Source organism: Rhodococcus sp. FH8, assembly GCF_019266085.1.
In the GTDB taxonomy this organism is placed as follows: Bacteria; Actinomycetota; Actinomycetes; order Mycobacteriales; family Mycobacteriaceae; genus Rhodococcus_F; species Rhodococcus_F qingshengii.
Window position 1 is genome coordinate 115,344 of record NZ_LPNQ01000078.1, and the last position, 461,373, is coordinate 576,716.

The 461,373-nt window shown below is 62.8% G+C and carries 446 protein-coding genes, 2 tRNA genes, 1 other RNA gene and 2 riboswitches (2 of these 451 running past the window's edge); of the genes, 185 read left to right on the plus strand and 264 right to left on the minus strand.

What is annotated here, in order from left to right; all coding sequences use genetic code 11:
- The 4 genes from ATN38_RS32945 to ctaD form a co-directional block, all read right to left on the minus strand.
- Positions 1-564 carry the 5' portion of a YitT family protein gene (locus ATN38_RS32945; protein WP_256932131.1) on the minus strand. 231 nt of this gene lie to the left of the window's left edge, so only the first 564 of its 795 coding nucleotides appear in the window; its start codon is at positions 562-564; the stop codon falls past the left edge of the window.
- A 37-nt stretch (positions 565-601) separates the two neighbouring features.
- The gene (locus ATN38_RS24340; protein ID WP_063836273.1) at positions 602-1,387 is read right to left on the minus strand and encodes a peptidyl-tRNA hydrolase; all 786 of its coding nucleotides are present in this window, start codon (positions 1,385-1,387) and stop codon (positions 602-604) included.
- Complete coding sequence (serB, locus tag ATN38_RS24345) at positions 1,384-2,604, minus strand: phosphoserine phosphatase SerB (protein ID WP_003944761.1); 1,221 nt, start codon at positions 2,602-2,604, stop codon at positions 1,384-1,386. Before serB ends, ATN38_RS24340 begins: the two co-directional genes overlap by 4 nt.
- Positions 2,605-2,720: 116 nt before the next feature.
- Complete coding sequence (gene ctaD, locus ATN38_RS24350; protein WP_020907234.1) at positions 2,721-4,511, minus strand: cytochrome c oxidase subunit I; 1,791 nt, start codon at positions 4,509-4,511, stop codon at positions 2,721-2,723.
- A gap of 350 nt (positions 4,512-4,861) precedes the next feature.
- Here ctaD and ATN38_RS24355 point away from each other — a divergent pair, with 350 nt between their 5' ends.
- The 3 genes from ATN38_RS24355 to ATN38_RS24365 all read left to right on the plus strand — a co-directional run bounded on the left by ATN38_RS24355 (position 4,862) and on the right by ATN38_RS24365 (position 7,541).
- Entirely contained in the window at positions 4,862-5,857 is a 996-nt protein-coding gene (locus ATN38_RS24355; protein WP_030534954.1) for an ABC transporter substrate-binding protein, read from the plus strand.
- 49 nt (positions 5,858-5,906) lie between these two features.
- A complete protein-coding gene (locus ATN38_RS24360; RefSeq protein ID WP_218748827.1) occupies positions 5,907-7,001 on the plus strand; it encodes an iron-siderophore ABC transporter substrate-binding protein in 1,095 nt (364 codons plus the stop codon).
- Positions 7,002-7,067: 66 nt separating this feature from the next.
- Complete coding sequence (locus tag ATN38_RS24365; RefSeq protein ID WP_073512987.1) at positions 7,068-7,541, plus strand: NUDIX domain-containing protein; 474 nt, start codon at positions 7,068-7,070, stop codon at positions 7,539-7,541.
- 73 nt (positions 7,542-7,614) lie between these two features.
- On the opposite strand, the gene nrdF is transcribed toward ATN38_RS24365, so the two are convergent.
- Positions 7,615-8,580 carry a class 1b ribonucleoside-diphosphate reductase subunit beta gene (gene nrdF / locus ATN38_RS24370; RefSeq protein ID WP_003944744.1) on the minus strand — a complete coding sequence of 322 codons (966 nt, stop codon included), beginning with the start codon at positions 8,578-8,580 and terminating at the stop codon, positions 7,615-7,617.
- A 170-nt stretch (positions 8,581-8,750) separates the two neighbouring features.
- On the opposite strand from nrdF, the gene ATN38_RS24375 reads away from it, so the two are divergent.
- Positions 8,751-9,668: an SPFH domain-containing protein gene (locus tag ATN38_RS24375; protein ID WP_003944699.1), complete on the plus strand. Its 918-nt coding sequence runs from the start codon at positions 8,751-8,753 to the stop codon at positions 9,666-9,668.
- A gap of 12 nt (positions 9,669-9,680) precedes the next feature.
- Positions 9,681-9,893: a hypothetical protein gene (locus ATN38_RS24380; RefSeq protein WP_003944723.1), complete on the plus strand. Its 213-nt coding sequence runs from the start codon at positions 9,681-9,683 to the stop codon at positions 9,891-9,893.
- Between the two features lie 61 nt (positions 9,894-9,954).
- Here ATN38_RS24380 and nrdE read toward each other — a convergent pair whose 3' ends face one another.
- The 3 genes from nrdE to nrdH form a co-directional block, all read right to left on the minus strand.
- A complete protein-coding gene (gene nrdE, locus ATN38_RS24385; protein WP_003944756.1) occupies positions 9,955-12,138 on the minus strand; it encodes a class 1b ribonucleoside-diphosphate reductase subunit alpha in 2,184 nt (727 codons plus the stop codon).
- Positions 12,096-12,575, minus strand: coding sequence for a class Ib ribonucleoside-diphosphate reductase assembly flavoprotein NrdI (gene nrdI, locus ATN38_RS24390; protein WP_211920412.1), 480 nt, complete (start codon positions 12,573-12,575; stop codon positions 12,096-12,098). Before nrdI ends, nrdE begins: the two co-directional genes overlap by 43 nt.
- 82 nt (positions 12,576-12,657) lie before the next feature.
- Positions 12,658-12,888 carry a glutaredoxin-like protein NrdH gene (gene nrdH, locus ATN38_RS24395; RefSeq protein WP_003944717.1) on the minus strand — a complete coding sequence of 77 codons (231 nt, stop codon included), beginning with the start codon at positions 12,886-12,888 and terminating at the stop codon, positions 12,658-12,660.
- Between the two features lie 291 nt (positions 12,889-13,179).
- On the opposite strand from nrdH, the gene ATN38_RS24400 reads away from it, so the two are divergent.
- Positions 13,180-14,007, plus strand: coding sequence for a siderophore-interacting protein (locus tag ATN38_RS24400; RefSeq protein ID WP_218748829.1), 828 nt, complete (start codon positions 13,180-13,182; stop codon positions 14,005-14,007).
- Positions 14,008-14,062: 55 nt separating this feature from the next.
- Here ATN38_RS24400 and ATN38_RS24405 read toward each other — a convergent pair whose 3' ends face one another.
- Positions 14,063-14,629, minus strand: coding sequence for an NAD(P)H-dependent oxidoreductase (locus tag ATN38_RS24405; protein ID WP_030534957.1), 567 nt, complete (start codon positions 14,627-14,629; stop codon positions 14,063-14,065).
- A 106-nt stretch (positions 14,630-14,735) separates the two neighbouring features.
- On the opposite strand from ATN38_RS24405, the gene ATN38_RS24410 reads away from it, so the two are divergent.
- Both ATN38_RS24410 and ATN38_RS24415 read left to right on the plus strand, forming a co-directional pair.
- Positions 14,736-15,335 (plus strand): TetR/AcrR family transcriptional regulator, encoded by a 600-nt coding sequence (locus ATN38_RS24410; RefSeq protein WP_003944690.1) that lies wholly within the window; start codon positions 14,736-14,738, stop codon positions 15,333-15,335.
- A gap of 35 nt (positions 15,336-15,370) precedes the next feature.
- Positions 15,371-16,150, plus strand: coding sequence for an META domain-containing protein (locus ATN38_RS24415; RefSeq protein WP_218748831.1), 780 nt, complete (start codon positions 15,371-15,373; stop codon positions 16,148-16,150).
- A gap of 19 nt (positions 16,151-16,169) precedes the next feature.
- Here ATN38_RS24415 and ATN38_RS24420 read toward each other — a convergent pair whose 3' ends face one another.
- Positions 16,170-16,724, minus strand: coding sequence for a nucleosidase (locus ATN38_RS24420; RefSeq protein ID WP_007736063.1), 555 nt, complete (start codon positions 16,722-16,724; stop codon positions 16,170-16,172).
- 68 nt (positions 16,725-16,792) lie between these two features.
- Between ATN38_RS24420 and nadE the strand changes: the two genes are divergently transcribed.
- Positions 16,793-17,617 carry an ammonia-dependent NAD(+) synthetase gene (gene nadE, locus ATN38_RS24425; protein WP_054187784.1) on the plus strand — a complete coding sequence of 275 codons (825 nt, stop codon included), beginning with the start codon at positions 16,793-16,795 and terminating at the stop codon, positions 17,615-17,617.
- Between the two features lie 25 nt (positions 17,618-17,642).
- On the opposite strand, the gene ATN38_RS24430 is transcribed toward nadE, so the two are convergent.
- The 3 genes from ATN38_RS24430 to moaA all read right to left on the minus strand — a co-directional run bounded on the left by ATN38_RS24430 (position 17,643) and on the right by moaA (position 20,020).
- Positions 17,643-18,398 (minus strand): hypothetical protein, encoded by a 756-nt coding sequence (locus ATN38_RS24430; protein ID WP_003944763.1) that lies wholly within the window; start codon positions 18,396-18,398, stop codon positions 17,643-17,645.
- A 313-nt stretch (positions 18,399-18,711) separates the two neighbouring features.
- The gene (locus tag ATN38_RS24435) at positions 18,712-18,969 is read right to left on the minus strand and encodes a MoaD/ThiS family protein (protein WP_003944706.1); all 258 of its coding nucleotides are present in this window, start codon (positions 18,967-18,969) and stop codon (positions 18,712-18,714) included.
- A complete protein-coding gene (moaA, locus tag ATN38_RS24440; protein ID WP_218748833.1) occupies positions 18,962-20,020 on the minus strand; it encodes a GTP 3',8-cyclase MoaA in 1,059 nt (352 codons plus the stop codon). The genes ATN38_RS24435 and moaA overlap by 8 nt, the downstream gene beginning before the upstream one ends.
- 111 nt (positions 20,021-20,131) lie before the next feature.
- Between moaA and glp the strand changes: the two genes are divergently transcribed.
- The 4 genes from glp to ATN38_RS24460 all read left to right on the plus strand — a co-directional run bounded on the left by glp (position 20,132) and on the right by ATN38_RS24460 (position 24,423).
- Entirely contained in the window at positions 20,132-21,334 is a 1,203-nt protein-coding gene (glp, locus tag ATN38_RS24445) for a gephyrin-like molybdotransferase Glp (protein ID WP_218748839.1), read from the plus strand.
- Between the two features lie 28 nt (positions 21,335-21,362).
- Positions 21,363-22,349, plus strand: coding sequence for a bifunctional molybdenum cofactor biosynthesis protein MoaC/MoaB (gene moaCB, locus ATN38_RS24450; protein WP_047271627.1), 987 nt, complete (start codon positions 21,363-21,365; stop codon positions 22,347-22,349).
- Complete coding sequence (locus tag ATN38_RS24455; RefSeq protein ID WP_007731311.1) at positions 22,342-22,755, plus strand: molybdenum cofactor biosynthesis protein MoaE; 414 nt, start codon at positions 22,342-22,344, stop codon at positions 22,753-22,755. The genes moaCB and ATN38_RS24455 overlap by 8 nt, the downstream gene beginning before the upstream one ends.
- 228 nt (positions 22,756-22,983) lie before the next feature.
- A complete protein-coding gene (locus ATN38_RS24460) occupies positions 22,984-24,423 on the plus strand; it encodes a DEAD/DEAH box helicase (RefSeq protein ID WP_042450056.1) in 1,440 nt (479 codons plus the stop codon).
- 40 nt (positions 24,424-24,463) lie between these two features.
- On the opposite strand, the gene bluB is transcribed toward ATN38_RS24460, so the two are convergent.
- From bluB to ATN38_RS24475, 3 genes are all read right to left on the minus strand, one after another.
- Positions 24,464-25,093, minus strand: a complete 630-nt coding sequence (gene bluB, locus ATN38_RS24465; protein WP_218748841.1) for a 5,6-dimethylbenzimidazole synthase — start codon at positions 25,091-25,093, stop codon at positions 24,464-24,466.
- The gene (locus ATN38_RS24470) at positions 25,090-26,142 is read right to left on the minus strand and encodes a GTP-binding protein (RefSeq protein ID WP_054187604.1); all 1,053 of its coding nucleotides are present in this window, start codon (positions 26,140-26,142) and stop codon (positions 25,090-25,092) included. Before ATN38_RS24470 ends, bluB begins: the two co-directional genes overlap by 4 nt.
- 81 nt (positions 26,143-26,223) lie before the next feature.
- Positions 26,224-26,826, minus strand: coding sequence for a lipocalin family protein (locus ATN38_RS24475; protein ID WP_042924492.1), 603 nt, complete (start codon positions 26,824-26,826; stop codon positions 26,224-26,226).
- A 178-nt stretch (positions 26,827-27,004) separates the two neighbouring features.
- Between ATN38_RS24475 and ATN38_RS24480 the strand changes: the two genes are divergently transcribed.
- On the plus strand, positions 27,005-29,539 hold the full coding sequence (locus ATN38_RS24480; protein ID WP_030534966.1) for an alpha/beta fold hydrolase: 2,535 nt from the start codon (positions 27,005-27,007) through the stop codon (positions 29,537-29,539).
- 10 nt (positions 29,540-29,549) lie between these two features.
- On the opposite strand, the gene ATN38_RS24485 is transcribed toward ATN38_RS24480, so the two are convergent.
- The 14 genes from ATN38_RS24485 to ATN38_RS24550 all read right to left on the minus strand — a co-directional run bounded on the left by ATN38_RS24485 (position 29,550) and on the right by ATN38_RS24550 (position 42,224).
- A complete protein-coding gene (locus tag ATN38_RS24485) occupies positions 29,550-30,665 on the minus strand; it encodes an NAD(P)/FAD-dependent oxidoreductase (protein WP_218748843.1) in 1,116 nt (371 codons plus the stop codon).
- Positions 30,666-30,890: 225 nt separating this feature from the next.
- A tRNA-Ala gene (locus ATN38_RS24490) sits at positions 30,891-30,963 on the minus strand.
- A 145-nt stretch (positions 30,964-31,108) separates the two neighbouring features.
- Positions 31,109-31,852 carry a DsbA family protein gene (locus ATN38_RS24495; RefSeq protein WP_218748844.1) on the minus strand — a complete coding sequence of 248 codons (744 nt, stop codon included), beginning with the start codon at positions 31,850-31,852 and terminating at the stop codon, positions 31,109-31,111.
- Positions 31,853-31,894: 42 nt separating this feature from the next.
- Positions 31,895-32,383 carry a MauE/DoxX family redox-associated membrane protein gene (locus ATN38_RS24500; RefSeq protein ID WP_003942318.1) on the minus strand — a complete coding sequence of 163 codons (489 nt, stop codon included), beginning with the start codon at positions 32,381-32,383 and terminating at the stop codon, positions 31,895-31,897.
- Between the two features lie 25 nt (positions 32,384-32,408).
- On the minus strand, positions 32,409-33,662 hold the full coding sequence (locus tag ATN38_RS24505) for an MFS transporter (protein WP_003942326.1): 1,254 nt from the start codon (positions 33,660-33,662) through the stop codon (positions 32,409-32,411).
- 42 nt (positions 33,663-33,704) lie between these two features.
- The gene (gene pgm, locus ATN38_RS24510; protein ID WP_070162194.1) at positions 33,705-35,342 is read right to left on the minus strand and encodes a phosphoglucomutase (alpha-D-glucose-1,6-bisphosphate-dependent); all 1,638 of its coding nucleotides are present in this window, start codon (positions 35,340-35,342) and stop codon (positions 33,705-33,707) included.
- Between the two features lie 97 nt (positions 35,343-35,439).
- On the minus strand, positions 35,440-35,784 hold the full coding sequence (gene crcB, locus ATN38_RS24515) for a fluoride efflux transporter CrcB (protein WP_003942344.1): 345 nt from the start codon (positions 35,782-35,784) through the stop codon (positions 35,440-35,442).
- Positions 35,781-36,158 carry a CrcB family protein gene (locus ATN38_RS24520; protein ID WP_007731302.1) on the minus strand — a complete coding sequence of 126 codons (378 nt, stop codon included), beginning with the start codon at positions 36,156-36,158 and terminating at the stop codon, positions 35,781-35,783. Before ATN38_RS24520 ends, crcB begins: the two co-directional genes overlap by 4 nt.
- A gap of 23 nt (positions 36,159-36,181) precedes the next feature.
- Positions 36,182-36,985, minus strand: coding sequence for a DUF1295 domain-containing protein (locus ATN38_RS24525; protein WP_218748845.1), 804 nt, complete (start codon positions 36,983-36,985; stop codon positions 36,182-36,184).
- Positions 36,982-38,298 (minus strand): cyclopropane-fatty-acyl-phospholipid synthase family protein, encoded by a 1,317-nt coding sequence (locus tag ATN38_RS24530; protein WP_051649691.1) that lies wholly within the window; start codon positions 38,296-38,298, stop codon positions 36,982-36,984. The genes ATN38_RS24525 and ATN38_RS24530 overlap by 4 nt, the downstream gene beginning before the upstream one ends.
- Positions 38,295-39,584, minus strand: coding sequence for a cyclopropane-fatty-acyl-phospholipid synthase family protein (locus ATN38_RS24535; protein ID WP_007731299.1), 1,290 nt, complete (start codon positions 39,582-39,584; stop codon positions 38,295-38,297). Before ATN38_RS24535 ends, ATN38_RS24530 begins: the two co-directional genes overlap by 4 nt.
- The gene (locus ATN38_RS24540; protein ID WP_192712531.1) at positions 39,581-40,324 is read right to left on the minus strand and encodes a DUF1365 domain-containing protein; all 744 of its coding nucleotides are present in this window, start codon (positions 40,322-40,324) and stop codon (positions 39,581-39,583) included. The genes ATN38_RS24535 and ATN38_RS24540 overlap by 4 nt, the downstream gene beginning before the upstream one ends.
- The gene (locus tag ATN38_RS24545) at positions 40,315-41,595 is read right to left on the minus strand and encodes an NAD(P)/FAD-dependent oxidoreductase (RefSeq protein ID WP_218748846.1); all 1,281 of its coding nucleotides are present in this window, start codon (positions 41,593-41,595) and stop codon (positions 40,315-40,317) included. The genes ATN38_RS24540 and ATN38_RS24545 overlap by 10 nt, the downstream gene beginning before the upstream one ends.
- Positions 41,592-42,224, minus strand: coding sequence for a dienelactone hydrolase family protein (locus tag ATN38_RS24550; RefSeq protein WP_063316608.1), 633 nt, complete (start codon positions 42,222-42,224; stop codon positions 41,592-41,594). The genes ATN38_RS24545 and ATN38_RS24550 overlap by 4 nt, the downstream gene beginning before the upstream one ends.
- A gap of 53 nt (positions 42,225-42,277) precedes the next feature.
- Here ATN38_RS24550 and ATN38_RS24555 point away from each other — a divergent pair, with 53 nt between their 5' ends.
- From ATN38_RS24555 to ATN38_RS24565, 3 genes are all read left to right on the plus strand, one after another.
- Positions 42,278-43,099 carry a GNAT family N-acetyltransferase gene (locus ATN38_RS24555; protein ID WP_192712534.1) on the plus strand — a complete coding sequence of 274 codons (822 nt, stop codon included), beginning with the start codon at positions 42,278-42,280 and terminating at the stop codon, positions 43,097-43,099.
- A gap of 109 nt (positions 43,100-43,208) precedes the next feature.
- Positions 43,209-44,492 (plus strand): HNH endonuclease signature motif containing protein, encoded by a 1,284-nt coding sequence (locus tag ATN38_RS24560; protein WP_218748848.1) that lies wholly within the window; start codon positions 43,209-43,211, stop codon positions 44,490-44,492.
- A 101-nt stretch (positions 44,493-44,593) separates the two neighbouring features.
- Positions 44,594-45,574, plus strand: a complete 981-nt coding sequence (locus ATN38_RS24565) for an alkaline phosphatase family protein (protein ID WP_054827378.1) — start codon at positions 44,594-44,596, stop codon at positions 45,572-45,574.
- Positions 45,575-45,678: 104 nt separating this feature from the next.
- Here the strand turns inward: ATN38_RS24565 and ssrA are convergent.
- The 3 genes from ssrA to ATN38_RS24580 form a co-directional block, all read right to left on the minus strand.
- Positions 45,679-46,049, minus strand: a transfer-messenger RNA (tmRNA) gene (gene ssrA / locus ATN38_RS24570).
- 66 nt (positions 46,050-46,115) lie between these two features.
- On the minus strand, positions 46,116-47,708 hold the full coding sequence (locus ATN38_RS24575) for an SDR family oxidoreductase (protein WP_218748849.1): 1,593 nt from the start codon (positions 47,706-47,708) through the stop codon (positions 46,116-46,118).
- 20 nt (positions 47,709-47,728) lie between these two features.
- A complete protein-coding gene (locus ATN38_RS24580; RefSeq protein ID WP_218748850.1) occupies positions 47,729-48,676 on the minus strand; it encodes an NAD(P)/FAD-dependent oxidoreductase in 948 nt (315 codons plus the stop codon).
- 65 nt (positions 48,677-48,741) lie between these two features.
- Between ATN38_RS24580 and ATN38_RS24585 the strand changes: the two genes are divergently transcribed.
- The 3 genes from ATN38_RS24585 to ATN38_RS24595 all read left to right on the plus strand — a co-directional run bounded on the left by ATN38_RS24585 (position 48,742) and on the right by ATN38_RS24595 (position 51,756).
- A complete protein-coding gene (locus ATN38_RS24585; RefSeq protein WP_030534979.1) occupies positions 48,742-49,326 on the plus strand; it encodes a helix-turn-helix domain-containing protein in 585 nt (194 codons plus the stop codon).
- 412 nt (positions 49,327-49,738) lie between these two features.
- Positions 49,739-50,665, plus strand: coding sequence for an aldo/keto reductase (locus ATN38_RS24590; RefSeq protein WP_218748851.1), 927 nt, complete (start codon positions 49,739-49,741; stop codon positions 50,663-50,665).
- A 212-nt stretch (positions 50,666-50,877) separates the two neighbouring features.
- On the plus strand, positions 50,878-51,756 hold the full coding sequence (locus ATN38_RS24595; RefSeq protein ID WP_081305372.1) for a sugar phosphate isomerase/epimerase: 879 nt from the start codon (positions 50,878-50,880) through the stop codon (positions 51,754-51,756).
- 225 nt (positions 51,757-51,981) lie between these two features.
- Here the strand turns inward: ATN38_RS24595 and ATN38_RS24600 are convergent, their stop codons facing one another.
- The 4 genes from ATN38_RS24600 to ftsE form a co-directional block, all read right to left on the minus strand.
- On the minus strand, positions 51,982-52,839 hold the full coding sequence (locus ATN38_RS24600; RefSeq protein ID WP_073512801.1) for a DMT family transporter: 858 nt from the start codon (positions 52,837-52,839) through the stop codon (positions 51,982-51,984).
- Between the two features lie 8 nt (positions 52,840-52,847).
- Positions 52,848-53,321: an SsrA-binding protein SmpB gene (gene smpB / locus ATN38_RS24605; RefSeq protein WP_003942330.1), complete on the minus strand. Its 474-nt coding sequence runs from the start codon at positions 53,319-53,321 to the stop codon at positions 52,848-52,850.
- A gap of 76 nt (positions 53,322-53,397) precedes the next feature.
- Positions 53,398-54,303 (minus strand): permease-like cell division protein FtsX, encoded by a 906-nt coding sequence (gene ftsX / locus ATN38_RS24610; RefSeq protein ID WP_003942367.1) that lies wholly within the window; start codon positions 54,301-54,303, stop codon positions 53,398-53,400.
- Positions 54,304-54,384: 81 nt separating this feature from the next.
- Positions 54,385-55,065, minus strand: a complete 681-nt coding sequence (ftsE, locus tag ATN38_RS24615) for a cell division ATP-binding protein FtsE (RefSeq protein ID WP_020969258.1) — start codon at positions 55,063-55,065, stop codon at positions 54,385-54,387.
- Positions 55,066-55,149: 84 nt separating this feature from the next.
- Between ftsE and ATN38_RS24620 the strand changes: the two genes are divergently transcribed.
- The gene (locus ATN38_RS24620) at positions 55,150-55,413 is read left to right on the plus strand and encodes a hypothetical protein (protein WP_003942353.1); all 264 of its coding nucleotides are present in this window, start codon (positions 55,150-55,152) and stop codon (positions 55,411-55,413) included.
- A gap of 205 nt (positions 55,414-55,618) precedes the next feature.
- Here the strand turns inward: ATN38_RS24620 and ATN38_RS24625 are convergent, their stop codons facing one another.
- Both ATN38_RS24625 and prfB read right to left on the minus strand, forming a co-directional pair.
- Entirely contained in the window at positions 55,619-56,503 is an 885-nt protein-coding gene (locus tag ATN38_RS24625) for a mechanosensitive ion channel family protein (RefSeq protein ID WP_003942304.1), read from the minus strand.
- A gap of 22 nt (positions 56,504-56,525) precedes the next feature.
- Positions 56,526-57,632 (minus strand): peptide chain release factor 2, encoded by a 1,107-nt coding sequence (gene prfB / locus ATN38_RS24630; protein ID WP_003942364.1) that lies wholly within the window; start codon positions 57,630-57,632, stop codon positions 56,526-56,528.
- Between the two features lie 109 nt (positions 57,633-57,741).
- Here prfB and ATN38_RS24635 point away from each other — a divergent pair, with 109 nt between their 5' ends.
- The 3 genes from ATN38_RS24635 to ATN38_RS24645 all read left to right on the plus strand — a co-directional run bounded on the left by ATN38_RS24635 (position 57,742) and on the right by ATN38_RS24645 (position 60,708).
- Positions 57,742-58,236 (plus strand): carbonic anhydrase, encoded by a 495-nt coding sequence (locus tag ATN38_RS24635; protein WP_058226491.1) that lies wholly within the window; start codon positions 57,742-57,744, stop codon positions 58,234-58,236.
- A 19-nt stretch (positions 58,237-58,255) separates the two neighbouring features.
- A complete protein-coding gene (gene hisN / locus ATN38_RS24640; RefSeq protein ID WP_007731284.1) occupies positions 58,256-59,038 on the plus strand; it encodes a histidinol-phosphatase in 783 nt (260 codons plus the stop codon).
- Positions 59,039-59,175: 137 nt separating this feature from the next.
- The gene (locus ATN38_RS24645; protein ID WP_218748852.1) at positions 59,176-60,708 is read left to right on the plus strand and encodes a multicopper oxidase family protein; all 1,533 of its coding nucleotides are present in this window, start codon (positions 59,176-59,178) and stop codon (positions 60,706-60,708) included.
- Here ATN38_RS24645 and ATN38_RS24650 read toward each other — a convergent pair.
- A complete protein-coding gene (locus tag ATN38_RS24650) occupies positions 60,702-61,340 on the minus strand; it encodes a response regulator transcription factor (RefSeq protein ID WP_208689653.1) in 639 nt (212 codons plus the stop codon). The genes ATN38_RS24645 and ATN38_RS24650 overlap by 7 nt on opposite strands.
- Positions 61,337-62,482, minus strand: a complete 1,146-nt coding sequence (locus ATN38_RS24655) for a sensor histidine kinase (RefSeq protein WP_230359728.1) — start codon at positions 62,480-62,482, stop codon at positions 61,337-61,339. The genes ATN38_RS24650 and ATN38_RS24655 overlap by 4 nt, the downstream gene beginning before the upstream one ends.
- A gap of 103 nt (positions 62,483-62,585) precedes the next feature.
- On the opposite strand from ATN38_RS24655, the gene ATN38_RS24660 reads away from it, so the two are divergent.
- The 3 genes from ATN38_RS24660 to ATN38_RS24670 all read left to right on the plus strand — a co-directional run bounded on the left by ATN38_RS24660 (position 62,586) and on the right by ATN38_RS24670 (position 67,058).
- Positions 62,586-64,034 carry an acyl-CoA dehydrogenase family protein gene (locus tag ATN38_RS24660; RefSeq protein ID WP_050655137.1) on the plus strand — a complete coding sequence of 483 codons (1,449 nt, stop codon included), beginning with the start codon at positions 62,586-62,588 and terminating at the stop codon, positions 64,032-64,034.
- 27 nt (positions 64,035-64,061) lie between these two features.
- Positions 64,062-65,267 (plus strand): acyl-CoA dehydrogenase family protein, encoded by a 1,206-nt coding sequence (locus ATN38_RS24665; RefSeq protein ID WP_003942363.1) that lies wholly within the window; start codon positions 64,062-64,064, stop codon positions 65,265-65,267.
- 156 nt (positions 65,268-65,423) lie between these two features.
- Positions 65,424-67,058: an acyl-CoA synthetase gene (locus ATN38_RS24670; RefSeq protein WP_218748853.1), complete on the plus strand. Its 1,635-nt coding sequence runs from the start codon at positions 65,424-65,426 to the stop codon at positions 67,056-67,058.
- 6 nt (positions 67,059-67,064) lie between these two features.
- Here ATN38_RS24670 and ATN38_RS24675 read toward each other — a convergent pair whose 3' ends face one another.
- The 3 genes from ATN38_RS24675 to ATN38_RS24685 are packed head-to-tail and all read right to left on the minus strand — an operon-like array spanning position 67,065 to position 70,617.
- Positions 67,065-68,393, minus strand: coding sequence for an amidohydrolase family protein (locus tag ATN38_RS24675; RefSeq protein ID WP_218748855.1), 1,329 nt, complete (start codon positions 68,391-68,393; stop codon positions 67,065-67,067).
- A gap of 40 nt (positions 68,394-68,433) precedes the next feature.
- Positions 68,434-69,411, minus strand: a complete 978-nt coding sequence (locus tag ATN38_RS24680; RefSeq protein ID WP_218748857.1) for an isopenicillin N synthase family oxygenase — start codon at positions 69,409-69,411, stop codon at positions 68,434-68,436.
- A gap of 15 nt (positions 69,412-69,426) precedes the next feature.
- A complete protein-coding gene (locus ATN38_RS24685; protein WP_007731279.1) occupies positions 69,427-70,617 on the minus strand; it encodes a hypothetical protein in 1,191 nt (396 codons plus the stop codon).
- 251 nt (positions 70,618-70,868) lie between these two features.
- On the opposite strand from ATN38_RS24685, the gene ATN38_RS24690 reads away from it, so the two are divergent.
- Genes ATN38_RS24690 through ATN38_RS24705 form a run of 4 tightly spaced genes read left to right on the plus strand, consistent with a single transcriptional unit; the run spans position 70,869 to position 74,309 of the window.
- A complete protein-coding gene (locus ATN38_RS24690) occupies positions 70,869-71,651 on the plus strand; it encodes an ABC transporter ATP-binding protein (protein ID WP_003942349.1) in 783 nt (260 codons plus the stop codon).
- Positions 71,648-72,550 (plus strand): ABC transporter permease, encoded by a 903-nt coding sequence (locus ATN38_RS24695; protein WP_218748859.1) that lies wholly within the window; start codon positions 71,648-71,650, stop codon positions 72,548-72,550. The genes ATN38_RS24690 and ATN38_RS24695 overlap by 4 nt, the downstream gene beginning before the upstream one ends.
- On the plus strand, positions 72,547-73,617 hold the full coding sequence (locus ATN38_RS24700) for an isopenicillin N synthase family oxygenase (RefSeq protein WP_042450095.1): 1,071 nt from the start codon (positions 72,547-72,549) through the stop codon (positions 73,615-73,617). Before ATN38_RS24695 ends, ATN38_RS24700 begins: the two co-directional genes overlap by 4 nt.
- Positions 73,618-73,664: 47 nt before the next feature.
- Positions 73,665-74,309 (plus strand): GntR family transcriptional regulator, encoded by a 645-nt coding sequence (locus ATN38_RS24705; RefSeq protein ID WP_007731273.1) that lies wholly within the window; start codon positions 73,665-73,667, stop codon positions 74,307-74,309.
- A gap of 4 nt (positions 74,310-74,313) precedes the next feature.
- On the opposite strand, the gene ATN38_RS24710 is transcribed toward ATN38_RS24705, so the two are convergent.
- On the minus strand, positions 74,314-75,090 hold the full coding sequence (locus tag ATN38_RS24710) for a triacylglycerol lipase (RefSeq protein ID WP_042450097.1): 777 nt from the start codon (positions 75,088-75,090) through the stop codon (positions 74,314-74,316).
- Between the two features lie 73 nt (positions 75,091-75,163).
- Positions 75,164-75,237 (minus strand) — tRNA-Met (locus ATN38_RS24715).
- A gap of 450 nt (positions 75,238-75,687) precedes the next feature.
- On the opposite strand from ATN38_RS24715, the gene ATN38_RS24720 reads away from it, so the two are divergent.
- Positions 75,688-76,242 (plus strand): transglycosylase family protein, encoded by a 555-nt coding sequence (locus ATN38_RS24720; RefSeq protein WP_003942299.1) that lies wholly within the window; start codon positions 75,688-75,690, stop codon positions 76,240-76,242.
- Positions 76,243-76,330: 88 nt separating this feature from the next.
- On the opposite strand, the gene ATN38_RS24725 is transcribed toward ATN38_RS24720, so the two are convergent.
- A complete protein-coding gene (locus ATN38_RS24725) occupies positions 76,331-79,306 on the minus strand; it encodes a UPF0182 family protein (RefSeq protein WP_030534991.1) in 2,976 nt (991 codons plus the stop codon).
- Positions 79,307-79,474: 168 nt separating this feature from the next.
- On the opposite strand from ATN38_RS24725, the gene ATN38_RS24730 reads away from it, so the two are divergent.
- Positions 79,475-80,077 carry a PPA1309 family protein gene (locus ATN38_RS24730; RefSeq protein ID WP_019747831.1) on the plus strand — a complete coding sequence of 201 codons (603 nt, stop codon included), beginning with the start codon at positions 79,475-79,477 and terminating at the stop codon, positions 80,075-80,077.
- 26 nt (positions 80,078-80,103) lie between these two features.
- Here ATN38_RS24730 and ATN38_RS24735 read toward each other — a convergent pair whose 3' ends face one another.
- The gene (locus ATN38_RS24735) at positions 80,104-81,126 is read right to left on the minus strand and encodes a PDZ domain-containing protein (RefSeq protein WP_054187616.1); all 1,023 of its coding nucleotides are present in this window, start codon (positions 81,124-81,126) and stop codon (positions 80,104-80,106) included.
- Between the two features lie 123 nt (positions 81,127-81,249).
- Between ATN38_RS24735 and ATN38_RS24740 the strand changes: the two genes are divergently transcribed.
- The 3 genes from ATN38_RS24740 to ATN38_RS24750 all read left to right on the plus strand — a co-directional run bounded on the left by ATN38_RS24740 (position 81,250) and on the right by ATN38_RS24750 (position 85,011).
- A complete protein-coding gene (locus ATN38_RS24740) occupies positions 81,250-82,650 on the plus strand; it encodes a zinc-dependent metalloprotease (protein ID WP_003942352.1) in 1,401 nt (466 codons plus the stop codon).
- A 98-nt stretch (positions 82,651-82,748) separates the two neighbouring features.
- Complete coding sequence (locus ATN38_RS24745) at positions 82,749-83,663, plus strand: hypothetical protein (RefSeq protein WP_065455530.1); 915 nt, start codon at positions 82,749-82,751, stop codon at positions 83,661-83,663.
- Between the two features lie 4 nt (positions 83,664-83,667).
- Positions 83,668-85,011 (plus strand): AarF/ABC1/UbiB kinase family protein, encoded by a 1,344-nt coding sequence (locus ATN38_RS24750; RefSeq protein ID WP_172403528.1) that lies wholly within the window; start codon positions 83,668-83,670, stop codon positions 85,009-85,011.
- Positions 85,012-85,058: 47 nt separating this feature from the next.
- Here ATN38_RS24750 and ATN38_RS24755 read toward each other — a convergent pair whose 3' ends face one another.
- Complete coding sequence (locus ATN38_RS24755) at positions 85,059-85,382, minus strand: WhiB family transcriptional regulator (RefSeq protein WP_003942321.1); 324 nt, start codon at positions 85,380-85,382, stop codon at positions 85,059-85,061.
- A gap of 513 nt (positions 85,383-85,895) precedes the next feature.
- Entirely contained in the window at positions 85,896-88,034 is a 2,139-nt protein-coding gene (locus tag ATN38_RS24760; RefSeq protein ID WP_003942300.1) for an ATP-dependent DNA helicase UvrD2, read from the minus strand.
- A gap of 103 nt (positions 88,035-88,137) precedes the next feature.
- Between ATN38_RS24760 and ATN38_RS24765 the strand changes: the two genes are divergently transcribed.
- Positions 88,138-88,395: a mycoredoxin gene (locus ATN38_RS24765; RefSeq protein WP_218748860.1), complete on the plus strand. Its 258-nt coding sequence runs from the start codon at positions 88,138-88,140 to the stop codon at positions 88,393-88,395.
- 14 nt (positions 88,396-88,409) lie between these two features.
- On the opposite strand, the gene nudC is transcribed toward ATN38_RS24765, so the two are convergent.
- Both nudC and ATN38_RS24775 read right to left on the minus strand, forming a co-directional pair.
- Positions 88,410-89,309 carry an NAD(+) diphosphatase gene (nudC, locus tag ATN38_RS24770; RefSeq protein ID WP_007731249.1) on the minus strand — a complete coding sequence of 300 codons (900 nt, stop codon included), beginning with the start codon at positions 89,307-89,309 and terminating at the stop codon, positions 88,410-88,412.
- 38 nt (positions 89,310-89,347) lie between these two features.
- On the minus strand, positions 89,348-90,415 hold the full coding sequence (locus ATN38_RS24775; protein WP_003942296.1) for a TrkA family potassium uptake protein: 1,068 nt from the start codon (positions 90,413-90,415) through the stop codon (positions 89,348-89,350).
- 156 nt (positions 90,416-90,571) lie between these two features.
- On the opposite strand from ATN38_RS24775, the gene ATN38_RS24780 reads away from it, so the two are divergent.
- Entirely contained in the window at positions 90,572-90,973 is a 402-nt protein-coding gene (locus ATN38_RS24780) for a hypothetical protein (RefSeq protein WP_003942341.1), read from the plus strand.
- Here ATN38_RS24780 and ATN38_RS24785 read toward each other — a convergent pair.
- Both ATN38_RS24785 and ATN38_RS24790 read right to left on the minus strand, forming a co-directional pair.
- Positions 90,970-94,362, minus strand: coding sequence for an ATP-dependent DNA helicase (locus ATN38_RS24785; protein WP_218695204.1), 3,393 nt, complete (start codon positions 94,360-94,362; stop codon positions 90,970-90,972). The genes ATN38_RS24780 and ATN38_RS24785 overlap by 4 nt on opposite strands.
- Positions 94,363-97,725: an ATP-dependent DNA helicase gene (locus ATN38_RS24790; protein ID WP_218748862.1), complete on the minus strand. Its 3,363-nt coding sequence runs from the start codon at positions 97,723-97,725 to the stop codon at positions 94,363-94,365.
- Positions 97,726-97,777: 52 nt separating this feature from the next.
- On the opposite strand from ATN38_RS24790, the gene ATN38_RS24795 reads away from it, so the two are divergent.
- Genes ATN38_RS24795 through ATN38_RS24805 form a run of 3 tightly spaced genes read left to right on the plus strand, consistent with a single transcriptional unit; the run spans position 97,778 to position 100,669 of the window.
- Entirely contained in the window at positions 97,778-98,566 is a 789-nt protein-coding gene (locus ATN38_RS24795; protein WP_054187621.1) for an alpha/beta hydrolase, read from the plus strand.
- Between the two features lie 10 nt (positions 98,567-98,576).
- Positions 98,577-98,873: an MGMT family protein gene (locus tag ATN38_RS24800; protein WP_003942322.1), complete on the plus strand. Its 297-nt coding sequence runs from the start codon at positions 98,577-98,579 to the stop codon at positions 98,871-98,873.
- A gap of 50 nt (positions 98,874-98,923) precedes the next feature.
- Positions 98,924-100,669 carry an NTP transferase domain-containing protein gene (locus tag ATN38_RS24805; protein ID WP_218748873.1) on the plus strand — a complete coding sequence of 582 codons (1,746 nt, stop codon included), beginning with the start codon at positions 98,924-98,926 and terminating at the stop codon, positions 100,667-100,669.
- Between the two features lie 5 nt (positions 100,670-100,674).
- Here the strand turns inward: ATN38_RS24805 and ATN38_RS24810 are convergent, their stop codons facing one another.
- Together ATN38_RS24810 and ATN38_RS24815 are read right to left on the minus strand one after the other, a co-directional pair.
- Entirely contained in the window at positions 100,675-101,019 is a 345-nt protein-coding gene (locus ATN38_RS24810; RefSeq protein WP_003942308.1) for a hypothetical protein, read from the minus strand.
- Entirely contained in the window at positions 101,016-101,594 is a 579-nt protein-coding gene (locus tag ATN38_RS24815; protein ID WP_042922177.1) for a hypothetical protein, read from the minus strand. The genes ATN38_RS24810 and ATN38_RS24815 overlap by 4 nt, the downstream gene beginning before the upstream one ends.
- Positions 101,595-101,683: 89 nt before the next feature.
- Between ATN38_RS24815 and ATN38_RS24820 the strand changes: the two genes are divergently transcribed.
- Positions 101,684-102,451: a hypothetical protein gene (locus ATN38_RS24820; protein ID WP_003942311.1), complete on the plus strand. Its 768-nt coding sequence runs from the start codon at positions 101,684-101,686 to the stop codon at positions 102,449-102,451.
- Positions 102,452-102,502: 51 nt separating this feature from the next.
- Here the strand turns inward: ATN38_RS24820 and ATN38_RS24825 are convergent, their stop codons facing one another.
- From ATN38_RS24825 to ATN38_RS24855, 7 genes are all read right to left on the minus strand, one after another.
- Positions 102,503-103,150, minus strand: a complete 648-nt coding sequence (locus ATN38_RS24825) for a maleylpyruvate isomerase family mycothiol-dependent enzyme (RefSeq protein ID WP_192712541.1) — start codon at positions 103,148-103,150, stop codon at positions 102,503-102,505.
- On the minus strand, positions 103,095-103,844 hold the full coding sequence (locus ATN38_RS24830) for a sirohydrochlorin chelatase (protein ID WP_042922176.1): 750 nt from the start codon (positions 103,842-103,844) through the stop codon (positions 103,095-103,097). The genes ATN38_RS24825 and ATN38_RS24830 overlap by 56 nt, the downstream gene beginning before the upstream one ends.
- Entirely contained in the window at positions 103,831-104,991 is a 1,161-nt protein-coding gene (locus ATN38_RS24835) for a uroporphyrinogen-III synthase (RefSeq protein ID WP_003942336.1), read from the minus strand. The genes ATN38_RS24830 and ATN38_RS24835 overlap by 14 nt, the downstream gene beginning before the upstream one ends.
- Positions 104,988-105,401: a nitrite reductase small subunit NirD gene (gene nirD, locus ATN38_RS24840; protein ID WP_218748875.1), complete on the minus strand. Its 414-nt coding sequence runs from the start codon at positions 105,399-105,401 to the stop codon at positions 104,988-104,990. The genes ATN38_RS24835 and nirD overlap by 4 nt, the downstream gene beginning before the upstream one ends.
- A gap of 90 nt (positions 105,402-105,491) precedes the next feature.
- Positions 105,492-107,993, minus strand: a complete 2,502-nt coding sequence (gene nirB / locus ATN38_RS24845; protein ID WP_064444281.1) for a nitrite reductase large subunit NirB — start codon at positions 107,991-107,993, stop codon at positions 105,492-105,494.
- Positions 107,994-108,042: 49 nt separating this feature from the next.
- The gene (locus ATN38_RS24850; RefSeq protein WP_085989607.1) at positions 108,043-109,443 is read right to left on the minus strand and encodes a nitrate/nitrite transporter; all 1,401 of its coding nucleotides are present in this window, start codon (positions 109,441-109,443) and stop codon (positions 108,043-108,045) included.
- A 113-nt stretch (positions 109,444-109,556) separates the two neighbouring features.
- Positions 109,557-110,819, minus strand: a complete 1,263-nt coding sequence (locus ATN38_RS24855) for an MFS transporter (protein WP_064444280.1) — start codon at positions 110,817-110,819, stop codon at positions 109,557-109,559.
- Between the two features lie 93 nt (positions 110,820-110,912).
- Between ATN38_RS24855 and ATN38_RS24860 the strand changes: the two genes are divergently transcribed.
- Positions 110,913-111,593 (plus strand): FadR/GntR family transcriptional regulator, encoded by a 681-nt coding sequence (locus ATN38_RS24860; protein ID WP_003942319.1) that lies wholly within the window; start codon positions 110,913-110,915, stop codon positions 111,591-111,593.
- On the opposite strand, the gene ATN38_RS24865 is transcribed toward ATN38_RS24860, so the two are convergent.
- From ATN38_RS24865 to ATN38_RS24875, 3 genes are read right to left on the minus strand one after another with little or no spacing between them, the layout of a single operon-like run.
- Complete coding sequence (locus ATN38_RS24865) at positions 111,590-112,444, minus strand: TIGR02569 family protein (RefSeq protein WP_064444279.1); 855 nt, start codon at positions 112,442-112,444, stop codon at positions 111,590-111,592. The genes ATN38_RS24860 and ATN38_RS24865 overlap by 4 nt on opposite strands.
- Before the next feature lie 45 nt (positions 112,445-112,489).
- On the minus strand, positions 112,490-113,677 hold the full coding sequence (moeZ, locus tag ATN38_RS24870; RefSeq protein ID WP_214927300.1) for an adenylyltransferase/sulfurtransferase MoeZ: 1,188 nt from the start codon (positions 113,675-113,677) through the stop codon (positions 112,490-112,492).
- Between the two features lie 47 nt (positions 113,678-113,724).
- Positions 113,725-114,771 (minus strand): DUF3152 domain-containing protein, encoded by a 1,047-nt coding sequence (locus ATN38_RS24875; protein ID WP_007731223.1) that lies wholly within the window; start codon positions 114,769-114,771, stop codon positions 113,725-113,727.
- A 328-nt stretch (positions 114,772-115,099) separates the two neighbouring features.
- Here ATN38_RS24875 and ATN38_RS24880 point away from each other — a divergent pair, with 328 nt between their 5' ends.
- Positions 115,100-115,771, plus strand: a complete 672-nt coding sequence (locus tag ATN38_RS24880; protein WP_003942309.1) for a TetR/AcrR family transcriptional regulator — start codon at positions 115,100-115,102, stop codon at positions 115,769-115,771.
- 69 nt (positions 115,772-115,840) lie between these two features.
- On the opposite strand, the gene ATN38_RS24885 is transcribed toward ATN38_RS24880, so the two are convergent.
- Together ATN38_RS24885 and ATN38_RS24890 are read right to left on the minus strand one after the other, a co-directional pair.
- Positions 115,841-116,071 (minus strand): DUF3107 domain-containing protein, encoded by a 231-nt coding sequence (locus ATN38_RS24885; protein WP_003942312.1) that lies wholly within the window; start codon positions 116,069-116,071, stop codon positions 115,841-115,843.
- Positions 116,072-116,178: 107 nt separating this feature from the next.
- On the minus strand, positions 116,179-116,874 hold the full coding sequence (locus ATN38_RS24890; protein ID WP_029255047.1) for a ferritin-like fold-containing protein: 696 nt from the start codon (positions 116,872-116,874) through the stop codon (positions 116,179-116,181).
- A 377-nt stretch (positions 116,875-117,251) separates the two neighbouring features.
- Between ATN38_RS24890 and ATN38_RS24895 the strand changes: the two genes are divergently transcribed.
- Both ATN38_RS24895 and ATN38_RS24900 read left to right on the plus strand, forming a co-directional pair.
- Positions 117,252-118,856 (plus strand): DEAD/DEAH box helicase, encoded by a 1,605-nt coding sequence (locus tag ATN38_RS24895; protein ID WP_039973209.1) that lies wholly within the window; start codon positions 117,252-117,254, stop codon positions 118,854-118,856.
- A gap of 9 nt (positions 118,857-118,865) precedes the next feature.
- Complete coding sequence (locus tag ATN38_RS24900) at positions 118,866-120,068, plus strand: PQQ-binding-like beta-propeller repeat protein (protein ID WP_039973208.1); 1,203 nt, start codon at positions 118,866-118,868, stop codon at positions 120,066-120,068.
- A 13-nt stretch (positions 120,069-120,081) separates the two neighbouring features.
- On the opposite strand, the gene ATN38_RS24905 is transcribed toward ATN38_RS24900, so the two are convergent.
- On the minus strand, positions 120,082-120,879 hold the full coding sequence (locus ATN38_RS24905) for a ParA family protein (RefSeq protein WP_003940948.1): 798 nt from the start codon (positions 120,877-120,879) through the stop codon (positions 120,082-120,084).
- 71 nt (positions 120,880-120,950) lie between these two features.
- Here ATN38_RS24905 and ATN38_RS24910 point away from each other — a divergent pair, with 71 nt between their 5' ends.
- Positions 120,951-121,574 carry an acid phosphatase gene (locus ATN38_RS24910; protein WP_080552758.1) on the plus strand — a complete coding sequence of 208 codons (624 nt, stop codon included), beginning with the start codon at positions 120,951-120,953 and terminating at the stop codon, positions 121,572-121,574.
- A gap of 17 nt (positions 121,575-121,591) precedes the next feature.
- Positions 121,592-122,071 (plus strand): GNAT family N-acetyltransferase, encoded by a 480-nt coding sequence (locus tag ATN38_RS24915; protein WP_003940724.1) that lies wholly within the window; start codon positions 121,592-121,594, stop codon positions 122,069-122,071.
- A gap of 42 nt (positions 122,072-122,113) precedes the next feature.
- Here the strand turns inward: ATN38_RS24915 and ATN38_RS24920 are convergent, their stop codons facing one another.
- The gene (locus tag ATN38_RS24920) at positions 122,114-122,584 is read right to left on the minus strand and encodes a hypothetical protein (protein ID WP_007731217.1); all 471 of its coding nucleotides are present in this window, start codon (positions 122,582-122,584) and stop codon (positions 122,114-122,116) included.
- Positions 122,585-122,625: 41 nt separating this feature from the next.
- On the opposite strand from ATN38_RS24920, the gene ATN38_RS24925 reads away from it, so the two are divergent.
- Both ATN38_RS24925 and ATN38_RS24930 read left to right on the plus strand, forming a co-directional pair.
- Complete coding sequence (locus tag ATN38_RS24925) at positions 122,626-123,582, plus strand: diacylglycerol kinase family protein (RefSeq protein WP_007731209.1); 957 nt, start codon at positions 122,626-122,628, stop codon at positions 123,580-123,582.
- A gap of 255 nt (positions 123,583-123,837) precedes the next feature.
- On the plus strand, positions 123,838-124,092 hold the full coding sequence (locus ATN38_RS24930; RefSeq protein WP_003940950.1) for a WhiB family transcriptional regulator: 255 nt from the start codon (positions 123,838-123,840) through the stop codon (positions 124,090-124,092).
- A 119-nt stretch (positions 124,093-124,211) separates the two neighbouring features.
- On the opposite strand, the gene ATN38_RS24935 is transcribed toward ATN38_RS24930, so the two are convergent.
- Positions 124,212-125,714, minus strand: coding sequence for a sensor histidine kinase (locus ATN38_RS24935; RefSeq protein ID WP_003940890.1), 1,503 nt, complete (start codon positions 125,712-125,714; stop codon positions 124,212-124,214).
- Between the two features lie 8 nt (positions 125,715-125,722).
- Positions 125,723-125,938, minus strand: a complete 216-nt coding sequence (locus ATN38_RS24940) for a biotin/lipoyl-binding carrier protein (protein ID WP_007731208.1) — start codon at positions 125,936-125,938, stop codon at positions 125,723-125,725.
- 136 nt (positions 125,939-126,074) lie between these two features.
- On the opposite strand from ATN38_RS24940, the gene ATN38_RS33445 reads away from it, so the two are divergent.
- On the plus strand, positions 126,075-126,149 hold the full coding sequence (locus tag ATN38_RS33445; protein WP_022597109.1) for a 50S ribosomal protein bL37: 75 nt from the start codon (positions 126,075-126,077) through the stop codon (positions 126,147-126,149).
- 102 nt (positions 126,150-126,251) lie between these two features.
- Here ATN38_RS33445 and rsrA read toward each other — a convergent pair whose 3' ends face one another.
- Both rsrA and ATN38_RS24950 read right to left on the minus strand, forming a co-directional pair.
- Positions 126,252-126,533: a mycothiol system anti-sigma-R factor gene (gene rsrA / locus ATN38_RS24945; protein WP_003940722.1), complete on the minus strand. Its 282-nt coding sequence runs from the start codon at positions 126,531-126,533 to the stop codon at positions 126,252-126,254.
- Positions 126,530-127,228, minus strand: a complete 699-nt coding sequence (locus tag ATN38_RS24950) for a sigma-70 family RNA polymerase sigma factor (protein WP_058226476.1) — start codon at positions 127,226-127,228, stop codon at positions 126,530-126,532. Before ATN38_RS24950 ends, rsrA begins: the two co-directional genes overlap by 4 nt.
- A gap of 207 nt (positions 127,229-127,435) precedes the next feature.
- Between ATN38_RS24950 and ybaK the strand changes: the two genes are divergently transcribed.
- Positions 127,436-127,930: a Cys-tRNA(Pro) deacylase gene (gene ybaK, locus ATN38_RS24955; protein WP_007731205.1), complete on the plus strand. Its 495-nt coding sequence runs from the start codon at positions 127,436-127,438 to the stop codon at positions 127,928-127,930.
- A 24-nt stretch (positions 127,931-127,954) separates the two neighbouring features.
- Positions 127,955-128,668 carry an SIMPL domain-containing protein gene (locus ATN38_RS24960; RefSeq protein WP_218748878.1) on the plus strand — a complete coding sequence of 238 codons (714 nt, stop codon included), beginning with the start codon at positions 127,955-127,957 and terminating at the stop codon, positions 128,666-128,668.
- Between the two features lie 3 nt (positions 128,669-128,671).
- Here ATN38_RS24960 and ATN38_RS24965 read toward each other — a convergent pair whose 3' ends face one another.
- The gene (locus ATN38_RS24965; RefSeq protein ID WP_037129051.1) at positions 128,672-129,424 is read right to left on the minus strand and encodes an SOS response-associated peptidase; all 753 of its coding nucleotides are present in this window, start codon (positions 129,422-129,424) and stop codon (positions 128,672-128,674) included.
- Between the two features lie 49 nt (positions 129,425-129,473).
- Between ATN38_RS24965 and aroA the strand changes: the two genes are divergently transcribed.
- Positions 129,474-130,787, plus strand: a complete 1,314-nt coding sequence (gene aroA / locus ATN38_RS24970) for a 3-phosphoshikimate 1-carboxyvinyltransferase (RefSeq protein ID WP_218748880.1) — start codon at positions 129,474-129,476, stop codon at positions 130,785-130,787.
- The gene (gene rsgA, locus ATN38_RS24975) at positions 130,736-131,773 is read left to right on the plus strand and encodes a ribosome small subunit-dependent GTPase A (RefSeq protein WP_037129054.1); all 1,038 of its coding nucleotides are present in this window, start codon (positions 130,736-130,738) and stop codon (positions 131,771-131,773) included. The genes aroA and rsgA overlap by 52 nt, the downstream gene beginning before the upstream one ends.
- A 113-nt stretch (positions 131,774-131,886) precedes the next feature.
- Here the strand turns inward: rsgA and ATN38_RS24980 are convergent, their stop codons facing one another.
- The 6 genes from ATN38_RS24980 to ATN38_RS25005 all read right to left on the minus strand — a co-directional run bounded on the left by ATN38_RS24980 (position 131,887) and on the right by ATN38_RS25005 (position 138,117).
- Positions 131,887-133,128, minus strand: coding sequence for a fatty acid desaturase (locus tag ATN38_RS24980; protein WP_003940700.1), 1,242 nt, complete (start codon positions 133,126-133,128; stop codon positions 131,887-131,889).
- 138 nt (positions 133,129-133,266) lie between these two features.
- Positions 133,267-134,529 (minus strand): acyl-CoA desaturase, encoded by a 1,263-nt coding sequence (locus tag ATN38_RS24985; protein WP_003940901.1) that lies wholly within the window; start codon positions 134,527-134,529, stop codon positions 133,267-133,269.
- A 24-nt stretch (positions 134,530-134,553) separates the two neighbouring features.
- A complete protein-coding gene (locus tag ATN38_RS24990; RefSeq protein WP_003940928.1) occupies positions 134,554-135,672 on the minus strand; it encodes a ferredoxin reductase in 1,119 nt (372 codons plus the stop codon).
- Positions 135,673-135,764: 92 nt separating this feature from the next.
- Positions 135,765-136,265: a hypothetical protein gene (locus ATN38_RS24995; RefSeq protein ID WP_218748882.1), complete on the minus strand. Its 501-nt coding sequence runs from the start codon at positions 136,263-136,265 to the stop codon at positions 135,765-135,767.
- A 23-nt stretch (positions 136,266-136,288) separates the two neighbouring features.
- Positions 136,289-137,698, minus strand: a complete 1,410-nt coding sequence (locus ATN38_RS25000; RefSeq protein ID WP_007731194.1) for a wax ester/triacylglycerol synthase family O-acyltransferase — start codon at positions 137,696-137,698, stop codon at positions 136,289-136,291.
- Complete coding sequence (locus ATN38_RS25005) at positions 137,692-138,117, minus strand: HAD-IA family hydrolase (protein WP_218748884.1); 426 nt, start codon at positions 138,115-138,117, stop codon at positions 137,692-137,694. The genes ATN38_RS25000 and ATN38_RS25005 overlap by 7 nt, the downstream gene beginning before the upstream one ends.
- A 130-nt stretch (positions 138,118-138,247) precedes the next feature.
- Here ATN38_RS25005 and ATN38_RS25010 point away from each other — a divergent pair, with 130 nt between their 5' ends.
- Positions 138,248-138,766, plus strand: a complete 519-nt coding sequence (locus ATN38_RS25010; RefSeq protein ID WP_228402140.1) for an Rv3235 family protein — start codon at positions 138,248-138,250, stop codon at positions 138,764-138,766.
- A 36-nt stretch (positions 138,767-138,802) separates the two neighbouring features.
- On the opposite strand, the gene secA is transcribed toward ATN38_RS25010, so the two are convergent.
- The 18 genes from secA to ATN38_RS25100 form a co-directional block, all read right to left on the minus strand.
- Positions 138,803-141,646 carry a preprotein translocase subunit SecA gene (gene secA / locus ATN38_RS25015; protein ID WP_007731191.1) on the minus strand — a complete coding sequence of 948 codons (2,844 nt, stop codon included), beginning with the start codon at positions 141,644-141,646 and terminating at the stop codon, positions 138,803-138,805.
- 131 nt (positions 141,647-141,777) lie between these two features.
- Positions 141,778-142,458, minus strand: coding sequence for a ribosome hibernation-promoting factor, HPF/YfiA family (gene hpf / locus ATN38_RS25020; protein ID WP_003940893.1), 681 nt, complete (start codon positions 142,456-142,458; stop codon positions 141,778-141,780).
- 175 nt (positions 142,459-142,633) lie between these two features.
- The gene (locus tag ATN38_RS25025; RefSeq protein ID WP_003940811.1) at positions 142,634-143,365 is read right to left on the minus strand and encodes a ComF family protein; all 732 of its coding nucleotides are present in this window, start codon (positions 143,363-143,365) and stop codon (positions 142,634-142,636) included.
- 33 nt (positions 143,366-143,398) lie between these two features.
- A complete protein-coding gene (gene lpqB, locus ATN38_RS25030) occupies positions 143,399-145,177 on the minus strand; it encodes an MtrAB system accessory lipoprotein LpqB (protein WP_042450111.1) in 1,779 nt (592 codons plus the stop codon).
- Entirely contained in the window at positions 145,174-146,913 is a 1,740-nt protein-coding gene (mtrB, locus tag ATN38_RS25035) for an MtrAB system histidine kinase MtrB (protein ID WP_218748886.1), read from the minus strand. Before mtrB ends, lpqB begins: the two co-directional genes overlap by 4 nt.
- Positions 146,910-147,587 carry an MtrAB system response regulator MtrA gene (mtrA, locus tag ATN38_RS25040; protein WP_003941013.1) on the minus strand — a complete coding sequence of 226 codons (678 nt, stop codon included), beginning with the start codon at positions 147,585-147,587 and terminating at the stop codon, positions 146,910-146,912. Before mtrA ends, mtrB begins: the two co-directional genes overlap by 4 nt.
- 116 nt (positions 147,588-147,703) lie before the next feature.
- On the minus strand, positions 147,704-148,345 hold the full coding sequence (locus ATN38_RS25045; protein ID WP_218748888.1) for a dTMP kinase: 642 nt from the start codon (positions 148,343-148,345) through the stop codon (positions 147,704-147,706).
- 80 nt (positions 148,346-148,425) lie between these two features.
- The gene (ahcY, locus tag ATN38_RS25050; protein WP_003940766.1) at positions 148,426-149,904 is read right to left on the minus strand and encodes an adenosylhomocysteinase; all 1,479 of its coding nucleotides are present in this window, start codon (positions 149,902-149,904) and stop codon (positions 148,426-148,428) included.
- 60 nt (positions 149,905-149,964) lie between these two features.
- Positions 149,965-150,606, minus strand: coding sequence for a TetR family transcriptional regulator (locus tag ATN38_RS25055; protein WP_003941024.1), 642 nt, complete (start codon positions 150,604-150,606; stop codon positions 149,965-149,967).
- 48 nt (positions 150,607-150,654) lie between these two features.
- Positions 150,655-150,837, minus strand: a complete 183-nt coding sequence (locus ATN38_RS25060) for a rubredoxin (RefSeq protein ID WP_003940894.1) — start codon at positions 150,835-150,837, stop codon at positions 150,655-150,657.
- Positions 150,834-151,019, minus strand: coding sequence for a rubredoxin (locus ATN38_RS25065; protein ID WP_003940827.1), 186 nt, complete (start codon positions 151,017-151,019; stop codon positions 150,834-150,836). The genes ATN38_RS25060 and ATN38_RS25065 overlap by 4 nt, the downstream gene beginning before the upstream one ends.
- Complete coding sequence (locus ATN38_RS25070; protein WP_042450113.1) at positions 151,019-152,245, minus strand: alkane 1-monooxygenase; 1,227 nt, start codon at positions 152,243-152,245, stop codon at positions 151,019-151,021. The genes ATN38_RS25065 and ATN38_RS25070 overlap by 1 nt, the downstream gene beginning before the upstream one ends.
- Positions 152,246-152,356: 111 nt before the next feature.
- On the minus strand, positions 152,357-153,853 hold the full coding sequence (locus ATN38_RS25075) for an amino acid permease (protein WP_030535015.1): 1,497 nt from the start codon (positions 153,851-153,853) through the stop codon (positions 152,357-152,359).
- A gap of 86 nt (positions 153,854-153,939) precedes the next feature.
- Positions 153,940-154,899, minus strand: coding sequence for a cation diffusion facilitator family transporter (locus ATN38_RS25080; protein WP_064688947.1), 960 nt, complete (start codon positions 154,897-154,899; stop codon positions 153,940-153,942).
- Positions 154,900-154,907: 8 nt separating this feature from the next.
- On the minus strand, positions 154,908-156,140 hold the full coding sequence (gene manA / locus ATN38_RS25085) for a mannose-6-phosphate isomerase, class I (protein WP_064688946.1): 1,233 nt from the start codon (positions 156,138-156,140) through the stop codon (positions 154,908-154,910).
- Positions 156,141-157,235, minus strand: a complete 1,095-nt coding sequence (locus ATN38_RS25090; RefSeq protein ID WP_030535017.1) for a hypothetical protein — start codon at positions 157,233-157,235, stop codon at positions 156,141-156,143.
- 163 nt (positions 157,236-157,398) lie between these two features.
- Entirely contained in the window at positions 157,399-158,772 is a 1,374-nt protein-coding gene (locus ATN38_RS25095; RefSeq protein ID WP_003941022.1) for a phosphomannomutase/phosphoglucomutase, read from the minus strand.
- A gap of 127 nt (positions 158,773-158,899) precedes the next feature.
- On the minus strand, positions 158,900-159,286 hold the full coding sequence (locus ATN38_RS25100; protein WP_007731177.1) for a DUF3499 domain-containing protein: 387 nt from the start codon (positions 159,284-159,286) through the stop codon (positions 158,900-158,902).
- Between the two features lie 79 nt (positions 159,287-159,365).
- Between ATN38_RS25100 and ATN38_RS25105 the strand changes: the two genes are divergently transcribed.
- The gene (locus ATN38_RS25105) at positions 159,366-159,854 is read left to right on the plus strand and encodes a metallopeptidase family protein (protein ID WP_003940797.1); all 489 of its coding nucleotides are present in this window, start codon (positions 159,366-159,368) and stop codon (positions 159,852-159,854) included.
- A gap of 175 nt (positions 159,855-160,029) precedes the next feature.
- Here the strand turns inward: ATN38_RS25105 and ATN38_RS25110 are convergent, their stop codons facing one another.
- A complete protein-coding gene (locus ATN38_RS25110; RefSeq protein ID WP_020907098.1) occupies positions 160,030-160,308 on the minus strand; it encodes a WhiB family transcriptional regulator in 279 nt (92 codons plus the stop codon).
- 380 nt (positions 160,309-160,688) lie between these two features.
- Here ATN38_RS25110 and cofD point away from each other — a divergent pair, with 380 nt between their 5' ends.
- Genes cofD through ATN38_RS25125 form a run of 3 tightly spaced genes read left to right on the plus strand, consistent with a single transcriptional unit; the run spans position 160,689 to position 163,629 of the window.
- A complete protein-coding gene (cofD, locus tag ATN38_RS25115; protein ID WP_003940958.1) occupies positions 160,689-161,681 on the plus strand; it encodes a 2-phospho-L-lactate transferase in 993 nt (330 codons plus the stop codon).
- A complete protein-coding gene (locus tag ATN38_RS25120) occupies positions 161,678-163,063 on the plus strand; it encodes a coenzyme F420-0:L-glutamate ligase (protein WP_003940947.1) in 1,386 nt (461 codons plus the stop codon). Before cofD ends, ATN38_RS25120 begins: the two co-directional genes overlap by 4 nt.
- 5 nt (positions 163,064-163,068) lie before the next feature.
- Positions 163,069-163,629, plus strand: a complete 561-nt coding sequence (locus ATN38_RS25125; RefSeq protein WP_003940680.1) for an NUDIX hydrolase — start codon at positions 163,069-163,071, stop codon at positions 163,627-163,629.
- Here ATN38_RS25125 and ATN38_RS25130 read toward each other — a convergent pair.
- The 4 genes from ATN38_RS25130 to rfbD are packed head-to-tail and all read right to left on the minus strand — an operon-like array spanning position 163,620 to position 167,299.
- Complete coding sequence (locus tag ATN38_RS25130; RefSeq protein ID WP_003940765.1) at positions 163,620-164,390, minus strand: SGNH/GDSL hydrolase family protein; 771 nt, start codon at positions 164,388-164,390, stop codon at positions 163,620-163,622. The genes ATN38_RS25125 and ATN38_RS25130 overlap by 10 nt on opposite strands.
- A gap of 32 nt (positions 164,391-164,422) precedes the next feature.
- A complete protein-coding gene (locus ATN38_RS25135; protein ID WP_037125580.1) occupies positions 164,423-165,505 on the minus strand; it encodes a sugar phosphate nucleotidyltransferase in 1,083 nt (360 codons plus the stop codon).
- Positions 165,502-166,416 carry a glycosyltransferase family 2 protein gene (locus tag ATN38_RS25140; RefSeq protein WP_003940999.1) on the minus strand — a complete coding sequence of 305 codons (915 nt, stop codon included), beginning with the start codon at positions 166,414-166,416 and terminating at the stop codon, positions 165,502-165,504. The genes ATN38_RS25135 and ATN38_RS25140 overlap by 4 nt, the downstream gene beginning before the upstream one ends.
- A gap of 43 nt (positions 166,417-166,459) precedes the next feature.
- Positions 166,460-167,299, minus strand: coding sequence for a dTDP-4-dehydrorhamnose reductase (rfbD, locus tag ATN38_RS25145; protein ID WP_042450118.1), 840 nt, complete (start codon positions 167,297-167,299; stop codon positions 166,460-166,462).
- 114 nt (positions 167,300-167,413) lie between these two features.
- Between rfbD and ATN38_RS25150 the strand changes: the two genes are divergently transcribed.
- Positions 167,414-168,898: an LCP family protein gene (locus ATN38_RS25150; protein ID WP_042450261.1), complete on the plus strand. Its 1,485-nt coding sequence runs from the start codon at positions 167,414-167,416 to the stop codon at positions 168,896-168,898.
- Positions 168,899-168,936: 38 nt separating this feature from the next.
- Positions 168,937-169,650, plus strand: coding sequence for a TIGR03089 family protein (locus ATN38_RS25155; protein WP_003940786.1), 714 nt, complete (start codon positions 168,937-168,939; stop codon positions 169,648-169,650).
- A gap of 3 nt (positions 169,651-169,653) precedes the next feature.
- Here the strand turns inward: ATN38_RS25155 and ATN38_RS25160 are convergent, their stop codons facing one another.
- The 7 genes from ATN38_RS25160 to ATN38_RS25190 form a co-directional block, all read right to left on the minus strand.
- A complete protein-coding gene (locus tag ATN38_RS25160; protein WP_218748890.1) occupies positions 169,654-172,104 on the minus strand; it encodes an ABC transporter permease in 2,451 nt (816 codons plus the stop codon).
- Positions 172,101-172,898: an ABC transporter ATP-binding protein gene (locus ATN38_RS25165; RefSeq protein WP_042450120.1), complete on the minus strand. Its 798-nt coding sequence runs from the start codon at positions 172,896-172,898 to the stop codon at positions 172,101-172,103. Before ATN38_RS25165 ends, ATN38_RS25160 begins: the two co-directional genes overlap by 4 nt.
- Positions 172,899-173,032: 134 nt before the next feature.
- Positions 173,033-173,725 (minus strand): response regulator transcription factor, encoded by a 693-nt coding sequence (locus tag ATN38_RS25170; protein ID WP_218748892.1) that lies wholly within the window; start codon positions 173,723-173,725, stop codon positions 173,033-173,035.
- A gap of 35 nt (positions 173,726-173,760) precedes the next feature.
- Positions 173,761-174,948: a sensor histidine kinase gene (locus ATN38_RS25175; RefSeq protein ID WP_007731164.1), complete on the minus strand. Its 1,188-nt coding sequence runs from the start codon at positions 174,946-174,948 to the stop codon at positions 173,761-173,763.
- A 35-nt stretch (positions 174,949-174,983) separates the two neighbouring features.
- A complete protein-coding gene (locus ATN38_RS25180) occupies positions 174,984-175,361 on the minus strand; it encodes a hypothetical protein (protein WP_218748893.1) in 378 nt (125 codons plus the stop codon).
- A 7-nt stretch (positions 175,362-175,368) separates the two neighbouring features.
- Positions 175,369-175,881: a 5-(carboxyamino)imidazole ribonucleotide mutase gene (gene purE / locus ATN38_RS25185; protein ID WP_039973205.1), complete on the minus strand. Its 513-nt coding sequence runs from the start codon at positions 175,879-175,881 to the stop codon at positions 175,369-175,371.
- Complete coding sequence (locus tag ATN38_RS25190) at positions 175,865-177,064, minus strand: 5-(carboxyamino)imidazole ribonucleotide synthase (RefSeq protein ID WP_245361607.1); 1,200 nt, start codon at positions 177,062-177,064, stop codon at positions 175,865-175,867. Before ATN38_RS25190 ends, purE begins: the two co-directional genes overlap by 17 nt.
- Positions 177,065-177,255: 191 nt before the next feature.
- On the opposite strand from ATN38_RS25190, the gene ATN38_RS25195 reads away from it, so the two are divergent.
- The gene (locus tag ATN38_RS25195; RefSeq protein ID WP_007731156.1) at positions 177,256-177,855 is read left to right on the plus strand and encodes a GtrA family protein; all 600 of its coding nucleotides are present in this window, start codon (positions 177,256-177,258) and stop codon (positions 177,853-177,855) included.
- A gap of 26 nt (positions 177,856-177,881) precedes the next feature.
- Here the strand turns inward: ATN38_RS25195 and ATN38_RS25200 are convergent, their stop codons facing one another.
- The 5 genes from ATN38_RS25200 to ATN38_RS25220 form a co-directional block, all read right to left on the minus strand.
- A complete protein-coding gene (locus ATN38_RS25200; protein WP_007731154.1) occupies positions 177,882-179,204 on the minus strand; it encodes a HAMP domain-containing sensor histidine kinase in 1,323 nt (440 codons plus the stop codon).
- A 26-nt stretch (positions 179,205-179,230) separates the two neighbouring features.
- On the minus strand, positions 179,231-179,911 hold the full coding sequence (locus tag ATN38_RS25205) for a response regulator transcription factor (RefSeq protein WP_003940916.1): 681 nt from the start codon (positions 179,909-179,911) through the stop codon (positions 179,231-179,233).
- A gap of 37 nt (positions 179,912-179,948) precedes the next feature.
- A complete protein-coding gene (locus ATN38_RS25210; protein WP_003941034.1) occupies positions 179,949-180,515 on the minus strand; it encodes a PH domain-containing protein in 567 nt (188 codons plus the stop codon).
- A gap of 74 nt (positions 180,516-180,589) precedes the next feature.
- The gene (locus ATN38_RS25215) at positions 180,590-181,165 is read right to left on the minus strand and encodes an HdeD family acid-resistance protein (protein WP_003941007.1); all 576 of its coding nucleotides are present in this window, start codon (positions 181,163-181,165) and stop codon (positions 180,590-180,592) included.
- Between the two features lie 118 nt (positions 181,166-181,283).
- Positions 181,284-182,138 (minus strand): biotin--[acetyl-CoA-carboxylase] ligase, encoded by an 855-nt coding sequence (locus tag ATN38_RS25220; protein ID WP_003940755.1) that lies wholly within the window; start codon positions 182,136-182,138, stop codon positions 181,284-181,286.
- A gap of 115 nt (positions 182,139-182,253) precedes the next feature.
- Between ATN38_RS25220 and ATN38_RS25225 the strand changes: the two genes are divergently transcribed.
- Genes ATN38_RS25225 through ATN38_RS25235 form a run of 3 tightly spaced genes read left to right on the plus strand, consistent with a single transcriptional unit; the run spans position 182,254 to position 184,890 of the window.
- Complete coding sequence (locus ATN38_RS25225) at positions 182,254-183,894, plus strand: acyl-CoA carboxylase subunit beta (protein WP_218748895.1); 1,641 nt, start codon at positions 182,254-182,256, stop codon at positions 183,892-183,894.
- Positions 183,891-184,232, plus strand: a complete 342-nt coding sequence (locus ATN38_RS25230; RefSeq protein WP_007731147.1) for an acyl-CoA carboxylase subunit epsilon — start codon at positions 183,891-183,893, stop codon at positions 184,230-184,232. The genes ATN38_RS25225 and ATN38_RS25230 overlap by 4 nt, the downstream gene beginning before the upstream one ends.
- 16 nt (positions 184,233-184,248) lie before the next feature.
- Positions 184,249-184,890: a nucleoside triphosphate pyrophosphatase gene (locus ATN38_RS25235; RefSeq protein WP_007731146.1), complete on the plus strand. Its 642-nt coding sequence runs from the start codon at positions 184,249-184,251 to the stop codon at positions 184,888-184,890.
- A gap of 109 nt (positions 184,891-184,999) precedes the next feature.
- Here ATN38_RS25235 and ATN38_RS25240 read toward each other — a convergent pair whose 3' ends face one another.
- The gene (locus tag ATN38_RS25240) at positions 185,000-186,304 is read right to left on the minus strand and encodes an HNH endonuclease signature motif containing protein (protein WP_218748897.1); all 1,305 of its coding nucleotides are present in this window, start codon (positions 186,302-186,304) and stop codon (positions 185,000-185,002) included.
- Between the two features lie 61 nt (positions 186,305-186,365).
- On the minus strand, positions 186,366-188,063 hold the full coding sequence (locus tag ATN38_RS25245) for an MFS transporter (RefSeq protein ID WP_042922151.1): 1,698 nt from the start codon (positions 188,061-188,063) through the stop codon (positions 186,366-186,368).
- Between the two features lie 150 nt (positions 188,064-188,213).
- On the opposite strand from ATN38_RS25245, the gene ATN38_RS25250 reads away from it, so the two are divergent.
- From ATN38_RS25250 to ATN38_RS25290, 9 genes are all read left to right on the plus strand, one after another.
- Positions 188,214-189,707: a condensation domain-containing protein gene (locus tag ATN38_RS25250; RefSeq protein ID WP_042449584.1), complete on the plus strand. Its 1,494-nt coding sequence runs from the start codon at positions 188,214-188,216 to the stop codon at positions 189,705-189,707.
- Positions 189,707-191,170, plus strand: coding sequence for a condensation domain-containing protein (locus tag ATN38_RS25255; protein WP_218748899.1), 1,464 nt, complete (start codon positions 189,707-189,709; stop codon positions 191,168-191,170). The genes ATN38_RS25250 and ATN38_RS25255 overlap by 1 nt, the downstream gene beginning before the upstream one ends.
- Before the next feature lie 118 nt (positions 191,171-191,288).
- Entirely contained in the window at positions 191,289-192,194 is a 906-nt protein-coding gene (locus ATN38_RS25260) for a sulfurtransferase (protein ID WP_003940962.1), read from the plus strand.
- A complete protein-coding gene (locus ATN38_RS25265) occupies positions 192,191-192,607 on the plus strand; it encodes a SufE family protein (protein WP_003940804.1) in 417 nt (138 codons plus the stop codon). Before ATN38_RS25260 ends, ATN38_RS25265 begins: the two co-directional genes overlap by 4 nt.
- Before the next feature lie 4 nt (positions 192,608-192,611).
- Positions 192,612-194,012: a condensation domain-containing protein gene (locus ATN38_RS25270; protein WP_003940858.1), complete on the plus strand. Its 1,401-nt coding sequence runs from the start codon at positions 192,612-192,614 to the stop codon at positions 194,010-194,012.
- 138 nt (positions 194,013-194,150) lie between these two features.
- A complete protein-coding gene (locus ATN38_RS25275; protein WP_030535031.1) occupies positions 194,151-195,947 on the plus strand; it encodes an acetyl/propionyl/methylcrotonyl-CoA carboxylase subunit alpha in 1,797 nt (598 codons plus the stop codon).
- A 76-nt stretch (positions 195,948-196,023) separates the two neighbouring features.
- A complete protein-coding gene (locus ATN38_RS25280) occupies positions 196,024-196,449 on the plus strand; it encodes a DUF1707 domain-containing protein (protein WP_003940708.1) in 426 nt (141 codons plus the stop codon).
- Positions 196,449-196,799 (plus strand): hypothetical protein, encoded by a 351-nt coding sequence (locus ATN38_RS25285; RefSeq protein WP_003940792.1) that lies wholly within the window; start codon positions 196,449-196,451, stop codon positions 196,797-196,799. Before ATN38_RS25280 ends, ATN38_RS25285 begins: the two co-directional genes overlap by 1 nt.
- Positions 196,796-197,158, plus strand: coding sequence for a VanZ family protein (locus ATN38_RS25290; RefSeq protein WP_218748901.1), 363 nt, complete (start codon positions 196,796-196,798; stop codon positions 197,156-197,158). The genes ATN38_RS25285 and ATN38_RS25290 overlap by 4 nt, the downstream gene beginning before the upstream one ends.
- Here ATN38_RS25290 and ATN38_RS25295 read toward each other — a convergent pair whose 3' ends face one another.
- Positions 197,159-197,959, minus strand: a complete 801-nt coding sequence (locus ATN38_RS25295) for a tyrosine-protein phosphatase (protein WP_003941008.1) — start codon at positions 197,957-197,959, stop codon at positions 197,159-197,161. It lies immediately after the preceding gene.
- 130 nt (positions 197,960-198,089) lie between these two features.
- On the opposite strand from ATN38_RS25295, the gene uraD reads away from it, so the two are divergent.
- The 6 genes from uraD (at position 198,090) to ATN38_RS25325 (ending at position 204,790) form a co-directional block, all read left to right on the plus strand.
- Positions 198,090-198,608 (plus strand): 2-oxo-4-hydroxy-4-carboxy-5-ureidoimidazoline decarboxylase, encoded by a 519-nt coding sequence (gene uraD, locus ATN38_RS25300; protein WP_030535033.1) that lies wholly within the window; start codon positions 198,090-198,092, stop codon positions 198,606-198,608.
- Positions 198,605-198,934: a hydroxyisourate hydrolase gene (uraH, locus tag ATN38_RS25305; RefSeq protein WP_007727227.1), complete on the plus strand. Its 330-nt coding sequence runs from the start codon at positions 198,605-198,607 to the stop codon at positions 198,932-198,934. The genes uraD and uraH overlap by 4 nt, the downstream gene beginning before the upstream one ends.
- Before the next feature lie 64 nt (positions 198,935-198,998).
- A complete protein-coding gene (gene pucL, locus ATN38_RS25310; protein WP_037129153.1) occupies positions 198,999-199,901 on the plus strand; it encodes a factor-independent urate hydroxylase in 903 nt (300 codons plus the stop codon).
- 53 nt (positions 199,902-199,954) lie between these two features.
- A complete protein-coding gene (locus ATN38_RS25315) occupies positions 199,955-201,268 on the plus strand; it encodes an 8-oxoguanine deaminase (RefSeq protein ID WP_231915147.1) in 1,314 nt (437 codons plus the stop codon).
- Positions 201,269-201,275: 7 nt separating this feature from the next.
- Positions 201,276-202,085 (plus strand): FAD binding domain-containing protein, encoded by an 810-nt coding sequence (locus ATN38_RS25320; RefSeq protein WP_030535037.1) that lies wholly within the window; start codon positions 201,276-201,278, stop codon positions 202,083-202,085.
- Complete coding sequence (locus ATN38_RS25325) at positions 202,082-204,790, plus strand: molybdopterin cofactor-binding domain-containing protein (RefSeq protein ID WP_218748902.1); 2,709 nt, start codon at positions 202,082-202,084, stop codon at positions 204,788-204,790. Before ATN38_RS25320 ends, ATN38_RS25325 begins: the two co-directional genes overlap by 4 nt.
- On the opposite strand, the gene lat is transcribed toward ATN38_RS25325, so the two are convergent.
- Together lat and ATN38_RS25335 are read right to left on the minus strand one after the other, a co-directional pair.
- On the minus strand, positions 204,787-206,115 hold the full coding sequence (gene lat / locus ATN38_RS25330) for an L-lysine 6-transaminase (RefSeq protein ID WP_042922145.1): 1,329 nt from the start codon (positions 206,113-206,115) through the stop codon (positions 204,787-204,789). The genes ATN38_RS25325 and lat overlap by 4 nt on opposite strands.
- Before the next feature lie 65 nt (positions 206,116-206,180).
- Complete coding sequence (locus ATN38_RS25335; RefSeq protein WP_003940830.1) at positions 206,181-206,645, minus strand: Lrp/AsnC family transcriptional regulator; 465 nt, start codon at positions 206,643-206,645, stop codon at positions 206,181-206,183.
- Between the two features lie 30 nt (positions 206,646-206,675).
- Between ATN38_RS25335 and ATN38_RS25340 the strand changes: the two genes are divergently transcribed.
- Both ATN38_RS25340 and ATN38_RS25345 read left to right on the plus strand, forming a co-directional pair.
- Positions 206,676-207,971, plus strand: a complete 1,296-nt coding sequence (locus tag ATN38_RS25340) for a VOC family protein (RefSeq protein ID WP_007727236.1) — start codon at positions 206,676-206,678, stop codon at positions 207,969-207,971.
- Complete coding sequence (locus ATN38_RS25345; RefSeq protein ID WP_042449599.1) at positions 207,958-209,463, plus strand: aldehyde dehydrogenase family protein; 1,506 nt, start codon at positions 207,958-207,960, stop codon at positions 209,461-209,463. The genes ATN38_RS25340 and ATN38_RS25345 overlap by 14 nt, the downstream gene beginning before the upstream one ends.
- Here ATN38_RS25345 and ATN38_RS25350 read toward each other — a convergent pair.
- Genes ATN38_RS25350 through ATN38_RS25360 form a run of 3 tightly spaced genes read right to left on the minus strand, consistent with a single transcriptional unit; the run spans position 209,414 to position 212,632 of the window.
- Positions 209,414-210,199, minus strand: a complete 786-nt coding sequence (locus ATN38_RS25350) for an alpha/beta fold hydrolase (RefSeq protein WP_030535042.1) — start codon at positions 210,197-210,199, stop codon at positions 209,414-209,416. The genes ATN38_RS25345 and ATN38_RS25350 overlap by 50 nt on opposite strands.
- Positions 210,196-211,260, minus strand: coding sequence for an isopenicillin N synthase family oxygenase (locus ATN38_RS25355; RefSeq protein WP_042449601.1), 1,065 nt, complete (start codon positions 211,258-211,260; stop codon positions 210,196-210,198). The genes ATN38_RS25350 and ATN38_RS25355 overlap by 4 nt, the downstream gene beginning before the upstream one ends.
- Complete coding sequence (locus ATN38_RS25360) at positions 211,241-212,632, minus strand: uracil-xanthine permease family protein (protein ID WP_007727244.1); 1,392 nt, start codon at positions 212,630-212,632, stop codon at positions 211,241-211,243. The genes ATN38_RS25355 and ATN38_RS25360 overlap by 20 nt, the downstream gene beginning before the upstream one ends.
- 134 nt (positions 212,633-212,766) lie before the next feature.
- Here ATN38_RS25360 and ATN38_RS25365 point away from each other — a divergent pair, with 134 nt between their 5' ends.
- From ATN38_RS25365 to ATN38_RS25375, 3 genes are read left to right on the plus strand one after another with little or no spacing between them, the layout of a single operon-like run.
- Positions 212,767-213,330, plus strand: coding sequence for a helix-turn-helix domain-containing protein (locus tag ATN38_RS25365; RefSeq protein WP_007727247.1), 564 nt, complete (start codon positions 212,767-212,769; stop codon positions 213,328-213,330).
- A 55-nt stretch (positions 213,331-213,385) separates the two neighbouring features.
- Positions 213,386-214,390 (plus strand): acyl-CoA dehydrogenase family protein, encoded by a 1,005-nt coding sequence (locus ATN38_RS25370; RefSeq protein ID WP_209908126.1) that lies wholly within the window; start codon positions 213,386-213,388, stop codon positions 214,388-214,390.
- 34 nt (positions 214,391-214,424) lie between these two features.
- Complete coding sequence (locus ATN38_RS25375) at positions 214,425-215,516, plus strand: N-formylglutamate amidohydrolase (protein WP_003940896.1); 1,092 nt, start codon at positions 214,425-214,427, stop codon at positions 215,514-215,516.
- Positions 215,517-215,554: 38 nt separating this feature from the next.
- Here ATN38_RS25375 and ATN38_RS25380 read toward each other — a convergent pair whose 3' ends face one another.
- Positions 215,555-216,886 (minus strand): anaerobic C4-dicarboxylate transporter family protein, encoded by a 1,332-nt coding sequence (locus tag ATN38_RS25380; protein ID WP_003940851.1) that lies wholly within the window; start codon positions 216,884-216,886, stop codon positions 215,555-215,557.
- 106 nt (positions 216,887-216,992) lie between these two features.
- On the opposite strand from ATN38_RS25380, the gene ATN38_RS25385 reads away from it, so the two are divergent.
- Positions 216,993-221,540, plus strand: a complete 4,548-nt coding sequence (locus tag ATN38_RS25385; protein WP_218748903.1) for an ATP-dependent helicase — start codon at positions 216,993-216,995, stop codon at positions 221,538-221,540.
- A gap of 63 nt (positions 221,541-221,603) precedes the next feature.
- Complete coding sequence (locus ATN38_RS25390; RefSeq protein WP_030535047.1) at positions 221,604-222,395, plus strand: DNA-formamidopyrimidine glycosylase family protein; 792 nt, start codon at positions 221,604-221,606, stop codon at positions 222,393-222,395.
- Here the strand turns inward: ATN38_RS25390 and ATN38_RS25395 are convergent.
- Positions 222,382-222,951, minus strand: coding sequence for a TetR/AcrR family transcriptional regulator (locus ATN38_RS25395; RefSeq protein WP_007727263.1), 570 nt, complete (start codon positions 222,949-222,951; stop codon positions 222,382-222,384). The genes ATN38_RS25390 and ATN38_RS25395 overlap by 14 nt on opposite strands.
- 87 nt (positions 222,952-223,038) lie before the next feature.
- Here ATN38_RS25395 and ATN38_RS25400 point away from each other — a divergent pair, with 87 nt between their 5' ends.
- The 5 genes from ATN38_RS25400 (at position 223,039) to ATN38_RS25420 (ending at position 227,216) form a co-directional block, all read left to right on the plus strand.
- On the plus strand, positions 223,039-223,980 hold the full coding sequence (locus ATN38_RS25400) for an oxygenase MpaB family protein (RefSeq protein WP_042449607.1): 942 nt from the start codon (positions 223,039-223,041) through the stop codon (positions 223,978-223,980).
- 17 nt (positions 223,981-223,997) lie between these two features.
- Complete coding sequence (locus ATN38_RS25405; RefSeq protein ID WP_003940745.1) at positions 223,998-224,534, plus strand: hypothetical protein; 537 nt, start codon at positions 223,998-224,000, stop codon at positions 224,532-224,534.
- Between the two features lie 147 nt (positions 224,535-224,681).
- Entirely contained in the window at positions 224,682-225,332 is a 651-nt protein-coding gene (locus ATN38_RS25410; RefSeq protein ID WP_230587435.1) for a serine/threonine protein kinase, read from the plus strand.
- Positions 225,322-226,245, plus strand: coding sequence for a hypothetical protein (locus ATN38_RS25415; RefSeq protein ID WP_030535049.1), 924 nt, complete (start codon positions 225,322-225,324; stop codon positions 226,243-226,245). Before ATN38_RS25410 ends, ATN38_RS25415 begins: the two co-directional genes overlap by 11 nt.
- Before the next feature lie 86 nt (positions 226,246-226,331).
- Entirely contained in the window at positions 226,332-227,216 is an 885-nt protein-coding gene (locus ATN38_RS25420) for an aldo/keto reductase (protein WP_058226546.1), read from the plus strand.
- Positions 227,217-227,252: 36 nt separating this feature from the next.
- Here ATN38_RS25420 and ATN38_RS25425 read toward each other — a convergent pair whose 3' ends face one another.
- On the minus strand, positions 227,253-227,996 hold the full coding sequence (locus ATN38_RS25425) for a 3-hydroxybutyrate dehydrogenase (RefSeq protein WP_030535050.1): 744 nt from the start codon (positions 227,994-227,996) through the stop codon (positions 227,253-227,255).
- The gene (locus tag ATN38_RS25430) at positions 227,993-229,369 is read right to left on the minus strand and encodes an MFS transporter (RefSeq protein ID WP_003940819.1); all 1,377 of its coding nucleotides are present in this window, start codon (positions 229,367-229,369) and stop codon (positions 227,993-227,995) included. Before ATN38_RS25430 ends, ATN38_RS25425 begins: the two co-directional genes overlap by 4 nt.
- A gap of 153 nt (positions 229,370-229,522) precedes the next feature.
- On the opposite strand from ATN38_RS25430, the gene ATN38_RS25435 reads away from it, so the two are divergent.
- Entirely contained in the window at positions 229,523-230,470 is a 948-nt protein-coding gene (locus tag ATN38_RS25435; RefSeq protein WP_058226453.1) for a LysR family transcriptional regulator, read from the plus strand.
- Here the strand turns inward: ATN38_RS25435 and ATN38_RS25440 are convergent.
- The 3 genes from ATN38_RS25440 to ATN38_RS25450 all read right to left on the minus strand — a co-directional run bounded on the left by ATN38_RS25440 (position 230,439) and on the right by ATN38_RS25450 (position 233,590).
- Positions 230,439-231,155: a GAF and ANTAR domain-containing protein gene (locus ATN38_RS25440; RefSeq protein ID WP_030535052.1), complete on the minus strand. Its 717-nt coding sequence runs from the start codon at positions 231,153-231,155 to the stop codon at positions 230,439-230,441. The two genes, ATN38_RS25435 and ATN38_RS25440, sit on opposite strands and share 32 nt — an antisense overlap.
- Before the next feature lie 50 nt (positions 231,156-231,205).
- A complete protein-coding gene (locus ATN38_RS25445; protein WP_003940921.1) occupies positions 231,206-231,748 on the minus strand; it encodes a hypothetical protein in 543 nt (180 codons plus the stop codon).
- A 99-nt stretch (positions 231,749-231,847) separates the two neighbouring features.
- A complete protein-coding gene (locus ATN38_RS25450) occupies positions 231,848-233,590 on the minus strand; it encodes a glycerol-3-phosphate dehydrogenase/oxidase (RefSeq protein ID WP_003940825.1) in 1,743 nt (580 codons plus the stop codon).
- Positions 233,591-233,698: 108 nt separating this feature from the next.
- Between ATN38_RS25450 and glpK the strand changes: the two genes are divergently transcribed.
- Together glpK and ATN38_RS25460 are read left to right on the plus strand one after the other, a co-directional pair.
- The gene (gene glpK / locus ATN38_RS25455) at positions 233,699-235,189 is read left to right on the plus strand and encodes a glycerol kinase GlpK (RefSeq protein ID WP_218748904.1); all 1,491 of its coding nucleotides are present in this window, start codon (positions 233,699-233,701) and stop codon (positions 235,187-235,189) included.
- Positions 235,190-235,359: 170 nt separating this feature from the next.
- Positions 235,360-236,775 (plus strand): MFS transporter, encoded by a 1,416-nt coding sequence (locus tag ATN38_RS25460; RefSeq protein ID WP_042449618.1) that lies wholly within the window; start codon positions 235,360-235,362, stop codon positions 236,773-236,775.
- Here ATN38_RS25460 and ATN38_RS25465 read toward each other — a convergent pair.
- Positions 236,772-237,668 carry a LysR substrate-binding domain-containing protein gene (locus ATN38_RS25465; protein WP_218748910.1) on the minus strand — a complete coding sequence of 299 codons (897 nt, stop codon included), beginning with the start codon at positions 237,666-237,668 and terminating at the stop codon, positions 236,772-236,774. The genes ATN38_RS25460 and ATN38_RS25465 overlap by 4 nt on opposite strands.
- 83 nt (positions 237,669-237,751) lie before the next feature.
- Here ATN38_RS25465 and ATN38_RS25470 point away from each other — a divergent pair, with 83 nt between their 5' ends.
- Together ATN38_RS25470 and ATN38_RS25475 are read left to right on the plus strand one after the other, a co-directional pair.
- Positions 237,752-238,666: a CoA transferase subunit A gene (locus ATN38_RS25470; RefSeq protein WP_256520553.1), complete on the plus strand. Its 915-nt coding sequence runs from the start codon at positions 237,752-237,754 to the stop codon at positions 238,664-238,666.
- On the plus strand, positions 238,663-239,448 hold the full coding sequence (locus ATN38_RS25475) for a 3-oxoadipate--succinyl-CoA transferase subunit B (RefSeq protein WP_003940707.1): 786 nt from the start codon (positions 238,663-238,665) through the stop codon (positions 239,446-239,448). The genes ATN38_RS25470 and ATN38_RS25475 overlap by 4 nt, the downstream gene beginning before the upstream one ends.
- On the opposite strand, the gene ATN38_RS25480 is transcribed toward ATN38_RS25475, so the two are convergent.
- Together ATN38_RS25480 and ATN38_RS25485 are read right to left on the minus strand one after the other, a co-directional pair.
- A complete protein-coding gene (locus tag ATN38_RS25480; protein WP_065352211.1) occupies positions 239,429-240,610 on the minus strand; it encodes a PLP-dependent aminotransferase family protein in 1,182 nt (393 codons plus the stop codon). The genes ATN38_RS25475 and ATN38_RS25480 overlap by 20 nt on opposite strands.
- A 181-nt stretch (positions 240,611-240,791) precedes the next feature.
- The gene (locus tag ATN38_RS25485) at positions 240,792-242,195 is read right to left on the minus strand and encodes an NAD(P)H-quinone dehydrogenase (protein WP_003940987.1); all 1,404 of its coding nucleotides are present in this window, start codon (positions 242,193-242,195) and stop codon (positions 240,792-240,794) included.
- Positions 242,196-242,349: 154 nt separating this feature from the next.
- Between ATN38_RS25485 and ATN38_RS25490 the strand changes: the two genes are divergently transcribed.
- Positions 242,350-242,820, plus strand: coding sequence for a gamma-glutamylcyclotransferase (locus ATN38_RS25490; RefSeq protein ID WP_003940753.1), 471 nt, complete (start codon positions 242,350-242,352; stop codon positions 242,818-242,820).
- A gap of 13 nt (positions 242,821-242,833) precedes the next feature.
- Here ATN38_RS25490 and ATN38_RS25495 read toward each other — a convergent pair whose 3' ends face one another.
- The 4 genes from ATN38_RS25495 to ATN38_RS25510 are packed head-to-tail and all read right to left on the minus strand — an operon-like array spanning position 242,834 to position 246,982.
- Entirely contained in the window at positions 242,834-243,910 is a 1,077-nt protein-coding gene (locus ATN38_RS25495; protein WP_030535059.1) for a hypothetical protein, read from the minus strand.
- Between the two features lie 55 nt (positions 243,911-243,965).
- Positions 243,966-245,114, minus strand: a complete 1,149-nt coding sequence (locus tag ATN38_RS25500) for a M20 family metallopeptidase (protein WP_003940741.1) — start codon at positions 245,112-245,114, stop codon at positions 243,966-243,968.
- Positions 245,111-246,271 carry a M20 family metallopeptidase gene (locus ATN38_RS25505; protein WP_050654878.1) on the minus strand — a complete coding sequence of 387 codons (1,161 nt, stop codon included), beginning with the start codon at positions 246,269-246,271 and terminating at the stop codon, positions 245,111-245,113. Before ATN38_RS25505 ends, ATN38_RS25500 begins: the two co-directional genes overlap by 4 nt.
- Before the next feature lie 12 nt (positions 246,272-246,283).
- Positions 246,284-246,982: an enoyl-CoA hydratase-related protein gene (locus ATN38_RS25510; protein WP_003940710.1), complete on the minus strand. Its 699-nt coding sequence runs from the start codon at positions 246,980-246,982 to the stop codon at positions 246,284-246,286.
- A 67-nt stretch (positions 246,983-247,049) separates the two neighbouring features.
- Between ATN38_RS25510 and ATN38_RS25515 the strand changes: the two genes are divergently transcribed.
- Entirely contained in the window at positions 247,050-247,847 is a 798-nt protein-coding gene (locus ATN38_RS25515) for a purine-nucleoside phosphorylase (RefSeq protein ID WP_218748912.1), read from the plus strand.
- Complete coding sequence (locus ATN38_RS25520) at positions 247,844-249,436, plus strand: phospho-sugar mutase (protein ID WP_218748914.1); 1,593 nt, start codon at positions 247,844-247,846, stop codon at positions 249,434-249,436. Before ATN38_RS25515 ends, ATN38_RS25520 begins: the two co-directional genes overlap by 4 nt.
- Here the strand turns inward: ATN38_RS25520 and upp are convergent.
- Positions 249,433-250,056, minus strand: a complete 624-nt coding sequence (upp, locus tag ATN38_RS25525) for a uracil phosphoribosyltransferase (protein ID WP_007727319.1) — start codon at positions 250,054-250,056, stop codon at positions 249,433-249,435. The genes ATN38_RS25520 and upp overlap by 4 nt on opposite strands.
- Before the next feature lie 81 nt (positions 250,057-250,137).
- On the opposite strand from upp, the gene ATN38_RS25530 reads away from it, so the two are divergent.
- Genes ATN38_RS25530 through ATN38_RS25550 form a run of 5 tightly spaced genes read left to right on the plus strand, consistent with a single transcriptional unit; the run spans position 250,138 to position 253,374 of the window.
- Positions 250,138-250,452 (plus strand): type VII secretion target, encoded by a 315-nt coding sequence (locus ATN38_RS25530; protein WP_003940812.1) that lies wholly within the window; start codon positions 250,138-250,140, stop codon positions 250,450-250,452.
- On the plus strand, positions 250,449-251,441 hold the full coding sequence (locus ATN38_RS25535; protein ID WP_003940886.1) for a C40 family peptidase: 993 nt from the start codon (positions 250,449-250,451) through the stop codon (positions 251,439-251,441). Before ATN38_RS25530 ends, ATN38_RS25535 begins: the two co-directional genes overlap by 4 nt.
- A 9-nt stretch (positions 251,442-251,450) precedes the next feature.
- Complete coding sequence (locus ATN38_RS25540; RefSeq protein ID WP_054825561.1) at positions 251,451-251,792, plus strand: hypothetical protein; 342 nt, start codon at positions 251,451-251,453, stop codon at positions 251,790-251,792.
- Entirely contained in the window at positions 251,789-252,088 is a 300-nt protein-coding gene (locus ATN38_RS25545) for a YbaB/EbfC family nucleoid-associated protein (protein WP_037129075.1), read from the plus strand. Before ATN38_RS25540 ends, ATN38_RS25545 begins: the two co-directional genes overlap by 4 nt.
- Before the next feature lie 47 nt (positions 252,089-252,135).
- Positions 252,136-253,374 (plus strand): primosomal protein, encoded by a 1,239-nt coding sequence (locus ATN38_RS25550; RefSeq protein ID WP_218748916.1) that lies wholly within the window; start codon positions 252,136-252,138, stop codon positions 253,372-253,374.
- 15 nt (positions 253,375-253,389) lie between these two features.
- On the opposite strand, the gene ATN38_RS25555 is transcribed toward ATN38_RS25550, so the two are convergent.
- From ATN38_RS25555 to ATN38_RS25565, 3 genes are read right to left on the minus strand one after another with little or no spacing between them, the layout of a single operon-like run.
- A complete protein-coding gene (locus ATN38_RS25555; RefSeq protein WP_050654872.1) occupies positions 253,390-254,475 on the minus strand; it encodes an adenosine deaminase in 1,086 nt (361 codons plus the stop codon).
- Between the two features lie 9 nt (positions 254,476-254,484).
- Positions 254,485-255,780, minus strand: a complete 1,296-nt coding sequence (locus tag ATN38_RS25560) for a thymidine phosphorylase (protein ID WP_064112722.1) — start codon at positions 255,778-255,780, stop codon at positions 254,485-254,487.
- Positions 255,773-256,177, minus strand: coding sequence for a cytidine deaminase (locus tag ATN38_RS25565; RefSeq protein WP_042449639.1), 405 nt, complete (start codon positions 256,175-256,177; stop codon positions 255,773-255,775). The genes ATN38_RS25560 and ATN38_RS25565 overlap by 8 nt, the downstream gene beginning before the upstream one ends.
- A 253-nt stretch (positions 256,178-256,430) precedes the next feature.
- Between ATN38_RS25565 and sdhC the strand changes: the two genes are divergently transcribed.
- The 4 genes from sdhC to ATN38_RS25585 are packed head-to-tail and all read left to right on the plus strand — an operon-like array spanning position 256,431 to position 259,826.
- Entirely contained in the window at positions 256,431-256,835 is a 405-nt protein-coding gene (gene sdhC, locus ATN38_RS25570) for a succinate dehydrogenase, cytochrome b556 subunit (protein ID WP_020969155.1), read from the plus strand.
- A gap of 1 nt (position 256,836) precedes the next feature.
- Entirely contained in the window at positions 256,837-257,292 is a 456-nt protein-coding gene (locus ATN38_RS25575; protein WP_003940699.1) for a succinate dehydrogenase hydrophobic membrane anchor subunit, read from the plus strand.
- Between the two features lie 15 nt (positions 257,293-257,307).
- The gene (sdhA, locus tag ATN38_RS25580) at positions 257,308-259,059 is read left to right on the plus strand and encodes a succinate dehydrogenase flavoprotein subunit (protein ID WP_003941011.1); all 1,752 of its coding nucleotides are present in this window, start codon (positions 257,308-257,310) and stop codon (positions 259,057-259,059) included.
- The gene (locus tag ATN38_RS25585; RefSeq protein WP_003940925.1) at positions 259,059-259,826 is read left to right on the plus strand and encodes a succinate dehydrogenase iron-sulfur subunit; all 768 of its coding nucleotides are present in this window, start codon (positions 259,059-259,061) and stop codon (positions 259,824-259,826) included. Before sdhA ends, ATN38_RS25585 begins: the two co-directional genes overlap by 1 nt.
- Positions 259,827-259,890: 64 nt before the next feature.
- Here the strand turns inward: ATN38_RS25585 and ATN38_RS25590 are convergent, their stop codons facing one another.
- The 3 genes from ATN38_RS25590 to ATN38_RS25600 all read right to left on the minus strand — a co-directional run bounded on the left by ATN38_RS25590 (position 259,891) and on the right by ATN38_RS25600 (position 264,592).
- Positions 259,891-260,943 carry a hypothetical protein gene (locus ATN38_RS25590; RefSeq protein ID WP_218748918.1) on the minus strand — a complete coding sequence of 351 codons (1,053 nt, stop codon included), beginning with the start codon at positions 260,941-260,943 and terminating at the stop codon, positions 259,891-259,893.
- Positions 260,940-262,412, minus strand: a complete 1,473-nt coding sequence (locus ATN38_RS25595) for a hypothetical protein (RefSeq protein WP_218748920.1) — start codon at positions 262,410-262,412, stop codon at positions 260,940-260,942. The genes ATN38_RS25590 and ATN38_RS25595 overlap by 4 nt, the downstream gene beginning before the upstream one ends.
- Positions 262,413-263,059: 647 nt before the next feature.
- Entirely contained in the window at positions 263,060-264,592 is a 1,533-nt protein-coding gene (locus ATN38_RS25600) for a hypothetical protein (protein ID WP_218748922.1), read from the minus strand.
- 554 nt (positions 264,593-265,146) lie between these two features.
- Here ATN38_RS25600 and ATN38_RS25605 point away from each other — a divergent pair.
- From ATN38_RS25605 to ATN38_RS25625, 5 genes are read left to right on the plus strand one after another with little or no spacing between them, the layout of a single operon-like run.
- Positions 265,147-267,105, plus strand: a complete 1,959-nt coding sequence (locus ATN38_RS25605) for a hypothetical protein (protein ID WP_218748924.1) — start codon at positions 265,147-265,149, stop codon at positions 267,103-267,105.
- Positions 267,105-268,709, plus strand: a complete 1,605-nt coding sequence (locus ATN38_RS25610; RefSeq protein WP_218748926.1) for a class I SAM-dependent DNA methyltransferase — start codon at positions 267,105-267,107, stop codon at positions 268,707-268,709. The genes ATN38_RS25605 and ATN38_RS25610 overlap by 1 nt, the downstream gene beginning before the upstream one ends.
- Positions 268,706-269,863, plus strand: coding sequence for a restriction endonuclease subunit S (locus ATN38_RS25615; RefSeq protein WP_218748928.1), 1,158 nt, complete (start codon positions 268,706-268,708; stop codon positions 269,861-269,863). The genes ATN38_RS25610 and ATN38_RS25615 overlap by 4 nt, the downstream gene beginning before the upstream one ends.
- Positions 269,864-269,876: 13 nt before the next feature.
- The gene (locus tag ATN38_RS25620; RefSeq protein ID WP_218748930.1) at positions 269,877-273,098 is read left to right on the plus strand and encodes a type I restriction endonuclease subunit R; all 3,222 of its coding nucleotides are present in this window, start codon (positions 269,877-269,879) and stop codon (positions 273,096-273,098) included.
- Positions 273,099-273,108: 10 nt separating this feature from the next.
- On the plus strand, positions 273,109-275,484 hold the full coding sequence (locus ATN38_RS25625) for an ATP-binding protein (RefSeq protein WP_218748932.1): 2,376 nt from the start codon (positions 273,109-273,111) through the stop codon (positions 275,482-275,484).
- Between the two features lie 143 nt (positions 275,485-275,627).
- Here ATN38_RS25625 and ATN38_RS25630 read toward each other — a convergent pair whose 3' ends face one another.
- The gene (locus tag ATN38_RS25630; RefSeq protein ID WP_218748939.1) at positions 275,628-276,650 is read right to left on the minus strand and encodes a LacI family DNA-binding transcriptional regulator; all 1,023 of its coding nucleotides are present in this window, start codon (positions 276,648-276,650) and stop codon (positions 275,628-275,630) included.
- A 75-nt stretch (positions 276,651-276,725) separates the two neighbouring features.
- Between ATN38_RS25630 and ATN38_RS25635 the strand changes: the two genes are divergently transcribed.
- The 4 genes from ATN38_RS25635 to ATN38_RS25650 are packed head-to-tail and all read left to right on the plus strand — an operon-like array spanning position 276,726 to position 280,418.
- A complete protein-coding gene (locus tag ATN38_RS25635) occupies positions 276,726-277,517 on the plus strand; it encodes an SDR family oxidoreductase (RefSeq protein ID WP_204855647.1) in 792 nt (263 codons plus the stop codon).
- The gene (locus ATN38_RS25640; protein WP_161120834.1) at positions 277,517-278,557 is read left to right on the plus strand and encodes a Gfo/Idh/MocA family oxidoreductase; all 1,041 of its coding nucleotides are present in this window, start codon (positions 277,517-277,519) and stop codon (positions 278,555-278,557) included. Before ATN38_RS25635 ends, ATN38_RS25640 begins: the two co-directional genes overlap by 1 nt.
- Positions 278,554-279,420, plus strand: coding sequence for a TIM barrel protein (locus ATN38_RS25645; protein ID WP_020969151.1), 867 nt, complete (start codon positions 278,554-278,556; stop codon positions 279,418-279,420). Before ATN38_RS25640 ends, ATN38_RS25645 begins: the two co-directional genes overlap by 4 nt.
- Entirely contained in the window at positions 279,417-280,418 is a 1,002-nt protein-coding gene (locus ATN38_RS25650; protein ID WP_218748941.1) for a Gfo/Idh/MocA family protein, read from the plus strand. Before ATN38_RS25645 ends, ATN38_RS25650 begins: the two co-directional genes overlap by 4 nt.
- A gap of 58 nt (positions 280,419-280,476) precedes the next feature.
- Here ATN38_RS25650 and ATN38_RS25655 read toward each other — a convergent pair whose 3' ends face one another.
- From ATN38_RS25655 to ATN38_RS25670, 4 genes are all read right to left on the minus strand, one after another.
- Positions 280,477-281,289, minus strand: a complete 813-nt coding sequence (locus tag ATN38_RS25655; protein WP_007727336.1) for an ATP-binding cassette domain-containing protein — start codon at positions 281,287-281,289, stop codon at positions 280,477-280,479.
- 3 nt (positions 281,290-281,292) lie between these two features.
- Positions 281,293-282,351 (minus strand): ABC transporter permease, encoded by a 1,059-nt coding sequence (locus tag ATN38_RS25660; RefSeq protein WP_003940759.1) that lies wholly within the window; start codon positions 282,349-282,351, stop codon positions 281,293-281,295.
- Between the two features lie 63 nt (positions 282,352-282,414).
- Positions 282,415-283,416, minus strand: a complete 1,002-nt coding sequence (locus ATN38_RS25665) for a substrate-binding domain-containing protein (RefSeq protein WP_007727338.1) — start codon at positions 283,414-283,416, stop codon at positions 282,415-282,417.
- Between the two features lie 160 nt (positions 283,417-283,576).
- Positions 283,577-284,578 (minus strand): LacI family DNA-binding transcriptional regulator, encoded by a 1,002-nt coding sequence (locus ATN38_RS25670; protein ID WP_118602482.1) that lies wholly within the window; start codon positions 284,576-284,578, stop codon positions 283,577-283,579.
- Positions 284,579-284,693: 115 nt separating this feature from the next.
- On the opposite strand from ATN38_RS25670, the gene ATN38_RS25675 reads away from it, so the two are divergent.
- From ATN38_RS25675 to ATN38_RS25690, 4 genes are all read left to right on the plus strand, one after another.
- Positions 284,694-285,719 carry a Gfo/Idh/MocA family oxidoreductase gene (locus tag ATN38_RS25675; protein ID WP_042923507.1) on the plus strand — a complete coding sequence of 342 codons (1,026 nt, stop codon included), beginning with the start codon at positions 284,694-284,696 and terminating at the stop codon, positions 285,717-285,719.
- Entirely contained in the window at positions 285,716-286,492 is a 777-nt protein-coding gene (locus ATN38_RS25680; RefSeq protein ID WP_118602480.1) for a TIM barrel protein, read from the plus strand. Before ATN38_RS25675 ends, ATN38_RS25680 begins: the two co-directional genes overlap by 4 nt.
- 173 nt (positions 286,493-286,665) lie before the next feature.
- Positions 286,666-287,850 (plus strand): phytanoyl-CoA dioxygenase family protein, encoded by a 1,185-nt coding sequence (locus tag ATN38_RS25685; protein ID WP_209920899.1) that lies wholly within the window; start codon positions 286,666-286,668, stop codon positions 287,848-287,850.
- Between the two features lie 61 nt (positions 287,851-287,911).
- A complete protein-coding gene (locus tag ATN38_RS25690; protein WP_037125592.1) occupies positions 287,912-288,229 on the plus strand; it encodes a hypothetical protein in 318 nt (105 codons plus the stop codon).
- Positions 288,230-288,268: 39 nt separating this feature from the next.
- Here the strand turns inward: ATN38_RS25690 and ATN38_RS25695 are convergent, their stop codons facing one another.
- The 5 genes from ATN38_RS25695 to ATN38_RS25715 form a co-directional block, all read right to left on the minus strand.
- A complete protein-coding gene (locus ATN38_RS25695) occupies positions 288,269-288,694 on the minus strand; it encodes a hypothetical protein (protein WP_100245418.1) in 426 nt (141 codons plus the stop codon).
- A gap of 58 nt (positions 288,695-288,752) precedes the next feature.
- On the minus strand, positions 288,753-290,189 hold the full coding sequence (gene iri, locus ATN38_RS25700) for a rifampin monooxygenase Iri (RefSeq protein WP_218748943.1): 1,437 nt from the start codon (positions 290,187-290,189) through the stop codon (positions 288,753-288,755).
- A 121-nt stretch (positions 290,190-290,310) separates the two neighbouring features.
- Positions 290,311-291,696 (minus strand): MFS transporter, encoded by a 1,386-nt coding sequence (locus ATN38_RS25705; RefSeq protein WP_193595425.1) that lies wholly within the window; start codon positions 291,694-291,696, stop codon positions 290,311-290,313.
- 30 nt (positions 291,697-291,726) lie between these two features.
- A complete protein-coding gene (locus ATN38_RS25710) occupies positions 291,727-292,875 on the minus strand; it encodes a Gfo/Idh/MocA family protein (RefSeq protein WP_021332507.1) in 1,149 nt (382 codons plus the stop codon).
- Positions 292,876-292,981: 106 nt separating this feature from the next.
- Positions 292,982-293,719 (minus strand): GntR family transcriptional regulator, encoded by a 738-nt coding sequence (locus tag ATN38_RS25715; RefSeq protein WP_003941006.1) that lies wholly within the window; start codon positions 293,717-293,719, stop codon positions 292,982-292,984.
- 199 nt (positions 293,720-293,918) lie between these two features.
- Between ATN38_RS25715 and iolC the strand changes: the two genes are divergently transcribed.
- Genes iolC through ATN38_RS25755 form a run of 8 tightly spaced genes read left to right on the plus strand, consistent with a single transcriptional unit; the run spans position 293,919 to position 303,121 of the window.
- Entirely contained in the window at positions 293,919-294,923 is a 1,005-nt protein-coding gene (gene iolC / locus ATN38_RS25720) for a 5-dehydro-2-deoxygluconokinase (protein WP_193604587.1), read from the plus strand.
- Positions 294,916-295,815 (plus strand): hypothetical protein, encoded by a 900-nt coding sequence (locus ATN38_RS25725; protein WP_021332504.1) that lies wholly within the window; start codon positions 294,916-294,918, stop codon positions 295,813-295,815. Before iolC ends, ATN38_RS25725 begins: the two co-directional genes overlap by 8 nt.
- 21 nt (positions 295,816-295,836) lie before the next feature.
- Positions 295,837-296,709, plus strand: coding sequence for a 5-deoxy-glucuronate isomerase (iolB, locus tag ATN38_RS25730; protein ID WP_193595427.1), 873 nt, complete (start codon positions 295,837-295,839; stop codon positions 296,707-296,709).
- Positions 296,710-296,723: 14 nt separating this feature from the next.
- Positions 296,724-298,679 carry a 3D-(3,5/4)-trihydroxycyclohexane-1,2-dione acylhydrolase (decyclizing) gene (iolD, locus tag ATN38_RS25735; RefSeq protein ID WP_030535076.1) on the plus strand — a complete coding sequence of 652 codons (1,956 nt, stop codon included), beginning with the start codon at positions 296,724-296,726 and terminating at the stop codon, positions 298,677-298,679.
- Between the two features lie 52 nt (positions 298,680-298,731).
- Positions 298,732-299,637, plus strand: a complete 906-nt coding sequence (locus tag ATN38_RS25740) for a sugar phosphate isomerase/epimerase (RefSeq protein WP_007727370.1) — start codon at positions 298,732-298,734, stop codon at positions 299,635-299,637.
- 26 nt (positions 299,638-299,663) lie between these two features.
- On the plus strand, positions 299,664-300,704 hold the full coding sequence (locus ATN38_RS25745) for a Gfo/Idh/MocA family protein (RefSeq protein WP_054188147.1): 1,041 nt from the start codon (positions 299,664-299,666) through the stop codon (positions 300,702-300,704).
- A 2-nt stretch (positions 300,705-300,706) separates the two neighbouring features.
- Complete coding sequence (locus ATN38_RS25750) at positions 300,707-301,591, plus strand: sugar phosphate isomerase/epimerase family protein (RefSeq protein ID WP_070162752.1); 885 nt, start codon at positions 300,707-300,709, stop codon at positions 301,589-301,591.
- A 24-nt stretch (positions 301,592-301,615) separates the two neighbouring features.
- Entirely contained in the window at positions 301,616-303,121 is a 1,506-nt protein-coding gene (locus ATN38_RS25755) for a CoA-acylating methylmalonate-semialdehyde dehydrogenase (RefSeq protein WP_003941032.1), read from the plus strand.
- A 62-nt stretch (positions 303,122-303,183) separates the two neighbouring features.
- Here ATN38_RS25755 and ATN38_RS25760 read toward each other — a convergent pair whose 3' ends face one another.
- Both ATN38_RS25760 and ATN38_RS25765 read right to left on the minus strand, forming a co-directional pair.
- Entirely contained in the window at positions 303,184-303,756 is a 573-nt protein-coding gene (locus ATN38_RS25760) for a dihydrofolate reductase family protein (protein ID WP_003940686.1), read from the minus strand.
- 121 nt (positions 303,757-303,877) lie between these two features.
- Positions 303,878-304,276 carry a hypothetical protein gene (locus ATN38_RS25765; RefSeq protein ID WP_021343646.1) on the minus strand — a complete coding sequence of 133 codons (399 nt, stop codon included), beginning with the start codon at positions 304,274-304,276 and terminating at the stop codon, positions 303,878-303,880.
- Between the two features lie 103 nt (positions 304,277-304,379).
- On the opposite strand from ATN38_RS25765, the gene ATN38_RS25770 reads away from it, so the two are divergent.
- Complete coding sequence (locus ATN38_RS25770) at positions 304,380-305,693, plus strand: D-alanyl-D-alanine carboxypeptidase family protein (protein WP_083197715.1); 1,314 nt, start codon at positions 304,380-304,382, stop codon at positions 305,691-305,693.
- On the opposite strand, the gene yhjD is transcribed toward ATN38_RS25770, so the two are convergent.
- The 7 genes from yhjD to ATN38_RS25805 all read right to left on the minus strand — a co-directional run bounded on the left by yhjD (position 305,690) and on the right by ATN38_RS25805 (position 312,320).
- Positions 305,690-306,724 carry an inner membrane protein YhjD gene (yhjD, locus tag ATN38_RS25775; RefSeq protein ID WP_050654860.1) on the minus strand — a complete coding sequence of 345 codons (1,035 nt, stop codon included), beginning with the start codon at positions 306,722-306,724 and terminating at the stop codon, positions 305,690-305,692. The two genes, ATN38_RS25770 and yhjD, sit on opposite strands and share 4 nt — an antisense overlap.
- Positions 306,725-306,775: 51 nt before the next feature.
- Positions 306,776-307,810, minus strand: a complete 1,035-nt coding sequence (trpS, locus tag ATN38_RS25780; RefSeq protein ID WP_003941025.1) for a tryptophan--tRNA ligase — start codon at positions 307,808-307,810, stop codon at positions 306,776-306,778.
- Positions 307,811-307,836: 26 nt separating this feature from the next.
- Complete coding sequence (locus ATN38_RS25785; RefSeq protein ID WP_030535081.1) at positions 307,837-308,331, minus strand: barstar family protein; 495 nt, start codon at positions 308,329-308,331, stop codon at positions 307,837-307,839.
- A complete protein-coding gene (locus ATN38_RS25790) occupies positions 308,331-308,849 on the minus strand; it encodes a ribonuclease domain-containing protein (RefSeq protein ID WP_050654908.1) in 519 nt (172 codons plus the stop codon). The genes ATN38_RS25785 and ATN38_RS25790 overlap by 1 nt, the downstream gene beginning before the upstream one ends.
- A 26-nt stretch (positions 308,850-308,875) precedes the next feature.
- Positions 308,876-309,721 carry an exodeoxyribonuclease III gene (locus tag ATN38_RS25795; protein WP_080712672.1) on the minus strand — a complete coding sequence of 282 codons (846 nt, stop codon included), beginning with the start codon at positions 309,719-309,721 and terminating at the stop codon, positions 308,876-308,878.
- Positions 309,722-309,757: 36 nt separating this feature from the next.
- Positions 309,758-310,897 carry an MFS transporter gene (locus tag ATN38_RS25800; protein WP_218748982.1) on the minus strand — a complete coding sequence of 380 codons (1,140 nt, stop codon included), beginning with the start codon at positions 310,895-310,897 and terminating at the stop codon, positions 309,758-309,760.
- Between the two features lie 199 nt (positions 310,898-311,096).
- Complete coding sequence (locus ATN38_RS25805; protein WP_003940772.1) at positions 311,097-312,320, minus strand: NADP-dependent isocitrate dehydrogenase; 1,224 nt, start codon at positions 312,318-312,320, stop codon at positions 311,097-311,099.
- 305 nt (positions 312,321-312,625) lie between these two features.
- Positions 312,626-312,766: riboswitch (SAM riboswitch) on the plus strand.
- A gap of 143 nt (positions 312,767-312,909) precedes the next feature.
- On the opposite strand from ATN38_RS25805, the gene ATN38_RS25810 reads away from it, so the two are divergent.
- The 4 genes from ATN38_RS25810 to ATN38_RS25825 all read left to right on the plus strand — a co-directional run bounded on the left by ATN38_RS25810 (position 312,910) and on the right by ATN38_RS25825 (position 317,889).
- A complete protein-coding gene (locus tag ATN38_RS25810; RefSeq protein WP_064443387.1) occupies positions 312,910-314,235 on the plus strand; it encodes a bifunctional o-acetylhomoserine/o-acetylserine sulfhydrylase in 1,326 nt (441 codons plus the stop codon).
- Positions 314,232-315,368: a homoserine O-acetyltransferase gene (locus tag ATN38_RS25815; RefSeq protein WP_042449669.1), complete on the plus strand. Its 1,137-nt coding sequence runs from the start codon at positions 314,232-314,234 to the stop codon at positions 315,366-315,368. The genes ATN38_RS25810 and ATN38_RS25815 overlap by 4 nt, the downstream gene beginning before the upstream one ends.
- Positions 315,369-315,484: 116 nt before the next feature.
- Positions 315,485-317,314, plus strand: a complete 1,830-nt coding sequence (locus ATN38_RS25820; protein WP_230587436.1) for a DEAD/DEAH box helicase — start codon at positions 315,485-315,487, stop codon at positions 317,312-317,314.
- Positions 317,314-317,889 (plus strand): hypothetical protein, encoded by a 576-nt coding sequence (locus tag ATN38_RS25825; RefSeq protein ID WP_030535087.1) that lies wholly within the window; start codon positions 317,314-317,316, stop codon positions 317,887-317,889. The genes ATN38_RS25820 and ATN38_RS25825 overlap by 1 nt, the downstream gene beginning before the upstream one ends.
- Before the next feature lie 5 nt (positions 317,890-317,894).
- Here ATN38_RS25825 and ATN38_RS25830 read toward each other — a convergent pair whose 3' ends face one another.
- Entirely contained in the window at positions 317,895-318,179 is a 285-nt protein-coding gene (locus tag ATN38_RS25830; RefSeq protein WP_003940740.1) for a DUF3017 domain-containing protein, read from the minus strand.
- 5 nt (positions 318,180-318,184) lie between these two features.
- Positions 318,185-319,042: a bifunctional methylenetetrahydrofolate dehydrogenase/methenyltetrahydrofolate cyclohydrolase gene (locus ATN38_RS25835; protein WP_218748944.1), complete on the minus strand. Its 858-nt coding sequence runs from the start codon at positions 319,040-319,042 to the stop codon at positions 318,185-318,187.
- Positions 319,043-319,073: 31 nt separating this feature from the next.
- Here ATN38_RS25835 and ATN38_RS25840 point away from each other — a divergent pair, with 31 nt between their 5' ends.
- Positions 319,074-319,586 (plus strand): GNAT family N-acetyltransferase, encoded by a 513-nt coding sequence (locus ATN38_RS25840; protein ID WP_063836256.1) that lies wholly within the window; start codon positions 319,074-319,076, stop codon positions 319,584-319,586.
- Positions 319,587-319,621: 35 nt separating this feature from the next.
- The gene (locus ATN38_RS25845) at positions 319,622-319,894 is read left to right on the plus strand and encodes a DUF1905 domain-containing protein (protein ID WP_256932139.1); all 273 of its coding nucleotides are present in this window, start codon (positions 319,622-319,624) and stop codon (positions 319,892-319,894) included.
- 6 nt (positions 319,895-319,900) lie between these two features.
- Here ATN38_RS25845 and ATN38_RS25850 read toward each other — a convergent pair whose 3' ends face one another.
- The gene (locus ATN38_RS25850; protein WP_003940770.1) at positions 319,901-320,521 is read right to left on the minus strand and encodes a pentapeptide repeat-containing protein; all 621 of its coding nucleotides are present in this window, start codon (positions 320,519-320,521) and stop codon (positions 319,901-319,903) included.
- Positions 320,522-320,554: 33 nt separating this feature from the next.
- Complete coding sequence (locus ATN38_RS25855; protein WP_218748945.1) at positions 320,555-321,235, minus strand: excalibur calcium-binding domain-containing protein; 681 nt, start codon at positions 321,233-321,235, stop codon at positions 320,555-320,557.
- Positions 321,236-321,370: 135 nt separating this feature from the next.
- Here ATN38_RS25855 and ATN38_RS25860 point away from each other — a divergent pair, with 135 nt between their 5' ends.
- Positions 321,371-321,835, plus strand: a complete 465-nt coding sequence (locus ATN38_RS25860; protein WP_065352197.1) for a tRNA (cytidine(34)-2'-O)-methyltransferase — start codon at positions 321,371-321,373, stop codon at positions 321,833-321,835.
- A 6-nt stretch (positions 321,836-321,841) separates the two neighbouring features.
- Here ATN38_RS25860 and ATN38_RS25865 read toward each other — a convergent pair whose 3' ends face one another.
- The 3 genes from ATN38_RS25865 to ATN38_RS25875 form a co-directional block, all read right to left on the minus strand.
- Positions 321,842-326,026 carry a bifunctional nitrate reductase/sulfite reductase flavoprotein subunit alpha gene (locus ATN38_RS25865; RefSeq protein WP_065352885.1) on the minus strand — a complete coding sequence of 1,395 codons (4,185 nt, stop codon included), beginning with the start codon at positions 326,024-326,026 and terminating at the stop codon, positions 321,842-321,844.
- A gap of 180 nt (positions 326,027-326,206) precedes the next feature.
- Complete coding sequence (locus ATN38_RS25870) at positions 326,207-327,040, minus strand: DUF3626 domain-containing protein (protein ID WP_007727410.1); 834 nt, start codon at positions 327,038-327,040, stop codon at positions 326,207-326,209.
- A 7-nt stretch (positions 327,041-327,047) separates the two neighbouring features.
- Positions 327,048-328,184 (minus strand): NAD(P)/FAD-dependent oxidoreductase, encoded by a 1,137-nt coding sequence (locus tag ATN38_RS25875; RefSeq protein WP_007727411.1) that lies wholly within the window; start codon positions 328,182-328,184, stop codon positions 327,048-327,050.
- Between the two features lie 74 nt (positions 328,185-328,258).
- On the opposite strand from ATN38_RS25875, the gene ATN38_RS25880 reads away from it, so the two are divergent.
- Entirely contained in the window at positions 328,259-328,939 is a 681-nt protein-coding gene (locus ATN38_RS25880; protein ID WP_007727412.1) for a TetR/AcrR family transcriptional regulator, read from the plus strand.
- A 12-nt stretch (positions 328,940-328,951) separates the two neighbouring features.
- On the opposite strand, the gene ATN38_RS25885 is transcribed toward ATN38_RS25880, so the two are convergent.
- Positions 328,952-329,863, minus strand: coding sequence for a LysR family transcriptional regulator (locus tag ATN38_RS25885; RefSeq protein ID WP_218748946.1), 912 nt, complete (start codon positions 329,861-329,863; stop codon positions 328,952-328,954).
- 91 nt (positions 329,864-329,954) lie between these two features.
- On the opposite strand from ATN38_RS25885, the gene ATN38_RS25890 reads away from it, so the two are divergent.
- Together ATN38_RS25890 and ATN38_RS25895 are read left to right on the plus strand one after the other, a co-directional pair.
- Complete coding sequence (locus tag ATN38_RS25890) at positions 329,955-331,040, plus strand: TDT family transporter (RefSeq protein WP_042449826.1); 1,086 nt, start codon at positions 329,955-329,957, stop codon at positions 331,038-331,040.
- Between the two features lie 74 nt (positions 331,041-331,114).
- A complete protein-coding gene (locus ATN38_RS25895) occupies positions 331,115-331,756 on the plus strand; it encodes a dihydrofolate reductase family protein (protein ID WP_070162760.1) in 642 nt (213 codons plus the stop codon).
- A 47-nt stretch (positions 331,757-331,803) separates the two neighbouring features.
- Here ATN38_RS25895 and ATN38_RS25900 read toward each other — a convergent pair whose 3' ends face one another.
- Entirely contained in the window at positions 331,804-332,112 is a 309-nt protein-coding gene (locus tag ATN38_RS25900) for a rhodanese-like domain-containing protein (protein ID WP_003940684.1), read from the minus strand.
- Between the two features lie 85 nt (positions 332,113-332,197).
- On the opposite strand from ATN38_RS25900, the gene ATN38_RS25905 reads away from it, so the two are divergent.
- Both ATN38_RS25905 and ATN38_RS25910 read left to right on the plus strand, forming a co-directional pair.
- Complete coding sequence (locus ATN38_RS25905) at positions 332,198-333,037, plus strand: CPBP family intramembrane glutamic endopeptidase (RefSeq protein ID WP_116056949.1); 840 nt, start codon at positions 332,198-332,200, stop codon at positions 333,035-333,037.
- Positions 333,038-333,070: 33 nt separating this feature from the next.
- Positions 333,071-333,961, plus strand: coding sequence for a dienelactone hydrolase family protein (locus ATN38_RS25910; RefSeq protein WP_007727417.1), 891 nt, complete (start codon positions 333,071-333,073; stop codon positions 333,959-333,961).
- Here the strand turns inward: ATN38_RS25910 and ATN38_RS25915 are convergent.
- The 4 genes from ATN38_RS25915 to ATN38_RS25930 all read right to left on the minus strand — a co-directional run bounded on the left by ATN38_RS25915 (position 333,948) and on the right by ATN38_RS25930 (position 339,666).
- Complete coding sequence (locus tag ATN38_RS25915) at positions 333,948-334,955, minus strand: NAD(P)-dependent alcohol dehydrogenase (protein ID WP_218748947.1); 1,008 nt, start codon at positions 334,953-334,955, stop codon at positions 333,948-333,950. The genes ATN38_RS25910 and ATN38_RS25915 overlap by 14 nt on opposite strands.
- Before the next feature lie 56 nt (positions 334,956-335,011).
- Positions 335,012-335,782, minus strand: coding sequence for a glucose 1-dehydrogenase (locus ATN38_RS25920; RefSeq protein WP_003940866.1), 771 nt, complete (start codon positions 335,780-335,782; stop codon positions 335,012-335,014).
- 14 nt (positions 335,783-335,796) lie between these two features.
- Positions 335,797-336,144, minus strand: coding sequence for a hypothetical protein (locus ATN38_RS25925; protein WP_007727425.1), 348 nt, complete (start codon positions 336,142-336,144; stop codon positions 335,797-335,799).
- Between the two features lie 234 nt (positions 336,145-336,378).
- Positions 336,379-339,666, minus strand: a complete 3,288-nt coding sequence (locus ATN38_RS25930) for an error-prone DNA polymerase (protein ID WP_042449684.1) — start codon at positions 339,664-339,666, stop codon at positions 336,379-336,381.
- Between the two features lie 268 nt (positions 339,667-339,934).
- Between ATN38_RS25930 and phoA the strand changes: the two genes are divergently transcribed.
- Positions 339,935-341,467 carry an alkaline phosphatase gene (phoA, locus tag ATN38_RS25935; protein WP_064443382.1) on the plus strand — a complete coding sequence of 511 codons (1,533 nt, stop codon included), beginning with the start codon at positions 339,935-339,937 and terminating at the stop codon, positions 341,465-341,467.
- Between the two features lie 37 nt (positions 341,468-341,504).
- Here phoA and ATN38_RS25940 read toward each other — a convergent pair whose 3' ends face one another.
- The 4 genes from ATN38_RS25940 to ATN38_RS25955 are packed head-to-tail and all read right to left on the minus strand — an operon-like array spanning position 341,505 to position 345,152.
- On the minus strand, positions 341,505-342,275 hold the full coding sequence (locus ATN38_RS25940) for a (2Fe-2S)-binding protein (RefSeq protein WP_003940787.1): 771 nt from the start codon (positions 342,273-342,275) through the stop codon (positions 341,505-341,507).
- Positions 342,272-343,069: an ABC transporter ATP-binding protein gene (locus ATN38_RS25945; protein WP_083197714.1), complete on the minus strand. Its 798-nt coding sequence runs from the start codon at positions 343,067-343,069 to the stop codon at positions 342,272-342,274. The genes ATN38_RS25940 and ATN38_RS25945 overlap by 4 nt, the downstream gene beginning before the upstream one ends.
- 50 nt (positions 343,070-343,119) lie before the next feature.
- Positions 343,120-344,160, minus strand: a complete 1,041-nt coding sequence (locus ATN38_RS25950) for an iron ABC transporter permease (protein ID WP_116056951.1) — start codon at positions 344,158-344,160, stop codon at positions 343,120-343,122.
- Complete coding sequence (locus ATN38_RS25955; protein WP_042449828.1) at positions 344,157-345,152, minus strand: ABC transporter substrate-binding protein; 996 nt, start codon at positions 345,150-345,152, stop codon at positions 344,157-344,159. The genes ATN38_RS25950 and ATN38_RS25955 overlap by 4 nt, the downstream gene beginning before the upstream one ends.
- A 115-nt stretch (positions 345,153-345,267) precedes the next feature.
- A riboswitch (cobalamin riboswitch) is annotated at positions 345,268-345,414 on the minus strand.
- Between the two features lie 71 nt (positions 345,415-345,485).
- Between ATN38_RS25955 and ATN38_RS25960 the strand changes: the two genes are divergently transcribed.
- The 5 genes from ATN38_RS25960 to ATN38_RS25975 all read left to right on the plus strand — a co-directional run bounded on the left by ATN38_RS25960 (position 345,486) and on the right by ATN38_RS25975 (position 351,086).
- Complete coding sequence (locus tag ATN38_RS25960; RefSeq protein WP_007727439.1) at positions 345,486-347,606, plus strand: MMPL family transporter; 2,121 nt, start codon at positions 345,486-345,488, stop codon at positions 347,604-347,606.
- A gap of 67 nt (positions 347,607-347,673) precedes the next feature.
- The gene (locus ATN38_RS25965; protein WP_231915037.1) at positions 347,674-348,141 is read left to right on the plus strand and encodes a hypothetical protein; all 468 of its coding nucleotides are present in this window, start codon (positions 347,674-347,676) and stop codon (positions 348,139-348,141) included.
- Positions 348,142-348,425: 284 nt separating this feature from the next.
- Positions 348,426-348,548 carry a hypothetical protein gene (locus ATN38_RS32950; protein ID WP_003940840.1) on the plus strand — a complete coding sequence of 41 codons (123 nt, stop codon included), beginning with the start codon at positions 348,426-348,428 and terminating at the stop codon, positions 348,546-348,548.
- A gap of 50 nt (positions 348,549-348,598) precedes the next feature.
- A complete protein-coding gene (locus ATN38_RS25970; RefSeq protein ID WP_208689687.1) occupies positions 348,599-350,593 on the plus strand; it encodes an SDR family oxidoreductase in 1,995 nt (664 codons plus the stop codon).
- Positions 350,594-350,645: 52 nt separating this feature from the next.
- The gene (locus tag ATN38_RS25975) at positions 350,646-351,086 is read left to right on the plus strand and encodes a hypothetical protein (protein WP_225320329.1); all 441 of its coding nucleotides are present in this window, start codon (positions 350,646-350,648) and stop codon (positions 351,084-351,086) included.
- Positions 351,087-351,469: 383 nt separating this feature from the next.
- Here ATN38_RS25975 and ATN38_RS25980 read toward each other — a convergent pair whose 3' ends face one another.
- Positions 351,470-352,459: a threonine/serine dehydratase gene (locus tag ATN38_RS25980; protein WP_208689688.1), complete on the minus strand. Its 990-nt coding sequence runs from the start codon at positions 352,457-352,459 to the stop codon at positions 351,470-351,472.
- Between the two features lie 81 nt (positions 352,460-352,540).
- Here ATN38_RS25980 and ATN38_RS25985 point away from each other — a divergent pair, with 81 nt between their 5' ends.
- On the plus strand, positions 352,541-353,464 hold the full coding sequence (locus tag ATN38_RS25985; RefSeq protein WP_058039038.1) for a LysR family transcriptional regulator: 924 nt from the start codon (positions 352,541-352,543) through the stop codon (positions 353,462-353,464).
- A 2-nt stretch (positions 353,465-353,466) separates the two neighbouring features.
- Here the strand turns inward: ATN38_RS25985 and ATN38_RS25990 are convergent, their stop codons facing one another.
- Positions 353,467-354,042, minus strand: coding sequence for a TetR/AcrR family transcriptional regulator (locus tag ATN38_RS25990; protein ID WP_208689689.1), 576 nt, complete (start codon positions 354,040-354,042; stop codon positions 353,467-353,469).
- Positions 354,043-354,118: 76 nt separating this feature from the next.
- Between ATN38_RS25990 and ATN38_RS25995 the strand changes: the two genes are divergently transcribed.
- Entirely contained in the window at positions 354,119-354,733 is a 615-nt protein-coding gene (locus ATN38_RS25995; protein WP_218748949.1) for an NAD(P)H-dependent oxidoreductase, read from the plus strand.
- 13 nt (positions 354,734-354,746) lie between these two features.
- Here ATN38_RS25995 and ATN38_RS26000 read toward each other — a convergent pair whose 3' ends face one another.
- The gene (locus ATN38_RS26000) at positions 354,747-355,328 is read right to left on the minus strand and encodes a GNAT family N-acetyltransferase (protein WP_218748951.1); all 582 of its coding nucleotides are present in this window, start codon (positions 355,326-355,328) and stop codon (positions 354,747-354,749) included.
- Positions 355,329-355,404: 76 nt separating this feature from the next.
- On the opposite strand from ATN38_RS26000, the gene ATN38_RS26005 reads away from it, so the two are divergent.
- Positions 355,405-356,388, plus strand: a complete 984-nt coding sequence (locus ATN38_RS26005) for a hypothetical protein (RefSeq protein WP_217018642.1) — start codon at positions 355,405-355,407, stop codon at positions 356,386-356,388.
- Between the two features lie 54 nt (positions 356,389-356,442).
- On the opposite strand, the gene ATN38_RS26010 is transcribed toward ATN38_RS26005, so the two are convergent.
- Genes ATN38_RS26010 through ATN38_RS26020 form a run of 3 tightly spaced genes read right to left on the minus strand, consistent with a single transcriptional unit; the run spans position 356,443 to position 358,477 of the window.
- Entirely contained in the window at positions 356,443-357,333 is an 891-nt protein-coding gene (locus tag ATN38_RS26010; RefSeq protein ID WP_218748953.1) for a sucrase ferredoxin, read from the minus strand.
- A 58-nt stretch (positions 357,334-357,391) separates the two neighbouring features.
- On the minus strand, positions 357,392-357,964 hold the full coding sequence (locus ATN38_RS26015) for a YdeI family protein (protein ID WP_042923448.1): 573 nt from the start codon (positions 357,962-357,964) through the stop codon (positions 357,392-357,394).
- A 9-nt stretch (positions 357,965-357,973) separates the two neighbouring features.
- Positions 357,974-358,477, minus strand: a complete 504-nt coding sequence (locus ATN38_RS26020) for a hypothetical protein (RefSeq protein ID WP_075832765.1) — start codon at positions 358,475-358,477, stop codon at positions 357,974-357,976.
- Positions 358,478-358,605: 128 nt separating this feature from the next.
- Between ATN38_RS26020 and ATN38_RS26025 the strand changes: the two genes are divergently transcribed.
- Positions 358,606-359,451, plus strand: a complete 846-nt coding sequence (locus tag ATN38_RS26025; RefSeq protein WP_042923446.1) for an alpha/beta hydrolase — start codon at positions 358,606-358,608, stop codon at positions 359,449-359,451.
- Here the strand turns inward: ATN38_RS26025 and ATN38_RS26030 are convergent.
- Positions 359,436-360,392, minus strand: a complete 957-nt coding sequence (locus ATN38_RS26030; RefSeq protein WP_218748955.1) for a GlxA family transcriptional regulator — start codon at positions 360,390-360,392, stop codon at positions 359,436-359,438. The genes ATN38_RS26025 and ATN38_RS26030 overlap by 16 nt on opposite strands.
- 125 nt (positions 360,393-360,517) lie before the next feature.
- On the opposite strand from ATN38_RS26030, the gene ATN38_RS26035 reads away from it, so the two are divergent.
- Positions 360,518-361,156: an HD domain-containing protein gene (locus ATN38_RS26035; protein WP_007727481.1), complete on the plus strand. Its 639-nt coding sequence runs from the start codon at positions 360,518-360,520 to the stop codon at positions 361,154-361,156.
- Positions 361,157-361,165: 9 nt separating this feature from the next.
- Here the strand turns inward: ATN38_RS26035 and ATN38_RS26040 are convergent, their stop codons facing one another.
- The 7 genes from ATN38_RS26040 to ATN38_RS26070 form a co-directional block, all read right to left on the minus strand.
- Complete coding sequence (locus ATN38_RS26040) at positions 361,166-362,122, minus strand: R2-like ligand-binding oxidase (protein WP_003940790.1); 957 nt, start codon at positions 362,120-362,122, stop codon at positions 361,166-361,168.
- A 200-nt stretch (positions 362,123-362,322) separates the two neighbouring features.
- Positions 362,323-363,846 (minus strand): sulfatase-like hydrolase/transferase, encoded by a 1,524-nt coding sequence (locus tag ATN38_RS26045; RefSeq protein WP_308256552.1) that lies wholly within the window; start codon positions 363,844-363,846, stop codon positions 362,323-362,325.
- A 45-nt stretch (positions 363,847-363,891) separates the two neighbouring features.
- On the minus strand, positions 363,892-364,233 hold the full coding sequence (locus ATN38_RS26050; RefSeq protein ID WP_042923438.1) for a DUF6292 family protein: 342 nt from the start codon (positions 364,231-364,233) through the stop codon (positions 363,892-363,894).
- A gap of 67 nt (positions 364,234-364,300) precedes the next feature.
- The gene (locus ATN38_RS26055; RefSeq protein WP_007727487.1) at positions 364,301-365,056 is read right to left on the minus strand and encodes an alpha/beta fold hydrolase; all 756 of its coding nucleotides are present in this window, start codon (positions 365,054-365,056) and stop codon (positions 364,301-364,303) included.
- Positions 365,043-365,888 carry an alpha/beta hydrolase gene (locus ATN38_RS26060; RefSeq protein ID WP_042923433.1) on the minus strand — a complete coding sequence of 282 codons (846 nt, stop codon included), beginning with the start codon at positions 365,886-365,888 and terminating at the stop codon, positions 365,043-365,045. Before ATN38_RS26060 ends, ATN38_RS26055 begins: the two co-directional genes overlap by 14 nt.
- Before the next feature lie 165 nt (positions 365,889-366,053).
- A complete protein-coding gene (locus ATN38_RS26065; protein WP_218748957.1) occupies positions 366,054-367,607 on the minus strand; it encodes a DNA polymerase Y family protein in 1,554 nt (517 codons plus the stop codon).
- Positions 367,604-368,494 (minus strand): hypothetical protein, encoded by an 891-nt coding sequence (locus ATN38_RS26070; RefSeq protein WP_083057665.1) that lies wholly within the window; start codon positions 368,492-368,494, stop codon positions 367,604-367,606. Before ATN38_RS26070 ends, ATN38_RS26065 begins: the two co-directional genes overlap by 4 nt.
- Before the next feature lie 227 nt (positions 368,495-368,721).
- Between ATN38_RS26070 and ATN38_RS26075 the strand changes: the two genes are divergently transcribed.
- Positions 368,722-369,921, plus strand: a complete 1,200-nt coding sequence (locus tag ATN38_RS26075; protein ID WP_003940952.1) for a serine/threonine-protein kinase — start codon at positions 368,722-368,724, stop codon at positions 369,919-369,921.
- Positions 369,922-369,930: 9 nt separating this feature from the next.
- On the opposite strand, the gene ATN38_RS26080 is transcribed toward ATN38_RS26075, so the two are convergent.
- Positions 369,931-371,322, minus strand: coding sequence for an FAD-binding oxidoreductase (locus tag ATN38_RS26080; protein WP_047270191.1), 1,392 nt, complete (start codon positions 371,320-371,322; stop codon positions 369,931-369,933).
- A complete protein-coding gene (locus ATN38_RS26085; RefSeq protein WP_058039029.1) occupies positions 371,319-372,155 on the minus strand; it encodes a class I SAM-dependent methyltransferase in 837 nt (278 codons plus the stop codon). Before ATN38_RS26085 ends, ATN38_RS26080 begins: the two co-directional genes overlap by 4 nt.
- A gap of 135 nt (positions 372,156-372,290) precedes the next feature.
- On the opposite strand from ATN38_RS26085, the gene ATN38_RS26090 reads away from it, so the two are divergent.
- From ATN38_RS26090 to ATN38_RS26115, 6 genes are all read left to right on the plus strand, one after another.
- On the plus strand, positions 372,291-372,968 hold the full coding sequence (locus ATN38_RS26090; protein WP_003940889.1) for a helix-turn-helix domain-containing protein: 678 nt from the start codon (positions 372,291-372,293) through the stop codon (positions 372,966-372,968).
- A gap of 110 nt (positions 372,969-373,078) precedes the next feature.
- On the plus strand, positions 373,079-373,663 hold the full coding sequence (locus ATN38_RS26095; protein WP_003940687.1) for a M15 family metallopeptidase: 585 nt from the start codon (positions 373,079-373,081) through the stop codon (positions 373,661-373,663).
- A 2-nt stretch (positions 373,664-373,665) separates the two neighbouring features.
- Positions 373,666-374,307: a phosphatase PAP2 family protein gene (locus ATN38_RS26100; protein WP_003940956.1), complete on the plus strand. Its 642-nt coding sequence runs from the start codon at positions 373,666-373,668 to the stop codon at positions 374,305-374,307.
- Between the two features lie 75 nt (positions 374,308-374,382).
- The gene (locus tag ATN38_RS26105; RefSeq protein ID WP_058039028.1) at positions 374,383-375,081 is read left to right on the plus strand and encodes a response regulator transcription factor; all 699 of its coding nucleotides are present in this window, start codon (positions 374,383-374,385) and stop codon (positions 375,079-375,081) included.
- Positions 375,078-376,472, plus strand: a complete 1,395-nt coding sequence (locus tag ATN38_RS26110) for a cell wall metabolism sensor histidine kinase WalK (protein WP_003940854.1) — start codon at positions 375,078-375,080, stop codon at positions 376,470-376,472. The genes ATN38_RS26105 and ATN38_RS26110 overlap by 4 nt, the downstream gene beginning before the upstream one ends.
- A gap of 188 nt (positions 376,473-376,660) precedes the next feature.
- Complete coding sequence (locus ATN38_RS26115) at positions 376,661-377,869, plus strand: MFS transporter (RefSeq protein ID WP_030535124.1); 1,209 nt, start codon at positions 376,661-376,663, stop codon at positions 377,867-377,869.
- Here the strand turns inward: ATN38_RS26115 and ATN38_RS26120 are convergent.
- The 3 genes from ATN38_RS26120 to ATN38_RS26130 are packed head-to-tail and all read right to left on the minus strand — an operon-like array spanning position 377,866 to position 381,306.
- Positions 377,866-379,320, minus strand: a complete 1,455-nt coding sequence (locus ATN38_RS26120; RefSeq protein ID WP_218748959.1) for an MFS transporter — start codon at positions 379,318-379,320, stop codon at positions 377,866-377,868. The two genes, ATN38_RS26115 and ATN38_RS26120, sit on opposite strands and share 4 nt — an antisense overlap.
- A gap of 49 nt (positions 379,321-379,369) precedes the next feature.
- A complete protein-coding gene (locus ATN38_RS26125) occupies positions 379,370-380,029 on the minus strand; it encodes a response regulator transcription factor (RefSeq protein ID WP_003940972.1) in 660 nt (219 codons plus the stop codon).
- Positions 380,026-381,306, minus strand: coding sequence for an ATP-binding protein (locus ATN38_RS26130; protein WP_037125680.1), 1,281 nt, complete (start codon positions 381,304-381,306; stop codon positions 380,026-380,028). Before ATN38_RS26130 ends, ATN38_RS26125 begins: the two co-directional genes overlap by 4 nt.
- 236 nt (positions 381,307-381,542) lie before the next feature.
- On the opposite strand from ATN38_RS26130, the gene ATN38_RS26135 reads away from it, so the two are divergent.
- Positions 381,543-382,928, plus strand: a complete 1,386-nt coding sequence (locus ATN38_RS26135) for a PspC domain-containing protein (protein ID WP_161120810.1) — start codon at positions 381,543-381,545, stop codon at positions 382,926-382,928.
- The gene (locus ATN38_RS26140) at positions 382,925-383,158 is read left to right on the plus strand and encodes a hypothetical protein (RefSeq protein ID WP_003940832.1); all 234 of its coding nucleotides are present in this window, start codon (positions 382,925-382,927) and stop codon (positions 383,156-383,158) included. The genes ATN38_RS26135 and ATN38_RS26140 overlap by 4 nt, the downstream gene beginning before the upstream one ends.
- Positions 383,159-383,211: 53 nt before the next feature.
- Here the strand turns inward: ATN38_RS26140 and guaA are convergent, their stop codons facing one another.
- Positions 383,212-384,783, minus strand: coding sequence for a glutamine-hydrolyzing GMP synthase (guaA, locus tag ATN38_RS26145; RefSeq protein WP_007727510.1), 1,572 nt, complete (start codon positions 384,781-384,783; stop codon positions 383,212-383,214).
- 367 nt (positions 384,784-385,150) lie between these two features.
- Here guaA and ATN38_RS26150 point away from each other — a divergent pair, with 367 nt between their 5' ends.
- Both ATN38_RS26150 and ATN38_RS26155 read left to right on the plus strand, forming a co-directional pair.
- Complete coding sequence (locus tag ATN38_RS26150; protein ID WP_218748961.1) at positions 385,151-386,920, plus strand: Ig-like domain-containing protein; 1,770 nt, start codon at positions 385,151-385,153, stop codon at positions 386,918-386,920.
- Between the two features lie 51 nt (positions 386,921-386,971).
- Positions 386,972-388,729 carry an Ig-like domain-containing protein gene (locus ATN38_RS26155; protein ID WP_003940813.1) on the plus strand — a complete coding sequence of 586 codons (1,758 nt, stop codon included), beginning with the start codon at positions 386,972-386,974 and terminating at the stop codon, positions 388,727-388,729.
- Positions 388,730-388,798: 69 nt separating this feature from the next.
- Here the strand turns inward: ATN38_RS26155 and ATN38_RS26160 are convergent, their stop codons facing one another.
- The 3 genes from ATN38_RS26160 to guaB all read right to left on the minus strand — a co-directional run bounded on the left by ATN38_RS26160 (position 388,799) and on the right by guaB (position 393,417).
- Entirely contained in the window at positions 388,799-390,553 is a 1,755-nt protein-coding gene (locus ATN38_RS26160) for a GMC oxidoreductase (protein ID WP_003940689.1), read from the minus strand.
- Positions 390,554-390,726: 173 nt separating this feature from the next.
- A complete protein-coding gene (locus ATN38_RS26165) occupies positions 390,727-391,866 on the minus strand; it encodes a GuaB3 family IMP dehydrogenase-related protein (RefSeq protein WP_218748963.1) in 1,140 nt (379 codons plus the stop codon).
- A gap of 27 nt (positions 391,867-391,893) precedes the next feature.
- Positions 391,894-393,417 carry an IMP dehydrogenase gene (gene guaB, locus ATN38_RS26170; protein ID WP_003940903.1) on the minus strand — a complete coding sequence of 508 codons (1,524 nt, stop codon included), beginning with the start codon at positions 393,415-393,417 and terminating at the stop codon, positions 391,894-391,896.
- A gap of 243 nt (positions 393,418-393,660) precedes the next feature.
- On the opposite strand from guaB, the gene ATN38_RS26175 reads away from it, so the two are divergent.
- Complete coding sequence (locus ATN38_RS26175) at positions 393,661-394,065, plus strand: DUF5319 domain-containing protein (RefSeq protein ID WP_003940777.1); 405 nt, start codon at positions 393,661-393,663, stop codon at positions 394,063-394,065.
- An 89-nt stretch (positions 394,066-394,154) separates the two neighbouring features.
- Here ATN38_RS26175 and ATN38_RS26180 read toward each other — a convergent pair whose 3' ends face one another.
- The 3 genes from ATN38_RS26180 to ATN38_RS26190 form a co-directional block, all read right to left on the minus strand.
- Positions 394,155-395,084 (minus strand): anti-sigma-D factor RsdA, encoded by a 930-nt coding sequence (locus ATN38_RS26180; RefSeq protein WP_042449725.1) that lies wholly within the window; start codon positions 395,082-395,084, stop codon positions 394,155-394,157.
- Positions 395,077-395,655 carry a sigma-70 family RNA polymerase sigma factor gene (locus ATN38_RS26185; RefSeq protein ID WP_003940953.1) on the minus strand — a complete coding sequence of 193 codons (579 nt, stop codon included), beginning with the start codon at positions 395,653-395,655 and terminating at the stop codon, positions 395,077-395,079. The genes ATN38_RS26180 and ATN38_RS26185 overlap by 8 nt, the downstream gene beginning before the upstream one ends.
- Positions 395,656-395,830: 175 nt before the next feature.
- Positions 395,831-396,529 (minus strand): hypothetical protein, encoded by a 699-nt coding sequence (locus tag ATN38_RS26190; RefSeq protein ID WP_003940892.1) that lies wholly within the window; start codon positions 396,527-396,529, stop codon positions 395,831-395,833.
- Between the two features lie 768 nt (positions 396,530-397,297).
- Between ATN38_RS26190 and ATN38_RS26195 the strand changes: the two genes are divergently transcribed.
- The 4 genes from ATN38_RS26195 to ATN38_RS26210 all read left to right on the plus strand — a co-directional run bounded on the left by ATN38_RS26195 (position 397,298) and on the right by ATN38_RS26210 (position 399,921).
- Positions 397,298-397,594 carry a WhiB family transcriptional regulator gene (locus tag ATN38_RS26195; RefSeq protein ID WP_003940939.1) on the plus strand — a complete coding sequence of 99 codons (297 nt, stop codon included), beginning with the start codon at positions 397,298-397,300 and terminating at the stop codon, positions 397,592-397,594.
- Positions 397,595-397,759: 165 nt separating this feature from the next.
- Positions 397,760-398,425, plus strand: coding sequence for a fasciclin domain-containing protein (locus ATN38_RS26200; RefSeq protein WP_218748965.1), 666 nt, complete (start codon positions 397,760-397,762; stop codon positions 398,423-398,425).
- An 88-nt stretch (positions 398,426-398,513) separates the two neighbouring features.
- Positions 398,514-399,182, plus strand: coding sequence for a sigma-70 family RNA polymerase sigma factor (locus ATN38_RS26205; protein WP_007728615.1), 669 nt, complete (start codon positions 398,514-398,516; stop codon positions 399,180-399,182).
- Position 399,183: 1 nt separating this feature from the next.
- Positions 399,184-399,921, plus strand: a complete 738-nt coding sequence (locus ATN38_RS26210; protein WP_042449728.1) for an anti-sigma factor domain-containing protein — start codon at positions 399,184-399,186, stop codon at positions 399,919-399,921.
- Positions 399,922-399,995: 74 nt separating this feature from the next.
- Here ATN38_RS26210 and groL read toward each other — a convergent pair whose 3' ends face one another.
- On the minus strand, positions 399,996-401,606 hold the full coding sequence (gene groL / locus ATN38_RS26215) for a chaperonin GroEL (RefSeq protein WP_003940715.1): 1,611 nt from the start codon (positions 401,604-401,606) through the stop codon (positions 399,996-399,998).
- 86 nt (positions 401,607-401,692) lie between these two features.
- Positions 401,693-401,992, minus strand: coding sequence for a co-chaperone GroES (groES, locus tag ATN38_RS26220; protein ID WP_003940763.1), 300 nt, complete (start codon positions 401,990-401,992; stop codon positions 401,693-401,695).
- Positions 401,993-402,225: 233 nt separating this feature from the next.
- Between groES and ATN38_RS26225 the strand changes: the two genes are divergently transcribed.
- On the plus strand, positions 402,226-403,941 hold the full coding sequence (locus tag ATN38_RS26225) for a TIGR03767 family metallophosphoesterase (protein ID WP_050656359.1): 1,716 nt from the start codon (positions 402,226-402,228) through the stop codon (positions 403,939-403,941).
- Between the two features lie 19 nt (positions 403,942-403,960).
- Here ATN38_RS26225 and ATN38_RS26230 read toward each other — a convergent pair whose 3' ends face one another.
- The gene (locus ATN38_RS26230; RefSeq protein WP_042449733.1) at positions 403,961-404,521 is read right to left on the minus strand and encodes a potassium channel family protein; all 561 of its coding nucleotides are present in this window, start codon (positions 404,519-404,521) and stop codon (positions 403,961-403,963) included.
- A gap of 161 nt (positions 404,522-404,682) precedes the next feature.
- Here ATN38_RS26230 and ATN38_RS26235 point away from each other — a divergent pair, with 161 nt between their 5' ends.
- Complete coding sequence (locus tag ATN38_RS26235; RefSeq protein ID WP_063316697.1) at positions 404,683-406,272, plus strand: Hsp70 family protein; 1,590 nt, start codon at positions 404,683-404,685, stop codon at positions 406,270-406,272.
- A gap of 18 nt (positions 406,273-406,290) precedes the next feature.
- Here ATN38_RS26235 and tsaD read toward each other — a convergent pair whose 3' ends face one another.
- From tsaD to ATN38_RS26270, 7 genes are all read right to left on the minus strand, one after another.
- The gene (gene tsaD / locus ATN38_RS26240; protein WP_007728610.1) at positions 406,291-407,328 is read right to left on the minus strand and encodes a tRNA (adenosine(37)-N6)-threonylcarbamoyltransferase complex transferase subunit TsaD; all 1,038 of its coding nucleotides are present in this window, start codon (positions 407,326-407,328) and stop codon (positions 406,291-406,293) included.
- Positions 407,325-407,819 (minus strand): ribosomal protein S18-alanine N-acetyltransferase, encoded by a 495-nt coding sequence (rimI, locus tag ATN38_RS26245; RefSeq protein ID WP_003940971.1) that lies wholly within the window; start codon positions 407,817-407,819, stop codon positions 407,325-407,327. Before rimI ends, tsaD begins: the two co-directional genes overlap by 4 nt.
- A gap of 10 nt (positions 407,820-407,829) precedes the next feature.
- Positions 407,830-408,513, minus strand: coding sequence for a tRNA (adenosine(37)-N6)-threonylcarbamoyltransferase complex dimerization subunit type 1 TsaB (gene tsaB / locus ATN38_RS26250; protein WP_065455183.1), 684 nt, complete (start codon positions 408,511-408,513; stop codon positions 407,830-407,832).
- Positions 408,514-408,619: 106 nt separating this feature from the next.
- Positions 408,620-409,111: a tRNA (adenosine(37)-N6)-threonylcarbamoyltransferase complex ATPase subunit type 1 TsaE gene (gene tsaE / locus ATN38_RS26255; RefSeq protein ID WP_003940673.1), complete on the minus strand. Its 492-nt coding sequence runs from the start codon at positions 409,109-409,111 to the stop codon at positions 408,620-408,622.
- Complete coding sequence (locus ATN38_RS26260; RefSeq protein ID WP_116056969.1) at positions 409,101-410,153, minus strand: alpha/beta fold hydrolase; 1,053 nt, start codon at positions 410,151-410,153, stop codon at positions 409,101-409,103. Before ATN38_RS26260 ends, tsaE begins: the two co-directional genes overlap by 11 nt.
- The gene (gene alr / locus ATN38_RS26265) at positions 410,150-411,352 is read right to left on the minus strand and encodes an alanine racemase (protein WP_116056970.1); all 1,203 of its coding nucleotides are present in this window, start codon (positions 411,350-411,352) and stop codon (positions 410,150-410,152) included. Before alr ends, ATN38_RS26260 begins: the two co-directional genes overlap by 4 nt.
- 55 nt (positions 411,353-411,407) lie before the next feature.
- Entirely contained in the window at positions 411,408-412,841 is a 1,434-nt protein-coding gene (locus tag ATN38_RS26270; protein WP_073512438.1) for an NAD(P)H-hydrate dehydratase, read from the minus strand.
- A gap of 38 nt (positions 412,842-412,879) precedes the next feature.
- Here ATN38_RS26270 and ATN38_RS26275 point away from each other — a divergent pair, with 38 nt between their 5' ends.
- Positions 412,880-413,251 (plus strand): plastocyanin/azurin family copper-binding protein, encoded by a 372-nt coding sequence (locus tag ATN38_RS26275; RefSeq protein ID WP_003940908.1) that lies wholly within the window; start codon positions 412,880-412,882, stop codon positions 413,249-413,251.
- Between the two features lie 53 nt (positions 413,252-413,304).
- Here ATN38_RS26275 and glmS read toward each other — a convergent pair whose 3' ends face one another.
- Positions 413,305-415,167, minus strand: coding sequence for a glutamine--fructose-6-phosphate transaminase (isomerizing) (gene glmS / locus ATN38_RS26280; protein ID WP_003940837.1), 1,863 nt, complete (start codon positions 415,165-415,167; stop codon positions 413,305-413,307).
- Between the two features lie 112 nt (positions 415,168-415,279).
- Between glmS and ATN38_RS26285 the strand changes: the two genes are divergently transcribed.
- On the plus strand, positions 415,280-416,119 hold the full coding sequence (locus ATN38_RS26285) for a dienelactone hydrolase family protein (protein WP_211920495.1): 840 nt from the start codon (positions 415,280-415,282) through the stop codon (positions 416,117-416,119).
- Here ATN38_RS26285 and ATN38_RS26290 read toward each other — a convergent pair.
- The 10 genes from ATN38_RS26290 to eccCa all read right to left on the minus strand — a co-directional run bounded on the left by ATN38_RS26290 (position 416,080) and on the right by eccCa (position 427,041).
- Complete coding sequence (locus ATN38_RS26290; RefSeq protein ID WP_003940907.1) at positions 416,080-416,364, minus strand: hypothetical protein; 285 nt, start codon at positions 416,362-416,364, stop codon at positions 416,080-416,082. The genes ATN38_RS26285 and ATN38_RS26290 overlap by 40 nt on opposite strands.
- On the minus strand, positions 416,361-417,425 hold the full coding sequence (locus ATN38_RS26295; protein ID WP_308256560.1) for a hypothetical protein: 1,065 nt from the start codon (positions 417,423-417,425) through the stop codon (positions 416,361-416,363). Before ATN38_RS26295 ends, ATN38_RS26290 begins: the two co-directional genes overlap by 4 nt.
- An 80-nt stretch (positions 417,426-417,505) precedes the next feature.
- Positions 417,506-417,811 carry a hypothetical protein gene (locus tag ATN38_RS26300; RefSeq protein ID WP_064073932.1) on the minus strand — a complete coding sequence of 102 codons (306 nt, stop codon included), beginning with the start codon at positions 417,809-417,811 and terminating at the stop codon, positions 417,506-417,508.
- A 110-nt stretch (positions 417,812-417,921) separates the two neighbouring features.
- Positions 417,922-419,259 carry a phosphoglucosamine mutase gene (gene glmM, locus ATN38_RS26305; RefSeq protein ID WP_218748967.1) on the minus strand — a complete coding sequence of 446 codons (1,338 nt, stop codon included), beginning with the start codon at positions 419,257-419,259 and terminating at the stop codon, positions 417,922-417,924.
- Between the two features lie 154 nt (positions 419,260-419,413).
- A complete protein-coding gene (gene rpsI / locus ATN38_RS26310; RefSeq protein WP_007728596.1) occupies positions 419,414-419,923 on the minus strand; it encodes a 30S ribosomal protein S9 in 510 nt (169 codons plus the stop codon).
- Positions 419,920-420,363 (minus strand): 50S ribosomal protein L13, encoded by a 444-nt coding sequence (gene rplM / locus ATN38_RS26315; protein WP_003940842.1) that lies wholly within the window; start codon positions 420,361-420,363, stop codon positions 419,920-419,922. Before rplM ends, rpsI begins: the two co-directional genes overlap by 4 nt.
- A gap of 290 nt (positions 420,364-420,653) precedes the next feature.
- Positions 420,654-420,947 carry a WXG100 family type VII secretion target gene (locus tag ATN38_RS26320; protein WP_003940975.1) on the minus strand — a complete coding sequence of 98 codons (294 nt, stop codon included), beginning with the start codon at positions 420,945-420,947 and terminating at the stop codon, positions 420,654-420,656.
- A gap of 100 nt (positions 420,948-421,047) precedes the next feature.
- Positions 421,048-421,353, minus strand: coding sequence for a WXG100 family type VII secretion target (locus ATN38_RS26325; RefSeq protein ID WP_003940986.1), 306 nt, complete (start codon positions 421,351-421,353; stop codon positions 421,048-421,050).
- 184 nt (positions 421,354-421,537) lie between these two features.
- Complete coding sequence (locus ATN38_RS26330; protein WP_218748969.1) at positions 421,538-423,040, minus strand: type VII secretion-associated protein; 1,503 nt, start codon at positions 423,038-423,040, stop codon at positions 421,538-421,540.
- Complete coding sequence (gene eccCa, locus ATN38_RS26335) at positions 423,037-427,041, minus strand: type VII secretion protein EccCa (RefSeq protein WP_218748971.1); 4,005 nt, start codon at positions 427,039-427,041, stop codon at positions 423,037-423,039. Before eccCa ends, ATN38_RS26330 begins: the two co-directional genes overlap by 4 nt.
- Positions 427,042-427,276: 235 nt before the next feature.
- Between eccCa and eccD the strand changes: the two genes are divergently transcribed.
- Both eccD and mycP read left to right on the plus strand, forming a co-directional pair.
- A complete protein-coding gene (eccD, locus tag ATN38_RS26340) occupies positions 427,277-428,743 on the plus strand; it encodes a type VII secretion integral membrane protein EccD (protein ID WP_065352879.1) in 1,467 nt (488 codons plus the stop codon).
- 14 nt (positions 428,744-428,757) lie between these two features.
- A complete protein-coding gene (gene mycP, locus ATN38_RS26345) occupies positions 428,758-430,170 on the plus strand; it encodes a type VII secretion-associated serine protease mycosin (protein ID WP_218748973.1) in 1,413 nt (470 codons plus the stop codon).
- A 14-nt stretch (positions 430,171-430,184) separates the two neighbouring features.
- On the opposite strand, the gene eccB is transcribed toward mycP, so the two are convergent.
- Positions 430,185-431,651, minus strand: a complete 1,467-nt coding sequence (eccB, locus tag ATN38_RS26350) for a type VII secretion protein EccB (RefSeq protein ID WP_218748974.1) — start codon at positions 431,649-431,651, stop codon at positions 430,185-430,187.
- Between the two features lie 97 nt (positions 431,652-431,748).
- Between eccB and eccE the strand changes: the two genes are divergently transcribed.
- Positions 431,749-433,389, plus strand: a complete 1,641-nt coding sequence (eccE, locus tag ATN38_RS26355) for a type VII secretion protein EccE (protein ID WP_218748976.1) — start codon at positions 431,749-431,751, stop codon at positions 433,387-433,389.
- Between the two features lie 16 nt (positions 433,390-433,405).
- On the opposite strand, the gene ATN38_RS26360 is transcribed toward eccE, so the two are convergent.
- Both ATN38_RS26360 and ATN38_RS26365 read right to left on the minus strand, forming a co-directional pair.
- Entirely contained in the window at positions 433,406-433,963 is a 558-nt protein-coding gene (locus ATN38_RS26360) for an NADPH-dependent FMN reductase (RefSeq protein ID WP_193595449.1), read from the minus strand.
- A 22-nt stretch (positions 433,964-433,985) separates the two neighbouring features.
- Positions 433,986-434,564, minus strand: coding sequence for a TetR/AcrR family transcriptional regulator (locus ATN38_RS26365; protein WP_007728583.1), 579 nt, complete (start codon positions 434,562-434,564; stop codon positions 433,986-433,988).
- Between the two features lie 57 nt (positions 434,565-434,621).
- On the opposite strand from ATN38_RS26365, the gene ATN38_RS26370 reads away from it, so the two are divergent.
- Positions 434,622-435,764, plus strand: a complete 1,143-nt coding sequence (locus tag ATN38_RS26370) for an acyl-CoA dehydrogenase family protein (protein WP_019747558.1) — start codon at positions 434,622-434,624, stop codon at positions 435,762-435,764.
- A 57-nt stretch (positions 435,765-435,821) separates the two neighbouring features.
- On the opposite strand, the gene truA is transcribed toward ATN38_RS26370, so the two are convergent.
- The 32 genes from truA to rpsJ all read right to left on the minus strand — a co-directional run bounded on the left by truA (position 435,822) and on the right by rpsJ (position 454,017).
- A complete protein-coding gene (gene truA / locus ATN38_RS26375) occupies positions 435,822-436,706 on the minus strand; it encodes a tRNA pseudouridine(38-40) synthase TruA (RefSeq protein ID WP_209920777.1) in 885 nt (294 codons plus the stop codon).
- 6 nt (positions 436,707-436,712) lie between these two features.
- On the minus strand, positions 436,713-437,270 hold the full coding sequence (gene rplQ, locus ATN38_RS26380) for a 50S ribosomal protein L17 (protein ID WP_007728580.1): 558 nt from the start codon (positions 437,268-437,270) through the stop codon (positions 436,713-436,715).
- A gap of 29 nt (positions 437,271-437,299) precedes the next feature.
- A complete protein-coding gene (locus ATN38_RS26385; RefSeq protein ID WP_003941016.1) occupies positions 437,300-438,361 on the minus strand; it encodes a DNA-directed RNA polymerase subunit alpha in 1,062 nt (353 codons plus the stop codon).
- A 120-nt stretch (positions 438,362-438,481) separates the two neighbouring features.
- Complete coding sequence (rpsD, locus tag ATN38_RS26390) at positions 438,482-439,087, minus strand: 30S ribosomal protein S4 (protein ID WP_003940769.1); 606 nt, start codon at positions 439,085-439,087, stop codon at positions 438,482-438,484.
- Between the two features lie 22 nt (positions 439,088-439,109).
- Positions 439,110-439,523 carry a 30S ribosomal protein S11 gene (gene rpsK / locus ATN38_RS26395; RefSeq protein WP_003940683.1) on the minus strand — a complete coding sequence of 138 codons (414 nt, stop codon included), beginning with the start codon at positions 439,521-439,523 and terminating at the stop codon, positions 439,110-439,112.
- Positions 439,523-439,897, minus strand: a complete 375-nt coding sequence (gene rpsM, locus ATN38_RS26400; protein ID WP_003940834.1) for a 30S ribosomal protein S13 — start codon at positions 439,895-439,897, stop codon at positions 439,523-439,525. The genes rpsK and rpsM overlap by 1 nt, the downstream gene beginning before the upstream one ends.
- 250 nt (positions 439,898-440,147) lie before the next feature.
- Positions 440,148-440,261 (minus strand): 50S ribosomal protein L36, encoded by a 114-nt coding sequence (gene rpmJ / locus ATN38_RS26405; protein ID WP_003938068.1) that lies wholly within the window; start codon positions 440,259-440,261, stop codon positions 440,148-440,150.
- Positions 440,262-440,351: 90 nt separating this feature from the next.
- Positions 440,352-440,573, minus strand: a complete 222-nt coding sequence (infA, locus tag ATN38_RS26410) for a translation initiation factor IF-1 (RefSeq protein ID WP_003418601.1) — start codon at positions 440,571-440,573, stop codon at positions 440,352-440,354.
- A gap of 313 nt (positions 440,574-440,886) precedes the next feature.
- The gene (gene map / locus ATN38_RS26415) at positions 440,887-441,684 is read right to left on the minus strand and encodes a type I methionyl aminopeptidase (RefSeq protein ID WP_003940806.1); all 798 of its coding nucleotides are present in this window, start codon (positions 441,682-441,684) and stop codon (positions 440,887-440,889) included.
- Positions 441,684-442,229 carry an adenylate kinase gene (locus ATN38_RS26420; RefSeq protein ID WP_003940868.1) on the minus strand — a complete coding sequence of 182 codons (546 nt, stop codon included), beginning with the start codon at positions 442,227-442,229 and terminating at the stop codon, positions 441,684-441,686. The genes map and ATN38_RS26420 overlap by 1 nt, the downstream gene beginning before the upstream one ends.
- Complete coding sequence (secY, locus tag ATN38_RS26425; RefSeq protein ID WP_003940773.1) at positions 442,226-443,545, minus strand: preprotein translocase subunit SecY; 1,320 nt, start codon at positions 443,543-443,545, stop codon at positions 442,226-442,228. The genes ATN38_RS26420 and secY overlap by 4 nt, the downstream gene beginning before the upstream one ends.
- Positions 443,546-443,821: 276 nt before the next feature.
- A complete protein-coding gene (rplO, locus tag ATN38_RS26430) occupies positions 443,822-444,265 on the minus strand; it encodes a 50S ribosomal protein L15 (RefSeq protein ID WP_003940829.1) in 444 nt (147 codons plus the stop codon).
- Positions 444,266-444,267: 2 nt separating this feature from the next.
- Complete coding sequence (rpmD, locus tag ATN38_RS26435; protein WP_003940751.1) at positions 444,268-444,447, minus strand: 50S ribosomal protein L30; 180 nt, start codon at positions 444,445-444,447, stop codon at positions 444,268-444,270.
- Positions 444,447-445,118, minus strand: coding sequence for a 30S ribosomal protein S5 (gene rpsE / locus ATN38_RS26440; protein ID WP_003940718.1), 672 nt, complete (start codon positions 445,116-445,118; stop codon positions 444,447-444,449). The genes rpmD and rpsE overlap by 1 nt, the downstream gene beginning before the upstream one ends.
- A 31-nt stretch (positions 445,119-445,149) precedes the next feature.
- Positions 445,150-445,557 carry a 50S ribosomal protein L18 gene (rplR, locus tag ATN38_RS26445; RefSeq protein ID WP_003940996.1) on the minus strand — a complete coding sequence of 136 codons (408 nt, stop codon included), beginning with the start codon at positions 445,555-445,557 and terminating at the stop codon, positions 445,150-445,152.
- Between the two features lies 1 nt (position 445,558).
- The gene (rplF, locus tag ATN38_RS26450; protein WP_003940970.1) at positions 445,559-446,098 is read right to left on the minus strand and encodes a 50S ribosomal protein L6; all 540 of its coding nucleotides are present in this window, start codon (positions 446,096-446,098) and stop codon (positions 445,559-445,561) included.
- A gap of 14 nt (positions 446,099-446,112) precedes the next feature.
- Positions 446,113-446,511, minus strand: coding sequence for a 30S ribosomal protein S8 (gene rpsH, locus ATN38_RS26455; RefSeq protein ID WP_003940873.1), 399 nt, complete (start codon positions 446,509-446,511; stop codon positions 446,113-446,115).
- Between the two features lie 451 nt (positions 446,512-446,962).
- Positions 446,963-447,148, minus strand: a complete 186-nt coding sequence (locus ATN38_RS26460) for a type Z 30S ribosomal protein S14 (protein ID WP_003940698.1) — start codon at positions 447,146-447,148, stop codon at positions 446,963-446,965.
- A 4-nt stretch (positions 447,149-447,152) separates the two neighbouring features.
- Positions 447,153-447,719 carry a 50S ribosomal protein L5 gene (gene rplE, locus ATN38_RS26465; protein WP_003940924.1) on the minus strand — a complete coding sequence of 189 codons (567 nt, stop codon included), beginning with the start codon at positions 447,717-447,719 and terminating at the stop codon, positions 447,153-447,155.
- A 1-nt stretch (position 447,720) separates the two neighbouring features.
- Complete coding sequence (rplX, locus tag ATN38_RS26470; protein WP_003941019.1) at positions 447,721-448,038, minus strand: 50S ribosomal protein L24; 318 nt, start codon at positions 448,036-448,038, stop codon at positions 447,721-447,723.
- Positions 448,038-448,406 (minus strand): 50S ribosomal protein L14, encoded by a 369-nt coding sequence (rplN, locus tag ATN38_RS26475; protein ID WP_003940951.1) that lies wholly within the window; start codon positions 448,404-448,406, stop codon positions 448,038-448,040. Before rplN ends, rplX begins: the two co-directional genes overlap by 1 nt.
- Before the next feature lie 346 nt (positions 448,407-448,752).
- Positions 448,753-449,034, minus strand: coding sequence for a 30S ribosomal protein S17 (rpsQ, locus tag ATN38_RS26480; protein ID WP_003941020.1), 282 nt, complete (start codon positions 449,032-449,034; stop codon positions 448,753-448,755).
- Complete coding sequence (gene rpmC / locus ATN38_RS26485) at positions 449,031-449,267, minus strand: 50S ribosomal protein L29 (protein ID WP_003940734.1); 237 nt, start codon at positions 449,265-449,267, stop codon at positions 449,031-449,033. Before rpmC ends, rpsQ begins: the two co-directional genes overlap by 4 nt.
- Positions 449,267-449,683: a 50S ribosomal protein L16 gene (gene rplP / locus ATN38_RS26490; RefSeq protein WP_003940899.1), complete on the minus strand. Its 417-nt coding sequence runs from the start codon at positions 449,681-449,683 to the stop codon at positions 449,267-449,269. The genes rpmC and rplP overlap by 1 nt, the downstream gene beginning before the upstream one ends.
- Positions 449,684-449,686: 3 nt before the next feature.
- A complete protein-coding gene (gene rpsC, locus ATN38_RS26495; RefSeq protein ID WP_003941003.1) occupies positions 449,687-450,493 on the minus strand; it encodes a 30S ribosomal protein S3 in 807 nt (268 codons plus the stop codon).
- Positions 450,493-450,897 carry a 50S ribosomal protein L22 gene (gene rplV / locus ATN38_RS26500; protein WP_003940717.1) on the minus strand — a complete coding sequence of 135 codons (405 nt, stop codon included), beginning with the start codon at positions 450,895-450,897 and terminating at the stop codon, positions 450,493-450,495. Before rplV ends, rpsC begins: the two co-directional genes overlap by 1 nt.
- Positions 450,894-451,175, minus strand: a complete 282-nt coding sequence (gene rpsS / locus ATN38_RS26505; protein ID WP_003940820.1) for a 30S ribosomal protein S19 — start codon at positions 451,173-451,175, stop codon at positions 450,894-450,896. Before rpsS ends, rplV begins: the two co-directional genes overlap by 4 nt.
- A gap of 13 nt (positions 451,176-451,188) precedes the next feature.
- A complete protein-coding gene (gene rplB, locus ATN38_RS26510; protein WP_003940895.1) occupies positions 451,189-452,025 on the minus strand; it encodes a 50S ribosomal protein L2 in 837 nt (278 codons plus the stop codon).
- A 39-nt stretch (positions 452,026-452,064) separates the two neighbouring features.
- Positions 452,065-452,370: a 50S ribosomal protein L23 gene (gene rplW, locus ATN38_RS26515; protein WP_003940990.1), complete on the minus strand. Its 306-nt coding sequence runs from the start codon at positions 452,368-452,370 to the stop codon at positions 452,065-452,067.
- Positions 452,367-453,041: a 50S ribosomal protein L4 gene (gene rplD / locus ATN38_RS26520; protein ID WP_003940723.1), complete on the minus strand. Its 675-nt coding sequence runs from the start codon at positions 453,039-453,041 to the stop codon at positions 452,367-452,369. Before rplD ends, rplW begins: the two co-directional genes overlap by 4 nt.
- Positions 453,038-453,694 (minus strand): 50S ribosomal protein L3, encoded by a 657-nt coding sequence (gene rplC, locus ATN38_RS26525; RefSeq protein ID WP_003940826.1) that lies wholly within the window; start codon positions 453,692-453,694, stop codon positions 453,038-453,040. The genes rplD and rplC overlap by 4 nt, the downstream gene beginning before the upstream one ends.
- 17 nt (positions 453,695-453,711) lie before the next feature.
- Positions 453,712-454,017 (minus strand): 30S ribosomal protein S10, encoded by a 306-nt coding sequence (gene rpsJ, locus ATN38_RS26530; RefSeq protein ID WP_003938093.1) that lies wholly within the window; start codon positions 454,015-454,017, stop codon positions 453,712-453,714.
- A 552-nt stretch (positions 454,018-454,569) separates the two neighbouring features.
- Between rpsJ and ATN38_RS26535 the strand changes: the two genes are divergently transcribed.
- The 5 genes from ATN38_RS26535 to ATN38_RS26555 all read left to right on the plus strand — a co-directional run bounded on the left by ATN38_RS26535 (position 454,570) and on the right by ATN38_RS26555 (position 459,629).
- Positions 454,570-455,046, plus strand: coding sequence for a hotdog fold domain-containing protein (locus tag ATN38_RS26535; protein WP_003940943.1), 477 nt, complete (start codon positions 454,570-454,572; stop codon positions 455,044-455,046).
- An 85-nt stretch (positions 455,047-455,131) separates the two neighbouring features.
- Positions 455,132-455,656, plus strand: a complete 525-nt coding sequence (locus ATN38_RS26540) for a chorismate mutase family protein (RefSeq protein WP_042922406.1) — start codon at positions 455,132-455,134, stop codon at positions 455,654-455,656.
- Complete coding sequence (gene pabB / locus ATN38_RS26545; protein WP_218748977.1) at positions 455,653-457,737, plus strand: aminodeoxychorismate synthase component I; 2,085 nt, start codon at positions 455,653-455,655, stop codon at positions 457,735-457,737. The genes ATN38_RS26540 and pabB overlap by 4 nt, the downstream gene beginning before the upstream one ends.
- A gap of 8 nt (positions 457,738-457,745) precedes the next feature.
- Positions 457,746-458,645: a prephenate dehydrogenase dimerization domain-containing protein gene (locus ATN38_RS26550; protein WP_073513607.1), complete on the plus strand. Its 900-nt coding sequence runs from the start codon at positions 457,746-457,748 to the stop codon at positions 458,643-458,645.
- 6 nt (positions 458,646-458,651) lie between these two features.
- Positions 458,652-459,629: a diiron oxygenase gene (locus ATN38_RS26555; protein ID WP_073513606.1), complete on the plus strand. Its 978-nt coding sequence runs from the start codon at positions 458,652-458,654 to the stop codon at positions 459,627-459,629.
- A gap of 120 nt (positions 459,630-459,749) precedes the next feature.
- On the opposite strand, the gene ATN38_RS26560 is transcribed toward ATN38_RS26555, so the two are convergent.
- Positions 459,750-460,607, minus strand: a complete 858-nt coding sequence (locus tag ATN38_RS26560) for a glycosyltransferase family 2 protein (protein ID WP_218748980.1) — start codon at positions 460,605-460,607, stop codon at positions 459,750-459,752.
- Between the two features lie 404 nt (positions 460,608-461,011).
- On the opposite strand from ATN38_RS26560, the gene ATN38_RS26565 reads away from it, so the two are divergent.
- Positions 461,012-461,373 carry the 5' end (the start) of a daunorubicin resistance protein DrrA family ABC transporter ATP-binding protein gene (locus tag ATN38_RS26565; protein ID WP_020969036.1) on the plus strand. 610 nt of this gene lie beyond the right edge of the window, so the window shows 362 of its 972 coding nt (coding positions 1-362); the start codon lies at positions 461,012-461,014; the stop codon falls past the right edge of the window.

The window sequence follows — 461,373 nt, forward strand, 5'->3', positions numbered from 1 at the left end:
CCCGAAGGCGTACAACACTGTTCCGACGCCGACGGTTCCACCGAGGAGCCATCCGGTCGTGAGGACCGCGATCTCGATGCTGGTACGCACGAGCCTGACCGACAGACCTGTGCGAGCGACCAGTCCGGTCATCAATCCGTCGCGGGGGCCCGGCCCCATGCCCGCGCCGATGTAGAGAACGCTGGCCAGTCCGTTGAGGAGGATTCCCGCGACCATGATCACGGCTCGAACTGGCATGGAATCAAAGACCGGCAAGAAGGCCAGTGAGGTATCCACCGAGATGGCAATTACAACGACATTGGCGACCGTTCCGAATCCCGGCCGCTGACGGATCGGAATCCAGAGCAGCAGTACCACCGCACCGGTAATCGCAGTGATCACGCCGAAACTGAGCGAAACATGCTCGGCCACGCCCTGATGGAACACATCCCAGGGATCCAGACCAAGACCGGCTGTGATCATCATGGCCATCGAGAAGCCGTACAACCACAGACCAACGAACAGCGAGGCGAATCTCCGTATCAACACCCGACCATCTTGATGGCCACTGGACTGTTCATCCATAGCCAAGTTTCCGATACTGGACTGGTCGGTTGCGTCTCTACGGAACCGCGATGACTGTCATGGAGCCTGGTGCCACTTCCGTGAAACCAGCGTCACGAACCGCGACGGCCTCCGACTTCTTCAGCCGAACTACTGCTTCGGCCCACTGTTCCGGGCTCGCGTCGCGCACCGAGCAGCGAAAGTCGTTCTGCGCCCAGGCCCAGCACTGTTTCTCGGACATGGCCGCCGCCAACAACATCGAGGCATGCCCGACCTGTGCCGACGCCTTGCCAACCGTCATCTCGAGCGCCGAGTCGATCCACAGCACCGGAAGACCAGGCTCCGGCGGGCCAGGCTCGTCGTGCTCGAGATCGGTCCCACCGATCTGCAACTTCTTGATTCGCGGGTCCAGTTCTCCGACCGGCCCGGGAACCAGAGCCCGCGCCTGCGCGCCATCCACATCGACGGTGATTCCCGGTACCTCCTGCGCGGCGAGCCACTGCGCTCCTCGCGCTCGACGAGACACCTTCCGAATCCGGGCACCCACCCACGCCGAATAGTCCTCGTGCCAGGGGCCGGGTTCCCCGTCTTCGGTGAACCCGACGCGTTCGTCCAGACACAGCGCCACAGCCGCCGTTGCCGCAGCCTCGAGCAGTGCGGTGCGCTTGGGCGGGTCTGCCTTCGGAATGTGCAGAACGATCGGCATCGCCAACACCAGCGCCGGATCCGCGGGATCGTCTCGCCCTCCGTACCCAGCAGCCAGCACCGCGTGGCGCTCGCGCCAGCGCGAATCGGGGCCGGACATCACAGCTGGATCGGAACTGAATGCTGGATCGGAACTCATGGAATCGGTACGCGTCGCACGCCACCGTCGACGGCGTCCGCAGCCTCGACCTCGTCGCGGGTCACACCGAGAATGAACAGCACAGCGTCGAGGAAGGGATGCGACAACGCAGCATCTGCGACCTCCCGCAACGCAGGCTTGGCGTTGAACGCCACGCCCAGGCCCGCGGCGTTGAGCATGTCGATGTCGTTGGCACCGTCACCGACGGCGACGGTCTGTTCCATCGGCACACCGACCTGATCGGCGAACTTGCGCAGCGCAACGGCCTTCGCGGCGCGGTCGACGATTTCACCGATCACACGTCCGGTCAGCTTGCCGTCGACGATTTCGAGGGTGTTGGCGTGCACGAAGTCCAGTTCGAGTTCGTGTGCGAGGCCTTCGATGACCTGCCGGAAGCCACCCGACACCACGCCGCAGTGGAATCCGAGACGGCGCAGGGTGCGAATCGTGGTTCGCGCACCCGGCGTCAGTTCGATGCTCTCTGCCACCTCGTCGATGACGGAGGCGTCGAGACCGGCGAGTGTCGCCACACGCTGGTGCAGTGATTCGGTGAAGTCGATCTCGCCGCGCATCGCAGCTTCGGTGACGGCGCGGACCTCGTCCTCGACGCCGGCCTTCGCGGCGAGCATCTCGATGACCTCGCCCTGGACGAGCGTCGAGTCCACGTCGAACACGATCAGACGCTTGGCCCGGCGAGCGAGACCTGCGCGCTCGACCGCGATGTCGACGTTTTCGAGAGCGGCGACCTCGGCGAGTCCGGTGCGCAGCTTCGCGTCGCCGTCGGCCGTATCGGCCGCGCTGACGCTGAGTTCGAGGCCGGTGACCGGATAGTCGGCGACACCACGGATGGAATCGATGTTTGCGCCCTGCTTCGCGAGTTCGCGTGCAACCGATCGCATTGCGCGAGCATTGACCGGGCTACCGAGAACAACGACCGCGTGGGTGGACACCGCGGGCCGTCCGGGATCGGCACCGATTTCGATGTCGACGTTCATTCCGACCGTCGCCATCGCCTGTTCGAGTTCTTCCTGAAGCGCTTCGGGATCGTTCGGGCAGGCAACCATGACACCGAGTGTCAGTCGACCTCGAATCACCACCTGCTCCACGTCGAGTAGACGCACATCGTGCCGCGACAGCGCCGCGAACAGTACCGAGGTGACGCCAGGGCGGTCCGGCCCGGTCACAGTCACCAGAACAGTGGTGTCAGAGGCACCCACCGAAAACTCCGATCGTTTCTTCGTTCGCGTCTTGATCGTCACTATTGTGCCAAGCGAAAGGCCCCACCCGTTACTCGGGCGGGGCCTTCGCTGATTACTTCAGTGTGTTACTTCGCTCAGGAGCGGCTGTCGGTTCCGGGGTCGCCTTCGTCCCCGACCGTGAGCGGCTCGTGACGAGCATCTTCGAGCACGGTGCTGGCGTTCTTCCCGCCGTGGCCGGGGCCGACGTGCGCTTCCGCGCGCATCCGCTCCACCATGTGCGGGTAGTGCAGCTCGAACGCCGGACGCTCGCTACGGATGCGCGGCAACTCGGTGAAGTTGTGACGCGGCGGCGGGCAGGTGGTTGCCCACTCCAGCGAGTTTCCGTAACCCCACGGATCGTCGACGGTGACCACCTCGCCGTAGCGGTAGCTCTTGAAGACGTTCCAGATGAACGGAAGCGTCGAGGCACCGAGTACGAAGGCAAAGATCGTGGACACCGAGTTCAGAACCGTGAACCCGTCCGAGGGCAGGTAGTCGGCGTAACGACGCGGCATACCTTCGGCACCGAGCCAGTGCTGAACGAGGAACGTGCCGTGGAAACCGACGAACGTGGTCCAGAAGTGCCACTTGCCGAGGCGCTCGTCCATCATGCGACCGGTCATCTTCGGGAACCAGAAGTAGATACCGGCGTACGTGGCGAACACGACCGTGCCGAAGACCACGTAGTGGAAGTGGGCGACGACGAAGTAGCTGTCGGTGACGTGGAAGTCGAGCGGCGGGCTCGCGAGGATGACACCCGACAGACCACCGAAGAGGAAGGTGATCAGGAAGCCGATCGAGAACAGCATCGGCGATTCGAAGGTCAACTGTCCCTTCCACATCGTGCCGATCCAGTTGAAGATCTTCACACCTGTCGGCACGGCGATCAGGAACGTCATGAACGAGAAGTACGGCAGGAGAACAGCGCCGGTTGCGTACATGTGGTGGGCCCACACAGCGATCGACAGAGCGGCGATGGCCAACGTTGCGTACACCAGGCCGCTGTAGCCGAAGATCGGCTTACGGCTGAAGACCGGGAAGATCTCCGAGACGATGCCGAAGAACGGCAGCGCGATGATGTACACCTCGGGGTGACCGAAGAACCAGAACAGGTGCTGCCACAGGAGCACACCGCCCGTTGCCGGGTCGAAGATGTGCCCACCGAGATGGCGGTCGACGAACAAGCCCATGAATGCAGCGGTCAGCAGCGGGAACGCCAGCAGGATCAGGATGCTGGTGATGAAGATGTTCCAGGTGAAGATCGGCATGCGGAACATGGTCATACCGGGTGCGCGCAGGCAGATCACGGTGGTGACCATGTTGACGCCACCGAGGATGGTGCCGAGGCCGGCGACGGCCAGACCCAGGACCCACAGGTCGGCGCCGACGCCGGGGCTGTGCAGCGCGCTGGTCAGCGGCGTGTATGCCGTCCAACCGAAGTCTGCTGCGCCACCGGGCGTGACGAATCCGGCCGTCGTGATGATCGCACCGAACAGGTACAGCCAGTAGCTGAACGCGTTCAGGCGCGGGAACGCGACGTCGGGTGCACCGATCTGGAGCGGAAGAATGTAGTTCGCGAAGCCGAAGACGATCGGGGTCGCGTACAGCAGCAGCATGATCGTGCCGTGCATGGTGAACAGCTGGTTGAACTGTTCGTTGGAAAGGAACTGCATGCCGGGTACAGCAAGTTCGGCACGCATCATCAGTGCCATGAGGCCACCGATGAGGAAGAAGGCGATGGAAGTCGCCAAGTACATGATTCCGAGCACCTTGGGATCGGTGGTCGTGATCATCTTGAAAATGAATGAGCCCTTGGGTCCCTGCCGCGGCGGGTAAGGCCTGGCCGGCGCTATCGTGGGGACTGGCTGGGGCGCTACGGCAGTCACTGATCCTCCTGAATGTGCCTTTGGTCGCTCCGCAGACTCCGTCAAAGAGCCCTTGGTTGCGCCCGCAGGGTCCGTCGCCCGGGCTGCGGACAACGGCTTCTGGCTTGCGCTCATCGAATCGTAGACCGTGACTCCGAGGCACCGCGACCCGGTCCTACTCTGCGTCGTACTCGAGCATCCGTTTTTCACGGCACCGAACGAACGACCTGCGGTTTATGTTCCCCCGGGAGTCCGAACCCACTTCCGAATCGGCGTGTCGTGCGCGTCGAAGAATTCGGTCGGTGTCCGTTTTCGGCCAACCTCTCCACTGATAAGGTCACCCTCGCCTAACTCATCTCAGGAGCCAATCAGTGAAATTCTTTCCCCGCCGGGCCGCGCTGGTAGCGGTCGCAGCTTCGATCGCCTTGGTCGTTCCAGCGTGCTCGAGTAACGACGAGCCCGCTGCAACCACCATCTCGACCGAGTCGGGCGCATTTCCCCGTACCGTCGAGCACTTCCGCGGAAGCACCGAAATCCCGGCCGCACCCCAGCGGATCGTCGCGCTCGACAACAGCTTCACCGACGCCGTCCTTCTCCTCGAATCCCCGCTCGTCGGCTACGTCGACTACCGCGAGCCCGGTCTGCCCGACTACCTCGGATCCTCCCGGGAGGAATTCGCCCCGGACGCCGTCTCGGTCGGCACGGTCAGCAGCGCAAGCCTCGAGAAGATCGCCGCACTGCAGCCGGACCTCATCATCTCCGCCGAGGTCCGCGACGGGAAGAACTACGAGCAGCTCTCCGCAATCGCGCCCACCGTCTTCACCCAGACAACCGGTCCGACGTGGAAGGACAACATCCGCGTAGTCGGTCAAGCGCTGGGCAAGGAATCGCTGGCCGAGGCGAAAATCTCCGAATACGAAACTCGCGCGGCTGCCGTCGGCAAGGAAATCAACGAGAAGGCGAACAACCCGGTCATCTCGGTAGTCCGGTTCGCCGGTGAACCGACCGCACGCCTCTACCGCACTACCTCGTTCAGCGGCATCGTTCTTCAGGATGCCGGGCTGAAGCGCCCGGACAACCAGGGACCCGACCCCGCCGATGCCGGCAACATCATGATGAAGATCAGCCCCGAGCTGATCAACGAAGCCGACGCGGACGTCATCTTCATCAGCACCTGGCAGGACGCCGAGGGCAAGAGCGCCGAAGCTGCGAAGCCATTCCTCGAGAGCCCGCTGTGGCAGACCCTTCGAGGACGCAAGGTGGACGTGGACGATTCACGGTGGATGTCGCCGGTCAGCATCCAGGGCGCGCACATGATCCTCGACGACCTCTCGGACACGTTCGAGGTGGACAAGCAGAACAGCTGAGTCGAACAGCTAACCTGAACGGCGCCCGCTCACACAGGAAGCCGTCGACTTGTCTGTTCTCTCACGCACGTCTGTTCTCTCACGCACGACCGCCCGCACGTCCGTTCGTCGTGTCTCGATCCTGGGGATCGCCGCCACGATGCTCGTCCTCGGTGGTTGCTCGTCCGACTCGTCGGACGATCCCGCGAGCACCATCGTCCGGACCACTACGTCGATCGCCGGTGCCGGCGTGATGGGCATCGAACGCGACACCGCCACCGCGTGCCCGACGCCGACGCAAGCCGACCCGGGAGCGGGCCCCGGGGTGAAGCGTCGAGTCGTACACACTGCGGGTGAAACCGAGGTTCCTTCCGATCCCCAACGGATCGTGGTCCTCGACAGCGTCTCGATGGACGCCGTGTGCGCCCTCGGCCTGTGGGAGCGGGTAGTGGGCGCCGCGACCGGTGTCGACTCACCTCAACCGTCGTACCTGGGTTTCGGCATCTCGGAGATTCCGAGTGTCGGCCCCGTGAGCACACCTGACGTCAACGCCGTGAAGGCCGCCGCGCCGGACTTGATCCTCGGGTCCAGTCCGGCGTCCGACGGCTTGTACGGGCAACTCGACGCCATCGCCCCCACCGTGTTCGCGGGCTCGGATCCCGTGTACTGGAAAGCGCAGTTCGCCCTCGCCGGCCAGGCACTGGGCCGTTCGTCCGCGGCTGCGACGGAGCTCGACCGCTACCAGCAGGACGTCGTGCAGCTCGGCGACGCATTGAATGCATCGCAGACGCAGGCATCAGTGGTTCGGTTCGGTTCGAAGGACCTACAGATCGAGGGCCCTGCATCCTTCGCCGGACAGATCCTCAGCGACGTCGGCGTCCGGCGCCCACCGGCGCAGCGATTGACCGATGCGACCACGGCACCGATTCCGGCCGACGATCTGAGCGTCGCCGAAGGTGACTTGATCTACGTCCTCTTCGACGGGCCGAACGGCCGTACCTACGGCACCGAGATCATGAAGAGCGACCAGTGGCAAGACCTCGCCGCCGCCACCGACCGGCGTGTGTTCGTCGCTGAAGACGACATCTGGAACGGAAACGGGATGACTGCCGCCCGCGCCGTATTGGCGGACTTGAAGGGAACCTTGAACGGATATGCGAGCTGACTGGGACGAACCACAACTCCGACATTCGAAGCGGCTCGCCACAACTGTGACGGTCGGGTTCTGATCATGCCGATCCCGGAATTCATTGTCGCTTTGCGCGAGAAGGTCGGTCATGCGCCGCTCTGGCTGTCCGGAGTGAGCGTCGTGATCCGCGACGACGACGGTCGGGTCCTGCTCACCCGTCGCGCCGACAACGGTCAGTGGGCCGTCGTGTCCGGCGTTCTCGAGCCTGGGGAGGAACCGTCGGCGGCGGCGGTGCGCGAGGCGAAGGAAGAAACCGGCGTCGACGCCGAATTGATTCGGATCACGAGTGTCGATGTCACAGAGCCCATTACGTACCCCAACGGCGACGTGACTCAGTACCTCGACGTGTGTTTCCTGGCCAGGTGGACCGGCGGAGATGCACACGTGGCGGACGACGAAAACCTCGAGGTCGCGTGGTTCGCGCCGAGCGCACTGCCTTCGGACATGACGGAAACCTCGCGTCTGCGCCTCGCAAAAGCGTTGCTGGACAAGCCGGAAGCGTGGTTTCAGCGCTAGCCCGCTCTCAATACACGGCCGAAGCCCGATTCCCGCGTGTGCAGGAGTCGGGCTTCGGCATGTAGGTCGCTCTCTAGAAATCCCAGTCGTCGTCTTCGGTGTTGACGGCCTTGCCGATGACGTAGGAGCTACCCGAGCCGGAGAAGAAGTCGTGATTCTCGTCCGCATTCGGTGAAAGTGCCGACAGGATAGCCGGATTGACGTCCGTCTCGTCCTTCGGGAAGAGTCCTTCGTAGCCGAGATTGTTGAGCGCCTTGTTGGCGTTGTAGCGCAGGAACTTCTTGACATCCTCGGTCAGACCGACGCCGTCGTAGAGGTCCTGGGTGTAGTCGACCTCGTTCTCGTAGAGCTCGAAGAGCAACTCGAACGTGTAGTTCTTGAGCTCTTCACGCTCGGCCTCGGTGAGCTGTTCGAGGCCCTTCTGGTACTTGTAGCCGATGTAGTACCCGTGCACGGCCTCGTCGCGGATGATGAGGCGGATGAGGTCTGCGGTGTTGGTGAGCTTGGCTCGCGAGGACCAGTACATCGGCAGGTAGAAGCCGGAGTAGAAGAGGAAGCTCTCGAGGAGCGTCGATGCGACCTTACGCTTGAGCGGCGACTCGCCGTTGTAGTAGTCGAGAACGATCTGCGCCTTGCGCTGCAGGTTGGGGTTCTCCTCCGACCAGCGGAACGCGTCGTCGATGTCGGGGGTGGAGCACAGCGTCGAGAAGATCGAGCTGTAACTCTTCGCGTGCACCGATTCCATGAAGGCAATGTTGGTGTACACCGCTTCTTCGTGGGGAGTGATCGCGTCCGGGATGAGGCTGACGGCGCCGACCGTTCCCTGGATGGTGTCGAGCAGCGTCAGGCCCGTGAAGACGCGCATGGTGAGCTGCTGCTCCTGCGCGGTCAGCGTTCCCCAGGACGGGATGTCGTTGGAGACCGGCACCTTTTCGGGCAGCCAGAAGTTGCTGACGAGGCGATCCCATACCTCGGCGTCCTTCTCGTCCTGGACGCGATTCCAGTTGATGGCGGAAACGCGACTGACCAGCTTGACCATAATTCCTACCTAGCGAGAGAGATACTGCCGAATGTTGGCTTGCCTGAACACTACCCGTTGTGTCGGGTCCGCGATGCCAACACAACAACATGTGTCGCACGCGCCCCTCCACGAGTACAAAAAATGTGATATCAATTAAATATCACTTACCGATGGAAAGCGAGTCTCGCATGACCAGCACACCCACCGTGGCCGAGAAACCGACCGGTGTCGCCACCACAACGATCGCCGAACGCCCAGGCTGGGACCTGTCCGGCAGCTGGATGCTCCTCGGCGGCGTCCTTCTCTTCCTGGCCGGAATCGCGCTGTCCGTCGTTGGCGGAGTTCTGGGACTCTTCGCCCTGATTCCGGTCGGAGTGGTGCTGTTCATCGCGTCACTCCCCCTCCTGATGGGCCTGACCTTGGTGCAACCGAATCAAGCCCGAGTTCTGCAACTTCTCGGAAGCTCGTACAGCGGCACCCTGCGCACGCCGGGACTGCGATGGACAAACCCGCTGACGGTCCGTCGATCGATCTCGACGCGCATCCGAAACCATGAGACCGGTCAGGCGAAAGTGAACGACGCCGACGGCAATCCCATCGAGATCTCGGCGGTGGTCGTCTGGCAGGTGGCCGACACAGCGCTCGCCTCGTTCCAGGTGGACGATTACGAGGAGTTCGTCTCCGTACAGACCGAGGCGGCCGTCCGCCATATCGCCGGTAGCTACCCGTACGACGCCGAAGGCCGAGTCTCGTTGCGCGAGAACGCCGATATCATCACCACCACCTTGTCGGAGGAGGTTCACGCCCGCGTGCGTGCGGCGGGTGTCGAAGTTATCGAGACACGCATCAACAGGCTCTCGTATGCACCGGAGATCGCCAGCGCGATGCTTCGGCGCCAGCAAGCGGGTGCTGTGATAGCCGCCCGCAAGCAAATCGTCGAAGGCGCGGTGTCCATGGTCGACATGGCACTCAAGCAGCTCGAGGAGAAGCACGTCGTCGAACTCGACGAGGAACGCAAGGCCACGATGATCAGTAACCTTCTGGTCGTGCTGTGCGGCGACCGCGACGCACAACCGGTGCTGAACACCGGTTCGCTCTACCAGTAAAGGAAAGGCCACATGGCCACGGATCCAGCTCCGCGATCCGAGCGTAAGAAGATCCTTCTTCGGTTGGACCCAGCGGTACACGACGCCCTCGCCCGCTGGGCCGCCGACGATCTCCGAAGTACCAACGCCCAGATCGAGTTTCTCCTTCGGCGCGCACTCACCGAGCACGGTCGAATGCCGAAGAATGCCGGCAAGATGCACGGTCCCGGCCGCCCGCCGGCCTGATACCCCTGTGCGCCTTTTCGGTAGTAACCACTACCGAAAAGGCGCACGGGGGCGGAGCCCTTTACAGCATGCAGGAAACGCAGCCCTCGACCTCGGTGCCTTCGAGTGCCATCTGACGCAGACGGATGTAGTACAGCGTCTTGATGCCCTTACGCCACGCGTAGATCTGCGCCTTGTTGATGTCGCGAGTGGTTGCGGTGTCCTTGAAGAACAGCGTCAGCGACAGGCCCTGGTCGACGTGTTGCGTTGCGGCAGCATAGGTGTCGACGATCTTCTCGTACCCGATTTCGTAGGCATCCTGGTAGTACTCCAGGTTGTCGTTGGTCAGGTAGGGCGCCGGGTAGTAGACGCGGCCGATCTTGCCTTCCTTGCGGATCTCGATCTTCGACGCCACCGGGTGGATGGAGCTGGTGGAGTAGTTGATGTACGAGATCGAGCCGGTCGGCGGGACGGCCTGAAGGTTCTGGTTGTAGATACCGTGCTTCTGAACCGAAGCCTTCAGCTCACGCCAGTCGTCCTGAGTGGGGATGTGCAGCTTCGCATCGGCGAAGAGTCCGCGAACCTTGTCGGTTGCCGGCTCCCAAGCCTGATCGGTGTACTTGTCGAAGAATTCACCCGAGGCGTACTTCGACTCCGGGAAACCCTTGAAGTACGAGCCGCGCTCGATGGCGATCTTGTTCGACGCACGCAGTGCGTGGAAGAGCACGGTGTAGAAGTAGATGTTCGTGAAGTCGATGCCTTCTTCGCTGCCGTAGAAGATCCGCTCACGAGCGAGGTATCCGTGCAGGTTCATCTGACCGAGGCCGATGGCGTGAGAGTCGTTGTTGCCCTGCTCGATCGACGGCACCGAGTAGATGTGCGTCTGATCGGACACCGCCGTCAATCCGCGGATCGACACTTCGATGGTCTTGGCGAAGTCGGGCGAGTCCATGGTCTTCGCGATGTTCAGCGAACCCAGGTTGCAGGAGATGTCCTTGCCGACCTTCGAGTAGGACAGGTCGTCGTTGAACAGTGAAGGCGTCGAAACCTGCAGGATCTCCGAGCACAGGTTCGAGTGCGTGATCTTGCCCTCGATCGGGTTTGCCCGGTTCACCGTGTCCTCGAACATGATGTAGGGGTAGCCCGATTCGAACTGCAATTCGGCGACGGTCTGGAAGAACTCGCGAGCTTTGATCTTGGACTTGCGAATTCGCTTGTCGTCGACCATCTCGTAGTACTTCTCGGAGACGTTGATGTCGGAGAACGGAACTCCGTAGATGCGCTCGACGTCGTACGGCGAGAACAAGTACATGTCCTCGTTCTTCTTCGCCAGCTCGAACGTGATGTCCGGGATCACGACGCCGAGTGAGAGCGTCTTGATACGGATTTTCTCGTCGGCGTTCTCACGCTTGGTGTCGAGGAACCGGTAGATGTCGGGGTGGTGCGCATGCAGGTACACAGCACCGGCACCCTGACGCGCACCCAGCTGGTTGGCGTAGGAGAACGAGTCCTCGAGAAGCTTCATGATCGGGATGACACCCGAACTCTGGTTCTCGATCTTCTTGATCGGGGCGCCGTGCTCACGAACGTTGGTGAGCAGCAAGGCAACTCCGCCACCGCGCTTGGACAGCTGCAGTGCCGAGTTGATGGAGCGACCGATGGACTCCATGTTGTCTTCGATACGAAGCAGGAAGCAGGACACGGGCTCACCGCGCTGCTTCTTGCCCGAGTTCAGGAACGTCGGGGTGGCGGGCTGGAAGCGTCCGGCGATGATCTCGTCGACGAGTTCGACGGCCAGGTCTTCGTTGCCTGCGGCCAGGGTGAGCGCAACCATGCAGACACGATCTTCGAAACGCTCGAGGTAGCGCTTACCGTCGAAGGTCTTGAGCGTGTAGGAGGTGTAGTACTTGAATGCACCCAGGAACGTCGGGAAGCGGAACTTCTTGGCGTACGCGTGATCGATCAGGAACTTCACGAAAGTACGTGAGTACTGATCGAGAACCTCGGGCTCGTAATAGTTTTCCTCGACGAGGTAGTCCAGCTTCTCGTCGAGGTTGTGGAAGAACACGGTGTTCTGGTTGACGTGCTGCAAGAAGTACTGACGGGCTGCAGCGACATCCATCTCGAACTGGATCTCACCGTTGGCGCCGTACAGGTTGAGCATGGCGTTGAGTGCGTGGTAGTCGAGACCGTTGGTGGAATCGCCGCCGCGCGCATCACGCTCTACGCTTCCTGCCGCGATCGTGTCAGTGATGGTTGGCGCCACTGCCCGTGCTCCTTCTCTGTTTCGAAATGATTCCAGAACTCCCCCAAGCCTTCTCGTACCCGGTCGACGTCCTCGGCAGTGCCCATGAGTTCGAACCGGTACAGAAAAGGAACGTGGCATTTCTGGGAAATGATGTTTCCTGCATAGCAAAAGGACTCACCGAAATTGGTGTTTCCCGCCGCGATCACTGCTCTGATCAACGACCTGTTGTGTGGATTGTTCAAAAAACGAATGACCGGCTTCGGTACATAACTGGAGTCGCGCCCTGTCACGGTGACCCCGCCACCATAGGTGGGCAGAATCAGCACATAGGGCTCGTCTACACGAAATGAGCCGTCACGGTCATGGATAGGTATACGTGTCGCAGGCAGGCCGAGACGTTGAACGAATCGGTGGGTGTTCTCCGACACGCTGGAAAAATAGACCAGCGAAGTCATCGGTTGTCACCATTTTCTTGTACGGTGCCCGGAACTACTCAGATGTGTCGGCGGAGGTGTCCACCGCCGACACTGCGGCGCTTCAAGCAGCGACGGTCAGGGTCTTGATGCGATCGGGACGGAAGCCCGACCAGTGATCTTCACCGGCAACCACGATGGGTGCCTGGAGGTACCCGAGAGCCATGACGTAGTCGCGGGCTTCGGCATCCTCGGTGATGTCGATGACGTTGTATTCGAGACCGGCCTTGTCCAGGGCGCGGTAGGTGGCATTGCACTGAACGCAAGCGGGCTTGGTGTAGACGGTGATGCTCATGAGAGTCCCTCTTTCGCTTAGCCAACAAAGGCCGATGTAGTGATGTTCAGCACCGATACGACCGATTGCCGGAGTCTCGCTCGAAGCGTTCCGCGTTGTGGTCTCTCAGTGCTCAAGACACTACACCTAGTGGCCGACAGAAACACATAACGCGAGATGTTGTGAGTCACATCGTTGGAATTCCCAGGTCGCCCCAGTTCAGCGCCTTCATTTCCCGGCGCGTCGGCGTGTCGCGCGTCACAGTTTCTTTTTGTGCTCGCCAGCCTCTGGGAGCCGCGCCACGGACCTACCATGAGCGTCGTGGAAACACCCCCGAAGGACGAGGCTCCACGCCACGAGGCAACCGTGACGAGAACACAGCAGGTGACACCGTTGATGCGCAGAATCACCTTCGGCGGGGAGGGCCTGAGCGACTTCGAGACGAGTGGTAGCCCGGACGAACGGGTGCTCGTCAGATTCCCTCTCATTCGCCCTCACGCCCGTAGTTACACGGTCCGGCGCTGGCAGCCGTCGAAGAACGAGCTGGAGATCGACTTCGTTCTCCACGGCCACGGCGGCGCGGCACTCTGGGCCGCGACTGCGCAACCGGGCGAGACCGTTCACCTCTCGACGGCGAGCGGGTGGTTCACGCCGCCGGCAGGTTGCGACTGGCTGCTGATGGTCGCCGATCACGCCGCTCTGCCCGCGATCGGGCGAATTCTCGAAGAAGCACCCGACGGTCTACCGATCCACGTCATCGCGCAGGTACCCGCGCCGAGCGAACAGCAGACGTTCACGACGCGCGCCGACGCTCACTACCGATGGATCGAGGAATCGGACTCGCTGCTCGCCGAATTGGCCGGCGCTGCCCTGCCTCCCGGCGAGGGCTACATCTGGTGTGCAGTCGAGGCCGCGGCCGCCAGACGCATCCGCACTCACCTGCGTCGAACATGGGAAATCCCGGCAAACCGCATGCACGTGATGGGTTACTGGCGGGAGGACAAGGAGAACTGGGAGCGTCGGTACGCCGCCGTCGCCGACCGTATCGATGCTGCGATGGGCGAAGCGATGATGGCCGGCAAGGATTTCGAGTCGGTTCGCGACGCGGTCGACGACGCGATGGAACGCGAAGGGCTCTAGCGCGCATACGAGTGAGGACCACACCTTCCGGCATGGCCCTCATTCGTGAAACGAATTACGCGTTGACGAGCTGCTTGCCGGCGTCGACGAGGTCGGAGACGACCTTGGAGACCTGAGCGAGCACCTCTGCGTTCTCACGCGGGTGCAGCTCACCGAACAGTGCGCCGGTTCCACCGATGCTCAGTGCAGTGTCCTCGACGACCTTGCCGCCGGCGATACGGACCGCCTTGGTGGTGTCTTCGTGTGCCCACTTGGCGCCGTTGCCGCTGGGCGAAGCGCTGATGACTGCGACAGCCTTGTCCTTGACTGCACCGACACCGTACGGACGCGAGATCCAGTCGATGGCGTTCTTCAGAACTGCGGGAATGGTGCCGTTGTACTCGGGGGTGACGAGCAGGAACGCGTCCGCGTCGCTCGCAGCGGAGCGCAGTGCGTCGACAGCGGGGATGGAAGCACCCTCGACGTCGATGTCTTCGTTGTAGAAGGGGACGTCGGCGAGGCCTTCGAAGACCGTCAGCGTGGCACCCTCGGGTGCGGCGGACACAGCCGTCTCGGCAAGCTGGCGGTTGACGGATCCGGCGCGCAGGCTGCCGACGAGAACGAGAACATTGGTCTGTGACATAGCGAGTTTCCTTCGAGAGTGGTGCGGTTGGTGGCTCCGGTTGAAAGTTATATCAACTAAACGGACCGCGGTCCACTTACATTCCCCGGCCCTGTAACCTGATCCCGTGAGCGCAATCCCCCTCCCCCAGATCGGCGCCGCGCCGGTCGAGCGCGGTGACGCAGCACGTAACCGCGTACTTCTGCTCGACGCCGCAGCCCTCCTCGTTGCCGAGCGAGGTGTCGACGCGGTGACGATGGATGCTGTCGCGTGCCGGGCCGGTGTGGGCAAGGGCACAGTTTTTCGGCGCTTCGGCAATCGATCGGGACTGATGCAGGCACTGCTCGATCACACCGAGCGAGAACTGCAGCAGGCATTCATGTTCGGCCCCCCACCGTTGGGTCCGGGCGCGCCGCCGATCGAGCGCCTCATCGCGTTCGGACGAGCCCGGATTGCCATGGTGGAAGTACAGGGCGAAGTCCTCCGAGCGGCGGAAAACGCTCCTGAATACCGCTTTGGCGGTCCGGCCCGGGCTCTCGGCATCGCTCACGTCATCGGGCTTCTTCGAGGAGCCGGCGTCGAGGGCGACCTCGATCTGCTCGCTTCAGCACTGTTGGCACCACTCGAAGCGTCGCTCGTCCTTCATCAGGTGCGCGATCTCGGGATGACCACTGAGCGCCTGGCGGCCGGCTGGGAAGACCTTGCCCGGCGCGTTACTCGATGTTGACTCCCCAGATCCGTCCCACCACTTAATGTGAGCCCATGCGCATCGCTGCAGCCGTCATCGGCCTCCTGACCATCGCCGCGGTAAGCGGTTGCTCCGCTTCGTCCGACACCCCCGAAGACAAGACGGATCCCTCCGGTCGTGTGTTCATCTCGACCTCCGTGGATGGAACACAAATTCCCGGCGGCGGCCCGCTGACTCTCGACTTCAGCCAGGCCGGTCGAGTGTCCGCGAGCGCCGGATGCAACACGGCAAACGGTTCGGTCGAGTTCAACGACGGCACGCTGACCACCGGCACCATGGCGTCGACCATGATGGGCTGCCCTCCCGGCATCGCCGAGTCCGACTCCTGGACAACAACATTGCTGACCGCCGCGCCGGCGTGGAGCCTCGACGGCGACACCCTCGTCCTGACATCGAAGGACGCCACAGTCACCCTGCAGGACAAGAAAATCGTCACGCCGGATCGACCGCTGCAGGGCACGACGTGGACTGTCACGTCCCTAATCAGTCCCGATGCGATCAGTACGAGCCTGGCTCTGGAGACGTCAGCTCCCGAACTGACGATTGCCGCAGACGGTTCGGTCAGCGGGAGCACCGGATGCAATCGCATGACCGGAAGCGCCCAGACGTCCGACACCACAGTCACGTTCACGCCGATGGCAACCACGCGTATGGCTTGCCCCGAGGAGAACATGGACATCGAGCGCCAGATCCTGGCGGTGCTCGACGGCGAAGTGAGCTACTCCGTCGACGCCGACACGCTGACCCTGCGCAAGCCCGACGACACCGGATTGATACTGACTGCGCAGGCTTGACCAGACGCTGCAGGCTCGATCAGACGTTGTCGAGCAGCCAGCGCCCCAACTCGCGGGCGCTGGCATCGATCATCGCGGGCCAGTCCAAGGCCGAGTCGTCCGCGTGATCGCTGACGTGTTTGACGAGTCGGCAGGTAGCACCCGCAGCCTGCGCGGCGAATGCGATGGCAAACCCCTCCATGTCGACCAGATCGGCTCGCTGTGCAAGGGCGTCCCGGGTTGCAGCGTCGGCGATGAATGCGTCGCCGGTCGCCAACACCGAGTCGTCACCGCCGGCGAGCACCAAACGGTCCGCGACGTCGTGCCCCAGCGCTCGGATCGCGGTGCTGCTGATGTCGTGATTGATGACGACGCCGGGAACATAGAGGCCGCCGTGGTGCGCGTGCAGCGCACCGGCTGTCCCGATGTTGACGACCAGCGGCAGATCATCCCGCTCGTACCGCGCGAGAGCAGAGGCGACTGCTGTTGCAGCACTGACCTTTCCAATCCCCGTGACCAGCAGTTCGCATCCTTGCGGCACGTATGCCGCTTCCGACTTCGTCGCACTGACCACCAGAACGTTGTTCGCACTCATGTGCGCGACCGTACCGCCCCGGATACGGTGGCACTGCACGCGCCTGCTCACATCGCTAGAGTCCATTCATGGCCACACTGCGTGAAAGCATCATCGAAGAACTCGGCACAAAGCCGACAATCGACGCCGCAGCGGAGGTTCGCGCGCGAATCCAGTTCCTGAAGGACTACGTGCGCTCGACCCCCGCCAAAGGGTTCGTTCTGGGAATCAGCGGCGGTCAGGACAGCACGCTCGCCGGAGCCCTCGCCCAACGCGCGGTCACGGAACTTCGCGAAGAAGGCCACGAGGCCGAGTTCGTCGCCGTTCGACTCCCCTATGGCGCTCAGGCCGACGAATCCGACGCTCAGATCGCGCTCGGCTTCATCAAGCCGGACCGCTCTCTCACGGTCAACGTCAAGCCTGGCGCCGACGCGACGGCCCGTGAGGCCTCCGAGGCGCTGGGAAACGGCGAACTACGCGACTTCGTCCGCGGCAACATCAAGGCGCGCGAACGAATGGTCATCCAGTATGCGATTGCCGGTCAGCTCGGCTACCTCGTGATCGGTACCGACCACGCCGCAGAAGCGATTACCGGCTTCTTCACGAAATTCGGTGACGGCGGTGTCGACATCACGCCGCTCACCGGCTTGAGCAAACGCCAGGGCGCCGCATTGCTGCAGGAATTGGGCGCACCCGAGAGCACGTGGCGCAAGGTGCCGACCGCCGACCTCGAGGACGACCGACCCGCGCTACCCGACGAAGTTGCCCTCGGCGTCACGTACTCACAGATAGACGACTACCTCGAAGGAAAGGACGTTTCCTCCGAGGTAGCCGAGAAGCTCGAGAAGATGTTCACCAACACTCGTCACAAGCGCACGGTGCCGGTCACACCCCTCGATGACTGGTGGAAGTAACTCCTACCAGAGCTCTTACCAGCGACTAGCTACCGAACAGGCTGCCGAAGACGTCGCCCAGCGAACCCGTTCCCGAAGCCGGATCCTTCTTCGCGAAGTTGGTGGTGCATCCGTTGAACTGCACTGCATCGACCAGCGTCGACGTGGCGGCGGAACCGGTGCCCACACTGACGCCGTAGTGGTCGACTACCGCGTTCGGGTTCGCGGCGACGATGTCAGCCAAAGGCACTGACACGCGGTCCTTGGCGCCGTCGATGTTCTGAGTGCTCCACCACACGCCCTTCTGGAGATCCGCGTGAACGCCGCCGTCAGCCGTCGGCGTCGCGTCGGGTCCCGGGACCCACACCAGGGTGGTGAATCCGTTCTCGAACTTTCCGCCGGTCGTTCCGGTGAGGCGGAGCTGGAACGCCGCAGTCGGCGTGGCGGCGCGCTCGGCAAAGCCGATCGCCTTGCCGACTGCGTCGGACAGCTTGATACCGCCGGCCGAATGGTAGGAAACCGAACGATCGCCGGTACCGTCGACGGCCAGCTTCAGTGAACCGTCCTTGTCGAGAACGTTGTCGGCCGAGTACGACGCGGTCTGATCCTTCTCGTCGGTGAACGGGATGCCCCAACCGTTCGGCGTCGCTTCGGTGGACAGGGTCGAGCAGGAGGCTTCCGGCGCAGAAGAGCCGAGAGAACCGGTGGACGGAAGCGCAGTAGCAATTGCCGGAGCGGTGAGTGCAGCTGCCCCGAGGAGTGCTACGACGACTCCGACACGGCGCGTGGAATTAATCGACATTGAAATACCTTTCACATATCCCGAGTGGAATTGCGCCAAAATTAACACATGTCGACAATTACCAACAGCGAAGGTATTTCTTTTGTCATCCAAACAGATGACAATTCACCTTGGCAATTCGAAGTGCATTCGCTCCCCCAAAAGTAGGAGAAACTAAACAAAACGACCATGCTGGACAATTGACCAACAATGGAGAAAACGGAGATAGATGCCACTTGAGCTGGAGTGATCAAGATATGAATATTTGGACCGGCAAACCGAAAAAGGATAATACGTCGGCAGCCCACAAATAGCTACGCCGGCAATTCTCGGACTAGCCTCCAGCGAAAGGCGGAAGAATATCGACAGCGCTACCGGAGGCTCGAGAGACGTCGCGGGTCAACTCGTCACCGACGAGGAAAGCCGAGACCGACAGCACTCGCTCCATCTCCGGTCCGTATCGCCCGACCAGCACCGCCACCAACTCGGCAAGTGTGTTGTCAGGCGAGATGGCGACTACCTCGCTACGGCAACCGGATACATCCGCTGCAGCAGCAAAGTAACGAACCGAGATCGAATGCGGATCAGCCACCAATCGCTCCCATACTTCTTTCCGGCGGAACGAAGTCCGCGGCGTCGATGCCGTGCCCAGCCCACTTGTTCCACATCGCACCGCGCCACAAATCCGCTAGTTCGTCGTCACTTGCTCCGGCCCTGAGCGCGGCACGCAGATCAACTTCACGGTCACTGAACAGACATGACCGAATTGTTCCCTCTGCGGTCATTCGCGTCCGATCGCATTCACTGCAGAACGAGCGGGTCACGGAAGCGATGATCCCTACCGTCATCGTGGTCCCGTCGACACGCCATTCTTCGGCAGGAGCCGACGGATCTTCACGGCCGATTGCTTCCAATTCGAAACGGCTTCCCAAAAGGGACAACAATTCAGCCGCGGTCACCATGTTCTCGCGTGCCCATGCATGGTCTGCGTCCAGAGGCATTTGCTCGATAAAGCGCAATTCGACGCCGGCTTCGAGGCACCACTGCAAAAGATCCGCCGCGCCGTGGAGCGTTTCACGCATCAGCACCGCATTGATCTTCAGTGGCGCGAGCCCGGCCGCAGCTGCCGCTCGAATTCCCGCGAGAACGGACGGCAACCTGTCTCGACGCGTCAATTCAGCGAAATGGGCGCGATCAACCGAATCCAGGGAAACATTCACGCGGGTCAAACCAGCTGCAGCCAGCTTTGCGGCACGATGTTCGAGCCCAACGGCGTTGGTAGTCATGGAAAGTGGAATTCCTGGCACGCGCGCGGCGCACCCCCCGATGATCTTTTCGAGGTCACTACGCATCAGCGGTTCGCCGCCGGTGAATCTCACCTCGCGAATACCGACTCGTTCGACGCCGATTCCGACTACTCGAATGATCTCGTCGGCACTCAGAAGATCTTCCGCAGCGATGGCCGGCAAGCCTTCCTCCGGCATGCAATACGTGCAACGAAGTGAACACTTCTCGGTGATCGAGACTCGCAGATCTCTGGCAACACGCCCGAACCTGTCGACCAGGAGATCCGTCTCGGGACGACCGGCGAGGGAGGCAGCGTCGAACCGCACGGTGGGAATTCCCATCGAGACCACTGTCATCACTTCACCAACTTCCGTATTGCTCCAGTATGACCGAAAGCCGTACTCCGTGTGTCGGACGGACCACACCGCCTAGGATCAAAACATGTCGAGGTTGTCGAGGTTACTGTCATGAGCGCGCGTTCGGTCGAGGAACACGCGTCGCACATCTCCGGATTGCTCACCGGCCTGCACACCCTCTCTCCGACGGCAGTTCCGACGGCAGAAGCGTTGGGGCGCATAACTTGCTCGGATATCGCATCGCCGGTAGACCTGCCACTCTTCCGCAACTCGCAGATGGACGGGTATGCCGTCGATGCTGCTTCTGTGGCCTCGGTTCCGACCACACTGACGGTTCGAGGCGTGATCGCCGCTGGAAGCGGAAAACCACCGAAACACCTTCCAGGATCGGCATTTCGCATCATGACCGGTGCTCCGCTCCCCGAGGGTGCCGACGCCGTTGTTCCGGTCGAGGACACAACGGGTGTCACCGAGCACGTCGTCACGATCGAACGGGGCAGGTCGGTAGGCGAATTCGTACGCGAACGTGGCAGCGACATCACCGCCGGAATGCTACTGGTCACGGCCGGAACGCACTTGGAACCTCGCCATATCGCCGCGCTGAGTGCTGTGGGCCTGGCCTCGCTCGACACCTACACGAAGCCACGGGTCGCGATAATTACGACGGGCGCCGAACTGAAAAGTGCCGGAACAACTCTCGAACCCGGTGAGATCTACGATTCCAACGGTCCAGCTTTGGCAACATTGGCCGAAGCCAACGGCGCCGATGTCGTATCCGTCGCCCGAAGCAGCGACGACCCCGCCGAGTTCCGCGAATTGCTCTCGTACGCAACCTCGGTCGCTGATCTGGTGTTCACCTCCGGCGGAGTGTCCATGGGCGACTTCGAGGTGGTGAAGGAAACTCTCACGCCTCTGGGAGCACACTTCGGCCACGTCGCAATGCAGCCGGGCGGTCCGCAAGGCACTGCAGTGGTGAACGAAGTGCCGGTACTGAGCTTCCCGGGCAACCCGGTGAGCACGATGGTCTCCTTCGAGGTCTTCGCACGGGGCGAACTGCGCCGGGCCGCGGGCCTGCCCGAGATCCCGCGCGAGCGACTCCCGTTGACTGCACCGCTGCGTTCGGCGGACGGCAAGCGGCAGTTCCTGCGGGCACGCAGAACTGCGGACGGAATCGAACTCGTTGCCGGACCCGGATCGCACCTTGTTGCAGCCATGGCGTGGGCCGACGTCCTGATCGACATCCCCGCCGCCGTGACCGAGCTCGGCGCGGGCGATCTCGTCGACGTCGTCCCGCTCTCGACTTCCTCGATCTGATTCACTCGATCTGATTCAAAGGACACTGATGACCGAATTGACACACGTCGACAGCGAGGGCCGAGCGCGCATGGTCGACGTCAGCGCCAAGGCCGAGACGACGCGTATCGCCGTCGCTGCCGGCGAACTCGTCACGACCGCCGAGGTAGTTCGCCTCGTCCGCGCCGACGGCATGCCCAAGGCTGATGTCCTCACCACCGCGCGCATCGCCGGAATCGCCGGTGCGAAGAAGACCTCCGAACTGATCCCGCTGTGTCATCAACTCGCGCTCTCGTCGGTCAAGGTGGAATTCGGGTTCACCGAAACATCGATCACCGTCGAGGCGACGGCGAAGACTCGCGGACAGACCGGCGTCGAGATGGAAGCACTCACCGCCGTCGCGGTAGCCGGCCTGACCTTGCACGACATGGTCAAAGCGGTGGACCCCGGAGCTACCATGAACGGTGTTCGTCTGCTCACCAAAGACGGTGGTAAGCGCGGACATTGGACCCGCGACACTCAGAACGCACAGACAGCTCCGGCGCACACCTTCACCTCGGCACGGTCCGCGACCGTCCTCGTGGCTTCCACCGGCGGTGCGAACGGCACCAGACCCGACACCACCGGACCCACGATCGCGACCTGGCTACGTGAACGGGACTTCGAGGTACGTGGACCGCTTGTGTACGCCGACGCCGACATCGCGGCGGGCATCGCTGACGCCAAGGAGGGCTCCCCGTCACTCGTCATCAGTACCGGCGGCACCGGGGCTTCCCCCACGGATGCCACCCCGGAAGCTACCCGGGCAGTCTTGACCCGTGAGTTGCCCGGCGTCGCAGAAGCGATCCGGACCAAGGGCCTCGAGAAGACACCGCACGCGTCGCTGAGCCGTGGTGTGGCAGGTCTCACAGGTACGACGGTCATCGTCAATCTTCCGGGTTCTCCCGGTGGAGTGAAGGACGGTCTCGCCGTCCTCGAACCCATCATCGATCACCTGCTCGCGCAGGTCGCAGGCGGAGGAGCGCACGATGAGTGAGCTACTGGCTCGGATCTCCGAGCAACCGATTCACGCAGACACCGTCGACGCCGCCGTTGCCGGTCCGAAGAACGGCGCTGTTGTGGTGTTCACGGGAACGGTGCGCAATCACGATGGAGGTCAAGCGGTTTCGGCGTTGGAGTACCAAGCGCATCCGGATGCCGAACGCTTCCTCCAGACGTGCTGCCAAGAGGTTGCGGCCTCGACCGGCCTGCCGGTTGCCGCGATCCATCGCGTCGGTCACCTCGAGATCGGCGACCTCGCACTGGTCGCCGCCGTCGCCGCGCCGCATCGAGCGGAGGCGTTTGCCGCGTGCGCCGAACTGGTGGAGCGCATCAAGCACGAGGTACCGATCTGGAAGCGGCAACACTTCGCGAACGGCGTCTCCGAATGGGTCGGGTTGTAGGTCGAACGCTCCGGGAAGGTAGAGTTGCGATCACTAGGTGCCTGAAATCGGGCATCCAGCGTCGTAGAACGCAAATTTTCTTGCTGAGTGCTCAATGCACCCGCTCTTCTTACGGCGAAGAAGCCTGCCGACCGGCAGCGCCGCCACCACTGTGCTTGATTGTTCGACCGGTTAATTCCCGTGTCGGCATCCGGGCACGAACACGTGCCTGAAAGGCTCTGAACACACTTGTCTGACATCTCTACGCCCGCTACCACCTTCGCAGCCCTCGGTGTGCGCGCACCGCTGGTGAAAGCTCTCGAAGACGGCGGAATCACTTCTCCGTTCCCGATCCAGATCGACACCCTCCCCGACACTCTCTCGGGGCGCGACGTACTGGGCCGCGGAAAGACCGGAAGCGGCAAGACCCTCGCGTTCTCCATCCCCATGGTCTCCCGCCTCGCCGGCGAACTGTCCGGAGGAAAGCGTCGTCCGGGTCGACCGCTCGGCCTGGTGCTCGCACCGACGCGTGAGCTCGCCACCCAGATCACCGCAACCCTCGAACCGTTGGCCGCCGCATACGACTTGCGCGTGACCACGATCTTCGGTGGTGTCTCGCAGCACCGCCAGGTTCAGGCTCTCAAGGCCGGAGTCGACATCGTCGTCGCCTGCCCCGGTCGCCTCGAAGACCTCATGAAGCAGAAGTTCGTCAGTCTCGACGCCGTCGAGATCACCGTGCTCGACGAGGCCGACCACATGGCCGACCTCGGCTTCCTGCCCGTCGTCACCCGCATCCTCTCGTCCACGCCGCAGGACGGGCAGCGTCTACTGTTCTCGGCAACGCTGGACAACGGCGTCGACAAGCTCGTCAAGCGTTTCCTCAAGAACGAGGTCATGCATTCGGTCGACGAGGCCAACTCCCCCGTCGCCGCAATGACGCACCACGTGTTCGACGTCGACGGCGTCGAAGCCAAGAAGGCTCTGGTCGAGAAGCTCGCTTCCGGTACCGGTCGTCGCATCCTGTTCATGCGCACCAAGCACCAGGCTCGCAAGTTGGCTCGCCAGCTCACCGAGTCGGGCATCCCGTCCGTTGACCTTCACGGCAACCTCTCGCAGGCTGCTCGCGACCGTAACCTGGCGGCATTCTCCGCCGGTGAAGCGCGCGTCCTCGTCGCCACCGACGTCGCAGCGCGTGGCGTCCACGTCGACGACGTCGAGTTGGTCGTCCACGTCGATCCGCCGGCCGAGCACAAGGCTTACCTGCACCGCAGTGGTCGCACCGCTCGCGCAGGCAGCGCCGGCGACGTGGTCACCGTGGTTCTGCCCGAGCAGCGTAAGGATCTTGCAATCCTCATGCGCAAGGCAGCCATCAAGGTGACCCCGGTCCGTTCGACTGCCAACTCCGAGCACGTCGTCAAGTTGGTCGGCGACATCGCACCGCACGTCACGCCGGCTCCGAAGGCTCCTGCCCAGCCCAACGGCGGACGCGGACAGCGTCCCGCCGGCCAGGGTGGACGCGGCGGCGCAGCACGTTCGGGTCAGGCTCGCTCCGGACAGGGCGGTCAGTCACGCGGTGCTCGCACCGGCGGAGCTGCCCGTCAGGAACATGCCGGTGGTGGCGCTCGCCGTCCCCGCACCGGCGGCGGCGCTCGCACCGCAGGCTCCACCGGTGGCCGTCCCGCACGCTAGGCCACACCGCCGCCCCGCGCGCAACACCGCCCGGTACAACTCAATAGGTTTCGTAATGGACAGCGTCGGCCAGTGGCCGGCGCTGTCGCCATCCGAAGCGTTCGAGATCCGGAACCTGTTGAAACTCGGTCACCTTGCCGACGCACAGCCACGCAATGGGGCGAACGGGTGACGGAATGCCCATGAGTTCGGTGAGGTACTTCTCGTCGTAGAACGAAACCCAGCCGATGCCGATCTCCTCGGCTACCGCGGCGAGCCACAAATTCTGAATTGCCAGCACCGCCGAGAACAGCCCGGTGTCGTCGACGGTATGACGGCCGAGGATGTTCGGGCCACCGCGCGACGAGTCGTAAGTGACGACGATGCCGGTACCACTCTCGGCGATTCCCTCGATCTTGATGGGGTCGAACGTCGAGCGGCGATCCTCGGGCAAGGACTGCGCGAAATTCACCCTGGCATCGGCGACGTGTGCCGCGAAGGTGTCGAGCGTCTCCGGATTACGAACGACCACAAAATCCCACGGTTGCGTGTTTCCCACGCTCGGCGCGCGATGGGCGGCGTCGAGAATGCGCATCAGAGTTTCGTCGGGGACGATCTCTCCCGAGAACTCAGCGCGAACGTCTCGCCGTCGCCGAATCGCTTCGTACACGGATACAGCTGATTCACTCACGCCCCGACGGTATAGCGGTGCAATCCCAGCATGGCGTCGGGGTGCGGTTCGACCGTTTCTTCGCGCATGCAGGCGCGGAGCGCGCTGCCGACCGCCCCCGAATCCATCCCGGTACCGATCACGACCAGTTGCGTGGTTCGAGGTTCGCCCGACTTCCATCGCAGCGGCGTGATCCGGACATGATCACCCACCGATTGGATCTCGAATTTTCCTGTGTAGCCCGGAATCTCGAAGTTCACGAAGCCCTTGATGCGGTAAACACCCGACGGCTGATTCTCGAGAAAGTGCGTCAGAGCCCTGGCATCGAGAGGCGTCTCCGATGCGAAATCAACCGATTCGTAGCGGTGGTGCAGGTGATCGTGGTGACACGAGCCGTCCTCGTGATCGTCGTCGTGCCCGTCGCGCAGGAGCTCGTCGAGGCTCAGTTGATCGCCCGGAGCCGGAGGGGTCACCTCGCCGGTATCGAACAACAGAGCGGGGTCTATCCGCGAGTGCGAGGTTTCCACCATCGGCGCTCGCGGATTCAACTTACGAATTTCGGTCGTGAATCGCTCGCGTTCGGCGACCGGAACGCTGTCGATCTTGTTGACTACCACCAGGTCTGCCAGGCGGACATGTTGATCGAGCTCGGGATGTTCGCGGCGAACGGTGGAGAAATTGGCTCCGTCGACCAGGACCACCAGGCCGCCGTAGACGACAGACGGGTTCTCACTTCCGAGGACGAGTCGAATCATGTTCCGCGGCTCGGCAAGCCCGCTGGCCTCGATGACGATCACGTCGATCCCGGACTGCCGGTGCGCCAACTTGTTCAGCATCTCGTCCATGTCCGAGACGTCGACAGCGCAGCACAAACAGCCGTTGCTGAGAGAGACCATCGAATCGACCTGACCAGCGACCATCATCGAGTCGATGTTGACGGAGCCGAAGTCGTTGACGATCACGCCGATGCGTACACCGTCGTTGTTACGCAGAAGATGGTTGAGCAGCGTCGTCTTGCCCGAACCGAGAAAGCCTGCGACGACTATTACGGGAATCTGCTTCTTCGCCACCACACAACCTTCCGAAACCACACGTACCGATCAGTGATCGTAGTGGAGTGTGGCTCCGGAAGGTTCACGCTGACAGCAGACTCACACCGTGCAGAGCGGACGGATGTCCGACGTGCCCTCGGTGGTCGGTGACGTCAGGATCGTGCATGCGTTGTATCCACGGGATTCGGCGACCCGGCGGATCTCACTCCAGCCTGCCGCGTCGATGACCGCCGACCGTGAGAGCACGAACCCGGAAAGCCTGAGCGGATCGCCCACCAGTGCCCACGAATAGTCGTCGGCAATGTAGGTGACGATGTAGTTGGGTGGGCCGTCCAAGCTTTCCTGTGAGGGCACCCCGGGGAAGCTCACATGCAACTGGGCACCCGTTGCTGGATCGGTAACTCGGGCATTCCCGACGATCTCGTTGGCTTGACCGGTCCACGTCGTACACGTGTTCTTCACGCTCACGTTCGACGAATCGACGATCCCGTAACTCGCCCGGGTGTCCTTCGCGCACGCGAGGTTGAAGGGCTGAGGAATCGCCGCCACCTGGTTCCATTCCCCTACGTAGCGCGCGACGTCCAGGTTCGCCACCGGCTGCAAGGGTTCCCAGAGTGGGCTCGCCTGCGCGGTTCCCGAAAACATCGTCGCTGCGGCGCACACTCCCGCAATCGCAATCGCACTTCGCCCCGACCACTTCATGTCACTGCTCCTCGTCTGTACAACGCTCGATCGGCATTGGTTCCTCAAGACATTCGGAGCTGACGGACTGGAGGATGGGGCGGTATGTAAAACTACTTTTGGTTTGTTATGGACCTACTTCACAAACCTTATGTAGTCTTTGCTAAAAGATAGCTGAAAGTCGGACGGAGCTACTGTGATGAAGGTTGTCGACTTAGGTCTAGAACGCACTCGCTATGCAGTCATCGACGAGACGATCGAGTCGAGGTGGCGCCGAGTCACCTCTATGCAGCACGACGCCGTTGCCGTCGTGACTCCGCGCGACCGGATCACTTTCGCCGAACTCGAACTCCGGACCGACGCATTGGTCCGCGAACTTCGCCTACGTGGGTCACACGGGGCACGCCCGGTTGCGGTCGATCTCGAACCAACGGCCGAGTCGGTGCCCGCCATCCTCGCCACTCTGATTTCCGGTCGGCCCTTGGTCATGATCGACCCACAACTCCCCGAGGCCCGCCGAGCGCACATCATGAGCACCTCGGGTGCAGTCCCGCTGCAGTCGATACTCGACGAGTCTGCTGCGACGGGCTTCAGATTCGACAGCGCGTTGGAACCATCGAGTTCCGACCCTGCAATGATCGCGTTCACGTCAGGCACCAGCGGGGCACCCAAGGGAGTCGTGTTGAGCCACTCCATGTGCCTGAACAAGGCCGACGAACTCGCCGCAGCAATCGACCTGCGACCCGACGATCACATCGGGAACCTGTTGCCCGTCAGTTTCGGAGCCGGAATCACGGCCCTGATCATGGGGCTTATGAACGGAGTCACGGTCTACTGCTGGGATCCACGTATCGACGGCGTCTCGGGAATCGACGACTGGCTGATCGAGAATTCGATCACGACCACGCACTGTGCGCCGTCTTTTCTGCGGGCGTGGTCAGATCTCGATTGCGGTGCAGCAAATGATGATTCGATCGGTTCCCTACGCGTCGTCGTAACGTACGGGGAAGCAGTTCACGGCGAGGACTACGCGCGCCATCGCAGTCACGGCTTCGCTCGCGTCACGTACGTCAACTGGCTGGCCACCACCGAGACCGGTGTCGTCGCGTACAACGTGTTCCCACCACATTCCGAACTACCCGTCGGAGTGGTACCGGCCGGACGTGCTCGCGACGGCAAGGACGTACAGATCGTCGATGTGAACGGCGTGCCTCTCCCCGACGGAGAGATCGGAGAGATTCAGGTTGTCTCCAGTGATCTTGCCGACGGATACCACGGCGACCCGGATCGAACTGCAACACGATTCACGCGCCTGGGCGACGGAGTGAGCATCTACCGGACCGGTGACCGGGGCCGCATCGACGAACGCGGAGAACTGCAACTGCGGGGACGCGTCGACGACGCCGTCAAGATTCGGGGCTATCTGGTGGAACCGATGGAAGTCGAGGCGCATATTCGTCGAATTCCCGGCGTCGCCGATGTTTTCGTGGCCGTCGTCCTCGAGAACGATCGACCGGAGATCGTCGCCTACGTGGTCCTGACCAAAGCCGTGATGGCACGGTCGGGCGCCGAGATGCGGCGCGAATTGGCGACATATCTGCCGGCCTGGATGCTCCCCCGACATTTTGTTCTGATGCCGGCGTTGCCCCGCAACGAAAGAGGAAAGGTCGATCGAACAGCGCTGCCCTCCGTCGAGGTGCGGTCCACTCCACCGACTCTCGCCGGGCCCGCCGAATTGTGGTTGTCCTCGATCTGGGAGTCGATTCTCGGTATCGACTCCATCGACCGTGAGGACGACTTCTTCGAACTCGGCGGCGATTCGCTTGCTTCAACCGAAGTGGTGGCAAAGATTCACGACATGTTCCGGATCCGGATCACGGCGGCGGAGTTCGCGGCCGCCAGTACCGTCAAAGACCTTGCAGCGCTGGTGGATCGGCGCAGAATCGATCCCGATGATCGCGTCTGTCACAACACGATGGTGCCACTGAAGCTCGAAGGCTCCGGGCGACCGCTGTTCATCATGAACGGAGCGGGGTGCCCATCGACGACGCTGTCCACCTTGTCGAAAGCGCTGCACACCGATCGGCCGGTTTACGCACTTCAGCCACACGGCTTCGAATCTCGCGGACTACCCGACCGGTCGGTGAAAGCAAGCGCCCGCCGTTTCATTTTCGAAATCAAGAAGATTCAGCCCACCGGGCCATACCTCCTCGCCGGATACTCGTACGGCGGCTACGTGGCGCTGGAAATGGCGACACAGCTGTCCGAGTCAGGTGACACTGTCGAACACGTCACCGTTCTCGACACCAGAATCTCCACCGAGGCTGCCGCACGACTGGCTGGTCGAGCGGGCATCACTTTGGATCCGTCGATCGTCGACCTTGCACCACAACCATCCACCAATGCCCGCTGGAAGCCGACCAGACGCACCGTCGCGGCCATGTGGATCCGCACGCTGTTCGCCGGCATTCTGCAGTACCCGCCGGCCACCCAGTGGACCGTGTTCCTCTACATAGGAGGCCAGGCGCTCCGGAAGCATCGGATACGAGCATGCGCCGCGCCCGTCACCGTGATCCGTGGAGCCACCAACAACCGTGGACGCGAGATCTGGTCACTCATTGCCACGGGCTCACTGGATTTCGACGACGTCGACGCGTGCCACGAAGACGTCGTCCGCCAACCGTACGTCCGCAAGACTGCGGCGATCATCGATCGAGTCTGTGATCGAGCGTGACCAGCGCTCCTCATGTCCAGCTGTAGAAGAAAGAGCGGCGCGGAGTGAGGGCCCAGTCGGTCGTCGACGAACACACTCGTTCCTTGACGAACGCACCCGCCCTGCCTGCGACGAACATGCCCGTTGCGTTGTCGACACGAGTGGTCCGCTGGAACACACCTCGCCGCCTCCCGAGACTGATGCACCGGCCTGCGAACTTCGGAGCCACCGGGCGCGGCGCGGAACCTTCGAGTCGATGCAGGATCGTCTCGGCCGCATGGACTCCCAAGGGAATCGCGGCCTGACAACTCATCCTCAGTAAAAGATCACCGACTGCGACCGCATCACCCGCACCGACGATGTTGGGGTGGGACGAGCATTCGAGTCGGTCGTCGACCTTCAGACGACCGAGACCGTCGACGGGAAGGCCACTTCGGCGCGCCAGATCGGGGACCCCGAATTCTGTCGCGAGAATCGTGCAATCTGCCTCCACCCGTGCGCCTCCCGCAAGCTCGCAGGACGAACCGTCGATCCGCGTCACCCGGGATTCGGTGACGATGTCGACCCCAAGATCGGTCAATGTTCTGAGAATTGCAGATCGCGCACGCTCTGACAGATCCGGGGCCACGATTCCTCCGGTCACCAAAGTGATTCGGCTGCTTCGCTGCTCAGCCAATTCTGCGGCAGTCTCGATTCCGGTGAGACCGCCGCCGACAACGCAGACCGTAGCCTTCCCGTCGAGTGTCGCCATTCTGGATTCGAGGCGAACCGCGTCCTCGAATTCGGAGACGCTGAACCCGTGCTCCGCCGCCCCGCCGATAGTGCTGGGTAACTGCCCACTTCCGACTGCGTAGACCAGATAGTCGTAGTCGAGCACACTGCCGTCGTCGAGGGTAAGCCCGCCGAGCCCCGCCTCGATCGTCGTCACCTCTCCGAAGACTCGGTGTGCCGCACGCGGTAGCGCCCTGTCGAACGAGACCGTCGCGTCGTAGCCAGCCGCAATCATCTGATGGAGCCTGATTCTTTGCACGAAGTGTGGGCGCGGATTCACGACGGTCACCGTGATGTCCGACCGAGTTCTCAGCAGTCGCTTCGCTGCCATGACGCCCGCATATCCTGCCCCGATTATCACCACGTGTGCACTCATGGTTCTCCGTTCCGCCAACGGTCCCCATGCTGAGAATGCACGGGATGATCAGGCCTCATCGCGGACGTTATTGAACATTGACGCCCTGGCGTTATGGCGGTCGACACATCTAGGCAGAACTGTGCTGCATGCAATAGAGACTCGAAAAACACAGGGTCGACAACACAACACTGGCTCGAATACAACAAATGCTCTGCACCGATTGGTGCAGAGCATTTGTTCGGGTGGAGCTAAGGGGACTCGAACCCCTGACCCCCACACTGCCAGTGTGGTGCGCTACCAGCTGCGCCATAGCCCCGTATTCAGTTCACTCTAACAGTCGAACTCGCAGCGGCTGTTCTGCTTTCCGCTTGCTGGAAGAAAGTTACACCACTTGACTCCTGGGCAACAAATCGCCTGGTCAGAGCGAAGCGGCCGCTCCTCGTCGGAGCGGCCGCTTCAGCTCAGGAGGAGAGCTTGGAAACCCAGTCGCTGCTGCCCGTGTCAACGATCTTGCCGTTCGCCACAACCGTGGGCGTCCCGTTCGACCCGACATCCTTGAGCGCCTGGCTGGCGGCTGCGGCATTGGCCGCGGCGGCTTCGACGTTGGTACCGGAAGAGATGCAGGTTGCCACGTCCTCGGATGCGCCCGCATCACGAGCGATCTGGGCGAGGTCGTCGTTGGTGTGGTCGCTGCTGCCGCCCTCGGCCGGCTGCGTGTCGGTCGCGAAAAGCTTGTTGTGGAATGCGGAGTACGCGATCGCGTCGCCGCCCTGAGCAACGCACAGGAGCGCAGCGCCGGCCCGTGTGGAGTAGTCACCGCTGCCCGACGCCCGGTTGAGGAAGTTCAGCATGTGGTATCGCACGGCGACGTCACCGTTGTCGACAGCGGCCGCGAGAGCCTGGCCACTGAGGTGTTCGAGAGCGGCACAGGCGGGGCACAGCGGATCCTCGAAGAGATCAATGGTTGTCGCGGCGGAGGGCTTGCCGAACAGCACCACTCCGTTGTCCTGCACCGTGACGGCAACTTCGGAACTCTGCACGGAGCCGTAGCCGTCGTTCTGGGGCTTGTTCTTGCTGTTCGTCCACAAGACACCGCCGATGACGAGGGCCGCGATCACGAGCACCGCGAGGCCACCGATGATGTAGGTGGAGCGGCTCGAGACCGGTTCCGGCGAGTATTTGTTCTTGCTGCTCTTGGTGCTCACGCTGATGCAGTCCTTCGTGCGTCGAAACGATTTACCGATTGCTTACCTTGCCACTGAAGACTGAGTATCCACTGAGAACGCCGCGCGTGATCCGGGCCCCAATGCGAGTGGCGAACGCGGGAACACGAGCAGCCAGACGGCAAGTGCCAAGAAGCCCAAGTCGCGGAGAATCTCCTTCGAATAGTCCCAAGCGCCGACGTCGGCTGCACCTCCGCCGCCGAAACATCCGCAGTCGATGGACAATCCCCTGGCCCACACCGAAATGATCACCGCAATGAGAACCGTGAGGATGACCACCGAGACTGCAGCGGATGCTCGCACCGCCAACCCGACGAGGATCAGCAGGCCCAGGACTATTTCGACCAGGGGAAGAGCCGTCGCCACCGGACCCACCAGTGACTCGGGCAATAGTTGATAGGCGCGCACCGCGATCTTCGTCTGAACGGGATCAAAGAACTTGAGTCCCCCGGAAATCAGCCAAACGGCCGCCAAACCCAATCGGGCCACAAGACTCACGATGCGAATTGCCACCCGATCGAGAGTACAGAATGCCCGGTCAGTCTAGGTTTGTCCGCGCAGGAGTATCCGTTAGCACCGTCACATCAGTCAGATCTTCGACGACGGATTCGACGGGCTTCGTTCGCGACGGAACGAACAACCAACCCGTCGCCGACACGACTACTACGGCTCCCATCACCGCGAAGGCCGCCGAGTACGACACATGCTGGGCGATCAGTCCGGCACAAATCGGCGCCACTACCCCACCGATGTCGGACATCATCTGGAATACCGCCAGAACGGGTCCGCCTCGGGCCGTCGATCCGACAACATCGGCAACCGCGGCCTGCTGGGCCGGACTCATGAGGCCGGAGCCGACACCAGTCACTGCGGCAATGGCGAAGAACACCACGAGGTTGTCGGTGAACCCCATTGCGATGGTTCCCAGACCGCAGATGAGTAGGCCGCTCACGACAAAGGGCTTGCGTCCGAAGCGGTCCGAGAGTCGTCCGGAGACGATCAACACCAACGCATTGCCGACGGCGAAGATCGTCAGGGCGTAGGCCGCAATCGAGGGGTCTCGGCCGAGGAACTCGACGACGAACAGGGGAACCATGGCAACGCGAACTCCGAAGATCACGCCACCGAAGGCGAGGTTCGATCCGAGCGCTGCCCGGTACACCGGAGACTGGAGGCCTTCTGTGAGAGTCATCGACTTCACATCGACAGCCTTGTCCGGTGACGCCAAATGAGATCCACGCAGGCTCACGAAGACAACGAGCGCGGCGATCACCAACGCAATTGCGTAGATGATGAACGGCATCCGCAGACCGAACTGCAACAGCGCACCGCCGACCAGCGGGCCGCCGATCGATCCCATGAGAAAGCTTGTCGCGTACAGACCCGACACGCGGCCGCGACTGTCCGACGGTGACATGCGAATGATCAGCCCGAGGGCCGACACCGTGAACATGGTCGACCCGATGCCGCCCAACGACCGGAACAGCAGAAGTTGCCAGTACTCCCCCGCGAAAGCGCACGCACCGGTCGAGACCGCGACGATGAGAAGGCCGACGATGTAGACCGGCCGCTCACCGAGTTTCTGTACCAAAGTGCCGCTCATCGGCGCGAACACCAACCGCATGAAAGCGAAAGACGAGATCACGATCGTGGCGGCGGTGACCGATACGTCGAAGCTGCGCGCGAACTGAGGTAGTGCCGGGGCGACCAACCCGAATCCGAGGGCGATGACGAAGCTGGCGGCGACCAGTACCCAAATTTCCTGTGGCAGCTTGGCTGCACGAGTTTTCATGTCGCCCGGAATTCTAGCCGGGCGACCTGAGCGGTCCGCGGGCTAGTTCGCCTTCAAGACGCCGGACACCAAGTCCTTGGCCGCTGCCTGAACCTGAGCCAGATGATCGGCGCCCTTCATCGACTCGGCATAGATCTTGTACACGTCCTCCGTGCCGGACGGCCTCGCTGCAAACCACGCGTTCTCCGTCGCCACCTTGAGACCACCGATCGCCGCGCCGTTTCCGGGCGCGGCAGTCAGTGTCGCGGTGATCGGTTCACCCGCCAGCTCGGTCGCACTCACCTGGTCGGGAGACAATTTTGCCAAGACTGCCTTCTGTGCGCGTGTCGCGGGCGCATCGATCCGTGCGTACACCGGGCTCCCGAACTTTTCGGCCAACGCGGCGTAGTGCGCTGACGGAGACTTTCCCGTCACCGCGGTGATTTCCGACGCGAGCAACGCAAGGATGATGCCGTCCTTGTCCGTCGTCCAGACGGAACCGTCGTGTCGGAGGAAGGACGCGCCGGCGCTTTCCTCGCCGCCGAATCCCACAGACCCGTCGAGCAATCCGGGAACGAACCACTTGAACCCGACCGGAACCTCGAGCAAATCGCGGCCCAGGCTGCTCACGACACGGTCGATCATCGAGGAACTCACGAGGGTCTTGCCGACCTTGGTATCTGCGCCCCAACCTGGCCGGTTCGCGAACAGGTACTCGATGGCAACGGCCAGATAGTGATTCGGGTTCATCAAACCGCCGTCGGGAGTGACGATGCCGTGGCGGTCGGAGTCCGCATCGTTTCCGGTCGCGATGTCGTAGCGATCCCGAATCCCGATCAGCGACGCCATCGCGTCGGGCGACGAGCAGTCCATGCGGATCTTGCCGTCCGTATCGAGCGTCATGAACCGCCAGGTCGGATCGACGAGAGGATTCACCACTTCGAGGTCGAGTCGGTGAGTTTCGGCAATCGCGCCCCAGTAGTCGACGCTTGCCCCGCCGAGGGGGTCTGCACCGATCGTGATTCCGGCATCGCGGATCGCGTCGAGGTTGAGGACACTGGGGAGGTCTTCGACGTAGTAGCGGAGGAAGTCGTAGCGTTCGACGCGGTCCAGCGCTTGTGCCGCCGTCACACGCCGTACCCCGGAAAGCCCCTTGCGCAGTAGCTCGTTCGCTCGATCGGCGATAACCGACGTCGCATCCGTGTCCGCGGGCCCGCCGTGCGGCGGGTTGTATTTGAAGCCGCCGTCACGAGGCGGATTGTGTGACGGTGTCACGACGATGCCGTCGGCTTTGGCCTCCGGACCCGTCGAGTTGTATCGCAAGATCGCGTGACTGACAGCCGGGGTGGGAGTGTAGGCGTCGCGTGAATCGACGAGGACGACGACGTCGTTGGCGACCAGGACCTCCAAGGCCGACAGCCAGGCAGGCTCCGAGAGCGCATGTGTGTCCCGGCCGATGAACAGCGGGCCGTCGATTCCCTGCGAAGCGCGGTACTCGACGATCGCCTGGGTTGTCGCCAGGATATGAGCTTCGTTGAACGCCGAGTCGAGACTGGAACCGCGATGTCCTGAAGTGCCGAAAAGTACCTGCTGCATCGGGTTCTCGGGATCCGGAGTGCGCGTGTAATACGCGGTGACCAGATGAGGAACATTGATCAGATCCTCTGGCAGAGCCACTTGTCCTGCTCGTTCGTGCGCCACGAATCCCCCTCGGCCCGGTGGTCGACCACTGTGTCGACGCGACTGTGGACAATTGTCTACCCTGGCCGCGTGGCGTGCACGCTCGGCGCCGGATCCGTCAATCCGTGATCTGGATTCCCAACCACGCAGCGGACAGTCCCACGATCAGACTGAGGACGATGTAGATCAGAGAAAGCGCCGTCTGGCGCCTCTCGATCATCCCGACGTTCTCGGTCGCGAAGGTCGAATAGGTGGACAAGCCGCCGCAGAAGCCGGTCGCCAGAAGTGCGGCCATCTCGGTGGAAAGAGCTGCCCCGGTGAACAATCCAAGGAGGAAGCAGCCGATCACGTTCGCGGCGAACGTCGCAGCCGGAAATCCCTTGTATGCGGGCACATACCGCGCCAACAGGTACCGGCCACTCGCACCAGCGCCGCCGCCGAGCGCCACCAGGAGAACTGTCATGCCGACGCTCCGTCCCGCGCGCGGATCCAGCGTTCACCGAGCCCTTTGCCCAGTGCTGCAGCGAGGATCGCGGGAATCAACGTCCCGAGAACATAGAGAATCGATCGCCACGGACTCTCCGTCACGGCGTGAACCGCGAAGGACGAGAAGGTGGTGAAGCCGCCGCAGAAGCCCGTGCCGAGAAAGAGGTACCCAACCTTGTTGTGCACGAGCAGGGCCGCGAGAACACCGAGAACGAACGAGCCGACGACGTTGATGACCAGAGTCGTCCAGATGTGGGGAAAGAGCTCCCCCAGACCGTAGCGGCTGAGCGCGCCCAACCCTCCGCCGACGGCAACCGCGCATACCGCAGCCGGCAGTTTCAGATCACCCATGCTCTGGCCTCACCCGAAAGAGCCTACGTCCCGGAGCGGGCTTTCGGCGGGCGAGGAATGAAGTAACTTGTCCGCTGCTGATACTCGCGATAGCCCGGACGCTGTTCCATGTGTCGCTCGAGCAACCGCGCTCCGGTGGCGAAGACCAGGAAGTAGGTCATGGCGATCGGTGAGAGGACGGTCAACACCCCCGGCCACACGGACGCCGAGACGAGGAAGATCCCCCACCAGACACACGCGTCGCCGAAATAGTTGGGATGCCGCGTCCATGCCCACAAACCTTGATCCATGATGTGGCCACGGCTGCCCGGATCGGATTTGAACTCCTCCATCTGTCGGTCGCCGACCGTCTCGAACGTGACGCCGACAATCCACAGCGCGATTCCGAGTACGACAAGAAGTCCGAAGCTGCCGTTCGACACTGCTGCGACCTGGATCGGCAGGGAGACGAACCACAACGAAATCCCCTGCGTGAGATAGATCTTGCGGATCGCATACAGCGTTCGATTACCCGTCGCTCGTCCGAACATTTCTTCGTACCGCGGGTCTTCACCTTTGCCACGCGATCGAATCGCCATGTGCGTCGCCAACCGCAGACCCCAGATCGCCACGAGCGCAAGCATCAGCAACCGGCGCCAGAGGTCGCCGGTTCCCACTATCGCGGACACGAGCGCGATCAGAACGAAGCCGGCGCCCCATGACACGTCGACAACGTTGTGGCGCCCGATCCGTACACCGATCGTGGCTGTCACCGCCATTCCGACGGCGATCGCCAGCAGACTCGTGAGTGTGACCACTCCGAACGCGCCCCAGTCGAATCCGTTCATCGCCGCGACACCCACTGCGGCCGTACCGGTTCCATACCCGATCGACCATCACCGTGCGGCCGGACCGACAGAATCTGATCGACGCCCATCCTGCCGTCCCGAAATGCCATTCCTCCGCCGACGAGGTAGAGACGCCACACCCGAGCGACTTCGACACCTACGAGTTCCACGACGCGATCCCAGTTCGATTCGAAGGTCTCGATCCACGCGTCGACGGTCCGCACGTAGTGCTCACGCAGGGCGTGGACGTCCCGCACTTCGAGTCCACCTTCCTCGATCATCGCAACAGTGCGACCGACGGGCCGCATGTACATGTCCGGCGCGATGAACGACTCGATGAACGGACCTCCCCCGGGGTGCGGGCCAGTGCGGGACATCTGCTGAATCAGCACACGGCCACCGGCAATAACATTGTCGTGGAGCGCTTTCACGTAGGTCGGATAGTTGTCCTCACCGACATGCTCACCCATCTCGATGGAAGCGACCGCATCGAAGGGACCGTCTGGAATCTCTCGATAATCTTGGAGGCGAATCTCGACCCAGTCTTCCAAACCGAGCGCGCGGACCTTCGCGTCGACAAAAGCCTTCTGCTCCGCCGAGATCGTGATTCCGACAACCCTGGCGCCGTACTCCCGCGCTGCATGCAGGCTGAGCGAGCCCCAACCACAGCCGACATCGAGAAACCGCAAGCCTCGCGCTCGATCGAGACCGACCTTGCGGCACACCAGGTCCAGCTTGTCTGTCTGTGAGTCTTCGAGCGTGTAGTCCGGTGCATCGGAAGTCCAATAGCCCGAGGAGTACGCCATGTTCTCATCGAGGATCAATTGGTAGAAATCGTTCGACAAATCGTAGTGGTGCCCGATCGCCTCGCGGTCGCGGGCGAGGCTGTGCAGGCGCCCCTTCACCTGAGCCTGCGACGCCGGCGGAGCCAAAGGTCTCCCGAAAGCACCGAAGGATCGCGCAGCCTTGACCGCGGCCAAGACGAGCGATGGTGTCGGGGTAATCGACCCGAGCCCCCGCTCGGCAGACACCTTCCACACGTGTGTGAGTGCGTCGCCTAGATCGCCCTCGACGTCGAGTTCACCGAGAACATACGCCTGCGCAGCCCCCAACTCGCCGGGATTCCAGAGCAAGCGTCGCAAAACGTTCGGGCTGTAAAGCGTCACCTTCGGAGCATCTTCCGGACCTGCTGTGCTGCCGTCCCATGCAGTCAACCGCACCGGAAGTTCGCCGCCGACAAGTGGACTGAGGATGTCCGAGAGACGACCCGCAACGCCGGTACCTTGTGTCGTTCGATCCATTGTGGCAGTCATCGCTGGTTCCTCCGATCGAGAACAATTTGCTGGACGTCGAGATACCCCGACCGAAACCCCGCCTCGGAGTAGCAGAGATAGAAATGCCACATGCGCGCGAACACTGCGTCGAACCCGAGCGCGGACGCCTCGTCGGTGCGAGCGCTGAATCGCTCGTCCCACAGTCGCAACGTCTGCGCGTAGTGATCGCCCATCGACATCCGCTCACGCACCCGCAGGGTTGTCATGCGCTCGGTGACGTCCTCGATCGCCCGCACCGACGGGAGAAATCCGCCGGGGAAGATGTACTTGTGCACCCAGGTGTAGGTGTTGCGGGTCGCGAGCATTCGATCGTGCGGCATCGTGATGGCTTGGATCGCTGCGCGCCCACCCGGCGCCAGCAGGGCGTCGATCGTCTGGAAGTAGCTTCCCCAGTACTGGTGGCCGACGGCCTCGATCATCTCGACCGACACAACGGCGTCGTACTCCCCCTGTACCTGCCGATAGTCGAGAAGGTCGACCTGAACGCGATCTGCCAGTCCCGCAGCGCTTATCCGCTTCGCTGCCAATTCCTGCTGTTCGACCGAAAGTGTCACCGAGCGCACCGTCGCTCCCCGTTGGGCAGCTCGGATCGCCAATTCTCCCCAGCCTGTGCCGATTTCGAGCACTCGCGAACCGGGTCCGACACCTGCGCCATCCAGCAGTCGATCGATCTTCCGATGCTGCGCCGCTGCGAACACGTCCCACGACGGGGTCGCTCCTACCGACAGATCCTCGAAGAGGGCACTGGAATACGTCATGGTGTCGTCGAGGAACAGTTCGAACATCTCGTTCGAGAGGTCGTAGTGCCGGGAGATGTTCGAGCGCGTGTTCTGCGTCGAATTCCGTTCACTGCGAGGCTGCTTCGGAATGTAGAGGCCTCGTAGCCGCTGCAGGAAGTCGGGAATGAGCGTCGCCACGCGGGAGGCGAAGACTTCCAGGACCGCAGTGAGGTCGGACGCTTCCCAATCGCCCGCCATGTACGACTCGCCGAATCCGATCAAACCACTGTCACCCACACGAGCAGCGAAGTCGTCTGGGCGGTGAATGACCATCAACGGCGAATCGGGGCTACCGCCACCGGAGAACTCACCGTTGGGCATCTGGACACGCAGCGGCAAACGTGCGACCGCCTTGTGGAACAGGGCGCGGGCAACCGGTGATGCAACCCGCACTTTGAGCCCGCTCGGCACGGTGGCGACGCCCGGCCACCGCTCGGTTTCGATCGTGTGAGCGGAAGGTTCGGTGCCGAGAGTGGTTGTGGTCATTGCACTGCCTCCTGCGGGTGATGTTGCGGTCGGGGAACGATGGGTAAGCGCCTGGCCCACAGCCGGATTCCTTGAAATCGGATCTGCGCGGCGACTCGGAGCGGAGCCAGCGGGATGGCGAGCGCACTGCGCACGATCTCGCGCGTCGTCGCCGGCACACAACGACCGGACACCGTGGCCACGAAGGGCGCCTTGCCGTCACGGGCCAGAACTATCGAGAGCGCGAGCGCGGTGTCGGGTAGCGGAAGTCGCATCCGGTACTCGCCGTCCAGATCGTTGAACGGAGATACGTAGAACTCTTTGGGCGTGCGAACCCCGCCACGTTCGTCGGTTTCGAGCAGGTAGCAGTGCCGTTCGCTGTAGGTGTTGTGAACCTCGGCAACGACGCACCGCTGACTGCCGTCGTCGTTCAGACACCAGAACACACTCAGCGGGTTGAACACATGGCCGAACACACGCGCGTTCGTAAGCATGAGGATGCGACCGCCGGCGAACTCCAGTCCGTTGGTTGTCAGAAAAGTCTCGACGTTGGCACGAATCGATCGAGTGGGGTCGCCGAGGTGATCCCCGGCGTCGAACTTCGCCAAGGGCCGCAAAGCCTTCGGGAGCTCGGGCAAATCGTCGACGTCGACGAGCCAACTGTAGCTTCGGTACTCGAACTCGTTGTGCAACGGCTCCGTTCGTACGTGTCGGATGCTCGTATGAACGATGGACGGCGTGATGGGAGTAGTCACGGCCACCGACCTCCGACGCGTTCGGCGGCACGCAGGCCAGACAGTGCACCGTCCTCGTGGAAGCCCCATCCGTGGTATGCGCCGGCAAACGCGAGTACGTCCGAGTCCAGCTCAGGAAGCCGCGCTTGAGCGGCGACGGAGGTGGGTGTGTACTGCGGATGCTCGTAGGTCATCTGATCGATCACGGAGTCCGGGGACACCATTTCGTCTCCCCCCAACGTCACCAGGTAGCGCCGACCGGTCTCCGGCAGCCGCTGCAACCTCGTCATGTCGTAGCTGACCAGAACGTGATCCGGCTTCGCGTTGCATTCAGGGATGTAGTAGTTCCACGACGCGCGCGCATTGGTGTTGCCGGGCAGCACATTTTCGTCCGTGTGAAGTTGGGTGTGGTTGACGGAGTACGGCATTGCGCCGAGGACCTGGGATTCGGCATGCGTCGGATCCGCCAAAATCTTCAGTGCTTGCTGCGGATGCGTTGCGACCACGGCTGCGTCGAAGGTCTGGATCTGGTCGTCGCCGTCACGAATGTCGACGCGATCGTCGAACCGGTGGACGGCGCGAACCGGCGTGTTGAGGCGGATATCCCCGATACTTTTGGCGACGAGACGAACGTATTCGCCCGATCCACCGGTGACTGTTCGCCAGGTCGGCGATCCAGTGACGCTCAGCATTCCGTGGTGATCGAGGAACGAGAACAGGTACCGCGCGGGATATTTCAGCGCCGAGCCGGGATCACACGACCAGACTGCCGACACGAGCGGAGTCATGAAGTGAGCGGTGAAGTAGTCGGAGAACCGGCCGCTGCGCAGAAACACCCCAAGTGTCTGGTCAGGTGCCGACGGATCCGTGTTGTCGAGCAATGCGCGGGCACGGCGGTGGAAGCGCTTGACCTCCACCAACATCGACAGAAAACTGCCGTTCACCAGCAGCCCCGGCGTCGGGAGAACGCCGCGCAACCCTTGGCCTCCCGAGTACTCGAGCCCGCACCCCCCACACCTGACCGACATGCTCATATCGGATTCCTGCGTAGGCACATCTAGTTCTGCGAACAATCGCAACAATGTCGGATAGGTGCGATCGTTGTGGACGATGAACCCCGTGTCGATGGCGAGGCTTCGCCCTTCCGGGTCGGTGACCGAATGGGTGTCCGCGTGCCCGCCGAGCCGTGAATCCGCTTCGTAGAGGGTGACGTCACTGTCCTTACTGAGCACCCACGCCGCTGTCAGACCTGCGACACCACTACCGACGACGGCCACCTTGCGCTTGTCGGAACTCATCGTCGTTCTCCCATCTTTGTTGCGGCTACCCCGCGACTCATTCCTGCGATTGCATCCGCGACGAGGCGATGCCAAGTCGCCGCCCGACGGAGCATGAAGTGGCCTGCGCCGTCGATGCCGATCCATTCAGCGCTCTTACCCGACGCCTGCAGTTCGTCGACCTTTCGCCGCGACACCTCCGGATCGGTCCAGGAGTCAGCCGTGCCGTGAAGGACTGACAGTGGTGTGTCCGAACGCAGATTCACCGACGTTCCATCGGGCCACCACGGCGCCAGCGCGACCACACCGACCACCGCCGGATCGCCACATAGTTCGGCGGCGACCCGTCCGCCCATCGAGTGCCCCAGCAGGATCACCTGAGCTTGTGAATTACGTTTCGTTATCGCGTCGAGTGCGGCGCGGGCGTCGGCGACCGGACTGCGCTCGGCACCGTTCCAACCTCGGACTCGATAGCGAGCCTGCACCGCCTTGACACCGGAGAGGCGAAGCTGAGCGGTGAACGGGCACATCCGAAGGTTGGACAGATGCCAGGCGCGAGCCGGGCGATGGCTCGATACCTTTCCTCCAGGCAGCACTAGCACCACCAGGTGCTGGTCACCGTCCTGCTGTTGCCGTCGGTTGGGCGTCATACACGGCATTCGGAGCCGAAAACCATTTGGATGGGGTTCGTAGAATTTCTTTTGTGAATCGTGAAGCACTCGTCGGCGATGTCCTCGACGCCATGGACGCCAACTTGGTATCCCATGCCTGCCACCTGCATGAACACTTGCCGACGGGATCGGTCACGGTCTCTGCAGATGTTGTCGTCGCAGACAGCGGCCTCACCGACGACACTTTCAACATCATCGCTGGTGCGCGCTTCGCTGTACCTGCTGCTGAAGGCCCGGAAGAAGACCGACGACTACTCGACGTACTCGCGTGGCTTCGAGCAACCGGTCGTCCGTTCTCCTGGTGGACAGGTCCGCGCGACAAGCCCTCTGACCTCGGCGCTCGCTTGTCAGCCCTCGGCTGCGTGCGCTCCGAGGAAGAAAGAGCGATGACGGCAGACTTGAACGTCGTCCCACGCCCAACGCCTGTCTCAGAACTGTGCGTTCAGCGAGTGACGACTCGTTCGCAGCTCGCCGACTACGCCGCCGTGATGGCCGCCAATTGGTCGCCGCCCTCAACCGCAGTAATACGTTTCTTCGAAGACACCGCCGATGACATCCTCGATGAGCGCTCGCGGAGTTCGTTTGTCGTGGGATACGCGAACTCCCAGCCTGTCGCCGGAGCCGAGGTCCATTTTGCCGCCGACGTCGCCGGACTGTATGGGGTCGTCACACTCGAAACGGCGCGCCGACGCGGATTCGGCTCGGCGGTCACCCTTGCCGCACTCGACATCGCCCGCGAGCGAGGTGCCCGAACCGCTGTACTTCAGGCGTCCAGCGACGGCGCACAGCTCTATCGAAACGCTGGCTTCGAGGATGTCGGTACCTACGCCGAGTACTCGATCGGCAGCGGTTAGACGTCCCCGCGGGGACGCTTTCCGTCCTCATCCACGGATGTGTGTCGGTACTGGCATCTATTATCGAACGTACATTCGAAACAATGTCGGACACGCGCCGGGGGCAACGATGAACGCAGAACTGACCGATACCGCAGCACTGATCAATGAAGAAACGCAGGGTTCCACCCGAAGCGACGTAGAGCAACTCGGCTCCGAAATCTGCGCTCTCGCCGGCCAGATCGCCGCGGCCACGGCTCGATTCCTCACCCTCCTGTCGAAGTTCGACGAAGACCGCGGCTGGTCCGGCCCTGGACTGCATTCATGCGCCCACTGGCTGTCGTGGAAATGTGGAATGAGCCTGCACACCGGCAGGGAATATGTTCGCGTCGCCAAAGCGCTCCGACCTTTGCCCGAGATGCGGAAGGCCTTCGAGCAAGGCCGGCTGTCCTACTCGAAGGTTCGCGCACTCACCCGGGTCACCACGCCGTCAAACGAAAAGCAGATGGTTCGGTTCGGATGCGAGGCGCCCGCAGCCCAGATCGATCGTCTCGCCGCAGGTCTGCGTAAAGCAACCGACAATGAATCCGGCAAAAGCAAAGCGCCCGAACATCTTCAGGTCCGCTGGCATTGGGACTCTGATACGGGCGAGTTTGTCATCAAAGGACGCCTGCCCGCACAGGACGGCGCCCGAATCCTCGCAGCATTGGCGGTGGCGGAACGTGAACGCACCCGAACCGCTGCCATCCGCCCTGTCGACGAGAAGGCTACAAAGAACCCGGCCGGAAATATCGGACCAGGACTCGTCGCGATGGCAGAGCTCGCCACCGCCGCAGTCACAGACCGCACGTCCAAGGCCGCCGCGAACGAAGTTGTGTTCTTCCACGAAGCGAACACCGTCCGTGTACCGAGTGGACCCGCGCTCCCCCAAAGTGCCGCCGAGGAAGTGCTCTGCAACGCGAAACTTCGCCTGGGAACGACAAAGGAGGGATGCGTTTTGAATCTGGGCCGAAGGACCCGCGTCGTCAGCGCCAAACAAATGCTGGCATTGAATTACCGCGACGGATCTTGCCGCACACCGGGTTGCGGGCGGACTCGCTTCTTACACGCACATCACGTGAAATTCTGGGGACGCGGCGGAAATACGGACTTGGACAATCTGATCATGCTGTGCGGCACCTGCCACCGCGCGCTGCATGACGGCCAGTTCACGATCACTGCTCTCGGCGAGCAGAAGTTCGAGTTCCTTTACGCCAATGGTGACGTCATCGACCCAGCACCACCGACCGAGGGATTCGCTGATGGCCTACTGCGCGGAGACATACCCGACGACGCGATCATCCCAAGATGGGACGGCGAGCCCCTTCACCTCGATCACGCGGTCAGCGTCATCCTCGACGGTTGGGCCGCCTGAGGAAACATTGGTCTAGTCCAATCTGAATCTGCCGTGAACAACAGGACAACCCTCACATCCAGGTAGTGCAATTGGTCTAGTCCTATCGCAAGATGCTTAGCGTGACCAAGAAAATCGCACGCACCGCAGCCGCTATCACACTCCTCCTCGCCGGCGCTGTTGCTGCCGGAACTGCAACTGCTGCAGCAATTCCCGGATCGTCCGACCTCAATCCGTCGGCCGCCGAGAAGACAGTTGTCATCGGCCTCGACGGCACTATGCTCAGCCACATCAAGACCGCCGACGCTCCCCGCCTCCAGAAGCTGATCGCCGAAGGAACCAGCGGAGAATCTTCCATCCTCGGCCACACCACCATCTCCGGACCGTCGTGGTCGACCATCCTGACCGGAGTCTGGGATACCAAACACGGAGTCAAGGACAACACGTACGCGGGCGCCCGCTTCGACCTCTACCCGAGCGTCTTCACCCGACTGGAAACAGCAAAGCCCTCCCTCCTCACCGAATCGATCTCCACCTGGGGCGGCATCGACAACATCGCCTCCAGTGGGACACCGAAAGCCGACGTTGTCGTCACCACGGCCGATGCAGGTTCCGGAGCGGCCACCGACGCTGCGACGGCAGACGCCGTCGCCCGCGACATCACAGACAAGGGACCTGACCTGATCTTCACCCAACTCGATCAGGTGGACGGCGCGGGACATAGCGGCGGCACCAACGGCGCTGCGTACGAAGAGTCCATCGCCTCGGTCGATGCTCAGGTGGGCAAGATTGTCGATGCCGTCGATCAGCGCGCAGCAAAGACCGGCGAGAAGTGGACTGTACTGGTCACTGCGGATCACGGGCACAAGCCCGCCGGTGGGCACGGCGGTCAGACACCCGCGGAAGCAACGACATTCGTCATAGCACGCGGCGCGGGATACGCGGCCGGTAAGAACACAGACTCGTACACGATCGCCGACATCACCCCGACAATCCTCCAGAGCCTGGGCGTTGCATTGCCTGCCGATCTGGACGGCAAGCCGCTGGCCAAGGAAGCTCCCGGCTTCGTCGGCTCGGTCGACCTGGGATTCTTCGGCTCCTGATCGCAAGAAGGCCCGGGCCACACAGCAGAGTGCCGCAGCAAGACAGCAGCAAAAAGGCAGCAAAAAGGTCGGGCCGGAGAGCGTGTGCTCTCCGGCCCGACCTGTTGTGGAGCTGCCGGGAATTGAACCCGGGTCCTACGTTGAATCGCTAGGGCTTCTCCGTGTGCAGTTCGCTAAGTCTCTACTTGGATCTCCCAGTCTCGCGAACAAGCCAGGATGACGATCCCAGTCACTGTTTGATGTCCCATTCGACTCCGTGACCGAGCCGAACAGTAAAGCCCTCTAGCTGATGCCAGGAACCGGGTCGAGGGCAACCCCGGGCTGACAGACACGCTTCGCTACTTAGGCAGCGAGAGCGTAGTCGCGCTGATTGGAATCGGCGCTTATAGGTTTGCAGCGACGCTTACGGTGGTCTCTTGCCTGCACCGACACGCTTCCCCTAACTCAACACACGCAGTCGAAACCGTTCAGCCCCGTGTGTGCCCCGCGTCTTTCGTGGGGCTATTCACTATAACGCGCCGAAGTTCGGAAGTCATACCAATTAATCGGCGGCACTTTCCGTGTCCTTCGGCCCAGCCGTTTCCTGCACTGCACCCGCTTCCTGCACTGCACCCGCTTCCTGCACTGCACCCGTTTCCTGCACCGCAGCCATCTCACGCTCGGCGGCACCGGTGATGTTGGTGATCATCCCCTGGAAGACGACTCCGTGGAAAGGCAGGATCGAATACCAGTACGCCCGACCCGCGAGCCCGCGAGGGAAGAAGACCGCGCGTTGATCGAGGTGGGAACCCACCGGCCGTCCGTCGGCACCGGCTGGGCCTTCTGATACTCGCAACTCCAACCATGCTCCGCCCGGGACCTTCATCTCGGCGCGCAATCGGAGCAACTTGCCTCGATCGATTTCTTCGACCCTCCAAAAGTCCAGGGCTTCGCCCGTGTTGAGCCGGCGTGGATCCCGCCTGCCCCGGCGCAGTCCGACACCACCGACCGCGCGGTCCATCCACCCCCGAATGGCCCACGCCAAAGGGAATGAATACCAACCGTTCTCGCCGCCGATCGACTCGACCACCGACCAGAGGGTTTTCGGATCCGCCGCGCAGTCACGTTCGCGATGATCGACGTAGACCGCTTCGCCGGCCCAATCCGGGTCGGATGGAAGAGGATCGGATGGAGCGCCCGCAATCGTTGCACCGGACCACGCCGTCTCCACCTCACCGGTGTCGATCTTTCGAAGTGCCAGTCGCACCGCTTCTCGATACGGCGTGAGGCCCTCGGCGGGAGGCGGGATGAAGCCGTCGATGTCGTGATTGTGCATCACCGCGTCGTTCTGCAGGGATTCGATCAGGGGCATCGCCAAACCTCGTGGGATCGGCGTGACCAATCCCACCCAGTGACCTGCCAGACGCGGGGTGAGGACGGGCAGGACGAGGATGCGTCGGCGTACCAATCCAGCGACGTCGGCGTAGGTGTTCATCATTTCGCCGTACTGCATGACATCCGGCCCACCGATGTCGAAGGCGCGGTTGACCTCCGGCGTCGTCGCCGCGGCTGCAATCAAATAGTGGAGTACGTCACGCACCGCGATCGGCTGAATGTTGTTGTGCACCCACTTGGGTGTGGTCATCACCGGAAGCCGATTGGTCAAGTGGCGCACCATTTCGAAGGACGCCGAACCCGATCCGATCACCACTCCAGCTTGGAACACAACCGCCGGAACCTCGGAGTCGAGCAGGATCCGACCGACTTCGAGCCGGGACTGCAAGTGAGTCGACAACTCTCGGTCGGAGGGATGAAGCCCGCCCAGGTAGACGATCCGTCGCACCCCCGCATCGCGGGCAGCGGCGGCGACGTTCTCCGCGCTTCGCTTGTCGATATCCGAGAACGACCCTCCCCCACCCATGGCGTGAACGAGGTAGTAGACCACGTCGATATCATCGAAAACACCTGAGAGGGTGGCACTGTCGGTCAGATCCCCGCGCTTGATCTCCACGGAATCGTGCCAGGGAACATCGCGTAGTTTCTCCGGGCTGCGCACCACCACTCGAACTCGATGACCCTCTTCGACCAGGCGAGGGGCAAGACGTCCGCCGATGTATCCGGTCGCACCCGTGATCAACACTCTCACTGCGTCCATCACCCCACGCTACGCACAATTCAACTGCGAAGCGCGAGTGCAACCCCGAGGTCGTCGTTGGTCAACATCATGTTGATCCCCGCTCCGGCCTTCGCCCCGGCGGCTGCGGCCATGATGACCTGGGCACCCGGGTCCACGACATTGCCCGCGGCGAACACGCCGGGCACGCTTGTGGCCCCCATCATGTCGACTGTGACGAAATCGCCCATCATCGTCTCGGCGCGCTGCGCACTGAATGCGCGCAAGATCGCATCGTTGGGGTCCATCGTGAGGGCGCCACCGACAAAGACCGCCGAACGCGCGACCACACTGCCGTCGGCCAACCGCACGCCCACCAACCGATCATCCTCGACGACGGGACCGGCAACCTCACCCTCGACGATCGAAATACCGCGAGCCGCAAGCTTTTCCCGATCTTCGGAACTCAGTTCGGTGATGCGATGAAGGAAGAGAACCACGTCATCGGACCACTGGCGAACCATGAGCGCCTGGTGCATCGCAAATTCCGCGCTCTTGGCGATCACGCCGAGCGGCTGATCACGCACGCCGTACCCGTGGCAGTACGGGCAGTGCAACACGTCGCGTCCCCAACGCTCGCCGAAGACTTCGAGTTCTACCGGTAGGCGGTCCGTCAGACCCGTCGAAACAAGCACCTTGCGCACCTGAATCTTGATGCCGTCAGCCAGTTCTACCGAGAATTTCTCGCCGTCCCGTGTCACGGAGACAACGGTGCCGTCATGGAACTCGCCGCCGAATTTGCGGACCTCACCTCGGCCGATGGTCAACAATTCTGCCGGGTTCATGCCGTCACGGGAGAGGAATCCGTTCATGTGGTCGGCGGCCGCGTTCCGTGGCGATCCGTTGTCGAAGACGATCACGGACCTGCGTGCCTGACCGAGAATGAGTGCGGCGTTGAGGCCTGCCGCACCGGCTCCGATTACTGCTACGTCGAATGAGTTCTGCGTCATGAATCCAGAATGACAAGAGAACGCAGTCTTGACAAACACTGTTGCCACTTTGGCAAAATGAGTGCATGACCGAAACATCGTTCGAAGCCGTTCTCGCCGGCATCGGCCCTCGCCTACGTGCGTTGCGCCAGCAGTCCGAGATGACCCTGGCCGACCTGTCGGAGACCACCGACATCAGCGTCAGCACACTGTCGAGACTCGAATCCGGTACTCGCCGAGCCAACTTGGAGCTTCTGCTGCCGATTGCCAAGGCACACGGCGTCCCCTTGGACGACCTCGTGAACAGCAAGATCAAAGATCCGCGCGTGCGCGAAGAACCTCGGACGGTCGGATGTATGACGGTCATTCCGTTGACGAGTCAACCCGGCAATCTGCAGGCCTACAAGATGATCATCTCGCCCACCGACGACGATCGCGAACCGGGATCCCACGAGGGCTACGAGTGGGTCTACGTTCTGTCCGGGCGCATCCGACTCCAACTCGGCGACCGGGATTTCATCATGGGGGCAGGCGAGGCCGCCGAGTTCGACACGCACATCCCGCACCGCATCAGTGCTGCCGACGGACGGCCGGCCGAGGCGATCAGCCTCTTCGGAAAACAGGGCGAGCGGGTTCACCTACGCGCAGCGCCGGCCGACAGACGCGGCTGAGGAAAATTCTCCGAGAAGCGAGGACATCTACAAGCGGGTGACTCGGTGGAGCGGGTGCACATCGTTGAGAGATGACTGAGAATCCGGCCAAACCAATTCCACCTGTTGTACCGCGCCGCCTGTCTCCGCGCGAGATAGCTAGCCCGATGAATCATCATGACCGAGAAGAGGAATCCCGATGAGTGGAAAAACCACTTCCTACTGCGGTCCGGGCTCGTGCACGATTTGAATCGCTCCGATGAAGTGGTTCGGCGGACCCACCTTGTCGATGTATGGAATGTAGATGTTCGTCCGTCCCACAGGGCCTGCCGACCGCTCAGAGCTCTTGCAGGGTAATTGATCTTGCGTCCAATCATTCGTCGAGTTCGCGGGGCGACGAATTCACGTAAGTGGCGAAAACAAGGGGAATGACATGGAATTACGACAACTCGCGCGCGATCTTCAAGTCTCGCGTATTGGCTTAGGGTGTAACAACTTTGGTACCCGACTGGACCCTGAGGGGAGTACGGAGGTCGTCCGTACTGCTCTCGATGAGGGCGTCACCCACTTTGACACAGCGACGATGTACGGAAACGGGCGCTCGGAGGAAATCCTCGGCAAGGCGCTCGCAGGTCAACGAGACCAGGTGGTAATCGCCACCAAAGCGATTCCACGCCCGCGTGAGGTCGATTACAAGCCCGGAGTACTCGCACGAAGCATCGAGGATAGCTGTGAGGCAAGCTTGCGGCGACTCAGCACCGATCGAATCGACTTGTACTACCAGCATGTCCCTGACCCCGATGCTCCACTGGAGGAGGCCATCGAGGCGTTGAATGGGCTGGTAGCCAAAGGGAAAGCCCGCCACGTAGCTTGCTCGAACTACTCCGCGGATCAGATGAGGCAGGCCGAGGGCATCGCCACCGGTACTGGCGCATCGCATTTATTGGCGAACCAGGTCGAATGGAATTTGCTCAACCGCGCGATCGAGGCAGACATTGTTCCCGCCGCACACGAGGTCGGAATGTCAATCATCCCTTTCTTTCCGCTTGCTTCCGGAATGCTCACCGGTAAGTACACGATGCGACGGCCGCTTCCGACCGGCAGCCGACTAGCCAGTGCGCCGTACTTCGCCACACTGGCAACGGAAGAGAACTTCGAGTACGTGGAGAAACTGTCAGCGTTCGCACAAGCGCACGGACACTCGATACTCGAACTCGCCATAGCGTGGCTGTGCGCGCAGGAGAGCGTTCCCTCTGTGATCATCGGTGCGATGAACCCCGAACAAGTGCGATCAAATGTTGCCGCCGCGGAGTGGAAGCTCGACGACGACGTTCTTGCGGCGCTGCCTTCGCGCCCCTGAAAGTCTGCGGTTCAACTCCTTTTGCTGATTTGACTACTGAGCAGCCAGATAGAAAACAAACGGCCCGCGCACTGGTAGCTCGCTTTGGCAGTCCAATGTTGGACTCCAACCTGTAAGCCGCGTCGACCGTATTCGTTCCGCCGGCAGTCGCAACGACAGGACCAGCACATCACCTCCGAGTGTGTGTGAGTGACGAAGAGAAGTGGCCATCGATGACCTACCAGGCTGTGCAGCCAATCGAGGGCACTGCCCTCTGCTGGGGATGCATCCCACACGCTGATTTGATACAGCTCGCCGAGTTGGCCCGTAGGGGCGGCTTTCCAGAGATCACTGTTCATCCCTCGCAATATTCGATTGTGAAGAGTGCCGACTCCCGAGTGCGGGAGCGCCTGGACGATCTAGGTGTGACTGTTGGCGTGATCGATGCGCTCATGACCTACCTACCCGGCTCTGCTCGACTGGATGAGGTACCTCCACACTGGCGCAAGCTCATGGTAGATCTCGACGAGTGTCTCGAAGCCGCTGAGGCGCTTCACGCTCGCACTCTCAACGTCGCCCATTTCTTGGGTGATCCGACAGTGAAGAGAAACGCGCTGGCGTCGGCGGTGCGACAAGTCGCCGACCGCGCAGCCGAGGTCGGAGTTCGTGTCAGTCTGGAGTTCATCCCCGGCACAGGAATACCGGATCTCGGTGCGGCGTTGGACATCGTCCGGCGAGCCGACCACCCCGGCGTTGGAATCCTGTTCGATACTTGGCACTTTCTGCGCTCGGGTGGTACGCCGACCCAGCTTGCAGAGGTTACCCATGGTCAGGTATTCGAAGTGCAGATCAGCGATCGTGTCCAGCCTGGCCGCCACGATCCCTATGTACCGATGACCGGCCGCCTGGCTCCTGGCGAGGGAACGGCGCCGATCGCGGAGATTGTGCGGGCGTTGGGGGTCGTGGCTCCCGACGTCGTGTTGGGAGTCGAGGTGTTCACCGCTGATATCGGAGATCCGGAGGAAACCGTGGCCCACCTTTCCGCGGCCACTCGGATGTTCCTGCGGAGTACTGAATTTGGTTCGCCCGCGGGCATTGTCGAGCCGTCATGAGCTATTCCGAGGCCCTGAGTTTGGTGCGATACCAAACTCGCACCGCCGCCGCGTTTCCAATTTGGCCACTCCGCCAATCGGAGACCAGTTCAAACCACGCGGGACTCTTTTGACAGGATGGTGGCGGATCGGGGTATCCGGCGTGCAAGTAGCCCAGGTACTCGTCGAGGAATGAAACAGCGCGTTCCTACGATGGGTGTACGGGTCACAGCCGCTGAAAAGGAACTACGCCCCAGCGACGGCAATCATGCCGACTGCCGCCAGCGCCAACAGCATTCCCGCTTGTTGCACGCGGCTTACCCGCTCGCCCAGCATCACCATGGCGAGCAGAACCGTCGCAGCCGGATACAGCGAACCGATCACGCTGACCAGTGAGAGCATTCCGCCTTGGAAGGCGTAGATCATCGTCCCGTTCGCGACGACGTCGAGGACGCTGACGTACACCGCGAGCTTGAGTGGCTCGCCTCGTGGGAGAACGAAGTGACCGGCCGCCAGCGCGACCAACCACACCACGACGGTCGCGGCACCTCGAGATACGGCCAACGCCCACAGTCCGCTGCCCTCGCCGATCTGGTGAAGTGCGATGAACGAGAGTGCAAATGCGCCACCGCTTCCGACGGTCAGAAGAGCCACTTGTCTGGTGAAGCGGAGGGTGATTCCGCCGGCGACCTCACCCGCGGTGTCGTCAGGCGACTCGCGGCTGACCAGGACGACGGCGACCAGCGCGACGGCAATACCCAGGTACGCGATCAACCCCGGCCGCTCACCGAATGCGAATCCGACGAGCACCGGAATGCCCGCCACCAGAACAGCTGTCAGCGGCGAGACCACCGACATGGGGCCGGTTGCCAGCGCGAGATAGAACCACCAGACCGCCAGACCACTCGTGACGCCCGCGATCGCACCCCAGATCAGACCGTTCGGCGTCAGCGTCCCGGATACGAAAGGTGCTGCGATCAGTACGATGACGAGCGAGAGTGGATACGAGACGATCACCACACGCAGTGCGGCAACTCGTCGTGACGCAACTCCCCCGACGAAGTCGCTGACTCCGTAGGCAACTGCCGCCACGAGGGCAAGCAGGATGGAGGTCAGCGCATGCCCTTGATACGACGACCGAGCTCGCGGGTCACCTCGCGCTCGGCGGTGCGCTTGGCCATGTCCTGGCGCTTGTCGTAGTCCTGCTTACCCTTTGCCAGTGCGAGTTCGACCTTGACCTTGCCGTCGTTGAAGTACATCGACAGCGGGACCAGCGTCTGGTTTCCCTCGCGGGTCTTGCCGACGAGGTGCTCGATCTCACGCTTGTGCAGCAGGAGCTTTCGGGTACGACGTGGCGAATGGTTGTTCCACGTGCCTTGCGTGTACTCCGGAATGTGCAACGAGCGCAACCACACTTCGCCGTTGTCCACGGTGGCGAACGCATCAACGAGCGACGCCTTGCCTTCACGCAGACTCTTGACCTCGGTCCCGACGAGCGCGATACCGGCCTCGTAGGTGTCGATGATCGTGTAGTTGTGGCGTGCTTTGCGATTGGTCGCAATGACCTTGCGGCCCTTTTCCTTCACTGTCCGGGCCTCTCAGTCCGCTGTCTTGCTGTCGAATGGTTCTTGCTGTTCCAGCATAGAAGCTCGTGCAAACCGATTATTCGCGGACGTACAGACGCAGCGTCACGTACGCCGTCACCGCGGCCATTCCGACACCGGCAAGTACGAGGATCGGCGAGACGAACAGCACGTCACTGTTGGATATCCGCGCCACGATGTTTGCTTCGTAGACGTCGGACAGGACCCCGTCGATGAAGACGTTCTTCGCCGTGAACAGTCCGGCAATGGCGAGCACCGCACCGATCAAGGCCGCCACGACGGCTTCGAGGAGGAACGGAAGCTGGGTGTACCAACGCGTCGCGCCGACCAACCGCATGATGTTGACCTCGGTACGACGCGTGAACGCGGCGATCTGGACCATGTTGGCGATGAGCAGGATGGCCGCTATCGCCTGGACGATCGCGATCGCGAACGCTGCGTTGCGCACTCCACCGAGCACGCTGAACAGTCGGTCCACCAACTCGCGCTGATTGAGCACACTCTCGACGCCGGGCCTCGAACCGAAGGTGTCGTTGATGACGCCGAACCGCTCCGGGTCACTGAGCTTGACCTTGAACGACGCCGGGAAGCTGTCGGGGCTCACCAGCGCTGCCAGTTCGGGCTGGTCCTTGAACACGCGCTCGGTGGCGTCCTTCACGGCGTCTTCGCGGTTGAGGTACTGAACCGCGACGACGGACGGAGTCTGCTCGAGTTCCTTGCGCAACGAACTGCAGATCTCCTGCTCGCAACCGGGATCGGCCGAAGAGATGTCGTCGGTCAGGAAGATCTGCACCTCGACTCGTTCGAGGAAGATCTGCTGGGTCTTGCCTGCCATCTGCACGACCAGCAGACCACCGCCGAAGAGTCCGAGGGAGATCGCCGTCGTCAAGATCATGGCGATGGTCATCGTGATGTTGCGGCGTAGGCCGGTCAGGACTTCGCTGAAAATAAAGCTGGCGCGCATCGGGGAATCCGATTCCTTTTCGAGAGGCCGGTTGTTTCACGACAACCGGTGGGCGTACGGGACGTGTGGTCGTAGTCGGCGCTACCTGCCGACGCCGTACACACCCCGCGCTTCGTCTCTGGTCACCTTGCCGAGATCGAGTTCGATGACGCGTCGACGCATGGAGTCGACGATGTGGTGATCGTGGGTCGCCATCACGACGGTGGTGCCGGTGCGGTTGATCCGCTCGAGCAGCAGCATGATGTCCTGGCTCGTTTCGGGGTCCAGGTTGCCGGTGGGCTCGTCGGCGAGCAGCACGAGAGGGCGGTTCACGAATGCGCGGGCGATGGCGACGCGCTGCTGCTCACCGCCGGAAAGTTCGGTGGGCAGTCGATCGGCTTTGCCGGCCAGACCGACCATGTCGAGAACCTCGGGCACAGTGCGCGCGATGACGTTGCGGGGCTTGCCGATGACTTCCAACGCAAAGGCCACGTTCTCGGAGACCGTCTTCTGCTGAAGCAAGCGGAAGTCCTGGAACACACAGCCCATGCTCTGGCGAAGCTTCGGCACGCGGCGGGCCGCCAACTTGTTGACGTGGAAATCCGCGACCTCGATGTCGCCGGACGTGGGCGACTCCATCTTGAGCAGCAACCGCATGAACGTCGACTTGCCGGAGCCGGAGGGGCCGATGAGGAAGACGAACTCCCCCTTCTCCACCTCCACACTGACCTTGTCGAGCGCCGGCCTGGTGGAGGCCTTGTAGGACTTCGACACATTCTTCATGCTGATCACAACTAGCCAGTCTAGCCGTTATCTAACGGTGACCTTGGCGCCACGCGCGAGCACCCTCGTCCTTATCCGGTACCGGTGGTCGCGGGTGACTGCGGCACAGACGTCGGTGCCTGCATCGCCGCGCCAGGTTGGGGAACGGTCGTCGTCGCCGGAGTGGTCGGCACCGTGGTCGCGGACTGTTCGGCGTTGCCCGGCGCAGGCGCGGGACCCGAAGTCGGCGTCGGAGAACCTGAGCTGCCCGTGCTCGATTCCGGAGACTGGGTCTCGGACGTAGTCGTCGGCTCGGTCGAGGACGGCACGGGGGTCGTCGTCGACGGTTTGACCGAGGGCGCGACGTAAGGCTCGGTCTGCGACGTGTCCACGCTGGGCGGTGGTGTCACTGCGGTCGGGTCCTCAGGATTGAGATACGTATGCAACAGATACGTCAATATCCACGCCACGATGAGAATGAAGGTAGAGGTTCGCATCCGGCCGCCGAAAATCCGGGACGGGAGCCAGTCCAGGTGAAACAGTCGGTCGAGTCCGCGGCGCGGTTCCTGATCGGTCATTCGCTCGCCTCCTCGGTCCGTACGGTGTGTAGATCCGGTGACACCGTGATCCCCTGACGTCGCAGTGCTGCGGCGACGCGGACGCGAAGAGCGCGTCCGACCTGGAACTGTTTGCCGGGGAGTGTGCGCGCGACCATCCGCACGTTGACCTGATCGACCTCCAGGCTTTCGACGCCCATGACCGTGGGCTCGTCGAGCAGCAGTTTCTTGAGTCCGCGGTCGGCCATCGCGTCGACTCCGACCTGGCGAAGCACCTCGTTGACCCGGGTGAGATCGGCGGTCGCCGGAACCGGAACGTCGATGACGGCGCGTGCCCAATCCTTGGACAGGTTGGTCGCTTTCACGATCTGGCCGTTGGGAACGGTGATGACCTCGCCGTCGGAGTTCCGCATCCGCGTCACGCGCAGGGTCACGTCCTCGATGACACCCTCGGCGTCGTCGGAGGAGCCGGTGATCGCAAGTCGCACGGTGTCACCGAAGCCGTACTGACGTTCGGTGATGATGAAGAAACCGGCAAGAATGTCCTGCACGACGCGCTGTGCACCGAAACCGAGCGCCGCACCGAGAACGGTCGCCGGCGCGACGAGACTTCCGATCGGCAGGTTCAGTTGGTCGAGAACCTTCAGCGTCGCGATCACGTAGATGAACGTGATGACCACCCAGGTGATGACCTGCGCGACCGAGTGACGATGCTTGGTCGCCTCGGAACGAACCAGCGCATCGCCCAACTGATAGTTGGAGTCGATCTGGTCGGTGACCTTGTTGCCGCCCCAACTGACCAACCGGGCGAGAATCATCGCCCCGAGCACGGTCATGAGGACGGACAAACCGGTGGTTTGAAGCCAATCGAGCAGGTTCTGCCCAGGTCGAAGTAAAGTCATCGTGCCTTTCGGTATCCGAACGCTATGCGGACTGGTTCTCGCTCATGCGCCAGCGGATGCCGGCCTCGAGGAACCCGTCGATGTCGCCGTCGAGCACTGCCGACGGGTTGTTGACCTCGTACTCGGTACGCAGGTCCTTGACCATCTGGTACGGATGCAGAACATAGGAGCGCATCTGGTTGCCCCACGAGCTGCCGCTGTCGCCCTTGAGCGCATCCATCTCGGCGCGCTCCTCCTGACGCTTGACCGCGAGCAGCTTTGCCTGCAAGACGCGCATCGCCGACACCTTGTTCTGGAGCTGCGACTTCTCGTTCTGACAGGTGACGACGATTCCCGTCGGGATGTGCGTGAGTCGAACGGCAGAGTCCGTCGTGTTGACCGACTGGCCGCCGGGACCGGACGAGCGGTAGACGTCGACGCGGATGTCATTCTCGTTGATCTCGATGTGGTCGGTCGTCTCGACGACCGGCAGTACCTCGACCTCGGCGAACGACGTCTGACGACGCCCCTGGTTGTCGAAGGGGCTGATGCGAACGAGCCGGTGGGTGCCCATCTCGACGGACAACGTGCCGTACGTGTACGGGCCTTTGATCGCGAAAGTCGCGCTCTTGAGTCCGGCTTCTTCGGCGTACGACGTGTCGTAGACCTCGACGCCGTAGTCGTGCTTCTCCGCCCAGCGGATGTACATACGCATGAGCATCTCGGCCCAGTCTGCAGCGTCGATACCGCCGGCACCGGAGCGGATGTTGATGAGCGCGTCGCGCTCGTCGTACTCGCCCGAGAGCATGGTCTTGACTTCCATCGCCGCGATGTCGTCTCGCAGGCTCGCGCGCTCGGCGTCGGCGTCGGCCACCGCGTCGGGGCCTTCGTCTTCTGCCAGTTCGTAGAGGATCGGCATCTCGTCGAGTCGCTCGCGTAGTGCCACGATCCGGCGTAGCTCGGCCTGCGCGTGGGAGAGCTGGCTGGTGACCTGCTGGGCGTGTTCCTGGTCGTTCCACAGACCCGGGTCGGCTGCCTGGTGCTCGAGCTCGTCGATGCGTCGGCGCAGCTCCTCGACGTCCACAACCGATTCGCAGGTGCGAAGGGTGGTGTCGAGGGCGTTCAGGTCTGCAATTACGTCGGGATGCACGGTTCTCAAGGCTACCGGGTGCCGACCTCGGCCCTGCCGCCCGTCACGTATTGGGATCACCGGGACTGGAAGCCTTGCCAACCTCGCTCCGAGGGAACCTACTGGAACGATGACTGTCACCGACGAATACCTGCAGAACAACGCCGCCTACGCCGAGCAGTTCACCGGACCGCTCCCCCTCCCACCCAGCAAACACGTCGCCGTACTCGCCTGCATGGACGCCCGCATCGACGTCTATCGGGTGCTCGGAATCAAGGAAGGTGAATCGCACGTCATCCGCAATGCGGGTGGAGTCGTCACCGACGACGAGATCCGATCCCTGGCCATCAGCCAGCGTCTGCTGGGAACTACCGAGATCATCCTCATCCACCACACCGACTGCGGAATGCTGACGTTCACCGACGACGACTTCAAGCGATCCATCCAGGACGAGATCGGCATCAAACCAAATTGGGCTGCCGAATCGTTTCCCGACATCGACGAGGACGTCCGTCAGTCGTTGAAGCGCATCGAGAACAGTCCGTTCGTCACCACGACGACCTCCCTACGCGGATTCGTCTTCGACGTCGCAACCGGAAAGCTGAACGAGGTCCTCCCCGATTGAGCCGGTAGGTTGTGTACCCGTGACCGATCGCGCATCCGACCTCGCACTCGCCCTCCGTATCGCCGACGAGGCTGACGCGATCACTCGCGCCCGCTTCGGCGCCCTCGACCTTCGAGTGGACGACAAGCCGGACCTCACCCCCGTCTCCGACGCCGATCTGGCTGTCGAGCGAGCAGTGCGCGCGACGCTCGGTGAGCATCGTCCTGCGGATTCCGTACTCGGCGAAGAATTCGGCGGCGACGCAGTCTTCGAGGGCAGACAGTGGGTGGTCGACCCCATCGACGGGACCAAGAACTTCGTCCGCAACGTACCGGTGTGGGCCACGCTGATCAGCTTGCTCGAGGACGGCGTCCCGGTCATCGGCGTCGTGAGCGCACCTGCACTGAATCGGCGATGGTGGGCTGCAACAGGTTTGGGTGCACATACTTCCTTCGGGGACAGTGATGCGCGGGCGATCCAGGTATCCGCCGTCGATCGCAGCGAGTCAGCGAGCCTGAGCTTCTCGAGCCTCTCGGGGTGGAAGGACCGCGGAATTCGCGATCAGTTCGTCGAACTCACCGACCACGTCTGGCGCGTGCGCGGTTACGGGGACTTCTTCTCCTACTGCCTCGTGGCCGAAGGCGCCGTCGACATTGCTGCCGAACCCGAGGTTTCCCTGTGGGATCTGGCAGCGCTCGACGTATTGGTCCGTGAGGCCGGCGGCGCGTTCACCGATCTGGACGGCGGCGCAGGTCCGCACGGCGGCAGCGCGGTCGCCACCAACGGACTGCTGCACGAAGACGTTCTGGCCCGCCTGCGGTAACCACCCGAGTACCAGAACATCCCGCCCGCCGCAAGGGTCCGAGGGAGGAGTCCCGACAGGCCCGTCGGCAGGATTCGGCACGACATCTCGGCCCGTTGACTGGAAGTAGTTGATCACGCACTACTTCCAGGAGAACGATGAACCGGATTTCCAGGCGCACGATTCTGTTCGGTCTGGCCGCGGCGCCCCTCGGGCTCGCGGTAGGCTGCGGCGCCGACCCGGCAGCGAAGAGCGCCACGTTGGCGGTGGCCGGAACTTCGCGTCCGCTACCGATTCCGCCGCTTGCCGAATCCACCGTCGACGACGCCGGTGTTCGCCACTTCACACTTCGTGCCGGTGCCGGGACCACCGAGATCGTCGCGGGAAAACTCACCGACACTTGGGGTTTCAACGGATCCATTCTGGGGCCGACCGTCCGCGCCGAACGCGGAGAATCTGTCGCATTCACGATCGACAACACACTGGCAGAGCCCACGACCGTCCATTGGCACGGTATGCATCTGCCCGCCCGATACGACGGCGGCCCGCACCAGACCATCGAAGCCGGCGGACGCTGGGAACCGGCGTGGACGATCGGCCAGTCGGCGTCGACGCTCTGGTATCACCCACACCCGCACGGATCCACCGAACGGCACGTGCAGCGCGGTCTCGCCGGACTGTTCCTGATCGACGACGCCGACACGCGGGCGTTGGATATCCCCAAAACCTATGGTGTCGACGATGTTCCGCTGATCATCCAGGATCGTCGATTCCTCGCCGACGGCAGCTTCGACGAATCGGATCCGACCGACATAGGCCTGCTCGGCGACACGATCGTCACCAACGGCATCTCCGACGCCTACCTCGACGTCACCACCGGGGTCGTCCGGTTACGCATTCTGAACGGCTCTTCCGGCCGTCTCTACAACCTGGGGTTCCCCGACGACCGCACGTTCGATCTGATTGCCACCGACGGCGGACTGCTCGAATCACCTATTGCGATCAAGCGGATTCAGCTCAGCCCCGGCGAACGAGCCGAGATCGTGGTTCGCGTCGACCCCGGTGCGACGACCACACTGGTGTCGTTCCCGATCGAGGACGGCGGTGGCGTGAGTTCCTCCGACGCCGAGAACTTCGGCATGAACGACCGCTTCGACATCCTCGAACTGCGGGGCGTTGCCAGCCGCACGTCACGGTCGACTCTCCCGGCGCAGTTGGCCGTACTGCCGCGTCTGGATCCGTCGAAGGCAAGCGTTTCCCGAACCTTCGATCTGCAGTGGTACATGATCAACGGGCAACGAATGGACATGAACCGCATCGACTTCGAGGCCGAGGTCGGCGCGACCGAGGTGTGGACGATCACCAACAAGGACAACTGGCCACACAATTTCCATGTCCACGACGTACAGTTCCAGATCCTCGACGTCGACGGTCGCACTCCTCCGCCTCACTTACGAGGACTCAAGGACACTGTTTACACACCACCGGGCAGTAGGATTCGCGTCGCGCTGCAGTGGTCCGAGTACACCGATCCCACGTTCCCGTACATGTTCCACTGCCACCTGCTGATGCACGAGGACCAAGGGATGATGGGCCAATTCCTCGTCCTCGAACCGGGGCAGAAGGCGGCTCCGATGCAGATGGACATGCCGATGGACATGCCGATGCCTGGTTCGCACTCCGGTCACTGAAAGTTCTGCAAGTGGTACACGGCGAGGCGAACCCGATTGTCGCAACCGGTCTTCGACATCAGGTTCGCCACGTGCGTCTTCACCGTGGTCACACCGAGATGCAGCGTGTCCGCGATCTCCTGATTGCTCTTCCCTTCTGCCACCAGTGCGAGGACCTGCGATTCGCGATCGGTCAACGGAACCTTGCCCGTCACAGCAGTGTCTGCGATACCACCGATCACCGCTCGATCCACAACGCGGCGGAGAAGTTCCGGAGTGAACACCATCTCACCCTCGGCGATCCGCCGAATGGCGCCGAGCAGCTCGGCGGGTTCGGTGTCCTTGACGAAGAACCCCGAAGCCCCCGCGGCGAGTGCGGGATACAGATGATCGTCGTCGTCGAAGGTGGTCAGCACGAGAATGCGCGCTCGACGACCGGCCTTGACGATCTGCTGCGTGGCACCGATCCCGTCCAGCCCGGGCATTCTCAAGTCCATCAGAATCACGTCGGGATCCAATTCTGCAGCGAGCGCTACCGCCTCGACGCCGTTCGACGCCTCACCGGCCACGGTCATGTCCTCGGCTGCCGCGCACAGCATCCGCAAACCGGCGCGCACAAGTCGCTGGTCGTCGACGATCAGCACGCTGATCACGAGACATCGCCCGAGACAACGAGTGGAATACTCACGTGCACTTCCCATTTCCCGTCACTGTTGGTGCCGGCGGTTATCTCGCCGCCGACCAACCCCGCACGCTCCTGCATTCCCACCAGGCCATGACCTGCACTCCTAGGCGATCCCTCGACGTCGTTGACAACCCTGACATGCACCCGGTTGTCTTCGCGACCGACCGAGACCGATACCAGCCCCTTCTTGTCGCCGTGCTTCATGACGTTGGTCAGTGATTCCTGAATCACCCGCAACAACGTCAGCCTCCCGATCGCGTCGAGATCGGCTGCGCCTGACTCGACATTCTCCTGGGCATCGAAGACTGCCTGCACCTCGAAACCCGCCGCACGCACACGATCTATCGCCGCCTCGATTTCCGCCTCGACGGCATCCGGCTCGACCAGAGCGACCTCACCGAGCGAAGGATCACGAAGTGCGACCAGGAGGCGACGGATATCGGCCAGCGCATCGGACGCAGTCCCACGCACATCCGCGAGGACCTCACGCACGGCCTCGTCCTGGGGCGCCAAGACATGTTGAGCCACGCCGATTCTCAGGACGATCGATGCCATGTGGTGCGCAACCAGGTCGTGCAGTTCGCGGGCGAGCGCACTGCGCTCCGCAGCGCGGGTCTGCGCAAGATTGTTCGCGGCCAATTCACGCTGCGAGCGTAGATACAGCCCGAGCAGCAGTGGCAACCCCACGTACGCAAGCACTTTCACAGCCGTCGTGACAGACCAGAACGCTTCGTGAGATTCGAACCAGATACCCGCGAGCACCGAACCGCACCATCCTGCTGCCGATACGGCAACCATTTCTCTACGCTCGGCCCGCATCGTGACGTCGACGACGGCGACCGCCCCGAGATACGGAACAAGCTCGGACAGCCCCCAGGCGTCGGCGACGAACATCGGAACGGCGAGCGCCGAGATGACCAGGGACGCGAAGACCGGCCATCGACGGCCGACGGCGAAGGCGAGCGCCGACAGCATCGACAGAATCCAGTAGGTGAGGGGAACTCGATACTCCCCCGGATACGTGCTGGCGATCAACAGGCACGGGACCACCACCAACGGCGTGTAGCGCACGTACCGCTGTATCCGATCTGGCACCTCTGTCCGGTTCACCCCTCGAGCCTATGACGCGCATCATTTCGCGGTTTCTCGACAACAGACCTTACTGATGAGTAAGATAAGGATCGTCCAACGCCCCAACACCGAGAAACAGCTGGTGATCATGACCAAGCAAGACAGTGTTGCCCCCGACAAGAGTGCTCAGCGCAGCGAATCGGGCGCGCAGCGCGGCGGCGCCAAGGGTGCGCCCCGCGACACGTCCGCCGTCGGCCTGAACCCGATCAAACGCGACGCCATGGGCGCAGCCATGCGTGTGCTTACCAAGATCACCGGTTCGGAACTGGCCGAGAAGTTCAATCTGCGTCAGACCATCGATCGCGTGACCTACGAGGGCACCAAGACGGGCTTCAAAACCCTGGGTGCCGCCACTCGAGGATTCCAGAAGGTCTCGGGCAACGGCGCACCCAAGCGCCTGCCCGACAACCCGAGCAAGAACGCCGACTACTTCGATCTGACCCCCGACGACGACCAGAAGATGATCGTCGAGACCGTGCGCGAGTTCGCGGCCGAGATCCTGCGTCCCGCAGCGCACGACGCCGACGGCGCAGCGCAGGCACCCGCCGATCTCTCCAAGCGCGCAGCCGAGCTCGGCATCACGCTGATCAATGTTCCCGAAGAACTCGACGGAGCAGCTGCCGATCGCGGCGCAGTCACCAATTCTCTTGTTGCCGAGGCACTTGCGCACGGAGACATGGGGCTTGCACTTCCGATCCTCGCACCCAGCGGCGTTGCAGTCGCACTGACGCAGTGGGGCACCGACGCGCAGCAGAAGACCTACCTTCCGGCCTTCACCGGCGAGCAGGTCCCCGGCGCAGCAGTGGTGGTCAACGAACCACGCGCACTGTTCGATCCGTTCGCCCTGCAGACCAAGGCAGTTCGCTCCCCCAGCGGCTACAAGCTCAACGGCGTCAAGAGCTTGGTGCCCGCCGCGGCTACGTCCGAGCTCTTCGTCATCGCCGCAGAACTCGACGGCAAGCCGTCCTTCTTCATCGTCGAATCCGACACCAAGGGACTCGTCGTCGAAGCAGATCCCAGCATGGGACTGCGCGCCGCAGGCCTGGGTCGCCTGATCCTCACCGATGTCGCTGTGCCGGAGTCCGCACTGCTCGGCGACGGTGACGCCGAGCAGCGCAAGGCCGAATACGCCGACGCGATTCGCCTGGCTCGCCTCGGTTGGGCGTCCATGGCCGTCGGCACCAGCCAGGCAGTTCTCGACTACGTGATTCCGTACGTCAACGAGCGCGAAGCGTTCGGCGAGCCGATCAGCCACCGCCAGGCGGTTGCCTTCATGGTCGCCAACATCGGCATCGAACTCGACGGACTGCGCCTGGTCACGCTTCGGGGCGCTTCACGCGCCGAGCAGGGCTTGTCCTTCGCTCGCGAATCCGCTCTGGCCCGGAAGCTGGCTTCCGAGAAGGGCATGCAGATCGGCCTCGACGGTGTGCAACTCCTCGGTGGACACGGGTTCACCAAGGAACACCCGGTCGAGCGCTGGTACCGCGACCTCCGTGCCATCGGCGTTGCCGAGGGCATCGTCCTCATCTGACGCCGCTGAACTTCCAGGAGAACCACGATGATCAACCTCGAACTTCCCAAGAAGCTCAAAGCATCAGCGAACCAGGCACATCAGGTCGCGGCGCAGATCTTCCGACCCATTTCACGTAAGTACGATCTTGCCGAGCACGAGTACCCGGTCGAGCTCGACACCATGGCTGCCATGGTGGAAGGCCTCTCCGATTCCGGTGGAGACATCGGCGGTGCCAGCGGCGGACGGTCCGACGCGAGCGCCAAGGGTGGCAACGCCAACGGCGGCAACATGTCTGCGCTCCTCAACTCGCTCGAAACGTCTTGGGGCGACGTCGGACTCATGCTCTCGATCCCCTACCAGGGGCTCGGCAACGCCGCGATCGCCGCAGTGTCAACCGACGAACAGCTCGAACGTTTCGGCAAGGTGTGGGCCTCGATGGCCATCACCGAACCGAGTTTCGGTTCCGACTCCGCCGCCGTGACCACCACCGCCGTTCTCGACGGCGACGAGTGGGTTCTCAACGGCGAGAAGATCTTCGTCACCGCCGGTGAGCGTTCGACGCACATCGTCGTGTGGGCGTCGGTCGACAAGTCGAAGGGCCGAGCGGCCATCAAGTCGTTCGTCGTTCCGCGTGACGCACCGGGCCTGAGCGTTGCTCGCCTAGAGCACAAGCTGGGCATCAAGGCCTCCGACACCGCAGTACTCCTGCTCCAGGATTGCCGCATTCCAGCGGACAACATCCTCGGCAGCCCGGAGGTCAACGTGGAGCAGGGCTTTGCCGGCGTCATGCAGACGTTCGACAACACCCGGCCCCTCGTTGCAGCCATGGCCGTCGGCGTCGGACGCGCAGCTCTCGAAGAACTGCGCGGCATCCTGACCGAAGCCGGTGTCGAGATCTCCTACGACACACCGGTCTACAACCAGCATGCAGCTGCAGCCGAGTTCATCCGTTTGGAAGCCGACTGGGAGGCCGCGTACCTGCTGTCTCTGCGCGCGGCGTGGATGGCCGACAACAAGAAGCCGAACTCGCTCGAAGCGTCCATGTCCAAGGCGAAGGCCGGCCGCACCGGCACCGACGTGACGCTCAAGGCAGTCGAGTTGGCCGGCACTTACGGCTACTCGCAGCGCCCGTTGCTCGAGAAGTGGGGCCGCGACTCGAAGATTCTCGACATCTTCGAGGGCACCCAGCAGATCCAGCAGCTGATCGTCGCACGCCGCCTGCTCGGAAAGTCGTCCGCCGAACTGAAGTGACGGTCGCACGGACCAGATCCCGAAACACTCCGCCCCGCCACCTTTCGAGGTGGCGGGGCGGAGTGCTCGGTCGCCATCGTGAAACTTCACCACCGAAACCTGATTGCGCATTAGTGTGTAATCAGTCCTACAACGACGCTCGGAAGAGGTTCACGTATGCCCGGATTGGTCACCAAGGTCACTGACACCATCGGCGCGGCGGGGGTCATGTTCCGAGCCGGACTCGTCCCGTTCCCTCGCCTCGATCGCGGACTCAAATCCATTGCAGCCGTGGACAAGTACGGACCCTTTGCCGGGCCGGTCCATGCACACGCCGAGAACGGCTACGACGCGGTGGCGATCATCGACGAGCGCGGCCCCATCACCTATGCCGAGCTCGAGCGTCAGAGCAACGCGTTGGTCCGGGCGTGGCAGGCCGACGGCATCACCTCCGACTCCGTCATGGGCGCGATGTGCCGTAACCATCGAGGCTTGGTCCTGACCATGCTGGCGGCAGCAAAGAACGGAACGAAGCTCGTTCTCATGAACACGGGCTTCGCTCGGCCCCAACTCGTGGACGTCGCAGCGCGTGAGAAGGTGGTCGCCTTCGTCTACGACGACGAGTTCGCGGACATCGCCGATGCCTTGCCGGACGACGTCGTCGTCTATCGTTCCTGGCCAGAGGGCACAGCCGCTGACGGTTCCACGGCAGCCACTCTCGACGAGGCCATCGCCGGACGCACCACGTCGTCGGTGCCGGCACCCGAGAAGAACGGTGGCTTCGTCCTCCTCACCAGCGGCACAACGGGAACTCCCAAGGGTGCGCCGCGTGGCCACACCTCCCCTCTCGCGTCGGCACAGTTCCTCGACCGCGTGCCGTTGCGCCGCGGACAGACCATGATGATGGCGGCCCCCGCCTTCCACGGAACCGGTGTCTCGCAGTTCGCTCTCGCGTTGGCGCTCGGCCAGACCGTCGTCATGCATCGAAAGTTCGATCCGGAGAACACGATCAAGCTTGTCGCCCAGTACAAGTGCGACAGTCTGGTCGTGGTCCCGACGATGCTCACTCGCGTCATCGACCTCGGTCCCGACGTGCTGTCCAAGTACGACACGTCGAACCTGAAGATCATCTTCTCGGCAGGTTCGTCACTCTCGCCCGACCTGTGCAAGCGAGTCACGGCCTCGTTCGGGTACGTCCTCTACAACCTGTACGGATCCACCGAGGTCGCAGTGGCCACGGTCGCGACTCCCGAGGATCTGACCATTGCGCCGGGAACCGCGGGCCGCGCTCCGGTGACCTGTCACGTCGAACTGTTCGACGAGAACAACAAGAAGATCACCACCCCACACACGATCGGCAGGATCTTCGTCGCCAGCGGGCTGAGCTTCGAGGGATACACCGACGGGCGCGACAAGGAACGTATCGACGGACTTCTCTCGACCGGCGACGTCGGACACTTCGACGCCAACGGCCTCCTCTTCGTCGACGGCCGCGACGACGACATGATCGTCTCCGGTGGCGAGAACGTCTACCCGCTCGAAGTCGAGAACCTGCTCGCCGATCGAGAGGACGTCTTGGAAGCGGCAGTCATCGGAGTCGAGGACGCCGACTTCGGGCACCGCCTGCGAGCTTTTGTCGTCGTCGCCCACGGCGCCGACCAGAACTCCGACGAGCTGAAGGATCACGTCCGGTCGAATCTCGCGCGCTACAAGGTTCCCCGCGAGATCGTCTTCATCGACGAACTTCCCCGCAACGCCACCGGAAAGCTGTTGCGCCGCGTCCTGATCGAGATGGAGATCAGCGAAGACTGAGCACAGTCACAAAGCGCTGAGCGTGCGGATCAATTCCGCCTCGTCGACGCGAGTGGAGTGCCCGTCGCGGAGTACGACCTCGCCCGCAACCAACACCGTGTCCACTATCTGACGACTGCCCGTCGTGAGAATGGACGCACCCGGATCTCGCACCGGGAGGCAACCGAAGTCGCGTTCGAACCGAATCATGGTGAGGTCGGCGGGATCGCCCACGGAGATCCCGCCGGACCTGGCCGGCAGACCGAGTGCTGCGTTTGCACCGCCGGATGCGATGTCGATCATGGCTTCGAAGCCGAGCAGGTCGGCGCGGCCGCGCGCGGCTCGCTGCACGTAGGCGCCGGTGCGCAGCGTCTCGAGCATGTCCTGAGTATCGTTGCTGGCTGCGCCGTCCACACCCAACCCCACCGCGATCCCCGCGTCGAGGAAACTCGGGACGGGCGCGATTCCGCTACCGAGGCGCATGTTGCTGACGGGGTTGTACGACACTCCGACGCCGCGCTCCGCCAGCACCTTCTGACCACGGTCGTCGAGTTCGACGCAGTGGACCGCCAGCACCCGGTCCCACAAGAAACCATGGGAATCCAGGTAGTCGACCGCGTTCATGCCCGCGTGTTCGGTACACATCGTGTTGTCGGTCTGCGTCTCGAGCAGGTGAATCGAGACCGTCAGGTCGCGAGCCTGCGCGAACTCACGCACTTCCGACATCCCCTCCGGGGTCAGCGAACGCGGGTTCGGTACCGCGACTGCCACGTCAATGCGGGAACCGGCGACGTCCCGCATCATCTGATCCGTATGTGCGAGAACGTCTCCGAGTGGTTGCATGAGCCGCGGATCGAAGCCCCACTTCCTCGTCTTGTCCGCCCGGTCTGCGGTTCCGCGTCCCAGCACCGCACGAATCCCGGTGTCGTGCAACGCCCGGATCACGGCATCGTGAACCTCGCTGGACGGGTGCGGCCACATGTGTTCGACCAGGGTGGTCGTACCGCTGCGCAATGCCTCCAGCGAGGCTGCGACAGTGGCCGCGTATGCGCGCTCGGGAGTGATCTGAACCGACTCTTCTGCGACCGCGAGTAGCCATTCGAGAAGCGGTGCCCCTTCGGCGATCCCACGCATCAGTGACTGCTGAAGGTGCGTATGGGTGTTGACGAACCCAGGGATCAGATACGCCCCCGATCCGTCCACACTTCCAGGTGTGGCGGTGCCGGTCGACTTCTCGATCGATTCGACCACCCCATTCGAGACGACGACGTCGTGGCCGGTCAGCCATTGCCCGCCGCTGTACAACGTCACGTCCCGGATGATCACGTCGGTCATGTTCTTGGGCGCGGTAGTCATCGCCAGTTCTCCTGAAAGTGTGTGACGGAACGGATACGGATCAACGCGCGAAGTTCGCGCGTACTCGCTGGTCGATGTAGTCCTCGGCAGTGATCGGCGGGTACTTGCCCGCCGGCCCCTCGATGGTCACGTCGCGGTTCGCCTGAGCGAAGAACGCGAGGCTGTAGCGGGCTCCCCGATAGTCGGTGACTCCGGGACTCTTGACTCGATGAAAATTCGACGGCAGGACGTCATCACTCCATCTCATCAGCATGTCGCCGATGTTGCAGGTGATTGCTTCCTCAGCCGGCACCACCGACGTCCATTCCTGGGTGTCCATCTCCTTGCCCGGGCACAGTTGCAAGCCGCCCTGACCGTCACGCTGGAAAAGCAATGTCAGGCAATCGAAATCGGTGTGTGCTCCGGCACGCCACATCCCTTCGACATCTGCGTCGGCGGCAAGGGGGAAGTAGTGGAGTAGTCGCAGCGTGCTCTGGTAGGTGTCCACCGACGGGTCATGTGCCCTGGTGAAGAAGTCTCGTTCGAATCCCAGCTTCTCGGCGAAGCACGACAACAGGTCCATCGCAATGCCCCAGCACTTGGTTTCGAAGTCCAGGATCGTTTCGCGGAATCCGCCCAATTCGTCTGCAGTGGGCCACAGATCACCCATATGCGGGCGGGTCACCTGATAGGACTCTTTCTGATCAGGTGTTCCGATGGACGGACGCACCTGCGTCATGCTCTCCCAGCCGGAGTTGAAACCCTTCTTGAGCGGATACTGCGCTTTGACCTCAGTGGGCAGTGCAAAGAATCGCTCGGCCGCCGCGAAAGCCTCGCGGACCTGGTCCAGATCGATCCCGTGATTGACGATTTGGAAGAATCCGATGTCGGTTGCTGCCGACCACAACTCCTCGGCGATCTCGCTGCGCCGGTTCTCGAAATCCGAGAGATCGATTCTTCGGACCTCGCGGTCGGTGGTCTCCGTGCCCAGGCCACCCATGCGGGTCTCGCGGTTGAGTTCTGTCATGTCGTAAGTCATTTGCTGTCAGCTCCTTCAGCGGATTCCGATGGACCGATCGGTGAACTTGTCGGTGTAGATCTCTTCTGCAGTCAATGACTGCGGTATCGCCGCACCCCCGGCGTTCAGGATGGGCTTCAGTTCTTCGACGGTGTGAGCGACTCGCGTCATGTCGAACGTGCCGACGGATCCGTCCGCCTCGTTCGCGATCAGGCCCTTCTCTTTCAAGAGTTGGGCACTGAACGCTGCTTCACCCTCGGTGTAGGGAGAGAACGACACGTCCTGCGAGACGACGTCGACAATGGCAGCATTCGCCGTATCCGGCGCAGTGATGTAGTCCGCGGTGGCCTGCTGAATGATCGGAACCAGCTTGCTCAAACACGGGGAGAGTGTCTCGACCTTGTCGGCACGAACGGAAACATTGGACGCGTAGATGTCGAAACCCGAATCTTTCAGCAGGTCATAGGAAACCGGCTTGTCCCACGCCGGCGTCTCCTTCTCGTACGTGTACGGTTCCGAATTCGCGAATCCTTGCTGAGCGATGGTCGGGTCACCGACAAATCGCGAGGGAGCTCCGTCGTAGCTCGTGTCGAGCTGAGACTGCTTCAGTAGGCCTTTCGCCACGAGCCACTGCGGAAACAGTTGCTCCTTGGAAACGACGACACTCGCGTCGGACTTGCCGATATCGGCAACACTCGCCCATTCCGGATGAGACTCTTTGTCCCACATGAGGATTGCCGGGCTGTACTTGAGCAATGGCGTGACGGCCACAACGGGCTGACTTGCCGCTGCCGCGATCACCTGATCGCCGTGCACCAAGCCGAGAGTGATCGAATCGTCGACGTACATCTGGGAGCTGACGGATTGGAACCCGATTGCCGGTCCCCCGGCCCGCAAGGTCAAGTCGACTCCGGTGTCCTTCCCTCCGGCGACAAGAGTCCCACTGACGGACTTGTCGTCGGTGTCGACCGAATAGCCGGGACCAAGCATCTCGAAGAGCGCCCCCATATCCGACTGTGGCTGCCATTGGAGTTGAACCACAACGTTTTCCGGACAGAGACCCGCTAGGTTCTGAGCCTCGGCAGCTGGTTCGAGAGATTCAGCCTTGGCCGTCTCAGCCTCACTGGAGCTGCACGCAGTCAATCCGATGGCTGCACACATGGCCAGTGCCGCGCCCGCCGCTCCCACACTTCTGCGATTGGAATGCACCTTGCGATTTGAATACACAGCGTCTCCTTCGTGAAAACAATTGGGATGTGGGCGAACCAGGAAGGGTGATCCGATGAGCACACTCTGCAGCACGTGGATTACATGCAATCGACTCGTTGTTTCCATCAGGTAACGTGCGCCAGGATTCTCGCTTCACCTGCAATGTCACCTCACATTTACATTCAGCAACCTAGGCGACATACATGCAATTCAAGATGGTTCATACATATTGAACAACTTTTGCATGCATTATCGAACCGGAGGCTCAGATGGAACTCGCGAACACGATGCAGGATGCCGACGCTCGCAAGCTCACCGCACCGATGCAGATGGTCTTTTCCGATGTCGTCAAGAAGTTCGATACCGGCACTGTCGCGCTGGACGGCATCGATCTGAACGTGGAGCGAGGAGACTTCGTCGCCGTGGTCGGACCCTCCGGCTGCGGCAAGTCGACTTTGTTGCGCATGGCGGCCGGCCTCGAGCGACCGACCAGCGGCGCGGTTGCCCTCGACACCGAATCAGTTGGCTTCATCTTCCAGGAGCCGACTCTCCTCCCCTGGCGAACCGTGCAGGCCAACGTCGAATTGTCCGCCGAACTCGGTGGCGGCGACAAAGCAGCCCGAAAGTTGCGCGCCGACGAGGCAATTCGCGCAGTGGGCCTGGCGGACTTTGCGAAACAACTGCCCAACGCGTTGTCGGGCGGAATGAAGATGCGCGTCTCGTTGGCACGTGCGCTCACCCTCGCACCTGCTGTGATGCTGCTCGACGAACCTTTCGGTGCTCTCGACGAGATGACACGACTGGAGATGCAGGTAGAGCTGCAAAGGCTCTACACCGACAAGGGGTTCACCTCGATGTTCATCACGCACTCGGTATCCGAGGCCGTGTACCTCGCAAACAAGGTGGTCGTCATGACCGCCCGGCCCGGACGAATCCATTCGGTCGTGGACATCGATTTCCCGTACCCGCGTAGCCCGGAACTGCGCTACGACGCCCGATACACCGAACACGTCGCCGAGATCTCGGCCAGTCTCCATGGGAGCTCACGATGACCGAAGTCCTTGCAGTGCAACAGGGCACCGCACGCAATTCCGCCGTTCGCACTGATTCTGCGACCGCCGCGCGAGCACAGTCACAGCCCGGACGGCCCTCGCGAATGAGAGCGCTCGGCACCTTCCTTCTCTATCCGCTGCTCTCACTTGCCGGCGCGGTCGCAGCGTGGTCGATCGTCAGCTACCTCGTTCTCTCCCCGGAACGTCGATTTCTCCTTCCGCCGCCGAGTCAAGTACTGACAAAGTCGCTACTCGACTGGAAACACCTCTCTCCCATGCTCGAAGCCCTCGCAGTGACGGCACAGGTAGCACTGGTCGGCTTCGTGGTCGCGGTGGCAGTCGGCGTCGGAACCGGCGTGCTGATGAGCCAGGCCAAGTGGATCGAGCGGATCGTCTATCCCTATGCCGTTGTGCTGCAGGTCATTCCCATCCTCGCCATCGTCCCCCTCATCGGGCTCTGGTTCGGCTTCGGTATGACCGCGCGTACCCTGGTGTGTGTTCTCATCGCAGCCTTCCCGATCATCACCAACACACACTTCGGATTGCAATCGGTCGATCGCGGACTGCACGAACTGTTCACCCTCGGCCGCGCGTCCCGTTGGGATCGATTGGTGAAACTCGAACTGCGAGCGGCAATGCCGGCTATTCTCACCGGCATCCGCACCGCCTCCGGCCTTGTTGTCGTCGGTGCCATCATCGGCGACATGTTCTTCGCCAAAGGACAACCCGGGATCGGAACGCTGCTCGACGTCTACCGAAGCCGCCTTCAGTCCGAGGATCTGATCGCCGCGATCGTGATCGCGTCGGTGTTCGGTGTCCTCGTCTTCTCTGCCTTTGGATTCCTCTCACGTGTGCTCGTCGGTAAGTGGCACACGTCCGGCCGCAAGGACTTTAAATGACCCACGAAACTCCTGTCTTCGAAATCCCTACGATCGATATCAGCCCGTACCTCCGCGGCGAGGCAGCGGTTGCAAACGCCACCAACAGCACTGCCTGTGCGGAAGTGGCAGCTCAACTCGATCGCGCGTGCCGGGAGGTCGGATTCATACAGATTGTCGGACACAGCATTCCACGATCGGCGACCGAAGGACTGGCCGACGCTCTCGACGAGTTCTTTGCTCTCCCACTGACGGTGAAGAACAACTATCGCCGTCCCTCGTCCGAGAACCGCGGCTACTCACCACCGAAATCGGAATCACTCAGCATGAGCCTGGGCGTCGCCGCTGCGAACCAGATGAACGATTTCTACGAAGCAATAGTCGTGGGCACAGAGGTGAGCGACTATCCGGGCGTCGACCTACCCGAGTCCAGCTACGCCGCCAACACCTGGCCCGTGGCCGCGCCCGGATTCCGACCGGCAATCGAAGAGTATTTCCGTCATGCCCAGGGCTTGGCACGAATCCTGATGTGCGCCTTTACCGACGCTCTCGGATTGCAGCCCGGGTACTTCGATTCGATGCTCGACCATTCGATCGACGCGATGAAGATGAACAACTACGCACTGCCCGAGGGCGAGATCCGCATCTCCGGCGACATGACGGGAATGGGCGCTCACACCGACTTCGGAATCTTGACCATCCTGTGGGCAGATCGAGTTCCGGGTCTTCAAGTTCTGAGTGCCGACGGCTTATGGCACGACGTCCAACCTGCCGACGGCGCACTCTTGATCAACCTCGGCGACGCGATGGCACGCTGGACGAACGACCGATGGCGCTCGACAGTGCACCGAGTCGACCCACCTATCGTCGATGGTCAGATCATCCGACGTCGCTCTGCCGCATTCTTTTTCGACGGGAACTACGACGCCGTCATCGAAGCACTGCCAGGGACTCTCACACCGGGCGAAGTGGGATACCCGCCGATCACGATCGCTGAGAACATCGCGGCCAAAGTGGCCGGACTGAAAGGCGCGACGGCGCCCGAGGTCGACAGTCGCAGCGCTGACCGGGTGCGCGCCGCTGGATAGCGCTCCCGGGTACCGTCGACATCGTGCAGGATCGAAGTGAGGACAAGATGACCACCACCGAACGAGCTTTACTCACCGAGTCCGTGCACGAGACGCTTCGCGAACTGATCTTTTCGGGCGAGCTGGCGCCGGGGACACCACTGAGTGTTCCCGCGCTGGCGAGCAAGCTCAATGTCAGTCGAACGCCGGTCCGCGAGGCCGTGCAGCAGTTGATCTACGAGGGCATCGCCGTCCACACACGGAATGCGGGTGCAAAAGTCGATTCGCTGGACGCGGAGTCTCTGCGCGCGGTCTTCGAGGTGCGTGAGGTACTCGACGGTCTCGCGGCGTTCAACGCGACGGCCAATGCCACGCACGAAACCGTGTCACAGCTGAACAAGATGGTGCAGGTGCAACGCGAACTTCTCGAGAGCCCGCCGGATCAGCGTCGGGATTCGAAGCTCGACCTCGAGTTCCACACCTTGATTCGTGAGACTGCATGCAATCACCCGCTCAGCGAAGCCCTGCATCGTCTGGATGGTCAGTCACACCTCTACCGTTCGGACATGTGGAGCCTCGAGCTCAATCGGCGGATCGCCGTCACCGAGCACGCACGTATAGTCGCGGCCATCGAATCGGGTGACGCCTTGGGGGCGAGGACTGCCGCGAGCGCACACGTAGCCGGGCTACTCGTCCGAACAACCCGGACCTGAAGCTTTACCGAAATGACGGAAACAGCGTGTCAGGCCAGGTGATGTCGCCGTCGTTCTCGTCCACGAACGTACCGACACAGTCGCGCCCCAAAGCGCTGATCGCTCCCGAGATGACCTCTGGATGCTCGAGCTCGGTGAGGTGGTCTCCTCCGGTTCCGGCCCCGGGAACGCCATCGACGTACACCCGGCACTGGCCCCCGTCCAACCGACCGTCCGCCCACTCGCCCGAACTCTGCACCACCGAATAGTAGGCAGATCCAGGAGTGTCCTCACCGGCATTGAGCTTGGTGAGAACTTCGGAGAACATGCAGGTGTCGTAACCGTCGGCAGGGCCTTGTACGCAGCCACCGGGGCTACCGTACTGTGGCGCACCGATGGCGACGAATGAATCCACTACTTCGGAGCCACCGAGGAACTTCGCGTAGTACCGGGAGCTCAGTCCACCCGCACTGTGCGCGATCACCCCGACGGAGTCAGCGCCGGTAGCGTAGGAGCGAATCGAATCCGCAATCAGCTCGGCGTCGGCCGCAATCATCTTGCCGGGTGCGTCGACGAAGTGTGTCTCGTAGCCCGCAGCGCTCAGTGCCTTGTCGAGGGCGCGGTAGGTCGCCTGGTGCGTTTCTCCCGAGTTGTAGAGCTGCTGCCCCGGAACGATGAAGACCACGCGCTTCGCATCGGTGATCCGCCCACCGGCGGCAGCGCTTCCTGCCGAGAACGCCAGAGCGGTGGTCACCAGCGAAGTAGTCACCGCCATCGCCAAGAGAATCTTCGAGAGTCGCACGTCGCCACCCTACGACGGCTGCGCACAAAAAAGGACCGCCGCACTGGATTCCAGTGCGGCGGTCCTTTTCTAGTAGCGGGGACAGGATTTGAACCTGCGACCTCTGGGTTATGAGCCCAGCGAGCTACCGAGCTGCTCCACCCCGCGATGCATGGACAAAGTTACACGAGCAGGTGAACGGAACGCAAATCGCCTGCGCTGGAGCGAAATACACGCCTGAAAGTCGAAGAATCGGGTGACTGGGTTCACAAAATGCCCGTGAGCATCAACACATAACAAGCATGTAACGAACGTACGTCGAAACGGCATCGGAAAGGCTCTACCAGCACAAACGCTAAAATTTTGGGTCGAGAGCAGACCAGACAGTCCGGAAAATTGCGAATCGACCCTCGTTCGACGCTCCCGTACGGTCGGTCCCGGCCCGAATCAACCGGGCGAACGCCGACCCGCCGCTGCTCCACTCTGCCCCGCGGGATCGGAACCCCCGAAACCTTCGAGGGGCAGAGACACGGAGAGACAAGCGCCCGGGAAAGTCAGCATCATCGCCGACCCGCAGGCCCGCCGATGTCAGCAAGCGCGGAGAGGATTTACCCCGACATGACGTACACCAGCATCAGCAAGCGTGCATTCGGCACATTGGCAGTAGCCGGCGCACTTGTCGCAGTGCCCCTCACCATGAGCACCGGCACCGCTTCCGCAGCCACCCACAACTGGGACGGCGTCGCACAGTGCGAGAGCGGTGGCGACTGGAACATCAACACCGGAAACGGCTACTACGGCGGCCTGCAGTTCTCGCAGAGCACCTGGACCGCCAACGGTGGCACCGGCTCGCCCGCCAACGCTTCCAAGGAAGAGCAGATCCGCGTCGCCGAGAACACCCTGCAGAGCCAGGGCCCCGGCGCATGGCCCGTCTGCGGCCAGCGTCTGACCGTCGCGAGCGAGCCTGCAGTCGAAGAAGCTCCCGCCGCAGCGCCGGCTCCCGTCGCCGAGGCACCCGCAGTTGCTCCCGCCATCGAGATCCCGGCCGAGCTCAAGCCCGCCGCACAGCAGGCTTACGACACCGCTCGTGACCTCGCCGGCCAGTACGGCTTCGCCGCACAGTTCCAGCAGCTCTCCGATGCCAACGCACCGATCGTTGCAGCACTGCGCTGATTCAGCTCGTACAGCTTCACCTGAGAACACAAGAAGGCCCGCCATCCGATCGGATGGCGGGCCTTCTGTGACTCACGAACGAGGTCGACTAACTGGGCGGCAGCGCCTGGTAAGCGTCAACCGCCTTCTGCAGGCGATCCAGCGCGGCTCCGTAACCACTGAAGTCACCAGTCTGTTGCGCAGACTTCAATGCATCCATGGCAGCGTTGACCTCTGCCAGAGCCTTCGACACATCTTCCGATGATGCCGGACCTGTAGGCGTCGTCGGCGCCGTCGGCGCGGGGGTGGTCCCGGTTCCCGCCGGCGGTTCCGTCGTGGCAGTTCCACCCGGTGCGGTGGCAGCACCCGCGGCTCCACCATTGTCGAAGACCTGATCGAGCGCCTCGGCCAACGTGGATGCGTAACCGACACGAACCCTGCTGCCAGCCTTCGCAGACTCCTGGTAACTCACCAGAACTCGGGAAAGCTGCGGGAACGAAGTCGTTGTGTTACTTCGCTCGGTATACATGGGTTCGACGTAGAGAATTCCACCCTCTGCGATCGGCAAGGCCAACTGGTTGCCGTATCGGATCGTGTTGGTTCTCTCCAGCAGTGCCTTCTCCGAGCCCACGCGAGCATCCGAGATCATCGAGTTCTGCGACTGTGACGGACCCTGCGTCTGTTTGTTGACGGGCAACTGCAGAACAGTGATCTTGCCGTAGTCCTTCGGATCCGAATTCACGGTGATGTAAGCCGACAGGAAGTCTCGCTGGAATCCCACCATCGGACTTGTGAGCCGGAACGACGGCGCGCCGGTTTCCTGGTCCCCCACCATCACGTAGTACGGCGGTTCATTTTCCTTCGAATTCTCCACCGTCGGCTCGTTGGGCACCGACCAGAAAGCGTTGTTGGTGAAGAACTCGGTCGGATTGTCGACGTGGTACTTCGCCAACATTTCCCGCTGAACCTTGAACAGGTCTTCGGGATAGCGGAAGTGTGCCCGCAGATCGTCCGAGATATCACTCTGCGGCTTGACCGTGTCCGGGAACACACCCTTCCACGCATTGAGTACCGGGTCGTTGTCGTCGACCTGATAGAGCGTCACGGTGCCGTCGTAGGCATCGACGGTTGCCTTGACCGAGTTGCGGATGTACGAGACTTCCTTCTTCGGCAACAAACGACCGGTCGTTGCATCCACACTGTCCGCGACCAGTCCGTCCAGCGAACTGCGCTGTGCGTACGGGTAGTTCTCCAGCGTGGTGTACGCATCGACGATCCAGACGATCTTGCCGTCGACTGCGGCCGGGTACGCATCTCCGTCAGTGGTCAACCACGGAGCAACCTGACCGACGCGATCGCGAGGATCACGGTTGTAGATGATCTTGGAATCCGAACCGACGGCACCCGAGAAGAGAATGTTCCTCTCCGTGTACTTCGCCGCGAAAGCCAAGCGATTGACCCAGTTTCCGATGGAGACGCCGCCGGAACCGGTGTAGGTGTACTTGGTCTGCTCCGTGTCGTATTCGCGAGCTTCCGAACCACCGGCACCACCGACGATTGCGTAGTCGTCAGCGCCTTGACCGATGACCTCGCCGTAGTAGATGCGCGGTTGATCGACCTTGATGACCTGTGTTCCCGCGTCCTGCGAGGCGATGTCGCTGACCGTGTAGATCGGGTAGCCCGCATTGTTGTTGTTCGCGTTGTCCTTCGTCGGGTCCAGGACCGGCGCAGTGATCTTGTTCGCCGGAGCGGCCACCAAGCCGTCGCCGTGGGTGTAGACCGTGTGCTTGTTGATCCAGTCCGTCTGGTTTCCCTGCAGGTTGTTCGGTGAGATCTCACGCGCCGCCACGATGTAGTCGCGCATCTCACCGTCGATGTCGTAGCGATCGATGTCGAGCGAGGGCGGGAACCCGTAGAAGTTCTGACGCTGTTGCTGCTGGGTGAAAGTGGGCGACAGAATGTTCGGATCGAGGAGACGAGCATTGGCAATAGTGGTGACGTCTGCCGGCACCTCGCGCGGAATTGCGTCGCCGTCACCCGAGTAAGGCTGATATGTGACCTTGTCGTCCGTGATTCCGTAGGCCTGCCTGGTGGCCGCGATGTTCCGCTCGATGTACGTACTCTCCTTGTCCGCCGCGTTGGGCTTGACGGAGAACTGCTCGACGATCATCGGCCAGACTGCGCCTACGAGCACGGACGAGAGAACCAGCAGAGCAACGGCCATAGCCGGGATACGAAGGTCGCGGGTGAAGATCGCAGCGAAGAAAGCCAAAGCACAGATGATCGCGATGGACATCAATATCAGCTTTGCCGGGAGCACAGCCATGATGTCCGTGTACCCCGGGCCGGTGAACGTCGGCTCTTTACGGCCGCTCGAAAGCAACGAGTAGCGATCGAGCCAGTAGGCGACGGCCTTCAACAGCACGAAAGTGCCGGCCAGAACAGCCAACTGCACACGAGCGGCGGTAGTGAACGTCCCCGCTCGTCCGGCCAATTTGATTCCACCGAAAACGTAGTGGGTGATCAGATTTGCCACGAAAGCCAGCAGGATCGAGACGAACAACCAGTTGAGAACGAAACGGTAGAACGGCAGATCGAACGTGTAGAAGCTGACGTCCATGTTGAACTGCGGATCGGTGATACCGAATGCCTGGCCGTTGAGGAACAACTGGATAGTGACCCAGTTGGCCTGCGCGATGAGACCGGACAGGATGCCGATCGCTACCGGAATGATCACGCCGAACAGACGAAGACGCGACATAACGGTGGTGCGGTAGCGCGCGATCGGATCATTGGGCCCGGAGACCGGGACGAACACCGGGCGTGCGCGGTACGCGAGAAGCATCGCGAGCCACACGATGGCGCCGACGACAATTCCGACGACCAGGAAGAGCACGAATCGCGTCAGCAGAACCTTGGTGAAGACACCGCGGAAGCCGACTTCGCCGAACCACAACCAGTCCGTGTACATGCCGATCAGTCGCGGCCCCACGAGCAGCAAGGCCGCCACTACGACAGCCACCACCAACAAGATTCGACTGCGTCTGGACAGAGAGGGTAAACCTGCGGGGGGCCGCATGCCCACGTGCCACGCTCCAAGATTTGGCGACGCCGTGGCGTCGCAACCGATTGCATCGATCACTGCGGCCACGCCCGAGTGGACTTGGCCGTTTCCGACCACTCTACGTAACAACGGTCACGGGTTGACAACACGGAGAGCGGGGAGCCGGACAGAAGGTGGGAGGATGAACGTGTGAGTGAAGAGAATATGAGCAGATCACCGAGTGCCCTCGCCCGGTGCGTTCATGAAGTTGTCGACCACATCGACGCCGAAGGCTGGGATCAGCCGCCGAAGCTGTACGCGTTGGTACCCACCGAAATGCTCGCCGCGGCCGAACCCGGACTGCTCGACCAACTCGCCGAGGGCGCCGAATACACACCGATCGAACAGGAATCGCTTCCCGAGGACATCATCGGCGGTTCACGGGCACTCGACGAGTTCCTGGCGACGACGCATTGGCCCGAGTCCGTGCAGGGTTGCATCCTGGTGCAGGAGATCGTCGTCCTGCCGCCCGAGGCGGAATCGGATCTCGACCACGCCACGGCGCCGGTGTTGACCGATCAGCACGCGGCGGACGAGGTCGCGCGGCTGACGGCCAACGCGCATCCCGATCGACGCGAGGCTCGACTGTTCGTCGGCGTGCTCCGTGACGGTCCCTCGCTGTCGCTCCTACAGATGCGTCCCGACGAGGATGCGGATCCGTACGGTGACTTGGAACTGCTCACCTACGACGGTCTTGCACCTCACCTCGTGCACGCCCTGTACGCGACGCTCGACGAGGTCGAAGAAGACTGACAGAGTCGTCGGCGGCCAGGCAGCTTTCAGCAGCGGGGTGCGTCGCCGCCCGTGTTGAGGCTCTCGAGTGAGTCCACTGCGCCGGGCAGGTTGTCGACCTTGACGAGTCGAAGCCCGTCCGGCGCATTCTGTTTCGCCTCGTCACAGTTCTGGGCCGGCACGAGGAAGGTCTCAGCACCGGCTTGGGACGCGGCGATCAACTTGTACCTGATGCCGCCGATCGGACCGACCTCGCCGTCGGAGTCGATGGTGCCCGTTCCGGCTACGAACTTTCCGCCGTTGAGCTCCCCCGGAGTCAGCTTGTCGACCAAGGCCAGTGTGAACATCAGTCCGGCAGAAGGACCGCCGATGTCGGCGAGATTGAACTGCACGGTGAAGGGAACGTCCGGGACCTCGCTGGGTGTGACGCCGAGGTAACCCGATTCGGGCTTGTTGGGCCGCGCCCCGACGGTGACCGGCACAACGGTCTCCACACCCTCACGAAGGACGGTGACGTCGATCGCGGTGCCGGGCGCGATCGCACCGACCGTGTCCTGAACGCCGGTGATGGTGGTTACCGGAGTGTCGCCGATCTTGACCAGGACGTCGCCTTCTTGCAGGGCACCCGCAGCGGGACCGTCCGGAGTCACCTTCGAAACAGTCAGTGCCACCGGCTTGCCGAGAAAGTGCAGTGCCGCCAACTCGGCACTGTCCTCGGATTGCTGGAAGTCGGCCGTGTTGGCCTGCTGAATCTCTTCCTTCGACTTCTCGGGCGGATAGATCTCCGAGCGAGGGACGAGTCCGTTGCTGCCACTCGCCCACAGTCCGAACGCTTCGAAGATGTTGAGGCCGTCGCGAACCGACACCGTTGTCATGTTGAGGTTGCCGTCGGTGGGATCGACCTCGGTCCCCTGGATGTCCACGACGGGCTTACCGTCGACGTCGCCGAGCGTGTTGAAGGTGGGGCCCGGACCGAGTGCGACATAAGGAACAGTGACCATTGTTCCGACGACTCCCAACACGACGATGGGTGCGAGTGCGGCCAAGAGCGTCACTATCCGTCGATTCACCTGATCCAGAGTAAAGCGCGAAGGCTCCGGAGCACCGATCGCACCGCCTGAGCGCCGTGCGTGTTCGCCGTCAGCGTGACTCGGAGGGCGACTCCGACCGCTCGAGCCTTGTACCGTTGAGGTATGAGCAATATGCCGTTCGGCTTCTCCAACTCCGACGACGATCCCGATCGCGACAAGAACGCGGCGGGTGGCAATCCGTTCGGGGGTGGTGACATGCCGTTCGGGTTCGGCGCGGGCGGTGAGGGATTCGATCCGGCTCAGCTCGGCCAGATGCTCACCCAGTTCGGGCAGATGCTGAGCGGAATGGGCTCGTCGATGGGCCAGGGCGGTACGTCCGGCCCGGTCAACTACGACATCGCCAAGAAGCTGGCACGCCAACAGATCGGATCGGTCACACCGATCACCGAGGGCAACGTCAAGGCGATCGCCGACGCCGCGCACCTGGCCGAGATGTGGCTGGACGCCGCGACAACGCTCCCTGCCGGAGCGAGCCGCACTCTTGCGTGGACTCCGAACGACTGGCTCGACAACACGATCGACACCTGGAAGCGACTCTGTGATCCGGTGGCCGAGAAGGTAGCGGGCATGTGGGTCCAGGGTCTTCCGGCCGAAGCACAGCAGATGGCTGGCCCGATGCTGGGCATGCTCGGCCAGATGGGCGGACTCGCGTTCGGCTCGCAATTGGGCCAGGCACTCGGCCAACTGTCCACCGAGGTGCTCTCCTCCACTGACATCGGCCTGCCCCTCGGCCCCGAAGGCACCGCGGCCCTTCTCCCGGCTGCGGTTCAGGCTTTCAGTGAGGGTCTCGAACAGCCGCATCAGGAAGTTCTGGTCTTCCTCGCCGCGCGGGAAGCCGCTCATCAGCGCCTTTACAGTCACGTTCCGTGGCTGCGCCAGCGTGTTCTCGCGACAGTGGAGGAATACGCCCGCGGAATCACCATGGACTTCTCGGCGATGGAAGAATTCGCCAAGGACCTCGATCCATCCGCTCTCACCGATCCGAGCAAGCTCGAAGCGCTGATGCAGCAGGGCACGTTCGAGCCGCAGAACACACCGGAGCAGAAAGCCGCTCTCGAACGTCTCGAGACTCTGCTTGCGCTGGTCGAGGGCTGGGTGGAGACGGTCGTCACCGCCGCACTCGGCGAGCGACTGCCTGGTGTTGCCGCGATGAGTGAGACGTTGCGGCGTCGCCGCGCTACCGGCGGCCCCGCCGAGCAGACCTTTGCGACGCTGGTCGGACTCGAACTTCGTCCTCGCAAGGTCCGTGAAGCGGCTGGTTTGTGGCAGAAGCTCACTGCGGAAGCCGGTATGGACGTTCGCGACGGCGTCTGGTCGCATCCCGACCTGATGCCCGATTCGAGCGATCTCGACGCACCGGACGGATTTGTCGCCCGTGTCCTCGGCGCCGGCGAAGCCGGTAATTTCGACGACCCGATAGCCCAGCTCGAAGCCGTCGTGGCAAAAGAGCGTGCGGCCGAGGAAGCGATGGACAAGACCCGCGAGGACGACGAAGAGAAGTAATCCCTTCTCGACCGATTTTCGCAGATCAGCCGCGATGACCGCCTGTGGATAACTGCCGCTGACGGGGACTCGCCGAGGGCCCGTCGTGCCAGCATCGAATGATGACCGGTCACACACACGACGACACCAGACAAGACAGCACTTCACAGCGATCCGCGGGACCTCGATGGGACCCGCGGATCGCTGTTCTGTCGCGCCCGGATGGTCGACTGCAGCTGGGATGGACCCCCGGACGTGCCGTCCTACTGACTCTGCCTGTCGGGGTCGACGATCGCGCGGTGAAGTCGATCCTGCGCAAAATGGACGGCTCGAGATCCCGCGCAAACATCCTCTGGGAAGCGTCGAGGCTCGGGATTCCCACATCCGTGACGGAGGAGTTGCTCGAGCAACTCGCCGATTCCGGTTTCGCCCACACTGCCCGCAGAAGCACCGCGACGGTCCGGATTCACGGTGTCGGTCCGCTCTCTGATGCCATCGAGCGCGCACTGGTCACCGGCGGGGTCAGCACGCGTCGCTCGCGCGGGTATCGCAACACCGACGTCGTGCGCACGTGGAACGAACAACTGGTGGTCCTGGCCGACGACGTCGTGACTGATCCTCGTCTGGTCAGCGATCTCGTTCGCTGTGGACTCCCCCACCTTTCCGTCCGCATCCGCGACGGCAACGGTGTGGTCGGTCCTCTTGTCCTGCCTGGTCAGTCGAGTTGCCTGCGGTGCGCCGACATCCTCCGATCCGAACTCGACCCTCATTGGCTTCATCTGTCCGCGCAGCTACTCGGCAGCGCCGGCCACGCGGAATCGGCGATGATCCATGCAAGTGTCGCGCTGGCCCTGGCCGAGATCGACTCCGCATTATCCGAGACAGCGGCGACGCATGCGGCCAGTCTGTCGTCGACGCTCGAGATCGCGCTCCGTCCGTATCGGATCACAACCAGGCGCTGGCCTCGGCAAATATCCTGCAGTTGCCAATACCTGGCACCTGTTTCGGGCAAAGGACGCCCCAGTCAGACATGATGGTGTGGTGTCCGAGATCCCACGCAAGAGTTCTGCCCGTACTGCCAAACTCGCGAGCATCCCCCTGGGGATGGCCGGTCGCGCCGCCATGGGCTTCGGACGCAAGCTCGCCGGCGGCGACAAAGGCGAGATCGACGCGCAGTTGAGCGCGAAGGCCGCCGAGCAACTGTTCGCGGTGCTGGGCGAACTCAAGGGCGGCGCGATGAAGCTGGGCCAAGCGCTCAGCGTCATGGAGGCGGCAATTCCGGAGGAATTCGCCGAGCCGTACCGCGAGTCGCTGAACAAGCTCCAGGCCGCCGCCCCGCCGCTGCCGACCAAGCAAGTACACAAGATGCTCGACCAGCAACTCGGAACCAAGTGGCGCGACCGATTCCAGTCGTTCGACGATGAACCGACCGCGTCGGCAAGCATCGGGCAGGTTCACCGAGCCGTCTGGGCGGACGGCCGCGACGTAGCCGTGAAAGTTCAGTACCCCGGCGCCGACGAAGCTCTACGCGCCGATCTCAAGACCCTGGGCAGATTTGCCGGTCTCTTCGGTTCGGTCATGCCCGGTGTCGACGTACGGCCCGTGATCGAGGAGTTCACCGCGCGCACGGAGGAAGAACTCGACTATCGGATCGAGGCGAACAATCAGCGAGCTTTTGCCAAAGAGTTCGACGGAGATCCCCAATTCGTGATCCCGCACGTCGTGGCGAGCGCGCCGAAAGTGGTCGTGACCGAATGGATGACGGCAACCCCGTTGACCAGAATCATCGAGAGTGGAACGCCGGAGCAGCGCAACGCGGCCGGTGCACTACTCGCCGAATTCCACTTCGCGTCTCCGGCCCGTGTCGGATTGCTCCACTGTGACCCGCACCCCGGCAATTTCATGCTTCTCGAGGACGGCCGACTCGGCGTCATCGACTTCGGTGCTGCTGCGCCGTTCCCGAACGGACTGCCACGGGTTCTCGGCACTATGGTGCGCTTGGCTGTCGAGGAACAATTCGACGAGTTGACGGAGTTGTTGCGCGCCAACGGTTTCGTGATCCCCGGACGCACGGTGACCGACAAGGAGATCGCGGATTACCTGCGACCCTTCACCGACCCGATCCAGACCGAGTCATTTCACTTCACTCGGGCATGGCTGCAAAAGGCCGCCGGAACCGCCACTGACTTCAACAGTGCGCAGTTCCGAACGGCCCGTGCACTCAACCTTCCGGCCGAGTATTTGATGATCTTCCGTGTTCTTCTCGGTTCGGTCGGCATATGCGCCCAGTTGGACGCATATGCCCCGTACATGGAAATCCTGACTCGTTGGTTGCCAGGGTTCGCGGAGCCGGTTCTGGATGACACCGGCTCCGCCGACTAAGACACCGGCTCCGCCGACTAAGACACCGGCTCCGCCGAATAGGGCTCTCACGCGCACACGAGTTGCTTGCGTGGGCGCCCTCTCGGTCTCTTGCGCGCTATGACGGCCCCCTGATCGAGGATCTCGCCTCCCCACACCCCCCATGGCTCGGCGCGGTCGAGAGCCGCACTGAGACAACGGGAACGGATGGGGCACTGCGCGCACAGTGCCTTGGCCTGCTCGAGTTCGGCCGGAGCTTCGGCGAACCAGAGATCGGGGTTGGATGCCCGGCACGGCAGGTCGCGGCGGGTGGACGCGACCTCGATGAACGTGACTGCAGCCGAAGTGACGTCGGTGGAAGTTACTGCAGTGGTGGAGTTTTCGGATTCCACGCGGATTGTCTGGGCAGACAACTCGGTCTCCTAGTGCTCGGATGCGAAACTGTGTCGCACGATATGGGTTCGATGGGTGCGAACCTGAGCCGAGTCGGAAACCAGATGAAGAGGGCTATCCAACACAAAGGCCACGGTCCGCAGGGGCTGCGGGTCCGTGGCCGTAAGTGAACGGATGTGTCCTACCGAGAAATACCTCGATGGCTTAAGAACACGGACTCGACAGCTGCTTTCTTTGCTGCTGCTTGAGGGCGCAGGCGGAGCGCATGCTGCGCCCATCCCGCTGCACGCGGCAGCATGGGGGCGGCAACAGCGAACTTTGCGCTTGCGCACGCTTCGTAAGAGATCAAGTTCGTCATTTTTTTGCCACCTCCATTTCGTGTCGGTCCGGATAGTTTCTGCGCACAGGTTGCCCCGTAACACTGAAAACCAGAGTAGAGAATCTGCCGAATCTGCACAACCTATTTTTGACCTGCGGTTATGTAACTCACCGTTGTCGATTCGGATGTGTTGTCAGATATCGAGTGTTGCCGCTCGCAGTTCACCGCGAATGACAGCTAGTACGTCTTCCCCGAAGTTGTCGAGTTTCTTCGGCCCGATTCCAGGGATCGAAACCAGTCCACGATTATCTTGTGGTCGTTGTTCGGCAATAGCCATCAGTGTGTTGTCACTGAAGACGACATAGGCCGGAACTTTGAGTTCTCTGGACTTGTCCAGACGCCAGGCCTTGAGGTGCTCGAGCAATTCCAGGTCGACATTGGACGGGCATTTTTCGCAGCGCCCGAGCATGGTCGCCGACGTCCCGATCAACGGTTTGCCGCAGACGCGGCAGCGCGGACGCTTCTTGTTTCCCGACGACGGCGCGGCGACGCGCGAGGCCGGCGAGTCCTCCGGGATGAGTCCGTTGAGAAATCTCGACCGGCGACGGGACTTGCGTCCACCCTCATTGCGGGCCAATGCCCACGACAGCTGCAGATGCTCGCGAGCGCGAGTAACCCCCACGTAGAGAAGCCGACGCTCCTCCTCCACCGCGACGTCGTCGGCGCCCGAATTGGCGTCGCCGAGAACGTGTTGGATAGGCAGGGTGCCGTCGTTGAGGCCGACCAGGAACACCGCATCCCATTCGAGTCCCTTGGCCGCGTGGAGGGAGGCCAGCGTCACACCTTGCACGGTCGGTGGGTGCCGCGCCTCGGCTCGGGCCGTGAGCTCCTGTAGAAGCCCGGTGAGCGTCAGTTCAGGTTCGTGGACAAGTTGTTCTTCGGTGAGCGCCACGAGAGCCGAGAGCGACGCCCAGCGCTCGCGTGCCTGAGTACCCGAAGGCTCTTCGTTGGTCAGGCCGAGCGGCGCGAGCACAGCGCGGACGAGTGAGACCAGTGCTTCGCCGTTGTCTGCACCTTCGGGGAGGTCGTCGCGTCCAGCAGCCTGACGCAGCGCTGCCACCGCCTGACGTACCTCGGTGCGAGTGAAGAAGCCCTCTCCACCGCGCACCTGGAACGGAATGCCCAGCTTCGTCAGGGCCTGCTCGTGCGCCTCCGACTGAGCATTGATCCGGTACAGAACAGCGATCTCGGCAGCAGGAGTGCCTGCCGCGATCAGCCGTTTGATCGCCCGCGCAACGCCGAGCGCCTCGGCCGGCTCGTCGTCGAACTCCATGAACTCCGGCTCAGGCCCCGGCGCGCGCTGCCCGATCAGCTGCAGACGCGTCCCGGCGATCCGCCCGCGCGCCGCACCGATCACGCGGTTCGCCAACGACACGACCTCAGGGGTGGAGCGGTAATCCCTTTCGAGCCGAACGACGGTCGCTTCGGGGAATTTCCGGGAGAAGTCCAACAGATAGTTGGGGGTGGCTCCGGTGAAGGAGTAGATGGTCTGATTCGCATCGCCCACCACGGTCAGATCGTCTCGGTCGCCCAGCCAGGCGTCGAGCACACGCTGCTGCAGTGGGGTGACGTCCTGATACTCGTCCACGACGAAGCAGCGATACCGCTCGCGGAACTCGTCGGCGACTGTCGAATGCTCTTCGAGAGCTGCCGCCGTGTGCAGTAGGAGATCGTCGAAATCAAGCAGCATGCCGTCCTGGCCGCGTGCTTTCAGCTCTTCGTATGCGGCATACACCTGGGCCACCTTGGTGGCATCGACCGGTGCCTCACGGCGAATCTTGGCGATCGCGCGTGGGTAATCCTCCGGCGCGATCAGCGACGCCTTCGACCACTCGATTTCACTGGCGAGGTCGCGGACGCTTTCCGTGCTGGTGGACAATCCCACCCGGGCTGCGGCACTGCTGACAACGGCGAACTTTCGGTCCAGCAGACGCCACGGCGTGTCGCCGACAACCTGCGGCCAGAAGTACTTCAGTTGACGGAGAGCAGCAGCGTGAAAAGTTCGAGCCTGCACCTGCGGCCCACTCCCGCCGACGCCCAGCTCACGGAGACGTCCACGCATTTCCCCGGCCGCACGAGCGGTGAACGTCACGGCAAGCACCTGACCGGCCGACACGTGACCGTCGGCAACCAGATGAGCGATCCGGCGCGTGATGGTGCGGGTTTTGCCTGTTCCAGCGCCCGCGAGGACACATACCGGGCCGCGTGGCGCGAGCACGGCGGCCGATTGTTCTGGATCCAGTCCGGTGTCCGCAGGCATGGGGACCATCATGGCAGGACGTTCCGACACTCCATTCGCCGCGCCCGACGGTATGTGGGCAAGAGAACACGGGCCGATACGGAACAACGCTCTCGGTCGTGGTGTTATATCGGCCGTGACTTCTACCGGAAATGCGCCTGCCCTGACCATCTACTCGACCACGTGGTGCGGCTACTGCCGTCGCCTCAAGACGCAGCTCAACGCGTCGGGGATCGAGTACACCGAGATCGACATCGAGAACGATCCGGCAGCAGCCGATTTCGTCGGCAGCGTCAACGGTGGCAATCACGTCGTTCCGACCGTGAAGTACGGCGACGGCAGCGTTGCGACCAACCCGTCGCTCAACCAGGTCAAGCAGGCTCTGGGTCTGTAGACCTTCTCCGGCTGCTACTTGACCCAGCTCTCGAGCATTCCGCGAGCGATGGAGATCGACCCGGGCAGCAGCAGTGGCGCGTCCGCTTCCGAACCCCAGTCGCCGAGTTCGAGAGCGGCGCGCACCTCGTCCTTCGTGAACCAGGTGCCCTCGGCGATCTCGCCGTCCGCGAACAGCAGCGGAGCGGCGGGGTCGCCGATTGCGGCGAAGCCCAACATCACCGAGCGAGGGAACGGCCAAGGCTGGCTCCCGAGGTATCGAACGCTGTGCACGTCGATACCGACTTCTTCCTTGATCTCGCGGACAACACACGTTTCGAGTGACTCCCCGGCCTCGACGAATCCCGCGAGAATCGAGAAACGGCGCTGCGGCCAGGTCGGCTGACGCGCGAGTAGAACTCGATCGCCGCCGTCGTGCACCAGGCAGATGACCGCCGGATCCGTTCGGGGAAACTCCTCGTGGCCGGTGGACGTGGAAATGCGTGACCAGCCGGACATCGTGGGTTCACTCGGTGCGCCGTCGATAGCGCTGAATCCGGCACTGTCGTGCCAGTTGAGAATCGCGACGGCACCGGTCAACAAACCGGCGTCCGCGTCGTCGAGTGTTCCGCCGAGCATCCGCAATTCAGACAAAGTGCCCGCCAGCAGCGACACCCGCACCGCCCAGACGTGGCGATTCTCCCGAATTCCCAGGAAGACCGCGCCGCGCACCGGTTCGGGCCCCAACTCGGTTGCCTCGGCGAAGACCAATTGACCTTCCGGCGACACCTTGACCTGACCCCGTGAATTCACACGGAGGAGCAGTGCGTCCGCCCAACCCGTCGTCAGTGCAGCGGCGTCCGACCGCAATTCCTCGGCGCGGCCGACGCTCGAGCGTGAGAGCAGAGGTGTTTCGGTCAGCTGGAAGTCGTTCACGCTCACGACATTACTGCGCGCACGAAGCTCGGTAACACTCAGTTCGTGACGCGGCGAATGTAGAGCAGTCGATCGTTCTCTTCGACGGCGTCCACCTCGGGTGAACCGACGCGAACCAGACGGCCGTCACGAACGACCCCGAGCACGATGTCGGAGAGATGACGCGGAGAGCCGCCGACCTCGTCGCGCTCGACGGCACGCTCGGCAATCGCGAATCCGGCCTCCGGAGTCAGCAGGTCTTCGATCATCTCCACGACGGTCGGCGTCGTGGTCGCGATGCCGAGGAGTCGACCCGCCGTCTCCGAGGACACGACGACGGAGTCTGCGCCGGACTGACGCAGAAGATGCGCGTTGTCGGCTTCACGGATGGCTGCGGCGATCTTGGCTTTCGGCGCGATTTCGCGGGCTGTCAGCGTCACGAGCACTGCGGTGTCGTCACGGTTGGTTGCCACGATGATCGACGACGCATTCTGCGCACCTGCCAATCGAAGTACGTCCGATTTCGTCGCCGAACCGAACACCGTCACCAGGCCTTTGCTCGCCGCCGAATCGAGGACGGTCTGATCGGTGTCCACGACCACGATCTCCGACGCCGGTACACCGTCACCGAGCATTGCTTCGATTGCCGTCCGCCCCTTGGTCCCGTATCCGACGACGACGGTGTGATTACGCACGTGCTGCCTCCAACGCTGAATTTTGAACGCCTGACGCGAACTCTCGGTCAGAGCTGAAAGTGTGGTTCCGACCAACACGATCAAGAAGAAGATCCGAAGTGGCGTGATCAACAGGACGTTGACCAGGCGCGCCGACGGCGTGAACGGAGTGATATCGCCGTAACCGGTGGTCGAGAGCGAAACCGTCGCATAGTAAATGCAGTCGAGCAGCGACAGCTCGTTGTCCTGTGCGTCCCGGTATCCCGCGCGATCGATGTACACGATCAACACGGCGGCGCCGAGAGCACCCAACGCGATGAGAACTCGCTTGTAGATGGCCCGCGCCGGACTTGTCTGTAGCTGGGGAATGCGCAGCACCCCGACAAGGGCGAAGTCAGGCTGATCGGTCAATGCTTCCGACCTGGTCAAACGCGCCCGGAGCTTACCGGCCATACATCGACTCTCTCACTCGAACTTACGAAATACCTACACGGACATCGGCAGGCAGCGTAACCCTCGAAGATCGACTTCGGAACTCGGGCGCCGAATAGCGCGCGGGTCGTGGCGCCGGTAGTGGCAAGAAGGTCCACCGTGAGGCAGGCTGGGCAAATGCCTTTCACCGGTTCGACGTCCACTCCCAGCCAAGCGGCCGCTCTTCGTTTGTCGGCCCTCCTTCTCGGCGCCGGCACCATGCATTTCGTGGCGCCTTCCTTCTTCGACAGCACCGTTCCCCGCCAACTTCCCGGACAGGCCCGCACCTACACCCAGGTGTCCGGCGTCGCGGAACTGGCGATCGGCGCTGCCTTGGCCGTGCCGAAGACCCGCAAGCTCGGCGCGGGCCTTGCCGCCGCGCTCTTTGTTGCCGTGTTCCCCGCCAACATCCAGATGGCGATCGACTGGTGCCGAAGCCCGAAGACGTCCACACCGCAGAAGATCGGTTCGATCGCACGTCTTCCCCTGCAGGTTCCGCTGGTGACCGAAGCACTCAAGGCTCGTCGAAACGCAAGCTAATCTTGCGCGCCTGCCGTTCGGATGAGGCGAGCGAGAGCCTCACCGTCCGGCAGGTTCTCGGGTGCGATGGTGCGACCCGATCGAACGTAGTGAAACGCCGCCCGGACCTTGTCGGCCGGAAACTGTTCGTTGCGCCCCGCCGAACGGGCTCTGGCTGACATCAATTCGGCCCAGGCCACCCGATACGCGGCCAACTGCATCACAACAGCGTCCTCGTTGGCGGCCGACGGTTCGGCACCGGTCTTCCAGTCGATCACCGTCCATCCGCCGTCGGGATCGGCGAACACAGCGTCGATGCGACCCCGTAAAACCGTTCCGGCAATGGATGTTTCGAAAGGAACTTCCACTTCGATCGGGCTGCGATTGGCCCACGGGGACCGCAGGAACGCATCCTGAAGTTTCACCAGATCGGTCTCGGGACCCGCGCCGGTATCCGCGGCGCCGGGTAGTTCGTCGAGATCCAACAGTCGGGTCGCACCGAACCTTCGCTCGATCCAGGCGTGAAAAGCCGTGCCGCGCCGAGCGAGCGGGTTCGGTGGGTACGGCAGTGGTCTACGCAGCCGTGCCGCGAGTTCATCCGGATCTGCCTTGAGGTCGACGAGCTGAGTCACCGAAAGCTGCGCCGGGAGAATCACTTCGGCACGCGCGTTTGCCCGGGCTTCGCGCTCGGCCAGGAGAACGTCGACGTCCGAGGCCCAGTTCTCCGGATCGTCCTCCGGTTCTTCCGTCTCTTTGCTGTCTTGCGGCAGCGATGCAAGTGCGGACAGGACGCTTGCGGCTCCGGCCTCGACCGCGCCGCGCCGCGCACCCAGCGGATCCGGCGGCCACTGCGCCGTACGGGGCGTGGCGGCCAACGGGTTCTCGGTGTCAGGTTCCGGTGCAGGCGCCCACTCCTCCACGACGCCGATCGCACCGCGTGAGTCTTCCTCATCGGCATCGTTTTCGGCCGTGACCATCTGATGCAGCTCGTCCAGGAACTCCGAAGGCCCCTTCGGTTCCGAACCGGATTCCGCCCAGTGATGCGCCGAGATGAACAGCGCCCGTTCGGTTCTGGTCAGCGCGACGTAGAACAACCGCCGGTCCTCGTCCAGTCGACGGTTGGACAAGGCCTTCTTGTGCGCCGTGATCGCGTTCTCGAGGTCCTTGCGGTTGTAGAGCTCCTCGAGGTCGAGCACCGGAACTCCGTCGGCCGAATCCGCGTCGACGGCCCGGTCACCACGCAACGACGGTGGCAGTTCGGCGAGCGCTCCGAGCCACGATCCGGACGCGGTGGACGAGGGGAACACCCCGTCGCTGACATGCGGGATCGCCACCACTTCCCATTCGAGTCCCTTCGCCGAGTGCACGGTCAAGATCTGCACGCGATCCGGCGCCACCTCCACTTCGCCCGGAGTGAGGCCCTTTTCGATCTGTTCGGCGGCCGCGAAGAATGCGAGCATCCCGGGCAGATTGGCTGTTGGACGCGTCGCGTAATTGGCGACGACGTCGGCAAATGCGTCGAGATGCTCGCGGCCCGCGGTCCCGACGACACCGACTCGGGTTCGCGCGCCTGCCTCGATTCCGATACCGAGCACCCGCTCGACCTCCGCCACCAGTTCGGTGAGCGGCTGGCCGATACGTTCGCGCAACGACGCCAACTCTGCCGCTATCGCGTTGATGCGTGTGTACCCGAGAGCTGAATAACGTTCTGCCGGGCCTGGATCGGAGATCGAATCGACCAATCCTGCTTGCTCGGCGTTCTCCCCCGGCAGCGCGTCCTGAACTGCCGAGGTGAGCGCCTCGGCGTCGGTGACCGCACCCGCTGTTCCGTATCCGGCGGAGATGGCAAGTTCGCGGGAGCGTTGCGAGAGTGCGGCGAGGTCCTTCGCGCCGATCTGCCATCTCGCTCCGGTGAGCAGCCGAACGGCGGCGCTGCCCGCCAGCGGATCGGCGACCACTCGGAGCATGGCGATCACGTCCGCCACCTCGGGTGTGTGCAGGAGCCCACCGAGTCCGACCACTTCGACTGGCAGACCTTTGGACCGCAAAGCCTCGGCCAGCGGGGCAGCATCGGCGTTGCGGCGGATCAACACCGCTGCCGTGGGCGTCGGGCGGTCTTCGGCACGAGCCGCCTCGTATTCTTCGGCGATCTTCTCCGCAACCCACTGACGTTCCTGTTCGACGTCTCCGAGCAGCGCCAGTCGAACGTCTCCGGCGACGGCTCCCGGCCGCGCACGAAGTGTGCTGACGGCCACACCGCGTCGGCGCAACGGTGCCGACGACAGGTTTGCCAGTTCGAGAGCCTCCGGCGGGTTACGCCAACTGGTGAGCAGTTCGAGCGTCGGAGCCGGCTTTCCGTTGGCAAGCGGGAAGTCGGTTGCAAACCGTGGCAGGTTGGCCGCCGACGCGCCTCGCCAACCGTAGATCGACTGCATCGGATCGCCGACGGCTGTCAGCGCCAACCGGCCGTCGGCTCCCCCGCCGAACAACGAGGACAACAACACTCGCTGAGCGTGACCGGTGTCCTGGTACTCGTCGAGAAGAACTACCCGAAAGCGCTCACGCTCGGTTTGCCCGACCTCGGGATGTTCGGAGGCGACACGGGCCGACAGCGACATCTGGCTGCCGAAATCCAATGCGCCTTCACGCCGCAGCGTCTCACCCAGCCGGGCAACGAGGGGCAGTAGCTCGATGCGTTTGTGTTGCACATCAAGGTAATTCAACAGCTCTTTGCTCGGCCCACCCCGCTGTTTCGGACCGGCGGGCAGAGTGTGAATCAGCTTGTCCAACTCGGTGTGAGCCTCGAGCAACTGCTCGGGGTCGACCAGGTGCTCCGCCAACTGACCGGCAAGGGCCAGAACGGTTTCGGTGATGGACCCCGGATTCTTGTCGGTGTCCAGATCACTGTCCCAGCCGCTCACGACGCGGTGCGCAACCTGCCACAGTTCGGTCTCGGACAACAGCGTCGCCGAGGGTTCGATCGGCAACAGCAGTCCGTGCTCGGACAGCAACCGTCCCGCGTAAGCATGGTAGGTACTGACTTCGGGTTCCCCGGCCAGAATCCGGGAACGCACTCCGCCGGTCGGGTCGAGTGCCCGCAGAACGTCCGAACCCGCCAGTCGCGCCAAGCGCTTGCGGATTCGCGACGTGAGCTGTTGTGCCGCTTTGCGCGTGAAGGTCAATCCGAGAACGGCCTCGGGATCGACGAAGCCGTTGGCCACCAGCCACACGACGCGAGCAGCCATCGTCTCGGTCTTACCGGCACCGGCACCGGCGACGACCAATGTCGGACCGAGCGGTGCGGCGATGACTGCCGCCTGTTCCGGCGTCGGCGGGTGTTGACCGAGCGCGACCGCCAGGTCGACAGGATCGATCTTCGGTCGGCGTGCCTTCTGCGTCGCGGCAGCCACTTAGTTACTCACCTGTCGTCCCTCGTCGTGTGCCGGGCAACTCGAGCGCACCGGGCAATGTCTACATCCGTCGTTGACCCTGGCCAGATACTGCGGCCCTTGGGTCGCTGCCGCTGCGTTGTGGATGACGTCTCGCCACATCTCGACGGCTTCGGCCGTCAGCGGCGGCTGAACTCGCTGCGCCGCACCGTCTTTCTTGTTGGACTTGGCCACGAATACCAGGCGTGCACCGCCGGGTTGTGTGCCCGGTTCGCCGGCAATCGCACCTTCGGCCGCTGCGACCTGGTACGCCGCCAACTGCGCGTGAGATTGCGCGGCCTCGTTGCTGACAGGGTTTCGCGCAGTCTTGACGTCGACAACCACCGGACGGCCTTCGGTGTCGCGCTCGAGCCGGTCGATCCGGCCACGAAGCTTGACCGCAGGCGCTCCCTCCTCACGTGGTTCGAGGACCCCCTCGACCGCGACCTCGACGCCGACTTCGGTCAGTTCACCGCGAGTTGCGTTCATCCAGGCGGTGAACGTCGCCAGCATCTCCCGAGTTCGATTGAGTTCGCGGCGCGAGTACCACTGCGATCCCAGATCGATGGATTCCCAGGCATTTTCGAGTGCCTTCTCGACCTGATCCGGTGGAATCCGGCCGGCCAATGCCTGCACCAAGGTATGGACCAGCGTACCGGCGATCGCATGAGTGTTGTCTCCGTCGCTGCCGCCATGACGCTCGAACACCCATCGGAGAGGGCATGTTTCGAGAAGCTCGATGGTGGACGGCGATAGTGAAACCGGTCCGTCCTCGGGCTGCCACATGGGAGCAGCGGTACTCGGCTCGGCTGTGCCGTACCACTGATCCGGGTGCGCGCCGCGTACCCCGGCAGCAGCCAGACGTGCCAACTGGCGAGCGGCCCGGGAATGCTTCTCGGGGTCGAAATGCGCGATGTCGGGATCACACACGACGCTGCGAAGCTGTGCGACCAGTGCAGGCAGCGACAGAACCCGGGTATCCCCGGTCTCGGGTGCAACGACGTCGAGATCGGAGGACGGATCGTCCGAGTACGCGTCACCACGGATCAATTCGTCCACGAACCGCGAAGGCACCAAGTCGGTGTCCCCCGAAGCCGATTCCACTGCGGTGATCAGCAGACGGCGACGAGCACGGCTACAGGCAACCAGGAACAACCTGCGTTCTTCGGCCAGAAGCGGTGCGGTTCGCGAGAGTCGTTCGGCAGCCGAGTCACTGCCGTCGGAGACTCCGTTGACCAGGTCGATCAGCGCTTCGGTACGCAGTAGCGATCCGCGTGCCCGCAAACTCGGCCAGAGTCCCTCCTGCACACCCGCCACCGCCACGACCGCCCATTCGCGACCCGCCGCGGCGTGAGCGCTGACCACGGTGACGGCGTCGGGAGTGATGACCGATCGGCTCCGCGAGTCGGTCGGTATCTCCTGGCTGGTCAAGTAGTCGACGAAACCGGCGAGTTGCGAACGCGGCAACCGGTCGACGTAGTTGGCGGCCGCGTCGAAAAGTGCGACGACTGCGTCGAGGTCTCGATCGGCCTGTGAGCCGATAGGTCCGCCGCGCGCCGACGCAGCCGCCCAGCGTCGTTCCAGCCCCGTCGCCTGCCATGCCGCCCACAGAACTTCTTCGACCCCGAGACCTCGCTCGAGAGGCACTCGGGCCTTGCGAAGGACCGACAGCACGCGATTGAGTGCCGCAGCTTCGACGTCTGTCAACTTGCCCATGAGGCGCTTGGACTGCGCACGATCCTCGTCGATCAGAATGAGCCGCAACAACTCCGAGGAGTCCCGATCACTTCCCGATGCCAACTCGACCCGGCGCAGGCCACGACGCAACCGGCGCAGGGTGACCGGCTCGGCGCCGCCGATGGGACCGGCCATCAGGGCAAGCGCGTCGTCGCCGGTGAACTGATCGCCGCCGAGCGCCCGAAGGACCAGCAGCAGGCCGGACACTCCGTGTTGCCTGGCCAGCGGCAATTCGGTGGCAGCGGTCGTGACGGGTACCCCGGCCGCGAGCAGGGCTCGCCGGAGAGGGGCGAGAGTGCGCGGGACCGACCGAACGATGACGGCCATGTCGGACCAAGCAATCCCGTCCAGCAGATGCGCCCGGCGCAAGGTATCTGCGACGACTGCCGCTTCTTTGGCCGTCGTACCGAGAACCCGCACCGACGCCCGCCCCGGGTCCTCATCGGTGAGATCGGATGGAACCGCGATGCGATGAGCGAGGTTGCCGGGCAGCCGCGCAGCGATCTTCGCCGCGATCGACGCGACGTCGGCGTTGTTGCGAAACGTGGTGGGCAGGACGATCTGGCGCTCGTCTCCGCGCTCGGCGAGTCCGAGTAGGAACGCCGAATCCGCACCGCGGAACCCGAAGACCGACTGATCGGGATCACCGGCGATGACCGTGCCCGCAGTTGCGGTTCCGATCAGCCGAACCAGCTGCGCCGCCTGCGGATCCAGATGTTGTGCGTCGTCGACGAGTAGGTGCCGGATCCGAGCGCGCTCGGAGCGAAGCAATTCGGGATCGGTGGCGAACGCGGTCAATGCCGCACCGATCAACTCGGCCGCGTCGAGTGCCGGCGCCGTCGCCTCCGGAGCCTCGACACCGACACTGCCGCGCAGCAGCACGCCTTGCTCGTAGGCCTCGGCGAACCGCCCGGCCGCCACCCACTCCGGACGTCCACGCTTCTTGCCGAGCTTGACCAGATCTTCGGGACCGAGTCCGCGCTCGTTCGCTCGCAACATCAGATCTCGAAGTTCGACGGCAAAGCCGTTCAAACCCAATGCGGGTCGCAGGCGCTCCGGCCACCGGAGCGCACCGTCTTCGATGTCGCCGCGCAACATCTCTCGGAGCACCGAGTCCTGCTCGGCGCCGGTGATCAGGCGTGGCGGCGCGTTGCCGTGCGCTGCGGCTTGAAGCCGGAGTACGGCAAAGGCGTACGAGTGAACGGTGCGGACCAACGGCTCACGAGTTGCCTGCGGTCCGCGTTCTTGTTCGTACCCGAGCAACCCGGCCGTGATCTGCTCGCGGACCTGCGTCGCTGCCCGGCGCGACTGGGTGAGCACCAGGACCGATTCAGGATCTTCGCCACCGGAGATCTTCTGCACTGCCAGATCCACGAGAAGGGACGTCTTGCCCGTTCCGGGGCTGCCGAGTACCTGCCAGGGACTCCAGGCGGCCCCCGAGCCGAATGAAACAGGGCCGAACGCGAGTTGGAAAGGATCCTCGGACGGCGGCGCGAACAGCCGGGCCGTCCCTTCGTCCCATGTTCGGGGTATCGGAGACGGCGCAGTTCGGTGCACCAACCGCGCCCGCGGGATGGTGACCTTGCTGCGTGTTGCCGTCTCACTCACCCAGGCATTCCACCAGAGCGCACCGACAACTCACACATCGCCTGCTTCCGGCATGATTGACCTCGTGTCTGCACTCCATACGTATCTCTACGGACCCGTCGGGGCACCGGAGATCCTTTCGCTGCACGGTCTGACCGGTCACGGCCGACGTTGGCAGTCGATGGCCGAGAACCAACTGCCCGAAGCGCGCTGGATCTCGCCGGATCTACGCGGTCACGGGCGTTCCACCTGGGCTCCTCCGTGGAACATCGAATCCCACGTGGCGAGCCTGCTGGAGACGCTCGACGAACATGCCACCGGACCGGTGGTGATCGTCGCGCATTCTTTCGGCGGAATGCTGGCGCTGCACCTCGCGGCCACCGCACCGGAACGCATTCGTGGGCTCGTCCTGCTCGACCCGGCGATCGGGTTGGATCCGACTTTCATGCAGGAAGTGGCCGAACTCACAATCGGCTCACCGGATTACACCGATGCGGCAGAGGCCTACTCCGAGAAGATTCACGGCTCGTGGGGTGAGGTTCCCACCCAGGACCTCGACGTCGAGATGGCTGAACACCTGATCGAACTGGACAACGGACGCGTCAACTGGCGCCTGTCCACGCCCGCGATCGTGACCGGGTGGGGCGAACTCGCTCGCCCGATCGTGCTGCCTCCGTCGTCGATGCCCACCGTGCTGGTTCAGGCGATGAAGGTCCAACCGCCGTACGTCACCGACGAGTTCCGGGCAGCGCTCACCGAGCACCTCGGTGAAAATCTGACCGGTGTCGAATTCGACTGTGACCACATGGTCCCGCACGTGCGGGCCGACGAAGTCGCCGCCCTCGTTCGCAGCATGCTCTGAAGGAACCGACATGGCAGCCACCACCGAAGAGCAGATCGAAGAGGTACGGCGCCTCATCGCGTCGATTCCGGCCGGTTTCGTGGCGACGTACGGCGATATCGCTGATGCTGCAGGACTTTCCAGTGCTCGCACGGTCGGTTGGATCATGCGAACGGACTCTGCCGACCTGCCGTGGCATCGGGTTCTCGGCGCCTCCGGCAAACCGTCGGCGCACCTGGCTCATCGTCAGATCGCCAAGCTCGAACTCGAAGGCGTGCCGATCAAGGACGGTCGGATCGACCTGAAGAAAGCTCGGTATCACTTCTGATTCACGTGTCACCGGTCGTCGTGACGCGGGCGATGGGGCAGCATGGAGGTATGACCGTCACGCCGCCGACCGCCGCCCTCATTCTGGCGGGTGGTCGCGGGACCCGAATGGGTGGTGTCGACAAACCCGGCCTGCTCGTTCACGGCCGCAGGCTCCTCGACATCGCGCTTTCAGCGACGGCGCATCTGGACGCCGTCGTCGTGGTCGGTCCACATCGCCCTGAACTTGATCCTGGCATCACTCAAACTCAGGAAACTCCGGCCGGAGCCGGCCCTGTCGAGGCGATCTGGGCCGGATTGTCTGCGACCCGGTTACCCGACGACGCCGTGGTGGTGGTCCTGGCGTCCGATCTGCCGCACATCGAGGCCGTATCAGTCGACGCTTTGATAGCTGCCACGTCGACGGACAGTCCGGTGACGTGTGCCGTGGACGAGAACAACCGAACCCAATTCCTGCTCTCCGCGTGGACATTTCGCGAGCTCCGGCAACGCCTGTCCACATTGCGGGAGAGTTCGGGGTTGGAGAATCAACCTATGAAAGCGATTGTCACCGAACCGTTCTCGACGCTGCGTGTCACTGGCACCACTGACTGCGACACACCGGCGGACATCGACCGCGCGCGAAACCATCCGCGCCTGACGATCGAGCAAGCCCGCGCCGCCGTCAGGAACTCACTGACAGCATTGTCACCACACCGGGCCGCCCTCGCCGACAGTCTCGGAGCAACGCTCGCGCAGCCTCTCGTCGCCCTGGGTGATCTTCCTCGATCCGATGTCTCGGCGATGGACGGGTACGCCGTCTCCGGCGAGGGTCCCTGGCGAATCCGCACCGAGATCCGTATCGCGGGCGCCGACGGGCAACTCGAACTCGGTGAAGGCGAAGCGATTCGCATTGCCACGGGAGCACACCTGCCCCTCGGCGCCACCTCGGTGATTCGTGACGAGTATCTGTCCGTCGACGAGCCATCTCGGATGGTACGGAGACTGCCGGATGCGCCGCACCGCAACGACGCTCGACCACGAGGGGAAGATTGGACCACCGGATTCACGATCGCCCCGACTGGTACCGCGGTGACTCCGGCGGTGGTCTCCGCAGCTGCCAGCGGTGAAGTGTTCGACGCCCTCGTCCGTGGTCCGGTACGGGCACGCGTGACAGTCACCGGCGACGAGATCCGGCGGACCGGTCCACTACGTGAAGGTCAGACCCGCGACTCCGTCGGTGGGATTCTCCCCTACCTACTGGAAAGCAACGGCGTACGGTGCGTGGCGAATTCGCACCTGAGGGACACGGCCGACAGTTTCGAGCGTGTACTGGCGGATGCGACTGAACAGGACCTGCTTGTTGTCATTGGTGCCACGGGCGGCGGCGCTGCCGACGAAATGCGCAGTGCGCTCGATCGACTCGGCGCTCGCACGATTGTCGGGCGAGTCGCCTCGCGCCCGGGCGGATCTCAGATAACGGCTGTCCTGCCCAGTGGTCGGGTGGTTCTCGGCCTCCCCGGCAACCCGTACGCCGCAGTGACCACCCTGTTGACGATGCTGCCCACCGTCGTGGCCGCCTTGACGGGAAGCGACACACCACCGCCACTGCTCGGCATCATCGAGAACGCCGCTGCGGTGACTTCCGATGCGGTACGCCTACTGCCGGTCACACAATCCGCCGACGGTCGCTGGCGCGCCGAACCGTCTGTACGTACCGCACACCTGGCGGGGTTGATCGGGCGCTCCGCGTTTGCACTCGTTCCGCCACACGCGGAAGACGATGCCGTCGCCGAAGTGGTTGTCCTCCCACGCTGATCGGGTCAGTCGTTTGGGCGCCTACGCCGGTTGACCCCGACCACGCCGACCACTGTCGCAAGCACCAGCGAATACACGCCCCACAGCACCAAGAACGGCAGCAGCCACCCGGCATCAACGGTCTGACCGCGCGGTCCGACGCAATACAGCGTGAAATTGGTGGACGTACCGTCGCCGTCGGAAAAGGTATCCGAGACGACCATCGCGCTCGATGTGGGAGCTTCACAGAAAATCGGCGCCAAATGAGCGACCTGTCCTGGCCAGATCACCGAAGACAGTAGTGCAGCAAAGATTCCCACGACCACGATCACCACTACGGAGATCAGCAACGGAGCGATACGGCGGCTCACAGCGGGTGCACCAGGAAGGGAGTTCCGTCAGGCTCGAAGACCACCAGCGCCCGCGAGCGTGGAGATTCCACCATCACGGATGCGCGAATCGCCTCGGTGCGACTGACCGAGATCCCGGTGACTTCGCCGTCGTCGACACCGCTGTTCTCCAGCGCGTCGTCGACCAACTTCTCGAGGTTCGTCAATGCCGGCACTTGATCCAGCGTGAACGATCGTGCATCGAGATCGTCGGTGACACTGACTTGCACGGGGCTCGGCTCGCCGAGAATGACTCCGTCGAAAGAGAATCTGTCGAGCTGGGTCGGCTTCCCGGGGTCTCGAACGGTGACTCCGAGCGTCTCGATCGGGCTGATGTCGATGCTGGTCACCGATACCGCGTCGACGCCGTATCTATGTGCGAGGCTGTCGAACCCGCCTCGCACCAACTCCGACGTCATCCCACCGCCACGTTCGCGCATCTGATTGTCGAAATCCATCCGATCAACGGCACCGATACATCCGCTCAGACTCGTGGCCGCCAAAGCGATGGCTACCGTCCACAGCGCCGACCGCACCTGCGAGGACGCGAATTTCATGAGCGGAGCGTACCGCGAGTGTCCGGTTCCATCCCGGTGGACTGCGCGTCGGACGAATTCCTGTCGGCGACTCGTGGGATCATCGCGCCATGAATCGTGTCGACGAAGGATTCGAACCGCCGGACGCATTGGTCGAGTGGTGCCGCTCCCGCACCTTTCCACTGCACGTCCTCGACGACGAAGCCACCGTCGACCTGGATTGGTGGAACGCACACCTGAAGGACGCCGGCCACACCATCAGCCTGCGCGGGCGTGATCTCGACGGCAAAGTGATCACCGAAGGTCGAGCCATCGTTCAACGCAACGACCTTCGCCCGTCGAGCGATCTCGTTGTCGCCCAGCACGACGGCCTCGGACTACTGTTTCTCTGCGCGGCCTGGCAGGGCTCGCACGAGAGCCGACGTTTCACACGGCGGTTCCCCAACGTCTTCAATCCCCATCACCGCGAGGACGAGGATCCGCTGACCCAGATCACAGCCATTCTCGATCACTGCTCGAAAAACAAGTCGATGCCCGTCGTGCGGCGCGACACCTGGTCCGGGTGGCCACTCACCCCCGGTGTCGGGGTATCGCTGATGGCCGCTTTCATGTGGGCAGTGGGCGTACAGGACGAAGGCCGACGCGCTCAGATGATCGACCAGTACGGAGTCTCGACGCTCATCCACGAGGGCTGGCTCGAGGATCCTTCCGTCACCGGCTTCACGACGCGTCGCTACCGCCGGTACTGCGAACTTCTCGACAGCTGGGCCTATGCCGCCGGCACCCAACCCGAGATCGTCGAGATGTGGTTGGTGAAAAGGTGGAGTGCGCGGTTGGCCCAAGCACGCAACGACGTGAGCGCCCCCACCCTGTTCTAACTCTCAGAACGGCTGCATCTCAGAACGGCTGCATCTCAGAACGGCTGCATCTCAGAACGGCCAGGCAGGGAGAGTCGGCAGCCCCACCCTCGTCGGCCTCCCAACCAACCAGGCCAAGGTCTCCGCGTCGGACAGTGACGGCACTCGTACACCCGGGACCGCCGTCTCGAGTGCGCCCAACTGACTGGCGAGAGTGAATTCCACGAACTCGGCAGGCCAGTCGTGGCAGGTGTAACCGATGTCGAGGTCCATCAGGTGAATCTCGATCTCGTTCCAGCGCAGGATCGGTAGATCGAATGCCGTCACAGGTTTGCGCCACGGCACCGGTGTGTCCAGTCGATCTGTCGGGATCTCGCACAACGCATCGACCAGCCTCGTTCCCGAGAAGCGGTAGTCGAGGGCCAACAATTCAGCCGGGCGATCTGCGCCCTCTTCGATTGCAGCATTGCGCGCATCCGGCCCCCCTGGATACATCTCCCCCGATTCGCCGCCCTGCACGCCGGCAACAAATCTGCCCAGCGCGTCGGCGTTGCGCGACATGTGCGTCACGACGTGTCCCCGACTCCACCCGAGGAGCCCGGAGGGCTCCCGCGCCTGCTCTTCGGTCAGTGCACCGATGAGAGCCTGTGCCTTGACGTCGGATTCACGAACTGCTGCGACCAGGTCGGCATACGTCGGCGTTACGGAGTGAGACGTCATGCAGCGATACTAGTTCCCTTCGCGCACTCTCATACCGATTCACGACAAGGTCCACCACTCCCGGATCGACGCCGAGCGGTTCGGTCACACCATCGGCTCCTGCAGCGTGCAACCTTTCGTGGAACAGCCCGTGCGCGAGGAGGTACGAGGCGACAAAAACTCGCTTCGCGCCGCGAACGCGTGCTGCTGCAACAACATCGGCTACCTTCGGCTCCCCGGTCGCGATGTACCCGATGTCGACACGAGTCCCCGCCGCTTCGGCAAGCATCAGCGCAGCACGCTCGACGTCTCGCAGCGCCCGCGCATCGGACGACCCGGCGGCAGCAAGCACTGTCGCGTCACCCGGATTCCACCCCGCTTCGGTCAAGCGCCGAAGCAACACGCGTGCAAGCGCCGGATCGGGTCCGAGTGCGGGCGTCACACTCACAGCCGAGTGCTCACTGATCGCCACTTCGCGTCGAACATCGGTGTGAACGTGGTAGCCGGACGCCAGGAACGCCGGTACGAGAATCGCTCGCCCCGGAGTGTCCCGGAGGACTTCCGAAGGTGACGGACCGAGCACATCGACAAAGGCAACGCGCGTGCGTCCGACGCGCGTGCCGACGGCTTCGGCCAGTGCGGCAACCATTTCCACGCCACGTGCACTACGCGTGCCATGAGCTACCAGGACGAGGACATCGTCATCGCGTTGCATAGTCACCTGGATTCTGTACGTAGTCGCCGGGGTCGAGGGCAAGTCGATAGCCCCGCTTGACCACCGTCTGAACGGCTTTGGGCGCGCCGAGGCACGCGCGCAATCGGGCGACGGCGGTCTCGACGGCATGGGTGTCGCCGCCGCCGCCGGGAAGAGAAGCCAGCAGTTCGTCGCGGGAGACGACTCGACCGGGACTCGCACCGAGAGTGCGGATCAACGACATCGCAGCCGGCGGCAATTGCTTCACTTCACCGTCCACGACTACGCAACCGCCGCGAATGCTGATTTCGTGTTCGCCGGCTTGAATCTTGTTGGCTCGCTGCGGGAGTTCGTCGACGATGTGTCTCGCGAGCGCGCCCAGACGTGCCCGGGCCGGGGCTGTGGTCGGTACATTCAAGGCTTCGAGCGGCGCCGAGGTGACCGGGCCGACGCACATTGCCGCCACCGGACCCCGCATCGCGTCGAGAATGTCTCCGAGATCCCCGGTCTTGTCGGCTCGCATCAACATCGAGGCTACGGCCGGTGCACTGGTGAAACTGACGGCGTCGATTCCGGCTGACGCGATGGCGTCGATCATCCGGTCGAGCAGCGTCGGATCCTCCGGCGGTTCCCATCGATAGACGGGCACCGCGATGACCTCGGCGCCGGCCTCGCGCAACACCTGACAGAAGTCGGGAATCGGCTCCCACTCGGTGGTCGCACCATGCAGTTGAACGGCGATCCGCTTTCCCGAGACACCTTCTGCCAGAAGATGTTCGAGCACCTCGGCGGAAGACTCGGATGCCGGTGACCATTCCTCACGAAGGTCGGCCGCGCGGATTGCTCCCTTGGCCTTCGGTCCGCGCGCGAGCAGACGAGCCGAGCCCAACGCGGATCCGAGATTTTCCGCCTCACCCCACCCGTCGGCTGCTTCCAGCCAACCCCGGAATCCGATCCCGGTGGTGGCGACAACCACCTCGGGAGGATCCGAGATGATCTGCTGTGTCACCCTTTCGAGCTCACGGTCGTCGGCCAACGGAATGATTCGAATCGCCGGAGCGTGAACGACATCCGCTCCCCGACGAGTCAGCAAGGTCGCGAACTCCTCGGCGCGGCGCGAAGCAGTGATACCTACCGTGAATCCAGCCAACGGCATGTCGTCACTCACGAGACTGCATCGGCGACAGTCGAGCGAACACCCTGCATCTGCAAGCTGTGTACCTGAACGACTCCAGCCCACACGCGAACGCCGTACACCGGCAGCGCAACCGACGAGTCGTCCAGCGCCCGGCCGTCGACCAGCGAGAACGCCTGCTTGAGCAGTGGCGAGACCACGATCGGCTCACCGCCCCGGTCGCCGACGAGTCCGCGAGACATCACCGCGGCGCGGCCGTACGGATCGAAGTTGCTGACAGCCCGGAGTGTGCCGTCCTCTAGCAGGAACAGCGCCACCTGCTCGCCGCCGCGAAGAAGCACGGCAACTCCGCGTCCAGGGATCAGATGGCTCAGCGGGCAGGCCGACGTCCATTCGAGTCGATCCGAATCCAGCTTGGCGATCTGCGCATCGATGACACTCATCGAAGTCCTCCTGTCGATCCGGCGACAACGTCGCGCGGGTTCTTGTCTACGTTTCTACGGATCCCGTGTTTCCCACGGGTTACGCGACTATTACCGGCGCGTGGGGATGCTCGGCATGCCCATCAGGACCGGAACCTTGCGCACTCCGGTCTCGTCGAACACAACCGTCGGGTCGGCTTCTTCCGGTGCGTTGACGAACGAGACGAACCTCGACAATTTCTCCGGATCACCCAGCACACCGGCCCATTCGTCCTGGTAACCCTCGACGTGCTTGGCCATCAGTGCCTCGAGTTCCTCGCCGATACCCAGGCTGTCTTCACAAATCACGGCCTTGAGGTGATCGAGTCCGCCTTCGAGTGATTCGACCCACGGCGCCGTGCGCTGGAGGCGATCGGCAGTACGGATGTAGAACATGAGGTAGCGGTCGATGTACTTGACCAAGGTCGCGTCGTCGAGGCCTCCGGCAAGCAACTGAGCGTGTTTGGGCGACTGTCCGCCGTTACCGCCCACATACAGATTCCAACCGTTCTCCGTCGCGATGACGCCGACGTCCTTGCCTCGCGCTTCGGCACATTCACGGGCGCAACCCGAGACGCCGAACTTGATCTTGTGCGGCGAACGCAGACCGCGGTAGCGATTCTCGAGGTCGACGGCCATACCCACCGAATCCTGGACACCGTAGCGGCACCAACTCGAACCGACGCAACTCTTGACCGTCCGGAGGGACTTGCCGTACGCCTGACCCGATTCCATCCCGGCGTCGACGAGGCGCTTCCAGATCGCGGGCAACTGTTCGACGCGGGCACCGAACAAGTCGATGCGCTGACCGCCAGTCACCTTCGTGTACAAGCCGAAGTCTCGCGCGACTTCTCCGATGACGATGAGTTGCTCACCCGTGACCTCGCCGCCCGGCATCCGAGGTACCACGGAGTACGTACCGTTCTTCTGGATGTTTGCGAGGAAGTGATCGTTGGTGTCCTGCAACGACGCCTGCTGGCGGTGCAGGATGTGATCGGAGTCCGTCGATGCCAGAATCGAAGCGACTACGGGCTTGCAGATGTCGCAACCGGCGCCCTTGCCGTACTTGGCGATCAGCGCCGAGAAGGTTCTGGTCTGCGTCGACTGGACGATCTGGAACAACTCGGCCCGCGACTGCGCGAAATGTTCGCACAGTGCCTTCGACATCACGACGCCGGAATCGGCCAGCAGCTGCTTCACGGTGGGAAGGCAACCGCCACAGGTGGTTCCGGCGCTGGTGCACGCCTTCACCGAAGCGATGTCGCATGCGCCGGCTGCGATTGCACCGCAGATGGCTCCCTTCGTCACGGCGTTGCACGAGCACACCTCGGCGTCGTCGGGCAGCGAGCCTGCACCCGGCTTCTCCCCCGCAGGCGAGATCAATGTCGCCGGGTCACCGGGTAGTTCGCGACCGACCAGCGGGCGCAGCGACGCGTAGGCCGATGCGTCACCGACAAGAATGCCGCCGAGCAGGATCTTCGCGTCGTCGGAGACCACGAGCTTTGCGTACGTCCCCTTGGACGCGTCGCTGAGGACGACTTCGAGGGCGCCCGGTGAGGTCGCCATCGCGTCACCGAAACTGGCGACGTCGACGCCCATGAGCTTGAGCTTGGTGGACATGTCCGCGCCCGGGAAATCCGCGGCGCCGCCGAGCAGACGATCGGCCACGATCTCGGCCGTCGTGTAACCGGGAGCGACCAGACCGTAGCAACGGCCTTCCACCGCAGCACATTCGCCGACGGCATAGATGTTCTCGTCCGACGTCACGCAGCCGAGGTCGGTCAGAATGCCACCGCGCTCCCCCACTGCGATCCCGGCGTCGCGGGCCAGCTGATCACGCGGACGTACTCCGGCGGAGAAGACGAGCAGCGCGGCGTCGATGGTGGAGCCGTCGGAGAGTTCGACCACGATTCCGTTGTCGGCCTGCGAAATTCCCGCCGTCCCGACACCGGTGTGGACAGTGAGCCCGAGTTCGGTGACGAGGCGAGCGAGCAGTGCGCCGCCACCCTCGTCGACCTGCATCGGCATCAATCGCGCATTGTGCTCGACGACGTGTGCCGTCATCCCCATGAGCGAGAGAGCATTTGCGGCCTCGAGTCCGAGAAGACCGCCGCCCACCACGACGCCGACAGCGCCAGGGCCAGCCTCCTCGGCGGCGGCCCGGATACCGTCGAGGTCGTCGAGGGTGCGGTAGACAAAACATCCGTCGCCGTCGTGCCCCGGCACGGGAGGCACGAACGGATACGAACCGGTCGCCATCACCAGAGCGTCGTAGGAGATCGTCTCGCCGGTTGTCGTCGTGACCGTGCGTGCATCTTTGTCGATCGAGAGCGCGCCTTCCCCCACTCGGAGATCGACCAGGCCGTCACCGACGTAATCGTTGCCGGCCAGTGCCAATTCCTTGGGGTCCCACGCTCCGACGTACGAGGACAGCCCGACTCGGTCGTACGCTGCGTACTGCTCGTCGCAGAGTACGGTCACCGACCAGTTGTTCGCTTCGTCGCGCGAACGCAGTGCCTCGACGAATCGGTGTCCGACCATTCCGTGTCCGATGACAACAACCGACTTGCTCATGACGCCTACTTCCTGAGGTACGAGATAGTTCTGAGATTCTGCGGACCGCTCACGCCGTGACTGCGACCTTCGCCTCGTCGACGTCTGTGGTCAGCGTCGACGGCTTGCGCAGGAAGACGAACCAGGTGACTGCGATGCAGGCGATGTAGAAGGCCAGGAACACCCAGAAGGCCATGGTCGCCGACTTCGCGGGGCTGCTGTACGACGCGCGCAGCACCAGGTTGATGCCGACGCCGCCCAAACCGCCTACCGCACCGGCAAATCCGATGAGAGCACCGGAGATACTGCGCGACCACGTTGCCTTCTCGCTTCGATCCATGTGATCGAAGCTCTGAGCCTTCGCCTCGAAGATCGCCGGGATCATCTTGTAGACGGATCCGTTTCCGATGCCCGAGAGCAGGAACAGGGCGATGAAGCCGAGAACGAAAGTCACCATGATCCCGGCGCTGGCGACGCCGGCGGTGTTGTCGTCCATCGTTCCGGCCGTCACGAGTATCGATGCCGCGAATGCCATGGCGACAAACGTCCACATGGTGATCTTGCCGCCGCCGATGCGGTCGGCCAGTTTGCCACCGAGCGGCCGGGCGATCGAACCGAGGAGAGGGCCGATGAAGGCGATCTGTGCTGCATGCAGCGCCGCCGCGGCCGGAGTGGCACCGCCGGCGAGGAAGTTGATCTGCAGAACCTGACCGAAGGCGAAGCTGAATCCGATGAAGGAACCGAACGTACCGATGTACAGGAAGCTGATCACCCACGACTCGGAGAACTTGAGTGCCTTGGCCATGGAGCGCAGGTCCGACTTCTGGTTGCCCAGGTTGTCCATGAACAGCGCGGCACCGACGGCGGCGGCCGCAATGAACACGAGATAGACGGCGCAGACGATCCACGGAGCGCGGTTACCGACGGTGGCGATCACCAGCAGACCGATCAGCTGGATCATCGGCACACCGATGTTGCCGCCGCCGGCATTGAGACCGAGCGCCCACCCCTTGAGGCGTTGCGGGTAGAAGGCATTGATGTTGGTCATCGACGACGCGAAGTTGCCGCCGCCGATACCTGCAGTGGCCGCTACCAACATGAACGTGGTGTACGACGCACCCGGGTTCATCATCAGGTAGAGCGTGAGAAGTGTTGGCACGAAGAGGAACAGCGCACTCATGACGGTCCAGTTACGACCGCCGAACCGTGCGGTGGCAACCGTGTAGGGAATACGGAGGACCGACCCGACAAGTGTGGGCACTGCGACGAGGAAGAACTTTCCGGCCGCGTCGATGCCGTAGATATCCGTCGGCATGAACAACACCATCACGGACCAGATCGACCAGATCGAGAAGCCGACGTGTTCGGCTACCACTGACCAGATCAGGTTCCGCTTCGCGATGTCCTTGCCGCCGGATTCCCAGGCGTCGACGTCCTCTGCATCCCAATGCTCGATGTAATGACTCACCAGGGCCTCCTGAATATGTTGGAGACCCAAAGGTAGAAAACGGTTATTGCGCCGGTGCTGCGTGCGATGACCGCGAAGTCAATTGATCCTCACCCGGTAACAAGACCGGGTGTGAGCTAGTTTTTCGCAGGTGCGTGCCAGGAATCCTCGAGCATCCGAGGCTTGCATGCCTGGTAGGCGCCCAGGAGCACCACGATCACCGCGACGACGAGCAGGCCGAACGGCGCAGCGTATCCACCGGACACGTCGTGAAAAACGCCGAACAGGAGCGGACCGAGGCAGGCAACGGAGTAGCCGATGCCCTGGGTGAAGCCGGACAGTGCCGAGGAACCGATGTGTGAACGAGTACGCAGGTTGATCAGTGTGAGCGACATCGGAAACGTGCTCGGACCGAGGCCCAGGACGACAACCCACACGACCGGCGCCGCCATCGGGGCAAAGTACAGCCCGCCCATGCCGACCAGGTAGCAGACGGCACACGCGATCACGACAGGGAAGGGATTGGCCATGCGGGCGCACAGCGTCGGTGCACCGAAAGCTGCGACGAGCCCGATCACCGAGAACATTCCGACCATCGTTCCGCCGAAGGCGTCACTGGCTCCGGCGTCACGAAGGATCGAGGGAATCCACGTGAACATCGAATACGTGATCAGTGAGGTCATGCCGAACATGCCGGCCATCCCCCAGGCCACGGGAGAACGCCAGACCTGACCGCGTGGCTGTTCTGCCACTGCCGCAACCGAATCCGATGAATTCTCGACGGACCCGGCTTCGTTCGCGCGAGCCTTGCGCGAGCGAGCGAGGGTGATCAACCACGGCACTGCTGCGGCGAAGCCGAAGGCGGACCACCAGCCGATCGAGAACCGCCACCCGAAGGCGTCGGCAACGGGGACTGCGACGAACGCCGGAACGATGGTGCCGATCTGCACGGCCACGATGTAGACCGAACTCATGGTGGCGAGGCGATCCGAGAAGTACCGCTTGACCAACGGCGGGATCACGACATTGCCGATTCCCATGCCTGCCAGTGCCAGAGCCGAGAGGGCCAGCAACGACCATGTCTGAGACATCATGGCGCGCAACAGCATTCCGACGCCGGCCATGAGCATCGCGACGAGGGCCGTCCGCTCGAGCCCGATACGTTTCGCGATGGCGGGAGTGACGAGACCGAAGATGGCGAACATGGCGGTCGGAACCATGCCGAAGACACCGACGATCGAGGCGGAGAAGCCGATCTCGTCGCGAATCTCGGCCGCCAAGGGCGAGAACGAGGTCACCGCAAGTCGAAGTACGAGCGCAGACATCGCAATCGCTGCGAAGACGAGCACACGGCCTTGTACCAACGAGCGGGTTTCGGTTCTCTCCAGTTGAGCAGTCACCGGGAAATCATAGGATGACCGGACGAACTCGCACAAGCGCGGTAATCTAACGTCACATTCACACCACTTACCCGGACCCGAGGAAACAACCACGTGCAACCCGTTCGACGCGCAAGTCTCATCTCGCAGGTCACCGAACAACTCCGCAACGAGATCCGGAGCGGAACCTGGCCGATCGGTTCCAAAATCCCCACCGAACCGGAACTGTCGGAGCTGACCGGGACCGGTCGCAATACCGTGCGCGAGGCAGTCCAGGCGCTCGTACACGCCGGAATGCTGGAACGTCGTCAGGGATCGGGCACCTACGTCGTTGCTGTCTCCGACCTCGGTGGCACTCTCGGCAACTACTTTGCCGGTGCCCACCAGCGGGATGTACTCGAACTTCGGCGCGCACTCGACATCACTGCAGCCACCCTCGCCGCCGCACGGCGAACCGAAGACGACATCGCCGAACTGACGCGGCTACTCGAGCTTCGCACCGCGTCATGGGAGGGTCAGGACGTCGACGCTGCCACCACCGCGGACGTCGCCCTGCACCGAGCAATCGTCGCGGCCAGCCACAACGAGGTCTACCTGGAGTTCTACGACTCCCTGCTCCCGGTCATCGAGACCACGATCCAACAGCACATCGATGCAACCGGCGAAGGATTCCACTCGCAGCACGCGAACCTCGTCAACGCTGTCGTCGACGGGAACACCGTGGCCGCCTCGAACGCCGCACGCGAGCTGTTCGAGGGCCTGGTCTCGGACTTCGGTACCGGCGCCCCGATCTAGAGCAGCAAGCGCACGATGTCGGACGTACGGGCCAACCCCGGGAACGCGTCCGCCGTCGAGCGAGGATGCAGAACATGAACCGCCAAGCGGAACATCACCGCACGTAGAAGCATCTGCGGCCACTCGGGGAGATCTTCCCACCGGCCGACCAGTGCCTCGTCGGCACCGCCCCACGAGATCGCGTCGACCACAGCGACGGCGGCGGCCCACGCAGCCGGCCGCCAATACGGCGTGATGTCGGTGATTCCGGGCGCCATACTGCCCGAGAACAGCACTGTCCCGAACAGATCGCCGTGCACGAGCTGGTCCGGGCTCCGCACCGGCTTACGCAAAGTAGCGAGCCCGGCGATCAGTTCCAGACTCTTGCGACCGTCAGGAGTGGGCGTCTCGAGTTGCTCGACGCCCTTCGCGATCCTCAGCGGAACCGTTTCCCAGGCCGCGCGATCAGCGGCGACGAATACGTCGACCTCGGCCCACGGCGGCACGGGCGGTTGCGCAAGGAAGCGCGGGCGCTCGAGCGAGGCCGTCGCCGCATGCAGTCGGCAGGACATCGAGACCACTTCGTCGTGACGTGGTTCCGGCGATCCGACGATGAAGGTGTCGGCACGCCAGCCCGAGACGACGTAACGACCGTCGGTCGAACGCACCGGTCGAGCCAGCCGAACGCCGTCGACTTCGAGGTTCTCTCGCACCTTCGCCGACCACGCTGCGCGGGCATGATCCGCGACTGCTGAAAGGACGACGTCTCCACACAGCCACCCGCCGTCCCAATCCGCACCGAGTGGGATGGGATCGACTTCACGGAGGCCGAAGGTGGAGCACACGTGCTGGGGAGGTTGGCCTGTGCTCACACCCCAACGCTACCGGTGCGCGGCGCCGCCTCCCGCGAGGCGCGCCTAGTAGACCGGCAGACTCGCATCCACCTGGTTCGCCCAGGCGATCGCGCCGCCTTGAACGTGGACCGCGTCGGAGAAACCGGCGTTCTTGAGAAATGCCAATGCCTCGGCGGAACGAATGCCGGTTTTGCAGTACAGCACTATCTGCTTGTTCTGCGGCAACGTCGCCAGAGCTTCACCGGACAGGATGCGGTCCTTCGGGATCAGCACGGCCCCCGGCAGATGCATGATGTCCCATTCAACCGGTTCTCGTACGTCGACCAGCTCGATCGACCGTCCCTCGCCGATCATGGCCTCCAGTTCGGGCGCCGTGATCGTCGAACCGACAGCAGCGGCACTCGCCTCTTCGGACACGACACCGCAGAACGCGTCGTAGTCGATCAAGGCGGTGACCGGCACGCGGGTCGGATCACGCTGAAGGCGGATCGTCCGGAACGTCATCGCAAGTGCGTCGTAGATCATCAGGCGTCCGAGAAGCGGTTCGCCGATCCCCGTGATGAGCTTGACCGCCTCGGTCGCCATGATCGAACCGACGGTCGCGGGCAGGACTCCGAGCACACCACCCTCGGCGCACGAGGGGACCATGCCTGGCGGCGGCGCCTCCGGGTAAAGATCGCGATAGTTCAGTCCCGCGCCGTCCGGGGCGTCTTCCCAGAAGACCGAGACCTGCCCTTCGAAGCGGTAGATCGAGCCCCACACGTACGGCTTTCCCGCGATGACGGCAGCATCGTTGACGAGGTACCGCGTCGCGAAGTTGTCCGTACCGTCCAGGACCAGGTCGTACTCGGAGAACAGTTCGACCGCGTTGGAGTTGTCCAGGCGGAACTCGTGCAACCGGACGTCGACGTGCTCGTTGATTTCGAGAATCGACTCCTTCGCGCTGAGCGCCTTCGGGCGTCCGACGTCGGAGCGTCCGTGAATCACCTGACGCTGCAGGTTCGACATGTCGACCTCGTCGAACTCGACGATCCCGATGGTGCCCACTCCTGCGGCCGCGAGGTAGAGCAGTGCCGGTGAACCCAATCCACCGGCGCCGATGAACAGGACTCGTGCATTCTTGAGCCGCTTCTGACCGGTCATGCCTACGTTCGGGATGATCAGGTGCCGGCTGTATCGGGCAACTTCCTCCCGGCTCAACTCGGCTGCCGGCTCCACCAGTGGTGGCAATACGACGGGTGTTGCAGACACCGCGAAACACTCCTAGTTCAAGACGAGATCAGGGATTCTCGATCCGGTCACGCTCGGGGGTACGGCCACGGATTGAAGCGGCACGTGAGTCCGTTCATCGGAACGACGCCCTCGGGATCAAGCCTAGCGATGTCGTTGTTCGCGGTTCCGAAGGTCTGCTGCATCATGATCGGTGCGAGTCCGCCTTCGGTCTCGCACGGCTGATGAGCGGCGTATCCGATGGCATGGCCGACCTCGTGATTGATCTGATACTGCCGATACGAGCCGATGTCGCCCTGGAACGAAATGGCGCCTCGCACCCATCGCGGTTCGTTGAGCAGGACTCGGTCCATGCTCGGGTTGTAGCAGGATCCTTCGAGTTCGATTTCGTATCCACAGCCTTCGCGGATCGTCATCTGTGAGGTCAAGGAGATCCGGAAGTCCGGCTCGCCGGCGTCGACGCGCCGGAACGCGACCTTGGGATCGTTGGTCCAACTCTTCGGATTGGCCAGTGTCTGGTCGACCATGCGTCCGTACGATTCGTCTCCGCCGAAGCCGGTCGTGTCGACGCCGTCCTCGATCTCGACCGTGTACGTGAACTCGCGTTCGGTTCCCTGTCCGACCTTGCCCGTCGTACCTGGTACGACGTGCCACGTTCCACCCCCCGCGACGGTGAACGGACCACCGTCGGGAAGGGCACCGGACGGTATCGACGAGGCAAAAGTTCCGTCTCCGGCCGGTGGGGCACCGATGACATCGGTTCCGTCGGTGCTGTGCGCGAGGTCGGCGGTGGCCGACGTCTTGCTCGCGGAGTCTGTGGCGTCCGGCCGCACCGCATCGACGATCACAAGAATGGTGAGCACCACGAGAACCGGAATCGCGTAGGCCCGCCAACCGTAGGTCGAGACGAAGCGCCCGAGCTTGCTCTGCTTTCGCGCTGCCCGGTCCGGTCGCGGATTACGCGGGGTTCGGCCCACTTCTCGTTTGGTCGGATCCCATTGGGCGCGCAAAGGCTGATGGGAGGAAATGCCGCGATAGTCGCGTTCGCCGTAGGCACGATCATCCGGCACCTCCGGCCGACGTTCGTCGCGAGGCGCTCCAGTTCCGCTACGCATTCGACGTTCCTCACGTTCAGGGTTCTGCGTAGTTCGTCCACGCATGCGCGGTCCCCCTGGGTCAGTCACGTCGTCCAGAATCTCACACACGGCAAGTCGCTCGCCCGGGCTGACCGAAACTTGCTGGTCCTGGCGTGTCATGGCAGCCCGTCCTGTAACGAGACAGACCGCTGGTCTCGCTCACCGAGGCACGCGCGACTCGCCCGGGCGACACACGGTATCGTTCATTCGGCTACGACCGGTGTGACGGAGGATACTGGCGGGTACGCACACGCGACTCGCGGATCCGCGCGCCGACCGAATTACTTTTGCTCAGATTGGAAGCGACATGACAGAACTCGCGGATCGGACTGACTCCGATCGCGGTACAACGGCTGGCAAGCCTGCCGGAACACGTCGCAGCACCCGCCTCCCGCGCGATGCGCGCCGCCTCCAGCTCCTCGCAGCTGCAAGTGAGGTATTCGTTGCGAACGGGTACCACTCGGCCGGCATGGACGAGATCGCCGAATGTGCCGGTGTCAGCAAGCCAGTTCTGTACCAACATTTCCCAGGCAAACTCGAACTGTACGTCGCAGTCCTGCAGAGTTACGTCGACAGCCTCATCTCGGGTGTACGCCAGGCCCTGCGATCGACGACGGACAACAAACAGCGTGTCCGCGCCGCGGTCCAGGCGTTCTTCGACTTCGTCGACAACGACTCCCAGGGCTTCCGCCTGGTGTTCGAGTCCGACATCATGGGCGAACCTCAGGTCCAGACACGCGTCGAACAAGCCACCGAAGCCTGCGTCGACGCCGTGTTCGACCTGGTGAGTCAGGATTCCGGACTCGATCCGTACCGCGCGCGCATCCTTGCGGTCGGTCTTGTCGGTGCCAGCCAGTTCACTGCGCGGTACTGGCTCGAAGCCGCGCGGCCGATCCCGAAGGAAGAAGCCGTGGAAATCACCGTGACCCTCGCGTGGGGCGGTCTCTCACACGTGCCGCTGCAAGCCGAAACGAAGTAACCGGAACCCGAACGAGAATGGGCGGGCAGTCTCACGACTGCCCGCCCATTCTGCTGTTACAGCTACGCGTCAGACGGTAGGCGCGAATCCGACCTTGCGGATATCGGACGGACCGATCTCCACGTACGCCACACGAGAAGCCTGCACCAGGAACTTGCGGCCCTTGTCGTCGACGAGAGCCAGAACCGGCTCGCGGCCACCGAGGACAGCCGCGACCAGTGTCTCGACCTCGTCAGGGGTCTGTTCGCTGTTGACGATGAGCTCACGCGGGCTGTCGATTACACCGATCTTGACCTCCACGGTCAACCTCCGAACTGTTCGTGAATTACATCCGTTGTCGACGCAAGGCTAATGCAGCAACGACCGCCCACGCTCCTCTGCACGCTGTGCCCAGAGCGAACAGGCACCTAGACGAGTCCGAGAATCGCCATCCGCTCGGCATGCTTTGCCTGCATGCCGTCGAACAACGCGACAACTCCGTTGAGGTCGCCGGAGGCGGAGATCACCAGATCGGTGAGATCTTCACGCTGCGCCAGCACGAACTGTGCCTGCGTGATTGCTTCGCCCAGAAGACGGCGTCCCCACAGCATCAACCGGTCCTTGGCGCGAGTACTGGCCTCCACTGCTGCCTTCACCTCGAGCACCACGAACTCCGAGTGGCCCGTCTGGGACAGCACGTCCTCGACGATTTCCGCGACATCCGCCGGGAGGGAGTGCCCGATCTCGCGATAGAAGTCGGCAGCGATTCCGTCGCCGACGTACGCCTTCACGAGCGATTCCAGCCACGTCGACGGTGTCGTCGACGCGTGGTAGTTGTCGAGAGCTCGAACGAACGGGTCCATGACGGCGAAGATCTCGTGGCCACGTTCCGTCAACGCCGTTTCCAGAGTCTCGAAGTGGTCCATCTCGGCGGCGGCCATGCTGGCGAACGCCACCTTGCCTCGCAGGTCCGGTGCCATTTGTGCGTCCTCCGCCAAGCGGTAGAACGCCGAAATCTCGCCATACGCGAGAACGGCAAACAAATCGATCACGCCAGGGTGATCGGAAGCGACTCGGCCTCCGGTTCCAGCGTCCGTCGAAGCATCAAGATCGTGTGCGCCCATGACTACGAACTGTAGTGCTTCGACGGCCGACGCGACCGGCAAGGACCGCATGTCCGATTCGGTGATCTTCGACATGTCATCGCGAGGGACGGACAACGTGCAGCTACAATGGTCTTGGGAGTTCGCCAGTTCCCCCGGGCCAATTGGTTAGCCGGGACGGCTGTATTCACACGAACCCCACCGATAATGTGCGCGCACCTGCATCGACGGTTGTCGCCCGCTTCGCCGAGATCTCCGGACGGTTCGAATTCGTCCGAGTGGAATTCAGTGCTGAGGCGTAGGCATGACCGAAGAAAAAGAGGGCATCGACATCGGCCGACTTACGGCCTGGCCCCTTACCTTGTGCGTGCGTACCGCCACGAGGAAAGGCTAGTCCCCTGAGCAAGATCACTGTCGACCACGAAGACGAAGCAACCGAGAACACCGTTTCCGTCCAGCTCGACGACACCCATGTACCCCCGAGCTTCGCCGAACTCGGTGTCCGCGACGAAATCGTCCGCGCACTGAACGAGATCGGCATCGAGCGCACCTTCGCCATCCAGGAACTCACCCTTCCGTTGGCTCTCGCCGGTGACGACCTCATCGGTCAGGCCCGCACCGGAATGGGCAAGACCTTCGGTTTCGGCGTCCCGCTCCTGCATCGCATCGTCACCGCCGAGAACGGCACAGCTGTTCTCGACGGCACGCCCCGCGCTCTGATCATCGTTCCCACCCGCGAGCTGTGCATCCAGGTTGCCCGCGACCTCGAGAACGCCAGCAAGTACCTCCGGGTCGGCGACCGCGGTCTCCAGGTTCTGCCCATCTACGGCGGCCGTCCGTACGAGGCGCAGATCTCGGCACTCCAGAAGGGCGTCGACGTTGTCGTCGGCACCCCGGGTCGCCTGCTCGACCTCGCCAACCAGTCGCACCTGATCCTGGGCAAGGTGGGCGTTCTCGTCCTCGACGAGGCCGACGAAATGCTCGACCTGGGATTCCTCCCCGACATCGAACGCCTCATGGGCATGGTCCCCGACAAGCGTCAGACGATGCTCTTCTCCGCGACGATGCCCGGCCCGATCATCACCCTGGCTCGCACCTTCCTGACGCAGCCGACGCACATCCGCGCCGAAGAGGCCGAATCCTCCGCGGTGCACGATCGCACCAGCCAGCACATCTACCGTGCACACGCGCTCGACAAGGCCGAGATGGTCGCCCGTGTTCTGCAGGCCGAAGGCCGCGGCGCGACGATGATCTTCACCCGCACCAAGCGCACAGCCCAGAAAGTCGCCGACGATCTCGCCGAGCGCGGCTTCTCCGTCGGTGCCGTCCACGGTGACCTCGGCCAGATCGCCCGTGAAAAGGCGCTGAAGGGCTTCCGTAACGGCAAGGTCGACGTTCTGGTCGCCACCGACGTCGCTGCCCGCGGTATCGACATCGACGACGTCACCCACGTCATCAACTACCAGTGCCCCGAGGACGAGAAGACCTACGTCCACCGCATCGGTCGTACCGGCCGCGCCGGACGCACCGGCATCGCCGTCACGCTGGTCGACTGGGACGACATCCCTCGCTGGCAGCTCATCGACAAGGCACTGAGCCTCGGAATCCCCGACCCGGTCGAGACCTACTCCAGCTCGCCGCACCTCTACGAAGAGTTGTCCATTCCGGCCGATGCCAAGGGCACTGTTCGCAAGGCCAAGGCCGCCCCTGAGAAGGCAGCAACGGACAAAGCAGCAACGGACAAAGCAGACGCGCCGAAGTCGACCGACTCGGACGGCAACGAAGAGAAGGCCGCTCCCCGCCGCAACCGGACCCGTCGCCGCACCCGCGCCGGCGCTTCGACCGACGCCGCGACGTCCACCACCGCCGGCGCCACCACAGCTCCCCCTTCGGCACCCGCGGCAACCGCTGCCGACAACTCGGACGAAGACGGAGCGGCCAAGCCGCGTCGCCGTCGGCGTCGTCGCCCCGCGGCTTCCGCGACGGCAGGCGCCGCAGAGTAAGCTGCCGATGTGCTGGCTCCCGAAAGGCGTACTCGCTCAGATGTGATCGGTGCGCTGGCAATCGCGCTGGCCGTAATCGTGGCGGTGACCGTTGTGTGGTTGCGCAGTGATGCGCGCGGAACCACCTCGGTCACCGCTGAATCTCCACTCCCACCTCTGTCGACGTCGGTGTTGTTACCCGACATCCTGAAGCAGACGTGGGAATCTCCCAGTGCCGACTCGACGGCACCGATCACCGTCGGAAATGCCGTCGTCACCGCCGACGGCTCCGAGGTGATCGGCCGCGATCCGGCAACGGGCGAAGAAGTGTGGCGATACGCGCGCAACATTCCGCTGTGCGGCGCGATCGGTTCGTGGGATCGCGTCGTCAGCGTCTATCAGGACGATCGCGGTTGCTCTCAGGTCACGTCGCTGGTCGCCGACACCGGCGCCCGAAAGGACCAGCGCAACAGCGACGCCGATTCCGCGGTCAGCCTTTCAGCGGACGGCACCTACCTGATTTCGCGCGGCACTGAGCGAATGGAACTGTGGCGCTCGGACCTCGTCCGAACCCTCGAGTACGGCCGGGTCGACGCGAAGGTCAACCCCAACAAGCAACCCCGCACCGGATGCACGCTGCTCGACGCTGCATCGAGCGCCAACCGAGTCTCGGTACTCGAGCGCTGCCCCGGTGAAGCCTCCAACAGGTTGACGGTGATGAATCCCGCACCCAAGGACGCCCAGGAACCCGAAGAGTACGGATCCTCGATTCTCCTCGACTCCGAGGGCGCCCGCCTGCTGGCCGTGGCCGGCGAGAAGACGGCCGTCTACCTCCCTGCCGCCAACGGAACCGTCTCTCGCATCACCATTTTCGACGGAACCGGCAATCCGATCGTCGACTATCCGATCGAGGGAGCGGTGACCGAAGGGGCCCGCACCCACGCCGACAAGGCTTCGATCACGTGGTGGACCGGCTCGCAGACCGTCAACCTGCGCCTGAGCGACCTGGCTCCGACGTGGATCGTCAACGGAACGTCCGGGCCCGGAAGCATGGTTGCCGGTCAGATGCTCATCCCCGTTCCGGGCGGCATTGCAGCCGTCAGTCCGTCGGACGGAGCGGTTCAGCGCATGATCGCAGTCGACCGCGGTGAGACGGCGACACCGATCGTGCTCGCCAGTGCGGGCGAGACGATTCTGGAACAGCGCGGCGACACCTTGTTCGCGCTGCGCTAGAAGCTCACCTTCCTCAGAGCGCCAGTTCCGGCGCGAAAGTCACGACTTCATTTCCAGCCCAATGCTTTACGAGATTGTCGGCGAGTTCTCGATAGGCATCCGCGCCCTTGTTCTTTCGTCCGGCGAGGACCGTCGCACCCGACGCGGACGCCTCGGCGAACTTGACGGTGCGTGGGATCGGAGGCGCCAGAACGGCCAGGGAGTAGCGGTCGCTGACGTCGGCGAGCACGTCGCGACTGTGCGTGGTTCGAGCGTCGTACAGAGTCGGAAGTGCGCCGAGCAGAACAAGATCCGGGTTGGTGATGGCTTGGACTTCACGAACCGTACGCAGCAGCTGTCCGACGCCGCGGTGTGCGAGGGTTTCGCACTGCAGTGGAACCAGAACCGACTGCGCCGCAGTCAATCCGTTGAGTGTGAGCACACCCAACGACGGTGGGCAGTCGATGATGATGACGTCGTAAGAGCCCAGGAGCGGAGACAGCGCCCGCTTGAGCGCGAACTCTCGACCGGGTCGCATCAGGAGCAGCGCTTCGGCGCCCGCGAGATCGATCGTGGCCGGCAGGAGATCCATACCGTCGTCCGTCTTCAGCACGGCGTCGACCGCATCGAGATCACCCGCCAGGACCTCGTTGACCGAACGCTCGAGGCGATCCGGGTTGTGTCCGAGCGAGAACGTCAGGCAGCCCTGCGGGTCGAGATCCACCACCAGAACTCGTTGTCCGAGCGCGGACAAAGCCGCACCGAGAGAAGCGACGGTGGTGGTTTTAGCCACGCCGCCCTTTTGATTCGCCACTGCGAGAACCGTCGTCACACGTAGATCCTTGCGCACTTCGCGCCAGGAGGCGAGCTACACACGCGAGGCAGCCTGCAATGATGGTCGACATGACGTCCCAGTCCGCCCCCTCGTCGATCCCCCTCGGTGCTCGCGTCGTACTCATGCGACACGGTGAAACCGAGTGGGCACGCACCGGGAAACACACGGGCCGGACCGAGGTTCCGCTGACTCCGCTCGGCGAGATGCAGGCAACCGCGACCGGAAATCGCTTGCGAACCCTCGACCTCCGGAACCCCATGATTCTGACGAGTCCGCGGCTGCGCGCACAGTTGACGGGCGATCTCGCCGGCCTGCCGGAAGAGCGAACCTGGGATGCACTGTCCGAATGGGACTACGGCGATTACGAAGGCCTCACGACGCCCGAGATCCGCGCAACGGTGCCCGATTGGACCGTCTGGACGCACCCGTGCCCCGGCGGCGAGCAGGCCGATCAGATCCACGCCCGCACCGACATGGTGCTGTCGATGGTGCGTTCGCAACTACCCGAACGCGACGTGATCCTGATCGGGCACGGCCACTTCTCACGCGCACTCATCGCCCGCTGGCTCGAGCTCCCGGTGACGGAAGGAAAGCGTTTCGCCTTGTCCCCCGGCGCATACTCGGTTCTCGGTTACGAGCATGGCGCCACCCACCTCGTCCATCACAACGTGCCGCCGCTCGTCGAGGCTTGAGGCCTAAGATTCTCCCTATGATCCGACGCGCCACGCCCGCAGACGTCCAGCCGATCACAGACATGATCTACGAGTTGGCCGACTACCAGAAGGCCCTCGACGAGTGCACCGTGAAGGCGGAACAGATCGGCGAGGCTTTGTTCGGGCCGGCCGCGACGGCCTTCGCGCACGTCGCTGTGAATTCGGCCGACGACGTCGTCGGCATGGCGTTGTGGTTTCGCAATTTCTCGACGTGGGACGGCGCCCACGGTATCTACCTCGAAGACCTCTACGTCAAGCCCAGTCAGCGCGGATCAGGCCACGGGAAGGCTCTTCTGGCCGCACTCGCCAAGGAGTGCACCGACAACGACTACACCCGGCTGTCCTGGTCGGTGCTCAACTGGAACACCCCCTCGATCAAGTTCTACGAGTCACTCGGCGCCGACGCGAAGACGGAGTGGACCACGTATCGCCTGACCGGTACTCACCTCGGAGCTCTCGCCGCCGAAGCTGAGTAGAGCGGAAGCTGAGTAGGTCTGAAGCAGCGTAGGCGTTCCGTCCTACTTGTCCCGCGGCTCGTCGGTCTCGTCCGGGCGTCCCTCTTCCGGCGACACCTCGTCTGCGTACGCTCCGTACTCCGCTGCCATCCATCGAGACGTCGGAGCCGAGAACAGGCAGCCCAGAGCGCCGAGAACGACGACACCCAGAACGATGCCGAGCGGCACCTGATGCGAATCGGTCAGGAGCGACCAGGCGACCGGCAGGAGCAGCAACTGTGCGACGACGGCGATTGCCCGGCCCCACCGGCGGCCCGTCAGCAAAGCGATACCGGCAGCCAACACCGCGCCGCCGAGGATCGCGACCCAGGCGGCAAATCCGTATCCGTTGGTGACGCTCTGATCGTGGCCGGTTGCACCGCGAATCACTGCGACGATCGCGAACCCGGCGGCAACCAGCCCTTGAAGCGTCACGAGGGCACCCGCCCATGTGACTGTCTTGGGCAGGGCGTTCGGACTGGCGGTATTCGGCACGAGGCCAGCCTAGAACACGACACCGGATAGGCTCATGCCCCGTGCGCGCACTGCTGATCGTCAACCCCAATGCCACCTCCACCACCGCTGCCGGTCGTGACCTGTTGGCACACGCCCTCGAGAGTCGGGTGCGACTTACTGTGGCGCACACCACACATCGGGGTCATGCTGCCGAACTGGCGCGCGAAGCCCACGAAGACGGCTTCGGCTCGGTGATCGTCCACGGTGGCGACGGAACGGTCAACGAAGTGGTCAACGGACTGCTCGGGTCACCGCATCCCGCGTCGATGAAATCGGTTCCGGTCGGTCCGATCCCGACGATCGCTGTCGTCCCAGGCGGCTCGGCAAACGTTTTCGCGCGCTCACTCGGTATTGCCGCCGACCCGATCGACGCCACGAACCAACTCGTCGACCTCCTCTCCGAACGGACCAGGCGCCGAATCGGGCTCGCACACTGCGACAACCGTTGGTTCACGTTCAACGCCGGAATGGGCCTCGACGCCGATGTGTGCGAGGCCGTCGACGCCAGCCGTAAGAACGGTGACGCCGCCACACCCGCCCGGTATGTCCGAACCGCGATCGCGGCGTTCTTCCGTGCCAAGCGAGCCGAACCAGCGCTGACCGTCCACCTTCCCGATCAGGATCCCGTCTCCGGAGTCCACTACGCATTCGTCTCGAACTCGAGCCCGTGGACATATCTGGAAGAGCGTCCCGTCCACACCAATCCGGGAACGACCTTCGACAGTGGACTCGGCATCTTCGCCATGACGAGCACCAAAGTTCTGCCGTCCCTGCGGGTTGTGCGGCAACTACTCGCACGCGGCGCGGAGCCGAAATCGAAGGTCCTCTTACGCACCGACGACGTCCCGACAATCACCATCGAATCGTCGCGACCGATCGGACTCCAGATGGATGGCGACTACATCGGACTTCGTGAAAAGGTCGAATTCACCTCGGTCCCGGATGCACTGGAAGTGTTCGCACCGATTACGACGTGAGTCAGGCAACACGTTTGACCTGCAAAAACTCTGGTGCCAAAAGGTCGAAATCGCGTAAAATGCCGGTGACGCCCAGGTGGCCGTCAGGTGTGTCACAAATTAGTGAGTTGGCCCACGAACCCGTTCAAACCTATTGACATACCGCGAGTTCGTGAAAGCATTCACAAGTAACAGTGCGGAAACATTGATGACGCACACACAAACTCATTGGTACCAAATGGTGTGAATACACACCCAATTAAGGAGCGAAAAAAGATGGACTGGCGCCACAACGCAATCTGTCGCGACGAGGATCCCGAACTGTTCTTCCCTGTGGGAAACAGTGGACCGGCCCTCGCTCAGATCGCTGATGCCAAGGTTGTCTGCAACCGCTGCCCCGTCACCGCCGAGTGCCTGTCGTGGGCTCTCGAGTCCGGCCAGGATGCAGGCGTCTGGGGCGGAATGAGCGAAGACGAGCGTCGCGCACTCAAGCGTCGTAACGCACGTACCCGTGCACGCACTTCCGTCTAGGTAGAACCGAGACGTTCGACTCGCGGCGGAGAACAGCCCCTCTGCACAGTCGAAGACGACAGCCCGGCACCACATGGTGCCGGGCTTTTTGTCTGCTCGAATCGCTAACGCTGCTCGAATCAGTAACGCGCAGAACGTCTACCGAGCGGCACACGCAGAACCGCGTCGGTACCGCCTCCGCTTCCCGGGTGCAGTCCGAGCGAGCCACCGAGTTCGGCGCCCAGCAAAGTCCGCACGATCTGGAGTCCGAGCCGATCGGACTTCTCGAGGTCGAAGTTCTCCGGCAGTCCGCGCCCGTTGTCGTGGATGATCACGTCCAACCAGCGTGCAGAACGCTCGGCACTGAGTGTGACCGTGCCGGTCACGCCCGGATCGAAAGCGTGCTCGATCGCGTTCTGCACCAACTCCGTCAGCACCATGACCAGCGGGGTGGCGCGCTCGGCGGAGAACACTCCGAAACTGCCCTCACGCCGAATCGTCACCGGCACACCTACTCCCGCGACATCGGAGAGCATGGGAACCAACCGGTCGATCACCTCGTCGAGATCCACCTCTTCGTCCACCGACATCGACAAGGTGTCGTGAACGAGGGCGATGGACGTCACGCGCCTCACCGACTCTGTCAACGCTTGTCGCGCTTCGTCGTTGCCGGTTCTCCTGGCCTGTAGACGCAGAAGCGCCGCGACGGTTTGCAGATTGTTCTTCACTCGATGGTGAATCTCGCGGATGGTTGCGTCCTTGCTCAGGAGAGCGCGATCACGACGCTTGACCTCGGTGACGTCGCGGACGACGACCGCAGCACCGACATGCCGGCCGCCAGGCTTGAGAACCAGGGCCCGCAGCAGAACGGTCGCCCCGCGCGCCTCGATCTCCATACGGCGACCGGGCTTGTCCGCCAACGTATCTCGGATGTATCCCGCAGCTTCCTGAGACTCGAACGGGTCGGTGACCAACGAACGGGTCAGCGCTGCGAGGTCTTGGCCCACCAGATCCGAACTCAGACCCATCCGGTGATAGGCCGAGAGCGCGTTCGGGCTGGCATAGACGACTGTGCCTTCGGTATCGAGACGGATGAAGCCGTCGCCCGCACGTGGGCTCGAGTTCGTGTCGGAGCGCGATTCTCGGATCGGGAAGGTTCCGTCGCTGATCATCTGACACAGGTCTTCGGCGCAATCGAGATACGCGAGTTCGAGCGGACTCTGCGCTCGCTGGTGCGACAGGTTGGTGTCGCGGCTCAGAACAGCGATGACTCGCCCGTCCAGACGCACCGGAACGGCTTCCCGACGCGGCGGCATTCCTTCACGCCACGTCTCGTCTTCCCCGCGCACTACGCGGCCCTCCACGAGAGCGCGAAGAACCTGCGGGTGCTCGGACTCGGAAACGACCGTTCCGACCGCATCCTCCGGAAAAGCCGTCGATGCCGTTGTCGGCCGGCAATGCGCGACGCAGATGACCGTCCCCTCGGATCGGTTCTTCTCCGATTCGGTGCCCACCCACAAGAGAACGTCGGCAAAGGAGAGGTCGGCGAGCAGTTGCCACTCCCCCACGACGCGCTGGAGATGGTCGACCGCCGCACCGGGAAGGTCGGTGTGTTCGGCGAGGAGGTCGCTGAGAGTGGACATCGTCCGGCTTAGGAGATCACGGCGATCAGATCGCCTTGCTGAATCACGTCGCCGACCTTGACGCCCACCGTCGTCACCGTTCCCGGAACCTCGGCCAGGACGGGAATCTCCATCTTCATGGATTCGAGGATGACCAGGGTGTCGCCGTCCGCAACGACGTCTCCCTCGCTCACGACGACCTGGTAGACCGTCGAAACCATCTCGGCGCGCACGTCTTCTGCCATCGTGAACCTCACTTCTGTCGGAACTGCACTCTGACCACGAAAATACGTCGACGGATCACTCGATCGACCTGCCAATGGAACCACACCGGCATCGGCGTGAAACAATGACGCGAAAGAAACAGAAGGGAGACCAATCATGGGTAAGCGTGGTCGTAAGAAGCGCAGCCGTAAGGGCAACGCCGCTAACCATGGCAAGCGTCCAAACGCCTGACATGTAGCGCAACAAAACGTCCGAGGGGCGGGGAAGCATTGCTTCCCCGCCCCTCGGCGTTACTGCCTTCCGACTGCTGCCGCTCAGATCTTCGCTGACGGGCTAGCTGTCGGTTTCGGTAGTCGTTATGACGATGGTCCGACGCAACTCGACGGTGAGCCTCTGACGCAGGCTTTCCGGCGCGTGGTCTCCACCGCACTTACGGTTGATCAGGCTCTTGACCTTCTCTTCGATCCCGTAGGCCTCGAGGCACGATCCACAATCGTCGATATGACGCTGCAGGCGAGCACGACTCGAATCGTCGCATTCACCGTCGAGCATCAACCAGACGTCGGCGATGACTGCCGAGCAGTCGAGCCTTTCGAATTCGTCCTGCTCACTCATCGTGTGACACCTTCCGTCTCGGTGGCTGCGACTGTGGCTGTGTCGACCGCGCCGTCCCGATTGAATCCCCGGTCTTTTGCGACATCGGCCAAAAGACCACGCAATTGCTTGCGACCACGGTGCAGTCGCGACATCACCGTTCCGATGGGTGTGCCCATGATCTCCGCGATCTCCTTGTACGGGAATCCTTCGACATCGGCGTAGTACACGGCCATACGGAATTCCTCGGGAAGCGACTGCAGCGCCGCCTTGATGTCGTCGTCAGGCAACGCGTCGAGCGCCTCCACCTCGGCCGATCGCAGCCCCGTCGAGGTGTGCTCGGCGGTGGCGGCCAACTGCCAGTCGGTGATCTCGTCCGTCGGATACTGCGCGGGTTGGCGCTGCTTCTTGCGGTACGAGTTGATGTAGGTGTTCGTGAGAATCCGGTACAGCCAGGCTTTCAGGTTGGTACCGGCACGGAACGAACGGAAAGCGGTGTACGCCTTGACGTACGTCTCCTGCACGAGATCCTCGGCATCAGCGGGATTCCGCGTCATACGCAAGGCAGCGCCGTACAACTGGTCGAGCAGCGGGAGCGCGTCGCGCTCGAACCGGGCAATCAACTCATCCGGAGTTTCGGGCGTTTCGGACACTGCGCCGTCGATAGGTTCAGCTACCCCTGACGGTTCGTCCTTGGGCCGGTCGTGTTCCAGCACTCTGATCCCTTCACTAGCCGTAGGGATCAAGGTTACCGCCAACTGAAGATCCGACCCACGGGCCGGTGGTGGCTCACACACAGCCAGCACGGTCGCTCCTTCGCTTCTCGGGACAAGTTTCATCAACTGGTACCAACACGGGAGTCAGCGACTCTGTTCCCGGCCTGGTCGGATGCACCTGTCGGCGATCCACATAGGGTGTTCCTCATGGCCGGAACAGCGACCCCTGCGACCGTACTTCTCGACAAGTCGAAGACACCGCACCGCGTCCACAGCTACGACCACGATCCTCGCGCGGAATCTTTCGGCGACGAGGCGGTCACCGCACTGGCAGAGTCGACAGGCGTCGAGGCCGCACAGATCTTCAAGACCTTGGTCGTCAAACTCGACACCGGCAAGCTCGCCGTCGCGGTTCTGCCGGTCCCGGACAAGCTCTCCCTCAAGGCTGCAGCCGCTGCCCTCGGTGCGAGCAAAGCCGTCATGGCCGATCGCGCCGAAGCCGAGCGCTCGAGCGGCTACGTCTTCGGCGGTATCTCACCGCTCGGCCAGCGCAAGAAACTGCCGACAGTGATCGATGCGTCGGCGCTCGACTGGGACCGCATTCTCTGCAGCGCCGGCCGACGCGGGCTCGAAATCGAGCTGGCTCCGACGGACCTCGCGCAGCTCAGTGGCGCGGTCACGGCGCAAATCACGGCGGGCTGAGTATCCGGTCGCTACGGTCTCACCATGCGACCACACCTGAAAACTCTTGCACTGACCGCTGCAGCGGCAGCCCTCACCGTCTCGCTGACGGCCTGCGGGAGTTCGGACAATGCCGCCAAGGAAGTCACGGTAGTCGGATCAGGGCAGGTCCGCGGGGCGCCGGACATCCTCAATGCCGACATCGGCATCGAGGTGGTTGCCCCGGACGTATCGGGGGCGGTCTCCGAGTCGAATGACAAGGCCCGTCAGATGATCGACGCGATAGTCGCTGCCGGGGTGGCCCCCGAGGACGTGCAGACAAGCGATCTGTCCGTCCAGCCGCAGTACGACGCCAGTGGTGGACCGTTCATCGGCGGCAACGTGACCGGCTACCGGGCGACCAACTCGGTACGGATCGTCGTCCGCGATCTCGACAAGGCCTCTTCTGTCCTGGACGCCGGCATCGCGGCGGGCGGAAACGCGGCACGGCTCGGCAACGTCGCCTTCGCCATCGACGACGACTCTCAGCTTCTGGCCGACGCTCGCACCCGGGCCTTCGAGGACGCGAAGAACCGTGCCGAGCAGTACGCGGATCTGTCCGGTACGTCGCTCGAGAACGTCGTGACCATCACCGAGGCACACGACACGAGTGGCGGTCAGACCATGCGCGCTCCCGACGCCTCGATGTCCGACATGGTTCTCGCCCCGGGAACCCAGCAGGTCTCGTTCGAAGTGACCGTCACCTGGTCTCTCGGCTGACCACTAGAGCAGGCTGATCTGCTCGCCGGCACGGTCGACGTCCGGCTCGATCAACTCGTGCCCGTTGTTCTTGACACTGTTGACCAGCGGCCGGACTCGATCGACGTCGATCCGCTCGAAGAGGTCCGTTACCGGTTCGAGCAGAGCCGAATCGACGGTGTTGTCGGGATCGAGCCACGCCTCCCAGCGGTCACGAGGCAGGGCGAGGGGCATGCGGTCGTGAACCTGCTCGAGGTGACCGAGAGAGTCGACCGTGACGATCGAGCAGCTCAGGACGGGGCTCGCGTTCTCGACCCTCGGGTCCCGCCAGGCAGACCACACGCCCGCCATGAACAGCCGTGATCCGTCGTCGGGGTGCATGTAGTAAGGAATCTTCGCTGCCTTTTTCCCGCCGGTGGCCTCGGTCTGCCACTCGTACCACCCGTCCATGGGGACCAGGCAACGCTTGAACTTGAAGGCGGTCCGAAACGCCGGCTTCTCCGCCAGCGAATCGGCGCGGGCGTTGAACAGGACCGGGCCTTTGCCCAGTTCCTTGGTCCACGACGGCACCAATCCCCACCGCATCCGCCGAATCCTCTTGGTCGGATCGCTGTCGGGGTTCTCCCGATCGTGGCGTTCGACGACAGTCAACACCTCGGTCGTGGGGGCCACGTTGTAGTCGGCTTCGACGGGCGCCGAGTGGTCGGTCTCGTCGAGCGCATCGAGTTCCACCGCCAGGGTGGCCGGGTCCGCTGTGGTCGCATACCTTCCGCACATGACACCCAGGGTGGCACGGTTTCGACCATTCCCCCACCGATGAGAGAAGATGGACCATGTGAGTCTGAGTCTGTGGAGCGCCCCGAGGGCCCAAGCACCCGTCGATGCAGTGGTGACGCTGCCCGGATCCAAGTCCATCACCAATCGAGCTCTGATTCTGGCCGCACTTGCGGATGGCCCGTCCACGATCACCGGTGCACTCCGCAGCCGTGACGCCGACCTGATGATCGCCGCTCTGCGTGACCTCGGCATCGGCGTCGAGGAAGCCGGTGATGCGACCACGCTTCGCATCACCCCTGGACCCCTGCGCGGCGGCGAGGTCGACTGCGGCCTGGCCGGCACCGTGATGCGCTTCCTGCCGCCACTCGCCGCGATGGCCGACGGCATCGTCCACTTCGACGGCGACGAGCAAGCACGCACACGACCGCTCGGCACCATCTTGGAAGCACTGCGCGGTCTCGGCGCTCGGATCGAGGGTGACGCACTCCCGTTCACCGTCACCGGAACCGGGTCCCTACGCGGCGGGACGGTCACCATCGACGCATCCGGTTCGTCGCAGTTCGTCTCCGGTCTCCTGCTCTCGGCTGCTGCGTTCGAAGAGGGTGTCACCGTTCACCACGACGGCAAGCCCGTCCCGTCCATGCCACACATCGACATGACCGTCGAGATGCTCCGCGAGGCCGGAGTTTCCGTGACGACGCCAGCCACGGGCGGTGACGCGGACACCTGGCGTGTGGCACCGGGGCCGGTGCACGCCGTCGACTGGGCGATCGAACCCGATCTCTCCAACGCCACACCGTTCCTGGCCGCTGCCGCAGTGACCGGCGGAACCGTCAGCGTCCCGACGTGGCCGTCGTCGACGACGCAACCCGGCGACGCGATCCGCGGGATCCTCGCCTCGATGGGGGCCGACGTCACTCTCGCCGATGGTGTCCTGACCGTCCGCGGCCCGGAGAAACTGCGCGGCATCGACATCGACCTCCACGACGTGGGAGAGCTGACCCCCACCGTGGCGGCCCTGGCCGCTCTCGCCGAGGGCACCTCGCATCTACGAGGAATCGCGCACCTGCGCGGGCACGAGACAGACCGTCTCGCCGCCCTCGCCGACGAGATCAACAAACTCGGCGGCTCCGTCACCGAAACCGATGACGGCCTGACGATCGTTCCCGCGGAACTCCATGGCGGACAATGGCTCTCGTATGCCGACCACCGCATGGCAACAGCCGGCGCCATCATCGGCCTGGTCGTCGACGGTGTCGAGGTCGACGATGTCGGAACCACGGCCAAGACACTGCCCGGCTTCGAGAACATGTGGATCGACATGCTCGAGAGTTCGCCTGCGACACCGAAGGCAAGCTTCTGAGTCCGCGGCAGTACGACGAGTCCGACGTCCGGGTACGCCCCGGGCGCGGATCCCGCCCCCGTACGAAGACTCGGCCCGAACATCTCTCGGCCGAATCGGGGATGGTGGTGTCGAAGGATCGTGGCCGTTGGGGTTGCGTCCTCGGCGGCGATCCCGACCGGCTGATCGTCACGATGCGCGCCCGCGAACTTGGCCGAACCCCCATCGTCGTCGGCGATCAGGTGGACATAGTCGGCGATCTGTCGGGCAAAACCGACACCCTGGCGCGCATCGTCCGGGTCTCCGAGCGTTCGACGGTTCTGCGACGGACCGCCGACGACACCGATCCCTTCGAACGTATCGTCGTCGCGAACGCGGAGCAGTTACTCATCGTCGTGGCACTCGCCGATCCCCCACCGCGCACCGGCTTCGTCGAGCGCGCACTGGTCGCCGCCTACGTGGGTGGCCTGACGCCGATCGTCTGCCTGACCAAGAGCGACCTCGAACCGCCGGAGGAATTCGCGAGCACGTTCGCCGACCTCGACATCCAAGTGGTCGTCGCCGGTCGCGACGATCCCCTGGACGAACTGACGCAGATCCTCGAGCACAAGTTGACCGCCCTGATCGGACATTCCGGCGTCGGAAAGTCGACACTGGTCAATCGCCTTGTCCCCGATGCCAATCGAGCGGTCGGCATAGTATCCGGCGTCGGCAAGGGCCGGCACACGTCGACGCAATCGGTGGCACTCCCTCTCGCCGGTGGCGGCTGGGTGATCGACACCCCGGGCATCCGTTCGTTCGGTCTGGCGCACATCTCGCCCGAGAACGTGGTGGCGGCGTTCTCGGATCTCGCTGCGGCGATCGAGGATTGCCCGCGCGGATGCACGCACCTCGGACCGCCGGCAGATCCCGAATGCAAGCTCGACCTGCTGGAGGGCAAATCAGCTCGACGCGTCGTCGCTGTGCGACAACTGCTGGAAGCGATCAAGTCCAACGATCAGTACTGAGCGCCCCGAGCGACGTTCCGGGCGAGAACAGCAAAGCGGCCCGACACCATCGAATGGTGTCGGGCCGCTTGCTGTCTACGGTCAGCGCAGTCGACGATCAGCGCAGTCGACGATCAGCGCAGGCCGAGGAGGCTGCGCAGCTTTCCGCTCTTGCGCTTACGTGCGATGGCGCTCTTGAGGCCACTGCGACGCCCGGTCACGGGATCGACAGTCGAGGTCAGTTCGCCGTCGAACATCCGCTCCGACGCCGTCTCGGGCGCATTGTCGACGGTGTCCTTGAGGTACTTGTTGGGCAGCGACAGCTTGGCGATGGTTCGCCAGGACTTGGCGTACTGCACGGCAAGCGGGCCGGTCGTGTACGGCAAGTCGTACTTGTCCGCGAGCTGACGCACCGTGACCGCGATGTCCTTGTAGCGGTTGCTGGGCAGATCGGGGAACAGGTGGTGCTCGATCTGGTAGCTCAGGTTGCCCGTCATGAAGTCCATGAGCGCGCTGCCCTCGATGTTGGCGCTGCCGAGCATCTGACGCAGGTACCACTGAGCCTGCGTTTCCTTGTCGATGTCTTCCTTGGTGAACTTCTCGGCACCGTCCGGGAAGTGGCCGCAGAAGATGACCGCGTTGGTCCACACGTTCCGCAAAGTGTTGGCGGTGAAGTTGGCCGACAACGTGCTCTTCCACGCCGGGCCGGTGATGGCCGGGTAGATGACGTAGTCGCGCAGGACCTGCTTGCCGATCTTCTCGCCGACCTCACGGAGCTTGCGCTGCGTCTCTTCCTTGTCGGCGCGGCCCTTGGCCACCTTGCCGAGCTCGAGGTGCTGAGCGGCGATGCCGTACTCGAAGAACAGCGCGAGCAGCGTGTTGTAGACCAGGTTGCCGGCGTTGAAGGGCTTCCAGCGCTGATCGCGGGTGACGCGGAGGAGTCCGTATCCGACGTCGTCGTCCATTCCGAGGACGTTGGTGTACTTGTGATGCAGGTAGTTGTGGGTCTGCTTCCAGTGCGCAGACGGGCCGGTGACGTCCCACTCCCACGAGGTGGAGTGGATCTCCGGGTCGTTCATCCAGTCCCACTGCCCGTGCATCACGTTGTGCCCGAGTTCCATGTTCTCGATGATCTTCGAGAGCGTCAGCAGGCCAACTCCGGCGAGCCACGCCGGACGACGACGGCTGGCGAAAAGCACTGCGCGGCCGCCGATTTCGAGCGAACGCTGCAGACGAATGACGTTGCGCACGTATCGCGCATCCTTCTCGCCGCGCGACTCCTCGATGTCGCGACGAATCGCGTCGAGTTCGCGGCCGAGCGCTTCGATGTCGGCGTCCGTGAGATGTGCGTATTCCTTGACATCTGCAATCGCCATGGAAAGCCTCCTAGCAGTGAGTTAGGCGCAAAGTAGTAAGTGCAGAACGATCATCGATTCGAATCGTTCAGATCAACTGCACCTACTGTAGCGTAACTTACGGCACCGTAGGTTAGGTTTTTCCCGATGTAACCTATATCACTTCCGGCGCTTCGGCATGCGGGAACGGGCCTGCGACTTGAGTGCGGTCAACAAACCGAGACGCTTACCGGTGATCGGATCGGTACGAAGGTCCTCGACCATCGCCATGGCTGCGTCCCGGAATCCCGAGTCGCGGAACCGCAGTTCCGACGACGTTTCCGGAGCATTGTCCGAGGTTGCGGTCAGCCACTTGTCCGGCAAAGCCAACTTGTGGATGGTGCGCAGAGCCAGAAGATACTGCTTGAAGAGCGAACCGGTGGTGTACGGGAGATCGAACTTCTCGCACAATGCACGCATCTTCACAGCGATTTCGGGATAGCGGTTGCTCGGCAGATCAGGAAACACGTGGTGCTCGATCTGGTAGCTCAGATTGCCGCTCATGAGTCCCATGAGCTTGCCGGAATTGAAGTTCGCACTACCGAGCATCTGGCGCAGGTACCACTCGTGACGAGTCTCCTGCTCGAATTCGGCAACCGTGAACTTCTCGGCACCGTCCGGGAAGTGGCCACAGAAGATGACGACGTACGCCCACAGGTTGCGCACGAGGTTCGCGGTCGCATTGGCCGACATGGTCGACTTCCACGCCGGCCCCGTCAGCGCCGGGAACAAGATGAAGTCCTTGCCCACCTGACGAAAGATCTTGCGCGCGAAGTCTTTGTTCGCCTGCGAGTTCAGCTGCCCCTTTTCCGCGCCCTCCAACTCGGCTGCCGCCGTGAGGTCGTGCAGCGCGATGCCCCACTCGAACGTGGCCGCCAAGATCACGTTGGCGATCGGCTGGAAGAGGTTGATCGGCTTCCACGGCTCGTCACGAGTCATACGCAGAATCCCGAAACCGAGATCCTCGTCCATACCGACGACGTTGGTGTACGTGTGGTGCTGGTAGTTGTGGGCGCGCTTCCAATGCTCGGAAGGACCGGTCTGATCCCACTCCCACGAGACGGAGTGAATCTCGGGATCGTTCATCCAGTCCCATTGCCCGTGCATGACGTTATGCCCGAGCTCCATGTTCTCGATGATCTTCGACAGGCTCAGCAGGGTCGTGCCGACCAACCATGCCGGTCGGTACCGACTGCCGAACAATGCGATACGCCCGCCGAGCTCCAACGCCCGCTGGACGCGAATGACGCGACGAATGTAGCGGGCGTCCCGGATCCCACGAGAGTCTTCGATGTCGAGTCGAATCTGATCGAGTTCACGTCCGAGAGCTTCGACATCGGCCTCGGTGAGGTGCGAAAACTCTTTGATATCGGTGATGGCCACCGTGGTCCTCCGTGTGCCTAGAAGCTATGCGTCCAGCGTACAGTCGCCGGCGGCGGCGGAGATGCACGTCTGGATGCGCTCACCCTCCGCGTGCTGTTTTCCCGAGCGTAGGTCGATCGCGTGGCCGGCGACGAGAGGCACGACACACGTCTGGCAGATGCCCATGCGGCAACCGAAGGGCATCAAGGCGCCGGACTGCTCGCCGGCTTCCAGAAGCGTCGTCGCGCCGTCGACGGTGATCGTCTTACCCGACTTCTCGAACGTGACCGTGCCGCCGTCCGCCGAGGCGTCGATGCGTGAAACCGCGAATCGCTCCATGTGGAGTCGATCCTCGATGCCTTCCGCCTTCCAGACGTCTTCGAGCTCGTCGAGCAACGGAAGGGGTCCGCACGCCCAGGTGTGGCGCTCACGCCAGTCGGGACAGACCGTGTCGAGAGAACTGAGTTTGAATTTTCCGTCGCGGCGCGTGAGCTGAACGTGGCTCACGAAGTCCTCGTGCTCGGCGTGCAGTGCTGTGAGTTCGTCGGCGAACATCACGTCGGATTCCGTCGGAGCCGAGTGGATGTGCATGACGTCGGGCAATTGACCGCGCCGGTTCATCGTCCGCAACATGCCCATGACCGGAGTGATGCCACTGCCGGCGGTGATGAACAGGATCTTCTCCGGCGGCGGATCCGGCAACGCGAAGTTGCCCGAAGGCGTGGCCAGTCGAACGATGGTTCCCGACGGCACGGCCCCGCTGACGAGGTGGCTCGAGAGAAAGCCCTCGGGCATGGCCTTGACCGCGATGGAAATGCGCTTGTTCTCCCAGTTGGGAGGCGAGGTAAGTGAGTACGACCGCCAATGCCAACGGCCGTCGATATGCAGACCGATGCCGATGTACTGCCCCGGCTGGTAGTTGAAGTCGAATCCCCAACCCGGCTTGATGACGATGGTCGCCGAGTCCGTGGTCTCGGGCCGGACTTCGACGATCTGGCCGCGCAGCTCGCGGGCGGACCACAACGGATTCGCGAGGTGCAGATAGTCGTCGGGAAGCAATGGTGTGGTCAGCCGAGCCGCCGCACCGCGAAGCAGATTGAGCTTCGACCGCGCTGCCGGAACTACCGACGCTGCCGGTGCCTCGATCCAGTCCTTCAGACCCATCAGACCTCCACCTCTCACCTTCCGAACCCACTGCCTACGGTACCGTAGGTTATCAGGTTACGGTACCGTAGGTTACTTCACGGTAAGCACATTCACAGCAGGTCGAGCAAGAACGGCAACTCCTGCGCGGCGTACCACGCCAACTCGTGGTCCTCCGCGTCACCGAGCGTGAACTCGGCATCGGCGTCACCGAGATCCGCCGCGTCGACTATGCCAGCAGCGCGCTCGATGTCCGATTCTGCCTGTTCGAGGTCGACATGCACAGATGCAACCTGAGCCATCGTCACAGGACCCGCCAATCGGACTACCGAATCGTCGAGATCGGGCCGTAACTTCACATCGGCATCGTCGACGTCGGCGGCAACGACAGCACGCCGGAAGGTGACGTCACCCTCGGTTCCGGCGATCAGTCGCAGCGACGCACGCGCAGCCTCACCCATGGCGACCTCGGCCAACTCGTCGTCGTCCCCCGCCGCGTACGACTCACGCAGAGTCGGGGTGATTGCAAAAGCCGTCCGGCTCATCGGGTCGAACTCCTGATCTGCGACCAACTGCTGCAAAATCTCGACCGTCGCCGGTACGTACACCCTCATGAGACCACCTTCATGCTCGTTCGTCACCGACTCGCATCCGTCAATTCCTCGAGTGACTCGAAGATCAGCGAACGAACGACGTCGACGTCCGACATCGCGTCACGGTCGGCATTCAAACCGTAGTAGACATTTCCGTCGTACGACGTCAGGGCGATGCTGAGTGTCTGATTCTTGAGTAGTGGCGACACGGGATACATCTCGAGCATCCGAGCACCACCGAGGTAAAGCGGAAATTGCGGCCCTGGCGCATTGGTGATCATCAAGTTGAACATTCGCTGCGACAGACTACTGGCCGCGCGGGAGCTCATCGCATGCAGCGTCGCCGGCGCAAACCCGGACATTCGCACCATCGTCTGCGCGGTGACCCGCCGACCCTGACGCGCGAATGCCTCCGTCGCATGGGCCACGTGCGAGAGCCGAACCACCGCGTTGGGTTCACCGACAGGCAGGTCGATGAGGAACGAGGAAACATGTCCGGGCGCTTGCGGATCGTCGACGTCAGGACTCTCCGGGCCGTCGGTGTAGACCGACATGGGCACCATCGCTCGCACGATGGTCGCCTCGGTCACCGGTTCACCGCGCGAGAGCAACCAGTTCCGCATCGCACCTGCGATGACGGTCAGAATCACGTCGTTGATCTCGCACCCGTACCGCGCGCGAATACGTCGATAGTCCTCCAGAGACGTCTTGGCCACCGCAAGGCGTCGATTGCGCGAAATGGTGGCGTTGAGCGGGCTCGACGGGGCTACCTGCGTCGCCGTTCGAACCACTTCCGCGAGTTTCCCGAGTGCACTCACAGCCTCGGTGACGGATGTGGTCACGTCGTTGAACGCTGCACGCGCCCGTGCGATCCCCTCCCCCGGGCTCGTCACGAGATCCGCCAGTGCACTGACCAACAAGCTGGTATCGCTCGGCGGCCTGGCGGGCATCCACAATTCTTCGGGGCCTGGCGCTCGATTCTTCTCCGGATCGAAGATCACCTGACTGATCTCTGGAGCCGCCTCGCCGTCCACCAACGACGAATGAGACTTCGTGAAGATGGCAAATCTGTTTCTGGTCAGCCCCTCGACCAGGTACATCTCCCACAACGGCCTCGTGCTGTCGAGTGGTCTCGACGTCAGCCGCGCGATCAGATCCATCAGCTGTTCGTCGGAACCCGGTTTGGGCAGAGCAGATCGGCGAACGTGATAAGTGATGTCGAAATCCGAGTCGTCCACCCAGACGGGGCGGGCCAGACCGAACGCCACCTCGCGAACTCTCTGTCGGTACCGCGGAACCGATCCGAGCCGCTCTTCGACAAGTCGAAGCAACTCCTCGTGATCGATCCCGTTTCGCAGTTGCCTGAAGATCCCCAACGAGCCGACATGCATCGGCGTCGTCCCGGCTTCGAGGAAGTAGAAAGCGGCATCCTGAGTCGTCAGTCTGTTCACCATGGCTTCGTGTCCCCTCCTTCGCCGAGATCGAACAGAATCGACAACTCCTCGATGGTCGATTCCGAGCCGACGTGATGGACCCCGACCATCCCGACGGCCACAGCCGCCCGGACGTTGATTTCGAGATCATCCACGAAAACGAAATCCTCCGGCTCGACGCCCAAACGACTCGCTGCCAACAGATAGATCTCGGCGTCGGGCTTTGCCATCGCGACATCACCGGACAAGATCACGTCGTCGACCAAGACCCCGTCGCCGAGATCCCGCAACCACTGAGCACTGGCGCCGCCGGGATCGTTGCTGACGATTCCCGTCACGATTCCGCGGGCCTTCACCGCGCGCACGACCGCGCTCAAGCCGTCGAGATCCGATCCCGGACCGAACAGCACGCCACCGACATCCAACAGAAGTCCCCGCACGCCATCACCCTAAGTCGCGATGGTGATCACGGCGACATCTCGAGCGATTCGTGTCATGCTTCTCACCATCGCTCGGGGGAGCGAAGTCCGAGACAGCTGTCTCGGACGCAGGATCATCCGGGGGGATGTCATGGAGCAGGACTGCAAGATCGTTCTCGAGCCGGCGCCGCAATTCGAGCCTCACCCGCATACCGTCGTGCTGTCGCGGCCACAGTGCCGGCCAGACCGAACGCAGTGCCGAACAGACCGGATGCTGCGTCGCCCGCGAAAGACGCCACACAACGGAACGTCGCCCAGTACCGGGTTCACTCACGCTCCGGAACCGCGGCTGGTAGGTGCCGACATCTTCTGGAACCGATCACTACGTCTGGTTCTCGAAACCGTCGACCGACGACGAAATCCACGGCAGCTCAAGGGCGTGTTGACGCCGTCCGTCCTGGAAGTTGTTGCGAGACTTTACACTTCGGATTTCTCGGCCCGGAAGCTGGGCGGCGCGGCCGTTCACCGCACCCACGTTCAAGCAGTGTCGGAGAGTACCGCCGAAGTCTGTGCGACGTACACACGAGGCACGCAGACTTTTGCCGTCGCAGGCCGGATCGACCACACAGACGAAACAGGCTGGACGGTCACCGCACTACACGTGGTGTGACCGTCCAGCCTGCCGAGTACTGACTGCGCTAATACCTCAGCGCTTGCGCTTGGACTTCGGAGCTCGATTGCTCTTCGACTGCGTCCGTGCGGCTTCACGACGTTCGCGACGAGAGGCGGCACCGTCGCCGGTGTCGGCAGCCGAGTCACGAGTTGCCTTTGCCTTGCCGTCCTCGTCCGGGCCGGTGTACGTCAGACGTGACGGACCTTCGTCGTCAAGTCCCTTGGCGCGCAACGCCGTCGGGGCAGCAGTTCCGGCAGTCCTGGCCGCAGCTTCCTGCGTCGGGAGCGGCTTGGGCGCCGTGGCGGACGCCGCGGCGGCCGAGCCGGCCGTGACGGAAATTCCGCTCGCGGGCTGCGCCGGAGCTGCCTCGACCTGCAGGTTGAAGAGGAATCCAACGGACTCTTCCTTCAATCCGTCGAGCATGCCGATGAACATGTCGTAACCCTCGCGCTGGTACTCGACCAGCGGATCGCGCTGGGCCATCGCGCGCAGACCGATTCCCTCCTTGAGGTAATCCATCTCGTAGAGATGCTCACGCCACTTACGGTCCAGGACCGAGAGGAAGACACGACGCTCGAGTTCACGCATACCGTTTTCGCCGGCGATCGCATCGATCTCGGCTTCGCGCTTCTTGTACGCCGCGTGGGCGTCTTCGAGCAAAGCGGTTCGCAGGTCGTCACGGCTCAGGTCACTGTTGATGCCTGCGCCGTCCTCCCCTGCCAACGTCTTGTGATCGATGCCGACCGGGTACAGCGTCTTCAGCGCCGTCCACAGCTGCTCGAGATCCCAGTCCTCGACGTATCCCTCGGCGGTGGCACCGTCGACGTAGGCGGTGACCACGTCAGTGATCATCTGCTCGACCTGGCCTTCCATGTCCTCACCCTCGAGGATCTGGCGGCGCTCCTTGTAGATGACCGTTCGCTGCTGGTTCATGACCTCGTCGTACTTGAGGACATTCTTGCGAATTTCGAAGTTCTGCTGCTCCACCTGGGTCTGAGCGCTCTTGATGGCCTTCGAGACCATTTTGGCTTCGATCGGGACGTCGTCGGGCAGGTTGAGGCGCGTCATGATCGACTCGAGTGCCGAACCGTTGAAACGGCGCATGAGCTCGTCACCGAGCGAGAGATAGAACCGCGATTCGCCGGGATCACCCTGACGTCCGGAACGACCACGCAACTGGTTGTCGATTCGGCGCGATTCGTGACGCTCGGTGCCCAGGACGTACAGGCCGCCGGCATCGCGGACCTTTTCGGCGTCTGCCTTGACCTCAGCCTTGACCTCGTCCAGGACTGCGTCCCAGGCCGCCTCGTACTCGTCCGGCGTCGTGACCGGGTCGAGGCCCTTCTTGCGCAGCGCGATGTCCGCGATGATGTCCGGGTTACCACCGAGCACGACGTCGGTACCGCGGCCGGCCATGTTGGTCGCGACGGTGACCGCGCCGGAGCGACCGGCCTCGGCGATGATGGTCGCTTCCTTCTCGTGGAACTTGGCGTTGAGGACGTTGTGGGCAACGCCGCGCTTGGTGAACTGCTTGGACAGGTACTCCGAGCGCTCGACGCTGGTCGTACCGATCAGGACGGGCTGGCCGTTCTCGTGGCGCTCGACGACGTCGTCGACCACCGCGTCGAACTTGGCTTCCTCGGTCTTGTAGATGAGGTCGCCGTTGTCGACTCGGACCATCGGACGGTTTGTCGGGATCGGGATCACACCGAGCGTGTAAGTCTGGTGAAGCTCGGCAGCTTCCGTCTCGGCGGTACCCGTCATGCCCGACAACTTGTCGTACAGACGGAAGTAGTTCTGCAGGGTGATGGTGGCAAGGGTCTGGTTCTCCGCCTTGATCTCCACCTTCTCCTTGGCCTCGATCGCCTGGTGCATGCCCTCGTTGTAGCGGCGGCCGACCAGCACGCGGCCGGTGAACTCGTCGACGATGATGACCTCACCGTCGCGGACGATGTAGTCCTTGTCCTTGGTGTAGAGCTCCTTGGCCTTGATCGCGTTGTTCAAGTAGCTCACCAGCGGCGAATTCGCGGCTTCGTACAGGTTGTCGATACCGAGCTGGTCCTCGACCAGTTCGACGCCCGCCTCGTGCACACCGATGGTGCGCTTGCGGATGTCGACCTCGTAGTGAACGTCCTTCTTCAGCAGCGGCGCGATGCGCGCGAACTCGCTGTACCACTTGCTGGAGCCGTCGGCCGGGCCCGAGATGATGAGGGGGGTTCGGGCTTCGTCGATGAGGATCGAGTCGACCTCGTCCACGATGGCAAACGCATGGCCACGCTGGACCAGGTCGTCCAACGAATGCGTCATGTTGTCGCGCAGGTAGTCGAAGCCGAACTCGTTGTTGGTGCCGTACGTGATGTCGGCTGCGTAGGCGACGCGGCGCTCGGCCGGCGTCATGCCCGAGAGAATCACACTGGTCTCGAGGCCGAGGGCGCGGTGAACGCGGCCCATCCACTCGGAGTCACGCTTGGCGAGGTAGTCGTTGACCGTCACCACGTGGACGCCGTCACCCGCGATCGCGTTCAGGTATGCCGGAAGAACACAGGTCAGGGTCTTGCCCTCACCGGTCTTCATCTCGGCGACGTTGCCGAAGTGCAGGGCCGCGCCGCCCATGATCTGCACGTGGAAGTGCTTCTGGTCGATCACGCGCCACGACGCCTCGCGGGCAACCGAGAATGCCTCGGGCAGCAACTCGTCGAGAGTTTCCCCGGCGGCATAGCGCTCACGGAACTCGGTGGTCTTGGCTTTGAGTTGCTCGTCTGTCAGGCCTTCGACATCGGGCGACAGAGATTCCACATGCTCGGCGATGTGCTTGAGCCGCTTGACCATGCGACCTTCACCAACACGGAGCAGCTTCGATAGCGACAGCGACGGCACAGTCTTCTTCGTCCTCAATCTTCGGCGACAGGGGGTCACACACTGAAAATCCGGCCGGGGTCCGAAAACTCCGGCCGGATTCCATGGTAGGCGCTACCGGCGGCGAGCGAGCAAACCCACCACCGATTGGGTCATGTCAGGCGGATCAATCCGTAGTCGAAAGCGTGACGACGGTAGACGACGGACGGCTTGTCCGACTCCTTGTCATGGAAGAGAAAGAAGTCGTGTCCGACCAGTTCCATCTCGTAGAGAGCGTCGTCGATGGTCATCGGCTCGGCCGGGTGATCCTTCGTGCGGACCACGCGTCCCGGGCCGTCGTACTCGTCCGGCTCTTGACCGTTCAGCGAAATGTCCGGTGTGACTCCGAGTGAGTCTGCGTCGACGAGGGAGGCGGTTGCCTCCGCGACGGACACCGGTCGCTTGTCGCCGTAATGGACCTTCTTGCGGTCCTTGGTTCGACGGAGGCGACTCTCGAGCTTGTCGATCACCGATTCGAAGGCGGCGTAGAAGCTGTCTGCGGACGCTTCGGCTCGGGCCACCGGGCCTTTACCTCGAGCGGTGATCTCGACGCGCTGGCAACTCTTGGCCTGTCGTCGGTTGCGTTCATGTTGGAGTTCCACGTCGAAGTGGAATATGGAGGGGTCGAAGTGTTCGAGTCGCGCCAGCTTTTCCGAAACGTAGATTCGGAAGTGATCGGGGATCTCGACATTTCGTCCCTTGACTACGACGTCGGATCTCGGAGCTGCGGCATTCTCGGAACGCTCGATGGTGGCGTCCTCGATGAAAAACGAGGCTTGCGAAGGGGTCGTCACTCGTACCTCCCAATTACGGCCCCGCCCCACGGTGGGCGGCGGCAAATTCTGCAAGTACCGAGAGGGGATCCGCCCGGCACCAGTATCGAAGTACCACCTCCTACCAGTATTTTCGGGTGTGCCGCCGACGCTAGTACGTAACGCGCGCGAGTGCCACTGTTCCAACGAAATTCATCTAAGCCCCTGCAAGGACAAGCACGAGAGTTGTCCGAATCCCACTGAGCGAGAGGGCCCGAACCGACTCTGCCGCAGTCGCTCCCGTGGTGAGGACGTCGTCGAGCAGGACGATGTCACTGTCCCCGGCAATCGAAGAGATCGCAGTGGTGTCGAGAGACACATGACCGTTCACGTTGGTCACCCGGTCGGCCGCGGACAGTCCCACCGAGTCACGTACACCTCGCGTCATCCGGAGAATCGGACAGACACGTACCGGACGACCCGCGACAGAACCAATTTCCCGCTTTCCGCGCATACTTTCGGCTATCCGGCGAACCGGATCACCCCCGCGAGATCGCGCCGCTCGGGCGCGCGTGGGAGCCGGCACCAGCACGATCGGCGGACGACCCCCGCTGCCGAGCTCGCCCCACCGTTCCAGAGTGGCCAACGCGTCGGCCACAGCGATCCCCAGAGGCATCGCGAGGTCCCGACGACCCCGTTCCTTCATCTCGATCACACTGCGTCGCCTGGGGCCGTCGTAGCGGCCGAGTGCCCAGACGGGCACGCCCGGATCCACGCGCGGACTCAGTTGAAGCGGATGATCGCGCAGCAGTTCCGCGCACTCACCGCACCACAGAGTCCCCGAGCGGCCACACCCACCACACTCGCGTGGCAACAGCAGGTCGAGCAGACCGGCACCGAATTTCTTGTCCCCCATGGCCGAATCATGAACCTGAGCACCGACATGCATCAGAGCGCAGACATTCACCAGAGCGCAGAGACGTCAGCCAGGCAGAACCGGAATCGCCTTCTGTCCGGTCAGCACGGTCACCTCACGCCAGCGGCGATCCCCGGCGGGGTCGTTGTTGTTCAGTTGGAACACCGCACGCGCGTCGGCGACGTACTCGGTGGTCGGCGATGCATCCACGGAGGTGACGGGAGCGGTCAGGTTTCCACTCGGCAGCGCGTCCATCCGTGAGCCGTCGATCGCGACCTGGACGACCGGTATGTCGGCTCCACTGCGCGCGATCACGATGGTGTCGCTGTTGCTCCAGTCGAGTGAGAGCGCGGTACTGCCCAAGCCGGAGGCCACTGCGCGTGGACTCGTCAGGGCGTAGACCCCGCTGGCGGTGCGCACGACCACAGCCAGGTAGACCTTGCCGTCGATGATCATCGCCGCTCGCACGCCGTCCCGCGACAGACGCAGTTCCGAGATCGTGGAACCGACCGACGTCAGGGCCCCGACGTCGACGTTGGTGACCGACACCCGGCCGGTGCCTGGTTCACGGACGACCCGAACGACGGTATTGCCGTTCACAGCCGTCCAGACCGCGTTGTTGTCCAGCTCCCACGAAGGCCTGGTGATGGCGCTGCCTTCGAGTACCGGAACGGACCCTTCGCCGTATGTCCCGAGCGACAAGTCGAATCTTGTGCCGGGATCCGGCCGAGCGGTGTCCGCGACGGCTGCCACCAACTTGCCGTCCCGTGAGAGAGCAGCCGCCGTGAGGTTGCCCGCATTGCCCGCGAAACCGGGCACCGGAGTCGCCTCTTGCTCGGTGACACTCACCAGTGAACCGTTGCGCAGTGCATGCAGTCCGACGGTTGCACTCGTGGTGGCCAGTGGGTTGGTGGATGCGACGTCGGCGGTGGTCCAGCCGTCGGCATGAGCCGCGTCCAGCGGTTCGCCGTCGATCTCCAGAACGTACGGCCCTGCCACATCGGCGTTGGCGAGCGTCCAAATGACCTGTGCTGCAAACAAACCGCGAGTAGCAGCATCCATCGGGTTGTCAAGGCGGAAGTTGATGCGCACACCACCGAGACCGACTCCGACCTGTCCCGGCTTACCGTCGGCCTTGGTGATCGGACCGATCACCGACACGCCATTGCCCAGTTCGTTTCGCACAGCCGGCGCCAGCGCTGCCTTCGGTCCGTCGATCATCAGACCGATCAGCTGAGCCGCCACCTGGTCCTGCCCGCCGGAGATCCAGCGAAGATCGGGGACGACCGTCTGGCTGGTGGGGTCGAGGAAGAACAACGACTTCCGCTGGTAAGCGCCGAGGAACTGCGGACGCTCCATGATCACGCCGGGAGGCAGATCACTGATCCGCCATTCGCCGTCGGTCAACGCCAGGGTCATCCTCGCTTCGAAGCTGCCCTCTTCGGGAACGTACAGTCCTCCCGGGTCGAGGCGACCGACCTTGTTCACACGAATCGTGTAGACGGCTTCGGTGCTGGTGCGAGAAACCGAGAGCACATCGACCTTGTCGACGATGACAGCACTTGCCGCGTCGTCCCAACGCGCCGACGCGTCCTTGGTGAGGTACTGACGGGCTGCGGCGTGCCGGTTGGACGGATCGGTACTTGCCTTGACGAAGTCACGTACCAGCAGGTCCGGCTCTCGCCCCGATGCCGGTGATTCGACGGAGGTTCCCGGCACGGCTGTCGCCAGAGTTCCGATTGCCTGTGGCGACGAGGACTCCGGCAAACTCGCGCATGCACCGGTCAGCAACAGAACGCTCAAGGTTGTTGCGAGAAGTCCCAGACGACGGCGGGTTCCGATCATGATCGATCCCCACCGTTGGACTCGTTCCGTGAGTCAGTTTCGCGCGGAGTCGGCAAGGACGATGTGACCTCGCCGACGGTATCGGCGACGATGTCGGCTTCGCTCGGCGTGCGGACGAATTTGGTGGTCGTCGGCTTGAGTGGCAGCGGACTCGACACGACTTTCTTGCCACGGGTGCGCGAGAGCGTCAGCCGGAAGCAGGCGCCGACTCCCGGTTCGCCCCAGGCCTCGAGCTTGCCGTCGTGCAGATTCGCGTCCTCGACACTGATTGCGAGGCCGAGTCCGGTGCCACCACTGCGGCGCACACGGGACGGGTCCGATCGCCAGAACCGGTTGAAGACCAACTTCTCCTCGCCCGGACGCAACCCGACGCCACTGTCGCGGACGATGAAGGCGAGGGCATTGTCGTCGGCGCGAAGGCGAAGCAGAATCGGCTTCCCCTCACCGTGGTCGATGGCGTTGGCAAGGAGATTTCGCAGGATGCGTTCGACGCGGCGCGGATCGACATCTGCCATGACCGGCTCGTCGGGCATGTCCACGATCAGTTCGGTGCCGGATTCGCGGGCGAGATGGCGAACTGTGGAAACGGCCGCTCGCGCACACATACGCACGTCGAGTTGTTCGGATGCGAGTTCCGCGACACCGGCGTCGTGACGGGAGATCTCGAGGAGGTCCGCCAGAAGCCCCTCGAACCTGTCCAGTTCGGCGACAAGCAGTTCCGACGACCGACGCAGCATCGGGTCGAGGTTCTCGCTGCCGTCGTAGATCAGGTCGGCTGCCATCCGGACCGTGGTCAGTGGTGTGCGCAGTTCATGGCTGACATCGGAGGTGAAGCGTTTCTGGAGGCTGCCGAACTCCTCCAGCTGGGTGATCTGTTTGGACAGACTCTCGGCCATCTCGTTGAAGGACATGGCCAGGCGCGCCATGTCGTCCTCGCCGCGGACCGGCATTCGTTCCTTGAGTCGGCCGTCTGCGAAACGCACTGCGATTCGCGAGGCCGATCGGATGGGAAGCACGACCTGTCTGGCAACCAACAGCGAAATCGCCGCCAAGAGCACCAGCAACACGGCTCCACCGATCAGCAGGGTGCTTCGAACAAGCGACAGACTTCGGTCTTCGCTGGCGAGCGGGAAGATCAGATACAGCTCGAGTCCCGATATCGACGACGCGGTGGGGCTACCGATGATCAGCGCCGGTCCGGAGTAACCGTTCGGGTTGGACACCGTCGCGAATTGGTAACTGATCTGGCCGCGTTTGACGAACTCGCGAAGGTTGTCGGGGATCTGATCGACCGGTCCCGAACTCGTCGGCTGGCGCGGCCCGTCCCCTGGCACGATGAGCACCGGGTCGAAGGTGCCGGCCGACCCGGAGGCCTGGCCCGAGGTCTGGTTTCGACGGCTCGTCAGTCCGGATGCAGCGCTTTCCAATTGAACGTTGAGCGCCGTCGAATCGTCGACGCCCGCGAGTTGGTCTTCGACGATGCCGCGGGCTCGGTCCATTTCCTCGGTCGCCGCGGTGATCTTCGTTTCCAACAGCCGATCGGTGATCTGGCTGGTCAGCACGACACCGAGAATGACGATGACGATCAAGGACAACGTCAAAGTCGAGACGAACACTCGCAATTGGAGCGAGCGTCGCCACGTGTGCGCGAGGGTGTTGCTCATCGAGTGACACCACCGCAGAAATGGCGTCAGCCGTCGGTTGAGACGACGACGCCACCTGGAAACTCCGCTCACGGCGGTCCGGCCTTGTAGCCGACCCCCCTGACCGTCAGAACCACTTCGGGATTCTCGGGATCAGTTTCGACCTTGGCGCGCAAACGCTGAACGTGCACGTTCACCAGGCGGGTGTCGGCGGCGTGGCGGTATCCCCACACCTGCTCGAGGAGGACTTCACGGGTGAACACCTGGCGCGGCTTGCGCGCCAATGCGACCAGCAGGTCGAATTCGAGTGGTGTGAGCGAGATCTGCTCGCTGCCGCGGCTGACCTTGTGTGCCGGAACGTCGATCACGATGTCGGCGATGCTCAGCAGTTCGGCCGGCTCCTCTTCCGTACGGCGCAGGCGAGCACGCACCCGCGCCACCAGCTCCTTCGGCTTGAACGGCTTCATGATGTAGTCGTCCGCACCGGATTCGAGGCCGAGCACGACGTCGACGGTGTCGGTCTTGGCCGTCAACATCACGATGGGCACGCCGGAATCCGCACGCAGAACTCGGCATACGTCGATCCCGTTCATTCCGGGAAGCATGAGATCGAGCAGGACGAGGTCGGGCCGGGTCTCACGCACTGCCGCGAGCGCCAGGGTTCCGTCGCCTACCACGTAGGGATCGAAACCCTCACCACGCAGCACGATCGTGAGCATCTCGGCGAGTGCCGTGTCGTCGTCGACAACCAGAATCCTTGGTTTCATATCCCTATCGTTGCATCTCGGAGCGATGAATCAGACCGTTACGAGGCCGTGCGGCGTGCCGCGTCTTTCCCTCTACTGTGCCGGAAAGTTCGAATCCCGGCCGCAAGGGTGACCGATCACGCGAAATCCGCGAGCCTGCGCGCCAGTTCGGCCGGGTCCGTCTCCGGCCCCACGATCCACCAGGGCGAGACCCAGTCCGTCGCTGCCAACTGCTTGTAGAGCTCACCGGTTCTGGCCTGCAGGCCGCCGTCGCGCTCGTAGGCGTCGAGCTGACGCGACGCGTCCTCGGCCTCACGCGAGCGGGCACGCTGCTCGGCCAGAGCTACCGGTACGTCGAGGTACAACTGCAGATCGGGAGCGGGAAGAGCGAGTCGACCCAACTCCAATTCACGGACCCAGGCGACCATCTCGCCGTCCACGCTCTGATGCGCGCGCGCCGCGTTGTAGGCGGCGTTGGACGCCACGTAGCGGTCGAGGAGAACAATGTCGTTGGCGGACAACAGGTCCGAGATCCGATCCGCCGCACCAGCGCGGTCCAGGGCGAACAGGACTGCCATCGCGTTCACGGATTCAGCCAGGTCTCCGTGCGATCCTTTGAGTGCCTCGGCAGCAAGATCCGCGTGGATCGACTTCCCGTACCGCGGAAAATCCAGAGTCGCGATCGACGTGCCGCCGCGGCGGAGTTCGCTCTCCACTTTGCCGATCAACGTTCGCTTTCCAGCGCCGTCGAGGCCTTCCAATGCCACCAGTGTTCCCACGGCGGACAAGCCTATCCCCCGGCCTGCTTGCGCAGACCGGGGGACGGCGGCCACTACATCCTCAGTGACGAATCACCGGGTCAGTAGCGGTAGTGCTCGGGCTTGTACGGGCCTTCGACGTCGACGCCGATGTACTCTGCCTGATCCTTCGTGAGCTTGGTCAGCGTGCCACCGAGTGCCTCGACGTGGATCTTGGCGACCTTCTCGTCGAGGTGCTTCGGGAGGCGGTAGACCTCGTTGTCGTACTCGTCCGGCTTCGTCCACAGTTCGATCTGCGCGATGACCTGGTTGGAGAAGCTGTTGCTCATCACGAACGACGGGTGGCCCGTGGCGTTGCCGAGGTTGAGCAGGCGGCCTTCGGACAGCACGATGATCGAGTGGCCGTCGGCGAACGTGAACTCGTCGACCTGCGGCTTGATGTTGATCCGCGTGACGTCGCCGGACTTCTCGAGGCCGGCCATGTCGATCTCGTTGTCGAAGTGACCGATGTTGCCCAGGATGGCCTGATGCTTCATGGCCTTCATGTGCTCGAACGTGATGATGTCCTTGTTACCGGTGGACGTGATCACGATGTCGGCCCAGCCGATGGCCTGCTCGACTGTCTTGACCTCGAAGCCGTCCATGAGCGCCTGCAGGGCGTTGATGGGGTCGACCTCGGTGACCGCGACGCGAGCGCCCTGGCCGCGAAGTGCCTCGGCACAACCCTTGCCGACGTCTCCGTAACCGCAGACCAGCGCAGCCTTGCCGCCGATCAGAACGTCGGTGCCGCGGTTGATGCCGTCGAGCAGCGAGTGGCGCGTGCCGTACTTGTTGTCGAACTTGCTCTTGGTAACCGAGTCGTTGACGTTGATAGCGGGGAACGTGAGTTCACCGGCAGCGGCAACCTGGTACAGGCGCAGAACGCCCGTGGTGGTCTCCTCGGTGACGCCCTGGACGGACTCGGCGATTGCCGTCCACTTGCCCTTGTCGGACTCGAGGGACTGACGCAGAAGTGCAAGGAAGACCTTGTACTCGTCGGAATCCTGGTCGTCGTCCGTCGGCGGGACGACGCCGGCCTTCTCGAACTGTGCGCCCTTGAGCACCAGCATGGTGGCGTCGCCGCCATCGTCGAGAATCATGTTGGCAGGCTCACCCGGCCAGGTCAGCATCTGCTCGGCTGCCCACCAGTACTCTTCGAGGGTTTCACCCTTCCAGGCGAAAACCGGAACGCCCTTGGGCTCTTCCGGGGTGCCGTGCGGACCGACGACGATGGCGGCGGCAGCGTGATCCTGCGTGGAGAAGATGTTGCATGAAGCCCAGCGGACCTCGGCGCCGAGCGCGGTCAGCGTCTCGATCAGCACCGCGGTCTGAATGGTCATGTGCAGCGAGCCGGAAACGCGAGCGCCCTTGAGCGGCAACACCTCTGCGTATTCGCGACGAAGCGCCATGAGGCCGGGCATCTCGTGCTCTGCCAGACGGATTTCCTTGCGACCGAACTCCGCGAGCGAAAGATCTGCAACTTTGAAGTCGATGCCGTTACGGCTCTCGGCCACGGGCGTTGTTGAAACTGAGGTCGTCATCTGCCTCTCCTGGTTGACGTGCATACTCTGCACAAGCCTATCGGTGTACCAGGCTATCGGTTAGACGCCCTCTCCCGCCCGCCCCTCTACTGCGCGGCCCTCGCGCGCCACGTCGATGAACGGCCCGAGCAGTATGCCCAGATCCTCCGCCACCGAAGCCTCGGACTCCGGCGGCATCGAAATGTAGCTCAGCCCGAGACGCGCAATCGCCCTGGCCAGAATTCCGGCGTCGGCGGGTGACGCCTGAATCCACCCTCGCTGGAAACTCTCCGCAAGCCGCGACGACGCGCGCTCGATGATGACCGCACTGTCGGTGGTGATCAGGCGAAGCAGGTCCGGCTTGGCCTCACCGGTGAGCAGAGAGATCACCAACGGGTCGGTTGCACTGGAGGCGAAAAACGATCCGAAACCCGCCGTCAACGCCTCGACTGCACGTCCGTCGTTCGCCACCATGGCCTCGTCCACCGCGTCGACGAAGCCGTCAGCAAGGCGAAGCGCGTACGCCTCGGCAAGCCCTTGCCTCGAGCCGAACTCGTTGTAGAGCGTCTGACGACTCACACCGGCATGCTTGGCCAGAACCGTCAGCGTCACCTCGGACCAGTCGCGCTCGGTCAACAACTCACGCATCGAATCGAGCACCGACGTACGCAGCAGCAGGCGCGACGCTTCTTTCTGCGGCAGACGAGTGGGCGTCGAAGTCATGGTGACGACACTACCGCCGCACCTAGGTCCGTTCGACGCCGACGCATCTCACCGTCGTTCGACCTCAACCATGAAGAAGTCGCTCTTCGCCGCCCCGCAGTCCGGGCAACTCCAGTCTTCGGGAATGTCGTCCCAGCGAGTGCCCGGTTCGATACCGTCCTCCGGCCAGCCGACTGCCTCGTCGTACTCGAAGCCGCATTGCGCGCACTGATACAGCTTGTAGTCGTTCATGATTCACTCCCCGCCGTTGCCGGCATCGGCTCGAAGTCCAGCTTTTCCCTCACGCCGCAGTCCGGACAGCACCAGTCGTCCGGCACGGCATCCCACGGCGTGCCCGCCGGAAACCCTTCTCGTGGTGCACCCTTCGATTCGTCGTAGACGTATTCACACACCGGGCATCGATAGCTGCTCATCACGCTGCTCCGTACCGAGCAAGGATGCGATCACGCTTGGACGGCTGAACGTTGACGCGGGTGATGTCGCCGCCGTAGTGCGCAAGGACTTTGGGATCCATCACTTTTCGCCACAGCGGTGGAACGTAGGCGAGGATGATCATGCTCGCGTACCCACTGGGCAGGTTGGGCGCACCGTCCATGCTTCGAAGCGTCTGATAACGACGCGTCGGGTTCGCGTGATGATCGCTGTGACGCTGGAGGTGATACAGGAAGATGTTGGTGCAGATGTGATCACTGTTCCAACTGTGCTCCGGTGCTGCACGCTCGTACCGCCCGCTGTCCAGACGACGACGCTTCAGTCCGTAATGTTCGAGGTAGTTGACGGTTTCGAGCAGACAGAATCCGAACACGGCCTGCAGCACCAGGAACGGCAGTACCGAGAGGCCGAAGACGGCGACGAGGACACCGAACAGTACGACGGACATCAACCACGAATGCAGGACGTCGTTGCGAATTGTCCACGGCTTCTTACCCAGTCGATCGAGTCTGGCCTTTTCCAGGGACCACGACGAGCGCAGAGATCCCCACACACTGCGCGGCAGGAAGGTCCAGAAGCTCTCACCGAAGCGAGACGACGCCGGATCCTCGGGCGTGGCGACGCGCACGTGGTGTCCACGATTGTGCTCGATATAGAAGTGGCCGTAAAACGACTGCGCCAGAGTGATCTTCGACAACCAGCGTTCGAGATCGTCCTTCTTGTGACCGAGCTCGTGTGCGGTGTTGATCCCGATTCCTGCGACACAACCAATACTGATCGCCAGACCGATCTTGGAGATCAGCCCAAGTCCCCCGTCGATTCCGAGCCAGGACAGATCGGTCGCCGACCAGAGGTAGCAGGCCAGGACCAGGCTGACCAACTGGAACGGTATGTAGATGTAGGTGCAATACCGGTAGTACTTGTCGTTCTCGAGGCGCTCCATCACTTCGTCCGGCGGATTCTCGCCGTCCGGGCCGAAGAAGATGTCGAGGATCGGGAGCAGGATGTAGACGAGCAGCGGCCCGATCCACCACCACACCGGCGAGACCGCGTTCCATCCGAGACTGTTGAACAACGCGACCAATCCGACGGCAATGAAGACCGCCGTCGGCGGTACCAGGCCGAGCAGCCAGAGATATCTCTTCTTGTCACGCCACTGCTCGGGCGGGAGTGTCTGCCCGGACTGCGAGTTCACGTGCGTCGACACGGTCTACCTCCTCGATTCGGACCGACCCGGAAACTGTGAGTCAGTTCACTATGAGGTAGACAGTACTACTGATTTTGTACAAGTGATAGACAAATCATAAACTTTGTACATCTACTCGATTTCGCCGCGTTCACGCTTCCCGATCATCGAATGCTGCCTGCTGTAGGCAAAATAGATGACAACGCCGAGGGCCATCCAGACCACGAACCTCATCCAGGTCTCCACCGACAGGTTGAACATCAGCCACAGACACGCGAGGACGGCCAGAATCGGGACCAGCGGGACCAGCGGCACCCTGAATCCGCGAGGTAGGTCGGGACGCGTCCGACGGAGCACGAGAACCCCGATCGAGACGAGAACAAAAGCGAACAGTGTGCCGATGTTGACCATTTCCTCGAGGGTGCCGATCGGAAAAACGCCGGCGAGCACCGCGACCACGACGCCGACCAAGATCGTGATCCGCACAGGGGTTCCGTGCTTGCCGGTCGGTGCCAGGCGTCGTGGCATCAGACCGTCGCGTGCCATCGCGAAGAGCACCCTGGTCTGCCCGAGCATCAGCACCATCACCACTGTCGTGAGACCGGCCAAAGCGCCGAACGAGATGACGTTTTTCGCCCACGTGATGTCGTGGAAAGCGAATGCCGTTGCCAGGTTGGAGGTATCGCCCTCGAGCTCGGTGTATTTCACCATCCCCGTCAGCACCAGTGTCACCGCCACGTACAGAACCGTGACGATCAGGAGAGAACCCAGGATGCCGCGTGGCAGCGCCTTCTGCGGCTCCTTCGCCTCCTCCGCCGTCGTGGCGACGACGTCGAAGCCGATGAACGCGAAGAACACCAGACTGGCTGCCGCGAGCAATCCGTACCACCCGAACGTGCTGCCACCGGCCCCGGTCACGTACGAGAACAACGACTGGTGGATGCCCTCTCCCGTCGAGCCCGGCTCCGACGGCGGAATGTACGGCGAGTAGTTGTCGGTGTCGATGTAGAACAGACCGACGATGATCACCAGCAACACCACCGCGACCTTGATCGCCGTGATCACCAGTGACACCCTCGACGAGAGTTTTGTGCCGGTCGCGAGCAGGATCGTGATGACAGCGATCACCAGCACCGCACCCCAGTCGAAGGATATCGGCCCCAACTCGACGATCGGGCTGCGTGAGCCCATCACTTCGCCGAGGTACAGCGACCAGCCTTTGGCGACCACCGAAGACGCCAAGGCGAATTCGAGGATGAGATCCCAGCCGATGATCCAGGCGACGAATTCGCCGAACGTCGCGTACGAGAACGTGTACGCGCTACCGGCAACCGGGACCGTCGACGCGAATTCGGCGTAACACAGCGCTGCCAGTCCGCAGGCGATGGCGGCAATGACGAACGCGAGCGAGACCGACGGCCCGGCGACATTTCCCGCCGTCCGAGCCGTGAGTGTGAAGATGCCCGCACCGATGACGACTGCGACACCGAACACCGTGAGATCCCACGAGTTCAGTTCTTTCCGGAGTTTGGTTTCCGGCTCGTCGGTGTCCTTGATGGACTGCTCGATCGATTTGGTTCGAAACAGCTTCGACCGTCCAGATCCGGCCTGCTCGTCCTTGACAGCCATTGCCGCCTCCTTGCTGGGGACCAGCAGGTCCCACCATGGGCAAGTAGAGAGATGGCATCAGCCTAAGCCCGCAGGCGCAGCTTTGTTCAGGGTTTGTCGGGAGCCTGTAGATCTGTTTCAGGGCGATCTCCTGCGCTGAGACGATCCAGGTCCGGCTCGAGGTAGATCACCCGCGCCGCAGGCACTGCAGCGCGCACGCGAGACTCGGCCTCGTCGATCGCCGTCGCCACGTCCGAGATCGTCGATCCGATCGGCACCGCAACCTTGGCAGCAACAAGGATCTCCTCGGGACCGAGGTACTGCGTCTTGCAATGAATGACGCGTTCGATACGAGTTCCGTCGACCAGGGCGTTGAGGATCAGTTCGGTCTCCACCGCCGTTGCGCCCTCACCGATCAGCAGCGACTGCATTTCGATGATCAGAATGACCGCGATGATGCCGAGCAGGACACCGATGCACAGAGTTCCGATGCCGTCGAAGACCGGATTTCCGGTCACCATCGTGAGACCGACGCCGCCGAGTGCAAGGACGAGACCGATCAATGCGCCGGTGTCCTCGAGCAGCACAACCGGGAGTTCCGGGCTACGAGAGGTTCGGATGAAGTTCCACCACGACGCATTTCCCTTGAGCGGTCGTGATTCCTTCGCTGCGGTCCGGAAGCTGTAGCCCTCCAGGCAGATCGCGATGAACAGGATCGCGATTGCCACGAAAGCCGAATTGAGTTCTTCCGGATGCTGAATCTTGTGAATGCCTTCGTAGATCGCGAACAGCGAACCGAGGGTGAAGAGCACCAGTGCAACGACGAACGAATAGAAATATCGGTTGCGCCCGTAGCCGAACGGGTGCAGTTGATCCGCGTCACGTTCTGCCTTCTTCTGCCCCAGGAGCAGCAAACCCTGATTGGACGTGTCGGCCACCGAGTGCACCGATTCGGCGAGCATCGACGACGATCCGGTGATCAAGAATCCGGCGAACTTGGCTACGGCGATTCCGGCATTGGCTCCGAGGGCCGCCAGAATTGCCTTCTTGCCACCATGAGCCGACACAATGTCTCCTAGTTTCCGACTACGGCACTGAAAACCTGCGCAGTCGGGGTCCGTGTGCTCAGGTGTATCGCAGGCTCGTCGGCAGCGATCCACGCCGCTCGGCCTCGATCGAGGTAGAGAGTGTCAGTGCCGCACGTCGCAGTGACCGCGCCGTCGGTGCAGATCAGAATCCGCGGGCCTGAAGCGTCGACGACGATGTCCGTGGAATTCGCGTCGAACTCCAGACGCGTCAAACGAAATTCGGGCGCCGGCGTGACGTACTCGTATCTACCTGATCCTGACTGACCTGATCCAGATGACGGGGCCGGATCGAGCACTTCGATATCGGCCCCGACGAAGTCCAGAACCCTCAGCAATTCGGGCACGTCGACGTGCTTCGGTGTCAGCCCACCACGCAGAACGTTGTCGGAGTTGGCCATGATCTCGACCGCGAGTCCATGGAGATACGCGTGGAGATTGCCGGCAGCGAGAAACAGTCCTTGGCCGGGCTCGAGGGTGACGCGGTTGAGCAGCAGTGCCGCCAGAACACCGGCGTCGCCGGGGTACGCCTCGCTCAATTCCAGCGCGGTGCGGATCTCGGTCACGAATTCGGCGTCGTGGTGCGCGACGTAGGTGATGCACCCGGCAAGTACGGCAGGGAGCAAGGTCCCGAGCACCGTGGACGGCAGCGTGATCCATGTCGTGAACAACGCCCGCAGTCCGTCGGAATCGGGTTGGCCTTCGAGCAGACCGATGTACGGCTCCAACTCGTCGACGGCCAGAGCGCGCAGCAGTTTGACAGTCCGCGTCGGCTCGCGGAATCCGGCAAGCGCTTCGAATCTGCTCAGTGCGACAACGAGTTCGGGCTTGTGGCTGCCGTCCTTGTAGTTGCGAATCGGCGATTCCATGGGAACGCCGAGTGCGTTCTCACGACGAAAACCCTCGTCGGCTTGAACGGCGCTGGGGTGCGCTTGAAGCGACAGCGGTTCTTCCGCCGCAAGCAGCTTGAGCAGAAATGGGAGTCGCTCACCGAATGCCTCGAGGTTCTCACGGCCGAGTTCGCGTTCGGGTTCGCGGTGCAGGACCTCGAGCAACGACTCGCTTCCGGATTCGGTGATCACGCGCGCCGGGTCACCCGGGTGCGCGCCCAACCACAATTCCGCTTCGGGATGATTCGACGGAGTCGAAAGACCGCGTAGTTCGGCAATTGCCGTTCGCGAGCCCCACGCGTAAGAACGAAGTGCACCTTCGAGTTCACGCACTTACTTCGCACCGCCTGTCAACTGCACGTACGCCGCGGCCATGTCTACTCGAGACGCCAACACGAATACCTGCTCCATCTCCGATATGACCACGTTGGTCTGGTCTTCGTCTGCCGCAACCACCAGGTCGGCGTCAGCCAGTGCGTCCATCCGGCGCCTCGCCTCCCCGCGCGTGGATTCGGTCGCGAAGACGAACGCCCGCGCCGGCGGGGTCGGCAGCGCGCCGTCGAGTTGCGGATCGTGAAAGAAGGGGTCGTGGAACACCGAATCACGTGAAGCTGCGTCCGGCGCGAACAGTGCTCGCGCCGAACGAATCACCTCGGACATCTCGGCGGCAGCGGCGTTCAGGCCGGAGCTCATCAGCGCAACGCTCGAGAACTCTGCGAGTGCTGTTGTCACGGAACCACTTCCACACAGAACGACTCGCCGGCCGCTCATCCTGGTGGCCAACGACTTGGCCGGGTTGTGGAATACCTCGTTGGCCGGTCCGTCCCGCAGCGCCTCCGCATCAACTGCGTCGGCGATTCGACCGAGCACCGCCGAACGGTCCTCGATCGATCCCTTGCCCTCGATTTCGGCGGCAACCGCGAGGAAGACGGCGAGGAACCGCGTCATAGTGTGCCGGGGCGAGGCGTAGAGCCGCGGTGGCAAGGGCATGGTGCGCCCGGCCGCCACGGCTCGCATGGGCCCCTCGTCGGGAACGGCGACAACAACCTCGGCGCCGCGGCGTACGGCACTGTCAACGGATTCGACGAGGCGTGGATCACCGGCATCGTCACCGGCGACGACGATCACGTCCAACGGCCCGGCCCACGACGGCGTCCGGTCGAGAACGAGGAGCGGGCAACCGACCGAATCTCCGACGAGAGCAAGCGCGATCCTGGCTCCGTGCCGGGCGCCACCCGCGCCGGCGATGAGTACGACGCTGCGCGGACGCAGACCGGCCAATCGGGAGATCACACCCTCACCGACGGCCGACGCGGTGGCCCGAATCTGTGCGCCGCCCATGGCTACAGACCGCAGTAGCCCTTCCGAATCGGCAGCTGACAAACCCTCGCTGTCGTCGAGGTCGAGAAGCGGCATCGGCGCTGTCATCTCACCGCACCCCCTTCTCCGTTAGCAGTTCCCGCACCATCCAGCATTCCAGCTCCACGCGGTCCGTGGTGGCAAAGCCCTCGTTCCCGAGGCCGTCGTTCCTGAGATAGTCCCCCAACTATCCCAGGGCTTCGGCTCACCGACAAACCGATCAGACTCGGATTCAAGCCCGGACGATCGCCAGAATTTCGTTCACCAATGCGTCGACATCGGCGGACGTGGGTGCTTCGACGTTGAGTCGCAGCAGTGGTTCGGTGTTGGACGCGCGCAAGTTGAACCAGGCATTTCCCTCGAGGCTGACCGTGACACCGTCGAGGCGATCCACCGACTCGGTGCGGTCGGCAAATGCCGCCAGTACAGCGGCCGTACGATCTGCCGCGTCAGCCACGGTGGAGTTGATCTCGCCCGAGGCCGCGTAGCGGGTGTACTCCGCCATCAACTCGGAGAGCGGACGATCCTGCTCGCCCAGTGCGGCGAGTACGTGCAGCGCCGCGAGCATGCCGGAGTCGGCGCCCCAGAAGTCGCGGAAGTAGTAGTGAGCGGAGTGCTCGCCGCCGAACACCGCACCGGTCTCGGCCATCTCCTGCTTGATGAACGAGTGGCCGACTCGGGTACGAATAGCGACGCCGCCGAGTTCTTCGACCAGTTCGGGCACTGCCCGTGACGTGATCAGGTTGTGGATGATCGACGCGCCCGGTTCCTTCGCGAGTTCGCGCTTGGCGACAAGTGCCGTCACCGCGGACGGCGAGACCGGGTCGCCCTTCTCGTCTACGACGAAGCAACGGTCCGCGTCACCGTCGAACGCCAAGCCGATGTCCGCTCCGGTTTCGCGCACGTAGGCCTGCAGGTCGACGAGGTTGGCCGGATCGAGCGGATTGGCTTCGTGGTTGGGGAACGTGCCGTCGAGCTCGAAGTAGAGCGGCAGGACGTCGAGGGGCATCGGCCCGAATACGGCCGGCGCGGTATGGCCGCCCATACCGTTGCCTGCATCGACTGCGACCTTCAGCGGGCGCAACGCAGCCAGGTCGACCAATCCGCGGAGGTAGCTCGCGTATTCCTCGAGGACGTCCTTGGTGCTGGCGGTGCCTGCCGGTCCGTCGTACGCGGGAACACCCGAGACGACCTCGGCGGAGATGACTGCGAGGCCGGTGTCCTGACCGACCGGCTTGGCGCCGGCCCGACACATCTTGATGCCGTTGTACTTGGCGGGATTGTGGCTCGCCGTGAACATCGCGCCCGGGCAGTTCAGCAAACCGGATGCAAAGTAGAGCTCGTCGGTCGACGCCAATCCGATGTAGACGACGTCGAGCCCTTGAGCAAGCACGCCGTCACCGAAAGCCGAAGACAGTGTGGGCGACGATGCGCGCATGTCGTAGCCGATCACAACCGTCGTGGCGGCGCCGGCCTCGTCGCGGACCAGGCGGGCGAACGACGCACCGACGTCGCGGACAAAATCTTCGTCGATCTGCTCACCGACCACACCGCGTACGTCGTACGCCTTGATGATTGCAGCAACCGACTCGGCTGTTCGCCCCACTGAAAACTCTCCTTGTGCATGCACCCTCACAGACGGGAACGTCCGGGCGCATGGCGTCCGGAGATTCGCAGTACTCGGGTGTGGAAGTACTCGGTCGAGCCTAGCGTCTACGGCGACGAATCTCGCGTCAGTTGGACGGGTCGGGCAGAACGCGTAGGTGTCCACGACGCCCTGTACGGGCAGTACTCGGAGCTGCGGGACGTATGTCCTCATCTGCATCGACGTTGGACTTGCTGCGATCTCCGAGACCGGCCTCACGTACAGCTTCAGCCAAAGCGGTCAGATCGTCTTCGTCGGGAGTACTCGACGCGAATCCGCCTTCGTGGCGGACGAGTTCCCACCCCTTGGGGGCGGTGATTCGAGAGCCGTGAGTGTCACACAAATCCCATGAATGGGGCTCGGCGACGGTTGCCAGCGGCCCGACAACCGCAGTGGAGTCCGAGTAGACATACGTAAGCGTCGCGACGGCGGGGTTCTTGCACCCGGGGCGGCAGCAGCGACGCAGAGATCTCACAGGTACGGAGCCTAGCCCTCCCCACGTCCGGAACCTACTCGGACACACCGAGCAGTTTCTCCTGTCGTAATCTGGCGCCATGCCACAAGCCCGCCGCCGACGCTCGGTCACCACTCGTTCCATCGAGCGACACGGCCGTGGCCTGCGCGGACCGCTACTTCCCCCGGAGGTGCCCGCCAGGCGTACCCGCGCGGAGAAGTTCGATCTCCTGGTGCTCGACGCCTTCTCTCCCGTCGACCTCGCATGGCACGACCGGCTGACGAAACTCGACATCGCAGTGGACGAAGTTCCGAAGATTCACGCGCACGATCCGGAGTCCGTCACATGGCCGCCGGAGGTCATCGCAGACGGCCCGGTTCCACTGTCACGACTGATTCCGGCCGGAATCGACCGTCACGGAAATACGACTCGCGCAAGAATTGTGCTGTTTCGCCGCCCATTGGAGCAGCGAGCGAAGGATCCGGAAGAACTCACGGATCTGGTGCACGACGTGTTGGTCCATCAAGTCGGCACGTATCTGGGCGTCGACCCACAGGTCATCGACCCCACGCTGCCCGACGAGGACTGATACTGCCCGACGAGGACTGACGCACTGTCAGACGAAAAAACTGATGTCACACGAAGAAGTAAATCCACACGAAGAACAAAACAGTCGTTGCTTGACCTGCAATTCCCCGTTGCAGGTCAGACTTTCGAAGACCGCCCGTCAGCCCCGACGCTGACAGAACCGATTCAGCAGCAGATCAGATGATCCCCCGCTTGAGTCGCCGACGCTCGCGCTCGGACAACCCTCCCCAGATTCCGAACCGTTCGTCGTTCGCGAGCGCGTACTCGAGGCACTCGTCACGAACTTCACAACCGAGGCAGATCCGTTTTGCTTCCCTCGTCGATCCTCCCTTTTCAGGAAAGAACGCTTCGGGATCGGTCTGCGCGCAGAGAGCACGCTCCTGCCACTGATCCTCGATGGTGTCGAACAATTCTTCGAAGCCGGTGACGAGACTCAGCACTGGCCGAGTACTCATACCGTCGAACTCACTGCTGCAGGCACCTTCTGCTGCGCCTGCTCGGGAATCGGTCTGCGGTTCGTCGCTTACTGTCATTGCGAGAGAACTGATCTCGACATTTTCATTGGGCATCGTTCCGCCTCCTCACCTGTAATAGCGCAGAATTTTCACTCCATCTTCAACCCCACCCCGTCGACCGTTCGAAACTGTGTTCGAAACCGGCCCCGCTGCAAGTGAACTCACAAGTAGCGGTTGGAATGACACATTTGAGATTACACACGTCCAGCGTGTCGCGGTCAAGCTAAACGAGATGAATCCATTAGTATTCCGGCCCTCAATTGACGGGACCTTCTGCCCGCCAGACACGACGACGCGCCGACCGCCTAGGCTCTGTTGTCGTGAACGTGACTGTATTGGTTGGCGGCGTCGGCGGGGCCCGTTTCCTTCAAGGTGTTCAAAACGCGCTCGGAATCGCCGGTGGTGAATCCCTCGAGAAATACGAAGGCCCACATCGCATCACGGCCGTCGTCAACGTCGGGGACGACGTGTGGATGCACGGTCTGCGCATCTGCCCCGATCTGGACACTTGTATGTACACACTCGGCGGCGGCATCGACACCGAACGCGGGTGGGGGCACGCCGGCGAAACCTGGAATGCGAAAGAAGAACTCGCCGCGTACGGCGCGAAGCCGGACTGGTTCGGCCTCGGAGATCGCGATATCGCAACGCATTTGATTCGCAGCCAGATGCTCCGCACGGGATATCCGTTGTCCGCGATCACCGAAGCGTTGTGCAATCGCTGGAATCCCGGTGTCGCACTGCTTCCCGTGAGCGACGACCGCAGCGAAACACACGTCGTGATCACCGATCCGGAAGACGGTGAGCAGAAGGCGATTCATTTCCAGGAGTGGTGGGTACGCCATCGGGCACAGGTGGAAACGCACAGCTTCGCTCACGTCGGCGCCGAGCAGGCCAAGCCCGCGCCAGGGGTGGTCGAGGCGATCGACGGTGCCGACATCGTGCTGATCGCACCGTCCAATCCCGTCGTGAGCGTCGGCGCGATCCTCGCGGTGCCCGGCATTCGCGGTGCCCTGCGAACAACCGCGGCCAAGGTTGTCGGCCTCTCCCCCGTCATCGGCGGAAAACCGTTGCGCGGCATGGCTGACGAGTGCCTCGAGGTGATCGGGGTCGAGACGACTTCGGAGGCGATCGGTCGCCACTACGGAGCTCGTTCGATCAACGGCATTCTCGACGGCTGGCTCGTCGACGAAGGTGACACGGCCGACATCGACGGGGTGGACGTGCGAAGCATCCCACTTTTGATGACGTCCCCCGAAGAGACCGCGAAAATGGTTCGCACGGCTTTCGAGATCGCCGGAGTCGAACTGTGACCGAGCCCGGAACCGAAGCAAGCCGCGACAGAAATCACTCTCCCGGTGATCACTCCCCCGGCGCCGCAATCGAAGTCATTCCCGTGCTCGGGCTTCCCGAGTTCCGGCCCGGAGACGACTTGGCCACCGCTGTCGTCGACGCGACGCCGTGGCTCGAGAGCGGCGACGTCGTTGTCGTCACGAGCAAGGTGTTCTCCAAAGTCGAGGGTCGCATCGTTTCCTCACCGACCGATCCGGAAGAGCGCGACGCGGCACGACGCCTCCTGGTGGATCAGGAAGCCGTCCGCGTCGTGGCACGCAAGGGCCGCACTCTGATCACCGAGAACAAACTCGGAATCGTGCAGGCCGCATCGGGCATCGACGGCTCCAACGTCGACGGTGCCGAATTGGCGCTGCTCCCCGTGGATCCGGATGCGAGCGCTGCGGGTCTGCGCGCCCGAATTCTCGAGAGCACGGGCAAGTCCGTCGCCGTCGTCGTCACCGACACGATGGGTCGTGCGTGGCGCAACGGGCAGACCGACGCCGCAATCGGTTCCTCCGGCATTCCGGTCCTGCACGGCTACCTCGGAGCACAGGACAGTCAAGGCAACGATCTGATCGTCACCGAGATCGCGATCGCGGACGAAATCGCCGCTGCGGGCGACTTGGTCAAGGGCAAGCTGGGCGGCGTTCCCGTCGCCGTCGTTCGTGGGCTTCGGTTCGAGGACGACGGTTCGAGTGGCCAGGATCTGATTCGCCGCGGCCCGGACGATCTGTTCTGGCTGGGCACCGAGGAAGCTACGGCGATGGGCCGTGGCCAGGCGCTGCTGTTGCGTCGATCGGTCCGACAGTTCGCAAGTGATCCCGTCGACGCGGAGATCATTCGCAGCTCGATCGCCGAGGCACTCACCGCTCCCGCACCGCACCACACGAGACCGGTTCGATTCGTGTGGCTACGCACGGAGTCGGTCCGCACGGCTCTTCTCGAGCAGATGCGCGAGAAGTGGGCCGCCGATCTTCGCGCCGACGGTCGCAGTGACGAATCCGTCGAGGCCCGGGTTGCCCGCGGAAACATCCTGTTCGACGCCCCCGAGGTCGTCATTCCCTTCTGCGTGCCCGATGGCGCACACAGTTATCCGGATGCCGGACGAACCGCGGCGGAGTCGACGATGTTCACGGTCGCCGCCGGCGCGGCAGTGCAGGGACTGCTGGTCTCGTTGGCCACCCGCGGCGTGGGAAGCTGCTGGATCGGATCGACGATCTTCGCCGCCGATCTCGTACGCGAACAACTCGATCTCCCGGCGGATTGGCAGCCACTCGGTGCCATCGCAATCGGGCACCCCCTCGAACCACTGACTCCGCGCTCTGTCTCCGCCCCCGGGGACGCGTTGGTGGAGCTGTAGGTCCCATGTCAGCCGAATCGCTGCACGCCTCCGCCAAGGGCGTCCTGGAGGGCTGGGAGACGTCCTCCGAAGCGGACGAATCATTGCGGCACACGATGCTCGCGTTCCTCGATTCGGCTCCGGACGGCTGCCTTCGTCGCCACGCACCGGGACACATCACCGCGTCGTCTCTCGTCCTCGACGAGAGTGGCTGCCACGTCTTGCTGACCCTGCATCCCAAGGTGGGCAGGTGGATTCAGCTCGGCGGCCACTGCGAGCCCGACGACGAGACGGTGGTAGATGCGGCATTGCGGGAAGCTCGCGAGGAGTCCGGAATTCACGACGTTCGGATAGACGCGGACCTACTCTCCGCCCACACGCATCCGATCACGTGCTCACTCGGAGTACCGACTCGCCATCTCGATCTACGGTTTCTTGTTGTGGCGCCGGACAATTCACATATCGTCCGCAGCGCAGAGTCCACCGACCTCAGATGGTGGCCGGTGGACGCGCTCCCACCTACAGCGGAACGCGAGACCATCGACCACCTGGTCGCGCTCGCCCGTCAGCGCAAGAATCAGGACTGAATCGGAGAAAGCTGGGGCTGCTTGGCGCTCACGCCGTCGCCCGACGATGTTCCCTTCACGCGCCGAGCTACCCACGGCACCAAGAACTCTCGCGCCCATTGACGATCCTCGCGACGAGTTTCGGCTTTCGTGAGGACCGGCGCAGGCCCGAGATCGGGCGGGGTCAATCCGTGTTCGACGCCGAGCACGTCGAGCACACGCGTCGCCATGTTCTCGTGCCCGGAGGGCGACATGTGGAGGCGATCCCAGTCCCACATCCGAAGGTCCTGATATTCGGAGAATCGCCAGAAGTCGACGAGGGTCGCGTCGTGGCGGTCGGCCACCTCGCGAACAAGCTCGTTGTAGATCGCCAGACGTCCGCGGAGCTTGCCGAAGAAGGCGGACCATCCGGTGTCGTACGCGGTGAACATCAGAACCCGAGCGCCGGATGCAGTGAGCTGACCGATTGCCGAATCGTAGCGGGCGACCATCGCATCGATGTCGAGCTTCGGACGCATCATGTCGTTTCCGCCGGCGTAGATGGTCACCAGATCGGGCTTCAACGCCAGAGCGGGTTCCAACTGCTCGTCGATGATCGGTCCGAGTAGGCGACCACGAATCGCCAGGTTGGCGTAGCGGAAGTCGGGATTGTTCACCGCCAGCTGCTCGGCCACTCGGTCTGCCCACCCGCGCAGACCGTTGGGGAATCGTTCGTCGGCGTCGCCGACGCCCTCGGTGAACGAGTCACCGAGGGCAACGTAACGGCTCGGAAGAGAAGTCATACCCGCCAGTATTCCAGTAGGTCAGCTAACGATCACACATCTGTGCTGAAGCGCACGCCACCGTCCGGCAGCGTCACCCCCGGCCACACGCGTGCGCCGCGCAACAATTCGCACCGCGCACCGATGTCCGCGCCGTCGCCGATGACAGCGTCGCGGACCAGCGCTCGGGGTCCGATACGGACGCCGAATCCGAGGATCGATCGTTCGACCACCGCGCCGGCTTCCACAACGGCGCCGTCGAAGAGAATTGCACCGTCGAGGCGAGCGCCTGCGCCGACTTCTGCGCCCCGACCGACAACCGTGCCGCCGATCAGGACAGCGCCCGGCGCGATTCCGGCTCCGGGGTGAACCAGCGACTCGCCGCGCGGACCTTCGAGAGCCGGCGAAGGTGCGATACCTCGCACCAGGTCGGCGGAACCGCGAACGAAGTCCTCGGGGGTTCCCATGTCACGCCAGTACGACGAGTCGACGTGGCCGAACACCCGCTTGCCCTCGGCCAGCAGATTCGGGAACACCTCGCGCTCGACCGACACCGGTCGTCCTTCGGGGATCTGTTCGATGATTTCGCGCTTGAAGACGTAGCAGCCGGCGTTGATCTGATCCGTCGGCGGATCCTGGGTCTTCTCCAGGAATGCCGAGACTCGTCCGTCCTCGTCGGTCGGAACACAACCGAATGCTCGCGGGTCTCCCACACGAACCAGATGCAGGGTCACGTCGGCGTCCGTCTTCTCGTGGGTCTCGAGAATGCCGTTCAGATCGGTGCCACCGAGCACGTCGCCGTTGAACACCATGACGTTGTCACCGCGCAACTTCGGCAGAACGTTGCGGATTCCGCCACCGGTGCCCAGCGGTTCGGTCTCGAAGACGTAGTCGATCTCGAGGCCCATCTTGGAGCCGTCGCCGAAGTAGTCCTCGAATACCTCTGCCTTGAAGGACGTTCCGAGCACGACGTGCTTGATTCCGGCTGCCTCGATGCGGGCGAGCAGGTGCGTCAGGAACGGCAGGCCGGCGGTCGGAAGCATCGGCTTGGGTGCCGACAGCGTCAGCGGACGCAGCCGAGTGCCTTTGCCGCCTACCAGGATTACGGCGTCGGTCGGATTCGGATCGGACATCATTTTCCCCCGTGGTTCGAAACTGATGGGTTGTCGGTCGAGTTGTCGGTGCGAGCGCGCTCGCGAACTGCAGAAGCTACGGCGATCTTGGATCGCACCGCGAGGCCACCGCGCAAGGCAAGTCGTAGCGGAGCCTGCCACCAGTGCGGATGGCGATCAGCCTGGAACTGGTACGCACTGCGATGATGGGCAGGCAACATCAGTTCCGGATGACGTCCTGCCGCATGGCCTTTGGCATGGGTGACGACGGCCGAGGGGACGAATACGTTGAGCCACCCGGCTTTTCCGAGGCGGTCACCGAAGTCCACGTCCTCCATGTACATGAAGTAACGAGAGTCGAAACCTGAGATGGTGTCGAAGGCGTCGCGTCGCACCAGCAGGCACGACCCGGAAAGCCACCCCACTGCACGCTCGGTGACGGCCTCGTTCTCCTGACGGTAACGAGCAGTCCACGGGTTCTTCGGCCATACGGTACCGAGCAACGCGTGCCCGACGCCCGAGGTGATGTCGGGCACCGTTCGCGCCGACGGATAGACACTGCCGTCCGGTTCGAGGACCTTCGGCCCCAGTGCACCGGCCCTTGGCCACCGATTTGCCGCAGCCACCAATTCGTCGAGTGAACCGGGTGCCCATTGGACGTCCGGGTTGGAAATCACGACGAATTCGATCGACGAATCGATCTCCGCTACAGCCCGATTTATCGCTCCCCCGTACCCGATGTTTCCGCCGGTTCGAAGCAGACGGACATGCTCGTACTTGGCATCGGCGGCCTCGGGGGCACCATCGGTCGACCCATTGTCGGCCATGATGACCTGGGGTTTTTCTGTCGTCGCCACAGCGAGCGTGCTCAAGAAATTCTCGAGATGCTCGCCTGGCGAGTAGGTCACCGTTACCACGGCCAGCTTGGGACTCACGCCGGTCAGCCTAGCCGTCCGCGGCCACTGTCCCGAACAATGCTCACGCCAGAGCGGCGTGCAGAGCCTCTCGCCACGGACGCAGCGGCGTCATTCCCGCGGTAACCCACGCGCGCTCGGACAAGACCGAATATGCCGGGCGCGGGGCAGGGCGTACGAACTCCGCACTACTGCACGGGCGCACCCGAGCAGGGTCTGCTCCGATCTCCTCGAAAACAGCTCGCGCCAACTCGTACCAACTTGCTTGCCCGCCGTTGGTCACGTGGAATGTCGACGCACCCGTGAAGTCCAGCAGCGCGAGTTCGACGATGCCGCCGGCCAGATCGACGCTGTACGTGGGTGACCCGATCTGGTCGTCCACGACGTTCACGAATTCGCGTTCGGCTTCGAGCCTTCTCATCGTGGCGACAAAATCCGTGCCGACACCGGAGTACACCCACGCGGTGCGGACAACGGCCGCGTCAGCCCCCGACTCTCGAACAGCGATCTCGCCGTCCAGTTTGGTTCGGCCGTAGACCGTCGCGGGACCGGTCGGTGCATCGACGTCGTATGGCGAGCTTGCATCGCCCGGAAAGACGTAGTCCGTCGAAACGTGGATCAACCGCGAACCCACCCGCGCACAGGCTTGCGCGAGATTCCGCGGTCCGATCTCGTTGACCGCCCTCGCCGCCTCCTGGTCGGTCTCGGCAGCATCGACGGCCGTGTACGCAGCGCAGTTGATCAGCACCGAATCAGGCGAGACGAAGTCGTCAACCGCGCGGCTGTCGGTGATGTCGAGCTCGCGGGAACCGACGGCCGTCACAGTGTGACCCGCCGACGTTGCGAGAGCATCGATACGTGTTCCGAGCTGCCCTCGGGCGCCGGTGAGCAGGATATTCGTCACACGGTTGAGTCTGGCACGCCGCGTCGAGGTACCCGCGGCCGAGCATCGGACCAGTAACCTGAAGGGGTGTCCCACCAGCAACCGCAGCGCCGCGCGCGTCCACGACCTGCGCCGATTCGGACCAAGACGAGCCCGGCTCGCATAGCGGTCGCGGTGCTGTCCGTGCTCGTACTGCTGGTCACCGGGTTCGCATGGCGGGGTGTGGACTCGTTGAGAAACAGCCTTGCCACTGCCAGCGGACTCGGCCTCGGTGGCGGCAAGGACGGAGCAATCGACATTCTGATGGTGGGAACGGACAGTCGAACCGACGCGCACGGCAACCCGCTCTCACAAAGCGAGCTCGACTCGTTGCGCGCAGGTGAGGAAGTTGCGTCCAATACCGACACCATCATCTTGATCCGCGTCCCCAACGACGGGAGTTCCGCGACCGCGATCTCGATTCCCCGCGACGCGTACGTCAACGTCCCGGGTATCGGTATGTCGAAGATCAACGCCGCGTTCGGTGCCACCAAGGAAACCGAGCGGCTGAAGTTGGTCAACAACGGGTCGTCCGACAGCGACGCAGACAAGAAGTCGACGGAAGCCGGCCGGACCGCGCTCATCGGAGCGGTGGCGAATCTGACCGGCATCACCGTCGATCACTACGCCGAAGTCGGACTACTCGGATTCGTCCTGCTGACCAACGCAGTGGGCGGAGTCGACGTGTGCCTCAACGCGCCGGTAGACGAACCGATGTCCGGAGCCAATTTCGCGGCCGGGAAACAGACACTCGACGGCGCCGACGCGCTGAGCTTCGTGCGACAACGACACGACCTTCCTCGCGGCGACCTGGACCGGATCGTTCGCCAGCAGGTGTTCATGGCTTCTCTCGTCAGCAAGGTACTCAGCGCAAAAACCCTCAGTGACCCCGGCAAGCTCAGTCAGCTGACCTCGGCTGTCCAGCGTTCCGTCGTGATCGACGACGACTGGGACATCATCGAGTTCGCCAAGCAGTTGCAGAATCTGGCCGGCGGCAAGGTGCAATTCGAGACAATTCCCGTTCTCGACATCAACGGCATGACCGATTACGGCGAGTCCATCGTCAAGGTCGATCCCAAGGCCGTCAAGAAGTACATCGCGGGATTGGTCGGCGCCGACAGCGAGGACTCGGAGGAGACCTCCGAAGCACCGACCACGGTGAATGCGTCCTCGATCACGGTCGACGTCGCAAACGCCAGTGACATCGCAGGGTTGGCCAGCGGGGTTTCCGAAGCGTTGAGTGCCCTCGGGTACAAGCAGGGTCAGGTCGGCAACAACACCGGCTCCGACGTCACCGAATCGACGGTGTTCGCAAAGTCCGCGGACGACGACGCAGCACTCGCGGTCGCCGAGGCACTCGGAGGTCTGACGGTCAAGGCGGATTCGTCATTGTCCTCGGGCAAGGTTCGGGTTGTCATTGCCGAGGACTACAGCGGCCCGCAGTCCGCGGACGCGGTATCCCCGTCCGAAGGAGCGACAAGCACGACTGAATCGTCGAGCACCACCGAGACCAGCCCCACTCCCGCCCCTCCCGGTCCGCCGATCGACGCGGCCTCCAACGGCCCGCGCTGTGTCAACTGAAAAATTGTGTGAACTGAACGGCTGCGTAAGCTGACGACGTGCCTTCGCCTGTAGACAACCTGACCGACGCCCTCCTCGGACCGATCCTGGCTGCCGACCCGGCCGGCCCTCGCGTGACCTACTACGACGACGCCACCGGCGAGCGCATCGAATTGTCTGCGAGCACTCTGGCCAACTGGGCGGCAAAGACAGCGAATATGGTCCGCGACGAGTTCGCTCTCGAGCCCGGCGGCAAAGTTGCCGTGCTGCTTCCCGCGCACTGGCAGAGCGTCGCCGTCTTGCTGGGTGTGTGGTGGGCAGGCGGTGAGGTGGTCCTCTCCCCCGACGCCGACGCCGAACTGGCTTTTGTCACTGCCGACCGACTGGACGATGTTGCGGACGTACCGGAGGTAGCCGCACTCTCACTCGACGCGTTCGGCAAAGGTTTGAGCGATCTTCCGCTCGGCGTCGCCGACTACGCAACCTCCATCCGTGTGCACGGCGACCAGTTCCGTAGCGCCGGAGCCGGTTCGGCGCTGGAAGGCCGGTCCGTAGCGGACACGATCGACGCGGCACGGGCATCGGCGAAGAACGTCGAATTGGTGTCGACGGATCGTGTCCTCTCCAGTCGCACGTGGGACACGGCAGACGAATTGATCGACGGGCTTCTGGCAGTTCTCGCCGCGGGTGCCTCACTCGTGCAGGTGGCCCACCCGGACGCGGAAGCTACCGCGCGCCGAGTGGGCACCGAGAAGGTCACGAAACAGTTCTGAACGCTAGCTCGCGAGAGCTGTCACCGGTGACACCAGCCCCGCCCGCCTAGCGGGGAGCAGTGACGCGATCACACCGCAGATTCCGCCGATCAACACGATGGCTACCAACTGCACCCACGGCACTGCGCTGAGGGCGACGTCCTCGATCCCGAAAACCGATGCGGTACCGGCTACACCGAACACCATCCCGAACAGCACTCCGATCACCGATGCGACTCCTGCCACGAGCAGCGCTTCCCAGATCAACATGGCTCGAATTCCCTTCTTGGTCAGACCGAGTGCGCGAAGCAGTCCGGATTCGCGGCGCCGTTCGAGAACGGACAGTGCCATGGTGTTTCCGACTCCGATCAAAGCAATCAACACCGCTACCGACAGCAATCCGGCAACCACCATGAGCATGGTGTCGAGGATCGAATCGAGAGCTGAACGCATCTCGGTCATGCCCTGAACATCGCTGCCCGGCGCTTCCTGGCGTGCCAGTTCGGTGATGCGGTCGGTGGCGGCCAAAGCCTGTTCGTCAGTATCCGTCCCCAGCCTTACCCAGTACGAATCGGTGGTCGGCGCGGTGGCCGCTGCACCGAGATCGCCTCGATCCAGTAGTGCTGGTTGACCTTTCACGCCCTCGACCACGCTGACGTTCACGACGCCGCGATCCCCACGCACCGTCGCCGTATCGCCCGCCGAGAGCTTGTATTCGGTCAGGTCAGCGGGCGAGAGCACCAACTGACCGGCCGCGGGCACCGAGATCTCGGTACGCAGAACATCTTTCACCCGAGCAGCGTCGACGCCGAATCCGGCCAACGAACCGCGCCCGTCGATCGTCAGTTCGGCCTTGTCCAGACCGCTCACCGCGCCGACACCGTTGACCGCGACGATGTCTGTGCCCAACCCTGCGGGAAGCGGTGCCGAACCGGAACTGCTCACCATGACGTCGACGGGGAATTGACTGTCCATCGCCGCGGGTGCGGCTTCCTTGACCGTCGCGATTCCCACGACGAGCGTGCTCGTCAAGGCCACACCGATCAACAATGCGGTGGCTGTCGCCGAGGTGCGGCGTGGGTTCCGACCGGCGTTGCCTGCTGCCAGGCTTCCCACCGGACCGATCAGTCTCGCCAACACTCCGCCGGCCGCATTGATCAGTGCAGGCACGATTCGACCGGACAATGCCGCGATCCCCAGGAAAGAGAACAGTCCACCGGCGGTTGCCGCCGGCACCTGCTGATTCGTCACTCCCAGGACGGTCATCGCGATGCCCGCGAGCAGGATCACGACGCCGAGAACCCGGCGCACCACCGATACCTGAACGCTCTCAGGCTTGGACTCCATCGGCTGCAGCGCCGCCAGCGGGGAGAGCCTCGTTGCCGCCCGCCCGGGCGCAGATGCAGCGAGCATCGTCATCACGATGCCGACAGCGAGACCGACCAGCACGGTCACCGGGGTGACGCTCAGTGACGAAAGAGGAACCGGCACATCGGCGGCCGTTGCTACCCGACCGATCGCCCAGGCGAGTCCGACACCGAGTCCGACGCCGATCACCGAGGCGATCACGCCGACCGCCGCGGCTTCACTGCGAATGCTCCGGCGAACCTGTTTGGCCGTGGCGCCGACGCATCGCAGCAACGCAAGTTCCTGAGTGCGCGCCGCGAGCAGCACGGCAAATGTATTGGCGATCACCAGCGCGGCAACAACAACGGCGATGGCGCCGAAGGCGAGCAACACCGTGCTGAGGATCTTGGTGCCGCCCATGTATTCGGCTGCGGCGTTGTCTGTGGCTTCGTCGCCGGTCAGCACGGTGGAGTCCGCGGGCAACGCGCTCGAGATCGAATCCACGAGTTCTTGCTGAGAGCGTGAACCGTCACCGGCGACACGGAACTCACGTTCGGCACTGTCACCGGCCCACGCGCTCACCTGCTCGGCGGTGGTGAATATCTTGATCCCGCCCAGTCGTTGCGCCGAACCGGAGAGGTCGACCAGTCCGACTACCTCCGCGGTGGGTGCGGCGGCACCGACCGTCGAATCCCGTGCCGTGACTGTGATTCGGGCACCGATCGGTATCCCGGAGTCCGCGCTCACCAACACCTGCCCCAGACCAGCCGGAATCGATCCCTCCGACACCTTCTCCCAACGCAATTCGGGATTGTCGGCAATCGAGAGCGCATCCCCGTAGGACGCACCCTTTGCCTCGGAGTCGACACGAACATACGTCGACACGTCGTCGGCCACCGCCGAGACGCCCGGCACCGCGCTCAGCAGAGCTTCCGTCACGCCTGGACCGGACGCGACGACATCTGTGGTTTCGTATTGCGTCGCAAGTGATTTGCTCACACTCGCGTCGACCGTCGAGCTCAAGGTCAACGTCGCGACGATGTATCCGACGGCGATCACCACCGCGAGTATCGACGCCACATAGCGCCCGGCATGTGCCCGCGCCTGCGCAAAAGCCAGACCTCTCATCGCAGTGCACCCGAAACTGCAGGAACATCGGCCAGGTCGTCGGCACCGAGAGCTCGCATGGCACCGATCACCGAGTCGACGGTGGGATGGTCGATCTCTCCGGCAATACGCCCGTCCGCGATCAACACGACTCGATCCGCGTACGACGCCGCCACCGGATCGTGTGTCACCATCACGACCGTCTGACCGGTCTCCCGGACACTGGTGCGCAAGAGTCCCAGAACCTCTGTCCCGGAACGGGAATCCAGGTTGCCGGTAGGCTCGTCGGCAAAGATCACGTCGGGCTGGGGCAGTAATGCACGGGCGACAGCTACACGTTGCTGCTGACCGCCGGACAACTCGTGCGGCAGGTGGTCGAGGCGCTGCGACAGGCCCAGCTTTCCGATCACCTCGTCCATCCACTCGGGCGAGGGTTCACTACCTGCCAGCTTCATCGGCAGCAGCATGTTCTCCCGAGCAGTGAGCACCGGTAGCAGGTTGAACGCTTGGAAGACGAATCCGATTCGCTCGCGTCGCAGTTCGGTGAGCTCCGTGTCGCCGAGTTTCGTGACTTCGGTGTCGCCCAGGAAAACCTGCCCACCCGAGACCGTGTCGAGTCCGGCCAGGCAGTGCATGAGCGTCGACTTTCCGGAGCCGGACGGGCCCATGATCGCGGTGAACCGCTCGCGACCGAAGTCCACGTCGACTCCGCCGAGCGCGTGAACCGTGGTCTCACCGGTGCCGTACACCTTGGTGACACCGCGGGCAGTGATCGCCGGCACTGCGGCTGGTTCCGTCGTGGTGTGCGCATGCATTTTTTGCCCTCCGTAAAGCTTCTCGCTATGACGGAATCGACGTTATTGCAGCGCAAGTGGTCTCCGCGTCGGAGTGCGGGGCGATCTTGGAGAGCCCGGTGTCATCCCGGGGTAGGACTGGACAGGGCTGCGTGTCAGCCCTCGGTGCCGAGGAGATCTGCGCGCCGGACAAGTCCGATCTGGAAGGCGAAGACGACTGCCTGTACACGATCACGAGAATGAGTCTTCGAAAGAACCCGTCCGACATGGGTTTTCACTGTCGTCTCGGAGACGTGGAATTTTGCAGCGATCTCCGAATTCGACAGCCCGTACGCCATGGCTTCGAGCACCTCGACCTCGCGCGGCGTCAACTCTTCGGGCAACTGCGCTTCGGGCGCCGAGCCTTCCAGGAGCGGTCCGACGTGCTGAAGCAGTCGCCGAGTGGCCCGGGCTTCGATCACCGCGTCCCCGCGGTGCACGGTGCGGATGGCGTCGAGCAACTGCTCCGGTGGCACGTCCTTGAGCAGGAAACCACTGGCGCCCGCCCGGATAGCCGACATCACGTACTCGTCGTTGTCGAAGGTGGTGAGCACCACGACCTTCGGCGCATCGGGGTCGGCCAGGAGCCGACGAGTCGCCTCGATGCCGTCCATCTTCGGCATCTGGACATCCATCAGAACGACGTCGACATGACGGGCGGCCAACTCGATCAACGCCTGCTGACCGTCCGAAGCCTCGACAACCACCGACAGATCCGGCTGTGAGTCGATGACCATTCGAAAACCTGCGCGGACCAGCTGCTGATCGTCGATCAGTGCCACTGCGATCGGAGCCACGTGTTCGTCCATGCCACTCACCTTAAGACCTTCGGACGTTTCAAGACCTACCCAGACGTTCGTTCGTACGGCAAGACGGCCCGGACGCTGTATCCGCCGCCTGATTTCGGTCCGGCGGTTACTTTGCCTCCGTGCAGCTTGGCTCGCTCGGCCATTCCGATCAGTCCCTGCCCGCCTGGTGACGATTCGACCAGCGCGGCGCTGCCGCCTCGCCCGTCGTCGGTGATACCGAGAACGAGTTCGGTTTCAGCCCACGTCATCTCGACGCTCGCCTGTGCTCCAGGCCCCGCATGTTTGAGAACGTTCGTCAGCGATTCCTGCACGATGCGATACGCCGTCAACCCCGCACCCGCAGAGAGTTCGCGTGGTTCCCCGGTCACGCTGACGGCGATGTCGAGTCCGCTGCTGCGTAACTCGTGGAAGAGACTGTCGATGTCGCCGGCGCCCGGGATCACCGAGAAATCACGGGGCGTGTCCTCGCGCAGGACGGACAGCAGCGATCGCATGTCGGTCAACGCTTGGCGGCCGGTGGAGGCAATTGTTTCGAGTGCCTGAATTGCAGCCTGAGGATCCTTGGCCGCGCTGTAGCGTCCACCGTCGGCCTGAGCGATGACAACGGTCAACGAATGCGCGACGATGTCGTGCATCTCGCGCGCAATCCTCGAGCGTTCGCTGATCGTCGCGATTTCCGCTTCCTGCGCACGCTCGAGTTCGAGCAACCGTGCGCGCTCGGTCAGACCTTCCAATTGTTTGGTGCGAACTCGACGCAAATCACCGAACGCCCAGACCGCGAGCATGAAGATCATGACGGCCACGGACTGCATGACCTGCGAGGACACCGGGATTCCGTCGTAGCCGAAGTATCGAACAGTCCCGGCAATCGAGCCGAGCAACGCGAGCACCAGCCCGGTGAGTGAACTCCACCGAGCGCCGTAGGCGGCCAGCGCGTACAGGGAGATGGGTACGACAACGGCCGATGCGAGCAGTGTGTTGCCGATGAAGATCACGTGTAGAACTGCGAACCCTGCGATCACCATGCCGGAGAGTTCGGGGCGCGAGCGTCGCCACGCCAACGGAACGGTCATACCCAGCGAGATGAACACCGCCAGCGGACTCGCCTCGACCGCCACGACAACGCTGAACAGTGCGGCAACCGTCGCAATGCAGATGTCCACACCGCGAGCATGATCCGCGCTCCAACGGACGAAGCGTTCACTAGTCGGAAAACGAGCCATGCCGCCAAGAGTAGCTTTTACTGACGAGCTCTCACTCAGGTGCGGTAACCGCCGTCTTCGAGACCGGCCTCGATTTCGAAGCGGTTGCGCGGCCCGCGATGACGCAGTTCCTCACGCAGGTACAACAACCCGAATATGATTCCGTACCTGGCCCATTGGTCCGCGTGGACTGCCTCGTGGCGAAGGACGGATCGCGTCGTGTTTCGCCGCGTGAGATACACACCACCGAGAGTTGTTCCCCCTCTGGCGAACCCGCTGCGCAGCCCGGAAGCGACGAAGATCCCGGACTCGTCGTCGAAGCGGATGTCCGCGCGGAGAATCCCGGCGTAGAACAGGGCGATGCGGGTGACGAACGCGGACTGCGCGCTGCCCCGACTCGCTCGGATCAGCGGCAGCCCGCGTCGTGCACACACGAGAAGATCAGCCCAGCAGTTTTTCGCGGAGCGCCTTGTCCTTGTCGAGCACCATCGACTCGAGGCTCTCCTGGAACGCCACCATCCGCTGCTGCAGTGCGGGATCCGAAGCACCGAGAATCCGAGCAGCCAGCAGACCGGCGTTGCGAGCACCACCGATCGAGACCGTCGCCACCGGGACGCCGGCCGGCATCTGCACGATCGAGAGCAGCGAATCCATACCGTCGAGGTACTTGAGCGGCACCGGAACACCGATGACGGGCAACGGCGTGGCCGAGGCAACCATGCCCGGAAGATGCGCGGCGCCACCGGCACCGGCGATGATGACCTTGATTCCGCGGCCGGAAGCTTCCTTGGCGTAGTCGAGCATCCGCTGAGGCGTGCGGTGCGCCGAGACGACACCGACCTCGAAGCGGATACCGAACTCGGCCAAAGCTTCGGCTGCAGCTTCCATGGTCGGCCAATCCGAATCGCTGCCCATGATCAGGCCGACCTGCGCGCTCTCACTCACCGTGTACATCCCATCCGTCGGTCCAAACTGCGTACGAAAGCCAATGTGCTGCGCGCTCGGCGCGTTCCCGAACTGCGGCAACGTAATTCGGATCGTCGATGGATCCGGCGCCGCCCACGATGTTGACGTGACCGATCTTGCGATCCTTGCGCTCACCCTTGCCGTACAGGTGGATCTTCGCGTCGGGCATCCGAGCGAACAGGTGATGGACACGCTCGTCCATCGTCATCTCGGGCGCTTCCGGTGCACCGAGAACGTTTGCCATCACCGTGACCGGTGCGATCGGCGAGGTGTCGCCGAGCGGGTAGTCGAGAACTGCACGCAGATGCTGTTCGAACTGAGAGGTGCGTGCGCCGTCCATCGTCCAGTGACCGGAGTTGTGCGGGCGCATGGCCAGCTCGTTGACCACGAGAGTGCCGTCAGTCGTCTCGAAGAGTTCGACGGCCATCGAGCCGACAACACCGAGCTCGGACGCGATGCGCAACGCCAATTGTTCGGCTTCCTCGGCAACGGCACTCGAAAGGGCGGGAGCAGGTGCGATCACGACGGCGCACTGGCCGTTGCGCTGAACCGTTTCCACGACCGGCCACGTAGCGCCCTGTCCGAACGGCGACCGCGCCACCATGGCGGACAGTTCCCGACGCATCGAGACCATTTCCTCGACGATCAGCGGAACACCCTTGTCCAGCTGCTCGGTGACGATGGCTTCTGCTTCGTCCTGATCGTCGGTGATCCAGACTCCGCGGCCGTCGTAGCCTCCGCGAGTTGCCTTGATGACAAGCGGCCAACCGTGTTGCGCACCGAAACGCACGACGTCTTCTGCCCACGTCACTTCGGCGTACGCAGGTACGGGCGCGCCCAGTTCGGCAAGTTTGCGACGCATCAGCAGTTTGTCCTGAGCGAAGATCAGAGCCTGCGGCGGCGGCTGAACGTTCACGCCTTCGGCAACAAGAACCTCGAGATGCTCCGTGGGCACGTGCTCGTGGTCGAACGTCAACGCGTTGGAACCGACCGCTGCGCGTCGAAGAGCGTCGAGGTCGGTGTGGCTGCCGAGCACGACGTCGGGGCTGACCTGAGCTGCCGGCTCGTCCGAAGTCCCGGAGAGCACTCGGAGCGTCTGGCCCAGGGCCACCGCCGCCTGGTGAGTCATCCTGGCCAACTGTCCGCCACCGATCATGGTGACGACGGGCATGGATGCTTTTGCCGGTCGAGGGGTGGTCGGGCGGGCGGGGATCTGCGCGGGATCGTTGTTGCCGGTCACGGCTCTCTATGTTGTCATGTGCCGCGTTCGCCCGTTCATTCAGCGTTCCCAATCTGTGATTCTGCTGATGAATCCGCGGCAAATTGGTGGTAACGCGGTTTCGTTTCGTAAACTCATCTGTTGTGCCATTTGTCGACGGGGTCATTGCCCGCATACCCCAACCGTTTCGTGACATCGCTCTGCGTCACAGCGAGCTGATCAAATTCGCGATCGTCGGCGGAACGACCTTCCTCATCGACTCGGGCATCTTCTACACACTCAAGCTGTCGATCCTCGAATCCAAGCCGATCACGGCCAAGATCATCGCCGGCGTCGTCGCGGTGATCGCGTCGTACATCCTCAACCGCGAGTGGTCGTTCAAGAACCGTGGTGGCCGTGAACCAGCGCACGAAGCTGCGCTGTTCTTCATCATCAGCGCCATCGGTGTCGTCATCAGCTTCATCCCGCTGTACATCTCCAGTTACGTCTTCAACCTGCGCGTACCCGAAGTCAGCTTGGCGACGGAGAACATCGCCGACTTCATCAGTGCATATGTCATCGGCAACCTGCTGCAGATGGCGTTCCGATTCTGGGCCTTCCGCAAGTTCGTGTTTCCCGACGAGAATCCGGAACCGCTCGAGCTGTCCGACACCACAGGATTGTCCGAAACCACAGCGTTATCCGAAACCACGGCGCCTGACCCGGTAATTCCTGATGCCGAAGAGGAGCTCGGGCACTCCTGAGTTTTCCGTCTGCGCCGACCTTTCGGTCAGCGCGGTTCGCGGTGCGGAACGACGTCCGCGGTCGGCGCCGTGTTGGCCACCGGCAGGAAGACGGCGAACAAGGCAGGCTTACGCCTCTGCAGTTCCAGGCGGCCCCCGTCGGCTTCGATCAGTGCACGTGCGAGCGCCAACCCGACGCCGGTGGACCCCGCCCCCGAAAATCCTCTGTCGAAGATGTGCGGCGCCAGATCGTTCTCCACACCGGAGCCTTCGTCGGTGACCTCGACGCACACCATCGAGTCACGGCGAGACGAACTGCGACCCGTACCGTCGATCAATCGCACCGACACCGTGCACGTGCCTTCACCGTGTTCGAACGAATTGTCGACCAGAACGGAAACAGCTTCACGCAGACGCGAACCTGTGGTCGCAGCCATCACCGTGCGATCGCCGCGTAGGCGCAGCCTGCGTCCCTCTCCGTCGAACTGAGCCTGCCAGTCGCGAGTCACCTGTTCCAGCTCGCCGACTACCGACACCAGACTCGCCGATGACCCACTGGTGCGCGACGAGCGAATCAGGTCGTCGATTCCGTCGGTGAGCCTGTCCACTTGCGCCATGGCTTCCTCGGCCTCGTTCACGACGTCAGGATCTTCGTGAACGGACAACTCGTCCAGGCGCAGCCGCACTGCAGTCAGTCGACTGCGCAGTTGATGCGAGACGTCCGCAACCAGCGCGCGCTCTCGTTGCAGCCGCACCGAAATCTCCACGGTTGCCGCATCGAGGACGTCGGACACGCGGTCGAGTTCGGGGATGTCGTGCCGACGAGGATCCGGCCGGAAATCGCCTTCGGCGAGGCGCGCCGCCCGGTCGGCCACATCCTGCAGCGGATCGGCAAGCCGACGCGCAGTGACCACAGCAACCACGGTGCCTGCCGTGATGGACAGAAGCACGAGCACGCCGACAGCCATCACCGCTTGCTTCTGCTGGGTGCGCAGGTTCTCCGACGGCACCTCGAGACGCAACGAGCCGGACGTTCCCATCGCGAGCGATTCGACGAGTGCGTTCTTGACCGTCGCCTCACCGACGTCGACGCGTGCGGCGCCGTCGACGACGGTCGGATACACGACGACGAGGCGCCCGTCGTTCGGGGTGAGAACCTTGAGCGAATCGGTGTTCAACGCACCTTCGACGAGTCCGTTCGTCCCCTCTTGCGCGATGACCTCAGCGGCCATCCGGTCGAGGCGCACCCGGAGATCACTTCGCGTCACGTCCTCCACCCAGAGCCACGCCGTGTAGATCAGCGGAACCCCCAGCAGCAAAGCCGTCATGATCACGACAGCGAGAATCGACTGCAATATGCGACGCCGCATGCCGGCAGTTCCTGATTCTCGAGAAGTTAGTCGGTGTTGATTCGGAAACCGACACCGCGGACGGTGGCAATCCTGCGTTCCACGGCGGGGCCCTCGTCGCCGATCTTGCGGCGCAGCCACGACATGTGCATGTCGAGCGTCTTCGATCCACGAAGCTCCACGTCGCCCCACACCTCACGAAGTATCGTATCGCGCGAGACAACTTCCCCGGCATGCTCGAGGAGGACCCGCAGAAGCTCGTATTCCTTGTTGGCCAAGGCGATTTCGGAGCCGTTGACGAGCACGCGTCGTGCCGCGGGCTCGAGCCTGATGCCACCGACCTCGACGATCGTGTCCTCGCGGCCACCGTGGCGACGCAGGAGTGCTCGCACACGTGCCATCAACTCGGCGAGACGAAACGGCTTGCTGACGTAGTCGTCGGCGCCCGCGTCCAACCCGACCACGAAGTCGACTTCGTCGGTCCTGGCGGTCAACATCAGCACGGCGAGCGAGGTGCGATGCGCACGAATCTGTCGGCAGACCTCGAGGCCGTCCATGCCCGGAAGGCCGAGATCGAGAATCAACAGGTCGAAATCACCTTCGAGCGCCTGCTGCAACGCAGCGGGTCCGGTCGGTTCGACCGTCACCGAATACCCTTCACGCCCCAAGGCGCGGGAAAGGGGTGCAGCAATGGCCTCGTCGTCTTCGGCTAGCAATACGGCAGTCACACGAACAGACTACGGACAACACGCCTTTGCACGTTGATTACCAGCCATTTCGATCGTTCGGGTCGTCGTTTTCACCTGACGGCCACTGCGGTGCCTGCGAGGGTGGCTGCTGCATGGAATCGAAAACCTGGTGATACAGCAGGGCGTGAACGTGCTCGACGTCAGGAATGTCGTCGAACTCGAGCGGATCGTCACTGGCAGATGCGATGACCAGAGTTCCGGTCTTGAGCATTCGATCGATCAGGCCGTGACGGAACTGAACATTGCTGATCCGCCCCATGGGAATGTCGATACCCGTGTGCGTGAGCACTCCGTGGCGGATGAGCACTCGCCGATCGGTGACGATGAAATGCGTGAACTTCCAAACCGTGAAGGGCGCAACCGACCGCCAGGCCACGACACCGAGCCAGATGATTCCGACGGCAATGGACGACACGGTGCGAGCCGTGCCGTCCAATCTCGTCTGTGCGAGGCCCAACAAGAACCCGGCGACGGCCGTCGCAAGTACGAACGTCAGCGCCGGAAGCACCAACATCTTCCAATGAGGATGGCGATGCAGTATCAGTTCCTCGTCCTGAGCGAGGGCGTCTTCGGGATATCCCATGACGGGAAGTCTGCCACCCCGCACCGACTTTCAGGCACACCGACTTTCAGGCACACCCGTCTTCAGGGCAACGCTCAGGGCTGCGCGATCTTTCGCAGCACCAACGGGGTCACGACGATGATGATGCCGTACAGCACCATCCACACGCCGACCACGATGCGGAAGACGTCGAGCGAGAGTTCGGGCTGCAGAAGGACGATTGCACCCGCGACGATGCTGATGACTCCGAGCACGATCGACAGACCGCGATCGACGGTGTGCCCGGACGCCGCGTCGACCAGATCGAGAACGCCACGGAATACCCACCAGGCACCGATCACCAACGCGATCAGAACCACCGTCTGCAAAGGGCTACGGAGAACCAAGAATCCGAGGAGCACTGCCAACGCGCCGGAGATCGCGACGAGCGTGCGAGTTCCACCCGAAGCCGTCACGTCCGCGAACGAACGGATGATCTGAACGATTCCGAATCCGAACAGCTGGATCGCAATGACAACCGCGACCACGAACAGGGTGGCATCCGGCCACGCGAGTACCGCGATACCCAGGCCCAATGTGAGGACACCGAGCAGCACCGTCACGCCGGTGAGTACGCGGCGAGCGCTCTCGGCCGTCTCGGCTTCGGTCGGAACAACGATCGGTGTGGTCATGACGCCCCTAGGCAGCTCGGTAAATCCCGCAGTTGAGTGAAATGAAGGACGGACGGTTGGTTCGAAAACCGGTCCGGGCCAAAAATTAGCACTTTGGTGCCAGAAAATCCGGCAACGTTCACGATTCGGTGACCGGGGCGGCGCGAAGGTGCGTGATATCACCTGCTGCGACCGCAAAGGTCTCCCCATCTGTTCCCTCGATTTCGATGACGACGCGTCCGGAAGTGTCGACGTCGGTCGCGATACCGAACACCTCCTTGTCGCCCGGCAAAACCGCGCGGACTCGTTTGCCCAGCGTCCCGCAGCGCTGCCGGTATTCGGCAGCCAACACAGATGTATCCCATTTCGACGATTCCCAAGCACGGAATTGCGTCGCCAATTCACGGGCGATTGCGCGAACGAGAGTGTCGCGGTCGACAGTCGATGCTTCTTCGATCAGCAGTGACGTAGCGGTCGGGACGGGCAGCTCCTCAACGCCGAGGCTCACGTTCAGCCCGATCCCCACCACCACCGCGGGATCGGGCGCCGTCCTCGCCACCTCGGCCAGAATGCCGGCGACCTTCTTGTCACCGATGAGAACGTCGTTCGGCCACTTGAGTTCTGCGGGTACTTCGGCCACGTTGCGCAGCGCGTCGACGACCGCGATTCCCGACAGTAGCGGGAGCCAACCCATGTCCGCGAGATTCATTCCGGGCATCGACAGCAGAACCGACATCGAGATCTGCGCTTGCGGCGGACTCACCCACGTGCGCGAATGACGGCCACGTGCACTCGCCTGATATTCGGCGATCAGAACGTGACGGTCGGCATCCGGATCTGCCGCTCGCGCAAGGAGATCCGCGTTCGTCGAACCGGTCTCCTCGACAACGTCGAGGCGGTTCCAGAAAACGCGCGCGTCGTCGTTGTCACTGCGCACCAGTGCGCGTCGTAGGGCATTGCCGTCGAGGGGCGGTCGGTTCAAGTCGGTCCACATAGCCCCAGCCTATGACGACAGCGAGAATGTACTGGTCAGTAGCTTGAGCCTGCAAGACAGCGACAATCGGACCTGCCTTCGAAGCCCCCCACGCACTCTCGTTAAGCTCACGTCCATGACCACTGTCCAAGAGCCGAACGCGCCGGAGGCGGCGGCCGCACCCGATATCCACACGACCGCGGGAAAGCTCGCGGACCTGCGGAATCGCCAAGCCCAGGCGCAGGCACCGAGCGGCGAAGCCGCCATCGACAAGGTGCACGCCAAAGGCAAGCTGACCGCCCGCGAGCGCATCACCGCCCTCCTCGACGAGGGCTCCTTCGTCGAACTCGACGCACTGGCACGGCACCGAAGTGTGAACTTCGGTCTCGCTGACAACCGCCCGGTCGGCGACGGCGTCGTCACCGGTTACGGCACCATCGACGGCCGCGACGTCTGTGTCTTCTCACAGGACGCCACCGTTTTCGGCGGATCGCTCGGCGAAATCTACGGTGAGAAGATCGTCAAGGTCATGGACCTCGCGATCCGCACCGGACGGCCCCTCGTCGGCATCAACGAAGGTGCAGGCGCGCGCATTCAGGAAGGCGTCGTCTCGCTCGGCCTCTACGGCGAGATCTTCCACCGCAACGTCCAGGCCTCGGGTGTCATCCCCCAGATCTCACTGATCATGGGACCCGCCGCCGGCGGCCACGTGTACTCCCCCGCACTGACCGACTTCGTCGTGATGGTCGACAAGACCTCCCAGATGTTCGTCACCGGCCCCGACGTCATCAAGACGGTCACCGGTGAAGACGTCACGATGGAAGACCTCGGCGGTGCTCGCACCCACATGGTCAAGTCCGGCGTCGCCCACTACGTCGCTTCCGGCGAGCAGGACGCACTCGACTACGTCAAGGACCTGCTCAGCTACCTGCCGTCCAACAACCAGGCAGCGGCTCCCCGCGGCGAGATCACCGACCCCATCGTCGGTTCGATCGAAGACAGCCTGACCGCCGAGGACATCGAACTCGACACCCTCATCCCGGACTCGGCCAACCAGCCGTACGACATGCACGAGGTCATTCGTCGCATCCTCGACGACGACGAGTTCCTCGAGGTCCAGGCCGAGCGCGCGATGAACATCATCGTCGGTTTCGGTCGCGTCGACGGACGCTCGGTCGGCATCGTCGCCAACCAGCCCACCCAGTTCGCGGGCTGCCTCGACATCGACGCCTCGGAGAAGGCCGCTCGCTTCGTGCGTACCTGCGACGCGTTCAACGTCCCGATCATCACGCTCGTCGACGTTCCCGGCTTCCTCCCCGGAACCGAGCAGGAATACAACGGCATCATCCGCCGCGGCGCGAAGCTCCTCTACGCATACGGAGAAGCAACGGTCGGCAAGATCACGGTCATCACCCGCAAGGCTTACGGCGGAGCGTACGACGTCATGGGCTCCAAGCACATGGGCGCCGACGTGAACCTGGCATGGCCGACCGCTCAGATCGCCGTCATGGGTGCATCCGGAGCTGTCGGATTCGTCTACCGCAAGCAGCTTCTCGAAGCCGCGAAGAACGGCGAAGACGTCGATGCACTGCGCCTCAAGCTGCAGAACGAGTACGAGGACACACTCGTCAACCCGTACGTCGCCGCTGAGCGCGGATACGTCGACGCTGTCATTCCTCCGTCGCACACCCGCGGACAAATCGTTTCCGCATTGCGACTGCTAGAGCGCAAGGCCGTTTCCCTTCCGCCCAAGAAGCATGGGAACATTCCCCTATGACCGCAACTACCGAGGACATTCTCAGCGAAGATGTCGCACTGGCGGAGACCGCACCGACCAACGGTGCGGTCGTAGAGGGAACCGCGACGGATGCTTCGCTCACGGAGCTGACCGAGACGTCGACCTCCGACGCGTCGGTCATCAAGATCGTCAAGGGTTCGCCCACGGACGTCGAGATCGCGGCACTGGTCAGCGTGCTTGCTGCGGCTGCCGGCAGCGGTCAAGCTCCCGAGTCGAACGTTCCCGCGGAGACCTGGGGCGATCCGACTCAGTTCCACCGCACGCGTGCGCCGTTCTCGCCGTACGCGTACCTGAACCCCGCGATCCGTCGCAGCTGACGATCACTCTGCTGACGTGACTCAACTGGTTCTAGCTTCAGCGTCCCCGGCTCGCCTCGCAGTTCTGCGGGCGGCCGGGGTTTCGCCGCTTGTGCGTGTCTCCGGCGTCGACGAGGACAAGATCGCCGACAACCTCGGACCCGACGCCGCCCCCGAAAAAGTCGTGACGGTGCTGGCGGAGGCCAAGGCCGCCGAAATCGTCCCCGGCCTCGCCGCCGACAATCTCACCGACGTAGTCGTTGTCGGGTGCGATTCGATGCTCCTGATCGACGGGCAACTTCAAGGCAAGCCGGGCAGCGTCGATATCGCCCGAAAGCGATGGGCCGCAATGGCCGGACGCAGCGCCACTCTCTTGACCGGGCACTGTGTCCTACGCGTCGCCGACGGCCGCATCGTCCGCATGGCCTCGGATCACAGCGCAACAGTGGTTCATTTCGCGCAACCGTCCACCGAGGATCTCGAGGCATACCTGGCAACGGGCGAGCCGCTCCAAGTCGCCGGAGCATTCACGCTCGACAGTCTCGGCGGCTGGTTCGTGGAGAGGATCGAGGGTGATCCCTCGAGCGTCATCGGTATCGGATTACCTTTGGTACGAACACTTCTCGAGCGTGTCGGGGTTTCCGTCTCGGATCTCTGGCGCACGCAGAGCATCTTCTGACGCGTTTTCTCCAAGCACGTTTTCTCCAAGCACCACTGACCAGCCCCGCATCGGGTCCATGCCGATGCGAAGCTGGTCGTTTTTGTTGTCACCGAAAAGGTTTGACCCTTCAGGTTTTGAAGGTGGTGTTCGCCGGCCGCGGGTGCTGCCCGGGGTCGATCGAGGGCGGCGGAATGAACCACGGTTTGTTGTCGACACCGATACGGATATCCCATTTCCCGACGAACCCGGATTTGCGGTGCATCAGTCGGTGGTGCGAACGGCACAGCAGGACCAGGTTGTTCATCACCGTCGGGCCGCCGTTCGCCCTGTGCCGGATATGGTGCGCATCCGTCCAGGCCGGTACACATGTGCAGCCGGGGAACGCGCAGCCTTTGTCTCGGGCGATCAACGCCACTCGCTGCTCCGCGGTCACCAACCGTTTCCCGGGTTGCGCATCCAAGGGCGCGCCGTGATCGTCGAGCAGGACGGTGGAGAGGAAACAATCACATCCGAGAAGTCGGGTCTGCGACACCGAGAGTGGCCCGAGCCAGGGCATGTGCCCGACATCGAGATCCGACAGAGACTCTTCACCATCAGCAGTGGAGGGTGTTGCGGCGCAGTCTCGATGCTCAGCGAGATCATGGGCGTTGATGTGCACGTTCACGTGTGGACGCTGACCACCATCGGTACCGGTCTTGGCGCAGTCCAGATAACGCCGGATCAGTTCGGTGAACCCGTCCGCGGTGCGTTTCGCCGCCGACCTGGCATCGGGAGTCCCGTCCGGTGCCGGGGTCGGCATCGTCAGATTCGACAACGCCGTCAGCAACATTTCCCCGGTGAGGGCATCGAAATCCCCACGCACCACCACCCGACCATTGAGCGTCGACGCGATCCGCAACTCATTGAGATCGACATCTTCAGCGGGCGGAATCTCATCCGATTCGAACAACCGCTCCAACGTCGCGATCACGTTCCGCACCTTCGTCGTCGTCGCCTCCACACCCGACGCAGCAGCCAACAACAAATCGATACAGCGAGGGAGCGCGTCCTCCGGCATCCCCTTCGGCGGTGACTCGCAGAACGCCACGATCAACACCGCGTGCTCGAACGAGCAATCCCCGCAATCGAACCGAGCCGCCACCGCCGGAAACGGCCGCAACGCTGCACCGAGAGCGGCGATCTTCTTCCCGTCCCGAACCTGCAGCATCGTGTTGGCCGCCAACCACGCACCCACCCCGCGACTGGCAATCACCTGATCATCCGGGCGCAACGACAACTCGTCCACCACCGCCACACGCACAGCTTCGAGGCGCAGAATCTCCGCACTCGCCGACACCGCAGCAGCGCGCAACTCTGCAGCAGACAACTGCCACAACCGTCCGCGTAACCCCACCGCAGAACCCGACACCACATCCGACAACAAGACACTCATTGAATCCCCCGATCCCCTGCACACAGGGTACTCGAACACCCGTTCGAGTCAAGGGCAATTTTCAGACCGGCGAATTGACCCGCGGCAGAGCAGTCGACGCCAATCCGATACCGAGCGCAATTGCTGCGATGATCGCGAGCACACGGCGCTGCGCTTCGAGAAATGCTTCGCCGGCCGCCGCGCGAGTCGATGCGTACGCGGCATCAACTGCCACCTGAACGGATTGACCCCCGGCACCGGCGGAGCCGTCCCGGCGACATTCCGGCGCCACCTCCATCGGTGTTCCGGATGCCAATTGGCTTGTCGCGCAATCGACAAAGGCCTTTTCGGCGATGTCGATCAGGCCGGGACCAACGCCGGCAGCTTCAAGGTTCGCAACGTACTCGGGCCGCTCCCCCTGCACTGCTTGCGGAGCTTGCCCCGCGACGAGCGAGAAGAACACCACTCCGATCAAGGCCAGTCCGATGGAGCTGCCAACCTGCTGAACGGTAGGAAGCAATCCCGACACCGAACCCGCGTGCGCGGGTTCGACCGTCGCAAGGATCGCGGTTTGCAGTGGTGCCACGAACAGTCCGAGACCTGCGCCACCGAGAAGCAGCGGACCGGCGAGCGCGAGCCAGCGTGGATCGGTTCCTTCGCGTTCGAGGATGATCGACAGCGCGATCAGCGAGCCGGCAAAGACGACCATCCCCAGGATCAGAACACGGTTTCCGAGCATCCGGTACACCGCCGATGAGAGAACCGCCGCCACGCCCATTCCGACGGCCCACGGCAGCGTCATGACGCCCGCTCGCAATGCGGAGAACCCGAAGCCGAACTGAAGGGTGAGACTGATGGTGAAGATCAAGGAAGTCAGGGTTCCGAAGAAAACGAACGCAAGAACCGCGCCGATTGTGAAGGCTCGGTCGCGGAAAAGCTCGAGACGAAGGACCGGATCGCCGCCTCGTTTCGCCAAACGCGATTCGTAGAGCACAAACGCCACTGCCACCGGCGCCGACATCGCGAGCATTACGACAAGACCTGTGGGCCATCCGCGCGCCCTTCCCTCGGCCAGGGGAAGGATCAGCAGGAACAGCGCCAGTGATGACAGTGCGGCGCCGATGAGGTCCAGTGAGCGCACATGCTCAGCGCGAGCATCGACGAGATGGAAATATCCGAGAATCAAGGCGGCGATGCCGATCGGGATGTTGACGAAGAAGATCAGGCGCCAGCCCCAGTCGAACAGATTCCACTCGATCAGCAGCCCACCGATCAGAGGCCCGCTGACCGTTGCGAGCCCGATGGTCGCACCGTAGATCCCGAAGACTCGCGGATGCCTGGCCTTCGGAAACAGGCCCGAGATGATGGCAAACGTCTGGGCGGACATCGAACCGGCCGCCAATCCTTGCAGACCCCGGAAGACGATCAACATCGTCGCGCTCTGCGCGAGTCCGCACAGCAACGAGGCAACCACGAATACGGACAGGGCGGTCAGAAAAACAACTCTACGGCCGAACAGGTCCCCCAGCCGCGCTGCAGTGATCAACGAACACGCGAAAGCCAGGATGTACACGCTGACCATGAGCAACTGCGCCGATACGCCTGCTTGAAGATCGACGGCGATACTCGGAAGCGCGACGTTGACGATGGTCGCGTCGAGCAATTGCATGAATGCCGCCGCCAGACTCGTCGCCAACCCGAGCCAGGGCGTCAGAGAACCAGCTCGCCGCCCGCCCTTGTGGTCGGCGCCGACAGCGTCACCTAAAGGGTCCGGAAGCACCGAATGATCCTAATCGAACACAACGCTTCTAGAACCTGTTCTTGTTTAGATTGTAGTATTTCGGACAATTCAGTCCCCCAGATGGGATAGTTCGTCGTCTGCCCATTTTCAGAGCAGGCTTCTCGACGACACACGCAGGAGTTCTACTCGATGGATCTGAACTTGATCACCCATTGGCACCCGCTTCCTGGGCGGGTAATCGAATGGGGCGTCACGCATGCTTCCGCTCAACGAGCCGCCGAAGCCGAGATCGACCGAGAACTACCCCCGACCACGATGCAGGATCGCCACCTGCGACGCGCCCGCGTCACCGCGGAGAAGGGCGATCCGCAGTCTCCGTGGATCGGTATCGCCTTCGATTTTGCAGGAACACTGGACCGCGACGCCATGACGCGAGCCCTTCAGCGCTACATCCGTCGCCACGACACGCTGCACAGCTGGTTCTCGTTCGACGAAGCAACCACCGACGCTGCGGACACCTCGTTCGAGGTCCGTCGACACGTGGTGCCGGTCGAAAGCATCGAACTCGAGTACCGCGTCGGCGACGACGTCTCCGAATCCGAGGCGATCCGCGCGCTCGTCGCGACCAAGTTCGCCACCGAAACCAGCGCGCTGCAGTGGCCGGCCTTCGTGTTCGGTGCCGTCGAGCACCACCATGCCGACCTCGAAGCCGATCCGAGCTTCACCCTGTTCCATGCAGTCGACCACGCCCATTCGGACATGAACTCGATGGTGCTGATGTACGCAGAATTGCGTCAGCTCTACGCCGCGGAAACGACCGGATCGCATCCCGAGCTCGGGCCGGCCGGAAGTTACGCACAGTTCGGTCGCGTCGAACGCGAGCGAACAACCGAACTGACGATGCAGTCACCCGAAGTGCACCAGTGGCTCGGTTACCTCATGCGCAGCGGCGGCTCGTTCCCCGGATTTCCGCTCCCGCTCGGGGCCGAAGACGCGCCCAAACCGGCTATCGGTTCACGCTTCGACCTGGCCGACGACATCGAGTGCGAGAAGTTCGGTGCGGTTTGTAAAGCCAACGGCGCCAACTTCATCGGCGGAATGTTCACCGCGCTCGCGATTGCGGAATTCGAACTCGCCGGACGCGACAAGTACATCGCCCTCTCGCCGGTCAGCACACGAACCGAGGCCGACTCGTTTGCGCAGGGCTGGTACATCAACCTGATCCCGGTCGGCATCGACGTCGACGACAAGCGACGCTTCACCGAGTTGGCAAAGCTCGGGCAGCAGGGGTACCACGACGGCAAGGCACTCCTCGATGTCTCTGTGCAGCAGGTCATCGATCTGGTTCTGTCGAGCTTGGCCGAGTCGGATTCCGCACCCGGCGGACTGTCGAAGACGCTCACCCCGCCGCCGATCGTCTCGTACATCGACGGCCGACGCATGCCGGATCCATACAGTTACGCCGAGACGAAGGCAACGGGAATCGTCGGCGGCAAAGAGACTCAGATCGCGTCGATGTGGATCAACCGGATGCACACCGGAACCTGGATCGCCGTGTCTCACCCCGACACCCCCATTGCCCACGAATCGGCCACCCGCTTCGCCGAGCATGTCTCGAAGATCATCAAAACTGTTGCAGCTCAAGGCGACTACTCGTTCGTGGCACCAGAGGGAGTGGCCTGATGCATGTCACCTCGATCGATCGATACGGACTCGACCCCGGAATCGTCACCGAATGGTCGCTTCAGCCCGCGGACGGCGCCGTCACCGAGTCGGAAGTACCACCGTCGTACAACCAGCATTTTCACCTCGAGACTGCGCGAACACACGGCATGGGCCGGAGTGTGTGGATGGCAGCCGCATTCGACCTTCCCGGAGAACTGAATCGGCCTGCACTCGATCTCGCGCTGCGCCTGTTCATCAGTCGCCATGACACTCTGCACACAGGATTCGAGGTGGGCGAGTTCACCACCACCCGAATGGGACTCGATCCCGACGGCACACACATCGAGACTTCGGAACCTCTGAAATTCGATTCGACCGAAGACCTCCGAGCGCATCTCAAGAAGCGATTCACGACGGTATGCGATCCACTGACCTTCCCTGCATACACGTTTGCCACGGTCGAACGCGAAGAGCACTACACGGTCCTGAGCGCGTTCGATCACACACTCGTCGACGGCTACTCGTTGGTCATCGCTCTCGGGGAACTGCGACAGATCTACGAGGGACTGATCGCCCTACCCGACCTGACCGACCACGAGGCCGTCGACGCAGTGATGAGCCGACTGGGTGACCCGGGAAGTTTCGTGCGGTACTGCGAACTGGAGGCAGACGCTCTGCTTCCCGTCGACAACGACCCTCGAATCCGAGAGTGGGCAAGGTTCTACGAGATCTGCGGTGGCACATCACCGAGTTTCCCCTTGGAACTCGGCGTCGAGGGCGGAAAGCCCGCGCCGCAGGGCGCCGATGTGCGCGTGCTGCTCGACGAGGAGCTGACGGCGACGTTCGACGAGATCTGCCTATCCGCCGGCGGTAGCGTGTTCACCGGAATCCTCACTGCGATGGGACTTTCCGTCCACTCGTACACCGGGCGGTCGACGCTTCCGCTGCAATTTCCGCTTCACATCCGCAAAGATCCGCGGTGGGCCGACGCGATCGGCTGGCTCACCACCAGCGCGCCGATCACGGTCCAGATCACTCCCGACGCGGATTTCGGTGCATCCCTTGCACATACGCACGCGTCGTTCCGAGTTGCGTTGACGCTCGAGGGCGTCACCATGGCCCAGGTTCGAGATGCTTTGGGCGACAAGATTCGACGCACGCGCACCGACGTCTTCATGGTGTCGTACATCGATTACCGCAAACTACCCGGCACAGACGATCATGATCTCCTCAACGCCCATCACATCAGCAATGTGACGGTCGCCGACGATGCCCAGTTCTGGATTTCGCGAACGAACCGTGGTCTCTCGCTGCGTTCACGCTTTCCCGATACCGAGACGGCAAACGAAACCATGGTGAATTTCCTCACCGAACTCGACCGGATTCTGAGAGAAGTCTGCGCCCGGGGCGTGACGCCGATCGGAAGTGTCACCGAACAATTGAGAGATTCGAGCGTCGGAGCAGGAACACCGAGGATTTAGGGTCGGCAACGGGCACGAGCAGGCAGAACCTGCTTCCGGGCGTCTCACCTTGCGCACAGCGCATAGAATCGATCAAGTCCGTGTTCGAACCGAACGATTCGTCTTCAGGAGTACGCCCGTGCCCGTTGCCCCCGATCCCTCAACCGCGTTTGCCGAGTTCGCGCATCCCGACCGGTTGGTCTCGACGGAATGGCTCTCGGCGAATCTCGGTGCGCCGGGCCTCAAGGTTGTCGAATCCGACGAAGACGTGTTGTTGTACGACGTCGGCCACATCCCCGGAGCCGTGAAGATCGACTGGCATCTCGACCTCAACGATCCGGTCACCCGCGACTACATCGACGGTGCGAAGTTCGCAGAGTTGATGAACCGCAAGGGCATCGGCCGCGACGACACCGTGGTCATCTACGGCGACAAGAGCAACTGGTGGGCGGCCTACGCACTGTGGGTCTTCACTCTTTTCGGCCACGAGGACGTCCGTCTTCTCGACGGTGGCCGCGATGCGTGGATCGCCGAGAACCGCGACACCGCTTTCGACGTTCCCGACATCACGTCAACGGATTACCCGGTCGTCGAGCGCAACGACGCTCCCATTCGCGCATTCAAGGACGACGTTCTCGCGCACTTGGGCGACGGGCCGCTCATCGACGTGCGATCTCCGCAGGAGTACACCGGCGAGCGCACCCACATGCCCGACTACCCCGAAGAGGGTGCGTTGCGTGGTGGACACATTCCCAGCGCGCTCAGCATCCCGTGGGCGAAGGCAGCGGCACCGGACAGCCGCTTCCGCACCCGTACCGAACTCGGCGAGATCTACGGCGACCTGTCGGCCGACGACAACATCGTCGCGTACTGCCGCATCGGTGAGCGTTCCAGTCATACCTGGTTCGTGTTGACTCATCTTCTCGGCTACCCGAACGTTCGTAACTACGACGGTTCGTGGACCGAGTGGGGCAATGCCGTGCGCGTCCCGATCGTCCAGGGCGAAGAGCCCGGCGCCGTTCCGTCCTCTGTATCGGCGTCATGAGCGCTCTTCCTTCGGCTCTGGCCGAGATCGTCGACGACTTCGCGGCCGTCGGCGCCTCGGACAAGCTCACCCTTCTTCTCGAGTTCAGCCGAGAGCTGCCGCCGTTGCCGGCGGAGCTCGAGCAGAGCGCGATGGAGCCGGTCCCCGAATGTCAGTCGCCGCTCTTCCTCTCGGTCGACGATTCGGATCGCGACAACGTCCGTCTGTACTTCAGCGCTCCCCCCGAGGCTCCCACGACGCGTGGTTTCGCATCGATCCTCGCGCAGGGGCTCGACGGCCACAGCGCCGACGAGATCCTCGGTGTACCCGACGACTTCTATTCGGCGCTCGGTCTCGCAGAAGCCGTGAGCCCGCTCCGTCTGCGCGGAATGTCGGCCATGCTCGCGCGCATCAAGCGGCACTTGCGGGGCTGAAAACATGGAGTTCACCGAACTGGCCGACTATGCGATTCCGGCCGGCGCACTCGTCGAATGGTTGCCGTGCGCAACCGGGCCCTGGGTTCCGGATCCGCGGCCCGTCTCCTACATTCACGAGGCACATCTCAACCGTTCCGCTGCAGGCGCAGGCGACAAGTCTTGGCTGGGAACAGCTTTCGAGATTTCCGGCCCGCTCGACGTCGATGCGTTCCGAGTCGCTCTCGGCCGGTGGATCGACCGTCACGAAGTTCTGCGCTCGCATACCGTCCTCGAACCTTCGAGCGGCGAGATCACCCGGCACACGGTCCCGCTCGGCGGAATCGACATCGGGGTCGTCAGCCACGGCTACGACGCGTCCAGCCAGGACAACTTCGACCACCTTCACCGCCTGTTCGACGATTACGCGTCCCCGCACAGTTGGCCGTCGTACGTCTTCGCGACGTTGACGCCCCGCGGTGGCGACGGTCCGTTCACCGTGTTCTTCGCGGCGGACCACTCGATCATCGACGGGTTCTCGATCGTGCTGGTCGCTCACGAGATCGCAGCTCTGTACCGCGAGGCCTCGACCGGTAGTGCTGCAAATCTGTTTCCGGTGGGCAGCTACGTCGATTTCGGTGCCGTCGAACGCGAGCAGATGGCCGACATGGAAGCCGAGAAGGCTGCGGTCGAGATCTGGCGAAAGGCTCTCGGCACGGACGGTCTACCCCAGTTCCCGCTACCGATCGGTGACCGTGGAACCGATTCTCAGAACGGCCTGTCGACCTGGCTGCTCGACGCCGACCAGTCCAAGGCCTTCAGTTCGACGTGTGCAGCCACCGGCGTGGGGTACTTCGCCGGACTTCTCGGCGGACTTGCCGCTGTAGGTCGCGAAGTCGCGGGATCCGATCGATTCGAGGTCGTGACGCCGGTTCACACCCGCAGCGCTCAGGAGTGGGCGGGTGCGCTCGGCTGGTTCGTCGGACTGTGCCCGGTCGAGTTCGCCGTTGGATCGGACTGTTCGTTCGGCGACCTCGCGACACGCGCCGCCGAATCCATCGCTTCGGTCAAGCCTGCCGCAGCTGTCCCGTTCGATCGGATCGGTGAGCACCTCGAAACCCCGATCCGACCGCGATTCGTCGTGTCCTACATGGACGTTCGCTTCGTGCCCGAAGCCGCACAGTGGCCCGAATGGAACGCCAGAGCACTTCGAAGCAAGGCATATACGCACGACGTCTACATCTGGATCAACCGCACACCCCAGGGACTCAACCTCGCGGTCAGGTACCCAGGCAACGAGACGGCGAACGCCGCGGTTCACGCCTACGTGGCCGCACTGCGCCGGACCATCGAAGAAATCGTCACCGAACCGGACGCCGCCACCTCCGACAGCTACTCATCGGTAGTTTTCGAAACCGTTTCCTAAGCCGGAGTGGGCTTTAGCGATCCGGTTACAACCAGCGCCGAAGCGATGCATACACTCCGAAGTGATGCCAATCCCCCGATGGTGAAATCCCAGAGGAATACACCGCGGAGACAGACTATGCGAACCACAGGAGGCTCAGTGCCCAGTCATGCCAGCGCGCACATTACGAAGGTGCTTGTCGCGAACCGCGGTGAAATCGCGGTACGGGTCATCCGGGCGGCCAAGGATGCCGGCTACGGCAGCGTTGCCGTTTACGCCGAGCCCGATGCAGACGCGCAGTTCGTGAAGCTCGCAGACGAGGCATTTGCCCTCGGTGGACAGACGTCCGCCGAGTCCTACCTCGTGTTCGACAAGATCCTCGACGCAGCCAAGAAGTCCGGCGCCGACGCGATCCACCCCGGCTACGGTTTCCTCTCCGAGAACGCCGACTTCGCCCAGGCCGTCATCGACGCGAACCTCATCTGGATCGGTCCGTCACCGCAGTCCATCCGCGACCTCGGCGACAAGGTCACGGCACGCCATATCGCAGAACGCGCGAAGGCGCCGATGGCAGCAGGCACCAAGGATCCCGTCAAGGGCGCCGACGAGGTCGTCGCATTCGCCAAGGAATACGGCGTCCCGGTTGCGATCAAGGCTGCCTTCGGTGGCGGTGGACGCGGCATGAAGGTCGCCCAGACCATCGAGGAAATCCCCGAGCTGTTCGAGTCGGCCACCCGTGAGGCCATCGCAGCCTTCGGTCGCGGCGAGTGCTTCGTCGAGCAGTACCTGGACAAGGCCCGCCACGTCGAGGCTCAGGTCATCGCCGACCAGCACGGCAACGTCGTCGTCGCCGGTACCCGCGACTGCTCGCTGCAGCGTCGCTTCCAGAAGCTCGTCGAAGAGGCTCCCGCTCCCTTCCTGACGGACGACCAGCGCGCACGCATCCACGCATCCGCCAAGGCCATCTGCAAGGAAGCCGGCTACTACGGCGCCGGAACGGTCGAGTACCTGGTTCAGGGCGACACCATCTCCTTCCTCGAGGTCAACACCCGCCTGCAGGTCGAGCACCCCGTCACGGAAGAGACCGCGGGCATCGACCTCGTGCGTCAGCAGTTCCTCATCGCCAACGGCGAAGAACTCTCCATCAAGGAAGATCCCACCCCGCGTGGACACTCCTTCGAGTTCCGCATCAACGGCGAAGACGCCGGCCGCGGCTTCATGCCTGCCCCCGGCCCGGTCTCCGTCTACCGTGAGCCCACGGGCCCCGGCGTTCGCGTCGATTCCGGTGTCGTTGCCGGCGACGTCATCGGCGGACAGTTCGACTCCATGCTCGCCAAGCTCATCGTCACCGGCGCCACCCGCGAAGAAGCCCTCCAGCGGGCATCGCGCGCTCTGGCCGAGTTCGAGATCGACGGCCTCGCGACCGTTCTCCCGTTCCACCGCCACATCGTCGAGAATCCGGCATTCATCGGCGACGGCGAGAAGTTCGACATCTACACCAAGTGGATCGAAACCGACTGGGTCAACCCCATCGAGCCGTACGCAGGCGCCGGTGCTCCCGTCGACGACGAGGACGAGGCTCTGCCGCGTCAGAACGTCGTCGTCGAGGTCGGTGGACGTCGCGTCGAGGTTTCCCTCCCGGGCCAGTTCTCGCTCGGCAACGGCGGCGGCGCTGCCTCCGGTGCGATCCGCAAGAAGCCGAAGGCGCGCAAGCGCGGCGGCGCCGGCGGAGGTGCAGCATCGGGTGACGCTGTCACGGCTCCGATGCAGGGCACCGTCGTCAAGGTTGCAGTGACCGAAGGCCAGGAAGTCGCAGAAGGCGATCTGATCGCCGTTCTCGAAGCCATGAAGATGGAAAACCCCGTCAACGCGCACAAGGCCGGTGTCGTCACCGGACTGTCCGTCGAGCCGGGTGCAGCAATCACGCAGGGAACGGTTCTCGCAGAACTGAAGTAGGGCCTCCGGCCCCGTGCGCCTTTCCGGTAGTCCCCACTACCGGAAAGGCGCACAGTCGTTTGAGTAGGCTGTAACGATGGCTGACGTCCCCGACATTCGCATCGGCACTGCAGAACGCGAGCAGGCACTCGATCTCCTGAGCGAGCACTTCGCCGCAGGCCGCCTCACCGTCACCGAGTTCGACGAGAGAAGCGGAATCGTCAGTGCCGCAACAACTCGCAGTGAACTCGTTCCGGTGTTCGCCGATCTTCCGGGCAACTACCAAGCCCCCGGCACCGCTCCCCTGTCGATGGTGACGCCTCCCGACGCACCGGCGGAGCGAGGCTTCAACCCCGACTGGTCCGGTCGCGTCATGGCCGTCGTCCCGATTCTCGCGGTGATCCTGTTCTTCGTCACCGGTACCTGGTTGTGGTTCCTCGCGATTCCCCTGGCCGGTGCACTGCTGTTCGGTACCGACCGGGAACGCAAAGCCAAGCGCCGCCGCGAGCGGGACTCCGACTGATGGAGCCGATCGAGATCAACGCAGGCGGCTGGTATCTACGCGCACTACGCGCAGACGAGCGTGTGGACGACCGCCCCGCCCTTGCCGATGGTGGTATCACCGACCCCGATTACGTGAGTCAGCGAAGCGCTCAGTGGCACGAAAACAGCGTCTACTCCTGGGCAGTGTGCCAACCCAACACCGGTGAGCTTCTCGCCGAGGTCGTTCTGACGCCTCTCGACTCCACCGCCCTGCTCACCGGCTGGGCCCGCGACGGGCACACCGAGGCGCTCACGACAGCCGCCGACGCCGTCACCAGGTTCGCCGAAGGTGCACTCGGACTCGTCGTCGTCGAGGGGCAGACGAATTGAAGAACAACCGATACTGGCCGTTGGCGATCGCCGTGGTCATTGCCCTGATCATGCTCTTCTCCCCGGGTTCCACCGTGCCCTCGAGCCCGGAGAACACCGACAAGATCACTCACACGCTGATGTTCGCGGTATTGGCGATCACCTCGTTGCACGCGCGGATCCCGGTGTGGCTCACCGCTGTGTGGTTGGTGATCTTTGCCGCGACGTCCGAGGTTCTTCAAGCAGCGCTGCCCATTTCGCGTTCGGGTTCGATCTGGGACGGCAGCGCCGACCTGCTCGGCATCGCCACCGGGATCGGTATCGTCAGCCTCGTGACGAGGCGACGAACTTCCCGCCGAGACGAGCCGAGCAGGTCCTGATCAGCTGAGCAGGTTGCTCCGCAATTGGTCCTGGGTCGACGCGTCGATCTTCAAGCCGTCGGTGAAGTAGGCCTCGATGGATCCGTGTACCTGCGCGAGCTCTGCCATCGACGCCTCCAGGTACTCGCGCCTGACACCGAGGACACCCTCGAGCAGGGTCGGGTCGATCCCCTTGGCCTCGAATCGCTCGAGGAGCGGCGCGAACATCGGCAACAAAATCTTGTTGGTTTCGAGGTAGTCCGCGAAGACCGCGTCCTCGGAAGCGCCCAGGAACAGAAGTAACGCGGCGGCGGCCCAACCCGTCCGATCCTTGCCCGTGGTGCAGTGAATGAGTGCCGGCGAGCTGGGCGGCTGGGCCAAGTCGACGAACAGTTGCCGGTACGACGCGACCGCACTCGGCAAGCTCACGAAATCGCGGTAACTTCCCTGAAAGTACTCGAGCGCCTGGCCGCTGCCCAATGCTTCGGCAGCAAACGCCGGGTCGGCGATCATCTGCTGCATCTGAGCCGGAATGGCGCGATACTGCTTGTCCGCCAATACGTCCAGGCCGATTTCTCGGATACCGTCCGGCGTCAGATCCGGTGCCGTCTCGCGTTCGGATTCGGTGCGCAGATCGTAGATCGTGACGATGCCCAGATCGGCGAGGGTCTGTGCGCCGTCCGCACTGAGCGATGCCAGATCGGTGGAACGAAACACGATCCCGGTGCGGACGGTGCCACCGAAGCTCGATTCGGGGCCACCGATGTCTCGGAGGTTCGCCAGGGACGGTACGACGGAAGACAGCTTCGGAGTATCGGTCATACCTGAGAATGTATCGGTCGCCGAGAAACCGTGATCGGGGAAGAGCAGCCGGAGAAATAAGATCGAGACACATCATCTCCCGTAATTGCTGCGCTACAGATCCGTAACATGCTCAAGTAATCCTGTGGACATGCCTACAACGAATTCCAGTGGTCTCGGAGCCTTCGATGCGCTCGGTGACCACCAGGCAGTCGCGGCGCTGCTCGAGTGTTGCCATTCCGCCGTGTGGGCACAGGAAATCGCCTCGTCTCGCCCGTTCGCCGATCTGGAAGCTCTGTTCGACAAAGCAGATGCGGTGCTGGCCGAGCTTCCCGAGTCCGAGATCGACGACGCTCTCTCCGGCCACCCACGAATCGGTGAGCGAAGCGAGAGCGCGGCCTCTACCCGTGAACAGTCGGGAGTCTCGTCGGCGACAGAAGACGTACTCGCGGAACTTCGACGGAAGAACGCCGAGTACGAAGAGACATTCGGCCATGTTTACCTGGTCTGCGCGTCGGGGAAATCTGGAACGGAGCTCCTCGACATCCTTCGAGGTCGTCTCCGAAACGACCCGGCGACCGAGCGTTCCGTGCTTCGAACCGAATTGGCCGCCATCAATCGGATCAGACTCGCCCGTCTGATCGATGCACTCGCCGGAGGCACAGCATGAGCAAGACCCTCAGCACGCACGTTCTCGACGCGACGACGGGCAACCCCGCGGCGGGGATTCGCGTCGAACTTCGTGATCGAGACGGCGCCTCCGTCACCACTGCGGAGACCGACTCCGACGGCCGCATCCCCGAACTTGCTCCCGGTGGCCTGACCGCCGGTCACTACACCCTGACTTTCGACACCGGAACGTATTTCGAGACCAACGGACAAGAAAACTTCTACCCGGAAGTGACAGTGACCTTCCGGGTGGACGACACGGCACGGGGCTATCACGTCCCACTGTTGCTGTCGCCCTTTGCTTATTCCACCTATCGCGGGAGCTGAACACGTGACTACCGAAAACATCACGACCGGCAACATCACAACCGGCAGTACGAACACCGAACGGTTGAGCGGATCGATCGAACTATCGGGTCACCAGTACGGCAAAGCGGAAAATCGAGTAGTCCGAATCTATCGAGACACCCCCCGTCACGAAATTCACGACATCAACGTCTCCACCTGCCTGCGTGGAGATTTCGCCGACGCGTACCTCACCGGTGATCAATCGAAGGTTCTGCCGACCGACACGCAGAAACAAACGGCCTACTCCTACGCCAAGGAAAAGGGTCTGATCTCGATCGAGACGTACGGACTCGAACTCGCCCGTCATTTCGTCGACGACATCGAACCGGTCAGTGGCGCGCGGATCGAGATCGAGGAATACGCCTGGGAGCGTGCGATTGTCGACGGCAGCGAGCACGACTACACCTGGATTCGGAAGGGTCAGGAAGTTCGGACGGCGTCGATCACCATCTCCGATACCGGGACATGGGTGATCGGCGGCCTGAAGGACCTGGTGATCCTCAAATCGACCGGTAGTGAGTTCTCGGGTTTTCTCGAAGATCCGTACACCGTTCTCGAGCCGACCGACGACCGCGTCATGGCGACGACGTTGGTCGCCCAGTGGCGATTCGTCACCACCGACGTCGACTGGGAATCGGTCTACGCGGGCATCAAGGCACAGATCGTCAAGCAGTTCGCACAGGTACATTCACTCGCCCTGCAGCAGACGCTCTTCCACATCGGCAAGGCAATCCTCGAGGAATTCCCGATCATCGCGGAGGTTCGACTGTCCGCACCCAACAAGCATCATTTCGAATATGCACTCGGCCGCTTCGGAGTGGAGAACGACAACGAGGTGTTCCACGCTGCGGATCGTCCGTACGGCCTGATCCAAGCTGCGGTCAGCCGATCCGACGCACCAGACGCGGGACCGTCGTGGACCACCTACGCCGGTTGGTTGTCGTGACCGAATCAGCTCTCGGGGCAACACTCGTCGTGGCGGGCGCTCATGTGGTCACGATGGACGGCGATCGCTCCGAGTACTCAGACGGCTATGTGGTGATCTCGGGCAACAAGATCGTCGACGTCGGCGCCGGAACGCCACCCGAATACCCGGGTGCGCAAGTGATCGACGGGAGTGGTTGCCTGATCACGCCGGGTCTGGTCAACACACATCATCATCTCTACCAATGGATCACCCGAGGCCTGGCCGCGGACTCGACGCTTTTCGAGTGGCTGACCACCCTGTACCCCGTCTGGGCGGGTATCGACGCCGACGCCGTCCACGTGGCGGCCACCGGCGGCCTCACGTGGTTGGCGAAAACCGGATGTACGACCACCACCGACCACCACTACGTCGTTCCCCGCGACGCCGGCGACGTTTTCGAGGCCGAGATCACCGCGGCTGCGCAGGTCGGCCTTCGATTCCACCCGTGTCGTGGGTCGATGGATCTCGGCCAGAGTTCCGGCGGCCTGCCACCGGATCACGTCGTGGAAAAACTCGATGACATCCTGACCGGCACGCAGTCGGTGATCGACCGTTGGCACGACCCGAATCCCGGATCGATGCTGCAGATCGCGGTAGCTCCCTGCTCACCCTTCTCGGTGACGGAGGCATTGCTCCGCGAGTCCGCGACGCTGGCCCGCGAAAACGGCGTGCGTATGCACACGCATCTGGCCGAGACACTGGACGAGGAGAGATTCTGCCGCGAGCATTTCGGTTGCACGCCGGTCGAATACATGGAACGAGTCGGCTGGGTGGGCCCGGACGTCTGGTACGCCCACGCAGTCCATCTCGACGACGCCGGTATCGAGACGATGGCGCGAACCGGAACTGCGGCGGCGCACTGCCCGACCTCCAACGCGCGCCTGGGAGCCGGTATCGCCCGTGCCGCCGATCTGGTGAACGGCGGGGTCACCGTGGGGCTCGGCGTGGACGGCGCGGCGAGCAATGAAGCTTGCAGCCTGATCGAGGAGTCTCGTCATGCACTTCTGTTTGCTCGCGCGAAGGGCGGACCGCAGACGATGACGGTGCGAAAAGCCTTGGAATTGGGAACGATCGCCGGCGCACGAGTTCTGGGCCGCGAGGGCGAAATCGGATCGATCGAGGTCGGAAAACTTGCCGACCTGGCGGTGTGGAAACTCGACACCGTCGCGCATGCCGGCATCACCGATCCGGTGGCGGCGCTCGTACTCGGCTCGACTCCCCCGCTGAAGTTACTGCTCGTCAACGGGCGAATCGTAGTTGCCGACGGACGAGTCACCACCGTCGACGAGGACGTCGTGGCCTCGGATGTCGCACGCGCACACCGCGATCTACTCGGAAAGGCTTGAGGTCGCGATGGACCTGCACAGCGTCGACGAAGTTCTGGTGCCGCGGACCCGCGCCGAACTCCCCTGTGCGTCACCCGGCATCGGGTTCATCGGTGGCGGCACCTGGCTGTACTCGGAACCGCAGCCGCACCTGACCACCCTTGTCGACCTTGCGGGCTTCGACTGGGAAGCTGTGGCGGTCGGCGATCTCGGTCTCGAGATCGCGGCCACCTGCACCATCGAGGAACTGTGCCGCGCCGAACTTCCCGCATCCTGGCGCGCCGCAGCGCTGTTCCAACACTGCGCTGACGCACTACTCGCATCGTGGAAGGTGTTGCGATACGCGACAGTCGGCGGCAACATCGCGCTCTCCTTCCCGGCCGGAGCGATGACGACTCTGTGTACCGCTCTCGATGCCGAACTGACGATCTGGCGTCCGGACGGTACCGAATACTCGTTCCCCGTAGTCGATTTCGTTATCGACGATTCTCGAAACGTACTCAGGTCCGGCGAGATCATCCGCAGTATCCGGATTCCCGTGCATGCATTGACTGCACGTACCGCGATGCGAAAGCTGGCTCAGACGTCACTCGGGCGATCGGCCGTAGCCGTGGCCGGACGCTGCGGCGCCGACGGTTTCACGCTGGCGATCACCGCCGCGACCCGCCGTCCGTACGCTCTCAAATTCGACGAACTCCCCGACGCCACAGCACTTGCGGATGCGTTGCGCAGCAGGATTCCGGAAGACGCCTACTTCACCGATGTCCATGGAACTGCGCCGTGGCGGAAGGCGATGACCGAGCTTCTTGCCGAAGAAATCCGAGGTGAACTGGAATGAAGTACTCGGTGGACGGAGTTCCGCGCGACGACCAGCCCCGCCCAGGACAGTGCCTGCGAACTTTCCTCCGCGAGCACGGAGCGAACTCCGTCAAGAAGGGGTGCGATGCCGGAGACTGCGGCGCCTGCTCGGTGCTGGTCGACGGACACCCCACCCATTCGTGCATATTTCCCGCCCATCGCATCGACGGCCGCGACGTCGTCACCGCCTCCGGTCTCGGAACACCGGAGAAACTTCACCCCATTCAACAGGCATTCGTGGACGCGGGCGGATTCCAATGTGGTTTCTGTACAGCGGGAATGGTAGTCACCGCATCAGCGTTGTCGGTCGAGCAAAAATCCGATCTCGCGTGCTCGATGAAAGGTAACCTGTGCCGCTGCACCGGTTATCGGTCCATTCGTGACGCTCTCGCCGGTACATCCAATACGGAGACTGCCAAAATAGGCGGGGCACAAGGGCGTTCGATCGCAGCACCGGCGTCCGCGCGCATCGTCACGGGAACCGAGCAGTACACCATGGACTTCTCCCCGGGTGAGAAGCCGGTCGACCTGCTTCACGTCGCAGTACTCGGCAGTCCGCACGCACACGCACACATAACGCGGATAGACACGGCAGCAGCCGAAGCGGCGCCGGGCGTCGCCGCGGTCCTCACCTTTCATGACAGTCCGGACGTGCTGTTCTCGACCGCCCGGCACGAGGACCGCAACGACGATCCGGACGACACGCGCGTGTTCGACAGCACCCTCCGTTTCCGCGGCCAGCGCGTAGCCGCGGTCATCGCCGAAACCCCGACGCAGGCGGAACGTGCACTCTCGCTGATCGAAGTCGACTACGAGGTACTCGACGCGGTATTCGAACCAGATCTGGCGCGTTCCCCCGGCGCTCCACTCCTGCACGGCGACAAAGACGAGAGCTCGCGGATCGCCGAGGCCCCTCGCAACGTGGTTGCCGCGCTTCACGATGGCGTCGGCGATCTGGACCGTGCGCTCGCGGATGCGACTGCAGTCGTCGAAGGTACGTGGAAAACTGCGCGAGTCCAGCACGTGGCCTTGGAAACTCACGGCGCAGTGGGGTGGCTCGACGAGGAGGGCCGTCTCGTCATCAGAAGCAGCACACAGGTGCCGTTTCTGGTTCGGGACGAATTGGCCCACATCTTCGATCTCGATCGCAGCCGAATCCGGGTGTTCGCAAAACGGGTAGGCGGGGGTTTCGGCGGGAAGCAGGAACTACTCACCGAGGATCTGGTCGCACTGGCCGTCTTGAAGACCGGCAAGCCCGTAGCCTACGAGTTCAGCCGAAGCGATCAGTTCACCATCGCACCGTCACGGCATCCGATGCGAGTATCGGTGCGTGCGGGCGCCGACGCCGACGGAACTCTCACTGCGCTCGCTATCGACGTCGTTTCCGACGCGGGGGCGTACGGGAACCATTCGATCGGAGTCATGTTCCATGGTTGCGCCGAATCCATGGCGGTCTATCGCGCTGCGACCAAACGCGTCGACGCCGAAGCGGTCTACACGAACAACGTTCCCTCCGGGGCCTTTCGTGGTTACGGGCTCGGCCAGATCATCTTCGCCGTCGAGTCGGCCATGGATCAGCTCGCGGATCGTCTCGGCATGGACCCCTTCGAGTTTCGGCGGCGCAACGTCGTCGTTCCCGGAGACGATTTTGTCGACTGGCACGTCGAAGACGGTGATCTCGAATTCGGCAGCTACGGACTGGACCAGTGCATCGACCTCGTCGACAGTGCACTGTCGAGCGGACGCGGAGAGGCTGCACCGGCTGGGTCGCGTTGGCAGATCGGTCGGGGCATGGCAATTGCCATGATCGCGACGATCCCGCCGCGTGGTCACTTCTCCGACACCACCGTCGCACTCGAGGCCGACGGTCGGTACGTCGTGAACATCGGCACCGCTGAGTTCGGCAACGGAACCACTACGATTCACCAACAGATCGCGGCCACCGAATTGCGGACGACAGTCGATCGCATCACGATTGTTCAATCCGACACCGATGCCGGCGGATACGACACCGGAGCATTCGGGTCGACAGGAACGGTGGTCGCCGGAAAGGCGCTCCTGATCGCCTGCGAGCGCCTTCGCGAGCGGATACTGACCCGTGCGGTGCGATCGAGCGGTCGCGGCGCGCAGATCGACGACCTTTCGCCGGACGGTGTCGAAACGTCCCACGGTTGCCTCGATTTCGCGACGCTACTCGAAGGTGGCCCGCTCGCCGCTGACGGTCGCCACGACGGGACACCGCGCTCGGTCTCGTTCAACGTTCACGGTTTTCGCGTTGCCGTCGACACGAACACCGGCCGGGTGAAGATCCTGCAGTCGGTTCAGGCCGCCGATGCCGGCACCGTCATGAACCCGGCACAACTGCGCGGGCAGGTGGAAGGCGGTGTGGGACAAGCGCTCGGCGCTGCGCTGTCGGAGGAGATCGTCATCGAAGAAGGTCGGGTGATCAATCCGCAGTTGCGCAATTATCACGTTCCCCAGATCGGGGATCTGCCGATCACCGAAGTACTGTTTGCCGACACGTACGACAAGCTCGGGCCTTTCGGCGCGAAATCGATGAGTGAGGCCCCCTTCAATCCTGTAGCACCGGCGTTGGCAAACGCGATTGCCAACGCGTGTGGAGTGCGTATGTACTCCACACCGATGTCACCGGATCGAGTGTGGGAACAGCTACAGAGGCCCTAGGTCTCGCGTGCGAGCACGCGCTCGACCGCGTCGACCGCGTCGTCCAGCTCACTGGTGGTCACCGTCAGCGCGGGCCGGAATCTGATTCCCCTCTTCCCGGTGGGCAGTATCATCACGTGCTCGTCTTCACGCAGTCGCTGTACGACGCGATCGCGAAGGTCACTGTCTTCCAGAGTGATCGCGCACATGAGGCCACGACCGCGCGGCTCGGTTGCCGCCGCGTACCGCCCGCAGACTTCGGTCAACCGGGCAAGGAGATGCGCACCCGTGAATCGCACGCGGTCGATCAGTCGGTCCTGCTCGACGACTTCGAGTATCCGCCGGGCACGAACCATGTCGGTGAGGTTGCCACCCCACGTCGAATTGATCCGAGAACTGACGTGAAACACGTTGTCATGCACTTCATCCACGCGCCCGCCGGCCATGATTCCGCACACCTGCGTTTTCTTGCCGAACGCCACCACATCCGGACTCAGACCCAATTGTTGGTAGGCCCAGGCAGTTCCGGTGATTCCGCAACCGGTCTGTACTTCGTCGAGAATGAAGAGGGCGTCGTTTTCGTGGCACAACTCCTGCATCGCCTGCAGAAATTCCGGCCTGAGGTGATGGTCGCCGCCCTCGCCCTGGATCGGCTCGGCGATGAAACAGGCAATGTCGTCGGGGTTGTCGGCGAAAGCTCGGCGCGCTTGATCGAGAGCTTGCCTCTCCGCAGCTTCGACATCGCGGCCGTCTGCCAGGTACGGCGAGTCGATACGTGGCCAGTCGAACTTGGGGAATCGCGCGACCTTGCCCGGTTCGGTGTTGGTGAGCGACATCGTGTAGCCACTGCGGCCGTGAAAAGCCTCGGTCAGGTGCAGGACCTTTGTCCCCAGATCTGCTGACAACCCACGGCTTTCGTTCCACCGACTCTTCCAGTCGAAGGCAACCTTGAGTGCATTTTCCACCGCCAGGGCTCCGCCGTCGACGAAGAACAAGTGTGGGAGTGCCGAATCCCCCAGTACCCGAGCGAAAGCCGCAACGAAGCGCGCCATGGGTTCGGTGTAGATGTCGGAGTTACTCGGCTTGTTGGAGGCCACGACAGCCAACTCCTGTTGAAACTCCTCGTCGCCTGTGATCGCAGGGTGATTCATACCCAGGGCCGAAGAGCCGAAGAAACCGAACATGTCCAGATACTCGGTTCCGTCTCGCAGGTCACGGAGATAGGAACCCCGCGACCCTTCGACGTCGAGAATCAGATCGAATCCGTCGACGAGGATGCTGGCCTTCAACACGTCGTAGACCGGAAAGAGCGCACTGTCACCGAAGTCTCGCATCGCAGTACTCATACGCGAAGGCTATGTCAATTTTCCGGGAGTGTCGATAGAGGACCGTAAAAGTTATTGAACAAGCGTCATTCGTCGTAAAAAGTTTGTAGGATGATGGTGCTTCGTGTGTTGACGTTGGCTGCCGTACGGATCTCCTGCAGCAATCGCTCCAACGCCCGAGGTGACGCCACCCGGACCAGGAGGACGTAGCTTTCGCTCCCGGCTACCGAGTGACACGAGACGACCGCCGGCAGATGACGCAAGCGGGCAGGCGCATCGTCGGGCTGCGAGGGATCGAGAGGAGTGATGGCGACAAATGCGGACAGATTGTGACCGAGTGCCTCCGGATCGATCTTCGCGGAGTACCCACGGATCACCTTGCGAGATTCCAAACGACGCACTCGCGACTGGACTGCGGAGATCGAGAGTCCAGCCTTCTCAGCAAGGCTCGCGAGAGTGGCACGGCCGTCCAAGACCAATTCACGCATCAAAAGTCGATCGGTTTCGTCGACCGGAACACCGGCAACGTCACTGGTTTCTGTTTCTCGCACCTGCGCAGGCTAACGCAATCGGACATTCGTATGGTTGAAACCTGGGAGCTACGTGCACGGTTCGCAGCGGCCCTCGCCAAGATGTATGGCGACGAGGTCCCCGCTTACAACACCTTGGTAGATGTAACGATGCAGGTGAACCGTGATTTTGCCGCCGAACATCCGGATTCTGCGGAGCGCCTGGGCAGCCTGGCGAGAGTCAGCGCCGAGCGTCACGGCGCCATCAGACTGGGGACTCTCGACGAACTACGTGACGTAGCCACCGTCTTCGGCGGATTCGGTATGTTTCCGGTCGGCTATTACGACCTCCGGCTCACCGACTCCCCCATTCCCGTTGTCTCGACGGCGTTTCGCCCCACCGAACCTGCCGAACTCGCCCGGAACCCGTTCCGTGTTTTCACTTCGGTACTGACCAGCTCCGATTCCAGGTTCTTCGACACCGACCTCGAGCGTCGGATCACCGGGTTCCTGCGTCGCCGGACCCTGTTCTCTCCCGAACTTCTGCAGTGGGCACGGCAATCGAGTCGCGAGGGCGGCCTGACGGAGCCCGAGGCGACACAGTTCGTCGATGCAGCGACCTCGGCGTTTCGGCTCGGCACCGATCCCATCGACGCGGGCTGGTACCGCGAACTCGCCGCAATCTCGCCGGTCGCTGCAGACATTGCGGGGCAGGGCTCGACCCACGTCAATCACCTCACCCCGCGAGTGCTCGACATCGACGAGTTGTACCGCCGCATGACCGAGCGCGGTATCACCATGATCGACCGCATCCAAGGCCCGCCGAGATGGAGCGGACCACCACTACTTCTGCGGCAGACGTCGTTTCGTGCATTGGCCGAAGACAGACTCTTCCGTCAGCGCGACGGATCGGTCACCACTGAGCCCGTCCGCGTCAGATTCGGCGAGGTGGAGGCACGCGGAATCGCGTTGACCCGCAGCGGGCGAGCGATCTACGACCGACTGATCGCCACGCCCGAGGACGCCGATTGGGACAGCGAATTTCCGCACTCCGAAAGCGAACTCGATGCCGCGGGGTTGGCGTACTTCACGTACCGAAACGAAGGAACTGTTGTCGTCCGCGACCCGATCGTCTACGAGGACTTCCTACCTGCCTCCGCGGCCGGGATCTTCGCATCCAATCTCGATTCCGTGACCGGATTCGTTTCCGATGCGCCCGGCGCCGAATACGGGCAGGATCGATTGGAGGGCGCCATCGACCGCACCATCGAAGATCCGTTCGAGCTGTACCGCGCACAACAAGAGGCGTCACGTGCCGTGCTGCCTCCCGCCCACAACAACAGAGGACTCCCCAGTGAACCTGCCTGATTCTTCGAGCCTCGCCGATCGCGCCGAAAGCGCCCTTGCCGCGTGCGGTGTCGAGTGGCCCGCCGGCGACCTGAGCGCACGAACCCCCATCACCGGTACGCAACTGCGTACCGTTCGGCAGCACTCCGGTAGAGAAGTCGACGACGCCGTCGACGCGGCGCATCGCGCGTTCCTCACCTGGCGCACCGTCCCCGCTCCGGCGCGCGGCGCGGTCGTGCGCCGGCTGGGCAGCCTACTGACCGAGCACAAGGAGGACCTCGCGGAGATCGTGACCCTCGAAGCAGGCAAGGTCACCTCGGAGGCTCTCGGCGAGGTACAGGAGATGATCGACATCTGCGAGTTCGCCGTCGGTCTCTCCCGGCAGCTCTACGGACGCACCATGCCGTCCGAGCGTCCCGGACACCGGTTGACGGAAACGTGGCACCCTCTCGGCGTTGTCGGGGTCATCTCCGCGTTCAACTTTCCCGTCGCGGTGTGGTCGTGGAATACCGCCATCGCTCTCGTGTGCGGTGACGCCGTCGTCTGGAAGCCTTCGGAGACCACGCCGCTGACTGCGCTGGCATGTGACGCCCTCCTCCGACGCGCCCTCGCCGACTGTGATGCACCGATCGACGTGCACCAGTTGATCATCGGCGGACGCGATGTCGGTGAGGCCTTGGTGGTCAACCCACTGGTGGCCTTGGTCAGCGCCACCGGTTCCGTGCGAATGGGCCGCGCGGTGGCTCCGCGGGTCGCCGAACGCTTCGGGCGAAGCCTCCTCGAGTTGGGTGGCAACAACGCCGCAGTCGTCACACCGTCGGCAGATCTCGAGCTTGCCGTACGCGGAATCGTGTTCTCCGCCGCCGGAACTGCGGGGCAGCGGTGCACCTCACTTCGTCGGCTCATCGTGCACGAGTCGATCGCCGATCACGTCGTCGAGCGCGTTGCGGCCGCGTACGCACAGCTCGAGGTCGGCAGTCCCTTCGATTCCGGTGTTCTGGTCGGGCCGCTGATCAACGAAGCCGCGTTCGAGACGATGCAGAAATCGCTCTCGGCCGCACGCGCGGACGGCGGATCTGTGGTGTGTGGCGGGGACCGCGTCGGCGATTCCGGGTTCTACGTGACACCTGCCCTCGTTCGTATGCCCGCACAGACCGAGGTGGTGCGGGCGGAGACTTTTGCACCCATCCTCTACGTCTTGACCTACACCGACTTCGACGACGCCATTGCGCTGCACAACGGCGTGCCTCAAGGACTTTCGTCCTCGATCTTCACACTCGATCAGCGAGAAGCAGAGCACTTCCTCGCCGCCGACGGCTCCGATTGCGGCATCGCGAACGTGAACATCGGAACGTCCGGTGCGGAGATCGGCGGCGCATTCGGCGGGGAGAAGGAGACTGGCGGCGGACGCGAGTCGGGTTCGGATTCGTGGAAGGCATACATGCGCCGAGCCACCAATACCGTCAATTACTCGGACCAGCTTCCGCTGGCTCAAGGGGTCGAGTTCGGCTGAACACCTGCCGGGCGAAATCGGTGATCGCGTCGATCAACTCCGGGAGCGCCGACAACTGCGGTGCATGGTCGGTGCCCAGGCTGACCACCTGGGCACCGGGGACAAGTCTCTGCATGGCGCGTTGAGCCTCGATCGGCACGGTTCGATCCAGCGTGCATTCGACATACAACCTCGGCACGGTTCCGAATCGCTCTTCCGTCCAGACCGGTGCCATCAGGCGGGCTGACTCCAGTTGTGGAACGAGCATGCGCGCGGCGAAGATCGCATCAGCCACCGGCGCTTCGTGGAAGAACACAGCGGCACCGGCTTCGGGCGGTACCACCGTCGCATCCCCGTCGTCGGCGGGGACCAACCAACGTGAGATCCCGACCGGACTTTCCAGACCGAGTTCGATGCAGAGCATCCCGAAGTCCGTCTGCGATGGAAGCATCATCCCTGCGACGTACACAAGACCCGTTACCCGCGAAGGCAGCAACTCAGCCACCTGTGAGGCCACGATGCCACCGCCGGAGTGACCAACGAGGGCGCACTGCCCGTCCAAGGACTCGACAACTGCCACAACATGTTCGGCAACGACATCGAGATCGATCACGTCGTCTGAGTTCCAACTTCCCGAGCCGGGAAGCTCCACCACAACAGGATTGAAGCCGGCCGATTTCAGTGGGCCACACACACGATCCCAGACCCAACCGCCGGCCCATGCTCCGTGGATCAGGACGATGTTCCGTGCACTCACTGCTTGACCTCGAGCTCTGCAGCCGAAAGTACCCGAGCCGCCTCACGACCTGCGGCGGCGTTGGACTTCCCCTGCCTCGACCCGGCCAATTTGGCCTTGATGTGATCGCGAACGGTAATGGGTTCGTACTCCAAGCCGGAGTCGTCCTGAAAACTCGGCAAGGTCGCAATCACCGCGTCGACGTTTCCGTCATGGAAGAAGGCCGCCGATCGCCGGCGCTTGATGGTGCCGTTCACCACCGGCGGCGCAACTCGGTGCAGCGTGGACATCCACCTGTCGTTGGTCAGTCGCGCGGTGAGATCCCCGAGGTTGACCAGTAGCGCGCCGTCGTGCGGCCAGACATCGTGCCAGCGTCGGTCGCTCCCGAGTACTTGCAAACCTTCGACCTGATCCGCCCACAGCACGGTGACCAGCCCGAAATCGGTATGTTCGCCCATCCCCTTCAACTCACCGTCCAACGTCACCGTCCCTTCGGGTAACGCGTAGTTGTTCATCCGCAGTACGTCGATGGAGTGGTCGGTGATCGACTCGAAGAATCCTGGGGTCAGCCCGAGCGCGTCTTCGAAAATGGTGGTCAGTGTGCGTGCCACCCGCTCGCCATGGGCGTAGTAATTCTCCACCCGCTCCGTGAAACCAGACACTGCGGGCCACAGGTTGATTCCGTAATCGTCCTCCGACAGTTCGAGTTCGGTGAATGATCGGGCTTCGGTTCCGACGTTGAAGGCCTCGAAAAAGTCGTTCATTCTGGTCGCGGATTCGACGCCGAGGCTCAGGCTCAGCGACTCACTCTTGGGCGGGCTGTACCCACGATTCGCGCCCTCGATTCGGTAGCCCGACTTCGTCTCCATCGGCAGCCCGAAGAAGTCGTCCATCGCTTCGGCGAGGCCGGAAGAAACAGCGGCCGGAACACCGTGGCCCCGAATCTGCATGAAACCTACAGTCCGACAAGCATGGTCGACTTCGGCAGCCACTCGCGCCTTGTCCTGGTCGGCACCACCGAGCACGTAAGGCGAGATGTCGACGACGGGCACTTCGAAGGGATCAGACTGGGACTGTGACACTGGCGTCTCCTGCAGAGCTGGTGGCGGGTTCAGATTTTGCAGTGGCATGGAGGCTCTCTCGCGATCGCCTCGCGAGTTCACCGAGTCGGGTGTGATTGAACAGCAGATTGAGCGAAAAGGCCGAGGCCGCAGCCAAGGTGATGCCGCTACCGAGGAGGATCTGAGCCGAGGAGGGGAATCGCTCGAACATCCCCTCCGCAAATTCCGGAAGAATACCGATCCCCACCGATACAGCGGCGATCGTGGTGTTGATCGGGTCGCTGAGATCGACCTTGCGCAGCGTGTTGATTCCGACCACGGCGACAGTGGAGAACAAGATGATTCCGACACCGCCGACCACCGGATCAGGCAGGGCTGCAACCACTTCACCCATTCGCGGGATGAGGCCGAGGACGATCAGAATGGCACCGCTGGTAGCGGTCACGTACCGGCTGTACACCCGGGTCGTGGCAACGGCGCCGACATTCTGCGAGAAAACGGTGTCGACAAAGGCATTGAAGATTCCGCCCAGAACTCCCGACATCCCGTCGGCCACCAGCCCTCGTGCGAGATCTGCTTTCTTCAAAGGCTTTCCGGTGATCTCGCTGACCGCCAGCATGCTCGCCGTCGACTCTGCGAAGACGACTGCCATGACGATACTCATCGCCACCACGGCGGTGACGGGAAACTCCGGAGCGCCGAAGTGGAACGGCATCGGGAAGCCCACCCAGGCCGAGCCGCCGACGCCACTCAGATCGATCAGGCCCATCGGGATGGCGATCACGGTGCCGATCACAAGCGCCATCAGTACACCGAGCTGCGTCCACATCCCGCGGCCGAGGCAGATGAAGGCCACCGCGACCACAACGACTGCGGCAGCCAGCGCCAGATTCTTCGGGTCGGCGAACGACGGGGAGGTGGGGTCGTTTCCGACGATCAGTCCTCCTGCGACACCGATCAACGAGATGCCGATCACTGTGAGGACGACGCCGGTAACCAGGGGTGGGAAGTATCGGACGATCTTGGCGAACGGCACGGCCAAGGCAATGCCGACTACGCCACCGACCAGCATGGACCCGTACACCGCCTGCAGGCCGTACTCCTTGGCGATCAGAATCATCGGCGTCAGCCCGGCGAAGGTCGCCCCGCAGACGATCGGCAGCCGGACACCGGCGACCTTCCCGACGCCCAGGCTCTGAATGATCGTGATGATGCCTGCAACGAGCAAGTCCGCGCTGATCAGCATCGCGACTGTGCTGCGGTCCAGCCCTACGGCGGCACCGAAAACCAGCGGAACCGTGATGCAGCCGGTGTACATGATGAGGACGTGCTGAAGAGCAAAAGCAGACTGGCGGGCAAATGGGAGCCGCTGGTCGACAGGATGGATGGCCATGCGCCGATCTCCGTCCGAAGCTGGAAGTGTTTCGTGTACGGGACTATTCAGCACGTCGATAATTTCTTACCGTGGTCGAATTTGTTTCGTCTGTGTAATCAAAACTTTCACCAGAGCACTGCTATCTTCGGCACATGGACGACGACCAGAAGGCGATAGCGACCGCAATCGGGGCTGCCGTGCGGACGGCGCGAAAAGAAGCCGGACTGACGTTGCGCGAGGTTGCCGTGAAGTCGGGCTTGTCCCAGCCCTTCCTGAGCCAGACCGAAAACGGCCACGCAGTACCCAGTGTCATGAACCTTCATCGCCTCGCGCAATCGCTCGGCACCACGGCGCACGCACTCTTGGCACAGGGTGAGCGAACTCCGTCCAGCCTCGTCCGCGCCGGCGAGGGGCGAACCTTCGAACTGGCACACGATTCGGTGATTCGATTCTGCTCCACCGGCTCACGGACCATGGAACCCAACGAGATCACGGCAGCACCTCATTCCGAGGCAGGTGAGCACACCGAGCACGCCGGCGAAGAGTTCATTCATGTTCTCGAAGGATCTGTCGAGGTCGAGGTGGGACTGGACGAGCATCACGTTCTTCACGTAGGCGACACCCTCCTCTACACCTCGACCATCCCGCACCGGTGGTTCAATCGCACCGATGCGGTCGCGAGGTTCCTCATCGTGAGTTCGCCGCCCTCGTTCTAGATGCGCGGCTGTAGTTCCACACCACAACCCCCGGCTCACGGCTTACCCTGACAGCGTGACCATGTGGCCGGAACTTGCGCGCGAAATCGCCGATACCGTTCTGTTTCCCGTCGCCGACAGCGTCGACGCCGACGGAGAAATCCCCAGCAGCCATTTCGACGCGCTCGCCGCCGACGGCTTCTACGGCATCGCTGCCCTCGGTGAGCGTGGCCCCAGCAGCGAAGAACTGGTCGAGGTCCTCGAAACCTTGTGCGGCGGTTGCCTCGCGACGACGTTCACCTGGATGCAGCATCACGGCGTCGTCGGAGCCCTGGCGGCGAGTCCCAATGCACCTCTGCGCGAACAATACTGGGACGGTCTGGTTTCCGGCACGATTCGCGGTGGGGTTGCCTATGCCGGCGCCATCCCCCGCCCACCGCTCCTGTGGGCGAAGCGGGTGAACGACGGCTACGTCCTCGACGGGATCGCACCCTTCGTCACCGGTTGGGGCATCGTCGATGTTCTCTTGGTGTCGGCGCGCGACGAGTTCGACAATTCCATCGTTCATTCCGTCGTACCGGTGGGCGAGGCCCCGGGTCTGACGATCGAGGAACTTCCACTGATCGCGGCGCGCGGAAGCAACACCGTCCGAATCGTGTTCGACGCTTTCGAAATTCCCGATACCGACGTCTGTGCTGTCGTCAGCGACGAACAATTCCAGAGCACCCAGCTCCCCGGCTTGTGGCTCAACGGCGCGATGGCCATGGGCATCACCCGCCGCGCTGTCACCGAACTTGCGGATCTGGGAGTCGACACCGACGCGTTCGAGGAACAAGCCACCCGGGCGCGCGCCGATCTCGATGCAGCACTGCGCGATGGCGGCGACATGTCGGCCGCCCGCGCCCGAGCGTCGGAACTTGCGATACGCGCGTCGGCCGCACTCGTGACTGCGACCGGAAGCCGCGCTCTGGTCGGCAGCAACACCCCCGAGCGGCTCATGCGTGAAGCCACCTTCACTCTTGTCGCGGCTGGTCGCCCGGAGATCAAAACAGCTCTCGTGGAACGACTCAGCGGATACTGAGTACGCACGGTTATACTCGATTACGCTGGGGCTCATGACCAGTGGAGAACCAGTACTCATCCCGGCCGGAACCGTGTTCACGCCGGAGGACCTGACGTTCTATGCCGATCGCGACTCCCGCAGTCTCGACGACGCCATCGCCGAAGCCGACCTTCTTGTCAGTTGCCCACACTCGGGTTCCGCGATTCCAGCAGAACTCTCACGTTTTCTCGCACCCGAGTTTACACAGCGGCTGCAATTCGACTTCACCGACATGTCCACCAGTCCCATCGTGCGCCGTTGGGCCGAAATCGATTCGCGCATCGTATACGTGGAGAATCCGCACCCTCGCATGATTCGCGATCCCAACCGTGCGAAGCCCGAAAACCTGGAAGCGTCACTGCGCGAAGCATTCGCCCGCGTCCACAAGGCCGGTGCAGGCAACAAAGCAGACCTCACCGGCGTCGACGCAGTTCGCCCTGTCACCTTCTCGTTCTACCCCCTGCTGCTCGAGCCGACCGACGACGCGGGCTGGAAGAACCTCGCCGAGACCTTCACCGAGACAGCCGAACACGGTTTGGGTGTCTACGAAAGAACTCGCGACACACTGATCGAAGCCATGGTGGAGAAGAGCTTCGAACTCGGTCGATCGTTCACGACGTTGTCGTTCCACGACACGATGAACCACACCACCCGGCGGGACGGCGCCGTCAATGTCGAACGGCCGGAAGCAGATCGACTCCCCGACGTCGTCGCACTCTCCAATCGTGGCGATCACGACGGTAATCGACGCGGCGACAATCCCGTGACGATGGATCCGGAGCTCATTCGCACACTTGCGGTCTCACATCGCAAGGGATTTCAGGTCGACGATCCGGATGCGGTCGCTCTCAATCAGCCGTACCTCGGCAGTTTCGAAATCATCCGAGCCGGAGCGAGATTCGCCGAATTGAGCGCCCGCGCCGCCGAAGCCGGGATCACGTTGAGCGCGGTTCAGGCCGAATTCAAACGAGAATTCCTACTGGGAGACGAACTGGCCGCCTACATCATGGAACCCGGCGTCGACTGGCCTACACCCGACGCCGAACGGGTGGACCAGCTCGCTCACGCGTGCAAGGCGAGCTGGGACCACTACCGCAACAGCTGACTCAGCGCTGTCACTCAGGGCTGACTCAGCCGCAATACTCAACCGAGCACCACTCCGAACAACGCGCCGGCCGCAATCGTCGTGACGGCCAAGATGATGGTCGGCAGGAAGAACGAGTGGTCGACGAGCTTGGAACCGAGCTTCGTGCTGCCCGAGAGGTCGAAGTTCGCAGCCGCGATCTGCGAACCGTTTGTCGGCAACAGATAGACGCCGGCAAACGCTCCGGCCCACATTCCGCTCACCAGACCGGGTGCAATCCCGGCAGCGAGACCGATCGGCACGATGGTCCTCGTAGCGGTCGACTGACTGGTCGTCAGTACACAGACCAGGAAGACACCGAGCGCGAAGATCCACGGCGCGGCGTTGACCCAGTCGCCGACGGTGCTCGTGATCAGCTCGGAATGGGCGCTGATGAACGTGTCCGTCAGCCATGCCAGACCGAACAGCGCGATGGCCGAGACCATACCGGCACGGAACACCGTCGACGACGGCACGTCGGCGACATTCGGGCGGCACACCAGCAGGATCAACGTACCCACGACGAACATCAGCATTTCGATGATCGGTGTCATCCCCATCGGAGTACCGTCGGCAGCTTCGGGACGAATCCCCTTGAACAGGCCGAAGATCACGATAGCCAGGACGCCGGCGAGGAAGATCAGTGCCGCGTTTCGTCCGGTCTTCGTCGAGACGAGTTCGGTCTTGGAGGCTGCACCAGGTCCGGCCAATTCGCCCGACTTCATCTTCGCCTGTATCTCCGGGTCGTCGTCGAGATCTTTGCCGAGTCGGTTGACCGCGATGGAGGAAAGGACGATGCCGACAACAGCAGCCGGGAAGGTGATCTTGATGATGTCGATGAGTTCGAAATCGTAAGGCGGCACGTCGGTCAGCGTGACCATTGCCGCCATTGCCGCGGACACCGGACTACACGCCAGCGCCACACCGGTCGAGACAACTGACAGCGACAGCGGTCGTGACGGCCGCACACCGTTCTTGTACGAGACGTCGTAGATGACGGGGAGCAGTGGGTAGAGGATGTTGGACGTGCCGGCACCGACCGAGAACAGGAATGACACCAACGGCGCGATCAGCGTGATCTGTTTCGGGCGAGATTCGATCAACTTGGCCGCGATGGTGACCATCCAGTCGATACCACCGGCCGCCTGCATCATCGACGACGCGAGGACGACGGACAGGACGATGAGGAGAGCGTCGACCGGCGGACTGCCGACGTCCTCTCCGAAGACGAACACGAGGACGGCAACACCTGCGCCGCCCCACAGACCGAGAGCGACACCGCTCGATCTGGTACCCATGACAATCGCCCCGAGCACTACCGCCAGCTCGAGGACAATCTTGACTGCTTCCATCAGGCACTCGCCTTCTCGATAACAAGAGAATCGCTATAACAGGGCAAATAGTATGCTCTGCGCTTCGGCTGCAGGCACGAACACGCTGTCGGTGGGAAGGGGCAATATGGTGGTCGTGACCAACGTCCTCGGTAGGTTCTCGCCCACCACACGCGAGTGGTTCGGCGGCGCTTTCAGCGCTCCGACTGCTGCGCAGCTCGGCGCCTGGGAATCCATCGCGAGTGGCTCTCACACACTTGTCGTCGCGCCCACCGGCTCCGGCAAGACATTGTCGGCGTTCCTGTGGGCCCTCGATCAACTCGCCGCCAAGGACGAAGGCGAACGCGCCACCAAAGTCCTCTACATTTCGCCGCTCAAAGCGCTGGGTGTGGACGTCGAGCGGAACCTTCGCGCGCCGCTGGTCGGCATCACGCAGACGGCGAAGCGTCTAGGCCTCACTCCGCCCGAGATCACCGTCGGTGTCCGTTCCGGTGATACGTCCCAGGCCGATCGGCGCTCGTTGATCAAACGACCCCCGGACATCCTGATCACCACGCCTGAGTCGTTGTTCCTGATGCTCACCTCCGCTGCCCGGGAAACACTGGTCGGTGTCGACACCGTGATCGTCGACGAGGTTCACGCGGTGGCGGGCACCAAGCGCGGCTCTCACCTCGCGCTCTCACTGGAACGCCTGGACGGCTTGCTCGAGCGTCCGGCGCAACGCATCGGATTGTCGGCCACTGTCCGTCCGCACGAGGAGATCGGGCGGTTCCTCGCCGGTTCGGCACCGATCCGAATCGTGGCTCCGCCTGCCGCCAAGACCTTCGACCTCACGGTCCGTGTTCCCGTCGAGGACATGACCGAATTGGGGATCGCGACGCCGGACGACGGTTCCGAATCTCCCACCCCGCAAGCCGGTTCGATCTGGCCCCACGTCGAGGAACAGATCGTCGACCTCGTTCTCGACCACCGATCGTCCATCGTGTTCGCCAACTCTCGCCGCCTCGCCGAACGATTGACAGCCAGGCTCAACGAGATTCATGCAGAACGCATCGGTCTGGCCGTCGAGAAAACATCTCGCCCGCCCGCGCAGATCGGGGCTCCCACCGAGGTCAACTACGGCGCAGAACCCCTCCTTGCTCGCGCCCACCACGGATCGGTCAGCAAAGACCAGCGAGCCCTCATCGAAGACGACCTCAAATCGGGTCGATTGCGATGCGTCGTCGCCACCAGCAGCCTCGAACTCGGAATCGACATGGGCGCCGTCGACTTGGTCATCCAGGTGGAGGCACCGCCTTCGGTTGCCAGCGGCCTGCAACGTGTCGGCCGCGCCGGCCACCAGGTCGGTGAGATATCGCGAGGCGTCGTCTTCCCCAAGCATCGCACCGACCTGATTCATTGCGCGGTGACGGTCGAGCGCATGGTCGAAGGCAAGATCGAAGCGATGGCCGTTCCGGCCAATCCCCTCGACATCCTCGCTCAGCAAACTGTTGCGGCCACCGCTCTCGAACCGATCGACGTCGACGACTGGTTCGAGACCGTGCGCCGAAGCGGTTCCTTTGCAACGCTTCCCCGTTCGGCGTACGAATCGACTCTGGACTTGCTGGCGGGGCGGTACCCCTCGGACGAGTTCGCCGAATTACGTCCTCGCCTTGTCTGGGATCGTGAGTCCAACACGCTCACGGGCCGCCCGGGTTCGCAGCGTTTGGCCGTCACTTCCGGCGGCGCAATCCCCGACCGCGGCCTCTTCACCGTCTACATGGTTGGCGAGAAAGCGTCCCGCGTCGGCGAACTCGACGAGGAAATGGTCTACGAATCCCGGGTCGGCGACGTCTTTGCGCTCGGCGCCACCAGTTGGCGGATCGAGGAGATCACCTTCGATCGGGTTCTGGTCAGCCCCGCCTACGGCATGCCGGGTCGTTTGCCCTTCTGGCACGGCGACGGACTCGGTCGCCCCGCCGAACTCGGACAGGCGTTGGGACAATTCGTTCGAGAGACCGCGCTGGGTAACGAAGCCGACGTCGTCGAGCGTTGTCGCGTGGGCGGGCTCGATCACAACGCCACAACCAATCTGATCCAACTCGTCGGTGAGCAGAAAAATGCCACCGGGCAGGTGCCGTCGGATCGAACCCTGGTGGTCGAACGCTTCCGCGACGAACTCGGTGACTGGCGTCTGGTGCTGCATTCCCCGTACGGCCAACGGGTTCACGCACCGTGGGCCCTCGCCATCGGGGCGCGCCTGCAGGAACGATACGGCGTCGATTCCAGTCCGACGGCCTCCGACGACGGCATCATCATCCGTCTCCCCGACACCGAGAACGAACCTCCCGGCGCCGAACTGTTCACCTTCGACGTCGAGGACATCGAAGATCTGGTCACCCAAGAGGTGGGCGGCTCCGCGCTCTTCGCTTCCCGATTCCGCGAATGTGCCGCCCGCGCACTGCTTCTCCCCCGCCGCAATCCCGGAAAACGTGCACCGCTGTGGCAGCAGCGTCAGCGGTCGGCGCAACTGCTGGACGTCGCCCGCAAGTTCCCGACCTTCCCGATCCTGCTCGAGACCGTACGCGAGTGCTTGCAGGACGTTTACGACCTGCCTGCACTGAAGGAATTGTTCGGCAAGATCGAGAAAAGGCAGATTCGAATCGTCGAGGTGGAGACGGCCTCTCCGTCTCCGTTCGCCAGTGCGCTCCTGTTCAACTACGTGGGTGCGTTCATGTACGAGGGCGACAGCCCCCTCGCCGAGCGACGCGCCGCCGCTTTGTCCTTGGACTCCACGCTGTTGGCCGAACTCCTCGGCCGCGTCGAACTGCGCGAGCTCCTCGACGCCGGAGTGATCGAGCAGGCCGAACGTGAACTGCAACGGCGCGTCCCTGACCGAAAGGCCAAGGACCTCGAGGGTGTTGCCGATCTCCTCCGCATGCTCGGCCCGCTGACCACCGAAGAAGTCACCGAACGCTGTCTCGAGGACCCGGTCTCATGGCTCGAGAAGTTGGTTACGGACAAACGCGCCCTCCACGTCTCGTATGCGGGCGAGAGCTGGTGGACCGTCGTCGAAGATGCAGCGCGGCTTCGCGATGGACTCGGCGTTCCCCTACCCATCGGCGTTCCGGCCGCGTTCATCGAGCCGGTCGATCAACCACTCGACGACCTCCTGAGCCGGTACGCCCGCACCCACGGTCCCTTCACTCTCGCCGACGCGGCTGCACGCTTCGGTCTCGGAGTATCAGTCGCGCGTGACGTTCTCGGTCGGCTCGCGCTCGAAAAGCGGGTCCTGGAAGGTGAATTCCGCCCGTCTGCAACCGGGAGCGAATGGTGCGACGCCGAGGTCCTGCGTCGCTTGCGGCGACGCTCGCTCGCCGCGGCACGGCAGGAGGTCGAGCCGGTCAGCACCGCGACCCTCGGGCGATTCCTTCCCAGTTGGCAGCACGTGGGCGGCACGCTGCGAGGAATCGACGGTGTTGCAACGGTGGTCGATCAACTTGCCGGCGTCCCGATTCCGGCGTCCGCTCTCGAATCGTTGATCCTGCCGAGCCGAGTTGCCGACTACTCTCCCGCGATGTTGGACGAACTCACGTCGACGGGTGAAGTCCTGTGGTCCGGATCGGGAGCTATCTCGGGCAAGGACGGGTGGGTAGTGCTGCACCCCGCCGACCTGGCACCGATCACGCTCAATTCACCCGCCGACACCGACGTCTCGGAATTGCAGAAGCGCATCCTCGACCTGCTGTCCGGCGGCGGTGCCTACTTCTTCCGCCAGTTGGTCGACGCGTTGCGAACTACGGAGTCGGCTGCGGACACGGTCGACAGTGCGGTGACGACGGCACTGTGGGAGTTGGTGTGGCTCGGACACATCGGTAACGACACCGTTGCACCGCTGCGCGCACTTCTCTCCGACACCACCAGAACAACAACCAGTCACCGATCGCCTCGCCGTGTTCCGCGGGCCCGTCCGTACCGCGGAATGGCCCGCGCTTCCACGCCCGCGCGCACGGGACCGGCAACCGCCTCCGGTCGGTGGTTCCAGCTGCCAGGTATCGAACCTGACCCCACTATCCGGGCGCACGCCACGGCTGATCTGCTGCTCGAACGATACGGCGTCGTCACCCGCGGTTCGGTGATGAGCGAGAACGTGCCGGGCGGTTTCGCGTTGATCTACAAGGTACTGAGCACGTTCGAGGACAACGGGCGCGCTCGACGCGGATACTTCGTGGACACCCTGGGCGGCGCTCAATTCTCGACGCCTCCCGTGGTGGACCGCTTGCGGACGTTCGGTGATTCCATCGAGGGGCGCCACACCTCCTCGGCTGCAGTCACTCTCGCGGCGTGCGACCCGGCAAACCCGTACGGCGCGGCGCTGCCGTGGCCGGCGTCGGGGGGCGAAGAGTCACCAGGACACCGACCCGGACGAAAAGCCGGCGCACTGGTAGTTCTGGTGGAGGGTGAGTTGGTTCTGTTCGTCGAGCGCGGCGGTCGCACGATCCTGACATTCACCGACGACGGCGGAACGTTGCGCCTGGCAGCACTGTCACTTGCTCAGAAGGTGACTTCTCGCGCCATCGACAAGTTGGTAGTGGAGAAGGTCGACGGAGAGACCATCCACGGCAACGATTTTGCTCCGGTCCTGGTCGAAGCCGGCTTCGCGGCCACCCCTCGCGGATTCCGGTTGCGGTCATGAGGATTGGGGTCATGATGATTGAGATCGTGGAAGTTGAGATCCTGAAGTGTGGGTGCGGCGACCATGCCTGAGGGCGATACCGTGTGGCGGGCCGCCAATGAACTGCGCGCTGCCCTGGCCGAGAAGGTACTCACCACCTGCGACGTCCGCGTTCCTCGTTACGCCACGGTTGATCTCTCGGGCCACCGCGTGGATTCCGTCGCCAGCCGCGGAAAACATCTCCTGATCCGAGTGGGCGAAGCGTCCATTCACACGCATCTGAAGATGGAAGGTCAGTGGCAGATTTATCGCCCCGGCGAGCGCTGGCGCCGACCCGCCCATCAAGCGCGCATCATCTTGGCCACCGAAGACTCTGTAGCAGTTGGCTTTTCACTGGGAATCACCGAGATCCTCGAACTCGGGCAGGAACAGGAGGCCGTCGGACATCTCGGACCGGATCTGCTCGGGACCGATTGGGACAGTTCCGTGGCCGCCCGAAATCTACGGGCCGCCGACTCCGTACCGATCGGAATCGCGCTCCTGGATCAGCGGGTGATGGCCGGACTGGGCAACGTGTACCGAAACGAGATCTGCTTCCTACGAGGTATTCACCCGAAAACGCCGACACATCTCGCGGGGAATCTCGACGCGATAGTGGATCTGTCTTTTCGCACCATCAACGTCAACAAGTCACGTCGCATCCGGGTCACCACCGGCGACACCCGCCCCGGTAGGCAGACATGGGTGTACGGCAGACGCGGAAAACCATGCCGCCGTTGCGGGACTCGCATCAGAGAAGACACCCTCGGACCGGATCAGCTCACCGAGCGAAATATCTTCTTCTGCCCGGCCTGCCAGCCCTTCACGCCTGGTTAGCGTTGATCAGCAGCCTGACGCAGTGGCGGACAAATCGATCACGGTCCACGACGATCGTGCCGTCCAGATAACCGATGAACAGTGTGAACAACGCCCCGACCAGTCCGACTGCCACCAGTTGCTTGTCCACGGGATCAGCGATCTCGGACAACTGGTCGTACACCAGGTCGACGAACGCCGGCATCGATTCGATACCGCGGCCGCTCAGGACGGGTTCCGACAGCGGGGCGATCAGGAGCACTCTCCCCATCGCCGGATCGTCGACCATGAGCTTGACGAAAGCGTCGACCGCAGCGGTGGCGACGGCCTCGGATGTCGTCTCCGACTCCACTGCCGACGCAAGCGCCGACTGCGCGCGCTCGGCGACAAACGTGTGGACCGCGACAACGTACTGATCGCGATCGGTGAAGCTTTCGTAGAAGTACCGCTCGGTCAGACCGGCAGCCTTGCAGACCGCACGCACGTTGACGGCCGGACCGTCGACCGCACCGAGCAGTGTCACTCCGACGTCGAACAACGTCGCCTTTCGAGTGGCCCTGCGTTCTTCGATGCTCACAACTTCCCCACTTCGCCGACACTTGATCTTCAATGCACCCGGCATTCGATCCTTGACTACCGCTGTTGTCGATCCTAATCTGACAACATGCGTAGTCAACTTGACGACAGCAGCACCCCGGTTCCCCTCGGTCCGGATTCCCTGACGTGGAAGTATTTCGGCGACTGGCGCGGGATGCTGCAAGGCGTCTGGGCCGGTTCGATGCAGAACATGCACCCCGGCCTCGGCGCCGGAGTCGAGGAGCATTCGCAATTCTTCGACGAGCGGTGGGAACGGCTGTACCGCTCGCTGTATCCCATTGCAGGCGTGGTCTTCGACGGCGATCGCGCGCAGCAGACAGCCGAAGAAGTCCGCGGCTATCACACACGAATCAAGGGCGTCGACAAGTTGGGGCGTCGGTATCACGCACTTGATCCCGACACTTTCTACTGGGCGCACGCAACATTCTTCATGGGCACCATCGTCACTGCCGAGAACTTCTCCGGTGGCTTGACCGAGGCCCAGAAACGTCAGCTCTTCACCGAGCACATTCAGTGGTACCGCCTGTACGGGATGAGCATGCGCCCTGTTCCCGAGACCTGGGAAGCATTTCAGGAGTACTGGGACCACATGTGCCGCAACGTACTCGAAGACAACAAGGCGACCCGCGACGTCCTCGACCTGTCGGGACTCGGCAAGCCCCCGTACATGACGTGGCTACCCGATCCGTTGTGGCGGCTCGCCCGAATCCCCCTCGCCCGCGGATTCGTGTGGCTGACGGTCGGAATGTACGACCAACCGGTTCGAGACCTACTCGGCTACTCGTGGACCAGTCGCGATCAGAAAATTCACAACGCTGTCGGCCGCACCGTCAACGCCGTCTTCCGTCTGGTGCCGTGGCGATACCGGTATCAGCCACGTGCTCGCGCGGGATGGGATCGAGCTGACGGCCGAATCCCCGCCGATGCACCACTGGTCCACACACCGGCGCGCAACCTGCCCCCGCTCGAGCAGCGAGATAACCCGATGCACTACAGCCCCAGGGTCTGATCTGCCATGCTCTGAACATGGAGTGGGACCTGCGAACCCTGCTGAACCGTCCGATCACGTCTCACGGTGCGCCGCTGGGACAAGAACGTGTGGCGGCGAGGACCACCGCGTACATCTACGGCAACATTCTTGTCCTCGCCGCACTCATACCGGTGACGAAATCTCAGGAATCGCTCGGCGCCGCGATTGTGGTCGGCACGGCATTGTCGACATACATCGCCCACACATTTGCCGAGGGAGTCGGCGAGAGCATTCGCAACGATCGCCGACTGACGACCGCGGAGAGAATCGACTCTCTTCGCGATTCCGTCCCGATCCTCACCTCTGCGGTTGTTCCTGTCGTCATTCTCGCGACGGCGTGGTTCAACTTCCTGGAGCCACGGACGGCGCAGTTGATCGCGGAAATCGTCTTGATCCTGCGGATCGGTTCCACCAGTTACGTGATCAGCCGACTGCACGGCGAGAAAGTCAGTACGAACACACATCTGGCAGCCTTCGGCCTCGCTGCCGTCGCCACCCTCATAGTCGGCTTGAAGATAGTGCTCACTCATTGACGAGCCACAAGTGCAAAAGAAGTCAGACCGGTCGTATATAACTAAGACGGGCAATTCGCAGAAACCTAACAATCGGTAATTTCGATGTGCGGTGATCGACGACTAACTCGGCCCACTTCTATCAAGTAGGCAGAGGAGCAGCCCGCAATGACAACACCACAGTCGCCGTATCCCTGGAACAACGACCCCAACCACACGACACCTCTCCCTCCGCCCCCTCCTCCGCCGCCGGGCATCACACCCGGTCAGGCTCCGTACTCGGGACATCAGCCTGCTTACACCCCGCCCCGGCCCCCATACGGTCAAGGCACTGGATATTCGCCGATGCCTCCCCGCCCGCCGAAATCGTATGCATGGCTGTGGGTCCTACTGGGAGTTGTCACAGTCGCACTCGTCGCCGTCGTGGTCTACGTATGGGTTCTCCCTCTCGTCTTGAACGACAATTCCGACGAGAACACCGCACGCACGGAAACCGTGGTGATCACCTCACCTGCGGCCGCGCCGCAGAACGGCGTCGTCACACCCGCGCCCAACGAGTCGGTCCCTGCCAGCGCAGCGCGTTGTGGATCGGTGTTCTCGAACAACGAATTCACGACGTCCGCCGTCGGCACCAGCGTGACGTCCTGTGAGTTCGCCGAAGAAGTGCGCTACCAGTACGTGAGCCAGGGTCGACGCGGCGGCCCGGTCTCCATCAGCGCGGTCAGTCCGGTCACGGGAACTCGGTACTCGATGAACTGCGCCGGCAACAAAGTCGTCACGTGTACCGGCGGAAACAACGCGGTGGTCTATGTCTATTGAGCAGTGCGTCGAGGCTCGTAGCGGGACGCGCCGACGACTCCTGGCGGTTGCACTCGCCACTGCTTCTGCAGCAGCCCTCGCGGGCTGCACGATTCCGACGCGAGACGAGTCGTCGGAGAAGGTCGAGACGATCACCGAGATCGTCGTCGTTCCACCGGAGCCGACAGAGACTCCTGCCGCCCCGGGCAACGGTGTCGGCCCGCTCGCCGGATTCGAGGCCCTGGGCAACACCCTCGGCGGCGCCGTGGGTATCGCACTCGTGCCCGTCGGCGGAGGTCAGTCACTCGTTGCCGGCGAGTGGCAGAACGGAGTCGCCTGGTCCACCATCAAAGTCCCACTGTCCATCGCAGCCCTCCACGAACCCGACAACACAGAACTCACAACGGTCAAGCAGGCGATCACCACCTCCGACAACGAATCAGCCGAAGAACTGTGGCGAGGCCTCGGCGATCCGACCACTGCCGCAGCGAAGGTCGAGTCAGTCCTCGTGGCCTCCGGCGATATGTCCACCACCGTGGAATCACGCACGCTACGACCAGAATTCAGCTCGTTCGGTCAAACACAATGGCCACTTGCCGTCCAAGCGCAATTCGCCGCCACCCTGCCATGCCGGAGCGACGCCACCGAAGTCTTCGGGCTCATGGGCAGCATCAGCCCCGACCAACAGTGGGGCCTGGGAGTGATCCCAGCCGCTCGATTCAAAGGTGGGTGGGGGCCGGACGACGACGGCGGCTATCTGGTCCGCCAATTCGGGATCATCAGCAGCGGCACCGGACAACTCGCTGTCGCCATCGCAGCCAAGCCGGACTCGGGCACTTTCGCCGACGGTACTGCGATGCTCAGCGACATCGGCCGCTGGGTAGGCGAACGAGCGCAGGCTTTACCCATCGGCGGCACCTGCCAACCGAGCTGAAGTACTGCCGGTCGAGGGAGGTACTGCCGTTACCCGGCTGAGCAGTCACTCCCGCCGAACCCCCGGCCGCCGCTACCGTGGACGACATGAGCATCCCGAGTCTGAAACTGAACAACGGCGTCGACATCCCCGCGCTTGGCTTCGGCGTGTACCAGACGCCGCCGGACGAAACACTCGCCGCCGTCGAGTCCGCGCTGTCGACGGGTTATCGCCATATCGACACTGCCGCGGCCTACGGCAACGAGAAGGGCGTCGGTGAGGCGATCCGGCGATCCGGACTCGATCGCGCGGACATCTTCGTCGAGTCGAAGGTCTGGATCACCGACTACGGATACGACGAGACTCTGCATGCCTTCGACAAGAGCGCAGGCAAACTCGGTGTCGAACAACTCGACCTCCTGATCCTCCATCAGGCGTTGCCGAGCGAGTTCGAGCGCACGATCGACGCGTACAGGGCATTGGAAACGCTTCTGGCCGACGGCAAGGTCCGCGCCATCGGAGTCAGTAACTTCATGCCGGATCACCTCACCCGACTCCTGGACGCAACGTCCGTGGTGCCGGCGGTCAACCAGATCGAGGTTCATCCGTACTTCAGGCAGTCGACTTTGCTCGAGGCCGACGCCGATCACGGGATTCTGTCTCAGGCATGGTCACCGATCGGCGGAATCACGTTCTACCGCGACGGCTCCCACGGCTCGACCCTCGAGGACGCCACCATTGGCGCCATCGCGACCGCTCACGGCAAGTCGCCTGCACAAGTGATGCTGCGCTGGCACCTCCAGCAGGGCCGCCAGGTGATCCCCAAGTCGGTGACTCCCTCGCGGATCGCGGAGAACTTCGACGTGTTCGACTTCGAACTCACCGCCGAAGAACTCTCCGCAATCGACGCACTCGACACCGGAGTTCGCGGCGGTCCCGAACCCGAGGTCATCACCCGCGAGAAGTTCGGAATCGAGATTCCCGAAGCCTGAACCCGGCAGCTTGAACAACACAGCAGCCCCAGTGATCTAGCTGGCGCTCCACCCGCCGTCGATGGTGTACGAAGCCCCCGTCACCATCGACGCCTCGGGCGATGCCAGCCACCCCACCAGCGATGCCACTTCTGCGGGCTCGACCATCCGTTTGATCGCGCTCTCGGTGAGCATCACCTTCTCGACAACCTCGGATTCACTGATTCCGTGAACCTTTGCCTGGTCGGAGATCTGGGATCGCACGAGTGGTGTCAGGACGTAGCCCGGATTGACACAGTTACTGGTGACACCGTGTGGGGCACCTTCGAGCGCAACAACTTTCGACAGCCCTTCGAGTCCGTGCTTTGCCGTGACGTACGCACTCTTGAATGCCGAAGCGCGGAGCCCGTGGACCGAGGAAATGTTGACGATGCGCCCGAATCCTTTGCGGTACATGTACGGCAGGGCCGCTCTGACCAGGAGGAACGGCGCTTCGACCATGAGGCGTTGAATCTTCCGGAAGTCCTCGACGTCGAAATCCTCGATGGGACTGACCCGTTGAATGCCGGCGTTGTTGACAAGTACGTCCGTCTCGAGTGCCAGATCCACGAGTTGGTCGGTGTCGAGGAGATCGACGGCCCACGCAGTGCCGTCGATCTCGTCGGCCAGCGCCTTCGCGGCGACGTCGTCGAGATCAGCGACGGTGACGTGGGCGCCGCGGGCGGCAAGGAGTCGAGCACACGCCTCGCCGATACCGCTGGCACCACCGGTGACCAGTGCCGTTTTGCCGGAGAGCGTCATGCGGAAACACCGGCCCGCTCGTCGGCGAGCACTCGTGCGTCGGCGGCATCGACGGACTCGAGCGAGATTCCCTTGGTCTCCCGCGCGAAAACGACTGCGACGATGGTGACCAGGGATGCCAACAGGAGATAGATCGCGATGGGGACCGAGGAGTCGAACTTGCTCAGCAGTCCGGTCGCGATGATCGGAGCCAGTGAACCTGCCACGATCGACGTGACCTGATATCCCAGGGAGACACCGGAATAGCGCATCCGGGTCGGGAACATCTCGGCCATGATCGCGGGTTGGCCGGCGTACATGAACGCGTGGAACACAAGCCCGATGATGATTGCCGACAAGATGACTGCATTGTGCCCGCTGTTCATCATCGGAAAGGCGAAGAATCCCCATGTTCCGGCGGTGACGGCGCCGATCATGTACACCGGGCGTCGACCGATCGTGTCGGACAGTTTGCCCACCAACGGAATCACTGCGAAGTGCACGGCATGTGCCATCAGCATCCACCAGAGGATGTGCGCCGTGTCCGCATGAACGACGACCTTGAGGTAGGTGATCGAGAAGGTCACCACGAGGTAGTACATGACGTTTTCGGCGAAACGCAGGCCCATCGCGGTCAACACTCCGCGCGGGTAACGCTTGACCACCTCGAAAACGCTGTACGAGGTTGCCTTGACCAGTTCTGCTTCCTTCTGCGCCGCAATGAAAATAGGAGCGTCGGTGACCTTGGTCCGAACGTAGTACCCGACCAGAACGATCACCGCGGAGAGCCAGAAGGCAACGCGCCAGCCCCAACTCATGAAGGATTCGTCCGAGAGCGTCGACGTCAGGATCAACAGCACGACAGTGGCCACCAGGTTGCCCATCGGCACGCCGGCCTGAGGCCAGGACGACCAGAACCCGCGAGATCGATTCGGGCTGTGCTCGGCGACAAGGAGTACCGCCCCACCCCATTCGCCGCCGACAGCAAATCCTTGGATGAAGCGCAGCGTGACCAGCAGTGCCGGCGCCCAGTAGCCGATCTGACCGTAGGTCGGTAGGCAGCCCATCAGGAAGGTCGCGGCACCGACCAGCAGCAAACTGAACTGCAACAACTGCTTCCGGCCGAACTTGTCTCCGAAATATCCGAAGACGATTCCGCCGAGTGGCCGGGCGGCGAATCCGACGGCGTAGGTGATGAAAGCCGCGATGATCGCATCCAGCTCGTTGCCGCCGCCAGGAAAGAAGACTTTGCTGAAGACCAGCGTGGCCGCCGTGCCGTACAGAAAGAACTCGTACCACTCGACCACGGTGCCCGCCATCGAGGCGCCGACCACCTTCTTCAGCCCCGATGGTGGGGCTTGGCTCTCGGGTTTCGGCATGTTGTCGACGCTCATCGTGGACTCCCTCGTCTTCAGTTCGCGATTCGCCTGCTCTTCACGATCAGGAATGTGACCGCTCGCACATTTTTTGTGACTCGATGAGTATCGGTGCAGATTCTTGGCACGACAATGACAAATCTCGCACCATACAGGTGCAAAAATGCAGATATGACACTCGGACTGAGCCCGGACGACCTACTGGTGCTTCTCGCGGTCGGTCGCACCGGCCGCTTCAACACCGCCGCCGACGACCTGGGCCTCAACCACACCACCATTTCGCGCCGCATCGCCTCGCTCGAGAAGAGCCTCGGCGGCCGTGTACTGGTCCGCTCGTCCGGCGGCTGGGAGTTGACCGACCTGGGCAGACAAGCCCTCAGCGCGGCCGAGCGCATCGAGGCCGCGGTGAACGAACTGGCACTCGACTCCACCGGTCAGCAGCAACTCGACGGCGTCGTGCGGGTCTCGGCCACCGACGGCTTCAGCGCATACATCGCGGCCCCCGCCGGCGCAGCGGTTCGCAGACGCCATCCTCGCGTGAGCGTGGAGATAGTCGTCGCGACCAGAAAGGCGTCGCAGATACGCTCGGGGCTCGACATCGAGGTTGTTGTCGGCAAACCTCAAGTTCACCGCGCCGAGGCCGTCCATCTGGCCGACTACGCGCTGGGTTTGTACGCCTCCCGAGAGTATCTACGTCAGAATGCTGTTCCCGAAAGTGCCGAAGAGCTGGCCGAACACTCGCTCGTGTATTTCATCGACTCGATGCTGCAGGTCGACGAACTCGATCTGGCTCGCAAGCTCACGGTTTCCATGCGCGAGGCCGTCACGTCCACCAACGTGTTCGTCCACATCGAGGCAACGCGCGCGGGTGCCGGCATCGGCTTGCTCCCCTGCTTCATGGCCGAGCAGCACGACGATCTGATTCGCGTGCTGCCGGCTCACATCGAAGTCAGACTTTCGTACTGGTTGGTGGCTCGTTCTGAATCCTTGCGCCGACCGGAAGTCGCAGCGGTGGTGACGGCACTTCGAGAGACGGTGGATCTCAAGCGATCTCAACTCCTCGGCTCGCCCGGGGCGAACGAAGCGCTCAGTCCAGAGTCGAACGATGCTGGACGATGACCTTGCGCGCCAACTCGGCGATCTTGACGTTCATGTTCTGCGAGGTTCGCACCAGAATGTCGAAGGCCTCGTCGTCGGACACCCGATGCAAAGCCATCAGCAGACCGACGGCCTGACCGATTTCGCGACTGCTCGCCAGGCCGCGCCGCAGCGAGTCGGCATCCTCTCCTCGGTTCAGCGCGGTGACGGCCACGGATGCAAACGATGCCAACATGATCGCGTGGTCGGCAACAGTTTCCGTGAATGCTCCCGGAGTGTCGGAGAAGAGGTTGAGGGCACCGAACTTCTGACGATCGACCATCAGTCGGAACCCCATCGAGCCACGAATGGGTGTCTCTGCCACGACTTTCCGAGCGAACTCGGGCCACTGATTCGGAGTGCGAAGATCTGACTCGAGCTGCGGCGCCTCCGTGTCGAGGGCGTCGATGCACGGCCCCTCGCCAGTCGCACGTTCGAGATCGTCTGCATACTCGGCGATCTCGTCGCTTGCCGCTACCGTGACGTTGGTGTTTCCCCGTCGCAGCATCAGGCTTGCGTGATCGCAACCGGGAATCAACTCGACAGCCGCCGAACAGATCGCGGAGTACACCTCGGCGCTGTCTGCTGCGGAGTAGAGGATCTCCGCCAACGCCGCGAACACTGCCGTGGGTTCTGTCAGTGCTTGGTCGCGCTCAGCCATCTCCATACACCTCGGGGTCTACCGTTCATCGAATTCTTCACCGAACGGTACAAACCTTACTTACTCGAGCGGATGGGGTCGCCGCCGCTCGCCGATTCCCGCCCGTCCGTCCCCTGAAAAGCTTCCGTGGCCGCGCGGTGATGCAGAGCCGTCACGGTGGTGATCTGCTTGGACACCAGGTCGTTGAGCTCGCGGTACTGCTCCTCCGTCTCCCCGGCCGGAATGTCTCTCAGGACCTCCCACATCGCACTCTTGCCGCACAGAGCGGTCCGCATGATCTCGAGAGTTGCCAGCTTCACGAGACGGTTGCGCCAGATGGCGTCGACATGGACGAGGCGCCTGATCCGATTGACCGTCGCGTCGATCTTGGAGTACCGCGGCAGAGATATGCCCTGGGTGTCCTCGATCAGTTGCAGCAGCTGCTCGATCTCGTACTCGAGCTCACCCGGCAACGAGTCCAGCTCACCGTCGGCCCACGCGCCGTACGAGTCCGAGAGTGACCGCGAGAGTTGCAGCCCTACCATCGCTCCGCACAGGTGAGTGACCAGATAAGCAGTGGCTATGTGTTCCTCAGCAGATCTCGACCGACTACCGAACATTGGGATCCTCCTGGGCGACGCTCGACCGGTCTGTGCTGACACGGGTGGTGATTCGACATCCGCCTACCCGCGACAGACCGAGAACAAACGACGGGCGACTCAGACCCGATCCGGCACCACGACGACGGGTTCGAGGATCTCGGCCCGAGACTCCGGCGCTGCGGCGCGCAAGGCGTCGGCCGACTCGTCGTCCGGCTGGGTCTGCGACTCGATCTCCGCTTCGACGCGCGCTCGGTACGTGTCGACCTCGCGCTCGACGGTGGCGGCATCCCAACCGAGAATCGGGGCAACCAATCCGGCAACCTGTTGCGCACAGTTGACACCACGATGCGGGTACTCGATTGCGATGCGCATGCGGCGAGCCAGGATGTCGTCGAGGTGCAATGCACCCTCGGCCGCGGCGGCGTACACAGCCTCGACCTGAAGGTAATCGGGGGCATCTGTGATGGGCTGCAACAACTCCGGCGTCTGTCGGCCGAGTTCGAGGACCTCCGTGATGAGTGAACCGTAGCGGTCGAGCAAGTGCTTGACGCGATACGGATGCAAGCCGTACTGCTCGCCCAGTTGCACAGTCTGATTGATCAACGCGAAGTATCCGTCGGCGCCGACGAGCGGCACCTTCTCCGTGATCGACGATGCCACTCGCGCCGGAATGTCTTCTGCTGCGACGTCGACGGCGTCTTCCGCCATGACCCGATACGTCGTGTACTTTCCACCGGCGATGGCGACCAGGCCTGGAGCCACACGGGCAACGGCGTGCTCGCGCGAGAGCTTCGACGTCTCGTCGCTCTCACCGGCAAGCAGCGGACGCAGGCCTGCGTAGACACCGTCGATGTCGGCGTGCGTCAGCGGCGTGACCAGAACGGAGTTCACGTGGCCGAGGATGTAGTCGATATCTGCTTTGGTTGCCGCTGGGTGAGCGAGATCCAAGTTCCAGTCGGTGTCCGTGGTGCCGATGATCCAGTGACTGCCCCACGGAATGACGAACAGCACCGATTTCTCGGTACGCAGGATGATGGCGGCTTCACTGACGATGCGATCGCGCGGGACGACGATGTGTACGCCCTTCGACGCTCGCACCCGGAACCGTCCGCGCTGACGTGAGAGGGCCTGGATTTCGTCCGTCCAGACACCGGTTGCATTGATGACGACGTGACCCTTGACCTCCGCGGTACGGCCGTCTTCGCAGTCGCGAACACGAACTCCCGAGACCCGGTCCGCTTCACGCAGAAATCCCACGACCTGCGTCGACGTTCGGACAACCGCGCCGTAGTGGGCGGCGGTCCGTGCAACGGTCATGGTGTGCCGAGCGTCGTCGACGACGGTGTCGTAGTACTGGATGCCACCGGTCAGTGAACTGCGCTTGAGGCTCGGCGACATGCGCAGTGCGCCCGCCCGGGTCAAGTGCTTCTGGGAGGGGACCGATTTGGCGCCGCCCATCCGGTCGTAGAGGAAGATTCCCGCGGCCATGTACGGGCGTTCCCACACTCGGTGAGCCAAGGGGAACAGAAACTTCAGCGGCTTGACCAGGTGCGGAGCGAGCGTGGTCAGCGAGAGTTCGCGCTCACGCAACGCCTCACGAACGAGGCCGAATTCTAGTTGCTCAAGATAGCGGAGACCGCCGTGGAACATCTTCGACGAGCGACTGGACGTACCGGATGCGTAGTCACGGGCCTCGACCAACGCAACCTTCAGCCCGCGGGTGGCCGCATCGAGGGCCGCTCCGACACCGACGACACCACCGCCCACCACGACGACGTCGAATTGCTCGGTCTGAAGTTGTTCCCAAGCAGCTTCGCGCTGCTGCGGGCCGAGAAACTGCGCACCTTGCTGCTTACTCAACCCGGTCTCCTGTAAGTCGACGACGAATCCGTTTACAGGCTAGTAGCTTGATCCACATACTGCGACAGCGCACGGATTACTGCGAACACGCCCGAACCTAGGAGCACAGTGAATCAATACATCGCCGCCATCGACCAAGGCACGACGTCGAGCCGCTGCATGATCTTCGATCACGACGGCGCCGTGGTGAGCGTTGCGCAGAAAGAACACGAGCAGATTTTCCCGCGAGCAGGTTGGGTCGAGCACGATCCGGTGGCGCTGTGGATCAACACTCGGGAGGTGGTGGCCGGCGCTCTCGCGAAGGTCGATCTCACGCGGGCCGACATCGCTGCCGTCGGAATCACGAATCAGCGTGAGACAACCGTCGTTTGGGAACGTTCGACGGGTAAGCCGATCTACAACGCGATCGTGTGGCAGGACACGCGCACGGATCAACTGTGTGTCGAACTGGGCGGCGACGAGGGTCCGGACAAGTATCGAGACAAGACCGGACTACCACTCTCGACCTACTTCGCCGGGCCGAAGATCCGCTGGATTCTCGACAACGTCGACGGTGCGAAAGCAAAAGCGGAGGCCGGCGAATTGTGCTTCGGCACTGTCGACACGTGGATCGTGTGGAACCTGACCGAGGGCGTCCACGTGACAGATGTCACCAATGCGTCACGCACGATGCTGATGGATCTCGAGACCCTCCAGTGGGACGAATCGATCTGTGCGGACTTCGGAATCCCGATGTCGATGCTCCCGGAAATCCGTAGTTCCTCAGAGGTCTACGGCACAGGACGTCCACGCGGCAATCTCGCCGGTGTGCCGGTCGCCGGAATCCTCGGTGACCAGCAGGCAGCCACATTCGGCCAGGCCTGCCTCTCCGAGGGTGAAGCCAAGAACACCTACGGCACCGGCAATTTCATGCTTCTCAATACTGGCACGAAGCCGGTGCACAGCAAGCACGGACTACTGACGACCGTCTGCTACAAACTCGGCGAAGCCCCTGCCGTGTACGCACTCGAAGGTTCCGTCGCCGTGACGGGTTCCTTGGTCCAGTGGCTTCGAGACAATCTCGGAATCATTCAGAACGCCAAGGACATCGAGCCGCTCGCCGCAGGTGTCGACGACAACGGCGGCGCCTACTTCGTGCCCGCGTTCTCCGGGCTGTTCGCACCTCGGTGGCGACCGGATGCCCGGGGTGTCATCGTCGGTCTGACGCGCTTCGTCAACAAGGGACACCTGGCCCGCGCAGCGCTCGAGGCGACGGCATACCAGACCCGCGAGGTCATCGACGCCATGCGAGCGGATTCGGGAGTCGAACTGTCCGCACTGAAGGTCGACGGCGGCATGGTGGTCAACGAAACCCTGATGCAGTTCCAGTCGGACATCCTCGGAGTTCCCGTCATCCGCCCGGTGGTCAACGAAACGACAGCTCTCGGTGCTGCATACGCAGCGGGCCTCGCCATCGGTTATTGGGCCGACACCGAAGACATCCGCAACAACTGGGCCGTCGGCCAAACCTGGGAACCGGCGATGGACGAGTCCGAAAGGTCACGGCTGTACGCGGAGTGGAACAAGGCCGTCGAGCGGACGTACAACTGGTCCGAGTAATCACCCGATCCTTCCATACCGGAAGAGCTGATCATGGTCGTCTATTGATGCTCCTGAGGTATCAATAAGCGACCAAGTTGGTATTGGACGTGACCTACACCACTCTGCGAATCTCATTCAGGCACGCCACGTTTCGGCGCCGCGAATGTTGCAGAGAAAGGTCGCCACGCATGAGTTCACCCACTCGCAGTTCCGAGGAGATCAACGCCAAGGCGCGAAGAGCCGGTATCGCTTCGTTCATCGGAACCACTATCGAGTGGTACGACTTCTACATCTACGGCACTGCCGCTGCCCTGGTATTCGGCGACATCTTCTTCTCCGACACTCTCCCGAACGGAGTCGGCACTCTCCTCGCCTTCATCACACTCTGGGCAGGCTTCCTCGCCAGGCCGATCGGCGGGATCATCTTCGGTCACCTCGGCGACCGGATCGGACGCAAGAACACTCTCGTCATCACCTTGATGATGATGGGTGTCGCCACGGTAGGCATCGGACTCCTCCCCACCTACGCACAGGTCGGGATCTGGGCGCCGATCGGTCTGGTCACCCTTCGCGTCATCCAAGGAGTCGCGGTCGGTGGCGAGTGGGGCGGCGCAGTGCTCATTGCCAGCGAGAATGCCCCGAAGGGCAAGAGCATCCTCTACTCCGCGTTCGCCCAACAGGGCTCACCCGCCGGAAATCTGTTGGCCACCATCGCGTTCTTCCTTCTATCCTCGATGCCGACGCCGTCGTTCCTCCTGTACGGATGGCGCATCCCGTTCATCATCTCGGCGGTGCTGGTCATTCTCGGGATGATCATTCGCCTCAAACTCGAAGAGTCGGACGAGATGAAGGCCGTTCTCGCACGCAAGAAGGTCGTCAAGCTTCCGCTCGCCGAAGTCTTGCGCAAGCACTGGGTACTGGTTCTCCTCGGCGCCGGCGCACTCCCCCTCGCCCAGGTCACCTATTTCAAGAACACCTTCGCATTGTCCTGGGCTACAAAAGAACTCGGATACGATCGAGGAACCTTCCTGGCCGCCATCGCGATCGCGCTCGTCGTGCAGTTCATCGTCCAACCTTTCGGTGCCGTCCTGGTCTCCAAGATCGACATGCGAAAAGCCATGTGCCTGATGGTGATACCGGAGTTCGTCCTCATGCCCGCTATGTTCTTCGCGATCCGAACCGGGAACTTCACCATTGCAGTCGTCGCAATGTGTCTGGCCACGATCCCGCACTCGATGTTCTACGGCGCCATCGCCGGCGTTCTCGCTCGGGCCTTCCCCGCCAACATCCGTTACACCGGTCTGTCGACGGCGTACCAATTGTGTTCCCTTGTCGTCGGCGGCGGAACTCCCGTACTGGCGCAGTGGATGCTCAACACGTCAGGCAATATCGTCGGGGTCGCGATCGTATCCGGGCTGTACGCCCTTGTCTCACTGATCTGCACCCTGCTCCTGCTCCGACGTACAGGCTACAACGCGGGCGAACTCTCGACGGCCGAACAAGCGGACTACGACGAACTCGAACTCGAAAACACTCTTGTCGATATTGCGAACTCGCCGAAGTCCGAAGCGGGTGAGATTCCTACCGGTCGGGCAACCGTCTAGGCCAGGGACGGCAGCGCCTGCTCGGACAATTTCAACACTTCGAGAAGAGCAGGTCTGTCGTCTCCCTCTCGCCAGGCGATACGCAGTTGAAGAGGAGGAGGTGGGTCCATGACCGGAACAAAGACAACATCAGGATTCACGATGCTCTGGGCCACCGAGGAAATGGTCAACGAGCATCCGATTTCCGCGGACACCAGCGCGATCAACGACATCGAATCCGGTGCCGTCTGCACGATTCGAGCCAGGAACCCTGCGTTCTTCGAGGCAGTGAGCAGAGACTCCCGCAGAATCGAACCTGGCTCCGCCGGAAGCGTCACCCAATTCTCGGACTCCAATTCGATCAACCGAACCGAGTCCCTCGACGCCAACGGGTGGTCTTTGGACATGACCACCAGAAAGTTCTCCTCGGCGATCAATCTCGACGTGATCCCGAGCGGCGGTACGGTCCACCGCACCATCCCGATGTCGAGTCGTCGATCGAGCAGCATCAACAACGCCTCGTTCGCGAAAGCAGAACTGTCGAGCACGAATTCGATACCGGGATTGGTCTTTCTCACCAATTTCGCCCACCGCCCGACGAGCAGATGCGAAGAAGTCCCCGCGAAACCCAGGCGAACGCGACCTGTCGTTCCCTTGCCTGCCGCAGAGACCGCGATCTCGGCCATCCGGCACGCGTCCAGAATCTCGCGCGCCGGAAGCAGCAGCGCTTCACCGGCAGCAGTGAGCCGCACAGTTCGAGTGCTCCGATCGAACAACGGCGAACCGAGCTGTTTCTCGAATTGCCTGATCGTTCGACTCAGCGGCGGTTGCGCAATCCGAAGCCGCTGCGCCGCACGGCCGAAATGTAGCTCCTCAGCCACCGCGAGAAAAGCGTTGATCTGATGAATTTCCACCCGACATTGTTGCGCCACACCGGCCGAACATGTCAAGTTCCGAAACCGACCGAGTGCGCGAAAGAACAAGAAGAGGTACACACGTGGACAAGACCCTCTCGATGAAAGAGGCCGTCGGCCGATACGTCGAAGACGGGATGACCGTTGCGCTGGAGGGATTTTCGCATCTCATTCCTTTTGCCGCGGCACACGAGATCATCCGGCAGGGCAGAAGGGACCTCACCCTCTGCCGGATGACGCCGGACATCGTTTCCGATCAACTCGTCGCCGCCGGCTGCGTCCGAAAGCTGGTTGCCTCGTTCTTCGCCAGCGGCTCCGCAGGTTCTCTGTACGAGTTACGCAGACGCATCGAGAACCAGGACCCGCTCCCCCTCGAAGTCGAGGAATACAGCCATTACGGCATGGTGTGCCGGTATCAGGCGGGAGCGGCCAGACTTCCCTTCTTCCCGCTGCGGTCGTACGCAGGTAGTGATCTACCCGCACTCAACCCACAACTGAGACTCGTCGAGGATCCGTACGGCGGCGGGAGCGTCTACGTTGTGCCGCCGTTGAATCCGGATGTGACGATCATCGGCGCACAGCGAGCGGACACGTCCGGGAACGCACAGATCTGGGGCATCGCCGGGGTGCAGCAAGAAGCCGTTTACGCCGCGGAGAAGGCGATCGTCGTTGTGGAAGAGCTGGTCGACGACGAGGTCATCAGGTCAGATCCGAGCCGAACTCTGATTCCCTCGCACGCCGTCGACGCGGTTGTCGTCTGCCCGCGCGGCGCGCACCCGTCGTACGCACAGGGATACTACGACCGCGATTGCGGCTTCTACCGACGCTGGACCGAGATTTCCAAAGACCCTTCGTTGCTGAGAAATTGGCTCGACGAATGGGTGTACACACTCGGCGATCACGACGAATATCTCGCCAAGCTCGGAGCTGACTACTGGTCGGATCTCGAGGTCGAATCAAAACTCTCCACACCTGTCGACTACGGGAGCAGACTGTGACCACCACGATTGTCAGCGGTAACACCACCTCCACCGAAACGATCGTCGCCGTCGCGGCACGCGAGTTGGCGGGTAAGCGCCGGGTTTTCGCCGGAGTCGGGCTCCCCACGCTCGCAGTCGATCTCGCGCGCCACACGTCGAATCCGGACGTAGAACTGATCTACGAATCCGGAGTGTGCGGCGCGCATCCGTCGGCGATGGCCGAAGGTATCGCCGACTCCGTCGTGGTCTCCGGCGCCGAATCCGTGCTCAGTATGGCCGCACTCTTCGGTTATGTCCTGCAAGGTGGCAACGTCGACGTCGGTTTTCTCGGGGCCGCTCAAATCGATCGAACGGGAAGCCTGAACACAAGTTTCATCGGTGACTGGAAGAACCCGACGGTCAGACTGCCCGGAGCAGGCGGGGCCGTCGAGATCATCGCGAACGCGGCCGAGATCTTCGTAGTGATGCGTCGCCACGACCTCAGTTCCTTTCCGGCCGCGCTCGACTTCTGCACCTCACCCAGCCCCGCCCGCGCCCACGCCAGCGGAAAGGGCATCATGCCGGCAGGTGCAGGAGTGACAAAGGTGTTCACCAACCTCGGTGTCCTGACACACCAGGGCCCCGGCGGCGAGTTGGAGCTGACCAGTGTCCACGAAGGCATCTCGGTCGATCAGGTGCGAGAGGCGACGGGATGGGATCTGGCCGTCGCCGACCACGTCACCGTCACCACCCCACCGTCCGGTACGGAGATCGATCTGCTCCGCAACACTATCGACAAAGTCAGGCTGTACCTGCGGTGACACTGTCCCGGAGCCTGCCGACGGCGTCGACCAGCACCGCTTCGGGATACGTCGCGAAACACAGTCGAGCGCTTCGACCAAGGTCCGCTTCGACCGCGAAGGCCGAACCTGGGACAAATGCCACGCCATGCGCGAGCGCGGCACCCAGGAGTTCGGTGGTGTCGACGTCGTCGAGGAAATCCATCCAACAGAACATCCCGCCGCGGACCTCGGAAAAGCGTGCACGCCCACTCAATTCCGTCTCGGCGGCCGTGACCAACGTCTTCGCCCTCGCGCCGTACCCCGCTCGAAGCACGTCGAGATGCGCGTCGAACCATTCGACGTCGGAGAAGAGGTCTGCGGCGATCTGCTGGGTGAGCGAAGACCCGCACAGGTCAGCGCCTTGCTTGATCAGTTCGACCGCCTCGCAGACCTTTCGGTCGCCGTGCAGCCAGCCGACGCGCAGCGCCGGTGCCAACACTTTGGAAGCACTGGACAGCCGAATCACCCTGTCCGACAACGCCGCCAGCGGTGCGGGCGGTTTCTCGCCGAAGTACAGTTCGCCGTACGGGTCGTCCTCGAGCACCCAGAACCCGTATCGGTCCGCCAGTGCCGCCAAGTGCGCTCGCCGCTGCGCCGAAAGCACCGCGCCGCGCGGGTTGTGGAAATTGCTCACGGTGTGAACAACTTTGGGCCGAAGACCGGCGTCGAGTTTCGTCTCGAGCGCGTCGGTGTCCATTCCGTCCTCGTCGAGCTGGACGGGAACGAGACGGGCCTGCGCCGTTCGAAAGACCTGCAGCGCACCGGTATATGCCGGTTCCTCCACGACCACGACGTCACCGGCGTCGAGGAGGACCTGCGCGAGCAAGCTCAAACCTTGCTGAGAACCGTGGGTGATCACGACTTCGGACACGTCGAGTGTCCGCCCGATCTTGGATGATTCGCGCTCGGCGATCACCTCACGGAGGCGCCGCAGGCCGGAGGTCTCGCCGTACTGAACGGACGAGGGGTCACCGAGTGCGTCGTGGGCTGCCTTCGAGATTCGCTCCCGCGGAATGAAATCGGGATCGGGCAGTCCGCCGGCCAAGCTGATGACGTCGGGCCGGGCAGTCAGGGTGAGCAGATCGCGAATTGCAGAACTACGGAGTCCGTCCATGCGAGCGGACAGCGCGGCGTGTGTCATATGAAGCTCCCAGGCACGCAGAATGAAGGTCAGAGGAAAAACACCCTGAGCCGTCCTGGGTCAACGGGGCGGGAGAGCGCCGAGATACCGACCCTTGATTCGGTCGGTATCTCGACTATCCCACCAATACTTCAGTATATGAAACAGAGTTCCCACATTGTAAGAAGACTCTGGTCGGTTGTCAGTCCAGGTCGTCGTGACGCATGAGCTGACGAGCAGCCTCGGTGATCGATCCGGTCAGCGACGGGTACACCGAGAACGTCTGCGCCAGGTCGTTGACCGTCAGGTTGTTCTGTACGGCGATCGCGATCGGCAGGATCAGTTCCGAAGCAGTGGGTGCGACCACAACACCGCCGATGACCACGCCGGTAGCCGGGCGGCAGAAAATCTTCACGAATCCGCGACGCAAACCGGACATCTTGGCGCGCGGGTTGGTGTTGAGCGGCAACATGACGGTGCGCGCAGGCACCTCTCCGTTGTCGATCGCTGCCTGCGAAACACCCACCGTTGCAATTTCGGGGCGTGTGAAGACGGCCGACGCGACGGTCTTCAACTTGATCGGGCTGACGCCTTCACCCAGTGCGTGGTACATCGCGATACGTCCCTGCATCGCAGCCACCGACGCGAGCGGGAGCAGTCCGGTGCAGTCACCGGCAGCGTAGATACCGGAAACCGTGGTGCGCGAGACCCGGTCGACACGCAGGTATCCACCCTTGTCCAACTCGATGCCGACCCGCTCCAGGCCGAGACCGTTGGTGTTGGGGACGGAACCGACGGTCATCAGAGCGTGGCTTCCTTCGACCGTGCGGCCGTCGGAGAGCTTGACGACGATGCCCTTCTCGGTGCGCTCGACGGCGTCCGCGCGGGCGTGCTTGACGAGGGTGACACCGCGCTCGGCGAGGGCGTCCTCGAGCACGAGCGCCGCATCGGCATCCTCGCCGGGCAGAACACGGTCGCGACTGGACACGAGCGTGACCTTGACGCCCATCTCGGTGTACGCGGAGACGAACTCGGCACCGGTGACACCGGAACCGACCACGACCAGGTGCTCGGGAAGCTCGTCCAAGTCGTAGAGTTGGCGCCACGTCATGATTCGCTCACCGTCGGGCTCGGCTCCCGGGATGATGCGGGGGCTGGCGCCGGTGGCGATCAACACGACGTCTGCGTCGATGGTCTTCTGCTCGCCGCTTCCGAGCGTCGCGCGAACCTGGTGTGCTGCCATGCCGAGGAGCGGATCGGTCAGTTCGGCGGTGCCGGAGAGAACCTCGACGCCTACCGTCTGCAACCGTGCGCGAATGTCCGAGGACTGGGACAACGCGAGACTCTTGACTCGGGAGTGGATCTTCGGCAGTGACACCGAAGCCTGCTCCGGATCCAGAGTGATGCCGAGGTCGGATGCACGACGCATGTCGGTGCGGATTCCGGTGGACGCGATGAACGTCTTCGACGGGACACAGTCGAACAGCACACACGCACCGCCGACGCCGTCCGAATCGACCAGGGTGACCGTGGCCCCGTGCTGCGCGGCTACCAGTGCCGCCTCGTAGCCGGCGGGTCCGCCACCGATGATCACGATCCGGGTCATGTGTCCTCCAAGTCCTCGCGTGGCCGGCAGGGGTCTCCCGTCGACCAATGTCACGCTATTCGAGCACCACGTGTCGCGCAGTGCTTGTACCAGATTACTTGCGTCCGGTGGTCCGCTTCGCCACACCCTCGGACCACGGTTTAGGCTTGCGCCCGTGTCGATTTATGCCGCCTACGGTTCCAACATGCATCCCGAGCAGATGTTGTTGCGCTGCCCACACTCCCCCATGTCCGGGACAGGGTGGCTGCGAGGCTGGCGCCTGACCTTCAGCGGCGAGGACCTCGGCTGGGAGGGTGCTCTCGCCACCGTGGTCGAAGATCCCGATTCCAGTGTTTTCGTGGTGCTCTACGACGTCCCGGAAGAGGACGAAGTGAGTCTGGACCGCTGGGAAGGTGCCGAACTGGGTCTGCACCGCAAGATCCGCGTGCGGGTCGACACCGCCGGCGACGCGGTACTTGCGTGGCTCTACGTCATGGATGCGTACGAAGGCGGGCTGCCGTCGGCCCGCTACATCGGTGTGATGGCCGACGCCGCCGAGATTGCCGGAGCGCCGGCCGAGTACGTACGAGAGTTGCGGACGAGAAACAGCCGCAATGTCGGTCCGGGTAACGGTGTTACCGATTAGATAGCTGTCCTGCTCAAAGCAGCAGGAAATACGCGAGCACTGCCAGTGCTGCGAGCACCACCACAACCGTCACGCCGATGAGCACACGCTTGGAACCGCGCGACTCCGATTCGCCTGCGACAACTGCAGTTTCCGGCTCGGCGGTCGCCACCCCGGCAGCGGTTTCTGCCGCCACCTTCTCGCGTCCCAGGGTGTCGAACACCTCGGTCACGTCGTGTGAAGGCGGCAATCCGATCGGCACGATAGTGTGCGACGTCGAGGTGAATCCGGCAGCCAGAATTGCGGCTCCCAGCGCAGCCGACTGCTCAGGTCCGGGACCGAGTTCACATCTGACACCGAGCTTTTCGGCAATCCCGGCCGCTATGGACATCATGGCCGCTTTGTCTGTCGCCGGTTCGCCGTCACCGGTGACGACTACGGCGTCCAGGTTCTCCGGCATCCAACCGAACGCACCCAGAGCCGTCGCGAGGCGTGAACTCGGCGAACTCCCGTCGCCGGCAAAGCCGAATGCACGGCCGGCCGCGACACCAGAACGCACGAGGGTGACCGCTGCCCCGGTGTCGTCCACGTGATAGATGCCGATGAGCGTGCCGGCGAGTGCCGCGATTTCCGACTCGAACCACGCCGACACGGCCTCGGCATCCGAGACGAGTGTGACTCGTTCGAGGCCCGCGTAGACCAGCGAATCCTGCATGAGGGCCGCTGTCGACGAGTCCCAGCGTGACGGGTAGGTCGCGACGATGTCGGGCGCTCCCCCGCTTCGACCACCACGATCGGGCAGCGGCTCGCATTCCTGCAACAGACAGCGAATCGAGGTCGCCACCAAATCCTCGGCGCGGTAACGAGTATCGGCAGTTCCCGCGACGCCACTCGGGTCCCCGACGCGACCGACAAAGCCCGACCAGCTCTCGGCGAACTCACGGCCGGCACCCAGTTGCTCGGTGCCACCGAGCACCGTCGTTCCGTCCTTGCGTTGATTGAGGATCGTGTCCCGAACCAATACCACCGGATCGGCCGAACCCGGATCGTTCGACGCAACGACAGCCGTCGACACCAATGTGCCGATTCGCACTCCCACACCTATGGACATGCCCGTACCTTCACTCGAACGACACGAAAAACGGTACCCCCGACGGGAACCGGCACTATCCCAGAACCAGGCTCGTCAGAACCTTCACACCGACGCCGAGTGCTCGCTCGTCGAGATCGAAAGTGGGTTGGTGGATGTCGAGCTGATCGCCCTCACCCGACCACACGCCGAGCCGCGCCATGGCACCCGGCACGGTTTCGAGGTACCACGAAAAGTCTTCGCCACCACCGGATTGCGGGGTGTCCGCCAAAGCATCTTGTCCGACGGTCGCGATGGCGTCCTCGAACATCCGAGTGGACACCTCGTCGTTGACGACCGGAGGCACTCCGCGACGATAGTTGAGTTGGTAGCGAACTCCGGTGGGTGCGAGCAGTCCGTGGACGATTTCTTCCACGAGCGGTTCGAGCAACTCCCAGGTGTCGTGATCGCCGGTACGTACCGTGCCCGTCATCATGCCGGTCTGCGGAATCGCGTTGGGCGCCTGACCTGCGCTGACCGCGCCCCACACCATGACGGTTCCGGTACGCGGATCGATACGACGGCTGAGCATTCCCGGCAGCCCGGTCACGACGGTGCCGAGCGCGTAGATCAGATCCGTGGTCAAATGCGGCCGCGACGTGTGCCCACCCGGAGAGTCGAGGACGACCTCGATCGTGTCGGCAGCAGAGGTGATCGCGCCCAGGCGCATTCCGACCTGGCCTGCCTCGAGTCGCGGATCGCAGTGCAGAGCAAAGATTCTGGACACACCGTCGAGCGCGCCCGCGGCGATGACGTCGAGTGCTCCGCCAGGCATGACTTCCTCGGCGGGCTGGAATATCAGCCGAACCCCGACGGGAAGTTCGGGCAGCGTGGCCAGAGCCAGTCCGGCGCCGAGCAAGATGGTGGTGTGGGCGTCGTGGCCGCACGCATGGGACACACCGGGGACTGTGGACGAGTACGTCGCTCCGGTCGCCTCCTGCATCGGCAAAGCGTCCATGTCGGCGCGCAGTGCGATTCGTGGACCCTCCGGTCCGATATCGCACGTGAGACCGGTGCCACCGGGAAGGATCTTCGGCGACAATCCAGCGGCAGTGAGGCGGGTGGCGACGAATTCGGTGGTCGCGTATTCGCGGCGAGCCAACTCCGGGTTGGCATGGATGTGTCGACGCCACGCGACGAGGTCGTCGGTGTGCGCGTGAATCCACGTGTCGATTGCCGCGTTCACCGGCGATCTACCCCTTCCAACAGACGGGCGCGTTGTTCTGGATCGGACGCTACCCGGACAGCAGTGCGGGCCAACGCAATTGCACCGTCGACTACCGCTCGATCTGCGGAGGTGGTGATACACGCAGCCGCGAACTCCGGCTGATGTGTCACTGCCCCCGATGAATCCAAGCCTATGACCGGGTGAATTCCCGGAATCACATTGGTCACATTACCCATATCCGTACTACCCAGTGGACGGGAGCGCTCCCATTCCGCTGCCAGTGGCACCCGCCCGAGATCGACGATCTGTTCACGGTACGCCGCCGCCAGCCACGGATCGGGGGTCAGCTCGGTGTAAGTAGGCGATACCGTGCGGATTTCGTGGGTGCACCCGGTGCCGAGTGCACCCGAGGCGAAGCACGCGTCGGCACGCTCGGACAGATTGGCCAACGACGCGGCCGTTTCGGCACGCAGGTAGTAGAGCAATTCGGACCGAGCCGGAACGATGTTGGGAGCCGTGCCGCCGTCACTGACGATTCCGTGAATCTGCTGACCTGGCTGCAGGTGCTGACGCAACAGTCCGACCGCCACCTGAGCGAGCGTCGCTGCGTCGGCGGCGTTACGACCGAACTCCGGCGCAGCAGACGCATGCGCCTCGCGACCGTGATAACTCACGGCGATGTCCGCCAAGGCCAGCGAGGTCGCACCGATGATGTCGATCGGCCCTGGATGAACCATCATGGCCGCGCCGACGCCGTCGAATGCACCACGCTCGAGCATCAGGACTTTGCCGCCACCGGTTTCCTCCGCGGGAGTACCGATCACTCGGACGGTGATCCCCAGTTCGTCGGCCACGGTAGCCAACGCGATGCCGGCCCCGACCGCGGCGGCGGCAATGATGTTGTGCCCACAGGCATGACCGATCTCGGGCAGCGCGTCGTACTCGGCGCAGATCGCGATGACCAACTCTCCGCTGCCGTAGGTGGCATCGAAAGCTGTCGGCAGATCGACGATCCCGCGAGTGACCGCGAAACCGTGCTGCGCCAGCAGGTCCGACACTTTGGCAGCGCTGCGGAACTCCTCGAAGGCGAGTTCCGGGTCGCTGTGAATCGAATGCGACAGCGCGATCAGATCGGCCTCTACGGACCTGACTGCGCTGTCGACATTCTGGTTCACGCGATCATTGTCTCACCCGAAGGAGAAGTTGCTCTTGTCAGTCACCTGAGCGAGGTCTGCAAGAGCATCGCGGTGGATGCCTGCCTTGATTCCCGCCAAGTTCTTGCCGTGAGTCGACGTCAGTGCCGACGCCTTGGCCACAGCAGCGGCGAGTACTCCGTCGCCGTCGACCGTTTCCTGCACGATGCCGGCAGCGAGTGCGTCGGCGCCGCCGAAGCGACGCCCCGTCGTCATGGCATCGACTGCCGTCTGCTTGGGCAGACGACTGTTCAGCAGTGCAGACATCCCGACAGTGAACGGCATGTTCAGTCCCACCTCGGGCAGGCAGTAGAAGCCGCGGTCCGCGCGCATGATCTGGAAATCGTGCGAGGACGCGAGCATGGCGCCGGCGCCGAACGCGTGCCCCTGCACGGCCGCGACCGTGGCCATCGGGAAGGTCAGCAAACGGCTGTAGATGGTGTGGACCTTGTCCAGGTAGCCGGGGAGACCGTCGAGATTGCCGAAGATCCACGTCGTGTCCAGGCCGTTCGTGTAGAACTTGCCCGTCGCCGTCGTCACCAGGGCTGCGGGCCCCTCGTGCGCTTCGACCTCGTCCAACTTGCTGTGAACAGCGTCGATCCACTCAGGGCCGAAGCGGTTCTCGTTGTCCGTTTCGCCCTCGTTGCCGAGGTACAGGATGAATACGTCGCCGTCGCGTTCGAGATAAGGCATGGATGGGAGAGTAACGCCCGCCAACTCACCCGGCGAACCGACCCGACTCCTCAGTAGGGTTGCTCACATGGGAACGATCGCCGAGGCCGCCGCCGCTGCTCTGTCCGCCATGACTGGCTCTTCGTCACCGTCAGTCGCCATCGTGCTCGGGTCGGGGTGGACCGATGCCGCAGACGTGTTCGGCGACGCCGGTGCGGACGTGACAGCCGAAGTCTCGATGGCGGATCTTCCTGGCTTCGCCCCACCGTCCGCCCTCGGCCATGCGGGCACCATTCGTTCGGTGCGCGTCGGAAACACCGAAGTCCTGCTGCTGCTCGGGCGCGCGCACGCATACGAGGGCCACGATCTCGGTACCGTCGTCCACCCGGTCCGGACAGCCATTGCTGCCGGCGCCGACACCGTCATCCTCACCAATGCGGCCGGCGGTATCCGCGAGGACTACGCAGTGGGACAACCAGTGCTGATCAGTGACCACCTGAACCTGACGGCCCGCTCTCCCCTCGTCGGCGCAGAGTTCGTCGACCTGGTCGACGCCTATTCGCCGGAACTGCGTGCGCTGGCTCGCTCGATCGACTCGGACCTTGCCGAGGGTGTTTACGCCGGGCTTCCCGGTCCGCACTACGAGACTCCAGCCGAGATTCGAATGCTTCGTACACTCGGCGCCGATCTGGTCGGCATGTCGACAGTTCACGAGACCATCGCGGCTCGCGCGCTCGGCGCTCGCGTTCTCGGCATCTCCATGGTCACCAATCTGGCCGCCGGAATCACGGGCGCCCCGCTCGACCATCAGGAAGTGCTGGCGGCAGGCAAAGCCTCGGCGGCCCGGATGGGAGTGCTGCTGCGTCAACTGGTCGAGCAGCTGTGACACCACTGAACGTCACCGAGTGGATCGACGCCGATCCGGACCCAGTTACCCGCGCAGAATTAGCCGCCCTTTCCGAACATGAACTGACCGAACGCTTTTCCGCACCACTGACGTTCGGCACTGCTGGGCTTCGCGGGCCGGTGCGCGGTGGACCCAACGGCATGAACCTCGCGGTCGTCATCCGGACCACCGCCGGTCTGGCGGCCTGGCTGACAGCTCGCTGCCAGGGCGGGTCCCGCGTTGTGGTCGGCCGCGACGCCCGGCTCGGTTCAGAGGCATTTGCTCTCGCCGCCGCCGAGGTCATGGCAGCGGCTGGGTTCGAGGTGACCCTGCTCCCCCGCCCACTGCCGACACCGCTGGTGGCGTTCGCGGTGCGCAGGCTCGGGGCAGCGGCAGGTATCCAGATCACCGCCTCCCACAATCCTGCCGCCGACAACGGTTACAAGGTGTATCTCTCGGGCGGAGCGCAACTCGTCTCCCCCGCCGATCGTGAAATCGAGAGCGAGATCGCCCGCATCGGTGGTGCCGCCGACGTCGCGCGGGCGTCGGTGATTCCGGCCGACGATTCTCTGGTTGAGGAGTACATCGCCCGCATCGCGACCCTCCCGCACGGCGACGCACGCTCGATCCGGATTGCGCTCACGGCAATGCACGGCGTCGGCGGCGAGACTGCGGCCGCGACTCTGCGAGCAGCAGGATTCGAGGACCTGCACGTCGTGGCGGAGCAGTTCGATCCCGACCCCACGTTTCCGACCGTCGAGTTCCCCAATCCCGAAGAGCCCGGCGCCGCAGACCGCCTGCTCGCCCTTGCCCGACGTGTCGACGCGGATCTGGCGATCGCACTCGACCCGGATGCCGACCGCTGCGCCGTCGGAGTTCGCGACGGTGATCAGTGGCGCATGTTGCGCGGCGACGAAACCGGGGTGCTCCTGGCCGACCACGTACTGAGCACGGCGCCCGAAGATTCGTTGGTGGCGACGACGATCGTCTCCTCGACCCTGCTCTCGAAGTTGGCGAGAGCCCGCGGAGCCAGGTTTGCGCAGACACTCACCGGTTTCAAGTGGCTCACGCGTGCCGGCGACGGACTCGTCTACGCCTACGAGGAAGCGATCGGGCACTGCGTCGATCCGGATGTGGTGCGGGACAAGGACGGAATCTCGGCTGCCGTGCTGGTGGCCGACTTGGCTGCCACCCTCGCGGTCAGCAACAGAACCCTGCTGGACGTTCTGGGCGACTATGCCGTCGAATTCGGACTGCATCGTGGGGACCAAGTATCCCGCCGCGTCGAGGATTCGAGCGACATCGCCGAAATGATGAAACGACTACGCGCCGATCCGCCAAGCCAACTCGCGGGCGAGCCGGTCACCGTCGAGGACTTGGCCGAGGTTCGCGGTGGTATGCGCACGGACGCAGTGATATTCGACGGACCGTCGATCCGCGTGGTGGTGCGACCGTCCGGCACCGAGCCCAAGCTCAAGTGTTATCTCGAAGTTGTCGTCCCGGTGGCGAACCGCGACGACCTCGCGAACGCAGTAGAGCAGGCGAAGGCCCGGCTGGCCGAACTCCGAACCTTCGCCCTTTCGCTCTAGCGGGGTCCGAACTGCCGATCGCCGGCGTCACCGAGACCGGGGACGATGAAAGCGTTCTCGTCGAGTCCGTCATCGATGCTCGCGATGACCAGACGAACCGGGTGGCCGGACGCTGCCAGCGCGTCGACGCCTGCCGGAGCGGCCACGACGCACACTGCCGTGACATCCGTCGCGCCACGCGCAACCAGCAAGTCGATGGTGTGCACCATCGAACCACCGGTGGCGAGCATCGGATCGAGCACGAACACCGGGATCCCGGACAGATCCGCCGGCAGGGATTCGAGGTACGGAACCGGCTGATGAGTCTCTTCGTCACGTGCCATTCCGACAAAGCCGACGCCGGCCGACGGAATCAGCGCACTCGCCTGTTCGACCATGCCCAGACCGGCCCGCAGCACGGGTACCAACAACGGCGGCTTCGCGAGCCGGATGCCCGTCGTCGCTGCTACCGGGGTGTCGACCGGGAACTCCTCGACCTCCGCGTCACGCATGGCCTCGTAGACCAGCATGTGCGTGAGCCTGCGAAGTGCGGAACGAAAAGTTGCGTTCTCACTGCGTGCGTCACGCATTGTCGTCAAGAGGGCCGCCGCGAGCGGATGGTCGACTACGTGCGTTTGCATGACCATCAGAATAGTTCCTCGGGAACCGGAGCACCCCGCGCGGCGTCCAAGAAGGAGTAAGCGCAACGGGGGGAAGACAAGTTGACAAATCTGGATCTGGACACTGAAAGCATCGCGGAGTTCGCCAGGCGGTTGGGCACTGTTGCCGACAACGTCGCGCAAGCTCGACAGGACGCAGCGGGTGGCGATCACATGGCTCTGTCCGCTGTGCTCGGGCTGATCGGCGGCGACTTCGTCGGCGTCGCGGGCCGGGCACAACAAGCGCACATCGACGACATCGATCGACTGTCCACTGTAATTTCCAGTGTCCGGTCGGCCGCCCTCGACGCTCATGCCGTCTATCTCGACTCCGAGGAATCGGTACGAAGGACTCTCGCTGAAGCCGCACGCTCATGATCGACGTCGACGCACTCGCACGACCGATCATCGATCTGGTCGACACTGTCGGGACTGGTGCCCCCAGCGCAAGTGGACCCGACGTCGGCATCCGAATCGCTACGGACGCCCTCGAGATCGCATACCAATTGGGAAGCGCTGCTCTGAGCGAACTGGCGTCCTCTCAGAGCTCGTCCACGGCACTCACCGCTGCGGTGACCAAAACCGAGCAGACGCAGACGTCGACGCGAAACCTCGCCGATCGTGGGACCGACATCGCCGGCGTCGTGGACGAAGCGACAACGTCCGTGTACGCGGGAATGACCGAACTCGGTGAGATTCTCCAGTCCTTTCTGACACTCGCGATCAAGGCCGGGCCGACGCTGATGACACCGACGGGCCAATTGATGTTGTTGTCGGCCGCGTTGGAGCACCTCGGACGCGCGGTATCGGTTATCGAGCGGGTACGCGGTGAGTTGGCCGGGTCGACCGACAAGATGTCCGCACTCGTCCCGTCCGTCCCGATACCCGATCCCGCACCTGGGGTCTCCGAGTCGGCGGGTGGTTCCGGTTCCGTCGGTGGTTCCGGTTCCGCAAGTGGTTCCGGTTCCGTCGGTGGCGTTGAGGTCGAACTTCCCGACGGCTCGATTGCCACCGCACCGAACGCCGAGGCCGCTGCTGCCGTACGCAACGCGCTCACTCAACAGGGTGTCCCGTACGCCTGGGGAGGCACGACGCCGGGAGTCGGTCTGGACTGCAGCGGGCTGACTCAATGGGCGTACGGCCAGGCCGGAGTCGATATTCCGAGGTTGGCTCAGGAACAGGGAATCGGGAACCAGGTCGATCAGAGCAATCTGATGCCGGGCGACCTCGCGGTCTGGGACGGACACGTCGCCATGGTGATCGGCAACGGTCAGATGGTCGAAGCCGGCGATCCTGTCGAGATCAGCGCCATCCGAACCACGAACAGCGGCATGGGCTTTCACGGCTTCTACCGTCCGACGGAATGACAGGGAATCATGCCCGAGAACAAGCGCGAATCACCGCCGATCATCACAGCCGTAGCCGTCAACCGCAACGGAACCATCGCGGTCCGCGCCACGGAGCACGCCGTGCCCGTGGACCTGAGGATCAGCCAGGACGAACTGCGGTACGGCGGGCAGCGGTTGGCGCAGCAGATACTCACGCTGTGCTCGAAAGCAGCAATCGAGGCCGGCGCCCGCCATCGTGTGGAGCTCGAGGAGACCGGAGTCCCGGCAGCGATCCTCGATCGGCTCGGTCTACCGACCCGAGACGAACTGGCCGATGTCGACGCCGCCGAGGGCCAGAACCTTCCGTCGAGCTGGATGCGTTCGATATGAGCGAGATTGATCGAATCATGGAGCTGGCGAAACACCGGACCGGACTCTTGCAGGAAGCCGTCGACGGGGTCGGCGCTCTGCGGGCAGTCGTCTCGAGCGAGGGTGGGATAGTCACGGCGACTGTCGACGGGCTGGGCGCTCTGGTCGACCTACGGATCACCGACGCAATCACCGCGATGAATTCTCGCACGGTGGCCGCATTGACGGTGGCAACAATTCACCAGGCAGTTCAACAGTCCAACGACGAACGAGAGCGACTGGTCAGTGAGCTCCGAGTGGCACTGAAACAAACGTGACGAACCCCCGCTATGCCTTTCGCTCTGCGGTGGATAGGCTTCCGCCCATGGCTGGAGACATCGTCCCTATCGAAATCGGACTCACCGACGGAGACCTCGTCACTTTGTGGGCACCCCGCTGGCGCGAGGGCGACGACGAGTGGGAAGCGTTTCTCGGCCATGAGGAAGACCTCTACGGGTTCTCCTCCGTCGCGGAACTCGCGGCCTTCATCCGAACGGACTCCGACAACGACCTGGTCGAGCATCCAGCGTGGGCCGTCGTCTCCGGACTGTCGGCAGCCGAGTTGGAACCGGAAGAGAACTTCACGTTCGACTTCGTCGGCGTGCCGGAACTGGCCGCAGGTGACCCTGAGGCACTGGTGGTCTCGGAACTCGAAGACACCCTGAACATGGCTCGCAACATCGGTGAGGTGTGCGAACTCGACGCGGTCATCCGCTTCTTCAGCGGCCATCCGGTACTCGGCGCGCTTGCCACCGGCGCCGGCACCTTCGAAGGCCGCGAAGGCCTGGAGCTGTGGGACCAGGTCGGCGCTGCGATCGTCAAGGACTGGGACGCCGTTCTCGACGCCATCGACAAGGTGGTCACCTCCCCGAAGGTCGATGCAGCTGCTGTGGCGGTCGCCGAAGCTGAACTGCTCGCTGCCGCCGAGAACACCGTCGACGCCGACGATGTCGCCGAGGAGGGCGAGGACGAGGAATTCGACGAAGACGACCTCGAAGAGGACGAAGACGAAGTCGAGACCTTCTGGGGTGAGGTCGGTGTCGACCCGATCCGCATCATCACCTCGGCCGAGACGTTCTACACTCTGCGCTGCTACATGGGAGAGCAGGCGATCTTCCTCGGCAAGGACGGACTGATCACCGTCTTCCGTAGCGAGCGCGCACTCGCTCGCTACCTCGCCGACAACCACGAACACGATCTCTCGCAGGTCAGTACGTACGGCGAAATTCAGAATGCGGCCGTCGACGGTTCACTCGAAATCGAGGTCACGGACGAGAACGTCTACGTTCTACCCGGCATCGCCGACGACCTCGCCCAGGGCCCGGACGTCGTAGATGCCGAGCAGCTGGAACTCGCAGTCGAATTGTTCACCGATGCAGCAGATTTCGCCGACGACGACTCCACCGAGGAGGCTCTGTCCGCGTCGAACGAGCTGGGTTGGTACGTCTCGTACCTCCTCAACCCCGATCCGTCGCGGATGGCTCCGAGTGCGCCGTTCACCAAGGAATCCGAGGCCTGGCGCGAACTCGAGCGCGAGTTCGAGGCCCGGCTTCGATCTGAGTAGTCGGGCGCACGTCATCTAGCCGATGAGCACGGCGTAGCCCGGCTTGATGACGTCGTCGATCAACGCGAGGCGCTCGTCGAACGGGATGAAGGCCGACTTCATCGCATTGATGGTGAAGCGTTCGAGATCGGTCCATCCGTAACCGAAGGTCTCGACCAACGCGGCCATTTCCCGGCTCATGGTGGTGTCGCTCATCAGCCTGTTGTCGGTGTTGACGGTCACTCGGAAGCGCAAGTCCGCCAAGAGTCCGAACGGATGGTCCGCCAGGGCGGCTACGGCTCCGGTCTGCACGTTCGAACTCGGGCACAGTTCCAGGGGAATGCGCATGTCACGGACGTAGTTCGCGAGCCGACCCAACTCTGCCCCACCTTGCACTCCTACGTCGATGTCGTCCACGATCCGCACGCCGTGGCCCAACCGATCCGCTCCGCAGAAGGCGATGGCTTCGTGGATCGACGGCAACCCGAAAGCCTCACCCGCGTGAATCGTGAAGTGGGCGTTCGCGTCACGCATGTACTCGAAAGCGTCGAGGTGCCGGCTCGGTGGGTTACCGGCCTCGGCACCGGCGATGTCGAAACCGACAACCCCGCGGTCCCGGAATCGCACAGCGAGTTCGGCGATCTCCCGCGACCGCGCGGCATGCCTCATCGCCGTGAGAAGACAGCCGATGCGGATCTCCCGTCCCGCGACCCTGGCAGCGGATTCGCCGGCCCGGAAACCTTCGAGAACGTGCTCGACGACCTCGTCCAAACTCAGGCCTTGTTCCAGGTGCTGCTCGGGCGCAAAACGGACCTCGGCATAGACGACGTTGTCGTCGGCCAGATCCTCGGCACACTCACGTGCCACCCGTGCGAGCCCTTCGGGGGTCTGCATCACGGCGACTGTGTGCGCGAACGTTTCGAGGTAGAGCTCGAGCGATCCACTGTCAGCGGCAGTTCGGAACCATTGCGCCAGTTCGGATGCCGTATTCGCCGGCAGCTCGTCGTAGCCACATTGCTCGGCCAGTTCGAGAACGGTCTCGGGTCGGAGTCCTCCGTCGAGATGATCGTGGAGAAGAACTTTGGGTGCGCTGCGGATCGTGGTCAACTCCGGTGCGTTCATTCGCCAACGCTAACGCGAATCACCCACAATTCGCTCGATGAGCAACGGTCGCGAAACGGTGTCGGAATCGGTCCCGATCGACCATCCACCGCCGAGGCTTCGTCGCGCTGCATCAAATCTCTCGGGAGTGTCGGTGTGCAATGTCATCAGCTTCTGCCCGGCACGGACCACGTCGCCCGGCTTTGCATGCATCTCGATGCCGGCACCGGCCTGAACGGCTTCGCCCTGCCGTTCGCGTCCGGCTCCCAGTTTCCAGGCCGCGATGCCCACCGCCATGGCGTCGAGTCGGGTCAGTACGCCGTCTCGGTCCGCGGTGACGACGTCGCTGTGCCGAGCTGTCGGCAGCGTCGCGTGTGGGTCCCCACCTTGGGCGGCGATCATCGCGCGCCACCGGTCCATGGCTGTGCCGTCGGACAGTTTGTCTGCGGGGTCGATACCGTCGATCCCAGCCGCGGACAGCATCTCCCGAGCCAGGACCAGGGTCAGCTCGACGACGTCCGACGGCCCGCCGCCTGCCAGCACCTCGACGGATTCACGTACCTCGAGGGCGTTGCCCGCCGTCAATCCGAGCGGGGTGTCCATCCCGGTGATGAGAGCGCTTGTACGCACGCCGGCGTCGTTGCCAAGCTCGACCATCGTGCGTGCCAACTCTCGCGCGTCGCCGAGGTCCTTCATGAACGCTCCGGAACCGACCTTGACGTCGAGCACCAGGGCGCCGGTTCCCTCGGCAATCTTCTTGCTCATGATCGAACTTGCGATCAGCGGAATGGATTCCACCGTTCCGGTCACGTCGCGCAGCGCGTAGAGCTTCTTGTCCGCGGGGGCCAGATTCGCTCCGGCAGCGCAGATCACCGCGCCGATTTTCGGATCCGAGAGAATGTCGACCATCTCCGTCGCCGTGAGCTCGGCTCGCCAACCTGGAATGGCCTCGAGCTTGTCGAGAGTTCCACCGGTGTGGCCGAGTCCGCGGCCCGACAACTGCGGGACTGCAAGACCACAGGCAGCGACGAGGGGTGCAAGCGGAAGGGTGATCTTGTCCCCCACTCCACCGGTCGAATGCTTGTCGACGGTGGGCAGCGGCAAGTCCGAAAAGTCCATCCTCCCGCCGGATTCGATCATCGCCTCGGTCCATCGGCCGGTCTCTGCTCGTGACATTCCGCGGAAGTAGATCGCCATCGCGAGCGCCGACATCTGCTCGTCACCGACGATCCCCTGTGTGAACGCCTGAACTATCCAGTCGATCTCGGTTCCCGACAGCTCGCGGCCGTCACGCTTGGCGCCGATGATGGAAACTGCGTCAAACATGGCGGAGCCCCTCTGCTTGTTCCGGCCCGAAAGCATCAGGCAACAGCTCGCTCAGCGGCTTGAACCCACTGCTCGTGTCGACAAGCATCTCACCCCCGCCGTGCTCGAGAAGAAGCTGTCTGCACCTGCCGCATGGCATCAGAATCGAGCCCTTCGCGTCGCAGCACGTGAAGGCAATCAGCCGCCCGCCCCCGGTGGCGGCCAAGTTACCGACGAGTCCACATTCGGCACACAGGCTCAAACCGTATGAGACATTTTCCACATTGCATCCTGAGACGATCCGACCATCGTCTACCAGGGCAGCTGCACCCACTGCATAGCCCGAGTACGGTGCATAAGCCTGCCGCATGACCACTTGCGCGTTGTGCCGCAACAACTTCCAGTCGATGTCACCCATGGTTCGTTATCCAATCACGCCGACTGAATGGATGCAGAAACCACGCCGAAACCGTCTCGGCGAGATTGGAAAGGCAAACCTTACAAAGAGTTTGGTACGCGTACGAATCCCGCATCTGATTAGTTCCCGGTTTCACATAGGTTTAGAGTCTGAGTCAAGTCGGTTCAGGATCCCGTCGAGCCCGGGCTGAGGTACATCGAAGCTCTCTGCAGGCTCGACGCGTCCACCAATGACGTTGGAGGCACAGCACTCGATGAGTACTACGACTGAAGCCGCTCCTCAGAAGGAGCGCACGAGGTCGCTTTACCGGGGCGACCCCGGAATGTGGTCCTGGGTTCTACACCGGATCACAGGCGTCGCTACTTTCTTCTTCCTATTCGTACACGTTCTCGATACGGCACTCGTTCGGGTCAATCCCGATACGTACGACGCCGTCATCGACACGTACAAGAACCCCCTCGTCGGCCTCATGGAGATCGGCCTCGTCGGCGTAGTCCTCTACCACGCCCTCAACGGCGTGCGCGTGATGTTGGTGGACTTCTGGTCGAAGGGCCCGAAGTACCAGCGCGTCATGCTCTGGACCATTCTGACGATCTGGTTCCTGGTGATGATCCCAGGCGCCGGACGCATCCTCATCAACATGTTTGCGGAGCACTGACATGGCGACTACTCACGGACCCGAAGCCAAGAGCCTGGGCACCTCATACGACCGTCCCGCAAGCCTGGACAACCCGCGGTCCCCGCGCGCGAAGGCTCGGAACAACTTCGAGTTGTACGCATGGCTCTTCATGCGCTTCTCCGGCGTCGCCCTGATCGTTCTGGTCCTGGGCCACATGTTCATCATGCTGATGCTCGACGGTGGCGTTCACCGTTTGAACTTCGCGTTCGTCGCAGGTCGCTGGTCCAGCCCGTTCTGGCAGTTCTGGGATCTGACGATGTTGTGGCTGGCACAGCTGCACGGCGGTAACGGTCTGCGCACGGTCATCGCGGACTACTCCCGCAAGGACTCCACGCGCTTCTGGCTGACCACGATCCTCGTTCTCTCGATGATCCTGATCATGGGCCTGGGCACGTACGTCATCTTCACCTTCGACCCCAATATCTCGGCGAGCTAGGGGAGCACAGACTTCATGCAGGAACATCGTTATGACGTGGTCATCGTCGGCGCCGGTGGCGCAGGCATGCGTGCGGCAATCGAAGCTGGCCCCCGTGCCCGCACGGCCGTACTGACCAAGCTCTACCCCACCCGCAGCCACACCGGCGCGGCCCAGGGCGGCATGTGTGCCGCACTGGCGAACGTGGAGGAAGACAACTGGGAGTGGCACACCTTCGACACCGTCAAGGGCGGCGACTACCTCGCCGACCAGGACGCCGTCGAGATCATGGCCAAGGAGGCCATCGATGCGGTGCTCGACCTCGAGAAGATGGGTCTGCCGTTCAACCGCACGCCCGAAGGCAAGATCGACCAGCGTCGATTCGGTGGCCACACACGCGACCACGGCAAGGCACCCGTCCGCCGTGCGTGTTACGCCGCCGACCGCACCGGTCACATGATCCTGCAGACGCTCTACCAGAACTGCGTCAAGCACGACGTCGAGTTCTTCAACGAGTTCTACGCGCTCGACATCGCCATCACCGAGACCGAGGACGGCCCGGTTGCCACCGGTGTCATCTGCTACGAGCTCTCGACCGGCGAGCTGCACATCTTCCACGCCAAGTCGATCGTCTTCGCGACCGGCGGCTCGGGACGCATGTACAAGACGACGTCCAACGCGCACACCCTCACCGGTGACGGCATGGGCATCATCTTCCGCAAGGGCCTGCCCCTCGAGGACATGGAGTTCCACCAGTTCCACCCGACAGGACTCGCCGGTCTCGGCATCCTGATCTCGGAAGCCGTCCGCGGTGAAGGTGGCATTCTCCGTAATGCCGACGGTGAACGCTTCATGGAGCGTTACGCACCCACCATCAAGGACCTCGCTCCGCGTGACATCGTGGCGCGTTCGATGGTCCTCGAGGTTCTCGAAGGCCGCGGCGCCGGCCCGAACAAGGACTACGTCTACATCGACGTGACGCACATCCCCGAGGAAGTTCTCGACGAGAAGCTCCCCGACATCATGGAGTTCTCGCGCACCTACCTCGGCGTGGACCCCGTCAAGGAGCCCGTGCCCGTCTACCCGACGTGCCACTACGTCATGGGCGGTATCCCCACCAAGATCAACGGTGAGGTGCTGCGCAACAACGACGAGATCGTCAAGGGTCTGTACGCGGCCGGCGAATGCGCCTGTGTCTCCGTACACGGTGCAAACCGTCTCGGTACCAACTCGCTCCTCGACATCAACGTGTTCGGCCGTCGCGCCGGCATCGCTGCGGCCGAGTACGCGAACTCCACCGAGTTCGTCGACATGCCGGAAACCCCCGCCGCGATGGTCGAAGACTGGGTCGGCGTCATCCTGTCCGATCACGGCCACGAGCGCGTTGCGGACATCCGCACCGAGCTGCAGCAGTCGATGGACAACAACGCCTCCGTCTTCCGCACCGAAGAGCGCCTCACCCAGGCTCTCAAGGATGTGCGTGCTCTCAAGGAGCGCTACAACCACATCACGGTCCAGGACAAGGGCAAGCGCTACAACAGCGACCTGCTCGAGGCCATCGAGCTGGGCTTCCTCCTCGAAATGGCAGAGGTCACCGTCGTCGGCGCCCTCAACCGCAAGGAATCGCGCGGCGGCCACGCTCGCGAGGACTTCCCGGACCGCAACGACGCCGAGTACATGAAGCACACGATGGCGTACAAGGAGGGTGACGGCCTGCTCTCCGACATCCGTCTGGACTACAAGCCGGTGATCCAGACCCGCTACGAGCCGATGGAGCGTAAGTACTGATGTCTGCGCCTGCTGTAGATGCACCCAAACTCCCCGCTGTTCCCGAGGGGGCCGTCATGGTCACTCTCAAGATCGCGCGGATGAACCCCGAATCGGGCGAGGGCCAGCACTGGGACAGTTTCCAGGTCCCGGCACTGCCCACCGACCGTCTGCTCAACCTGCTCCTGTACGTAAAGGGTTACCTCGACGGCACCCTCACGTTCCGTCGCAGCTGCGCACACGGTGTCTGTGGATCGGACGCCATGCGGATCAACGGTGTGAACCGTCTGGCCTGCAAGCTGCTGATGAAGGACATGCTCCCCAAGGACGGCAAGCCTGTCACCATCACGGTCGAGCCCATCAAGGGCCTGCCCGTCGAGAAGGACCTGGTTGTCGACATGGAGCCCTTCTTCGACGCATTCCGCGCCGTGAAGCCGTTCCTCATCACCAGTGGCAACGAGCCCACTCGTGAGCGCATCCAGAGCCAGCACGACCGTGCACGTTTCGACGACACCACCAAGTGCATTCTCTGCGCATGCTGCACCACGTCGTGCCCCGTGTACTGGAGCGACGGCAGCTACTTCGGTCCCGCTGCCATCGTGAACGCACACCGGTTCATCTTCGACAGCCGTGACGAGGCCGCTTCCGAGCGTCTCGACATCCTGAACGACAAGGACGGCGTGTGGCGTTGCCGCACCACGTTCAACTGCACCGACGCGTGCCCCCGCGGCATCCAGGTGACAAAGGCTATTCAGGAAGTCAAGCGAGCGCTGCTCTTCGCTCGTTAGGCCTTCGGCCTGTGCGCGGTTAGGGAGTCTCCGGACTCCCTGACCGCGCACAGGCATTTTCACGTCATTCCGATTTGGCGCCGCTGCCATCTCTGAGCTGAATCCCCAACCCGTCGAGCAGCACTCGGACCGCTGCACCGTGTCGTGTCACCAGGGGGCGTGCATCGACGGAGTCTTCGACCAGAGCCAGCATGCCCCGTGCCTCCGCGTAGGGCAGAGCGTTGTGAAGTCGTACGGAAGTTGTGCCGGCACCTGCTACCGAGGCCAAAGTTGCGGCTGTCGGGTTCTTGTGTTGCTGGTCGAGGCCGTACATCAGACGGCGCACGTCCTGCGGGGCACATTCACGGAACCCTGCCACCGTGCCCTGTGCGACTTCGACGACCGCGTATGCCGCCTCTCCGAACATCGTGAAGCGCGCCAGGGTCCTACCGTCAGGACTCCCCTGCAGTGAAGTCCAACGGTGCGCCTGCGCCTTATGCAGAGCTACCAGCTGCGGTGAATACAACTGCATTTCGCAAGCATCAGCCCACTCGTCGTTTTGTCGGCGAAGCGGCAAGGTAAGCGTGCCGTCGGTCCAGTCCTGCAACGGCATTCGAGGCGTACGCGCCCAATCTCGATATTCGATGACCGGAAGGTCGAACAAGCTCACACACTCCGCGTCACGGATGATGCGACGGGTGCCATCGACTTCGACCGCCACGCGCGCCCCTTCATCGAACTCACGCAGTGGAATGCCGCTGATGAGTAGGAATGTCGGCGTTGGAGTCCCGTCGAGTCTGACGATGCACCCGCTCGCCGACAACCACTGACCGCGTTGTAGTTCTACGAGGTCGCCCACGATCGCCAGGGTATTCATCATGCGACGGAGTTCGTTACGCCGCGCGTCAACGCCACCCTTGCGCTGCACAATTGCCAGGGCCGGTTCCATGAGTCGATCAAGCAATCCCCGGGTGCTGACCGGTGCACGTCCCCCAGTTGAGGCCCAGGCCACGGCTCGGATCAGCTCGCAGGTAAGACCTTCGGTTGTTGCACCGCGTGCTACGCCCAGCTCGGCCCGGAGATAGCCGACGATACCCTCACCCGCCAGAGTCGTGATTCGCGGAGCACCAGGAATCATGCGAACCTACTGTGGAATCGTTGTGCCAAGCTGTACAACCGGCGGCGCTCCTTCGGATCGGATGTTCGACTCCAGTCCAGCACCGCGTTGACTGCAAGCTCGAGGTCGTGGCCTCCCATGGACGTCGAAAGCGCCGGAACGAGGATACATTCCGCCAATGCCGTTGGGATTCTGTCGGACTCACCGACTAGGTCCAGTGCCGATGCGAACCGGCGTGCAGTGTCGAGCACGCCGTCGTCGATGGGCCAGTATCCTGCAACTGCATCCTCCAATGACTCGACAGCTGCTTTCGCGCCGAACGCACCCTCGGGTGAGGAGGTGCGAGTGTCCACGTTCACTTTCCCGCCGGAACGACGCGGGACGTCAATCGCGACGGCAAACCCCCACAGATCAGGACTCACCGGCGCCGTGGTGCGGCCGGCGGCAGCAGTGGCAGCGACGAGAAGACTCGGGTGAGGCACGATTCGTTCCGATCCAAGAATCTGCTGCGCCGTCATCGGGACCGCGATACCTCGATCGGGAACCTGGAGCCACGGCATCAAATAGGACTCGGTTGGAGCACGGTTGAATGCTTCTAGAACGAGCAACGCCGTTCCGCCTTCTCGCACGGCGTCACTCACGCCCGACAGAAGGCCTGCGTGCATCCGAGTTGCTCGCGGATCAGCGGCGCGGACACCGAGAAGATCAACCGGGTGGAGAAAGTCGTGTGCCACAGGTAGTGCCGCAATTCTGCCGGCGCACACAGCCGTGGCATACGCAGTCAACGCAGCTGTCGCGCCGTTACCGGTCAGAACAGGTAGTAATTCGGCAACAACAGCGGCGTGAATTCGTTGCAGGACCGAATGATCTATTCCTGATTCTCGACCAACGCTCACTAGGGACTCGTTCAGAGGGCGCGCCTCGATCACCGGACTCGTTCGCCATCCAGGCGACCACGCGAGCAGAGGAGCCGCTGCGGCGGGGATCGCGGGCGCCTGTGTGGACGCGCCCACTCCGAGTGCCCGCAACAGAACCGACTCGGCCAGTAGGCCGGACGCATCGTCAACCAGATCTGTCACGCGTTCGGTCACCGTGTGCTCCAGGTCTGCAAGCTGCCCGGACACCGCAGTCTCGGTGGATTCAAGCTCGGAGCGCAATCGATCTAATTCCGCAGCGTGCTCTACCTTCTCGTTCGCAAGCGCGACGCTCTCTTCACGCATCCGCTCGAGCCGGCCCTGCTCATCTTTCAGCTTCGCCAACACTTCGTCTTTCGCTGCTACGAAGGCGTCTGCGAGGTGTTCGGCTTTACGTCGTTCGAGATCGTTCCGAACTGCCGGATCCTCGAAAAGGAGGGCTGAGAGTTCAGCCGCATGCCGGCGGACCTCTTCACTGTCACCGCATATCTTCAACGCGCGGTGTATGCGATCGTACTTGTATTGGCGGTCAGCAATACTGTCACCGTCACGAAGGGAGTCTGCTGCTTTCTGCATCAGTGCTCTTGTCGCAAGAAATTCCGGTGTGCCAAGAGTTGACTTGTCCGACACTCCAACAGCATCCCGGACCGCCGTCCGCAAGATGTCGGCGTCTGGACGGCAGTCGAAGTAGCCGGTGATCGGAGAAGTCGGTGCACAGAAGGCCAAGTCTCCAGGAAATCGAAAAATGGCATTTTCGTTCTCTCGGTAGGCAACCTGTTCGAATCGCACTGAGTCGGACGGGACAAGGTATGTGTCGCCGTCAATCTTCGGGGTCAACGGTCCGAGTAACAGATCTCCCTTGCACCATACGTAAATGTCCTTGCCCGCGGATACCTCCGGCCCAGCAGGAAACCGACCTGCAATCAATCGCTCGAGCGCCTCGTCGTAAGTGAAATCCGGGTAATGGACGACCGTGCACAAATACTGTGGCGCCTTGGCTTCGATAAGATCTTCGCCGCGATTCTCGGCTGCCTCGAACAAGACAACCAATCCGCGATCAACCGACCAATTCTGCTTTCGCCAAGTTATCTGACCGCGCGTCGGATAATCGTTTGGATCCGCAACCAGCCAACCCGCCCCGAAGTCGTTGTAGGCCGGGACCACCCCTGCTCTGCCCGTATCCGATATCCACTCGACTCTGCCAACTATCCGGGTTCCAGGAGCTACGACCATGCGCCGACAATAGAGGAGTGATTCGGACGAATTTGATGTGGGTTGCGCCAACGAAGATCACTGTTATCGCCAGATAGTTCGGACGCAATCGTGTAAGCGGTCAACCAGTCCGACTGCCGCAGGGATGCTGCCGGCACTTCTCGCACCACACACGGCGCAGTGTCGAACTCCAGCCGGACGAAACCCAGATTTCCAGCATCGACCTCGATAAGTCGGGTGTTCCCTCGAAACCGCCGAAGCCATTTCGACAGTTGTAGCGCGCCATCGTTATGGCGTGTTTCCACACGTCCATCCATGCTGTGCACAGTCGCGGTAAACGTCAAGCCCGCCAGCTCCGAATGAATTTCAATCTGAGCCTCGATATCCGTCTCTTCGCTGGCATTGAACGGGGCAAGCATCGTTTCGCCATGGCGCAGAAACCATATAGGCGTGAACGAGTCGCGATCCACCGACGTCTCCGTCACGATCTCGGAATTGATAACATCTCGTGGAACATTTGTGCGCAATCGCAGTGGCCCCGATTCGATAGCCGTAACCGCAATTCCCTGCTCCGAAGCGGCCCGAGCACGCCCGGGCAGCTTGAGCGCACTTATCGTGACGTCGGATTCGGCGATAAGAATGCTCGCCGCTTCTGCTACGGTCGCCACAACCGGTTCGCCCAACAGAAACCGTGGTTTCCCGTCGCCCGCATATTCGACGGGAGGTGTCACTATGCGCGTGCGAGAGCGACGGGTTTCGACTACGACCCCAAAGTCCGCCAGCCAGTCGATCACCGCGCGACGTGCAACCGAGGGAAGAACTACGCGCCAAGCATGCCAGGTTCCCGCAGCAGTCGGGACTGTTCCCAACTGGACCGGCGAAAGCTCGGTAGGAGGTATTACGGCATCAGGGCGCACCACTGCGACTGAATCGCCCCAATAAACCGACGTCATCGAGTCGTACCGCCGAAATGTGCCTCCGCGAAACTTCACGAAAACTGCACCACCACGCGGCAATCCCACGAGATTCCGTTGCCACCGATTCGATCGAATTGACCGAGGCCACGATCCGATCATGCGAACCGACAGCCTCTGGCGAGAAGGGGTGATCGTGATCCGGTTCCTTCCCGATCCGGCAGCCAGGGCGTCGGCCCGCACCTTGCGCGGCTGCTCGCCCGGTAGATTCACCACCAAGCCATCGAAAAACAGAAGCCCATACGCGGTGTTCCGACTCTCTGCGATCGAGAGCACGTCGCACTCGATAAACATCGTCCAACCGTGATCGTCGGAATTCAGATGCAGATACAGCGGCATGCCTCCGTCTGCCAACGGGTCGCCCGCGATCCCGTACAGCGACGAGCCGGGGTGGTACAGCTCGCACTGATCACTTCCCTCACCTGGGTTGTGCGCAAAATGCGCGATCTTCGCGCGTCCTCGCCTCAGATGGACCTGGGCGCAGCAGTGTGGGCACAAATAACCTGGGTGCCGCTCCGCGTCACCCGCCGCGACCAGCCCACCATTACCCAGATCTATCGCGAGATCCACGGGCCTACAACTCCTTTGCTGCGATTGGGCCGGAACAGCACCAACACTCACCGACGCACAGCGTATGCCGAACCTCGACGCACGCCAACGAGCGCCTGCCATCAATCGCGGCGGCTCTCGTATTCTTCCGCGGTCAATGACGTGAGGTGGAATCCGCCGCATGCGCCACAGGCGTATGCACGATTCTCAAGTTTTCCTCGGTACTTTCCCTTTGCGCGCCGGACCCGTAGCTGTTGCGCGTTACGGAGTGCCGACGCGGCGGCATGTTCCGTCGGCAACCGTCGTTTACCTGTCGGACATATCGGGTCTTCGAGCTTCCAGGGTTCGCAGCCAGGTGCAGCCATTCTGTACAACCCGTCGAGTTGCGTTCGGCTGCGGGGATTCATCCGGTGTCGAGTCATTGTCGGTCCCTCCGTGAGGTGTGACTCGATCATTGGAACGGCAGAACGCTGTTGCAACCATAGGACTGATAAGAGTACTTATCAGTAGTTTGTCATCTGCTTTACGCTCAGTCGGCTAACGTATGGCAGACGGAAGCGGAAGGAGGCCAGGCAGTGCAAACCATGACCATGCAAACCTTGACAATGCAGGGAATCGCGCAGCTCGCACGGGTGAAGCGGCCCGTCGTCTCCATGTGGCGGGCGCGTTTCGCCTCCTCCGACCAGCAGTTTCCGGCGCCGGTCAATGAGAGCCCTCTTCAGTTCGACGCTCGAATGGTAATTCAGTGGCTTCGCGAAACGGGCCACGGAAACAACATCGACGCAGAAATCGAATCACCCCTTCACTCGTCCGCGTTCGAACGTGTGATGCAAGATGTCGAGGGTGCGTCCGCTCTTCTACTACTTCACCACATCACGGGTGAGCCGCTTGCCGAGTCCGATCCGATCGATACTGTACTGGCAATCGACGCCCACGCGATCGGATCAGTCCTCGATCCAGCGACTGCATTCGACGCGCTGGGCGACGTCGCATTACGCGAGGCAGTTGACGAGTTGGCGGAGGCCGCCTACTCGGGAGGCAGTGCACTCCAACACGTCGTGGACAGCTTGATCGCTCCCAGCGGACCGTGGGCTGGAGAGGCCCTGACACAGACAGGCGAAGACCTGTTGACTACAGCAATTATCGAGGTTCAGCGAGCTGAACCCCGGGAGATCGCACCCTCCGGGTCTGGCAGCCTTCTATTGATGAATGCGCTCGCGAAGCGTGCTGATGAGCGCGAGCGGTGGACAGTCCGGCGCCGAGAATCATCAACCGAACGTTCCTGTGATCAAGCAGCCTGGAGAAGTATTGCTGCACAAGAATTCCCGATCGAGCCCTATACCGATATCCACGGAAACGTGGCCGCTACGACCGGCGTATTCCACATCATGCAATGGCTGTCGGTCTCGAGCGATGTCGAGTTCTTCGACCATGTCGAGGACCTACTCATGGATTTGAGCGAGCTCGACGTACTGCTGGTGGTGGGGCCTGCCAACCTCATGACAGATCGCCACGGCGCCAGCAGGCGACGGCGTCTACTCCTCCCGTCAGAGTCCTACACCGCTCCCCTACGTTATGTCGCACGACTCCCTAAGGGCCTGAGCCGATTCGGTGGGCGTCGCCGGCTCGCGCTCTGGGTCTTCGGCCGACCGTCATCCACCTGGACAGTGGTCGGATCGCATTCGGATACGAGGACAGACGTTGCCGCTCGCGAGGCGATTGCCGCGGATATCGCTACGGCGGTGTCCAATACCATCGATCTATATGCGCACGCCTTCCGCACCAGCACCGTATTGAAGTCCGACGTTTTCCTGCGACAGTCGACGTTGACCGCACCACCTACGACGGGCGTCCCGGTAGATGGCGGCGAGCGACTGGCGCGTGTATGGGAATTGGACCGGGGACTCCTCGACGGAATTGACGTGTCAGTCGCAGACTCACAGTCAGGCCACGTCACCTTCGCTCGGGCGTTGCGAGGACTCGGGCGAGATCTGGCCGGCGCCCGGATTCCCGATCAGCACCTCGCTGTCCCCCAGACAGGCTGGGTAAAGGTAATCGGTTCCAACGAAGTACGCGATCCAATGTTGCTGGGCCGGCGAGGTATCGACCGTCTCACACTAGAAGAAGTTGCACCGCGCTCTACGCTTACCGAACCTGGCGACGTTGTCTACGTCACCGTCGGTGGGTGCGATGCTTTCGTCGACCACGACGGCGGACATGCTGTCGCGACCCCGGCAAGAATCTTTCGGTGCAAAGATGACGCAAGCCATGACCGTCGACTGGTCCCGGCCGTGGTTGCTGCGAACATCGCCTCGCAACCCGGATCGGATCGCAGCACCTGGCAGTTGCAGACTGTCCCGGTCGATGCAGTCCCGGCCATCACCGAGATCGCGCGTCGTGTCGCGGCTCGAAAAAAATCTCTAATCAACGAACTTCGAGCCCTAGAGGCGCTCGACACGGAACTCGCCGAAGGGCTGTCCACAGGCAGCCTGACAGCCACAGTACATACGTCCCGCACAACGAAAGCCGAGTGATGACAACCAAGACGAAACAGCCCCTGGCGCCGTCGACAGCCAAAGAACTTCAAGACACCCTATGGAAGGCCGCTGACAAACTGCGCGGTTCCATGGACGCCAGTCAGTACAAAGACGTCGTCCTCGGCTTGGTGTTCCTCAAGTACGTCTCCGACGCCTTCGAGGAGCGCCGTGAGGCCATCAACGCCGAATTGGACGGCGAGGACGCCACCTACATCGCCGAAACCCTTGAAGACGTAGATGAATACGTCGGAAACGGCGTCTTTTGGGTGGCACCTGCAGCACGCTGGAGTTTCATCTCCGCAAATGCTACGGGAATCGCGGCCTCCGCCAGCGAAGACGCACAGAGCGTCGGGGACCTGATCGACACCGCCATGCGCCTGCTCGCCAAGGACAACGCCTCGTTGGAAGCCACCCTGCCGGCAATTTACGGACGCGATAACATCGACCAACGGCGTCTCGGTGAGCTGGTAGACCTGTTCAATTCAGCCCGGTTCACCGGCGAGGGCGCTTCGAAGGCGCGCGATCTGCTCGGTGAGGTTTACGAGTACTTCCTCGACAAATTCGCGAAGGCTGAAGGCAAACGCGGTGGAGAGTTCTACACCCCACCCGTTTTGGTGCGCACGCTGGTGGAGATTCTCGAACCCCATCACGGACGCGTTTACGACCCGTGCTGCGGGTCGGGCGGCATGTTCGTTCAGGCCGAGAAGTTCCTTGCCCAGCACAACGAGGATCCAACCAATATCGCGGTGTACGGCCAGGAACTCAACGAGCGCACCTGGCGATTGGCAAAAATGAACCTCGCAATCCACGGCATCGACTCGCAGGGACTCGGCTCCCGCTGGGGCGATACATTTGCCCGCGACATCCACCCGGAGATGCAGGCCGACTTCGTCATGGCGAATCCGCCCTTCAACATCAAGGATTGGTCGAGGAGCGAAGACGACAAACGCTGGAAGTACGGTGTGCCGCCAGCTCGCAACGCGAACTACGCTTGGATGCAACACATATTGAGCAAGCTCAAGGTGCAGGGTGAGGCTGCGATCGTCATGGCCAACGGCACCATGGCGTCGAATACCGGCGGTGAAGGTGATATCCGCCGCGCCATGCTCGAAGATGACGTGGTCTCATGCGTGATTGCGATGCCCGCCAACCTGTTCCGATCAGTGGCAATCCCGGTTTGCGTATGGTTCTTCGCCAAGGACAAGGGAATTGGCAGCAAGGGCAACATCGATCGACGCGGTGAGGTTCTCTTCATCGACGCCCGCGAACTTGGGTACATGGTCGACCGGGTCGAGCGCACCTTGTCCGATGACGATATCGAGCACATAGCCAACACCTTCCGCACCTGGCGTGGACGTGATTCTGCAAATGGGGCCTATGAGGACGTCCCGGGCCACTGCAAGAGCGCCACGCTGCAGGAAATCGAGGCAACCGGCTGGGCAGTAACACCAGGCCGATATGTCGGAGCCACCGCAGCAGAGGAAGATGATGAGCCAATCAGCGAAAAAGTCGGCCGCCTCGTCAAGGAACTTGGCGAGGCGCTCGATGCGTCCTTACGAATCGATGCAGTCCTGCGCGAGCAGCTCGGACGACTCGGATGAACTGGATTGAGTCGCGAGTTGGCGATGTAGCTGAGGTTGCCATTGGCCCTTTTGGTTCCGCGCTCAAGGCTGACCTTTATGTGGCTGACGGTATCCCCATGGTAACTGGCGGGGATCTAGGAAAGGGGCGCTGGCCCGATCTGACGGATGCACCCTGCATCGACGGCGCGACAGCCTCTCGCTTGAGTAGGTCCATCGCAGTCGCGGGCGACCTCGTGTTTCCTCATAGAGGTTCAATTGGCCGGGTCGGCATTGCCGATCGTTCAATGATGCTCTCAACCAGCATGATGAGGGCACGATTCGACAAGAGTCGTGTCAGTGCGGAGTTTGCCTACTGGTTCTTCCTCGCTGAGGGGAACCGGGATCTTCTCACAATGGCGTCGTCCGTTGGAACCCCTGGGATCGGGCAGCCCTTAACCTCACTACGATCTGTCCGGATACGCTTCCCTCACTTATCAGAACAAGATGCCATCGCCGAGGTTCTAGGGGCGCTGGACGACAAGATCGCCGCGAACGGACTGCTAGTGAATCGAGCGCTGGCGTTGGGTGAGGCGTTAGTCCGCGCCGGCGATCTCAGGCCTAAACCGCTGGAAGAGTTAGCGACTATCACGATGGGTACATCACCCCGGGGGGACTTGCTGAACGAGAATGGCGTCGGAATTCCCTTTTTTCAGGGTGTCCGTGATTTCGGAGAGATATATCCCACCAACCGCGTATTCACCTCGAATCCAGTCCGGACAGCGCCCGATGGCGCCGTTCTATTCGCGGTCCGAGCACCGGTCGGCAAGATCAACCTTGCGGGCAGTGACACCGCCATTGGTCGCGGGCTCGCCAGCATAGTATCGGATACGCAACCAGCCACTTTGTTCTTCGCGATGCGCACATTCGAGTCGGTGTGGGACGAGTTCCAAGGGGGCGGAACCGTCTTCGCGTCCATTAATGGGGCCGATGTGAAATCAACGAGGCTTCCGATGCCAACTGATCGTGAAGCTCCAGGAGTCGAGGTGAGACTGTCGGGGCTACTCGGACGCGCAATCTTAGCTGAGCGTGAATCTCAGGCACTTAACAAAGCTCGCGACGAACTCCTTCCACTACTCATGAGCGGGAAGATCACCATCAAGGACGCTGAAAAGCAAGTCGAGCAGGAGGTTTGACGTGGGTGACCCGATGAATGAAGCAGCTTGGGAACAGTGGGCTCTCGACGAACTCGGCGACCTCGAATGGCAGCCAGTACACGGAGCGACGGTTGCGCCCGGCTCAGGTGAACGCGAGTCATGGCATGAGATCGTTCTTCGGGGAACCCTCAATACCGCCTTACGTAACCTCAATCCCGAAGTGCCAGAAGAGTATCTGCAGCAGGCTATCGCCGAAGTCCTGACTCCGCAGTCTCAAGATGCAATTTCGGAGAACTACCGGCTGCACCGCGTTTTCACCGACGGATATCGAGGTATCACCTACGTCGACGAAAACGGCAGCCAGGTCAACCCCACGATTCGATTCTTCTCCGGGGATCCGGCCAAGAACCGCTACCATGTGGTCAACCAGGTAACCATCCGCAATCGTGAGTACGAGCGCCGCTTCGACGTGGTCCTCTACGTCAACGGACTGCCGCTGGCGGTGATCGAACTCAAGAAGGCCGGGGCCAAGAACACCAGTGCCGAAGGCGCTTTCAACCAGCTGCAGACATACCTGCACGAGTTCCCGATGGCTTTCCGCTTCGCTGCCGTCGTGGTTGCCAGCGACGGTGTCACCGCCCGCTACGGCACTCCGTTCACTCCATGGCACCACTTTGCGCCGTGGAACGTCGACGACGACGGCCGGCTCGTCGGCCCCGGTGAAGCTGCGCAAGACGGCGATCCCGTCACCGAACTCGGTTTGACACTCGCAGGCGTGTTCAACGTCGAACGCTTCGGACAGTTGGTGCGTGACTATATCGCCTTCGACGAGGACGCGTCGGGGCTCACCAAGCGAATTGCCAAGCCCCACCAATACTTTGCCGTCACCAAGGCTGTGGCGAGCACTGTCCGCGCAGTCGACAGCGACGGCCGTGCCGGCGTGGTGTGGCACACGCAGGGTTCAGGCAAGTCGATGGAAATGGAGCTTTACTCCGCCAAGGTGATGCGTCATCCGCGTCTGGCCAATCCAACCATTGTGGTGATCACCGACCGCACGGAGCTAGACACCCAGCTGTTCGACGGCTTCCAGCGCAGCACCCTGCTGCCCCAGTCGCCACAGCAAGTGGCCTCCAGGGAACAGTTGCGTAAGCAGCTCACCGAACGACGCACCGGGGGAATCTATTTCACCACCTTGCAGAAATTCGGCCTGTCCAAAGACGAGCGCGAGGCCGGCGCCGATCACCCAATGCTGTCGGATCGGCGCAACATCATCGTGATGGCGGACGAGGCGCACCGCAGCCACTACGACTCCATCGACGGTTACGCCGCACACCTGAAAAACGCGCTTCCGAACGCGACGTTGATCGCCTTCACCGGCACACCGATCGCCGAGGGTGAGCGCGATACCCGCAAGGTCTTCGGCGACGACATCGATATCTACGACCTACACCGGGCGGTCGCCGACGGTGCGACCGTTCCCGTGTCGTTCGAGCCTCGATTGATCAAACTCGTTCGGGTCGACGGTGTCGACGACGACGATCTGGACGACGCTGCAGAGGAAGCAACCGGGCAGCTCGACCAGGCAGACAAAGACCGCCTCCAGCGCAGCGTCGCGGTACTCGACACCGTGTACGGCGCTCCGCAGCGACTTGAGGTGCTCGCCGACGACTTCGTCAAGCATTGGGAGACGCGGTGTGAAGCGATGCGCCCCTTCATCGGCGGGTCCGGCAAGGCGATGATCGTCTGCGCTACCCGAAACATCGCTGCTCGCCTCTACGACGACATCGTCTCGCTGCGGCCGGATTGGCATGACGACGCCGACGACAAAGGAAAAATCAAGGTCGTCTACACGGCAAATCCGTCCGATTCGGCATTGATCAAAAAGCACATGCGTCGTCCCAGTGCTACTGCAGCAGTGAAGAAGAGGATCAAGAACCCTGATGACGATCTCGAGATCGTCATTGTCAAAGACATGATGCTCACCGGATTCGACGCTCCGGCACTGCACACCCTGTATCTGGACCGCCCGCTCAAGGGTGCTTTGCTCATGCAGACGTTGGCTCGGGTGAACCGTACCTATCGCGGCAAGCAGGATGGGTTGCTCGTCGCGTACGCACCGCTGGCGGAAAACCTGACGAAGGCTCTTGCCGAGTTCACACGCGACACCGATCAGACCGGCGACCGCGTTGTGGGTCGGACTGCGGACGAGGCCGCGCAGATCGTCCACGATTTGCTGTCCTCGCTCTCTGCGCTGATCGGGGACGAGTGGAAGTCGATCTTCAAGGCCGATGCGAAGAGCGGTTGGATCAAAGCGGTGCTCTCCGTGACAACCAAGCTGCGATCACCGCTGACGCCGGGCAACACTGATCCGGAGGACCCTGAGGCGCGGCCGCTGGGTGAGTCGTACCGCAATCAGTCTGCGAAGCTCGCCCGAGCCTGGGCGCTGGCCGCCGGAACAACCGAGTTGGAAACCGTTCGGTTCGAGGTGCGCTTCCACGAGGAGGTCCGCACCTGGATGGCCAAACTCGACGCCCAGGAACGGGTGTCGAAGGGTGAGCCGATTCCCGATGACATTCTCCGACGACTCGGCGACATCATCGTCACGTCGGCGGCCTCCACCGGTGTCATCGACATCTATCGGGAAGCTGGTCTGGAGCTGCCGCGCCTGGATGCTCTCACACCCACCTGGCAGAAAGAGGCGTCCGAGCCCAGCAAAGCGCACTTGGCAATCGAGGCGCTCAAGGCAAGCCTCCTTGAGGAGTCGACCACCGTCACCCGGGGCAACGAGGTACGGCGCAAACTGTTCTCCGAGCGGATCACCGATCTGATGACCCGCTACACCAATCAGCAGCTCACCGCCGCCGAAGTCATTGCCGAGTTGGTCGAGATGGCTAAAGAGGTTGTGGCCGAGGCAGACCGCGGCAAGAAATTTGAACCCCCGCTCGAATCTGACGAACTTGCCTTCTACGACGTCGTGGCGCAGAACGAGACAGCCGTCGACGTGATGGGCGACGACGTACTCGCCCACATCGCCCGAGATCTGGTGGCCGCTATGCGGCGCGACACCCGTACCGACTGGACCGTCCGCGAAGACGTCAAGGCCAAACTGCGGGCCAGCATCAAGAGATTGCTTCGCAAGTACGGCTACCCGCCGGACAAGCAACCTGAAGCGATCATCCAGGTGATGCAGCAAATGGAGGTGCTCGCACCGCGCTACGCAGAAGAGCGAGCAGACCGAATCACAGGCAACCCAGCCAAGAACCCGACGGAATAGGCAGCCCAAGATGCGCATCCGCAAGATGCTGATTCGTTGGTACAAGTCGTTCAACTACGACTACGAGTTGAAGGCGATTCCAGGCGCGACACGCAATGACTGGCAGATGACTGCCGATGGATGGCTTCCCCACGTGTCAATTGGCCTCGAACACGACATCACCTCCGTCGTCGGAGCCAACGAGTCCGGTAAGTCACACTTGCTCGATGCCATCAACATTCTTCTCACCGGAAAGAATCACAGCCAGACCGACTTCTGCCGATACTCGTCGCTGTTCTCCGTCGAGAAAGGTCAGCGGCTGTTTCCTGAAATTGGTGCTGTGTTTGCCCTGACCTCAGATGACTCAGAAGCGCTTACGGCACTGAAGATTCCCTTGCATTCCAATGGCGACCTTCTGATTCTGCGGCCCAACCCTGACGCCGTCGAGGTCCTCAATGATGCTGAGCAGCGCGTTGCGCTCGATGACGATCAACTCAAAGGCCTTGAGGAACTGCTTCCTCATGCCCATCAGCTCAAAACGCAGATCGACCTACCGGACTCGGTTTCCATCGCCTCTCTCGCCCAAAGCGTCACACCGATGGCCAGTCGAACTCGACGGCACGAACTCCTCGAAACCCTCAACGGGATCAGGTCCGTCGAAGACATCGCGCCCAGATCGGTGGCACTGGTCGAGATTTTGACGGCGACCGATCCAACTGAAACCGAACAGCAGAAACTGGGTCGACTACTGCTCACCAAGGTCGCCCGGATCGACCCGTCCGCATTCAGGGATCTCCAAGATGCCATTGCAAACGAGAAGGAAGGCCTCGTCAACGCACTCATCCAGGAGATGAACAAGTCGATCGCACGCCACCTGAACATCTCGAAATGGTGGAGTCAGGATGAAGATTTCCAACTGCGAGTATCCCCGCGAGAGCACGAACTCGTTTTCACTATCCGCGACCGCACAGGCACCGACTACTCCTTCAGCGAACGCAGCCGCGGACTCACCTATTTCCTCAGCTACTACGTTCAGCTACGGTCTCACGATCGTCCCCAGGAACGACCCGAGGTTCTCCTGATGGACGAACCAGATGCCTACCTATCAGCCCTCGGGCAGCAGGACCTCTTGCGTGTACTCGAAGATCACGCTCATCCGGAAGACTCAGACCGAACCGACCAGGTCGTGTATGTCACCCACTCCCCGTTTCTGATCAACCGAAACGCCGGTCACCGCGTCCGCGTTGTGGACAAGGGTGCTCGCGACGAAGGAACCCGCCTCGTCAAGGACGCCACCCAAAATCATTACGAGCCTCTACGAACATCGTTGGGCGCTTTCGTAGCAGAGACGGCCTTCGTCGGCGGCGACAACTTGTTCGTCGAAGGGATCGCCGATCAGATCCTGATCGCTGGAATGAACGCCAGGGTCCGCCGCAGCGGGGTCGCACCCAGCAAGTGCCTCGACCTCAACCAGGTCACTCTCGTTCCCGGAGGGTCCAACGTCGCGTACATGCTCTACCTCGCCCGCGGCCGCGATCAGTACAAACCCGCATGCGCGGTTCTCCTCGACAGCGACAAGGCCGGAGTAACCGCGCGGGCCCAGATCCAGAAGGGTGGTGCCAAGGGAAGACCCACCGTGACTGATGATCTCATCGTCATGGTCGGCGATTGGGCGACCGAAATCGGAGCGAAGTGTGAATCCGGAGTGACCATAATGGAACCCGAAGACTTAGTTCCGCTCACGCTGGCCGGCATTTCCGCACGCCGCTATGCAAAGCACCTCCTGAGCCTGGATGAGACCGAGGCAAGCAGCCTCACGGACATCGCCATCCGGACTGAAATCCAAGCGGGCACGAAATCGATGTGGGATGCCGTCGCGACAGCCTTCGAAGCAACATTTGGAACCGAGATCGGTAAGGCCGGCTTCGCAAAGGAGCTCCTTGGATACCTCAAAGAGCACGACGGTGATGAGACCCAGCTCAACGGAGTAAACGACCTCGACGCAAACTTCGCCTCCCTCATCGAGAAACTCACGGACACCCTGCGACTGGCCCGCGAACGCGAGATCGACTCCCGACGCGAACAACGAGTAGAGCGCATCATCAGAGATTTCGCGGATGATCATCCCACGGGTTGTGTCAGGGACCGCGCTGCGGCGATGCTGCGACGAATCGACGCAACCTCCGACAACACCACCGCTGGCGACGCCATTCGCGCCGGAACCGCCGCGCTCCGCCGCGATTTCGATCTCGGAACAGATCCACTCGACCGGGTTCCTGACTACAGAAACTTCCTCGACAGACTCACGAATATTCCGCTACTCGTCCGTCTCAGCGATCAGGGCCGACTGACCGAAGGAGTCTTTCAAACAACCGCAATCGAAGCCGTCGCTAACGCGTCGGTGTAAAGCGACGCGTTGTTGCCACTGACCTCAGGTTATCTGCATCGGGCAATCGAATCGTTCAGAAATTTGGGCACGCTGCTCCAAGCTCGTTAGGCCTTCGGCCTGTGCGCGGTTAGGGAGTCTCCGGACTCCTTAACCGCGCACAGCTATGTCGGGGGCATGTTGAGCGGTGTCACGACTTGAACCGGTGACGTCGTAAAGCCGAAGTGAGCGCCCATGGCGCCGTGTTCTTTCATGACCACCTGACAGGCAGTGCGAACATCCGCCCGCAGATCGTGGTGGAGCACCGCTGATATTCGCCTCTCCCCCAGCAACTTTCGATTGTCACCGTCGAGATCGTGAGCGATGAAGACACTGCACTCCCGGTTCAGTTCTTCGAACGCGTCGACCGTGGCCAGGTTGCCACCACCGATCGAATACACGGCACGGATCTGCGGATCGGATTCGAGTGCCGCTCGCACCAGTTTCCTACTCGTCTGATCCAGACCGTCACTGTTCGGAATGTCGATCAACCGTCGATGCGGAGCCGAGACTCGCATGGCGGAGCGAAATCCCATCTCCCGTTCTTCCTCCCCGCGAAAGAACCCGCTACTCATGCTCACCAGAACATTGCCTTCCCGATTCCCCAGCCACTGATCTATCAAGTACGCGGCGGTGGCTCCGGCGGCCCGGTTGTCGATGCCGATGTAGGCGGCTCGCCTGCTGCCGGCAACGTCGGTCACCAACGTGACGACCGGAATCTTTGCCGCTACGAGCCGATCGATCGCCGCCACGACTTCCGGAGTGTCGGGAGCCTTGACGATGACTCCGTGGGACCCGCGCCGGCGAATCTTGTCGAGCGTCGACGTCATCGCTTCTACCGAACCGGTTTCACGAAAGTGGAACCGAGACCGCACCACAGCGGGCGCAAGGGTCGGCAGTTCGGCCTCGAGCGCGCCGCGGACGGCGTCGGAAAACCGTGTAGGGGTTTGCAACACGACGTCGACGATGAACGTGCGGCCGACCAATTTCAATTGCGAGCGTTGGCGTTCCAGGTCCGTGATCGCCTGGCGAACCTCCGATCGTGTGCCCTCACGAACTCCAGGGCGGTCGTTGAGCACCCGGTCGACGGTGGCCTCACTCAGGCCAGACTGCTGGGCAATCTCCCGCACTTTGAATCGATGCGCCACAACTACCTCACAATGATGGATATTTGATGGTTTTTCGCTGTTGCTCGAGGTCTTCGTCACAGCCAGACTAAACCCATGACTTCTCCGCCGGGCGTAACCAGGCCCGCACTCCTCGCCGACACCGTCGTACTGGTCAGTGGCGGCTCGCAAGGCGTCGGCGCCGGCGTCGTACGCGCCGCAGTCCGTGAGGGCGCTCAGGTGGCTTTCACCGGCCGACGCCCGGACGTCGGAAAGGCTCTCGAGACAGAACTTCCGGGAACTCACTTCATCGAAGCCGATGTGGCACAAACGGATTCCGCGCTCGACAGCGTGGCCGAGACGATCTCTCACTTCGGCCGCGTGGATGCTCTGGTCAATTCCGCCGGGCTCACTTCACGCGGAACGCTGCTCGACACCACCGAAGAACTCTTCGACCAGCACATCGCGGTGAACCTTCGCGGTCCGTTCTTCACGATGCAGGCAGCAGTCAAAGACATGCGCGAGCGTGCGGTCCCCGGGTCCATCGTCAACATCATCTCCACGTCCGAACTCGGCGGGCAGCCGTATCTCGCGCCGTACGTGGCAGCGAAGGCCGGGCTGGCGGGGCTGACCCGCAACGCGGCCCATGCGCATCGCTGGGATCGTATCCGGATCAACGGTCTCGACATCGGGTGGACACAGACCGAGGGTGAAGACCTCACGCAGAGAGCTTTTCACGACGCTGGTGACGACTGGCAGGAACGCGCGGGCAGCACCCTCCCCATGGGCAAGCTCGGACAGGTCGACGAAATCGCCGACTTCGTCGTCTTCCTGCTCTCCGATCGCAGCGGAGTCGTGACGGGTTCGATCATCGACTGGGACCAGAACGTCTTCGGAGGGCTGGACTGATGGGCGCTCGCATCGGAGTCATCGGGCTCGGACGAATCGGCAGCTACCACGCCCGAAACCTGCTGACGATGGACGGCGTCGACGCACTGATTGTCACCGACGTCGACGCACGTCGAACCTCGGACGTGGCAAGCGAACTCGACGTGGAGTCCGCTGCCGATCCCGACGCGCTTTTAGCGTCAGGCATCGACGGCGTTCTGATCGCCGCGTCGTCGAGTTCGCACGCCGACCTGATCGAAGCCGCTGTCCGCCGAGACATCCCGACGTTCTGCGAAAAGCCGGTAGCCGACTCGATCGAATCCTCGGTTCGTGTCCTCGCGACTGCCGAGCAGACGTCGGTACCAGTCCAGATCGGATTTCAGCGCCGATTCGACCCGTCATTTGTGGCGGCGTACGACGCAGTTCGATCCGGAGAACTCGGTTGGATCCACACTCTCCGATCGACCACCCTCGACCCCGCTCCCCCGCCGATCTCGTACATCGCACACTCCGGCGGCATCTTCCGCGACTGCTCGATCCACGATTTCGACATCGTCAGGTGGGTCAGCGGCCGCGAAGTCACCACGGTTTTTGCCACCGGCTCGAATCAGGGTGATCGCGGGATCGCCGATGCCGGTGACGTCGACACCGCCGCAACGGTTCTCACTTTCGAAGGCGGAACCATCGCGGTCGTGTCAAATACCCGCTACAACGGCCGCGGCTACGACTGCCGACTCGAGGTACTCGGCTCGGCGGACTCCGTCGTTGCCGGGCTGGACGACCGCTTGCCACTCCGCTCTCTCGACCCCGAAACATCGTTCCCCTCGAAGGAGCCGTACACGTTCTTCATGGACCGCTTCACGTCCGCCTACCGTGCGGAACTCGAAGCATTCCTCGGCGTTGTCGCCGGGCGTCGGGAATCACCGTGCACGCCCACAGATGCGGTCGAGTCGGCGTGGATCTCCGAAGCTGCAACGCACTCTCTGCGCGAGGGTCGGCCCGTCACGATCACCGAAGTCAAAGATCTGTTCCTTCACGACAAGAATGAGGCACACACATGAGCACTCCTCGCATCGCCGGCGCACCGATCTCCTGGGGCGTGTGCGAAGTCCCGGGCTGGGGCTACCAACTCGACCCTGCGCAAGTCCTCCGGGAAATGCGCGAAGTCGGTCTGGCGGCAACGGAAATCGGACCGGAGGGCTTTCTGCCGACAGCACCCGCCGAAATGGCCAAGGTGCTCGCGGATCACGACCTGAGCGCAGTCGGCGGGTTTGCACCAGTACTGCTGCACGATGACGATCATGATCCGGTACCCGGCATCTCCCCCATCCTCGACGGTTTTGTCGCCTCGGGTGCCGAGGTTTTGGTTCTGGCCGCCGCGACGGGTTCCGACGGCTACGATTCACGCCCAGAACTGGACGAGCAGAGTTGGAAAACCCTGCTACACAATCTCGATCGCCTCACCGACGCCGCGGCCGAGCGTGGAATCAGGGCAGTTGTCCACCCTCACGTCGGAACGATGATCGAGCAGCGCGACGAGGTCCTGCGAGTGCTCGACGGCTCGGCCATCCCACTGTGCCTGGACACCGGCCACCTGTTGATCGGCGGCACCGATCCGGTCGACCTGGCGCGTCAAGCTCCCGAGCGCATCACCCACGTGCATCTCAAGGACGTCGACGATGCCCTCGCATCACGCGTTCGCAGTGGTGAGCTCACCTACACCGACGGCGTGAAGGCGGGAATGTACCGTCCGCTCGGTGGCGGCGACGTCGACATCGCCGGTGTCACAGCCATATTGCAGCGCCACGGTTTCGACGGGTGGTACGTGCTCGAGCAGGACACCATTCTGGCCGAGGCTCCGTCCGACGAGGGACCGGTGCGCGATGTGCGAGCGAGCGTCGAGTATCTGCGGTCGGTTCTGTGACACCTGCCCCGCTGCGGATAGGCATTCTGGGAGCCTCACGCATCGCCGAGAACGCGATGATCAAACCTGCAACGGCCACCGGGCACCGCCTGGTGGCCGTTGCCGCACGCAGCCCCGAGCGGGCCAGAGCCTATGCAGCCCAGCATGGGATCGAACGGGTGGTCGATTCGTACGCCGAGCTGATCTCGGATCCGGAGGTGGACGTCGTCTACAACGCGCTGCCCAACAGCCTGCACGGACCGTGGAATCTCGCCGCCGTTCAGGCCGGCAAGCACGTGCTGACGGAGAAACCGTTTTCGAGCAACGCGGTGGAAGCGCATGCTGTAGCCGAGGCAGCGCGCGTGAGCGGAGTGACGCTGCTCGAGGGGTTCCACTACCTCTTTCATCCGGTGAACCGGCGCCTGCTGGATGTGGTTCGGAGCGGCACAGTCGGCGCGGTCACTCGGGTGGAAACCGTACTGCGGATGCCCACACCATCCGAGAACGACCCGCGGTGGGAGCTCGCATTGGCAGGCGGGTCACTGATGGACCTGGGCTGCTACGGGTTACATGCTTCCCGGACGCTGAGTGACGTCTGTGGCGGTGCGCCAGTGGTGACCGGGACCCGCCACGAGGAATACGCTCCGGGGGTCGATTCGTGGTTCGACATCGAACTCGAATACCCCAGCGGCGCCACGGCATCCGTGGTGACCACGATGTTGGACGAGCGGTATCACTTCACCTTCCGAGTATTCGGCACTGAAGGAGACGTCCTGGTGCACAACTTCCTGCAGCCGGACATCGACGACCGTGTCTCCGTCACGGCCGGTGGGCGCACGAGCGTCGAGCATCTGGGCACGAAGTCGTCGTACACCTATCAACTCGAAGCGTTCGCCGATCATCTGTCCGGGGTCTCGGCGCTGCCGATCGGGCCGGGCGACGCGGTAGCCAACATGACGATGATCGACGAGGCGTACATGCATTCCGGCCTCGGGGTTCGGCCGACGGCCATCCTGTGACGAAACGACTACAGCCTCGGTTCGATTCGAACCGAGGCTGTAGTCGCGAGGTTTTGATCTAGCGGCGAAGCTCGTGGGTCAGCGTCTCGAGCTCGTCACCGCCCGCCATCTCCTTGGTCAGTTCTTCGAGTGAGATGTCGTCGTACTTGGCGTCGAGCTTCTGCCTGCCTCGGTTGAGGAGCACGAAGTGATCGCCGACCATGTACGCGTGGTGCGGATTGTGCGTGATGAAGATGACGCCGAATCCCTGTTCCTTGGCAGCGGTGATGTAGCGCAACACCATTCCCGACTGCTTGACGCCGAGCGCTGCTGTCGGCTCGTCGAGAATCAGCACGCGCGCGCCGAAGAAGATGGCGCGGGCGATGGCAACACACTGACGCTGACCGCCCGAGAGACTACCGATCGGTGCGTCGACGTCAGGCAGTTCGATGCCCATCTTCGACAGTTCCGAAAGAGTCGTCGCGCGCATGGCGTTGGCGTCGAGCGACTTGATCAGACCGCCCTTGCGCAGTTCCTGCCCGAGGAAGAAGTTGCGCCACACCGGCATCAACGCAACGACGGCGAGGTCCTGATAGACCGTCGCGATGCCTTTGCCAAGCGCTTCTTTCGGCGAGTGGAACGTTGTCGGTTCGCCGTCGACGAGTAGTTCACCTTCGCTCTGCTGGTGCAGACCGGCGATGATCTTGATCAGCGTGGACTTGCCTGCGCCGTTGTCACCGAGCACGCCCGTTACTTCACCCGCACCGACGCGCAGGTTGATTCCCTTGAGCGCGATGATGTTTCCGTATTGCTTACCGACGTCCTTGAGCTCGATCAGTGGCACGTTGCCGCCCGAGTTCGAGAGAGCGGGAACTTCAGCTGTGGTACTCATGTGTCACCTTTTCGCAGCGTAGTTGCGGAATGCGTTGTTGGCGATGACCGCGAAGAGCAGCATGGCGCCGAGGAAGAACTTGAACCAGTCCGGGTTCCAGCCTGCGTAGACGATGCCCTGGTTGGTCATACCGAAGATGAATGCACCGATCGCAGCGCCGATCGCGGTTCCGTAACCACCGGTGAGCAGGCAACCGCCGATGACTGCGGCGATGATGTACAGGAACTCGTTACCGACACCCTGACCGGACTGAACGGTGTTGAACGAGAACAGCAGATGCATGCCCACGAACCAGGCAGCAAAGCCGACGGTCATGAACAAGCCGATCTTGACTGCGGTCACCGGCACACCGATCGCGCGGGCACTGTCCTGATTGCCGCCGACCGCGAAGATCCAGTTGCCGATCTTGGTCTTGAACAAAACAAATGTTGCAATCGCGGTGAACAGCAGCCACCACACGACCGTGATCTTGACGGACACCCCGAAGACCGAGAACGACGACGCGAATACCTTTTTGGCGGAATCGAATCCAGCCATGTCGGAGACGCTGGGTGTGGCCACCTGACCACTCACGAGCTTGGTGACGGCCAGGTTGATACCGGTCAACATCAGGAAAGAACTCAAGGTGATGAGGAAGCTGGGAATTTTCGTCTTCATGACGAGGTAGCCGTTGAAGAATCCGACGGCGAGCGAGACGACCAGCGCCAGAATCGCGCCCACCCACAGGTTGAGGTGCAGGTTGTAGGCGATCATCGACGCGGCGAGCGAGGACGTGGTGACTGCGACGCCGGCGGAGAGGTCGAACTCGCCGCCGATCATGAGCAGGGCGACCGCGCAAGCCATGATGCCGATCGTGGAGCTGGAGTAGAGCACTGTCGCAAGCGCTTCCGGCGTACGGAACGGTGCCGCGACGATACAGAAGAAGATGAAGATGGCGATGGCGCCGACAAGTGAACCCATCTCCGGGCGGAGCAGCAGACGCTGAATGCGCTTTTGCTCCTTCACCCGTTCATCGGTCACGACTTTATGGGCGGCAAGGTCGAGATCTGCCTGAGTGGACATGATTTCCCTTCCGTGCTGGACAGGCGCACGGAGGGCGGACTCTCAGCCCTCCGTGCGCCCGGATCAGCGAGTTCCGTTCTTGGCGTACTCGGCGACCGAGTCGATGTTGGTGTTGTCGATGAACGCGGGTCCGGTCAGGGTGGGCAAGCCACCACCGATCACGTTGCCGTTGTTGAGGTAAAGCCACAGCGAATCGATGGCGAGGTAGCCCTGCAGGAAGGGTTGCTGGTCCACTGCCCACTGCACGTCACCGGATTTGATGGCGTCGACGAGCGCCGCGTTGGTGTCGAAGGTGACGACCTTCGCCTTGCTGCCCGCATTGCCGACCGACGTCACGGACGTCAATGCAAACGGCGCACCGAGCGCGAGAACACGATCGATTGCCGGGTCCTGTTGAAGTTTCGCGGTGATGGTCGACTCCACCGACGGCATGTCCTTGCCGTTGACGTTGAGAATCTCCGTCGTTCCCTTGAACGACTTCTTCACACCGGCACAACGTGATTCGAGGCTCACGTTGCCCTGCTCTTGAATGACGCACAGCACCTTGGTGGCTCCTTCGGTGTTGAGTCGCTCGCCCGCAGCTTCACCGGCAATCGACTCGTCCTGACCGAAGTACTCCTTGACGCCCATGTCCTTCCAGGTTTCGAGGCCCGAGTTGAGGGCGACCACCGGAATGCCCGCGGCGGTGGCACTTTGGACCGCGGCAACCATGGCGTCGGGCTTCGCGAGGGTAACGGCAATCCCGTCGACCTTGCTGTCGATCGCGCTCTGAACCAAGTTGGCCTGATTCGGTGCCTCGGGATCGGCGGAGTACCGAAGTTCGATGTTGTCCTTCGCCGCTGCGGTTTCGGCTCCCTTGCGCACCAGATCCCAGAACGTGTCACCGGGAACTTCGTGGGTGATCATCGCAATGGTGGCGCGGGGCGTGTCCGCCGTACCCGCGCCCATTCCGGATCCGGATGAATCCGGCTTACCGCCGGTGCTGGAACAGGCGGCCAGACCCAAGACCACGACTGAGGCTCCGGCCAGTACGGCAACGCTCTTGCGCCCCGTGAGAAACGACATGTGAACTCCCTCTCGACATCAACCAACGGCCCGCGAACGGATGGTGCTCGGTTGTATGTGAAAGATGTAATACCCGTCACAGTCGAATGTCAATAGTTTGTTCTGACATTAGGACTGCTTATCAAAGACCAGACAAACTGAAGGGAGTGGAAAGGCCAGGTCAACGCGCTGCAGGTCCAGTTGAACCTCGAACCACTAGTTGTGGTTGCGCGACTATGTCCTTGCCCAAGAGTCCACTTCCGCCATCGAGACGTTCGGAGATTCGCTCCACCGCGGCGCCACCCAGAAACGCCGTGTCCTGCCCGACGCTGGTCAGATCGATGTGCACCAAACCTGCCAATGCACTGTTGTCGAATCCGATCACGGAGACGTCGCCGGGCACCGAGACCCCGGCACGCAGGAAGACGTCGAGAACCCCCAGTGCGCAGCGATCATTGAAAGCGAAGACCGCACCGGGAATCCCTTGTTCGACCATCGACCGCGCGGCGTCCGCGCCGAACTCCTCCGTGAGGCCGCCGGGAAGTATCCGCGATTCCAGTCCGGCCGCCCGCATGGCCTTCCGGTAGCCCTGACGCCTCTCCTGGGCGCCCGGACCGCGTCCGCCGTCGACGTGGACGATCGAGCGGTGCCCGAGTCCGACGAGATGATTCACGGCCATCACGGCGCCCGCCTCGTCGTCCGTGCGGACAACGTCCACATGTGCTGAGGGCATCTTCCGGGCGAGCACGACGACGGGAACCTTGGCCGCCAGGTCGACGATCTCCGATTCCGGCGCCTGCGAACCCAACAGCAAGATCGCCTCGCATCGGTCGTCGAGCAGGGTGCGCACGGCGCGCGAGCCAGGCCTGCGGTCCGAGACAGCGCTGAGAACGACGTCGTAGCGCAAGCGTTCGGCTGCGTCGTAGATCTCGTCGAGCAGCTCCGCGTGAAAGGTTTGCGCGGCAACATAACTGACACCGATCAGGCGGCTGCGATGCTGGCGCAGCAGTCGCGCCGCGTTGTCGGGTCGATAGCCGAGTTCGTCCGCGGCCGCCTTGACCCGTACCCGCGTCGCATCGCTGGCACCCGGGACATCGCGAATGACGATGGACACCAGTGCGCGTGACACACCGGCCAGGTCTGCTACGTCTTGCAAGGTGGGGCGTCGACTGTTCACCTCCACAGACTAGATCGTTCCAGCGAATACACGCCGAAACGTTGACGCACGAGGCAACCAGCGCTTTACTGACACGACTAGAACGATCTAGTTCCTCATCCTCACTCCGAACGGAGCCCCCATGTCTGCCTCTGTTGCAGTCGGTCTGATCGGCGCTGGATGGATCGGCCGTTTCCACGGCGAGTCCGTCGCGCTGCGTATCCCCGGCACCCGTCTCGTCGCCGTCGCCGATCCTGCGCCCGGCGCTGCGGCGTCGTTGATCGAACGTGTCAGTCCCGACGCCCGCGCGTACACCGACGCCCTTGAGCTGATTGCCGATCCGACCGTCGAAGCGGTGCTCATCAGTACGCCCGCATCAACTCACACCGATCTCGTGGTAGCAGCAGCGGAGGCCGGCAAGCATGTCTTCTGCGAAAAGCCGATGGCTTTGACACTCGAGGACGCCGATCGCGCAATCGGCGCATGCGCCGCGAACAATGTTGCGCTGCAGGTCGGTTTCAATCGCCGTTTCGCCGCCGATTTCGCGGCGGCCCACGACGTGATCACCTCCGGCGGAATCGGGACCCCGCAGCTACTTCGCTCTCTGACTCGCGATCCGGGAATCACCGCCGACGTCGCCTCTCGAGTCAAGCCGTGGACGATCTTCAACGAGACACTGATTCACGACTTCGACGCCCTGCTCTGGCTCAACCCGGGGGCACGCGTCGTCGAGGTGTTCGCGCAGGCCGATGCTCTCGTCCATCCGCAGTACAAGGAGCAGGGGTACCTCGATACGTCGATGGTTCAGTTGCGGTTCGACAACGGCGCCTTCGCGTCGGCCGAGGCCAACTTCCAGGCCACCTACGGTTACGACGTTCGCGGCGAGGTTTTCGGTTCCGGTGGAATGGTGAGTGCAGGCGAGGTCACGCGGACCGCGATGCGTCATTACAGCTCACCGGGCGTTCTGGCCGACACACCTCGGGTGAACATCGAACTGTTTCACGACGCCTATGTTGCCCAGCTAGCGCACTTCGCAGACTGCATCCGCTCCGGCAGCGCGCCGTCGGTCGACGGTCTCGATGCTCGCAACGCCCTGGAAATCGCACTGGCTGCAAAAGAATCCGTGGAAACCGGACTGCCCGTATCGCTGCTGTCGGTGCCGCAGTGAGCCCCTTCGATTTGGCGGTCTCTGCCGAGATGACGTTCACCGAACTCCCTGTCGTCGAACGCATTCGGCGGATCTCGGAGGCGGGGTTCGCAGCCGAGATCTGGAGTTGGCAAGACAAGGACCTCGATGCTCTGGTCGCCACCGGGGCTCGGTTCTCCTCGATGACCGGCTATCTTCACGGCGATTTGTTCGACGAAGCGGGCAGCGCCGAACTCGTACGTACAGCGGCGCTATGCCTCGCGCCGGCAGCGAAACTCGGCGTTCCTCGGCTGAACTTCCATACCGGCGAGCTGATCGACGGACAGGCCGCGCGCCCGCAGTATCGAACTACGGGAGCGATGTGGCTGACGGCCCAACGCGCTCTCGAGAAGATCGCGCGACTGGGTGAAGACGCCGGAGTCGTCTTCTGCCTCGAGAATCTCAATACGATCGTCGATCACCCTGGCGTACCGATGGCCAGAGCCAAAGACACTCTGGCACTGGTGGAATCCGTCTCACACCCCAACCTCAAGATGATGCTCGACCTCTACCACGCACAGATCGGCGAAGGAAACCTCATCGAACTCGTGCGGCGTTGTGGTGACAACATCGGCGAGATTCAGGTGGCCGACGTACCCGGCCGATGCGAACCCGGAACCGGCGAGATCAACTACCCAGCCATCGCACGCGTTCTCGCCGAGCAGGGTTACACCGGCACGATCGGATTGGAGGGCTGGGCATCCGGAGACAGTGACACCGCACTCACTGCTTTCCGGAACGCCTTCACTCTCTAACTCTCACCCAGGAACGTGATCCCGTCGTAGCGCGCAGATCTTCCGTCACCGGTCGAGTCCACGGGGAGCGCTTCCTGAGGTCTTTTTGATGGATTTCAGGGGTAGTTTCGATGGCTTTTCCTTGGCAGTCTTTGAGTCACAGCACATCGTGAACTCCGCAGGAAGGCCCCCGAATGACTCCAGCACTGACCGACCACACCGTGCCGTTCGCGGGTAGATTGCACCGAGAAGATTGCAACATCGAAGACTTCGCCGCTCTGGTCGCACACGAGACAGACCCCGTCGATTACCCGTACGCCCATTCGGTGGCCGACGGCGTTCTTCTCTACCGCTCGGATGCTCTGGTCGACAAATTGTCGAATCCTGAAATCCGGGCGGAGATTCAGGACGAGATCGCCCGCGCGTTACTCACCGGTCCAGGCATCACGGTCTTCCAAGGCGCGTTCGACGCGGAGGTATTGGATCGCGCCAGTGCGGTCTTCCGCGAACTCATTGCGCGCCAACACGAATCCGGCGCGACGTCCGGGGATCACTTCGCCAAACCCGGAGCCAATGACCGGATCTGGGGAGCACAACTGAAGTTGGCGCTCGAAGATCCCAAGGCTTACGTCGACTACTACGCAAACAGCATTGTCGCTTTGGCTTCGGAAGCCTGGCTCGGCCCCATGTATCAGGTGACGTCGGACGTCAACGTCGTCAATCCCGGTGGCGCCGCACAGAATCCACATCGCGACTACCACCTCGGTTTCATGTCGAGCGACGTCGCTGCGAAGTTCCGAGCGCACGTTCATCGCTTGACCCCCGCCCTCACCTTGCAAGGTGCAGTCGCCCATGTGGACATGCCGGTCGAGACGGGCCCGACGAAATATCTGCCGTACTCCCAACAATTCGAATCCGGATACCTCGCGTTCGAGCGTCCCGAGTTCAAGGAGTTCTTCGAGGCCAATTACGTCCAATTACCCTTGGAGAAGGGAGATGCCGTCTTCTTCAACCCTGCACTGTTCCACGCCGCCGGCCACAACAAATCCGCCGACGTCCTGCGCATGGCAAATCTTCTTCAGGTGTCGTCAGCCTTCGGTCGCGCCCTCGGAACCATTGACCGGGACGCGCTCGTCAACGCGATCTATCCGGCACTGCTCGCCCTCAGCGAAGCAGGTTCCGACGAGTCCGTTCGCTGTGCCGTCGCCGCTTCCGCTGAGGGCTACGCCTTCCCGACCAATCTGGACCGAGACCAACCGGTCTACGGCCTCGCGCCTCAGACGCAGGCCGAACTAGTGATGGAGGCGGTTCGCGAGCGGATCTCGCCTGACCATCTGGCCGAGTTGTTGAAGGCACAGTCCGAGAGACGAATGGCCTGAGGGACGACAGCGCTGACGAGACTTGGACCGCCCAATGCCGGTCAGTCGGTACGCTCGTGGCATGGGGTGGGACTTGTTAGTGCTGTTCGCCATGATCGGCCCGTTGGCGGTGTTCGGGTGGGCGGCTGTTCGGGCAAGGCGCCGCGGGCTTGGGGGGTCGTTCGTCGGGCCGTTTCAGGAGATGTTCGATCCCGGTGCGGCGCGAGCACAGACTGTCATCGAACAGATCGCGGAACTTCCGGATCCTGCGGACTCCGGCGACCCGGACAACGACGACGATGTGCCGTACACAGTCGCCTACGAGGGTGTTCGGCTCCACATCAACCCGGGTAAGGCTCGACAGCGCGGAGGCGACGGGACCACCAAGCGAGCTCAGTGAAAGTCGGACCGGATACAACGCGAGGGAGAACTGGTTCAGTCAGGGCCGGCGAAGTTGATAGGTGACACCGTTCTCCAACTCATCTGAGCTGAAGGACTCCGGAGAGAAGTGGCCCAAGCTCACCTCATAGTTTCTCTGGTTTGCGGGGACGGCATCAAAATGTGCGGTGTAGGAGCAGGTGCTCATTCCGTCGGGAAGTTGATCGATTGCCTCGACCTCGAGTGCCGACCTTGTGGATGCAGCGCCGCTGCCCCCGAAAATCTGAATCTGGTCGTTCGGAGCAACACGAATCATGTCGATCACGCACTCTCCAGAGACCGTCTCGGCCTGCTCTGCCTGACCGGTCACCGTTATCGTGGCGGCAAAGGTTTTCGGCACATCGACATTGGTCGTGCAGCTTGTCAGCATCAGCGCTCCCACAGAGCCCGCTGCCGCAGCCGCAACCTGTGCTGACCTTCGCCTCATAGTCGTCAACGGTAGTGCGTCCGAGTCGCCACGGTGCTCGGTTGCCGAATCCGAAGAGTCACACGGGGCCCGTCGCCGGCCGGCCGAACCACGTGGACAGCTGAGTATCCAACTCCGCCTGCGAATCCCCGACCCATGCCACATGACCGTCCGGCCGAAGCAGGACAGCCGGAGCGTTCAATTCAGTGCTTGTGTCAACGATGTGGTCGGCGCGATCGCTCCAACCATCGACGGACAGTTGGCCACCCTGGTCGAGAAGAAGTCCGCGGCCGGATCGCATCAGGTCGTACAGGTTGCCGCGCGTCAACGCGATGTTCCGCAGCCTCCGACCGAGTAGGTCGTCACCTTCGCCGAAGTCGTAGCGAATCGAGATCGCAGTGATCTTCTCGGTCAGATAACGCTTGACGTCTTCGAATTCCATCAACTCGGAGATCAAGCGTCGCACAGCTTGTGGACCGGCTGCGGTGGAGATCAGCTCCGCCTGCGCGCGCGTGTTGTCGAGGACGTCGGCAGCCACCGGACGCCGTTCCGATTCGTAAGTATCGAGCAGGCTCTCCGGCGCCCAACCGTTAATCTCTGCGGCGAGCTTCCAGCCGAGGTTGAAGGCATCTTGGACACCGAGATTGAGGCCTTGTCCGCCCATCGGTGGGTGGATGTGTGCGGCGTCGCCGGCGAGGAACACCCGGTCGCGCCGGTAGTGCTCCGCCAGACGGGTGGCGTCACCGAAGCGCGAGAGCCACCGCGGCGAGTGCACACCGAAGTCGGTACCCGCAATGGCCAGTAGCTGTTGTTTGATGTCGTCGAGGGTGGTGGGAACCGCGCGACCGTCGGCAACTTCGGCCGCGGGTACCACGACGCGAAAAGCACCATTGCCGGCGGGACCGACTCCGAATCGTTTGTGCGTTTCCCGGATTTCGGCGACAACGGCGGCCAGTTCATCAGCCGGCATGGTCACGTCCATTTCGCCGATCAACGTGTCGGCGCTCGACGGCTCGCCGGGAAACCCGACGTCGATCAGCTTCCGAACAGTGCTGCGGCCGCCGTCGCAGCCCACGAGATAACGCGCGTGAAGTGTTGTGCCGTCGGACAATTCCGCTGTGACGCTATCGGTATCTTGACGGATCGCGACGACGCGCTTCCCTCGCTGAATGTCCGCACCGACTTCGGTGGCATGTTCGGCAAGAATCCTGTCGATCTCGGGCTGAGGAATGCCCAGTACGTACCCGTGCGCAGTATCGAGGTGCGCCGGTGCCGGTTTGCTGATCCCCGCGAAGAATCCACCGAGCGGATACTTGCGGCCGTGCGCGAGGAACTTGTCCAGCAACCCGCGCTGCTCCATGATTTCGATGCTGCGCACATGGATGCCGAGGGCACGGACGAACTGAGTCGGCTCCTCGTCCTTGTCCACGACGACGACATCGACGCCCTGCAGCCGGAGCTCACCTGCCAGCATCAATCCAGTTGGTCCAGCACCGACAATGATGACGTCACTCATGCGATCCCCTCCTCCGGGCAAGGCTTTTGCTTGCTCGCAGCAGACGAGTGTGCACCATCACCGGGGCCTTGCCGCAAGCCCCGGGTCCCGCGTTATCATGAAGGTGGCGGAAGACGCTTCATCATCGGCGCACCAACACCACAGCACCTGTATCGCGTGGGAGCCGCCAACTCTCGATCACCGTCGGCACCAGCATGGCCCCGAGAACACCCAGCGTCAGAGAAAACGGCACTCCGCCGCTCAGATCCCCCGACTCCGCCAACGGTGTGCAGAGCGTGATCACCAACGCGGACAGTGCAATACCTAGACCGGATGCCAACTCTTGCAGCGTTGCATGCAGAGTATTGGCATCGGTCAGCTCACCCGAGTCGACGTCGGCGAACGCCAAGCTGTTGTACGCGGTGAACCCGATGGATCGCAACGCGCCACTGACAAACAGTGCGACAGCGATTACGACGTCCGGTGTCGTCGACGAGATCAGTACCAGCGCACCGAAGCACACCACCGACAGAACTCCGTTTCCCACCAGAACTAGTCTGATCCCGAATCTGCGCATGAGCGGAGTGGTGAGCGGTTTGATCGCGATATTCCCCGCGAACAGAGCCATCACCAGCAGACCGGCCTTGAACGCCGACATTCCGAATCCCACTTGGAACAACAACGGCAGCACAAACGGCACGCCCATGATCACGAGCCGGTACAGCGAGCCGCTCGACGCGACGAGCCGAAACGATCGAAGCCGGAGGACGCCGAGCGCGATGAGCGGGTGATCCGACCGGACGAGGTGAATGACGGCCAAGCTCAACAAGATCAGAGCCGCAACGATCCCGAGGCCCACTCTTAGCCAGTCGGTTCCGGCACTGTGCACGCTCTCGAGCGCCACGACAAGCACTGCGACGCCTGCTCCGATCACCACCAATCCCAGCCAGTCAAGGCTCCGTTCCTGCGCCTCCCGAATGTCGGGCACCATGCGCAATGCCAGCAGAAACCCGACGATCCCGATCGGAACGTTGATCAGAAAGATCCAGCGCCACGAAGCGATCGACACGATGGCTCCACCCACAGCGGGCGCAAGAACCGGCGCTGTGAGCGCCGGCCACGTCAAGTAGGCGATAGCCCGTACGAGTTCCGCCTTCGACGTCACCCGCAATACTGCGAGCCGCCCTACCGGCACCATCATGGCGCCGCCTACCCCTTGTAAAGCACGCATTCCCACCAGCATCGGGAGGGAGGTGCTCAGTGCACATCCCACCGACGCCACCGTGAAAACGGCTATGGCAGAGATGAAGACACGTCGCGTTCCGAATCTGTCGGCCATCCATCCGCTCGCCGGGATCAGGACGGCCAACACCAGGAGGTACGAAGAAACGGCGACATTGACGTCGACGGCATCAACTCCGAAAGATTGGGCGATCGACGGCAGTGCCGTTGCGAGAATCGTCGCGTCCAGCATCTCCATGAACAGCGCTGCTGCCACGAGCAGCGCCAGTCCGCGGGGAAATGTCACTGCACCAGAGCCTTTCGGAGGAGCTGTCGATCAGCCGAGAGAAATCCAGCTGCCGGAGGTCACCGAGGCGACCATCGCGTCCAGAGCCTGTGCGGACGCGACTGCATCAGCGATGGTCGCGCCCTGCGGCGCTCCGTCCACGATCGAGGCGATGAAATTGCGAGCCTCGATCACTTTCAGGTCGTCGTAGCCCATCGCGTTGGCCGCGCCAGGCTGGAAGCGGCCGAACTCACCGGACTCGGGGCCGACCAGAACCGTCGTGACGGATTGGTCCTGGTACTTCGAGCCGAGGCTGGTGCCCAGTTCACCCATCCGGCGGTAGTCCCAGAACACGGCACCTTTCGTGCCGTGAATCTCGAATCCGTAATTGTTCTGCTCTCCCACGGCGACGCGGCATGCTTCGAGGGTGCACCGGCCACCCGACCCGAGGCGCAGCAGTGCGCTGACGAAGTCTTCGTTCTCGACAGCCCCCATCTCCCCACCGCTGGCCCGCGCATGTCCACTGGTAGCGGCGGACGGACGCGCACGCTCCGGGATGAAGATCGCAGTATCCGCAACGAGAGCGTCGACGTCACCGAGAAGATGACGAATCAGATCGATGCCGTGCGAAGCCAAGTCGCCCAGGACGCCGGCGCCGCCGCGCTCACGCTCGTATCGCCAACTCAAAGCACCTTCAGGGTGGGCCGCATAGTCGCTGAGGAAACGAAAACGCGAGTGCGTGATCGTGCCCAACTCCCCTGAGTCGATCAGGCTCTTTGCCAGGGCCACAGCCGGCGCGTTTCGGTAGTTGAAGCCGACGGTCGACTGCACACCGGCCTTCGAGACTGCTACGGCAACAGCTTTGGCGTCTTCCGTGGACAAGCCGACGGGCTTCTCGATCCAGATGTGTTTGCCGGCCTCTGCCATTGCGACGCCGATTTCACGGTGCAAGAAGTTCGGGGCCGTGATGCTCACCGCGTCGATGGCCGGATCGGCTGCGATATCGCGCCAATCCTGGGTGAAAGCTTCGAAACCGAATTGGTCCGCTGCTTCCTCCCCTCTGCCAGGCACCTCGTCGGCGACGGCGGCCAGGCGGATCACGGGAAGCTGCGGATAGTGCTGCCGCAGACGCAGATACGCCTGCGTGTGGACGCGGCCCATCCATCCGAATCCGGCAACTGCTACTGAAATGCCTGTCATGAGGCTCCGTTCGGGTCAAATGATCGAAGGATCGCAGAAATGCTGGGATCACAAATCACCCCCACTGACTCGGTCAGGCGGGTACTCGTGTCACCGGGATCGAGATCTAGCGGTCGACCACGGTGGTGTCGAAGTAGTAACGCGACGCTCGGTAGCAGTGGCTGCCGTACTCGACGGCGCTACCTGAATCGTCAAATGCAGTGCGGCTCATGGTCAAGAGGGCAGCACCCACTTTCTCGTCGAGCAATCCTGCTTCTTCGCGAGTCGCCGCCCGAGCGCCGATTCGCTGCCGCGCCACACGGATGTGAACGCCGCGAGTTCGCAAGGTTTGGTACAGCCCCTGCGTCTCCAACTCCTCGGGATCGGGTGCGATGTCCACCGGAATGTAGTTGGTCATCACGGCAAGCGGTTCGCCGTTGGTGCTTCGCAGACGCCTGATGGTGGCCACTTCGGCGTCAGGTTCGAGGTTGAGTTCCGCGGCAACGTCCTCGGCGGGAACTCCCACCGTGAACTCGAGCAGCTTGGTCGTCGGCGCCTGGCCGGCCCTCGCAAGGTCGTCGAACAGGCTGGTGAGCTCGACCGGGCGGTGCACCGGACTTTGCACCACCTGAGTTCCGACTCCCCGCTTACGAACAAGTAGTCCCTTGTCCACCAGCTCCTGGATCGCGCGTCGAGTGGTCGGACGTGAGAGATTGAGCCGTTTGGCCAACGCCAGTTCATTCTCGAAGCGATCACCTGGGGCAAGTTCGCCACCGAGAATAGCGCCCTCGATTGCCTGTGCCAGCTGAAAATACAGCGGCACCGGGCTCGAGCGGTCCAACTCGACGGCGAGTGCTGCGACCACGGCCAACTCCGATCTGTCTTGGGAAGGCGCCGTATCGACGCTACTTCTCTCGGCAGTGTATGCGAACACTAACATTCACTTGACCGCAAGTCATAATGTCCAGACAAACTATTGACAATCGCTGTGTCGCGGCGCACAGTTTCAGTCATACATCGGTGCCCTGCGTGGGCAACCCACCACGAACTCTCGGGAGTCAGTTTTGACAAGCATCAACACTCACCAGAGCGGGTCACACATCCCTGACGCACCCTTCGACGTGCTTGCCATCGGCCGATCGGGTGTGGACATCTACCCACTTCAGACCGGTGTCGGACTCGAGGACGTCGAGACGTTCGGCAAGTTCCTCGGCGGCAGCGCAGCCAATGTCTCGGTGGCGGCCGCGCGCCTCGGCCGGCGAGCAGCACTGATCTCCGGCGTAGGCAGCGATCCTTTCGGGAAGTTCGTCACACGCGAGTTGGCACGTCTGGGCGTCGACAACAGGTTTGTCGTCACCAATTCCGAGTACCCGACACCGGTGACGTTCTGCGAGATCTTCCCTCCTGACGACTTTCCGCTGTACTTCTACCGCAAGCCGCATGCGCCCGATCTTCGGATCACCCCGGAAGACATCGACCTCGACGCCGTTCGAACGGCGTCCCTCTACTGGTCGACTGTGACGGGGCTGTCCGAAGAACCGAGTCGCAGTGCACACTTCGCGGCCTGGGAAGCCCGCGAACGACGCCCGCTGACGGTTCTGGATCTGGACTACCGTCCGATGTTCTGGTCGACGCCCCAGGAAGCAACCAATCAGGTGCAGCGCGCTCTGGCGCACGTGACTGTGGCCGTGGGAAACCGTGAAGAGTGCGAGATCGCGGTCGGTGAGACCAACCCGAACAAGGCGGCCGACGCACTTCTCGACCTCGGCGTCGAACTGGCCATCGTGAAGCAGGGCCCGAAGGGCGTTCTCGGAAAAACGCGAAAGCAGTCGATCACCGTGCCGCCCAACGCCGTCGACGTGGTCAACGGGCTGGGAGCAGGCGACAGCTTCGGCGGATCACTGTGCCACGGACTGTTGGCCGGGTGGCCGCTGGAGAAGGTACTGCGGTACGCCAACGCGGCCGGCGCGATAGTCGCATCTCGGCTCGAATGCTCCACTGCGATGCCGACCGCCGAAGAAGTCCACGATCTCGCCGAAGCCACAGCCACGGAGGCAGTCAATGTCTGACAAGCTCGCCGCCCGCCCCCTCGCCACCACCTACGCCGAAGTGACGGAACTGCGTGCGAGCGATCCGCAGATCATCGAAAAGGCCTGGGCAGCGCGAACTCCTCGCGCCACTGTTCGAGGCAATGGCCGGCTCATGATCGTCGCGGCCGATCATCCGGCGCGTGGGGCGCTGTCTGTCGGCGGCAAGCCGACAGCGATGAACAGTCGTACCGATCTGCTGGACCGGTTGCGCACTGCTCTCGACAATCCTGGAGTCGACGGCGTTCTCGGTACTGCGGACATTCTCGACGATCTGCTCCTCCTCGGCGCCCTCGACGACAAGGTCGTCTTCTCGTCGATGAACCGCGGCGGCCTGGCAGGCGCGAGCTTCGAACTCGACGACCGCATGACGGGATACACCGCGGCGGGCACCGCGAAGTTCGGAATGAACGGCGGAAAGATGCTGCTACGCATCGCACTCGACGACGCGGGCACACTGCCCACCATGACGGCATGTGCCGAAGCCGTGGACGAACTGGCCGCGGCCGGACTGATCGCGATGCTCGAGCCGTTCCTCTCTAGTCGCGTAAACGGCAAGGTGGTCAACGATCTCAGCCCCGACGCCGTCATCAAGTCCATCCATATCTCCCAGGGCCTCGGCTCCACCTCGGCGTACACGTGGATGAAACTGCCGGTCGTCGACGAGATGGAACGCGTCATGGATGCGACCACCCTCCCGACGCTCCTCCTGGGGGGAGATCCGCAGATCGCGCCGGAAGAAACGTACGCAAAGTGGGACGCTGCACTTCAGCTGCCGTCCGTGCGCGGACTGATCGTCGGACGCGCGCTGCTCTACCCACCCGACGGCGACGTCACCGCGGCCGTCGACACCGCAGTCAAGCTCGTCCACTAGAACCGACCTGGCAGGAGCAAGATGTTCAGCAAGTACTACGTCCCCGCCGGATCGTCCGCCGACGGTGATTTCACGACAGTGGTCGCGCCGGAGTCCGCCGGGTGGACCGAATCCAGCTTGTGGACACTCGAACTCGCCCCGGGTGCGAACGTCCACCTGCAGTCCGGCGAGAACGAGATCATCGTCGTTCCACTTGCGGGTTCGGCCGTGGTTGTTGCCGAGGGGACGGAGATTCCCCTCACTGGCCGCGCATCGGTTTTCGACGGCCCGAGCGATTTCGCGTACGTAGGACGCGACGCCGACTACTCGGTCAGCAGCACGGGCGGAGGCCGCTTCGCCCTGTGCGGAGCGCGCGCCGGCGCCAAGCTTCCCCATCGATACGGTCCCGCGTCCGGAGTCGCGGTCGAACTTCGCGGCGCCGGAAACTGCAGCCGACAGGTTCACAACTTCGCCACCGCAGACACCTTCGAGGCCGACTCCATCATCGCGTGTGAGGTCATCACCCCCGGCGGGAACTGGTCGTCGTATCCCAGCCACAAGCACGACGAGAACAGCGACGTCGAATCGGCCCTGGAAGAGATCTACTACTTCGAGATCGACAGAAGCCCCACCGGGACCGAAGGTTTCGGCTACCACCGCGTATACGGAACCGCCGAGAGACCTATCGAAGTGCTCGAGGAAGTCCGCTCGGGCGACGTCGTTCTCGTGCCGCACGGCTATCACGGCCCGTCCATCGCAGCGCCGGGCCACCACATGTACTACCTCAATGTCATGGCAGGTTCGGGCGAGATCCGGGCGTGGAACATCTGTGACGATCCGCAACACACCTGGCTACGTGGAAGCTGGGATCACCAGGACATCGACCCTCGACTGCCGTTGCAGTCCCACAACTGACGGAAGTGAAAGCTGTGGCACCCACCAACAACGCAACAGGCAATCGTCCACCTCGCGACGAGCCGACCGTATACCTCACCGTTTCTCAAGCTGTCGTCCGCTTCCTCGCCAACCAGTACACCGAACGCGACGGCCAGCGCACCAAGCTGTTCGCCGGCTGCTTCGGAATCTTCGGGCACGGCAACGTCGCCGGACTGGGGCAGGCACTCTTGCAGGCCGAGATCCAGGATCTCGACGCCGGCCGTGAGCCGACACTCCCCTACGTGCTCGGCCGCAATGAACAGGCGATGGTGCACTCGGCTGTCGCGCACGCCCGCATGAAGGACCGCCTGCAGACGTGGGCGGTCTCGTCCAGCGTCGGCCCCGGTGCCACCAATATGATCACCGGCGCGGCACTGGCCACCATCAATCGTCTACCTGTATTACTCCTTCCCGCAGACACTTTCGCGACCCGCGCCAGTGCCCCCGTCTTACAGGAACTCGAACTCCCGTCGAGCGGCGACGTCACAGTCAACGACGCTTTCAAACCCGTCTCACGATACTTCGATCGGGTATGGCGCCCGGAGCAGTTGCCGAGCGCTCTGCTCGCCGGGATGCGCGTTCTCACTGATCCCGTCGAGACCGGCGCGGTCACCATCGCCATCCCGCAGGACGTGCAGGCCGAGGCTTTCGACTGGCCCGAGTCCTTCTTCGCCGAACGGGTGTGGCACGTGGCCCGCCCGCTCCCCGAACGATCGGTGATCGAACGCGCCGCCGCGATCATCCGCTCGGCTCGCAAGCCACTGATCGTCGCCGGCGGCGGCGTGATCTACAGCCAGGCCACCGACTCTCTGGCAGCGTTCTGCGCGCAGACCGGGATCCCCGTGGGGCAGAGCCAGGCCGGCAAGGGTTCATTGGTCTACGACCATCCACAATCCGTCGGGGCGGTGGGGTCCACCGGCACTACGGCTGCAAACGCACTGGCCACCGAGGCTGACGTCGTCATCGGAATCGGTACGCGGTACAGCGATTTCACGAGCGCGTCCCGCACCGCGTTCACCAATCCCGACGTTCGCTTCGTCAACATCAACGTCGCATCACTGGACTCCGTGAAGCAGGGCGGAGTCAGCGTTGTCGCCGACGCACGTGAGGCACTCGACGCGCTGGCACTTGCACTGAACGACTACCGGGTGGACGACGAATATGCGTCCAGGATCGGTGACCTCGCTCGCGATTGGGATGCGATCGTCGAATCCGTCTACAACCCAGCCGAACCCGCTGCCGACGGGTCACTGAATCAGAATCAGGTGATCGGCCTGGTCAACACACTGTCCGATCCACGTGACGTCGTGGTGTGCGCTGCCGGGTCCATGCCAGGTGACCTCCACAAGCTGTGGCGAACCCGTGATTCCAAGGGGTATCACGTCGAATACGGGTACTCGTGCATGGGATACGAAGTTGCCGGCGGTCTAGGCGTCCGCATGGCGTGCCCCGATCGCGACGTGTTCGTGATGGTCGGAGACGGTTCCTATCTGATGATGGCCACCGAATTGGTCACCGCCGTACAGGAACGCCTCAAGGTCATCGTCGTCCTGGTGCAGAATCACGGATTTGCCTCCATCGGTTCACTGTCCGAGTCGCTGGGTTCCCAGCGCTTCGGCACGCAGTACCGCTACCGCTCGAATGACGGACGTCTCGACGGAGGGGTTCTCCCGGTCGATCTGGCCGCGAACGCTGCCAGCCTCGGTGTCGACGTCATCCGCGCCAACACCGCTGCCGAGTTCGCCGACGCGATCAAGGTTGCCAAAGCAAGCGACACCAGCACCGTCATCCACGTCGAAACCGATCCGCTGATCGGCGCCCCGGACAGCGAATCCTGGTGGGATGTACCGGTATCGGCCACCTCCGAACTGGAGTCCACCAAGAAGGCACGGACAACTTACGAGTCCTGGAAGAAGATCCAGCGACCGTACCTCCGTCCATCCGAATGAAAATTCCGCACAACCACACCCCATAAAGTTTGCCCGCGAAAGGAATCTAGACATGAGCGCGATTCGCGTCGGATCAGCCCCCGACTCCTGGGGCGTGTGGTTTCCGGACGATCCACAGCAGACCCCTTACACACGATTCCTCGACGAGGTATCCGCGTCGGGATACGAATGGATCGAACTCGGCCCGTTCGGATACCTTCCGACCGATCCAGCCAAGTTGACGGACGAACTCGGCGCCCGCGGCCTGAAGCTTTCGGCCGGTACCGTTTTCGAACACCTGCACCAGGACGATTCCTGGGATGCCGTCTGGAATCAGATCAAGGACGTCGCCAAGTTGACCGCAGCCGTCGGCGGCAAGCACGTGGTGGTCATCCCTGAGATGTGGCGCGACCCTTCCACCGGAGCGGTACTCGAAGACCGCAATCTGACGCCCGAGCAGTGGCGTAAGAAAACCGACGGCATGAACGCTCTCGGGAAGGCAATGCTCGAGGAGTACGGCGTCATGGCGCAGTACCATCCTCATGCCGACAGTCACGTCGACATCGAAGACAACGTCTACAAGTTCCTCGAAGGGACCGACGAGCGTTTCGTGAATCTGTGTCTCGACACCGGCCACATCAGCTACTGCGGCGGCGACAATCTCGCAATTATCAACAAACATCCGGAGCGCATCGGGTACCTACACCTCAAACAGGTGGATCCGGCGATAGTCGCCAAGGTTGAGGCGGAGGACCTGCCGTTCGGTGAGGCCGTCAAACTCGGTGCCATGATCGAACCGCCGCGCGGAATCCCCGACATGCCGCCGCTTCTGGAGGCCATCGAGAAGCTCGGCATCGACGTGTTCGCGATCGTCGAGCAGGACATGTATCCCTGCCATCCCGACACACCGCTGCCCATCGCAGCGCGCACTCAGAAATACCTGTCCACCTGTGGCGTCCCCGCCGTCCGCTTCAACTGAGCAACACAATCGAGGAGTACCACCGCATGTCTGACAACCAGGATCTCCGGATCGCAGTGCTCGGCGTCGGCATCATGGGGGCCGATCACGTCGACCGCATCACCAACAAAATCGGCGGTGCCCGCGTCACCGTCGTCAACGACTACTCTCTCGCCCGCGCCGAGGAAATCGCAGCACTGACGCCAGGGGCGCGCGTCGTCGTCGATCCGTTCGATGCCATCGCAGCCGAGGACGTCGACGCCGTTGTTCTCGCAACCCCGGGCCCGACCCATGAGAAGCAGGTTCTTGCCTGCCTCGAAGCGGGCAAGCCTGTTCTCTGCGAAAAGCCGCTGACCACCGACGCGGACAGTTCGCTCACGATCGTCAAAGCCGAAGCAGCGCTGGGCAAGAAGCTGATCCAGGTCGGCTTCATGCGGCGATTCGACCACGAATACACCCAGCTCAAGGATTTGATCGACAGCGGCGATCTCGGTCGCCCGCTCGTGCTGCACTGTGCGCATCGTAATCCTGCGGTTCCGAAGGGTTTCGACAGCGCGATGATCGTCAAGGACTCACTCGTCCACGAGGTCGACGTGACACGATTCCTGCTCGACGAAGAGATCACCTCGGTGCAGATCATCCGACCGGCCGCGAATTCGCTTGCTCCCGAGGGCATTCAAGACCCACAGATCGCGATATTCGAGACCGAGTCCGGTAGACACGTCGACGCCGAGGTGTTTGTCACCACCGGAGTTGCCTACGAGGTGCGCACCGAAGTTGTCGGCGAACTCGGAAGCGCGATGATCGGACTCGACGTGGGACTGATCCGAAAGACCAAGCCCGGCAACTGGGGTGGGCAGATCACCCCAGGATTCCGCGAACGCTTCGGGCAGGCCTACGACACCGAGTTCGCCCGGTGGATCAAGGCAGTGAAGACGGGCGCCGGCACCGGCAACTACATCGACGGACCAGGTGCTTGGGACGGGTACGCCGCGGCCGCTGTCTGCGCCGCCGGTGTGAAGTCTCTGGAGACGGGTCAGCGCGTCGTCGTGGACATGGTTGCGCGCGACTCTGTGGCCGGAGCTTAGCGATGAAGGTCGCACTCGACCCCACACCTTTCCATCACGATTACTCACTACTCGAGCTACCTCAGGTTGTTGCCGATCTCGGGTACGAGTACCTGCAGCTCACACCGCACGTCGACATGATCCCGTTCTTCAATCACCCGAAAGCCGACGACGCGCTCGTCACCGAGTTCCGGAAGGCCTGCGCGAGTGCGGGAGTCGGCATCGCGTCGGTGCTCCCGGTCCTTCGGTGGTCCGGCCCGGACGAGGACGCTCGCGAAGCAGCCGTGCGTTACTGGAAGCGGGCCATCCAGATCACGGTCGATCTCGGTGTCAACGTCATGAACACCGAATTCTCCGGCCGCCCCGAAAAGGCCGAAGAGTCCGAGCGTGCGTTCTATCGTTCGATGGAGGAACTGGTTCCGATCATCGAACGCGAGGGAATCGACGTCCTGATCGACCCCCACCCGGACGATTTTGTCGAAGACGGACTAGCCGCGATCCGCACGATCCGTGGTGTGAACTCCAAGAACCTCGGCATGGTGATCGTGGCGTGCCACCAATTCCACATGGGTGGGGACCTTCCCGCCATCATGGAGGCCGCCGGCGACATGGTCCGACTCGTTCACGTGGCGGACACCATGGATCATCACCGTTCCCACGGACTGCGCTACATCACCAACCCGCCAGGCAATGCCGTTCGAGTGCATCAGCATCTCAAAATCGGTGACGGAGACGTCAACTGGGACGAATTCTTCGGCGGTCTCGATAAACTCGGCTTCTACGATCGCGACAACACCGTGATGGTGTCGAGCGTCTTCGCCGAGAACGAAAACGCGCACGAGGTTTCCCGGTACCAGCGCGAGACGATGAACGACTACGTCGCCAAGTACACCTCCCCGAACTCCTGAGTCACCAGACCACTAGGAAATACCATGACCAGCACTGATACTCGTGTCATCGCGCACTGGTTGGACGGCAAGCCGTTCGCCGGAACGTCCGAGGACACCGCCACCGTCACCAACCCCGCCACCGGACAGATCACCGGCCGACTGGCCCTGGCGAACCTCGAGGACGCCCGCGCTGTCATCGACGCGGCTGCGGCGGCCTTCCCCGCCTGGCGTGACACCTCACTGGCCCGGCGCACACAGGTACTGTTCAGCTTCCGCGAACTCCTCAATGCTCGCAAAGGTGAACTCGCCGAGATCATCACAGCCGAGCACGGCAAGGTTCTCTCCGACGCCCTCGGCGAAATCAGCCGCGGGCAGGAAGTTGTCGAATTCGCTTGCGGAATACCGCATCTCCTCAAGGGCGGATACACCGAGAATGCATCGACCAAGGTCGACGTCTACTCCATCCGCCAACCCCTCGGCCCCGTCGGCATCATCTCCCCCTTCAACTTTCCCGCGATGGTCCCGATGTGGTTCTTCCCGGTCGCCATTGCCGCCGGGAACACCGTGATTCTCAAGCCCTCGGAGAAGGACCCCACCGCCGCGATCTGGCTCGCCGAACTCTGGGCCGAAGCCGGTCTGCCTCCTGGTGTCTTCAACGTCCTCCAAGGTGACAAGCTCGCCGTCGACGAACTTCTGGAAAACAAAGCAGTCAAAGCGATTTCGTTTGTCGGATCCACCCCCATCGCCCAGTACGTCTATGCCACCGGCACCGCCAACGGCAAACGCGTGCAAGCACTCGGCGGCGCCAAGAACCACGCCATCGTTCTGCCGGACGCCGACCTCGACCTCGCCGCCGACGCAATGGTCAACGCGGGATTCGGCTCCGCGGGCGAACGATGCATGGCGATCTCCGCCCTGGTCGCAGTCGGCGACATCGCCGACGAACTGGTTGCCAAGATCGTCGAACGCACCACTCCCCTCGTCACCGGTGACGGCACCAAGAACTCCGACATGGGTCCGCTCGTCACCAAGGCCCATCGCGACAAAGTCGCGTCCTATGTCGATGCCGGCGAGAAGGACGGTGCCACGATCGTGGTCGACGGACGCACAGTTCAGGCCGATGGTGGACCGGACGGCTTCTGGCTCGGGCCCACCCTCATCGACCACGTCACCACCGACATGTCGATCTACACCGACGAAATCTTCGGACCTGTCCTGTCCGTCGTGCGTGTCGATACCTACGACCAAGCCCTCGAACTGATCAACAACAACCCGTACGGAAACGGCACCGCCATCTTCACCAACGACGGCGGCGCTGCCCGACGCTTCCAGAACGAGGTGGAGGTCGGAATGATCGGCATCAACGTCCCCATCCCGGTTCCCATGGCCTACTACAGCTTCGGCGGCTGGAAGAACAGCCTCTTCGGTGACACCCACGCTCACGGGACAGAAGGTGTTCATTTCTTCACGCGAGGTAAAGCCGTCACCAGTCGCTGGCTCGACCCCAGCCACGGCGGAATCAACCTCGGATTCCCCGAGAACAGTTAGCCGGCAAGACATCTGTGGCCGAGACTCTCGAAGAGTCTCGGCCACAGATGTTTTCGAGAGGTCTACGTGACCGTGGGGTGGTACGTCAGTACTTGAACTCCGGATTCGTACCGACGATCGTCCTTCAACTCGAGGACGATCTTGTCGGCCGATTCGGGGAACACTCTCCCGCCGGACCCGAGAATGACCGGGAAGACCATCAGACGAAGCTCGTCGACCAGACCGGCCAGCAACAACGCGTGGACGAGCGTCCGACTTCCCGCGACCAGGATCTCGCCGTCGATCTGCTCCTTGAGCTTCGGGACAGATTCCTCGATGGGACCGTCGAGCGCCGTCGAGTTGTTCCATTCGAGCGGTTCGGTCGAACTCGTGACGACGTACTTGGGCATCTCGTTCATCTTGTCCGCAAAGCCTTGGTCGTCCTCGCGCTCGGGCCAGGCACCGGCGAAGCTCTCGTAGGTCCGCCGCCCGAGCAGAAGGACGTCCGCGGCGAGGGTTTCGTCGAGTTTGAACTTCATCTGATCGCCCTCCTGGTACGGAAAGACCCATCCAGTGTGCGCATAACCCGGTTCGCCACCGGGAGCTTCCATCACCATGTCCAAGGACACGAATTCTGTCACCACGATCTTGCCCATACCGATCCCCTGTCGTCAGTGCGTGTGCGCCATTCGAGTAGCCGACTACCCCACTGTTACAGACTCTGCGTGGTGGTGGAACTCATCGGCGGCGATCTCCGATTGTCACCACATAAAGACGTCAGCACACAACCCAGGCACCGTTCTCCTTGATCAACGTGATGTCTTCGCGCATCATCTCGGACGGATCCTCGGTGCTGTAATGGCGAGTGTTGGCTGTCGCCGAATCCCCGTTCACGACGATGTTCTCCACTCCGTCCAGCCTCAGACTGGCAAGTGCGTCGTCGAACGGCGACTCTTCGACTCGCGGACTCTCGCTGCGCATCGAACTGCATTGAGTGCTGTCCACTGCCTCCCAGTCCCTTTCGGCCATGAATTCGAAACTCTGACCGACGACCGCAGAGATTTGGCTCTCGGCCGACGGTTCCGAATCGCCGGAACATCCGACGACAGCGGTCAATGCTCCAACGAGCGTCATTGCCGCGAGCGTCTGGCGTCCACGCGTGCCTGCGAAGTTCATCCGTCCACTATGACCGATGTACAAACCGAATCGCCTGTTTTCGATCCCTCTGCTTGCGTGGCGATTCGGACGTTCCCTCAGGTTCGCATACCCTCGTATATCGATGATGTGGCGTCGAAAGTGTGCAGTGGCAGTAGCCGGAACAGTGCTCTCAGGGAGCATTGCGTTTACCGGTGTCGTAGGGACCTCGGGAGTGGCCGGCGCCCAACCGGCCCCGCCGCCGCCCACCACCACCACCGAAGCGCCGTTCACAACACCCAACACCGACAGCTGCCCGTTCACGAGTAGCCCGGCACCGGCGATCGATCTCTCCGAAGCACCCGCGCCCGGATCCACGGCCCCGACTGCTGTCCCGATTCCGGAAAGCCCCGTCGGTGGAGACAAGCTCGGCGAGTGCGGTGTTGTGCTCCCTGACGGCGCTCCCCCGCTCCCGGCCGACATCGCGGCATCAGGATGGGTACTCGCGGACGCCGAAACCGGCGAGGTCCTCGCCGCCAAAGATCCGCACGGTCGCTACCGCCCGGCCAGCACCATCAAGATGCTCTTGGCTCTTGTCGCGCTCGACGAACTCGATCTCGACACCGAAATCACCGCAACGGCCGAAGACGCGGACGCTGAAGGTAGCGCTGTCGGCATCGGCAAGGGCGGCAAGTACACCAACCGGCAACTGATGCAGGGTCTGGTCATGGCGTCGGGAAACGATGCCGCGCATGCTCTTGCCCGCCAACTCGGCGGTGACGCTGCAGCCGTGTCGAAAATGAACGCGCTCGCGGCCGAACTCGGCGCCCTCGACACTCGCACGGCAACTCCATCCGGACTCGACGGCCCGGGGATGAGCAGCTCGCCGTACGACCTGGCCGTGATTTTCCATACCGCCCTGCAGAATCCGACGTTTGCCGGTCTGATCCATACCGAGACCGTCGAATTTCCCGGCTTCCCCAAGGATCCGACGATTCCCGACGATCAGGACCGCCCCGGATTCACTCTCGCCAACGACAATCAGCTGCTCTACAACTACGACGGCGCATTGGGCGGCAAGACCGGCTTCACCGACGACGCCCGCCACACGTATGTGGGTGGCGCGGAGCGTAACGGCCGGAAACTACTGGTGACATTGATGGGCGGCGAAGCCAAGCCGATCCGTCCCTGGGAACAAGCTGCCCGTCTACTCGACTACGGATATGCACTCCCCGCGAGCACAACCGTCGGCTCGTTGACGGATCGATCCACCGACGATGCCTCGCCCGAGGTCACTCGCACACCGTCTGCCGCTGCACCAGGCTCGATCTCGGCTGCACCCACCGCTACCGACGCCGAATCCGACACCACTGACCGCATACTCATCGGTGCGGTCGGCGGAGTAGTGGTGATCGCGCTGGTGGCGGGAGCCGTTGCCCTCAACCGTCGGAGGCGCTAGCGCGGCCGACGACGCATGAAGCCCGAAAGACCCAGGCCGGCAACCGCACCCGTGGCGATCAGCGCAGCCACGCGAGACGGTGAAGCACCGTCACTGACAACGATTCGCGGCGAGATCACGGCGGGATCCGGCGGCGGAACGAACGCCAGGGCCATACTTTCCTTGGTCGTCGCCGCCCACGCCGTGCAGAACAGCAGCATCCGTGACGCCGTGAACACGAACACGAGCAAACCGATGATCGGACCGAATGCCACGCCCGCTGGTCCGTTGGTGACGGCAGCGAGGTAGATCGCACCCACCTGCTTGAAGATCTCGAACACAACTGCGGCGATAAGCGCTGCCTGCGCAGCGCTACGCAGCGTGACAGGCTCGCGCGGCAGCCGGGCGATCACCCACAGGAACACCGCCCACGTCGCCAGGAGTGAGAGCAACAGTGAAATGACTCTGAGCCCCACGCCGACACCGGTGATGTTCTCGAGGTTGAGCCATTTCACGATCTGAGTCGCAACCGGCCCACTGCTCAGCGCCGACATTCCCAGTGAGACGACCATGGCGAGAGCCAGACCGACGAGGGCCCCCGCGTCACCAAGTTTGGTACGTACGAAACCCTTCGGCTCGCGCTTGCTCTCCCACATCGCCGTCAGCGCGTCGCGAACGTTTGCCATCCAACCGAGACCCGCGTACGCGGCACCCAGGAGACCGAAGATTCCGACGCTCGCGCGCGAGTCGATGGCCGAATCGATCAGCGTGTTGATGGTGTCACCCAAGCTGCCCGGAATGCTCTTGGTGATCTGCTCCTGAATCGACTCCAGGTACTCGGGATGCCCGGCCAATACGAAACCGGCCACTGCAAACGCGACCATCATGATCGGAATCAACGCGAGAACGCTGAAGTACGTGATACCAGCAGCGTAATAGTCGCCTTTTTGCTCTTGAAACCGTCCGGCCGCGCGAACCAGATGATCGAGCCAGGGTCGCGCTGCCCGTTGCTTCTCGAGAAAGCTCGGTGCGTCGTCGTCCGTGTCAGCCATTGCCGTCCCCCTCATGTTCGGTCAGGCGTCGTGAGTCCGAATTCGCGTAAGTCAGCCCTTCGGTGCCAGGAATCCGACCTTGTCATAGACAGCGGCGAGAGTGCGTGAAGACACCTCACGGGCGCGGTGCGCTCCAGCCGCGATGATGCGATCCAGCTCTGCCTCGTCGGCAAGGTAACCGTCGACCTTCGCCTTGAGTGGGGTGACGAACTCGGTCAGCACGTCAGCGGTATCGGTCTTGAGGTCGCCGTACCCCTTGCCCTCGTAACCGGCCACCAGAGTCTCGATCGGTACTCCCGAGAGAGCCGACTGAATGGTGAGCAGGTTGCTGACGCCCGGCTTGGCCTGCGGGTCGAAACGAATCTCGCGCTCGTTGTCGGTGACGGCCGACTTGATCTTCTTCGCCGACACCTTCGGATCGTCGAGCAGATTGATCAGTCCGGCCGCACTGGCAGCGGACTTGCTCATCTTCGCGGTCGGATCCTGCAGGTCGTAGATCTTTGCCGTGCCCTTGATGATCTGCGGCTCGGGAACGACGAACGCCTTGCCGTAGCGGGTGTTGAACCGTCCGGCCAGATCGCGTGCGAGTTCGAGGTGCTGACGCTGATCCTCACCCACCGGAACTCGCTGCGGGCGGTACAGAAGGATGTCCGCGGCCATCAGAACCGGATACGTGAACAAGCCGACACTGGCGTTGTCGCTGCCTTGCTTGGCGGACTTGTCCTTGAACTGCGTCATACGGCTGGCTTCACCGAAACCGGTGATGCAGTTCAGGACCCACGCCAACTGTGCGTGCTCGGGAACCTGACTCTGTACGAACAGCGTCGCCCGATCCGGATCGATCCCCACCGCAAGGAGCTGAGCCACCGCAACCTTGGTGCGACGACGCAATTCCTTCGGGTCCTGCGTCACCGTGATGGCGTGAAGATCCGGAATGAAGTAGAAAGCGTCGAAATCGTCCTGCAACGGAACCCACTGCTGCAGCGCACCCAGGTAGTTGCCGAGGTGGAAAGAATCCGACGTCGGCTGGATTCCGGAAAGCACGCGAGGCTTTGCGGTGGGCTTCTGTTCTGCAGGGGTCGACATGGTTCCGATCTTTTCACGAGTGGAAATCAGTGCAGTGGCGTGGTGCCCGGGTAGTCGAGTTCGACGAGGTCTTCACCGTGGGCGGTGAGGTCCTCCGCACCGAACTGGTAGACGGTCCGGAAAACGACGGGTTCCCATTCTTCGGCGTAGAAGTCCATCGTTTCGCAGAACCACTCCAACTGATCCTGTTGCTCGGACAGTAGAGAACCCGCGCCTCGGACCACAACTACATATCCGGCGCCGAGTCCGAGGACGTCGTCGAGATCGCGCATGACGTCGTCGAAAGCGTCTTTATTTCGCCCGAAGTGGGACGGAAACTGGAAGGCTGCCGCAAACTCGTCGAAGACCTGCGCCGTTGTCCGCATGTTCTCTCCGCGAACCACCCGAACGACAAAATTCTCGGCACGGAGTTGACGTGCAAGATCATCTGCAACGGCCGGGTCGCTCTGCAGCGCCACCGAAGCCACATCCGAAGACGGATCCAGCCACTGCGCCACGCTGACCGTAGACGAATCGGACATCAGCGAATCCTCACAAACGTGTCGTAGTGATCGAGGGTGTACCACGCCGAACCGTCGTTGCCGGTGACGATTCGCTCGGCGTCGCGTCCTTGGCCGTTCTTCTTCGGGTTCACGTCCCATTCCTGATAGACGACACGTCCGCCACCGGCACCGACAGCGGGTAGACGTCCTTCGCTGTTGCGGAAGGTGATGCCGCCCTTGGTGCCCGGCGCATTGGCGGAATCCGGCCACCTCCCGGCGTCGATCTCCACCAGCGTGGCGAGCACTCGCGCCGGCGCATCGCTGTTCGTCTGCTGCGTTGTCTTGACAGCGGAGCTCGAGGGCACGGAACTCGACGGCGCAGCCTTGGTGGTGGCGCCAGGCTTGGCTTGAACACTCGAGGACTGGGCACTCGAGGACTTCGTCACCGACGACGCCGAACTGTCGGAGTCACGTGAAGAAAGGGTGACCGCCAGCACGAGCGCAACCACCGCCACCACGACGGTGATGATGGCGTTGCGCGTCTTTGCGCTCGGCATTTTCAGACCTTCAGACATACGCGTCTCTATCGGTACGAGACGGTGACAGGCGCATGATCCGACCAACGGAGGTCGTAGGACTCAGCGCGTTCCACGAGCGCGACCTTGGCCCGCTCGGCGTATCCGCGAGTGGCAACCTGGTAATCGATACGCCAACCCGAATCGTTGTCGAATGCCTTTCCGCGGTACGACCACCACGAGTACGGGCCGTCGACACCCGGATGGAGGGCGCGGAAGACGTCCACCCACGCGGAATCTTCGGCGAACAGCAGATCCATCCAGGCGCGCTCCTCGGGGAGGAATCCCGAAGACTTCTTGTTGGTCTTCCAGTTCTTGAGGTCGAGTTCGGTGTGCGCGATGTTCCAATCGCCGCTGACCACCACGTGACGATCGGCAGCCTCGGCCGCCGCAGCGGTGGTAGCGAGGTGAACTGCGAAGGACGCCATGAACCGCTCCTTCTCCTCCTGCTTCGGCGTGAGCGCCTCACCGGAGGGCAGGTACAGGCTCGCGACGGTCAGATCGGCGAAGTCGGCTTCGATGTATCGACCGGCGTCGAGAAACTCGTCGTCCCCGTGACCGATCCGCACCGCGTCAGGTTCCGTGCGTGAGAGCACCGCGACTCCGTTGCGTCCCTTCGCGGACGGCTCGGCGGAGACGAGGAACCATCCGTTGCCGAGCGCTGGTTCGAGAGTCTCGCGAAGCTGATCGTCCGACGCACGCGTTTCCTGAAGGCAGATGAAATCCGCCGACGTCTTCTCCAGCCAGTCGAGCATGCCCTTGCGGGCAGCTGCTCGAACGCCGTTGACGTTCACGGACGTGATGGTGTGGGGCGCAAGAATGTGGGAGTCAGCAGTTTGTGGCACGGCAAGCACCGTAGCGGATTCCACCGACGCGGATGGGCGCCCAGGTCAGCGCGCGGCCCTACGCTGCAGAATCACCGCTACCGCCAGCACGACGAGACCCGCGACGGCCAGCAACGACCCCACCGCTGCCGGCGCGGTGTACCCGTAACCGGCTGCGATGACGACGCCGCCGATCCACGCTCCGAAGGCGTTGGCGATGTTGAGTGCGGCGTGATTGAGAGACGCGGCCAAGGTCTGAGCATCCTCGGCGACATCCATCAACCGTGTCTGGAGGCCAGGCACCATCGACGACCCGGCGAGCCCGATGAGGAAGACGAAGACGAGCGCCGTGTACGGATTGCGCACGGCGATAACGAAGATCGCGAGGATGACCACGAGGGATCCCATCGACAGGAACAAGCCCTTCATCAGTGCGCGATCCGCGAGGTATCCACCGACGAAGTTGCCGGCCACCATGCCCAGTCCGTACAGCATGAGTGCGAGGGGAATGAACGAAGCGCCAAGCCCGGACACGTCGGTGAGAGTCGTACTGATGTAGGTGTAGACGGCAAACATCCCGCCGAATCCGACCATGCCCACGATCAAGGTCATCCACACCTGAACGCGGCCCAGTGCCCCGAGTTCGGTGATCGGATTCGTCACCGGCATACCGTCCAACCGCGGAATCCAGACGAACAGCGAAGCAACCGTTGCCACTCCGATCACCGCAACCAAGGCAAAGGCGCTGCGCCAGCCGAGTGCCTGGCCGATCCAGGCCGCGACCGGCACACCGATCACGTTGGCCACGGAAAGACCCATCATCACCATCGCGACGGCCTTCGCGCGTTTTCCCGGTTCGGCCAGGTGAGCTGCGACCAGTGCGGCGACTCCGAAGTAGGCGCCGTGCGGCAATCCGGCGACGAAGCGGGCCATCATCAGCGTCGTGTACGAGGGCGCGCAAACCGAAGCGGCATTGCCGACGGTGAACGCGACCATGAGTGCGATCAACAGGGTGCGGCGCGGAACCCGTGCGGTGAGTGCAGCGATCAGTGGAGCACCGACGACAACCCCGAGCGCGTATGCCGAGATCACGTGGCCCGCGATGGGTTCCGAGACACCGAGCCCGGTTGCCATTTCCGGGAGCAATCCCATGGCGACGAACTCGGTGGTGCCGATACCGAAACCGCCGAGGGCAAGAGCGAGCATCGCCGGACCTCTGGCGGAACGAACCCCGGGTGTCGAGGTGTCAGAAAGGGAGAGGGTAGACGAAGTCACTGATCAATTGTGGTCTCACACCTGGTTGAACTTCCAAGTGAGAGCGGGTGAGTTCACTCACTTGAGACCGCGAACACAAATGGGACGCCCGGTTTCCCAGACGTCCCATTTGACAGGTGAAGCGGTGAATCTACTTCGCGGCCATGGCCTTCTGCAGGTTCACGTCGAGCGCGCCGAGGAACTCCTCGGTGGTCAGGTAGCCCTGATCGCCGCCGACCAGCATCGAGAGGTCCTTGGTCATCTGGCCGCTTTCGACGGTCTTGATGACAACGTCTTCGAGCGCCTGCGCGAAGCCGATGACCTCAGGGGTGCTGTCGAGCTTGCCACGATGCTCGAGCCCGCGGGTCCACGCGAAGATGGACGCGATCGGGTTGGTCGAGGTGGGCTTGCCCTGCTGGTGCTGACGGTAGTGACGCGTCACGGTGCCGTGAGCAGCCTCTGCCTCACAGGTCTTTCCGTCCGGTGTCAGCAGAACCGACGTCATGAGGCCGAGCGAACCGAAGCCCTGGGCCACGGTGTCGGACTGGACGTCGCCGTCGTAGTTCTTGCATGCCCAGACGTATCCGCCCTCCCACTTGAGTGCGGAAGCGACCATGTCGTCGATGAGGCGGTGCTCGTAGGTCAGACCTGCAGCATCGAACTCAGCCTTGAACTCGGTCTCGTAGACGTGCTGGAAGATGTCCTTGAAGGCACCGTCGTACGCCTTGAGAATGGTGTTCTTGGTGGACAGGTACACCGGGTAGTTCTGCTGCAGTCCGTAGGTGAGCGACGCGCGAGCGAAGTCACGGATGGACGTGGTGAAGTTGTACTGCCCCTGGACGACGCCGCCCTCTTCGGGGAAGTTGACCAGTTCGTGCTCGATCGGTGCGCTGCCGTCCTCAGGCGTGTAGGTGATCATCACCTTGCCGGGGCCGGGGACCTTGAAGTCTGTGGCGCGGTACTGGTCGCCGAATGCGTGACGGCCGATGATGATCGGCTTGGTCCAGCCCGGAACGAGTCGCGGAACGTTGGAGATGATGATCGGTGCGCGGAAGATCGTGCCGCCGAGAATGTTGCGGATCGTTCCGTTCGGGGAACGCCACATCTTCTTGAGACCGAATTCCTCGACACGTGCCTCGTCCGGCGTGATCGTGGCGCATTTGACGCCGACGCCGTGCTTCTGGATCGCGTGCGCTGCGTCGATGGTGACCTGGTCGTCGGTCTCGTCGCGGTACTCGATACCGAGGTCGTAGTACTCGAGGTTCACATCGAGATACGGATGGATCAACTTGTCTTTGATGAACTGCCAGATAATGCGCGTCATCTCATCGCCGTCGAGTTCGACGACGGTGCCCTCAACCTTGATTTTGGACATGGGTGCTTCGCGTCCTCCTAGGAAGTTTCCCTGGTTACACGGTTGCGGTCACACTTTGTGAGTGGGTCCGCGAACGGTTCGATTATCAAACCTAGACGGTGTGGACTGATCTCGGGAGATGAGTCCCAAACAAGACAAGCGTACTGCTAACCCGTGAGGCCGCAACCGGCAGGTCCACTCATCGGTCTCTACTCGCGAGTAACTTTTGCCTGCTAGTGGGCTGCGTCGCTCTGCCTCGCGTGCGGTTGCGGCTCACATTTCGCCCCGTGTCAGGACTGCGCTCACTTCCCGGTAGAATCCGACTTGGTCATGAGTGCCAGCGTCAAGCCCCGGCTCGCTGGACGGCAACCCTCCAACCGCGGTGGGGTGCCCCGGGTGATGACCAGGTTTCCCGACGTGGATCTGCTCGCGCAGTTCCACCGCAATTCGGGTGACAAGCGCGGGTCCGACAGGGACGGACCCCAGACCGGGCCGAGCCCCACGGAGGTATTTCAGTATGTGTCGCACTTGTAGATAGACCCCAGCACGGGGCGGCGATCATTCGCCCCCGTCCGACATCTATCCGTCAGACCACTGGAGTGAACAAATCATGACCGACAACACAGCCGACGCCGCAGCAACTTCGGATCCGACCGCGAACTGGTCGTTCGAGACCAAGCAGGTGCACGCCGGACAAACAGCGGACACCGCCACCAATGCGCGCGCTCTGCCGATCTACCAGACCACCAGCTACGTCTTCGACAGCACCGATCACGCTGCTGCACTGTTCGGCCTCGCCGAGCCGGGCAACATCTACACGCGGATCATGAATCCCACACAGGACGCCGTCGAGCAGCGCATCGCTGCCCTCGAAGGCGGAGTCGCCGCACTCCTCCTCTCCTCGGGTCAGGCCGCCGAGACCATCGCGATCCTCAACATCGCCGAGGCCGGCGACCACATCGTCTCCAGCCCGTACCTGTACGGCGGCACGTACAACCTCCTGCACTACACCCTTCGCAAGCTGGGTATCGAAGTCACGTTCGTCGAGGATCCCGACAATCTCGAGCAGTGGCGCGAAGCCATTCGCCCGAATACGAAGGCGTTCTACGGCGAAACGATCGCCAATCCGAAGAACCACATCCTCGACCTACCCGGTATCTCGTCACTGGCCCACGAGAACGGTCTTCCGTTGATCGTGGACAACACAGTCGCGACGCCGTACCTGCTTCGCCCACTCGAACACGGCGCCGACATCGTCGTTCACTCCGCCACCAAATACCTTGGTGGACACGGCACCGCGATCGCCGGCGTCATCGTCGACGGTGGCACTTTCGACTGGACGCAGGGTCGCCACACGAACTTCACGACGCCTGATCCCAGCTACCACGGCGTCACCTTCGCGGACCTCGGCGCGCCGGCGTTCGCACTCAAGGCCCGCGTCCAACTGCTGCGCGATCTCGGTTCCGCCGTGGCGCCGTTCAACGCGTTCCTCATCGCGCAGGGTATCGAAACCTTGAGCCTGCGCATCGAGCGCCACGTATCCAATGCACAGAAGGTCGCCGAATTCCTCGACGGCCACGGTGAGGTGGCCTCCGTTTCCTACGCGGGACTTCCCTCCTCGCCATGGTTCGAACGTGGAAAGCAGCTGACGCCCAAGGGAACCGGCGCCATCGTCACCTTCGAGCTGCCCGGCGGTATCGATGCGGGCAAGACGTTCGTCAACGCCCTGACGCTGCACAGCCACGTCGCCAACATCGGTGACGTTCGCTCACTCGTGATCCACCCCGCCTCGACGACACACTCGCAGCTCACCCCCGAAGAGCAGCTCGCCTCCGGTGTCACCCCCGGGCTCGTTCGCCTCGCGGTCGGCATCGAAGGAATCGACGACATCCTCGCCGATCTCACCGTCGGCCTGGCAGCGGTGGCAAACTCGTGACCGTGAACGAATTGGAGCCCAGGATCGACCTCCTGCCCCCACCCGACGGCCAGGTGGGGTTCGTCGACATCGGTGCCTTGGAACTCGAAAGCGGCGCGGTGCTCCCATCGGTTTCGCTCGCCGTTCAGCGGTGGGGTGAGCTTTCCCCGAACCGCGACAACGTAGTACTCGTCGAGCACGCACTGACCGGAGACTCACACGTCACCGGACCGATCTCCGCGAATCAGCCCTCCCCCGGCTGGTGGAACGGGATGGTCGGCCCCGGCGAACCGATCGACACCGGCGAATGGTGCGTCATCGCAACCAACGTCCTCGGTGGTTGTCGCGGCACGACCGGTCCCAGTTCGCCGGCCGACGACGGCAAGCCGTGGGGCAGCAGGTTCCCGGAGATCTCCATCCGGGATCAGATCGCGGCGGAGAAGAAGCTCGTCGATCTCCTCGGGATCGACCAGTTGGCCTCGGTAGTCGGCGGATCCATGGGGGGCATGCGCACCCTCGAATGGGCAGTTACCTACCCGGACAGCATTCGCTCCGCGCTGGTTCTCGCAACCGGTTCACGGGCCACTGCAGATCAGATCGGCACCCAGACGACGCAGATCGCTGCCATCGTCTCCGATCCGGATTGGCAGGGCGGTGACTACCACGGAACGGGGCGGGCACCTCGCACCGGACTCGGCATCGCCCGTCGCATCGCGCACCTGACGTACCGCACCGAGTCCGAACTGGACGCGCGCTTCGAGAACTCCGCTCAGAACGACGAAAATCCTTGGAACGGTGGACGATACGCCGTACAGAGTTACCTGGAACATCAGGCAGACAAGCTGGTCGACCGCTTCGACCCGAGCACGTACGTCCTACTGACCGAGGCCATGAACCGGCACGACATCGGTCGTGGACGCGGCGGTGTTGCGGCGGCGTTGGCGTCGATCACGGCACCGGTCGTGGTGGGCGGCGTCGACTCGGATCGGCTGTATCCCCTTCGCTTGCAGGAGGAGATCGCCGACGGAATTTCCACGTGCAGCGGCCTCGAGATTCTCAAGTCCAAGGACGGACACGACGGCTTCCTGACGGAGGCGGACGCCGTCGCCGGACTGCTTCGCCGAACGATGGAGTTCGCACGTACGGCTCGCTGATTCGGCACAGAGCCACGTTTTCAGGATTCGTCAATGTCGGGAACCACAGCTGATCTGCGGGTTTTCCCGACATTCTCATTGGCGAACGTGAGCCGGCGCGGCTAGCATCGGCGAACGTGAATCAGCCATGCTCGACGCGCCTGCAGGCTACGTACATTCCCGAGCACATGTCCTTCGCGTTCTGGGGTGACGCAGACCCGGCAGCGCGGCTGTCGGCACTGGGGATGCCGACCGGGTCGCCGGGCGTGTGCAGGCTTGCGATCCCGGTCGACGAGTCGATCACAGCAACCGACGTCGAAGCGCAACTGCTCGACCTCACCACCGCGATCGACGCCTTCCACAACCTCGATGCTGGTCGCGGCGACCTCGGATCGTCGCTGCTCGCATGGAAGCGCGTCATCGACACCGGCGCACATGACATTCCGACCGCAGCGCATGCCGCGATCGAGCGCGACGACACGAAGATCCGAAGCGCCGAGTCCACGGTGCGGTTGTTCACGGATGCGCGTACAGCCGTGGACAGCCTTCGCCGAGCAAAGATTCAGGCGACTCTGCGCCCGTATCAAATGCAGGGAGTTGCCTGGCTGACGGCTCTGTCGGGTTCGGGTGGTGGGATCTTGGCCGACGAGATGGGTTTGGGTAAGACACTGCAAGCGGTTTCGATGATCGCGATCCGCGCCGGCGACGGTCCGCATCTGGTTGTGTGTCCCACCTCGGTCATCGGAAACTGGCGCCGCGAGATCGAGCGATTCGCTCCGCATCTGCCACTGCACGTTCATCACGGGGCCGCCCGTGCACTTCCCACTCGTATCCCCGCCGGCACTACGGTTCTGACCAGCTACAGCGTCTTGCGTTCCGACGCAGACCAATTGGCCCCGGTCCATTGGAGTTCAGTGGTCTTCGACGAGGCGCAACAGATCAAGAACCCCGCTTCCCTCGCCGCGAAAGCAGCAATGCAGTTGTCGGCGGACGTCAAGGTAGCGATGACCGGCACGCCGGTGGAGAACCGCCTCGAAGAATTGTGGTCACTCTTTCGCGTCGCAAATCCCGACGTCCTCGGAACTCGCGCACGGTTTCGTCAACGCTTTGCCGTCCCGATCGAATCCGGTCGATCGGCCACCGCGGCGACCAGACTTGCCGCGGTGATCGATCCTTTCATTCTGCGCAGAACCAAAGACACAGTGGCCAAGGATCTTCCGCCCAAACAGTTCTCCACGGTCTCGTGCACTCTGACGTCGGAACAGGCGCGCATCTACCGGTCGGCAGTTGCCGATGCGTTCGACTCCGGATTGGGCACGGGAATTGCCCGGCGCGGCAACATTCTTGCCCTTCTGACCACCCTCAAGCAGGTATGCAATCACCCGGCGCAGGTCACCGGCGATACGGACGACCTCTACGGAAGATCCGGAAAGCTCGACCGCGCAACGGAAATGATCGCCGAGATCGTCGACGACGGCGATCGCGCGCTGATATTCACGCAGTACCGGACGATGGGCGAGATGCTCTCGCGACACCTGGGAGCCGAACTGGGTATCGGTGCCGTGCCTTTCCTCCACGGCGGCCTGAACACCGACAAACGAGACGCGATGGTCGACGCGTTCCAGAACGAGACGGATTCACCACCGGTTCTGATTCTGAGCTTGCGCGCCGCCGGCTTCGGCCTCAACCTCACGCGCGCAAGTCATGTCGTGCACTACGACCGGTGGTGGAACCCAGCCGTCGAGGATCAAGCAACCGACCGGGCACACCGCATCGGCCAGAAACGCACCGTCAACGTCCATACCTTGGTGACGGGCGGTACCGTGGAGGATCACATAGCAGCGATGCACGAGTCCAAACGAGCTGTGGCCGATGCTGTCTCCGGGAACGTCGAGGCCGCGCTGGCCGATCTCCCCGACGCCGAACTGCGTGAACTTCTCGAACTCGACGGCGCGGTGATCATCTGATGGCCAACGAATTCGGCGTCACCGCTTGGGGTCGAGCGTGGCTGCGCACGGTGGAGCGGACCGCGGCGTCCGGTCCGAACCCGTCCCTGCCGACGGCTCGCACCCTGGCACGCAACGGTTCCGTGGAGTTCACCGTCGTCTCGTCGGGGACCGTCGTCGCCGAGGTGAGCACCAAGGCAAAAACTTCGTCAGTGACGATTGGTGTCCCGCTCTGGACCAAATCCGAGATCGCTGCAGTGAAGAGCCTTCTCCGTTCGGCTGGAAAGGCGAACAGATCCGTCTCCACCGGCGAACTGCCGGACAGCATCGTCACCGAACTGCAGGCTCGAAATATCGCAGTAGCCGTTGATCTTTCGGAGTGCACTGCCAGCTGCGACTGCTCAGGTAGACGCTCGCCGTGCGTTCACCATCTCGCCGCGATCTACGCCCTCGCCGGGCGAATCGACGAGGAACCTGCACTTGCGGTGACGTTACGGAGTGCACCGGTCAAGGCTGGAAAGAAGTCGACATCCACACATTCGCCGGAGTGGATCCCTTTGAGTGATATCGACATTCGCTCGTTCTACGGGGACTGATCTTCTCAGTCGGTACCGAGCGGATCGATGGTCAGGGCGAGCGTCGCGATCAGCACACCCATAACGCCCATCGCCGCAGTGTCGAAGACCCTTCCACGCACCGCGAGCAATCCCACACGGTTCTCGGGAACGAACCACCGAGCGGCAGCTCCGATGATGACGGCAACACCGAAGACGAGGGCGCCGCGGCGCCACCGGTCGGCCAGCACGAGAACAACCGCTGCCGCGATCACGGCGAGGACCGCGAGCATGGGCAGATTCTTCTTCGCGAGGCCGACCAGTGAGGACATCGGACTCAGGCCTCGGCCAGAACCCGCTCGGCGCGCTCGACCACGTTGGTGATCAGGAACGCGCGGGTCAGCGGTCCGACACCACCGGGGTTGGGTGAGACGAAGCCGGCGACCTCGTTGACGTCGGCTGCGACGTCGCCGCGCAGGCCGTCGTCGGTGCGACTGACGCCGACGTCGAGGACCGCTGCCCCGGGCTTGACCATGTCTGCGGTGATGAGGCCGGGAACGCCGGCGGCAGCGACGATGATGTCGGCGCGGCGAACCTCGGCCGCGAGATCGCGGGTACCGGTGTGGCAGAGCGTGACCGTCGCGTTCTCGCTACGACGCGTCAGCAGCAATCCGATCGGGCGACCGACTGTGACGCCTCGTCCGACTACCACCACGTGTGCGCCTGCAATAGGGACCTCGTAGCGGCGCAGGAGATGCAGGATTCCACGCGGGGTGCACGGCAGCGGGGCTTCCTTGCCCAACACCAGTCGACCGAGGTTGACCGGGTGCAAGCCGTCGGCGTCCTTGTCGGGGTCGATGCGCTCGAGGGCTGCGTTCTCGTCAAGGTGCTTGGGAAGCGGCAACTGCACGATGTAGCCGGTGCACTCGGGATTGGCATTGAGCTCGTCGATCGTCGCGTTGAGCTGCTCCTGCGTGATGTCGGCAGGCAGGTCGCGTCGCAAAGAATTGATACCGACCTTGGCGCAGTCGTTGTGCTTGCCGCGCACGTAAGCCGCGGATCCGGGGTCGTCGCCCACCAGGATGGTGCCCAAGCCGGGTGTGATGCCCTCTGCCTTCAGAGCGTTCACCCGCACCTTCAGGTCTTCGAAGATTTCGTCGCGGGTAGCTTTGCCGTCGAGGATCGTTGCAGTCACGGCGACCATTGTTCCAGGTTAGGGTCGATGAGTGACAACGGCTCCGGAACTACGCGGCCCGAGGGTGCTCCTCTCCCCCGTCGCGCCCGATCATCACGCCCGTCTGCGGGCAATTCACCTGCACCCGGACGTCGTGCACTGGTGGCAAAATCCCGACGACGACTGGCCTGCAGCGCCGGAGGCTGGCACCACGCGCTACAGCATCTTCCACGGCGACCACCTGATCGGCTTCATCCAGTGGTATGAGGCGGAGGACAACCCCGACTTCCGCCACGCCGGGCTCGACTTGTTCCTCGATCCCGACTTCCACGGCCGAGGGTTCGGTCGCGAATCGATTCGCGTGCTGTGTGCCCACCTGATCGACGACCTCGCATTCCACCGTCTGGTCATCGACCCGGAGGTCGACAACTCCGTCGCCATCGCGTGCTACCGATCGGTGGGGTTCAAAGACGTCGGGGTGATGCGCGAGTATTCGCGAGATCGCCATGGTGTGTGGAAGGACGGACTGCTGATGGATCTGCTCGCACGGGAATTCATCCGCTGATCGACTGGGACGAGTTCGAAAGGACCGACATCAAGTTGCTGGACAAGGAATTCACGGCCACCCTGCAGAAGAGCGACGCCAAGGGCGGGTGGACTTATGTGATCTGGCCGGAGTCCGCCGAGTTCTTCGGCACCCGCGGCCTGGTCAAGGTACGCGGGACGATCGACGGACATCCGTTCCAGAGTTCGTTCATGGCGTTGGGAGACGGTAACCACAAGCTGCCGGTCAAAGCCGATCTTCGCAAAGCCATCGGCAAGGAGACCGGCGAGCTGGTGACGGTGCGCCTCGAGGAGCGCTTGGAGAGCTAGGCGCTGCTACTTCATGTCGACGACAAGACCGTGCGCCGACGCGTACGCCACCGCCTGCATCAACTCGATCTGCGCGTTTCCGACGGACGCGGACGTCCACAGGCTCGGATCGATCCGCGCACCGCGCAGATCTGCACCTTCGAGTTTGAGTCCACCCGTACGAGCACCGGACAGATCCGCCGACGCCAGCACCGCGCCCCGCATGTCGGCCCGAACCAGGTTCGCTTCACGGAATCGGCATGAGGTGAAGTCGATCTTCCTCAGGTCCGCCCCACCGAGTGAGGTCAACGAGAAGTCGACTTCGTCGAGCGTCAACGGCCGGATGCGGCAACCGTCGAACGTCGACCCGAGCAGACTGCAGTTTCGGAACGTGCTGTGCCACAGGCTGGTCCGAGCAAAATTGCACGAGCGAAACGCAGTTCCCGTGTGCACGGACTCCCCCAGATCGGTGCCGGTGAAATCACAGTCCGTGAACACCACCGACTCCGTCGTGAGTCCCGTGAGATCGGCATCTCGGAAATTGCAATTGGTGAAAGTGCGCTGACGCCACTTCTGCCCGGCCAGCCGCGCGTCTGAATAATCTTCGCCGACGACATCGTCGGATTCTTCGGGGAGCATGCCGTCCATACTGCCCCGCCGCACCGACACCGGTTCGATCGCCTAGGTCTCGCAGGCCACGCCGTCACCGTCACGATCAAGCTTGGACGAATAGCCGGGATCGCCGCGGTAGATCGGGGCAGCACCGGCCGCTCGCACGGCTGCACAGTTGGCGTAATACACCCCCGCGTCAGGCACCTTGGCCGGCGGCGGAACGTACGCCGGTTCTGTTGTCTTCGGCGGCGTGTAGGCCGGAGCGGGCGGAACGTACGGCGTTGTCGTGGTCTCCGGTACCTGAGGCACCAGCGGCACGATTGCCACGGTGGTTGTCGTCGGTGGCGGCACGATCGTTGTCGTCGTCGGCAAGAGGGACGAAGTCGTGGTCTTCGTCGTCGACGGGACAGTGCTCTTGGTTGTCGTCGCTGCAGCTGTCGTCGAAGAGGTCGCAGCAGGCGTCGTCGATTCTTCCGACTTGCCCGCTCCCGTCGCCGCGGCGATGGCAACCAGCCCCACGACTGCCGCGCCGGCGATCCACGGCCACTTACGCCGCGTCTTGCCTTCCTCGGCGTTAGTGTCCGGCACCGCCGATCCGGGTGCGCCGAAGACCTGCGTGGGAGTGCCGAAAGCCTGAGTGGGTGCGTCGACGCCCTTGGGCCGTGTCTGCGCGGTCCACTGCTGACCGTCCCAGTAACGGTCGATCGTGGGGTCGAAGGGGTCGGGGTTCCAACCGGCGGGAGGTTTCATGAAATGTCCGTTCTGCGAAGAGTACCGGAAATAGGTTCGCACGGACTGGCCGGTTTGTTACCAATTCGCCCACACTTCTCCACCGCTCTTCTCGCAGACGCGGGCACCGATATGCCGCCCGGTACAGTTCCTCGAGTGTTCCGAGTGATGTTCCACGAGCCCCGCATCCCACCCAACACCGGAAACGCGATCCGCATGGTCGCAGGCACCGGTTGCGAACTCCACCTGGTCAGCCCTCTCGGGTTCGACTTGTCGGAGCCGAAGCTCAAGCGCGCAGGCTTGGACTACCACGACCTGGCGACTGTCACGGTCCACGAAAACCTGACCGCTGCCTGGGAAGCCGTCACCCCCGCTCGCGTGTTCGCCTTCACCGCGCACGCGACCACGTCGTATGCCGATATCGCCTACCAACCCGGCGACGTCCTGCTGTTCGGGCCCGAACCCACCGGACTGTCCGAAGAAGTATTGGCGGACGAACACGTCACCGAGCGCCTGCGTATCCCGATGCTGCCCGGACGCCGGTCCCTCAACCTGTCCAACGCTGCCGCCCTCGTGACGTACGAGGCCTGGCGTCAGCACGGGTTCAAGGGCGCTGTCTGATCGACGTCAGTAGACGTCCCGGACATAGCGCTTCTCCGCCGAAAGAGCCTTCACGTACGCCTCGGCACTGCGAGGTGCCAGTTTTCCGTGCTGAGCGACCACCCCGTTGAGGGCACTGTCGACGTCCTTGGCCATCCGGTTGGCATCGCCGCAGACGTAGAAGTGCGCTCCCTTCTGCAACCACTCCCACAGCAGTGCACCCCGCTCACGCATCCGGTCCTGCACGTAGACCTTGTCGGCTTGATCCCGGGAAAACGCGAGGTCGAGTTCGGTGAGGAATCCGTCTTTCCGCAATTCTTCGATTTCTTCGCGGTAGTAGAAGTCGGTCGCGGCGTGCTGTTCTCCGAAGAACAGCCAGTTCGGACCCGTGTGCCCCAATGCCCGCCGCTCATGCAGGAAGGCACGGAACGGTGCAATGCCGGTCCCCGGACCGACCATGATCATCGGGGTCTCGGGATCGGAAGGTGGCCGGAAGTGGGTCGACTTCTGCACGTAGATACCGATGTCGTCATCGTGAGCGTGGTCGGCGAGGTAAGTCGAGCACACTCCACGCCGTGGGACACCCGCAACGTTGTATCGCACCGCGGACACCGTCAACTGCACTTCGCGTGGGTTCTCCTTCGGACTGGAAGATATCGAATACAGCCGCGGCTGAATCGGTTTGAGCAGCGAGAGCCATTCGTCTGTCGAGGCACGAACGGGCGACTGCGCGAGAATGTCGACGGACTGTCGTCCCCACGACCAGTCTTTGAACGTGGAGACATTCTCCGGCTTCAACAACTCGGCCAGGTCCGAATCGCGGGTTCGTTGATGCACGAATCGAATCATGTCGGTCGAGATTCGAGTGATCTCCAAGCGCTCGGTGAGCGCGGTACGCAGCGTCATTTCCCCGTACTGCCCCAGTTCGACGGTCTCGTCACCGTCGAGGCCGGTAAGGGTGAGCCACTCGTCGACAAACGGAGAGCTGTTTCGGGGCCAGACTCCGAGAGCGTCGCCGGCTTCGTAACTGACCGTGTCACCTGGAAGGTGAAAGCCCAACTGCCGCACGTCTTTGGAAGAACCCGGACGGTTGAGCACGACATTGCGCGTCAAGGCTGTGGTCAGTGGCGCCTTCTTGTTGTATCGCAGCGGCGGCGACATCGCCGGTGAAATCGGCGGGGTTGCAACGGTTGTCCCAGAATTCTTCTTTGCAACGAGGACGTCGGTCGTCTCGCCGGCCACCGAGCTCCGAAGCTCAGCCGTGACCGCCTCCAGCCATCCAGCAGCGGTGTCCTCGAAATCGGGCTCGCAGTCGGCGCGATCGACGATACGACTGGCTCCCAGTTCGGCAAGGCGGGCGTCGAGCTTTCGTCCGTGTCCACAGAAGTCGGCATAGTTCGAGTCGCCGAAAGCGATGACTGCATAACGTGTCTCGGACATGCGGGGCGCCGTGTCAGCAGACAACGCATCCCAGAAACCGCTGCCGTTGTCCGGGGATTCGCCGTCACCGGAGGTACTGGTGATCAGCAGGACCTCTCTGGTAGCTGCCAGGTCGGCGGCGGGGAACTCGTCCATCGCGTGCATCACCACGGGTAAGCCGATTCCCCCGAGACGAGTGGCGCACTCAGCAGCGAATTCTTCCGCGTTTCCGGTCTGCGATGCCCAGAGCACCACGATCGGCGCGCGCTCGGATCCAATACTCGGACTCGATGACAACGCAAGCCCGTCGGTGTCAGGAAGTGAGATCCGCGAGTACAGGCCGGCCAGAACACCGTCGACCCACATCCGCTTTTCGGCATCGAAGGGTGCCGTCGACGGCAAGGTAGGTACCCCGGCAGTGCGATCGGCGTCCGCACGCAACGCAGCGAGAAGGCCGGCCAGGTAGCTCTGTTGGAGCGGATCGAATACCACTGCAGGTGTTCCTGTTTGACCGAGGACGCCCGCGAGGACATCGGTTCGCGACAAAGCCCGATCAGCTGGCGCGGGAGCCACCAGCGCCGCCTCGGCGAGCACTGTTTCAGGTGTGTTCACGGCGACCTTCGTCATAGTGACAGCGCAGGCTTTGAACTCCGGTTGCTGCGAGGCAGGGTCGATGGCGTCGTTGGTGACGGCGTTGATGGACAGATATTCACCGAAGGCGTCGTTCCAGTGAAATGGGGCAAAGCAGTTCCCCGGACGCACTCGGTCGGTGACAACAGCCGGAAGCACAGCGCGACCTCGGCGTGAGGCAACCTCGATCGCATCCTGGTCGACGATGCCGAGCCTGGCGGCGTCGTCGGGATGGATCTCGACGAAGGGACCTGGGTTGAGCTTGTTCAACTTGGCCACCTTGCCGGTCTTGGTCATGGTGTGCCACTGGTGCGCGAGACGACCGGTGTTGAGCAGGAAGGGGTAGTCGTCGTCGGGCATTTCGGCGGGAAGCATGTGCGGCCGTGCGAAGAACATCGCACGGCCAGTGGCGGTGGGAAATGCGAGCCGCGGAGTGCTGCCGTCCTCGCGGATCAGGAGCCTTTGACTGACACCGTCATTGACGTATCGGATGGGATGACGGTCCTGATCACTGTCTGGCGGGCATGGCCACTGAATCGATGTCTTGCGGAGGCGCTCGTAGGTGACGCCGCGTAAGTCGTAGCCGGTCTTCGGATTCCAGAACTGCTTGATCTCTTCGAACACCTCTTCGGCACAGGTGTAGGTGAACGCTTCGGCGTACCCCATCTCGCAGGCGATCCGGGCGATGATCTGCCAATCAGGCAGCGCCTGCCCAACCGGATCCAGTGCCTGCTGAAAGAGCGTCAGGTTGCGTTCGGAATTGATCATCACTCCGTCGGACTCTGTCCACAGCGAAGCAGGCAGCAGAACATCGGCGTATTCGTTGGTCTCGGTGCCCAGGAAAGCATCCTGGGTGATGACGAGGTCGGCCTTCTCCAAGCCGTCGATGACGGTCTTGCGGTTGGCTACCGTCGCAACGGGATTGGTGCAGATGATCCAGCACGCTTTGATGTCGCCCGCCGCCATTCGGGAGAACATGTCGATGGTGCCACCGCCGATGTCGGTGCGCAGCGAGCCCTGCGGGATCCCCCATCGGTCCTCGACGAAGTCGCGATCGGCGTCGACCATCACGGCGCGCTGACCTGGCAAACCTGGCCCCATGTAGCCCATTTCACGCCCACCCATGGCGTTCGGCTGACCGGTCAACGAGAACGGACCGCTGCCGGGCTTGCAGATCGCACCGGTCGCAAGGTGAAGGTTGCAGATGGCGTTGGTGTTCCACGTGCCGTGGGTGCTCTGGTTCAAACCCATTGTCCAACAGCTCATCCAGTTGACGGCCTCACCGATCCACTGCGCTGCCGTGTGGATGTCGGCTTCGGAGATACCGGTGATCTCGCTGACCTTCGCAGGCGTGTACTCCGCGAGGAAACTGGGCATGACCTCCCAGCCTTCGGTGAAGTCGGCGATGAAGTCCGGATCTGTGTGGCCGTTTACGACGAGCAGGTGGAGTAGTCCGTTGAGTAGCGCGAGATCGGTGCCGGGAGCGATCTGCAGGAACAAGTTCGCCTTGTCGGCGGTGGCGGTGCGTCGAGGATCGACGACGATCAGCTTCGCGCCTGCCTTGACCCGCTCCTGCATTCGGAGGAAGAGGATCGGATGGCAGTCCGCCATGTTCGCGCCGGTCACGAAGAACACGTCGGCATGTTCGAAGTCCTGATAGGAACCGGGCGGTCCGTCAGCCCCGAGCGATTGCTTGTATCCGGTGCCGGCACTTGCCATGCACAGTCGGGAATTCGATTCGATCTGATTGGTCCCGATGAAGCCCTTGGCCAGTTTGTTCGACAGGTACTGAGCTTCGAGTGACATCTGCCCGGACACGTACAACGCAAACGCGTCGGGACCGTGCTCGTCGATTATTGCCCGCAGGCGCTGGGCGGTGTCAGTGATGACTGCGGCCATGTCCACCGCTTCGATCGCATCACCTCGGCGCGGACGGCGATATGCAGATTCCATGCGCCCCGGGCCGGCGAGCATGTCTGCGGTCGTGGTGCCTTTGGTGCACAGACGCCCGAAGTTGGTGGGATGTGTCTTCAGACCGGAAGACTTCGCAGCCTTCCGGCGTCCCGTCTCGGGATCGGTGATGATGTCGAGGACAAGACCACAGCCCACCCCGCAGTATGCGCAGAGTGTGTCGACACTGGTGGTGGTGAGTTGAGCGCCCATCGATTCATGCATCCCTTCGACCGAGGATCAAGGTCGACTTCTATCTTCGGATGCAGTTGTTTCGGGAGTTCATGCCCGATGTTGCGTATCAATCACTCTTTCCTCACCGCGACCTTCGGGCCGATGTGCGGTCCCGGGACCAGCGGTCGTCGACGTGCAGCTGTACGCGAATGCCCAGTTCTACGCTCTGCCGCCGAATCGAGCGATGTAGTGCCAAACCTTCTTGACGTCCTGCGGATCGAAGGATGCACCCCGTGCGAGCCCCAGTACGGCAGGCGTCAGCCGCCTGCCGTGCGCAATTTCTCGGGCAAGGTCGATCACGGCCGCTCCCCGGTATTCGGGATGTTCGGCTATCTCGTCGACATCGACCGCGTATCCCTCGTGCCACAGCACCGGGCACGTGAGCGAGTGGGCGATCTCTTCGATCAGTGTGCCCCGGTAACTCGGATCCAGAACGAGCGCCTCGACGTCCGTTCCGATGTCGACGGCGCCGTGGACGTGCGCCTCGATGTAGTGGTCGAGCGGATCGTCGAGCTCGGCAGCCCGTGCGGCGTCGACCAAGCTCATCGCTTCGGCCGTTCCGAAGAGATCAGGCTCGAAGACGCTGTCGGGAAAGCAGAAGGTGGTGCGGTCGAGTGTGTGCTCGGCAAGCCGGAAGTAGGACGAGCCGAACCGAGGGGATGCCCCGTAGGGATCGGCGGAGAAGTTCAACGCTCCGTACTTCGGCCGTTCCGAGGGCTCTCGCTCGTCGTAAGCTCCGCCGAATATCCGACTCTCCCAACGCCAACGATCGCCGCCGTGATGCGCCGTCAGTCCGCCGTTGCTCGTTCGAGTCTCGAACTGGGTCACATAGGTGCCTTGACGTGCGATCGAGGCCAGTGTCAGACCACGTTCAGACGGGAGGTCCGGATGAAAGTGCAACGTCACCCGGTGATTTCGATCCAACGGGCCGCCCTTCGAGAGACCGCTCACGTGCGCAATCGCGGCAGACCAAGGAGTGGAATCAACAGGCATTCGCCCATTATCCGGATATGGAAGCAGCGCCGGTGAAGAAATCGACCAGTGAATACGGTGTGCCTTCACCGAGGCAGAGATCAAGGATCACGTGCGAGTCCGCGGCCTCGGATGCGCTGCGCACGAACATCGCTTCTTCGTACTCGGCGAGTGCCCCTTCGATGTCGTCGGGGTGCGTGGCGATCGCCTTTCCCAGTTCGGCGCCGTCGAACATCGCCAAGTTCGCACCCTCACCGGACGGGGACATCAGGTGCGCCGCGTCACCGAGAAGCGTCACCCCAGGCACGCGATCCCATCGGTGCTCGTCGGGAAGTGCATGGATCGCGCGCGGAATCGGAGCGGTTTCACCATCGGTGATCAGCGCCGTGAGTTCCGGTGCCCAACCGTCGAACTCGGCCGCGACCCGCGCTGTCGCAGCGGCGGCGTCGGTGAAATCGATACCGGCAAACCACTCCGCCGGACGGTTCAGCTGAACGTAGGTGTGCACGATGTCTCCCGCCTCTCGATGCGCGGCGATCGCTTTTCCTGGTGCGGGCGCGTACATCGCCCCGTCCCCGACGGCTTCGGCTGCAGCCGAATGCTTCTCGTCGACGTCGTAGAGGTAGGTCTCGACGAACGTGGTGCCGACGTATTCCGGCTTCGCATCGGAGAGCAGCGGCCGGACCTTCGACCAGGCACCGTCTGCACCGACGAGAAAGTCGGTGGTCACTGTCGAACCGTCGACGAAGGTCAACTCGTGGCGATCATCTCCGAGCGAGCGCACAGTGTCGACTTTGCGTCCCCATTCGATCGTGTAGTCCGGAAGGGAATCAATCAGGATTCGACGGAGGTCGCCGCGCAGCACCTCGGGACGTGCTCCCGTGCCGTCGTCGGGTTCGTCGAGGAGCACGGCGGCGTGTTGATCGAGTACGCGCGACGCGGCGCCGCCCGCGTGGATGATCGCGCGGAACTCGTCGGTAAGGCCGGCAGCGTCGAGCGCGGCCTGACCGTTGTGTTCGTGGATGTCGAGTTGACCGCCCTGCGTGCGAGCTTCTGCCGACAGTTCCGCCTCGTAGATCTTCGACCGAATTCCATGAACGTGAAGGACACGCGCGAGGGTCAGACCGCCGAGGCCCGCCCCGATGATCGTTATCGAGTTGCTCATGTTTGTTTCCTTTCAGGCTTCGATTGGAACGTCGTTCCAATGACATCTTGGAACGGCGTTCCAGATATGTCAAGATGGTTCGCATGGCGACCAGGAATCAGCGGACCGAACGACGTACGGATGCGCTCTCGAAGGAGCGAATCGTCGAGGCTGCGATCGAGATCCTCGACGACGAGGGCGAAGCCGCGCTGACATTTCGCGCACTCTCCGCACGCCTGGCAACAGGTAGCGGGGCGATTTACTGGCACGTTGCCAACAAGAGCGAACTGCTCGCCGCGGCGACCGACGACGTCATCGCCCGCGTGACAACCGGTGCAACCGAAGGCGCAGCCCCACGGGAGGCGATCCGGACCATCACCCTCGGCGTGTTCGACGCGATCGACGCCCACCCCTGGGTCGGCACCCAACTCTCACGTGAACCGTGGCAATCAGCGGTGATGCAGATCTTCGAAAGTCTCGGCGAGCAACTCCAGGCGCTCGGCGTTCCCGAATCGGCACAGTTCGACTGCGCGTCCGCGCTCCTGAACTACGTGCTCGGTCTCGCCGGACAGTACGCCGCGGGCGCCCGTCTGCTCCCCCGTGAGACAGATCGGTCCGCTTTCCTCGCGGGCGTCGCCACGCGATGGGAAGAACTCGACTCTGCGAAGTACCCGTTCCTCAATCAGGTGACGGCGCAGTTGCGCGACCACGACGACCGAGAACAGTTTCTGGCAGGCATCGAGCTCATCCTCGCGGGGATCGACACCGTCCGATAGCGGCCGTAGCCGTCAGCGTGAATGAACAGCGGTGTTGGATCCGAGCGCTATATCGAGGAAATCTCTTGCCGCACCGCGCAATCCGCGATCGGGATCCCAGACGGCTTGGAGTCGACGCGGCATCCGCAAGCCGTCGACGTTGACCGCGACCAGTCGGCCGTCCGCCAGGTCGGCGGCAACTGCCAGCGACGACAGAACAGCCGGGGCGTTGCCTGCCACCACCGCAGCCTTGACAGCGGTACACGAGGTGAGCTCGAGCAGCGGCGGCACACAATCGGGAACAGCATTCTCGAGCGTCAGGCGCGTACCGGACCCTGATTCTCGCTGAATCAGCGGTGTGCGTGCGAGTTCCTCGACCGGAACGGGCACACCATTCGCCCAGTCGTGTCCCGGCGGCACAACCACGACGAGGTGATCACGCGCTACTTCGCACGACGCGAGCGCCGACGGCACATCCGGCCCTTCGACAAATCCGATATCGGCCTGGCCGGCCTGAACTTGAGCAGAGACGTCCGAGGAATTGTGCAAGCTCACCGACGCCACGACGTTGGGGAACTTGTGCCGCATCGCGACCGTCCATCCGGGAACCAGATACTCGGCGATGGTCATGCTGGCGGCAACCGTGACGGCAGCATCACGTTCACCGCGAAGTGCGGCAACTCCCGATGCCATTTCCTCGGCACTGACGAGGATGTGACTTGCCCACTCGAGAATCAGACCGCCCTCGGCGGTGGGACGAACACCGGTCGCCGCTCGATCGAACACCTTGATTCCGAGTTGGCGTTCGACCGAACGCACCCGGGCGCTGACCGCCTGCTGACTGAGTCCGTGCTCCCGGCCGGCAGCACCCATGCTGCCCAGACGCCCTACGGAAAGGAGGACGTCGAGGGCACTGAGTTCCGGCACCCGAGGAGACAACGACATAGTCCCAAGATTAGACCCACAAGGCGAGTTTGTGGGCATTCAAGAACAACCGGTCTACCGGTACGGACCGGATGAGACGACAGTGAAATACATGACCACCACAACGAGTTCCACCTTCGCCCACATCACTCCGAACTGGTTCGCGGCAGCGATGGGAACGGGAATCGTGTCGGTGGCCGCCGCTTCGCTCGAACCGGAGATCGAGGGCTTGAAACTGGTCTCCGAGATCTTCTGGGTTCTGGCGGTTCTCGTACTGTGCGCCTTGATCGGAGCATTTGCCACCCATTGGTCACAACATCGATGTCAGGCCCTCGCCTACCTGCACAGCCCCGCGATGTTCCCCTTCTACGGCGCCGTCGCAATGGCACTGCTGACCGTGGGATCCGCAACCGGCATCACCGGCCCGGACTTCCTCGGCCACGACGTGGCGATCACCGTGTCGCTGACACTGTGGACACTCGGCACGGCACTCGGCCTGGTCACCTACGTCGTGATGATGATTCGACTCGTTCGAGATGCCGGGATGGCGACGGCAATGCCGTTCTGGCTCATGCCCGTCGTACCTCCGATGGTCTCGGCCACCACCGGCGCAGCGGTCAGCACCCACATGCCCGAAGGCGCTCCACGCATCGCGGTACTGGTTTTCTGCTACATCCTGTTCGCTCTGGCGCTGACCGCCGCCATCGGCATTCTGGTAGCCGTCGCCAGGCAGTTCGCACGCAACCGTTCGGCCGGCGTCGACGTGATCCCGTTCAATGCCATTCCCTCACTGTGGATTCCGTTGGGCGTGATCGGACAGTCGATCGCGGCATCCAACCTGTTGGCCGCCGCCTCACGGCATGCACTCAGCCCCGAGCATGCCGACACCCTGCACGAATTCGGGATCGCCTACGGAACCGTCGTCGGAATCATCGGCGTGATCGCGTTTGTCACCGTCACCGTCGTCACCATCCACGCACTGCGCCGCGGCTTGGACTTCTCGCTCGGCTGGTGGAGCTTCACCTTCCCCATCGGAGCATGTGCCGTCGGAGCGAATGCCTTCGGAGTCGCCACCGGTTCCACCCTGATCCTGGGAATCGCACTTGCCCTGCTGACCGTACTGATCCCCATCTGGGCAACCGTCGCGGTCAGGACCGTCCGGTCGATCCGCAGTGGAGTTCTACCGGCGGCTGCATGAATTCGCACCGATGAGTTTTGGCTCGCCGTACGGTCTGTACTCACGTAGACCATTGTCGAGAGCAGGAGTACACGGTGAGTCAGTTATTGCGAGTGCAGAATTTCGGCGTTTCGAGTGACGGAATAGCCTGCGGTCCGGACCAGAGCTTCGAGAGCCCGTTCGGCCTGGACCACAGTGAAATGTTTGCGTGGGCAGGAGCTACGGCCAGCTGGCCCAATCGCACCGATCCCGGCGGCAGCCGAGGCCTCGACGACTATTTCACGCGGGACTTCTCCAACAACATCGGCGCCGAAATCATGGGCCGCAACAAATTCTCACCCTACCGCGGCCCTTGGGAGAATCTCGAGTGGCAGGGCTGGTGGGGCGACGAGCCACCGTTCCACACCCCGGTTTTTGTCTTGACCCACCACGTGCGGCCGTCGTTCACGCTATCGGACACGACATTCCACTTCGTCGACGCCGACCCCGCGACGGCCCTCGCGCAGGCACGTGAGGCAGCGCAGGGCAAGGACGTTCGACTCGGCGGCGGAGTCAGCACTATCCGTGAATTCCTCGACGCCGATCTGGTCGACACGATGCACATCGCTGTCTCCCCGATCGAATTCGGATCCGGTCTACGACTGTGGGAGACACCTGACGAGTTACTCGACCGCTTCAACCTCGACGTTGTGCCGAGCCCGAGCGGCGTGACGCACCACCTGTTCTGGCGGAAGTGACGTGTTGGGGCAGCTCCGTAAACGGGAGCTGCCCCAACAGTTACGCACTATTCGCCGGTCTCGACCTGGCGCCCCGACTGGTACCACGCCATCGTTCCACCGGCCACCGAAACGGCATTGATGCCGCGAGCCTGCAGATACTCAGCGGCTTGCAAGCTCCGACCACCGACGGCGCAGATGATGTACACCGTTTCCGCGTCCGGAATTTCACCCACGCGAGAGACGAATTCGCTGAGCGGAATGAGCGTCGCACCGGGAACTCGGACCTGAGCGAACTCGTCGGCCTCACGGACGTCGATCAACGGCTCACCCGCTGCCAAAGCCGTGTCCAGTGCATTCAAATCGACTTCCAACATTTCTTCTGCGCCTGCCTTCGTGTTCGCTGCTGTCCGAATAGACGGTACCCGGGCGTTTTCGTGCAGCTCCCTTTACGATCTGACAATGACCAATACGGTTCCCGAAAAGTCCGGTTTTTGGAGTCGCCCCACCGTGTGGAAAGTGCTCCTGCTGATCGTCGTCTACCTGGCGTTCTATCTTGCTGTCGGGCAGGTTACCTCCAGGGTTCTTGCAGACCAGATCGACACGGACAATGTCGTGGCAAGCGCCTCCAGCATCCTCCTCGGCGTCGCATTGCCCATCGCGATCGGCGGGATCGCCCTGCTGGTTTTCACGACAAAGGTCGGCTGGCTGCGCGGCGTCTTCGGCCCACAACCCATTCGTGGGCGGGGTTGGATGTGGATCGGTCCGATCATCGTGGTCGCCGCCATTGTTGCGCATCTGGCGGGAACCGATTGGAGCGCCTGGACCACCGGCGAGGTAATCGCCCTGCTGGTGCTCGGTGCGTGCGTCGGCCTGACCGAGGAATTGGCCACCCGTGGCCTGGCAGTGAAGATGTTGCGCGACGCCGGCCACCGGGAACGCTTTGTCGCCGTCGTGTCTTCACTGGTGTTTGCACTCATGCACACCGTCAACCTCATCGCCGGGATGAAGGCGTCAACCGTTCTGGTCACCGTGGTCTACACCTTCGGTTTCGGTATGTGCATGTACCTGACAATGCGTGTGACGGGCACGATCTGGGCCGCAATCGTGTTACACGGCCTCACCGACCCCACCACAATTCTCTCGACCGGCGGGCTGGACACTTCGGTGACCACGGAAGTGAGCGGCGCCGCCGCCATCACCTCTCTACTGACGGTCCTCTTGGTCGTCTTCGGGGTGATCGCCGTCTTCCTCATTCGAGATCGAATCGGCGAAGATCGGCACACACCCGTCTCGGCCTGACCGACCGCGACCGTACAAGACATACTTGTGCCCATGCCTTCTCGAACCACGTACTCGTTCGCCGTCGTGACTGCATCGTGTCTGCTGGCACTCTCCGGTGCCGTCACTCATGCCACCGCGGGGGTTCCGACAACTCCCGAAGTCGCGACCACCGAATCCATCGCGTCGGAATCGATCAGCGATCTGTATGCAGCCAAGGGTGCGCATGAAGTGGCTGCCGATTCAGTTCCCGGGTACCAACTGTTCTACCCAGCCGGCTTGTCGTCTGATGGCAATCGGCATCCCGTCGTCACCTTCGGCAACGGCAGCTATGCGACTTACGAAGAGTACGAAGCGCTCCTGCAGCATCTCGCTTCTTGGGGTTTTGTCGTTGTGGTGGCCGACAGCAGCGTCACCGGCGACGGGACGGAGATCTTGGGGGCTGCCCAGTACGTCGTCGATCAGAACACCAACGCTGAGAGCATTTTTCACCAGCGGATCGACACCGACAACATTGCCTCGGTCGGACACTCCCAGGGCGCCGGTGGCGCGATCAACGCGGCAACCCAGTCCGCGAATCTGATCACCGCCACGGCGGTACTCGATTTGCCTGACCCGTGGTGGGCCTCGCGACCTGTCGACGTGATCGACGTGGCCCAGTTGACCGGACCGACGTTCTTCATGACCGGCGCCGACGACCCGGTCTCCACCGCCGATCCGCAAGCTGAGTACTTCGACAAAACCGCCGGACCGGCGGTCCGCGGCAGACTGCTTGGCGTCGGCCACAATTGGGCCGCAGATGGCGAAGGATTCCGGGGCTACCTCACCGCGTGGCTGAGATTCACCCTGAGCGGCGACCAGACTGCCGCACGTGCATTTGTCGGCGACTCGGCGGAAATCCTCACCGATCCCCGTTGGGACCGGCAAGCGATCAAGGGTTTGTGATGACGATCTTGCCGTAGGCCTGCCCGGATTTCTGCTGCTCGAAAGCGTCAGCGAGGCGGTCGAGGCTGAAGGAAGAATCTATGACGGGACGAAGCGCCAGGCTCTCCAGCCCGGCGACCATCTCCTCCTGATGTGCACGACTGCCCACCAGAACACCTTCGATGGTGACCTGTTTGGTCAGTAGCGAAGTCAGGTCGATCGACGACGAGGGGCCGTTCATGATGCCCAGCGCGCAGATTCGCCCGCCTGGTCGGACTGCCGCCAGAGATTGGCCGAGGGTGGACGGCCCGCCGACGTCGAGGACGAGGTCGATCCCGCCGCTGAGCCGCATCGCTTCCGAACCCCAGTCCGGGCGCTCACGGTAGTTGACCACGTGATCGGCACCGAGTTCGGTCAATCGAGCCATCTTGTCGGGGGCCGACGAGGTTGCGATCACCTGGGCTCCAACAGCTTTGGCCAGCTGGACGGCAAACAACGCTACCGTGCTGGTCCCAGGGATCAACACCGACGACCCTGGGATGATCGGGACTCCGGCAAATAGTGCGCGCCACGCTGACAATCCCGCGGTGGGCAAGGTAGCGGCTTCCTCGTAGGTGTAGTTTCGCGGCATCACTGTCACAGCAGATACCGGCACGGTGACGGTGTCGCGGGCGAACCCGTCGACACCGTCACCCGGCGAATTTCCGAATCCGTCGAAATCCGGTGTGCCGCTCCGCCAATGCGGCAAATAGGTGCTCATCACGCGATCTCCGACGCTGAACTGCGTTACGCCGTCTCCGACCGCAACGACCTCCCCGGCAGCATCGGACAACAGGATCCGCGGACCGTCGGTCGCTATCTCTCCGGTCGCCACGAGGTAGTCATGGTGGTTGAGCGAATTCGCGTGGATCGCGATCGTCACCTCACCCGCACCCGGGCCCGGGGTCTCGATCGTCCTCGATTCGAGGTTGTTCAATCCTCCAGGCGGGAGTACGTACACGGCGCGGTTGGTCATGGTGTGGATCCTCGCACGAATGGTGATCGGGTGACGTTCGGAAAGGGTTCTGCTGCTCAGAGGAGAGAAGCGGTGAACCCTCCGTCGAGAACCAGGCTGCTGCCGTTGCACCACGACGACTGGTCGCTCGCAAAGAACACTGCGGCGGCGGCAACTTCCTCGGTCCGGCCATAGCGCGTCTGCTTCGTGACCATCAAGTCGTCGAATCCCCCGGACTCGAGGCCGAGGGCATTCTCGAAATCCTGCTGGTGACTCTTGACCAGGTCGGTATCGATGAATCCGGGCAGCAATGCATTCGCGCGGATTCCGTGGAAGCGAAGTTCGGCTGACAGGGTTTCGGTGAGATTGCGAACTGCTGCTTTGGCTGCGGCATAGCTGCCGATCAAAGGCGAGCCGGTGGTCGACGAGATCGACGAGATGTTCACGATCGAACCGCCACCGGATGCGACGAGAGCGGGCAGCGAATGACGCACTGTCAAGAACACTCCATCGAGGTTGACCGACATCACTTTCCGCCAGTCCTCGAACGAGGTCTCGATCAGCGGGGTCGTGGTGGCGATACCGGCGTTGGGTACTACGACGTTCAGTCCGCCGAACTCTTCGACCGCTCTGGCGACGAGATCCTTGACCTGCTGTTCGTCGGTGACATCAGTGGTGACAGCGATAGCTCCGTCGATCGAGTCCGCCACTGCCTGTGCTGCGCCACCGTTGATGTCGGAGACCACGACCCTCGCGCCCTCCGCCCCGAAAGCCCGGGCAATGGCGGCGCCGATTCCGGCACCTGCGCCGGTGACAATTGCAACTTTGTTCGCGAGAAGATCGGACATGTCAGCGTTCCCCTTCAGTTCTCGGTCGGGACGTAGAAAAGCAATTCGGGTCCGGTGTCACCGGTGGTCGCGATGGCCTCGGACATGTCGAGAGTTCCGTCGCCCAAAGCACTTCCCAACGCCTGCGCGGTGCCCGCGAGATCTTCCGTGTCGAGTTGATAGATGCTCAGGTAGCGGCGCGCGGGCAATGCATCCTCGGGCAGCAACTGCACATCCGCCAGGAAGAATCTGGAGGCGGAGACAACTCCGGGCACTCGTTCGACGACCTGCGGAATATGCACGTCGTCGTACCAGCGGTTGAACGCATCCTCCGAAGACGGATCGGCGGGGTGTACGTGTGCGACGAGAATCGCTGTGCTCATGAAGTTCCTCTTCGACTCGAAGTGCTTTTGGTTCAGCGCGTTTGGAAGGCGACGATATTCACGCGCAAGGCAACTGACCGCGGCTGCGTGTGGTGAATCGATCGCGCTCAAGCGACAACCCTAGGGAGCAAATGTGACCCGCACCATATGCTCGGAGGTCAGAGTTGAGCTCCACATTTGTCCTCTCGGCACAAAACTGTCTCTCGGCACTAACACGGTGGCCAGAATCAGGCGTTAACGGAAGTCTCGCGATTTGGCCGTGACTCGCAGATCCATCAGCTGCATCCGGTCTGCCACGACGGTGACAGCGCCTTCTGCATTCTGCACCTTCCCTCGAATAAGCAACGCCGGCGCCGTATTTGCCAATTTTCGGTACTTTGCCCACAACCCCACCGAACACACGACGTTGACCATGCCGGTTTCGTCCTCGAGGTTGATGAACGTGACGCCCGCAGCTGTGGCCGGACGCTGCCGGTGTGTGACTGCTCCCCCCACCAGCACACGGTCACCGTCCGGGATGTCGAGAAGTCTCGACGCCGGCACCACGCCGAGCGCGTCGAGCTGTGGGCGGAGGAATTGTGTCGGGTACGTGTCGGGAGATACTCCTGTCGCCCAGACATCCGCCGCCGCCAATTCGACGTCGCTCATGCCGGGCAAGGTGGGAGCTGTGACCGACGCACCGATACCGGGCAAGCGGTCGGGGCGCTCCCCCGCCGCAGCGCCCGCTGCCCACAGCGCTTCTCTACGCGAGATACCGAAGCTGGCTAGCGCACCGGCGGTCGCCAGCGATTCAGCTTGTGCGGTAGTCAGTTCCACCCGCCCCGTCAGATCGAGAAACGACGTGAACGGTCCACCGAGGTCGCGCTGTTCGACAATTTTCTCGGCGAGTGCATCGCCGATGTTGCGCACTTCCCCCAGCCCCAGCCGAACCTCGAATCCACCTGCCTCGACGGTGGCATGCGCGAGGCTGACATTGATGTCTGCACCGTGTACCTGCACTCCGTGCCGGCGCGCATCGGCAACCAAGGACTGCGGCGAGTAGAAACCCATGGGCTGCGCGCGCAGAAGTCCGGCGCAGAACGCAGCGGGATGATGAAGTTTGAACCACGAGGAGTAGAAGACCAGCGCGGCAAAACTCTGTGAATGGCTTTCCGGGAAACCGAAATTAGCGAATGCATAAAGCTTTTCGTAGATCCGGTCGGCAACCTCGTCACCGATGCCGTGTAGGTCTCGCATGCCCTGATAGAACCTCGCGCGCAGTTGTTCCATCTTCTCGGTGGAGCGTTTCGATCCCATTGCCCGACGCAATTGATCGGCCTCGGACGGCGTGAAGCCCGCAACGTCGACGGCCATCTGCATCAACTGTTCCTGGAACAGCGGAACCCCCAACGTGCGTTCGAGTGCCTTCTCGAGCGACGGATGGTCGTAGGACACAGGTTCGAGTTTGTTGCGCCGACGAATGTACGGATGCACTGATCCGCCTTGGATCGGCCCCGGACGGATGAGCGCGACCTCGACTACCAGGTCGTAGAAGTTTCGAGGCTTCAGACGCGGCAGTGTCGCCATCTGCGCACGTGATTCCACTTGGAACACACCCACCGAATCTGCCCGCTGCAACATCTCGTACACCGCTGTTTCCGACAGATCGAGTTGCGCCAAATCGACTGTGATGCCTTTGTGTTCGGCCACCAGATCCATCATGTAGTGCAAAGCTGAGAGCATGCCGAGGCCGAGCAGATCGAACTTGACCAGCCCAGCGGCAGCGCAATCGTCCTTGTCCCATTGCAGGACACTGCGATTGGCCATCCGCGCCCACTCCACCGGGCAGACGTCGGCGATGGGACGATCGCAGATGACCATGCCGCCCGAGTGGATACCGAGGTGCCGCGGATAGCCTTCGATCTGCGCCGCCAGTTCGAGTACCGGACGCGGAATATCGGTATCCGCATTCTTGTCGATACCACCCCACCGGCCGACCTGCTTACTCCACGCATCTTGCTGTCCCTGCGAAAAGCCCAGCGCCCGAGCCATGTCCCGCACCGACGACTTTCCTCGATAGGTGATGACATTGGCGACCTGCGCGGCATACGTACGCCCGTACTTCGCGTACACGTGCTGGATCGCCTCTTCCCGGCGGTCGGACTCGATGTCCACGTCGATGTCCGGCGGGCCGTCACGTTCAGGCGCAAGAAACCTCTCGAACAGCAGTTTGTTGCGAACCGGATCGACATTGGTGATGCCGATCGCGTAACACACCGCCGAGTTCGCAGCGGAACCTCTTCCCTGACAGAGGATGTCGTTGTTCTTGCAGAACGACACGATGTCATGCACCACCAGGAAATATCCGGGAAAGTTCAATCCCTCGATGATGGCAAGTTCATGTTCGAGCTGTTCGTATGCCTTCGGTGCACCTTCCGGCGGTCCGTAGCGTTCCAGCGCCCCCACCATGGTGAGCTCACGCAACCACGACGCCTCGGTATGCCCGGCTGGCACGTCGAACGGTGGCAATTTGGGCGCGATGAGCTTGAGATCGAAAGCGCACTCACGACCAAGATCGGCGGCACTACTGACAGCCTCGGGATAGAGCGAGAACAGTGCCGCCATCTCCGCGCCGGACCGCAGGTGCGCTCCGCCGGTAGGGGCCAACCATCCTGCTGCCTCGTCCAAGCTTTGACGCGACCGCACAGCCGCCATTGCCATGGCGAGGCGTCGACGCGGAGGAGCGGCGAAGTGCGCGGCGGTGGTCGCCACCGTACGTAGTCCATGCTCTCTCGCCAATTCGGCCAGAACGGCATTGCGCTCGTCGTCCTCCGCCAACCCATGATGAGTGAGTTCCACCGACACTCGCTCCGCCCCGAAACGCTCGACCAGATCCCCCAAGGCATCCGCCGCTGCTTCGCGACCACCCGACGTCAAGGCTTGCCGCACATGACCTTTCCGGCACCCGGTCAGGATCTGCCAGTGGCCACCGGCCGCTTCGGTCAGCACGTCGTAGTCGTACTGCAGTTTGCCCTTCTCGCCGCCCGCCAGATGCGCGGCAGCGATCTCCCGCGAGAGCCGGCGATACCCTTCCTGCCCACGGGCAAGTACCAGGAGGTGCGTTCCACCGGGATCTGCCGTGCCGGTTCTGGGTACCGAATCCAGAGACAACTCGGCCCCGAACACGGTGCGCATTCCCCATTCACGTGCGGCTTCCGCAAACCTCACCACGCCGTAGAAGCCGTCGTGATCGGTGACGGCGATAGCTTCGAGCCCGAGACGCACTGCTTCCTCGACCAGCTCTTCCGGCGGTGATGCACCGTCGAGGAAACTGAAGGCCGAGTGAGCGTGCAGTTCTGCGTAAGGAATTACACCGGCACCACGGGTGAGCTCGCCCGCGTGGTACTCGCCGCGCTTTCTTGACCAGGCGGGGCTGTCGCTTCCATCGCCCGGAAACAAATCCTCATGTTCCACACGGCCGGGTCGTCCGGAAAGCACCCGTTCCATCTCGGACCACGTCGGCGGCCCATTTCCCCAACCCACACTGACCTCGCACCTGATCGAGTCGGCCGTCAGGGACGACCGACTGCTCGAGGATGCCGAAAGGGAAGACGCACCACATGCATCGAACTGATGTTCGATGCAGATTCAGTCTGACAGGTCACTCACCCACAGTCAACAGAGCGAATCTCAACCCTCACCGTCTCGTCACATTCAGATGTACGCATGTCTGCACTCCGTTCACTTTCGCCCCAGATCATTAGCGGCGTTCATAATCTCCATCCACACTGTTTCCAGGAGTACTACTCGTATGTCGTTCTCGCGCAACACACGTAGGTTGACGGCCGTCGCCGGCGCCGTCGCCGTTCTGGCCGCTGCCGGCTGCAGCAGCAGCGCCGACGAGGCCACCGGCTCGAACGGCACGACCGTCGATCGCGCCGCGACCGGCGAACTGTCCTCGAACGGTGGTGCTCGCCGCATCAACGGTGATCAGTCGGCCGCAGTGCGCGACGCCGTCAACGCTTCCGGCGCGAAGAACGTCATTCTCTTGATCGGCGACGGCATGGGCGACTCGGAGATCACCGCCGCGCGCAACTACGCCGAGGGCGCTGCCGGCAGCTTCCCCGGTCTCGACGCCCTGCCGATCACCGGCCAGTACACGCACTACGCACTGACCAAGGACGGCAAGCCCGACTACGTCACCGACTCCGCAGCCAGCGGATCGGCATGGTCCACCGGCACCAAGACCTACAACGGCGCGATTTCCGTCGACATCAAGGGTCAGGCCCAGTCGACCGTCCTCGAGATCGCCAAGGCGAACGGCAAGGCCACCGGCAACGTCTCCACCGCCGAGGTGCAGGACGCCACACCCGCAGTGCAGGTCGCGCACGTCAGTGGCCGCAAGTGCTACGGACCGGAGGCAACGTCCAAGTCCTGCCCGGAGAACGCCCTCGAGAACGGCGGCAAGGGGTCGATCAGCGAACAACTCCTCGACACCCGCGCCGACGTCACCTTCGCCGGCGGCGCCAAGTCCTTCGCCGAGACTGCGAAAGCCGGTGACTGGCAGGGCAAGACACTCAACGAGCAGGCCGCAGCTCGGGGCTACCAGCTGGTGAAGAATGCCGCCGAGATGAACGAGGTCGGCAAGGCCGATCAGGATGCACCCGTGCTCGGCTTGTTCGCCGACGGCAACATGCCCGTCCGCTGGGAAGGCTCTGTCGCCACCCGTGACGGTTACCTGCAGCCCGCAGAAACCTGCGTCGACAACCCCAAGCGAACCTCCGACGTACCGAAGCTCGCGGACATGACTCAAAAGGCGATCGACCTACTGAAGGTCAACGACAACGGATTCTTCCTCCAGGTCGAAGGTGCCTCGATCGACAAGCAGGATCACGCAGCCAACGCATGCGGTCAGATCGGTGAAACCGTCGACCTCGACGAAGCTGTGCAGAAGGCACTCGAATTCGCGAAGACCGACGGAGAAACCCTGGTCATCGTCACAGCCGACCACGCTCACACCAGCCAGATCGTCACCAACGTCAGCGCCGACGACATCGCCACCATCGCCAAGGACCAGAACATCCCGGTCGAGCGCGCCCAGGAAATCGTCTACCCCGGTCTGACCCGCAAGCTGACCACGAAGGACGGCTCGGAGATGACGATCAGCTACGGAACGTCCGAAGATCCGGCCGTCGAATCCGAAGGGCATACCGGCACTCAGTTGCGCGTAGCAGCTTTCGGCCCGCACGCGGCCAATGTCAGCGGCCTCACGGACCAGACCGATCTGTTCTTCACGATGACCGACGCGCTGGGACTCGACCGTTCCAAGGTCGCAGCTCACTGACCTGACAACACCCGACCCGGTAAAAGCCTGGGTCCAGTCACACCAGAGCAGCCAAGGCGCGCACCCGATCTTCGGGTGCGCGCTTCGGGCAACTGGTGCATTTGCCTTCACCGGGTACCTCGTAGATCAGGCAGCACGACGCCCGCTGCGTGAATCTGCGTCGCCCGAACGCCACCGGCGTCAATGGATTACTTACGCGCACAGCAGATTCTCTGCGATCCACGTCCACGAAACGCGGGACCGGAATGCCCGGGTTCTCACCGCGGAGAACTTCGATCAGACCGGCCGCAAATGCACTTCCGCGCTCCCGCGCATTACCGGCGGCATCGAGGCTGCGATTGGCGATGGAGTCCGTTGTGATCGCCCACAGCGCCTGCTGCCGAACGCCGGACACCTCGGCGAGTACCTCGATCACGGGATTGAGCGAGCGGAACATCGCGTGGCCCAACTCCGCCACACTCCGCGAGATCGGAATGACCGATCCGGCAGCAAAACCGCCCAGATAGCCGTTGTCACGCAAGAAGATCCGCCCACCGTCCAACGATGGATCGGCCGCGAACCCGGTGACCATCCCGGTTCCGATCGGAATGCCGGTCAGCGTCGAGCTGGCCGAGTACCACCACAACGTGCCGTTCACTCGACTGTCCGCACTCCCCCATCGCTCTGCCGTATCGGCGACACGTGCTGCCAACCACTGGGGGTCGGTCATCAACACCGCGGGCACCGTATCCGGATACGCGCTCAGGTTGTCGAAGAACGGCACAGCTACTGCCATACGGGCGTAGATCCCGGCCACCGATTCCGTCATGCCAGCCCCAATATCTCCATCCGCGGACGTACTCCGCGTTCGACTCGCGCCCTGATGCCGAAAACCTCGGCCAACAACGGCTCGTCCAACACCTCGACCGTAGACCCACACGCGCGGAGTTCACCTTCGGTGAGCACGGCAAGGTTGTCGCAGTACTCGACCGCCAACCGTAGATCGTGCATCGTGACCACAACTGCGAGCCCCGCCGACGCAAGTTCGGTAAGCAGTTCCATCACGATCAACTGGTGACGAAGATCGAGATGATTGGTCGGCTCGTCCAACAACAGAACCTTGGGCTCCTGAGCCAATGCGCGAGCTATCGAGACACGTTGCCGCTCACCACCCGACAGGGTCGATACGTCTCGTCCGGCAAGCTCGACCAAACCGACCTGCTCGATGCACCGGTCCACGATGGCGGTATCGCGCTCCGTGCTTCGGTCCAACCAGCTGCGGTGCGGAGTTCGTCCGAGTGCGATCGATTCACGAACCGACAGTCCTGCCGAGACAGTGGGTTCTTGAACACTTGCCGAGACAGTTCGGGCGATGTCCTTACGCGAGAGCGTCGTCGAGTCGACTTGATCGATCAGAACTGCGCCACCTGTCGGCGTCAAAGCGTTGTAGCAGCAGCGCAGCGCCGTCGTCTTGCCACTGCCGTTCGGCCCGACCAAGCCCAATATTTCACCGGACTTGACTGCGAAAGTGATGCCGCGCAACACTTCGCGATTTCCGAGCCGCGCCCGGGTCTCGACGAGTTCGAGCAGGGGCGCAGTTTCGGAGTCTTTCGGGAGTGTCACTGTTCTGGTCTGTGTCACTGTTCTGGCCTGTGTCACTGTTCTGGCCTGTGTCACTGTTCGAGCCTCCGATACTGCCGGTAGAGCATCCAGACGAAGATCGGTGCACCCACGAGGGCCGTGATCACTCCGACCGGAACTTCAGTGGATTGTGCCACCGAGCGCGCAGCGGTATCCGCGGCAACCATCGCGACGGCGCCCAGCAGGGCTGCAGCAGGGAGCAGTCGAATTGCTCTGGTGCCGACGATGAAGCCGGCCAGATGCGGGATCAGCAGACCGATGAAACCGATTCCACCGGCAACGCTGACTGCTGCGCCCGCCAGTACGGAGACCGCGAGCAAGGACAACACACGGAACCGTCGGACGTTCATACCGAGTGCAGCGGCCCCGTCGTCACCGGTCTGCAAAACGTCCATCCATCGCGAACTGAACAGAAGGGCTGTGCCGACGACGGCCAGTGTGATCGTCGGGAAGATCAGCGTCGACCATCGTGCATCACCGAATCCGCCGGCAATCCAGTGCATCACCGACGTCACGTGCCGATCATCGGCCAATACCAGGATGCAAAAGGTGATGAGCGCCGAGAATATCTGGGCGAGCGCGACACCCACCAAAATGATCGCGGTCGGCTGCGGATACCGGCCGCCGATCAGCAGTGCGAGAAACAACGGGATCATCGCCCCGACGAATGCTGCGACCGGAATCGTGAAAACCCCGAGGAGGCCGGCGCCGAAACCCAGCACCGACACGAGCACCACCATGAATCCCGCGCCCGACGAGACTCCGAGCAGATACGGATCGGCAAGCGGATTACGGGTGACAGCTTGAGCAACTGCACCTGCCATGGCCAACGAAGCACCCACTACCGCGGCAGTGAGTGCACGTGGCAGGCGGGAGTCGATCACGATCGACTCCCGCGCCGCGGTCCACCACGTCTCGAAAGTCCCTGGCGCCAAACGGGCTCCGACTATCGCCCAGACGTCACCGACGGGAATGCGAACCGATCCCAAGGAGACGGCCAACCCCAGGACGATCGCCAAGGCGACCGCCAAGCCGACAAGCAGGGCGCCGTACCCGTAACGCGTGCGGGTCACTTCGCCGCGTCAGCGCCTGAATGGAAGGCTGTTGCGATGGTCTGTGCCGAACGCACCAACCGTGAACTCTCGAACAGGTCAGCGAGAGGAACCACGACGAACCGGTTCTGCTGCACAGCAGGGGTGGTCGCCATCAACGGCTGGGCACGGAGGAAGTCGATCTTCTGCTCGGCTGTCTTGTCGCCGTAGTCGATGACCACGATCGCCTGGGGTGCACGCTCGGCAACAGCTTCCCACGATGCGTCGATGTAGGGCTTTGTCCCTTCGGCGAAGATGTTCGAGACGCCGGAGTATTCCGCGACCAATTGACCGACGCCGACTCCGCCGATGGTCGTCGGAACCTGGTCACCGCTGTCGTAGAAGAAGGTCGGTACCGGCGCCGCGTCTCCGACCGAAGCGCGGACGGAATCGAGACCATCGCTGATCTCCTCGGCTACCTCGCGGGCGGAATCTTCGACGCCCAGGACTCGACCGAGTTGCGTGTAGTCGTTCTCGAGCAATCCGATGTCGGGGAACCCGGTGCCACAGTATTCCGAGAAGAGGAAGGTGTTGATTCCGCGCTCGCCGAAAGCGTCTCGGGAACGGCCTTGCTTCTCGTTGAAGGCACTGGTCATTCCTCCGACCACGAAGTCCGGATCGACGTCGAGAACCTGCTCCATGCTGGGGAACGTATCGGAGAGGCTGGGAATCTTGTTGAATACATCGGCGGTCTCGGCAGTTGGCGGGTTGTCGCTGTACGCCCGCCCGACAATCCGATCACCCGCGCCGATCTCGATGAGGGCTTCGGTGACGTGTCCGTTCAAAGACACGATGCGCTGCGGCGGCGAATCGAAGGTCATCTCGCGATCGCAGTTGGTCACGGACACCGGCTGTGCGAAGGATTCCGCAGCAGACGCCGACTCTGATTCCTGACCTTTGGAACAACCTGCCGAAACCAAGGCGACCGCGATGAGAACTGCGGCGGCGCGGGACGGGGAGAACTGAAGTGACACGGGGACCTCGTAAGGGCTCTGAGCCACGAATGAGGATCCGACAGACAACTCCGCCCGCACGCTGATCCTCGGCCAGAGCTCCTGCTGGACTTCCTTTTCGTAGACCACGACGAATGGATGTCGCACACCGCGCGGCGGGTAATCGGGCTTGCCGACACTCGGTGACTACCGAGAATCGACCTACCGTTGCGGGTCAGCGCCGGATTCGGACCGGCTTCCCCCACACGCGTGGCTTGCAAGTGCTTCGAGCAGTATGCATGACGTTTCCGATTCAAGACCAAACGCCCACTACAGTCGATCTGGCCAGACGCCCCCACACACCGGAGTTGATACATGACACGCTGGGCCCAAACCGTCGTCGCCCGGAAATGGTGGGTACTGAGCCTCGCGGTTCTGATAGTTCTCATCAGTGGGGTGTGGGGACTCGGAGTGTTCGGCAAGCTCAGCCAGGGCGGCTTCATCGATCCGGGCAGCGACTCCGCGAAGGTCGCCGACATCATCGAAGACAATCTCGGACCGCAGACCCCGGACATCATCGCGATCTACTCGCCCACGGACGGCAAGACTCTGGACGACATCGGGCCGGCAGTGACAGCCGCCGTCGACCAATTCAAAACCGAAGTGCCGACCGCTTCGGTGAAATCGTATTGGGGAACAGACGCCGCAGCGAAGGCCAGCCTGCTCTCGAACGACGGATCCATGGCGGCCGTTGCGATCACGTTGGCACCGGACTCGGGCGTCACGCCCGCCACTTTCGCCGATCTCCTGCCGAAGCTCGAAGTCGAAGGTGCCGAGGCACAATTCGCGGGTAACACCGTCGTCGGCGTCGCATTCAACACCAAGCTCGAGAAGGACCTGGTGGTCGCCGAAGCCATCGCCATTCCGATCACTCTGGTGCTGTTGGTCTTTATCTTCGGCGGCATCGTCGCCGCTGCCGTGCCCGTGTTCGTGGGTGTACTCAGTGTCCTGAGCGCTTTGGCCGTTCTGCGAATCCTCACGCTGATCACCGATGTGTCCTCGTTCTCGATCAACGTCGCTTCTCTTCTCGGGTTGGGACTTGCCATCGACTACGGACTGTTCGTGGTCGGTCGGTTCCGTGAAGAACTGAATTCGGGCTCGGACCCGGGAGCGGCTGCTCAGCGGACAGTTCTGACGGCGGGTCGCACCGTCATGTTCTCGGGTCTACTGCTGATCTGTGCGTTCAGCGGCATGCTCGTATTCCCCCAGGCCGTCATCCGGTCTCTGGGCTTCGGCGCGATCGCCGCAGTATTGAGCGCGGCCGTCCTGTCGCTGACCGCTGTGCCTGCGCTGCTTGCCATTCTGGGGCATCGCATCAACGCCCTGACGTGGCGCAAGGATGCGGCGCAACGCGGCGAGGAACGCTCGCGCAAGTTCTGGGGCCGCGTCGTCACGTGGGTGATGAAGCGTCCGGTCGCAGTCTCGGTGACGATCGTGGCTGTGCTGCTCGTGATGGCCTCGCCGCTGCTCGGCGCCCGGCTGGGAGAACTCTCGTACACCGCACTACCGGACAACGACCCCGCTCGCGTCGCAATGGACACGTTGGTCAACGACTTCCCGCAAACCGGAAACGGCGCAACGATGATCCTTCAGGCCGAGGACGGGAACACTCTCACCCCGGCCGAAGGTGCAGCGATCGCCGAGTCCGCCGGTCGAGTCGAGGGCATCGGTCAGGCGACCGTCGTCGCGAGCACCAATCAACTCGTCGCGGTTCAGGCTCTCTACAGCGAGGGCTCTACACCCCAATCACAGAGCGCCGCAGTGACAGATCTGCGTGCGATCTCCGCTCCCGACGGAACGGTGCTGCTTGTCGGCGGCGGTCAAGCCATGGTCGACGACGGCAACAACGCCGTCCTGCACTGGCTACCGGTGATGATCCTCATCATGGTCGGATCCACCCTGATCCTGTTGTTCCTCGCGTTCGGTTCGGTGGTGCTGCCGATCAAGGCGGTTCTGATGGCAGCCCTGAGTCTCGCGACCACCTTCGGTGTCCTCACCTTCGTCTTCCAGGACGGACACGGCGTCGAACTCCTCGGGGTCAGTCAAACTCCGCTGGAGGCTACGTTTGTCGTGCTCATCCTGGCGGTGGTCTTCGGATTGTCCACGGACTACGAGGTTTTCCTGATGTCACGGATGGTCGAGGCCAAGAACGCGGGAGCGACGACAGAGGAAGCGGTCAAGTTCGGAACCGAGCGCACCGGCCGCATCGTGACGGCTGCCGCCTTACTCCTGATAGTGGTGACGGGGGCCTTCGCAATGTCAGGGCTGTCAGTGATGAAGTTCCTGGGCGTCGGCATGATCGTCGCGCTGATCGTCGACGCGACCATCATCCGCATGTTGCTCGTGCCCTCGCTCGTGAAGTTGATGGGCGAAGCGAACTGGTGGGCTCCTGTGTGGATGAAAAAGGTTCACGCGAAGGTCGGCATCGGCCACTGATCGCGACTGGATCATGTCGCTGAAGAGTGCCTGGGATCCTGCGGAGAGCCGTGTTTGACTAGGGGTCGTGGATGACTTACCTGAGAGTGTTGTGGTCGGCTCAGCAGTGTTTTCGCGTGTCGACTCGGACGATTCGTTGGCGTGCTGGACATCGATCATCGATGTCCAGGGGGTCGGTGACTCCAGGCCGGTGAGTCTGGTTATCGAGCCGGCCACCGTGCCGGAGTCTGCGGTGTGTGAGCTCGCTGCGACCGTGATGGCCCGGTTCGGTGAGTTTGCCGAAGTCGCCGCCGATTACCTGCGTCAACAGCTGCGTGGGCCACAGTTCGGCCTCCGCCACTCCGAACTCGTGGAGTTGGACGCCACGGAGTCACTGTTCGGCGAACCTGAGGCGGTGATCTGGGCTGACGGAACCTGGCTGCTGCGGTTCGCTGAGTCAAGGCTCGAGATGGCCGATCCTTTCGGGATCGGTGTTCTGTTCGAAGGAACGACCCCGTATGCGGTCGAGGACTTGTCGGGCGCTGAACCGGCCTAGGGTTTGCCGGCCTGGCCACTCCATCGCCTCGACGATGGTGCGCCGGTCTACTGGCGGACGGCGCATGGCCTTCACACCCTCGGAACAACGGCCGCCCACATCTCATCCGAAATCACGTCACGCGACGCAAGGACGAGCGCGCACCCCACTGCGCCCGAAACTCTTCAGCAACAGACCTAGTGGATTTCCCTGATCGGGCAGTCGTCCTCGAGGATGACTGCCCGATCGTCTAAATCGCTCCGCAGGGCGATGTTCTCCGAAGCTGATTTCGTCAGACTTGGAGCATGACAATTTTCGAATGGATCCTTGCAATCCCCGCTCTTGCGCTTGCCGTCGCGTTCTTGTTCTCCGGAATCATCTCCGCGGGCATCGACTTCGACGCCGAGGACGGGGTCATGACGCATTGATGTTCGTTTCCCTCTAGCCGCTGATCTTACTTTGGAGTAAGTTACCGACTATGGCCACATACATCGTCACTGGCGGTACCGGATTTCTCGGACGAGCTGCACTGCCACTCCTGCTCGAGCGTGATCAAACTGCTCAGATCCATGTGCTGGTCAGAGCCGGTTCTGTCGCCAAACTCGAAGAACAGGTGTCGGCAATTCCCGGCGGCGATCGCGTGCATCCGCTCATTGGAGATCTGACCGAGCCTGGGCTGGGCATCGATTCTCCCCCACCTGCCGACCACGTCCTTCACCTCGGCGCGATCTACGACATCACCGCCGGAGACGAGCAGGCTTCGACGAATGTCGAGGGCACACGCTCCGTGGTCGAACTTGCTGCGAAACTGGGAGCCACCCTTCATCACGTGTCATCGGTCGCAGTCGCAGGCGACTATCCGGGCACGTTCAGCGAGACCGATTTCGATTGCGGCCAAGGCTTTCCGACGCCCTACCACCGAACCAAGTTCGAGGCCGAGAAGCTCGTTCGAGAACGAGAAGGCCTCACCTGGCGTGTTTATCGGCCGTCTGCCGTGGTCGGCAACTCCGTCACCGGGGAGATGGACAAGATCGACGGTCCGTACTACTTGTTTCCAGGACTGGCGCTACTCGCGAAACTACCTGCAGCACTCCCCGTCCCGATCCCCAACCTCGGCGCAACCAATGTGGTGCCCGTCGATTACGTAGCCGCCGCCCTCGTCGAATTGATGCACGCGCCCGGCCACGACGGCGAAGCATTCCATCTCGTGAATCCGAAACCTCAACCGGTACGCGAAATCTATGCCGGACTCGCCAAGGCCGCCGGAGCACCCCGGCCCGCACTCAGCCTTCCGGGCGTGATCGCCAAACCCTTTGTCTCGCCCTTGCCGATGGACTCGGCAGAATCGGCACGGAAGGTCTTCCTCGATCGCATCGGCATGCCTGCAGCATTGCTCGACAACATGACGATGGCGCCGACCTTCACCTCGGAGAGAACCGTTGCCGCCCTGGCCGGATCGGGACTGGCGGTCCCCGAGTTCGGGTCGTACTCCACTGTGTTGTGGAAGTACTGGCGCGCAAACCTCGATCCCAATCGCGCACGACGTAACAGTCCCGAAGGACCGCTCGTGGGTCGGATCGTTCTGATCACCGGAGGCTCTTCCGGAATCGGCAAGGCATCGGCCATTGCCGCCGCTCAGAAGGGCGCCACCGTTCTCCTGATCGCACGCCGCACCGACGAACTCGATGCCGCAGTACAGGAGATTCGATCAGCCGGAGGCAAGGCGTTCGGTTACCCCTGCGACATCACCGACGACGAGTCGGTCCAGCACACGATCAAAAGCATTCTGACAGAACACGATCACGTAGACATGTTGGTAAACAACGCCGGCCGATCCATCCGGCGCGGCATTTACCACTCCACTGATCGTTTCCACGACTACGAACGAACGATGGCCGTGAACTACTTCGGCGCTGTGCGATTGGTGCTCGCCTTGTTACCGACCATGCGTTCTCGCCGCTTCGGCCACATCGTAAACATCAGCAGCGCGGGAGTCCAGGCGGCAACGCCTAGATTCTCGGCCTACGTGGCGAGCAAGGCCGCCCTCGACGGTTTCTCGGACGTAGCCGCCTCTGAAACCCTGGCGGACGGAATCACTTTCACGACCATCCACATGCCCCTGGTCGAAACACCGATGATCGCTCCGACCGGCGAATACAACAACGGCCCGATCACCAGCCCGGAAAAGGCTGCGGCAATGGTGATCCGCGCGCTGATCGACCGCCCCAAACGCATCGACGTACCACTCGGAACCCTGGGTGATCTGGGAACCCTGTTCGCACCGCACACCAAGGACCGAATTCTCAACCAGATGTACCAGGCATTCCCCGACTCTCCGGCGGCAAAGGGTCAGGTAGACAAGGAAACTCCGGCAGACGCTCCGGCAACACCGACGCGACAGCACCACTCGCGCTCGCGCATCCGCAAACTCGGCCGTCGTGCCGCCCGACTCGTGCCCGGTACGCACTGGTGACCGGTGGTGTGACTTCGCCTCGGAGCGTTTCGGCCAGCGGAACGAGTCTGCAATGCTAGTCATCAGAATCTATCCAGACCATGGTCATCCCAGTTCGCTGTGGCCGTCGAAGGAATTGATTGTCATCCCGCCGCAACGGTTCCCGCAGGCATACGTTCTCCCGAGCCAAATGGGGATCGACGACGAACTCGGAGAGAAGATACTGGCGTGGACTGATCGCTTCCAAAAGTTCTTTGTGACCGAGATCGACGGCTTCGCGATACGACCGCGGTGGAATCCAGGGATCAACGTTTTCGACTGGTACGACGAGGGCTATCAGATCGTGGGCAAACTTCGGGCACAGTTTCCGGACGTGCACGTCAAGCCTGAATTTGCCCAGTACGTCTTTTCGGTCAACGAGCGTCGGGAAAGCATGGGGCTTGTGCCGGTCAGCCTTCCGAACGAACCCAAGGCCGGGCATATGAGCATCACTGAACTCCTGCACCCCAAGTGAGTTTCAGAGCCATGGCGATGAATGCGATCGATACTGCGGCAGTGATCGAGTTTTCCCATCCGAGGGCGAAGTAAACTGCGGAAGAATCGAAATCCACTGCCTTGCAAGAGGCTACGGGAAACGGGATCCAAGCCCATCCTGCTTCTTCGAGCAATCCGCTTCCATACGAACTTGATCTACAAAGCTCCGATGCGGACGCTGGGAACCCCCAACGTGAGGTCACTCCGAAACTTGCGATCAATCCAATGACCCCGACTACCAGCATGAGTGCGGGAACATTGCGAGTGATAGGTGACTTGTCTCGGGGTGAAGTCATTGGAACACCGTACTTCGGCTTTCCGTCAGTTCGCTGACACTGCACATTGTTACGAATGCGAGATGAATTAGCCGACGACCCTGCGGATCTCACTCTCGGAGGCATTGGCGCCCGTGCAGACAACAGCAACGCGCTTGCCAGCGAAGGTGTTCGGATGCGCATAGACCGCAGCAAGTGCGGCCGCACCGGCGCCTTCGCTCAAAGTGTGAGCGTCGAAGAGCAACGCCCGCTGCGCGAGGGTGATGTCGTCGTCCGTGACGAGCAGGAATCCCCCGAGGCGTTCACGCAAGACACGTTGAGTGAGTGCGAACCCGGCACCGGTCGCAAGCCCTTCGACACGGGTGGTGTTCGGGCGCTCGACGCACGTGCCGGAACTCCACGAGTCATGTGCGGCTCGTGCGGCCTCAGACTGCACTGCGAACACCTCGAGGTGCGGTGCAAGCGCACTGGCGACGAGACACGCCGCCGCCGCACCGCTGCCGCCACCGACTGGGACCACCACCGCGTCCAGATCAGGTTGTTGTTCGAGGAGTTCGACGTAGGCCGTTGCAACACCGGCGAGGATTGCCGGCTCATTGGCGGCGCTCACGAGACGCAGGCCGTCACGTTCGCTGATGAAATCGGCATGAGCACGTGCCTCGTCGAAGTTCACACCGTGCTCGATGAGCTCGGCTCCGAGCATGCGGACAGCGTGAGCCTTGACTGGATTCGCCCCAACCGGCATGACGATCACACACCGCACGCCCGCACCCGCCGCGGCATACGCCAAGGATTGAGCATGGTTTCCGGTCGAGTAGCCGACAATCCCCCGCGCCCGCGTCGCCTCATCCAGTCCTGCCACCAGGTTCAGTCCGCCGCGAACCTTGAACGCACCCGTGGGGTGCACGTTCTCGTGTTTGACGAACAATTGGCTGCACGAGCCCGCACCCAAGGTCGGGTGCGATATCAGGGGCGTGACCGGTAGATGCCGACGGACGACCTGACTGGCACGCTCGATGTCTGCCCATACGGGTGGATGTAGCTGGTTTGATGCCGTGAGATCAGATGCCGGTGCCATGTGATTCACCCTGCCAAACACCGATTCATAGATCCAATACGTGTTTTCGTCCAAAGCATCGAAATCTTCTATGATTTTGGCATGCTCGATCTAATTCGGCTGAGGGTCCTGGTCGCTGTTGCACAGGAAGGGTCGGTGACAGCCGCCGCCGATTCTCTCGGTTACGCGCAGCCCTCCATCAGTCACCACCTTCGACAGCTCGAATCGGAAGTCGGGGTTCCACTGTTCCAGCGAGCGGGTCGTGGACTGCGCCTGACGGACGCCGGCGCAGTGCTGGTTCGGCGAGCCACCGAGATCCTCGGCCACGTCGACGCAGCGGTAGCCGAAGTCCAGACGTACGCAGGACTGAGGGCCGGGCGGGTACGACTGGCCGCATTCCCGTCAGCCCTGGCGAGTTTGATTCCGCAGGCGATGGCAGCGTTCACGTCCCAGTACCCCGATGTGTCCATCAGCCTCGTTGATGCAGAACCACCCAAAGCACTTGCACTGCTTCGTAACAACGATGTCGACGTAGCTGTTGTCTTCGCGCACGAGGACACCCCTGAAGTCGGGCTCAAGCATGTCGCGCAGACGGCTTTACTGGAAGATCCGTTGTACCTGATCACCTCTGCGCGGAATGCAGATGCCGCCAACGAGATCACGGACTACGCCGGTGAGACCTGGATTGCCGGTTGCCCGAGCTGCCGAGCCCACCTCCTCACCGCTTGCAATCGAGCTGGATTCATTCCGCGGATCGAGTTCGAGACCGACGACTACGTCGCCGTCCAAGCCCTGGTCGCCTCCGGAAGCGGGGTAAGCACCCTTCCGGCCCTCGCCCTCCAGGCACATCAGAACCCGAGTATCCGCGCACACCGCATTCCCGGCGAGCGACGCACTGTCTCCGTCGCAACCTACGGCAAACCTCCACTTGCTCCCGCGATCGACGCGTTCGTCAGAACTCTGACAGCGATATCCGAATCCATGCGTGAGCGCGTCGAATTGGATGGGCACCAAGATAACCGGTGACCTCAGGTCCGGCCGACCACCGCGACTATCAGTGCGGCAAGTTCGCTTCGAGCATCGTCGGGCGAGAGCGCTCCCGCTACCGCCGCATGCGAGAGTGCCTCTGCAGCACCGAATATTGCGGTCATCGAAGGTTGCGCAAGTCCTCCGCCCGCACCAAAGGCAGTCAGCACCTCCCGACATCGTTCCGAATAGGCGTGTTCCGATTCACGCTTGACCCGCTCCAGCTCGGGCGAACCCTCCAGCGCTGCAAGCACACCCGTCAGTTCACGCCCCTGCGCCAGCGAACATCCGACGTAGGAGTCGGCGATGGCATTCGCGCGTCCGTTCAGAGACTCATCCGCGGCATCGAGATACTCCTCGAGCATCACCGTCTGACGATCGTCGAATTCCTTGAAGAGCGCTGCCAACAACGCGGCGCGAGAGGCGAAATGGCTGTATACAACTGGCTTTGCAACGCCGGCACGTTCAGCCAACCGACCAAGGGTCAGCGCGTCCGCACCCTCCTCTCGCACCAATGCCCACGACACCTCCACGAGTTGTTCGTACCTGCCGGCTCGCGACAGTCTCGTACGTGCCATCGGACACCTCCTTGCGCTATATACCAATAGTAACCTACTCTTAGTACATAAGCGCACCATCTACCGAAGGACGCTCATGACCACACTCGTCGTAGTCTCCCACCCCGATCCCCAGTCACTTACCCAGCATGTCGCCCGTTCTACTGCCGACGCGATCCGCGACCTGGGCGGCGACGTCGACTTCGCGGACCTATATGCCGAGAATTTCGATCCCCGATTCGCCGAAGCCGATGTGAACCTGTTCCGCGGCAAAGGGACTCCCCCGGCCGACGTTGTAGCCGAGCAGGACCGAATCGATCGTGCAGACGATCTGATTCTCGTGTTTCCGATGTACTGGTGGTCGATGCCCGCACTACTCAAAGGTTGGATCGATCGAGTCTTCGTCAGCGGATGGGCGTACGAATTCACCCCGGGAAGCGAATTCGTGAAGAAACTGGACCGACTCACCGTCCACCTGATTCCAGTCGCAGGTGACGACGCCGAGAGTTTCGACCGACACGGCGTGTACGAGGCCTTCCGGACACAGATCGAACGCGGAATCATCGAATATTGCGGTGCCACAATGGGATCGACAACCTTCGTTCACGAGTCGGACACGAAGAGCCGAGACGTCCTCGCCGCAGAAATCCACGACCTCAGCGAAAGCATCGCGTCCCGTGTCGCCTACCCTGCGACCGTGACTTCCCGTTGACGGTCAAATACGGTCAACTGACGCTTGACCGGCCCGTGGCCGCCCAGTAGCGAAGCGTGTCTCCAGCATGGCCGAGGTTGCGCGACAACTGATCAGCTGGGCGCACGCTATCGAGAAGTCCCCCACACCCTTCGATAACATTACGCGAACCCGCGTTCGTTTCGTCGCAGGTAATCAGGACGCGACTGAGCCCCACCGGGTCGCCGGCATACGTGAGCACTTCCCCCAGAGCAGCCGACGCTATCCCTTTCCGGCGTTCCGACGGCCTGACCCCATAGCCGATATGACCACCGACATCGGCCAAGAACTCATTCAAGCTGTGCCGCAACTGGATAGCACCGAGATACCTGCCGTCTCGCACGATCCACCAGTTGGTTGCCGGGACAATGTCGGGCCCCGGCAACGCCTCGGGCTGCGCCAACAACTCCTGAACCCACTGCCCGAATCCATCGCGTGACGCAAGGTCGAGATCCAGACGTTGCGCAACTCCCAACGCCGAAGCGGGCTGATCCGCCTGCGGTCCACCCCACTCGTCACGCGACTCCAACCAGGACACCCACAAGGCCTCGTCAGGCGCAACCAAATCGACTGTCATAGCAGCGATGCTACGTCGCACCCGCAATGGTCGAGACTTCACCTCAATCCATCGCAAAAGCACATAGTGTCGATGTATGAGTGGACGATTCACAGCTGGGGTCTTTATCGTCGTCGTCAGTGTCGTCGCCGTTGCGTTGGTTTGGACCGGCGTTCGAGACTATGAATCTTTCACTCCACCGGTCGCGACGGCGGTCGATCGGGCAGACTGCCTCGCCCCTGATATCACCGCCGCGCTCGTAGCCCCCGAGGCACGCGACAGCAGCATCGCACTTCGCCCCGAGGGAAGTGGTTACCCGCCTCCTGATTTCAGCCCCGTTGCCGTTGTTCGATGCGAACGCGGAGAAACGTCCGACGGTGGGTTGACCATCGACTCCGTACGCCTCGAGGGGGACATCCACGCGGTGGACGATGCATTCCGCGAACAGTCTCGTCGATTTCCTGCCAACGTCCGGGCCGACTGCGCGTACCGTCTCGTCCCGCCAGCCGGTTTGTGGCTGGTAGACGAAGCAGGAGCAGCCATACGCCCTACCTGGCCGACCGCGCCCTGTGGACTGCAAGAGAAACCACACGCAGCCCTGAGCCAACTACATGAGATCAGCCGCGCGCAGCATCCGGTCGACGGCATCTCCTCCGATGACGCCGGAACCTGCGCGGAGTCGATCGGACAACCGTTCGCGACGACCACTGAAGCTGACATGAGTCGCATGGCAGAACACGAAGACACTCACGCGCGCCCACTGACGGAAACAGCTTTGGCTACACCGATTTCCGACGTCGGCAGACTACTGGTGTGCCGCTATTCCACCGAACCGCCGCTGCCCGAGTCCCGAATCCGCTTGTCACGCCAGCAGAGTACTGATCTGATGGAGGTTGCATCCACCGCGCCACCTGCAGGCCCATGCGATCTCGTCGCCCATCACATCGCTTCGATCGACGTACTTCGTCCCGACGGATCGGGCGGCACGCGGATGGCAGTCGAACTCGACGGATGCCAACGCGTAAACCTCCTCGGACAACGTCAATTACCGCCCGCAGTCATTGCGCTCCTGTTGCAGTAGCGATGACCCACACCCGAGTTCATCGAGACTGATCGTAGAAAACCGACGATGAAATCACAGGTCTCGAATCGACGTGACGACAACCGGCCTGACCGGCTTGGGCGCCGCGCCGCAACTCGGTGGACGCGGCGCGAGTTCGGAGACTGCAGTCTCCACGGCCCATTGCCGGCCGTCCACATGTGCGACGACGCATGTCCCGTCACTCGCCTGCTCGATGACAGCCAAGTCGTCGATTCCGCAGGTTATTTGCTGTCGCACAGCAATTTCCGAAGCCTGCCCCGCAGGAGACCAACAACTCCGTCCACGCAGGCCTGGCAAATGGACCTGATCTCGGGAAGCCACCTCCACGGCCGTGACACTCTCACTTGCCGACAGACGGCCGTACGTATTGCCGCTCGGCAACAGGATCATCGACGGCGCGAATCGGTGCCCGCCGGTATGCGAACACTCCCACACCTGGGGTCCGAAGGACGACATCAGCGCTGCGGCGATCGGCCTGCCGAATACAGCGCAGCACTGGTCGCGCTTGCCGTGCGCGCAGACCAATACGACTGGCTCGGTCACTTGCTCGCCCAGTCCTGGTGGCGGCCCATCCAACAAGAAGAAATCGACGTCGAGTAATTCCATCGGCAAATCGATGTGCAACCTTTCACACCATGAGTCGCTCGGATCGGAGCGCGCAAGCAGGACGGTGTGTCCATCAGTCATCGGATCGGTACGCCCGGGTCGCCGAACGAACATGATTCGCACGTTCGCTGCATCGGCTCGGCGGCTCAGCTCGGCGGCAAGGTCCTCCCCCAAGGCCGTACCGTCCAACACGTCACGACCCCACGCGACATTGAATTCGAGGCATACCCAGCCCCGCACGACGGCAGCGCTGCCTGCCAGCGGCTCATCGACAGCAGACAGTGCGGAACAGGTTTCGGCTTCGATCACGAGGCCCATTGTGTCAGCCTCGCTGGGTGTCGATTAGCAAGTCCCTGTGGCCCAGTGACGCGGCAGCTCAATAGAACTTCTTGCCCTCCGCAAGCTGGTTCACGAACTTCTCGATCCGCCTGGCTCGCGTCTCCGGACGCTTTGCCTCCTGCAGTCGGTACGCGATGGTGAATCGGTTGGTGGAATTGAGCGTCGCGTAGAACTCACGAGCCTTCGGGTTTTCCGCGAGCGCATCGAGAAAGTCTTTCGGGACCTCGGCCTTGGCTGATCCCTCGTACGCGCGATCCCATCGACCGTCGGCCTTGGCCTTCTCGATCTCGGCGATGCCGGAAGGCTCGAGAAGTCCCGCAGCGTCGAGGCGGGCGACTATCTCGACGTTGCGTTTGGACCACGGACTCCGCGCGGTGCGTCGCGAAAACTTCTGTACGAAGAAATCGTCGTCGATTCGCCGTGCGAGGCTGTCGATCCAGCCGAAGCACAGGGCAACGTCCAACGCTTGGTCGTAGTCGATCGAACTGTGCGACGAGGTCTTCTTGGCCATTTTCAGCCAAAGGCCGGGGACCAACTCGTGGTTCTCGGACAGCCATCGACGGAACTCTTCTCCGTCAGCGAAGTATTCGGTGCCGAGTTCGACTGCCATCAGTGCTCCTCATTTTCGCGATACCCATACTCTGACAAAACCCTGCGACAAATATCCGAGAGTTCCGAGTGCGAGCACCCATTTGGCAATACTGACGGTCGAAGCGGCGCGAACCCTCGAGTCGGTGATCCTGTCGCGATGATCGAGGAAATGGAGTCCGACCACGTTCTCGACGTAGTCGCCGGCCGCCGACAGTACCGGCACTACGGCAAGGGCGCGCCGAGTTGCCGGGGAAAGGGGAACCCGCTCCCCGAGCCTCGTGCCCGCTGACCGCAAAGCCATCGCGTAGATCGCGGGATGTACGAAGTCGGGGTAGTAGTGACTACGAAATCGTGCCGTGGCCTCTGCGTCCATGGAGTCCAATATTTCGACGTACCGGCGAGCAGAGAAGGCCGTCTGCACTTCCAATACTTTGGGAGCCACCGGCCCGAGTAGGCGAGCAATATTCGCTTGTGAGACAACAAAAGCGGTGGTCCACAGTGCCATCGCCTTCGCAGATCCAGTTGGTGCCATGCCACGATCGTGCCATCTTCGCACAACAGAACGGAACGGCCCGACGGAAGAGCTCGCCGAAAATGTGAATGAGGTTGTAAAAAGCGGGCATCCCGTATCGATCATCGGTCCGATAGCGGGGAGCGCGCATGTCGCCCAAGTCCAACCCGACTGTTCTGTTCATCCACGGACTCTGGATGCACCCGACCACCTGGGACCCCTGGGCGCAGGTTTTCAACGCGCAGGGATACCCCACGATGGCGCCGGGGTGGCCAGGGGACGCGTCGACCGTGGGTGAGACGCGTGAACACCCGGAAGACATCGCGGGACACGGCATCGAGGACGTGACGGATCACTACGCCAAGGTGATAGCCGATCTCGACGAGCCACCGATCGTGGTGGGGCATTCGTTCGGAGGTTTGATCGCGCAGAAACTGCTGGGCCAGAAGTTGGCGACCGCGGCAATTGCCATCGACCCGGCTCAGCCCAAAGGGGTGTTGAAACTTCCCCTCGTTCAACTGGGCAGTGTTTTCCCGGTCCTGTCCAACCCCGGGAACTACCGGAAGGCGTACTCACACAACAGAGAGTCGTTCCACAAGTCCTTCGCCAGTGCCGTGTCCAAGGACGAGTCCGACGCATTGTTCGAGCAGTATGCGATTCCCGCCCCTGGTCGGCCGTTGTTCGAGGCAGCACTCGCCAACTTCGCGCCCCACAGCCCCGCTGCAGTAGATTTCAACGCCCGCCGCGGGCCACTCCTGATGATCGGCGGCGGCAAGGATCGCACAGTCCCGAAGGCCAGTTCGGACAGCTCGTTCAAGAAGTACGCCAAGGCCCCGACGATCAACGAATACAAGGTCTTCGGCGATCGAGGTCACTCGCTGACCATCGACCACGGCTGGCGTGAGATCGCGGACTACAGCCTTGCCTGGCTCGACAAGCAGGGCATGAGCCCGCCGCAAGGCAAGCACGAAAGTCAGTCTCAGCCGAAAGCTTGAAAACGACGGCGGTACACCTGCGGCGAGATTCCGAGATGCGTCGAAAATGCTCGTCGTAGGGATTCCGAAATGCCGAATCCCGCCAATTGCGCGGCTTCGGTCACCGAGTGGCCGGCATCGAGGAGCGCTTTCGCGGAGTCGAAACGGATCAACTCGACGTATTTGGCCGGCGTCGTACCGAGTTCTTCCCGAAAGAGCCTCGCCAGATGCCGTGGGCTCAGGTGCGCCAGGGCAGCCAGTTCGTCGACCGAGTACTCCCCCGCCGGATCGGCGGCCACCGCCTCGACCACTGCGCGAAGCGCGGGCACCCGGGGCCGCGGCCCGCTCAACGACGGCGAGAACTGTGACTGCCCACCTGGACGTTGGAGAAATACCACCAGAAGCTGTGCGACACGTCGGGCCATTTCTGCACCATGATCTCGCTCGAGCAATGCGAGCGCGAGGTCGATCCCGGCGGTCACACCCGCAGACGAGAACACCGTGCCGTCCTGGATGAAAATGGCGTCGGGAACTACCGTGATCTGCGGATAGGCGCGCGCCAGCGTTGCCGTGTGTTGCCAATGCGTCGTTGCGCGGCGTCCGTCGAGCAGTCCACTCGCCGCCAGGATGAATGTCCCGGTACAGATCGAGGCAACCCGACCCGAACGTCTCGCCAGATCGCTCGCTGCCTCACGCAGTTCCGGACTCACCGGCATCGACGGGAACACGTCGCCACCCATGACCAGCAACGTGTCGAAGGAACCGGAATCTGCGACGTCACAGTCGACCGGAATGCGCATGCCGGTCGACGAGTCGACATCGTGTCCACCCACCGAGCAGATCACCAACTCGTAGTTCGCTCCGCCGCGATTGGCCTCTGCGAACACCTCACTCGGACCTGCGACGTCGAGCAGTTTGACGCCGTCGAACACCAGGACGGCAACTCGATGCACTGCGGTCACGATCGCTCCCCTTCGTCCTGATCTGTGGACAGTATGGCCGAGATCAGGGTGCGCCCGCGTGCGTGCTCGACCGACACTGGGACAGACCGAGAAATTCGCAGCAGCGACGAGCAGAGCAGGTACCGATGAACACGATCATTGCCGGTGTGAAAATCCCCGATTCGAAGATGGCTGCCGACGCCACCGAACTCGTCCGAGATACGGCGTCCGAGTTACTGTTTCACCACTCGCGACGCGTCTTCCTCTTCGGATCGCTGCAAGGCGCGCGTTTGGGACTGCACGCCGACCCTGAATTGCTCTACGTCGGCGCCATGTTTCACGACCTGGGGCTCACCGAGAAATTCCGGGACAGTACGGCGCGATTCGAATTGGACAGCGCGGACGAAGCGCGGCGATTCCTCACCGGCTACGAAGTCGACGAAACCGACATCCGCAAAGTGTGGGAAGGCATCGCTCTACATACGACGCCCGAGGTCCCCTCGCGGCTGGAGCCCGAAATCGCCTTGGTGACAGCGGGTGTGGAGACCGATGTACTCGGAATCGGATACAGCGAACTCGACCAGGCCGACATCGACGCCGTCACCGCGGCCCACCCCCGTCCGGATTTCAAGAATCAGATCTTGAAGGCCTTCACCGACGGCTTCAAGCACCGTCCCGAAAGCACGTTCGGGACGGTGAACGCTGACGTACTCGAACATTTCGTGCCGGGATTTCGGCACATCGATTTTGTCGAGGTCATCCAGAACTCGGCTTGGCCCCAATAGAATTCGCAGTCATTTGGCCGCCTCACTCATCGCAGCGGCATCTTCTGCCCCGAACTTTTCCTCGAGGGTCTCCGGCGAATAGTCGAGGTCGATCTCGGCGACGTCGCGCCCGCGTGCAGACTCGATCGCCGAAAGTCGGCGCTGCGCACGGTCTGCGGCATACTCGAGGAACTCCTGATTGTCCAAACCGAACGGTTGCACCTCGAATTGATCGTTGACCCAGTTGATCATTCCGAGGGCCATGGGCATGAGTTCACCCATCCGCTGCTGGACGACGTCCCAGTTGTGATCGTCGGCGGCGACGTGCCTTCGGCAGGTGAACGTTCCCCAAGCCATGTGCCGTCGTTCGTCGTCACCGATCTTTCGCACCAATTGCTGCATGCCAGGGAGGATTCCGCGCGTCGCACAAACTTTCTGCCAGGCGTAGTAACCCGTCAGCGCCAGACTGCCCTCGATGACGTGGTTGTACGTGACGCTGGCACGCACCTGGTTGACCGGGCTGGGGTCTGTCTCGAGAATGCGTAGCGACGACGGCAGCTCCTCGTAGAACAGTTGCCGGTAGTACGGATTGTCAGCGACGTAGGAATGCAGGTCACTGGTCAATCCCACTTCGTCCATCCACAGCCGAAACACCTGGGTGTGCTTGGCTTCCTCGAAACAGAACTGCGTCAAGTACATCTCGTCGCCGAATCGTCCCTCGGTCGACATTGCTTTCATGAACGGTTGAATGTCTTCGGTGACGGCTTCTTCACCGGCGATGAACTGCGCACACAGGAAGGTGGCGCTGCGCTGTTGTTCGCTGGTCAGCTCCTGCCAGTCACGGGCATCCTGCGAAAAATCGAGGTCGGTTGGGTTCCAGAATTTGGCGTTTCCCTTGGTGAACAATCGGAGTGGGAACGAATCCCAGTTCAACCCTCCCGACCGAAGAGAACTGAAACCTTCTCGCCCCGGCGAGGTGACAGTCATGACATTCCTTCTTCCCGAACCGAAGACAGATGCCCCACCAGCATGCCCGTAGAACTGAAACGTGAATCAGTTTTGACGAAATTCGATCTATTCCTTCAGGGAAACACCCTTGGTCTCCATCACTGCGAAGAGCTTGGCGTTCATCTGAGCTGCCAGATCCGGCCGATACGAACCGATGTTGAGCGGATTGGCGAGATTGTTCAGTTCCAGGGGTCGGCTTGTAAGTCGTACAGTTCGTATTGCGGCGCAGCAACTCCCGTAGGATCGAAGTACATCGTGTACTTCCAGCGGCTCTCGCGTATGCACCGAATGTGGTTGGGCTGCGTGACGATGTTCTGACCGTCGGGCGTCGCACAGTTCTGATCGTCGTAGGTGAACAGAATCGTGTCCTGAACCTGCGCGCTGGGACTTTTCGGATACGCCGCAGCGTCGACGATGACCGGTGTCAGATCGGTACCCAAGAAGTTCCACGATTGACGCGCAGGCGCTTGGGCGAGTGTGGCGAGAGTGGGCATCACGTCGATCAACGACGCCAGGGCGTCGGTGCGAACGGGTTCGGGAAACAGCAAGGGGTTGCTGATGACCAGTGGAACGCGCAGTGTTTCCTCGTAGGCGTTGAACACTTTCTGCCGCAAACCTCCGTGGCTCATCCCCATCTCCCCGTGATCGGACATCCGAACGATCACCGTGTCGTCGAGCATCTGTGGAGTGGCTTCGATCGCGTCGAGCACGCTGCCGATGTGTTCGTCGACCACCTTGTGCATATAGGCGTAGAAGTTGATGTACTTACGCGCCTGATCGGGTCCGAGCAGCGGCCCGAGCCCGGCTGCCAACAGCAGTTCCGACTGAACCTGGGCTGTCGGTTTGTGATTGAGCGCCAGGATCTCGTCGAAGGTGGGCGGCAAGTCGATACCCTGCTCGAAGGCGCCTGGCGCGTCCGATCCGTAGTTGTCGCACGTGCCGTTCATCGCGTTCCACGTCTGGGGGTACGCGAGGACATCGTGCGGGTTCACGAACGAGACGATCAGCGCCCAAGGCTGTCCGGATGCGACTGCGGGTCCGGAGAGAAACTCGACAGCTTCCTCGGCGACACGGCGATCATGGTCTGCGCACCCGCCACCGAAGTGATCCGGATTGGTGTCCTGGCCCGCGTCCGGCGGAATCCACCCCTCGAAGCCGAATCCTGCCACGTCCTCGCTTGTCGGATCACCACCCTCGACGCCTTTGCTCAGATGCCATTTCCCCCGGTACTGGACGTTGTAGCCGGCCGACGCCAGCAGCTTTGCCATGTTCTGTTCGGAGACCTGCAACTGTGGCTCGGTGGGTGAGACAGTGCCACCTTCGGTGAGCGTTCTGGTGACCCCGTGCTGCGCGGGGTAGAGGCCGGTGAAGAACGTACTGCGACTGGGCGAGCACATCGCGGTGTTGCACACTGCCTGGTCGAAACTCAGCCCGTGATCGGCAATCTTCTTGCGGTTGGGCAGATTCTGTTCAGCCCAGCCTTGTGGCCAGTACATCGGCCGGCGTTCCTGATCGGTGATGATGACAACGATGTTGGGTTTCTGCGGAAACCGATCGGCGGGTGCTGCTTGTACCGGCACCGCGCTCACCGCGCCGGCCGCGACGTCTGCCACTCCCGCGAGGACAAGGGCACCGACGCCACCGAGGAACGTCCGGCGCGGCAATGAATGACAATGCGGGGCTGGAACGTTCTCTGGGTTCACGGGCGTCGTCCTCTCGGAGGCGTTGTCGCCCCAGAGTTGACCGAATCACTCTTCGCTACACATGCGCGAGCAAACTGCCCGTGCGCTGATCAGTTCGATAACCCGATCCGCACAGCGCAGCGGATCCGGTGTCCGGCCGATACCGAGGGTGTCGACTATCGAAATCGTCCTTCGCACATCAGCCTCCTCGACACCCCACGACCAACCGAAGTCGTGATTCCAGAGCAGAACTGCGTTCTTCCCCGGATGGTTTCGGGCATGAACGGGGAGAACGATCACCGCATCCGTGCTCGGACCCTGCGGCCATCGAACTGTCTCACCGTGAACGGATCGTGCTACCGCGTCGACGTATTCGTGTGCGGACCAGTCGTTGCCGTTGGTATGCATGGAAGTACATTCGGTGCCACACACGTTTCGGATGGGTTCGTGGCATCACCGATCGAGTATTGCGCTTTCAGGAAATGAACGGCAACACAACGGATTCGAATTGGCGATGACCGTCGCGGTGGACACTGTGGCCGGTACGGAAAGAGACCAATTCGCAGCGTGCGACGGTGGCTGCAACAGCGTCGAGGCGAACAGGATCCACCATCCCGCCCAGACCTCCACGCAGGAACAACATGTCAGCCTCGATGAGCGGCAACCGATCCCACCACTGCGAATCCGGTCGGCGGAACTGCTCGAGCGCGGACCGCGTCATCGAGCGATCGAACGTCAACGCGGCTCGCGGATGCCGCACCAAACTTGTTGTGGCGTGCCACAGTTCTGGGACACTCGGCAATTTCCTCGCGAACACCTGTTCCGGGTCACCCGCGCGTAATGGTAACGGCGCTTCCTCGATGACCAACTTCCGCACCGCAGTGGGACGTTTCTGCGCGATCAACGACGCCGCGTGCCCGCCGAGCGAGTGGCCGACCAGATCCACCTGCTCGAGTTCGAGATGATCACACACGTCCATGACGTCGTCCGCGAACTCCTCGAACAGATACGACGACGCACGAGCGCTCCGGCCGTGGCCGCGAAGGTCGACCGAGACAACTCGCCGGTTGCGTGATCGCAAGGTCCGCGCGAACTTGTCCCAGGTACCGCTGTCGCCGCCCATCCCGTGCACGAGGACTACCGGAGGCAGATCGGCCACACTGGGATGCGAGCCGGAATCGCGGTAGCTGATCTGGACCCCGCCGGCACTTCGTACGTTAGCGACACTCACGAGTTCCCAGGATAGACCCGTCCTCGCGGATTGCTGACGCGGTCAGCCGAGGCTGCAACTCCCCTGGTCGCGTGACCTCGTCGTAGCGACCGAGTCCGATCCTCGCGATGTTTCGCAGCGACTCGCTTGCATCGGCGAAGTAGCCGCAATGCCCTCGAACGGCACCGGTACCGAAAACAATGGCTCCGTGCTGCGCCCGAACTGGAGACGGGCCGTGCCCGATGTGGCCGATCTTCACGCGTGGGAAGTAGCGGATCCAGTCCGACGGACCAAGCGCAGCCCAGAGATTTCCGGCAAAGCACAGGTCTTCGCGCGAACTGGTCCCCATCCCCGGACTACCCAGCACCACGCAATCGTCCACTCGCGCCGACGGGAGAGCGAGTCCGCACACCACGGCCCCGTAGCTGTGTCCGACGAGCGTCACATGCGCCGATCGCGGCAGGATACGAGTCAACCGCGCCAGATCTATCGCACCAAGTTCTGCAAGTGTCCGGGAGAACGACTCGAGAAATCCCCACGGCGTCCGATAACCGACCCACACGATCACCGCGACGCGGTCGTTCGGCCCGAGCGTTCGGAGCATCCTTCCCAGTGTCCATCCGCTCGCGCGTGGTCCTGTCGGACGGTTCTCGTCGAAGTAGTTTCCCAGTCCGTTGTCGTTGCCCGGCACGAAGATCATGATGTGCTCGGCTGTGGCGACATCGCCGAACACCTCCACGATCCGGCCTTCGCCGGTCTCGTCGTACGCCAGAAGTTGTGCGTCGCGTAGCTCCATCGGCTCGTAGTGAAGTCGATCGGTTCCGGAAACGTCAGCTCGACCCGCCGTTTTCATGACACTCCTCGCGAAGAGTTGCAACGACGAGAATCATTGCAACAGTGAGTTTTTGAATGTCATCAACGCTAGGCGCCCGATGGCGTCGGTGCGATGGCGCCAGCGCCCCTACTGTTCGTACAGTCGACTCGACCATGTCCGGTACAGCTGGCCGTACCTTCGAGCTCATTCGTACACGCCTTCCACCGACCATCCACCGCCTTCACAGATCATCAGCAACGCCCGCGATTCCTCCAACAGCACCTGAGCCCGCGCGGCCGTGCGCGCCGAGGCTGCGTCCCACCATCGCTCGTCCACCGGCCAGGGCCCGGCCCATCCCTGCACTACCCATTCCTTGCTCCCCCACTTCAGCCTTCCCGGCTGCGAGCTGAAGACACCGCGCTCAGTGACGTACACGGCGTTGCCGGCCACATCCTCCAGCCATACCTTGGGATTGTCGACGAAGATCGACCCCGGAGACGGCTGCGGCAGACGACCAGGCCACGGGGCTGTCGGATCATGGGCAGCTACCCGCTCGTCACCCAAGGGCAACAGGGTAATTCGCTCCGAGGGCCCTCGACCACCGCTCAGGACACCGACCTGAACAGATTCGCCGCCCAGAAGACCTTGCACGCGCACCAATGCTCGCCTGGCCCGCTCCTCCTCGTCGCCGACACCGCCCCACAGCCCCAACTGCAAAGCGCCGGCACTGACCACCTCCACCGGTTCCAGACGCAACACCGCTATGCCTGCGGTCGGCCGGGTCTCACTGCGCCCGGTGAGCCAGCCGTCCAGTTGCCATCGCACTCGATCGGCCGTTCCCTCCGGTGTCAGAGGTTCGGCGCAACGCCAAGTCCGAGAAAGATTTTCACCGTTGCCCGTGCTGGCCGAAATCGACAGGCGGGTGCACGCCACTGCGGCAGCCGACAATTTGTCGTGCAGGAGACTCGCCAAGGCGCGCCCGGCAAACGCTGCGGCATCCACCCGCTCGATCGACGGATCGTAATGCTGCTCCACTTCCAGATCCGGCGGAAGCGTCCGCGCCGACGGTGGCCGCTCGGGTTCACCGCGCGCCGCACGATGCGCGAGCACCGCATCGGCCCCGAAACGCGAAGCGACGTCCACTGCCGGTAAATCCGCGAAAGCACCGATGGTTCTGATCCCGAGCCTGCGCAGCAGATCCACCAACTCCCCGCGATGCGGCGCAGACAGACTGGGCTCGGCCGCCAACTCCGGCATGGGTAGCGGCGCCAGAAACCGTGCCCCCTCCCCCGGCGGCACCAGCGCTGCCCGGCGCGCGGCAATGACCGCTGTGGACAGTTGATCCGCCACACCCACCTGACTCTCGACGCCCGCAGCAGATGCCTGATCCACCAATCGTTCCGCCGCGGCTTCCTCCGAACCGAAGTACCGACTGACACCTCGCGCACTGAGCACCAACAAACCAGGACGAAGTACCTCGACGCCCGGTGCCACCGCATCGATGGCCGCGGCGACCGGCTCGAACAATCTGGCGTCGCGTTCCGGATCTGCCATCGCCACATACAGTTCCGGGCAGCGGGCCTGCGACTCGCGTCGGCGCAGGCCTCGTCGCACTCCCTCCGCGCGGGCCGTCGCCGAACATGCGATCACCCGATTACCCGAGGTGACCGCGACAGGATGCGTGGCAGGAAGATCGGCAAGCGCTGCCGCTGCCACCGCCGGCCAGTCCGGGCACCACAACGCCAGAACTCTGCTCACAGTGACACCACCCGCGACGACACCACCCGCGACGACACCACCTGCTCCGACACCACCTGCTCCGACACGGCCTCGACCGGCCGGGAAGGTACCCACTCGACCCGCCCGGCTGCACTACAGATGTCCAGACGCGTGGTCCGGGGCTGGAACGAGCGCCCCCGAGCACGAACCGCGAGGCTCAGGGAACTGAGCCGACCACGCCCCAACTCACGGCCCTGACCGAACCCACCGTAACCATGAACCCGAGCGTCCAACCGAACTTCGGCCCCGTCCCAGTGACCTTCGGTGACAACAAGAGTCGAGCCCTTGCTCCGGGCGCGCGCCACCACCGCTCGCGCACGCGACGGGGATACCGACGCACCCGCCAATCCCAGAATCACCAGATCCATACCGTCGAGCAGCACAGCAGCGATCTCGACCGGATCCGGCCCAGGCGCCGGAATGAGCGCCAGACGTTCCAGTTGCGCACCCATCTCGTACGCCGCCAGCAATCCCAGTCGAGGTTGCCCGATGACTGCCACATGCCCCCCGGACGCCGTCACGGACGCGACCAATCCCAAAAGCAAGGAAGCAGCGCCCTCGACGGACACCACGGTTCCGCGCACCAAACCGCCCTGCGGTAGCAATGCCCCGATACCTTCCGGCACTGGGAGAACACCAGCCTTGTGCGCGCGGTCCACGACCGGTATGTCCCGGTCGGCAACACTCTCGAAGGCTGCTGCACTTGTCCCGGAAACACCAGCCACGGAAACACTCGGTCCCGAAAACGACGTATCGCCGCGAGAGGGAATGGACGCGATCTGTCGGCGGAGCTGTGCCAGCCGATCCTGACGGGACAACCCCGCCGCATCTGCCGACAGCTCCACCAACTCGGTCACCTCGGTCATCCCCATCCTCCGGAACACCGGAAAAACTCACTCGGCAGCAATCCATAACCAGCCGGCAAACCGCGGGGAAGTCGGGTCTGACATGCATCCAACGAACAGCAATTTCGAACATATTTTCGAACTGTTTTCAGTAAACCGTGTCACCCCCGACACGTCAAGCAGAGCAAAAAACCCAGTTCACAGGAGCCTCGAGCGTCACAGTGGCATCAATCCATTAACCTTGAGATGTGACAGCTCAGGAGCAGACCGGGAGGGGCATCGGGCCCGAATACCTGCTGGCGGGGCGGTACCGACTCCGCTCCAAGATCGGCGACGGAGGCATGGGCGCCGTCTGGCTGGCCCGCGACACCCTCCTCAGCCGTGACGTCGCGGTGAAACAGGTCACAAGCACGGAAGGCCTCGACACCGAAACGGCCGAAGAGGTCCGTGAACGTACATTGCGCGAAGGCAGGAACGCCGCAAAGCTCACCCACCCCCACTCCATCGCCATGTACGACGTCGCGATCGAGTCCGGTGAACCGTGGTTGGTCATGGAGTACTTCCCCGCCCGCAGCCTCGCCCAGGCGATGAACCTGGCCGACACGTTGCCACCGCTGGAGGTCGCGCAGATCGGCGCGCAGATCGCTGCGGCGCTCACCGAGGCGCACGCCGCCGGCATCGTCCACCGCGACATCAAGCCCGGCAACATCCTGATCGCCGACCGAGGCAAGTCTCTCGGCACCGTCAAGATCAGTGACTTCGGCATCGCCCGCGCAAAGAGCGACGTATCCGACACCCAGGACGAGGTCATCACCGGCACTCCCGCGTACTTTGCACCCGAAGTTGCCCGCGGCGACGATCCCACCGAGGCCAGTGACGTCTTCTCACTCGGGTCGACGCTCTACACGGTGATCGAGGGTCAACCGCCCTTCGGCATCGACTCGGACGCCATCGCTCTACTGCATCGTGTCGCCAAGGCCGAGATCTACCGACCCACCAAGTCCGGACCGCTCACCGACGTTCTCCTTCAGCTCCTCGAGCCGGACCCCACCCGTCGGCCGACGATGGCTCAGGCACGCGACGCGCTCGCTGCAGCCGCGACGGGCGGTGGCACGATCGAGCAGTTGATCGACGCTCCCGTCTACTCGTCCGAAGGCGCCGTGCCGGCGTGGGCTCACCGCACCACACAACTCGCCGACCCACACCGCCGCAATCGCCTGACCGGCTCCACGATCACCGGACTGCCTGCAGTGCAACAGAACACGCCACTGCGGAACGTCCCCAGCCCCATGGACATGTTCTCCTGGCCGCCGCGGATACCGACCGGCCCCGCCGATGCCAGCACCCGCGACAAGGTAGTGGCCTGGGCTCCCCTCGCCATGACAGGCATGGTTGCCGTCATCATCTTGGCCGCACTGATCGTCGTCATCCTGGTATTCACGGCCTGACCGGACGCTCTACGCGGGCAGAATGTTTGCGTTGAGGTGAAACACGTTGTCCGGGTCGTACTTCGCCTTGACGGCGGACAATCGCGCGTACTTCGCCGCACCGTAGGACGCTCGCACTCGGTCCTCGTCGACATCGGTCATGAAGTTGACGTACCCGCCTTGATTGGACGAGAACGGACGCAAGGCTTCCCAGGTCTCACGCACCCACGATCGATCCAATTCCAGTGTCCCGGCATCGGTGGCCGTAGCCGTCATGTTGCACACGTAATGTGGTGTGCGAGAACCACCGAACGCAGTGTCGTCCTCGCCGACGGAGGTGAAAGCTCCCTGCAGCGGAAAGATCGGCATGAAGGACATCGGCGACGATTTCTTGCCCGCTTGCTCGGTCAGAACATCGATCACGGCGTCGGAGAAATCCACCAGGTCCAAGGCCTTCTCATAGGCGTATGCACCCCATGGTTCCGATTCGTCGAGCATCGACTGTAAACCGATGTACGGGAGCGGGGTGACGAACTCGAACAGCGTCGGCACGCCCTCTCGAATCGGCGCAATCGCGTTCGAGTGTTCCTCTTCCGATCCGAAACCGGCTACCAGCAACGCGTATCCGGGCAGCAGGTGAAACTGATCCGGAACAAACGGTGCCGGAGGCGCGGACAAACCGACGGCAACCATCGCTCCGGCATTTCTCGGCAGGGCAGGCACCACTTCGCGGCACAGACGAAGCGCTGCGGGTCCGTCCTCCATCCCCCAGAAGAACAGTCCCAGATGCACTTCCGGACCGATCTCGCTCAGACGGTACTCGAACTCGGTGACCACTCCGAAGTTTCCGCCGCCGCCGCGCAGCGCCCAGAACAAGTCGCTGTGATCGTTCTCGGAGGCCCGCACGATCGAACCGTCGGCGAGCACCACCTCTGCCGACACCAGATTGTCGATCGCCAGGCCGAGCGTGCGCGTCAACCACCCCATGCCGCCGCCGAGGGTCAGGCCACCGACGCCGGTATCACTGATCACTCCACCGGTCACTGCCAATCCGTGTTCCTGCGTCGCGGCGTCGAGGTCGGCAATCGTCGCACCACCACCGACCCTGGCTCGCTTCGCGGACGGGGCGACACTGACTACGTTGATCGCACTGAGATCGATCATCACACCGCCTTCACACACCGATGTACCTCGGTAGGAATGCCCACCGCCTCTGACCGAAACCTCCAACGAATGGGCTCTGGCAAATGCAAGTGCCACAGACACATCCGACGCCGACCGGCACCTGGCGATCACCGCCGGACGATGATCGATCTGCCCGTTCCAGATCGACCTGGCGTCGTCGTACTCCGGATCTCGGGGGCTGAACACAGAACCCGTGATCGCCGATTTCAGTGGCGCGAACTCGACCGTCGTCATCATGCACCGCCCTCATCGGGTGTCGCGGTGAGAAGCAGGTACTCCCACTCCATCACGAACGGCTCGCTTCCTCTGCCGTACTTCTTTGCCAACTCGAGCAGATCGCGATCGAGCGCCTGCGTGCGGTCAGGATCGTCGGCGATGTTCCGGTACACCGCGATGGTCGGGCCGTAATTCTTCTTGAAGAAATCGCGGAAATCTTCCGGCCCGCTGAATGTGTCCACACGAAGTACGTCTTTCCTTGCGGCAACATCGCCGAGCAGATCACGAACATGGTTCTCGTCGCCCCACAAAGGCGCCGGCTGCGAACCAGGAGGCGGGGGCGGTGCATACGGCTTCATCGTTTTGAACATCTCGCCGATGAACCCCGTCGGAGTCCAACTCAGCACTCCGATCTTTCCGCCGGGTCGGCATACTCGCAAAAGTTCGTCCGCGGCGCGCTGATGATGCGGGGCAAACATCACACCGACGCACGAGAGCACTACGTCGAACTCGTTGTCGCCGAACGGAAGAGCCTCGGCATCGGCCTCCTGCCAATCGAGTTCGACACCCGCGAGCGCCGCGGCCTCCCGTCCTGCCACGAACAGTTCGGGAGCCAGGTCGGTGGCGATCACCTGCGCACCCAGCGCAGCCGCCGGAATGGCGGCGTTGCCGGACCCCGCCGCGACGTCGAGCACCCGATCTCCTTTCTGCACGCCGCATTCACGCACCAATACAGGTCCGAGTTCCGCGATGACCTGCGTCGCCACCGCCGGATAGTTACCGAGCCCCCACATTGCCCGGTGCTTGGCCTTCAGCTCCCGGTCCAACCCGAGAGTCCCCGTTGATTCACTCATTACCGTTCTCCTTCAATAATTTTCGTACTCGGAGCCCGACAGCGTTCATGCCGTTACTCCGACGCTACGACGACGGTTCGCTCCTCTCCAGTACGAAATCTGTACCGGAGCACCCCGGAGGCCTACGATCGAGAGATGGGGTCCTCGTACCACCAGTTCTGCCCCGTCGCCAAGGCGATGGAGCTACTCGACGAGCGGTGGACACTGCTTCTCCTCCGCGAACTGATCATGGGAAGCGAACATTTCAACGATCTCCGCCGCGGGCTGCCGCGAATGTCACCGACTCTGCTCTCGACCCGGCTTCACCAACTCGCGGTCGCCGGCATCGTGGAGCGAGAAGAAACCGACTGTGTCGTCAGCTATCGTCTGACCGACGCCGGCCGCGAACTGCGCCCTGTGGTCGAAGCTCTCGGCATCTGGGGTACCAGGTGGATCGGTGAACTGGGCGACGAAGATCTGGATCCGAAGCTGCTGCTGTGGGACATGCATCGCCGCGTGGATCATTCCGTGGTGCCTGAAGGCAAGACCGTGGTGCACTTCGCATTCTCCGGAGTACGTGGACATTCGCGGAACTGGTGGCTCGTCATCAATTCCGGTGAGGTGGACATGTGCGATATCGATCCGGGTTTCGACGTTGCAGTGTCGGTCTCTGCGGGCTTGCGACAGATGACCGAGATCTGGCGAGGTAACCTGACCTGGTCGGACGCCATACGGTCCGGTGACGTCACCATTTCTGGGCCTACTGCGTTGCGTCGTAGCTTGCCTTCGTGGTTCGAGCTGTCGACTTTCGCGTCGATCCCGCGCCCCGCGTAGCGCGCGCTCACCAGCCCCGTTCCGTCCTGTTACAGAGCTGTTGCAGACCGTGACACCGTCGACGAACGGTGACCACCTGCCGGTGACACTGACCGAGAAGTCTCTGTTGTATGCCCAGCCACCGCGGAATCATCCGCTTCGTCGCACTCGGTGCAGTCGTGCTCGGTGCGGTCGCGCTCAGCTCCTGCTCGTACACAGAAGAAGCACAACCGAAGAGCGGTAACTACCTTGCCACTCAGCCTGATTCAGGACCCTCAGGCGGCGAGATCGAGGACGGCATCAGCTTGCAGGACACTCATGTGCCCGCGCTTGCTCGTCTCGATTCCGCACTGCTCGCGGCGCTCCAGTCGGCAGCGGCCGACGCACAGGCATCCGGCGTGGACATGCACGTCACGTCGGGTTGGCGGTCCGCGGCATACCAGCAGCGACTGTTCGACGAAGCCGTCGTCAAGTACGGCAGCGTGGACGAAGCGTCCAAGTGGGTGCACTCGCCGAGCCTGTCCAAGCATGTCAGTGGACAGGCCGTCGACATCGGACCGACCGACGCCGATGACTGGCTCATTCAGCACGGCAGCGATTACGGCCTCTGCCAGACCTACGCCAACGAGATGTGGCATTTCGAATTGGCAACCACTCCTGGCGGGGAATGCCCGCCACAACTGAGCAACCCCTCGGACGAGAGAGCGGAAGGCTGATCATGACACGAGTCAAGCCAGCGAGACTGATTGCCGCACTGGCAGTCTTGATCCTCGGAGTCGTCGAATTCGAATTGGCGGTCAACACGACCGGTGGTCAGATCGTCGACCAACAACTCATGGTGGGCGCGGCCACCTCCGAACGCCTCAGCGTGTTCTCCGCCGAGTTCATCGGCCTCGTCACCCCGATACTGATAGTGGGAGGAGTGCTCGTGGCGCTCATGATCACATTGCGCAACAACCCGATTGCGCTAGCTTTACGCGTCGTCGTCGTGACCCTCGGCCCCATCACGACAGCCTGGGTTCTCAAACAATCGCTGAATCGACCGGACCTGAACGGCCTGGTGATGCACAATTCCTTCCCCAGCGGCACTTTGACGGCCATAGCTGCTCTGGTCTGCGCGATCGTGATCGTCACGCCCTCGAGGTGGCGGGCGGTCGTTGCGGTCAACGGTGCGCTGATCACCATCGGAACCGCGATCTCGGTAGTCGTGCTGCAATGGCACCGCCCGAGCGACGTGATCGGTGCACTACTGCTCGTCGGCTGCTACACCCTCGCTGTGTCGGCATTTCCCTTGAACACCAGCGTCGCCCGGCATGCGGTGCTGGCAGACTCAGGCAACGAGCGACTCTCGCGAGTGTGACCCCTGTACCCTTGACTGACCGAGATTTCTCCGACCGCAGAAGGCCCCTGATCATGGCGAGTCCAAGGTGAGCTCATGGTGAGCATTCTTTTCATAGAAGACGATCCAGCCGTGGCCGAGGCAATCACGTTGGGACTGAACCGACTCGGGCACGACGTCAGCCATCGCCCCGACGGTAACGGTGATTTCGACGACGCCCTGGGTGCCACGGACCTCGTCCTACTCGACCTCGGGCTGCCGGGTGCCGACGGTTACGAGATCTGCCGACGTATCCGCACACGAAGTTCGATCCCGATCATCATTCTGACCGCTCGATCCGACGACATCGACACCGTCGCCGGCCTGGAAGCCGGTGCCGACGACTACGTCGTCAAACCGGCCAGTCCGCGCGTCCTCGACGCTCGTATCAAAGCCGTCGTGCGGCGCTCGGCACCGGCAACGACGCGCCCGGATGCGACGCCGGGTGCAGAGACGTTCGGCGACCTGGAATTGGATCGGTCGTCGCTGCAGGTCCGCAAGGCCGGGATGCTGCTGACCCTCACCCCGACCGAACTCCGACTGATCCTGGCGCTGACCGAGAACCCCGGACAGGTCCTGAGCCGCCGACAGTTGTTGTCCGCAGCCTGGGACCAGGAGTATCTGGGTGATTCCAGAATCGTCGATGCAGCAGTGCAGCGGCTGCGCGGAAAGATCGAGGACGACCCGGCCGCACCGACCGTCATCGAAACGGTGCGCGGGTTCGGGTATCGCTTCAACACCAGCCCAGCCCGATGAGACCGACCTGGCTTCAGGTCGACGGTCTGCGAACCAGGCTCGTGCTCGTGTTCATCGCAATCGTCGTGATCATCGCCGGGGCAACCGCGGGTGTCGTCTCGTTCATGGCGCGGTCGTGGATCTATTCCAACGCTCAGGATGTCGCGACCGCACAATTTCGCGACGAACTGCAATACGTCAACGGAACACCGGTAGACGAGTTGACGCCTGCCAACCTCCAACAGATCTTCCAGTCCGACATGACGCTGATCGTCGACGGCGAAGTCATCCGTCAAGGATCCGTGGATGCGGCGACCATTCCGCCCAGCTTCGACGAAGGTTTGGACAGTCCGAAGCTGATCCGTTTCGAGAGGCTCGACTCCCAGCGCATCATGTTGGGAATGTCCGTCAATGTCGTGGACATGAGCGCGGACGACAGCTACGACAACGAGACATTGGTCAAAGCCGTCACCATCCGGCCGCTGGTAGGAGTGCAGGACAAGTTCGACGACCTGCTTCGAGCTGTCGGCCTCACCCTCGCCGCCGGTGTGTTGGTGAGCGGACTACTCGGGCTGTGGATCGCGTCGACGCTTGTCCGTCCGCTCAAACGCCTGGACAAGGCGGCCGCCCGTGCTGCCGACGGCGACCTCAGCGTCCGACTCCCCGAAGACGGAGTAGCCGAACTCGCCCAGGTCACAACAACGTTCAACAACATGGTCGCTCGCAACGAAGCGGTCATCCGAGGTCTGGAAGAATCGGAAGAGCAGTCGAGAAGGTTTGTCGCCGACGTCTCCCACGAGCTCCGGACGCCGCTCGCAGCACTGGTGCCGGTCAGTGAGATCCTCCGTGAAGAGATCCCCAATCTTCCGCCCGACGCCGCCGCTGCCGCGCGCATCGTGAGCAGTGAGATCGGCAAGCTCACTCGACTTGTCGAAGACCTCATCGAAATGTCTCGCCACGACTCTCAGCAAGCGCACCTCGTCCTCGACGACGTCGACCTCGTCGAATTGACCGAGCGCACACTCGAGAGCCGCGGATGGACAGATACCGTCGAACTGCGCGCACCCGAAAGTGTCAGCGCCAGAGTCGATTCGCGTCGGATCGACATTGTCGTCGCCAACCTCGTCGGCAATGCACTGCGCCACGGAGCGCCCCCGGTTCGCGTCGAGTTGAGCGTCGAATCCGGTTTCTCCGTCATCACCGTCGTCGACCACGGCCCCGGCATCTCACCCGAAGACCGGCAGGCGATCTTTCGGCGGTTCTACAAGGTCGACACCGCGCGCGGACGCAGCGAGGGCAGCGGACTCGGACTCTCGCTCGCCGTCGAGAACGTACACCTGCACGGCGGCACCATCGGCGTCGACCAGGTGGATGGTCGCACGGTCTTCACGGTTCGCCTGCCCCGTCGCTGACCCCTTCCCGAGCGAACGTACCTTTCGGCGCACCCAAGGCGATCGTCGTACCGTTCGCTCGAAAAGGGGTGGGCACTTCGCACCCTGAACCGTCCGCGTTTGACCAAATAATGGGATTCTGGTTTCAACATGTGAAACCACGGGAGTAGCGTCGGCATCGTCGAACAGCGTAGAGATCGGAGGGCACCATGACGCAGGCGTCGCGGCTGGAAAAGACGGCCGTCTCCCCGAAGGCGTGGACGATGCTCGGAATCGGCGTCGCAGCCCAGGCCGCAGGCACCGTCTTCGTCAGCACCCCCGCCTTTTTGATCCCGCTGCTGCATTCCGAGCACGGCCTCTCGTTGACGCAGGCCGGAACTCTGGCCGCTGCACCCACTTTCGGCATGGTTCTCACGCTGGTGGCGTGGGGAGCGATGGCTGACAGATTCGGCGAGAAATGGGTCATCTCAATCGGGCTCGGCCTGACGGCGATCGCCGCGCTGGCCGCGACCACCACCGACAACTACACCCTCCTCGGGATCGCATTTCTGCTGGGCGGAATGGCTGCGGCGAGCACCAACGCTGCCAGTGGACGTGTTGTGGTCGGCTGGTTTCCCAAGGATCGGCGCGGCCTCGCGATGGGAATCCGGCAGATGTCACAGCCCCTGGGCGTGACCATCGCATCGCTGACCATCCCGACTCTCGCTGCGAACGTAGGAATCGGTTCGGCTGTCGGACTGTCGGTAGCTCTCAACGGCGTTCTCGCCCTGATCTGCGCCGTCGCATTGATCAATCCCCCGCGGCCGGCGGCGCGGCCCACAGACATCCCGGTCGAAACGGTAAATCCTTATCGCTCGAACTGGTTCCTGTGGCGCATTCACGTCGTCTCGGCACTGCTGGTGTTTCCGCAGTTCACCCTCTCGACATTCGGTCTGGTCTGGCTGATCAGCGAGCAAGGATGGGACGCTGCGCCCGCTGGGCTCCTGATCGGGATCTCCCAGTTCGTGGGTGCACTCGGACGCATCGTTGTCGGCATCTGGAGTGATCGCGCCGGAAGCAGAGTAGGCCCGCTGCGGTTGGTTGCCGTCTCCGCGTCTGCGGTCATGTTGGCAATGGCGGCAGCCGGCGCAGCGCCTTGGGGCGTTCCCGCCTTGATCCTGCTGCTGGCAACCACTATCAGCGTCGCCGACAACGGTTTGGCATTCACTTCCGTGGCCGAAGCTGCCGGGCCGAAATGGCAAGGAAAAGCATTGGGCGCACAGAACACCGGGCAGTTCATTGCCGCGTCAGCAGTGGGCCCGGTGGTCGGTGCGCTGATCGGCGCGGTCGGCTACCCGCTCGCCTTCGCGATAGTCGCGGCATTTCCCGCCGCAGCAATTCCCTTGGTGCCCAGCCGCGATCGCGACATCAGCGTCTAGTCCCTCATCGGATTCGGTTGCACTGCAGGTCCCGTCAGATCACAATGCGGCTTGCAGGCAACCGAATCCGCTTCCTGAACAGGCTCTACTGTCGGAGTTCGGATCAGCGTCGCGGCGATCGCTGCACCGACCAACAGCAGTGCCACACAGATGTACATCGCGTACCGGAACCCGTCGGAGAAACTCGTCGGATCGACCAGACTTTCGGCGTCGATACCCACGAGGGCAGGCAAGGCCGCGACGGCAAGAAGTTGGCTCGTGCGAGCAACGGCATTGTTCACACCTGACGCGATTCCGGACTGCTCCACCGGTACCGAACCAAGCACCGCGGCGGTCAACGGCGCGACCATCACCGCCAGGCCGAGCCCGAACACCAGAACTCCCGGCAGCACGACGGTCAGGTACGACGCATCCGGGCCGATCCGCGTCATCAACACCAACCCCACCGCGGCAACGGCGGGCCCGACCGTGATCGGCAATCGCGGTCCGTGCGTCTGCGCGTAACTGCCCGCGCGCGAAGACAACAGCAGCAATGCCAAGGTGATCGGTACCGTTGCGACGCCGGCAGCCACCGGCGAGTACCCGGCAACCAATTGCAGTTGCAGCACGAGCAGGAAGAACACACCGCCCAGCGCCGCATAGACCGCAAGGGTCACCAGATTGGCCGCGACGAACATCCGCGAACGGAACAGGGACGGCGGCACAAGGGCACTCGGTGAGCGTCGTTCCACCACGACGAACAGGCAGAGCGCGATCACTCCGATCAGCCCGACTATCGGGTTGACCTCGATCAGCCCGTACGTCAGTGCGCCGAGACCGACTACTGCGCAGGCAGATCCGACCACGTCCAGGTGCTCGGGCGGATGCGGGTCGCGGCTCTCCGGTACATGGCGCACCGCTGCCCACACCACGACGATCGCCAGCGGGATATTGAGCAGGAATACCGATCGCCATCCCGCCACTTCCACCAGCCAACCACCGAAAAGCGGTCCGATGGCGCCGGCAACACCACCTAAACCCGACCACAATCCGATTGCCGCGCCGCGGTCCTCCTCACGAAGTGACGCGGAGATGATGGCAAGGCTGCCAGGTGTCAAGAGCGCAGCTCCCACTCCCTGCAGGATTCGTGCAATCACCAGAAACGTGATGTCAGGTGCAATTCCGCAGAGCAACGACGCGACCGCGAACCAGACCGTCCCCCACACGAATACCCGTCGCCGACCCCAACGATCACCGAGGGCTCCCCCGAGCAGAATCAGCGACGCCAAGGCCAAGGTGTAACCGCTGAGCGTCCACTGCAGTCCGGCGACACCGGAAACCAGTTCTTCACCGATGTGAGGAAGAGCAATGTTGACGACGGTGCCGTCGAGGAGAGCCATGCTCGAGCCGAGAACGGTGGCGGCGACAACCCAACGCCCACGCTTCGACGCGAGCGCCAGTGGTTCCGTCATCGGTCCATGGTGCGCCTTCACACGCAATCGCGAAAGAGCGCGCGGGAATTCAGTCGATCTGGCGACGATGTGCCCAACGCGTCAACGCATTGCGATTGGACTGCTGAGTCTTTCGCAGGACGTTCGATGCGTGAGTCTCGACCGTCTTCACGGAAATCACCAGGTCCTCGGCGATTTCACGGTAAGTGTACCCACGTGCCAGCAATCTGAGCACTTCGAGTTCTCGCGGAGTCAGCGAGTCGAGTTCCGGATCGAGTTGCGGCTCGGGTGCGTTGGAACGCCCGGTGAAGGAGTCCAGTACGAAGCCTGCCAGGCGAGGCCCGAACACTGCGTCACCACCGGCAACGCGTCGTACACCCTCGGCCAGTTCGGATCCCGAGATCGTCTTGGTCACGTACCCGCGCGCACCGCCGCGGATCACCGCGATCACATCCTCGGCCGCATCGGAAACGCTGAGCGCCAAGCACACCGGGCCGGAATCGATTCCGCGCAGAACTGCCACTCCACCACCGTCAGGCATGTGGACATCGAGCAGAACGACATGCGGTTTCGTCGAGTTGATACCCGCGATCGCCTCAGCGACGCCACCGGCTTCACCGACTACGTCCATGTCTGCCTCGCGCGAGAGTTCCGCCCTCACCCCGGAGCGGAACACTGCATGATCGTCGACAAGAAATACGCGGTACGGGGGCGGCGCAAGCGAAGTCACTGGGGCTGTTCCTCGGGGTTGTCGACACGGTCAGCAGTCTGGTCCCACTTTAGAGCAGAGTCACCGAGCGGCATGTGCACGCGGATCTCGGTGCCCTTTCCGATGTCGGATCGAACCACGACGCGGCCACCCCGTCGCTCGATGCGACCACGAATCGACTTGGCCAAACCCTGACGGTCCTCCGGCACCGCATTGACGTCGAATCCGACTCCGCGATCACGAACGAACACACTGACCTGGTCGCCCTCGACCTCGGCGAAAAGATTGATTTCCTTCTCCCCCGAGTGCTTTGCCGAGTTCACGAGAGCTTCACGCGTCGCACCGAGGAGCGCGGTGAACGCTTCCTTGGGCAGACCGTTCTCGACGCCTTCGCCTTCGAGTTGTACGTCGCCGACCGTGACGGGGCGGACCGTGACGCCATGCTGGTCCTCCACTTCACCGGCGATGATCTTCAGACCTTCGGTCAGGCTCGTGTGGTCGATATCCCCGCCGCTGAACAACCACTTGCGCAGCTCGCGTTCCTGACCACGGGCCAGGCGCGCCACCTCTTGCGGATTGTCGGACTGCTTCTGAATCAGCGCCAACGTCTGAAGTACGGAGTCGTGCAGATGCGAGGCGATCTCTTCACGTTCGTCGTTGCGAATTCGGGCCGCACGCTCGGCGCCGAGAGCCCTCCACATCCGCAGCCACAGCGGCACCGTCAACAATCCGACACCGATCAGCGTCACCACCACGGCCAGCAGGGACGAGCGCAGTGCTTCGAGGTCGACCTGAGCGAGGACGACGACGCCGAGACCCAAGATGATCAAGGTCGCTCCCCCGACCACCCGCGCCCACGTGAGAACGGTAGGCCGCTGCGGCAAGCCGATGACGGTCCGGGGACCGTCGGAGTCGAACTCGCGCCACACCAAAGCGGCACCGATCGCGACGACGAAGAACGGTGCGAGCACCGAACCCGCTGTGCCGCTGAACAGCCAGGACAACGCGGCTGCGCCGCCCAATCCGAGTGCGATCAATCCGTACGCCCGCTGCCGCTCGGCCGCGGACGGCTTCTGGGTGTCCGTGCCGGCTGAGGTGAAGATCCAGAGGGCGCCGTAAATCACGATGCCGGATCCGGCCATCGCCGCCAGAATCGCGAAGGCGACTCGAACCTTCAGGACGTCGATCCCGAGATGATCGGCGATACCGCCTGCAACACCGGCGACGATGCGACCGCCGGAGCGCCGCTCCAGCTTTCGCAATGGAACACCGCCTGGAATGGGCACACCCTTCTTCATGGGTACGGCATGCACCGGTACCCCGTTGACGGGCGGGCCTCCCGTGAACCCGGGAGCGGGACCGCTCACGAACGGCGGATCTGACAGATATTGCACATAGTCGATACTGGCACGAACCACTCGCAGTCACATCAGGGTCCAACCCTGAATCAGGGCGGCGCCCCTGGCCCCGATCGTCACAAAGATCAGGGTTGGCCCTGATGCGCGGAGGCCGCCCCGGAAGCCAGGATTGATTCATGAACAATCCGACTTTCCAAGAACAGATCCAGGATCTGTGGCGGACCCGCCCCGTGCGTCTGCCGGCACAAGGTCACGTGGCCGGGGTATGCGCCGGAATCGGATACCGGTACGGCATCGACCCCATTCTGGTACGTGTCGCGTTTGTGGCCTCCACTATTTTCGGCGGTTCAGGCATCCTTCTCTACCTCGCCGGGTGGTTGGTGCTCGCCCGCGCCGGTGACGGATCGTCCCCCGCACAGTCGCTGATGGGCCGCGGACACAGCTCCGATTCCAGTACCAAGACCATCGTCTTGTTGGTGGCTCTCGCCATCGCGGCTACGACCGTCGGGCCTGTCGGCGTCGGCCTGGGTGGTTCCGGTCTGATCGGGCTGATTCTGATGGTCGGAGGCCTGTGGCTGCTCTACCAACGAGCGCCGGTCCCGCCTGCGCTGCCGCAGAGCACGTCACCGTACGTCGGCGCGGGTACCGCGTATCCAGGCACGGGATTCACGCCCGGGCCGTTCACTCCCGGATACTTCGCACCCAATCAGCCGCCCGTGTACACGCCGTACACAAAACTCCCCGACACCTACGTGCCCGAGGAACGGCCGGCCGAACAGTCACCGCAATCTCAGGCCGATCATCCGACGATCAACCTGTCGAAGGACCCGAGCGCTTCAGCCGCCGCCAATCCGACCGAGGTGATCGGCGAGGCCGCCATCACACCGCCCTCCTGGGATCCGCTCGGTGTCGCTCCGTTCGCCTGGGATCTCCCGGACCCGGCAGTCAAAGCCACGCCGCTGCTGCCTTTGCCACCCCGTAAGCGTCGCTCGCGATGGACGCTGACGGTGCTCGGACTCGCGATCATCGTCGCCGCCGTCACCGGGGCAGCGGGCGCGGCAACCGGCAACGAGTGGTTCACTCCCGGCCGAGTCGGTGCTGTCGGACTCGCCGTCATCGCGCTCGGCCTGATCCTCGGGGCATTCTTCCGCAAGGGGTACGGCCTGCTGGTCGTCACCGGACCGCTCGTGGGTTTCGTGCTTCTCTCCTCGTTGGTCTACCCGATCGATTTCGACGCCTCGGGTGAGCAAAGATGGACTCCGGCAACCGCTTCCGAATTGGATCCGTCGTACTCGGGAGCCTTCGGAAGCTTCACTCTCGACCTCAACGGGGTCAAGTTCACCGAGGACAAGACCATCGACGTCGCGGCGTCGTTCGGCGAGTTCGTCGTCATGGTGCCACCAACCGTCAACGTCAAGAACAGCTGCACCGTCGTCATGGGTGACGGATCCGGTTGCCTCGACGGCGGAGTACACCGGGGCCGCGAGGCGACACCGGATTCGCCCACACTGACCATCAACGCCAAAGCCACGTTCGGCAGTCTGAAGGTGACGCAATCATGAGCGAATACGACGAGACCACAGAGCACGACGAGACCCGAGAATCCAAGCGCCCCTCGGCACTTCTGCTGATCGCCGGACTGGCCGCACTTCTGGTCAGTGTGTGGGCGTTGGTCGGGCCATTCTCCCTGGCGCCGGCAGCGAACATTCAATTCCGTTGGCTGTTCGTCGGTGCCGCCGTCGTGGCAGGACTACTGCTGGTGATTCTGCCGAATCGGCGCAACCGCAAGTAACTGCTGTGCGCCTTTATTAACCGCGGGGGGTTAATAAAGGCGCACAGTTGTTTTTACTCCCACTCGATAGTTCCCGGCGGCTTGCTCGTCACGTCGAGGACTACGCGGTTCACGTCCGCAACCTCGTTGGTGATTCGAGTCGAGATGCGCTCGAGGGTCTCGTACGGCAGACGCGTCCAGTCCGCGGTCATCGCGTCTTCACTCGAGACCGGACGCAGCACGATCGGATGACCGTACGTCCGGCCGTCACCCTGCACGCCCACGCTTCGGACGTCGGCAAGGAGAACGACCGGGCACTGCCAGATGGTTCCGTCCAAGCCTGCAGACGTAAGCTCTTCGCGCGCAATGGAATCTGCCTGACGCAAGATCTCGAGGCGATCGCGGGTGACCTCACCGATGATGCGGATACCGAGTCCGGGACCGGGGAACGGCTGGCGTCCGACGATCTCTTCGGGCAGGCCGAGTTCGCGGCCCACTGCACGGACCTCGTCCTTGAACAGCAGACGCAACGGTTCGACCAACTTGAACTGCAGGTCTTCCGGCAGCCCGCCGACATTGTGGTGGCTCTTGATGTTTGCAGTTCCCGTGCCGCCGCCCGACTCCACGACATCCGGGTAGAGCGTGCCCTGGACGAGGAAGTCGACGGTCGCACCATGAGATGCGTTCTCGCCCAGAACATCACTGACTGCGCCTTCGAAGCTGCGGATGAACTCGCGGCCGATGATCTTGCGCTTGGTCTCGGGATCGGTGACGCCTGCCAACTCACCGATGAAGGTGTCCGCGGCATCCACGGTGATCAGACGAGCGCCGGTTGCCGCGACAAAATCCTGCTCGACCTGCGTGCGCTCACCGGCTCGCATCAAACCGTGATCGACGAAGACGCATGTCAACCGGTCGCCGATTGCGCGCTGAACCAAAGCCGCAGCGACAGCGGAGTCGACGCCACCGGACAGACCGCAGATGGCGTGTCCGTCTCCGACCTGCTCGCGAACCTGCTCGATCAGCGCATCGGCGATGTTCGACGCCGTCCACGCTGCCGGAATACCGGCAATCTCGTGCAGGAAGCGGCTCAGGACCTGCTGACCGTGCGGGGAATGCAGAACCTCAGGGTGGTACTGCACACCGGCGAGCTTGCGGGCGCGGTCCTCGAACGCCGCGACGGGAGCACCGTCGCTGGTCGCGGTCACCTCGAAGCCGGAAGGCGCTTCGGTGACGGCGTCACCGTGGCTCATCCATACCGGCTGCGTCGAGGGAAGACCGTCGTGGAGCAATCCGCCGGATACCGCGATGTCGGTACGGCCGTATTCGCGGGTACCGGTCTCGGCGACGGTGCCGCCCAGGGCGCCTGCCATTGCCTGGAATCCGTAGCAGATTCCGAAAACCGGAATGTCGTGATCGAACAGTGCGGGATCAAGCTTGGGAGCACCGTCTGCGTAGACACTCGAGGGCCCACCCGAGAGCACAACAGCCAAGGGGTTCTTGGCCACGATCTCCTCGACGGTCGTGGTGTGCGGAATCACCTCCGAGTAGACCTTGGCTTCGCGAACTCGCCGTGCGATCAACTGCGCGTACTGCGCCCCGAAGTCGACGACAAGAACTGGTCTCTGCTGCTCGATATCTGCCACAGGTGCAGTCTAATCGCCGCAGCCAGCGCTTCTGCGCATGCATGGACTCAGCCCGCTACTCGGCCGAGCGAGCGCGAGGTACGTCACTACAAAGGCCGCCCCTCAGAACTGCGCGGCGACCTCGCGCGGATCTAGACCACCGTCCAGGTCAACGGCGCCCCAATCACCCGCACCTTAGCTTCGGCAATCAATTCGGCAGCATCATCGCAGGCCAGAGCCCGAAATGGACGAAGGGTGAATTTTCTGGACGTTTGACCGATTCGCCTGAACCAAACGTCCAGTAAAGGTAATCTCGCCCGTCAAGTGATCAGGATCACGATCGCAAACGGCCGGCGCCGCCGAACGGCGCTCACCTCGAGGAGGACCTGTGCGTCGATTCATACGACGACTCGCCATACCTGTCGCAGCTGTGACGGCTGCCGCCGGACTTCTAGTCCTCGGCACGCCGGCCACTGCTGACGAAGCCCCGCCGACCACTTTCACCGGCACGACCGACAACCTGATCTTCACGAAGAGTGTCATCGGGAACGCGGCAGTTCACCCAGGCGACACCGTCACGTACAAGACCGAGATCAAGCACAACGAAAGCGGCATCGAACGGTCGATCGCAAAGATCCGTGACATCCCGCCCGCAGGATTCGTCCTCGTGCCGGGCAGCGCCAAGGCCACCTACCTGGGGGTGACCAACCGGGCCACGATCAGCAACGAATCAGATGGCGGAGTCTCCGCGAAGTGCTCGAGCGGCTGCACCTTCCTGGTCGGTGGATTCGTCGTCAAGAAGAACCAACCCGTCACGCTGGAAGCGACCTACACGGTCCCCGTCGGCACAGCATTCGGGACGTACGACAGCGGCATGCTCTTCGACGTCAACGCCTTCAGCACACAGCAGGGTCTCAACCCGATCAACGTCAACGTCCAGGTAGTCGACCCGTCTGTCGCCACCGGAACCACACTGGTTGCACCGGCAACGGCGAAGGTCGGCACGCCGGTCGACCTGACCGCGACAGTTTCTCCGTCCGACGCGAGCGGCACCGTCCAGTTCAAGGACGGCGGCAACGACATCGGCTCGCCGGTCCCGGTTTCGGGCGGTAGCGCCACCCTCTCCCACACTTTCGACAGCGTCGGCGCCCACGACATCACCGCCGCGTACAACGCCGGTCCGGGATTCCACAGCTCGACCTCCGGAGTCCAGACCGTCGACGTCTCCGCGGACACCACCACCACGATCTCGGCCCCGAACGCCGCGCTGGTAGGTGACAGCATCACCGTGAGCGCTGTCGTCACACCGGCAAACGCCGTGGGCACGGTGCAGTTCAAAGACGGCGAGACCAACCTCGGCGCACCGGTGGCTGTAGTCAACGGGACGGCTTCCCTGACCCGCAGCTACGACGCTTCGGGCACCCACAGCTTCACCGCAGTGTTCACCGGCGAGGCCGGTTACGGCGATTCCGTCTCCACCGCAACCCAACTCGACGTCAGCGATCCCGACTGGGGAACCACGACCACAGTTGTCGAACCACTCACCGCTGTTGTCGGTGAACCGACCAACCTCTCGGCCACCGTCTCCCCCATCCCGAGCAGCGGAACCGTGACGTTCAAGGTCGACGGCGCCGAGGTCGGTACCGCACCGGTCGGCACGGGTGACGGCGTCGCGATCCTCCCGCACACCTTCGCATCAGCGGGCGCTGCAGCCGTGACGGCAGAGTTCTCAGGCGGAACCGGATTCATCGGCTCCACGTCCACGTCGTTCACTGTGAACGTGACCGATCCCGAACCCGCCCGCGCCGACACCACGACGTCTCTGACCGTCAGCGGCTCGGCTCAGGTCGGAAAGACATTGCAGCTCAAGGCCACCGTCGCACCCGGAACAGCAAACGGAATGATCCAGTTCAAGTCCGGCACGACGCCCATCGGCGCACCCGTTGCCGTCGTCAACGGCGTCGCGACACTCACGCACACCTTCGACGACGAGGGAACGTTCGGCCTCACTGCCAACTTCGTCGGCGACGCCGGTTGGAAGAACTCCGTCTCCGGCCCGACCGTCGTGCAGGTCGGCACCGCACCGACCGACGGCGGCGGCACCGGAAGCGTGGACACCGGTTCGCTCAGCGGCCTCATCCCGCTCTTCGGAAGCTAGTCCCCCACATCAGCTTTGGACACCACTCCCGTACCCAGCTCAGGAGAATCCATGTTCGTGTACTCCAGACGTCGCATCGCGGCGCCGATCGCCGCCACGGCACTCGCCAGTGGCGTCATCCTCGCGGGAATCCCCGCATCAGCGGCCCCCGTGACAACAACCTTCGGCACGAGTTGCCTGGCAACCCCGTCCGCTGTCGCCGGTCCGACCACGCAGTCACAGTCCGGCTCGGTCATCGTCGACGCACCGGAATCCATCGGCGCCGGTGAAACCTTCGAAGTCACCATCCAACCCGGCCCGATCGCCTTTCCCGGCTCCGCTTCGGGGGCGACCGTCCAGAACGTCTCCCGCATCAAGGTCGACGTCGACGTTCCTGCGAACGCCACCCTGGTGGAAGCCACCATCGTCCCCGGCACTTCGGCGGGGCTCAGTGGTGTAGCGCCGAACATCCTGCGCGTCAACGAGAACGGCAACGTCGATCCCAACGGAACGATTCTGCGCCTCTCCGGAAACAACCAGGTCATCGGAAACAGCCCCAGCTCGAGCATCAACTCCGAGGGCGGCATCGTCGTCAAGGCGACCGGCAAGAACGTCGATGGTTCCAACAATGCCGACGGCTACACGCAGTTCCAGCTCCCCCAGGTCAAGGCAGTTCTCAAGGCCGGCGATTCAGGGGACGTCGCGATGAAGGTACGCACCGGCGGCAGCGCGGGAGCGTGGAACAACGATCGCAACTTCCTCACGTTCCTCCCCAAGGCCACCCTGGTCATCACCGCCTGGGCACCCACGCGATGCACCCCGCGTGACGCCGAGAACGGTCCGCTCAACAGCGGCGCAGGCCCCCTCGCCACGACGCGGATCATCGAGGCGGACAAGGCAACCACCACCACAGTCGTCGGACCGGCCAACGCCAAGAACGGAACTCCCGTCACCCTGTCAGCCAACGTGAGCGGCGGCGCAAACGGTGGAACCGTCCAGTTCTTCGACGGCGACAACCCACTCGAGGACGCCGTGCCGGTAACCGGAGGGTCGGCCAGCATCTCCCCGACCTTCACCGAGGACGGACCGCACTCCATCACCGCGAGCTACAGCGGAGCCCCCGGGTTCCTGGCGTCGACGTCGGCGTCGGCCAAGATCGTGACCGTCACGACCGATGCACCGCCGGACGCCGTGACCACTACCGCCACGGTGTCGCCGTCGACCGCGAAGGTCGGACAGGACGTCAACCTGACTGCCAAGGTCGATCCGCAGGGTACCGGCGGCACCGTCGATTTCATCGTCGACGGCACCGAAACGGTCAGTGCTCCGGTCGGAACCGACGGAGTTGCCGTCGCTCCGTACACCTTCACCTCGACCGGAACGCACAAGGTTGTCGCGAAGTTCACGGGCTCACCAGGATTCGCGCCGTCCGCTGCCCCGGCATTCCCGGTCAGTGTGACGACGCCGGCTCCGGCCGACGTCGAGACGACCACGGTTCTCGACGCCGTCGGAACTGTTCAGAAGAACACCCCGGTGACGCTCAAGGCAACGGTCGATCCGTCCGGCGCCACGGGCAAGGTCCAGTTCAAGGTCGGTGACACCCTCATCGGTGGACCGGTCGACGTGGTCAACGGTGTCGCAACGGTACCGGCGACGTTCTACAACTCCGGGACCTACAGTGTCACCGCCGAATTCGTGGGCGCTTCGGGCTACACGGCCTCCGCATCCGCGCCGCAGACCCTGACCGTCCCCGGCGATACGGACGGCGGGCCCGGAGGCGGGACCGGCAGCCTCGACCTCGGCACTCTGTTCGGGTCGCTAGGAGGCTGACACTCTGAAACAGAGATGGGGCGTGTCGTCGAATCCTCGACGACACGCCCCATCTTCGTTCGCGGCGAACTATCCGGCTGCCGGCTCCGCCGGAACAGCGGTAGCTGTCTTGCCGCCGGTGATCTTCACGATCGGCAGGACCAGCGCGGCCGGGGCCGACGCCGGCACCACAGGCGACTTGGGTGCAATCGGAGCCAACCGCTCGTAGCCGCTGCCCTGGGCGGGACGCAGGTCGGTCTCCCCCTTGTTCGGCCACAGCGAGGCCGAGCGCTCGGCCTGAGCGGCAATGGTCAGCGACGGATTCACACCGAGGTTGGCCGAGACCGCTGCGCCGTCGACGACGCTGAGCGTCGGGTAGCCGTACACGCGGTGGTACGGATCGATGACGCCGTGATCGGAATCCGACGCGATAGCGCAACCGCCGAGGAAGTGCGCCGTCAGTGGAACGTTGAAGATCTCGCCCCACGTGCCGCCCGCGACGCCGTCGATCTTCTCGGCAACTCGACGCGTCGCCTCGTTGCCCTCCGGGATCCACGTCGGGTTCGGCTGACCGTGGCCCTGCTTGCTGGTGACCTTGCGTCGACCGAACAGGCCCTTCTTCGTGTACGTGGTGATGGAGTTGTCGAGGTTCTGCATGACCAACGCGATGATCGTGCGCTCACTCCAGTCCTTGACCGTCAACATGCGCAACATCTGGTACGGATTCTTCGCAACCACACCGAGGAACTTGATCCATCGGGGCGTCTTGCCGCCGCCGTCCGTCATCAAGGTCTGCAACAGGCCCATCGCGTTCGATCCCTTGCCGTAGCGGACCGGCTCGATGTGGGTGTCGCTGCTCGGGTGGAACGACGAGGTGATCGCCACTCCGCGGGTCAGGTCGAGTGCGGGATCGACCTTGTACTTGCCTGCGCCGACAATGGATTCGGAGTTCGTTCGAGTCAGCTCGCCGAGCTTGTCGGAGAGCTTGGGCAGCGCTCCGGTGTCCTTCATGTCGAAGAGCAGATGCTGAGTGCCCCACGTTCCGGCCGCGAGAATGACGTTCGCAGCCGTGTAGGTGCGGCGGTTCTTTCGTCCGAATGCACCGGTTCGCTCGGTGAACACGTCCCACGAACCGTCGCGAGCCTCACGAAGCCCGGACACGGTGGTCATCGGAATGATCTCGGCGCCGGCTGTCTCGGCAAGGCCCAGATAGTTCTTGAGGAGCGTGTTCTTCGCTCCGTGACGGCAGCCCGTCATGCACTCGCCACACTCGATGCAACCGGTGCGCTCGGGTCCGACGCCGCCGAAGTACGGGTCCTTCGCCTTCTTGCCAGGTTCACCGAAGTAGACGCCGACGGGCGTCTGGATGAACGTGTCGCCGACACCCATGTCATCTGCGACGGACTTCATGATCTCGTCGGCGGGCGTCATGTGCGGATTCTGCACGACGCCGAGCATCTTCTGAGCCTGCTCGTAGTACGGCGTGAGCTCGCTGCGCCAGTCGGTGATGTGCGCCCACTGCTTGTCCTGGAAGAACGGCTCCGGCGGCTGGTACAGCGTGTTGGCGTAGTTCAACGACCCGCCGCCGACGCCTGCGCCCGCGAGAATGAGGCAGTCGCGCAACAGGTGCACGCGCTGAATGCCGAAGCACCCCAGCTTCGGAGCCCAGAGGAACTTCTTGAGATCCCAACTGGTCTTCGCGAAATCTTCGTCGGCATACCGTCGGCCGGCTTCGATGACGCCGACCTTGTAGCCCTTCTCCACGAGACGAAGCGCGCTCACGCTTCCGCCGAACCCGGATCCGACGATCAGTACGTCGTAGTCCGTTGCCCGTTGCTTGCCCATCAGGACACCTCCACCGTGAACCGTAGTTACCCGCCAGTATGCACCTATCCCTTGTGACTACCACCACAAGGGGCCCCATAAGCGTAACCGCAAGTATCAGGAACGGAAGAAAGTCCTGCACAACGAACTGTGGCCCCGGTTCACGAAGAACCGGGGCCACAGAAAGGTACAAACTACGCGCGGACTGTCAGCCCGACCTTCTGGAACTCCTTGAGATCGGAGTATCCGGCCTTCGCCATCGACCGACGGAGACCACCGACGAAGTTCAGCGAACCGTACGGATCGTCCGAAGGGCCGCTCAGAACCCGGTCCAGACTCGGACGCTCACCATAGGAAACCGGAAGAAGTGCTCCACGCGGAACCGAAGGATGAGCCGCCGCGGACGGCCAGTACCAGCCACCACCCGGCGCCTCGGCGGACACGGCCAGCGGCGTGCCCAGAACGGCAGCGTCGGCACCGCAGGCGATGGCCTTCGCCAGATCACCCGAAGTTGCGATGTCACCGTCGGCGATGACGTGGACGTAGCGTCCACCCGTCTCGTCGAGGTAGTCGCGCCTGGCTGCTGCAGCATCGGCAATGGCCGTGGCCATCGGAACGCCGATGCCCAGGACCTCACCGGTGGTGGTTGCGCCCTCGGTAGACCCGTACCCGACGATGACACCGGCAGCGCCGGTACGCATCAGGTGCAGCGCGGTGCGGTGGTCACTGACCCCACCCGCGACAACCGGAACGTCGAGTTCCGAGATGAACGTCTTGAGGTTGAGCGGTTCCTGCTCGGTGTGCACGACGTGCTCGGCCGAGATGATCGTGCCGTGGACGACCAGGAGGTCGATTCCCGCCTTGATCAGCTCCGGCGTCAGTGCGCGCGCATTCTGCGGGCTGACGCGAACGGCAGTGGTGACCCCCGAATCACGGACCTGCGCCACCGCAGCTGCCAGAAGACCGGCCTGCAGCGGAGCCGCATGCAGCTCCTGCAGGTAGCGGATGGCCGCGTCGACGCCACCGTCCTTCTCGGCGATCTCGACGAGACGCCGGAGCTTCTCCTCGACATCGGGGTGACGGCCCCACAGGCCTTCACCGTTGATGACACCGAGGCCGCCGCGCTTACCCAACTCGATCGCGAAAGTCGGCGAGACCAACGCGTCGGTGGGATGTGCGAGGACAGGAATGTCGAACCTGTAAGCGTCGAGCTGCCAAGCAGTCGACACCTCCTTCGACGAACGAGTTCGCCGGGAGGGAACGATGTTCACATCGTCCAACTCGTAGGTACGTCGGGCCGTTCGACCCATGCCGATCTCAACGAGGTCGCGCACGCGCGCCCCTTTCTCGTGTACTGGTTGCTAACGAGCGGTGTAGTTGGGTGCTTCGACAGTCATCGTGATGTCGTGCGGATGGCTTTCCTTCAAACCGGCCGCCGTGATCTGGACGAACTGAGCGTTCTGCAGGTGCTCGATCGTCGCCGACCCCGTGTATCCCATGGCAGCGCGCAGACCACCGGTGAGCTGGTGCGTCACCTGCGAGAGCGGGCCACGGAACGGGACACGTCCTTCGATGCCTTCCGGAACCAACTTGTCCTCGGAAAGCACGTCGTCCTGGAAGTACCGATCCTTGGAGTACGACTTGGCCTCGCCACGCGACTGCATCGCGCCGAGCGAACCCATTCCGCGGTAGCTCTTGAACTGCTTGCCGCCGACCAGAATCAGTTCGCCGGGCGATTCAGCGGTACCGGCCAGGAGTGAACCCAGCATGGCCGTCGACGCACCTGCGGCAAGAGCCTTCGCGATGTCTCCGGAGAACTGGAGTCCACCGTCGGCGATGACGGGCACACCGAGAGGCTTGCACGCGGCAACCGCTTCCAGGATGGCCGTGACCTGAGGGGCACCGACACCGGCGATGACGCGGGTGGTGCAGATGGAACCAGGGCCGACTCCGACCTTGACGGCATCGACGCCGGCTTCGACCAGTGCCAGAGCACCCGCGCGCGTAGCGACGTTGCCACCGATGATCTGAACCCGCTCGCCCAGTTCACGCTTGAGCTTGGCGATCATGTCGAGAACGTTGGACGAATGCCCGTGCGCACTGTCCACCACGAGTACGTCCACACCGGCATCGGTGAGCGCCATCGCGCGCTGGAAGGCGTCATCGCCGGCACCGACTGCAGCGCCGACGAGCAGTCGACCGTCACGGTCCTTGGTGGCGTCGGGATGCTGCTCGGTCTTGACGAAGTCCTTGACCGTGATCAGACCGGTGAGCTTGCCGTTGCCGTCGACGATCGGCAGCTTCTCGATCTTGTGCCGACGAAGAAGACCCAGTGCCACGTCAGCGGTGACGCCTTCCTGAGCGGTGATCAGGGGCATCTTGGTCATGATCTCCGCGACCGGGCGGTTCTGGTCGACCTCGAAACGCATGTCCCGGTTGGTGACGATGCCAACCAGCTGGCCGGCGTCGTCGGTGACAGGCAGACCCGAGATGCGGAAACGAGCGCACTTCGCATCGACCTCACCCATCGTGTCGGTCGGCTTACACGTGACGGGATCGGTCACCATGCCGGCCTCGGAACGCTTGACCGTCTCGACCTGTCCTGCCTGGACCTCAACCGACGAGTTGCGGTGCAGAACACCCATGCCGCCGGCGCGTGCCATCGCAATTGCCATGCGCGACTCGGTGACGGTGTCCATCGCAGAACTGACCAACGGAATCCGCAGACGGATGTCGCGGGTCAGTTGACTGGACGTGTCGACCTGGCTCGGGATGACGTCGGACGCAGCAGGCAACAGCAGCACGTCGTCGTATGTCAGTCCCAGCATCGCGACCTTGTTGGGGTCGTCTCCTCCGGTGTGTACATGTCCTGCAGAACTACTCATGCGGTCAGGACCCTCCATGGACCTAGATTCGCCCAGGGCGACCGCTGTAGCAGCCGCCTCGAAACGGATTACGAAAGCTGGATATCGGATAGAAGGCGCCTGCACGGAAAGAAATTCCTGGCACCTTTTCCCGGCGTTGCACACCATGGTATCGGCTCACTCAAAGGTCCGAACCATCCCACCCACGCTGCGTGTACGCGTAACAAGTGGCGCTGACCCCCCTGACCTGCGTACCGTGGTGCTGTGCGTGATCAACTGCCCCCCGGTCTGCCGCCAGATCCCTTCGCCGGCGACCCAGCTGACCCCTCCGCGGCTCTCGATGCCATCGAGCCGGGCCAACCACTCGACCCCCACGAACGCCAAGCGGTCGAGGAGGATCTCGCTGACCTCGCTGTTTACGAGGCGCTCCTCGCTCACCGCGGTATCCGCGGTCTCGTAGTCTGCTGCGAGGACTGCCAACAGGATCACTACCACGACTGGGACATGCTGCGCGCAAACCTGCTGCAGCTGCTCGTGGACGGAACCGTCCGCCCTCACGAGCCTGCCTACGACCCGATGCCTGAGGCATATGTCACGTGGGACTACTGCCGTGGATACGCCGACGCGTCGATGAACGAGGCGATGCACGGCGACGGTTTCGACAGCTGAGCGAAACCTCACCCAAGCTCATACGAAAGTGGCCGACAAGCAATTGCTTGTCGGCCACTTTCGTTTGAATTCAGATCGGAACGGTGCGATCAGGGCGGGGGTGAAGAAGAATCACCCGACGGAGACGAGGCCGGCGCCAGAGGCGTCGTTGTCGTGGTTGTCGTCGTTGTGGTCGTGGTCGTTGCCGTGGGCGACGATGACGGTGTCGACGACGCCGCGCTTGGACCAGGCGCCTGCATGATTCCAGGGTTGGGCGTTGTCGTCGTGGTCACGCCCCCAGGCAGCTGAGGGTTCGCCGGATTGACGGAGATCCCCGGAATCGCCGTGGGAGAGGTGGCAATCGAGGACTGCTGGTCGGTCGTCGACGGCGGCGCTACGGGTGACGTGGTCTCCTGGACCTGCGTCATCAACTTGCCCCAACGCTCGACGAGGTCGGTCTTGTCCTGCGAGTCCTTGACCGCATCGGCACGGTGAGCTGCGTTGTCCAGCACCATCTTTGCCGCAGGAATGTCCCCGGCAGCCAACAGCCGCTCGGCTTTTTCCAGCTCGGAAGTCGTGTCGATCTTCGCAACTGTCGAGTTGGCCTCGTCGGCGAAGACGACCTGCTTGACGCCCCACAGGGCATCGCCGGGCTGGGCGTCGTACGCCATCGCCGTGGCGCCACCGAAGACCACTGCTGCAACTGCTGCAGCGGCGGCGATCGGACGAACCACACGCAATCGAGAACGGGAACGTGAACGCTGACGATCGGAGAAGCCGGACGGCGTCGCTGTGATTGCAGCGATGACATCGTCCAATAACGGACCCTCGGGCATCGGAGTCGCAACGACATCGTCACGCCATTGCGAGAGGATCAACGCAAGTTCGTACTGTTCGGTGCTATCGGTTGCTACCGGCCCACCATTCGAAATGGATTCGATCAGCGCATCGTCACGCCGAACCGCAGCCAAATCCACTGGCGTACCGTCGTCGGCGAGATCACCGAGATTCGAAGCGTCATGCCCCTCGTCTCTAGCCAAAGCTCTCACCTGCTTTCGTGACTTCTTTTTTCAGTTTCGCGATCGCTCTGTGCTGAGCGACTCGTACAGCTCCGGCGGTACTACCGACGGCGACGGCCGTTTCCTCGGCCGACATCCCGACCACCAGGCGAAGTATCAAGATTTCTCGATGCTTCTCCGGAAGTGTGCCGAGAAGTTCGTGCATCTGTCTGCTGGACTCCGAATCGAGAGCTCGCTGTTCGGGACCATCATCCAGTGCTATTACATCCGGTACTTCGGAAACGGGCTCCGACTTGTTACGGGCGGAGCTTCGATGTGCGTCCGCAACCTTGTGCGCGGCAATTCCGTACACAAAGGCCATGAACGGGCGTCCCTGGTCCTGATAACGCGGCAGCGCGGTCATCACGGCCAGACAGACTTCCTGTGCGACGTCGTCAGCGGACAGGTGTCCTCTCTCGGCCGCACCCACTCGACCGCGGCAGTAGCGCACCACCATCGGTCGGATGTTCTCCAGAACCAAAGCTAGAGCTGTACGGTCGCCCTGCGCAGCAGCGGCGACCGCGGTGTCCAACTCATCGCTCGTATTTGTCATCGTCAGCGAAAATCCTGGCGTTACAGTGGCACCTCCCGAGCGGGTGTGCTCCCGCTCTCAGCGGAACCCTCTAAGAGTAACCATCCGGACCGACTGGTCTCCGCATACCTGCCCAGCAGTCGCGATATCGATACAGCTCCTTTTGGAATGTTCTCCGGAGACTTCGGTGGAGTGGTTACGACAAAGGTAGGAGTGATCCACCACGCATCGCAATCAGATCGCCGATCTCCCGGGCACTCGGTGAGGTTCTCTCCCCGCTGACACCTTCGATCAACAGAGACGACGCCCAGGCCAGGGGCAGCAGGCCGTATTGCCGGCACCGCGCGAACACATCTGCTGCCATCTTCACGGCTGCGCTCGCGTCTGTTCCGGTCAGCGCGGCGCTACGCAGCAGATCCGACTTCACGCGGTGCCGCACAGACTCCGATTCCGCTGACAATTCGACGGCGCGTTCTGCGTGTCTGCGGGCACGAGCGAAGTCGCCTCCCGCCAACGCCAATTCTGCGGAGACCCATTCGATCCGAATTTCCTGCCGCCACAGCCCGCCCTCGGCATCCAGACGCGCCCGACATTGCGCCAGCAGGCGCCAGCCGAGCGGGAGCCTGCCACAGCCGAGGGCGTCTGCGGCCAGACCGGTCAGAGCGTCACAGGCAGCCTCTGGATCACCTGGCAGGCCGCCGACGATCGCCAGTGCGCGCCCGTCCCACGTGGACGCGAGTGCATGGCGTCCGCTCTGGCGAAGAAACGACGCCCTCGTGCTGGCAGACAGAGAGGCAAGAACCCGATCCGAGTGCGTCGAGAACCCGGCCGTGAGCCGATCGAGGACATCCAATGCAGCCCGCGCTCTTGCGTAGTGGCCCTGACCACCCAGCACTACTGCCGTTGTCCACCAATCTCGGGTAGAGCAAGGCGCCGGGAGGCGGTCGAGATCCGGATCCGCACCGAACGCGGCAGACTCGAGGGACCCTGGAAGTGCAGTTGTTTCGTTGGGCACAGGTGATTGAGGGCGCGCAGGTGTCGACACAGGTTGATCATCGCAGCAGCACGAGCAGACATTCGCACGACCGGCGTCACACCAACGATGCCAAAAGTCGCACGAAACACGAAAAGGCAAGTTTGTCGGAGTTAATCAGATATTCAACTGAGATTTGCCAAATGTACTCGTAATGATATTTAACGGGCATATATCCGTGACGTTAACTGCGCATTACTTATTGGACGGATGTCCTAGTTGAAACTTGGGCACTAAGTCCCGAAATGGAGTGCAACCCCGCCCACGCAATATCGGACAAATGACGCAAACCGAGCCGAATGACTGAGTGATTTCGCCGGGCGATCAGCCTCGAACATATCCCTGATCTGTGGGTTTCGCATCTCGAGCAGCCAGGCTTGCCGGCCGCCACCTCGATCGACCCAATTTCGACATCGGCGCAGAACAACGCACGAGGGGCCCGAAATGTAAATATATACTTCGTTAACTCTCGCATTTCGATATATGCCGATCGCCACTGAACGAGCCTATTGACGCGATTTACTCAGCACCCTTACGGTTAGCAAGCGTGAACGATTCAGAAGGCCCGGATAACCTCCGGGCAACTTGGTCCGCTCGTTGATCAACGCGAGCTTGCAGTAAGGAGTCAACATGCCTGCACCGAATCACCTTCCAGGCCCCAACGCAGACATCTGGGACTGGCAGATGCACGGTCTGTGCCGCGGAGTCGACTCCTCCATGTTCTTCCATCCCGATGGCGAACGCGGTAGAGCACGTGCCCAGCGCGAAACCCGCGCAAAAGAGATGTGCCGTCAGTGCCCGGTCCTGATGCAGTGCCGCAGCCACGCGCTGACCGTCGCCGAGCCGTACGGCATCTGGGGAGGAATGTCGGAAACCGAACGTGAACTACACGCGCGCCACCGTCGCACCACCCGCATAGCTTCCTGATACACGTAGGTAGAGCGCACTAGGCCCCCGAGAGTTTTCGGGGGCTTTTGCGTGTGGACGGGACACCGTCGAAAAGAATTTCCGACACGACCCATCCGACCGACGCCCGCCTCCGAATGCCTTCTGACAGTGCACCTCAGCACATCCCTTCAGGAAGGCAGACCCATGAACACCTCTACTCGAGTTCTGGCAGTCACCGCAGCAGCCTCTTTCGCCGTCTTCGGCGTGGTCGGTTGCTCCTCGGACGACAACGATTCGTCGACCGACACGTCCAGCGCCGCCATGACGTCTTCTGCCATGGGATCGAGCATGTCTCCCAGCAGCGCGATGGCGGAGCCTGCTTCTGATCTGGTCGGTGCAGGTTGTGCCGACTATGCAGCTGCAGTGCCGAGCGGCGCCGGATCGGTCAGCGGAATGGCCCAGGATCCGGTTGCCACAGCGGCGTCCAACAATCCGTTGCTCACCACCTTGACCGCGGCGGTCTCCGGCCAGCTCAACCCGGACGTCAACCTGGTCGACACTCTCAACGGTGGCGAGTTCACCATCTTCGCACCGATCGACTCGGCATTCGCCAAGATCGACCCCGCCACGATCGACAGCCTCAAGACGGACAGCGCCACGCTGACCAAGATCCTCACCTACCACGTGGTTCCCGGCCAGATCGCCCCTGACGCGATCGACGGAACGCACCCCACCGCCGAGGGCGGAACGGTCACCGTCACCGAATCCGGTGACAACATCAAGGTCAACGACGCGACTGTCGTCTGCGGTGGAGTCAAGACCGCAAACGCCACCGTCTACCTCATCGATTCGGTGCTGATGCCGCAGTAGTCCCCACCTGCTGTGCGCCTTTATCAACCCCCCGCGGTTAATAAAGGCGCACAGCGGCCAACGGCGGGCCAAGAGAAAAGAACCGGACATGCACGCTACGGTTGTACGCGATGAAGCGAGACAACTCTTCGTGAGCGAGCCAGACCATGCGTCGGATGCGGCCGACGCATGCCCGACGGACAATTCTGCGGCCCGCACCGCGCGAATCGCGGAATCACGCGAGCTGGCAGTGATCCTCGCGAACGTCGCCGGTGGCGACCAGAGCGCCTTCGCCGAGTTCTACGACCGAACCAGCTCCCGTGTGTACGGCATGGTTCTTCGTGTACTCCGTGATCCAGGTTTCTCCGAGGAAGCGGTCCAAGAGGTCTACCTCCAAGCCTGGAAATCAGCCGACAGCTTCGACCCCGCCAAGGGGTCCGCGCTCTCCTGGCTCCTGACACTTGCCCACCGGCGCGCAGTGGATCGCGTGCGCTCCGAACAGTCGAGTTCGGATCGACAGGCTCTCTACGACACCACCAATGCCACTCCCGAATTCGACGTCGTCAGCGACGAAGTGACACGAAGAGACGAGCATCGTGCTGTCACCGACTGTCTCGAAACGCTGACGGACACTCAGCGCCAATCGGTGACTCTCGCCTATTACGGCGGCCGAACGTACCGCGAGGTGGCCGAAGATCTCGGCGTGGCGATTCCCACGATCAAGTCGCGAATTCGCGACGGACTACTGCGCCTACGTGGATGTTTGGGGGTGATGTGAGATGGACGAAGAGCTGATCGACTACGCGTACGCCTACGCGATCGATGCGTTGGACCTCGACGAGCGCCGTGAGGTCGACAAACGACTTGCCGCTTCGGACTCCGCGACCCACGCCGAATTCGACGCCCAGGTCCGGCTCACCGCCGAAACCATGGCCGCGATGACCGTCGTCGACGCCGTCGAGCCCCCGCCGTCGCTGCGCAGCAGCGTCCTCGCCTCGATCGCAGAACAGACCGCGGCTCCCAACGCCCCGGTTTCGCTGGCCGAGCGTCGTAACCGTCGACGCCCGTGGACCATGGCTCTTGCGGCGGCCGCCGCAGTCGCAATCCTGGTCGGCGGCATAGGAATCGGACGCACGCTGTCCGACGACACGCCGCCGCAGAACGCCGCGTCCGAAATCATGGCAGCACCCGACGTTCATGCCACGACGCGTGAAATTCCGGGCGGCGGTAGTGCCACGACGCTGTTCTCGCCCTCCGAAGACGCCGCAGTCCTCGTGATGAACGATGTGACTCCCCCGAGTCCGGATACCGTCTACCAGATGTGGCTGGTGCCGGGCGACACCGACGACACCACGATGATCCCGATGGGGACGATGGCTCCGGGCGACGTCAAACCCACTACCCAGGTGGTGCTCGACGGCATCGGTCCGAACACGAAGTTGGCGTTCACTGTCGAACCGCCCGGCGGATCGCAGCAGCCGACGAGCGAGCCGTTCGCAACGATCCCGCTCATCTGATCGCCAGACGAAAAAAGATCCCCCACCGGAATCCGGTGGGGGATCTCTTCTTTGTCGAAACTACGAGCAGCGAGTCAGTGGCTGTGACCGTGTCCGGTGTCGGCAACTTCCTCGGTCGGCTTCTCGACGACGGCGCTCTCGGTCGTGAGGATCATGCGCGCGACGGAAGCGGCGTTGACCACTGCCGAGCGAGTGACCTTGACCGGGTCGACGACGCCGTCGGCAAGCAGGTTGCCGTAGGTGAGGGTGGCAGCGTTGAAGCCTTCGCCCTTGGTCATCTCGGCGACCTTGCTGACAACGACGGAACCGTCGATGCCTGCGTTGCTGGAGATCCAGAACAACGGAGCGTTGAGGGCTTCGCGGACCACGGCAACGCCGGTGGCCTCGTCACCCGTCAAGCCGAGGTTCCCGATCAGAGCCGTACCGGCCTGAACGAGAGCCGATCCACCACCGGGGACGATGCCCTCGGAAACTGCTGCCTTGGCTGCGTTGACCGCATCCTCGACGCGGAACTTGCGTTCCTTCAGATCGGTTTCGGTGGCTGCGCCGACCTTGATGACGGCCACGCCGCCGGACAGCTTCGCCAGACGCTCTTCGAGCTTCTCGCGGTCCCAATCCGAATCGGTGTTCTCGATCTCGCGACGCAGCTGCGCAACGCGGGTCGCGATGTCGTCAGCGGTGCCTGCACCGTCGACGATGACCGTCTCGTCCTTGGTGACGACAACGCGGCGAGCGCTGCCGAGCAGCTCGAGGCCGGCTTCCTTGAGCGAGAGGCCGACGTCGGTGTTGATGACGGTGCCTGCCGTGACGACTGCGAGGTCGTCGAGGAATGCCTTGCGACGATCACCGAAGAACGGTGCCTTGACGGCGACGGCCTTGATGGTCTTGCGGATGGAGTTGACCACGAGGGTGGAGAGAACTTCACCCTCGACGTCCTCGGCGATGATCAAGAGCGGCTTGCCGGATTCGGCAACCTTCTCGAGCAGCGGAAGGAAGTCGGGAAGTGAGCTGATCTTCTCGCGGAAGAGCAGGATCAGCGCGTCTTCGTAGACGGCCTTCTGCGCATCGATGTCGGTGACGAAGTAGGGCGAGAGGTAGCCCTTGTCGAACTGAACACCTTCGGTGACAACGAGTTCGGTTGCAACGGTGGAGGATTCCTCGACCGTCACGACGCCGTCGGTTCCGACACGGGTGAGTGCCTCGCCGACGAGCTTGCCGATCTCTTCGTCACGTGAGGAGACGGTGGCGACCTGAGCGATCGACTTCTCGCCCTCGACGGGGGTGGCTGCGGCGAGCAGTTCCTCGACGACCTTGTCTGCTGCGGCGTTGATGCCGACGCCGAGAGCCATCGGGTTCGCGCCCGCTGCGATGTTCTTGAGTCCGCCGCGGACGATGGCCTGGGCCAGAACGGTCGCGGTGGTGGTGCCGTCACCGGCAACATCGTTGGTCTTGGTGGCGACGCTCTTGACGAGCTGTGCGCCGAGGTTCTCGAAGGGATCTTCGAGCTCGATCTCACGGGCGATGCTCACACCGTCGTTGGTGACGGTGGGGCCGCCGAATGCCTTGGCGAGCACGACGTGGCGTCCACGCGGGCCCAAGGTCACCTTGACGGCGTCGGCAAGCTTGTCGACTCCGGCTTCGAGAGCGCGGCGTGCGGTCTCGTTGAACGCAATTTGCTTGGACATCTGTTCTGTCAGCTCCTGAATCTTCGGGGCGTGAACGCATTCCGCCCCGGGATCCTGTGTGGACTCCGGGGCGGATCACGTGTGTCTTACTTGGAGACGACAGCCAGCACGTCGCGTGCCGACAGGATCAGGTATTCCTGGCCGGCGTACTTGATCTCGGTTCCGCCGTACTTGGAGTAGATGACCGTGTCACCCTCCTTGACGTCGACCGGGATGCGGTTGCCCTGCTCGTTGACGCGGCCTTCGCCGACTGCAACGACGGTGCCCTCCTGGGGCTTTTCCTTGGCTGTGTCAGGAATGACCAGGCCGGAAGCCGTCGTCGTTTCAGCCTCGTTGGCCTGGACGAGGATCTTGTCCTCGAGCGGCTTGATGTTGACGCTCGCCACGATGAGCCCTCCACTTTGGGGTATGTGCGTCCGAGGCGATCCTCGGACAGCTGTTTGGGTATGCCGTTTACGGCGCGTCACTGCAGTCCCGTCGTCGCGGGTGCCGGAACTCGATCAGCGCCAATTGGCACTCTATACGTGAGAGTGCCAACCCTCAAGGACTGGGCGCATTTTTCTCTTCGTCCAGAGCGAAACAGGACAGCCGTCCACCACGTTCACCTATTGTTCACTTCGTGACGAACATCAATCGCCGTAGTTTTCTGACCTTCGCCGGACTCGGCGCCGTCGGCGCGGTCAGCCTTGGCAAGCCGTGGGGCCTGCAATATGCAGGCGCGTCGACCATTCCGACGTCAGGTCCTGGCACCACTCTCGAGTCCGTGTCCACCCCCGTCAGCAGCAGCGGCTACACCAAGCTCACCGCCGGACCCGGTTGGGCGAACATCGTGCGCAGCGAGTTGGCCGAGCCGAAGTCGGGACGCGAGGACCGACGCACCGCGCTCGCCTCACTCGTGCAGTTGACCGACGTCCACATCGTCGACGCCCAGTCCCCCATGCGATTCGAGTACGTCCACCAGATCACCGGCTCGGCGTTCCGCCCCCAGGAGACCCTGACGGCGCACGGGCTGATTTCACTTGTCCGCCGGGTCAATTCGATCGGCAGTGGCCCGCACACGTCGCGACCCTTCGATGCCGTCGTCACCACCGGCGACAACACGGACAACAAGGAATTCGCCGAACTCGACTGGTTCCTCACCTCACTCAACGGCGGAACCGTCGTCGCCAATACCGGTGCCAAGGACCGCTACGAGGGTGTACAGAACTCGGGTGCCGATCTCTACTGGAACCCCGAGTCACCGATGCTCGACATGTACAAGAAGGCCGGATTCCCGGAGATCCCCGATTTCTTCGGTGCCGCTTTCACGCCCGTGTCGAGCCCCGGCCTGAACACCCCTTGGTACTGCGTGTTCGGCAACCACGACGATTCGGTGTCCGGCACGGTGCCCAGCGGCATCCCGCCGCTCGAAGCGATGTACACGGGATCTCTCAAATTCGAGGTGCCTGGTTCACCGGAGCAGGCCAAGCAGATCGACGTCGCCACCAAGTTCGATCCCAGTGCGATACCCGGAATCCTGTCCGCCTTCACGACGCCGCCGCGCCAGGTCACCCCCGACCCGTCGCGCGCGCCGTTCACACCGCGACAGTTCATCGCCGCACATCTTGATCCCGCGCACACCGGTCCCGGCCCCGTCGGACACGGTTTCGCCCCCGACGCCGGCGACACCGGTATCGGTTACTACTCGTTCGAGATCGCACCGGGCGTCGTCGGCATCAGCATGGACTCCACCAACCGCGCGGGCCTCGTCGACGGTTCGCTGGGCGCCGCTCAGTTCCAGTGGATCGAGAACACCCTGCGCGCCGGCAGCAGCACCTACTACGACGCCGCGGGCTCTCGCGTCACCGAGTCGCGAGGTGACACGTATTTCGTGCTGTTCAGTCACCACACGAGCGACACGATGGACAATCTCATTCCCGACCCCGAGAACGTCCTCGAGCCACGCCTGCGCGGTTCACAGCTTCTCGACTTGCTGCATCGTTTCCCGAACGTACTTGCCTGGGTCAACGGACACACCCACGAGAACAAGATCACCCCGTGGCCCGGCGCGACCCCCGAGCAGGGCTTCTGGGAGATCAACACCGCCTCGCACATCGACTACCCGCAACTCGGACGCATCATCGAGATCGCGGACAACCATGACGGAACGGTGTCGTTGCTTGCGACGCTCTTCGAGGCGGAGAGTCCCAATTCCGTCGACTACAGCGACAAGTCGGCAGCCGGGCTCGCCTCGCTGTACCGCGAACTGTCGTTCAACGACATCCACCGCGACCCGAAGCTGACGGGTACCGGCGTCGACCAGAACGTCGAATTGTTGGTCCACACCGGACGATGACTCCGATTGCCGCAGTGTCCTAGGTGATTTCAGGTCCGCTCGAATGCGAGCGGTGCGCTTTCGCCCACGACACTGCGGCAACGACGAATCGAACGCCGAATCCGATCAACACCAGATTGCAGACGATCTGGAGGCTCACGAGCCCCCGGGCAAGGTCCGTCTGCGCGGCGATGTCACCGAATCCGACTGTCGAGAAGACGGACAACGAAAAGTACAGCGCCGCCATACGCGACAGCGGTTCGGTGAAACTGCCAGGGCTTGCATGCTCGACCGAAAAATAAGTGATGGACACCAACAACAAGTACGTCGGCATCACCACCGCCACAGCTTCGACCGCCTGCAGAGATGGCACATCGGAACGCAGAATTCGCCACACCTGCCAGGTGGTCACGGCAAGTACCGCGGCGCCTCCACCGATCAAGAGGAAGATTGCACTGGCGGTATGTACATCGATCCACGGCAGAAAGAAATACGCGCATCCGAAGGCGATCACCGTCAGCGTGGGTCGAAGCACTGCACCACGGATCAGCGCGCGTCGTCGTTCCCGGTCGATGTGGGGAGAATCGCCTTTTTTCCGCATGAATCAATGATCGACAATTTCGCAGGTAAAACCACCCTTTCGGTCCGAAAAGGACGTCACGGAGACGAAAAGCACTGAGCAATCCTCACGAACCTTCTGTAACGTTCATATAACGGCGGTCGATTGAACATTGACCGGTATTGACTGTGAGGAGGTGTGCGATGAGTTGTTCACTGGGAATTTCCACTGGATCTTCCGGTGTCTATTCAGCACTCGTCGACACCGATACCAGCACAAACGCGCCAGGCGCCGTGCCTGCCGAGACTCGCTTCGTCTCGGCGGATCAGGCCAATTCCAACGTCGGTGACCTTGTCAGAGCATCCATCAAGCTGATGACGACGCAGGTAACGGACGGATCTGAAGCGCCGCGCTCGATCGGTGTCAGCTATCGCACGGACGATCAACTCGCGAGCATCAGGTCATCTCTTTCGCGCTCGCCGAAGCAGGTCCGTGCAATCCCCGAACCTGCCGCCGTACACGCGTATCTCGCCGAGACAGGGAAAACCGAGCGGTACGACACGACAGCTCAGGTGGACGTCGGCGATCAAGGTCTGACGGTGTCCGTCGTCGACCACACCGGTGAAGTTCTGCACTCCGACCGTATAGACGCCCTCGCAGGGGCCGGAATCGACCGGGCATTGGTCGACTTCGTGACGGAGAAGGCGCCAGGGCACTTGCGCCGGTACACCGACGCGGAACTTCTTGCCGCCCGGTGCCATGTCGCCAAAGAGCAACTGTCCACGTCCACCAAGGTGACCATCGACCTTCCGATCGACGCGATGGCGATCACGCGCGACGAGTTCGAGGCCATCATCGCCCCGGATATAGAGCGCGCCGTCACCTTCATCCGTGAAGTCGTGAAGGGCTCACCGCGGCCCGTCGGTGCCGTTGTACTCATCGGCGGTGGCGCACACATTCCGGCCGTGCGGTCCGCCGTCGCCGCTGCCGTCGACGTCCCCATGGTCGAGATCGTCGAGCCCGAGACTGCGGCAACCAAAGGTGCTGCACTCCTGGCAGATTCGATCACCGCAATTCGTTTCCCGCTGCTGGGCTCCGGAAGTGACCAGCGCTCCGGATCCACCGCCAAGGTATCGGGAGCGTTGATCGGTGCGCTCGTGGTCGGCGGACTGGTACTCGGTTACGGCGCAAAGGAATTGGTACCGACCGACGACACCGCGGTCTCGCCCGTCGGAACGGGGTCGACCACGACGACGGTGAGCCCCGAAGCGACACCGAGCACCGGATCGACGATCATTCCGTCTCATGATCCTCTGCCCTCGGTAGCCGGCAGCACGTATCCTCGGTACGGGTATCCCACCACCCCGTTCGACTCGCAGCCTTACGACACGCACTCGTACACAACGCATCAGTACACACTTCCGCCTGCGCCGATCCCGGACACCTCGACGACAACCACGCCGCCGACCACGACAACGACCACTCCGAATTGGCCGACCATTCCCGGAATCACGCTGCCCGATCCACCGGCGTGGTGGCCGACGATGCCGGACACCGAGGCGACGCCCCCGGTCGATCCGACCGAGGCAAACCCCGGCGGCGGTCTCGGCCCGGGTGAGAGCGGCGGCGAGAACCCGACGACGCCGGAGACTCCTGGATCCGGTTCCACCGAAACCGAAATCACTACCCCTGGTGGTGGTGATCCGACGACGAAGCCCGGTGAACCGAATACCTCGATGCCCGAAAACGGTCCCGCGACCACACCGGATCGGGAACCGGCCCCGGTCGGCTGATTCTCAGTCGGCCGATTTTCAGTGCATCAGCTGGCTGACCGAGACCGACAGCCCCGGGTCCGTCGCAACACTCAACTCCGAAGGGCCTGCGCCGTTTCCGATCAGGTGAGCGGCCAACGATGCGATCATCACGCCGTTGTCCGTGCACAGTCGAGGTTTCGGAATGCGCAACGTGATGCCCGCTTCGGCGCAGCGCTGCTCGGCGAGTGAGCGGATACGCGAATTGGCCGTGGCGCCGCCGCCGAGAACCAACGTGTCGACCCCGACGTCCTTGGCTGCACGCACTGCCTTCATCGTCAGGACGTCTGCAACCGCTTCCTGGAACGAGGCAGCGATGTCCGGGATCGAAAAGGTCTCGCCTGCGCGCTCTTTCGATTCGACATAGCGCGCGACGGACGTCTTGAGTCCCGAGAACGAGAAGTCGTGCCGCGAATCGCGCGGCCCCGTCATGCCGCGAGGGAAGGCGATTGCGTTCCGATCTCCCTCTTGCGCAGCAGCATCGAGTGCCGGTCCACCGGGAAAGCCGAGACCGAGCAGTCTGGCCACCTTGTCGAAGGCCTCACCGGCGGCGTCGTCGACAGTCGTGCCCAGTTCGACAATGGGCTTGCCCAGATCTTCGACGTGAAGCAGGTGTGTGTGACCGCCGGAGACCAACAATGCGACGCACGAGGGCAACGGACCGTGCTCGAGAGTGTCCACCGAGACGTGACCGCCGAGATGATTGACCGCATAGAACGGGATGTTCCATGCTGCCGCATAGGCTTTCGCTGCGGCTACACCGACCAGCAGCGCGCCGGCCAGGCCGGGTCCGATGGTGACGGCCAGCGCGTCGGGCTTCTCGATACCGGCGGCAGCAAGGGCACGGCGCATCGTCGGCACGATCGCCTCGAGGTGAGCCCGCGAGGCCACTTCGGGAACCACTCCCCCGTACCTGGCGTGCTGATCCACGCTCGATGCCACCTCGTCGGCCAACAGCTCGCAGGTTCCGTCACCGTTCCAGCGGACGATACCGACACCTGTTTCGTCGCAAGAACTTTCGACACCCATGACGATCATGCTTGCTGCTCCTCAATTTCGCGGACACCGAGCACGGCAGGCCGTCTCATCGTGTACGCATCTGCCCCACTGGGCTGGTAGTACTTCTTTCGTGTTCCGACGATCTCGAATCCTTCGCGCCGGTACAGCGCGATGGCAGGTTCGTTGTCGGTGCGCACTTCCAGGAACACCGGGCACTGCCGTGAATCCGCCAGAGTCAGAAGCGCATCGAGCAACGCGCCGCCGATTCCGAGTCGCTGAGCCGAGGGATCTGTACCGATGGTGTGAACCTCGGCCTCCATGTTCGGCGACGCCCCCAACAATGCGACTCCGGCGTAGCCGAGGACGTGACCGTCAGGCTCCCGGGCAACGAAGTAATGATTATGTGCGCCTGCAAGTTCCGAGACGAACGCTTGTGCGCTCCAGGGTCCGTCGCCTGCGAACAACGCGCGCTCCAACTCCGCGCACCGTTCGGCGTCATCGACGTTCATCGGCTCGATGCTGTACTTCATCTGCTCTGTCTCACTTGCCACGTTCTGCAAGGGTCTTCGCGTCCGGGCGTCGGAGGTACAGCGGCTCCAGCGGGGCCGGAACCGAGCCGGCCAGGATCTCGCGAGCAGCGACTGTCACCAACCCGGCCGGTGAAGGTGTCTCCGCCGGGTCGACGGGTAGATCGAAGAAGTCCACGTGCGAAGCGGATCCGGCAATCAGCGTCGAAGGCGAAGGATCGACGTCGCCGGCGGAATTCACAGCCGGTCCTTCGACGCGCACTCCGCCGTCATAGCGCGCCCAGTAGATCTCGCGACGCCTCGCGTCAGTCACGACGAGCAGGCTCGGTGTGGTCGGTACCGCAGCCGCGATCGCATCGAGGCTGCACACGCCGTACACGGGAACACCGAGTGCGTCACCGAAGGCAGCGCCCGTCGCCATGCCGACACGCAGTCCGGTGTACGGCCCTGGCCCGACACCCACGACGACGGCGTTCAAGTCGGCCGGTGTGAGCCCTGCCTCGGCGAGGCATTCGAGGACGTGAGGGGTCAAGACCTCGGCGTGCGCACGAGGATTGACCGTGACACGCACGGCAAGCGTCTCCACTGTGTCCGGTGACTCTGCGTCCGGTGACACTGGGTCCGGTGACGAAGCCGACAGGGAGACGACTCCGGCAGTGACTGCCGGAGTGGAGGTGTCAATTGCGAGAACAAGCACGATTTCTCAGGGTACCCGCACGTGAAGAACTACTTCCGGCCCGGGAGGGTCACGACGTCTGTGACACGAAACGCCGTTTCCGACGTCTGTGACACCAAACTCCCTTTCACGACGTCCAGGACCAACTCGCAGTCCGCACATCCGATTCGGGTTCCCGATGAAGCTGCACTCGCAGGTGCCGTTCGACGAGCCTTTCCACGACGTCACCACCCCATTCGACCACCACCACTGCATCGGTGAGGTCGGTGTCGAGGTCGAGGGCATCGAGTTCGTCGAGGGCATGCGGTCCGCTGTCTCCCAGCCGGTATGCGTCGACGTGGATCATGCCGACGGGAACTCCGCCGCCAGGGCGGGTGCCCGGACGATGCTCACGAGCGATGACGAACGTCGGGGACGTCACCCGGCCCTGCACCCCGAGCCCGGCGCCGATTCCGCGCGTCAACGCGGTCTTGCCTGCCCCGAGTGGACCGTCCAGCACCACCAGGTCGCCGGCAACAAGTCCCGCCGCCAAGCGTCGGCCGAAAGCCTCGGTATCCTCGGCCGTTTCCAACGTGATCTGTCCGGACACGGGAAGTCCCGTGGAGTTCTCAGCCGACATCGGACCGCTCTTCTACCTGCGCTCGCTGCACCAACTTGTCGATTGCGTCCGTCACGATCGCCGGGAACTCGAGCTGCACCAGATGGCCGGCCCCGTGAACTCGCACGAGTTCGGACTCGGGGAGATCGGCAGCGAGACGCTTGGAGCTGATGAACGGAATCATCATGTCTTGATCGCCGCAGATCACGACTGCCGGTGTGTGTGCGAGGACCTCGAGAGAAGCGGACTCGTCGTGCAGTTCCAACGTCCGCAGGAAATTGACGATGGTCACAACCGAGGTCCGGTCGAGCATGCCGTCCGAGAGTTCATGCAGCCGTGGGCTGACATCGGTGCCGTACGAGGCCGCACGCAGGATCGGCGTGATCAATACTCGCGCAGCGCCCCGGGCATGCTGAACCACTCCTGGTGAGGTGCGCACTGCCAACCGGAATCCGTCGATGATCGGATTCTGCAGATTGCGGGTCAGGCCGGTTTCGGCCAGGCCTGCCGCCGTCGTCGCGACCAGCCCCACGCCGATGACTCGGCCCTCGAACCATTCGGGTCGCTGACCGGCGAGCGCGAGTACCGTCATGCCGCCCATCGAGTGACCGACCAGAACTATCGGTCCCTTGGGTACCTTGGCCTCGACGACGGTCGCGAGGTCGCGGCCGAGCTGAGAAACCGTACAACTCTTCGAACGCGGCATGCCCGAGTCTCCGTGTCCGCGCTGGTCGTAGAACACCATGCGAACCTTGTTGCCCCATCGCTCTTCGAGCTGGCGGCGCTGGAAATGCCAGGACAGCGCACTCAGGCAGTATCCGTGCACGAAAACGACCGTCAGCGGAGCGTCGTCCGGTCCCACTTCGCGAACTGCCAGCTCGACACCGTCCTCGGTGCGCACCGTGCTCTTGCGGTCGCGCGTCATGAGGTCGAAGTCCTCGTCCGCGTAGATTTCCCGGCCCGGACGCGTCGCGCTCTTGAATGCGTTCACACCGGCCATCGAGCCGAGCGCCACGGCGCTGAGCAGGCCACCGAGAATGCTCATCTTTCCTGCAGTCTTCATGACGTCTCTCCCCCGATGTACGTACGCACAGTGCGTCCACGTATCCCGGTCACGACCTCGTAGTGAATGGTGTCGAGTACGTCGGCCCAGGCCTGCGCGTTGGGTTCGCCGTGATCGCCGTTGCCGAAGAAGATCGCGGTGTCGCCTTCGCGAACTCCGTCACCGTCCGGACCCAGGTCCACCAATACCTGGTCCATGCAGATTCGCCCGACAGCCTGGCGACGCTTACCGCCCAACTGCACTTCGAACTTGCCACTCAGTGAGCGAGACAAACCGTCGGCGTAGCCGACGGGAAGCAGCGCAAGAGTGGTGTCGTACGGTGCGACCCACTGATGCCCGTAGGAGACGCCCTCTCCGGCGGCTACCTTCTTCACCAGAATCACCTTCGCTCGCAGCGTCATCGCCGGTCGTAAACCGAAATCTCCGAGTTCGGGCACCGGAGACAATCCATATATCGCGATTCCCGGCCGAACCATGTCAAACCGCAGGTCAGGACGGGTGACTGTAGCAGCGGAGTTGGAAAGATGAACGACTTCGGGGTCGAATCCGCGAGCGCGGACGTCGGCAACCGCGTCGATCAAACGCTGCTTCTGCATGTCGATGACGTCGTGATGCGGTTCGTCCGAGTGCGCGAGGTGAGAGAACACTCCGCGCAGCCTGATCGTGCCCTCGTCCCGCGCAGTGGCGAGGTCGTCGAGCATCTGCGGCCACTCGGTTCTCGAGACGCCGTTGCGATTGAGACCGGTGTCCACCTTGAGCGTCACCGTCGCCTGTTGTCCCAGAACCCGTGCCGCGCCGACGACAGCGGCCAGGTGTCGCGGGGAGGACACGCCGATCTCGACGTCCGATCGGATCGCCGAGCCGAAATCGGCGTCGACGCCGTGCAGCCAGGCAAGGACGGGAGCGGTGATGCCTGCCTCGCGAAGGACCAGTGCCTCCGCGATGGTGGTGACGCCGAGTTCCCGGGCTCCCGCCGAGAGCGCCGTCCGCGCCACCGCAACTGCGCCGTGGTTGTATCCGTCCGCCTTGATGACCGCCATCAACGCTGCATCCCCGGCAAATTCACGCAGAACACGCACGTTGTGCGCGATCGCGTCCAGATCGACGACTGCCTCCGTCTGCGGCCCTACTGCGTCGTCGAGTCGGCTCGCCTTCCCCTCCGCAGGCTCCTTCGGTGCTCTTCCCTGGGCAAGCGTCATGGCGACAATCCTGCCACCCACGCAGAATCGGACACGTGTTCGGGTTTGAACACCCTCAATCGAGGGCAAAAGAGCGAAGCACACGCACTGATTCCCGCAGACCTCCCAGCAGGGGTGAAGCCGAAATCGGTGCTCCGGCGACATCGCTCTGACCGCCGGCAGCGGCGATGTTCGCAGCCAACGCGTGAGCCCGCGCCCCGACGGCCCCGGCTTCGAGAGGGCTCAGACCCGCCGCCAGCAACGCACCGATCACACCGGAGAGGATGTCACCCGAACCTGCCGTCGATGCCCAGGAGCCGCCGGCGTCGTTGACCAGCACCTCACCGCCGGGATCCGAGATCACCGTCGTATGGCCCTTCAGCAGGACCGTGACTCCGAGGCGTGCGGCAAGAGCACGCGTGGCCGCGATCCTGTCGTCGCCAAGAGTTGTGAATCGAGCGAACTCGCCGGCGTGGGGCGTCAACAGTGTCGGCGCGGTCCGGGCTGCGACAAGTTCGGGACGCTGAGCGAGGAGGGTAAGTCCGTCCGCATCGACAACAACGGGTACATCAGTAGCCAGCACCGACGCCAGAAGTCGCGCGGCGTCGTCGTCGGTACCCATACCGGGGCCGACCACCCACGCCTGAACTCGCCCGGCGGCTTGGAAGGTCTCACTCGCAATCACCTCCGGGAACCGGGCGAGCACCTCGGTGGCGCCGTGCCCGGCGTAGCGGACCAGGCCGGCGGTCGCGGTCACCGCGGCACCGGTACAGAGCACGCCCGCGCCGGGATACTGCTCACTTCCCGCAACGATGCCCACCACACCCTGCGAATACTTGTCGTCCTCCGGACCGGGCACCGGCCACAGCGCACCGACCTCCGCCGGATCGAGCGAACCGAATTCGGGTTCGCTGATGCTCAATCCGATGTCCACGAGTTCGACACGACCACACAGCGGAGCCGCGAGTACGTGTACCGGCTTGAGCGCACCGAATGTGACCGTCACATCAGCGGTCACCGACGGGCCGTCCACTGCGCCGGTGTTCGCGTCGACGCCGCTCGGAAGATCGACCGCCACGATCGGTGCATCCACCTGGCCGACGAGATCGGCCGCGTCAGGCCGTAGACCGCCGTGCCCGGAAATCCCGACGATGCCGTCGATCACCAGATCCGGCGACCCGACTTCGGCGGCGACTCGGCCGCCGGCCTTCAAGAGAGCATCGAGGCCCGCCCGATGAGCGCGCGCCGGATCGAGCAACACGGCCCGCACGCTCACACCTCGTTTGCGGAGCAACGCACCGGCCCACAGGGCATCACCGCCGTTGTCGCCCGTACCGACCAGCAGCGTCACCGACCGATGCGCGACCGACCCTGTACGGGAACGCAATTCGTCCGCGACTACTCGCGCAAGACCGTACGCCGCTCGACGCATCAGCACCCCGTCGGGCAGCTTGTCGAGCAGCGGCGCCTCAGCTGCTCGCACCTGATCGGCTGTGTAGTACCCACGCATGTCGGAACCCTTCAGTTGCCGTCGCTACCCTCGAAACCATGAAATCACGTCTTCGCCCGGCAATCGCGGGTCTCGTGCTCGCTCTCGGTCTGGTCGGGTGCAGTTCCGGCACCGACTCCACACCACCGGCTCCGGAAACGACGGCCAGCGGACCCGTGGTGACCATCTCCGGGATGGCGTACTCCCCCGCGTCCATCACCGTGAATGTCGGCGAGACGGTCACGTGGGTGTTCGACGACAACGGAATGGCCCACGACGTCAACGGCCTCGGGGACGCCAAGGGCAAACTCCGCAGTCCGCTCAAGAAATCGGGAACCTACACCTACACGTTCACCGAACCCGGAACCTACGACTACACCTGCACACCGCATCCCGAGATGCGCGGAACCGTCGTCGTCGAGACGCCGTAACGCGCTCGGGCCCCACAGTCTTGCGACTGCGGGGCCCGATTTTCTAGCGAAAGCTACTCGACCGTAACCGATTTCGCCAGGTTACGCGGCTTGTCGACGTCATAGCCACGCGCCGCGGCAACCTCGGCCGCAAAGATCTGCAACGGAACCGTGGACAGCAACGGCTGCAGCAGAGTCGGTGACGCCGGAATCTCGATCAGGTGATCCGCGTGCGCCGCGGCGACGGTGTCGCCTTCCTCAGCGATGACGATAGTCGTCGCCCCGCGCGCCTTGATCTCCTGAATGTTGGACACCAACTTCGAGTGCAGGACAGCGCGGCCCTGCGGCGACGGCATGACGATGATGACCGGAAGGTCCTCCTCGATCAAGGCGATCGGGCCGTGCTTGAGCTCACCGGCGGCAAAGCCCTCGGCGTGCATGTACGCAAGCTCCTTGAGCTTGAGCGCACCCTCGAGCGCCACCGGGTAGCCGACGTGACGCCCCAGGAACAGCACGGTCGACGCGTGCGCGAACTGGCGCGCCAACGCGCGCACCGGTTCTGCCGTCTCGAGCACCTTGCTGACCAATGCGGGCATCGCTTCGAGGTCGGCGTACTCGCGGGCGACCTCGTCCGGATACTTGGTTCCGCGAGCCTGCGCCAAAGCCAAACCGACGAGGTAGTTCGCGGTCACCTGCGCCAGGAACGCCTTGGTGGACGCGACCGCGATTTCCGGTCCTGCCCGCGTGTAGAGAACTGCGTCGGCTTCACGCGGGATCTGTGCACCGTTGGTGTTGCAGATCGCCAGGACGCGTGCCTTCTGGTCCTTGGCGTGCTTGACAGCCTCGAGCGTATCGGCCGTTTCCCCCGACTGCGAGATTGCGACAACAAGCGTCGAGCGATCGAGAACCGGGTCGCGGTAACGGAATTCGCTGGCGAGTTCGACCTCGACAGGTAGACGCGTCCAATGCTCGATCGCGTACTTCGCCAACAGACCGGAGTGGTAAGCGCTACCGCAAGCGACAACGAACACCTTGTCGACGTCGCGCAGTTCCTGATCGGACAACCGCTGCTCGTCGAGGACGATCTTCCCGTTCTCGAAGTGGCCGAGGAGCGTGTCGGCGACAGCGGTCGGCTGCTCTTCGATCTCCTTGAGCATGAAGTAATCGTGACCACCTTTTTCGGCGGCCGCGAGATCCCAGTCGATGCGGAACGGGCGCCCCTCTGCCTCGTTACCCGCGAAGTCGGAGATCCGGTAGCTGTCGGCAGTGATCACCACTGCCTGATCCTGTCCGAGTTCAACCGCATCGCGTGTGTGCTCGATGAATGCAGCGACGTCGGAGCCGAGGAACATCTCGCCCTCACCGACACCGACTACGAGCGGTGTCGAGCGGCGCGCGGCGACAATCGTGTCCGCATGATCAGCGTGCGTGAAGACGAGCGTAAACGCACCTTCCAACCGACGAACCACCGACAGCGCACTCTCGATGAAATCACCAGCCGTCGGCCCCTGGGCGTACGCCCGGGCTACGAGGTGAACCGCGACCTCGGAATCCGTGTCGCTCTGCAGTTCGACGCCTGCAGCCTCGAGCTCCGCACGCAGCGGGGCAAAATTCTCGATGATTCCGTTGTGAACGACAGCCAGCTTGCCCGAGGCATCACGATGCGGGTGCGCATTGCGGTCCGTCGGACGCCCATGCGTCGCCCAACGGGTATGGCCCATACCGGACGTACCGACGAAGTGATCCGCACCGTACTCGCCGAGCTCCGCCTCGAGGTTGGCCAACTTACCGGCCTTACGCTCGATCTCGACCCCACCGGTTCCGTCGAGAATCGCGATTCCCGACGAGTCGTACCCGCGATACTCCATTCGTCGCAAAGCCTCCACCACAACGCCCAGAGCTGGGCGGTGGCCGACGTATCCCACGATTCCGCACATGGTGACTCAGGGTACTTGGACATCGGCGGTGGGCGCATTTTGCGGTTCCCGCACCTGGTTGCGGCGTCCGCTCCGCATACACGAGGCGGCTCATCGGATAACGTCTTCAACCGTGGCACCGAAACTGAAGACACTGAACCGTGAGCTGTCCAAGCGCGGCCCGCACCGAGTTCTCCGCGGCAACCTCGCCCTGGCCGGACAGCCGGGTGTCGTGTACACGCCGGAAACCGGTTTCAATCTCCCCGCCGTTGCCTTCGCGCACGGGTGGATGGTCGGGTCCCACAAGTACGAGCAGACACTCCAGCACCTCGCTTCCTGGGGAATTGTCGCAGCGGCGCCCGACAGCGAACGCGGTCCGGTCCCGTCACATCTCGGATTGGCTGCAGATCTTCGAGCGACGCTCGACATCTGCGTCGGCGTGCGACTCGGCCCCGGACAGATCAGCGTCCAACCCGATCGGGTCGCCTTTGCCGGTCACGGCATGGGCGCGGGCGCTGCGGTACTGGCCGCAGCGCAGCGCGGGGATGTCGGTGCGGTAGCCGCACTGTTCCCGGCCCCGACAGCACCCAAGGCGGAGAACTACGCGTCGAAGATCACAGCGCCCGGATTGATCCTCGCCGGCGAAGACGACGTCGATTCCTTGACCAGCAATGCCCGGCCGCTGAGCGTGGAGTGGGGCGGTCCTGTCATCGCACGTACCGTGAACGACGCCCAAGACGCCGGACTGATCGAAGGCCGCCGACTCCTCGGCGCCCTGGGCCTCGGTGGATCCGAGCGCAAGACACAGGCCGCCACACGGTGCCTGCTCACGGGCTTCCTGTTGTTCCATCTGACCGGCGACAAGAAGTACAAGGATTTTGCTGATCCTGACGTCGAGATTCCGCACACGGCGCCGTTGCTGCCGGTCGAACCTCACTCCGACGCGCGGGCCAGCCAGCTGTTGCGTAAGTAGGAGTCCGTACTCGCCACCGACTCCGGCGGCGAGCACGGCGGCGTCGGCGTCGGCTCTGACGCGGATCGCAGATACGGGCCGGACCTGACCGGCCCATCCGTGTCATTCTCGGCGGATGTCGTTTCGGACGGCGGCTCCTGGTGCGATTCCGCGCTCGCTGCGGCCACTCTGCGCTCACGGAAGTCGTCGAGTTGAGAATCGAGGGTTCGACGGATCGCTTCGAACGGCGCGTGAACGGACTTCACAGCGGACCAGCTCCGGCCAACTCAGCGCCCGTCTCTCCGCCGGGGACCACGATCGACCCGTCAGGGACTGTGACAGGCGGCTCCGGGTCCGGCACGGGCGAGACTTCGGCGGTGGTTTCGACCGGCACCTCGTGCTCGCGAATCTCAGGGTCGGGAGTTTCGGGCTGGAGTGTCGCAGGCTGGGACGCTTCTTGCGGGCGCGCCTCGTGCGGCGACATCTCCGGATCGGCATCGAGCACTATTCTCGGCCAACCATTTTCGCTCAACTCCAGGGTGGCCGACACAGAGTTCCCGTCAGCACCTGCAACATCCAGACTCACCCCACGACCGTCGGACGCAATCGTGAAGCCCCAAGTGTTGCCGCCGATCGAGAAAGAGACAGGAGCGGCGGCGACACCTGATGCACTCGGCTCGGCGATCGGAAAGGTTGACGTGAACGCGTCTGTCACCCACTGGGTCGCGGCGTCAAAAGCATGACCAACCGCGCTCGCGCACTCCGCACACGCCCTGTCGAATTCATCGCGAGTATCGAGATACGCCGAACGAAAAACCGTGTCCAGCCATGGCGCCGCACCACGACCGGTGGAAGCGACGTGAGTCAGCTGGTCGATCTCCCCCGCACCCAGACCGCCGATTGTCGCCCGGTCGAGGCTTGCCACCTTGAAAGCCTTGTCTGCCAAAGCCGTTCGAACCGTCCGCGCGAACTCGTCGGCCAGCGTGATCAACAGTGGCGCCGAATCCGCATCGGACCGAGCTTCACGCCGCGCCGCGAAGGCCTGATCTACGACCGCACCCACGCCGGAAACATTCCACACTGAAGGAAGATTCTCCGCCAGGGTCGTCAGCATCGCGATCTCGGCGACCGAACCGTCCACCGCTGCGGCCATGTCCGACGCATCTCGCATTAGTGCCTCGAAATCGATACCGGCCTCTGCGCGATACGCATCCTCGTAGGACGAAAGCATCCGTTCTTCGAAGCCCAACCGAGAGGCCAGGTCGTGAAATCGATCGAAGAACTGTAGTCCCCTCGCACCAGCATCCAGGATTTCGTCGGGACGCACGCGTGAATCACGCAGTGCAAGAATATCTTCGACGCAATAGTAGCTGTTTGGTACTGCCTGTGCGGTACCGCTCGTCGGTCTCATGAGACCGACCCGCTGGAGTCTCGCAATCGCCGCGCACCCTGACCGTCCACCTCAGCGATCACCTCAGCCGAAGAGGAAAGCCGAGGCGCCAACGTATCGAGAAGATCGGCACGCCCCGTCAAGCGAGAATTCAGGACCGCCAATGCCGATGCCAACGCGGCTCCATGCTCGGCGTAATCACGGCCCGAAACGGCACCGCTGAATCGCAGACGCCTGATCGGGTCCGCAGAATCGCGCAGAGCCTGGGCCACCGACACCGCTTGGCGTGCCAATTCATCTGTTCCAGCGCGGTCGACATCCACGAGCGCCCCCAAGTTTCAGCGGAACCACTCGCACGTCGAGCGGCCTTTGACTCCTTGGACGCAGCAGGGCGCAATTACGTTCCCTCAAAACGCGAACGCGTAATAAGGGGCTAAACCGAACCGACGATCTCGGCCAACTCGTCGGCCAGCTTCTGCGCGAGCGGAAGTTCGGTGGCCTCGACCATGACGCGGACCAGTTGCTCTGTCCCGGACGGGCGCAGGAGCACGCGACCACCGTCACCGAGGACGCGCTCTGCGTCCGCGACTGCTGCGAGTACCGACGGCGATGCTGCGACTGTCGCCTTGTCCCCGACCTTCACGTTGATCAGAACCTGCGGAAGGGTTGTCATCGTTGCGGCCAGTGCGGATGCCGACTTACCCGTGCGAGCCATTCGTCCGAGCAGCCGGAGGCCGGTGAGAATCCCATCGCCCGTGGTGCCGAACGCCGGCAACACGACATGGCCTGACTGCTCGCCGCCGAGGCTGTATCCGCCCGCGCGCAGTTCCTCCAAAACGTAGCGGTCGCCTACGGCAGCAGTCACGATGTTGATACCGGCCTCGCGCATCGCGATGTGCAAACCGAGATTGCTCATGACAGTCGCGACGAGAGTGTTCTCGACCAACTCGCCGGCGTCGTTCATCGCGATCGCCAGAACTGCCATGATCGCGTCACCGTCGACCACCGCTCCGGTCTCGTCGACGGCCAGGCAACGGTCGGCGTCGCCGTCGTGCGCGAGGCCTAGGTCCGCCCCGTGATCGACCACGGCTTTCTGAAGATTCTCCAGGTGCGTCGATCCGCAGCCGTCGTTGATGTTGAGGCCGTCGGGCTCGGCGCTGATCGCGATGACGCGAGCGCCCGCTGCCGCGTAGGCAACCGGTGCGAGCGCGGAAGCAGCGCCGTTGGCGCAGTCGACCACAACGGTGAGTCCAGCGAGTGGCTCGCTCGCCGCGCTCGCCAGATGCGCAAGGTACAGCTGAGCGGCGTCGTCGACCGTACGGACGCGGCCGATCCCGGCACCTGTCGGTAGGACGGGCGGCGCAGTGCCGTCGAGTGCATCCTCGATCGCCACCTCGACAGCATCATCGAGCTTGTGTCCACCGGCTGCGAAAATCTTGATTCCGTTGTCCGGCATGGGATTATGCGATGCAGAGATCATGACACCGAGACTGGCGTCGAGCTTTGCCGTCAAGTATGCAACTGCCGGAGTCGGAAGAATACCCACGTCGAGCACGTCGACACCCGCGGAACTCAATCCTGCGGTCACCGCGGCTTGAAGCATCTCACCGCTTGCGCGAGGATCGCGGCCGATCACGGCGGTCGGACGTGCGTCCGAGGTGTCGGCTGTCAGTACGCTCGCCGCGGCAACTGCCAATCTCAATGCAAGATCTGCAGTCAGATCCGAATTGGCAAGTCCACGAACACCGTCAGTACCGAACAACCGACCCATAGAACGACTCCTGAATCCTGTGAACCTCGAGAAGGGAACTCGAGAAGGGAATTTCTCCGAGAAACACAAGAGCGAGCGTCCGGTAACGATGGACGCCCGCTCTTGTGGTGAACAGGTGCCGAAGCAGACCCGTCGGGTCAACCTCGGCAAAGCATCAGCGCTTGGAGTACTGCGATGCCTTACGGGCCTTCTTCAGGCCGTACTTCTTACGCTCGACCGCGCGGGCGTCACGCGTCAGGAAGCCTGCACGCTTGAGGGCCGGACGATCATCAGGGGTTACCTCGATGAGTGCGCGCGCGATAGCCAGACGCAGTGCGCCTGCCTGACCGGACGGGCCGCCACCGTGCAGCAGTGCAATGATGTCGAAAGACTCGGGACGCTCGACGAGCACCAGCGGAGCCTTGATCAGCTGCTGGTGAACCTTGTTGGGGAAGTAGTCCTCCAACGTACGACCGTTGAGCTTGAACTGACCGGTACCGGGAGCCATCCGGACGCGAACGACAGCCTCCTTGCGGCGACCGACGGTCTGGACCGGGCGATCGAGGACGATCGGTGCGAGCGTAGCTGCAGCAACCTCTTCGACGACCTCGACTGCGTCAGAGACAAGCTCTTCCACTGCTTCGATGTTCTCTTCGGACACGTTCTGCTCTTCCGGCGATGTCACTGTGCGACCTGCTTGATCTCGAACGGCACCGGCTGCTGCGCGGTGTGGGGGTGATTCGGGCCCGCGTAAACCTTGAGCTTGCTGCTCATTGCGCGGCCGAGCTTCGTCTTGGGGAGCATGCCGACGATGGCCTTCTCGACGAGACGATCGGGAGTCCTGTCGAGGACCTCACCGACAGTGCGGGACTTCAGGCCACCCGGGAATCCGGAGTGGTGGTAAACGTTCTTGCCCTGCAGCTTGTTGCCGCTGATGGCAACCTTCTCTGCGTTGATGATGACAACGAAGTCACCACCGTCGATGTGCGGCGCGTAGGTGGGCTTGTGCTTGCCACGCAGCAAGTTCGCTGCCTGAACGGCAAGACGGCCGAGCACCACGTCAGTGGCGTCGATGACGTGCCACGTGTGGGTCACATCTCCGGCCTTCGGGGTGTACGTAGACACAGATCTTCCTCGTCTTAATTCATTCCACTGCTGACCATGTGCGTATCGCGTAAACGATCCTCGGCGGCCAGTTGAGACCCGAGAACCGCCGGTCTCCACGCATTTCTGCCGGAGCCCTACGGCACGCCACCGATAGACGATACCGGTCTACCCGCTGCCAGGTCAAAGCGCAGCCATTCCTGCCAACAGCATCATCGTCCAGCACAGCGATGCGAGCGATCGACATGCGCCTGCCCCGGCAACCTGACGGTACCGGGGCAGGCGGGGTGTCATCACGGCATGGGATGTTGTCAGCGACCGAACCCGTTTGCCGCGATCCGATCAGCTTCCTGCATCTTCTCCGAGCCGCTCGCCGTCGCTCCGGCGATCTGCGCGAGAACCATGTTCAGTTCTTCGGAAGCCTGGGCCCAGCGACGCTGTGCGTCGTTCCACGCTTCGGAACCTGCCCCTTCCCAGCCTGCTTGCAGCTTGTCCACGACAACCTTGATGTCGCCCTGTTTGTCGTTGATCGCTTTGGCCTGCTGTTTCATCTGATCGGACAGCATTGCGAGGCCGCCGAAGTCGTACTTGATCCTGTCGGACATAACTGCTCCCGGTTCGGTGTGACTGGAGAGAAATTGTGAGAACTAACTTGCGAGAACTACTGGCTGAGGATTGCTTGATCGGACGATGAAGAGCTGGCGGTCAGGACATGTTCACCGTCGCGCCGCGAAGCGAGCTGACGTTGTCGTCTTCGGTCGAGTCGAAGGTTCCCGCGGCCTGTTTGATCTGCTCGCAGATGTCGGTCAGAGCTGTGTCCAACTTCAGGGCCGCGCTGTTGTATCGCTCCATGATTCCTGCGTATTCGACCTGCGCCGCACCGTTCCACGAATTGTGCGAAGCGTCGGCCTCCGACCGAACAGCGTTGACCAGCCCCCTGATGTCACCGAGATGTCCGTCGATGGTCCCCGCCGAATCGATCAATTCAGCGGTAGTTGCGGTAAAGCCCATGTCGTCCCCCTGGATTCGGTGAGTACCGTTCGGTATCGGCGATCACACACAACGGGCTTTGTCCGTCGGATGTGCACCGGGGCCGAGCGGAACTCCCTGATGTGCGCTACACATACTTTGACGCGACCTTCGTGCCAACGGTTCCGGCCCGACCGAAGAATATTTTCAGAACCGACCGATCCGGTCACGGTGTGAATTCGACCGACTGCCACATCCGCAGGCAGTCCGCTTCGAGACTGCCCCACTCACCGACCAGATACTGGCAGCCGATACTCACTTGCCGTCCGTTGTCGACGTACACGTGCCAACGCACCTCGGAGAAATCGTCCGGAAACTCGACGTACACCACTGCCTGTTTTCCTGCGGCATCGTCGAGCACAGAAAACTCTGCGAACCGCAATGGGTCCTCGAACGTCGAAAACTGCTGACGCAAAACGGCTTCGACGGAATCGAATCCCACACCTTCCGCAAGACGTTTCTCGATGACCACGATCTTGCGATCCGCGCCGGAACCGGGTACCAAATCGGTACGCCCGCTCGAGGTCCCTCGCGACAGAAGCTTCCAATCGGAAGGTACCTCTGCCGCAACGCTTCCCACGTCCACACGCGTGAGTTCCGGCGTGGCACCGGACTCGATCGACGAGATCGAAGTCTTCGGCGCAGGCGTTTCCTGATCCTTCGACGCCTCCACGATCTCGACTTCGACTTCCGCCGTGGCTGCGACCGACCCCGCCAACCGAGAATCGCCTCGATCGCGAGTGGACACCACAACCGTTGCTGTGACCGCACCGGCGACGGCGACCACCGCAAGCGCCGCCGCGAACCATCGACGGCCTCCGCGCCGCCCGCCGACGCGACGCGGCGAAGAGGCATTCGAGTCCAAGGAAGGAATCGACTTCGCGCCATCCGTATCGCCTACCCACCCGGCGCCAAAAGCCGAATTGTCGACAATTCGTCCCGAACTGTCCCGCGCGGTTGTCTGGCGAACGAGCGTCTGAGGATCCACCAGAGACGCAGCCACCCGGCTCTCGTCCAGAATTCGGATGCTCGCGTGGCCGTGAACATTCGTCGACCCCCGTTCGAGCGAAGCCGCAACAGCATGAGAGCTCGGCCCGACCAACACCACAGCGTCCCGAACCGATAGATCCCCGATTGCGGAAAACAACCCCGCAACGTCTGCGATCTCCGAACTTTGGGTTCCGTCGATTCGGAGTCCACCGTCGACCTCAGCGACAACAGAAGCGACCACCGTTCCGCCTCGCAGTTCGAGGACGACACACCGCGATCGCCAAGCCGTATGAGCCGACCTCGCCGCCGCGATCGACGTCGGAACGAGTACGACGTCGTGCGCCACTCGACGTGCGGCATCGAGCAATCGCCGCCTGCGTGGGGCACCCCAATCCGAGGGATGACTGAGATGAAGAATGTCTGCGTCGACGATTCCGCACCCGTCCATCGCACTGGAGATCAGCCTGGCCACCTCCAAGACTGTCGGGACAACCCGACCATCCACGTGGACATAATCGTCGTCGATGTAATCGATCGCATTCTCGCCGGCCGCACCGGGGCCCGACGCCGGTTCGCGTCGGAGGTCTGCACTGCAACAGAATTCGCGTTGACCCGACACGACCCAGATATTCGCTGCACCCCAATGTAACGAGACCGACACTGCGGACGGAGCGGTCACAGCGGTGGCATCCACGGAACTTGGACAAGTTGGGTTTGCGAGCGGGAAACGTAGACCCCACGGCCTTCCGGCATCGCCGACGCGCGGACAGTGCCGACGAGATTTCCCTCGTCACGACTTCCGCTCATGATCAATCCGGCCGGCGCCATGTCGCGAATTCTCGCAATGACCGGCTCGTACAGTGCTCTGGCCGCACCACCGGAACGGCGGGCAATAACCAGGTGCAAACCGATGTCCTTGGAGTGCGGAATGTATTCGAGCAACGGCGCCACCGGATTTCCACTCGGTGTGGCCACAAGGTCGTAGTCGTCGATCAGTACGTAAATCTCCGGCCCACTCCACCACGACCGTTCCCGCAATTGCTGCTGCGTTGTTTCGGCGTTCGGCATTCTGGCAGCGACGATCCGAGCCAAGTCGACCATCAACTCACCGAAGGTCGTCGACGACGCCGAGTACCCGCCGAGGTGATTCCCTTCGACCACGCCCAGCAGGGAATGCCGATAGTCACCGATGATCAGCTTGGCCTGGGCCGGTGTGTTCGACGCGATGATCCCTTCGGCTATTCCGCGCAAGAGAGATGTCTTGCCACACGCGGTGTCGCCGAATATCAACAGGTGCGGGTGTTCCCAGAAGTCCATGTACACCGGGGCGAGGTCGGTCTCACCGAGCCCGATCGGCACCGTGAGGCACCCACCGTCGGCCGCGCTCGTTGAGGGCCACCGGGTCCCGACAGCTTCGAGAAGTTCCGCCCGCGAGTAGAAATCCGGGAGCATCCGCACGGCGGGTGCCGGACGCGAATCCGACATGGCTGCAATACGTTCGACCGTCGCCACCACAGCCGTACTCGAGTTCTCACTACCCGGTAGGCCGTCGATTCGAGGTAGTCCGGTGAGAAGGTGGAGTCCGTCGCGAGTGATGCCACGACCCGGTCGACCTTCCGGCACCAGGCCTGCTTTCCGGCGACCCGCATCCGAATCTCCCGGATCACCCAAACGAAGTTCGATGCGAGTACCCAGTTGATCCTTGAGTGCCGGCCGGATCTCGGCCCACCTCGACGTCGTGACGATCACGTGTACACCGAAGGACAAACCTTGACCGGCGAGCATGTTGATCTGGGGCTCGAGTGATTCGAAATCCGAACGAACGCTTGGCCAACCGTCGACGACGAGGAAGACGTCACCGTACGGGTCCTCTCGGAGTCCCGCAGCCTCACCTTCCCCGGTGGGATCAGCTGTTCGCAATCTACGGAAATCGGCCATCGATTCGATGCCGAGGTCACGAAACAGTCGCTCCCGTTTAGCGACCACACCGAGTACCTCGGCAACTGTGCGCCGGACGCGGTCGGAATCCAAGCGGTTTGCCACCGATCCGACGTGCGGCAGATCTTTCAATCCGAGGAGCGTTCCACCGCCGAAGTCGAGGCAGTAGAACTGAATCTGTTCCGGCGTGTGCGTCATGCTCAGAGACAAGATCAACGTGCGCAACGCCGTCGACTTTCCCGACTGCGGGCCGCCGACAATCGCGAGGTTGCCAGTCGATCCGTTGAGATCGGCGACGAGTAGATCGCGGCGCTGATCGAACGGCCTGTCGACTATGCCGAAGGGTGCGCTCAGATTTCCGCGAGGTTGATCACCGGTCGCCCACCGCGGCAACAACTGGTCAAGCGTCGGAGATGACTCGAGCGGCGGGAGCCACACTTCATGCGCACGTGGACCGTGACCGCGCATGCGGTCTACGAGGACTCCCATGAGAGTACGTGCATCGTCACCGATTTCACCCATGTCGACGACGTCGGGCTCGACGGGAACGACAACGGCCTCTGGTCCGATCACGGGCTTCGCGGTAAACGGCAGCGGCGCCAGTTCGACGGGGGAATCGACCGAGAATCGAGTGGGCACGATCCGCTCGCCCTCGTACGGGCCTGACACGTACGCACCTTGGAAGCGAACGATCTCAGCAGAATCGGACTTCAGGTATCCCGCACCGGGTGTGCCCGGAAGGTGATAAGCATCGGGAACGCCGAGGACGGAACGAGACTCGTTCGCCGAGAACGTTTTCAACCCGACGCGATACGAAAGATGGCTGTCGAGACCCCGAAGCTTTCCTTCGTCGAGTCGCTGACTGGCCAGCAGCAGGTGAATGTGAAGTGACCTGCCCAATCGCCCGATGGCCACGAACAATTCGGCAAATTCCGGCTGCTGACTGAGCAGTTCGGAAAACTCGTCGACAACCACGAAGAGTGCCGGCAAGGGACCTAGTGCAGCGCCGGCCAGCCTCGCCTTCTCGTAATCGGACACGTTTGCGAAGTTTCCTGCCGCACGCAACAGTTCTTGTCGACGATTCATTTCGCCGGCGAGCGCGTCCTTCATACGATCGACCATCGCCAATTCCTCGGCAAGGTTGGTGATGATCGCAGCAACGTGCGGCGCCTCCTCGAGGCCGAGAAAGGTTGCACCGCCTTTGAAGTCGATCAGGACGAGGTTCAGTGCGTCGGGAGAGTGGGTCGCGATCAGGCCGAGCACCAAGGTTCGCAGGAACTCCGACTTGCCAGAACCGGTGGCTCCGATACACAGCCCGTGCGGACCCATACCGTTCTCGGCCGACTCCTTCAGATCCAGTTCGACGGGGTTTCCGTCTTGTCCGACACCGATCGGCACACGGAGTCGGTCGCGCCCCTGACGTGGAAGCCAGCCATGCTCAGGATTGAACCTCGCAACGTTTCCTATCCCCAACATCTGGCTCCACGTCCGAAGGGATCGGTCGTCGTCAGCTGCGTCGACGGCATTCTGCGATGCCGCACGGAACGGTGCGATGCGACGGCCGAACGCCTGCGCCAGGCTCGTCGTCGCAGCGTCAGGCCTCGCAAAGTTCTCAACTCCTGCGCTGCTCACCGCGCCGATCTGATCGCTACCGACGACCAGTCGCAACCCACGCGTCGCCACCAGCCGCGGGCAGAACCCGCACAGGTCGAGGACTGTCACCGAGTCGAGCCCGGATTCGGACAACAGGCCGGTGTCACCTTCGAGTAAGCCACCGTCCACGACCAGCACGAGATGCGGAACGCCCGCACTGGCTGGAGTGTTGCGAGCGAATCGAGCACGCATCGAAAGCGGTTCCCCGAGGGAACTTTCGAATTCGAGATACGAACCGAACACCATGCGTGCAGTGCCGGTGCCGTCCTGAGACTGCGGGTGTTGCACGTGTGGGAGCCACTTGACCCACTCCCACTCGGATTCGATATCGGGACCGCACACCACCGCAACTTGGAGCGTGTCCGGACCGTGGAATGTGCACAGCTGCATCAACATCGAGCGGACAAGCGCACGAGCGGAATCTCTCTGCCCCTCGATGGACATCGCAGCAAATCCGCGAAGCGAGACGGCGGTCGGCAGGTCCTGCACAACCGAATGTGCACGGACGAATCGCCGAAGTGAGACAGCAGCGACGGGTTCGAGATCCTCGACCGGCCCGGTCTCCGGAGACACGAGTCTGGTGGCCAATCGCTGTGTACCCAGACCTACCCGAACGTGGCAGTAGTCCGAGTCGGTGATCTGACGCTCCCACATCCGCACAGTCCCGGCCAGTGTCCAGAGCAGCGACGGCTCGGGATTGCTCCACTCGAGAGCAGCACGCTGCGCACCAGTCGTCGCAGCAACATCACTACGCATCTGATCCAGGTACCGGAGGTAGTCCTTGCGGTCCTCGTTCGCTTCGGACGCTCTTGCTCCACCGCTACGACCGCCCCCGGCGAGCATTCCGAGCATCGACACCATCATCATGACCGGAAACAGCAGGGACATCGGATTGCGCGCCATGCCGGAAGAGAACATCAGCGCCACCATGCCGATCATGGCAACCACCATGATCACCGGAAGTAGTTTGGTCAGTAGGTTTCCCGGCGTGACGCGAGGTATCTCCGGTGGGGGCTGAAGCGTCACCTCGCCGCCCGGTGTGCGCGGCGATTCACGGCGTGCTCGACGCGCAAATCTGACAGTGCTCAATTCACCCACCCCCATCGGTGCTGCAGCTGTTGCCGCCAGACGCCTCGTCCGACTACCGCCGGCCCCCCAAGGCGTACTCGCGCAATTGCAAGAGAGTAGATCACAACACCGACACTCGGGTCGGTGCCACCTGTTGTCGGCGCTGTCTCCGATACAGGCGCGCAGTTCATGTCGTATTGTTCGGGTGAACTGGGGTGACGCGAAGGGGGAATCGCGTCATGGGAGGGGACAGATCTTGACCAGCACCACTACAACCAGCGCTGCGAACACCGGAAACGGACGAGGCGCGAGTCATTCTGCCGAACTGTGCAGGTTGACGGTACTTTCAGCCCATTCGCAGGTGGATCTTGCGGTGCCGCTTCGTGTTCCACTCACCGTGGTCATTCCGGGCATTGTGGACACAATTGTCAACCACAGCAATTTCAACGAGTTCGACCACACCACCGAACAATTCGAGCCCGTCGACTGGACTCTGTCGAAAGTCGGCAGGGCACCGCTGGCACCGACGCTGTCGCTGCACGAGCACGGAATCCGCGATGGAGAATTGCTCGTACTCGAGGCCTCGGACACCGCTGCCCCGCCCCCACTCTTCGACGACATCATGTACACCGTCGCGGCCACGGATGCGGACGTCTACCGACGCTGGACTCCGGTCACCGCGCGCATTGTCGGCTCGACCGCCGCCCTCGTCGCTGCGCTCGTCGCGGCCCTCGCCCTGGTCCTCGGCGACACGGGACTGATCGGCGCCGTCTGCGGCGGAGTGACGTCTTTGGTGCTCACCGTCGCCGCCGTCGTGGCAGCGCGGGTGTACGGAGACTCTGGAAGTTCCGTCACGCTCGGATGCGCTTCGGTGCCACTGGCGTTCGTCTCCGGCGCACTCTGCGTGCCCGGCACTGTTCTTTCGGCTCATCTGCTTCTCGGTTCTGCATTTGCCGCTGCGGTAACTCTGATCTGCTTCCGCTTGTGCGGCGCCGGATTAGCTGTCTTCACAGCACTTCTCGTCGTCCTTCTCGCGGCGGTGGGCACCTTTGCCGTCACTACCACGCTTCCCGAGGCGCGCACCGCGACCGTCAGCGGCGCGGTGATTGCCGCCGCATTGATCGTTCTCACGTTCACCGCTCGACTGTCGATGTTGTTCGCGCGACTACCGCTTCCTCCTGTTCCGACGCCGAGTAATCCCCTCGACGACGACCGCGACGGACTGCCCGAACCCGAACTACCCGGGCTGACCGAGTTGGCGGAAAGGGCAGGGCGGGCGCGTAGCTATCTGACCGGGCTGATCGTGGCCACGTCAGTGGTCGCGCTCGTCGCTGCCGTCGCACTCGCGTGGTCCTGGCCTGGTCAGGGGATCGTCTGGCCGAATCTTGCTCTCGCATTCGCGACGGCCGTCGTGCTGATGTTTCGCGGGCGCACCTACGCGGGCGCACAGCAGGCTGTGCCACTCATCGCGGCAGGCATCTCGGTGATTCTCGTTCTCCTGGGCGACATGGCATGGACCCATCGCGACCATGCATTGGTCGTCTTCGCCATCACGATGACCGTTCTCCTCCTGGCACTGGTTCTGGGAATCCTTGCCCCCCAGAACACATTCAGCCCCGTGATGCGACGCGCTGCCGAGCTGTTGGACCTCGCTGCGATTGCAGCAATCGTTCCGCTGATCTGCTGGGTCAGTGGCCTCTTCGCGCTCATGCGTGGCCTCTGAGCGATCGGTGATCGATGGTGATTCGACGGGCAACAAACATCTGCGCCAGTCTCGTGATCGTTGCCTTCAGCGTTCTCGCCGGGGCAGGTGGCGCATCGAGCGCGGTTCCCTCCCCCATCGATCCTGTAATGCTGCCGGAGGACGGTCCGCCCGCACCTCCACAACCCACCGAACAACGAACCCTGTGCGTCCCAGCCGTGGCAGGTGGTGACGGTGCGGACATTCCACGTTCTCAACGAGATCTGGGATTCGATTCTGTGTGGCCGATCACCAGAGGGGCAGGACAGCGAATTGCTGTCATCGACACCGGTGTCAGCAGACATCCCCGGCTGCCATCGCTCGACGGCGGCGGTGATTACGTCGGTACCTCCGACGGCACCGACGATTGTGACGCACACGGAACTGTCGTGGCCGGACTCATCGCCGCCCAGCAAGTCGAGGGTTCCGGATTCTCCGGAGCTGCGCCTGACGCACAGATAATTTCGATCAGGCAGTCCAGTGCCGCCTTCTCGGTGGCCGGCCAACGCGAAGACCCTGCTGTAGCCGAGAACTCATCCGGGTACGGAAACGTCGACACCATGGCATCGGCCGTCCGTCACGCTGCGGACATGGGTGCAAGCGTCATCAACATCTCCGAAGTCGCCTGCAAGCCTGCCGGGGACGGGATCAGCGACCAACGACTCGGCGCTGCAATCGAATACGCCACGATCGCGAAGAACGTCGTAGTCGTCGCAGCTGCAGGGAACGTCGGATCCGGAGGTTGCAAGAACCAGAATCCGCCGCCGGATCCCCTCAATCCCCTGGCCGATCCATGGAACTCGGTTGTGACGATTGCCAGTCCGGCTTGGTACGACGACTATGTCCTCACAGTGGGGTCGGTAGACCCCAATGGCGCCGCCAGTTCCTTCAGCCTCGGCGGTCCATGGGTCGACGTGGCGGCGCCCGGCACCGGAATCACCTCACTTCACCCGACGTCGCCCGGTCTGACCAACGGGGTGTACGGCTCCGACGGCGCCGTACAGTCGTTCAACGGGACCAGTTTCGCTGCGCCCTTTGTCGCGGCGACCGCCGCACTGGTCCGGTCGGTTCACCCGGAACTGACTGCGCTTCAGGTCATGCAACGTATCGAAGCCACCGCCCACGCTCCGGCGCAGGGTTGGAATCCCTACGTCGGTCACGGCGTCATCGATCCACTTGCGGCAGTGACGGGCGAATTGGCCCCAGGAGAACGCGTCAAGGTCAACCATCAGTCGGTGTCGATCGATCCCCTACCCACGCCGCCGACCCCCGACAACCGATCTCGCGACACGGCACTCGTCGGAGCCGGAACGGTCGGCACCCTCGCTCTACTGACGCTGTTGGCATCGATGCCTCTTCGTCGAGTAATTCGTCGGCATCTTCCCGAACGCCAGAACATCGATCCCTGAACCGTCAGCAGTGTTCAGTTCACCGGAGCGGCCGGCGCTGTATCGGGGGCGATTCCGTCGTGAGCTATCAGTGCATTGCTCTTCTCGAGCGCGGGACCTGATGCAAGTAGGTCGAGCATCTGCCAAGGCGCGCGATCAGGCGTTCGCGTCAATCCGAGCGCGCGAGCGGAGGTTTCGTCCGGTACGCCGTACTTCACACCGGTATCGGCTACGTAGAACACTCCGTCGTGCCTGGTGCTGTTCGTCTCGATTCCGGTCGCTTGAACAAATCCGCCGAATCCCTGTTCGACATGGACGTTGTCGAGATTGTCACCCGATCCGTCCGCCTGCGCCAAGGACACCAACTTGCCACCCTCCGGGATCGGAACCTGCAATCCAGCGACAAGTTTCAGCGTTGCAGAACTACTTTCGCCGCCCTCGACTGCAGGTGAGGGAGCCCATTCCAGACAGCCGACAGGTGCGCCGTGATCATCGACGATCTCCGGAACCACCCGCGGCAACAAGTCGACGGCCAGCTCACTCACCGAGGGAATACGACTGATGGCATCAGGGGTGACGCTCGCGATCCCGGTGGCGCCCTGCGAATCCGAGAAGTAGATCAGTTGGGCGAGCGCCGCACCGATCTTCTGGATCCCGTTCTCGAGTACCACGTAGTACTGCGGGTCCGCACCCACCGAAACCTGGACGACGGAGCCGACAGTCTTGTTCTGCAGAGGAAACCGGGGCGCCGATCCCAGTTGGCGGATTCGCGGAGCCTCGATGCGCGGAACTTCGGGAATCGAATTGAGGAATCCGATACTGATCGGTCGCGCCTGTGCTCCTTCCAGGCCCAAAGCCCGCATGATCGCCGGATCGTCCACATCGATTTCCGCTCGCTTCCCGTCGTACACGAGAAAGTGATCGAAACCCGACTTCACCAGGAATGCAAGGTCATTCGTCAGATATGTCGTGTTTTCGCCGACATTGGACGAGCCGACCAGGACCGAAGTCGTCAACGATTTTCTCCCGTCGGATCCGACGGAATCGCACACCGTCCACGCGGCGTTGGTAGGGTCGGCCGATTCCGGCAGCGCGGACGGTGCGCCGGGAATGCCGACGAGCGCGCCCCGGGGTTTCGCCTCGACCTCGGATGCCTTGACTATTGCCGGTTTTCCTGGCGAACCCAGAATCAGTCGTGCGGAGGCCAAGTTCAGCACAGGGCGAAACGTACCCTCCATGGCGACGAACATCGCGCCCGATTCCTTTGCAACGACGATCTCTGCATCGCCGATTCTGTCCTGTGGCCGAAACAGAGCGAGTACAGCGCAACCCGCCAATCCCAGTGCAGCGAGGACTATTCCGACGGTGAACGCGCGCGACTGTGATCGCATCGGATCGTGAAGCATCCGCACGTCTCGTCTGACCAGCGCATGTTCCATCCGCCTGACCAAGAATCGGTACCCGTTGACCTGCCAGCGCGTGGTAGGTGTCGCAGCCATCATTCCCCCCGTGCCTTACATCCCCTTGCGAAGACACAGTACAGTTCCGCTGGGGCGGAAATTTTCGGGTAGTTCGCAGGTCAGGTATCGGGGAGGAACCGTGGACCGATCGCGGTTGAAGCATTGGCCGTCGTCACACAGGATTTCGACGCGCGAGTTCGTGCCGGCACAGATTTTCGGAATCGGTGCGGGCGGAATCGCGATGGCCAGTGGGCTCGATTGGTTCTGGGCGCTGGCAATCGGTTGTGTGGTTGCCGGATCAATGCTGCTTCATGTGGGCGGTTGGTCGGTAATGTCCTGGATTGTCAGGTACTTTCGCTATCTGCACCGCAAGGACGTCGACCGCAGCACGATCGTCAGTTTTCACACTCCCTCCGAGCAGTCCATCGGGCTCCGAGTGGACGGATCTTCGCTCGTCGCTGTCGTCGAGATCGCTCCTCCACGCGACTACCTGACCAGGATCGGCCGTCATTCGTTCGACGCTTCCCACCTTCTGCCCACGGCAGCCCTCGCCAATTGTCTCTATCAGCACGACATCTCACTCACCGGCATCGACATCGTCAGTCACGGATACCGCGCCGCGTCGGGAACGCCGGCCACCGAAGTCTACGAACGTCTCATCGGACCACTACCAGCCACCGCCACCAGAAGTGTTTGGCTTGCACTACGTTTCGACGCGCTGGAGGGTGGTGCAGCAGTCGAACGCCGGGGCGGGGGCGAACAGGGCGCCGGCCGCGCGATAGCTGTTGCCGCCAATCGTGTCATCCGGGTGCTCGATTCAGCGGGGTGCAAGGCGCGGATCCTGACCGCACCGGAGATCGCGTCGTCCACTGCCCAGGTGACAAGAGGAGTGGCCGGCCACGAGGTCACCGAAACGTGGCGAAGTACCCCCTTGCCTGGCGTGTCCAACGTCGGATTTGGGATCGAACCCCGTTTCATCACCACTGCGACCCTGACCCGAGTGTGGGCAGTGGCAACGGTCGGGACGTCCGTGACAATTCGGTTACGACCCACCGGACAATGCGGAGAGGCGAAGGTCAGTGCGACATGTCGCTTCACCACGCGCAATCCACCTGAGAACGCACCGCTGGCCGGTTTGGTCTCGCTACGTGGGCGCCAGCGCGACGGATTGCTGACCAACTTGCCAACCGCATTGGCCGCGCTGGACGGCATCACGCCGGACGTTCGCATGGACGGGGGTGCACTCGACTCACTCGCTCTACCTCTCGCCGGGTGCGGCCAACTCATCGGCTCGGACCGAAACGGGCACGGTGTCGCGGCTAGAATTTCGGGGCCGGGCGTCAACACCGTTCTTGTCGCCGGCGAACTCTATCTGGCTCAGCAGTTGATCTTTCGAGCCATCGCGACCGGCGCACTGGTACTCGTCCACACCGATCGACCGCAAGCGTGGACCGCGCTCACCGACTCGATGGGAGTGCCTGACCGACTCCGCGTGTCCGGGCAGGGCGGTGGGCCTGAGGGCGCCTTCAACACTGTCGTATTCGACGGCGTCGAGGGGTTATCTCCGCGTGCCGGCGTGACCGCAATCTATGTGTACGGACATCCACGCCAATGGCCTCGGATCGACCCTGAAATCTCGATAGTCCAGCCATTCGCACTCGGTGACAAGATCACGGTCGAAACCGGCCGTACACGCGTCGACCTGACTCTGGTGACCATCGCTTCCGAGACATCGTTCATCGGCCGTCCACGAGCCGGCGACGCTCACCAGATGGCGTGATCGCGTATGTCCGAGATCAGCCGGGATAGGGATCACTTGCACGTTGCATCCGCAATCCGCTTCCCCACCAATCCAATTCACGAATCATCTTCTCGCTTGCATCGATCGCAATCGAATCGACGCCGTACGGCTCGTGTCCGAATTGCTTACGCACCCGGTGGATGGTCACGCTTTGACGCACCGAGACCATGTGCAACTCCGCCACCACTTGCCTCAGTTGCTCGACGGCCCGAACACCACCTGAAATCCCGCCGTAGGACACGAATCCGATCGGCTTGGCACGCCACTCGTGTTTCACCGAATCGAATGCGGTCTTGAGAGCAGCCGGATACCCGTGGTTGTATTCGGAGGTCACGGCGACAACAGCGTCGGCGCGCCCGATTCGCCGGCGGAAAACCTCCGTGGCAGGTGAATCCGAGAAATCCTGGGGCAACGATAGCTCTCTGAGGTCGATCACCGTTACGTTCCACGACGGGTTCGCGGTTGCGCGCTCGACAAACCAGTCCGCCACTGCTCGTCCCATTCGCCCCTCGCGGACCGAACCTACGATGACTTCGACGTTCAAAGGTGCCATGAACGTCGATGCTAGCGACTGATCACGCAGTGATCCCGTCCGTGATAAGTGCTGCCAGTTCCCGATAAGCGCTGGCATCGTCCAGACCAGTTGCCCGGTAGACCGCGCGTTGCTGGATCCGAACCATCGTCGCCGCAGCGGCATCGGCGACAAATGATGCGTGTACCTGCCGGAATGCGCCCGAATCGACTCCCTCGACGATGAGCGATCGCACACGATCAGCAGCGATCGACGTGTTCTTCTCGTAGACCTGGCTCGCCGACACCGATTCGGCCAGGTCTTCCATGAACTGACTGGACGCCGCGGACAGCCGATCACCCACTGCTTCGAGATACACCGCGACTCGACGAGGCGGGGCCGTTTCGGCGGCGACTGCACTCTCCACTGCATCGGTCGCCGCCCGGAAGAAGTGCACTGTCACAGCCCGCACCAGATCCTCTTTGCCGGCCGCCACGGTGTACAAGGTGCTCTTGGAGCAGTGCAGACGAGCTGAGATCTCGTCGAGCGTGAGGTGGGCGAAACCCTCGCTCAAGAACAGTTCGACCAGTTGATCGAACAACTCTGCCCTGCGCGCAGTCGTCTTGTGAACCAGCCTTGCCATACCTACAACAGTACTGCAGTATCGTTCTCAGTACTATTACCTAGCTAGGAGCCGACCGTGCCCGTCGAACGCCTGATGCCCAGCCAAGAAGCTCGCGATCTCATCGAACTGACGCGTGATGTCGCGGACAAGGTACTCGCGCCCAAGGTCAACGAATACGAGAAGGCCGAGAAGTATCCAGACGGAGTGTTCCCCGCACTCGGACAGGCGGGTCTGCTGAGCCTTCCGTATCCCGAGGAGTTCGGCGGCGGCGATCAGCCGTACGAGGTGTATCTCCAAGTGCTCGAAGAGATCGCCTCACGCTGGGCAGCGGTTGCAGTGGCGGTGAGCGTGCACAGCCTGTCGTGCTTCCCGCTGTTCACATTCGGCACCGACGAACAGAAGAAGCGCTGGCTACCGGACATGCTGGGCGGCAACACCATCGGCGCGTACAGCCTTTCCGAAGCGCAGGCCGGATCCGACGCCGCCGCGTTGTCGTGCAAGGCGACGCCCACCGACGGCGGCTACCGCGTCAACGGCTCGAAAGCCTGGATCACCAACGGCGGCAAGGCGGACTTCTACAACCTCTTCGCACGCACCAGTGACGACGGTTCACGCGGCGTCTCCTGCCTCCTGGTGGACAAGGACACCGAAGGCCTCAGCTTCGGAAAACCCGAAGAGAAGATGGGGCTACGCGCGGTCCCCACTGCCTCCGCGAACTACGACGACGCCTTCATTCCTGAGGAGCGATTGATCGGTCAGCGCGGCCAGGGGCTGCCGATTGCCTTCAGCGCTCTCGACTCCGGCCGACTCGGAATCGCTGCCGTTGCCGTCGGAATCGCTCAAGGCGCGCTCGACGACGCGGTCGCTTACGCGAAGGAGCGCAAGGCATTCGGCAAGCGGATCATCGATCACCAGGGACTCGGTTTCGTGCTCGCGGACATGGCTGCCGCAGTCGACTCCGCGCGAGCCACCTACCTCGATGCAGCCCGCCGCCGCGACGCCGGAGTTCCGTATTCACGCAACGCGAGCGTCGCCAAGCTCGTGGCCACCGACGCGGCAATGAAGGTCACCACCGACGCCGTTCAGGTATTCGGCGGGTACGGATACACCCAGGACTTCCCCGTCGAGCGCTACATGCGCGAGGCCAAGATCACGCAGATCTTCGAGGGCACCAACCAGATTCAGCGATTGGTCATCGCGCGCCAACTGGCGGGATAGCCCCCCGATACGAATGCCCTCCCACACAGAGTGGGAGGGCATTTTGCATGGTGATGTTCAGTCGCCGCAGCATCCACCCGAAGACGGAATCTCGCGGGTCTCACGGGTAATCGCGTTGCGGGCAGCCAGTTCCGAGTAGTCGGGGTAGTCCACGCGGACCAACGAAAGTCCGTGCGCCGGCGCAACGAGGATGGAACTGGATCGCGACGTTTCGTCGAGCAAACCTGCCACCCAGGCGGCCGTGCGCCGTCCCTCACCGACGGAGAGGACTGCGCCGACGAGACTGCGAACCATCGACCAGCAGAATGCGTCAGCATTCACGTAGGCCGTGAACACCGTGCCCACTTGGGTCCAGTCGAAACGCTGAAGCTCCCGCACCGTCGTGGCGCCTTCTCGACGCTTGCAGAATGCCGCGAAGTTGTGCAGACCCAGCAGCCGATTCGACGCATCCTGCATCGCTCCGAGATCGAGTGGTTTGGGATACGAGACGGTGTCGCGTGCGCGTAGTGGTTCCACTCCGAACGCCGCGTTGGTCACCCGGTACTCGTAATAGCGTCGCATCGCGGAGAAGCGCGCATCGAAGTCACCCGGAACCACCGATATCTGTTTGACTCGAACGTCCTTGGGCAGAAATCGTGCAAGTCTGCGCACGAGTCGAGACGGATCGTCCGGGAGCAACTCTCCCGGAACGTCGACGTGCGCTACCTGACCGGTGGCGTGGACACCGGCGTCGGTTCGACCGGCAACGGTCAACAGAACCGGGTGTCGAAGCACCGTTCCCAACTTGTCTTCGATCTCACCGCACACGGTGCGCAGATCTGTCTGGCGGGCCCAACCCGAGAAGTCGGTGCCGTCGTAGGAGATGTCGAGCCGCAATCGAACGAGCCCGCCGTCCCCGATGGGGGCGGCGGGCTCGTTCGATTCAGCGTGTGCCGAAACCAAGGGAGACTAGTCCTTCTTGGCCTCTTCGGCCTCGGGAGCGTCGGCCGCAGTTGCGGTCTCGTCCTCGATGGCCTCGACGACTGCGTCAGCGTTCTCGACCTCAGCGTCGGTCGCGTCGGCCTCTACGGCCTCGACGACGTTCTCTGCGGCGGGAGCTTCCTGCGAGGACTTGACGCGACGAGCGCGGTCAGCCTCGGAGGTGACGGTCTTTTCCTTGACGAGCTCGATGATTGCCATCGGAGCGTTATCACCCTTGCGGGGGATCGTCTTGATGATGCGGGTGTATCCACCGTTACGGTCCGCGTAGAACGGGCCGATCTCGGCGAACAGGGTGTGAACGACATCCTTGTTGCGGATGACCTTCAGCACCTCACGACGGTGAGCCAGCGTGCCGGCCTTTGCGTGCGTGACGAGCTTCTCGGCGTAGGGGCGCAGTGCCTTGGCCTTGGACTCGGTGGTGGTGATGCGACCGTGCTCGAAGAGCGCGGTAGCCAGATTGGCGAAAATCGCCTTCTGGTGGGAAGCCGACCCGCCGAAGCGGGCACCCTTCTTGGGCTTGGGCATGATGATCTCCTAGTAAAGGACCTGAGCTGCTACAGCTGTTCGGTCTCGGCGTAGTCCTCGGTACCTTCGGCATCGCCGAAGGAACCGGCATCAGTGTCACTCCACGTTCCGGTGGCGGCGTCGTAGCCGGCAACGGTGGTGGGATCGAAGGATGCGGGGCTGTCCTTGAGGGACAGGCCGAGCGAATGCAGCTTGACCTTGACCTCGTCGATGGACTTCTGTCCGAAGTTGCGGATGTCGAGCAGATCGGACTCGGTACGGCCGACAAGCTCACCGACGGTGTGAACACCTTCGCGCTTGAGGCAGTTGTAGGAGCGGACCGTGAGGTCCAGATCCTCGATGGGGAGTCCGAAGGAAGCGATGTGATCGGCCTCGGCAGGCGAGGGTCCGATCTCGATTCCTTCTGCTTCGACGTTCAGCTCACGGGCCAGGCCGAAGAGCTCAACCAGGGTCTTGCCCGCCGAAGCGAGCGCGTCCCGTGCGGTGATGGAGTTCTTCGTTTCCACGTCGAGAACGAGCCGATCGAAGTCGGTGCGCTGTTCGACGCGAGTGGCCTCCACCTTGTAGGTGACCTTGAGCACCGGCGAGTAGATCGAGTCGACCGGGATACGGCCGATCTCTGCGCCGGACGCCTTGTTCTGAACGGCGGGGACATAGCCACGACCGCGCTCGACTACGAGCTCGATCTCCAGCTTTCCCTTGTCGTTCAGGGTGGCGATGTGCAGATCAGGGTTGTTCACGGTGACGCCTGCCGGGGGCACGATGTCGCCCGCAGTAACAGCGCCGGGGCCCTGCTTGCGGACGTACATGGTGACCGGCTCGTCCTCTTCGGAGTTCACGACGAGGCCCTTGAGGTTCAGGATGATGTCGGTGACATCTTCCTTCACGCCCGGGACGGTGGTGAACTCGTGGAGAACGCCGTCGATACGGATGCTGGTGACAGCAGCGCCGGGGATCGACGAGAGCAGCGTGCGGCGCAGCGAATTGCCGAGCGTGTACCCGAAACCTGGCTCCAGGGGCTCGATGACGAACTTCGAGCGGTTATCAGCGATGACCTCTTCGGTCAGCGTGGGTCGCTGAGAAATGAGCATTGGTATTTCCTCCTGTACGGACGTCCACTATTTGACGCCCACGATGGGAAAGGGCCTGCGGCCCTGTGAGTGGTTGAGGAGTCCGGAGACTCCTCAACCACTCACGGGGTGCGAAGCGCCTTACTTCGAGTAGTACTCGACGATGAGCTGTTCCTGCAGAGCGATGTCGATCTGCGCGCGCTCGGGAAGCTGGTGAACCAGGATCCGCAGACGCGAGCCGACAACCTGCAGCCACCCGGGAACCGGGCGATCGCCGACGGTCTCACGCGCAACCTGGAACGGAAGCGTGGAGAGCGACTTCTCCTTGACATCGATGATGTCGTACTGCGAGACGCGGTAGCTCGGGATGTCGACCTTCTTGTTGTTCACGAGAAGGTGACCGTGCGTGACCAGCTGACGTGCCTGACGGCGCGTGCGAGCGAGGCCCGCGCGGTACACGACGTTGTCGAGACGCGACTCGAGGATGCGAAGCAGGTTCTCGCCGGTCTTGCCGGGGCGGTTGTTCGCCTCCTTGTAGTACAGGCGGAACTGCTTCTCCATGACGCCGTAGGTGAAGCGAGCCTTCTGCTTCTCCTGCAGCTGGAGCAGGTACTCGCTCTCCTTGATACGCGCGCGGCCGTGCTGTCCGGGCGGGTACGGGCGACGCTCGAATGCCTGGTCGCCTCCAACGAGGTCAACGCGCAGACGACGCGACTTGCGGGTGATGGGTCCGGTATAACGTGCCATTTTCTTCTACCTATCCTTCCCGCTATACCCGACGCCGCTTGGGCGGACGGCAGCCGTTGTGCGGCTGGGGGGTTACATCGGAAATGGTGCCGACCTCGAGGCCAGCGGCCTGGAGGGAACGGATTGCGGTCTCGCGACCGGATCCCGGTCCCTTGACGAAGACGTCAACCTTCTTGACACCGTGCTCCTGCGCCTTACGGGCAGCGCTCTCAGCAGCAAGCTGAGCGGCGAAGGGAGTCGACTTACGCGAACCCTTGAAGCCGACGTGTCCCGAAGACGCCCAGGAAATGACATTTCCGGCGGGGTCCGTGATGGACACGATGGTGTTGTTGAAGGTGCTCTTGATGTGAGCGGCGCCGTGCGGGATGTTCTTCTTATCCCTGCGACGCGTCTTCTGGGTCTTCTTCGGACCGGTGCTACGTGACTTCGGGGGCATTACTTCGCCTTCTTCTTGCCGGCAATGGTGCGCTTCGGACCCTTACGGGTACGGGCGTTGGTCTTGGTGCGCTGACCACGCACGGGCAGACCACGACGGTGGCGCAGGCCCTGGTAGCAGCCGATCTCGATCTTGCGACGGATGTCGGCCTGAACCTCGCGGCGAAGGTCACCCTCGACCTTGAGCGACTCCTCGATGTACTCGCGGAGCTTTGCCAGGTCCTCGTCCGAGAGGTCCTTGCTCCGGAGATCCGGGCTGACGCCGGTGGCGTCAAGGATTTCCTTGGAGCGGGTACGGCCGATGCCGTAGATGTATGTCAGTGCGATCTCCATGCGCTTTTCGCGAGGAAGATCAACACCAGAGAGACGTGCCATGGTGGCATTTCCTTATCGGTGTGCGGAGGTCTGCTCCCAGCCCTTCCCCTGTGCCTCTTGCCGAGTACCGACGCCCGAAGGCGCAGATGATCTCATCAACTAACTCAGTGGGGCCCCGGCCTCCGTGCCGGGGGTGAACCATTGTCCGACCTTGGCGATCGGTGAACGATCGCGTGGGGTCTCGTCAACAATGGCTGGTACTGGGAGGTCTTCTTTGCTTGTTGCCAAGCAGATCTTCGAAAAGCTAGATCTAGCCCTGACGCTGCTTGTGACGCAGGTTCTCGCAGATCACCATGACTCGACCGTTACGGCGAATCACTTTGCACTTCTCGCAGATCTTCTTGACGCTCGGCTGAACCTTCACGTCTTCTGATCTCCTGTTTTGTCGCAGCCCGCCGCGATGAACCGCGGCAGACATACTTCTCCCTGACCCAGGTCAGGTCCGGGAAGTTCGTTACTTGTAGCGGTAAACGATGCGTCCGCGCGACAAATCGTAGGGCGAGAGCTCTACGACAACGCGATCTTCCGGGAGGATGCGAATGTAGTGCTGACGCATCTTTCCGCTGATGTGGGCGAGGACCTTGTGGCCATTCTCGAGCTCAATGCGGAACATCGCATTGGGCAGCGGCTCGACTACTCGTCCTTCGACCTCGATGGCCCCGTCTTTCTTAGCCATATCCTCCGCGATCCGTTTGGTTTGGCATGCTTCGTGCATCGGCTTCCGTTACATTGGCACGCAATGGAAAGATCGTCGGCAGTTCGAAAGCCCGATCCCGGAGCGATCCAGGCGTAGGCACACGAACTATCGACGCGCATAGCGCACCGCCTAGCCATGTTACGCGATGTAAACGACCAGGCCAAATGCGCCTCCGGTCAGGGTGACGACACACACCGCTCCCCCACCGAAAAAGTCCCAGCCTCGAAATGAGGCTGGGACTTCTCGAACATGAATCATGCTCGCTGCCAACACTTGTCAGCGACTGTGTCGACTACTCCGGCCGGAGTGTCAGAATCCGCGGACCGTCTTCGGTCACTGCGACAGTGTGTTCCCAGTGCGCCGCACGGGACCCGTCGGTCGTCACAACGGTCCAGTCGTCGTCGAGAATCACCGTGTCGGTGGTGCCGAGCGTGAGCATCGGCTCAATCGCCAGGCAAGATCCGACAACCAGTTCAGGACCCTTACCCGGGGCACCTTCATTGGCGAGGAACGGATCCATGTGCATTTCCCGGCCGATTCCGTGTCCGCCGTATCCGTCGACGATGCCGTAGGAACGACCGTGCAACTTCTCGGCGGCATGAGTACCGACCTCGATCGCGTGCGAAACATCCGTCAGACGGTTGCCGGCGATCATTGCCGCGATCCCGGCTTCCATGGAAAGCCGAGTGGCTTCGCTGAGCTCCTGATCGGCGACGCTGATCTCACCGACACCGAACGTCCAAGCGGAGTCACCGTGCCATCCGTCGAGGATCGCGCCACAGTCGATGGAAACCAGGTCGCCTTCAGCCAGGATGTCCTGAGCTGAAGGGATTCCGTGAACGACGCGATCGTTGACCGAAGAGCAGATCGAGCCGGTGAAGCCGTGGTACCCGAGGAACGAGGGCACGGCGCCGGCGTCACGAATGACGGATTCAGCGACCGCGTTCAATTCCAAAGTGCTGACACCGGGCTTCGCCGCAGCGCGAACCGCCACCAGCGCCGAACCCACGATCGCGCCGGCAGCAGCCATCGCGTCGAGTTCGCCCGCGGAGCGGAACGGAACAACCTTGCGTTTGCGCCCGAAGACCATTACTTACCCAACGCTGCCAGTGCGCGAGCGTTGACCTCTTCGACCTCGCCGATCGCGTCGACGGAGACGATGCTGTCCTTGTAGTAATCGAACAGCGGTGACGTCTCGTCGCGGTAGACCCGGAGTCGGTTGCGAATGACGTCCTCGGTGTCGTCTGCACGACCGCGGGCGAGCATACGCTCGACCACGATGTCCTCGTCGACGACGAAGGAGAGGACACCGTCGAGCTTGGTGTCGAGATCCTTCAAGATTCCCTCGAGTGCCTGAGCCTGTTCGACCGAGCGCGGAAATCCGTCGAGAAGGAAACCGTTTGCTGCGTCCGGTTCTGCGACGCGAGCCTTCACCATGTCGTTGGTGATCGAGCTCGGTACGAGTTCGCCGGCGTCGATGTACTTCTTTGCTTCCACACCGAGAGCGGTGGCCTGACCGATGTTCGCGCGGAAGAGATCACCCGTGGAGATATGGGGAACGCCGAACTTCTCGGACAAGATAGCGGCCTGGGTGCCCTTGCCGGCACCGGGAGGACCAAGGAGGACAAGTCTCACTTGAGGAACCCTTCATAGTTACGCTGCATTAGCTGACTCTCGATCTGCTTCACGGTGTCCAGGCCGACGCTGACCATGATCAGCACCGCGGTGCCACCGAACGGCAGGTTCTGCGCGCCGCCGCCATTCCCGATGTCGAGGAACAGGTTGGGCAGAACAGCAATGGTGCCGAGGTAAATCGCACCCGGAAGGGTGATGCGACTCAGCACGTAGTTGAGGTAGTCCGCGGTCGGCTGACCGGGTCGGATACCGGGGATGAAGCCGCCGAACTTCTTCATCTCGTCGGCGCGCTCTTCGGGATTGAAGGTGATGGCGACGTAGAAGTACGTGAAGAAGACGATCAGGCCGAAGTAGATCGCGATGTACACCGGGTTGGCCGGATTCACCAGGTAGGTGTTGATGAGGCGCTGCCACCAACTGGGGTCGACCGCTGTACTGGCCGAAGTCAGCTGTGCAATCAAGTTCGGGAGGTACAGCAGTGAAGACGCGAAGATCACCGGGATGACGCCGGCCTGGTTCACCTTCAGAGGCAGGTAAGTCGAGGATCCGCCGTACATCTTGCGTCCGACCATCCGCTTCGCGTACTGCACCGGGATACGACGCTGACCCTGCTCGACGAAGACGACACCGGCGATGATCAGCAGCGCTGCGAGGCAGACGAAGGCGAAGACCAGCGGACCACGGCTGTCGAGGATTGCCTTGCCCTCGCTCGGGATACGCGATGCGATACCGGCGAAGATGAGGAGGGACATACCGTTGCCGACGCCACGTTCGGTGATGACCTCGCCGAACCACATGACCATGGCAGCACCGGCAGTCATGACCAGCACGATGATGACAAGTCCGAAGATCGACTTGTCGGCGATGATGTCGTCACAGCCCTGGAGCAACTGTCCGCGTGCCGCAAGAGCGACGATGCCGGTCGACTGCAGGATTGCCAGAGCAATGGACAGGTAACGCGTGTACTGCGTCATCTTGGCCTGGCCGGACTGGCCTTCTTTCCGAAGTTCCTCGAACTTCGGAATCACCACGGTCAGGAGCTGCACGATGATGCTCGCCGTGATGTACGGCATGATGCCGATCGCAAAGATCGACATCTGCAGTAGAGCGCCGCCGGAGAACAGGTTGATCAGCGAGTAGATACCTGCTGAGTCACCGGAGTTGGCGATATCGATGCACTGACGCACACGGCCGTAGTCGACACCTGGGGACGGGATGAGAGCGCCGACCCGATACAGAGCCACCAAGCCGAGGGTGAAGAGGATCTTCCGCCTCAGGTCTGGGGTCCTGAGGGCCGAGACGAAGGCGGAAAGCAAAGATCCTCCTGGCACGACGGTAGGGAGACAGATCGTTTTGACCTGTCGAACTTTTGAACTCTAACAGTGAGCATTTGGGAACTAGGCGGGCAGACCACGAAAACCGGGTAAGCCGAAGATACATTTGCCACTCGGTGACCAGAATACTGGCCCGTCCGAGCATGCACGACCAATCTGTGACACGACCTCGTACCTGTGACACGACCTCGTAGACGCCGATGGCCGCACCGCAGCAAACGCTGCGCTGCGGCCATCGGACTAGCTACGCGTGATCACTCACAGCTCGGTGGCGGAACCACCGGCAGCAGCAATCTTTTCCTTGGCGGAACCGGTGAACTTGTCGACGGTCACCTGAACGGCAACTGTCAGTTCGCCGTCGCCCAGAACCTTGACGAGCTGGTTCTTGCGGACTGCGCCCTTGGCGACGAGATCCTCGACCGTGATTGCTCCACCTTCGGGGAACAGACGGGCGATGTCGCCGACATTGACGACCTGGTACTCGACGCGGAACGGGTTCGTGAAGCCCTTGAGCTTGGGCAGACGCATGTGAAGCGGCATCTGTCCACCCTCGAAGCCCACGCGCACGGTGTTACGTGCCTTGGTGCCCTTGGTACCGCGACCTGCGGTCTTACCACGCTTGCCGCCCTCACCGCGTCCAACACGAATCTTGTTGGACTTGGATCCCGGAGCGGGGCGCAGGTGGTGCAGTTTGATGGTCATGGTTAGACCTCCTCAACTGTTACGAGGTGGCGCACCACGTTGATCAGACCGCGGTTCTGTGCGTTGTCCTCACGAACAACGGTCTGACGGATGCCCTTGAGACCCAGCGTGCGCAGAGAATCCTTCTGGTTCTGCTTGGTCCCGATGATGCTCTTGATCTGAGTGACCTTGAGATCTGCCATTACTTCACACTCCCAGCAGCCTGTGCGCGAGCGCGAAGCATGCCGGCGGGTGCAACCTCTTCGAGGGTGAGGCCGCGGCGAGCCGCAACTTCCTCGGGACGCTGCAGACCCTTGAGCGCAGCAACGGTCGCATGCACGACGTTGATGGCGTTGTCGCTACCGAGCGACTTCGACAGGATGTCCGCGATACCAGCGCACTCCAGCACGGCGCGCACAGCGCCACCGGCGATAACACCGGTACCGGGGCTTGCCGGGCGAAGCATGACGATGCCGGCAGCAGCCTCACCCTGAACGGGGTGAGTGATGGTGTTGGCGATCATCGGGACGCGGAAGAAGCTCTTGCGAGCCTCCTCGACACCCTTCTGGATGGCCGCGGGAACTTCCTTGGCCTTTCCGTAGCCGACGCCGACCAGTCCGTTGCCGTCTCCGACGATCACCAGAGCGGTGAAGCTGAAGCGACGACCACCCTTGACGACCTTGGAAACGCGGTTGATCGTGACAACGCGCTCGATGAACTGTGACTTCTCCGCAGCGTTTCCGCCACGGCCACCGTCGCGACGGTCACGGCCGCCACCACGGTTGTCCCCACGAGCGTTGCTGTTGTCACCGCTGTTGGGGCCATTCTGTCCGGCGGGTCCGCTTCCGCCGTCACGCCTTTGACGTCCCGGCATCAGGCTGTCCTTCCGTTGAAAATGTTGGTCATCAGAACTTCAACCCGCCTTCGCGAGCCGCGTCTGCCAGGGCCGCGATGCGACCGTGGTAGCCGTGTCCGCCGTGGTCGAAGACAACTGCTTCCACGCCGGCAGCCTTGGCGCGCTCGGCGATCAGCTGACCGACCTTCGCGCTCGCAGCCTTCTTGTCGCCTTCTGCCACGCGCACGTCTGCTTCGATGGTCGACGCGGAGGCCAGGGTGTGGCCGGCCAGGTCGTCCACGAGCTGGACGTGGATGTGGCGCGAGGACCGGTTGACGACCAAGCGGGGACGCTCGGGCGTGCCGGAGACCTTCTTGCGGAGACGGAAGTGACGACGCGTCTTCGAGAGACGACGCTTGGTGGACGCATCCTTGCCCAGCGGAATCCGCTTGGCTTTCTGGTTTGCAGTCTGGCTCATATCACTTACCCGTCTTTCCGACCTTGCGGCGGATCTGCTCACCCTCGTAACGCACGCCCTTACCCTTGTACGGGTCCGGACGACGGAGACGACGGATGTTGGCCGAGATCTGCCCGACCTTCTGCTTGTCGATGCCGGACACCGAGAACCGGGTGGGCGACTCGACGACGAAGGTGATGCCTTCAGGAGCCTCGATCGGCACCGGGTGGCTGAAGCCGAGCGCGAACTCGAGGTCCTTGCCCTTCAGTGCCACACGGTAACCAACACCGTGGATCTCCATCTTCTTCGTGTAACCCTCGGTGACACCGGTGATGATGTTCGCAACCAGGGTCCGCGACAGACCGTGCAGCGCGCGGCTACGACGCTCGTCGTCGGGGCGCGTGACGCTCAGCGAGCCGTCCTCTGCCTTTTCGATTGCGATGGGCTCGGAGATGGTCAGCGCGAGGGTGCCCTTGGGACCCTTGACGGTGACATCCTGGCCGCTGATCGTGACGTCAACGCCCGCGGGGACGGTGACCGGAATCTTTCCAATACGCGACATTGTGGTGGCCTCCCTTACCAGACGTAGGCGAGGACTTCCCCGCCTACTCCTTGATTGGCCGCCTGGCGATCGGTGAGCAGACCGGACGACGTGGAGATGATGGCCACGCCGAGGCCTCCGAGGACCTTGGGCAGGTTGGTGGACTTCGCGTAAACCCGGAGACCGGGCTTGGAAACGCGACGCACGCCGGCGAGGCTACGCTCGCGGCTGGGACCGTACTTCAGATCGACGATGAGGGTCTTGCCGACCTCTGCGTCTTCGGTACGGAAATCGGAGATGTAGCCCTCGCGCTTGAGGATCTCGGCGATGTTCGCCTTGATCTTCGAGTGGGGAAGCTTCACCTCATCGTGGTACGCCGTGTTGGCGTTGCGCAGACGCGTCAAGAAGTCTGCGATGGGGTCAGTCATGGTCATAGGTCGACCTCGACACCTTTCTCGCTGTGGTTCCCATGCAACACCGGACGAATCCGATCGTGGGCCTCCAGCAATTCGGCTGGGCCGTCCGACTTGTGTCAGACGGCGTAAGTTACCGCACCGAGCTGAACGCATGCGTCAGCCACGGCAACCGCTCTAGTGTAGGGAACTTTGGCGCAGGTGTCCACCGGGATCCCATGTCGCCTCCCCCACTGCCGCCCGAAGGATGCGATCGGGAAGCTATCGACGCACCCCGAAATCTGAACTGCTCGTTCGGCACCGAAGAACGACACCGACGAACGATGATCGCTTTCAACCAGAGTCGCAGCGGGGCAGTTCTTTTCAGGATCGGCACGATTCACATCTCGATGAAAACCACGAATGGGCGTGGGTTCCAAAGGAACCCACGCCCATTCACATGCGTGGTGTGACGAAGCCCGAGGGCCTCAGATCACCAAGAGCTCTTGCGAACTCCGGGAAGCTCGCCGGCGTGAGCCATCTCGCGAACGCAGATACGGCACAAGCCGAACTTGCGGAACACCGAGTGCGGGCGACCGCACCGCTGGCAGCGGGTGTAGGCGCGAACCGCGAACTTGGGCTTCTTGTTGGCCTTGTTGACCAATGCCTTCTTAGCCATGCGCTCAGTTCTCCTTGAACGGGAAGCCGAGGTGCTTGAGCAGTGCACGGCCTTCTTCGTTGTTGGTTGCGGTGGTCACGACGGTGATGTCCATGCCGCGGGGGCGATCGATCTTGTCCACGTCGATCTCGTGGAACATCGACTGCTCGTTGAGGCCGAACGTGTAGTTGCCGTTGCCGTCGAACTGGTTGCCCGAGAGACCGCGGAAGTCGCGGATACGGGGCAGAGCGACAGACACGAGGCGGTCCAGGAACTCCCACATGCGGTCACCACGGAGGGTGACGCGTGCACCGATGGGCATACCTTCGCGGAGCTTGAACTGCGCGATGGACTTACGTGCCTTGCGGATCTCGGGCTTCTGGCCCGTGATCAGCGACAGGTCATGGACAGCGCCGTTGATCAGCTTGGCGTCACGGGCAGCGTCGCCGACGCCCATGTTGACGACAACCTTGACGACGCCGGGGATCTGCATGACGTTCGAGTAGTCGAACTCGCTGTTGAGCGCGTCCTTGATCTCAGCGCGGTAGCGTGCCTTGAGGCGCGGCTGGACCTTGTTTTCGGTGGAGGTCATGTCAGATGTCCTTCCCGTTCTTCCGGGAAATCCGAACGCGCTTGCCGGACTCTTCGTCGGTGCGGTAGCCCACGCGGGTGGGGTTTCCGTCCGAGTCGACGACTGCAACGTTGGAAACGTGGATCGGGGCTTCCTGCGTGACGATGCCGCCGGAGGATGCTCCGCGCTCGTTCGCGGAAACCGCGGTGTGCTTCTTGATTCGGTTCACGCCTTCGACGAGGACCTTGTCGGTCGCGGGGTAGGCCTGAATGACCTTGCCCTTCGCGCCCTTGTCCTTGCCGGCGATGACCAGAACGGTGTCACCCTTGTGCACCTTCATCACAGCACCTCCGGGGCAAGCGAAACGATCTTCATGAACTTCTTCTCGCGCAGCTCACGGCCGACGGGTCCGAAGATGCGGGTTCCACGGGGATCACTGTCAGCCTTGATGAGCACTGCAGCGTTCTCGTCGAACTTGATGTAGGAACCGTCCGGACGACGGCGCTCCTTGGTCGTGCGAACGATGACGGCCTTGACGACCTCACCCTTCTTGATGTTTCCACCGGGGATTGCGTCCTTGACGGTGGCGACGATGACGTCACCGATCCCGGCGTAGCGACGTGACGAACCGCCGAGAACGCGGATGCAAAGGATTTCCTTGGCACCCGTGTTATCAGCGACGCGAACTCGCGACTCCTGCTGAATCACTTGATCTCCCTAGACCTGGAATTTCGTGCGCAACGGATTACCGACCCGGTGCGCGCGGTCATTGTTGCCACCTGCGTCGTGTCTGAGCTGCAGTCCCACCGACTGACGTCGGGAGACGATCACTGCAAGCACCGTTCGAGCTGCGCACGTGAAGACACACCTCTGCCACAGGCAACCGTTCTATTGTAGGGAAGGGTTCACCGAATACCAAATCAGCCGTACTCGACGCAACTCGAACCCTTCGCCCGGAAAGCCCCGAAAGCCCCCGGAAAGCCAAATGGCCCACTCCCCCAAGGGGAAGCGGGCCATTCGGTGATACTCGATCAGCTCGAGGATTCGATCAGGCTTACTTGGCCTTTTCGAGGACCTCGACCAGACGCCAGTGCTTCGTCGCGGACAGCGGACGGGTTTCCATCAGCTGAACGCGGTCGCCGACGCCGGCAACGCCGTTCTCGTCGTGCGCCTTCACCTTGGTCGTACGGCGGATGATCTTGCCGTAGAGCTTGTGCTTGACGCGGTCTTCGAGCTCGACCACGATCGTCTTTTCCATCTTGTCGGACACGACGTATCCGACACGGACCTTACGGCTCGCGCGCTCTTCTGTGCTCACTGCTTTTTCCTCACTCATGCCGCGTCACCTGCATCCGGACCCACAGCGAGTCCGAGCTCACGCTCACGCAGGACGGTGTAGATGCGCGCGATCTCGTGACGAACGGTGCGCAGTCGTCGGTTGTTGTCCATCTGGCCGGTAGCCATCTGGAAACGAAGGTTGAAAAGCTCTTCCTTCGACTCACGGAGCCGGGTGACCAGCTCGTCTTCACTGAGCTCGCGGAGCTCTGCTGCTGGGGTTCCAGTAGCCATCAGAACTGCTCCTCTCTGGTCACGATCCGGCACTTGCACGGGAGCTTGTGCATCGCGCGGCGCAGGGCCTCACGAGCAATCTCCTCGTTGGGGTATGTCATCTCGAACAGAACGCGTCCGGGCTTGACGTTGGCAATCCACCACTCGGGCGAACCCTTACCGGAACCCATTCGGGTTTCGGCCGGCTTCTTCGTGAGGGGACGATCCGGGAAGATGTTGATCCAGATCTTGCCGCCACGCTTGATGTGCCGAGTCATGGCGATACGAGCGGACTCGATCTGCCGGTTGGTGATGTAGGCAGGCTCGAGAGCCTGGATGCCGTAGTCACCGAAGGTCACCTGGGTACCGCCCTTGGCGGCACCCGAACGGCTCGGGTGGTGCTGCTTGCGGTGCTTGACCCGCCGTGGGATCAACATGCGTCAGCCCTCCTGATTCTGTTCAGTTGCGGGAGCATCGGCGGTTGCGGTCGCTGCGCGGCCGGCCTCGGTGCTGGTCGCAGTGGTACCGGTGGCACCGGAACGACGCGGACGGCTCGGACGCTCACGACGCGGGCGATCCCCGGCCGGTGCGGCCGTGTTGGCGGCGAGCTCACGCTTGCCACCGACGATGTCGCCCTTGTAGATCCAGACCTTGACGCCGATGCGACCGAAGGTGGTCTTGGCCTCGTAGAGGCCGTAGTCGATGTCCGCACGAAGCGTGTGCAGCGGCACACGGCCTTCGCGGTAGAACTCCGACCGGGACATCTCGGCGCCGCCGAGACGACCGGAGCACTGAACGCGGATTCCCTTGACGTTGGGCTGACGCATGGCCGACTGGATGGCCTTGCGCATTGCACGACGGAAGGCAACGCGGTTCGAGAGCTGCTCGGCCACACCCTGTGCGACGAGCTGTGCTTCAGCTTCTGCGTTCTTGACCTCGAGGATGTTCAGCTGAACCTGCTTGCCGGTCAGCTTCTCGAGCTCGGAGCGGATGCGATCGGCTTCGGCGCCGCGGCGGCCGATGACGATGCCCGGACGTGCAGTGTGGATGTCCACGCGAACACGGTCACGGGTGCGCTCGATTTCGACCTTCGCGATTCCTGCGCGCTCCATGCCGGTGGCGAGGAGCTTACGGATCGCGACGTCTTCCTTGACGTACTCCGCGTACTGCTTGTCTGCGTACCAGCGAGACTTCCAGTCGGTGGTGATGCCGAGACGGAAGCCGTGCGGGTTGATTTTCTGGCCCACTACTGAGCACTTCCCTTCCGGCGATTACGGGTCGATGTTCCGGTCTTCGGCAGGCTCTCCACGATCACGGTGATGTGACTGGTGCGCTTGCGAATACGGAACGCACGTCCCTGTGCACGCGGCTGGAACCGCTTGAGGGTCGCGCCCTCGTCCACGAACGCCGTAGCAACGACAAGCGTGCTGGGGTCGAGGTCGAGGTTGTTCTCGGCGTTGGCTGCTGCGGAGGCGATCACCTTGGCGACCGGCTCGCTCGCTGCCTGCGGCGCGAACTTCAGGATGTTCAGGGCGTCTTCAACCGAGCGCCCGCGGACCAGGTCCACAACTCGACGTGCCTTCATCGGCGTGACGCGAACGTGCTTCGCTACAGCCTTGGCAGTCGGGTTGGCGGTTTCGGTGTTGCTCATCGCCTCTTCGCCTTCCGATCATCCTTGATGTGACCCTTGAACGTGCGGGTCGGTGCAAACTCTCCGAGCTTGTGTCCGACCATGGAGTCGGAAACGAACACGGGGACGTGCTTGCGGCCGTCGTGAACTGCAAACGTGTGGCCGATGAAGTCCGGGATGATTGTCGAACGACGGGACCAGGTCTTGATGACCTGCTTGGTTCCCTTTTCGTTCTGTACATCCACCTTCGCGAGGAGGTGGTCATCGACGAACGGGCCCTTCTTAAGGCTGCGTGGCATCCTTCACTCCCTCCTAGCGCTTGTTCTTGCCGGTGCGGCGGCGACGGACGATCATCTTGTCGCTTGCCTTGTTCTTGCGGGTACGGCCTTCAGGCTTACCCCACGGGCTGACCGGGTGGCGTCCACCTGAGGTCTTGCCCTCGCCGCCACCGTGCGGGTGGTCGACCGGGTTCATCACGACACCACGAACGGTCGGGCGCTTGCCCTTCCAACGCATACGGCCGGCCTTGCCCCAGTTGATGTTCGACTGCTCGGCGTTGCCGACCTCGCCGACGGATGCGCGGCAGCGCACGTCGACGCGACGGATTTCACCGGAAGGCATACGCAGCGTGGCGTAGCTGCCTTCCTTACCGAGGAGCTGGATGCTGGCGCCTGCGGAACGAGCCATCTTGGCTCCGCCGCCGGGACGCAGTTCCACACCGTGGATGGTGGTACCAGTCGGGATGTTGCGCAGCGGCAGGTTGTTGCCCGGCTTGATGTCGGCGCCTGCACCGGACTCGACCGGTGAACCCTGCACCAGGCCCTTGGGGGCGATGATGTAGCGCTTCTCACCGTCTGCGTAATGCAGGAGTGCGATGTTTGCTGTGCGGTTGGGGTCGTACTCGATGTGAGCGACCTTTGCCGGGATGCCGTCCTTGTCGTTGCGACGGAAATCGATCAGTCGGTATGCACGCTTGTGTCCGCCACCCTTGTGACGGGTGGTGATACGACCGTGTGCGTTACGTCCACCGCGACCGTGCAGCGGGCGAACCAGCGACTTCTCGGGGGTCGACCGAGTGATCTCGGCGAAGTCCGAGACGCTCGAGCCACGACGGCCCGGTGTTGTCGGCTTGTACTTACGGATTGCCATGAGTCTTCTCGTCCTCTATGTCTCGTCAAGTCCCGGCGCTTACGCGACCGGTCCTCCGAAGATCTCGATGGGCTTGCTGTCAGCGGACAGGGTCACGAGCGCGCGCTTGGTGTCCTTGCGCTTGCCGTAACCGAATCGGGTCCGCTTACGCTTGCCCTGACGGTTGGCGGTGTTGACGCTGGTCACCTTGACGCCGAAGACCTTCTCGACGGCAATCTTGATCTGCGTCTTGTTCGAGTCCGGGTGCACCAGGAAGGTGTAGGTGCCTTCCTCGATCAGTCCGTAGGACTTCTCGGAGATGACCGGAGCGAGCAGGATGTCGCGGGGGTCAGCGATGGTGCTCACTTGGCGTCCTCCTTGTTCTGAGCGCTCTCTGCGGGCCCGTGGATGAACGCGTTGAGTGCCTCGACGCTGAACACGACATCGTCTGCATTGAGCACGTCGTAGGTGTTGAGCTGGTCGGGTGCAATGGGATGCACGCCTTCCAGGTTCTGCACGCTCTTCCAAGCGGCTACATCCTGGCGACCCACGACGAGCAGCAGCTTCTTGCGATCCGAAATCTCGCCGAGGAACGCGATTGCGCCCTTGGTCGAAGGCGTCTGCCCTGCAACCAGTTCGGTGATGACGTGGATGCGCTCGTTGCGTGCGCGGTCAGAGAGGGCTCCGCGAAGAGCGGCTGCCTTCATCTTCTTGGGGGTGCGCTGGCTGTAGTCACGCGGCTGCGGGCCGTGAACGGTTCCGCCGCCGACGAACTGCGGTGCGCGAGTCGAGCCCTGGCGTGCGCGGCCGGTGCCCTTCTGGCGGTACGGCTTCTTGCCACCGCCGCGGACGTCGCCGCGGGTCTTGGTGGAGTGGGTTCCCTGACGAGCAGCTGCGAGCTGCGCGACGACAACCTGATGGAGAAGCGCGATGTTGGCCGGAGCGTCGAAGATCTCAGCGGGGAGATCGACGGTGCCGTTGGTCTTGCCGCCGGCGACCTTGACGTCCAGGGTCAACTTGGTCTCGGTGCTGGTCATGCCCGTGCACCACCCTTCACTGCACTCTTGACGATCACGAGGCCGCCCTTGCGGCCGGGGATCGCACCCTTGATCAGCAGCAGGCCGTTCTCTGCATCCACCTTGTGGACCGAGAGGTTCTGCGTCGTGATGCGGTCGCTACCCATGCGTCCGGACATGCGCATGCCCTTGAACACGCGGCCGGGAGTTGCACAGCCACCGATGGAGCCCGGGCGGCGGTGAACAGCCTGGGTACCGTGCGACGCGCCCTGTCCCTTGAAGCCGTGACGCTTCATGGTTCCGGCGAAGCCCTTGCCCTTGCTGGTTCCGGTGACGTCGACGTATGCGCCGTCCTCGAAGACCTCGGCGGTGAGCTCCTGGCCGACCTCGTAGTCGGAGGTGTCCGCAACGCGGAGCTCCACTACGTGGCGACGCGGGGTCACACCAGCCTTGGTGAACTGGCCGGAAGTCGGCTTGTTCACCTTGCGCGGGTCGATGGCGCCGAACGCGAGCTGAACGGCGCTGTAGCCGTCACGCTCTTCGGTACGGATCTGGGTTACGACGTTCGGCCCAGCCTTCACGACGGTGACCGGGACAACCCGGTTGTTCTCGTCGAAGACCTGGGTCATGCCGAGCTTGGTGCCCAGGATTCCCTTGATCTTGGTATCAGTCATTGTTTTTGTCTCCGCCGTCACTGAATGTTCACGTCGACACTGGCCGGAAGGTCGATGCGCATGAGCGCGTCAACCGTCTTCGGCGTCGGGTCGAGAATGTCGATCAGCCGCTTGTGAGTACGCATCTCGAAGTGCTCGCGCGAGTCCTTGTACTTGTGCGGCGAGCGGATGACGCAATATACGTTCTTCTCGGTCGGCAACGGCACAGGTCCAACGACGCGGGCACCCGTACGGGTTACCGTCTCGACGATCTTGCGCGCTGACGCGTCGATCGCCTCGTGGTCGTAGGCCTTGAGCCTGATGCGGATCTTTTGTCCCGCCACGCTTAGTGTCCTTTTCTTGCCGCGTTTCGTAGCCCGCCTGGTCAGGCTCGAGCTACCTCGTCTGCACAGTCCTTGCCTGGACGATGACACGACGAACACTGAAGCGATCGGGACCAAGTCCAAGTTCTCGGGAGTACCGAGATTCGGATCGAGATCAGGATCTGCTGCCGCTGTTCGTTTGTCATTGTTCTCCGGTACACGCGGTCGGGCGTGTCGCCTTCTCACTCATCCTGCGCCGGACAATCTTTCGATTATCTGGCGCGTGATGCGTACCGGACGTGTTCGATGTCGAACACAAAGTAGGTACTGCTTCCGTCCTGCATTACTGCTCGTCTTGCATGGTCACAGTCGTTGACCCGATTACCCTGACGGGATCTGCGATCGATCGTCTGTGACGTCTTACCCTTGCCCGATCACGGCCGCAATCGACCGCGTCCCGGACAAGGCAACCCGACCAGTATGCCGTACCTGGCCCAAATCCTCAACTCCCCCGAACTGCCTTTTCCGAGTGAGCTGCGCGACAACAACCTTACTCAGAAGTAAGATAGGCCTATGACTACCTCCAGCCCTACCTATCGCGGATGGCAGAAATTGCCGGACAATGCCCTCGGACATGCAGTTTTCTCGGCGGCGATGTCCATTCGCGTGCCCTATTTCGCCTCTGTTCTCCCCCGGGTGACCAAGTTGGAACCAGGGCTCTGCGAGGTCCGCTCCCCCAAATGGTGGGGCGTCCACAATCATCTCGGCACTTTTCACGCGATCGCTGCCTGCAACCTCGCGGAGGTCGCGATGGGCATGCTGAGCGAAGCGACGGTTCCGAACTCCCACCGCTGGATCCCCAAGTCGATGAAGGTCGACTACCTCGCCAAGGCCGAGACCGGCCTGCGGGCGGTCGCCCGACTCGAGACTTTGCCGGACTTCGCGGCGATCGAGAGTGGCACGGAACTTCTCGTTCCCATCTCGATCTTCGACCGGGGCGGCAAGGAAGTAGTCCACGCCGAAATCACCACCTGGGTCTCCCCCAAGTAGGCACTCACGAACCCGCCTGCATCGCAACCTGATTCGCCCGCCAAACAGGTTTCGCAGAATTAGGCACCACCGCAGGTTTCGGCGAATGACGATCGTGGAACACCTCCCCGAACGGCGATGGTCGGTCGGGGTGCCGGTGTCCGGAGGTGGGTTGCGTTCCGGGCACCACATTGTCGACCTCGCGTCACGCCGAGCACCGGGAGGCCTCGTGGAAGAGTTCTTGACCACAACGAGTTCCGAAGCAGGCACGCAGACCTCGTCGTATCCGGACGAGGCCGAGGGATTGGACAGCTTCCGGCGCGACCTCGACGCCATCGACGCTCTACTTCTCGAGACGGTGCGGCAGCGGCTGGAACTCTGCCTGCGCATCGGCGAGTGGAAGCGCTCCCGCGAGGTTCCGATGATGCAACCCGGCCGCGTGCGCGTCGTGCAGGAGCGGGCGCGTGAATTCGCTCGTAGACACGACCTCTCTCCTGACTTCTTCAACGCCCTGTACGAGCTGATGATTGCCGAGACCTGTCGACTCGAAGACCTGGTGATCAACGCACCTGTTGAGGAGGAGGACACTGTTCGGGAATCCGTCGGACCGAGATCAGGATCATCGACATGAGTTCCCGCACCCTTCTGGTGGACAATTACGACTCGTTCACCTACAACCTGTTCACCCTGTTGACCGAGGTCAACGGGGTTGTGCCGACCGTGGTCCGCAACGACGCGGATTGGGATTCCCTCGATCTCGCGTCGTACGACAACGTGGTCATCTCCCCAGGTCCCGGCCGGCCGGATCGCGACCGTGATTTCGGAATCAGCCGCCGTTTCATCGAAGAAGCGCCTCTCCCACTTCTCGGTGTCTGTCTCGGCCACCAGGGCCTGTGCGAGTTGTTCGGCGCGGACGTGGTGGTTGCGCCCGTCCCGATGCACGGCCGAATTTCGCTGATCGATCACGACGGCTCGGGCATCTTTGCCGGACTTCCGTCGCCGTTCCGAGCTGTTCGCTACCACTCGTTGACCGTCGAGAATCTGCCGAACGCCTTCGTTCGTACCGCGTGGACGTCCGACGGTCTGCTCATGGGTGTCCGGCACCGGACCAAGCCGATGTGGGGCGTTCAGTTCCATCCGGAGTCCATCAGTACCGAGTTCGGCATAGATTTGCTCGCGAACTTCCGCGATCTGTCCGTCGGACGCACTCTGGATTCGGTGATCCGACCCGAACCTGCTCCGCAAACACCCGACCTGCGGCCGGCGATCAACTACGACGTCGACGACGTGACTCTCGATTTTGCAGTGGACCCGTCGGCGGCCTATGCAGCACTGTTCGCCGACGGCCCGAACGCGTTCTGGCTGGACCGCGCGGCAACCGCAGAGCCGAGTGCGCGCTTTTCGATTCTCGGCGATTCGTCGGGGCCGCTGGCCGAGTTCATCACGTACGACGCGCAAGCCGAGGTACTGACTGTCAGCCGAAAAGGCTTGTCCGACGAGCACATTCGAGTTCCTTTCTTCGATTACTTGGACGCACAACTCTCGACACGCTTCGTGCCCTCGCATCCGGAACTCGACTTCAACCTCGGCTACGTGGGCTACCTCGGCTACGAACTGAAAGCACAGACCGGAGGAAGGGCAGTCCATCCGGCACCCACTCCTGATGCCGCTCTGGTGTTTGCCGATCGCGCCGTCGTCATCGATCACACCGCGGGCCGCACTCACGTTTTGAGGTTGCGCGAGAAAGTCCGCGACGCCGGCTATGACGATTGGCTCGAATCGACCGTCGACACCCTGGCGCGGATCGGCGCGGACCTTCCGGAACGCACCCCCGTTCCGCTGATCAGCGACACCGTCTGGACGCAGGCTCGCCTTCGGCATGATCGCGATCAGTACCTGTCGTTGATCGGAACGGCCCTCTCGGAGATCCGGGCAGGTGAGTCCTACGAGGTATGTCTGACCAACATGGCGAGCGTCGACGAGACGATCGATGCACAGCAGGCGTTCGAGTATCTGCGCTCGATCAATCCGACGCCGTACAGCGCACTTCTCGACTTCACCGGCATCTCGGTGGTCTCGGCCTCGCCTGAGCGGTTCCTTCGTGTCGACTCGGCCGGCAACGTCGAGTCCAAGCCGATCAAAGGTACCCGCCCGCGCGGCGTCACCCGAGCGCGTGATGCTGCCCTACGGCAGGACCTGCTCGACAGCGAGAAGGACCGCGCCGAGAACCTGATGATCGTGGACCTCACCCGCAACGACCTCACCAAGGTCTGCGTTCCGGGAAGTGTCCACGTTCCGAGGCTGTTCGCGATCGAGTCGTACTCGTCCGTTCACCAAATGGTGTCGACGGTGCGCGGACATCTGAGTCCGGGGTCGTCGGCGGTGGACTGTGTGCGTGCCGCGTTCCCCGGTGGATCGATGACCGGCGCTCCGAAGGTACGGACGATGGAGATCATCGACCGCCTCGAATCCGGCCCTCGTGGGGTCTACTCGGGATCGATCGGGTACTTCGCGCTCGGTGGCGCCGCGGACCTCTCGATCGTGATCCGGTCGCTGGTCTGTACCGAGAGCGGCGTGACCTTCGGAATCGGCGGTGCCATTACAGCGTTGTCCGATCCGGAAGAAGAATTCGACGAGACCACGGTCAAGGCGTCCACGCTGCTCCGTGCGCTCGACGCGGTGTCCTCGCGGGTCCTCGAGTACGGCGGGTAGATCCAGCGATGACGGCGTCATCAGGCACAGCGACGGTTGTCGGCGGGCTGGGTGCCGTCGGATCCATGTTCGTCGAACTGCTTCGCGCCGGGGGGTCGACCGTCACCGTCGTCGACCCAGCAGGCAGCGATCCCGACGGAGATGTAGTCGTCGGAGACATCACGAAACCCAGTGAGCAAGTCCTCGCGCACGTGGAGTCCTCGCGCATCATCGTGCTCGCGGTTCCCGAACAGGTCGCTCTAGCCGCACTACCGAGCCTTCGGACATCCGGCGCTCTCGTTGTGGACACGCTGTCGGTCAAATCGCGGATGGACGCAGCAATCGCCGACGCCGGCCGAGAAGGGGAGTTCCTCGGACTCAACCCCATGTTCCGTCCGTCGCTCGGGCCACGCGGTCGGGCCGTCATCGCAGTGCCGTACGTCGGCGGTCCGCAGTCCGACAGATTCCTCGACGTCGTGCGCTCGTGGGGCGCGTCGGTCGCGGTGATGGACGCCGATCGTCACGACCGGTTGGCCGCGGCTACCCAGGTTCTGACACACGCGTCGGTGCTGGCTTTCGGCGTTGCCCTGGCCGAACTCGGAGTTTCCGCGGACGAACTCCTCGCGGTCGCCCCTCCCCCGCATCGGGCCTTGCTCGCGCTCCTGGCGCGTGTAGCCGGCGGCGAACCGGAGGTGTACTGGGACGTACAAGCGGGCAATCCGTACGCAGGTGCGACACGAAAAGCACTGTTCGATGCCACCGCACAGGTGGACAGGGCGGCCGAGACCCTCGGCGACTTCACGACGCTGATGAAAACCGCCGACGCGGCGCTCGACAATCGCTCAGGCGAATTGAACGCGGAGTGCCAGAGCTTGTTCGATCGCATTGCCGAAGGGCACAGAGAGATCGCCGAAGGGCACAGAGAGTAGGGCACGATGAGACCTGGAGTGAGTCCGCCCAGCCTCCCGGAGTACGACGCCTCCGATCCGGTCGAGAGTGCAATCGTCCGCCGCCTTGCGAGCAATTGGGCGCGCCGGGCAACCGTGAAGAAGGCGGAGCCGGAACTGGACGATCTCTTCGATTCGTCGTTGTCCGACTACCCCGAAGCACTTCTCCCGTTCGCGGAGCATCCGATCTACCTGGCATTGAGCCCCGAGCAGAAGCAACGCCTGCAAGCCTGGGCATGGATCGCGTTCAACAAGAACGTCATGGACATCGAGAAGTACGTCGTCAATCCCGGCTTCGACGTTCTCGCCGAAGACCGACTTAACGTCGGTCTCGGAGATTGGGCTGCAGTGGCGGTCAATCAGGCGATGGTCGACGAGCAATATCACACGCTCATGCACTTCAATGCCAGTTCAGCGACCCGTCGAGGCAGGGGCTGGGGGCTGCCGGCCAAGGCATTGCCCGACGTCCTGACGGTCCGCACGCGGGCGCAAGCCCTCGACGCAGCCGAGGGGCCTCGCAAGATCGCGCTGACACAGTTGGCGTTCATGACCGTCGCCGAGGTGTCGATCACCGCATACCTCGACCTGATCTCGGACGATCCGGGCGTGCAGTCGATCAACCGCGCGACCATTCGGTTGCACGCTCGCGACGAGTACTGCCATGCCTCGATTGCCGGGGAACTGGCGGTACTGGTCTGGGATTCCTTGAATCGTGGAGATCGCAGCTATCTACTGGAAGGCTTCGAGGGCGCCATGCGCGCTTTCAGCGGAACCGACTTCGGCGCGTGGCGAGCAATCATGGAGATCGAAGCCATACCCGGCGGACAGAAGATGCTCGATGATGTCGCGTTGGAACCGAGCAACGAACTGTTCGTACAGGATTACAGCGGAATATCGTCCTTGCTCCATAAGTTGCAAGTTACGACAGAAGCATCAATCGCAGGAGAAGAATACCTCCCCAGTTAATCCTGAGCAATAAGTGCTGATTCTCCAACAAACCCGGTCCAGTAATATTCCGCAATTATCGGGCACTCCCGATTATTCAGCTAGACAAGAGCTTGAGCAAATAAATACCGGACGAAATACTCAAGAAAAGACGGGGAGATCCCGCGCACGCTGCCTCCGGCCCAGAAACCGGGAAGAGATTCGCCCGGAATTCTTGTCATACATTCGATAAAGAGGCCACAAGATTGCATGCAGGACACTGTCCGCTGCAATCAAGAACGTTAACTTCCAATGCGACACACCATGATGCTCGAGAGTTTTCTTTGATGCTCGATTATATCGCGCATACACTCGCGGCGAACTAACTCCACGCCTACCCGAAACCTTTGCGGCCATGCTCGAGATCTGCCCCACAGTGCAACGAACACGCGCCATGCAGAGGGATAGGTCGATATCCTCGTGAATGTCGGTTCGATCGCTGACCGCATCCCTAACGGCCAACCAAGCCGACCGACGCATCGCCATGTTACTGCCTGGAACTGCAACAACAGGCCGAACTGCGCTCTGGGCCCCGCGAACGAGTCGCCAATTCGTCCATCGGCGCTGAAGGCCGGCGATCGGAGATTCATAAAGGTAAGTCAGGCCGGTTACGCCCGAGAAATCGTCGCGACGCTCGAAGAATTCGTGAACCGCAACTGCCCAGCCTTCCCCCACGATCGTATCGGCGTCGATACGTCCGATAAGTTCTCCACTAGCCGCGCCAAACCCCTTGTTTCTCGCATGCACCACCCCGGGGCGGGATTCACAGAGAAGCCGAAGCTTGGGACAACTAATTTGATACTTCTTGATCAACTCAGAAGTATTGTCCGAGGAATTATTGTCAACAACGATGATTTCGTCGACATATTCACCTTGAGCAATGAGCGCTTCGATGCACGTTTCGATGTATTCAGATTCATTAAAAGCCGGAACAACCACCGACAACGTCGCGTTCGCCATTTCCCAACGGTATCGCGAATCTCTCCACAAGACATTGAGCAGCGGGCCCAGGGAACCAACCGGAAGGAATCGGAGGACTTTCGTCACCGGTCAAATCAAAGACCTCCGGTCCGTGCAACTGAATACCCACCTGCGTAGATGCGCTAAAAATCTATTTGGTCATTCGTTCAATTGGAGGAGATCTTTACGTTACAAAGAGCATTTGTGATTCTTGCCACAAGGTGAAATCGAAGGTGAGAGTTGCTGGCAGGAGCCCCGTACCCCCTCTCACGCGTCCGATTGCCCGAGTGTCGGTTTGACCCTCCGGTAACATCTGAGCGGAGATCACGGATAGAAGACAGAAGGCATCTGTGCGCCCGTCGGGAGCGCGTGCCCGTTCCGACAATGCAGACAGCGGAGTGTTGATGCCCTTTTCCACGGACGCAGCGGTACTAGTGGAGGACGTACACAAGTCCTTCAAGAACGTGCACGCGCTGCGAGGGATCAACTTCACCGCCCCACGTGGGACGGTGCTCGGCATCTTGGGTCCCAACGGCGCAGGCAAGACAACGACGGTGAAGGTCCTCTCCACGCTCATCCGCCCCACCAGCGGACGCGCGATGGTGGCTGGCTACGACGTAGTGCGCAACGCTCCCGAGGTTCGACGCTCCATCATGATGACCGGGCAGTTCGCCGCCCTGGACGATTCACTTACCGGCCGCGAGAACATCGAACTGTTCGGCAGGTTGATGGGGCTCGACCGAATGTCCGCGAAGGTGCGCGCTGC

Coding starts and splice junctions, on each gene's coding strand:
- nirB (WP_064444281.1), bottom strand. CDS start 107,993: ATGAGCAAGTCGGTTGTTGTCATCGGACACGGAATGGTCGGACACCGA.
- ATN38_RS25375 (WP_003940896.1), top strand. CDS start 214,425: ATGACCAGTGGAGAACCAGTACTCATCCCGGCCGGAACCGTGTTCACG.
- rplR (WP_003940996.1), bottom strand. CDS start 445,557: ATGAGCCAGACTGCAAACCAGAAAGCCAAGCGGATTCCGCTGGGCAAG.
- ATN38_RS25825 (WP_030535087.1), top strand. CDS start 317,314: ATGGCCAACGAATTCGGCGTCACCGCTTGGGGTCGAGCGTGGCTGCGC.
- ATN38_RS24995 (WP_218748882.1), bottom strand. CDS start 136,265: ATGAGGGTGTACGTACCGGCGACGGTCGAGATTTTGCAGCAGTTGGTC.
- ATN38_RS24420 (WP_007736063.1), bottom strand. CDS start 16,724: ATGAGTGCGAACAACGTTCTGGTGGTCAGTGCGACGAAGTCGGAAGCG.
- ATN38_RS25460 (WP_042449618.1), top strand. CDS start 235,360: ATGAGTTCACCCACTCGCAGTTCCGAGGAGATCAACGCCAAGGCGCGA.
- ahcY (WP_003940766.1), bottom strand. CDS start 149,904: ATGACGACCTCAGTTTCAACAACGCCCGTGGCCGAGAGCCGTAACGGC.
- ATN38_RS26325 (WP_003940986.1), bottom strand. CDS start 421,353: ATGGGCTTTACCGCAACTACCGCTGAATTGATCGATTCGGCGGGGACC.
- ATN38_RS25055 (WP_003941024.1), bottom strand. CDS start 150,606: ATGACTTCGACGCCCACTCGTCTGCCGCAGAAAGAAGCGTCGCGCCTG.
- ATN38_RS25745 (WP_054188147.1), top strand. CDS start 299,664: ATGTCTGACAACCAGGATCTCCGGATCGCAGTGCTCGGCGTCGGCATC.
- glmM (WP_218748967.1), bottom strand. CDS start 419,259: ATGGGTCGGTTGTTCGGTACTGACGGTGTTCGTGGACTTGCCAATTCG.
- ATN38_RS25725 (WP_021332504.1), top strand. CDS start 294,916: ATGTCTGACAAGCTCGCCGCCCGCCCCCTCGCCACCACCTACGCCGAA.
- ATN38_RS25420 (WP_058226546.1), top strand. CDS start 226,332: ATGAGCATCCCGAGTCTGAAACTGAACAACGGCGTCGACATCCCCGCG.
- ATN38_RS26090 (WP_003940889.1), top strand. CDS start 372,291: ATGGGGTCCTCGTACCACCAGTTCTGCCCCGTCGCCAAGGCGATGGAG.
- rplF (WP_003940970.1), bottom strand. CDS start 446,098: ATGTCGCGTATTGGAAAGATTCCGGTCACCGTCCCCGCGGGCGTTGAC.
- ATN38_RS24625 (WP_003942304.1), bottom strand. CDS start 56,503: ATGACTTTACTTCGACCTGGGCAGAACCTGCTCGATTGGCTTCAAACC.
- nirD (WP_218748875.1), bottom strand. CDS start 105,401: ATGAGTGTCATCGATGCGCAGATCGCCAAGCTGGATTCGGATCGACTC.
- ATN38_RS25255 (WP_218748899.1), top strand. CDS start 189,707: ATGCATGTCACCTCGATCGATCGATACGGACTCGACCCCGGAATCGTC.
- ATN38_RS26195 (WP_003940939.1), top strand. CDS start 397,298: ATGCCTGCACCGAATCACCTTCCAGGCCCCAACGCAGACATCTGGGAC.
- ATN38_RS24935 (WP_003940890.1), bottom strand. CDS start 125,714: ATGTCCACTCTCAGCGACCTCCTCGCCGAACACACCGACCTTCCCGGT.
- ATN38_RS24365 (WP_073512987.1), top strand. CDS start 7,068: ATGCCGATCCCGGAATTCATTGTCGCTTTGCGCGAGAAGGTCGGTCAT.
- ATN38_RS24990 (WP_003940928.1), bottom strand. CDS start 135,672: ATGGGTCTGAAGGACTGGATCGAGGCACCGGCAGCGTCGGTAGTTCCG.
- ATN38_RS24590 (WP_218748851.1), top strand. CDS start 49,739: ATGGAATTACGACAACTCGCGCGCGATCTTCAAGTCTCGCGTATTGGC.
- ATN38_RS25645 (WP_020969151.1), top strand. CDS start 278,554: ATGAGCACTCCTCGCATCGCCGGCGCACCGATCTCCTGGGGCGTGTGC.
- ATN38_RS26260 (WP_116056969.1), bottom strand. CDS start 410,153: ATGAAGACTGCAGGAAAGATGAGCATTCTCGGTGGCCTGCTCAGCGCC.
- ATN38_RS24760 (WP_003942300.1), bottom strand. CDS start 88,034: ATGATGGTCCCCATGCCTGCGGACACCGGACTGGATCCAGAACAATCG.
- ATN38_RS25770 (WP_083197715.1), top strand. CDS start 304,380: ATGATGTGGCGTCGAAAGTGTGCAGTGGCAGTAGCCGGAACAGTGCTC.
- ATN38_RS25415 (WP_030535049.1), top strand. CDS start 225,322: ATGTCTATTGAGCAGTGCGTCGAGGCTCGTAGCGGGACGCGCCGACGA.
- ATN38_RS24595 (WP_081305372.1), top strand. CDS start 50,878: ATGACCTACCAGGCTGTGCAGCCAATCGAGGGCACTGCCCTCTGCTGG.
- ATN38_RS25810 (WP_064443387.1), top strand. CDS start 312,910: ATGACCGACAACACAGCCGACGCCGCAGCAACTTCGGATCCGACCGCG.
- ATN38_RS25405 (WP_003940745.1), top strand. CDS start 223,998: ATGGAGTGGGACCTGCGAACCCTGCTGAACCGTCCGATCACGTCTCAC.
- ATN38_RS25360 (WP_007727244.1), bottom strand. CDS start 212,632: ATGGCCATCCATCCTGTCGACCAGCGGCTCCCATTTGCCCGCCAGTCT.
- ATN38_RS25485 (WP_003940987.1), bottom strand. CDS start 242,195: ATGACCCGGATCGTGATCATCGGTGGCGGACCCGCCGGCTACGAGGCG.
- ATN38_RS26005 (WP_217018642.1), top strand. CDS start 355,405: ATGAGTGGACGATTCACAGCTGGGGTCTTTATCGTCGTCGTCAGTGTC.
- ATN38_RS26000 (WP_218748951.1), bottom strand. CDS start 355,328: ATGACAGTCGATTTGGTTGCGCCTGACGAGGCCTTGTGGGTGTCCTGG.
- ATN38_RS25090 (WP_030535017.1), bottom strand. CDS start 157,235: ATGACAGCGCCGATGCCGCTTCTCGACCTCGACGACAGCGAGGGTTTG.
- ATN38_RS25225 (WP_218748895.1), top strand. CDS start 182,254: ATGACCACTGTCCAAGAGCCGAACGCGCCGGAGGCGGCGGCCGCACCC.
- map (WP_003940806.1), bottom strand. CDS start 441,684: ATGGTCTTCGGGCGCAAACGCAAGGTTGTTCCGTTCCGCTCCGCGGGC.
- ATN38_RS25065 (WP_003940827.1), bottom strand. CDS start 151,019: ATGAGCAGCTATCGATGCCCGGTGTGTGAATACGTCTACGACGAATCG.
- rplO (WP_003940829.1), bottom strand. CDS start 444,265: ATGACCATCAAACTGCACCACCTGCGCCCCGCTCCGGGATCCAAGTCC.
- ATN38_RS25870 (WP_007727410.1), bottom strand. CDS start 327,040: ATGCCTGTTGATTCCACTCCTTGGTCTGCCGCGATTGCGCACGTGAGC.
- ATN38_RS24700 (WP_042450095.1), top strand. CDS start 72,547: ATGACCCACGAAACTCCTGTCTTCGAAATCCCTACGATCGATATCAGC.
- ATN38_RS24380 (WP_003944723.1), top strand. CDS start 9,681: ATGGCCACGGATCCAGCTCCGCGATCCGAGCGTAAGAAGATCCTTCTT.
- ATN38_RS25760 (WP_003940686.1), bottom strand. CDS start 303,756: ATGGGCAAGATCGTGGTGACAGAATTCGTGTCCTTGGACATGGTGATG.
- ATN38_RS26140 (WP_003940832.1), top strand. CDS start 382,925: ATGAGCGAATACGACGAGACCACAGAGCACGACGAGACCCGAGAATCC.
- ATN38_RS26155 (WP_003940813.1), top strand. CDS start 386,972: ATGTTCGTGTACTCCAGACGTCGCATCGCGGCGCCGATCGCCGCCACG.
- ATN38_RS25130 (WP_003940765.1), bottom strand. CDS start 164,390: ATGACTTCTCTTCCGAGCCGTTACGTTGCCCTCGGTGACTCGTTCACC.
- ATN38_RS26040 (WP_003940790.1), bottom strand. CDS start 362,122: ATGACTGTCACCTCGCCGGGGCGAGAAGGTTTCAGTTCTCTTCGGTCG.
- rplQ (WP_007728580.1), bottom strand. CDS start 437,270: ATGCCCAAGCCCAAGAAGGGTGCCCGCTTCGGCGGGTCGGCTTCCCAC.
- ATN38_RS25855 (WP_218748945.1), bottom strand. CDS start 321,235: ATGAAACCTCCCGCCGGTTGGAACCCCGACCCCTTCGACCCCACGATC.
- ATN38_RS25425 (WP_030535050.1), bottom strand. CDS start 227,996: ATGACGCTCTCCGGCAAAACGGCACTGGTCACCGGTGGTGCCAGCGGT.
- ATN38_RS25915 (WP_218748947.1), bottom strand. CDS start 334,955: ATGACCAACCGCGCCGTGTACGTACTCCCGCCTGGAGGATTGAACAAC.
- ATN38_RS26020 (WP_075832765.1), bottom strand. CDS start 358,477: ATGGCACCAACTGGATCTGCGAAGGCGATGGCACTGTGGACCACCGCT.
- ATN38_RS24675 (WP_218748855.1), bottom strand. CDS start 68,393: ATGACTACCGCGCCCAAGAACATGACCGACGTGATCATCCGGGACGTG.
- ATN38_RS26160 (WP_003940689.1), bottom strand. CDS start 390,553: ATGGGCAAGCAACGGGCAACGGACTACGACGTACTGATCGTCGGATCC.
- nadE (WP_054187784.1), top strand. CDS start 16,793: ATGGCCACACTGCGTGAAAGCATCATCGAAGAACTCGGCACAAAGCCG.
- lpqB (WP_042450111.1), bottom strand. CDS start 145,177: ATGATCGGAACCCGCCGTCGTCTGGGACTTCTCGCAACAACCTTGAGC.
- ATN38_RS25830 (WP_003940740.1), bottom strand. CDS start 318,179: ATGTCCTCACTGGTCGGCCTCGCGAAGAAGAATCTGCCCATGCTCGCG.
- ATN38_RS26105 (WP_058039028.1), top strand. CDS start 374,383: ATGGTGAGCATTCTTTTCATAGAAGACGATCCAGCCGTGGCCGAGGCA.
- aroA (WP_218748880.1), top strand. CDS start 129,474: ATGGACCATGTGAGTCTGAGTCTGTGGAGCGCCCCGAGGGCCCAAGCA.
- ATN38_RS25075 (WP_030535015.1), bottom strand. CDS start 153,853: ATGGCTGTCAAGGACGAGCAGGCCGGATCTGGACGGTCGAAGCTGTTT.
- ATN38_RS25125 (WP_003940680.1), top strand. CDS start 163,069: ATGTCAGCCGAATCGCTGCACGCCTCCGCCAAGGGCGTCCTGGAGGGC.
- rpmD (WP_003940751.1), bottom strand. CDS start 444,447: ATGGCAGATCTCAAGGTCACTCAGATCAAGAGCATCATCGGGACCAAG.
- ATN38_RS24890 (WP_029255047.1), bottom strand. CDS start 116,874: ATGGGCGCACACGATCTTGATGCTTCGACGGACGCTGGAACCGGAGGC.
- ATN38_RS26555 (WP_073513606.1), top strand. CDS start 458,652: ATGAGACCTGGAGTGAGTCCGCCCAGCCTCCCGGAGTACGACGCCTCC.
- rimI (WP_003940971.1), bottom strand. CDS start 407,819: ATGAAGTACAGCATCGAGCCGATGAACGTCGATGACGCCGAACGGTGC.
- ATN38_RS24405 (WP_030534957.1), bottom strand. CDS start 14,629: ATGTCACAGACCAATGTTCTCGTTCTCGTCGGCAGCCTGCGCGCCGGA.
- ATN38_RS24415 (WP_218748831.1), top strand. CDS start 15,371: ATGCGCATCGCTGCAGCCGTCATCGGCCTCCTGACCATCGCCGCGGTA.
- ATN38_RS25575 (WP_003940699.1), top strand. CDS start 256,837: ATGGCGACTACTCACGGACCCGAAGCCAAGAGCCTGGGCACCTCATAC.
- ATN38_RS25440 (WP_030535052.1), bottom strand. CDS start 231,155: ATGGAGATGGCTGAGCGCGACCAAGCACTGACAGAACCCACGGCAGTG.
- ATN38_RS26115 (WP_030535124.1), top strand. CDS start 376,661: ATGACGCAGGCGTCGCGGCTGGAAAAGACGGCCGTCTCCCCGAAGGCG.
- ATN38_RS26460 (WP_003940698.1), bottom strand. CDS start 447,148: ATGGCTAAGAAGGCATTGGTCAACAAGGCCAACAAGAAGCCCAAGTTC.
- ATN38_RS24825 (WP_192712541.1), bottom strand. CDS start 103,150: ATGACGTCTCACTCCGTAACGCCGACGTATGCCGACCTGGTCGCAGCA.
- ATN38_RS25785 (WP_030535081.1), bottom strand. CDS start 308,331: ATGTCCGATTCGTCTACGGTCAGCGTGGCGCAGTGGCTGGATCCGTCT.
- ATN38_RS24455 (WP_007731311.1), top strand. CDS start 22,342: ATGAGTGAGCTACTGGCTCGGATCTCCGAGCAACCGATTCACGCAGAC.
- rplX (WP_003941019.1), bottom strand. CDS start 448,038: ATGAAGGTGCACAAGGGTGACACCGTTCTGGTCATCGCCGGCAAGGAC.
- nrdH (WP_003944717.1), bottom strand. CDS start 12,888: ATGAGCATCACCGTCTACACCAAGCCCGCTTGCGTTCAGTGCAATGCC.
- ATN38_RS25640 (WP_161120834.1), top strand. CDS start 277,517: ATGGGCGCTCGCATCGGAGTCATCGGGCTCGGACGAATCGGCAGCTAC.
- ATN38_RS25585 (WP_003940925.1), top strand. CDS start 259,059: ATGTCTGCGCCTGCTGTAGATGCACCCAAACTCCCCGCTGTTCCCGAG.
- ATN38_RS25025 (WP_003940811.1), bottom strand. CDS start 143,365: ATGCATGTCGGTGCTCAGGTTCATGATTCGGCCATGGGGGACAAGAAA.
- ATN38_RS26360 (WP_193595449.1), bottom strand. CDS start 433,963: ATGGCACCTTTGAACGTCGAAGTCATCGTAGGTTCGGTCCGCGAGGGG.
- ATN38_RS24375 (WP_003944699.1), top strand. CDS start 8,751: ATGACCAGCACACCCACCGTGGCCGAGAAACCGACCGGTGTCGCCACC.
- sdhA (WP_003941011.1), top strand. CDS start 257,308: ATGCAGGAACATCGTTATGACGTGGTCATCGTCGGCGCCGGTGGCGCA.
- crcB (WP_003942344.1), bottom strand. CDS start 35,784: ATGACAGTTCTCCTGGTGGCGCTCGGCGGCGGCGCTGGTGCGAGTGGC.
- ATN38_RS25175 (WP_007731164.1), bottom strand. CDS start 174,948: ATGGCTCGTTTTCCGACTAGTGAACGCTTCGTCCGTTGGAGCGCGGAT.
- ATN38_RS25445 (WP_003940921.1), bottom strand. CDS start 231,748: ATGTTCGGTAGTCGGTCGAGATCTGCTGAGGAACACATAGCCACTGCT.
- ATN38_RS25885 (WP_218748946.1), bottom strand. CDS start 329,863: ATGTCGTTGTCTCCTCGGGTGCCGGAACTCAGTGCCCTCGACGTCCTC.
- infA (WP_003418601.1), bottom strand. CDS start 440,573: ATGGCTAAGAAAGACGGGGCCATCGAGGTCGAAGGACGAGTAGTCGAG.
- ATN38_RS26385 (WP_003941016.1), bottom strand. CDS start 438,361: ATGCTCATTTCTCAGCGACCCACGCTGACCGAAGAGGTCATCGCTGAT.
- ATN38_RS24880 (WP_003942309.1), top strand. CDS start 115,100: ATGACAGAACTCGCGGATCGGACTGACTCCGATCGCGGTACAACGGCT.
- rpsS (WP_003940820.1), bottom strand. CDS start 451,175: ATGCCACGCAGCCTTAAGAAGGGCCCGTTCGTCGATGACCACCTCCTC.
- ATN38_RS24535 (WP_007731299.1), bottom strand. CDS start 39,584: ATGACCACAACCACTCTCGGCACCGAACCTTCCGCTCACACGATCGAA.
- ATN38_RS24430 (WP_003944763.1), bottom strand. CDS start 18,398: ATGTCGATTAATTCCACGCGCCGTGTCGGAGTCGTCGTAGCACTCCTC.
- ATN38_RS25925 (WP_007727425.1), bottom strand. CDS start 336,144: ATGAGCACAGCGATTCTCGTCGCACACGTACACCCCGCCGATCCGTCT.
- trpS (WP_003941025.1), bottom strand. CDS start 307,810: ATGTCGACCCCTGCAGAACAGAAGCCCACCGCAAAGCCTCGCGTGCTT.
- ATN38_RS25975 (WP_225320329.1), top strand. CDS start 350,646: ATGCTAGTCATCAGAATCTATCCAGACCATGGTCATCCCAGTTCGCTG.
- ATN38_RS25765 (WP_021343646.1), bottom strand. CDS start 304,276: ATGAACTTCGCAGGCACGCGTGGACGCCAGACGCTCGCGGCAATGACG.
- ATN38_RS25200 (WP_007731154.1), bottom strand. CDS start 179,204: ATGCGGCGTCGCATATTGCAGTCGATTCTCGCTGTCGTGATCATGACG.
- rplP (WP_003940899.1), bottom strand. CDS start 449,683: ATGTTGATCCCACGGCGGGTCAAGCACCGCAAGCAGCACCACCCGAGC.
- ATN38_RS25790 (WP_050654908.1), bottom strand. CDS start 308,849: ATGCCGAGCGCAAAGACGCGCAACGCCATCATCACCGTCGTGGTGGCG.
- rplE (WP_003940924.1), bottom strand. CDS start 447,719: ATGACCTCCACCGAAAACAAGGTCCAGCCGCGCCTCAAGGCACGCTAC.
- ATN38_RS26095 (WP_003940687.1), top strand. CDS start 373,079: ATGCCCAGCCACCGCGGAATCATCCGCTTCGTCGCACTCGGTGCAGTC.
- ATN38_RS24915 (WP_003940724.1), top strand. CDS start 121,592: ATGATCCGACGCGCCACGCCCGCAGACGTCCAGCCGATCACAGACATG.
- ATN38_RS25540 (WP_054825561.1), top strand. CDS start 251,451: ATGCCCGAGAACAAGCGCGAATCACCGCCGATCATCACAGCCGTAGCC.
- ATN38_RS25920 (WP_003940866.1), bottom strand. CDS start 335,782: ATGTCCGATCTTCTCGCGAACAAAGTTGCAATTGTCACCGGCGCAGGT.
- ATN38_RS25250 (WP_042449584.1), top strand. CDS start 188,214: ATGGATCTGAACTTGATCACCCATTGGCACCCGCTTCCTGGGCGGGTA.
- ATN38_RS24875 (WP_007731223.1), bottom strand. CDS start 114,771: ATGCGTAGCGGAACTGGAGCGCCTCGCGACGAACGTCGGCCGGAGGTG.
- ATN38_RS25165 (WP_042450120.1), bottom strand. CDS start 172,898: ATGCATGCGCACACCACGACGGAACCAGCCGCAGTGCCGGCGATCACT.
- moaCB (WP_047271627.1), top strand. CDS start 21,363: ATGACCGAATTGACACACGTCGACAGCGAGGGCCGAGCGCGCATGGTC.
- ATN38_RS25325 (WP_218748902.1), top strand. CDS start 202,082: ATGAAGTACTCGGTGGACGGAGTTCCGCGCGACGACCAGCCCCGCCCA.
- ATN38_RS25315 (WP_231915147.1), top strand. CDS start 199,955: ATGGACGGCGATCGCTCCGAGTACTCAGACGGCTATGTGGTGATCTCG.
- ybaK (WP_007731205.1), top strand. CDS start 127,436: ATGGCCGGAACAGCGACCCCTGCGACCGTACTTCTCGACAAGTCGAAG.
- ATN38_RS25210 (WP_003941034.1), bottom strand. CDS start 180,515: ATGGGATATCCCGAAGACGCCCTCGCTCAGGACGAGGAACTGATACTG.
- ATN38_RS25740 (WP_007727370.1), top strand. CDS start 298,732: ATGAGCGCGATTCGCGTCGGATCAGCCCCCGACTCCTGGGGCGTGTGG.
- ATN38_RS25000 (WP_007731194.1), bottom strand. CDS start 137,698: ATGGTGAACAGACTGACGACTCAGGATGCCGCTTTCTACTTCCTCGAA.
- ATN38_RS26200 (WP_218748965.1), top strand. CDS start 397,760: ATGAACACCTCTACTCGAGTTCTGGCAGTCACCGCAGCAGCCTCTTTC.
- rplV (WP_003940717.1), bottom strand. CDS start 450,897: ATGAGCAACACCGAAACCGCCAACCCGACTGCCAAGGCTGTAGCGAAG.
- ATN38_RS24575 (WP_218748849.1), bottom strand. CDS start 47,708: ATGGACGCAGTGAGAGTGTTGATCACGGGTGCGACCGGATACATCGGC.
- ATN38_RS25665 (WP_007727338.1), bottom strand. CDS start 283,416: ATGTCGTTTCTCACGGGGCGCAAGAGCGTTGCCGTACTGGCCGGAGCC.
- ATN38_RS26275 (WP_003940908.1), top strand. CDS start 412,880: ATGAAATCACGTCTTCGCCCGGCAATCGCGGGTCTCGTGCTCGCTCTC.
- ATN38_RS25695 (WP_100245418.1), bottom strand. CDS start 288,694: ATGAGGCGAAGGTCAGCACAGGTTGCGGCTGCGGCAGCGGGCTCTGTG.
- ATN38_RS24525 (WP_218748845.1), bottom strand. CDS start 36,985: ATGAACGGATTCGACTGGGGCGCGTTCGGAGTGGTCACACTCACGAGT.
- ATN38_RS24530 (WP_051649691.1), bottom strand. CDS start 38,298: ATGACTGCCACAATGGATCGAACGACACAAGGTACCGGCGTTGCGGGT.
- ATN38_RS26100 (WP_003940956.1), top strand. CDS start 373,666: ATGACACGAGTCAAGCCAGCGAGACTGATTGCCGCACTGGCAGTCTTG.
- ATN38_RS26235 (WP_063316697.1), top strand. CDS start 404,683: ATGAGTTGTTCACTGGGAATTTCCACTGGATCTTCCGGTGTCTATTCA.
- tsaE (WP_003940673.1), bottom strand. CDS start 409,111: ATGTCGGCTGAGAACTCCACGGGACTTCCCGTGTCCGGACAGATCACG.
- ATN38_RS24805 (WP_218748873.1), top strand. CDS start 98,924: ATGACCGTCACGCCGCCGACCGCCGCCCTCATTCTGGCGGGTGGTCGC.
- sdhC (WP_020969155.1), top strand. CDS start 256,431: ATGAGTACTACGACTGAAGCCGCTCCTCAGAAGGAGCGCACGAGGTCG.
- ATN38_RS24340 (WP_063836273.1), bottom strand. CDS start 1,387: ATGAGTTCCGATCCAGCATTCAGTTCCGATCCAGCTGTGATGTCCGGC.
- ATN38_RS26080 (WP_047270191.1), bottom strand. CDS start 371,322: ATGATGACGACGGTCGAGTTCGCGCCACTGAAATCGGCGATCACGGGT.
- ATN38_RS25595 (WP_218748920.1), bottom strand. CDS start 262,412: ATGCAGAAAGCAGCAGACTCCCTTCGTGACGGTGACAGTATTGCTGAC.
- ATN38_RS25535 (WP_003940886.1), top strand. CDS start 250,449: ATGATCGACGTCGACGCACTCGCACGACCGATCATCGATCTGGTCGAC.
- ATN38_RS26540 (WP_042922406.1), top strand. CDS start 455,132: ATGACGATCGTGGAACACCTCCCCGAACGGCGATGGTCGGTCGGGGTG.
- ATN38_RS25985 (WP_058039038.1), top strand. CDS start 352,541: ATGCTCGATCTAATTCGGCTGAGGGTCCTGGTCGCTGTTGCACAGGAA.
- ATN38_RS24545 (WP_218748846.1), bottom strand. CDS start 41,595: ATGAGTTCCGACAAGCGCAAGGTGGCCGTCGTCGGTAGTGGTGTCGCA.
- ATN38_RS24980 (WP_003940700.1), bottom strand. CDS start 133,128: ATGGCGATTGCAGATGTCAAGGAATACGCACATCTCACGGACGCCGAC.
- ATN38_RS24800 (WP_003942322.1), top strand. CDS start 98,577: ATGGCAGCCACCACCGAAGAGCAGATCGAAGAGGTACGGCGCCTCATC.
- rpsK (WP_003940683.1), bottom strand. CDS start 439,523: ATGCCCCCGAAGTCACGTAGCACCGGTCCGAAGAAGACCCAGAAGACG.
- nrdF (WP_003944744.1), bottom strand. CDS start 8,580: ATGGTCAAGCTGGTCAGTCGCGTTTCCGCCATCAACTGGAATCGCGTC.
- ATN38_RS25480 (WP_065352211.1), bottom strand. CDS start 240,610: ATGACACACGCCGCGCTGTCCGCTCGCATGGACGGACTCCGTAGTTCT.
- ATN38_RS25110 (WP_020907098.1), bottom strand. CDS start 160,308: ATGAGTACTCGGCCAGTGCTGAGTCTCGTCACCGGCTTCGAAGAATTG.
- rsrA (WP_003940722.1), bottom strand. CDS start 126,533: ATGAGTGAGCAGGACGAATTCGAAAGGCTCGACTGCTCGGCAGTCATC.
- ATN38_RS24695 (WP_218748859.1), top strand. CDS start 71,648: ATGACCGAAGTCCTTGCAGTGCAACAGGGCACCGCACGCAATTCCGCC.
- ATN38_RS25980 (WP_208689688.1), bottom strand. CDS start 352,459: ATGGCACCGGCATCTGATCTCACGGCATCAAACCAGCTACATCCACCC.
- ATN38_RS24720 (WP_003942299.1), top strand. CDS start 75,688: ATGACGTACACCAGCATCAGCAAGCGTGCATTCGGCACATTGGCAGTA.
- rpsM (WP_003940834.1), bottom strand. CDS start 439,897: ATGGCACGTCTCTCTGGTGTTGATCTTCCTCGCGAAAAGCGCATGGAG.
- ATN38_RS25995 (WP_218748949.1), top strand. CDS start 354,119: ATGACCACACTCGTCGTAGTCTCCCACCCCGATCCCCAGTCACTTACC.
- ATN38_RS26320 (WP_003940975.1), bottom strand. CDS start 420,947: ATGTCCGACAGGATCAAGTACGACTTCGGCGGCCTCGCAATGCTGTCC.
- ATN38_RS25010 (WP_228402140.1), top strand. CDS start 138,248: ATGGAGCAGGACTGCAAGATCGTTCTCGAGCCGGCGCCGCAATTCGAG.
- ATN38_RS24670 (WP_218748853.1), top strand. CDS start 65,424: ATGCCCGGATTGGTCACCAAGGTCACTGACACCATCGGCGCGGCGGGG.
- rplD (WP_003940723.1), bottom strand. CDS start 453,041: ATGACCAGCACCGAGACCAAGTTGACCCTGGACGTCAAGGTCGCCGGC.
- ATN38_RS25400 (WP_042449607.1), top strand. CDS start 223,039: ATGCGTAGTCAACTTGACGACAGCAGCACCCCGGTTCCCCTCGGTCCG.
- ATN38_RS25990 (WP_208689689.1), bottom strand. CDS start 354,042: ATGGCACGTACGAGACTGTCGCGAGCCGGCAGGTACGAACAACTCGTG.
- ATN38_RS26050 (WP_042923438.1), bottom strand. CDS start 364,233: ATGCATACCAACGGCAACGACTGGTCCGCACACGAATACGTCGACGCG.
- ATN38_RS25340 (WP_007727236.1), top strand. CDS start 206,676: ATGGTTGAAACCTGGGAGCTACGTGCACGGTTCGCAGCGGCCCTCGCC.
- ATN38_RS25160 (WP_218748890.1), bottom strand. CDS start 172,104: ATGAGAGGTCTGGCTTTTGCGCAGGCGCGGGCACATGCCGGGCGCTAT.
- ATN38_RS25265 (WP_003940804.1), top strand. CDS start 192,191: ATGAGCGCTCTTCCTTCGGCTCTGGCCGAGATCGTCGACGACTTCGCG.
- ATN38_RS25560 (WP_064112722.1), bottom strand. CDS start 255,780: ATGTTTGACGCAGTTTCCATCATCGGCGCCAAGCGTGACGGCCGCGAG.
- ATN38_RS24475 (WP_042924492.1), bottom strand. CDS start 26,826: ATGAAGTGGTCGGGGCGAAGTGCGATTGCGATTGCGGGAGTGTGCGCC.
- ATN38_RS26025 (WP_042923446.1), top strand. CDS start 358,606: ATGTCGCCCAAGTCCAACCCGACTGTTCTGTTCATCCACGGACTCTGG.
- ATN38_RS24820 (WP_003942311.1), top strand. CDS start 101,684: ATGAATCGTGTCGACGAAGGATTCGAACCGCCGGACGCATTGGTCGAG.
- ATN38_RS25495 (WP_030535059.1), bottom strand. CDS start 243,910: ATGTCCATAGGTGTGGGAGTGCGAATCGGCACATTGGTGTCGACGGCT.
- ATN38_RS26060 (WP_042923433.1), bottom strand. CDS start 365,888: ATGAAAACGGCGGGTCGAGCTGACGTTTCCGGAACCGATCGACTTCAC.
- ATN38_RS26070 (WP_083057665.1), bottom strand. CDS start 368,494: ATGACCGAGGTGACCGAGTTGGTGGAGCTGTCGGCAGATGCGGCGGGG.
- ATN38_RS25190 (WP_245361607.1), bottom strand. CDS start 177,064: ATGCCCGTCGTCACCATGATCGGTGGCGGACAGTTGGCCAGGATGACT.
- ATN38_RS24635 (WP_058226491.1), top strand. CDS start 57,742: ATGACTGTCACCGACGAATACCTGCAGAACAACGCCGCCTACGCCGAG.
- ATN38_RS24965 (WP_037129051.1), bottom strand. CDS start 129,424: ATGTGCGGAAGGTATGCGACCACAGCGGACCCGGCCACCCTGGCGGTG.
- ATN38_RS26560 (WP_218748980.1), bottom strand. CDS start 460,607: ATGGCGAACGCGACGTTGTCGGTGGTTGTTCCGGCTTTTAATGAATCT.
- groL (WP_003940715.1), bottom strand. CDS start 401,606: ATGTCCAAGCAAATTGCGTTCAACGAGACCGCACGCCGCGCTCTCGAA.
- ATN38_RS25865 (WP_065352885.1), bottom strand. CDS start 326,026: ATGGGCGCTCAACTCACCACCACCAGTGTCGACACACTCTGCGCATAC.
- ATN38_RS25240 (WP_218748897.1), bottom strand. CDS start 186,304: ATGAGTGTCTTGTTGTCGGATGTGGTGTCGGGTTCTGCGGTGGGGTTA.
- ATN38_RS25555 (WP_050654872.1), bottom strand. CDS start 254,475: ATGAACGCACCGGAGTTGACCACGATCCGCAGCGCACCCAAAGTTCTT.
- rpsE (WP_003940718.1), bottom strand. CDS start 445,118: ATGCCGGGACGTCAAAGGCGTGACGGCGGAAGCGGACCCGCCGGACAG.
- ATN38_RS24815 (WP_042922177.1), bottom strand. CDS start 101,594: ATGAAATTCGCGTCCTCGCAGGTGCGGTCGGCGCTGTGGACGGTAGCC.
- ATN38_RS25220 (WP_003940755.1), bottom strand. CDS start 182,138: ATGTGGACCGACTTGAACCGACCGCCCCTCGACGGCAATGCCCTACGA.
- phoA (WP_064443382.1), top strand. CDS start 339,935: ATGTCGTTCTCGCGCAACACACGTAGGTTGACGGCCGTCGCCGGCGCC.
- ATN38_RS24830 (WP_042922176.1), bottom strand. CDS start 103,844: ATGCAACGCGATGACGATGTCCTCGTCCTGGTAGCTCATGGCACGCGT.
- ATN38_RS26365 (WP_007728583.1), bottom strand. CDS start 434,564: ATGGCAAGGCTGGTTCACAAGACGACTGCGCGCAGGGCAGAGTTGTTC.
- ATN38_RS25565 (WP_042449639.1), bottom strand. CDS start 256,177: ATGGGTGACATCGACTGGAAGTTGTTGCGGCACAACGCGCAAGTGGTC.
- ATN38_RS24690 (WP_003942349.1), top strand. CDS start 70,869: ATGGAACTCGCGAACACGATGCAGGATGCCGACGCTCGCAAGCTCACC.
- ATN38_RS26270 (WP_073512438.1), bottom strand. CDS start 412,841: ATGCGTGGGTACTACACAGCCGATCAGGTGCGAGCAGCTGAGGCGCCG.
- ATN38_RS32950 (WP_003940840.1), top strand. CDS start 348,426: ATGACAATTTTCGAATGGATCCTTGCAATCCCCGCTCTTGCGCTTGCC.
- ATN38_RS25515 (WP_218748912.1), top strand. CDS start 247,050: ATGGGAACGATCGCCGAGGCCGCCGCCGCTGCTCTGTCCGCCATGACT.
- rpsH (WP_003940873.1), bottom strand. CDS start 446,511: ATGACCATGACTGACCCCATCGCAGACTTCTTGACGCGTCTGCGCAAC.
- ATN38_RS26230 (WP_042449733.1), bottom strand. CDS start 404,521: ATGCGGAAAAAAGGCGATTCTCCCCACATCGACCGGGAACGACGACGC.
- ATN38_RS25545 (WP_037129075.1), top strand. CDS start 251,789: ATGAGCGAGATTGATCGAATCATGGAGCTGGCGAAACACCGGACCGGA.
- ATN38_RS24485 (WP_218748843.1), bottom strand. CDS start 30,665: ATGAGTGCACACGTGGTGATAATCGGGGCAGGATATGCGGGCGTCATG.
- ATN38_RS26535 (WP_003940943.1), top strand. CDS start 454,570: ATGACTACCTCCAGCCCTACCTATCGCGGATGGCAGAAATTGCCGGAC.
- ATN38_RS26015 (WP_042923448.1), bottom strand. CDS start 357,964: ATGGCAGTCGAACTCGGCACCGAATACTTCGCTGACGGAGAAGAGTTC.
- ATN38_RS24505 (WP_003942326.1), bottom strand. CDS start 33,662: ATGAAAACTCGTGCAGCCAAGCTGCCACAGGAAATTTGGGTACTGGTC.
- ATN38_RS24960 (WP_218748878.1), top strand. CDS start 127,955: ATGCGACCACACCTGAAAACTCTTGCACTGACCGCTGCAGCGGCAGCC.
- ATN38_RS25970 (WP_208689687.1), top strand. CDS start 348,599: ATGGCCACATACATCGTCACTGGCGGTACCGGATTTCTCGGACGAGCT.
- ATN38_RS26205 (WP_007728615.1), top strand. CDS start 398,514: ATGCACGCTACGGTTGTACGCGATGAAGCGAGACAACTCTTCGTGAGC.
- ATN38_RS25660 (WP_003940759.1), bottom strand. CDS start 282,351: ATGTCCACTCAGGCAGATCTCGACCTTGCCGCCCATAAAGTCGTGACC.
- upp (WP_007727319.1), bottom strand. CDS start 250,056: ATGCAAACGCACGTAGTCGACCATCCGCTCGCGGCGGCCCTCTTGACG.
- eccB (WP_218748974.1), bottom strand. CDS start 431,651: ATGATGGCTGCGACACCTACCACGCGCTGGCAGGTCAACGGGTACCGA.
- ATN38_RS25940 (WP_003940787.1), bottom strand. CDS start 342,275: ATGACGGAATCGGTGGCCGGGATCTACGCCCGTATGGCAGTAGCTGTG.
- ATN38_RS24680 (WP_218748857.1), bottom strand. CDS start 69,411: ATGACTTACGACATGACAGAACTCAACCGCGAGACCCGCATGGGTGGC.
- ATN38_RS24560 (WP_218748848.1), top strand. CDS start 43,209: ATGAACGCAGAACTGACCGATACCGCAGCACTGATCAATGAAGAAACG.
- ATN38_RS25285 (WP_003940792.1), top strand. CDS start 196,449: ATGGAGCCGATCGAGATCAACGCAGGCGGCTGGTATCTACGCGCACTA.
- ATN38_RS25105 (WP_003940797.1), top strand. CDS start 159,366: ATGCCACAAGCCCGCCGCCGACGCTCGGTCACCACTCGTTCCATCGAG.
- ATN38_RS24400 (WP_218748829.1), top strand. CDS start 13,180: ATGAGCGTCGTGGAAACACCCCCGAAGGACGAGGCTCCACGCCACGAG.
- ATN38_RS25875 (WP_007727411.1), bottom strand. CDS start 328,184: ATGAGCAACTCGATAACGATCATCGGGGCGGGCCTCGGCGGTCTGACC.
- ATN38_RS25320 (WP_030535037.1), top strand. CDS start 201,276: ATGGACCTGCACAGCGTCGACGAAGTTCTGGTGCCGCGGACCCGCGCC.
- ATN38_RS25550 (WP_218748916.1), top strand. CDS start 252,136: ATGGCTGGAGACATCGTCCCTATCGAAATCGGACTCACCGACGGAGAC.
- ATN38_RS25960 (WP_007727439.1), top strand. CDS start 345,486: ATGACACGCTGGGCCCAAACCGTCGTCGCCCGGAAATGGTGGGTACTG.
- ATN38_RS24585 (WP_030534979.1), top strand. CDS start 48,742: ATGACCGAAACATCGTTCGAAGCCGTTCTCGCCGGCATCGGCCCTCGC.
- ATN38_RS26185 (WP_003940953.1), bottom strand. CDS start 395,655: ATGACAAATACGAGCGATGAGTTGGACACCGCGGTCGCCGCTGCTGCG.
- ATN38_RS24665 (WP_003942363.1), top strand. CDS start 64,062: ATGATCAACCTCGAACTTCCCAAGAAGCTCAAAGCATCAGCGAACCAG.
- ATN38_RS25620 (WP_218748930.1), top strand. CDS start 269,877: ATGAATGAAGCAGCTTGGGAACAGTGGGCTCTCGACGAACTCGGCGAC.
- ATN38_RS25510 (WP_003940710.1), bottom strand. CDS start 246,982: ATGCCTTATCTCGAACGCGACGGCGACGTATTCATCCTGTACCTCGGC.
- ATN38_RS25060 (WP_003940894.1), bottom strand. CDS start 150,837: ATGAACGACTACAAGCTGTATCAGTGCGCGCAATGCGGCTTCGAGTAC.
- pabB (WP_218748977.1), top strand. CDS start 455,653: ATGAGTTCCCGCACCCTTCTGGTGGACAATTACGACTCGTTCACCTAC.
- ATN38_RS25905 (WP_116056949.1), top strand. CDS start 332,198: ATGACCAATACGGTTCCCGAAAAGTCCGGTTTTTGGAGTCGCCCCACC.
- ATN38_RS25710 (WP_021332507.1), bottom strand. CDS start 292,875: ATGACAGGCATTTCAGTAGCAGTTGCCGGATTCGGATGGATGGGCCGC.
- ATN38_RS24645 (WP_218748852.1), top strand. CDS start 59,176: ATGAACCGGATTTCCAGGCGCACGATTCTGTTCGGTCTGGCCGCGGCG.
- ATN38_RS25280 (WP_003940708.1), top strand. CDS start 196,024: ATGGCTGACGTCCCCGACATTCGCATCGGCACTGCAGAACGCGAGCAG.
- uraD (WP_030535033.1), top strand. CDS start 198,090: ATGCCTACAACGAATTCCAGTGGTCTCGGAGCCTTCGATGCGCTCGGT.
- ATN38_RS25435 (WP_058226453.1), top strand. CDS start 229,523: ATGACACTCGGACTGAGCCCGGACGACCTACTGGTGCTTCTCGCGGTC.
- ATN38_RS25410 (WP_230587435.1), top strand. CDS start 224,682: ATGACAACACCACAGTCGCCGTATCCCTGGAACAACGACCCCAACCAC.
- glmS (WP_003940837.1), bottom strand. CDS start 415,167: ATGTGCGGAATCGTGGGATACGTCGGCCACCGCCCAGCTCTGGGCGTT.
- tsaD (WP_007728610.1), bottom strand. CDS start 407,328: ATGATCGTCATGGGTGTCGAAAGTTCTTGCGACGAAACAGGTGTCGGT.
- ATN38_RS24795 (WP_054187621.1), top strand. CDS start 97,778: ATGATTGACCTCGTGTCTGCACTCCATACGTATCTCTACGGACCCGTC.
- ATN38_RS25430 (WP_003940819.1), bottom strand. CDS start 229,369: ATGAGCGTCGACAACATGCCGAAACCCGAGAGCCAAGCCCCACCATCG.
- ATN38_RS25390 (WP_030535047.1), top strand. CDS start 221,604: ATGCCTGAGGGCGATACCGTGTGGCGGGCCGCCAATGAACTGCGCGCT.
- iolB (WP_193595427.1), top strand. CDS start 295,837: ATGTTCAGCAAGTACTACGTCCCCGCCGGATCGTCCGCCGACGGTGAT.
- ATN38_RS26120 (WP_218748959.1), bottom strand. CDS start 379,320: ATGACGGAACCACTGGCGCTCGCGTCGAAGCGTGGGCGTTGGGTTGTC.
- alr (WP_116056970.1), bottom strand. CDS start 411,352: ATGACGCTTGCCCAGGGAAGAGCACCGAAGGAGCCTGCGGAGGGGAAG.
- ATN38_RS26135 (WP_161120810.1), top strand. CDS start 381,543: ATGAACAATCCGACTTTCCAAGAACAGATCCAGGATCTGTGGCGGACC.
- rplC (WP_003940826.1), bottom strand. CDS start 453,694: ATGACTGATACCAAGATCAAGGGAATCCTGGGCACCAAGCTCGGCATG.
- ATN38_RS25655 (WP_007727336.1), bottom strand. CDS start 281,289: ATGAGTACCACAGCTGAAGTTCCCGCTCTCTCGAACTCGGGCGGCAAC.
- ATN38_RS26110 (WP_003940854.1), top strand. CDS start 375,078: ATGAGACCGACCTGGCTTCAGGTCGACGGTCTGCGAACCAGGCTCGTG.
- ATN38_RS26010 (WP_218748953.1), bottom strand. CDS start 357,333: ATGGGCCTCGTGATCGAAGCCGAAACCTGTTCCGCACTGTCTGCTGTC.
- ATN38_RS25610 (WP_218748926.1), top strand. CDS start 267,105: ATGACAACCAAGACGAAACAGCCCCTGGCGCCGTCGACAGCCAAAGAA.
- ATN38_RS24930 (WP_003940950.1), top strand. CDS start 123,838: ATGGACTGGCGCCACAACGCAATCTGTCGCGACGAGGATCCCGAACTG.
- purE (WP_039973205.1), bottom strand. CDS start 175,881: ATGTACACGGTGAGTGAGAGCGCGCAGGTCGGCCTGATCATGGGCAGC.
- ATN38_RS24775 (WP_003942296.1), bottom strand. CDS start 90,415: ATGGCCGGTAAGCTCCGGGCGCGTTTGACCAGGTCGGAAGCATTGACC.
- ftsE (WP_020969258.1), bottom strand. CDS start 55,065: ATGAAGAATGTGTCGAAGTCCTACAAGGCCTCCACCAGGCCGGCGCTC.
- ATN38_RS25215 (WP_003941007.1), bottom strand. CDS start 181,165: ATGACCACACCGATCGTTGTTCCGACCGAAGCCGAGACGGCCGAGAGC.
- ATN38_RS25805 (WP_003940772.1), bottom strand. CDS start 312,320: ATGTCCAAAATCAAGGTTGAGGGCACCGTCGTCGAACTCGACGGCGAT.
- ATN38_RS26130 (WP_037125680.1), bottom strand. CDS start 381,306: ATGAAGAAGGGTGTGCCCATTCCAGGCGGTGTTCCATTGCGAAAGCTG.
- mtrA (WP_003941013.1), bottom strand. CDS start 147,587: ATGAAACCAAGGATTCTGGTTGTCGACGACGACACGGCACTCGCCGAG.
- ATN38_RS24745 (WP_065455530.1), top strand. CDS start 82,749: ATGATGACCGGTCACACACACGACGACACCAGACAAGACAGCACTTCA.
- ATN38_RS25850 (WP_003940770.1), bottom strand. CDS start 320,521: ATGGACGGCATGCTCCCCGAAGAATCCGACGATGTCGTCGGCGAAGAT.
- ATN38_RS25900 (WP_003940684.1), bottom strand. CDS start 332,112: ATGTTGGAAGTCGATTTGAATGCACTGGACACGGCTTTGGCAGCGGGT.
- ATN38_RS25365 (WP_007727247.1), top strand. CDS start 212,767: ATGGACGACGACCAGAAGGCGATAGCGACCGCAATCGGGGCTGCCGTG.
- ATN38_RS24580 (WP_218748850.1), bottom strand. CDS start 48,676: ATGACGCAGAACTCATTCGACGTAGCAGTAATCGGAGCCGGTGCGGCA.
- ATN38_RS25230 (WP_007731147.1), top strand. CDS start 183,891: ATGACCGCAACTACCGAGGACATTCTCAGCGAAGATGTCGCACTGGCG.
- lat (WP_042922145.1), bottom strand. CDS start 206,115: ATGAGTACTGCGATGCGAGACTTCGGTGACAGTGCGCTCTTTCCGGTC.
- ftsX (WP_003942367.1), bottom strand. CDS start 54,303: ATGCGCGCCAGCTTTATTTTCAGCGAAGTCCTGACCGGCCTACGCCGC.
- rpsQ (WP_003941020.1), bottom strand. CDS start 449,034: ATGAGTGAGGAAAAAGCAGTGAGCACAGAAGAGCGCGCGAGCCGTAAG.
- ATN38_RS25270 (WP_003940858.1), top strand. CDS start 192,612: ATGGAGTTCACCGAACTGGCCGACTATGCGATTCCGGCCGGCGCACTC.
- ATN38_RS25800 (WP_218748982.1), bottom strand. CDS start 310,897: ATGCTCGCTCTTGCCCTCGGCGGTTTCGGTATCGGCACCACCGAGTTC.
- ATN38_RS25170 (WP_218748892.1), bottom strand. CDS start 173,725: ATGGACGAACACGTGGCTCCGATCGCAGTGGCACTGATCGACGATCAG.
- ATN38_RS25135 (WP_037125580.1), bottom strand. CDS start 165,505: ATGATGTCCGATCCGAATCCGACCGACGCCGTAATCCTGGTAGGCGGC.
- ATN38_RS25590 (WP_218748918.1), bottom strand. CDS start 260,943: ATGATTCCTGGTGCTCCGCGAATCACGACTCTGGCGGGTGAGGGTATC.
- ATN38_RS26035 (WP_007727481.1), top strand. CDS start 360,518: ATGAACACGATCATTGCCGGTGTGAAAATCCCCGATTCGAAGATGGCT.
- iri (WP_218748943.1), bottom strand. CDS start 290,189: ATGAGTGACGTCATCATTGTCGGTGCTGGACCAACTGGATTGATGCTG.
- ATN38_RS25385 (WP_218748903.1), top strand. CDS start 216,993: ATGGTGGTCGTGACCAACGTCCTCGGTAGGTTCTCGCCCACCACACGC.
- ATN38_RS25675 (WP_042923507.1), top strand. CDS start 284,694: ATGTCTGCCTCTGTTGCAGTCGGTCTGATCGGCGCTGGATGGATCGGC.
- ATN38_RS24940 (WP_007731208.1), bottom strand. CDS start 125,938: ATGGCAGAAGACGTGCGCGCCGAGATGGTTTCGACGGTCTACCAGGTC.
- mycP (WP_218748973.1), top strand. CDS start 428,758: ATGGTGATTCGACGGGCAACAAACATCTGCGCCAGTCTCGTGATCGTT.
- ATN38_RS25890 (WP_042449826.1), top strand. CDS start 329,955: ATGACCACCACAACGAGTTCCACCTTCGCCCACATCACTCCGAACTGG.
- guaB (WP_003940903.1), bottom strand. CDS start 393,417: ATGAGTAGTTCTGCAGGACATGTACACACCGGAGGAGACGACCCCAAC.
- rpsD (WP_003940769.1), bottom strand. CDS start 439,087: ATGGCACGTTATACCGGACCCATCACCCGCAAGTCGCGTCGTCTGCGC.
- ATN38_RS25755 (WP_003941032.1), top strand. CDS start 301,616: ATGACCAGCACTGATACTCGTGTCATCGCGCACTGGTTGGACGGCAAG.
- ATN38_RS24740 (WP_003942352.1), top strand. CDS start 81,250: ATGAGCAATATGCCGTTCGGCTTCTCCAACTCCGACGACGATCCCGAT.
- ATN38_RS25380 (WP_003940851.1), bottom strand. CDS start 216,886: ATGGAAGCAGTCAAGATTGTCCTCGAGCTGGCGGTAGTGCTCGGGGCG.
- nrdI (WP_211920412.1), bottom strand. CDS start 12,575: ATGACTTCGCTGGTCTATTTTTCCAGCGTGTCGGAGAACACCCACCGA.
- ATN38_RS25635 (WP_204855647.1), top strand. CDS start 276,726: ATGACTTCTCCGCCGGGCGTAACCAGGCCCGCACTCCTCGCCGACACC.
- moaA (WP_218748833.1), bottom strand. CDS start 20,020: ATGACAGTGGTCTCGATGGGAATTCCCACCGTGCGGTTCGACGCTGCC.
- yhjD (WP_050654860.1), bottom strand. CDS start 306,724: ATGGCTGACACGGACGACGACGCACCGAGCTTTCTCGAGAAGCAACGG.
- ATN38_RS25625 (WP_218748932.1), top strand. CDS start 273,109: ATGCGCATCCGCAAGATGCTGATTCGTTGGTACAAGTCGTTCAACTAC.
- uraH (WP_007727227.1), top strand. CDS start 198,605: ATGAGCAAGACCCTCAGCACGCACGTTCTCGACGCGACGACGGGCAAC.
- ATN38_RS25880 (WP_007727412.1), top strand. CDS start 328,259: ATGGTTCGCATGGCGACCAGGAATCAGCGGACCGAACGACGTACGGAT.
- ATN38_RS25295 (WP_003941008.1), bottom strand. CDS start 197,959: ATGACCGATACTCCGAAGCTGTCTTCCGTCGTACCGTCCCTGGCGAAC.
- ATN38_RS24910 (WP_080552758.1), top strand. CDS start 120,951: ATGACGTCCCAGTCCGCCCCCTCGTCGATCCCCCTCGGTGCTCGCGTC.
- rpmC (WP_003940734.1), bottom strand. CDS start 449,267: ATGGCTACTGGAACCCCAGCAGCAGAGCTCCGCGAGCTCAGTGAAGAC.
- ATN38_RS24780 (WP_003942341.1), top strand. CDS start 90,572: ATGCCTTTCACCGGTTCGACGTCCACTCCCAGCCAAGCGGCCGCTCTT.
- ATN38_RS24480 (WP_030534966.1), top strand. CDS start 27,005: ATGAAGGTTGTCGACTTAGGTCTAGAACGCACTCGCTATGCAGTCATC.
- ATN38_RS24550 (WP_063316608.1), bottom strand. CDS start 42,224: ATGACGCCCAACCGACGGCAACAGCAGGACGGTGACCAGCACCTGGTG.
- ATN38_RS24520 (WP_007731302.1), bottom strand. CDS start 36,158: ATGGGTGATCTGAAACTGCCGGCTGCGGTATGCGCGGTTGCCGTCGGC.
- ATN38_RS25615 (WP_218748928.1), top strand. CDS start 268,706: ATGAACTGGATTGAGTCGCGAGTTGGCGATGTAGCTGAGGTTGCCATT.
- rplB (WP_003940895.1), bottom strand. CDS start 452,025: ATGGCAATCCGTAAGTACAAGCCGACAACACCGGGCCGTCGTGGCTCG.
- ATN38_RS26085 (WP_058039029.1), bottom strand. CDS start 372,155: ATGAGTGAATCAACGGGGACTCTCGGGTTGGACCGGGAGCTGAAGGCC.
- ATN38_RS25750 (WP_070162752.1), top strand. CDS start 300,707: ATGAAGGTCGCACTCGACCCCACACCTTTCCATCACGATTACTCACTA.
- ATN38_RS26210 (WP_042449728.1), top strand. CDS start 399,184: ATGGACGAAGAGCTGATCGACTACGCGTACGCCTACGCGATCGATGCG.
- glp (WP_218748839.1), top strand. CDS start 20,132: ATGAGCGCGCGTTCGGTCGAGGAACACGCGTCGCACATCTCCGGATTG.
- ATN38_RS25685 (WP_209920899.1), top strand. CDS start 286,666: ATGACTCCAGCACTGACCGACCACACCGTGCCGTTCGCGGGTAGATTG.
- ATN38_RS25910 (WP_007727417.1), top strand. CDS start 333,071: ATGCCTTCTCGAACCACGTACTCGTTCGCCGTCGTGACTGCATCGTGT.
- ATN38_RS25690 (WP_037125592.1), top strand. CDS start 287,912: ATGGGGTGGGACTTGTTAGTGCTGTTCGCCATGATCGGCCCGTTGGCG.
- ATN38_RS26550 (WP_073513607.1), top strand. CDS start 457,746: ATGACGGCGTCATCAGGCACAGCGACGGTTGTCGGCGGGCTGGGTGCC.
- ATN38_RS24705 (WP_007731273.1), top strand. CDS start 73,665: ATGACCACCACCGAACGAGCTTTACTCACCGAGTCCGTGCACGAGACG.